The 455689-nt window shown below is 73.4% G+C and carries 417 protein-coding genes, 6 tRNA genes, 5 pseudogenes and 2 riboswitches (2 of these 430 only partly in view); of the genes and pseudogenes, 196 read left to right on the forward strand and 232 right to left on the reverse strand.

All coding sequences use genetic code 11. The features are described from left to right. Together Q6349_RS01645 and Q6349_RS01650 are read left to right on the forward strand one after the other, a co-directional pair. A protein-coding gene (locus Q6349_RS01645; RefSeq protein WP_304602570.1) for an ABC transporter ATP-binding protein crosses the window boundary here: on the forward strand, positions 1 to 322 show its 3' portion. 494 nt of this gene lie to the left of the window's left edge; 322 of the gene's 816 nt are visible here — the last part of the coding sequence; its start codon lies off the left edge, out of view; the stop codon is at positions 320 to 322. Next, positions 319 to 1197: an ABC transporter ATP-binding protein gene (locus Q6349_RS01650; RefSeq protein ID WP_304602571.1), complete on the forward strand. Its 879-nt coding sequence runs from the start codon at positions 319 to 321 to the stop codon at positions 1195 to 1197. The genes Q6349_RS01645 and Q6349_RS01650 overlap by 4 nt, the downstream gene beginning before the upstream one ends. Here the strand turns inward: Q6349_RS01650 and Q6349_RS01655 are convergent. The 3 genes from Q6349_RS01655 to Q6349_RS01665 are packed head-to-tail and all read right to left on the reverse strand — an operon-like array spanning position 1160 to position 3282. Next, positions 1160 to 1774 (reverse strand): TetR family transcriptional regulator, encoded by a 615-nt coding sequence (locus tag Q6349_RS01655; protein WP_304602572.1) that lies wholly within the window; start codon positions 1772 to 1774, stop codon positions 1160 to 1162. The two genes, Q6349_RS01650 and Q6349_RS01655, sit on opposite strands and share 38 nt — an antisense overlap. 6 nt (positions 1775 to 1780) lie before the next feature. After that, positions 1781 to 2608 (reverse strand): pyrroline-5-carboxylate reductase, encoded by an 828-nt coding sequence (gene proC, locus Q6349_RS01660; protein WP_304602573.1) that lies wholly within the window; start codon positions 2606 to 2608, stop codon positions 1781 to 1783. Between the two features lie 11 nt (positions 2609 to 2619). Then, complete coding sequence (locus tag Q6349_RS01665; protein ID WP_171246025.1) at positions 2620 to 3282, reverse strand: hypothetical protein; 663 nt, start codon at positions 3280 to 3282, stop codon at positions 2620 to 2622. Positions 3283 to 3386: 104 nt separating this feature from the next. Between Q6349_RS01665 and radA the strand changes: the two genes are divergently transcribed. After that, positions 3387 to 4814 carry a DNA repair protein RadA gene (radA, locus tag Q6349_RS01670; protein WP_304602574.1) on the forward strand — a complete coding sequence of 476 codons (1428 nt, stop codon included), beginning with the start codon at positions 3387 to 3389 and terminating at the stop codon, positions 4812 to 4814. Positions 4815 to 4845: 31 nt separating this feature from the next. After that, positions 4846 to 5931 carry a DNA integrity scanning diadenylate cyclase DisA gene (gene disA / locus Q6349_RS01675; RefSeq protein ID WP_171246027.1) on the forward strand — a complete coding sequence of 362 codons (1086 nt, stop codon included), beginning with the start codon at positions 4846 to 4848 and terminating at the stop codon, positions 5929 to 5931. Between the two features lie 5 nt (positions 5932 to 5936). On the opposite strand, the gene Q6349_RS01680 is transcribed toward disA, so the two are convergent. Next, on the reverse strand, positions 5937 to 6785 hold the full coding sequence (locus Q6349_RS01680) for a hypothetical protein (RefSeq protein ID WP_304602576.1): 849 nt from the start codon (positions 6783 to 6785) through the stop codon (positions 5937 to 5939). Between the two features lie 582 nt (positions 6786 to 7367). On the opposite strand from Q6349_RS01680, the gene Q6349_RS01685 reads away from it, so the two are divergent. Further along, the gene (locus Q6349_RS01685) at positions 7368 to 8237 is read left to right on the forward strand and encodes an A/G-specific adenine glycosylase (protein ID WP_304602577.1); all 870 of its coding nucleotides are present in this window, start codon (positions 7368 to 7370) and stop codon (positions 8235 to 8237) included. A gap of 21 nt (positions 8238 to 8258) precedes the next feature. Here Q6349_RS01685 and Q6349_RS01690 read toward each other — a convergent pair whose 3' ends face one another. Then, positions 8259 to 8771, reverse strand: a complete 513-nt coding sequence (locus Q6349_RS01690; RefSeq protein ID WP_171246076.1) for an amino-acid N-acetyltransferase — start codon at positions 8769 to 8771, stop codon at positions 8259 to 8261. 64 nt (positions 8772 to 8835) lie between these two features. Beyond that, a complete protein-coding gene (locus Q6349_RS01695) occupies positions 8836 to 9789 on the reverse strand; it encodes a sugar-binding transcriptional regulator (RefSeq protein ID WP_171246029.1) in 954 nt (317 codons plus the stop codon). Positions 9790 to 9900: 111 nt separating this feature from the next. Between Q6349_RS01695 and Q6349_RS01700 the strand changes: the two genes are divergently transcribed. The 5 genes from Q6349_RS01700 to Q6349_RS01720 all read left to right on the forward strand — a co-directional run bounded on the left by Q6349_RS01700 (position 9901) and on the right by Q6349_RS01720 (position 16951). Then, entirely contained in the window at positions 9901 to 11643 is a 1743-nt protein-coding gene (locus Q6349_RS01700; RefSeq protein WP_304602578.1) for a glycerol-3-phosphate dehydrogenase/oxidase, read from the forward strand. A gap of 118 nt (positions 11644 to 11761) precedes the next feature. Further along, positions 11762 to 12496 (forward strand): MIP/aquaporin family protein, encoded by a 735-nt coding sequence (locus tag Q6349_RS01705; protein WP_304602579.1) that lies wholly within the window; start codon positions 11762 to 11764, stop codon positions 12494 to 12496. 60 nt (positions 12497 to 12556) lie between these two features. After that, the gene (gene glpK, locus Q6349_RS01710) at positions 12557 to 14071 is read left to right on the forward strand and encodes a glycerol kinase GlpK (RefSeq protein ID WP_304602580.1); all 1515 of its coding nucleotides are present in this window, start codon (positions 12557 to 12559) and stop codon (positions 14069 to 14071) included. Positions 14072 to 14225: 154 nt separating this feature from the next. Next, positions 14226 to 15542, forward strand: coding sequence for an alpha/beta fold hydrolase (locus tag Q6349_RS01715; RefSeq protein ID WP_304602581.1), 1317 nt, complete (start codon positions 14226 to 14228; stop codon positions 15540 to 15542). 104 nt (positions 15543 to 15646) lie between these two features. Beyond that, positions 15647 to 16951, forward strand: coding sequence for a hemolysin family protein (locus Q6349_RS01720; RefSeq protein ID WP_171246033.1), 1305 nt, complete (start codon positions 15647 to 15649; stop codon positions 16949 to 16951). 25 nt (positions 16952 to 16976) lie between these two features. On the opposite strand, the gene Q6349_RS01725 is transcribed toward Q6349_RS01720, so the two are convergent. After that, entirely contained in the window at positions 16977 to 18461 is a 1485-nt protein-coding gene (locus Q6349_RS01725) for an XRE family transcriptional regulator (protein ID WP_304602582.1), read from the reverse strand. Between the two features lie 128 nt (positions 18462 to 18589). On the opposite strand from Q6349_RS01725, the gene Q6349_RS01730 reads away from it, so the two are divergent. Continuing rightward, complete coding sequence (locus Q6349_RS01730; protein WP_304602583.1) at positions 18590 to 20506, forward strand: phosphoenolpyruvate carboxykinase (GTP); 1917 nt, start codon at positions 18590 to 18592, stop codon at positions 20504 to 20506. An 84-nt stretch (positions 20507 to 20590) separates the two neighbouring features. On the opposite strand, the gene trpS is transcribed toward Q6349_RS01730, so the two are convergent. Further along, complete coding sequence (trpS, locus tag Q6349_RS01735; protein WP_304602584.1) at positions 20591 to 21682, reverse strand: tryptophan--tRNA ligase; 1092 nt, start codon at positions 21680 to 21682, stop codon at positions 20591 to 20593. Between the two features lie 217 nt (positions 21683 to 21899). Between trpS and Q6349_RS01740 the strand changes: the two genes are divergently transcribed. Further along, entirely contained in the window at positions 21900 to 23174 is a 1275-nt protein-coding gene (locus Q6349_RS01740) for a cation:proton antiporter (protein WP_304602585.1), read from the forward strand. A gap of 18 nt (positions 23175 to 23192) precedes the next feature. On the opposite strand, the gene Q6349_RS01745 is transcribed toward Q6349_RS01740, so the two are convergent. The 3 genes from Q6349_RS01745 to Q6349_RS01755 are packed head-to-tail and all read right to left on the reverse strand — an operon-like array spanning position 23193 to position 26378. Beyond that, the gene (locus Q6349_RS01745; protein WP_304602586.1) at positions 23193 to 24251 is read right to left on the reverse strand and encodes a proline racemase family protein; all 1059 of its coding nucleotides are present in this window, start codon (positions 24249 to 24251) and stop codon (positions 23193 to 23195) included. Next, a complete protein-coding gene (locus Q6349_RS01750) occupies positions 24241 to 25350 on the reverse strand; it encodes an alcohol dehydrogenase family protein (protein WP_304602587.1) in 1110 nt (369 codons plus the stop codon). The genes Q6349_RS01745 and Q6349_RS01750 overlap by 11 nt, the downstream gene beginning before the upstream one ends. A gap of 47 nt (positions 25351 to 25397) precedes the next feature. Then, the gene (locus Q6349_RS01755; RefSeq protein ID WP_304602588.1) at positions 25398 to 26378 is read right to left on the reverse strand and encodes an oxidoreductase; all 981 of its coding nucleotides are present in this window, start codon (positions 26376 to 26378) and stop codon (positions 25398 to 25400) included. Positions 26379 to 26431: 53 nt separating this feature from the next. On the opposite strand from Q6349_RS01755, the gene Q6349_RS01760 reads away from it, so the two are divergent. The 3 genes from Q6349_RS01760 to Q6349_RS01770 all read left to right on the forward strand — a co-directional run bounded on the left by Q6349_RS01760 (position 26432) and on the right by Q6349_RS01770 (position 28118). Next, positions 26432 to 26836, forward strand: coding sequence for a MerR family transcriptional regulator (locus Q6349_RS01760; RefSeq protein WP_304603083.1), 405 nt, complete (start codon positions 26432 to 26434; stop codon positions 26834 to 26836). A gap of 54 nt (positions 26837 to 26890) precedes the next feature. Further along, positions 26891 to 27376 (forward strand): tRNA (cytidine(34)-2'-O)-methyltransferase, encoded by a 486-nt coding sequence (locus Q6349_RS01765; RefSeq protein WP_304602589.1) that lies wholly within the window; start codon positions 26891 to 26893, stop codon positions 27374 to 27376. A 67-nt stretch (positions 27377 to 27443) separates the two neighbouring features. Continuing rightward, positions 27444 to 28118 carry an AIM24 family protein gene (locus Q6349_RS01770; protein WP_304602590.1) on the forward strand — a complete coding sequence of 225 codons (675 nt, stop codon included), beginning with the start codon at positions 27444 to 27446 and terminating at the stop codon, positions 28116 to 28118. A gap of 13 nt (positions 28119 to 28131) precedes the next feature. Here the strand turns inward: Q6349_RS01770 and Q6349_RS01775 are convergent, their stop codons facing one another. Genes Q6349_RS01775 through pdhA (Q6349_RS01820) form a run of 10 tightly spaced genes read right to left on the reverse strand, consistent with a single transcriptional unit; the run spans position 28132 to position 39396 of the window. Then, the gene (locus Q6349_RS01775; RefSeq protein ID WP_304602591.1) at positions 28132 to 28848 is read right to left on the reverse strand and encodes a ThuA domain-containing protein; all 717 of its coding nucleotides are present in this window, start codon (positions 28846 to 28848) and stop codon (positions 28132 to 28134) included. A gap of 13 nt (positions 28849 to 28861) precedes the next feature. Next, the gene (locus tag Q6349_RS01780) at positions 28862 to 29461 is read right to left on the reverse strand and encodes a thymidine kinase (protein WP_304602592.1); all 600 of its coding nucleotides are present in this window, start codon (positions 29459 to 29461) and stop codon (positions 28862 to 28864) included. Between the two features lie 51 nt (positions 29462 to 29512). Further along, entirely contained in the window at positions 29513 to 30370 is an 858-nt protein-coding gene (locus Q6349_RS01785) for a CoA ester lyase (RefSeq protein WP_304602593.1), read from the reverse strand. Then, positions 30367 to 30861: a MaoC family dehydratase gene (locus Q6349_RS01790; protein WP_304602594.1), complete on the reverse strand. Its 495-nt coding sequence runs from the start codon at positions 30859 to 30861 to the stop codon at positions 30367 to 30369. Before Q6349_RS01790 ends, Q6349_RS01785 begins: the two co-directional genes overlap by 4 nt. A gap of 26 nt (positions 30862 to 30887) precedes the next feature. Beyond that, positions 30888 to 32057: an acyl-CoA dehydrogenase family protein gene (locus Q6349_RS01795; RefSeq protein WP_304602595.1), complete on the reverse strand. Its 1170-nt coding sequence runs from the start codon at positions 32055 to 32057 to the stop codon at positions 30888 to 30890. Continuing rightward, positions 32054 to 34126 (reverse strand): biotin carboxylase N-terminal domain-containing protein, encoded by a 2073-nt coding sequence (locus tag Q6349_RS01800; protein ID WP_304602596.1) that lies wholly within the window; start codon positions 34124 to 34126, stop codon positions 32054 to 32056. The genes Q6349_RS01795 and Q6349_RS01800 overlap by 4 nt, the downstream gene beginning before the upstream one ends. 5 nt (positions 34127 to 34131) lie before the next feature. Next, positions 34132 to 35739, reverse strand: a complete 1608-nt coding sequence (locus tag Q6349_RS01805) for a carboxyl transferase domain-containing protein (protein WP_304602597.1) — start codon at positions 35737 to 35739, stop codon at positions 34132 to 34134. Continuing rightward, positions 35736 to 37130, reverse strand: coding sequence for a dihydrolipoamide acetyltransferase family protein (locus Q6349_RS01810; protein WP_304602598.1), 1395 nt, complete (start codon positions 37128 to 37130; stop codon positions 35736 to 35738). The genes Q6349_RS01805 and Q6349_RS01810 overlap by 4 nt, the downstream gene beginning before the upstream one ends. After that, complete coding sequence (locus Q6349_RS01815; RefSeq protein WP_304602599.1) at positions 37127 to 38155, reverse strand: alpha-ketoacid dehydrogenase subunit beta; 1029 nt, start codon at positions 38153 to 38155, stop codon at positions 37127 to 37129. The genes Q6349_RS01810 and Q6349_RS01815 overlap by 4 nt, the downstream gene beginning before the upstream one ends. Further along, a complete protein-coding gene (pdhA, locus tag Q6349_RS01820) occupies positions 38152 to 39396 on the reverse strand; it encodes a pyruvate dehydrogenase (acetyl-transferring) E1 component subunit alpha (protein ID WP_304602600.1) in 1245 nt (414 codons plus the stop codon). The genes Q6349_RS01815 and pdhA (Q6349_RS01820) overlap by 4 nt, the downstream gene beginning before the upstream one ends. A 361-nt stretch (positions 39397 to 39757) precedes the next feature. Here pdhA (Q6349_RS01820) and Q6349_RS01825 point away from each other — a divergent pair, with 361 nt between their 5' ends. Both Q6349_RS01825 and Q6349_RS01830 read left to right on the forward strand, forming a co-directional pair. After that, positions 39758 to 40231, forward strand: coding sequence for an Lrp/AsnC family transcriptional regulator (locus tag Q6349_RS01825; protein WP_171246050.1), 474 nt, complete (start codon positions 39758 to 39760; stop codon positions 40229 to 40231). Positions 40232 to 40275: 44 nt separating this feature from the next. Further along, positions 40276 to 41880 (forward strand): MFS transporter, encoded by a 1605-nt coding sequence (locus Q6349_RS01830; protein ID WP_370375591.1) that lies wholly within the window; start codon positions 40276 to 40278, stop codon positions 41878 to 41880. 7 nt (positions 41881 to 41887) lie between these two features. Here Q6349_RS01830 and Q6349_RS01835 read toward each other — a convergent pair whose 3' ends face one another. After that, the gene (locus tag Q6349_RS01835) at positions 41888 to 42517 is read right to left on the reverse strand and encodes a nucleoside/nucleotide kinase family protein (protein ID WP_304602602.1); all 630 of its coding nucleotides are present in this window, start codon (positions 42515 to 42517) and stop codon (positions 41888 to 41890) included. Beyond that, the gene (locus Q6349_RS01840; protein ID WP_304602603.1) at positions 42514 to 43395 is read right to left on the reverse strand and encodes a PfkB family carbohydrate kinase; all 882 of its coding nucleotides are present in this window, start codon (positions 43393 to 43395) and stop codon (positions 42514 to 42516) included. Before Q6349_RS01840 ends, Q6349_RS01835 begins: the two co-directional genes overlap by 4 nt. A gap of 132 nt (positions 43396 to 43527) precedes the next feature. Between Q6349_RS01840 and Q6349_RS01845 the strand changes: the two genes are divergently transcribed. Further along, positions 43528 to 43812, forward strand: a complete 285-nt coding sequence (locus Q6349_RS01845; protein WP_304602604.1) for a hypothetical protein — start codon at positions 43528 to 43530, stop codon at positions 43810 to 43812. Positions 43813 to 43848: 36 nt separating this feature from the next. On the opposite strand, the gene Q6349_RS01850 is transcribed toward Q6349_RS01845, so the two are convergent. The 3 genes from Q6349_RS01850 to Q6349_RS01860 form a co-directional block, all read right to left on the reverse strand. Further along, the gene (locus Q6349_RS01850) at positions 43849 to 44751 is read right to left on the reverse strand and encodes an LLM class flavin-dependent oxidoreductase (RefSeq protein ID WP_369810799.1); all 903 of its coding nucleotides are present in this window, start codon (positions 44749 to 44751) and stop codon (positions 43849 to 43851) included. Positions 44752 to 44788: 37 nt separating this feature from the next. Further along, a complete protein-coding gene (locus Q6349_RS01855) occupies positions 44789 to 45814 on the reverse strand; it encodes a beta-ketoacyl-ACP synthase III (protein ID WP_304602605.1) in 1026 nt (341 codons plus the stop codon). Between the two features lie 64 nt (positions 45815 to 45878). Beyond that, on the reverse strand, positions 45879 to 46535 hold the full coding sequence (locus Q6349_RS01860) for a GAP family protein (protein ID WP_304602606.1): 657 nt from the start codon (positions 46533 to 46535) through the stop codon (positions 45879 to 45881). Between the two features lie 172 nt (positions 46536 to 46707). Between Q6349_RS01860 and Q6349_RS01865 the strand changes: the two genes are divergently transcribed. Continuing rightward, on the forward strand, positions 46708 to 47928 hold the full coding sequence (locus Q6349_RS01865) for an AGE family epimerase/isomerase (protein ID WP_304602607.1): 1221 nt from the start codon (positions 46708 to 46710) through the stop codon (positions 47926 to 47928). On the opposite strand, the gene Q6349_RS01870 is transcribed toward Q6349_RS01865, so the two are convergent. Further along, positions 47925 to 48641 carry a FadR/GntR family transcriptional regulator gene (locus Q6349_RS01870; protein ID WP_304602608.1) on the reverse strand — a complete coding sequence of 239 codons (717 nt, stop codon included), beginning with the start codon at positions 48639 to 48641 and terminating at the stop codon, positions 47925 to 47927. The two genes, Q6349_RS01865 and Q6349_RS01870, sit on opposite strands and share 4 nt — an antisense overlap. Positions 48642 to 48718: 77 nt before the next feature. Here Q6349_RS01870 and Q6349_RS01875 point away from each other — a divergent pair, with 77 nt between their 5' ends. Genes Q6349_RS01875 through Q6349_RS01885 form a run of 3 tightly spaced genes read left to right on the forward strand, consistent with a single transcriptional unit; the run spans position 48719 to position 51761 of the window. Next, positions 48719 to 49522 carry a (Fe-S)-binding protein gene (locus Q6349_RS01875; protein ID WP_304602609.1) on the forward strand — a complete coding sequence of 268 codons (804 nt, stop codon included), beginning with the start codon at positions 48719 to 48721 and terminating at the stop codon, positions 49520 to 49522. Next, complete coding sequence (locus tag Q6349_RS01880) at positions 49519 to 51069, forward strand: LutB/LldF family L-lactate oxidation iron-sulfur protein (RefSeq protein ID WP_304602610.1); 1551 nt, start codon at positions 49519 to 49521, stop codon at positions 51067 to 51069. Before Q6349_RS01875 ends, Q6349_RS01880 begins: the two co-directional genes overlap by 4 nt. Continuing rightward, a complete protein-coding gene (locus Q6349_RS01885) occupies positions 51066 to 51761 on the forward strand; it encodes a lactate utilization protein C (protein WP_304602611.1) in 696 nt (231 codons plus the stop codon). Before Q6349_RS01880 ends, Q6349_RS01885 begins: the two co-directional genes overlap by 4 nt. Before the next feature lie 64 nt (positions 51762 to 51825). Here the strand turns inward: Q6349_RS01885 and Q6349_RS01890 are convergent, their stop codons facing one another. Continuing rightward, a complete protein-coding gene (locus tag Q6349_RS01890; protein ID WP_304602612.1) occupies positions 51826 to 52983 on the reverse strand; it encodes an endo-1,4-beta-xylanase in 1158 nt (385 codons plus the stop codon). Between the two features lie 144 nt (positions 52984 to 53127). Between Q6349_RS01890 and Q6349_RS01895 the strand changes: the two genes are divergently transcribed. From Q6349_RS01895 to Q6349_RS01915, 5 genes are all read left to right on the forward strand, one after another. Further along, a complete protein-coding gene (locus Q6349_RS01895; protein WP_304602613.1) occupies positions 53128 to 53781 on the forward strand; it encodes a uridine kinase in 654 nt (217 codons plus the stop codon). A gap of 176 nt (positions 53782 to 53957) precedes the next feature. Further along, the gene (locus tag Q6349_RS01900) at positions 53958 to 55193 is read left to right on the forward strand and encodes a glycosyltransferase (RefSeq protein WP_304602614.1); all 1236 of its coding nucleotides are present in this window, start codon (positions 53958 to 53960) and stop codon (positions 55191 to 55193) included. 111 nt (positions 55194 to 55304) lie between these two features. Then, complete coding sequence (locus tag Q6349_RS01905) at positions 55305 to 55916, forward strand: GNAT family N-acetyltransferase (RefSeq protein WP_304602615.1); 612 nt, start codon at positions 55305 to 55307, stop codon at positions 55914 to 55916. A 112-nt stretch (positions 55917 to 56028) separates the two neighbouring features. Beyond that, a complete protein-coding gene (locus tag Q6349_RS01910; protein WP_304602616.1) occupies positions 56029 to 56808 on the forward strand; it encodes an ABC transporter ATP-binding protein in 780 nt (259 codons plus the stop codon). Positions 56809 to 56934: 126 nt separating this feature from the next. Next, positions 56935 to 57432 carry an ATP-binding protein gene (locus tag Q6349_RS01915; RefSeq protein WP_304602617.1) on the forward strand — a complete coding sequence of 166 codons (498 nt, stop codon included), beginning with the start codon at positions 56935 to 56937 and terminating at the stop codon, positions 57430 to 57432. Between the two features lie 149 nt (positions 57433 to 57581). On the opposite strand, the gene Q6349_RS01920 is transcribed toward Q6349_RS01915, so the two are convergent. The 3 genes from Q6349_RS01920 to Q6349_RS01930 all read right to left on the reverse strand — a co-directional run bounded on the left by Q6349_RS01920 (position 57582) and on the right by Q6349_RS01930 (position 61122). Then, positions 57582 to 58322, reverse strand: a complete 741-nt coding sequence (locus Q6349_RS01920; protein ID WP_304602618.1) for an LPXTG cell wall anchor domain-containing protein — start codon at positions 58320 to 58322, stop codon at positions 57582 to 57584. 282 nt (positions 58323 to 58604) lie between these two features. Continuing rightward, positions 58605 to 60155 (reverse strand): LPXTG cell wall anchor domain-containing protein, encoded by a 1551-nt coding sequence (locus tag Q6349_RS01925; protein WP_304602619.1) that lies wholly within the window; start codon positions 60153 to 60155, stop codon positions 58605 to 58607. 292 nt (positions 60156 to 60447) lie between these two features. Beyond that, a complete protein-coding gene (locus Q6349_RS01930; protein ID WP_304602620.1) occupies positions 60448 to 61122 on the reverse strand; it encodes a glycosyltransferase in 675 nt (224 codons plus the stop codon). Between the two features lie 87 nt (positions 61123 to 61209). Between Q6349_RS01930 and Q6349_RS01935 the strand changes: the two genes are divergently transcribed. Beyond that, positions 61210 to 62211: an NAD-dependent epimerase/dehydratase family protein gene (locus Q6349_RS01935; protein ID WP_370375592.1), complete on the forward strand. Its 1002-nt coding sequence runs from the start codon at positions 61210 to 61212 to the stop codon at positions 62209 to 62211. Positions 62212 to 62227: 16 nt separating this feature from the next. After that, on the forward strand, positions 62228 to 62947 hold the full coding sequence (locus Q6349_RS01940) for an HAD hydrolase-like protein (RefSeq protein WP_304602622.1): 720 nt from the start codon (positions 62228 to 62230) through the stop codon (positions 62945 to 62947). Positions 62948 to 63039: 92 nt separating this feature from the next. Here the strand turns inward: Q6349_RS01940 and Q6349_RS01945 are convergent, their stop codons facing one another. Next, positions 63040 to 65607, reverse strand: coding sequence for an ATP-dependent Clp protease ATP-binding subunit (locus Q6349_RS01945; RefSeq protein WP_171246465.1), 2568 nt, complete (start codon positions 65605 to 65607; stop codon positions 63040 to 63042). Between the two features lie 204 nt (positions 65608 to 65811). Between Q6349_RS01945 and Q6349_RS01950 the strand changes: the two genes are divergently transcribed. The 4 genes from Q6349_RS01950 (at position 65812) to Q6349_RS01965 (ending at position 68882) form a co-directional block, all read left to right on the forward strand. Next, complete coding sequence (locus Q6349_RS01950) at positions 65812 to 66474, forward strand: hypothetical protein (RefSeq protein ID WP_304602623.1); 663 nt, start codon at positions 65812 to 65814, stop codon at positions 66472 to 66474. 56 nt (positions 66475 to 66530) lie between these two features. Then, positions 66531 to 67394 (forward strand): universal stress protein, encoded by an 864-nt coding sequence (locus tag Q6349_RS01955; protein ID WP_304602624.1) that lies wholly within the window; start codon positions 66531 to 66533, stop codon positions 67392 to 67394. A gap of 41 nt (positions 67395 to 67435) precedes the next feature. Continuing rightward, positions 67436 to 68014 carry an alpha/beta family hydrolase gene (locus Q6349_RS01960; RefSeq protein WP_304602625.1) on the forward strand — a complete coding sequence of 193 codons (579 nt, stop codon included), beginning with the start codon at positions 67436 to 67438 and terminating at the stop codon, positions 68012 to 68014. 106 nt (positions 68015 to 68120) lie between these two features. Next, positions 68121 to 68882: a hypothetical protein gene (locus Q6349_RS01965; RefSeq protein ID WP_304602626.1), complete on the forward strand. Its 762-nt coding sequence runs from the start codon at positions 68121 to 68123 to the stop codon at positions 68880 to 68882. Positions 68883 to 68888: 6 nt separating this feature from the next. Here Q6349_RS01965 and def read toward each other — a convergent pair whose 3' ends face one another. Next, complete coding sequence (def, locus tag Q6349_RS01970) at positions 68889 to 69575, reverse strand: peptide deformylase (protein WP_304602627.1); 687 nt, start codon at positions 69573 to 69575, stop codon at positions 68889 to 68891. 160 nt (positions 69576 to 69735) lie between these two features. Between def and Q6349_RS01975 the strand changes: the two genes are divergently transcribed. Both Q6349_RS01975 and Q6349_RS01980 read left to right on the forward strand, forming a co-directional pair. Beyond that, positions 69736 to 70194 (forward strand): DUF6325 family protein, encoded by a 459-nt coding sequence (locus Q6349_RS01975; protein ID WP_304602628.1) that lies wholly within the window; start codon positions 69736 to 69738, stop codon positions 70192 to 70194. A 30-nt stretch (positions 70195 to 70224) separates the two neighbouring features. Next, positions 70225 to 70530, forward strand: coding sequence for an SHOCT domain-containing protein (locus Q6349_RS01980; protein WP_304602629.1), 306 nt, complete (start codon positions 70225 to 70227; stop codon positions 70528 to 70530). Between the two features lie 12 nt (positions 70531 to 70542). Here the strand turns inward: Q6349_RS01980 and Q6349_RS01985 are convergent, their stop codons facing one another. Continuing rightward, a complete protein-coding gene (locus Q6349_RS01985; protein ID WP_304602630.1) occupies positions 70543 to 71946 on the reverse strand; it encodes a glutamate decarboxylase in 1404 nt (467 codons plus the stop codon). Between the two features lie 98 nt (positions 71947 to 72044). Here Q6349_RS01985 and Q6349_RS01990 point away from each other — a divergent pair, with 98 nt between their 5' ends. Next, a complete protein-coding gene (locus tag Q6349_RS01990; RefSeq protein WP_304602631.1) occupies positions 72045 to 72857 on the forward strand; it encodes a DUF4239 domain-containing protein in 813 nt (270 codons plus the stop codon). Between the two features lie 14 nt (positions 72858 to 72871). Here the strand turns inward: Q6349_RS01990 and Q6349_RS01995 are convergent, their stop codons facing one another. Both Q6349_RS01995 and Q6349_RS02000 read right to left on the reverse strand, forming a co-directional pair. Continuing rightward, positions 72872 to 73255, reverse strand: coding sequence for a DUF1622 domain-containing protein (locus tag Q6349_RS01995; RefSeq protein ID WP_304602632.1), 384 nt, complete (start codon positions 73253 to 73255; stop codon positions 72872 to 72874). Positions 73256 to 73287: 32 nt separating this feature from the next. Then, positions 73288 to 73956 carry a GAP family protein gene (locus Q6349_RS02000; protein WP_304602633.1) on the reverse strand — a complete coding sequence of 223 codons (669 nt, stop codon included), beginning with the start codon at positions 73954 to 73956 and terminating at the stop codon, positions 73288 to 73290. A 121-nt stretch (positions 73957 to 74077) separates the two neighbouring features. Here Q6349_RS02000 and Q6349_RS02005 point away from each other — a divergent pair, with 121 nt between their 5' ends. The 3 genes from Q6349_RS02005 (at position 74078) to Q6349_RS02015 (ending at position 75666) form a co-directional block, all read left to right on the forward strand. Beyond that, the gene (locus Q6349_RS02005; RefSeq protein WP_304602634.1) at positions 74078 to 74473 is read left to right on the forward strand and encodes an ester cyclase; all 396 of its coding nucleotides are present in this window, start codon (positions 74078 to 74080) and stop codon (positions 74471 to 74473) included. Positions 74474 to 74480: 7 nt separating this feature from the next. Then, positions 74481 to 74990 (forward strand): DUF2127 domain-containing protein, encoded by a 510-nt coding sequence (locus Q6349_RS02010; protein WP_304602635.1) that lies wholly within the window; start codon positions 74481 to 74483, stop codon positions 74988 to 74990. Between the two features lie 325 nt (positions 74991 to 75315). After that, on the forward strand, positions 75316 to 75666 hold the full coding sequence (locus Q6349_RS02015) for an STAS/SEC14 domain-containing protein (RefSeq protein ID WP_304602636.1): 351 nt from the start codon (positions 75316 to 75318) through the stop codon (positions 75664 to 75666). Between the two features lie 40 nt (positions 75667 to 75706). Here the strand turns inward: Q6349_RS02015 and Q6349_RS02020 are convergent, their stop codons facing one another. Continuing rightward, on the reverse strand, positions 75707 to 76414 hold the full coding sequence (locus Q6349_RS02020) for a VOC family protein (protein WP_304602637.1): 708 nt from the start codon (positions 76412 to 76414) through the stop codon (positions 75707 to 75709). Between the two features lie 283 nt (positions 76415 to 76697). Here Q6349_RS02020 and Q6349_RS02025 point away from each other — a divergent pair, with 283 nt between their 5' ends. Continuing rightward, a complete protein-coding gene (locus Q6349_RS02025) occupies positions 76698 to 77981 on the forward strand; it encodes an ankyrin repeat domain-containing protein (RefSeq protein WP_304602638.1) in 1284 nt (427 codons plus the stop codon). Between the two features lie 76 nt (positions 77982 to 78057). On the opposite strand, the gene Q6349_RS02030 is transcribed toward Q6349_RS02025, so the two are convergent. The 4 genes from Q6349_RS02030 to tmk form a co-directional block, all read right to left on the reverse strand. Continuing rightward, positions 78058 to 78130, reverse strand: a tRNA-Thr gene (locus Q6349_RS02030). A 277-nt stretch (positions 78131 to 78407) separates the two neighbouring features. Further along, positions 78408 to 79985, reverse strand: a complete 1578-nt coding sequence (locus Q6349_RS02035; RefSeq protein WP_304602639.1) for an alpha/beta hydrolase — start codon at positions 79983 to 79985, stop codon at positions 78408 to 78410. Between the two features lie 89 nt (positions 79986 to 80074). Continuing rightward, a complete protein-coding gene (locus Q6349_RS02040) occupies positions 80075 to 81211 on the reverse strand; it encodes a DNA polymerase III subunit delta' (protein ID WP_304602640.1) in 1137 nt (378 codons plus the stop codon). Then, positions 81208 to 81957, reverse strand: coding sequence for a dTMP kinase (tmk, locus tag Q6349_RS02045; protein WP_304602641.1), 750 nt, complete (start codon positions 81955 to 81957; stop codon positions 81208 to 81210). Before tmk ends, Q6349_RS02040 begins: the two co-directional genes overlap by 4 nt. Before the next feature lie 127 nt (positions 81958 to 82084). Between tmk and Q6349_RS02050 the strand changes: the two genes are divergently transcribed. Then, positions 82085 to 82483 carry a pyridoxamine 5'-phosphate oxidase family protein gene (locus tag Q6349_RS02050; RefSeq protein ID WP_171246481.1) on the forward strand — a complete coding sequence of 133 codons (399 nt, stop codon included), beginning with the start codon at positions 82085 to 82087 and terminating at the stop codon, positions 82481 to 82483. A gap of 64 nt (positions 82484 to 82547) precedes the next feature. Here Q6349_RS02050 and Q6349_RS02055 read toward each other — a convergent pair whose 3' ends face one another. Together Q6349_RS02055 and Q6349_RS02060 are read right to left on the reverse strand one after the other, a co-directional pair. Continuing rightward, on the reverse strand, positions 82548 to 83618 hold the full coding sequence (locus tag Q6349_RS02055) for a Gfo/Idh/MocA family protein (RefSeq protein ID WP_304602642.1): 1071 nt from the start codon (positions 83616 to 83618) through the stop codon (positions 82548 to 82550). Continuing rightward, positions 83615 to 84088 carry a MarR family winged helix-turn-helix transcriptional regulator gene (locus Q6349_RS02060; protein WP_304602643.1) on the reverse strand — a complete coding sequence of 158 codons (474 nt, stop codon included), beginning with the start codon at positions 84086 to 84088 and terminating at the stop codon, positions 83615 to 83617. Before Q6349_RS02060 ends, Q6349_RS02055 begins: the two co-directional genes overlap by 4 nt. Positions 84089 to 84169: 81 nt before the next feature. Between Q6349_RS02060 and Q6349_RS02065 the strand changes: the two genes are divergently transcribed. Together Q6349_RS02065 and Q6349_RS02070 are read left to right on the forward strand one after the other, a co-directional pair. Next, positions 84170 to 84388 (forward strand): hypothetical protein, encoded by a 219-nt coding sequence (locus tag Q6349_RS02065; RefSeq protein ID WP_304602644.1) that lies wholly within the window; start codon positions 84170 to 84172, stop codon positions 84386 to 84388. 16 nt (positions 84389 to 84404) lie between these two features. Then, positions 84405 to 85469, forward strand: a complete 1065-nt coding sequence (locus Q6349_RS02070) for a hypothetical protein (RefSeq protein ID WP_304602645.1) — start codon at positions 84405 to 84407, stop codon at positions 85467 to 85469. Between the two features lie 3 nt (positions 85470 to 85472). Here the strand turns inward: Q6349_RS02070 and topA are convergent, their stop codons facing one another. The 8 genes from topA to Q6349_RS02110 all read right to left on the reverse strand — a co-directional run bounded on the left by topA (position 85473) and on the right by Q6349_RS02110 (position 98037). Next, a complete protein-coding gene (gene topA / locus Q6349_RS02075; RefSeq protein WP_304602646.1) occupies positions 85473 to 88250 on the reverse strand; it encodes a type I DNA topoisomerase in 2778 nt (925 codons plus the stop codon). 152 nt (positions 88251 to 88402) lie between these two features. Continuing rightward, positions 88403 to 89398 (reverse strand): phosphatase PAP2 family protein, encoded by a 996-nt coding sequence (locus Q6349_RS02080; protein WP_304602647.1) that lies wholly within the window; start codon positions 89396 to 89398, stop codon positions 88403 to 88405. A gap of 75 nt (positions 89399 to 89473) precedes the next feature. Continuing rightward, positions 89474 to 90562 (reverse strand): ABC transporter ATP-binding protein, encoded by a 1089-nt coding sequence (locus Q6349_RS02085; RefSeq protein ID WP_304602648.1) that lies wholly within the window; start codon positions 90560 to 90562, stop codon positions 89474 to 89476. Further along, positions 90559 to 91605: an ABC transporter permease gene (locus Q6349_RS02090; protein ID WP_304602649.1), complete on the reverse strand. Its 1047-nt coding sequence runs from the start codon at positions 91603 to 91605 to the stop codon at positions 90559 to 90561. Before Q6349_RS02090 ends, Q6349_RS02085 begins: the two co-directional genes overlap by 4 nt. Positions 91606 to 91608: 3 nt before the next feature. Then, a complete protein-coding gene (locus tag Q6349_RS02095) occupies positions 91609 to 92589 on the reverse strand; it encodes an ABC transporter permease (protein ID WP_304602650.1) in 981 nt (326 codons plus the stop codon). After that, positions 92586 to 93665: an ABC transporter ATP-binding protein gene (locus Q6349_RS02100; RefSeq protein WP_304602651.1), complete on the reverse strand. Its 1080-nt coding sequence runs from the start codon at positions 93663 to 93665 to the stop codon at positions 92586 to 92588. The genes Q6349_RS02095 and Q6349_RS02100 overlap by 4 nt, the downstream gene beginning before the upstream one ends. A 50-nt stretch (positions 93666 to 93715) precedes the next feature. Next, positions 93716 to 95410, reverse strand: a complete 1695-nt coding sequence (locus Q6349_RS02105; RefSeq protein WP_304602652.1) for an ABC transporter substrate-binding protein — start codon at positions 95408 to 95410, stop codon at positions 93716 to 93718. Next, complete coding sequence (locus Q6349_RS02110) at positions 95407 to 98037, reverse strand: glycoside hydrolase family 3 protein (protein WP_304602653.1); 2631 nt, start codon at positions 98035 to 98037, stop codon at positions 95407 to 95409. The genes Q6349_RS02105 and Q6349_RS02110 overlap by 4 nt, the downstream gene beginning before the upstream one ends. Positions 98038 to 98135: 98 nt before the next feature. Between Q6349_RS02110 and Q6349_RS02115 the strand changes: the two genes are divergently transcribed. Next, entirely contained in the window at positions 98136 to 98795 is a 660-nt protein-coding gene (locus Q6349_RS02115) for a TetR/AcrR family transcriptional regulator (RefSeq protein WP_304602654.1), read from the forward strand. Positions 98796 to 98807: 12 nt separating this feature from the next. Here Q6349_RS02115 and Q6349_RS02120 read toward each other — a convergent pair whose 3' ends face one another. The 3 genes from Q6349_RS02120 to Q6349_RS02130 are packed head-to-tail and all read right to left on the reverse strand — an operon-like array spanning position 98808 to position 100971. After that, positions 98808 to 99143: a YnfA family protein gene (locus tag Q6349_RS02120; protein WP_171246494.1), complete on the reverse strand. Its 336-nt coding sequence runs from the start codon at positions 99141 to 99143 to the stop codon at positions 98808 to 98810. 40 nt (positions 99144 to 99183) lie between these two features. Continuing rightward, positions 99184 to 99978 carry a CAP domain-containing protein gene (locus tag Q6349_RS02125; RefSeq protein WP_304602655.1) on the reverse strand — a complete coding sequence of 265 codons (795 nt, stop codon included), beginning with the start codon at positions 99976 to 99978 and terminating at the stop codon, positions 99184 to 99186. A gap of 51 nt (positions 99979 to 100029) precedes the next feature. Then, positions 100030 to 100971, reverse strand: coding sequence for a LysR family transcriptional regulator (locus tag Q6349_RS02130; protein ID WP_304602656.1), 942 nt, complete (start codon positions 100969 to 100971; stop codon positions 100030 to 100032). 132 nt (positions 100972 to 101103) lie between these two features. On the opposite strand from Q6349_RS02130, the gene Q6349_RS02135 reads away from it, so the two are divergent. Both Q6349_RS02135 and Q6349_RS02140 read left to right on the forward strand, forming a co-directional pair. After that, complete coding sequence (locus Q6349_RS02135) at positions 101104 to 101865, forward strand: S9 family peptidase (RefSeq protein WP_304602657.1); 762 nt, start codon at positions 101104 to 101106, stop codon at positions 101863 to 101865. Between the two features lie 48 nt (positions 101866 to 101913). After that, positions 101914 to 103338, forward strand: coding sequence for a TrkH family potassium uptake protein (locus Q6349_RS02140; RefSeq protein ID WP_304602658.1), 1425 nt, complete (start codon positions 101914 to 101916; stop codon positions 103336 to 103338). A gap of 17 nt (positions 103339 to 103355) precedes the next feature. On the opposite strand, the gene Q6349_RS02145 is transcribed toward Q6349_RS02140, so the two are convergent. The 3 genes from Q6349_RS02145 to Q6349_RS02155 form a co-directional block, all read right to left on the reverse strand. After that, a complete protein-coding gene (locus tag Q6349_RS02145) occupies positions 103356 to 104927 on the reverse strand; it encodes a methyltransferase (RefSeq protein WP_304602659.1) in 1572 nt (523 codons plus the stop codon). Beyond that, positions 104924 to 105469 carry a hypothetical protein gene (locus tag Q6349_RS02150; protein ID WP_304602660.1) on the reverse strand — a complete coding sequence of 182 codons (546 nt, stop codon included), beginning with the start codon at positions 105467 to 105469 and terminating at the stop codon, positions 104924 to 104926. The genes Q6349_RS02145 and Q6349_RS02150 overlap by 4 nt, the downstream gene beginning before the upstream one ends. Before the next feature lie 146 nt (positions 105470 to 105615). Next, positions 105616 to 106473, reverse strand: coding sequence for a hypothetical protein (locus Q6349_RS02155; RefSeq protein ID WP_304602661.1), 858 nt, complete (start codon positions 106471 to 106473; stop codon positions 105616 to 105618). Between the two features lie 125 nt (positions 106474 to 106598). On the opposite strand from Q6349_RS02155, the gene Q6349_RS02160 reads away from it, so the two are divergent. Further along, positions 106599 to 107120 (forward strand): DinB family protein, encoded by a 522-nt coding sequence (locus Q6349_RS02160; RefSeq protein ID WP_171246501.1) that lies wholly within the window; start codon positions 106599 to 106601, stop codon positions 107118 to 107120. Positions 107121 to 107202: 82 nt separating this feature from the next. Here Q6349_RS02160 and Q6349_RS02165 read toward each other — a convergent pair whose 3' ends face one another. The 3 genes from Q6349_RS02165 to Q6349_RS02175 form a co-directional block, all read right to left on the reverse strand. Then, positions 107203 to 107991, reverse strand: coding sequence for a nucleotidyl transferase AbiEii/AbiGii toxin family protein (locus Q6349_RS02165; protein WP_304602662.1), 789 nt, complete (start codon positions 107989 to 107991; stop codon positions 107203 to 107205). Continuing rightward, complete coding sequence (locus tag Q6349_RS02170) at positions 107984 to 108649, reverse strand: hypothetical protein (protein ID WP_304602663.1); 666 nt, start codon at positions 108647 to 108649, stop codon at positions 107984 to 107986. Before Q6349_RS02170 ends, Q6349_RS02165 begins: the two co-directional genes overlap by 8 nt. A gap of 272 nt (positions 108650 to 108921) precedes the next feature. After that, the gene (locus Q6349_RS02175; protein WP_304602664.1) at positions 108922 to 111219 is read right to left on the reverse strand and encodes a sodium-translocating pyrophosphatase; all 2298 of its coding nucleotides are present in this window, start codon (positions 111217 to 111219) and stop codon (positions 108922 to 108924) included. A 204-nt stretch (positions 111220 to 111423) separates the two neighbouring features. Between Q6349_RS02175 and Q6349_RS02180 the strand changes: the two genes are divergently transcribed. The 4 genes from Q6349_RS02180 to Q6349_RS02195 are packed head-to-tail and all read left to right on the forward strand — an operon-like array spanning position 111424 to position 115699. Then, positions 111424 to 113148 carry a carbon starvation protein A gene (locus Q6349_RS02180; protein ID WP_304602665.1) on the forward strand — a complete coding sequence of 575 codons (1725 nt, stop codon included), beginning with the start codon at positions 111424 to 111426 and terminating at the stop codon, positions 113146 to 113148. Between the two features lies 1 nt (position 113149). Beyond that, on the forward strand, positions 113150 to 113407 hold the full coding sequence (locus Q6349_RS02185) for a cory-CC-star protein (RefSeq protein ID WP_171246506.1): 258 nt from the start codon (positions 113150 to 113152) through the stop codon (positions 113405 to 113407). Next, positions 113398 to 114357: an ArsA family ATPase gene (locus Q6349_RS02190; RefSeq protein ID WP_304602666.1), complete on the forward strand. Its 960-nt coding sequence runs from the start codon at positions 113398 to 113400 to the stop codon at positions 114355 to 114357. Before Q6349_RS02185 ends, Q6349_RS02190 begins: the two co-directional genes overlap by 10 nt. A 34-nt stretch (positions 114358 to 114391) precedes the next feature. Further along, positions 114392 to 115699: a M18 family aminopeptidase gene (locus Q6349_RS02195; protein WP_304602667.1), complete on the forward strand. Its 1308-nt coding sequence runs from the start codon at positions 114392 to 114394 to the stop codon at positions 115697 to 115699. 19 nt (positions 115700 to 115718) lie between these two features. On the opposite strand, the gene Q6349_RS02200 is transcribed toward Q6349_RS02195, so the two are convergent. Next, on the reverse strand, positions 115719 to 116519 hold the full coding sequence (locus tag Q6349_RS02200) for a transglycosylase family protein (protein ID WP_304602668.1): 801 nt from the start codon (positions 116517 to 116519) through the stop codon (positions 115719 to 115721). A 146-nt stretch (positions 116520 to 116665) separates the two neighbouring features. Between Q6349_RS02200 and Q6349_RS02205 the strand changes: the two genes are divergently transcribed. Together Q6349_RS02205 and Q6349_RS02210 are read left to right on the forward strand one after the other, a co-directional pair. After that, positions 116666 to 119224 (forward strand): DEAD/DEAH box helicase, encoded by a 2559-nt coding sequence (locus Q6349_RS02205; protein ID WP_304602669.1) that lies wholly within the window; start codon positions 116666 to 116668, stop codon positions 119222 to 119224. A 19-nt stretch (positions 119225 to 119243) separates the two neighbouring features. Further along, positions 119244 to 120113: a CoA ester lyase gene (locus Q6349_RS02210; RefSeq protein WP_369810797.1), complete on the forward strand. Its 870-nt coding sequence runs from the start codon at positions 119244 to 119246 to the stop codon at positions 120111 to 120113. A gap of 60 nt (positions 120114 to 120173) precedes the next feature. Here the strand turns inward: Q6349_RS02210 and Q6349_RS02215 are convergent. From Q6349_RS02215 to Q6349_RS02245, 7 genes and pseudogenes are all read right to left on the reverse strand, one after another. After that, positions 120174 to 120512 (reverse strand): annotated as a pseudogene (locus Q6349_RS02215) (Rv3654c family TadE-like protein); the annotation flags it as partial. Beyond that, on the reverse strand, positions 120509 to 120826 hold the full coding sequence (locus Q6349_RS02220) for a TadE family type IV pilus minor pilin (protein WP_304602670.1): 318 nt from the start codon (positions 120824 to 120826) through the stop codon (positions 120509 to 120511). The pseudogene Q6349_RS02215 and the gene Q6349_RS02220, both read right to left, overlap by 4 nt. A gap of 29 nt (positions 120827 to 120855) precedes the next feature. After that, a complete protein-coding gene (locus Q6349_RS02225; RefSeq protein WP_304602671.1) occupies positions 120856 to 121086 on the reverse strand; it encodes a DUF4244 domain-containing protein in 231 nt (76 codons plus the stop codon). A gap of 104 nt (positions 121087 to 121190) precedes the next feature. Next, a complete protein-coding gene (locus tag Q6349_RS02230) occupies positions 121191 to 121802 on the reverse strand; it encodes a type II secretion system F family protein (protein WP_304602672.1) in 612 nt (203 codons plus the stop codon). Next, complete coding sequence (locus tag Q6349_RS02235) at positions 121799 to 122446, reverse strand: hypothetical protein (RefSeq protein ID WP_304602673.1); 648 nt, start codon at positions 122444 to 122446, stop codon at positions 121799 to 121801. The genes Q6349_RS02230 and Q6349_RS02235 overlap by 4 nt, the downstream gene beginning before the upstream one ends. Next, positions 122443 to 123609 (reverse strand): TadA family conjugal transfer-associated ATPase, encoded by a 1167-nt coding sequence (locus Q6349_RS02240; RefSeq protein WP_304602674.1) that lies wholly within the window; start codon positions 123607 to 123609, stop codon positions 122443 to 122445. The genes Q6349_RS02235 and Q6349_RS02240 overlap by 4 nt, the downstream gene beginning before the upstream one ends. Continuing rightward, on the reverse strand, positions 123606 to 124388 hold the full coding sequence (locus tag Q6349_RS02245) for a pilus assembly protein FlpE (protein WP_304602675.1): 783 nt from the start codon (positions 124386 to 124388) through the stop codon (positions 123606 to 123608). Before Q6349_RS02245 ends, Q6349_RS02240 begins: the two co-directional genes overlap by 4 nt. Positions 124389 to 124527: 139 nt before the next feature. Between Q6349_RS02245 and Q6349_RS02250 the strand changes: the two genes are divergently transcribed. Then, positions 124528 to 125358, forward strand: a complete 831-nt coding sequence (locus Q6349_RS02250) for an HAD family phosphatase (protein WP_304602676.1) — start codon at positions 124528 to 124530, stop codon at positions 125356 to 125358. 444 nt (positions 125359 to 125802) lie between these two features. Beyond that, entirely contained in the window at positions 125803 to 127800 is a 1998-nt protein-coding gene (acs, locus tag Q6349_RS02255; RefSeq protein ID WP_304602677.1) for an acetate--CoA ligase, read from the forward strand. Between the two features lie 267 nt (positions 127801 to 128067). On the opposite strand, the gene Q6349_RS02260 is transcribed toward acs, so the two are convergent. After that, complete coding sequence (locus tag Q6349_RS02260; protein ID WP_171246517.1) at positions 128068 to 128832, reverse strand: AraC family transcriptional regulator; 765 nt, start codon at positions 128830 to 128832, stop codon at positions 128068 to 128070. A 75-nt stretch (positions 128833 to 128907) separates the two neighbouring features. Here Q6349_RS02260 and mshD point away from each other — a divergent pair, with 75 nt between their 5' ends. The 3 genes from mshD (at position 128908) to Q6349_RS02275 (ending at position 133317) form a co-directional block, all read left to right on the forward strand. Continuing rightward, entirely contained in the window at positions 128908 to 129855 is a 948-nt protein-coding gene (gene mshD / locus Q6349_RS02265) for a mycothiol synthase (protein WP_304602678.1), read from the forward strand. Positions 129856 to 130027: 172 nt separating this feature from the next. Next, a complete protein-coding gene (locus Q6349_RS02270; RefSeq protein ID WP_304603085.1) occupies positions 130028 to 132262 on the forward strand; it encodes an RNA degradosome polyphosphate kinase in 2235 nt (744 codons plus the stop codon). Between the two features lie 8 nt (positions 132263 to 132270). Then, a complete protein-coding gene (locus tag Q6349_RS02275) occupies positions 132271 to 133317 on the forward strand; it encodes an NUDIX hydrolase (protein ID WP_304602679.1) in 1047 nt (348 codons plus the stop codon). Positions 133318 to 133339: 22 nt separating this feature from the next. Here Q6349_RS02275 and hutI read toward each other — a convergent pair whose 3' ends face one another. The 5 genes from hutI to hutH are packed head-to-tail and all read right to left on the reverse strand — an operon-like array spanning position 133340 to position 140396. Then, positions 133340 to 134524, reverse strand: coding sequence for an imidazolonepropionase (gene hutI, locus Q6349_RS02280; RefSeq protein ID WP_304602680.1), 1185 nt, complete (start codon positions 134522 to 134524; stop codon positions 133340 to 133342). After that, positions 134521 to 135873: a formimidoylglutamate deiminase gene (locus Q6349_RS02285; protein ID WP_304602681.1), complete on the reverse strand. Its 1353-nt coding sequence runs from the start codon at positions 135871 to 135873 to the stop codon at positions 134521 to 134523. Before Q6349_RS02285 ends, hutI begins: the two co-directional genes overlap by 4 nt. Beyond that, positions 135870 to 137078, reverse strand: coding sequence for an allantoate amidohydrolase (locus Q6349_RS02290; protein ID WP_304602682.1), 1209 nt, complete (start codon positions 137076 to 137078; stop codon positions 135870 to 135872). Before Q6349_RS02290 ends, Q6349_RS02285 begins: the two co-directional genes overlap by 4 nt. Further along, positions 137075 to 138748: a urocanate hydratase gene (hutU, locus tag Q6349_RS02295; RefSeq protein WP_304602683.1), complete on the reverse strand. Its 1674-nt coding sequence runs from the start codon at positions 138746 to 138748 to the stop codon at positions 137075 to 137077. The genes Q6349_RS02290 and hutU overlap by 4 nt, the downstream gene beginning before the upstream one ends. A gap of 28 nt (positions 138749 to 138776) precedes the next feature. Next, the gene (gene hutH, locus Q6349_RS02300) at positions 138777 to 140396 is read right to left on the reverse strand and encodes a histidine ammonia-lyase (RefSeq protein ID WP_304602684.1); all 1620 of its coding nucleotides are present in this window, start codon (positions 140394 to 140396) and stop codon (positions 138777 to 138779) included. A gap of 105 nt (positions 140397 to 140501) precedes the next feature. Between hutH and Q6349_RS02305 the strand changes: the two genes are divergently transcribed. Further along, positions 140502 to 141275, forward strand: coding sequence for an IclR family transcriptional regulator (locus tag Q6349_RS02305; RefSeq protein ID WP_304602685.1), 774 nt, complete (start codon positions 140502 to 140504; stop codon positions 141273 to 141275). Positions 141276 to 141278: 3 nt separating this feature from the next. Here Q6349_RS02305 and Q6349_RS02310 read toward each other — a convergent pair whose 3' ends face one another. The 3 genes from Q6349_RS02310 to Q6349_RS02320 form a co-directional block, all read right to left on the reverse strand. Beyond that, the gene (locus tag Q6349_RS02310; protein ID WP_304603086.1) at positions 141279 to 142286 is read right to left on the reverse strand and encodes an inorganic phosphate transporter; all 1008 of its coding nucleotides are present in this window, start codon (positions 142284 to 142286) and stop codon (positions 141279 to 141281) included. Between the two features lie 2 nt (positions 142287 to 142288). Next, positions 142289 to 142909, reverse strand: coding sequence for a DUF47 domain-containing protein (locus Q6349_RS02315; RefSeq protein ID WP_171246526.1), 621 nt, complete (start codon positions 142907 to 142909; stop codon positions 142289 to 142291). A gap of 250 nt (positions 142910 to 143159) precedes the next feature. Beyond that, positions 143160 to 143759 carry a hypothetical protein gene (locus Q6349_RS02320; RefSeq protein WP_171246565.1) on the reverse strand — a complete coding sequence of 200 codons (600 nt, stop codon included), beginning with the start codon at positions 143757 to 143759 and terminating at the stop codon, positions 143160 to 143162. Between the two features lie 122 nt (positions 143760 to 143881). On the opposite strand from Q6349_RS02320, the gene Q6349_RS02325 reads away from it, so the two are divergent. From Q6349_RS02325 to Q6349_RS02335, 3 genes are all read left to right on the forward strand, one after another. Then, entirely contained in the window at positions 143882 to 144334 is a 453-nt protein-coding gene (locus Q6349_RS02325; protein WP_171246527.1) for a MarR family winged helix-turn-helix transcriptional regulator, read from the forward strand. Further along, positions 144331 to 145992 carry an MDR family MFS transporter gene (locus Q6349_RS02330; protein ID WP_304602686.1) on the forward strand — a complete coding sequence of 554 codons (1662 nt, stop codon included), beginning with the start codon at positions 144331 to 144333 and terminating at the stop codon, positions 145990 to 145992. Before Q6349_RS02325 ends, Q6349_RS02330 begins: the two co-directional genes overlap by 4 nt. Positions 145993 to 146101: 109 nt before the next feature. After that, positions 146102 to 146641, forward strand: coding sequence for a MarR family winged helix-turn-helix transcriptional regulator (locus Q6349_RS02335; RefSeq protein ID WP_171246529.1), 540 nt, complete (start codon positions 146102 to 146104; stop codon positions 146639 to 146641). A 39-nt stretch (positions 146642 to 146680) separates the two neighbouring features. Here the strand turns inward: Q6349_RS02335 and msrB are convergent, their stop codons facing one another. After that, positions 146681 to 147085, reverse strand: coding sequence for a peptide-methionine (R)-S-oxide reductase MsrB (gene msrB, locus Q6349_RS02340; RefSeq protein ID WP_304602687.1), 405 nt, complete (start codon positions 147083 to 147085; stop codon positions 146681 to 146683). A gap of 40 nt (positions 147086 to 147125) precedes the next feature. Next, positions 147126 to 148541, reverse strand: coding sequence for a DEAD/DEAH box helicase (locus Q6349_RS02345; protein WP_304602688.1), 1416 nt, complete (start codon positions 148539 to 148541; stop codon positions 147126 to 147128). Positions 148542 to 148709: 168 nt separating this feature from the next. Here Q6349_RS02345 and Q6349_RS02350 point away from each other — a divergent pair, with 168 nt between their 5' ends. Next, positions 148710 to 149462 carry a M50 family metallopeptidase gene (locus Q6349_RS02350; protein WP_171246532.1) on the forward strand — a complete coding sequence of 251 codons (753 nt, stop codon included), beginning with the start codon at positions 148710 to 148712 and terminating at the stop codon, positions 149460 to 149462. 9 nt (positions 149463 to 149471) lie between these two features. On the opposite strand, the gene Q6349_RS02355 is transcribed toward Q6349_RS02350, so the two are convergent. Further along, positions 149472 to 150296 carry a DUF1206 domain-containing protein gene (locus Q6349_RS02355; RefSeq protein ID WP_304602689.1) on the reverse strand — a complete coding sequence of 275 codons (825 nt, stop codon included), beginning with the start codon at positions 150294 to 150296 and terminating at the stop codon, positions 149472 to 149474. 139 nt (positions 150297 to 150435) lie between these two features. Next, entirely contained in the window at positions 150436 to 150720 is a 285-nt protein-coding gene (locus Q6349_RS02360) for a Fe-S cluster assembly protein HesB (RefSeq protein WP_304602690.1), read from the reverse strand. A gap of 246 nt (positions 150721 to 150966) precedes the next feature. On the opposite strand from Q6349_RS02360, the gene Q6349_RS02365 reads away from it, so the two are divergent. After that, positions 150967 to 151042: transfer RNA gene (locus Q6349_RS02365), tRNA-Lys, on the forward strand. A gap of 91 nt (positions 151043 to 151133) precedes the next feature. Next, positions 151134 to 151634 (forward strand): hypothetical protein, encoded by a 501-nt coding sequence (locus Q6349_RS02370; protein ID WP_304602691.1) that lies wholly within the window; start codon positions 151134 to 151136, stop codon positions 151632 to 151634. A gap of 36 nt (positions 151635 to 151670) precedes the next feature. Here Q6349_RS02370 and Q6349_RS02375 read toward each other — a convergent pair whose 3' ends face one another. Next, entirely contained in the window at positions 151671 to 152585 is a 915-nt protein-coding gene (locus Q6349_RS02375; RefSeq protein ID WP_304602692.1) for a F510_1955 family glycosylhydrolase, read from the reverse strand. 233 nt (positions 152586 to 152818) lie between these two features. On the opposite strand from Q6349_RS02375, the gene Q6349_RS02380 reads away from it, so the two are divergent. The 4 genes from Q6349_RS02380 (at position 152819) to Q6349_RS02395 (ending at position 157465) form a co-directional block, all read left to right on the forward strand. Then, complete coding sequence (locus Q6349_RS02380) at positions 152819 to 153520, forward strand: response regulator transcription factor (protein ID WP_304602693.1); 702 nt, start codon at positions 152819 to 152821, stop codon at positions 153518 to 153520. Then, a complete protein-coding gene (locus Q6349_RS02385) occupies positions 153517 to 154665 on the forward strand; it encodes a cell wall metabolism sensor histidine kinase WalK (RefSeq protein WP_304602694.1) in 1149 nt (382 codons plus the stop codon). The genes Q6349_RS02380 and Q6349_RS02385 overlap by 4 nt, the downstream gene beginning before the upstream one ends. Positions 154666 to 154765: 100 nt before the next feature. After that, positions 154766 to 155080 carry an SHOCT domain-containing protein gene (locus Q6349_RS02390; protein WP_304602695.1) on the forward strand — a complete coding sequence of 105 codons (315 nt, stop codon included), beginning with the start codon at positions 154766 to 154768 and terminating at the stop codon, positions 155078 to 155080. A 339-nt stretch (positions 155081 to 155419) separates the two neighbouring features. Beyond that, positions 155420 to 157465, forward strand: a complete 2046-nt coding sequence (locus Q6349_RS02395; RefSeq protein WP_304602696.1) for a multicopper oxidase family protein — start codon at positions 155420 to 155422, stop codon at positions 157463 to 157465. A 17-nt stretch (positions 157466 to 157482) separates the two neighbouring features. Here the strand turns inward: Q6349_RS02395 and Q6349_RS02400 are convergent, their stop codons facing one another. Then, the gene (locus tag Q6349_RS02400; RefSeq protein WP_304602697.1) at positions 157483 to 157896 is read right to left on the reverse strand and encodes a hypothetical protein; all 414 of its coding nucleotides are present in this window, start codon (positions 157894 to 157896) and stop codon (positions 157483 to 157485) included. A gap of 155 nt (positions 157897 to 158051) precedes the next feature. On the opposite strand from Q6349_RS02400, the gene Q6349_RS02405 reads away from it, so the two are divergent. Further along, positions 158052 to 158855 carry a glycerophosphodiester phosphodiesterase gene (locus tag Q6349_RS02405; protein ID WP_370375593.1) on the forward strand — a complete coding sequence of 268 codons (804 nt, stop codon included), beginning with the start codon at positions 158052 to 158054 and terminating at the stop codon, positions 158853 to 158855. Here Q6349_RS02405 and Q6349_RS02410 read toward each other — a convergent pair. Together Q6349_RS02410 and Q6349_RS02415 are read right to left on the reverse strand one after the other, a co-directional pair. Then, the gene (locus Q6349_RS02410) at positions 158852 to 160519 is read right to left on the reverse strand and encodes a mechanosensitive ion channel family protein (RefSeq protein WP_304602699.1); all 1668 of its coding nucleotides are present in this window, start codon (positions 160517 to 160519) and stop codon (positions 158852 to 158854) included. The genes Q6349_RS02405 and Q6349_RS02410 overlap by 4 nt on opposite strands. 49 nt (positions 160520 to 160568) lie before the next feature. Beyond that, positions 160569 to 161168, reverse strand: a complete 600-nt coding sequence (locus Q6349_RS02415) for an antibiotic biosynthesis monooxygenase (RefSeq protein WP_304602700.1) — start codon at positions 161166 to 161168, stop codon at positions 160569 to 160571. Positions 161169 to 161422: 254 nt separating this feature from the next. Between Q6349_RS02415 and Q6349_RS02420 the strand changes: the two genes are divergently transcribed. Beyond that, positions 161423 to 162472: a M15 family metallopeptidase gene (locus Q6349_RS02420; protein ID WP_304602701.1), complete on the forward strand. Its 1050-nt coding sequence runs from the start codon at positions 161423 to 161425 to the stop codon at positions 162470 to 162472. Between the two features lie 6 nt (positions 162473 to 162478). Here the strand turns inward: Q6349_RS02420 and Q6349_RS02425 are convergent, their stop codons facing one another. Beyond that, entirely contained in the window at positions 162479 to 162823 is a 345-nt protein-coding gene (locus tag Q6349_RS02425; RefSeq protein ID WP_304603087.1) for a metallopeptidase family protein, read from the reverse strand. 76 nt (positions 162824 to 162899) lie between these two features. Here Q6349_RS02425 and Q6349_RS02430 point away from each other — a divergent pair. The 6 genes from Q6349_RS02430 (at position 162900) to Q6349_RS02455 (ending at position 165093) form a co-directional block, all read left to right on the forward strand. Continuing rightward, positions 162900 to 162972, forward strand: a tRNA-Glu gene (locus Q6349_RS02430). Positions 162973 to 163151: 179 nt separating this feature from the next. After that, positions 163152 to 163225 (forward strand) — tRNA-Asp (locus Q6349_RS02435). Positions 163226 to 163274: 49 nt separating this feature from the next. Then, positions 163275 to 163347: transfer RNA gene (locus tag Q6349_RS02440), tRNA-Phe, on the forward strand. A gap of 196 nt (positions 163348 to 163543) precedes the next feature. Further along, positions 163544 to 164125 (forward strand): carbonic anhydrase, encoded by a 582-nt coding sequence (locus tag Q6349_RS02445; protein WP_304602702.1) that lies wholly within the window; start codon positions 163544 to 163546, stop codon positions 164123 to 164125. A gap of 225 nt (positions 164126 to 164350) precedes the next feature. After that, complete coding sequence (locus Q6349_RS02450) at positions 164351 to 164767, forward strand: phage holin family protein (RefSeq protein ID WP_171246541.1); 417 nt, start codon at positions 164351 to 164353, stop codon at positions 164765 to 164767. Continuing rightward, a complete protein-coding gene (locus tag Q6349_RS02455) occupies positions 164764 to 165093 on the forward strand; it encodes a DUF3618 domain-containing protein (RefSeq protein ID WP_304602703.1) in 330 nt (109 codons plus the stop codon). Before Q6349_RS02450 ends, Q6349_RS02455 begins: the two co-directional genes overlap by 4 nt. Positions 165094 to 165154: 61 nt before the next feature. Here Q6349_RS02455 and Q6349_RS02460 read toward each other — a convergent pair whose 3' ends face one another. Next, positions 165155 to 165409, reverse strand: coding sequence for a BldC family transcriptional regulator (locus Q6349_RS02460; protein ID WP_171246542.1), 255 nt, complete (start codon positions 165407 to 165409; stop codon positions 165155 to 165157). A gap of 373 nt (positions 165410 to 165782) precedes the next feature. Here Q6349_RS02460 and Q6349_RS02465 point away from each other — a divergent pair, with 373 nt between their 5' ends. After that, positions 165783 to 165983 carry a DUF3073 domain-containing protein gene (locus Q6349_RS02465; RefSeq protein WP_304602704.1) on the forward strand — a complete coding sequence of 67 codons (201 nt, stop codon included), beginning with the start codon at positions 165783 to 165785 and terminating at the stop codon, positions 165981 to 165983. A gap of 99 nt (positions 165984 to 166082) precedes the next feature. On the opposite strand, the gene purM is transcribed toward Q6349_RS02465, so the two are convergent. The 6 genes from purM to Q6349_RS02495 form a co-directional block, all read right to left on the reverse strand. After that, positions 166083 to 167186: a phosphoribosylformylglycinamidine cyclo-ligase gene (gene purM / locus Q6349_RS02470; protein WP_304602705.1), complete on the reverse strand. Its 1104-nt coding sequence runs from the start codon at positions 167184 to 167186 to the stop codon at positions 166083 to 166085. A 43-nt stretch (positions 167187 to 167229) separates the two neighbouring features. Continuing rightward, positions 167230 to 168777 carry an amidophosphoribosyltransferase gene (gene purF, locus Q6349_RS02475; RefSeq protein WP_171246545.1) on the reverse strand — a complete coding sequence of 516 codons (1548 nt, stop codon included), beginning with the start codon at positions 168775 to 168777 and terminating at the stop codon, positions 167230 to 167232. 73 nt (positions 168778 to 168850) lie between these two features. Further along, a complete protein-coding gene (locus tag Q6349_RS02480) occupies positions 168851 to 169222 on the reverse strand; it encodes a hypothetical protein (protein WP_171246546.1) in 372 nt (123 codons plus the stop codon). A 111-nt stretch (positions 169223 to 169333) separates the two neighbouring features. Continuing rightward, positions 169334 to 171898 (reverse strand): ExeM/NucH family extracellular endonuclease, encoded by a 2565-nt coding sequence (locus Q6349_RS02485; RefSeq protein WP_304602706.1) that lies wholly within the window; start codon positions 171896 to 171898, stop codon positions 169334 to 169336. Positions 171899 to 172055: 157 nt separating this feature from the next. Further along, entirely contained in the window at positions 172056 to 172427 is a 372-nt protein-coding gene (locus Q6349_RS02490) for a sterol carrier family protein (protein WP_171246548.1), read from the reverse strand. 22 nt (positions 172428 to 172449) lie between these two features. After that, entirely contained in the window at positions 172450 to 173925 is a 1476-nt protein-coding gene (locus Q6349_RS02495) for an RNB domain-containing ribonuclease (RefSeq protein WP_304602707.1), read from the reverse strand. 179 nt (positions 173926 to 174104) lie between these two features. On the opposite strand from Q6349_RS02495, the gene Q6349_RS02500 reads away from it, so the two are divergent. Beyond that, positions 174105 to 176336 (forward strand): NADP-dependent isocitrate dehydrogenase, encoded by a 2232-nt coding sequence (locus Q6349_RS02500; protein WP_304602708.1) that lies wholly within the window; start codon positions 174105 to 174107, stop codon positions 176334 to 176336. 97 nt (positions 176337 to 176433) lie between these two features. Here Q6349_RS02500 and Q6349_RS02505 read toward each other — a convergent pair whose 3' ends face one another. After that, positions 176434 to 176826: a hypothetical protein gene (locus tag Q6349_RS02505; protein ID WP_304602709.1), complete on the reverse strand. Its 393-nt coding sequence runs from the start codon at positions 176824 to 176826 to the stop codon at positions 176434 to 176436. A 295-nt stretch (positions 176827 to 177121) separates the two neighbouring features. Between Q6349_RS02505 and Q6349_RS02510 the strand changes: the two genes are divergently transcribed. After that, entirely contained in the window at positions 177122 to 177607 is a 486-nt protein-coding gene (locus Q6349_RS02510) for a Dps family protein (RefSeq protein WP_369810796.1), read from the forward strand. Positions 177608 to 177710: 103 nt separating this feature from the next. On the opposite strand, the gene purL is transcribed toward Q6349_RS02510, so the two are convergent. Further along, positions 177711 to 180044 (reverse strand): phosphoribosylformylglycinamidine synthase subunit PurL, encoded by a 2334-nt coding sequence (gene purL / locus Q6349_RS02515; RefSeq protein WP_304602710.1) that lies wholly within the window; start codon positions 180042 to 180044, stop codon positions 177711 to 177713. A 48-nt stretch (positions 180045 to 180092) separates the two neighbouring features. Beyond that, positions 180093 to 180653 carry a MarR family winged helix-turn-helix transcriptional regulator gene (locus Q6349_RS02520; protein WP_304602711.1) on the reverse strand — a complete coding sequence of 187 codons (561 nt, stop codon included), beginning with the start codon at positions 180651 to 180653 and terminating at the stop codon, positions 180093 to 180095. Positions 180654 to 180704: 51 nt separating this feature from the next. On the opposite strand from Q6349_RS02520, the gene Q6349_RS02525 reads away from it, so the two are divergent. The 4 genes from Q6349_RS02525 (at position 180705) to Q6349_RS02540 (ending at position 184290) form a co-directional block, all read left to right on the forward strand. After that, complete coding sequence (locus Q6349_RS02525; RefSeq protein WP_171246876.1) at positions 180705 to 181604, forward strand: squalene/phytoene synthase family protein; 900 nt, start codon at positions 180705 to 180707, stop codon at positions 181602 to 181604. After that, positions 181601 to 183214, forward strand: a complete 1614-nt coding sequence (gene crtI / locus Q6349_RS02530) for a phytoene desaturase family protein (protein WP_304602712.1) — start codon at positions 181601 to 181603, stop codon at positions 183212 to 183214. Before Q6349_RS02525 ends, crtI begins: the two co-directional genes overlap by 4 nt. Positions 183215 to 183334: 120 nt before the next feature. Beyond that, positions 183335 to 183844: a hypothetical protein gene (locus Q6349_RS02535; RefSeq protein WP_304602713.1), complete on the forward strand. Its 510-nt coding sequence runs from the start codon at positions 183335 to 183337 to the stop codon at positions 183842 to 183844. A gap of 140 nt (positions 183845 to 183984) precedes the next feature. Further along, positions 183985 to 184290, forward strand: coding sequence for a hypothetical protein (locus Q6349_RS02540; RefSeq protein ID WP_304602714.1), 306 nt, complete (start codon positions 183985 to 183987; stop codon positions 184288 to 184290). A 60-nt stretch (positions 184291 to 184350) separates the two neighbouring features. Here the strand turns inward: Q6349_RS02540 and Q6349_RS02545 are convergent, their stop codons facing one another. Continuing rightward, positions 184351 to 186447: an acyl-CoA dehydrogenase gene (locus Q6349_RS02545; RefSeq protein ID WP_171246880.1), complete on the reverse strand. Its 2097-nt coding sequence runs from the start codon at positions 186445 to 186447 to the stop codon at positions 184351 to 184353. Next, positions 186447 to 187154 carry a TetR/AcrR family transcriptional regulator gene (locus Q6349_RS02550; protein WP_304602715.1) on the reverse strand — a complete coding sequence of 236 codons (708 nt, stop codon included), beginning with the start codon at positions 187152 to 187154 and terminating at the stop codon, positions 186447 to 186449. The genes Q6349_RS02545 and Q6349_RS02550 overlap by 1 nt, the downstream gene beginning before the upstream one ends. A gap of 89 nt (positions 187155 to 187243) precedes the next feature. Here Q6349_RS02550 and Q6349_RS02555 point away from each other — a divergent pair, with 89 nt between their 5' ends. The 3 genes from Q6349_RS02555 to Q6349_RS02565 are packed head-to-tail and all read left to right on the forward strand — an operon-like array spanning position 187244 to position 190964. Next, on the forward strand, positions 187244 to 188587 hold the full coding sequence (locus Q6349_RS02555) for an acetyl-CoA C-acetyltransferase (protein ID WP_304602716.1): 1344 nt from the start codon (positions 187244 to 187246) through the stop codon (positions 188585 to 188587). 17 nt (positions 188588 to 188604) lie between these two features. After that, positions 188605 to 189957 carry a 3-oxoacyl-ACP reductase gene (locus Q6349_RS02560; RefSeq protein WP_304602717.1) on the forward strand — a complete coding sequence of 451 codons (1353 nt, stop codon included), beginning with the start codon at positions 188605 to 188607 and terminating at the stop codon, positions 189955 to 189957. Next, positions 189954 to 190964, forward strand: coding sequence for a MaoC/PaaZ C-terminal domain-containing protein (locus Q6349_RS02565; protein ID WP_304602718.1), 1011 nt, complete (start codon positions 189954 to 189956; stop codon positions 190962 to 190964). The genes Q6349_RS02560 and Q6349_RS02565 overlap by 4 nt, the downstream gene beginning before the upstream one ends. 103 nt (positions 190965 to 191067) lie before the next feature. Here the strand turns inward: Q6349_RS02565 and Q6349_RS02570 are convergent, their stop codons facing one another. The 3 genes from Q6349_RS02570 to Q6349_RS02580 all read right to left on the reverse strand — a co-directional run bounded on the left by Q6349_RS02570 (position 191068) and on the right by Q6349_RS02580 (position 192466). After that, complete coding sequence (locus Q6349_RS02570) at positions 191068 to 191445, reverse strand: type II toxin-antitoxin system death-on-curing family toxin (protein WP_304602719.1); 378 nt, start codon at positions 191443 to 191445, stop codon at positions 191068 to 191070. Positions 191446 to 191466: 21 nt separating this feature from the next. After that, positions 191467 to 191664 carry a hypothetical protein gene (locus tag Q6349_RS02575; RefSeq protein WP_304602720.1) on the reverse strand — a complete coding sequence of 66 codons (198 nt, stop codon included), beginning with the start codon at positions 191662 to 191664 and terminating at the stop codon, positions 191467 to 191469. Positions 191665 to 191890: 226 nt separating this feature from the next. Beyond that, the gene (locus Q6349_RS02580) at positions 191891 to 192466 is read right to left on the reverse strand and encodes a hypothetical protein (protein WP_304602721.1); all 576 of its coding nucleotides are present in this window, start codon (positions 192464 to 192466) and stop codon (positions 191891 to 191893) included. A 43-nt stretch (positions 192467 to 192509) separates the two neighbouring features. Between Q6349_RS02580 and Q6349_RS02585 the strand changes: the two genes are divergently transcribed. Then, positions 192510 to 193958, forward strand: coding sequence for an amidase (locus tag Q6349_RS02585; protein WP_304602722.1), 1449 nt, complete (start codon positions 192510 to 192512; stop codon positions 193956 to 193958). Positions 193959 to 193964: 6 nt separating this feature from the next. Here Q6349_RS02585 and Q6349_RS02590 read toward each other — a convergent pair whose 3' ends face one another. Beyond that, positions 193965 to 195389: an aminotransferase class V-fold PLP-dependent enzyme gene (locus Q6349_RS02590; protein ID WP_304602723.1), complete on the reverse strand. Its 1425-nt coding sequence runs from the start codon at positions 195387 to 195389 to the stop codon at positions 193965 to 193967. 31 nt (positions 195390 to 195420) lie between these two features. Beyond that, positions 195421 to 195536: riboswitch (SAM riboswitch) on the reverse strand. Between the two features lie 297 nt (positions 195537 to 195833). Here Q6349_RS02590 and Q6349_RS02595 point away from each other — a divergent pair. From Q6349_RS02595 to Q6349_RS02605, 3 genes are read left to right on the forward strand one after another with little or no spacing between them, the layout of a single operon-like run. Continuing rightward, entirely contained in the window at positions 195834 to 196289 is a 456-nt protein-coding gene (locus Q6349_RS02595) for a rhodanese-like domain-containing protein (protein WP_304602724.1), read from the forward strand. Further along, on the forward strand, positions 196286 to 197557 hold the full coding sequence (locus Q6349_RS02600; RefSeq protein ID WP_370375594.1) for an O-succinylhomoserine sulfhydrylase: 1272 nt from the start codon (positions 196286 to 196288) through the stop codon (positions 197555 to 197557). Before Q6349_RS02595 ends, Q6349_RS02600 begins: the two co-directional genes overlap by 4 nt. 18 nt (positions 197558 to 197575) lie before the next feature. Then, positions 197576 to 197815, forward strand: coding sequence for a DUF6226 family protein (locus tag Q6349_RS02605; protein ID WP_304602725.1), 240 nt, complete (start codon positions 197576 to 197578; stop codon positions 197813 to 197815). 121 nt (positions 197816 to 197936) lie between these two features. On the opposite strand, the gene Q6349_RS02610 is transcribed toward Q6349_RS02605, so the two are convergent. Continuing rightward, on the reverse strand, positions 197937 to 199043 hold the full coding sequence (locus Q6349_RS02610) for an aromatic acid exporter family protein (protein WP_304602726.1): 1107 nt from the start codon (positions 199041 to 199043) through the stop codon (positions 197937 to 197939). 97 nt (positions 199044 to 199140) lie between these two features. On the opposite strand from Q6349_RS02610, the gene Q6349_RS02615 reads away from it, so the two are divergent. Genes Q6349_RS02615 through Q6349_RS02625 form a run of 3 tightly spaced genes read left to right on the forward strand, consistent with a single transcriptional unit; the run spans position 199141 to position 201921 of the window. Then, on the forward strand, positions 199141 to 200184 hold the full coding sequence (locus Q6349_RS02615) for an LLM class flavin-dependent oxidoreductase (protein ID WP_304602727.1): 1044 nt from the start codon (positions 199141 to 199143) through the stop codon (positions 200182 to 200184). 39 nt (positions 200185 to 200223) lie between these two features. Further along, positions 200224 to 201000, forward strand: a complete 777-nt coding sequence (locus Q6349_RS02620) for an MBL fold metallo-hydrolase (protein ID WP_304602728.1) — start codon at positions 200224 to 200226, stop codon at positions 200998 to 201000. A gap of 45 nt (positions 201001 to 201045) precedes the next feature. Then, complete coding sequence (locus tag Q6349_RS02625) at positions 201046 to 201921, forward strand: LLM class flavin-dependent oxidoreductase (RefSeq protein WP_304602729.1); 876 nt, start codon at positions 201046 to 201048, stop codon at positions 201919 to 201921. A gap of 39 nt (positions 201922 to 201960) precedes the next feature. Here the strand turns inward: Q6349_RS02625 and Q6349_RS02630 are convergent, their stop codons facing one another. The 3 genes from Q6349_RS02630 to purS are packed head-to-tail and all read right to left on the reverse strand — an operon-like array spanning position 201961 to position 203541. After that, positions 201961 to 202494 carry a GNAT family N-acetyltransferase gene (locus Q6349_RS02630; RefSeq protein ID WP_304602730.1) on the reverse strand — a complete coding sequence of 178 codons (534 nt, stop codon included), beginning with the start codon at positions 202492 to 202494 and terminating at the stop codon, positions 201961 to 201963. Positions 202495 to 202537: 43 nt separating this feature from the next. Further along, complete coding sequence (purQ, locus tag Q6349_RS02635) at positions 202538 to 203269, reverse strand: phosphoribosylformylglycinamidine synthase subunit PurQ (RefSeq protein WP_304602731.1); 732 nt, start codon at positions 203267 to 203269, stop codon at positions 202538 to 202540. Further along, entirely contained in the window at positions 203269 to 203541 is a 273-nt protein-coding gene (gene purS / locus Q6349_RS02640) for a phosphoribosylformylglycinamidine synthase subunit PurS (protein WP_171246899.1), read from the reverse strand. Before purS ends, purQ begins: the two co-directional genes overlap by 1 nt. A 233-nt stretch (positions 203542 to 203774) precedes the next feature. Between purS and Q6349_RS02645 the strand changes: the two genes are divergently transcribed. The 3 genes from Q6349_RS02645 (at position 203775) to Q6349_RS02655 (ending at position 207324) form a co-directional block, all read left to right on the forward strand. Next, a complete protein-coding gene (locus Q6349_RS02645) occupies positions 203775 to 204602 on the forward strand; it encodes a DUF4190 domain-containing protein (protein WP_304602732.1) in 828 nt (275 codons plus the stop codon). A 175-nt stretch (positions 204603 to 204777) separates the two neighbouring features. Further along, positions 204778 to 206445 carry a collagen binding domain-containing protein gene (locus tag Q6349_RS02650; protein ID WP_304602733.1) on the forward strand — a complete coding sequence of 556 codons (1668 nt, stop codon included), beginning with the start codon at positions 204778 to 204780 and terminating at the stop codon, positions 206443 to 206445. A gap of 141 nt (positions 206446 to 206586) precedes the next feature. Continuing rightward, positions 206587 to 207324 (forward strand): Crp/Fnr family transcriptional regulator, encoded by a 738-nt coding sequence (locus Q6349_RS02655; protein WP_304602734.1) that lies wholly within the window; start codon positions 206587 to 206589, stop codon positions 207322 to 207324. On the opposite strand, the gene Q6349_RS02660 is transcribed toward Q6349_RS02655, so the two are convergent. Together Q6349_RS02660 and purD are read right to left on the reverse strand one after the other, a co-directional pair. Continuing rightward, the gene (locus Q6349_RS02660; RefSeq protein ID WP_304602735.1) at positions 207302 to 208276 is read right to left on the reverse strand and encodes a phosphoribosylaminoimidazolesuccinocarboxamide synthase; all 975 of its coding nucleotides are present in this window, start codon (positions 208274 to 208276) and stop codon (positions 207302 to 207304) included. The two genes, Q6349_RS02655 and Q6349_RS02660, sit on opposite strands and share 23 nt — an antisense overlap. Further along, positions 208273 to 209565 (reverse strand): phosphoribosylamine--glycine ligase, encoded by a 1293-nt coding sequence (gene purD / locus Q6349_RS02665; protein WP_304602736.1) that lies wholly within the window; start codon positions 209563 to 209565, stop codon positions 208273 to 208275. Before purD ends, Q6349_RS02660 begins: the two co-directional genes overlap by 4 nt. A gap of 229 nt (positions 209566 to 209794) precedes the next feature. Here purD and Q6349_RS02670 point away from each other — a divergent pair, with 229 nt between their 5' ends. Further along, positions 209795 to 211159 (forward strand): FAD-binding oxidoreductase, encoded by a 1365-nt coding sequence (locus Q6349_RS02670; RefSeq protein ID WP_304602737.1) that lies wholly within the window; start codon positions 209795 to 209797, stop codon positions 211157 to 211159. A 25-nt stretch (positions 211160 to 211184) separates the two neighbouring features. On the opposite strand, the gene Q6349_RS02675 is transcribed toward Q6349_RS02670, so the two are convergent. The 3 genes from Q6349_RS02675 to Q6349_RS02685 form a co-directional block, all read right to left on the reverse strand. Further along, the gene (locus tag Q6349_RS02675; RefSeq protein WP_304602738.1) at positions 211185 to 211892 is read right to left on the reverse strand and encodes a transporter substrate-binding domain-containing protein; all 708 of its coding nucleotides are present in this window, start codon (positions 211890 to 211892) and stop codon (positions 211185 to 211187) included. Then, the gene (locus Q6349_RS02680) at positions 211889 to 213184 is read right to left on the reverse strand and encodes an adenylosuccinate synthase (RefSeq protein ID WP_304602739.1); all 1296 of its coding nucleotides are present in this window, start codon (positions 213182 to 213184) and stop codon (positions 211889 to 211891) included. Before Q6349_RS02680 ends, Q6349_RS02675 begins: the two co-directional genes overlap by 4 nt. 97 nt (positions 213185 to 213281) lie before the next feature. After that, a complete protein-coding gene (locus tag Q6349_RS02685; protein WP_304602740.1) occupies positions 213282 to 213659 on the reverse strand; it encodes an STAS domain-containing protein in 378 nt (125 codons plus the stop codon). Between the two features lie 100 nt (positions 213660 to 213759). Here Q6349_RS02685 and Q6349_RS02690 point away from each other — a divergent pair, with 100 nt between their 5' ends. Further along, positions 213760 to 214197 (forward strand): DUF3151 domain-containing protein, encoded by a 438-nt coding sequence (locus Q6349_RS02690; RefSeq protein WP_304602741.1) that lies wholly within the window; start codon positions 213760 to 213762, stop codon positions 214195 to 214197. Between the two features lie 43 nt (positions 214198 to 214240). Here the strand turns inward: Q6349_RS02690 and Q6349_RS02695 are convergent, their stop codons facing one another. Continuing rightward, the gene (locus Q6349_RS02695; RefSeq protein ID WP_304602742.1) at positions 214241 to 216436 is read right to left on the reverse strand and encodes a SpoIIE family protein phosphatase; all 2196 of its coding nucleotides are present in this window, start codon (positions 216434 to 216436) and stop codon (positions 214241 to 214243) included. A 114-nt stretch (positions 216437 to 216550) separates the two neighbouring features. Here Q6349_RS02695 and Q6349_RS02700 point away from each other — a divergent pair, with 114 nt between their 5' ends. Beyond that, on the forward strand, positions 216551 to 216967 hold the full coding sequence (locus Q6349_RS02700) for an STAS domain-containing protein (protein WP_304602743.1): 417 nt from the start codon (positions 216551 to 216553) through the stop codon (positions 216965 to 216967). A 75-nt stretch (positions 216968 to 217042) separates the two neighbouring features. On the opposite strand, the gene fbaA is transcribed toward Q6349_RS02700, so the two are convergent. The 3 genes from fbaA to Q6349_RS02715 all read right to left on the reverse strand — a co-directional run bounded on the left by fbaA (position 217043) and on the right by Q6349_RS02715 (position 219833). After that, positions 217043 to 218062, reverse strand: a complete 1020-nt coding sequence (fbaA, locus tag Q6349_RS02705) for a class II fructose-bisphosphate aldolase (protein WP_171246908.1) — start codon at positions 218060 to 218062, stop codon at positions 217043 to 217045. 195 nt (positions 218063 to 218257) lie between these two features. Further along, positions 218258 to 218869: a TrmH family RNA methyltransferase gene (locus Q6349_RS02710; RefSeq protein WP_304602744.1), complete on the reverse strand. Its 612-nt coding sequence runs from the start codon at positions 218867 to 218869 to the stop codon at positions 218258 to 218260. Further along, complete coding sequence (locus Q6349_RS02715) at positions 218862 to 219833, reverse strand: DUF368 domain-containing protein (protein WP_304602745.1); 972 nt, start codon at positions 219831 to 219833, stop codon at positions 218862 to 218864. The genes Q6349_RS02710 and Q6349_RS02715 overlap by 8 nt, the downstream gene beginning before the upstream one ends. Positions 219834 to 219863: 30 nt before the next feature. Between Q6349_RS02715 and Q6349_RS02720 the strand changes: the two genes are divergently transcribed. Further along, the gene (locus Q6349_RS02720) at positions 219864 to 220640 is read left to right on the forward strand and encodes an HAD-IIA family hydrolase (protein WP_304602746.1); all 777 of its coding nucleotides are present in this window, start codon (positions 219864 to 219866) and stop codon (positions 220638 to 220640) included. 108 nt (positions 220641 to 220748) lie between these two features. Here Q6349_RS02720 and pyrE read toward each other — a convergent pair whose 3' ends face one another. Both pyrE and Q6349_RS02730 read right to left on the reverse strand, forming a co-directional pair. Then, positions 220749 to 221330 carry an orotate phosphoribosyltransferase gene (gene pyrE, locus Q6349_RS02725; protein WP_171246912.1) on the reverse strand — a complete coding sequence of 194 codons (582 nt, stop codon included), beginning with the start codon at positions 221328 to 221330 and terminating at the stop codon, positions 220749 to 220751. A gap of 23 nt (positions 221331 to 221353) precedes the next feature. Continuing rightward, positions 221354 to 222127, reverse strand: coding sequence for an SDR family oxidoreductase (locus Q6349_RS02730; RefSeq protein ID WP_171246913.1), 774 nt, complete (start codon positions 222125 to 222127; stop codon positions 221354 to 221356). A gap of 31 nt (positions 222128 to 222158) precedes the next feature. Here Q6349_RS02730 and Q6349_RS02735 point away from each other — a divergent pair, with 31 nt between their 5' ends. The 5 genes from Q6349_RS02735 to Q6349_RS02755 all read left to right on the forward strand — a co-directional run bounded on the left by Q6349_RS02735 (position 222159) and on the right by Q6349_RS02755 (position 228123). Next, positions 222159 to 222956 (forward strand): exodeoxyribonuclease III, encoded by a 798-nt coding sequence (locus Q6349_RS02735; protein WP_304602747.1) that lies wholly within the window; start codon positions 222159 to 222161, stop codon positions 222954 to 222956. A 109-nt stretch (positions 222957 to 223065) separates the two neighbouring features. Continuing rightward, positions 223066 to 224898: a ribonucleoside triphosphate reductase gene (locus tag Q6349_RS02740; RefSeq protein ID WP_369810794.1), complete on the forward strand. Its 1833-nt coding sequence runs from the start codon at positions 223066 to 223068 to the stop codon at positions 224896 to 224898. Then, positions 224888 to 225598: an anaerobic ribonucleoside-triphosphate reductase activating protein gene (locus Q6349_RS02745; RefSeq protein ID WP_171246916.1), complete on the forward strand. Its 711-nt coding sequence runs from the start codon at positions 224888 to 224890 to the stop codon at positions 225596 to 225598. Before Q6349_RS02740 ends, Q6349_RS02745 begins: the two co-directional genes overlap by 11 nt. Positions 225599 to 225644: 46 nt before the next feature. Then, positions 225645 to 226337 carry a septum formation family protein gene (locus Q6349_RS02750; protein ID WP_304602749.1) on the forward strand — a complete coding sequence of 231 codons (693 nt, stop codon included), beginning with the start codon at positions 225645 to 225647 and terminating at the stop codon, positions 226335 to 226337. Between the two features lie 294 nt (positions 226338 to 226631). Then, positions 226632 to 226775: riboswitch (cyclic di-AMP (ydaO/yuaA leader) on the forward strand. A gap of 4 nt (positions 226776 to 226779) precedes the next feature. Beyond that, entirely contained in the window at positions 226780 to 228123 is a 1344-nt protein-coding gene (locus tag Q6349_RS02755) for a C40 family peptidase (RefSeq protein WP_304602750.1), read from the forward strand. A gap of 82 nt (positions 228124 to 228205) precedes the next feature. Here Q6349_RS02755 and clpB read toward each other — a convergent pair whose 3' ends face one another. Continuing rightward, the gene (gene clpB, locus Q6349_RS02760; protein ID WP_304602751.1) at positions 228206 to 230806 is read right to left on the reverse strand and encodes an ATP-dependent chaperone ClpB; all 2601 of its coding nucleotides are present in this window, start codon (positions 230804 to 230806) and stop codon (positions 228206 to 228208) included. 190 nt (positions 230807 to 230996) lie between these two features. Here clpB and Q6349_RS02765 point away from each other — a divergent pair, with 190 nt between their 5' ends. The 4 genes from Q6349_RS02765 to Q6349_RS02780 all read left to right on the forward strand — a co-directional run bounded on the left by Q6349_RS02765 (position 230997) and on the right by Q6349_RS02780 (position 235178). Next, the gene (locus Q6349_RS02765) at positions 230997 to 232088 is read left to right on the forward strand and encodes a hypothetical protein (RefSeq protein WP_304602752.1); all 1092 of its coding nucleotides are present in this window, start codon (positions 230997 to 230999) and stop codon (positions 232086 to 232088) included. 26 nt (positions 232089 to 232114) lie between these two features. Continuing rightward, positions 232115 to 233089, forward strand: coding sequence for an alpha/beta hydrolase (locus Q6349_RS02770; RefSeq protein WP_304602753.1), 975 nt, complete (start codon positions 232115 to 232117; stop codon positions 233087 to 233089). Between the two features lie 80 nt (positions 233090 to 233169). Then, entirely contained in the window at positions 233170 to 234669 is a 1500-nt protein-coding gene (locus Q6349_RS02775) for an AlkA N-terminal domain-containing protein (protein WP_304602754.1), read from the forward strand. Continuing rightward, positions 234666 to 235178: a methylated-DNA--[protein]-cysteine S-methyltransferase gene (locus tag Q6349_RS02780; RefSeq protein ID WP_304602755.1), complete on the forward strand. Its 513-nt coding sequence runs from the start codon at positions 234666 to 234668 to the stop codon at positions 235176 to 235178. Before Q6349_RS02775 ends, Q6349_RS02780 begins: the two co-directional genes overlap by 4 nt. 9 nt (positions 235179 to 235187) lie before the next feature. Here Q6349_RS02780 and Q6349_RS02785 read toward each other — a convergent pair whose 3' ends face one another. After that, complete coding sequence (locus tag Q6349_RS02785; RefSeq protein ID WP_304602756.1) at positions 235188 to 236315, reverse strand: hypothetical protein; 1128 nt, start codon at positions 236313 to 236315, stop codon at positions 235188 to 235190. Between the two features lie 101 nt (positions 236316 to 236416). Then, positions 236417 to 236992: a dCTP deaminase gene (gene dcd / locus Q6349_RS02790; RefSeq protein WP_171246924.1), complete on the reverse strand. Its 576-nt coding sequence runs from the start codon at positions 236990 to 236992 to the stop codon at positions 236417 to 236419. Between the two features lie 137 nt (positions 236993 to 237129). On the opposite strand from dcd, the gene Q6349_RS02795 reads away from it, so the two are divergent. After that, positions 237130 to 237203: transfer RNA gene (locus tag Q6349_RS02795), tRNA-Gly, on the forward strand. 299 nt (positions 237204 to 237502) lie between these two features. Here the strand turns inward: Q6349_RS02795 and Q6349_RS02800 are convergent. The 4 genes from Q6349_RS02800 to Q6349_RS02815 all read right to left on the reverse strand — a co-directional run bounded on the left by Q6349_RS02800 (position 237503) and on the right by Q6349_RS02815 (position 241138). Continuing rightward, positions 237503 to 237841 (reverse strand): type II toxin-antitoxin system PemK/MazF family toxin, encoded by a 339-nt coding sequence (locus Q6349_RS02800; RefSeq protein WP_304602757.1) that lies wholly within the window; start codon positions 237839 to 237841, stop codon positions 237503 to 237505. Continuing rightward, positions 237838 to 238107, reverse strand: coding sequence for a hypothetical protein (locus Q6349_RS02805; protein ID WP_304602758.1), 270 nt, complete (start codon positions 238105 to 238107; stop codon positions 237838 to 237840). The genes Q6349_RS02800 and Q6349_RS02805 overlap by 4 nt, the downstream gene beginning before the upstream one ends. Positions 238108 to 238347: 240 nt before the next feature. Next, positions 238348 to 239394, reverse strand: coding sequence for a pirin family protein (locus Q6349_RS02810; protein ID WP_304602759.1), 1047 nt, complete (start codon positions 239392 to 239394; stop codon positions 238348 to 238350). Between the two features lie 733 nt (positions 239395 to 240127). Next, complete coding sequence (locus Q6349_RS02815; RefSeq protein WP_304602760.1) at positions 240128 to 241138, reverse strand: hypothetical protein; 1011 nt, start codon at positions 241136 to 241138, stop codon at positions 240128 to 240130. A gap of 192 nt (positions 241139 to 241330) precedes the next feature. Between Q6349_RS02815 and Q6349_RS02820 the strand changes: the two genes are divergently transcribed. Next, positions 241331 to 241936 carry a TetR/AcrR family transcriptional regulator gene (locus Q6349_RS02820; protein WP_171246927.1) on the forward strand — a complete coding sequence of 202 codons (606 nt, stop codon included), beginning with the start codon at positions 241331 to 241333 and terminating at the stop codon, positions 241934 to 241936. 7 nt (positions 241937 to 241943) lie between these two features. Here Q6349_RS02820 and Q6349_RS02825 read toward each other — a convergent pair whose 3' ends face one another. After that, positions 241944 to 242804 (reverse strand): sugar phosphate isomerase/epimerase, encoded by an 861-nt coding sequence (locus Q6349_RS02825; RefSeq protein ID WP_304602761.1) that lies wholly within the window; start codon positions 242802 to 242804, stop codon positions 241944 to 241946. A gap of 113 nt (positions 242805 to 242917) precedes the next feature. Here Q6349_RS02825 and Q6349_RS02830 point away from each other — a divergent pair, with 113 nt between their 5' ends. Further along, positions 242918 to 243562 (forward strand): HAD family hydrolase, encoded by a 645-nt coding sequence (locus Q6349_RS02830; RefSeq protein WP_304602762.1) that lies wholly within the window; start codon positions 242918 to 242920, stop codon positions 243560 to 243562. Between the two features lie 18 nt (positions 243563 to 243580). Here Q6349_RS02830 and mnhG read toward each other — a convergent pair whose 3' ends face one another. The 9 genes from mnhG to Q6349_RS02875 all read right to left on the reverse strand — a co-directional run bounded on the left by mnhG (position 243581) and on the right by Q6349_RS02875 (position 252536). Next, positions 243581 to 243961, reverse strand: a complete 381-nt coding sequence (gene mnhG / locus Q6349_RS02835) for a monovalent cation/H(+) antiporter subunit G (protein ID WP_171246930.1) — start codon at positions 243959 to 243961, stop codon at positions 243581 to 243583. Further along, positions 243958 to 244293: a monovalent cation/H+ antiporter complex subunit F gene (locus Q6349_RS02840; protein WP_304602763.1), complete on the reverse strand. Its 336-nt coding sequence runs from the start codon at positions 244291 to 244293 to the stop codon at positions 243958 to 243960. The genes mnhG and Q6349_RS02840 overlap by 4 nt, the downstream gene beginning before the upstream one ends. Further along, the gene (locus Q6349_RS02845; protein ID WP_304602764.1) at positions 244290 to 244871 is read right to left on the reverse strand and encodes a Na+/H+ antiporter subunit E; all 582 of its coding nucleotides are present in this window, start codon (positions 244869 to 244871) and stop codon (positions 244290 to 244292) included. Before Q6349_RS02845 ends, Q6349_RS02840 begins: the two co-directional genes overlap by 4 nt. Continuing rightward, the gene (locus Q6349_RS02850; RefSeq protein WP_304602765.1) at positions 244868 to 246487 is read right to left on the reverse strand and encodes a Na+/H+ antiporter subunit D; all 1620 of its coding nucleotides are present in this window, start codon (positions 246485 to 246487) and stop codon (positions 244868 to 244870) included. The genes Q6349_RS02845 and Q6349_RS02850 overlap by 4 nt, the downstream gene beginning before the upstream one ends. Continuing rightward, complete coding sequence (locus tag Q6349_RS02855; RefSeq protein ID WP_304602766.1) at positions 246484 to 247017, reverse strand: Na(+)/H(+) antiporter subunit C; 534 nt, start codon at positions 247015 to 247017, stop codon at positions 246484 to 246486. Before Q6349_RS02855 ends, Q6349_RS02850 begins: the two co-directional genes overlap by 4 nt. Continuing rightward, positions 247014 to 249890, reverse strand: coding sequence for a Na+/H+ antiporter subunit A (locus Q6349_RS02860; RefSeq protein WP_304602767.1), 2877 nt, complete (start codon positions 249888 to 249890; stop codon positions 247014 to 247016). Before Q6349_RS02860 ends, Q6349_RS02855 begins: the two co-directional genes overlap by 4 nt. A gap of 82 nt (positions 249891 to 249972) precedes the next feature. Then, positions 249973 to 251961, reverse strand: coding sequence for an NHL domain-containing thioredoxin family protein (locus Q6349_RS02865; protein WP_304602768.1), 1989 nt, complete (start codon positions 251959 to 251961; stop codon positions 249973 to 249975). 90 nt (positions 251962 to 252051) lie between these two features. Next, positions 252052 to 252276, reverse strand: a complete 225-nt coding sequence (locus Q6349_RS02870; RefSeq protein WP_304602769.1) for a hypothetical protein — start codon at positions 252274 to 252276, stop codon at positions 252052 to 252054. Between the two features lie 38 nt (positions 252277 to 252314). Then, positions 252315 to 252536 carry a hypothetical protein gene (locus Q6349_RS02875; protein ID WP_171246937.1) on the reverse strand — a complete coding sequence of 74 codons (222 nt, stop codon included), beginning with the start codon at positions 252534 to 252536 and terminating at the stop codon, positions 252315 to 252317. A gap of 59 nt (positions 252537 to 252595) precedes the next feature. Between Q6349_RS02875 and Q6349_RS02880 the strand changes: the two genes are divergently transcribed. Next, positions 252596 to 253432: an aldo/keto reductase gene (locus tag Q6349_RS02880; RefSeq protein WP_304602770.1), complete on the forward strand. Its 837-nt coding sequence runs from the start codon at positions 252596 to 252598 to the stop codon at positions 253430 to 253432. A 122-nt stretch (positions 253433 to 253554) separates the two neighbouring features. After that, positions 253555 to 253839, forward strand: a complete 285-nt coding sequence (locus Q6349_RS02885; RefSeq protein WP_304602771.1) for an HPr family phosphocarrier protein — start codon at positions 253555 to 253557, stop codon at positions 253837 to 253839. 12 nt (positions 253840 to 253851) lie between these two features. On the opposite strand, the gene ptsP is transcribed toward Q6349_RS02885, so the two are convergent. Beyond that, entirely contained in the window at positions 253852 to 255525 is a 1674-nt protein-coding gene (gene ptsP / locus Q6349_RS02890) for a phosphoenolpyruvate--protein phosphotransferase (RefSeq protein WP_304602772.1), read from the reverse strand. Between the two features lie 140 nt (positions 255526 to 255665). Between ptsP and Q6349_RS02895 the strand changes: the two genes are divergently transcribed. Together Q6349_RS02895 and Q6349_RS02900 are read left to right on the forward strand one after the other, a co-directional pair. Continuing rightward, entirely contained in the window at positions 255666 to 256115 is a 450-nt protein-coding gene (locus Q6349_RS02895) for a PTS glucose transporter subunit IIA (protein WP_304602773.1), read from the forward strand. 69 nt (positions 256116 to 256184) lie between these two features. Next, on the forward strand, positions 256185 to 256931 hold the full coding sequence (locus Q6349_RS02900; protein ID WP_171246942.1) for a GntR family transcriptional regulator: 747 nt from the start codon (positions 256185 to 256187) through the stop codon (positions 256929 to 256931). Between the two features lie 22 nt (positions 256932 to 256953). Here Q6349_RS02900 and Q6349_RS02905 read toward each other — a convergent pair whose 3' ends face one another. After that, the gene (locus Q6349_RS02905; protein WP_304602774.1) at positions 256954 to 258030 is read right to left on the reverse strand and encodes a hypothetical protein; all 1077 of its coding nucleotides are present in this window, start codon (positions 258028 to 258030) and stop codon (positions 256954 to 256956) included. 125 nt (positions 258031 to 258155) lie between these two features. Here Q6349_RS02905 and Q6349_RS02910 point away from each other — a divergent pair, with 125 nt between their 5' ends. Next, the gene (locus Q6349_RS02910; RefSeq protein WP_304602775.1) at positions 258156 to 258389 is read left to right on the forward strand and encodes a hypothetical protein; all 234 of its coding nucleotides are present in this window, start codon (positions 258156 to 258158) and stop codon (positions 258387 to 258389) included. Between the two features lie 4 nt (positions 258390 to 258393). Here the strand turns inward: Q6349_RS02910 and Q6349_RS02915 are convergent, their stop codons facing one another. Beyond that, a complete protein-coding gene (locus Q6349_RS02915) occupies positions 258394 to 261258 on the reverse strand; it encodes a YhgE/Pip family protein (RefSeq protein ID WP_304602776.1) in 2865 nt (954 codons plus the stop codon). Continuing rightward, entirely contained in the window at positions 261255 to 264092 is a 2838-nt protein-coding gene (locus Q6349_RS02920; RefSeq protein ID WP_304602777.1) for an efflux RND transporter permease subunit, read from the reverse strand. Before Q6349_RS02920 ends, Q6349_RS02915 begins: the two co-directional genes overlap by 4 nt. A gap of 125 nt (positions 264093 to 264217) precedes the next feature. On the opposite strand from Q6349_RS02920, the gene Q6349_RS02925 reads away from it, so the two are divergent. Further along, positions 264218 to 264856 carry a TetR/AcrR family transcriptional regulator gene (locus Q6349_RS02925; protein ID WP_304602778.1) on the forward strand — a complete coding sequence of 213 codons (639 nt, stop codon included), beginning with the start codon at positions 264218 to 264220 and terminating at the stop codon, positions 264854 to 264856. Between the two features lie 21 nt (positions 264857 to 264877). Here the strand turns inward: Q6349_RS02925 and Q6349_RS02930 are convergent, their stop codons facing one another. Further along, complete coding sequence (locus tag Q6349_RS02930) at positions 264878 to 267004, reverse strand: alpha/beta fold hydrolase (RefSeq protein WP_304602779.1); 2127 nt, start codon at positions 267002 to 267004, stop codon at positions 264878 to 264880. Between the two features lie 172 nt (positions 267005 to 267176). Here Q6349_RS02930 and Q6349_RS02935 point away from each other — a divergent pair, with 172 nt between their 5' ends. The 4 genes from Q6349_RS02935 (at position 267177) to Q6349_RS02950 (ending at position 271695) form a co-directional block, all read left to right on the forward strand. Continuing rightward, entirely contained in the window at positions 267177 to 268349 is a 1173-nt protein-coding gene (locus tag Q6349_RS02935; RefSeq protein ID WP_171246949.1) for an FAD-dependent oxidoreductase, read from the forward strand. Between the two features lie 205 nt (positions 268350 to 268554). After that, positions 268555 to 269829 (forward strand): ABC transporter substrate-binding protein, encoded by a 1275-nt coding sequence (locus tag Q6349_RS02940; protein ID WP_304602780.1) that lies wholly within the window; start codon positions 268555 to 268557, stop codon positions 269827 to 269829. 73 nt (positions 269830 to 269902) lie between these two features. Next, complete coding sequence (locus tag Q6349_RS02945) at positions 269903 to 270805, forward strand: carbohydrate ABC transporter permease (protein WP_304602781.1); 903 nt, start codon at positions 269903 to 269905, stop codon at positions 270803 to 270805. Next, positions 270802 to 271695, forward strand: coding sequence for a carbohydrate ABC transporter permease (locus tag Q6349_RS02950; protein ID WP_171246952.1), 894 nt, complete (start codon positions 270802 to 270804; stop codon positions 271693 to 271695). The genes Q6349_RS02945 and Q6349_RS02950 overlap by 4 nt, the downstream gene beginning before the upstream one ends. 25 nt (positions 271696 to 271720) lie before the next feature. On the opposite strand, the gene Q6349_RS02955 is transcribed toward Q6349_RS02950, so the two are convergent. The 4 genes from Q6349_RS02955 to pdhA (Q6349_RS02970) all read right to left on the reverse strand — a co-directional run bounded on the left by Q6349_RS02955 (position 271721) and on the right by pdhA (Q6349_RS02970) (position 277542). Beyond that, positions 271721 to 273760, reverse strand: coding sequence for a cytochrome c oxidase assembly protein (locus Q6349_RS02955; RefSeq protein ID WP_304602782.1), 2040 nt, complete (start codon positions 273758 to 273760; stop codon positions 271721 to 271723). A gap of 88 nt (positions 273761 to 273848) precedes the next feature. Further along, the gene (locus tag Q6349_RS02960) at positions 273849 to 275345 is read right to left on the reverse strand and encodes a dihydrolipoamide acetyltransferase family protein (protein WP_304602783.1); all 1497 of its coding nucleotides are present in this window, start codon (positions 275343 to 275345) and stop codon (positions 273849 to 273851) included. A 14-nt stretch (positions 275346 to 275359) separates the two neighbouring features. Next, positions 275360 to 276370, reverse strand: coding sequence for an alpha-ketoacid dehydrogenase subunit beta (locus Q6349_RS02965; protein ID WP_304602784.1), 1011 nt, complete (start codon positions 276368 to 276370; stop codon positions 275360 to 275362). Next, positions 276367 to 277542 (reverse strand): pyruvate dehydrogenase (acetyl-transferring) E1 component subunit alpha, encoded by a 1176-nt coding sequence (gene pdhA / locus Q6349_RS02970; RefSeq protein ID WP_304602785.1) that lies wholly within the window; start codon positions 277540 to 277542, stop codon positions 276367 to 276369. Before pdhA (Q6349_RS02970) ends, Q6349_RS02965 begins: the two co-directional genes overlap by 4 nt. A 416-nt stretch (positions 277543 to 277958) precedes the next feature. Between pdhA (Q6349_RS02970) and Q6349_RS02975 the strand changes: the two genes are divergently transcribed. Further along, entirely contained in the window at positions 277959 to 280007 is a 2049-nt protein-coding gene (locus tag Q6349_RS02975; RefSeq protein ID WP_304602786.1) for a BCCT family transporter, read from the forward strand. Between the two features lie 13 nt (positions 280008 to 280020). Here Q6349_RS02975 and Q6349_RS02980 read toward each other — a convergent pair whose 3' ends face one another. Beyond that, positions 280021 to 280725 (reverse strand): pyridoxamine 5'-phosphate oxidase family protein, encoded by a 705-nt coding sequence (locus tag Q6349_RS02980; protein WP_304602787.1) that lies wholly within the window; start codon positions 280723 to 280725, stop codon positions 280021 to 280023. Between the two features lie 83 nt (positions 280726 to 280808). Between Q6349_RS02980 and Q6349_RS02985 the strand changes: the two genes are divergently transcribed. Further along, complete coding sequence (locus Q6349_RS02985; RefSeq protein WP_304602788.1) at positions 280809 to 282215, forward strand: PLP-dependent aminotransferase family protein; 1407 nt, start codon at positions 280809 to 280811, stop codon at positions 282213 to 282215. Here the strand turns inward: Q6349_RS02985 and Q6349_RS02990 are convergent. Next, positions 282199 to 283182, reverse strand: a complete 984-nt coding sequence (locus Q6349_RS02990; RefSeq protein ID WP_304602789.1) for a transketolase family protein — start codon at positions 283180 to 283182, stop codon at positions 282199 to 282201. The genes Q6349_RS02985 and Q6349_RS02990 overlap by 17 nt on opposite strands. Continuing rightward, entirely contained in the window at positions 283179 to 283874 is a 696-nt protein-coding gene (locus tag Q6349_RS02995; protein ID WP_304602790.1) for a thiamine pyrophosphate-dependent enzyme, read from the reverse strand. Before Q6349_RS02995 ends, Q6349_RS02990 begins: the two co-directional genes overlap by 4 nt. A 47-nt stretch (positions 283875 to 283921) precedes the next feature. Here Q6349_RS02995 and soxR point away from each other — a divergent pair, with 47 nt between their 5' ends. Further along, positions 283922 to 284389 (forward strand): redox-sensitive transcriptional activator SoxR, encoded by a 468-nt coding sequence (gene soxR, locus Q6349_RS03000; RefSeq protein ID WP_171247157.1) that lies wholly within the window; start codon positions 283922 to 283924, stop codon positions 284387 to 284389. 1 nt (position 284390) lies between these two features. Here soxR and Q6349_RS03005 read toward each other — a convergent pair whose 3' ends face one another. Next, positions 284391 to 284726, reverse strand: a complete 336-nt coding sequence (locus Q6349_RS03005; protein ID WP_304602791.1) for a nuclear transport factor 2 family protein — start codon at positions 284724 to 284726, stop codon at positions 284391 to 284393. Between the two features lie 131 nt (positions 284727 to 284857). On the opposite strand from Q6349_RS03005, the gene Q6349_RS03010 reads away from it, so the two are divergent. Beyond that, complete coding sequence (locus tag Q6349_RS03010) at positions 284858 to 285538, forward strand: SDR family oxidoreductase (RefSeq protein ID WP_304602792.1); 681 nt, start codon at positions 284858 to 284860, stop codon at positions 285536 to 285538. A gap of 33 nt (positions 285539 to 285571) precedes the next feature. On the opposite strand, the gene Q6349_RS03015 is transcribed toward Q6349_RS03010, so the two are convergent. Beyond that, on the reverse strand, positions 285572 to 285970 hold the full coding sequence (locus tag Q6349_RS03015) for a VOC family protein (protein ID WP_304602793.1): 399 nt from the start codon (positions 285968 to 285970) through the stop codon (positions 285572 to 285574). 381 nt (positions 285971 to 286351) lie between these two features. On the opposite strand from Q6349_RS03015, the gene Q6349_RS03020 reads away from it, so the two are divergent. Beyond that, positions 286352 to 288091: a pyruvate dehydrogenase gene (locus Q6349_RS03020; RefSeq protein ID WP_304602794.1), complete on the forward strand. Its 1740-nt coding sequence runs from the start codon at positions 286352 to 286354 to the stop codon at positions 288089 to 288091. 45 nt (positions 288092 to 288136) lie between these two features. Here the strand turns inward: Q6349_RS03020 and hisC are convergent, their stop codons facing one another. Beyond that, positions 288137 to 289216, reverse strand: coding sequence for a histidinol-phosphate transaminase (gene hisC / locus Q6349_RS03025; RefSeq protein ID WP_304602795.1), 1080 nt, complete (start codon positions 289214 to 289216; stop codon positions 288137 to 288139). Positions 289217 to 289286: 70 nt separating this feature from the next. Here hisC and Q6349_RS03030 point away from each other — a divergent pair, with 70 nt between their 5' ends. Continuing rightward, positions 289287 to 289679: a phage holin family protein gene (locus tag Q6349_RS03030; RefSeq protein WP_171247165.1), complete on the forward strand. Its 393-nt coding sequence runs from the start codon at positions 289287 to 289289 to the stop codon at positions 289677 to 289679. Between the two features lie 16 nt (positions 289680 to 289695). Here Q6349_RS03030 and Q6349_RS03035 read toward each other — a convergent pair whose 3' ends face one another. Then, complete coding sequence (locus Q6349_RS03035; RefSeq protein ID WP_304602796.1) at positions 289696 to 291231, reverse strand: hypothetical protein; 1536 nt, start codon at positions 291229 to 291231, stop codon at positions 289696 to 289698. Then, the gene (locus tag Q6349_RS03040; protein ID WP_304602797.1) at positions 291228 to 291458 is read right to left on the reverse strand and encodes a hypothetical protein; all 231 of its coding nucleotides are present in this window, start codon (positions 291456 to 291458) and stop codon (positions 291228 to 291230) included. Before Q6349_RS03040 ends, Q6349_RS03035 begins: the two co-directional genes overlap by 4 nt. Positions 291459 to 291553: 95 nt before the next feature. Between Q6349_RS03040 and purB the strand changes: the two genes are divergently transcribed. The 3 genes from purB (at position 291554) to Q6349_RS03055 (ending at position 295151) form a co-directional block, all read left to right on the forward strand. Next, positions 291554 to 293026 carry an adenylosuccinate lyase gene (gene purB / locus Q6349_RS03045; RefSeq protein WP_304602798.1) on the forward strand — a complete coding sequence of 491 codons (1473 nt, stop codon included), beginning with the start codon at positions 291554 to 291556 and terminating at the stop codon, positions 293024 to 293026. Positions 293027 to 293091: 65 nt separating this feature from the next. Continuing rightward, positions 293092 to 293277 carry a hypothetical protein gene (locus Q6349_RS03050; protein WP_304602799.1) on the forward strand — a complete coding sequence of 62 codons (186 nt, stop codon included), beginning with the start codon at positions 293092 to 293094 and terminating at the stop codon, positions 293275 to 293277. A gap of 263 nt (positions 293278 to 293540) precedes the next feature. After that, the gene (locus Q6349_RS03055; protein WP_304602800.1) at positions 293541 to 295151 is read left to right on the forward strand and encodes a Na+/H+ antiporter NhaC family protein; all 1611 of its coding nucleotides are present in this window, start codon (positions 293541 to 293543) and stop codon (positions 295149 to 295151) included. 7 nt (positions 295152 to 295158) lie between these two features. Here Q6349_RS03055 and Q6349_RS03060 read toward each other — a convergent pair whose 3' ends face one another. Next, positions 295159 to 295992 (reverse strand): peptidoglycan-binding protein, encoded by an 834-nt coding sequence (locus Q6349_RS03060; RefSeq protein WP_304602801.1) that lies wholly within the window; start codon positions 295990 to 295992, stop codon positions 295159 to 295161. A 173-nt stretch (positions 295993 to 296165) separates the two neighbouring features. Here Q6349_RS03060 and pgm point away from each other — a divergent pair, with 173 nt between their 5' ends. Next, on the forward strand, positions 296166 to 297845 hold the full coding sequence (pgm, locus tag Q6349_RS03065) for a phosphoglucomutase (alpha-D-glucose-1,6-bisphosphate-dependent) (protein ID WP_304602802.1): 1680 nt from the start codon (positions 296166 to 296168) through the stop codon (positions 297843 to 297845). Positions 297846 to 297864: 19 nt separating this feature from the next. Here pgm and Q6349_RS03070 read toward each other — a convergent pair whose 3' ends face one another. From Q6349_RS03070 to Q6349_RS03080, 3 genes are all read right to left on the reverse strand, one after another. Beyond that, positions 297865 to 298167, reverse strand: a complete 303-nt coding sequence (locus Q6349_RS03070; protein ID WP_304602803.1) for a GNAT family N-acetyltransferase — start codon at positions 298165 to 298167, stop codon at positions 297865 to 297867. Positions 298168 to 298190: 23 nt separating this feature from the next. Further along, positions 298191 to 298514, reverse strand: coding sequence for a GNAT family N-acetyltransferase (locus tag Q6349_RS03075; protein ID WP_171247175.1), 324 nt, complete (start codon positions 298512 to 298514; stop codon positions 298191 to 298193). Positions 298515 to 298576: 62 nt separating this feature from the next. Further along, on the reverse strand, positions 298577 to 299671 hold the full coding sequence (locus Q6349_RS03080) for a VIT1/CCC1 family protein (protein WP_171247176.1): 1095 nt from the start codon (positions 299669 to 299671) through the stop codon (positions 298577 to 298579). 189 nt (positions 299672 to 299860) lie between these two features. Between Q6349_RS03080 and Q6349_RS03085 the strand changes: the two genes are divergently transcribed. After that, positions 299861 to 300451: an RNase H family protein gene (locus tag Q6349_RS03085; protein WP_304602804.1), complete on the forward strand. Its 591-nt coding sequence runs from the start codon at positions 299861 to 299863 to the stop codon at positions 300449 to 300451. A 28-nt stretch (positions 300452 to 300479) separates the two neighbouring features. Here the strand turns inward: Q6349_RS03085 and Q6349_RS03090 are convergent, their stop codons facing one another. Together Q6349_RS03090 and Q6349_RS03095 are read right to left on the reverse strand one after the other, a co-directional pair. Then, complete coding sequence (locus tag Q6349_RS03090) at positions 300480 to 301955, reverse strand: flotillin family protein (protein ID WP_171247178.1); 1476 nt, start codon at positions 301953 to 301955, stop codon at positions 300480 to 300482. An 81-nt stretch (positions 301956 to 302036) separates the two neighbouring features. Beyond that, the gene (locus tag Q6349_RS03095; protein WP_304602805.1) at positions 302037 to 302507 is read right to left on the reverse strand and encodes an NfeD family protein; all 471 of its coding nucleotides are present in this window, start codon (positions 302505 to 302507) and stop codon (positions 302037 to 302039) included. 96 nt (positions 302508 to 302603) lie between these two features. Between Q6349_RS03095 and Q6349_RS03100 the strand changes: the two genes are divergently transcribed. Further along, positions 302604 to 303236: a histidine phosphatase family protein gene (locus tag Q6349_RS03100; protein ID WP_304602806.1), complete on the forward strand. Its 633-nt coding sequence runs from the start codon at positions 302604 to 302606 to the stop codon at positions 303234 to 303236. Here the strand turns inward: Q6349_RS03100 and Q6349_RS03105 are convergent. The 3 genes and pseudogenes from Q6349_RS03105 to Q6349_RS03115 form a co-directional block, all read right to left on the reverse strand. Further along, a pseudogene (locus Q6349_RS03105) lies at positions 303233 to 304104 on the reverse strand (integrase core domain-containing protein); the annotation flags it as partial. The gene Q6349_RS03100 and the pseudogene Q6349_RS03105 sit on opposite strands and share 4 nt — an antisense overlap. Before the next feature lie 33 nt (positions 304105 to 304137). Beyond that, positions 304138 to 304494, reverse strand: a complete 357-nt coding sequence (locus Q6349_RS03110; RefSeq protein WP_304602807.1) for a hypothetical protein — start codon at positions 304492 to 304494, stop codon at positions 304138 to 304140. 146 nt (positions 304495 to 304640) lie between these two features. Next, entirely contained in the window at positions 304641 to 305189 is a 549-nt protein-coding gene (locus tag Q6349_RS03115; protein WP_304602808.1) for a hypothetical protein, read from the reverse strand. A gap of 514 nt (positions 305190 to 305703) precedes the next feature. Between Q6349_RS03115 and Q6349_RS03120 the strand changes: the two genes are divergently transcribed. Both Q6349_RS03120 and Q6349_RS03125 read left to right on the forward strand, forming a co-directional pair. After that, complete coding sequence (locus tag Q6349_RS03120) at positions 305704 to 306261, forward strand: recombinase family protein (RefSeq protein WP_304602809.1); 558 nt, start codon at positions 305704 to 305706, stop codon at positions 306259 to 306261. A gap of 42 nt (positions 306262 to 306303) precedes the next feature. Next, positions 306304 to 306417 (forward strand): annotated as a pseudogene (locus Q6349_RS03125) (IS481 family transposase); the annotation flags it as partial. Positions 306418 to 306461: 44 nt separating this feature from the next. Here Q6349_RS03125 and idi read toward each other — a convergent pair. The 3 genes from idi to Q6349_RS03140 are packed head-to-tail and all read right to left on the reverse strand — an operon-like array spanning position 306462 to position 309062. After that, a complete protein-coding gene (idi, locus tag Q6349_RS03130; RefSeq protein WP_304602810.1) occupies positions 306462 to 307058 on the reverse strand; it encodes an isopentenyl-diphosphate Delta-isomerase in 597 nt (198 codons plus the stop codon). Then, positions 307055 to 307720 (reverse strand): MOSC domain-containing protein, encoded by a 666-nt coding sequence (locus Q6349_RS03135; protein ID WP_304602811.1) that lies wholly within the window; start codon positions 307718 to 307720, stop codon positions 307055 to 307057. Before Q6349_RS03135 ends, idi begins: the two co-directional genes overlap by 4 nt. Continuing rightward, positions 307713 to 309062 carry an amino acid permease gene (locus Q6349_RS03140; protein WP_370375363.1) on the reverse strand — a complete coding sequence of 450 codons (1350 nt, stop codon included), beginning with the start codon at positions 309060 to 309062 and terminating at the stop codon, positions 307713 to 307715. Before Q6349_RS03140 ends, Q6349_RS03135 begins: the two co-directional genes overlap by 8 nt. A gap of 175 nt (positions 309063 to 309237) precedes the next feature. On the opposite strand from Q6349_RS03140, the gene Q6349_RS03145 reads away from it, so the two are divergent. Beyond that, a complete protein-coding gene (locus Q6349_RS03145) occupies positions 309238 to 310026 on the forward strand; it encodes an SDR family oxidoreductase (protein ID WP_304602813.1) in 789 nt (262 codons plus the stop codon). Positions 310027 to 310074: 48 nt separating this feature from the next. Here Q6349_RS03145 and Q6349_RS03150 read toward each other — a convergent pair whose 3' ends face one another. The 3 genes from Q6349_RS03150 to Q6349_RS03160 are packed head-to-tail and all read right to left on the reverse strand — an operon-like array spanning position 310075 to position 313468. Further along, positions 310075 to 311739, reverse strand: coding sequence for an ABC transporter permease (locus Q6349_RS03150; protein WP_304602814.1), 1665 nt, complete (start codon positions 311737 to 311739; stop codon positions 310075 to 310077). Further along, positions 311736 to 312743: an ABC transporter ATP-binding protein gene (locus Q6349_RS03155; RefSeq protein WP_304602815.1), complete on the reverse strand. Its 1008-nt coding sequence runs from the start codon at positions 312741 to 312743 to the stop codon at positions 311736 to 311738. Before Q6349_RS03155 ends, Q6349_RS03150 begins: the two co-directional genes overlap by 4 nt. Further along, positions 312740 to 313468 carry a TetR/AcrR family transcriptional regulator gene (locus Q6349_RS03160; RefSeq protein ID WP_304602816.1) on the reverse strand — a complete coding sequence of 243 codons (729 nt, stop codon included), beginning with the start codon at positions 313466 to 313468 and terminating at the stop codon, positions 312740 to 312742. Before Q6349_RS03160 ends, Q6349_RS03155 begins: the two co-directional genes overlap by 4 nt. Before the next feature lie 108 nt (positions 313469 to 313576). On the opposite strand from Q6349_RS03160, the gene arsB reads away from it, so the two are divergent. Genes arsB through Q6349_RS03190 form a run of 6 tightly spaced genes read left to right on the forward strand, consistent with a single transcriptional unit; the run spans position 313577 to position 319960 of the window. Next, entirely contained in the window at positions 313577 to 314707 is a 1131-nt protein-coding gene (arsB, locus tag Q6349_RS03165) for an ACR3 family arsenite efflux transporter (protein WP_304602817.1), read from the forward strand. Beyond that, positions 314704 to 315774, forward strand: a complete 1071-nt coding sequence (locus Q6349_RS03170; protein ID WP_304602818.1) for a metalloregulator ArsR/SmtB family transcription factor — start codon at positions 314704 to 314706, stop codon at positions 315772 to 315774. Before arsB ends, Q6349_RS03170 begins: the two co-directional genes overlap by 4 nt. A gap of 14 nt (positions 315775 to 315788) precedes the next feature. Further along, positions 315789 to 316202 carry an arsenate reductase ArsC gene (locus Q6349_RS03175; protein ID WP_304602819.1) on the forward strand — a complete coding sequence of 138 codons (414 nt, stop codon included), beginning with the start codon at positions 315789 to 315791 and terminating at the stop codon, positions 316200 to 316202. Then, positions 316199 to 317899 (forward strand): FAD-dependent oxidoreductase, encoded by a 1701-nt coding sequence (locus tag Q6349_RS03180; RefSeq protein WP_304602820.1) that lies wholly within the window; start codon positions 316199 to 316201, stop codon positions 317897 to 317899. Before Q6349_RS03175 ends, Q6349_RS03180 begins: the two co-directional genes overlap by 4 nt. Positions 317900 to 317936: 37 nt before the next feature. Further along, the gene (locus tag Q6349_RS03185; protein WP_304602821.1) at positions 317937 to 319214 is read left to right on the forward strand and encodes an APC family permease; all 1278 of its coding nucleotides are present in this window, start codon (positions 317937 to 317939) and stop codon (positions 319212 to 319214) included. Positions 319215 to 319243: 29 nt separating this feature from the next. After that, the gene (locus Q6349_RS03190) at positions 319244 to 319960 is read left to right on the forward strand and encodes a cation diffusion facilitator family transporter (protein ID WP_304602822.1); all 717 of its coding nucleotides are present in this window, start codon (positions 319244 to 319246) and stop codon (positions 319958 to 319960) included. A 122-nt stretch (positions 319961 to 320082) separates the two neighbouring features. Here Q6349_RS03190 and Q6349_RS03195 read toward each other — a convergent pair whose 3' ends face one another. Then, on the reverse strand, positions 320083 to 320394 hold the full coding sequence (locus Q6349_RS03195) for a hypothetical protein (protein WP_171246162.1): 312 nt from the start codon (positions 320392 to 320394) through the stop codon (positions 320083 to 320085). A gap of 68 nt (positions 320395 to 320462) precedes the next feature. Continuing rightward, entirely contained in the window at positions 320463 to 321821 is a 1359-nt protein-coding gene (locus Q6349_RS03200) for an FAD-dependent oxidoreductase (protein WP_304602823.1), read from the reverse strand. An 80-nt stretch (positions 321822 to 321901) separates the two neighbouring features. Here Q6349_RS03200 and Q6349_RS03205 point away from each other — a divergent pair, with 80 nt between their 5' ends. Next, positions 321902 to 322255 carry a helix-turn-helix transcriptional regulator gene (locus Q6349_RS03205; RefSeq protein ID WP_171246160.1) on the forward strand — a complete coding sequence of 118 codons (354 nt, stop codon included), beginning with the start codon at positions 321902 to 321904 and terminating at the stop codon, positions 322253 to 322255. Between the two features lie 46 nt (positions 322256 to 322301). Here the strand turns inward: Q6349_RS03205 and Q6349_RS03210 are convergent, their stop codons facing one another. The 5 genes from Q6349_RS03210 to Q6349_RS03230 all read right to left on the reverse strand — a co-directional run bounded on the left by Q6349_RS03210 (position 322302) and on the right by Q6349_RS03230 (position 326921). Next, on the reverse strand, positions 322302 to 323699 hold the full coding sequence (locus tag Q6349_RS03210; RefSeq protein WP_304602824.1) for an adenylosuccinate lyase family protein: 1398 nt from the start codon (positions 323697 to 323699) through the stop codon (positions 322302 to 322304). A gap of 88 nt (positions 323700 to 323787) precedes the next feature. Then, positions 323788 to 324408, reverse strand: coding sequence for a uridine kinase (locus tag Q6349_RS03215; RefSeq protein ID WP_304602825.1), 621 nt, complete (start codon positions 324406 to 324408; stop codon positions 323788 to 323790). Positions 324409 to 324467: 59 nt separating this feature from the next. Further along, positions 324468 to 324815, reverse strand: coding sequence for a TraR/DksA family transcriptional regulator (locus Q6349_RS03220; RefSeq protein WP_369810793.1), 348 nt, complete (start codon positions 324813 to 324815; stop codon positions 324468 to 324470). A gap of 1 nt (position 324816) precedes the next feature. Then, a complete protein-coding gene (locus tag Q6349_RS03225; protein ID WP_369810792.1) occupies positions 324817 to 326370 on the reverse strand; it encodes an amidohydrolase in 1554 nt (517 codons plus the stop codon). Positions 326371 to 326438: 68 nt separating this feature from the next. After that, positions 326439 to 326921, reverse strand: coding sequence for a heme-degrading domain-containing protein (locus Q6349_RS03230; protein ID WP_304602827.1), 483 nt, complete (start codon positions 326919 to 326921; stop codon positions 326439 to 326441). A gap of 221 nt (positions 326922 to 327142) precedes the next feature. On the opposite strand from Q6349_RS03230, the gene Q6349_RS03235 reads away from it, so the two are divergent. The 5 genes from Q6349_RS03235 (at position 327143) to Q6349_RS03255 (ending at position 331358) form a co-directional block, all read left to right on the forward strand. Beyond that, entirely contained in the window at positions 327143 to 327958 is an 816-nt protein-coding gene (locus Q6349_RS03235) for an amino acid ABC transporter substrate-binding protein (protein WP_304602828.1), read from the forward strand. Then, the gene (locus tag Q6349_RS03240; protein WP_304602829.1) at positions 327958 to 328611 is read left to right on the forward strand and encodes an amino acid ABC transporter permease; all 654 of its coding nucleotides are present in this window, start codon (positions 327958 to 327960) and stop codon (positions 328609 to 328611) included. Before Q6349_RS03235 ends, Q6349_RS03240 begins: the two co-directional genes overlap by 1 nt. After that, positions 328604 to 329398 (forward strand): amino acid ABC transporter ATP-binding protein, encoded by a 795-nt coding sequence (locus tag Q6349_RS03245; protein WP_304602830.1) that lies wholly within the window; start codon positions 328604 to 328606, stop codon positions 329396 to 329398. The genes Q6349_RS03240 and Q6349_RS03245 overlap by 8 nt, the downstream gene beginning before the upstream one ends. A 98-nt stretch (positions 329399 to 329496) precedes the next feature. Beyond that, positions 329497 to 330417, forward strand: coding sequence for an FAD-dependent oxidoreductase (locus tag Q6349_RS03250; RefSeq protein WP_304602831.1), 921 nt, complete (start codon positions 329497 to 329499; stop codon positions 330415 to 330417). Beyond that, positions 330414 to 331358, forward strand: coding sequence for a hypothetical protein (locus Q6349_RS03255; RefSeq protein ID WP_304602832.1), 945 nt, complete (start codon positions 330414 to 330416; stop codon positions 331356 to 331358). Before Q6349_RS03250 ends, Q6349_RS03255 begins: the two co-directional genes overlap by 4 nt. 20 nt (positions 331359 to 331378) lie before the next feature. On the opposite strand, the gene Q6349_RS03260 is transcribed toward Q6349_RS03255, so the two are convergent. From Q6349_RS03260 to Q6349_RS03270, 3 genes are read right to left on the reverse strand one after another with little or no spacing between them, the layout of a single operon-like run. Next, positions 331379 to 331804 carry a hypothetical protein gene (locus tag Q6349_RS03260; RefSeq protein WP_304602833.1) on the reverse strand — a complete coding sequence of 142 codons (426 nt, stop codon included), beginning with the start codon at positions 331802 to 331804 and terminating at the stop codon, positions 331379 to 331381. A 44-nt stretch (positions 331805 to 331848) separates the two neighbouring features. Then, on the reverse strand, positions 331849 to 332607 hold the full coding sequence (locus Q6349_RS03265) for a MerR family transcriptional regulator (RefSeq protein ID WP_304602834.1): 759 nt from the start codon (positions 332605 to 332607) through the stop codon (positions 331849 to 331851). A gap of 45 nt (positions 332608 to 332652) precedes the next feature. Then, a complete protein-coding gene (locus tag Q6349_RS03270; RefSeq protein WP_304602835.1) occupies positions 332653 to 333813 on the reverse strand; it encodes an AI-2E family transporter in 1161 nt (386 codons plus the stop codon). A gap of 119 nt (positions 333814 to 333932) precedes the next feature. On the opposite strand from Q6349_RS03270, the gene Q6349_RS03275 reads away from it, so the two are divergent. Continuing rightward, positions 333933 to 336047, forward strand: a complete 2115-nt coding sequence (locus Q6349_RS03275; protein WP_304602836.1) for a heavy metal translocating P-type ATPase — start codon at positions 333933 to 333935, stop codon at positions 336045 to 336047. 9 nt (positions 336048 to 336056) lie between these two features. On the opposite strand, the gene Q6349_RS03280 is transcribed toward Q6349_RS03275, so the two are convergent. The 3 genes from Q6349_RS03280 to Q6349_RS03290 all read right to left on the reverse strand — a co-directional run bounded on the left by Q6349_RS03280 (position 336057) and on the right by Q6349_RS03290 (position 338078). Next, positions 336057 to 336665: a hypothetical protein gene (locus Q6349_RS03280; RefSeq protein WP_304602837.1), complete on the reverse strand. Its 609-nt coding sequence runs from the start codon at positions 336663 to 336665 to the stop codon at positions 336057 to 336059. Between the two features lie 32 nt (positions 336666 to 336697). After that, complete coding sequence (locus Q6349_RS03285; protein ID WP_304602838.1) at positions 336698 to 337156, reverse strand: hypothetical protein; 459 nt, start codon at positions 337154 to 337156, stop codon at positions 336698 to 336700. Between the two features lie 166 nt (positions 337157 to 337322). Beyond that, entirely contained in the window at positions 337323 to 338078 is a 756-nt protein-coding gene (locus Q6349_RS03290; RefSeq protein ID WP_304602839.1) for an SDR family NAD(P)-dependent oxidoreductase, read from the reverse strand. A gap of 102 nt (positions 338079 to 338180) precedes the next feature. On the opposite strand from Q6349_RS03290, the gene Q6349_RS03295 reads away from it, so the two are divergent. After that, complete coding sequence (locus Q6349_RS03295) at positions 338181 to 339557, forward strand: NAD(P)-binding protein (protein ID WP_304602840.1); 1377 nt, start codon at positions 338181 to 338183, stop codon at positions 339555 to 339557. Positions 339558 to 339573: 16 nt separating this feature from the next. Here the strand turns inward: Q6349_RS03295 and Q6349_RS03300 are convergent, their stop codons facing one another. From Q6349_RS03300 to Q6349_RS03310, 3 genes are all read right to left on the reverse strand, one after another. After that, the gene (locus tag Q6349_RS03300; protein WP_304602841.1) at positions 339574 to 340491 is read right to left on the reverse strand and encodes a ribokinase; all 918 of its coding nucleotides are present in this window, start codon (positions 340489 to 340491) and stop codon (positions 339574 to 339576) included. A gap of 101 nt (positions 340492 to 340592) precedes the next feature. Next, complete coding sequence (locus Q6349_RS03305) at positions 340593 to 341450, reverse strand: alpha/beta fold hydrolase (protein WP_304602842.1); 858 nt, start codon at positions 341448 to 341450, stop codon at positions 340593 to 340595. A 50-nt stretch (positions 341451 to 341500) separates the two neighbouring features. Further along, on the reverse strand, positions 341501 to 341983 hold the full coding sequence (locus tag Q6349_RS03310) for a hypothetical protein (RefSeq protein WP_171246136.1): 483 nt from the start codon (positions 341981 to 341983) through the stop codon (positions 341501 to 341503). A gap of 184 nt (positions 341984 to 342167) precedes the next feature. Here Q6349_RS03310 and Q6349_RS03315 point away from each other — a divergent pair, with 184 nt between their 5' ends. The 3 genes from Q6349_RS03315 to Q6349_RS03325 all read left to right on the forward strand — a co-directional run bounded on the left by Q6349_RS03315 (position 342168) and on the right by Q6349_RS03325 (position 345346). Beyond that, positions 342168 to 342821 (forward strand): hypothetical protein, encoded by a 654-nt coding sequence (locus Q6349_RS03315; RefSeq protein WP_304602843.1) that lies wholly within the window; start codon positions 342168 to 342170, stop codon positions 342819 to 342821. Positions 342822 to 342884: 63 nt separating this feature from the next. Beyond that, entirely contained in the window at positions 342885 to 343220 is a 336-nt protein-coding gene (locus tag Q6349_RS03320) for a hypothetical protein (RefSeq protein WP_304602844.1), read from the forward strand. After that, positions 343217 to 345346, forward strand: coding sequence for a hypothetical protein (locus tag Q6349_RS03325; RefSeq protein WP_304602845.1), 2130 nt, complete (start codon positions 343217 to 343219; stop codon positions 345344 to 345346). The genes Q6349_RS03320 and Q6349_RS03325 overlap by 4 nt, the downstream gene beginning before the upstream one ends. Positions 345347 to 346144: 798 nt before the next feature. Here the strand turns inward: Q6349_RS03325 and Q6349_RS03330 are convergent. Continuing rightward, complete coding sequence (locus tag Q6349_RS03330; RefSeq protein ID WP_304602846.1) at positions 346145 to 346621, reverse strand: nitroreductase family deazaflavin-dependent oxidoreductase; 477 nt, start codon at positions 346619 to 346621, stop codon at positions 346145 to 346147. A gap of 22 nt (positions 346622 to 346643) precedes the next feature. Continuing rightward, complete coding sequence (locus Q6349_RS03335) at positions 346644 to 348578, reverse strand: heavy metal translocating P-type ATPase (RefSeq protein WP_304602847.1); 1935 nt, start codon at positions 348576 to 348578, stop codon at positions 346644 to 346646. 75 nt (positions 348579 to 348653) lie between these two features. Here Q6349_RS03335 and Q6349_RS03340 point away from each other — a divergent pair, with 75 nt between their 5' ends. From Q6349_RS03340 to Q6349_RS03350, 3 genes are all read left to right on the forward strand, one after another. After that, positions 348654 to 349991, forward strand: a complete 1338-nt coding sequence (locus Q6349_RS03340; RefSeq protein WP_304602848.1) for a sensor histidine kinase — start codon at positions 348654 to 348656, stop codon at positions 349989 to 349991. Positions 349992 to 350139: 148 nt separating this feature from the next. Beyond that, on the forward strand, positions 350140 to 351042 hold the full coding sequence (locus Q6349_RS03345) for a cation diffusion facilitator family transporter (RefSeq protein ID WP_304602849.1): 903 nt from the start codon (positions 350140 to 350142) through the stop codon (positions 351040 to 351042). A 119-nt stretch (positions 351043 to 351161) separates the two neighbouring features. After that, the gene (locus tag Q6349_RS03350; protein ID WP_304602850.1) at positions 351162 to 351890 is read left to right on the forward strand and encodes a VIT family protein; all 729 of its coding nucleotides are present in this window, start codon (positions 351162 to 351164) and stop codon (positions 351888 to 351890) included. A 42-nt stretch (positions 351891 to 351932) separates the two neighbouring features. Here Q6349_RS03350 and Q6349_RS03355 read toward each other — a convergent pair. Together Q6349_RS03355 and Q6349_RS03360 are read right to left on the reverse strand one after the other, a co-directional pair. Next, positions 351933 to 352724 (reverse strand): annotated as a pseudogene (locus Q6349_RS03355) (FUSC family protein); the annotation flags it as partial. Between the two features lie 151 nt (positions 352725 to 352875). Beyond that, positions 352876 to 353295 (reverse strand): phage holin family protein, encoded by a 420-nt coding sequence (locus Q6349_RS03360; protein ID WP_304602851.1) that lies wholly within the window; start codon positions 353293 to 353295, stop codon positions 352876 to 352878. Positions 353296 to 353423: 128 nt separating this feature from the next. On the opposite strand from Q6349_RS03360, the gene galE reads away from it, so the two are divergent. After that, positions 353424 to 354560 carry a UDP-glucose 4-epimerase GalE gene (galE, locus tag Q6349_RS03365; protein ID WP_304602852.1) on the forward strand — a complete coding sequence of 379 codons (1137 nt, stop codon included), beginning with the start codon at positions 353424 to 353426 and terminating at the stop codon, positions 354558 to 354560. Here galE and Q6349_RS03370 read toward each other — a convergent pair. The 6 genes from Q6349_RS03370 to Q6349_RS03395 form a co-directional block, all read right to left on the reverse strand. Then, a complete protein-coding gene (locus Q6349_RS03370) occupies positions 354550 to 355515 on the reverse strand; it encodes a TAXI family TRAP transporter solute-binding subunit (protein WP_304602853.1) in 966 nt (321 codons plus the stop codon). The genes galE and Q6349_RS03370 overlap by 11 nt on opposite strands. After that, on the reverse strand, positions 355512 to 356873 hold the full coding sequence (locus Q6349_RS03375) for a HAMP domain-containing sensor histidine kinase (RefSeq protein ID WP_304602854.1): 1362 nt from the start codon (positions 356871 to 356873) through the stop codon (positions 355512 to 355514). The genes Q6349_RS03370 and Q6349_RS03375 overlap by 4 nt, the downstream gene beginning before the upstream one ends. Further along, positions 356870 to 357550 carry a response regulator transcription factor gene (locus tag Q6349_RS03380; RefSeq protein ID WP_171246123.1) on the reverse strand — a complete coding sequence of 227 codons (681 nt, stop codon included), beginning with the start codon at positions 357548 to 357550 and terminating at the stop codon, positions 356870 to 356872. The genes Q6349_RS03375 and Q6349_RS03380 overlap by 4 nt, the downstream gene beginning before the upstream one ends. A gap of 62 nt (positions 357551 to 357612) precedes the next feature. Then, positions 357613 to 358602 carry an alpha/beta hydrolase gene (locus tag Q6349_RS03385; RefSeq protein ID WP_304602855.1) on the reverse strand — a complete coding sequence of 330 codons (990 nt, stop codon included), beginning with the start codon at positions 358600 to 358602 and terminating at the stop codon, positions 357613 to 357615. Next, positions 358599 to 359267 (reverse strand): pentapeptide repeat-containing protein, encoded by a 669-nt coding sequence (locus Q6349_RS03390; RefSeq protein WP_304602856.1) that lies wholly within the window; start codon positions 359265 to 359267, stop codon positions 358599 to 358601. The genes Q6349_RS03385 and Q6349_RS03390 overlap by 4 nt, the downstream gene beginning before the upstream one ends. 33 nt (positions 359268 to 359300) lie before the next feature. Continuing rightward, a complete protein-coding gene (locus tag Q6349_RS03395; RefSeq protein WP_304602857.1) occupies positions 359301 to 361622 on the reverse strand; it encodes a glycoside hydrolase family 3 N-terminal domain-containing protein in 2322 nt (773 codons plus the stop codon). Positions 361623 to 361742: 120 nt separating this feature from the next. Here Q6349_RS03395 and Q6349_RS03400 point away from each other — a divergent pair, with 120 nt between their 5' ends. Next, the gene (locus Q6349_RS03400) at positions 361743 to 362582 is read left to right on the forward strand and encodes an HAD family hydrolase (RefSeq protein ID WP_304602858.1); all 840 of its coding nucleotides are present in this window, start codon (positions 361743 to 361745) and stop codon (positions 362580 to 362582) included. Positions 362583 to 362599: 17 nt separating this feature from the next. Then, positions 362600 to 363265 carry an MBL fold metallo-hydrolase gene (locus tag Q6349_RS03405; protein WP_304602859.1) on the forward strand — a complete coding sequence of 222 codons (666 nt, stop codon included), beginning with the start codon at positions 362600 to 362602 and terminating at the stop codon, positions 363263 to 363265. A gap of 106 nt (positions 363266 to 363371) precedes the next feature. Here the strand turns inward: Q6349_RS03405 and Q6349_RS03410 are convergent, their stop codons facing one another. Then, complete coding sequence (locus tag Q6349_RS03410; protein WP_304602860.1) at positions 363372 to 365438, reverse strand: bifunctional UDP-sugar hydrolase/5'-nucleotidase; 2067 nt, start codon at positions 365436 to 365438, stop codon at positions 363372 to 363374. 105 nt (positions 365439 to 365543) lie between these two features. Further along, positions 365544 to 365936 carry a DUF3817 domain-containing protein gene (locus Q6349_RS03415; protein ID WP_304602861.1) on the reverse strand — a complete coding sequence of 131 codons (393 nt, stop codon included), beginning with the start codon at positions 365934 to 365936 and terminating at the stop codon, positions 365544 to 365546. 103 nt (positions 365937 to 366039) lie between these two features. Between Q6349_RS03415 and Q6349_RS03420 the strand changes: the two genes are divergently transcribed. After that, positions 366040 to 366798 carry a GH25 family lysozyme gene (locus tag Q6349_RS03420; RefSeq protein ID WP_304602862.1) on the forward strand — a complete coding sequence of 253 codons (759 nt, stop codon included), beginning with the start codon at positions 366040 to 366042 and terminating at the stop codon, positions 366796 to 366798. A 109-nt stretch (positions 366799 to 366907) separates the two neighbouring features. Here the strand turns inward: Q6349_RS03420 and Q6349_RS03425 are convergent, their stop codons facing one another. After that, positions 366908 to 368989, reverse strand: coding sequence for a thioredoxin domain-containing protein (locus Q6349_RS03425; RefSeq protein WP_304602863.1), 2082 nt, complete (start codon positions 368987 to 368989; stop codon positions 366908 to 366910). Positions 368990 to 369137: 148 nt separating this feature from the next. Here Q6349_RS03425 and Q6349_RS03430 point away from each other — a divergent pair, with 148 nt between their 5' ends. Together Q6349_RS03430 and Q6349_RS03435 are read left to right on the forward strand one after the other, a co-directional pair. Further along, positions 369138 to 370283: a YihY/virulence factor BrkB family protein gene (locus tag Q6349_RS03430; protein WP_304602864.1), complete on the forward strand. Its 1146-nt coding sequence runs from the start codon at positions 369138 to 369140 to the stop codon at positions 370281 to 370283. A gap of 165 nt (positions 370284 to 370448) precedes the next feature. Next, on the forward strand, positions 370449 to 371582 hold the full coding sequence (locus Q6349_RS03435) for an endonuclease/exonuclease/phosphatase family protein (protein ID WP_304602865.1): 1134 nt from the start codon (positions 370449 to 370451) through the stop codon (positions 371580 to 371582). Positions 371583 to 371717: 135 nt separating this feature from the next. Here the strand turns inward: Q6349_RS03435 and Q6349_RS03440 are convergent, their stop codons facing one another. After that, positions 371718 to 372890, reverse strand: coding sequence for a GNAT family N-acetyltransferase (locus Q6349_RS03440; RefSeq protein WP_304602866.1), 1173 nt, complete (start codon positions 372888 to 372890; stop codon positions 371718 to 371720). Positions 372891 to 373052: 162 nt separating this feature from the next. On the opposite strand from Q6349_RS03440, the gene Q6349_RS03445 reads away from it, so the two are divergent. The 3 genes from Q6349_RS03445 (at position 373053) to Q6349_RS03455 (ending at position 376490) form a co-directional block, all read left to right on the forward strand. Beyond that, positions 373053 to 373565, forward strand: a complete 513-nt coding sequence (locus Q6349_RS03445) for a GNAT family N-acetyltransferase (RefSeq protein ID WP_304602867.1) — start codon at positions 373053 to 373055, stop codon at positions 373563 to 373565. A 56-nt stretch (positions 373566 to 373621) separates the two neighbouring features. Beyond that, positions 373622 to 374962: an MFS transporter gene (locus Q6349_RS03450; RefSeq protein ID WP_304602868.1), complete on the forward strand. Its 1341-nt coding sequence runs from the start codon at positions 373622 to 373624 to the stop codon at positions 374960 to 374962. Positions 374963 to 375146: 184 nt separating this feature from the next. Beyond that, a complete protein-coding gene (locus Q6349_RS03455) occupies positions 375147 to 376490 on the forward strand; it encodes a restriction endonuclease (protein ID WP_304603090.1) in 1344 nt (447 codons plus the stop codon). Here the strand turns inward: Q6349_RS03455 and Q6349_RS03460 are convergent. Then, positions 376450 to 378000 (reverse strand): DNA cytosine methyltransferase, encoded by a 1551-nt coding sequence (locus Q6349_RS03460; protein ID WP_304602869.1) that lies wholly within the window; start codon positions 377998 to 378000, stop codon positions 376450 to 376452. The genes Q6349_RS03455 and Q6349_RS03460 overlap by 41 nt on opposite strands. A 106-nt stretch (positions 378001 to 378106) precedes the next feature. On the opposite strand from Q6349_RS03460, the gene Q6349_RS03465 reads away from it, so the two are divergent. After that, positions 378107 to 378547 carry a very short patch repair endonuclease gene (locus tag Q6349_RS03465; RefSeq protein WP_304602870.1) on the forward strand — a complete coding sequence of 147 codons (441 nt, stop codon included), beginning with the start codon at positions 378107 to 378109 and terminating at the stop codon, positions 378545 to 378547. Positions 378548 to 378555: 8 nt separating this feature from the next. Here Q6349_RS03465 and Q6349_RS03470 read toward each other — a convergent pair whose 3' ends face one another. The 6 genes from Q6349_RS03470 to Q6349_RS03495 form a co-directional block, all read right to left on the reverse strand. Beyond that, the gene (locus Q6349_RS03470; RefSeq protein WP_304602871.1) at positions 378556 to 378792 is read right to left on the reverse strand and encodes a hypothetical protein; all 237 of its coding nucleotides are present in this window, start codon (positions 378790 to 378792) and stop codon (positions 378556 to 378558) included. Between the two features lie 47 nt (positions 378793 to 378839). After that, entirely contained in the window at positions 378840 to 380654 is a 1815-nt protein-coding gene (gene drmB, locus Q6349_RS03475) for a DUF1998 domain-containing protein (protein WP_304602872.1), read from the reverse strand. Continuing rightward, a complete protein-coding gene (locus Q6349_RS03480) occupies positions 380635 to 383835 on the reverse strand; it encodes a helicase-related protein (protein WP_304602873.1) in 3201 nt (1066 codons plus the stop codon). Before Q6349_RS03480 ends, drmB begins: the two co-directional genes overlap by 20 nt. After that, positions 383832 to 385349, reverse strand: coding sequence for an NERD domain-containing protein (locus tag Q6349_RS03485; protein ID WP_304602874.1), 1518 nt, complete (start codon positions 385347 to 385349; stop codon positions 383832 to 383834). Before Q6349_RS03485 ends, Q6349_RS03480 begins: the two co-directional genes overlap by 4 nt. Continuing rightward, a complete protein-coding gene (locus tag Q6349_RS03490) occupies positions 385346 to 390124 on the reverse strand; it encodes a sacsin N-terminal ATP-binding-like domain-containing protein (protein ID WP_304602875.1) in 4779 nt (1592 codons plus the stop codon). The genes Q6349_RS03485 and Q6349_RS03490 overlap by 4 nt, the downstream gene beginning before the upstream one ends. A gap of 504 nt (positions 390125 to 390628) precedes the next feature. Continuing rightward, positions 390629 to 392374, reverse strand: coding sequence for a DUF2075 domain-containing protein (locus Q6349_RS03495; RefSeq protein WP_304602876.1), 1746 nt, complete (start codon positions 392372 to 392374; stop codon positions 390629 to 390631). A gap of 345 nt (positions 392375 to 392719) precedes the next feature. Between Q6349_RS03495 and Q6349_RS03500 the strand changes: the two genes are divergently transcribed. Further along, entirely contained in the window at positions 392720 to 393394 is a 675-nt protein-coding gene (locus tag Q6349_RS03500) for a PepSY domain-containing protein (protein ID WP_304602877.1), read from the forward strand. A 36-nt stretch (positions 393395 to 393430) separates the two neighbouring features. On the opposite strand, the gene Q6349_RS03505 is transcribed toward Q6349_RS03500, so the two are convergent. Further along, positions 393431 to 394180 carry a DUF4352 domain-containing protein gene (locus tag Q6349_RS03505; RefSeq protein ID WP_304602878.1) on the reverse strand — a complete coding sequence of 250 codons (750 nt, stop codon included), beginning with the start codon at positions 394178 to 394180 and terminating at the stop codon, positions 393431 to 393433. A gap of 296 nt (positions 394181 to 394476) precedes the next feature. Here Q6349_RS03505 and Q6349_RS03510 point away from each other — a divergent pair, with 296 nt between their 5' ends. The 8 genes from Q6349_RS03510 to Q6349_RS03545 all read left to right on the forward strand — a co-directional run bounded on the left by Q6349_RS03510 (position 394477) and on the right by Q6349_RS03545 (position 401023). Then, positions 394477 to 395823, forward strand: a complete 1347-nt coding sequence (locus tag Q6349_RS03510) for a sensor histidine kinase (RefSeq protein ID WP_304602879.1) — start codon at positions 394477 to 394479, stop codon at positions 395821 to 395823. 35 nt (positions 395824 to 395858) lie between these two features. Beyond that, a complete protein-coding gene (locus tag Q6349_RS03515) occupies positions 395859 to 396518 on the forward strand; it encodes a response regulator transcription factor (protein WP_304602880.1) in 660 nt (219 codons plus the stop codon). A gap of 20 nt (positions 396519 to 396538) precedes the next feature. Next, positions 396539 to 396931: a YchJ family protein gene (locus Q6349_RS03520; RefSeq protein WP_304602881.1), complete on the forward strand. Its 393-nt coding sequence runs from the start codon at positions 396539 to 396541 to the stop codon at positions 396929 to 396931. A gap of 97 nt (positions 396932 to 397028) precedes the next feature. Beyond that, positions 397029 to 397448, forward strand: coding sequence for an Hsp20/alpha crystallin family protein (locus Q6349_RS03525; protein WP_171246106.1), 420 nt, complete (start codon positions 397029 to 397031; stop codon positions 397446 to 397448). A gap of 177 nt (positions 397449 to 397625) precedes the next feature. Beyond that, positions 397626 to 398261: a maleylpyruvate isomerase family mycothiol-dependent enzyme gene (locus Q6349_RS03530; RefSeq protein WP_304602882.1), complete on the forward strand. Its 636-nt coding sequence runs from the start codon at positions 397626 to 397628 to the stop codon at positions 398259 to 398261. Positions 398262 to 398344: 83 nt separating this feature from the next. Further along, on the forward strand, positions 398345 to 399130 hold the full coding sequence (locus Q6349_RS03535) for a class I SAM-dependent methyltransferase (RefSeq protein ID WP_304602883.1): 786 nt from the start codon (positions 398345 to 398347) through the stop codon (positions 399128 to 399130). Between the two features lie 88 nt (positions 399131 to 399218). Beyond that, positions 399219 to 399710 (forward strand): hypothetical protein, encoded by a 492-nt coding sequence (locus Q6349_RS03540; RefSeq protein WP_304602884.1) that lies wholly within the window; start codon positions 399219 to 399221, stop codon positions 399708 to 399710. A 224-nt stretch (positions 399711 to 399934) separates the two neighbouring features. After that, a complete protein-coding gene (locus Q6349_RS03545; RefSeq protein WP_304602885.1) occupies positions 399935 to 401023 on the forward strand; it encodes a ScyD/ScyE family protein in 1089 nt (362 codons plus the stop codon). A 53-nt stretch (positions 401024 to 401076) separates the two neighbouring features. Here the strand turns inward: Q6349_RS03545 and Q6349_RS03550 are convergent, their stop codons facing one another. The 4 genes from Q6349_RS03550 to Q6349_RS03565 all read right to left on the reverse strand — a co-directional run bounded on the left by Q6349_RS03550 (position 401077) and on the right by Q6349_RS03565 (position 406686). Next, on the reverse strand, positions 401077 to 401574 hold the full coding sequence (locus tag Q6349_RS03550; protein ID WP_370375595.1) for a GNAT family N-acetyltransferase: 498 nt from the start codon (positions 401572 to 401574) through the stop codon (positions 401077 to 401079). 359 nt (positions 401575 to 401933) lie between these two features. Next, complete coding sequence (locus tag Q6349_RS03555) at positions 401934 to 402935, reverse strand: NAD(P)-dependent oxidoreductase (RefSeq protein ID WP_304602887.1); 1002 nt, start codon at positions 402933 to 402935, stop codon at positions 401934 to 401936. Next, positions 402932 to 405667: an alpha/beta fold hydrolase gene (locus Q6349_RS03560; protein ID WP_304602888.1), complete on the reverse strand. Its 2736-nt coding sequence runs from the start codon at positions 405665 to 405667 to the stop codon at positions 402932 to 402934. Before Q6349_RS03560 ends, Q6349_RS03555 begins: the two co-directional genes overlap by 4 nt. After that, entirely contained in the window at positions 405664 to 406686 is a 1023-nt protein-coding gene (locus Q6349_RS03565) for a 3-oxoacyl-ACP synthase III (protein WP_304602889.1), read from the reverse strand. The genes Q6349_RS03560 and Q6349_RS03565 overlap by 4 nt, the downstream gene beginning before the upstream one ends. A gap of 237 nt (positions 406687 to 406923) precedes the next feature. Here Q6349_RS03565 and Q6349_RS03570 point away from each other — a divergent pair, with 237 nt between their 5' ends. The 3 genes from Q6349_RS03570 (at position 406924) to Q6349_RS03580 (ending at position 409945) form a co-directional block, all read left to right on the forward strand. After that, positions 406924 to 408132 (forward strand): low specificity L-threonine aldolase, encoded by a 1209-nt coding sequence (locus Q6349_RS03570; RefSeq protein ID WP_304602890.1) that lies wholly within the window; start codon positions 406924 to 406926, stop codon positions 408130 to 408132. 113 nt (positions 408133 to 408245) lie between these two features. After that, positions 408246 to 408695 (forward strand): SRPBCC family protein, encoded by a 450-nt coding sequence (locus Q6349_RS03575; RefSeq protein ID WP_304602891.1) that lies wholly within the window; start codon positions 408246 to 408248, stop codon positions 408693 to 408695. Continuing rightward, complete coding sequence (locus Q6349_RS03580; protein ID WP_304602892.1) at positions 408692 to 409945, forward strand: glycoside hydrolase family 3 N-terminal domain-containing protein; 1254 nt, start codon at positions 408692 to 408694, stop codon at positions 409943 to 409945. The genes Q6349_RS03575 and Q6349_RS03580 overlap by 4 nt, the downstream gene beginning before the upstream one ends. Before the next feature lie 7 nt (positions 409946 to 409952). Here Q6349_RS03580 and Q6349_RS03585 read toward each other — a convergent pair whose 3' ends face one another. Further along, positions 409953 to 412169, reverse strand: a complete 2217-nt coding sequence (locus tag Q6349_RS03585; protein ID WP_304602893.1) for a S9 family peptidase — start codon at positions 412167 to 412169, stop codon at positions 409953 to 409955. Positions 412170 to 412566: 397 nt separating this feature from the next. On the opposite strand from Q6349_RS03585, the gene Q6349_RS03590 reads away from it, so the two are divergent. The 4 genes and pseudogenes from Q6349_RS03590 to Q6349_RS03605 form a co-directional block, all read left to right on the forward strand. Then, complete coding sequence (locus Q6349_RS03590; protein WP_304602894.1) at positions 412567 to 413988, forward strand: branched-chain amino acid ABC transporter permease; 1422 nt, start codon at positions 412567 to 412569, stop codon at positions 413986 to 413988. A gap of 13 nt (positions 413989 to 414001) precedes the next feature. Further along, the gene (locus Q6349_RS03595) at positions 414002 to 415006 is read left to right on the forward strand and encodes a branched-chain amino acid ABC transporter permease (protein ID WP_304602895.1); all 1005 of its coding nucleotides are present in this window, start codon (positions 414002 to 414004) and stop codon (positions 415004 to 415006) included. Beyond that, positions 414996 to 415907, forward strand: a complete 912-nt coding sequence (locus tag Q6349_RS03600) for an ABC transporter ATP-binding protein (RefSeq protein ID WP_171246090.1) — start codon at positions 414996 to 414998, stop codon at positions 415905 to 415907. The genes Q6349_RS03595 and Q6349_RS03600 overlap by 11 nt, the downstream gene beginning before the upstream one ends. Continuing rightward, positions 415904 to 416680 (forward strand): annotated as a pseudogene (locus tag Q6349_RS03605) (ABC transporter ATP-binding protein); the annotation flags it as partial. The gene Q6349_RS03600 and the pseudogene Q6349_RS03605, both read left to right, overlap by 4 nt. 472 nt (positions 416681 to 417152) lie before the next feature. On the opposite strand, the gene Q6349_RS03610 reads toward Q6349_RS03605, so the two are convergent. Together Q6349_RS03610 and Q6349_RS03615 are read right to left on the reverse strand one after the other, a co-directional pair. Continuing rightward, positions 417153 to 418187 (reverse strand): hypothetical protein, encoded by a 1035-nt coding sequence (locus Q6349_RS03610; RefSeq protein ID WP_304602896.1) that lies wholly within the window; start codon positions 418185 to 418187, stop codon positions 417153 to 417155. A 295-nt stretch (positions 418188 to 418482) separates the two neighbouring features. Then, entirely contained in the window at positions 418483 to 419784 is a 1302-nt protein-coding gene (locus Q6349_RS03615; RefSeq protein ID WP_304602897.1) for an ABC transporter substrate-binding protein, read from the reverse strand. 609 nt (positions 419785 to 420393) lie between these two features. Between Q6349_RS03615 and Q6349_RS03620 the strand changes: the two genes are divergently transcribed. Both Q6349_RS03620 and Q6349_RS03625 read left to right on the forward strand, forming a co-directional pair. Next, a complete protein-coding gene (locus tag Q6349_RS03620; protein WP_171246087.1) occupies positions 420394 to 420597 on the forward strand; it encodes a cold-shock protein in 204 nt (67 codons plus the stop codon). Positions 420598 to 420916: 319 nt separating this feature from the next. Continuing rightward, the gene (locus Q6349_RS03625; protein WP_304602898.1) at positions 420917 to 421519 is read left to right on the forward strand and encodes a hypothetical protein; all 603 of its coding nucleotides are present in this window, start codon (positions 420917 to 420919) and stop codon (positions 421517 to 421519) included. A 95-nt stretch (positions 421520 to 421614) separates the two neighbouring features. On the opposite strand, the gene Q6349_RS03630 is transcribed toward Q6349_RS03625, so the two are convergent. Beyond that, positions 421615 to 425286 (reverse strand): TM0106 family RecB-like putative nuclease, encoded by a 3672-nt coding sequence (locus Q6349_RS03630; protein WP_304602899.1) that lies wholly within the window; start codon positions 425284 to 425286, stop codon positions 421615 to 421617. 274 nt (positions 425287 to 425560) lie between these two features. Here Q6349_RS03630 and Q6349_RS03635 point away from each other — a divergent pair, with 274 nt between their 5' ends. Further along, positions 425561 to 426316, forward strand: a complete 756-nt coding sequence (locus Q6349_RS03635; protein WP_304602900.1) for an excalibur calcium-binding domain-containing protein — start codon at positions 425561 to 425563, stop codon at positions 426314 to 426316. 3 nt (positions 426317 to 426319) lie between these two features. Here Q6349_RS03635 and Q6349_RS03640 read toward each other — a convergent pair whose 3' ends face one another. The 5 genes from Q6349_RS03640 to Q6349_RS03660 all read right to left on the reverse strand — a co-directional run bounded on the left by Q6349_RS03640 (position 426320) and on the right by Q6349_RS03660 (position 430345). Further along, on the reverse strand, positions 426320 to 427225 hold the full coding sequence (locus tag Q6349_RS03640) for a hypothetical protein (RefSeq protein ID WP_304602901.1): 906 nt from the start codon (positions 427223 to 427225) through the stop codon (positions 426320 to 426322). After that, positions 427222 to 427839: a SigE family RNA polymerase sigma factor gene (locus Q6349_RS03645; RefSeq protein WP_304602902.1), complete on the reverse strand. Its 618-nt coding sequence runs from the start codon at positions 427837 to 427839 to the stop codon at positions 427222 to 427224. The genes Q6349_RS03640 and Q6349_RS03645 overlap by 4 nt, the downstream gene beginning before the upstream one ends. Positions 427840 to 427918: 79 nt before the next feature. Beyond that, positions 427919 to 429127: a hypothetical protein gene (locus tag Q6349_RS03650; RefSeq protein WP_304602903.1), complete on the reverse strand. Its 1209-nt coding sequence runs from the start codon at positions 429125 to 429127 to the stop codon at positions 427919 to 427921. Continuing rightward, positions 429124 to 429726, reverse strand: coding sequence for a SigE family RNA polymerase sigma factor (locus tag Q6349_RS03655; RefSeq protein WP_304602904.1), 603 nt, complete (start codon positions 429724 to 429726; stop codon positions 429124 to 429126). Before Q6349_RS03655 ends, Q6349_RS03650 begins: the two co-directional genes overlap by 4 nt. Before the next feature lie 163 nt (positions 429727 to 429889). Further along, positions 429890 to 430345, reverse strand: a complete 456-nt coding sequence (locus tag Q6349_RS03660; protein ID WP_304602905.1) for a hypothetical protein — start codon at positions 430343 to 430345, stop codon at positions 429890 to 429892. A 165-nt stretch (positions 430346 to 430510) separates the two neighbouring features. Between Q6349_RS03660 and Q6349_RS03665 the strand changes: the two genes are divergently transcribed. Beyond that, a complete protein-coding gene (locus Q6349_RS03665) occupies positions 430511 to 431281 on the forward strand; it encodes a response regulator transcription factor (RefSeq protein ID WP_304602906.1) in 771 nt (256 codons plus the stop codon). Beyond that, positions 431278 to 432282 carry a cell wall metabolism sensor histidine kinase WalK gene (locus Q6349_RS03670; protein WP_304602907.1) on the forward strand — a complete coding sequence of 335 codons (1005 nt, stop codon included), beginning with the start codon at positions 431278 to 431280 and terminating at the stop codon, positions 432280 to 432282. Before Q6349_RS03665 ends, Q6349_RS03670 begins: the two co-directional genes overlap by 4 nt. Here Q6349_RS03670 and Q6349_RS03675 read toward each other — a convergent pair. Beyond that, positions 432266 to 433072: a hypothetical protein gene (locus tag Q6349_RS03675; protein ID WP_304602908.1), complete on the reverse strand. Its 807-nt coding sequence runs from the start codon at positions 433070 to 433072 to the stop codon at positions 432266 to 432268. The genes Q6349_RS03670 and Q6349_RS03675 overlap by 17 nt on opposite strands. Next, positions 433069 to 433605 (reverse strand): RNA polymerase sigma factor, encoded by a 537-nt coding sequence (locus tag Q6349_RS03680; RefSeq protein WP_304602909.1) that lies wholly within the window; start codon positions 433603 to 433605, stop codon positions 433069 to 433071. The genes Q6349_RS03675 and Q6349_RS03680 overlap by 4 nt, the downstream gene beginning before the upstream one ends. A gap of 157 nt (positions 433606 to 433762) precedes the next feature. Here Q6349_RS03680 and Q6349_RS03685 point away from each other — a divergent pair, with 157 nt between their 5' ends. Beyond that, positions 433763 to 434539, forward strand: a complete 777-nt coding sequence (locus Q6349_RS03685) for a hypothetical protein (RefSeq protein WP_304602910.1) — start codon at positions 433763 to 433765, stop codon at positions 434537 to 434539. A gap of 8 nt (positions 434540 to 434547) precedes the next feature. Here Q6349_RS03685 and Q6349_RS03690 read toward each other — a convergent pair whose 3' ends face one another. The 11 genes from Q6349_RS03690 to Q6349_RS03740 all read right to left on the reverse strand — a co-directional run bounded on the left by Q6349_RS03690 (position 434548) and on the right by Q6349_RS03740 (position 445546). Then, positions 434548 to 435336 (reverse strand): amino acid ABC transporter ATP-binding protein, encoded by a 789-nt coding sequence (locus Q6349_RS03690; RefSeq protein WP_304602911.1) that lies wholly within the window; start codon positions 435334 to 435336, stop codon positions 434548 to 434550. After that, complete coding sequence (locus Q6349_RS03695) at positions 435333 to 436343, reverse strand: amino acid ABC transporter permease (protein ID WP_304602912.1); 1011 nt, start codon at positions 436341 to 436343, stop codon at positions 435333 to 435335. The genes Q6349_RS03690 and Q6349_RS03695 overlap by 4 nt, the downstream gene beginning before the upstream one ends. A 1-nt stretch (position 436344) precedes the next feature. Beyond that, positions 436345 to 437283: an ABC transporter substrate-binding protein gene (locus Q6349_RS03700; protein WP_304602913.1), complete on the reverse strand. Its 939-nt coding sequence runs from the start codon at positions 437281 to 437283 to the stop codon at positions 436345 to 436347. Positions 437284 to 437600: 317 nt separating this feature from the next. Next, positions 437601 to 437768, reverse strand: a complete 168-nt coding sequence (locus Q6349_RS03705; RefSeq protein ID WP_171246766.1) for a methionine/alanine import family NSS transporter small subunit — start codon at positions 437766 to 437768, stop codon at positions 437601 to 437603. Beyond that, a complete protein-coding gene (locus Q6349_RS03710) occupies positions 437765 to 439339 on the reverse strand; it encodes a sodium-dependent transporter (protein WP_304602914.1) in 1575 nt (524 codons plus the stop codon). The genes Q6349_RS03705 and Q6349_RS03710 overlap by 4 nt, the downstream gene beginning before the upstream one ends. A 110-nt stretch (positions 439340 to 439449) precedes the next feature. Continuing rightward, complete coding sequence (locus tag Q6349_RS03715; protein ID WP_304602915.1) at positions 439450 to 440703, reverse strand: D-arabinono-1,4-lactone oxidase; 1254 nt, start codon at positions 440701 to 440703, stop codon at positions 439450 to 439452. 23 nt (positions 440704 to 440726) lie between these two features. Continuing rightward, positions 440727 to 441860, reverse strand: coding sequence for a DNA glycosylase AlkZ-like family protein (locus Q6349_RS03720; protein WP_304602916.1), 1134 nt, complete (start codon positions 441858 to 441860; stop codon positions 440727 to 440729). Positions 441861 to 441914: 54 nt separating this feature from the next. Next, complete coding sequence (locus Q6349_RS03725) at positions 441915 to 442286, reverse strand: STAS domain-containing protein (protein ID WP_171246762.1); 372 nt, start codon at positions 442284 to 442286, stop codon at positions 441915 to 441917. Positions 442287 to 442419: 133 nt separating this feature from the next. Next, complete coding sequence (locus tag Q6349_RS03730) at positions 442420 to 442914, reverse strand: aminoacyl-tRNA deacylase (protein ID WP_304602917.1); 495 nt, start codon at positions 442912 to 442914, stop codon at positions 442420 to 442422. Beyond that, on the reverse strand, positions 442911 to 443249 hold the full coding sequence (locus Q6349_RS03735; RefSeq protein WP_304602918.1) for a DUF2087 domain-containing protein: 339 nt from the start codon (positions 443247 to 443249) through the stop codon (positions 442911 to 442913). The genes Q6349_RS03730 and Q6349_RS03735 overlap by 4 nt, the downstream gene beginning before the upstream one ends. Beyond that, a complete protein-coding gene (locus tag Q6349_RS03740; RefSeq protein ID WP_304602919.1) occupies positions 443246 to 445546 on the reverse strand; it encodes a M15 family metallopeptidase in 2301 nt (766 codons plus the stop codon). The genes Q6349_RS03735 and Q6349_RS03740 overlap by 4 nt, the downstream gene beginning before the upstream one ends. Positions 445547 to 445727: 181 nt before the next feature. Between Q6349_RS03740 and Q6349_RS03745 the strand changes: the two genes are divergently transcribed. The 3 genes from Q6349_RS03745 (at position 445728) to Q6349_RS03755 (ending at position 448689) form a co-directional block, all read left to right on the forward strand. After that, positions 445728 to 446516, forward strand: coding sequence for a LamB/YcsF family protein (locus tag Q6349_RS03745; RefSeq protein WP_171246758.1), 789 nt, complete (start codon positions 445728 to 445730; stop codon positions 446514 to 446516). Beyond that, the gene (locus tag Q6349_RS03750; RefSeq protein ID WP_304602920.1) at positions 446513 to 448087 is read left to right on the forward strand and encodes an urea amidolyase family protein; all 1575 of its coding nucleotides are present in this window, start codon (positions 446513 to 446515) and stop codon (positions 448085 to 448087) included. Before Q6349_RS03745 ends, Q6349_RS03750 begins: the two co-directional genes overlap by 4 nt. 116 nt (positions 448088 to 448203) lie before the next feature. Then, on the forward strand, positions 448204 to 448689 hold the full coding sequence (locus tag Q6349_RS03755) for a hypothetical protein (RefSeq protein WP_304602921.1): 486 nt from the start codon (positions 448204 to 448206) through the stop codon (positions 448687 to 448689). Positions 448690 to 448712: 23 nt separating this feature from the next. Here Q6349_RS03755 and Q6349_RS03760 read toward each other — a convergent pair whose 3' ends face one another. Continuing rightward, positions 448713 to 449960 (reverse strand): amidohydrolase, encoded by a 1248-nt coding sequence (locus tag Q6349_RS03760; RefSeq protein ID WP_304602922.1) that lies wholly within the window; start codon positions 449958 to 449960, stop codon positions 448713 to 448715. 58 nt (positions 449961 to 450018) lie between these two features. Between Q6349_RS03760 and Q6349_RS03765 the strand changes: the two genes are divergently transcribed. Then, positions 450019 to 450297: a YrhK family protein gene (locus Q6349_RS03765; RefSeq protein WP_171246754.1), complete on the forward strand. Its 279-nt coding sequence runs from the start codon at positions 450019 to 450021 to the stop codon at positions 450295 to 450297. Positions 450298 to 450316: 19 nt separating this feature from the next. Here Q6349_RS03765 and Q6349_RS03770 read toward each other — a convergent pair whose 3' ends face one another. Beyond that, positions 450317 to 451165 (reverse strand): siderophore-interacting protein, encoded by an 849-nt coding sequence (locus Q6349_RS03770; protein ID WP_304602923.1) that lies wholly within the window; start codon positions 451163 to 451165, stop codon positions 450317 to 450319. Positions 451166 to 451373: 208 nt separating this feature from the next. Between Q6349_RS03770 and Q6349_RS03775 the strand changes: the two genes are divergently transcribed. Together Q6349_RS03775 and hrpA are read left to right on the forward strand one after the other, a co-directional pair. Further along, positions 451374 to 451847 (forward strand): hypothetical protein, encoded by a 474-nt coding sequence (locus Q6349_RS03775; protein WP_304602924.1) that lies wholly within the window; start codon positions 451374 to 451376, stop codon positions 451845 to 451847. 36 nt (positions 451848 to 451883) lie between these two features. Continuing rightward, positions 451884 to 455689, forward strand: partial view of an ATP-dependent RNA helicase HrpA gene (hrpA, locus tag Q6349_RS03780; protein WP_370375596.1) — the 5' portion only. Its footprint extends 811 nt past the window's final position; the window shows 3806 of its 4617 coding nt (coding positions 1-3806); its start codon is at positions 451884 to 451886; its stop codon lies beyond the right edge, outside the window.

Raw genomic sequence — 455689 nt, forward strand, 5'->3', positions numbered from 1 at the left:
CACCCAGGCGGCCCGGAGCGGCGCCGCCGTGCTGATGACGACGACCTACCTCGACGAGGCCGAGCGGGCCGCGACGGTCGTCGCCCTGCAGGACGGGCAGGTGCTCGCCACCGGCAGCCCGGCGGACGTGGTCGGCACCGTGCCGGGGACGGTGTCCGTCGGCGACGACCCACCCGGCGGCCACGACCGGACGTGGCGCCGCGGTCGGTCGTTCCACACCTGGACGCCCGACGGCGCGACGGCCCCGGGCCGCCCGGTCCCGCCCGACCTCGAGGACACCCTGATCGCCCTCACGCTCGCCCGCCAGGAGGAGACCCGATGACCACCCTGGTCCACGCCGACGGCGTCACCAAGCGGTTCGGCGCGTTCGCCGCCGTCGAGGACATGTCCCTCGACGTGCACGCCGGGGAGATCGTGGGCCTGCTCGGCTCCAACGGGGCCGGCAAGACGACGCTGCTGCGCGTGCTGCTCGGGCTCGAGGCGGCGGACGCCGGCCACGTCGAGGTGTTCGGCGACCCGCCCGCCGACGCCGACCGCCAGGCGCTCGGGTACGTGCCCCAGGGGCTTGGCCTGTCCCAGGCGCTCAGCGTCCGGCAGAACGTCGACTTCGTCGCCGCGGCCTTCTCCGTGCGTCACGCCCCGGCGCTGCCGACCACGCTGGCCGCCGTCGCCGACCAGCCCGTGGGGCGCATCGGGCTGGGCCGCCAGCGCCAGCTCGCCTTCTACTGCGCCCTGCTGCACTCCCCCCGCCTGCTCGTCCTCGACGAACCGACGTCCGGCGTCGACCCTCTCGCCCGGGCACGGCTGTGGGACACGATCCACGCGCAGGCCGAGGCCGGTGCCGGTGTGCTCGTGACGACGCACTACATGCAGGAGGCCGAGCAGTGCGACCGCCTGGTGATCATGTCGCGGGGCCGCGGCGTGGCCCGTGGGGCGGTCGGGGACATCACCGCGACCTCGCGCACCGCCGTCGTGCGCACCGAGGAGTGGTCCGCGGCCTTCGCCGCCCTGGACGAGGCGGGTCTGCCGGTGACCCTCGCCGGCCGCACCAGCCGCGTCGCCGGGACGGCGCCCGAGCGCGTGCGCGCGGCCCTCGACGCCGCCGGCGTGCCGGCCGACGTCGCGGAAGAGGCCGCCACGCTGGAGGAGACGATGGTGCTCATCGAGCAGTCGTCACGTCACCCAGGTCCCCGGTGAGGTAGCGCTGCAGGGTCGGGCCCACCAGCGTGGCGAGATCGTCCGCCGAGGCCGAGGCCAGCGGTTCGACCCCGACCACGTAGCGGATCATCATCAGGCCGGCCACCTGGGAACCGGCCAGGGACGCGCGCAGCTCCGCGTCGGCGACACCCAGCCGCTGCACGAGGGGGCCGAGGACCTCCACCCCCAGGAAGCGCTGCAGGAGGTTCCGCAGACCCGGGTCGGCCATGATGGCCGGGACGACGACACGGACCGTCGCGCCGCCGTCCGCGTCCCACGTCCGCACGACCGCCCGCACGAGCCGCTCCCCCATGTCCTCGACGGGGCCGTCGGCGGCGGACCGGGTGACGGCCGACGGGTCGATGTCGGTCAGGCCCAGCGTGGCGGCGAGCAGCTCGGTCTTGCCGGCGAACCAGTGCCGCACGGTGCCCGGGTCGACACCGGCCCGTCGGGCCACGCCCCGCAGGGACACGGCCTCGTAGCCCCGCTCGTCGAACTCCGCCCGGGCGGCCTCCAGCACCGCCCCGCGCGTGCTCTGGCCCGCTGGGCGGCGTCCTCGACGCGACGGGTCGGACATCTGCGGTCAGCCGAGCTCGCGGCCGAGCTCCGCCGACCGGTCGCGCGCCGCCTCCATCGCGGCGACGAAGGACGCCCGCACACCGGCGTCGTCGAGCCGCCGCAGGGCCTGGATCGTGGTGCCACCGGGTGAGGAGACCTTCTCGCGCAGGACCACGGGGTGCTCCCCCGTCCGCGCGAGCAGCGTCCCCGCGCCGAGCACCGTCTGCACGGCCAGCCGGCGGGCGACGGCCCGCGTCAGGCCCATCAGCACCCCGGCCTCGGCCATCGCGTCGACGACGTAGAACACGTAGGCGGGGCCGGAGCCGGCGAGCGCCCCGAACGCGTCGATCTCCTTCTCGGTGATGCGCAGGGTCTCCCCGGTGCCGGCCAGCAGCGCCTCGACGAGGGCGACGTCGTCCTCGTCCGTCGTCGGTCCGGGGACGACGGCGGTCACCCCGGCGCCGACCTGGGCGGGGGTGTTCGGCATGGTCCGGACGACGGGCTGGTCCGCGGGCAGGTGGCGGGCGTAGAACGACAGCGGCAGGCCGACGGCGACGCTGACGACGACGGCGTCGGCGGGCAGCGCGGGACCGATCTCGTCGAGCACGGCGGCGACGTCCTTCGGCTTGACGCCGACGACGACGAGGCGGGCGTCGGACACAGCGGCGGCGTTGTCCGTCGTCGTGGCGACCCCGTAGGTCTCGGCCAGCTCGGCGCCCCGGTCCTCGCGACGCACGGTGGCGACGACGTCGGCCGGGTCGAGCCCGGACGACAGGGCACCGGCCAGGACGGCCTCGGCCATCGTGCCGGTCCCGACGAAGGCCACCCGGGTCCCGGCGATCTGCGTGCTCACGTGGTCTCTCCTCACATCGGGAACGTCTCGTAGAAGTCCTGGACGAGCTGCTCCGGCCCGGTGGCCTGGAAGACGGCCGTGTCGTTGCGCCAGGTGACCACCGACTCCCCGGCGGTCGCACCGGGGGTGACGGCGTAGTCGCCGACGGTCTCGCCGCCGACGGTGACGTCCCCCTCGGCCTCGGGGTCTCCGGCGGCCTGCAGCAGCGTCGCGTACACCTCGGCCGCGGCGTCACCGTCCGACCACTGACCGGCGACGAGGTCGACCCGCGCTCCGTCCGCCGACCCGTCGGCGTAGACGACGTCCCACGCCTCGACGGCGTCGGCCTCGTCGATCCACGCGCCCTCCGTGACGTCGAGGCGGACGAGCTGCAGGGCGGAGTCCGGCATCGCCGACTGGAAGTCGGTGGCGTCCTCGGGCAGCGGGCTCGGCTCGGCGGTCGGCGTCGGCGGCGCCGCGGTGACCGTGACCTCGGGCAGCGGCTCGGGCTCCTCCTGGGCGAACCCGGGCCAGAAGAACGCGGTGACGACCGCGATCCCCGCCACGACGACGAGCACCACCGCCAGGACGATGCGGCGGCGACGGACCTGTGCCGCCCGCGAGCTCTTCTGGTGCACCTTCTCCCCCGGGGTCCGGAATCCCGGGGTCAGGTACCCCGGCTTGCGGTCGGCCATCGACGTCCTCCTGGTCTGGTGCCGGTGCGCCGACGACGGCGTCGCCGTGCAGCCTACGACGTCCGGCGGCCCTGGTGTCGGTGCCGACGCCTACCGTGTCGAGCGTGAGCACCACGACCACCTCGCGCGCAGGCCGCGCCAAGAGCTCCCGCCCCGGTTTCCGCTGCACCGAGTGCGGCTGGACGACGGTGAAGTGGGTGGGCCGCTGCGGCGAGTGCCAGGCGTGGGGCACGGTCGCCGAGGACGGCCCGGCGGCGGGACCGCGCACCACGGCGGTGCAGCCGGTGCGCTCGGCCGCCCGTCCCATCGCCGAGATCGACGTCGACTCCGCGCGCGCCACCCCGACGGGCGTCGACGAGCTGGACCGCGTGCTGGGCGGCGGCCTCGTCCCCGGAGCCGTCGTGCTCCTGGCGGGCGAACCGGGGGTCGGCAAGTCGACGCTGCTGCTGTCCGTGGCCTCCAACGCGGCCCGCGGCACCGACGGCCAGGACGCGCGCACGGTGCTGTACGTGACCGGCGAGGAGTCCGCGGGACAGGTCCGGCTGCGGGCCGAGCGGATCGGCGCCCTCGCACCGACCCTGCTGCTCGCGGCGGAGACGGACCTGGCCACGGTGCTCGGCCATCTCGACGCGGCGGACCCGGCGCTGCTGGTGGTGGACTCGGTCCAGACGATCGCCTCCGCGGAGGTCGACGGCGTCCCCGGCGGGGTGAGCCAGGTCCGCGAGGTCGCGGGCGCCCTCATCGCCGCGGCGAAGGAGCGTCAGGTCCCGGTGCTGCTGGTCGGCCACGTGACCAAGGACGGCGCGGTCGCCGGACCACGGACCCTCGAGCACCTGGTGGACGTCGTCTGCCAGTTCGAGGGCGACCGGCACTCGAGGCTCCGCATGGTGCGCGCGGTGAAGAACCGGTTCGGCCCCACGGACGAGGTGGGGTGCTTCGACCTGTCCGAGTCCGGCATCGAGGGCCTGAGCGACCCCAGCGGGCTGTTCCTGTCCCACCTCGGAGCGGGGGTGCCGGGCACCTGCGTGACCGTCACGCTCGAGGGACGCCGGCCGCTCGCCCTGGAGATCCAGTCCCTCGTGGCCCCGTCACCCCTGGCCAACCCTCGCCGGGCCACCAGCGGGGTCGAGTCGCAACGGCTGGCGATGATCCTCGCGGTGCTGCACCGGCACGCCGGCCTGCGGCTCGCCGACGCGGACGTGTACGCCTCGACGATCGGTGGTGCGCGGGTCACCGAGCCGGCCGCGGACCTCGCCACCGCGCTGGCGATCGTCTCGGCCCGGAGCGGCGAGGCCCTGCCGTCGGGCACGATCGCCGTCGGGGAGGTCGGCCTCGCCGGGGACATCCGGCCCGTGACGGGTCTGGAGCGGCGTCTGAGCGAGGCCGCCCGTCTCGGGTTCACCCGCGCCGTCGTGCCGGCGGGGGCCGCGGTCCGGGCGCCGGCCGGGTTGCAGGTGGCCGAGGCGCACCATCTCGCGGAGGCCGTGGAGCTGGCCTCGGCCCCGACCGGCGACGCGTCCCGCAGCCGCTGAACGAAACGCCTCCAGGACGTAGAATGCCCAGGTGGCCCCCAACATCGCGCAACCCGACGCCCTGCTGCGGGACACCCTTGCCGCCGTCGCCCCCGGCACCGAGCTCCGCGACGGCCTGGAGCGCATCCTGCGAGGGCGGACCGGTGCCCTGATCGTCCTCGGTCTCGACAAGACGGTCGAGGAGATCTGCTCGGGCGGCTTCGAGCTCGACGTCGAGTTCTCGGCCACGCGGCTGCGCGAGCTGTCCAAGATGGACGGCGCCGTCGTCCTCGACCGGGACGCCACCCGGATCCGCCGCGCCGCCGTCCAGCTCCTGCCGGACCCCTCGATCGAGACGAGCGAGTCGGGCACCCGGCACCGGACGGCCGAGCGCGTCGCGAAGCAGACCGGCTTCCCGATCGTCTCCGTGAGCCAGTCGATGCGGATCGTCGCGATCTACACGGGCTCGGTGCGGCACGTGCTGGAGGACTCCGACACGATCCTGGGCCGCGCCAACCAGGCGCTGGCGACCCTGGAGCGCTACCGCTCGCGACTGGACGAGGTCTCCGGCACCCTGTCGGCCCTCGAGATCGAGGACCTGGTCACCGTGCGGGACGTCTGCGCGGTGGTCCAGCGCCTGGAGATGGTGCGGCGCATCTCCGACGAGATCGACGGGTACGTGGTCGAGCTCGGCACCGACGGCCGGCTGCTCGCCCTCCAGCTCGACGAGCTCCTCGGCGGGATCGGCTCGGACCGCGACCTCGTCGTGCGCGACTACGTCGACGTCGAGCGCTCGGGCCGCAGCCTCGCGGCCGTCCACGCCGACCTGGCCCGGCTCGACTCGTCCCAGCTGCTCGACCTGTCGGAGATCGGGCGCGTCCTGCGACTGCCGGGTGCCGGGGTGGCACTCGACGCGGCCGTGGCGCCGCACGGCTACCGGCTGCTGTCGAAGGTCCCCCGCCTGCCGAGCACGATCGTCGAGCGACTGGTCCAGCAGTTCGGGGGCCTGCAGAAGCTGCTCGCCGCGAGCGTCGACGACCTCATGAGCGTCGAGGGCGTGGGCGACCACCGGGCACGCGCCGTGCGCGAGGGGCTGTCCCGCCTGGCGGAGTCCAGCATCCTCGAGCGGTACGTGTAGGGGGTTCAGCCCTCGGTCCCGGCGTCACCGCCGGGCTTCTTGCCGTTCCCTGAGTCCGACCGGCCGCCCGACCTCTCGGAGGCCTTGTCGCCGGACCGGCCCTCCTCGGAGGGGTCGGCATCCTCCTCGGCGGTGGTGCCGTCGTCCGTGGACGCGTCCTGCGCGGAACCCTCGGCGTCCTCGGCGTCCGCCGAGGGTTCCGGCGCGGGCGCCGCCTCGACGGTGACGTCCCAGGGCTCACCCTCGGCACCGGGGACGTCGTCCAGCAGGACCGTCGCGGTGTACTCGCCGGGAGGCACGTCACCCTGGGCGTCGCAGCCGGGCGTCGACCCGCTCCCGGACCAGCGGGCGGTGAGCTCCCAGCGCTCGTCGGTCCCGAGCAGGACGAGCTCCTCGCCCGCGCCGATGCAGTCCGCGGACGACCAGACGCGTTCGCCGCCGTCGGCCCCGGAGACGACCACCTGCATGCTCGACCGGTGCGCGTCGAGCAGGCACGGCATCCGCCCCTCGTTGGTCACGCGCACCGTCATCGACACCGCCTCGCCGAGCACCAGGGTGTCGCGGTCGCCGGAGAGCTCGGCGCGGACCGCCGAGGGGGTGCACGTCTCCGCCACCCCGGCGGGGTCGATCGCCTCCGGCGGGGCCTGCTTCTCGGCGACGAGCTCGAGCCGCGGCTCGGGCCAGGCGTCCCGCGCCCAGTCGACGGCGCGACCGATCCCGTACCCGGTCGCCGTGCCGGCGCCGACGAGCAGGCCGAGCACCAGGAGCACGATCGCGGGACCGCGGTGGGCGGTGCGGCTCCTCGCCGGGGCCGGTCGGCGCGACCGGGGCCGCGGCGTGCTGCCAGGAGCCACCAGGCCGTTCGTCGCCACCGACCGGCGACCTCCGCGGGCGGACCCCCGACCCCCGGTGGACCGGGACGCGGAACCCGCCGACCGGCTCCTCGACGAGGTCGCCCGGCCGGCGGTGGCCCCCGTCCTGCGACGCGTCGACCCCGCGGCACCCGTGGCGGCGCCTCGAGAGGTCGTGCGTCGGGTGCTCTGGGCCCGAGAGCTCGTCGCGCTGGACTTCTTCGGGGCGGACGTCCTGGTGGTGGACTTCTGCGGGGCCGCCTTCTTCGGCGCGGCCTTCTGCGGGGCCGCCTTCTTCGCCGCACCGCCCGACGTGGTCGACCGGCCCCCCGACGATCCCCTCGCTGCGGAGCCGGAACGGGAGGAGCCCCGGGACGACGTGGCGCGCGAGGACGGCGTGCGTCCCCCGGACGCCTGGCGCCCCCGCGCGGCACCTCCTCGCCCACGGTCCTTCGCTGCCGCCACCGTTCCCCCGCATCTCGACGAACACCTCTGCGCAGACCACGCTACGTGGTGCGGACCGACCGACGGAGGCGCCGCGCCGCCGTCCCGGGAAGCCGCTCCGGCCAGGCACAATGGGCGACCGTGGATGCACTGGTCGAACGGGTCACGGCGTGGTTCGCCCACGCCGCACGCGATCTCCCCTGGCGCGCCGCGGACCGGACCCCGTGGGGCGTCCTGGTCAGCGAGGTCATGCTCCAGCAGACCCCGGTCGTCCGGGTCGAGCCCGTGTGGCGCGAGTGGATGGAGCGGTGGCCCACCCCGGCGGCGCTGGCCGACGCCCCGACGTCCGAGGTGCTCCGCGCCTGGGGCCGGCTCGGCTATCCGCGCCGGGCGCTGCGGCTCGCGGACTGCGCGCGGGCGATCGTGGCCCGGCACGACGGGGAGGTCCCGTCCGGGGAGGAGGCCCTGCGTGCGCTGCCCGGCATCGGGGAGTACACCGCGGGGGCCGTCCGCGCCTTCGCCTTCGGCCGCCGCGCCGTCGTCGTGGACACGAACGTGAGGCGGGTCCAGGCCCGCGCCGTCACCGGCGTCGCGCTGCCGGCGCCGTCGTACACGGCGGCGGAGCGGCGGCTGGCCGTCTCCCTGGTGCCCGACGGCGACGAGGACGCCGCGACGTGGGCGGCCGCGTCCATGGAGCTGGGGGCGCTGGTCTGCACCGCCCGGACCCCGCGGTGCGACCGGTGCCCGGTCCAGGACCTGTGCGCCTGGCGCCTGGCCGGGTTCCCGCCGGACGAGCACGCGCACCGGCGGCGGACCCAGTCCTGGGACGGCACCGACCGGCAGGTGCGGGGCCGGGTCATGGCCGCGCTGCGCACCGCCGAAGGCCCCGTGCACCGTGCTCTGCTGGCCGACGCCGGTCCGGAGTCCCAGCTCGACCGGTGCCTGGCCGGGCTGGTGGAGGACGGGCTGGCCGAGACCGACGAGGCCGGCCGGTTCATGCTCCCGGCGTGACTCTCCGGCCGCCGTCGCTGCTCAGAGGTCCAGCAGCATGCGCGAGTTGCCGAGGGTGTTCGGCTTGACCCGCGCGAGGTCGAGGAACTCGGCCACCCCGTCGTCGTGCGACCGCAGCAGCTCGGCGTAGACCTCGCCGGTCACCGGGGTCCCGTCGATCTCGCGGAAACCGTGGGCGGCGAAGAAGTCGACCTCGAACGTGAGGCAGAACAGGCGCTTGAGTCCCATCTCCCGCGCCCGCAGGATCAGCTCCTCGACGAGAGCGTGCCCCAGCCCGCGCCCCCTCCAGGCCGGGTCGACGGCGAGCGTGCGGATCTCGGCGAGGTCGGCCCACATCACGTGCAGCGCGCCGCACCCGACCAGGCCCGCCTCCGGCCCGGCGTCGGCCACGAGGAACTCCTGCACCGACTCGTAGTAGCCGACGAGCTCCTTGGCCAGCAGGATGCGGTCCGTCGCGTACGGGGCGACGAGGTCGCGCACGCCGCGGACGTCCGCGGGCAGGGCGGGCCGGATGCGGAACGGTGCGTTCGACAGGTCGGGCACGTCAGCACCCTACGCGCGACGCCGGCACGCGGCCCGCACAGCGGCCGCGGACGGATCAGTCGGCCTCGACGAGCCCCGCGGCCGTGATCTCGTCGACGACGAGGTCCGTGACCACCCCGGCGGCCAGCGCGGCGCGCAACGGGGCGATCTTGTTGTCGCCCGCGGCGGCGCACAGCCGTCGCGGGAACCGCCGGAGCTGGTCCGGGGTGGGCCCCGTGGCCCGAGCGTTGATGGCGATGTCGCGGAACGACCCGTCAGGACGCAGGAAGACCGTGCAGACGTCGCCGACCACACCCGCGCCCTCGAGCGCCGCCACGTCCTCGGGTTCCAGGTACCCGGCCGAGTAGACGTGCGACGGGACACCGCCGGTGAGCGCACCCACGGAGAACACCGCGAGATCCGTCCTGGCCTGCACGTCGAGGACGCGGCGCACCGACCGCTCCCGCCACATGGCGTCCCGGGTCTCGGCGAAGTCGAAGAAGGCCGGCACGGGAAACGGGTGGGCGTGGGCCTCGAAGGTGGCCGCGATACGGTCCAGGAGGTCCCCGGCGTAGGCGACGCCGGAGGTCCGGTTGTTCGCCGCGCCGTTGAGCTGCACGACGGCGGAGCCCCGGGTGGGCTTGTCCATGAGGTGGCCCGCCACGGCGGCCAGCGTGGTCCCCCAGGCGATGCCGAGCACCATGTCGGAGTCGAACCAGCGCGTCACCAGACGGGCGGTGGTGCGGGCCACCTGACCGAGCCGTTGCGCGTCGTCGGCGGCGTCCGGCACCGGCACGACGTAGGTGTCGATGTCGTACTGCGCCGCGAGCCGCTGGCCGAGACCGGGTGCACGAGTGTGCGTGGGCCGCAGCGTGATCTCCACGACACCGGTCTCCCGCGCCCTCTTGAGCAGGCGCGACACGGTCGACCGCGACGTGCGCAGGTGCCGCGCGATCGTCTCCATCTTCATGTCCTGCAGGTAGTACATGGTCGCGGCCATGACCACGTCGCGTTCCCGGGGAGTCGTCACGGAACCAGGGTGCCGCAGCATGCCGCCAGATGCACGTTCGTGCATCTGGCTTGCGAGAATGTTCGACCGATGGTGCTCTGAGTTCCAGTCCGACCGAGAGGAGCACCCCCGATGGCCTCCCGACTCACTGCCGAGTCACGAACCCGCGCCCTGGCTGCGCTCGAGAGCTCGCAGGACTCCGCCTCCGAGCTCGACGTCCTCGTCATCGGCGGCGGGGTCACCGGCGCCGGCATCGCTCTCGACTCCGTCACGCGCGGGCTGTCCACCGCGATCGTCGAGTCCCAGGACTGGTCCGCAGGCACCTCCAGCTGGTCCAGCAAGCTGGTCCACGGCGGCCTGCGCTACCTGCAGATGCTCGACTTCTCCCTCGTGCACGAGGCGCTCACCGAACGCGACCTGCTCCTCAAGGAGCTCGCCCCGCACCTCGTCAAGCCCGTCCCCTTCCTGTACCCCCTCGAGCACCGGGTGTGGGAACGGGCCTACGTCGGGGCCGGCATCGCGCTGTACGACACCCTGGCCTCGGTCGCCCCGGGGAAGCGCGCGATGCCGCTGCACCGGCACCTGACCCGTCGGCAGATCAGCCGGAAGTTCCCGGACCTCGCGCACGAGGCCGCGATCGGCGCCGTGCAGTACTGGGACGCCTCCGTCGACGACTCGCGCCTCGTCGCCACGCTGGTCCGCACCGCGGTCGACTACGGCGCGCACGCCGCCACCCGCACCCAGGTCGTCGAGCTCACCAAGAGCAGCACCGGCACGGTCAACGGGGCCGTCGTCGTCGACCTGGAGACCGGTCGCGAGATCACGGTCCGCGCCCGGCACGTCATCAACGCCACCGGCGTGTGGACCGAGGACACCGAGGCCCTGGCCGGGGACGAGGGCGGCCTGCACGTGCTGGCCTCCAAGGGCATCCACGTCGTCGTCCCCCGGGAGCGCATCAAGGGGCAGGTCGGCCTGATCCTGCAGACCGAGAAGTCGGTGCTGTTCATCATCCCCTGGTCCCGGTACTGGATCATCGGCACCACGGACACCCCGTGGGAGCTGGACCCGGTCCATCCGGTGGCCACCGCGGCCGACATCGACTACGTGCTCGACCACGCCAACGCGGTGCTGGCCCACCCGCTCACGCGCGAGGACGTCATCGGCACCTACGCCGGCCTGCGTCCGCTGCTGCAGCCGGGCACCAAGGAGGGCACGAGCTCGGCGAAGGTCTCGCGCGAGCACACCGTCGCCTCCCCCGCCCCGGGCCTGACCGTCATCGCCGGCGGGAAGCTGACCACCTATCGCGTGATGGCCAAGGACGCCGTCGACTTCGCGATCGGCCAGCGGGCGCACGCGCTGCCGTCGGTGACCCACCAGATCCCGCTCATCGGCGCGGTCGGCCTGTCCGCCGCCCGTCGCCAGGCCCGCACCTGGGCGCAGCGGTACGGCTGGAGCCCGGCGATGGTCGACCACCTCCTGCACCGCTACGGCTCGGCGCTGCGCGAGCTCGTGACCCTGTGCGAGGAGGACCCGGGGCTCGCCGAACCGCTGGAGCACGCCCCCGCCTACCTGCGGGCCGAGATCCACTACGCGGTCAGCCACGAGGGCGCGCTGCACCTGGAGGACCTGCTCGTGAGACGTACCCGGCTCGTCTACGAGGTGGCCGACAAGGGGCGTGCCGCCCTCGAGGAGATCGCCGGGATCGCCGCACCCCTGCTCGGCTGGGACGACGAGACCAGGAAGCGGGAGATCGAGAGCTACCGGGCCCGGGCGGACGCCGAGGACGCGGCGGCCCAGGCCCCCGACGACGAGGCGGCCGCCGAGGCCCGGGGCAACGCCGGCGACCTGACGACGCTGCGGCCTCTGCGCACCTGACAGGACCCCCGGTCGCGCCGTCGCAGCATCGGCGGCGCGGCCGGTTCGCCGCGGCGACGAGGTCGTGGCACGACGCTCCGGGCACGGGCCCGGACCGAGAAGAGAAAGCGAGACGACGATGTCAACAGGCGAACTCTTCGTCAGCGAGATGCTGGGAACCGGGATGCTGCTGCTCCTCGGTGCCGGTGTCGTGGCGAACGTCATCCTGCCGAAGAACAAGGGGTTCAACGGCGGATGGCTTCTCATCAACTTCGGATGGGGCCTGGGTGTGTTCTCCGGTGTGTACGTCGCGTTCGCCAGCGGCGCCCACATCAACCCGGCCGTGACGTTCGGCATCTGGGCCAGCGGCGCCGAGGAGTTCGGTCCGGGCATCCCCGTCACCCTGGCGAACGGTGCGATCTACATCTCCGCCCAGATCGTCGGTGCCGCGCTCGGTTCCGCGATCGCCTTCCTCGCCTACAAGAAGCACTTCGACGAGGAGGCGCCGGCGCCGATCAAGCTCGCGGTGTTCTCCACCGGACCCGAGATCCGCTCCTACGGGTGGAACTTCGTCACCGAGGTCATCGGCACCTTCGTGCTGGTGTTCGTGGTGCTGAACTTCGGCAACTGGCCGGGTGACATCGGCCCGCTCGCCGTCGCCCTCCTGGTGGTCGGGATCGGTGCGAGCCTCGGTGGCCCCACCGGCTACGCCATCAACCCGGCCCGTGACCTCGGCCCCCGCATCGCGCACGCGCTGCTGCCGATCAAGGGCAAGGGTTCCAGCGACTGGGGCTACTCCTGGGTGCCGGTCCTCGGCCCCATCGTCGGCGGCGTCCTCGCCGGCCTGTTCGCTCCTCTGGTCGCCTTCGGCTGAGCCCGGCCCGGCGACCACCCATCCGTACCGCAATGACGCAACGACACGAAGGACATACCCATGGCTGACTACGTCCTCGCCATCGACCAGGGCACCACGAGCTCGCGTGCCATCGTCTTCGACCACTCCGGCCGCATCGTCTCGACCGGCCAGCTCGAGCACGACCAGATCTTCCCGAAGGCGGGCTGGGTCGAGCACAACCCCGAGCAGATCTGGAACAACACCCGCGAGGTCGTCGGCCTCGCCCTCACCCGCGGCAACCTCTCGCACGAGGACGTCGCCGCCGTCGGCATCACGAACCAGCGTGAGACCACGGTCGTGTGGGACAAGAACACCGGCAAGCCCGTCTACAACGCCATCGTCTGGCAGGACACCCGCACCCAGGCGATCGTGGACGAGCTGGGCGGCTCCGAGGGCCCCGAGAAGTACAAGTCGATCGTCGGGCTGCCGCTCGCGACCTACTTCTCCGGCCCGAAGATCAAGTGGATCCTCGACAACGTCGAGGGCGCCCGGGAGGCCGCGGACCGCGGCGACCTGCTGTTCGGCAATACCGACAGCTGGGTCCTGTGGAACATGACCGGCGGGACGGACGGCGGCGTGCACGTCACCGACGTCACCAACGCCTCGCGCACCATGCTCATGGACCTCGACACCCTCTCCTGGCGGGAGGACATCGCCGCGGACATGGGCATCCCGCTGTCGATGCTCCCCGAGATCCGGTCCTCGTCCGAGATCTACGGTCACGGACGCCCCCGCGGCATGGTCCCCGGTGTCCCGATCGCGGGCATCCTCGGCGACCAGCAGGCCGCCACCTTCGGCCAGGCGTGCTTCGAGGTCGGGACCGCGAAGAACACCTACGGCACCGGTAACTTCATGCTGCTCAACACCGGTACCGAGAAGGTGGCCAGCGAGAACGGTCTGCTCACCACGGTCTGCTACAAGATCGGGGACGCCGACGCCGTCTACGCCCTCGAGGGTGCCATCGCCGTCACCGGCTCGCTGGTCCAGTGGCTGCGGGACAACCTGGGGCTGTTCGACGACGCCCCGGACATCGAGTACCTGGCCGGCAAGGTCGACGACAACGGCGGCGCCTACTTCGTGCCGGCGTTCTCCGGCCTGTTCGCCCCGTACTGGCGGTCGGACGCCCGCGGTGCGCTCGTGGGCCTGACGCGGTACGTCAACCGCAACCACATCGCCCGCGCGGCCCTGGAGGCGGTCGCCTTCCAGACGCGCGAGGTCATGGACGCCATGCGGGCCGACTCCGGTGTGGACCTGACCGAGCTGAAGGTCGACGGCGGCATGGTCGCCAACAACCTGCTCATGCAGTTCCAGGCGGACCAGCTCGGCGTCGACGTCGTGCGGCCCGAGGTCGCCGAGACCACGGCCCTCGGTGCGGCGTACGCCGCCGGCATCGCCGTCGGCTTCTGGTCGGGCGAGCAGGACGTCCGCGACAACTGGATCGAGGGCCAGCGGTGGACGCCGTCGCTGCCCGAGGACGAGCGCGAGCGGCTGTACCGCCAGTGGAAGAAGGCGGTGACCAAGACCTTCGACTGGGTCGACGAAGACACCAAGTAGTTGTGCCGCCGAGGGGACGGCACGACCCGCACGACCGTGTTCACGCGCCCTGGGGGGCGCTCCACTTCGGGAACATCGACGGTCGCACGGGTCGTGCCGTCCCCTCGGCTCGTCCGCGCCGTGCGGTGCGGGGCGAGGCTCGTAGGCTGGCGTCGTGAAGAGCACCGTCACGAGCGAGTCCGCGTACACGATCCCCGGCGTCCACGTCACCGACCGCACCCTGACGGTGCCGCTGGACTGGTCCGCCCCCGCCGACGACCGCACGCTCAGCGTGTTCGTGCGTGAGCTGGTGGATCCGACGAAACGGTCCGAGGACCTGCCGCTGCTGGTGTTCCTGCAGGGTGGCCCCGGCGGCAAGGGTCCCCGCCCCACGGGTCCCGACGGCTGGGTCGGCGAGGCGCTGAAGCGGTTCCGGGTCGTGCTGCTCGACCAGCGCGGCACCGGGCGTTCGACGGCGGTGCGGGCCCGTGCGCTCGCCGCCCTCGGCTCCCCCGAGGTCCAGGCCGAGTACCTGTCGCACCTGCGTGCCGACTCCATCGTCCGCGACGCCGAGCACGTGCGGAAGTCCATCTACGGCGGCCGTCGCTGGTCGACGCTCGGACAGTCCTACGGCGGGTTCGTCACCCTGACCTACCTGTCGCTCGCCCCCGAGGGCCTGGCGGCGTCCTACGTGACCGGGGGCCTGGCCGGCCTCGACGCCGGGCCCGAGGAGGTCTACCGGCGCACGCAGGCGCGGGTCGCGACGAAGAACGCGCAGTACCGCGGCCGGTACCCCGACGACGTGCCCCGGATCGCCCGGATCGCGGACCGGATCGCCGACGGCGACGTGCGGCTGCCCGGTGGAGACCTGCTGAGCATCGAGCGCTTCCAGTCGCTGGGGATGGCCTTCGGCATGGGCCCCGGGTTCGAGCGCGTGCACTGGATCGTCGACGAGGCCTTCGACGCCGGGGCACCGGACGAGCTCACCGACACCTTCCTCGCGGACGTCGAGGCCGCCACGGGGTTCGCCACCAACCCGATGTACGCCGTGCTGCACGAGTCGATCTACGCCCAGGCGGGCACCGGGCCGACGGCGTGGGCCGCGCAGCAGGTGCGCGAGAGCGACCCGAAGTTCGCCGCGGGCGCGCGCCCGCTGCTGTTCACCGGCGAGATGATCTACCCCTGGATGTTCGACCAGGTCGCCGCGCTGCGCCCGTTCCGCGACGCGGCGCAGGCCCTGGCCGCCCGCCGTGACTGGGGCGACCTGTACGACACCGCGGTGCTGGCCGCCAACGAGGTGCCGATGGAGGCGGCGGTCTACTTCGACGACATGTTCGTCGACGCCGCGCTCTCCCTGGACACCGCCTCCCGGGTCGGGAACGCCCGGGCATGGGTCACCAACCAGTTCGAGCACGACGGGCTGCGCGCCGGCGACGTGTTCACGACGCTGCTCGACCGCCTCGACGCCCGGGGCGGTCCGGTGCGCGACTGAACCGTCCGGTGCGCCGGGGGCGCTGACGCGCGAACAGCGCCGACCTGCGGAAGTCTCGTGACCAGCGGTAGCGCCGCCCCGGCGGCCCGAACCCGGAGGGAGCCGTGGACGCGGAGACCTGGCGGAACATCGCCCTGGTGCTGGGGTTCGTGCTGCTCGGCGGGGTGTTCGCCGGGACCGAGTTCGCCCTCGTCTCGCTGCGCGAGGGGCAGATCGCCGAGCTGGAGCGCCACGGGTCGCGCGGGCGCCGGGTCGCCGCCGTCGCCCGCGACCCCAACAGGTTCCTCGCCGCCGTGCAGATCGGCGTCACGGTGGCCGGGTTCTTCTCCGCCGCCTACGGCGCGTCGACGCTCGCCCCCGACCTCGCGCCGGTGCTGGAGTCGCTCGGCCTCTCGCCGGGTGCGGCGTCGACCGCCGCCCTGGTCACGCTGACGCTGCTCGTCGCCTACGCCTCCCTGGTGCTGGGCGAGCTCGTCCCGAAGCGGCTGGCCCTGCAACGCTCGGTCCAGGTGTCCCTCGTCGTCGGACCGCCCCTGGACCGGTTCTCGCGGATCATCCGACCCGTCATCTGGCTGCTGTCCCGCTCCACCGACGCGGTGGTCCGGCTGCTGGGCGGCAACCCGGACGTCCGGGCACCGCAGATGACCGGGGAGGAGCTGCGCCGGGCGGTCAGCGAGCACCCCGGTTTCTCCCCCGAGGAGCGCGAGATCGTGACCGACGTCTTCACGGCCTCCGAGCGGACGCTGGCCGAGGTCATGCGCCCGCGCCCCGACGTCACCTTCCTGCCGGCGGACCTCGCCGTCGACGAGGCGGTCGACGCCGTGGGGGACGAGCCCTCCACTCGGTTCCCCGTCGTGGACGACGGCGTGGACGACGTCGTCGGGTTCGTGCACCTGCGCGACCTGGTCCGCGAGCTGCGCACCCCGGCCCGACGACGGCGGACCCTGCGGGAGATCGTCCGCCCGGCCCTGGAGATGCCCGGCACCAACCGGCTGCTGCCCGCCCTGACCACGATGCGCCAGGAGGGCATCCACCTGGCCGTCGTGCGCGACGAGTACGGCGGCACCGACGGCATCGCCACCCTCGAGGACCTCGTCGAGGAGCTCGTGCGGGACATCCGCGCCGAACCGGACCCGCGCAGCCCGGAGCTCGGCACCGACGAGGTCGACGCCGGTCTCACGCTCGAGGACTTCGCCCGGGAGACCGGGATCGAGCTGCCCGAGGGGCCGTACGAGACCGCGGCGGGATTCGTGCTGGCCGCCCTGGGGCGGATCGCCGTCCCCGGCGACGTCGTCCGCGTCGCCGGGACGACGCTGACGGTGACCGCCGTGGACCGGCAGCGGATCCGGGCGCTGCACGTGGGTCCGGGACGCGGCCCGCACGACCCGGGAGGACCGGGTCCGCACTGAGGTGCGGGCCCGGTGCCGACCCGGCTCAGGGGGACGGGTCGTCGTCCTGGTCGGGGTCGGGGGCGTGCCGTTCGAGGAACCGGTACACGTCGGTGTCGTCCACGCCCGGGAACACCCCCCGGGGCAGTGCGGCGAGGACCTGCTGGTGCATGCGCGCGCTCGGCCACGACGCACGCTCCCACCGCTGCGCCAGGTCCTCGGGGGGCCGCCGGCAGCACGCCGGGTCCGGGCAGGTCGACGTGCGCCGCACCCGCGTGTCCCGGCCGCGGAACCACTTGGCGTGGGCGTACGGCACCCCGACCGTGATGGAGAACTGGCTTCCGTCGGCCGCCGTCCCGGTCTGCACCGAGTCCCAGAAGGTCCCCGCCGGGGTGTCCGTGTACTGGTAGGACTCGGTCGCCCGGTCGCGCCGCGTGAACGCCTCCCGCGCGGGCCATCGCCGGCAGACGAGCTGCCCCTCGATCGCGCCGGTCACGTCCTGCGGCAGCGGCAGCCCGTCGTTCGCGTAGCCGCGGAACAGGGCGCCGTCGTCCCCGACCCGCAGGAAGTGCAGCGGGATGCCGAGGTGGACGGTGGCGAGGTTGGTCAGCCGCATGGCGGCGGCCTCGTGGGTGACCCCGAACGAGTCGCGGAAGTCCTCCACCGCCAGGTCCTTGGCCCGCTTGTGCTGCTCGAGGAAGCTGACGGCCGTCGACTGCGGCATGAGGCAGGCCGCGGCGAAGTAGGTGATCTCGACGCGCTGGCGCAGGAAGTCGGCGTAGGACCGCGGACGCTCGTGGCCCAGGACCCGGTGGGCGATCGCCTGCAGGGCCAGCGAGCGCAGACCGTGCCCGCCCGGGATCGACGCCGGCGGCAGGTACACGCGCCCGTTCTTCCAGTCCGTCACCGACCGGGCCGAGCGCGGCAGGTCGTCCACGTGCAGGATCGTCAGGCCCAGCTCCCCGGCCATCTGCGCCACGGTGCGGTGCGTGAGCGCACCACCGGTGTAGCCGGCGCGCCGCGTCATGTCCTCGGCCAGCGCCTCGATCTCGGGCAGGTGGTTGTCGCGGTCCTGGCGCTCGCGGCGCAGCACGGTGTTGGCCCGCCGCGCCTCCTCCGGCGTCGCGATCGCTTCCTCCTCGCGGCGCGCCAGCTCGTCGTGCAGCCCCACGAGGTGCTCCAGCACCGGTACGGGCAACCGCTGGCTGGGCTTCACGACCGGCAGCCCGAGGGCTCCGAACAACGGTCCGCGCTGCGCACGCTCGAGCGCGATCTCCAGCGCGGCGCGACGCGACGGCGGCTCGTCGGCGAGCAGGTCCGTCAACGGCACCTCGAGGGTCTCGGCGATCGCCCGCAGCAGGGACAGCCGGGGTTCGCGTCGCCCGTTCTCGACGAGCGAGAGCAGGCTCGGGGCGGACTCCACCTGACGCCCCAGGGCCTCGAGCGTGAGCCCGCGGGACGTCCGGGCGTGGCGGATGCGGCGCCCCAGGGTGATCAGGTCCGGGGCCTCCGACGTCGGTTCGACGGTCATCTCTTCACGCTACGTGAAGATCAGCCGATCTTCATAGCGTCCACGGCACCAAAGACCGCCTGACCAGGAGGAGAATGTGAAGCAGGAGCTCGTCGTCCCGGCGGGCACACCCGACGGACGGAGCAGCCATGACCTTCACCGCGAACCCCCGCCGGACACGGCTGGCCCTCGCCGAGCTCACCCCGGACGTCCTCGACCGCACCGACGGCTTCGGCCTCACCGCGACCGACACGGGATCGGCAGGCCGGACGTCGCCGCGGGACGTGCGCGCGTGGGTCGACGAGATCGCCGCGCTCACGCAGCCCGACGAGATCGTGTGGTGCGACGGCTCCGCCGCGGAGAAGCAGCGTCTGATCGACGAGATGGTCGAGACGGGCACCCTCGTGAAGCTCGCCGAGGACAAGCGCCCGAACTCCTACCTCGCCCGGTCGAACCCGTCCGACGTGGCCCGGGTCGAGTCCCGGACCTTCATCTGCTCCGAGCGCGAGGAGGACGCCGGCCCCACCAACAACTGGTGCGACCCGGCCACGATGCGCGACGAGCTCGACGGGGTCTTCGAGGGCTCGATGCGGGGCCGCACGATGTACGTCGTGCCGTTCTCCATGGGGCCGGTGGGCGGCCCGATCTCCCAGGTCGGCGTGGAGGTCACCGACTCGCCCTACGTCGTGGTGTCCATGCACGTGATGACCCGGGTCTCGCCGCGCGTGGTCGACCTCATCGACGGCGGGCAGCAGTGGGTGCCGGCCGTGCACTCGGTGGGTGCGCCGCTGGCCGAGGGCGAGGAGGACGTCGCCTGGCCCTGCAACGACACCAAGTACATCGTGCACTACCCCGAGAGCCGCGAGATCTGGTCCTACGGCTCCGGCTACGGCGGCAACGCCCTGCTCGGCAAGAAGTGCTTCGCGCTGCGCATCGCCTCCGCGATGGCCCGCGACGAGGGCTGGCTGGCCGAGCACATGCTGCTCATCCGCGTCACCTCCCCCGAGCAGCGGCAGTACCACGTGGCCGCCGCCTTCCCCAGCGCCTGCGGCAAGACCAACCTCGCGATGCTGCAGCCGACGATCCCCGGCTGGACGGTCGAGACGATCGGCGACGACATCGTGTGGATGCGTCCCGGCCCGGACGGCACCCTGCGTGCGATCAACCCGGAGGCCGGGTTCTTCGGCGTCGCCCCCGGCACCGGCGTGGACACCAACCCGACGGCGATCGAGACGCTGACGCACGACGTCATCTTCACCAACGTGGCCCTGACCGACGACGGCGACGTCTGGTGGGAGGGACTGACCCCGGAGCCGCCGGCGCACCTGATCGACTGGCAGGGCGAGGACTGGACCCCGGACTCCGACCGCCCGGCGGCCCACCCGAACTCGCGCTTCACCGTCGCGGCCGCCCAGTGCCCGACCATCGCCGACGTCTGGGAGGACCCCGCCGGCGTCCCGGTCGACGCGATCGTCTTCGGCGGCCGCCGGGCGTCGAACGTCCCGCTGGTCACCCAGGCGACGAGCTGGGACCACGGCGTGTTCATGGGCGCCACCATCAGCTCGGAGCGCACCGCCGCGGCCGAGGGCGCCGTCGGCGAGCTGCGCCGCGACCCCTTCGCCATGCTGCCGTTCTGCGGCTACAACATGGCCGACCACTGGGGCCACTGGCTGGAGGTCGGCGCCGGCCTGCCCGCCGAGCACCGCCCGAAGATCTTCCAGGTCAACTGGTTCCGCAAGGACGCCGAGGGTCGGTTCATCTGGCCCGGGTTCGGGGAGAACTCCCGGGTCATCAAGTGGATCGCCGGGCAGATCGATCGCTCCCGCGGCGTGCGGACCGACAGCGGTGCGGTCGCGTCGCCCCTGGGCCTGCTCCCCGCCGCCGGGGCGCTCGACACCAGCGGCCTCGACCTGTCCGACGAGGAGATGGCGGCGCTGTTCGACGTCCCGGCCGAGGCCTGGCTCGCCGAGACGGACCTCACCGAGGAGTTCTTCGCCCGGTTCGGCGACCACCTGCCCCGCGAGATGACGACGCAGCTCGAGCGCCTGCGCGGCCGCCTGCGCTGACCCCGGGAGACCAACGAGCGTGCCCGGTGTGGACGTCATCCGTCACGATGGCGTCGACACCGGGCACGCTCGTTGCCGGAGGTCTCAGGTGTAGCGCATCCCCATCAGCTCGCGGACGTCGGTGAGCGTCCCTTCGGCCAGCACGTTCGCGCGGGCGTTGCCCCGGCGCAGCACGTCGCCGACGACGGCAGCACCGTCGGCCGCCAGGGCCCGCCGGCGGGCACGCACCGGGCGCAGCCCCTCGACGACCCCCTCGGTGACGACCTGCTTGAGCCGACCCGCACCTCCCGCACCGACGGAGGCCGCCAGCGACTCCGGTGTCGTCCCGGCGAAGTGGGCACCGATGCGCAGCAGGTTGGCGACCTCCGGGCGGGTCTCGGGGTCGAAGGTGATGTGGCGCTCGGAGTCGGTGCGCGCCCGCCGGAAGAACGCCGCCGTGTCGTCCTCCGACGCCCTCAGCTCCAGGGAGTTCCCCCGGGACTTCGCCATCTTCACGCCGTCGTGCCCGAGCACCGTCACCGCGTCCGTCAGCAGCGCGTCCGGCTCGGCGAAGTACGGCTGGGCGGCGGTGAAACGCTGGTTGAACCGCCGCGCCACCGCCCTGGAGACCTCCAGGTGCGGCAGCTGGTCGGCGCCGACGGGCACCAGGTTCCCGTGCACGGCCAGGATGTCGGCGGCCTGGTGCACCGGGTAGGTGAGCAGCAGGCCGGACATCCCTCGTCCCTGCCGGCCGGCGGCGTCCGAGGCCTCGGACTTCACCGTCGGGTTGCGTTCCAGCTCGGCGACGGTCACCAGCGACAGGAAGGGCAGCATGAGCTGGTGCAGGGCGGGGACCGCCGAGTGGGTGAAGATCGTGGTGCGGTCCGGGTCGATGCCGGCCGCGAGATAGTCGAGCACCACCTCGCGCACGACTCCGGGCAGGTCACCGGTCTCGTCACGGTCGGTGATCACCTGGTAGTCGGCGATCACGAGCACGACGTCGAGGCCCGCCTGCTGCAGCCTGACCCGGTTGGCGAGCGTGGCCAGGTAGTGGCCCAGGTGGAGGGCGCCGGTGGGTCGGTCCCCGGTCAGGACCCGGAACCGGGAGGGGTCGCGGGTGATCTGCGCCTCGATCTCGGCGCTGCGGGCACGGGCGGCCCGGACGGAGGCGGTTTCGGTGTCGGTCGCGGCGGTCATCGTGGGCTCCTTCGGTGGGGAGCGACCCACCGAAGGCCCGACGTCGGCCGATACGCGACGAGTCCCGGGCTGCGGCGGGCAGCTCGGGACTCGGGTGGCTCGGGGCGCGTCAGGTCACGGCTGCAGTCGCAGCCGCCACCAGTCGTTACGCCCCGTCATGAGGCCAACCTAGCGCACCGCGCGGCGGGCCCGCGGCGCTCCTGCCACGATCGATCCCATGGGAATCGCGGTGCTCGCCCCCTTCGCCGTCCTGGTGCTCGCCTGGGCGCTCGTCTCGGGCGCCCTGCAGCGCCGGGAGGTGACCGGGCCGCTCGTCTTCGTCGCCGCCGGGGCCCTGCTGGCCAACGACGCCTGGGGGCCGTTCCCGGTGAACATCGAGACGGCGTCGGTCCACACCCTCGCCGAGATCACGCTGGCCCTCGTGCTGTTCGCCGACGCCGCCCGCATCAACCTGCGCAACCTGCGGCGCAACGCGACGTTGCCGCTGCGGCTGCTCCTCGTCGGGTTCCCGCTCACGCTGCTGCTCGGGTTCGGGGCCGCGGTACTGATCCTGGCCGACCTGCCGTGGGAGCTGGCGCTGCTCGTCGCGGCGGCGCTGGCTCCGACCGACGCCGCGCTCAGCGCCCAGGTGATCGGCGACCGGCGGGTGCCCGGTCGCCTGCGCGTCGCCGTCAACGTCGAGTCCGGACTCAACGACGGCGTGGTCACCCCCGTGGTGACGCTCGCGATCGCCCTGGCAGGCATCACGCTGGGCGTGGGATCGCTGGAACGCACGGGAGTTGCCGGTGCACTGCTGGAGCTCGGCCTGGGAGTCTCCGTCGGCGGGGGCATCGGTCTGCTCGGCGCCTGGGGCGTGACCCTGTCCGCCCGGCGCGGGTGGGCCGAACCCGGTGCGCTGCCGATCGGGACCCTGGCCACCGGGGTCGGGGCCTTCGCCGTGTCGCTCTCCGTCTCCGGCAACGGGTTCGTGGCCGCCTTCGTCGGCGGACTGGTCTTCGGTCTGGTCGTCGACCGCGAGCAGGGCGACGAGCACGAGCTCACCGAGCTGACCGAGCTGGGCGGGGAGCTCATGACCTTCGTGGTGTGGTTCCTGTTCGGCGCAGCGCTGGTGCCGATCGCGATCGAGCAGCTGAGCGTCGCCACGGTCGGCTACGCGCTGCTGAGCCTCACCGTCGTGCGGATGCTCCCGGTGGTGCTGGCGATGACGGGCACCGGCCTGGCCTCCCGGGACGTGCTGTTCCTCGGCTGGTTCGGCCCACGGGGGCTCGCCTCGGTGGTGTTCGCCCTCCTGGCGGTCGAGAGTCTCGGCGAGTCCGAACCCGTGCTGTCGGCCGTCGCGACCATCACCACGACCGTGATGCTCTCCGTCCTGCTCCACGGCGCCTCGGCCGGCCCCGTCGCCGCCCGGTACGGGATGCTGGACGAGATGCACGTGCGCGGGCGGTCGAGCAAGCTCGGACCCCCGCGCGGTCGGGTCGGCCATGGACGCTGACGTTGCAGCGGCGTCCCGTCAGTAGGCCTCCGGCGGCACGGGTGCCTGGGCGACCAGCACGTGCTCCAGGTCGGACGCGTCCACCAGCGGGTCGTCGAGGTCGACGGTGATCTGCGAGTGCGCCAGCAGCTTGGCCCCGCCGGTGATCGTCGAATGCAGAGCCCCGAACTCACCGACCTGGGTGTCCTCCAGCACGGTACCGACGAACCGGTTCCCGCGCGGCGAGATCGTCTCGAGCGACTCGCCCTCCGCGATCTGCCCGCGACGGGCCATCAGTGCCAGGCGCGCCGAGGTGCCGGTCCCCGTCGGGCTGCGGCAGAGCACGCCGGGGTGCACGTAGGTGGCCGACGGCGACTCGTACCGCCCCTCGCCGATCTGCCGGACGGGCCCCATGAAGTGGGCGAACGGCAGCGGCCCGACGTGGCCCAGCTCCGGGTGCTCCTCACGCAGGCCCGGGCGTGCCGCGCGCACGAAGGCGTCCCCGAACGCCGTCAGCGCGATCTGGCTCTCGCGGTCGATCGTGAACCCGTACCGGGCGGCGTCGATGAGGGCGTAGTACGCCCCGGACCACACGAGGTCGAACTCGACGCGGCCGTAGCGCGGGACGTCGACCGACAGGCCCTCGTCGGCCACGTACGCCGGTTCGCCCTGCGTGGTGATGGACCGGACCCGGCCGCCCTCGTTGTGTGCCGTCACCCGGGCGAGCCCCGCCGGCGACTCCAGCACGACGCTCTGGGTGCCCTCGACCATCGGGATCATGCCGCTGCTGAGCAGCGCCGTCGCCGTGCAGATCGTGTTGGACCCCGAGTAGAGGGGGTACCCCATCGCCTCCATGATGATGTAGCCGGCCTGCGCCTCGGGGTGGCTCGGCTCGACGATGAGGTCCACCGACATCGCCGGGTCCCCGTACGGCTCGGACAGCAGCAGCCGCCGCAACCCGTCCCCCTCACGCTGCAGGTAGCGGGCCTTCTCCAGCACGGTCGTGCCCTGCAGGGGTTCGACGCCGGCGGTCACGATCCGGCTGACGTCGCCGCCGGACTGGGTGTCGATCAGGTGCAGCGTGCGTTCACGGTGCATGGGGAGCTCCCACGTCCTCCCAGTGCCGGTCCGGGACCACGACCAGCTTGCCGATGTAGGCCTTGTTCATGAAGGTGCGCTGCGCCTCGTGGAAGTCGGACAGCCGGAACGTCCGGTCCAGCAGCGGCCTGATGTCGCCGTCCTCGATGTAGCGCCGCAGGCGGCGGAAGGCCGTGCGCGTGCCCTGCGAGGAGCCGTGCAGCTCGAGCTGCTTGAGGTACATGGTGCGCAGGTCCAGGTTCACCACCGGCCCGCCGATCGCCCCGGCCGTCGTGTACCGGCCCTCCGGCCGCAGGATGCGCAGCAGGTCGTTGAACATCGCCCCGCCCACCAGGTCCGCGACGACGTCGACCGGCCCGTCCACGACGCGGGCGACCTCTCTGACCAGGTCGTCGCCGTCCCGCAGGACGACGTCCTCCGCACCGATCCCGCGCAGGGCCTCCTCCTTGCCGCTGCTCGTCACCGCGTAGGGGACGGCGCCGCGGACCCGGGCGAGCTGCACGATCGCGGACCCGACCCCGCCGGAGGCCCCGGTGACCAGGATGCGCTCGCCCTCGGCGAGCCGGGCCCGGTCCAGCATCTGCTCGGCGGTGAGGTAGGCGCAGCAGAAGGTGGCGAGCCCGGCGTCGCTGATGTCGCGGGTGATCTCGTACGCGTTCTCGGCCGGCACCGTCTGGTACTCGGCGTACCCGCCGTCGCGGCCGTGCCCGATGTAGTCGATGTCGGCCAGGGAGTCGTCGCCCTCGGGCCGGTTGTAGATCGAGAAGTCGACCATGACGCGTTCGCCGACACGGTCCGCGGGGACCCCGTCGCCGACCGCGACGATCCTGCCCACGGTGTCCGTGCCCTGGATGCGGGGGAACCGGAGCGTGGAGCGTCCTCGCCGCCAGGTGGAGACCTCGGCGGGGTCGGTCTCGCTGCCGTAGGCGCCCTCGCGCACCCACACGTCGGTGTTGTTCATCCCGCAGGCGTGGACGTCGAGGAGGACCTCCCCGGGCCCCGGGCTCGGCGTGGGCACGTCGTCCCGGTAGACGAGCTGGTCGAGCCCGCCGTGCCCCACGAGCTGAACGGCCTTCATCCGGTCCGGGATCGGCTCCATCCATCGACACTAGGTCATCCGGTCCCGACCGTCCTGGTGGGCCGGGGTCAGGCCGCGAACGGCTCCACGCCGGTCGCCTCGACCGACAACGCCCAGAGCCGGTCGGCGGCTGCGGGGTCGACCGCCCAGTGCTTGACGCCACCGGCCCGGACGTCCGTGGTGTCGTCGGCGACGAGGGCGGCCACGTCGCAGTCCTCGCAGTACACGCCGCCCCGTGACTCCAGCTCGGGGGCGGTCGCCGCCCACAACGCGGTCGCCGCGCCCTGCGCCGGTGTCTTGAACAGCGGGTTCGGGTTGCCGTCGGCGTCGATCCAGCCGCGTGCCGTCTTCTCCTCCGTGGACATGTGCCGCTGCAGCTCGGTCATGATGCCGCCCGGGTGGACCGAGTACGCGTGCACCCCCGCGTCGGCCCGCGCGTCGAGCCCGACGGCGAAGAGGGCGTTGGCCGACTTGGACTGCCCGTAGGCGACCCACGGGTCGTACTCCTCCTCGTCGAAACCGAGGTCGTCGAACCGCACGGGCGACCGGAAGTGACCGATCGAGGAGTACGACACGACGCGGGCGCCCGGCGTCAGCAGCGGGGCGACGCCCCCGACGAGGGCGAAGTGACCGAGGTGGTTCGTGCCGAACTGCGTCTCCCAGCCCTGGGCGGTGCGGCCCTCGGGCGTGGCCATGACGGCGGCCGCGTTGATCAGGAGGTCGACCGGTCTGCCGTCCCCGCGCAGGGTTCGGGCGAACGCCGCCACGGAGTCGAGGTCGGACAGGTCCAGGGGGTGCACCTCGACGCCGTCGACGTCCGCGAGCGCCTCGGCCGCGGCCGCGGGACGGCGGGCGGGGACGACGGCGGTGGCACCACGGGCGGTGAGCGCACGGACGGTCTCGATGCCGAGTCCGGAGTACCCACCGGTGACGACGGCTCGCCGCCCGGTGAGGTCGTGCTCCGCCAGCACGTCGTCGGCGGAGGATCGGTAGCCGAAGGGCGTGCCCAGCGGCTCCTGGCGTGCGGTGTGCGGGGTGGAGTCGGTCATACGACCGAACATAGACTTGAGAGTTCGCTCGAAGTCAAGGAGGTCTGGTGAAGATGTCGACGGCCCCGTCGCCCGAGGGCTACAGCATCGGCGAGCTCGCGCGCGCCGTGGGCATGTCCACGCACACGCTGCGCTGGTACGAGTCCCGCGGGCTGTTCCCCCGGGAGATCCCCCGGACCGAGTCGGGACGACGCCGCTACGAACCCGAGACGGTGGAGTGGCTGCGGCTGCTCGCCCGCCTGCGCGCGTCGGGGATGCCCGTGGCCCGCATGGCCGAGTACGCACGGCTGGTCCGGGGTGGGGAGGGCAACGAGGACGAGCGCATCGCGCTCATGGAGGCGCACTCCCGGGCCCTGACCGAGCAGATCGACACCCTCGTCGAGTGCCGCGAGGTGATCGACGGCAAGGTCGCCGCCTACCGCCGCCGTCTGGCCGAGCGTCCGCCCGGGGCGCCGTAGCGCTCCCCGCGGGGGGTGGGAGGACCGGCGGCGAGCGGTGGGAGAATCGTCGTCGTGCCCGCACCGGACCAGCCCCCGTTCGCCCACGTCGTCTACTTCGAGCCACGCATCCCCGGGAACACCGGGTCCGCGATCCGGCTCGCCGCGGTGACCGGCGCCCGTCTGCACCTCGTCGAGCCGCTCGGGTTCGACCTGTCCGAGGCGAAGCTCAAGCGCGCCGGCCTGGACTACCACGACCTGGCCGTGATGGACGTGCACCCGAGTCTGGACGCCGTCCTGGACGCGCTGCCGGACGCCCGCGTGTTCGCGTTCTCCACGCGCGGGACGACGTCGTACACGGACGTGGCGTACGAGACCGGCGACGTGCTGCTCTTCGGCCCCGAGCCGACGGGCCTGCCCGAGGAGGTGCTGGCGCACCCGCGGATCACCGACCAGCTCAAGATCCCGATGCTGCCGGGCCGACGCTCGCTCAACCTGACGAACTCGGCCTCGATCGCCGTCTACGAGGCGTGGCGCCAGCGGGGGTTCGACGGAGCCTGACCGGCACGTCGGGCGCGTACCGCGCGCCCACCCCGCGAACGGCGGCACGAGCCGCCACGATGGGGTCATGCGCTCCCACCTGTTCCAGCACACCGAACCCGAGGGCGAGCCCGGCTCGTTCCAGCTCGCCAACCCGCGGATGCTCAAGGTCGACCTCGCCGGCTCCGGCGGGTTCTTCTACGCCAAGCAGGGATCGATGGTCGCCTACCAGGGCGACGTCGACTTCGCCTACGAGGGCAGCGGATCCGTGAGCAAGCTCTTCAAGAAAGCCTTCACCGGTGAGGGCATGTCCCTCATGAAGGTCTCCGGCCGCGGCGACGTCTTCCTCGCCCAGGACGCGGACGAGGTCTTCGTCCTGTTCCTGGAGAACGAGTCCGTCACCGTCTCCGGGGACAACATCCTGGCGTTCGAGTCCTCGCTGACCTGGGACATCAACCGTGTCCAGGGGGCCTCGATGCTCACCGGCGGGCTGTTCAACACGACGTTCACGGGCTCCGGCGCGCTGGCCGTGACGGCGTACGGCACACCGATCGTGCTGAACGTGGACGAGCCGACCTTCGTGGACATGCAGTCCGCCGTGCTCTGGTCGACCTCCCTGACCAGCTCGGTGCGCAAGACCGCGAAGATGGGTGCCGTCATCGGCCGCGGCTCCGGGGAGGCCTACCAGCTCGGGCTGTCCGGGCAGGGGTTCGTCGTCGTGCAGGCGTCCGAGGGCCACCCGCTGCCGAACCAGAACGGCTGAGCGCCGGCGTCCGTCAGGACAGCAGCCAGGTGGCCGCGCGCTGCAGCAGGCGCAGGTACGACGGCGAGTCGTAGGCCCGCACGTCGTGCCCCAGCCCGCTGTACACCGTGCGTCCCCCGTGCTCCTCGGTCGCCCAGACCACCGGTTGCATCTCGCCGTCGTCGTCGGGGACCCAGCCCAGCACCTGCGTCGACGGGGCCACCCGCAGCCCGAAGTACCGCTCGTCCTGCAGCTCGACGGTCTCCGCGGCACCGGCCACGATCGGGTGCCCGCCGGTGGCCAGCCGGACCGCCGCCGGGCCGAACGGCGGGTGGTAGGACTCCCCCGGGATCCACCGGCCGCCCAGCAGGTCGCGCCAGTCCTCGGAGTCGGCGAAGGTGTTCGCCGCCTGGTGCACGGCCAGGATGCGCCCGCCGTCGCGCGCCCACTCCGCGAGCCGCCGGTGGAAGGGCCGCCACGCCTCGTCGTCGGGCCCGATGCCCGCCTCGAGGAACCCCGGCCAGGACGTTCCCGAGTTGACGACCAGCAGGTCGACCTCGTCCAGGTCGTCGAGCGCGTCCGGGAAGGTCGACCGCACGACCACGGAGGTCGAGCGGTCGTGCACGGTGAGGTCCTCCAGCACCTCGGCCAGGCGATGGCTCGTGGCGGCGTGGTCGTGCCACGGGTCCTCGTAGCGGCCGCGGCCGGCGAGGATCAGGACCTGGTGGGTGCTGGTGTCACGCGTGCTCACGGTCCCGATCGTGTCATGAACGCGTCGGGCGCGGCACGGTGGAACCGGTGATGATCGCCGTCTCGGGCAGCACGAAGCAGCGCCGGCACAGCGCCTCGTAGGTGAAGGTGCCGTCGTCCGGCAGGGGCTCGGAGGCCCCCAGCGGCTCGAGGAACGGCACGCCGTTGCGCAGCACCTGGGTGAACGCGGCGTGCAGGTCCTGGCAGCGGTCACATACCGCCCGCCGGTAGCGCACGTCGGTGGGCCCGAGCTCCAGCAGGGCCCGGATCGTCGCGAACAGCTCGCCCCGGTGGTCCAGGTCGATGCCGCACGCCAGCACGCGGGTGCCGCGCAGCACGAGCTCCTCGACGACGCGGACGTCCGCCGGGGTGAACATGTGGACCTCGTCGATCGCGACGACGTCCTCGGTGCTGTGCAGCAGCGGCTCGAGGGTGTCGAGCTTGATCGTCGGCACCGACGCCCCCGTGCGCGACACGATCTTGTCGTCGCGCACGTGCCGCGACGACTGCACCACCGCACAGCTGAGCCGCGAGTACGCCAGCGGTGCCATCTGCGCGATGAGGTCGAGCGACTTGCCGGACTTCATCGGCCCGAGCACCAGCGACAGCTCCACCGAGGCACCTCCCGTCCTGGACGGCGGGCCGGGTCCCCGCCGCACAGCACCCTAACGGTCGTCGAGGACGGGCTTGGCCGCACGGGCCAGCACCGCCTCGGCGTGCCGCAGCAGCGGGGCGTCGATCATCTGCCCGTCGAACCGCGCCGCGCCGCTGCCGGTCGACCCCGGTCCGGCGGCGGCCGCGAGGACGGCCCGTGCGTGCTCCACCTGCTCCGGGGTGGGCGCGTACGCCTTCCGGACCACGGCGGCGTGGGACGGGTGGATGCACAGCGTCGCGGAGAAGCCGACGGCGACGGCGTCGACGGCCTCGTCCCGCACGCCGTCCAGGTCCTCCAGGTCGAGGTGGACGGCGTCGATCGCGGCCTTGCCGGCGGCCCCGGCGGCCAGCAGCACCGCGGACCGGGCGTACCGGGCCACGTCCCGGTAGGTGCCGTCGTCGCGACGGCTGGCGGTGCCGCCGAGGGACGCGACGAGGTCCTCGGCACCCCACGCCAGCGCGACGACGTCGGGACGGGCGGCGAGGGCCGGTGCGGCGAGCACCCCGGCCGCCGTCTCGCACAGCGCCACGATGGCGTACGGAGACCCGTCGTGCCGCAGCAGCGGACCGACGTACCGGCCGTCGGCCTTGGGGAGCATCAGCACGGTGTAGTCGGTGTCGGCCAGCGCGTCGAGGTCACGCTGGTGGTCCTCCGTCCCGACCGGGTTGACCCGCACGATGGTGCGGGCCGGGTCGAGCGGCGTGCCGCGCACGGCCCGGCGCGCCTCGGCGCGGGCCGCCGGGTCGACGCCGTCCTCCAGGTCGAGGATGACGGCGTCGGCCCGGTCGGCGGCCTTGGCGAACCGGTCGGGGCGGTCGGCCGGGCAGAACAGCAGCGCCGGCCCGAGGGTGAACGGCCGGGGAGTCACGATCCCTCCCGGCCGAGGTCGGCGTGGCCGTCCTTGGTCCACATGAGCACCGACCGGGTGGCGACCGCGACGACGACGTCGTCCTGGTTCCGCCCGGTGTGCTCCAGCGTGACGATGCCCTGGCCCGGGCGCGACGACGAGAGGCGCCGTCCCGTCATCACGGTCTCGCCGTACAGCGTGTCCCCGTGGAACATCGGCGCCGGGAACCGGATGTCGCTGAACCCGAGGTTCGCGACGATCGTGCCCCGGGTCAGGTGCGCCACGGACAGCCCGACGAGCGTGGCCAGGGTCAGCATCGAGTTGACCAACGGCTTCCCGAACGGCTGCGTGGCGGCCCACGCGGCGTCGAGGTGGAGAGCCTGCGGATTCATCGTCGCCGAGGTGAACAGCACGTCGTCGGCCTCGGTCATGGTTCGTCCGGGCCGGTGGACGTAGCGGACGTCCTCCTCGAGCTCGTCGTAGTAGAACCCGCGCTGGGTCTCCTCACGCATCGTTCCTCCTCAGCGGCGTGCCGCGGTCAGGCCGTGAAGCCGAGGTCGCGGGCGATGATCATCAGCTGCACCTCGGTGGTGCCCTCGCCGACCTCCAGCACCTTGGCGTCGCGATAGTGCCGCGCGACCGGGTTCTCGTTGAGGAACCCGTAGCCGCCGAAGATCTGGGAGGCGTCGCGGGCGTTCGCCATCGCCGCCTCGCCGGAGGTCAGCTTGGCCACGGAGGCCTCGGCCTTGAACGGCTTGCCGTGGATCATCTTCTGCGCGGCGTCGAGCCAGCAGAGCCGGGCGGCCTGCACGCGGGCCTGCATCCGGGCGATGGTGAACGCGACGTGCTGGTGCCGGCCGATGGAGTGGCCGAACACCTCGCGCTCCTTCGCATAGCGGACGGCCTCCTCGAGGCAGCCCTGGGCGGCACCGGTGGCGAGCGCCGCGAACGCGATGCGGCCCTCGTCGAGAGCCCGCAGGAAGTTCGCGTACCCGCGCCCGCGCTCGCCGAGCAGGTTGGTCCTCGGCACCCGCACGCCCTCGAGCGTCAGGGGGTGGGTGTCGGAGGTGTGCCAGCCGACCTTGTCGTAGCTCTCCCCGACCGTCAGCCCGGGCGTGCCGGAGGGGACGAGGATCGTGGACAGCTCGGGGCTGCCGTCCTCGTACCGGTCGGTGACCGCCGTGATGGTGATCAGGCTCGTGATCGGCGTGCCGGAGTTCGTGATGAACTGCTTGGACCCGTCGATGACCCACTCGTCGCCGTCGAGCCGGGCCGTGGTGCGGGTCGCCCCCGCGTCGGACCCGGCGCCGGCCTCGGTCAGGCCGAAGGCGCCCAGGGTCCTGCCGGAGACGAGGTCGGGCAGCCACTCCTCGCGCTGGGCGTCGGTGCCGTGCCGGAAGATCGGCATGATGCCGAGCCCGACGCCGGCCTCGAGGGTCACCGCGATGGACTGGTCGACCCGGGCGAGCGCCTCGACGGCGAGGCACAGGGAGACGTAGTCCTCGCCCTGCCCGCCGACCTCGGTGGGGAACGGCAGCCCGAACAGACCCATCTCACCCATCTGGTGGATGATCTCGATCGGCAGACGGCGCTCGGTGTCGTACTGGTACGCCGCCGGAGCGACGACCTCGTCGGCGAACTCGCGGACGGTCTGGCTGAGCTTGCGCTGACGGTCGGTCAGTGCGGTGGACGAGGTCTCGTGGATCATGACGCTCCTTCGCGTTCGACGACGGCGACCACCTGGTCGAGGCGGACCTGGTCGCCCGTGTTCACCAGGACGCGCAGGGTCCCTGCGGCCGGTGCGGTGAGGGGGTGTTCCATCTTCATGGCCTCGACGACGACGACGGGTGCGCCGGCGTCGACGGGGCCTGCGGGGTGGGTGGCCGTGACGGTGCCGGGCATCTGCGCCCGGAGCTCGACCGGCCCCACCGCGGCGGGGGCGCCGGCCGCGGCTGCCGCCGCGGCCCGCTCCTGGCGGCGCGACGACGCCCGCGAGGAGCGGTCGACCACCGTGTAGAGCGCGGTGTCGCCGTCGACGGACACCCAGACGACGGTGTCGTCGCCGGCGGGGGTCACCACGGCCGACACCGGCCGGGTCCGTCCGTCCGTGGTCAGCAGCCAGCGGTGCGACGAGCCACCGGCGGGTCGCAGCGCGGCCGCGACGGGCTCGCCGCCGACGGGCACGACCGTCGCGGCGTGCCGGCCGCCGGTGACGTCGAGGTCCGCCTCCGTGCCGCCGGGTCCGCGCAGGCCGACCCGGCGGGGTGCCGGCGCGGCGTTGAGGCGCCAGCCGTCGGCCGCCCACGGGTCCGTGGGACTGCCGGCGGGCTGCGGCGACGTGCCGGTGAGCAGCGCCGTGACCACGGCCCCGGCGTCCGGCGGGCCGTCCGCCGCGGCGGCGGACCGCTCGGCGAGACCGGCGGTGAACCGGTCCACGAGCCCCGTGTCCATCCGACCGGCCCGGACGTCGGGGTCGGCCAGCAGGTCGCGCAGGAACCCGGTGTTGGTCTCGACGCCGAGAACGGTCAGCCGGGACAGCAGCCCGTCCAGGCGGGACAGCGCCTCGTCCCGGTCGGTCCCGTGGGCGACGGCCTTGGCGATCATCGGGTCGAAGTACCCGGTGACGGCGTCCCCGGTCTCGACGCCGGCGTCCAGGCGCAGCGGGAACGCGGTGGGCCCGGGTGCCGCCCCGGCGTCGTCGAGCAGGAGCACGTCCCCGACCGAGGGCAGGAAGTCGCGTGCCGGGGACTCGGCGTAGATCCGCGCCTCGATCGCGTGCCCGGTCAGGTGCACGTCGTCCTGGGCGAACCACAGCTTCTCCCCCGCGGCGACGCGGAGCTGGGCCTCGACGAGGTCGTGGCCGGTGACCATCTCCGTCACCGGGTGCTCCACCTGCAGACGCGTGTTCATCTCGATGAACGAGAAGTCGTCCGGCGCCTCGGCCGGCACCAGGAACTCCACGGTGCCGACGCCCACGTACCCGACCGAGCGGGCCACCTCGCAGGCGGCCTGCCCCATCCGGTCGCGGGCGGCGTCGTCCAGCGCCGGTGACGGCGCTTCCTCGACGATCTTCTGGTGGCGGCGCTGCAGGGTGCACTCGCGCTCGCCGAGGTGCACGACGGTGCCCGCGGTGTCCGCGAGCACCTGCACCTCGACGTGTCGCGGGGTGTCCACGAGCCGTTCGAGCAGCAGGCCGTCGTCGCCGAACGCGGACCTCGCCACGCGCCGGGCCGAGGCGAGCGCGTCGGGCAGCGCGGCGGCGTCGCGCACCACGACCATGCCCTTGCCCCCACCACCGGCGACGGGCTTCACGAGCAGCGGGAACCCGACGTCCTCGGCCGCGGCGACGAGGGCGTCGTCGGGCAGCGAGGAGTCGAGGGTGCCGGGGAGCACCGGTACCTCGTGCTGGGCGACGAGACGCTTGGCGGCGACCTTGTCCGCCATGGTCTCGATCGCGCGCACGGGCGGTCCGACGAAGACGATCCCGGCGGCGTCGCAGGCGCGCGCCAGCGCCGGGTTCTCCGACAGGAAGCCGTACCCGGGATGGATCGCCTCGGCACCGGCCGCGACGGCGGCCGCGACCACGGCGTCGGCGTCGAGGTAGCCGCCGGGCCCGTCCCCGGCCAGCAGCACCGCCTCGTCGGCCTCGCGCACGTGCCGTGCGTCGGCGTCGACGGGGGTGTGCACGGCCACGGAGCGGATGCCGAGGCGGCGCAGGGTGGCGATGACGCGGCAGGCGATCTCGCCGCGGTTGGCCACGAGCACTCTGGTGAACACGGGCCTCACATCCGGAAGAGCCCGAAGGAGGGCTCGGGCAGCGGGGTGCGCGCGCAGGTCGCGAGCGCCATGCCGAGCACCCGGCGGGTGTCGGTCGGGTCGATGATGCCGTCGTCCCACAGCCGGGACGTGGCGTGGTACGGGTCGCCGGCGGCCTCGTAGGTGTCGCGGATGCCGCGCCGGAACGCGGCCTCCTCCTCGGCGTCCCAGTCCTGGCCGCGGCCGGCGAGCTGGTCGCGCTTGACGGTGGCCAGCACCGCCGAGGCCTGCTCGCCGCCCATGACGGACACGCGGGCGTTGGGCCAGGTCCACAGGAACCGCGGGGAGTAGGCACGGCCGCACATCGCGTAGTTGCCGGCCCCGAAGGAGCCGCCGACGACGACGGTGAGCTTCGGCACGCGCGTGGTGGCCACGGCGGTGACCATCTTGGCGCCGTCCTTGGCGATGCCGCCGGCCTCGGCGTCGGGGCCGACCATGAACCCGGAGATGTTCTGCAGGAACACCAGGGGGATGCCGCGCTGGTCGCACAGCTCGACGAAGTGCGCGCCCTTGAGCGCGGACTCGCTGAGCAGCACGCCGTGGTTGGCGACGACGCCGACGGGGTGCCCGTGGATGCGGGCGAACCCGCACACCAGCGTCGTGCCGTACTCCGGCTTGAACTCGGTGAGCTCGCTGCCGTCCACGATCCGGGAGATCACCTCGCGCGGGTCGTACGGCTGCTGGACGTCCACCGGCACGGCGGCGTACAGGTCGGCCGGGTCCCCGACGGGTTCCACGGTCGGCACGACCTCCCAGACGGGCTCCGGGTCGGGCGGCAGCGTGGCCACGATGTCCCGCAGCATGTCCAGGGCGTGCTCGTCGTCGTCGGCCAGGTGGTCGACCACGCCGGAGCGGCGGGCGTGCAGCTCGCCGCCGCCGAGCTCCTCGGCGGTCACCTCGGCGCCGATGGCCGCCTTCACCAGCGGCGGGCCGCCGAGGAAGATCGTGCCCTGGTCGCGCACGATGACCGTCTCGTCGCTCATCGCCGGCACGTAGGCGCCACCGGCGGTGCAGGAGCCGAGCACGGCGGACAGCTGCGGGATCCCCGCGGCCGACAGCCGGGCCTGGTGGTAGAAGATCCGCCCGAAGTGGTCCCGGTCGGGGAACACCTCGTCCTGGCGGGGCAGGAACGCCCCGCCGGAGTCCACGAGGTAGACGCAGGGCAGGCGGTTCTCCAGCGCGATCTCCTGGGCGCGCAGGTGCTTCTTCACCGTCAGCGGGTGGTAGGTGCCGCCCTTGACGGTGGGGTCGTTGGCCACGACCATCACCTGCCGCCCGGCGACCCGGCCGATGCCGCCGATCACCCCGGCGCCCGGCCAGGCACCGTCGTCCTGGTCGTACGCCGCCAGCGGGGAGATCTCCAGGAACGCGCTGCCCGGGTCGAGCAGCCGCTCGACCCGTTCGCGCGGCAGCAGCTTGCCCCGCCCGACGTGCTTCTCCCGGGCGTGCTCGGGACCGCCGCGCGCGGCCGCGGCCGTGCGCTCCCGCAGGGTGTCGGCCAGGGCGCGCTGCGCGTCGGCGTTGGCCCGGGCGGCCTCGGCCGCCGGGTCCACGGCGGACGTCAGCACGGTCATACGGTCACCGCCTGGCGGGACGAGGCCGCGCCGTTGCGTCCCGCGGCGCCGTCGTCCTGCTCCGCCTCGTCCTGCTCCGGCTCGTCACGTCCGCCGAGCAGCACCGCCAGCGCCGGGTCGGTGAGCAGCCCGCCCAGGTCCGCGAGGAACCGGGCGCCCTGCTCGCCGTCGACGACGCGGTGGTCGAAGGTGAGGCTGAAGGTCACGACGTCGCGCAGCGCGACCTCGCCCTCGTGCTCCCACGGCCGGCGGGCGACCTGCCCGATGCCGAGGATCGCCGACTCGCCCGGGTTGAGCAGCGGGCTGCCCGCGTCGACGCCGAAGACCCCGACGTTGGTCAGCGTCATCGTGCCGCCGGTCAGTCGGTCCGGACGGGTGCGGCCCGAGCGGGCGGTGGTGGCGAGCTCGCGCAGGGCGCGGGCCATCCCCAGCATCGACAGCTCGTCGGCGTGCGGGATGTGCGGGACCACGAGTCCGCGGTCGGTCGCGACCGCGATGCCGAGGTTCACGTGCGGCGACCGCACGAGCTCGGCCTGGCCGCCGTCCTTCTCTTCCCAGCGGGTGACGATCGCCGGGTGCTGCGGGACGAGCCCGCAGACCGCACGGGCGATGACCGTGAGCAGCCCGACCTTGGTGTGCCGGGTGCGAGGGTGCTCGCGCAGCCGGGCGACCAGGGCGAGCGTCTCCGTCACGTCGCAGGTGAGGTGGACCGTCGCCTGCGGCACCCGGGCGCTGGCGACCATCGCGGCCGCGGTGTGCTTGCGCACGCTGCGCACCTTCACGCGGTGCTCGGCCGTCCGGGCGGCCACCGGGGCGGCCGCCGGCCCGGCGTTGCGCACCGGCGCGGGCGGGGCGTCGACGGGCTTGCGGGGCCGGCGCGTCGGCTTGCCCTTGCGGGCGGCACGGGTGCCGTAGCCGACGAGGTTCGCCCCGGAGGACTCCTCGACGGAGCCGTTCGTCGACGCCGACGACGCCGACCGCTCCGCCGCGGTGCTCGTGGTGGCGCTCGCCGCGGGAGCGGGCTCCACCGTCGTCGCGGGAACCGTGGGCTCGGGTGCCGTCGACTCGGGCGCCGGCTCCGGCGCGGACGCGACGCCCTCGGCCGACGCCTCGGCGGGAGCGTCGTCGCCCGCGCCGTCCCCGCCGGTGCCGTCGCCGAAGGTGACCAGCGGCTCGCCGACCTCGACGATGTCGCCCTCCTCGGCGTGCAGCGCGGCCACCGTCCCGGCGAACGGCGACGGGATCTCCACCATCGCCTTGGCCGTCTCGACCTCGGCGAGCGCCTGGTTGAGCGTCACCGTGTCGCCCACGGACACCTTCCACTCGACGATCTCGGACTCGGTGAGTCCCTCGCCGAGGTCCGGCAGTCGGAAGATCTCCTGGGTGCTCATGCGGCCACCTCCGTGGACGTCGCGGGGGTGAAGGTCTCGAACGGGACGCGTCCGAGTGCCTGGTCGATGCCGTAGCACACGCGGTCCATGTCGGGCACGTAGTGGCCCTCGACCTTCGCCGGCGGGTACGGCACGTCGTGGCCGGTCACGCGCACGGGCGGCATCGCCAGGTCGGCGAAGCACCGCTCGGTGACGACGGAGCAGATATCCGCCCCGACCCCGCCCTGGCGGGGGCCCTCGTGCACGACGACGACCCGCCCGGTGCGGCGCACCGACTCGACGACGGTCTCGGAGTCCCAGGGAGACAGGGAGCGCAGGTCGACGACCTCGACGGAGACGCCGTCGTCCTTCATCGCCTCGGCGGCGTCCAGCGCGCCCGCCACGTGCGAGCCCCAGGTCACGACGGTGACGTCGTTGCCGGGACGGACGACCCGGGCGCGGGACATGGGCAGAGCGCTCTCCAGCGGCTCCACCTCGACCGGGCCCTTGACGTGGTAGAGCCGCTTGGGCTCGAAGAAGATGACCGGGTCGTCGCTCGCGATCGACTGGCGCAGCACGGTGCAGGCGTCCTGCGGGTTCGACACCGACACGACGCGCAGCCCGGCGGTGTGCACGAAGTACGCCTCCGGCGACTCCGAGTGGTGCTCGGCGGCGCCGATGCCGCCCGCCACCGGGATGCGCACGGTGATCGGCATCGTGACGCGCCCGACCGTGCGGGCGTGCATCTTGGCGACCTGGTTGACGATCTGGTCCCAGGCCGGCTGGACGAAGCCGTCGAACTGGATCTCCACCACGGGTCGGAACCCGCGCCACGCCATCCCGATGGCCGTGCCGAGGATCCCGGACTCGGCCAGCGGGGTGTCGATCACGCGGTGGGGGCCGAACTCGCGCTGGAGCTTGTCGGTCACGCGGAACACGCCGCCGAGGGAGCCGATGTCCTCACCGAGGAGCACGACCTTGTCGTCGTCGGCCAGGGACTGCCGCAACCCGGTGTTGAGGCCCTGGCCCAGGGTCATGTCGCTCATCGGGCGGCCTCCTGGGTGTCGTTGTCGGCGAAGCCGGCGAGGTAGCGCCCGTAGGCGTCCCGCTCGGCGTCGAGCACGGCGTGCGGCTCGGCGTAGACGTGGTCGAACACGGTCGACCAGTCGGGGTCGGCGACCGCGTAGACGCCGGCGCGCATCGTGGCGGCGACCTCGTCGGCGGTCTGCTGGACGGCCGCCTCGGCGTCGTCGTCGAGGACGCCGCGGTCGCGCAGGTGCGCGGCCAGCCGGGCGATCGGGTCCCGGCCGGACCATTCCTCGAGGTCGCTCCGGTCGCGGTAGCGCGTCGGGTCGTCGGCCGTCGTGTGCGGGCCCATCCGGTAGGTGACCGCCTCGATGAAGGTCGGTCCGAGGCCGGCGCGGGCGCGGTGCAGCGCCTCGCGGGTCACGGCCAGGACGGCCAGGACGTCGTTGCCGTCGACCCGGACGCCGGGCATGCCGTAGCCGCGGGCCCGTTCGACCAGCGGCACCTTGGACTGCAGGTCCACGGGCTCGGAGATCGCCCACTGGTTGTTCTGGCAGAAGAAGACCGTCGGGGCGGACCACGTGGAGGCGAAGGTCATCGCCTCGTGCACGTCACCCTGGCTGGTCGCGCCGTCACCGAAGTACGAGATGGTGGCGGAGGTCCGTTCGGGGGCGTCCGGTCCGTCGTTCTCCGGGCGGGAGATGCCGATCCCGCCGTGGGCACCGGTGCCGGCCGTGGCGGTCTCGAGGAGCAGGCCGACGGCGTAGCCGACGGCGTGCAGCGTCTGGGCGCCGATGATGACCTGCATCGGGGCCATCCGGTACTCGTAGGGGTCCCAGCCGGACGGGGCCGCACCGCGCCACACGCGCAGCAGGTCGGTCGGGGCGATGCCGCGCACGTACGCCACACCCTGCTCGCGGTAGCTGGAGAACACGAAGTCGTCCTCGCGCAGCGCGCGGCTGGACCCGATCTGCGCAGCCTCCTGGCCGAGCATCGGGGGCCACAGGCCGAGCTGGCCCTGGCGCTGCAGGGCGGTGGCCTCGGTGTCGATCCGGCGGGCGGCGACCATGTCGGTGTACAGCCCCAGCATCGCGGCGTCGTCGACGTCGTCGAGCCAACGGTCCAGCTCGGGGACCTCGTGCCGGGTGCCGTCCGGGTCGATCAGACGCACGGGGGTGTGGTCGACGCCGCCGTCGTCCAGGGTTGCGTCCAGGTGCCGCGCGCCGTTCTCCGTGTCGCGCTGCACCCAACCGGCCGGCACGTGGTCACGTGCGCCGCCGTGGGCAGTGTCCGCCGAGGATGCCGACTCACCCGCTTGTGACAGGTCGTCCTTCGTCCTCGGATCCGTGGTGCTGGGCATGGGTGAGCCTCACCTCGCATCGGGTCGTCGCTCGTCGTCGAGCGCCGTTGTGGCGAAGGTAACGCTGCTCCGTCACACCGCACCACCAGCCCTCGGCCGACTGAGCAGAGTGCTTCATCCACCACCACGTCGCCGGACGTTCTGCGCAACAAGGAGATGACCGTGCGCCATCTCGCGTCGCGAGGGCCATTCCGGGCAGATCCGACGAGCACGACCTGCCGGGCCGTCACCTCCGGCCCCGAGCGACGTTAGGCTGGCGCGCGTGCACAGCATCGATGCCGTGGACCTGGATCTGCTGCGGGCGCTCGCCGACGACCCCCGCGCGACGACGGTCGCACTCGCCCAGCGCCTGAGGATCTCCCGCAACACCGTGGCCGCCCGGCTGGCGCGCCTGGAGGGTGCCGGCGCGTTCCTCCACTTCGACCGGCGCATCGACCCGGCCGTGCTGGGCCACCCGCTGCTGGCCTTCATCGAGATCACCGTGCACCAGCGCGACCTGGTGCGGATCGTCGAGCACCTGGCCCGCATCCCGGAGATCGTGCAGGCGTACGGTCACAGCGGCACCGCCGACCTGCGGGTGCACGTGGTCTGCCGGGACACCGACCACCTGTTCCGCATCGACGCCGCGATCCTGCAGATCGAGGGGGTCGAGCGCACCGAGACGTCCCTGGCCATGGGCGAGCTCATCCCCTACCGGGTGCAGCCGCTGGTGGAGAAGCTCCGCCGCGAGCTCTGAGTCCCGCTCGTCACGGCGGAGGAGTACAGTCGCCAATACTCAGCATGCTGTGTATTGGAGGACCCGTGGCAGACCGCCGCCGTTGGCTCGCGCTGGTGACCGTCTCGGTCGCCGTCTCGCTCATCATCGTCGACTCGACGATCGTCAACGTGGCGATCCCGTCGATCGTGGCCGACCTGGGGATCGACTCGACCCAGGTGCAGTGGGTCCAGGAGTCCTACACGCTCGTGTTCGCCTCCCTCCTGCTGGTGCTCGGCGTCCTCGCCGACCGGTGGGGCCGCCGCCGCATGATGATGGCGGGTGTCGCGGTCTTCGCCGCGTCGTCGTTGCTGGCGGCCACCGCACCCACCGGCGGCGTGCTCATCGGCGCCCGGCTGGTCCAGGGCCTCGGCGGCGCGATGATCCTGCCCACGACCCTGTCGATCATCAACGCGACCTTCCGCGGCCGCGAGCGCGGCATCGCCTTCGCCGTCTGGGGCTCGACCATCGGCGGCATGGCCGCCGTCGGGCCCCTGCTGGGTGGCTGGCTCACCACCGACTACTCGTGGCGCTGGGCGTTCGGCATCAACATCCCCCTGGGCGTCCTCATCCTGGTCGCCGCGGCCCTCGTGGTCACGGAGTCCCGGGCCGACGAGCAGCGCGGCACCGACCTCGTGGCTGCCCTGCTGTCCGTGCTGACCTTCGGCGGGATCGTCTTCGGGCTCATCGAGGGACGATCGCTGGGCTGGTGGACGACGCTCGACGCCGCCGCCCAGTGGTGGCCGCTCGGACTGTCCCCGGTGCCGGTCGCGCTCACCGTGGGCGTCGCCGCCGGCGTCCTGTTCGTCCGGCGCGGTCTGCGTCGGGCCCGCCACGGCCTGCCGACCCTGATCCCGCTGGACCTGTTCGGCATCGCCTCGTTCCGCAACGGCAACGTCGCCGCCCTCGTCGTCTCGCTCGGGGAGTTCGGGATCCTGCTGTCGCTGCCGATCTGGCTGCAGAACGTCCTCGGCTACGACGCCCTGGCGACCGGCTGGATCCTGGTGGGCCTCGCGGGCGGATCGTTCCTGGCCAGCGGGGCGGCGCAGGCCCTCACCGTCCGGTTCGGTGCCGTGCCGGTGGTGCGCCTCGGCATCGCCGCCGAGATCGTCGGCGTCGTGGGTCTGGGGGCCGTCGCCCGTCCCGACTCCACCTGGGTCACCGTCGTCCCGTTCCTCGTCGTCTACGGCTTCGGGGTCGGGCTGGCGACCGCGCAGCTCACGGGCGTCGTCCTCGCCGACGTTCCCGTGCGGGTCTCCGGTGCCGCCTCCGGGACCCAGAGCACCGCACGTCAGGTGGGGTCAGCGCTCGGCATCGCCATCCTCGGCACGATCCTGTTCACGACCACCGCGGCCGACCTGGACGCCCGGCTCGCGGACCGTGGCGTCCCGGACGCCGCCCGGGAAGCCACCGTGACGGCCGTGGTGGACAGCGCGGGTGGCGCCATCGCCGGCCTGGAGCAGGCCCCGGCCACGGCGTCCGCCGCCGACGACGCGCGGGCCGCCCTCACGCAGGGGACCCGCTGGTCCGCCTGGGTGGCGGGCGGCTTCCTCCTGCTGGGACTGGGCGCCACGCTGACGCTGGAGCGCCGGCCCCGCGAGACGGTCGTGGCCGCCGAGGACCGCACCTGACGGGGGATCACCCGAGCTCGACCACCAGGTCCGCCGCACCCCGTGTCCGGGCGATCAGCTCCGCGTTGACCTGGTCCGACCCGCGGGCCCAGACGGCGGCGTCGGCCGGGCTCTTGCCGAACACGCGGTGCCGCTCCTCGAGCCGGGCCAGCCGCAGGTCCTCGGCCACCTCGACGTACCAGACCTCGGTCATGCGGGCCCGGGCGGCCGGCCAGGCCCCGGTGCCGGCCAGCAGGTAGTTGCCCTCGGTGACCACGAGCGGGATCTCGGCGGGCACCTCGACGCCCGCGGCGACCGGCTCCTCGATCTCGCGCCGGAACACCGGCGCGTAGATCGGCCGGTCGCCGGGACGGGCGTCCGCGAGCCGCGCGACCAGGGCGGCGTACCCGGCGTCGTCGAAGGTGTCGATCGCACCCTTCCGCTCCCGGCTGCCGTGCGCGGCCAGGACCGCGTCCGACAGGTGGAACCCGTCCATCCCGACGCCCACGGCCGCGTGCGGACCGAGCGCCTCGACGAGCCGCTGAGCGAGGGTCGACTTGCCGGACCCGGGTGCCCCGACGATCCCCAGGATCGCCCGCTCCCCCGGCACGACGAGTGCCCGGGCCCGTTCCACGAGCTCCGCCGTCGTGCACCTCATCGCCGGACCTCGGCCAGCCAGGACCGCGGGCCGACGTGCCGCACCCGCGTCCCGGCGACCTCGACCGCCGTCACGCAGGCCTCGGGCAGCGCGGCACCGCCGGCGAGCGCCACGGCGAGGGCTCCGTGGAACGCGTCACCGGCCCCGAGGGTGTCCCGGGCCTCGACCGCCGGGACGGGGACGGTGCCGGTCTCGTCGCCCGAGGACCACTCGACCGGGCCGTCGCCGTGGGTGACCACCACCCCGCGCGCCCCGAGATCGTGCGCCCCGGCGGTCACGTCGTCGTGCCCGGGGACCGCGAACCGCGCGGACACCGCCGCCACGTCGGCCACGGGCAGCAGCTCGGCGAACAGGGGCCGCCAGCGCCCGGCGTCGAGGACGACGAGGGGCCGCGGGGCGCGGTTCTCCAGGTGCCCGACGGCGGCACCCGCGATCACGGGGTGGTGACCGTCGAACAGGACGACGTCCGGGTGCGGGAGGTCGCCGAGGAATCTCGGCGGCGGGGCCTCCGCGAGCGCCGCGTCCGCCGAGACGACCGACCGCTCCCCCGTGGCCTCGTCGACCAGCACCGCGGACACGGCGAGCGGGACGTCCTGGCCCGGCGCGACGACGTCGTGCACCTCGACCCCGTGGGTCTCCAGGTCGGCGCGGGCGGCACGGGCCACCGGGCTGTCGCCGAGCGCGGTGACCAGCACGGCGCGCGCCCCGAGCGCGGCCGCCGTCACGGCGGCGTTGGCGGCCGGACCGCCCGCCGCGACGTCCTGCCGCGAGGCTGTGACCTTCTCGTCCCGGTCCGGGCGGCCCGCGGCCCGGTGCACGACGTCGAGCGTCGTCAGCCCGACGAACCAGCAGGTGCCCGTGTGGTCGGCGAGAGGCATGGCCTCATCCTGGCACGCACCGGCCCGGTGGGCGGGAGCACCCGGCGCGTAGGATCGACGCACGAGCAGGATCGAGATCACCGCGCCGGACCGGCCGGGTTCCTGCGGGCAGCAGGCAGTCGGGGAGGCGCGATGCACGACGACGGACCCGCCCGCGCGCACGCACCCCGCGCCGTGGAGTGGTCGCTCGCGCTGGGGATCGCCGGCCTGCCCTGCGCCCTGGTCCCGGTCGTCGGGGACTGGCTGGCGGCACCCCTGGGACTGGCGGCCCTCACGCTCGGATCGATCGGCAGCCACGTCGCCGACCGCGACGGGCACCCGGGCGTGGGACGCGGGCTGGCGGGCGCGCTGCTCGGTCTCGGCGTCCTCGCAGCCGTGCTGTTCTCCGCCGTCGTGGGTGCCGTCGGCCCGGCCTGACCCGCCGTCGCGGACGGTCCCGCCGGTCCGGAGCCGTCAGGCGGTGCCGGTCGTCCGTTCCCGGGCCACCAGCTCGCGGAGCGCGGGCGCGATCTCCTCGCCGAGCACCTCGAGCATGCGCGGGTCGTCGGTCGCCACGACGAACGTGCCGACGCCGTGGGTCAGGGCCAGACCGGCCAGCTCCTCGACCCACTGGTCGACCGGACCCTTCAGGAACCCACGCCGGTCGGCGGTGACCTCGCCGCCGACGTTGAGGAGCCGCCGGATCTCGGCCGGGTGCCGACCGACCTCCTCGGCGGTCTCGTCGATGATCGTGTTGCCGCGAGCCAGGCCGTCGTCCTGCAGGTAGCCGTACGAGGGCAGCCAGCCGTCGGCCTGCCGGGCGACCAGACGCAGCATGCGCGGCTTGGTGGCACCGACCCAGATGGGCACGTCGTGCGCGGGCGTCGGGCCTCGCTTGGCCCCGGTGACCCGGTGGTGCTCCCCCTCGACGCGCAGGGGCGTCCGCTCACCGGCGTCCCAGATGCCCCGGACGATCTCGATCGCCTCGCTCAGCGCGGTCACGGACTCCCCGGGGGTGAGCCGCGCCCCGCCCATCGCCGCGATCGCGTCCCAGAACCCGCCGGCGCCGAGGGCCAGGTCGACGCGCCCGCCGCTGAGCAGGTCCAGGCTCGCCACGGACCGGGCGAGCACAGCGGGCTGGCGCAGCGGCAGGTTGAGGACGTTGCCGGCCAGGTGGATCCGTTCCGTGACGGCCGCGGCGTAGGAGATCAGCGTCCAGGTGTCGAGGAACCGCGGCTGGTAGGGGTGGTCCTGGAAGGTGACGAGGTCCAGCCCGGCGGACTCGGCGGTCCGGGCGAGGCGGACCGGGCCCTGCGGATCGGCGTTCGACGGCGTGATGAACGCCCCGACGACGATCTCGTGTCCGTAGTCCGTCATGCCGAGCCTCCGGGGTGCCGCGTCTCTCCTGGCGGGCTCACCGCTGCGGGGTGGTCACCACCTGGCCGGCCCAGGTGAACCCGCCACCGAACCCGAACAGCAGCGCGGGCACGCCCGCCGGGATCCGGCCGTCGTGCCACCACTTGGACAGCCCCAGCGGGATCGACGCCGCCGAGGTGTTGCCGGACTCGGTGATGTCGCTGACCACGACCCGGTCCTCGAGTCCGAGGGACTTGGCCAGCGGCTCGATGATGCGCAGGTTGGCCTGGTGGGCGACCAGGACCTCGACGTCGTCCAGCGTCAGCCCCGACGCCTCCACGACGCGGCGGGCCCGCTCGGCGGCCCGGGTGATGGCCCACTTGAACACCGCACGGCCGTCCTGGGCGAACCGCTCCGCCGGTGCCTCGATGCGCACCGCCGGCGTGATCTCCGGCTCGGACCCCCACACGACCTGCCCGACACCCGGGGAGTCCGCGGCCTGGAGCACGGCGGCCCCGGCCCCGTCGGCGGTGAGGATGCAGGTCGACCGGTCCGACCAGTCGGTGACCGCGGTCAGCTTCTCCGACCCGACCACGACGGCCGTCCGGGCGCTGCCCGTGCGGATGGCCTGGTCGGCCAGACCCACGGCGTAGGCGAACCCCGAGCAGGCGGTGTTGACGTCGATGACGCCCGGCCCGACGACGCCCCGCAGGTCCGGCTCCTCCTCGCCCTCGGGCGTGCTCGCCCCGGGCTGGACACCGGTGCGCAAGGCGTAGGCCACCCGGCCGGCCGTGTTCGGCGACCGGTCCATCGCGGTCGTCGTGGCCACGATCACCAGGTCGACGTCGTCGTTCGCGACCCCCGCGTCGGCGAGTGCGTGCTCCGCCGCGGCGGTGGCCATGTCCGCGACCGTGACGTCGTCGGCGGCGACGTGGCGGGTGATGATGCCGGTGCGCGAGCGGATCCACTCGTCGTTCGTCTCGACGAGCTCGGCGACGTCGTCGTTGGTCATCACCCGGGCGGGCTGGTGGTGACCGAGGCCGACGATCCGGGAGCCGGCTGCGCCGGCAGGCAGCGAGAGCATGACACCGATCATGGCATGCCGGACCCGGCCCTCCGCCCGGGGGCCGGAGTGCGAGACGTCGGGCTCAGCCGCCGAGAACGTGGACGAGGCCACGTCCGACAAGGAACAGCCCGAGCCCCGCCACCAGGACGACCGTCAGCTGTGCGCCCCGCTTCGCGACGAAGTCCGCCAAGGCCTTCAGCCCCCGGCCGGCGGGCCCGGGCGCCACCAGCGTCAGGACGAGGGGCAACCAGGCCGGCAGGGACGCCACCACGACCACGACGAGGATCGCCACGACACGACCGACGACCTCGAGACCACCGGCGGCGATCTCCTTGGCGGCCGGGACGAGGACAGCCATGGTCGTGAAGTTCGTCGCCATGGAGAACACGCCGAAACCGAAGGCGGCGCCGGGACCCAGTGCGCGGCTCCGGGGCTCCGTCGGTCGGTGCCGGCGACGGCGGACCTCGAGGGCGACGGCGAGGAGCACCAGCAGCGAGCCGAGGACGATGTCGAGCGAGGCGCTCAGGGTCGGCTCCTTCGGCAGTGCGAGCGAACGGCCGAAGAGCACCAGTGCGGACAGGATGACCAGCAGCGTCAGGACGACGCCCAGGGCGTAGCGCGCAGCGACCCGCCGTCCGTCCCGGCCGGAGAGGAGGAAGGTCTGCTCGCTCAGCATCATCGGGCTGACGGCGCCGACCAACGCGAGCGGGACGACCACCGCGAGCACCTTGAGCAGCACGGCCCCATCCTGCCAGCAGCCGGCCACCTGCCGCCCGGCGCCCGGCGGTTCGGTCCGGCCGGTCGGCAGGGCGCCGCACGCGCTGGGCGTGGGCGGCCCGGTGGCCGGTGTCCTAGGTTGGGGACAGCGAGCCGCCGCCGCGGCGGCACGGACCGACCGAGAGGACCGACCCGTGACCGACGACGCCGCACCCGCCGATCGCGTCGACGCCCCGGACGGACGCCCGTGGCGGGCCGCCGAGGTGCGGCGCCTGCTCGCCTTCGGCGCCGCCTCCCTCCCCGACGGTTCCGGTGCCCGCTGGCTCGACGCCCGCGGACGTCCCGACCCCTCACGACCGGCACAGACGTGGATCACCGCGCGGATGGCCCACACCTACGCGCTGGGCGAGCTGCTCGGCGCCCCCGGCTGCGGGACCCTCGCCGACCGCGCGCTCGGCGGGCTGTCCGGCCCGCTCCACGACGCCGAGCACGGGGGCTGGTTCGCCTCCGTCGGGCCCGGGGACGCCCTGGACGGCACCAAGGCCGCCTATGCCCACGCGTTCGTCGTCCTCGCCGCCTCCTCCGCGGTCCAGGCCGGCCGCCCGGGAGCCGGCGCGCTGCTCGACGACGCGCTCCACGTGCTGGACCGCCGCTTCTGGGACGACGGCGCCGGGCTGCTCGTGGACGAGTGGGACCGGAGCTGGACGGTGCTGTCGACCTACCGGGGCATCAACGCGAACATGCACGGCGTCGAGGCGATGCTCGCCGCCGCCGACGCGACCGAGGACCCCCGGTGGCTGGAGCGGGCGGTGCGTGTCACCGACCGGGTCGCCGCGTGGGCCGAGGCGACCCGGTGGCGCGTCCCGGAGCACTTCACCGCCGACTGGACCCCCGACCTCGAGCTCAACGCCGACCGCCCGCGCGACCCCTTCAAGCCCTACGGCTCCACCCCCGGCCACGGTTTCGAGTGGGCCCGCCTGATGCTGCAGCTGGACGTCGCCACGGGACACCCCGGACGACGCACGGAGGTCGCCCTCCAGCTCTTCGACCGGGCCCTGGCGGACGGCTTCGACGGACGCGGGTTCGTCTACACGGTCGACTGGTCCGGGACGCCCGTCGAGCGCCGGCGGTTCCACTGGGTGGCGGCGGAGGCCGTCGCCGCCGCGGAGGTGCTGGCCATGGTGACCGGTGAGTCCCGCTACGGCGAGCTCGCCGCGAGCTGGTGGGGCCTGCTGCGCCGGCGGTTCGTCGACACCGACCGCGGGTCGTGGCACCACGAGCTGGACGCCCACGACCAGCCGTCGGCGACGGTCTGGGACGGCAAGCCGGACATCTACCACGCCGTCCAGGCGCTGCTGGTGCCGGACCTCCCGCTGAGCGGGTCGTTCGCGGAGTCCGCCCGCCTCGAGTCCTAGGAGGCGGAGGCGTCGCCGGCGAGCCCCGTCTCCCGGTAGAAGCCCCAGATGTGCTCACGCGTCTCGCGCTCGGCACGGTCGACGTCCCCGGCGACCACGGCGTCGAGGATCTCCCGGTGCTCGCCGCAGAGGCGGTCGGCCGTGGCGGGCCAGGCCGGCAGCTGCTGCACGCCGCGGGCCACGTACGACGCGACGGCGCTGCGCAGCCCCGCCAGGATCGCCTCGACGAGCTGGTTGCCGGCGAGCCGCACGAGGACGAGGTGGAAGTCCTGGTCGAGCCGGACGAACTCGTCCACGCCCAGGCCCGGCACCTCCATGGCCTCGAGGAGCCGCGTCGCCTCCGCCGCCCAGCCGTCGTCGGTGTCACCGCTGCGGGCGGCCGCCTCGCGCACCGCCCAGGTCTCCAACGTCGCGCGGGTGGCGACGACGTCGTGCACCGGCAGGGTCCCGGAGGCCACGTGCAGGCGGACCGCCGCACCGAGCCCGGCGGCGGGCCGGTCGATGACGGTCGCCCCGGCGTCCGGCCCGGAGCCGACGGCGGTGCGGATCATGCCCATGGCCTCGAGGATCCGGATCGCCTCGCGCACCGAGGGGCGGGAGACCTGCAGCTCCTCGGCGAGCGCCCGCTCGGCCGGGAGCCGCTCGCCGAGCGCCCAGCGTCCGGCGGCCAGGTCGGACTCGATGCGGGCCAGGACCTTCTCGTGGGTGCGCACGTCCCGATCCTAGTCGCTGGTCTGACCACACCTGGCATCATGGTGTGCACCTGCCAGCCCGCCGAAGGAGCCGGACCGTGCGCATCGCCCTGGCCGCGACCTGCCTCGCGGACACCCTGTTCCCCGGCGCCCCTCGCGCCACCGTGCGCCTGCTCGAACGGCTCGGCCACGACGTCGTCTTCCCCCGCGGCCAGGCGTGCTGCGGCCAGATGCACATCAACACCGGCTACGTCGAGGAGGCCGTCCCCGTCGTGCGCAACCACGTCGAGACCTTCGCGCCGGTGGCCGACGGCGCGTGGGACGCCGTCGTCATCCCCTCCGGCTCCTGCACCGGGTCCGTGCGTCACCAGCAGGCGATGGTCTGCCGCCGGGCCGGGCTCGACGACCTCGCCGCCACCGCCGAGGCGGTGGCCGCGCGGACCTACGAGCTGTCCGAGCTGCTGGTCGACGTGCTCGGGGTCACCGACGTCGGCGCCTGGTTCCCGCACCGCGTCACCTACCACCCGACCTGCCACTCGCTGCGCATGCTCCGCGTCGGCGACCGGCCGCTGCGCCTGCTGCGCGCCGTCGGGGGCATCGACCTCGTCGAGCTGCCCGAGGCCGAGTCGTGCTGCGGGTTCGGCGGCACGTTCGCCCTGAAGAACGCCGACACCTCGGCCGCGATGCTGGCGGACAAGACGGCGAACGTCCGCGGCACGGGGGCCGCCGTCGTCACCGCCGGGGACACGTCCTGCCTGATGCACATCGGCGGCGGGCTCTCCCGGCAGCGTGCCGGCATCGGGACGCTGCACCTCGCGGAGATCCTCGCCTCCACCCGGGAGGAACCGACCCCGCTGCCCCGCGTCCGCACGGGCGCCGACACCGTGGAGGTGACCCGATGAGCACGTTCCTCGGCATCCCGGGCGTCCGGCGCCGGTCCGACGACGCGGCGCCCGAGGGCTCCGAGCCGTTCGGCCCGGTCCCCCACCCCGACGAGCCGCTGCGCTGGGGCGAGGCGTTCCCCGCGGCGGCGCGGCAGACGCTGCAGGACGACCAGCTCCGCCGCAACCTCGGCCACGCCACCCGGACCATCCGCGCCAAGCGGGCGGCCGTCGTCAGTGAGGTCCCGGACTGGGAGGCGCTGCGCGACACGGGCTCGGCGGTCAAGCAGCAGGTCCTGGCGAACCTGCCCGACCTGCTGGCCCGGCTCGAGAAGAACGTCACCGCGCGCGGCGGCGTCGTGCACTGGGCACGGGACGCCGCCGAGGCCAACCGCATCGTCACCGAGATCGCGCGGGCCCAGGAGGCCGACGAGGTCGTCAAGGTCAAGTCGATGGCCACCCAGGAGATCGGCCTCAACGAGCACCTGGCGGCCGAGGGCATCGCAGCGATCGAGACCGACCTGGCCGAGCTCATCGTGCAGCTCGCCGACGACATGCCCTCCCACATCCTCGTGCCGGCGATCCACCGCAACCGAGCCGAGATCCGCGACATCTTCCGCCGGCGCATGGGCGACGCCCCCGAGGACCTGTCCGACGTGCCGCGCGAGCTCGCGATGGCGGCCCGGGCGCACCTGCGGCGCAAGTTCCTCTCGGCCAAGGTCGCCGTGAGCGGCGCCAACTTCGGCGTCGCGGAGACCGGCACCCTCGCCGTCGTCGAGTCCGAGGGCAACGGGCGCATGTGCCTCACGCTGCCCGAGACCCTCGTGACGGTGATGGGCATCGAGAAGCTCATCCCCACGTACTCCGACCTCGAGGTGTTCCTGCAGCTCCTGCCGCGGTCCTCCACCGGCGAGCGCATGAACCCGTACACCTCCCTGTGGACGGGCGTCACCCCGGGCGACGGGCCGCAGGAGTTCCACCTGGTGCTCCTCGACAACGGCCGCACCGACGTGCTGGCCGACGAGGTGGGCCGCTCCGCCCTGCACTGCATCCGCTGCTCGGCGTGCCTCAACGTGTGCCCGGTGTACGAACGGGTCGGCGGGCACGCCTACGGCTCGGTCTACCCCGGCCCGATCGGCGCGATCCTCACCCCGCAGCTCACGGCGTCGTCCGGCGGCATGTCCGGCACCGACGACGTCAACGCCGCACTCCCCTACGCCTCGACCTTGTGCGGCGCCTGCTCCGACGTGTGCCCGGTGAAGATCGACATCCCCTCGATCCTCGTGGACCTACGGGCCCGCGAGGTCGATGCCGACCGCGGCCGCGCCGTCGACCCGTGGCGCGCCGCGATGAAGGCGGCCTCCTGGGTGATGTCCGACGGCGACCGGTTCGGCCTCGCGGGTCGCGCCGCCACGCTCGGGCACGTGGTGGGCGGACGGGACGGCGTCCTCTCGACGGCGCCGCCACCGGCGTCCGCGTGGACCCGGTCACGGGACCTGCCCGCGCCGCCGCGGCAGACGTTCCGGCAGTGGATGGCCGAGCACGAGAAGGACGGGGGCGAGCGATGAGCGCGCGCGAGGGCGTGCTGCGCCGGATCCGGGCCGCGCTCGGCGAGGCCGGAACAGGCACGACGCCGGCCGGGCGCGTCGGCACGGCGCCCGCCGCCGTGGACGCGCCGCGGGAGTACCGGACCGCCGGGGCCGACGCACCCGGGTCGCGGGCCGCCGTCGAGCAGCTCGTCGACCGGCTGGAGGACTACCGGGCCCACGTCCACCGCGTCACGGCGGACGAGCTGCCCGCGGAGGTGGCGCGCCTGGTCGGCGACCTCGGTGGCGCGCCGTCCGTCGTCGTGCCGCCCGGACTCGACGACCGGTGGCTCGAGGCCCTTCCGCGCGACATCAGCGTGCACCGGGACTCCCCCGACGCACCGACGACCGCGCTCGACCTGGACGAGGTCGCCGCTGTGCTCACCGCCGCCCGGGTCGCCTGCTCCGAGACCGGCACCGTCGTGCTCGACGCCGAGGCCGACCAGGGCCGTCGGGCGATCTCCCTGGTGCCCGACGTGCACCTGTGCGTCGTACGGACCGACCAGGTCGTCCAGACCGTGCCCGAGATGGTCCGCCGGCTCGCCAAGCATCCCGAACGGCCGCAGACCTGGATCTCGGGCCCCAGCGCCACCAGCGACATCGAGCTCGACCGCGTCGAAGGGGTGCACGGACCGCGCACGCTGCACGTGCTTCTCGTGTCGCCGTCCCCCTGAACGCACGGGCACCGGGGGGCGCAGCAACCGTGCTGCGCCCCCGGTGCCCCTCGGCGGTCCGTCCTTACTTGTTCAGACCCGGCGGGGTCCGCGGGGACTTCCCGGGGGTGGCCTCGGTGAGGCTGTCGAGCAGCACGTCGTACGCGGGCTTCTTCTCGTAGTCCTCGGTCATGATGGTCGCGTACCCCTCGGGGAAGACGCCCGGGACCCAGGACCGGCCGTCGTCGAAGCCCCAGACCGTGAAGCTGGTGCAGGAGGCGACGTTCAGGCAGGCCTGCAGCATCTTGTCGTAGCGCTCGGCCTGGAGGGCGATCTGCTCGGCGGTCGGTTCGCCGTCCTCGCCGAGCGGCATGCGGACGTCGGCCTCGGTGATCGCCACCTTGAGACCGAGGTCGGCGAACCGCTCGAAGTTCGCCTGGATGGACTCGTCGAAACCGTACTGCAGGCTCAGGTGGCCCTGGGCTCCGAAGCCCTGCAGCGGCACGCCGTCGGCGAGCAGCTCCTGGGCCAGCGCGTAGTAGGCGTCGGTCTTGGCGTTGATGCCTTCCGCGTTGTAGTCGTTGAGGAACAGCACGGACTCCGGGTCCTCCTCGTGCGTCCACCGGAAGACGTCACCGATGAGGCCGACCGGGTCCTCGGAGCAGGCCTTGAGGAACGGGTTGGCCTCGGTGCGCAGCTGCACACCGCCCGCGTCCCACTCGTCCTGGATGAGCTCGTTGGCCACGTCCCACTCGTAGATGTCACCGGCGTAGCGGCCCACCACGGTGCGGACGTGGTCCTCGAGGACGTCACGCGCCTCGTCGCAGGTCCAGGTCTCGCTCGCCTCGGTCACCCAGTCCGGGTTCTGGCTGTGCCACAGCAGGGTGTGCCCCCGGACCTCCTGGCCGTTGGCCCGCGCGAAGGCCATGAGGGCGTCCGCACCGGAGAAGTCGTAGACGTCCGGCTCGGGGTGGATCTCGGCCCACTTCATGTCGTTCTCGGCGGTGAGCGAGTCGAACTCCGAGGCGAGGATCTGCTGGAACTCGGTCGGGTTCTGGGGGTCGGCATCGAGGAGGTCGCGCTGGGCCCAGACGGCGCTGCCGATCTTGAGGTCCTGGGGCGCCTCGGCGCGCAGGGTCGCCTCCGGCGGGGAGGCCTGGACCGCGGTGCCGGTGAGGGCGAGAGCGGTGAGCGTCGAGGCCGCGACGGCGACCGCACGCTTCGTGCTCGAGGGATGGGACATCGTTGTTCCTTCCTTGGAGGGAGCCCGGCGGCTCACCTGTCCACCGGACAACGCGAAGATATCGTTATCGATAACGGTTTCGCAATGGTCCGCGCGACGGCGCGCCGATCAACCGTCCGGGCCCGACCGGCACAATGGGGTTCCGTGACCGACAGCGATCTGCCTGCTTCCGCACGCGCGTCCGACGCCCTCTTCGACGTCCCCGCCGAGGCCCGCCGCCCGATCACCCGGATCGTGCTGCTCACCGGGGCCTCGGGCAGCGGCAAGTCCGCCCTGACGCGCCGGCTCGGGCTGCCCGTCGTCATGCTGGACGACTTCTACCGCGACCACGACCACCCCGGGATGCCGCGGGCCTTCGGCATCGTCGACTGGGACGACCCGGCGAGCTGGGACCACGACGCCGCCCTGGAGGCGCTGCGCACGCTCGCCGCCACGGGCCGGACCGAGGTGCCGGTCTACGACATCCCGACGTCGCGACGCACCGGCGACGCGGTGGTCGACGCGCACGGCGAGAAGGTCGTGCTCGCCGAGGGCGTCTTCGCCGCCGAGCTCGTGGCCGACCTGCGCGCCGAGGGCATCCTCGCCGACGCGATCTGCCTGGCGCGGCCCCGCCTCGTGACGTTCTGGTTCCGGCTGCTGCGCGACCTGGCGGAGTCGCGCAAACCCCCGTTCACGCTGCTGCGACGCGGCTGGGGTCTGATGCGCGCCGAGCCCGAGCTCGTGCGCCGGTGGACGGAGCTCGGCTGCCGACCTCTCACCCCGAGCGTCGCCGAGCAGGAGATCCGTTCCGTGGCCTAACCTGTGCCTGATCGTCGTGCTCCCCGCGCCGAACCTCCTCCGTGCTGCCGCCCTCCTGACCTGTCGAAGCCAGACGCACCGCGCGCCGTCGCGCGACCCCGCACCGGGGTTGCCTCAGGCAGCGCCCTCTGAAGTGTCATGAAGACTTAACACGACGGTCATCCCTGCCACATCACGTGGCTTCACCGTGGTCCCAGGAGGTGGTCGAGGTGTTCGAACACAGTTCACTGCGTGTCCTGTCCCTCTACGAGGGTTTCTTCTCCGGTGGCGCCCGCGTGCTGCACTCGACAGTGGTGTCGGGTCTCCACGCGCACGGCCACCAGCAGCACTCGGCGCTCAGCCTGTACAGCGCCGTGCGCCGCGAGACCATGCTGCAACGGATGGAGGACGACCCCCGGTTCCTCGCGCTGCGCGCCGCGGGCGTCCGCATCTCGACGCTGGGCCGGTCGACGGACGACGACCACGACCCGCGCGTCTTCACCGACGCCGAGATGGAGATCGCCCGCCGCGAGGCGACGGGGGCCGACGTCGTCCTGTCGCTCAAGGAGCAGCCGCTGCGCCTGGCGAACGCGGCCGGGTTCCCGGACCGTCCGGTGGTGGCGTGCCTGCACCGCTCCGACCCGGAGAACTCCGGCGCGGCCCTGGACGACCTGCGTACCGCCGCCGACAGCGGGCTGCTCGCGGCAGCGGTGTGCTGCGCCGAGTCGACCCGTGACGCCTACGCCGCGGCCGGCGTCCCGGAGCACCTGCTCAAGGTGGTCCCCAACGGCATCGACCTCACGCGGTTCCACCCGCTGCGCCGCGTGCGCCGGCTGGCGCTGCGGGGATCGGCCGGTATCCCGGCCGACGCGACCCTCGTCGCCTACGCGGCCCGCTACGACGCGATGAAGAACCCGAGGCTCTTCGTCGCCGCCGCGCGGGAGTTCCTGGAGCGCGACGACTCCGGCCACGTCATGATGTGCGGCGCCGGCATGACGCGGGACAACACCGGACTGGCGGAGCTGCTCGACCGGTCGTTCGGGGACCGCCCCGACCTGCTCGCCCGGGTCCACACCCTCGGCGTGCGCCGCGACATGGAGAACGTCTACGCGATGGCCGACGTCGTCGCTCTCACCTCGGCCTACGGCGAGGCCGCGCCGCTGTGCCTCATCGAGGGCGCCATGAGCGGCGCGGTCCCCGTGACCACGCCCGTCGGCGACAGCGCGCGGCTGGTCGAGCGCATCGGGTTCGTGACGGGCTTCGACGCCGCCGAGATCGCCGAGACGTGGATCGAGGCCGCCGCCCGGCGCGGGGAGCTGCGCGGGGCGCTCACCGCGGCCCGGCAGCGGTTCAGCCACGTGCGGATGCTGTCCGGCTACGCCCAGGTGCTCGAGCAGGCCGTGCGGGGCACCGGTCTGCAGGTCGCCGCCTGACGACCGGGCGACGGGACGCCCGCTCCGGCGTCCCGTTGCCGGGCCCGGCGGGACCCGCTAGGACTGGAGGCGTCCGGAGCGCTCCGGGCGACACGTCCGGGAGGTGAGTGGATGCCGGTCCCCGACCCCGCCGCACCGACGCCGGCGGACGTCGACGTGCGCCCCGCGACCGTCTTCGAGGACGTCGCCGCGATCGTCGGACCGCGGCGTCCCGACGCGACCGTCTGCTTCTGCCTGAGCTACCGGATCGGCTCGACGGAGAGCCGGCGCCTGCGTGGGCCGGCCCGCGGCGAGCGCGTCCGCGAGCTCTGCGCGCAGGATCCCCCTCCCGGCGTCGTCGCCTACCTGGACGGCGAGCCCGTCGCCTGGGCCGCGATCCACCGCCGCGCCGACACGTCGTTCGCGACGAACCGCCGCATCCCGCACGTCGACGACGTCGACGCGTGGTCCCTGTGGTGCCTGCGCGTGCGGCCCGGGTACCGCCGGACCGGGCTGACCGCCCCGTTGATCGAAGGGGCGGTCCGGTTCGCCCGCGACCGCGGCGCACCGGCGGTCGAGGCCTACCCGCTGGACAACCAGGGCGAGCGCATCGACACCACCATGGCCTACGTCGGCACCCGGGAGATGTTCGAGCAGGCGGGTTTCACGGTCGTCGCCGCGACGTCGTCGACGCTCGACGGGTTCCCGCGCGTGCTGATGCGCCGGGCGCTCGACGGGTCCTGACGGCTGCTCCGTCGAGCGGGAACCGCCTGCGGCCTCCGTTCGTCGTACCGTGTGGCCCGCCGGAACCCTGTCCTCCGGCGGTCCACCACTCCCCTGCACCCCGAAGGTCCCGATGAGCTCGAACACCACCCCGATCCTGCGCGCCACCGGCCTCTCGGCCGGCTACGGCGGCCCCGACGTCGTGCGCGACATCGACCTCGAGCTCACGACCGGTTCCGCTCCCGTCGGTATCGTCGGGCCGTCCGGGGCCGGCAAGTCCACGATCGTGCGCGCGCTGGTCGGCCGTGTCCGGCCCACCAGCGGTCACGCCACCTGGCACGGCCGCACCGTGAGCCGCATCGGGCTGCGCGACAAGAAGGCCTTCCGCACCCAGGTCCGCCGCGTCACCCAGGAGGGCATCGCCGACGCCGACGCCCGCTGGACCGTCGACCGCGTGCTCGGCAAGGCCCTGACCGACGCCCGCAAGGCCGGCCGCCCCTCGGGCCGCACCGTCGAGGAGTTGCTGGCCGACGTCGCCCTCGAGCCGCGTTTCGCGCCCCGGCAGATCGGCACGCTCTCCGGGGGCGAGAAACAGCGCGTCGCGCTCGCCTCCGCGCTGGCGACCCGCCCGGACGCCCTCTTGCTGGACGAGCCCCTGACCGCCGTCGACCCGGCGATGCGCGGTGAGGTCGTGCGCCGGCTGGGCGAGGCAACCTCGGCCCAGGGCACCGCCGTGCTGCTGGTGACCCACGACCTGGAGCTGGTGGAGCGACTCTGCCCGACGGTGCACGTGCTCGCCGACGGCATTTTCGTGACCTCCGGGAGCCTCTCGCAGGTGCTGGCGACCGCGACGCACCCGGTGGTGCAGGAGCTTGCCGAGGCGGCACCGCAGGCGGTCCAGCGGTTCCGCTGAGTCCGCCGACTCGGCGAAAGGCCGTCAGGCGGTCCCGTCCGGCGCATTGTAGGCTCGACGGCGGGTCAGTCTCGAAGTCCGCCAATCGTGAGGGGTAGCAATGCTCGTCCGGGGCGGTGTCACGGGATGACGAGCGGATCCCCGAACACGGTCATGGCCCGATGGGCGATCGACTCCCCGGGAGACCTCGCGCGTATCCGCACGGACCTCGACCGCGCCCTGCAACGGATGGAAGCGGTGGACTGCGACTGCTTCGCCCCCTCGGGTGCGAGCCCGGACCACGTGGTCCTCATCGCCAACGAGCTGGCGTCCAACGCGCTGGAGCACGCGGACGGGCCGGCACGGGTCGAGCTGCGCTGCGACGGCGCGACCGTCGTCGTCTCCGTGACGGACCAGCGCCCCGACCTCCCGCCCGTGCTCAGCCCGCACCGCGATCTGGGTGAGGGCGGATTCGGCCTCCAGCTGGCGCTGCGTGTCGCCGACGAGGTCGGCTGGTACCGCGACTCCGCCTGGGAGAAGCGCGTGTGGGCGCGGTTCACGCTGGCCGCGCGAGACCGGTCGCGGGGCGGTTCCGGGTCCGCACGCCACGCCGCACCGGAGACGCGGACGCCCGTCGGCCGGTGACGAGCGACGGCTCGTCGCGGCGTTCTGCGTGCCGTCGGCCGTAGCACCCCCAGGTCACGTCTGGAACGCCGCGTCGCCCCGCTCCGAGGACAGACGGCGAGGGCCCGACCGGGAAGCTCCCGGTCGGGCCCTCGAAGAACGTCAGGCGATCAGGCCCGGCGGCGCATCCAGAGGAAGGTGCCACCGGCGGCGATCAGCGCGAGCGCCCCGATCGCGATGGCCGTGACCTCGGAACCGGTCTGCGGGAGCTCGTCCGTGGTGGGCTCCATGCTGTCGCCCGGGGACGGCTCGTCGGAGACGTCGGTCGAGGGCTCGGTGGACGGCTGCTCCGACGGCTCGGTCGAGGGCTCCTCCGACGGCTCCATCGAGGGCTCCTCCGACGGCTCCATCGAGGGCTCCTCCGACGGCTCCATCGAGGGCTCCTCCGACGGCTCCATCGACGGGGAGGGCGACATCGAGGGCGAGGGGGACACCGACGGCGACGTCGACGGGGCCGGCGAGTGCGACGGCGACGGCTCGATCTTGACCTCCAGGACGGAGACGTGGCTGATCTCCTGCACCTGGCCGTTGTTGTTGGTTGCCGGGGACTCGACCAGGTACTCGGCGACCGGCTCGTCCAGCGTGATGTACGTGACCCCGTCGTTCGCCGCCTTCACGCAGATCTTCGTGATCAGGTAGCCCTCGGACGCCGTCACCTCGAACGTGGTCTCGTCGATGTCCTCGGTCTTGATCCACCCGTCTTTCTCGTCCGGGCAAACCTGCTCGTCGCTGGTCGTGATGGTGGCGCCCGGCGTGGCCGTGGCCACGGGAAGCCCCACGAGGGCACCGAGGAGGAACAAAGCGGCGGCGGCGATCAACGCGATCGGCAAGCGGAATCGAGCAGCGGTCATCGCTGGTGTCTCACTCTCAGGCTGGTCGTGACGAGGCGGCGCTTGGCAGCCTAGGGGAGTCCGTGCCATGTCGGAAGGCCCGTCCGCGGACCGTTACCCCCTGGTGATATCGCGGACTCAGGACTTCTGTCCGTTCTGCCCGATCTTCCCGGCCCATCATGATCCGGGCCTCGGGGTCGCCGATCCGGGGGCCGCCGAGCGGATGCCGGACGAAGCCAGGTGCCGGACGGCAGAAGGCCCGCCCGGGGGGTCCCGGGCGGGCCTCCGTGCGAACCCCGCGGATCAGGCCCGGCGTCGCAGCCAGACGATGGCCCCGCCCGCGCCGATCAGCACGAGCGCGCCGATCGCGATCAGCGTGACCTGCGCGCCGGTCTGCGGGAGCTCGTCGGCGCCGGACTCGACCTCGTCGCCGGACACCGGCGTCGGGTCGACGGTCGGCTCCTCCTCGGGAGTCTCCGAGGCGTCCTCCGAGGGCTCGACGGACGGCTCCGGCGTCGGCTCGGTCTGCGGCGGCGCGGCGGCGCAGTTCGGCGTGGCCGGCGGGTAGACCAGGTCGACGGAGATCTCCGGGTTCACGACGAGCGTCGCCTCGATGTCCCCGCGCGTCCAGGCGTCGTTGCCGTTGGTCGGCACCCAGGTACCGTCCTCGAGCTGCGCCCAGCCCGGCCAGGCCGTCGGGGTCTCCCCGTCGTCCGCCACCGCGGCTCCGGGCCACAGCGTGCGACCGGACAGCGTGCCGTCCTCACCGAGGGTGCCGAGCTGAAGCGTCTCCGTGTGCGTCCCGTCGGTGAGCACGAGGGTCACGGCGCGCTCGGGAGACAGGCCGTCCGGGTCGGTCAGGACCACGTCGAAGGAGATCCACGGCGCGTTCGCGACGCACTCGCCGACGGCGACCGAGCCGGCCAGCGAGGGCTCGATCGGAGCGGACGTCGGCTCCTCCGACGGCTCCACGCTCGGCTCGACGGACGGCTCCTCGCTGGGCTCCTGGGAGGGCTCGACGGACGGCTCCTGCGAGGGCTCAGCGCTCGGCTCGACGGAGGGCTCCTCCGACGGCTCGACCGACGGCTCCTCCGACGGCTCCGTGCTCGGCTCGACGGACGGCTCCTCGCTGGGCTCGGCCGAGGGCTCGACCGAGGGCTCGACCGAGGGCTCGACGGAGGGCTCGTCCGACGGCTCCGTGCTCGGCTCGACGCTCGGCTCCGGCGTCGGCTCCTCGCACTCCACGAGGCCTTCCCAGTGGTAGTTCGTGCCGTCGACCTGCACCCACTCGTAGGCGTAGCGAGACCAGCCGGGCCACTGGTCGAGCGACGTCGGGTCGAAGCTCTCCACACCCGTCCACCGGCCGGTGTCGTGGTGGAAGTTGAACGTCTCCACCGCGTCGGTGTCGAGGTTGCGGACGCGGACGTTGACGTCGTTGCCGGACACGCCGTCCGGGTAGGTCACCGTCAGGCCAGCCTCGCAGGTCGGCGCGGGGTACGGCCAGCCGCCGTCGTCCGCGACCTCGCGGATCGAGACGTGGCTGATCTCCTGCACGCTGCCCTTGCCGTTGTCCGACGGCGAGACGATCAGGAAGGTCTTCGCCGGGGGGTCCACCAGGAGTCGCTCGACGGTGCGCGCGGACTTCACGCACACCTCGGCGATGAGGTGGCCCTCGCTCGCCTCGGCGAGGTACTCGGTCCCGGTGAGGTCGTCGATCTTGGACCACTCACCGTCGGCGGGGCAGGTCGCCTGGCCGTTGCCGTTCCCGGCAACAGCGGCACCTCCCGCGGGCAGGGCGGCGCCGGGCAGGGCCACGAGGGCGCCGAGCAACATCAGCACGGCGGTGGCGATCATGGCGATCGGTAGGCGTAGACGGGCAGCGGTCATCGCTGGGAGCTCACTCTCGGGGGATCGGCGTGGAGACGGCCTGGGAAGCCTAGAGCACCCGTGACCTGCGACGGGACACCGACCGCACCCGGGCCGGACCGTGCGGCCCCGTCCGACACGTCCCCTGTGCACCGCTGGCCCGCTTTTCCGCCTGTTCAGGGCTTCCGTGCCGGTTCCGCCTCCTGTTCACCGGCAGAACGAATTCACCCGGTGTGTCCTCGCCGGGGCGACCCGCGGTGCACGCCGGGACGCGAACGGTTCAGGAGTCGTCCGCGACGAACCGCTGCCGGGTCTCGGCGAGCAGGGGCCGGTCCGCGCGCAGCACGGCCGCGACCCACAGGATTCCGAGCAGGGCGAGCAGCGCCGGGGACATCAGCCACCCGACGGCACCGGCCAGCACGACGGCGACGAGCACCACGAGGGTCGACCGCGGCAGCCGTCCGAGGAAGTACAGGGCGAGCTTGGCGGTGTCCCGGGCACGGAAGGAGAAGAACGACGCGATCACGGTGGCCTGCACCAGCCAGAGCAGCAGGAGCACCGCGGCACCGATCCCGACACCGGTCGCCCAGGCGGGAGCCGTGCCGATCCCGGAGGCCACGGCGAGCGTCAGTCCCGCGAGCGCCAGCACGCTGGGCACCCACAGCACGAGGGCGTCCATCGCGTTGATCCGGTAGCCGCGCCCGAACGCCGCCACGGGTCCGAGACCCTCCTCGATCGCCCTGTCCCCCAGCGCGAACGCCGCCGCGGAGAACGCCGGACCCACGAACACCAGCGCGAGCGCCACGAGCGCCGTCCCGGCCGCTCCGGCGCCGCGCAGTCCGAACAGCAGCACGGCCGGCGACACGGCGAGCGCGAAGAGGACACCGACGACCAGGAGCCGCACCGCGGTCGGGGTGTCGTCCGGGGACGAGGCGGAGGGTTCGGTCGAGGCCACGGCCCCACCGTACCCAGCCCGGCCGTGACCGTCGGTCGCACCGTCGCCACCCGGCGCGGTGTGACGCCGTCGGGCAGCATGACCCCTATGACCCGCAACCCCCTCGACATCCTGTTCCTCGGCGGATCCGGCGTGATCAGCGCCGCGTCCGTCCACCGTGCCGTCGCCCAGGGGCACCGTGTCGCCGTGCTCAACCGGGGCCGGTCGACGCACCGCGAGCTGCCGGCCGAGGTCGAGCAGCTGACCGCCGACGTCTCGGACGACGCCGCCGTGGACGCGGTGCTGGAGGGCCGCGACTTCGACGTGGTCGCCCAGTTCCGCGCCTTCACCCCCGACCACGTCGCCCGGGACATCGCCCGCTTCACCGGCCGTACCGGCCAGTACGTGTTCGTCTCGAGCGCGTCCGCCTACCAGACGCCCCCCGCGCGGCTGCCGGTCACCGAGTCCACGCCGCTGCGCAACCCGTTCTGGCAGTACTCCCGCGACAAGATCGCCGGGGAGGACCTGCTCGTCCGCGCCCACCGCGAGAACGCCTTCCCCGCCACCGTGGTGCGCCCGAGCCACACCTACGACCGCACGCTGCTGCCCACGCTCGGCGGCTGGACCGACGTCGCCCGGATGCGCGCGGGACGGCCCGTCGTGGTGCCCGGGGACGGCACCAGCCTGTGGACCCTGACCCACACCGACGACTTCGCGGTCGGGTTCGTCGGTCTGCTCGGCCACCCGCTGGCGATCGGCGACACCTTGCAGATCATGGGCACCCACGCGCCCACCTGGAACCAGGTCTACACCTGGCTCGGGCAGGCGGCCGGGGTCCCCGACCCGGAGATCGTGCACGTCGCCTCCGAGACGATCGCCCATGTGCTGCCCGACGTCGGGCCAGGTCTGCTCGGCGACAAGGCGCACTCGATGCTGTTCGACTGCGCCAAGCTGCAGGCGCTGGTGCCCGACTTCGCGACGACGGTCACGTACGACCAGGCGGCGCACGAGCAGATCGCCTGGTTCGACGCCCACCGTGCCGCCCAGGAGGTCGACCCGGTGCTCGACGCCGGTTTCGACCGGCTCGTCGAGCATGCCGGGGCGATCTGACCGTAGGCTCACCGGCGTGACCCAGCCCCTCGTCCTCCTCGACCTCGACGGTACCCTGATGGACTCCGCTCCCGGGATCACCGCCTCGGTCGCCCACGCCTACCGCACGATCGGGCTGCCGGTGCCCGACGACGCCACGCTGCGCACGTTCGTCGGCCCGCCGGTCAGCGAGTCCTTCGCGGGCCACGGCGTCCCGGCGGACCGCGCCGACGCCGCGGTGGAGGCCTACACCGAGGCGTTCACCGCCGGCGGGATGTTCGACTGCTCCGTGTTCGACGGGGTGGCGGACGCGCTGGGCGAGCTGCGGGCCGCCGGGTACGAGCTCGTCGTGGCGACCAGCAAGCCCGAGATGTACGCCCGCCCGATCTGCGACCGCTTCGGGCTGAGCGACCTGGTCGACCGCGTGCACGGCTCCGCCGGCGACGGGAGCACCTCGACGAAGGCCGACGTCGTCGCCGCCGCCCTGGCCGGCTCCGGTCGCCTCTCCCCCGTCGACCCCGCCCACGGTCCGGTGCTCATGGTCGGCGACCGGGAGCACGACGTGCACGGGGCCGCCGCGCACGGCATCGACTGCCTCGGGGTCGCCTGGGGCTACGCACCGGACGGCGAGCTGCAGGAGGCCGGCGCCGTCGACATGGTCGAAGAGGTCACCGCGCTCGCGTTCGCCGTCACCGCTGCGATCACCGTGGACGCCGGCGCAGGTGTCGGCGTCGGCGTCCACGCGATCGGGGCCTGAGCCGGACGTCGGGCACGACGAAGGCCCCGGAACCCTCCACGGGTTCCGGGGCCTTCGCGGTGTCAGGCGGTGTCGCTCACGCGGTCACCGGGTCACTCGGCGCCGGCCTGCATCTGCCCGGTGGGCGGCAGGTCCTTGACCGAGACGCCGGACGGGGCGTCCAGCGCCGCCGACGCACCGACCGAGACGGGACCGCGGTCGTGCTCGGACTTGGGGACCCCGCGGAAAGTGAACTCCCCGAGGATGCCCTCGCCCTCGCCGTCGACGACGACCATCTCGCCCTGCTTGAGCTCGCCGAACAGGATCTTCTCGGACAGCGAGTCCTCGATCTCCCGCTGGATCGCCCGCTTGAGCGGCCGCGCACCGAGGACCGGGTCGTAGCCCTTCTCGGCGAGCAGCTTCTTGGCGGCCGTGGTCAGCTCGATCGCCATGTCCTTGTCGCGCAGACGGCGGTCCAGCTTGGCGATCTCGAGGTCGACGATCTCGATGATCTCCTGCTCGGAGAGCTGCGGGAACACGATCATGTCGTCGACACGGTTGAGGAACTCGGGCCGGAAGTGCTGCTTGAGCTCCTCGTTGACCTTGGCCTTCATCCGCTCGTACGAGGTGCCCAGGTCGCCGCCGGCGTTGAAGCCGGTCTGGACGCCCTTGGCGATGTCCCGCGTGCCGAGGTTGGTCGTCATGATGATGACGGTGTTCTTGAAGTCGACCACGCGACCCTGGGAGTCGGTGAGGCGACCGTCCTCGAGCACCTGCAGCAGCGAGTTGAAGATGTCGGCGTGCGCCTTCTCCACCTCGTCGAACAGCACGACGGAGAACGGACGGCGACGGACCTTCTCGGTGAGCTGGCCGCCCTCGTCGTAGCCGACGTAGCCGGGGGGCGAGCCGAACAGCCGCGAGACCGTGTGCTTCTCCGAGAACTCGGACATGTCGAGCTGGATGAGCGCGTCCTCGTCCCCGAAGAGGAACTCGGCGAGCGCCTTGGCCAGCTCGGTCTTCCCGACGCCGGTGGGGCCGGCGAAGATGAACGAGCCACCGGGACGCTTCGGGTCCTTCAGCCCGGCACGCGTGCGGCGGATGGCCTGCGAGAGCGCCTTGATCGCCGCGTCCTGACCGACGACGCGCTTGTGCAGCTCGTCCTCCATGTGCAGGAGCTTGGAGGACTCCTCCTCGGTCAGCTTGACCACCGGGATACCGGTGGACATCGCCAGCACCTCGGCGATCAGCTCGTCGTCGACCTCCGCGACCGTGTCGAGGTCGCCGGACTTCCAGGCCTTCTCCTTCTCGGCGCGCTTCTGCGTGAGCTGCTTCTCGGTGTCACGCAGACCCGCGGCCTTCTCGAAGTCCTGCTCGTCGATCGCCGACTCCTTCTCGCGACGCGCCTCGGAGATCTCCTCGTCGAGCTCCTTGAGCTCCGGCGGGGCGGTCATGCGGCGGATGCGCAGGCGCGCGCCCGCCTCGTCGATGAGGTCGATCGCCTTGTCCGGCAGGTACCGGTCGTTGACGTACCGGTCGGCGAGCTGGGCGGCCGAGACCAGCGCGGAGTCGGTGATGGACACCCGGTGGTGCGCCTCGTACCGGTCACGCAGGCCCTTGAGGATCTCGATGGTGTGCTCGAGGGAGGGCTCGTTGACCTGGATCGGCTGGAAGCGGCGCTCCAGGGCCGGGTCCTTCTCGACGTGCTTGCGGTACTCGTCGAGCGTCGTGGCACCGATGGTCTGCAGCTCGCCGCGGGCCAGCATCGGCTTGAGGATGCTGGCGGCGTCGATCGCGCCCTCGGCGGCGCCGGCCCCGACGAGGGTGTGGATCTCGTCGATGAACAGGATGATGTCGCCGCGGGTGCGGATCTCCTTGAGGACCTTCTTGAGGCGCTCCTCGAAGTCACCGCGGTAGCGCGACCCGGCCACCAGCGCACCGAGGTCGAGGGTGTAGAGCTGCTTGTCCTTCAGCGTCTCGGGGACGTCACCGCGCACGATGTCCGCGGCCAGCCCCTCGACGACGGCCGTCTTGCCGACGCCGGGCTCGCCGATGAGGACCGGGTTGTTCTTGGTGCGGCGGCTCAGCACCTGCATGACCCGCTCGATCTCCGTCGTCCGGCCGATCACCGGGTCGAGCTTGCCCTCGCGGGCCGCCTGGGTGAGGTTGCGGCCGAACTGGTCCAGCACGGCCGAGCCGGACGGCTGGCCCTCCTGGGGGCTCCCGGCGGCGACCGGCTCCTTGCCCTGGTAGCCGGACAGCAGCTGGATGACCTGCTGGCGCACCTTGTTCAGGTCGGCGCCCATCTTCGTCAGCACCTGGGCGGCCACGCCCTCGCCCTCGCGGATGAGGCCGAGGAGGATGTGCTCGGTGCCGATGTAGTTGTGGCCGAGCTGCAGCGCCTCGCGCAGCGACAGCTCCAGCACCTTCTTGGCGCGCGGCGTGAACGGGATGTGCCCGCTGGGGGCCTGCTGGCCCTCGCCGATGATCTCGGTGACCTGTGCGCGGACGCCGTCGAGCGAGATGCCCAGGGACTCGAGCGCCTTGGCCGCCACGCCCTCACCCTCGTGGATGAGGCCGAGGAGGATGTGCTCGGTCCCGATGTAGTTGTGGTTGAGCATCCGCGCCTCTTCCTGGGCGAGGACGACGACCCGACGGGCTCGGTCCGTGAATCTCTCGAACATGTGCTGCTCCTCATGCGGGCGGCATTCCTGCACCCCGTCGGTGTGACGGCGACAGCCTGACCGCTACGACTCTATTCGCTCCCAACTCACCGAACGGCCTCGGAATGCCCGTGTTCGCCAGGGGCGTGACGGCGTGGCCCGTTGCCGGTTCGCGCCGGGCGGGGAAAAGTGAGGGCAAGTGGCCACACGCACCGGGAGGTCCCCATGGACGACGGCGGGCACGACGCCGGGCACGAGAGCGCCGGCCAGGACACCACCCCGAACCCGCAGCACGCCGGTGACGTCGACCCGCGGATGGCGCGTTTCGCCGGGCAGGTCGGCGAGGTCGAGGACCCCCTGACCTGGGGTCTCGACCTGGAGGACGAGGCGCTGACGGGCTGCGAGGACGACACCGACCCGACGTCGGACCGGTTCGTGCGCTCCTACCGCACGTTCGCCGGCGAGTCCCTCGAGGTCGAGACCCTCCGGACGGCGGTGGCCGAGGACGCGGTCGAGGACGTGGTCCGCGCCGCCGCCAGCGGAGCCCTGGCGGCACCCCTGCACGCCGACATCGCGGCGCCCGTCGAGCCGGACGCCGAGCCGGCGCCGCGGCCCGGCCGGGACTTCGCCGACGACTTCGCGGACTACCGCAGCGCGATGCGGGCGATCGTGGCCGAGGTCGACGCGGTCGAGCTGGAGCACGACACGTTCGACGTCGACGGGCACCCTGTCGCCGCCACCGAGGTGCAGGTGCGCGACGTCGTCGCCGTGCACGTCGCGACCCCGGGACGCGGTCTGGTGATCACCGGTCCGGCCGACCTCGTGGACCGCGTGACCGTCGTGACGCGACCGATCCGGTCGCTGCTGCATCCGCCCGAGCGCCGCTGAGCCTCCCGGCCCGCCGTCGTCGTGCCTGGTCACGACCACCGTCCTACCGTGGGTCCATGGACGGCATCGTGGTCGGGGTCAACGGGTCGGTCGAGGCCGACGAGGCGCTGGACTGGGCGGCGGCGGAGGCGATGTCGGCACGCCTGCCGCTGGTCGTCGTGATGGTCGCCCGCGAGCGGGACGAGGAGTCGCTCGGCGCCGTGCTGGCCGAGCGCGAGGCGGAGGCCGCGGAGATCCTCGGACGCGCCCGCGAGCGCCACGGCGGTGAGCTCGAGGCGGAGGTCCGGGTGGTGCACGGCCCGGAGCCCGAGGCGCTGATGGCGGCGGCCGACGACGCGGAGATGCTGGTGCTCGGCCGACGACGGCGCAACCGCCTGGGTCGCCGGCTGCTGGGCTCGGTCTCGACCACGGTGGTGGAGCACAGCCGGATCCCGGTGACCGTCGTGCGCCGCCCCGAGGACGGCGACCAGAGCGGCCCGGACCAACCCTCGGACAAGCCGCGGGTCGTCGCGGGCGTGGACACTTCCGGCCACTCGGTGGCCGCGCTCGTGCACGCCGCACGGGTAGCCGCACGCCTGGGGGCGGTGCTGGAACCGGTGTTCGCCTGGCAGATCACGACGCTCGCGCCGCTGCCGGGCTCGTGGGGATGGGCACCCCCGATCGACGACTACGAGCGCTTCGCACGGGAACGCCTGGAGGACGTCATCCGTGCGGTCGAGCTGCCGCTGTCGCCCGACCGGGTCCGGCCACGGGTGGTGCACGGCCAGGCGGCGAAGGTCCTCATCGAGGCCTCGGCCGGTGCCGACCGGATCGTGGTCGGCACGCGCGGCCTCGGCGGGTTCGACCGCCTGGTGCTGGGCTCGACGGCGCGGCAGGTGCTCGACTACGCGAGCAGTCCCGTGACCGTGCTCCACGGCTGAGCCGGCACGCGCCGAGGACACGACGGGGTCACACTGGCCCCATGCCCACCGCGACCACCCCCGCAGGCCTGCTGCTCACCCCCGGTGCCGGTGCGGACCGCGAGCACCCGACCCTGCGCGCCGTCGAGGACCGCCTGGCCGCCCACGACCCACCGCTGCCCGTCGAGCGCGTCGACTTCCCCTACCGCACCGCCGGGAAGCGCGCCCCGGACCGACCTCCCGTCGCGATCGCCCACGTCCGGGCCGAGACCGAGGCACTGGCCGCACGGCTCGGCGTCCCGACGGACCGCCTCCTGCTCGGCGGACGCTCCTACGGCGGCCGGATGTGCTCGATGGCCGTCGCCGAGGGCCTGCCCGCCGCCGGGCTCGTGCTGCTCAGCTACCCGCTGCACCCGCCCGGGAAGCCCGACAAGCTGCGCACGGAGCACTTCGTTGAGCTCGACCTGCCCGTGCTCTTCGTCTCCGGCGACCGCGACCCCTTCGGCAGCCCCGAGGAGCTCGCCGAGCACACCGCGGCGATCCCCGGCCCCGTCACGCGGACGACGCTGCGCGGCGCCCACGACGTCAAGGCCGTCGACGACGTGGCGGACGCCGTGGCGGAGTGGGTCGACTCCCTCTGAGGTCGAGCCACGCCGATCGCCGGCACGAGTGCCGGGAACGACGATTGTTCCCCTAGCATGTGGGTCGCCGTCCGGCGCGAGCCGGTCCCAGCGTCGGAAGGTCCACGTGCGTAGCGCCCACCTCGTCTCCCGTGTCGTCGTGAGCATCGTGCTGGCCGGTGCCGCGGGCGGGATCGGCTCCTCCGCCGTCGCCGCCGACGACGACCTGGACGTCACCACCAACGGCGTCACCTACCGCGACCGCGACCAGCGCGCGCACGAGGACCAGGTCACCTACGCCATCCGCAGCCTGGACGAGTGGCGGTTCGAGTGGCTAACCGAACCGATGTCGATGGGCCGTGCCGGCGAGGTCCCGTTCACCAAGGCGCCCGGCGCCATGCCCGACGGCTACTGCGTCACGTACGTCCGGGTCCCCGGCGTCGGCGAGTTCCGCGAGAGCTCCGGAGGCCAGCGGTGCACCGGCACGTCCACCGCGCGGCCGCCGTCGAGCTCCGACCAGACCACGACGGCGCCCCAGGAGCCGAAGGACGAGCCGGCCCCCGAGCCCGAGCCGACCTCCGCCGAGCCCACGCCGGAGGAGGAGACCCCCTCCCCGACGCCGACCCCGTCGCCCAGCCGGAGCGCGTCGGCGTCGCCGTCGGCCACACCCTCGCCGACCTTCACCAAGACCGGCCCGACGCCGTCGCCGTCGGCCGTCCCGCTCGCCGACGGTCCGGCCGGCGGTGAACCCGGCGACAGCGACCTGTGGAGCGCCCAGGACCGCATCCTGGACGGTGAGACCTGGGCCGCCATCGGGTTGGGTCTGGCCGCGGTCGGCGTCGCGGTCGGTGGCGCCGTGGCCCTGCGGGCGCGGTTCCGCGCCGACTGAGGTCCCTCAGCGACCTCCGGCCGGCTGCTCGGGATAGTCCGCCGGGCGCTTGCCCAGCTCCAGGGCGATCTCGCGCCGGTCCGCCAGCACGCCCTCGCGCTCCTCGTCGCGCTGACGCAGCGCGTCCCGCTGCAGGTCCCGGGACAGGTGGTCCCAGTACAGGACGCCGTCGAGGTGCTGGCACTCGTGGATGAACGCCCGCGCCAGGTAGCCGGTGGCGTCGAGCTGCACGGGGCCTCCGTGCTGGTCGACGCCCCGGACGCTCGCCCCCGCGCGCCGCGCGAGCGGCTCGTAGGCACCAGGCACCGACAGGCAGCCCTCGTCCTCGGTGACCAGCTCCGCGGTGTCGTCGATCTCGAGCACCGGGTTGACCACGTGACCCACGTGGCGGTCACCCCGGTCGTCCGTGAGGTCGTAGACGAAGACGCGCAGGTCGACCCCCACCTGCGGCGCGGCCAGGCCCACACCCTGCGCCACCTCCATCGTCGCGAACAGGTCGTCGACCAGCCGCGCGAGCTCCGGCGTCGAGAACTGCTCGACGCGCCGCGCCGGGCCGTGCAGCACCGGCTCCCCGATCTCGGTGATGCGCAGCGCGCGACCGCGCCGCGCCTCCGGCACCTGGGCCGGGTACGGGTCGACGGGCTCACCGAGCAGGTAGGTGGTGGGGCGCCGACGCCCGAAGGTCCAAGGCATGCCCCCGAGGGTACCCGTGGCCCCCGTGGGCGTCCGGGTGTGCGACGTCGCCCGCGCGGCGTGATCATGGACGCAACGGACGCGGTCGGACGACGCTCGAGCGCGGCGACGGACGGGAGGTTGCGCAGATGGCCGACGACACGCACCAGAGGATCTCGACGTGAGCGACGCGGCGGCGGCACCCGGATCGGACGAGGTGCTGATGGGGCCCGTCGACTACCTCGTCATCGAGTTCCGTGGCGACCGCATGACCGGTGAGGGCTGGCCGATCCTCGTCGACCTCGTCGACCGCGGCGTGATCCGCATCCTGGACCTGGCCTTCCTGCGCAAGGCCGAGGACGGCTCGGTCAGCGGGCTCGCGCTGGAGGACCTCGGGGCGGACGGTGTCGAGCTCGAGGTCTTCGAGGGCGCCCGCTCCGGGCTGCTGGGGGACGACGACCTGGCGGAGGCTGCTGCCGCCCTCGAGCCCGGCAGCGCCGCCGGGGTGCTGCTGTACGAGAACACCTGGGCGGCGCCCTTCGCCGCGGCGATGCGACGCAGCGGCGGCGAGCTGGTCGCCTTCGGCCGCATCCCCCTGGACGTGCTGCTCGACGCCGTGGACGGCGAGGACGCATCGTGACGACCCGACCCCGATCCGAGGAGATCTGACATGCCCGGACTGCTCCGCGGCGTGGCGCGGACGGCGGCCATCGCCGGCACCGCCACCGCCGTCTCGAACCGCGTCTCCCGACGGCAGGCCAACCGGTGGGCGAACCAGGCGTACGCCCAGGAACCACCGCCGCAGTACAGCGCCCCACCGACGCCGCCCCCGGCACCCGCACCGGCTCCGGCCGCCGCCCCGGCGGGCGCGGACGACATGCTCGCCCAGCTCGAACGGCTCGGGAAGCTCCGCGACGCCGGGGTCCTCACCGACGCGGAGTTCGCCCAGCAGAAGGCGAAGATCCTCGCGGGCTGACGTGTCGCGCGGTCAGTGCCGGAACGACTCCGTGTGACTCGGGTCGTGCGGGAGCTTCGTCTCCAGGCTCTCGAGGAAGTCCGTGGACCGTGCGAGGTCGGCGAGGAACATCTCGGCCATGTCGCGTGACAGACCGTTGCGGACCACGACCCGCAGCCCCGCGACGTCGGTGAGGTCTGCCGGCAGGGTGTAGGCGGGGACCTGCCACCCACGCTCGCGCATCTTCGCCGAGACGTCGTACACCGTGTAGTTCGTGACCTCGGGCCTGAGCCGGAAGAAGAAGACCGGCAGCTCCGAGCCGTCGGACAGGAGCTCGTAGGGTCCCATCCCGGCGATCGCCCCCGACAGGAACATTGCGGTGTCCCGTGCTGCCTGCTGGATCTGCCGGTAGCCCTCCCGACCCAGGCGGATGAGGTTGTAGTACTGGGCCACGACCTGCGCACCGGGCCGCGAGAAGTTCAGGGCGAAGGTCGGCATGTCCCCGCCGAGATAGTTGACGTGGAACACGAGGTCCTCCGGGAGGTCCTCCGGCGTGCGCCAGACGATCCAGCCGACCCCGGGGAACACCAGCCCGTATTTGTGCCCCGAGGAGTTGATGGAGCGCACCCGCGGCACGCGGAAGTCCCAGCGCAGGTCCGGGTCGAGGAACGGCGCGACGAACCCGCCGGACGCCGCGTCCACGTGGACCGGGACGTCCGGCCCACCGGAGGCGGCGAGCTCGTCGAGCGCGTTCGCGATCTCCTCCACGGGCTCGTACGACCCGTCGAAGGTGGACCCGAGGATCGCGACGACACCGATGGTGTTCTCGTCGACGAGCTTGACGGCCTCCTCGGCGTTCAGCTGGAGCCGGCCCTCCTCGATCGGTGCGTAGCGCGGCTCGACGTCCCAGTAGCGGCAGAACTTCTCCCACACGACCTGCACGTTGATCCCCATGACGAGGTTGGGCCGGTCCGTCGGCAGCCCGGCGGCACGACGGCGCTCGCGCCACCGCCACTTCAGGGCCAACCCCCCGAGCATGACGGCCTCGCTCGATCCGGTCGTCGACGTGCCCGTCGCCTCCTCACCCTCGGGCGTGTTCCACAGGTTGGCGATCATCCGGACGCAACGGCCCTCGATCGCCGCGGTCTGCGGATACTCGTCCTTGTCGATCATGTTCTTGTCCGAGGTCTCCGCGAACAGCAGCCGGGCCTCGTCGTCCATGTACGTCGTGACGAACGTGGCCAGGTTCTGGCGCGAGTTGCCGTCGAGCATCAGCTCGTCGTGGATCATGCTGTACGCGATCGGCGGATCCATCCCGTCGTCCGGGATCACCTCCGCCGGCATGCCGTGCGTCGCCCGCGGGCGCGCGTAGAGCGGAGCGATCGCGAGCCGCTCGAACTCCTGCAACTCTGAGGACTCGGACGAGTGAAGGGCCATGGAAACCACCATGAACCTTCCCGACCGGGCTCGCACCGGTGCACGTGGTCGAGGGCACGGGTCGAGCACGCGTCGTCGAGCGGGGAGGACGTGAGGTCATGTCGTGGGGTCCGGGTGTCAGTGCCGTCATCATCATCCTCGTCGGGCTCGTCGCGGGCACGATCACGATCGTCGTGCGCCGTACGGCCCCCCGGCTCGGCTCCGTCGAGCCGGCCCCCTGGTCCGCGACCCTCTCCTACGTGGCGACCGCCTACGGCATCGTGATCGGCTTCTCCATCCTCTACCTGTTCGGGGCGTACGCCGGGGCCCGCAGCGCCGTCGGCGACGAGGCGACCTCGATCGGCACCGCCTTCGAGGAGGTGCAACTGTTCGACGAGGCCGCGCCGGACGTGCAGCACGCGCTGATCTGCTACGCCCGGGCGGCGTCGGCCTACGACTGGCCGGCGATGCAGGAGGGCACGTCCGCCCCGGAGGTCGACGACGCCTACGCCGACCTCGTCGCCTCGCTGGGGCAGGCGCAGGAACCTCCGCAGGGAACCTTCGGGCCCGCCACGGCCACCAACGTCCTCGTACAGATCGGGTCCATCTCGACCGCCCGCGAGACCCGCCTCGTCGCGGCCACCACCGTCCTGCCCGTGCTGCTGTGGGCACTGGTGCTGGGAGGTGGGCTGCTCGTCGTCGCGCTGATCTTCGCCGTGACGCTGCCCGCTGCACGACGCACGCAGTCCGTGCTCGTCGGGCTCGCCGCGTCGTTCACCACCGTGCTCGTGCTCCTGGTCGCAGCGTTGAACAGTCCCTTCTCCGCCGGCTCCGGACGGGTGTCCCCGGCGCTGATCGACCAGACGACGGTGTCGATGGAGCAGTCGGCCCCGGATCTCGCCGGACGTCCCTGCCCGGCCTCGGGCGGGTAGCCCTGGTCCCCGGCTCAGTCCTGCAGCGTCCCCCGGCCGCGCTGCCACGGCCACCGCCCGTGCAGCTCGACCATGAGGGACCAGGAAAGGAAGGTCCGCACCACTACCAGCAGCCCCAGCGCGGCGACGTTCTGCAAGGTCGGCTCGAGCGTGACCGTCCGGATCACGTCCGCGGCGATCAGCAGGTCCAGTCCGAGCAGCAGGCCCCGGCCCACCGACTGCTTGACGCGCTCGACGGCGTCGCGCACCCCGGCGGTCCGCCACGTCCTGGCCCCGGCGACGAACGCCGCCACGACGGCGACCGTGATGACCGCGATCGCGACGACCTCGATCCAGATGGAGATGTTCTCGGCGAGGCTCCAGTCGCCGATGGCCGGTACCGCCTCCACGTCGTCCATCCGGGCCTCCTCCCGTGGGGTCACCTCGCCGATCAGGTCAGGATCTGGAGCGCGTCCCCGAGCAGGCTGACGCCGAAGACGACCAGGAGCACCGCCATCACCGTGGCGTTGTTCGCGATCAACCACGTCTTGGTGCGGTCGAGCGCGGGGGCGAGCCGTCGTCCCGCGACCAGGTAGCCGAGCACGGGCAGCGTCACCGTCAGCGTGGCCAGGGCGGTGAACACCGCCACCGACGCCACCGTCCCGCCGGTCGACAGCGACAGCGCGCCCAACGAGGCGCCGGCGGCCGCTGCGAGCAGGAGGTTCTTGGGGTTCACCGCCGACAGCGCGACCCCCAGGCCCGCGGCGGCGACGGGGCGGAGCTCGTCGATGCGCGACATCCAGCCCGGGACGGGCGGTTCGTCGTCGGGGCCCGGCCGCCCGGCCCACTGACGGCCGGCCGTCAGCAGCAGGAGCGCACCCAGCACGAGCTTGACCCACCCCGCGGTGGTGCCCGGCTCACCGCTGTCGGTCCCGAGCCCCGGGATCAGCAGGACGAGCGTGACCACGCCCGCGACGCCGACGATCCAGGCGAGCATGAACACGAGGCTGTTCACGCGGGCACGCCTGCTGAAGAGCATGAGGATCACCGCCGCGACCGGCAGCGGGCTGATCGCGATACCGACCGCGTAGCCGATCGTGACGCCGACCGCCTCACCCATGCCGCCCACCTCCGCGTGTCACCGGCGGTCTCACGGTATCCGCACGCCCGGTCCCCCGCAGAGCAGCCCCGGCACCATCCTCTCGACGCCTGGCGACGAGGTCGTTGCTAGCGTGACGTGGATGGACCGGGCAGGGATCGTGCGGGCCGTCTTCGAACAGGGCTGGAACGAGAGACGGTTCGACGCGCTCGCCCCGGCGCTCGGGACGTTCGAGCTCCACGTGGGCGGTCAGCACCGGACGACGGACCTCGCCGAGCTCGAGGTGATCGTCGGCGCCTGGCACGAGGCGTTCGCCGACCTGCGGTTCGACGTGCACGCGGTGACGGCGTCGGACGACGTGGCGGCGGTCCATGCGACGCTCCACGGCACCCATCGGGGCCCCTGGCAGGGCCTCGCCCCGACCGGGCGCTCGATCGAGGTCGAGCACATGTTCTTCTTCCGGTTCGACGGTCCGCGCATCACCCACGTGTGGGAGCTGCTCGACCGCCCGGCGCTCGACGCGCAGCTCGGGCGCTGACCGAGCGATGCGCGACCGGGTGCTGGACCTCGTCTTCCTGGTCGGCGTGCTGCTCAAGGGGGTCGACGGCGTCGTCGAGCTGATCGTCGGCGTCGTGCTGCTGATCGTGACACCGGCCCAGCTCCGCGACGCCGCCGACGCCCTGACCGCGCCCGAGCTCGCCGAGGACCCGCACGACCTGCTCGCACACGTCCTGCTGCGGGGCGTCGAGAACCTCGACGCCGGGACCGCGTCGTTCCTGGCCGCGTACCTGCTGATCCACGGGGTCGTGAAGATCGGCATCGTCGGGGCGCTGGTGCTGGGGACGCGACGGGTCTACCCCTGGGCCATCGCGGTGCTGCTGGCATTCCTCGGCTACCAGGTCTACGAGTTCGTGGTGCACCCGACCGTCGTCGTCGCCCTGCTGACGGTCTTCGACGCGCTGATCGTCCTGCTGACGTGGCGGGAGTGGCGCGAGGGCCGCACGCTGCGCGAGACCCTGCGCAGCACCACGGACTGGCTCACCGCCCGCGGGTGACCGCGGGTGATGACGCCCCGGCGACGTCTACCGCGCCTCCAGGACGAAGAACAGGAACCCGAAGAACGGCGGTGTTGAACAGACCCGAGGTGTTCGTCTCCTGGTACTCCCGCGCGAACCCGTCGTCGTGGTCTGCCTGCATGGGTGCCTCCGTCGGCGACCCGACAACCAGGGAAGACGCCACCGTAGCGCGCGGACGACGAGGCTCACCCGCGCGTCCTCACCCCTCCACGACCTCTCCACCGGACACAGGTCGCGTGGCCCGAGAAGGTGCGGGCCGGGCGGATCGCGGTGACGCTGGCCGTGGCCGTCGGAGGAGGACGACATGATCGAGAGGATCGCCCGCAGCGACGACGCGGTGCTCGGCTACCGGGTCGTCGGGGACGTCACCCGCGAGGACTACGAGGAGCTCGTGCCGGCGGTGCAGGCCGTCGTCGACGAGCACGGCAGAGCGCGGCTGCTGCTGGACCTGACCGACTTCCGGTGGGAGAAGGCCGAGGCCTGGGGTGCCGACCTCCGGTTCGGTGAGCACTTCCGGCACGTCATCGAGCGGATGGCCGTCGTCGGGGATCACGGCTGGGAGAAGTGGCTCGCGCGTCTCGCCGAACCGTTCTACGCGCAGGACGCACAGTTCTTCACGGACCAGGACGCCGCCTGGGACTGGGTCGCCGAGTAGGACGCCGACGAGCGCTGCCTGGCCGGAGCGGGTCGCCGGCTCAGTCCGGCGGTGCGGCGGACACGTCGACGCACACGGTCGCGGTGTTGCCGTCCTGGTCGGCGACCACGGTGATCCCCGGGGCGTCGCTGTCGTCGACGACGGTCCCGCCCACGGCGACGGCGGCGGCGACCCGCTGCTCGGCCACCTCGGGTGCCACGTAGACCTCGACGTGCAACCGCTGCCCCGCGGTCTCCTGCTCGCCAGAGCTCCCGAACCACAGGTTCGGCACCCGTCCCGTGGCGTCCCGGACCTCGTCGCTGGGAGATCCGTGGCCCTGCGCCTCCGCGTCCCCGGTCAGCAGGGCGGCCCACACCGGGGCGATGGTCCCGGAACGGGCGGTGTCGAGGCCGAGCTCGATGACACCGACCGCGGTGGGGTGGGCATCGACCCCGTGCTCGGCGGCGATCTCGGAGATCCGTCGGGCGAGGTCGACGTCGCGCTGGGTCACCCACTGGACGACGTGCTCGGTGCCCTCGTCGTCGCGGAAAACGGCGTCGTCGCTCATCAACCGGAGGTCGACGTGCCCCGCGCCGATCGACACGCTCAGGTGGTCACCGATCGGGTCGCCCACCGCGCCCAGCGCGGCGACGAAGCGCACGCCGGTGTCGAAGTCGGCGGTCAGGTAGCGGGCGTGCAGCCCCTGAGCCAGCTTGCGCCAGTCGGTCAAACCGGCCCGGGCGATCTCGTCACCCGTGAGCATGTCCATGCCCAGCGACGATATCGACGGTGTCGCCCGGTCGCCCGCCGTCACCAGGAACCGGCAACCCCGGGACGGCACCACGACCGGGAGTCGCGGGGGGTCGAGGAGCTCCTACGCCGTCATCAGGTCGACGGTGAGATCGCCGACGGACGGACGACCATCGTCGTGCAGGTGGAGGGTCACGGCGGTATACAAGCCGAAGGACCGGCCCTGGCCGGCACGACGTCGACCGCCGCGCCCTCGCGTCCGGCCGTCACGCGACGGGAGCACCTCGAAGGAGAGGGTGGCCGTGAAGAAGCTCGCCAAGGCAGTCCGCGCCGACGACATCGAGCTGGTCCGGCGACTGCTCGACCAGGGTGAGGACGTCAACCAGCAGGACCGCATGACCCATGCGACGCCGCTGCACCTGGCCACGGTCACCCGCGACCCCGACATGGTCCGGCTGCTCCTCGACCGGGGCGCCGACGTCACGGCCGAGGCGAAGCTGATCGGCACCCCGCTCCACTGCGCCGAGGATGCCCGGACCGTCCGAGCCCTCGTTCGGGCCGGCGCGGATGTGGACGTCCGCACGAGCAAGGGCCGCACGCCGCTGCACGACGCCGCCGAGGGTGGCCGTGCGGAGGTGGTCTCCACACTCGTCGAGCTCGGAGCGGACGTCAACGCGTTGTCGGAGAAGCGCATGAGCCCCCACGACGTGGCGCGGCAGGCGGCGGAGATCAGGCCGGAGAGCGCGCGGGAACCGTTCCACGAGGTCGTCCGTCTCCTCGAAGCCGCCGGTGGCGAGCCTCGCCGGGACACCATCCGTGAGAGCGGCGCTCACACCAAGGAGGAGATCGAGCGGCGCAAGGCCCTCACGAGTCTGCGCGACGAGCTGGGGGTGGCCGTCCAGCAGGGCAGGGTCGACGAGGTGTCCCAGCTCGTCATGGACGACCGCTTCGCCGAGGTCGCCCGGGACGACGACCACGGCATCGACTGGCTCCTCGGCCTGGCGCTCGCGGGTGACACCGGACGGGCGCGTGCCACCGACGTCATCCCGTTCGTCTACGCCATGGCCGGACGCCGTATGACAGCCGACCAGGCGCGGATCGCCCTGCGCCTGGTCGAGCTGGGCGCCGACGTGAACCGCCGCTACGAACTGGCGCTGAACTCTCAGGGCAGCGCGGACATCTGGAGCCCCGTCCAGTACCCGCCGATCACCGTCGAGACCTGGGGCCACGGCACGTTGATCGGCCAAGCTCTTGCCGTGCACCCCTTCAGCAAGTCCCGCACCGGGCCGACGCCGCTGTTCCTGGCAGTGGTCAACGACTCGCCCGAGCTCGTCGACGCCATGATCGCGGCGGGGGCCGACCCGGACGTGCGCACGAGCTTCGACGAGACGCCGTTGCACTGGGCCGTGCTGTTCGTCGCCCCCCGGGCTGCCGAACGCCTGCTCGAAGCCGGCGCCGACGTCAATGCCCGCACGACGGGCAAGCAGACGCCGTGGACGTGGGCCCAGCGCCGGCGGCACAAGAAGGCCCGTGAGGGTACGGCCGAGATCACGAGGCTGCTCGAGGCCCACGGTGGTCATGCCTGAGCTGCGGGGCGATGCACGCACGGAGAACGACGAAGCCCCAGGCGGGGCGCTTGGCCTGACCTGGGGCTTCGGAGGGAGCCGCCTGTCGGAATCGAACCGACGACCTATTCATTACGAGTGAATCGCTCTACCGACTGAGCTAAGGCGGCGTGCCGTGCACGACCGGGACAGGTCCCGATCAGCGGGCGAGGCAACACTACCCGACGGTCAGGCCGGACTCCAAAGCGATCCGTGGAGCGACGTCGTCGGGTCGGTCACACTCTATGAACGGCCCGACGCACGCCGTCCTGACTCGCGGCAGACCGCCCTGACTCGCGGCAGGCCACGCTGACTCGGCGCGGAGTGTGCTGACTCGCGGGGAACGATCCTGACCCGCGGAAGATCGTCCTGACTCGCGAGGAACGGTCCTGACTCGCGGGGAGCCGGTCAGCAGGTGAGGCCGTCCTCGGGCACCGTGCCCTCGATGAGGTAGTTCTCCACGGCGTCGGCGATGCAGTCGTTCGACCGGCCGTAGGCGGTGTGCCCCTCGCCCTCGTAGGTGACCAGCACCCCCGAGTCGAGCGCGTCGGCCATCCCCTCGGACCACACGTACGGCGTCGCCGGGTCGTTGGTGGTGCCGATGACGACGATCGGGTCGGCCCCGGGCGCCGCGACGTCGTACTCCTGCTCGGCCGGCGGGTAGGGCCAGTCGGCGCAGGAGAGGCCTCCGTACCCGAAGAAGGAGCCCATCGTCGGGGCGGCCTCCTCGATCTCCTTCGCCTCGGCACGCATCGTCTCGACGTCCGTCGCACCCGCGCTGTCCAGGCAGTTGATCGCCGTGAACGCCTCGGTGGAGTTGGTCGCGAACGACCCGTCGGCGTTCCGGTCGTTGTAGAAGTCGGCCAGGTAGAGCAGCGTGTCCCCGGTACCGGCGTTGATCGCCTCGTCGAGGGCCTGGGTGAGCACCGGCCAGCTCTGCTCGGCGTACAGCGTGACCGCGACCCCGTAGAACGCGAGCGTCTGGGTGACGTCGCGGTCCCCGCTGGTCGGGTACGGGTTGTCGTAGGCGCGGTCGAGGACGTCGCGCACCTGCTGCATGCCCTCGTCGACCGACCCGGTCAGCGGGCAGTCCGCGCCCGCCTGGCAGTCGGTGACGTAGGCGCGCAGCGCGTTCTCGAAACCGACCGCCTGCCCGGCGGAGATCTCGTCGGCGTCGAGGGTCGGGTCGATCGCGCCGTCCAGGACCAGTCGGCCGACGCGGTCGGGGAACAGCCCCGCGTAGGTCGCACCCAGGCTCGTGCCGTAGGAGAACCCGAGGTAGTGCAGCTGGTCGTCACCGAGCACCGCGCGCAGCAGGTCCATGTCCTTCGCGGCGCTCTGGGTGTCGACCTCACCGAGCAGCTCGCCGGTGTTCTGCTCGCACGCCTCGGCCCAGGCGGCGGCCGACTCCCGCGCGTCCTCGAGACCGGCGTCGGTGGTCAGGTCGTAGTCCTCGCTGAGGTACTCGTCCTTCTTGGCGTCGTCGAAGCAGGTGACCGCCGTCGAGTCCTGGACCCCGCGCGGGTCGAAGCCGACGATGTCGAACGACTCGCGCAGCGGCTCCCCGAACGAGCCGTTCTCCACGAAGTCGGTCCCCGACCCGCCGGGTCCACCCGGGTTGACCAGCAGGGAGCCGACCTTCTCCCCCGTGGCCCGCGTGCGCACGAGCTCCAGCTCGATGCTCCCGGCCTCGGGGTCGTCCCAGGACAGCGGCGCCGTCGCCGTCGCGCACTCGAACCCGCCACGGCAGCCGGACCACTCCAGGTCCTGGGCGTAGAAGTCCTCGAAACCCTCCGGGCCGCCGGCCACGGGGTCGGAGCCCGCCTCGACGGTCGCCTCGCCCACCGGGGTCGCGGTCTTGGCCGGCGCGTCGGCCGTGCAGCCGGCGAGCGCCAGCGCGGCGGCGGTCACCCCTGCCAGCACGCCGGTCCGTCGGCCGGCGGGGACGTCGGGGTACGGGCGGGGGTGGCGGGCGGGGAACTTCACCCGGACAACCTACCGGCCGCGTCGAGCCCGGCCCGGCACCTTCACCGAACCTCCTCCGGCGCGTCGTCGCTGATGACAGGAAGGGGCCGTCAGCCCTGGGGACGCAGTGCGATCGCCATCGCCTCGACGGCGAGCAACGGCGCCACGTTGCCCTCCAGCCGCTCCCGCGCCTGACCGATCGCGTCCATGCGACGCACCGTCTGCTCGGGTGTCGAGTCGCGGGCCAGGCCGCGCACCGTGTCGGCCTGCTCGCCGTTGACCGGCTCGACGTCCGCGCCGAGCTGGACGACCAGCACGTCGCGGTAGAGCGAGAGCAGGTCGACCATCGCCCGGTCGAGGACGTCGCGCTGGCTACGGGTCGCCCGGCGCTTCTGGTCGTCCTCGAGCTGCTTGACCTGCGACCGGAGCTTGGGCGGGACGGTCTCTCCCTCGGCCACGCCCAGCGCACGCAGGAGCTCGGACTTCTCGGCGGCGTCGCGTTCGGTGGTCGCGGCGGCCGCCTCGGCCTTGGCGACCTCCACGAGGTCGGCGGCGGCCAGCACGGCGTCGGGCACCCCGCGGATGCGGCGCGCGATCCGGAGCACGTCCGCCCGGCGCTGCCGAGCCTCCGGGTCCCGCGCCAGCCGGCGTGCCATCCCGACGTGGGACTGCGCGGCCTGCGCCGCCTGCAGCGCCACCGCGGGGTCGACCCCGTCGCGGCGCACCAGCAGGTCGGCGACGTCCCGGGCCGGGGGCACGCGCAGCGCGACGCTGCGGCACCGCGAACGGATCGTCGGGAGGACGTCCTGGCTGCTGGGTGCGCACAGCACCCACACGGTGTGCGCCGGCGGTTCCTCGATCGACTTGAGCAGCACGTTGGTCGTGCGCTCGACCATCCGGTCGGCGTCCTCGACGACGATGACGCGGTAGCGGCCGGCCGACGGCGTGCGCGACGCCGTGGTGATGAGGTCGCGCACCTCGTCGATCGCGATGACGACCTTGTCCGTGGCCACGACCGTCAGGTCCGGGTGGGTCCCGGCCAGGGTGGTCGTGCACGCGCGGCAGCGCCCGCACCCGCCCTCGGGGCACTGCAGCGCGGCGGCGAAGGCGCGCGCCGCGACGGACCGGCCCGACCCGGGCGGTCCCGTCAGCAGCCATGCGTGGGTCATCGCGCTCGGGTCGGTCGCGGCGCGCCGCAGCACGCCCACCGCCTCGGGCTGGCCGACGACGTCGTCCCAGACGGTCACGACGTCCCCTCCTGGTCCGTGCGGGCGTGCTCGGGCCCGACGTCGGAGGGATCGGCCGACGCCCACCTGCGCACGGCGGCGACCTCGGGGTCGGCCAACCGCACGGCCTCGCCGACGACGGGGGTCAGGTCCAGGCGCGAGGCGACGTCCACGCGGATCTGCGCCTGGATGTCGTCGACCGTGCCGGTGGCGTCGATCACGAGCCACCGGCCCGGGTCCGCGCTCGCCCGACGCAGGAACGCGTCGCGGGTGCGGCGGTGGAAGTCGAGTCCGGCCCGCTCGAGCCGGTCGGGCTGTCCCTCGCGGCGCGCGGCGGCGGTGGCGGGATCGACGTCGAGCAGCACCGTGACGGCCGGCAGCAGTCCGTCGGTGGCCCACAGCGAGAGGTTCTCGACCTCGTCCTGGGACAGCTCGCGCCCTCCCGACTGGTAGGCGACCGAGGAGTCGAGGTACCGGTCGGTGACGACGACGGCGCCGCGTTCCAGCGCCGGCCGGATCACGGTGGCCACGTGGTGGGCCCGGTCGGTGGCGTACAGCAGGGCCTCGGTGCGGGGGTCCACGTCGCCGCCGTGCAGCACGGCCCGGCGCAGCTCCGCCCCCAGGGCCGTGCCCCCGGGCTCGCGGGTCAGCACGACCTCGCGCCCGGTGACCGTGCCGAGCCACTCCGCGAGCAGGCGGGCCTGCGTCGACTTGCCGGCGCCGTCACCGCCCTCGAAGGACACGAAGTACCCGGGTGCGCTGCTCACGCCCACACCCTAACCGGGCCGTCCCACACGGCTCGTGCTGTGGTATTGGTCGCATCAGGGGGTCCTCGGCACGCAGGACCCCCCCGGTAGCGGGACGATAGGGACACCACGACCGAAGGGGACGACGATGACCGACGACGGAACAACCACCACGCTCACCCCGGACGAGTGCTGGGCCGTGCTGGCCGCGCAGCCGATCGGCCGCCTCGCCACCGCCGTCGCCGGCGAACCGGAGATCTTCCCGGTCTCGCACGCCGTCGCCGACGGACACGTCTACTTCCTCACCCGTCCGGGCAGCAAGCTGGTCGAGGTGACGGTCAACAACCGTGTCGCCTTCGAGGCGGACGAGTGGCGCTTCGACACCGCCTCGAGCGTCGTGCTCAAGGGCACCGCCGAGGTCCTGGAGAAGGACGAGGACATCGCCGCCGCCGAGGCGACCGAGCTCGTGCCCTACCTCGACGACGGCAAGAACGTCTGGGTCCGGATCACGCCGACCGAGATGAGCGGCCGCCGGCTCACCCGGTGACCGGCGGGCGCCGCCAGGCCCGCCGCGGCGGCCCCGGCGGTCGCTGGCTCCCCGGCGGTCGCGCTCACTCGCCGGGGTAGACGACCCCGAGCTGGGCGCGCGCGTCGTCCAGGATGCTCATCACCTCGAGGGTGTGCTCCCACGGCATCCGCGGGCTCTCGGTCCGCCCGGCCGCGAGGCACCGGGCGACCTCGGCGGCCTCGTACGCCTTGCCCTCCCCCGCCGGGGAGGTGAACGACCAGGTGGTGCCGTCGTCCCGCACCACCCGGAAGCCGGTCGGGGTGAAGAACCACTCGGGGATCTCGATGTGGCCGCGCGTGCCGATGATGCGGGCGCCGGCCGCGCCCTTGGCGGTGGAGGACGTGTGCAGCACCGCCTGGGCGCCGGACTCGTACCGCAGGATCATGCTGACGTGGTCGTCGACGCCCGTCTCCGCCAGCGTCCCGCGGGCGACGGTCTCGGCCGGCACGCCCAGCAGGTCGTGCACGAGGGTGATCGGGTAGATGCCGAGGTCCAGCAGCGCACCCCCCGCCAACTCCGGGGCGAACAGCCGGTGCGTCGGGTCGTAGTCCCGGTAGATGTCGAAGTCGGCCAGCACCGTGCGCACCTCGCCGATCTCGCCGCGGGCGATCGCCGCGCGGATCGCCGCGACGTGCGGCAGGTAGCGGGTCCACACCGCCTCCAGCAGGAACACCCCGGCCTCGCGCGCGGCGTCGAGCAGCGCACGCGACTCGGCCACCGAGCGGGTGAGCGGCTTCTCCACGAGGACGTGCTTGCCGGCGGCGATCGCGAGGCGGGCGTGCTCGAGGTGGTGCGAGTGCGGGGTGGCGACGTAGACCACGTCGACGTCGTCGTCCGCCACCAGGTCCTCGTACGACCCGTGGGCCCGCGCACCCGGTGCATGGGCGTCGGCGAAGGCCTGGGCCTTGTCCACCGAGCGGGAGCCGACGGCGGTCACCCGCGACGCCGTGCGGTCCCGGACGCCGTCGGAGAAGGACCCGGCGATGTTCCCCGCACCGAGCACCCCCCACCGGATCGCCGGGGCGGCCATCAGGTCGGGCACGGTGCCGGCGAGGTCGTCGGCGGTGAGACGGGCGGCGTAGGTGGACGGCGTGGCGGCGGTGCGATCGGTCATGGGTCCACCGTAGGCGCGGCGTCGCGGTGGGCGGCGGCGATCACCGCCGCGGAGGCGGCGCGCACCCGATCGAGGTCGTCGAGGCCGAGCCCCGAGGCCGCCACGACACGACCCGGCACCTCGACCGCCTCGGACCGCAGGGCCCGGCCGGCCTCGGTGAGGTGCACCTCGACCACGCGCCCGTCCGCGGCGGACCGTCGCCGCTCGAGGAGTCCCTGCTGCTCCAGGCGCTTGAGCAGGGGCGAGAGCGTGCCCGGGTCGAGGTACAGCCGGCCGGCGAGCCCGGTCGCCGTCGTGGTGCGCCCTGCACCGGCGTCCTCCCACAGGCCCAGCAGGACGAGGTACTGCGGGTGGGTGAGACCGAGCGGCTCGAGCACCGGGCGGTACAGCGACACCATCGCCCGGGACGCCGCCGACAGCGCGAAGCAGACCTGCGTCTCGAGCGCGAGGGGATCCACCGGTCGGTCCATGCGCTCAGGGTAGGCCGAGCCCTCCGGTCCGACATATAGTTGGTGCACCAATCTTTGGTGGGCCACACATCAGGAGACGCCGTGGGACTGTTCCGCCGCCGCCCGGACGACGACCGCACCTGGGGCATGCGGTTCACCGAGTCGTTCCTGCCGGTCTTCGGGCCGGCGTCGATCCGCAGGACACCGCCCGTGCCCCCGAGCGCCGAGGACCTGGCTCGCGAGGCCCGCCTGCACAGCACCTACGAACAGGTCACCGGGGCCGACGGCCACCGTTACGTCGTCGAGCGCCACCCCGACTGACCGCGCGGGGGCCGCCATGACGACGCCGCACGCTGCCGTGCCGATCTCGTTGCGCCTGGGACAGGTCCCCGCCATGCTCAACGCCGAGCTCGCCGACGACCCCGTCTACGACGGCTTCGAGCTCCAGCGGTTCGACGACCCCGACCACGGCACCGGAATGCTCGCGTTCCTCACCCGCCGGGCGGACGGCACCGTCGACTACGCCGTCCAGCGTGGCCTGCGGCTGGACCGCGCCCGCTACGGCATCGGCGGCGGCATCCGGTCGTGGCGCGAGATCGACTTCGACCGGGACCGGCTCGAGGTGAGCGTCGCCGGCACGGTGGCGCAGGTGCGGTTCGCCGACGCCGACGGCCGCGTGGTCGAGATCGACGTCGACGACCGCGCTGCCGGCCCCCGGCGGCCGGCAGCGCTCCTCGCGCCCCTGGGTGCCGCGATCCGGCAGCCGGCCTCGCTGATGCTCGTGTGGATGCCGAGCTTCGACCTGCTGCGCGCGGTCCCGGGTCACGACCCCGTGGTCCGCATCGGGGGCCGGGACGTGGCGACCGGCCGGCTGCCCGCAGGCCGCCTCCACGGCAGGCTGCTGGTCAAGACCTCCGGCCGGCTGTGGGTGCTGGAGCTGAACCGCGACGGCGATCCCCCGGCCGTCGCGGGCGGGCCCGGGGAGGCCGCTCCCACCGACGGGGACGCGCTGCGGGGCGTCCGCGCCACCGCGGACGGACATGCCGCGCGGGTGCTCTTCCGCCCGCCCCTGCCGGACCCGGGCGAGCTCGCCGACGGCGACGCCCGTCATGGTGCGTGGCGCGTGCTGCTCGACGACGCGCTGCTCACGGGCGGCACCTGGAGCGTCGAGGTCGTCGACGGTCGCGCGGAGGTCGAGCTCGCGGTGACCCGGCGGTGGCGTCCGCGCCGACTGCCGTGGCTGATGCGCCTCGTCACCACGGTGCTGCCGGTCTTCCGCACCTGGCCCACGACGTACGCCTGGCACGCCTCGGTCCCCCTCGACGGCGGCCCCGCGGCGACCGCCTGGCGCCGGACGGGGACCGCGGGAGCGGCGGCCTACCGGCGGGCGACCGGCAGCTGACCGCTACTTCTTGGTCGTCGACGACTTCTTCGCGGTCGTCTTCTTCGCGGCCGGCTTCTTCGCGGTCGACTTCTTGGCCGACGTGCTGCGCTTCTTCGGCCCCTGGGCCCGCTTCTCGGCGAGCAGCTCGATGGCCCGCTCGGCCGTGATCGACTCCGGGGTGGCGTCCCGCGGGAGCGTCCGGTTGGTCTCGCCGTCGGTCACGTACGGACCGAACCGCCCGTCCTTGACCACGATCGGCTTGCCGCTGGTCGGGTCGTCACCGAGCTCGCGCAGCGGCGGGGTCGCCGTCCGGCCCCGGCCACGCTTCGGCTGGGCGAAGACCTTCAGCGCCTCGTCGAGGGTGATCGTGAAGAGCTGCTCCTCGGACTCGATGGACCGCGAGTCCGTGCCCCGCTTGAGGTACGGCCCGTACCGGCCGTTCTGCGCGGTGATCTCCTCCTCGGTCTCCGGGTCGGTGCCCACCACGCGCGGCAGCGACAGGATCCGCAGCGCGTCCTCCAGCGTCACCGTGTCCAACGACATGGTCTTCAGCAGCGACCCGGTGCGGGGCTTGGGCTGGGCGGCCTTCGCCTTCTTCTGGGCTGCCTGGGAGAGGTTCGGGTCGATCTCGGGCAGGTCGAGCTTCTCGGTGACGAACGGTCCGAAGCGGCCGTTCTTCGCCACGATCTCGTGGCCCGACTCCGGGTCGACACCGAGCACGCGCCCGTCGTCGGCACCGGCCTTGAGCAGCTCACGCGCCTTCTCGACCGTCAGCTCGTCCGGGGCCACGTCGTCGGGCACCGAGGCCCGCGGCGCCTTGCCGTCCTTGCCCGGCTCCGCCCGCAGGTCCTCCAGGTACGGCCCGTACCGACCGACCCGGACCCGGATGCCCTCGCCGATCTCGACCGAGTTGATGACCACGGGGTCGATCTCCCCGAGGTTCTCCACCAGGTCGCGCAGACCCCACTGCTCGTCGCCGCCGGAGCCGTCCCCGAAGTAGAACCGCGTCAGCCAGGCCAGGCGCTCCCGGTCACCGGACGCGATCTGGTCGAGGTCGGCCTCCATCTCGGCGGTGAAGTCGTAGTCGATGAGCCGGGCGAAGTGCTCCTCCAGCAGCCGCACGACGGCGAAGGCCAGCCACGTGGGCACCATGGCCTGGCCCTTGGTGCGCACGTAGCCGCGGTCCTGGATCGTCGAGATCGTCGCCGCGTAGGTGGACGGGCGCCCGATCCCGAGCTCCTCGAGCGCCTTGACCAGCGACGCCTCCGTGTAGCGCGCGGGCGGGCTCGTCGAGTGCCCCTCGGCCGCGATCTCCGTCCCCGCCAGGGCGTCGCCCTCGGCCATGCGCGGCAGCCGGCTCTCCTTGGGGCCGGCGGGCGCGGAGCCGCCGCCCTCAGGGGTCTCGACGTCCGTCGACTCCTCGTAGGCGGCGAGGAAACCGCGGAAGGTGATGACCGTGCCCGACGCCGAGAAGACGGCGTCGCGACCGGCCCGGTCACCGGCGCCGTCCCCGAGACGGGCGCCCAGCCTGACGGACGCCGTCGACCCCTTGGCGTCGGCCATCTGCGAGGCGACGGTCCGCTTCCAGATGAGCTCGTAGAGCTTGAACTGGTCCCCCGAGATCTCACCGGCCACCTGCGCCGGGGTGCGGAAGGAGTCGCCCGCGGGACGGATCGCCTCGTGCGCCTCCTGCGCGCCCTTGTTCTTCGAGGCGTACAGCCGCGGCGCACCGGGCACGTACTCGGAGCCGTACAGCTCGGCGGCCTGGCGCCGGGCGGCGTCGGTCGCCTCGGCGGACAGCGCCGGCGAGTCGGTCCGCATGTAGGTGATGTAGCCGTTCTCGTACAGCGCCTGCGCGGTGCGCATCGTCTGCCGCGAGGCCATGCGCAGCTTGCGCGACGCCTCCTGCTGCAGGGTCGAGGTGGTGAACGGCGCGGCGGGCTTGCGCGAGTACGGCTTGGTCTCCAGGGACCGGACCGTGAAGGCCGCCTCGTCGAGCCCGGCGACGACCGCCCCCGCGGCGGCCTCGTCGAGGTGTACGACGCCGGTGCGCACCTTGAGGCGGCCCAGGTCGTCGAAGTCGCGACCCGTCGCGACCCGGTCGCCGTCCAGACCGGTCAGGCGGGCGCGGAAGAGCTGGCCGGCGTCGTCCCCGGACTCGGGGGCGAAGGAGCCGGTGACGTCCCAGTAGTCGGCGGTGACGAACGCCATGCGGTCCCGCTCGCGCTCGACGACCAGCCGCGTGGCCACGGACTGCACCCGGCCCGCGGACAGGCCCTGGCGGACCTTGCGCCACAGGACGGGCGAGACCTCGTAGCCGTAGAGGCGGTCGAGGATCCGGCGGGTCTCCTGGGCGTCGACGAGGTCGTCGTCCAGGTCACGGGTGTTCTCGAGCGCCCGGGTGATGGCCTCGCGGGTGATCTCGTGGAACACCATCCGCTTGACGGGCACCTTGGGCTTGAGCTCCTCGATGAGGTGCCAGGCGATGGCCTCGCCCTCGCGGTCCTCGTCCGTGGCGAGGTACAGCTCGTCGGCGTCCTTCAGCGCGGCCTTCAGCTCCCGCACCTTGGACTTCTTGTCGGCGTGCACGACGTAGTAGGGCTCGAAGCCGTTGTCGACGTCGACGGCGAACTTCTTGTACGGCCCCTTCTTCATCTCCGCCGGCAGCTCGGACGGCTGCGGGAGGTCACGGATGTGGCCGACGCTGGCCTCCACGACGTAGTCGTCGCCGAGGTAGCCCTGGATCTTGCGAGCCTTCGTCGGGGACTCGACGATCACGAGCTTGCGGGCCTGAGGCATCCGTTCCTGCTTTCCGACGGTGATGGCGGGACGCGGCGCCGGGAGCGTCGCGTCCTGTCACGGTACGACACGCTCGACGACGGCGGAACTCTACCGAGGCACGCCCGGCCCGGCGCACGGCGGTCCACAGGGCCACCACCGGGCGGCGGCGCTCAGTCCCGCGGTCGTGCCGTCGCCTGACGCATCAGGAGGAGCAGCGCGAACGTCACCGCGGTGGCGGCGAGGACGCCGAGGACCCCGACCGCGTAGGCGGTGACGTCCTCGCCGATGGGCACGCTGGCGGCGTCGACGAGCCGCACGCCGCCCGCGAGGGCCACCGTGCCGGCGACCAGGGCGCTGAGGAGCAGGAGTCCCGCGACCACGGAGGAACCGGGCGACGACAAGGCGTTCGGCCGGGCCTCGCCCGTGGGCAGTCGGTGCCGGCGCGGGGCGACGTCGAGCGACGAGGACGGCGTCAGGGCGCACACGAGGGCGCCCCAGGCGAGCACGACGAACAGGGCCGCGACGACGTCGGACGGCCGGTGCCACTGCCCGACGAGCGTGGCCACACCCGTCGCGGCCGTGTACGAGGCACCCAGCAGCGCGACGACGGCCCGCCAGGCCCGCGGGGTGGCGAAGAGCAGCGCGACCGAGACGGAGGCCGCCACCGTGGTGTGCCCGCTGGGCAGCGTGTTGCCGCTGTACCAGCCCGGCAGCAGGTCGGGGCGCGTCAGCAGGTAGTGCTTCAGCACCTGGGTGGTGAGGTTGGCCCCGCCGACCAGGGCCGCGACCTGCAGCGCCACGACCCACCGTCGACGGACCACCGCGACCAGCATCGCGGCGCCGATCCCGGCCACCACGAACGCCACCGACACGACGTCGAGCACGGGCTCGGCCACCCGCCACAGGCTGTCCTGCCCGTAGAGCGCGCCGTCGCGGGCGAGGTCGTCGAGCTGCTGACCGGGCAGGGTCGTGACCAGCACCCGGTACGTGAGCCAGACCCCGAGCGCGGCCACGAGCGCGATCACCGCCGCCGCGGCCTGGGCCAGCGGACGGGTCTCGGGCTGCGGAGGTGCGGCGACCTGCGCCACCGGCCGCGATCCCTGTGCGGTCGTCGCGCCCGTCGGCCGGGGCGGCGCGACCGGGACCTCGTGGAAGTCGCCGTTCATGCAGGTCAGGATAACCAGTCCGTGTGATGTTCCGGTGGACGGCCGGTGCACTCTCCGGACGGCGACGCGTCCGGGTCAGCGGGACAGGTCCGGGGGCAGGCCGTGGGCCCCGGCCGACGCCGGGTCGTGCAGGTGGCAGGCCACGCGGCGCGCCGCTTCCTGCGCGCCCCGGTCCCCGAGCGCCGTGGCGGTCAGACCGGGCCGCACCTCCCGGCACACGTCCATCGCGTGCGCGCACCGGGGCGCGAACGGGCAGCCCGGCGGCAGCCGGTGCATGTCGGGCGGGGCCCCGGGGATCCCCGTCAGCTCACGGCGCTCGCCCCGCAGCGGCGGGAAGGAGTGCAGCAGGGCCGACGAGTAGGGGTGCCGGGGCCGACGGTAGATCTCCTCGGCACCGGCGTCCTCGACGATGTCGCCCGCGTACATGATCGCGATGCGGTCGGCGATCTCGATGAGGAGCGACACGTCGTGGGTGATGAAGACGACGGAGAAGCCGAGACGCTGCCGGAGGTCGGCGATCTCCTCGACGATCTGCCGCTGCATGACCACGTCCAGCGCCGTCGTGGGCTCGTCCATGACGAGGACCTGCGGGTCCAGCGCGAGCGCCATGGCGATCATGACCCGCTGACGCATCCCGCCGGAGAGCTGGTGCGGGAAGTCGCGCAGCCGGTCGGCGTTGATCCCGACCATCTCCAGCAGCGACGCGGCCTGGTCCCAGGCCTCCCGCCGGCGCATGCCCGGACGGTGCGCCAGGATGCCGTCGGCGATCTGTCGGCCGACGCGGTAGACGGGGTTCAGCGAGTTCATCGCCCCCTGGAACACGATCGCGGTGTCCCGCCAGCGCGAGGCGCGCAGCTCGGCGTCGCTCTGGCGCAGCACGTCGGTGCGTCGTCCGTCCCGGTCGGTGAAGTGCACGCTGCCGGAGGTGATGAGCCCGGGGGGCGGCAGCAACCGGGTCGCGGCGTAGGCGAGGGTCGACTTGCCGCAGCCGGACTCGCCGGCCAGGCCCAGGACCTCGCCGCGGTGCAGGGTGAGCGAGACGTCCCGCAGCACGTGGGTGGCGTCGTCGACGTAGCCGTAGTCGACCGAGAGGTTCTCGATCTCGAGCACCGGCTCGCCGACCGCCCCCGTCGGGGCGGGCACGTCGAGGGTCGAGGCGGTCATGAGCGCTCCTTGCGGGTCGGGCCGGCGGCGGCGCCGGCACGGGGTCCTGCCCCCGGTGGCGTGCGCAGGACCGGCGTGAAGCCGATCCGCGGACGGATGCGCCGGCGCCGCAGGACGCGGGCGTTCATCCCGGTGCTGCGCAGGCGCGGGTTGACGAACTCGTCGATGCCGAAGTTGACCAGCGTCAGCGCCATGCCGAGCAGGGCGATGCAGAGGCCCGCCGGGACGAACCACCACCAGGCGCCGCGCTGCAGCGCGAGGTTGTTCTGCGCCCAGAACAGGATGGTTCCCCAGTTCCAGTCGGAGACGGGCGTGATGCCGATGAACGCCAGCGTCACCTGGGACATGACGGCGAACGTCACGGTGCCCACGAACCCGGCGGCGATGATCGCGGTGAGGTTGGGCAGCACCTCGGCGAGCACGAGGCGCCAGGTGCGCTCGCCGTTGGCCCGCGCCGCCTCGACGAAGTCGCGCTTGCGCAGCGAGAGCGTCTGGGCGCGCATCACCCGCGCGCCCCACGCCCAGCCGGTCGCCCCGATGACGAGCGCGACGGTGACACCGCCGGCGGTGGGGAGCTGGCCGGCGATGATGATGATCAGCGGCAGCTGCGGGATGACGAGGAACACGTTCGACAGCGCCGAGAGCGTCTCGTCCCCGGCCCCGCCGACGAACCCTGCCGTCACGCCGACGACGACGCCGAGCACGGTGGCCGACACCCCGGCGATGAGCCCGACCACGAGGACCCCGCGGGTACCGACGACGATCTGGGACAGGATGTCCCGCCCCGTGTGGTCGGTGCCGAGCCAGTGCGTCCACGACGGCGGCTGCAGCAGGTCCACCGAGACCTGGTTGGGGTCGTAGGGGGCGATCCACGGCCCGACCACGGCCAGGACGCCGAAGAAGAGCAGGATGCCGATCCCGGTGAGGGCCTTGCCGTTGCGCAGGAACAGGAACCGTTTCGGTCGGCGCGGGTCGCGCGTCCGGTGTTCGACGGCGGGTTCGACGACGGTCTCGGACTCGACCAGCGACGTGTCCTGGGCCATGGGTCACCCCTCCTGACGGGCGCGCGGGTCGAGCGCGGCGTAGACGAAGTCGGCGATGATGTTCGCGCCGAGCACGGCGAGCGTGATGACGAGGAAGCAGCCCTGCATCAGCGGGTAGTCCTGGGTGTTGACCGCCTGGAACAGCGTGTAGCCGATGCCCTGGTAGGAGAAGACCATCTCCATGATCAGGGTGCCGCCGACGACGAACCCGAGGGACAGGGCGAAGTTGGAGACCTGCGGCAGGATCGCGTTGCGCGCGGCGTAGCCGACCATCACGGTGCGTTCCGGCAGGCCCTTGGCGTGCGCGACGGTGACGTAGTCCTCCGAGGAGACCGTGACGACCATGTTGCGCATCCCGAGGATCCAGCCGGCGATCGAGGACAGCACCACCGTCAGCGCGGGCAGGAAGCCGTAGTAGATCACCGAGCCCACGAACTCCCACGACCACGCGGGCACCATGCCGCGGTCGTAGCTGCCTGAGGAGGGGAACCAGCCGAGCGTCACCGAGAACACGGTGATCGCGATGAGGCCGAGCCAGAAGTACGGCACCGCGGAGAAGAAGGTCGTGATCGGCAGCAGGGCGTCCGCCCAGGTGCCCCGGCGCCACCCGATCGCGACGCCGATCGACGTCCCGAGGACGAAGGCGATGATCGTGGCGATCCCCACCAGCCCGATCGTCCACGGCAGCGCCTGCTGGACGATCTCGGCGACCGGCGTCGGGAAGAACGTGAACGACAGCCCGAGGTCGAGGCGCAGCAGCAGACCCCAGTAGTCGACGTACTGCTGCCAGATCGAGGAGCTGGTGTCGAGGCCGAACAGGACCCGGATGGACTCCTCCGCGTTGGAGTCGATCCGTCCCTGCATGCGCCCCATGAGGGCCGTCACCGGGTCCCCCGGCATCAGACGCGGGATGAGGAAGTTGATGGTCACCGCGGCCCACGCGGTGATCAGGTAGAAGATCGTGCGGCGGACGGCGAACCTCACGGGGTCCCTCCTTCGTCGGTGCGCCGCCCGTAGGCGTCGAGGACGTCGCCGAGGCGCGGGCGGTCGGCACGGTCCGCGTACCCCCAGCAGGCGACCGCGCGTCCCGCGGCGACCTCGATCAGCGCCGGCGTCTCGGTGCGGCACACGTCGGTGGCGAAGGGGCAGCGGGGGTGGAACCGGCACCCGGCGGGCGGGTCGACGAGGCTGGGGGCCTCGCCGCGAGCCCCGTGGGCCCGGGTCGCGAGGTCGTCCGGGTCCGGCGCCGAGCCGATGAGCAGCTGGGTGTACGGGTGCCGCGGGTCCTGGGTGACCGACTCGCTGTCACCGGTCTCCACGACCCGCCCGGCGTACATCACGGCCGTCCGGTCGGCGAAGTAGCGGGCCGAGGCGATGTCGTGCGTGATGTAGAGGATCGCGATGTCGAGACGGTCGCGCAGGTCCTGCAGGAGGTTGAGGATGCCGAGCCGGATCGAGACGTCGAGCATCGAGATCGGCTCGTCGGCCAGCAGCACCTCGGGGTCGGCGGCCAGGGCCCGGGCGATCGCGACGCGCTGCCGCTGACCCCCGGAGAGCTCGTGCGGGAACTTGTCGATGTACCGCTCGGTGGGGCTGAGCCGGACCCGCTCGAGCAACCGCTCGATCGCGGTCTCCAGCTCGGCGCCGCGCAGCCTGCCCTGGTGGATGCGCACGCTGCGCGAGAGCGTGTACCGCACCGTGTGGACCGGGTTCAGCGAGCCGAACGGGTCCTGGAAGATCATCTGGACGCGCCCGACGTAGGCCCGGAATCCTCGGCGACGACGCACGGTCGCGTCCCGGCCGTGCAGCTCGAGGCTCCCGGCGGTGCGCGGCATCAGCTGGGCGAGCAGGCGGGCGATGGTCGACTTGCCGGACCCGGACTCGCCGACCAGGGCGACGACCTCGCCGCGGTGCAGCGTGAGGTCGACGTCGTCCACGGCGTGGACGACGGCGCCGCGGCGGCCGCGGACCGGGAAGTGCTTGGTCAGGCCGACGGCGCGCAGGACCGGGACGTCGCGCTCCGTGGCGGCCGGGGACGGGTCGGTTGCTGAGGTACTCATGCGGTCACCTGGGTGGGAAGGGACGGCGGGACGGGACCGCGACGTCCTGGTCAGTCCGTCGCGGGCTCGAGCTCGAGCAGGATCTGCAGCGCCTGCGAACCGGTCGGCTGCGGCTGGTTGTACGGGTCCTCCTCCGAGGGCCAGCCGACGTAGTTGACGGTCGAGTACTGCGCCGTGGCCGGACGTGCCCACAGGGCGATGGCGGGGACGTCCTCGACGAAGTGCTGCTGGATCGTCGCCAGCGCCTCGGAGCGCTCGGCGTCGTCGGTCGTCGCGGCGTAGGTCGCGAGCGCCTCGGTGACGTCCTCGTTCCGGTAGCGGCCGAAGTTCCACGACGCCGGCTCACCGAGCGGCTCGTACTGCGCCCCGTCCATCATGTTGGAGTACAGGTCCCACGGGGTGGCGCCGCCGTCGGTCCAGTGCAGCGTGGCGTCGAAGTTGCCGGGCGGGACGATGTCGGCGAACCAGCCGTCCGCGTTCGCGGGCTGGACGGTGGCCTCGGCGCCGAGCTCGGCCGCGGCGTTCTTGATGAGGTCGAGCGCGGTGAGGTAGTCGTTCCAGCCGGCCGGGTTGGTCAGCTCGAAGGTGACGGGCTCGCCGTCGGGGTCCACGAGCTGCTCGCCCACCCCGGTGTACCCGGCGTCGGTGAGGACCTGCTTGGCGCCCTCGACGTCCGCGGACAGCTCCTCGCCGGCGAGCTCGTCGCTGATGAACTCCTCACCGGCGGGCAGCGGCAGCCCGGTGACGCTGGTGATGGGCGGGTTGACGCCGGAGGTGGCGACGTCGGTGATCGACTGCCGGTCCAGGGCCATGTTGAGCGCCCGGCGGAAGGCGACGTCGTCGAACGGCTTCTCCTCGTTGTTGACGAAGAGCGCGTCGATGCCCAGCCCGGCCGCCGCGTACTGGTGGTAGTGCTCCGGGTCGGCGGCGATGTAGACGTTCTCGTAGTCCGCGATGAACGTCCAGCCCCACTGCGCCTCACCGGTGGTGAGCGCCGTGGTCAGCGCGTTGTTGTCGTTGTACGAGGAGTAGCGGATCTCCGGCACGGACAGCTCGCCGCCCCAGTAGTCGTCGCGGGCCACGACGGTCGCCGCCTGCGGGGTCCAGGACTCCAGGGTGTACGGGCCGGTGCCCACCGGTTCGGTGTTGGTGTACGTCGTCGGGTCCTCGACGTCCGCCCACAGGTGCTCGGGCACGATGAGCATGTCGGCGAGCTTGGCCGTGTTGACGTACTGCGGGGACCCGAAGGTCACGGTGACGGTGGTCCCGTCGGACTCGACGGACTCGATCGGCAGGGCCGAGGTGTTCAGCCCCTCGTGGTCCTGGCGGAGCTGGATCGAGAAGGCCACGTCCTCGGCGTCGAACGCCTCGCCGTCGGACCAGGTGACGCCCTCGCGCGGCGTGACGACGGCCTGGGTGTAGTCGTCGTTCCACTCGATGGACTCCGCGAGCCAGGGCTGCGGCTCCTCGGCGGGCTTGGCGTCGTTGGCCATCATCAGCGGTTCGTAGATGACGAAGGCGTAGCCGAGGGACAGGGCGGCCGAGCCGGTCGCGAAGGGCGACTGGTTCTCGGTCTGGGTCCCGTTCGGCATGCCGACGGTCAGGACCTCGCCGGTGGCCGCGGCGGTCTGGTCGTCGGCCGTGTCGGCGCTGGTGTCGGTGTCGCCACCGCCGCCGCACGCCGTCGCCAGCAGAGCGACGGCGGCGACCCCGGCGAGCGACGCGGAGAGCTTGCGGATTCTCACGGTGTGCCTCCTTGCACGTGTTCTTCGGTGGAGCGTTCCTGGGGGGACGGTCGGTCGGTGGCCCCGTGGACGGGGACGTCCACGGGGCACCGCAGGTCACGGACGGAGCGGCCGGCCACGAGCCGGTAGGTGCCCGACGGCGTGGTCCAGCCCGCGTGGGCGTCCCACGTCTGCAGTGCGCGGCGCGGGACCGTGACGTCGACCTCGGCGGTCCCGCCCGGCGCGACGTCGACGACGGCGAACCCGCCGAGCCAGCGCACGGGCCGGGCCGGGTCACGGACGGCGGTCCCGGCGGGCGGCTCGACGTACACCTGGACGACCTCCCGGCCCGACCGCGGCCCGGTGTTGCGCACGCGGACCCGCACCACGGCACCGGCCGTGGGGTCCACGGGCGGGTCGAGGAGCTCGGCCGCCTCGTACGACCACGTGGTCCAGCCGAGGCCGTGCCCGAAGGGGGCGGCCGGCTCCGGGCGCGAGGCCGCGCCGTCGGCGTCGCGCCGGCGCTCCCAGGCCCGGTAGCCGACGTCGAGCCGCTCGGTGTAGTCGACGACGCCGTCGGCCGGCACGGCGTGCGGCACCGGGACGTCCTCGGCGCGCGCCGGCAGGGTCCAGGGCAGCCGGCCGGACGGCTCGGTGACCCCCGTGAGCACGTCGGCGAGCGCGGCCCCGGCCTCCTGCCCCGGCAGCCAGCCCCACAGCACCGTGGGCACCTCGGCGAGCCAGGGCAGGAGCACGGGGGCGCCCGCGTTGACGACGACGACGGTGCGCGGGTTCACGGCCGCCACGCGGCGGACGAGCTCGTCCTGGTTGCCGGGCAGCCCGAGGTCCGTGCGGTCGAACCCCTCGGACTCGACCTCGTGGGTCGTGCCCACCACGACCACGGCGACGTCGGCGGCGCGGGCGGCCTGCTCGGCGGCGTCGAGCTCCTGCTCGGCGGAGGGTCCGGGGCGCCGGTGCACGAGCTGGGCGCGGACGAACCGGTCGTAGCCGACGGGGTGGACGACCTGCAGCTCGGCGACGAGCTCGGCGGACGACCCCGTGACCCGCGCCGTGGCGGCGACCGGGTGGTTGTGGGCCGAGGCGAGGATGACGTCCTCGGTGGCGACGACGTCACCGGCGGCGATCTCGTGGCCGTCCAGCACGACGCGGTGCACGCCGACCGTGCCGACCCCGATCTCGTGGACGCCCTGCTCGGCCACGTCGACCCGTGCGCTCAGGCGCACGGTGACGTCCTCGGCGTGCAGGTCGGTCATCCAGCCGTCCCACCGCGTCCGCGTCTCGGCACGGCGCACCGCACCGGTCCGGTCGAGCACCTCGAGACGCATCCCCGGTGCTCCGGTGACGGGGTCCGTGCACCGGTCCAGGTCCAGGGGAGGCGGGTTGCGCAGCGCCCGGGACCCCGCCACGACGTCGAGGTGCGACCCCTCCGGCAGCGCCTCGGCGAGCGCGGGGGCCGGGTAGGACAGCCGGTCGGGGACGACGAACGAGGAGCCCCCGCCCTGGAAGAACGGTTCGACGGCGGCGGCCCCGAGCAGCGCCACGCGCAGCGGCGCGCGGTCCTCGACGCCCGGCAGCGGCAGGAGCCCGGCGCGGTCCTGCAGGACGACGGTGGAGCGCCCGGCGAGCTCGCGCAGGAACGTCTCGCGCGCCTCGGGCACGGCGAACGCCGGGGCCGGTCGCGAGGCTCGACCTTCCGGGACCGCGGCGTCGTCGCCGGGCGGCGTGAGGCGGCCGACCCGGTGCGCGAGCCGCAGCAGACGTCGCACCTTGTCGTCGAGGTCGGCCTCGGTGACCGCCCCGGTCTCGAGGGCCGCGCCCAGGCCGTCGCCCCAGGCGCCGTCGGGACCGGGCATCTGCAGGTCGAGCCCGCCGCGGACTGCCGGCGCGACGGAGCGGGTGGCGACCCAGTCGGAGACGACGAGCCCGTCGAACCCCCACTCGTCCTTGAGCACCCCGGTCAGCAGCGGCCGGTGCTCGAGCACCTGTGCGGCGGTGGTGCCGTCGTCGACGCCGCTGTAGGCGCCCATGACGCTCCACGCGCCCGCCACGACGAGCCGTTCGAACGGCGCCAGGTAGACCTCGCGCAGCGTGCGGGGGTCGACCCGGGCGAGGTAGCGGGTGCGGTCCGTCTCGGAGTCGTTCGCGACGTAGTGCTTGACGCACATGCCGACGCCGTCCTCCTGGGCGGCCGTGACGACCGCGACGGCGACCTCGGCCGTCAGGTGCGGGTCCTCGCTGTAGCACTCGAAGTGCCGGCCGGCGACGGGGGTGCGCTGGAGGTTCACCTGGGGTGCCAGGACCAGGTGCACCCCGTGGCGGCGGGCCTCGGCGGCGAACAGGCGGCCCACCCCGCGGGCCGCCGCGACGTCCCAGGTGGCGGCGAGCGCGGAGGGGGCCGGCAGCATCGCGGAGCTGGACGAGCCGTCGGGCCGGCGCACACCGACCGGGCCGTCCGACATGACGACGGGCGCGAGCCCGATGCGCTCGATCCCGCGGGTCGACCACATGCCCGCACCGACGACGAGGGAGACCTTCTCCTCGGCGGTCAGGCGGGTGAGGAGCCCGTCCAGGACGGTCTCCTCGGTGGGTGTCCCGACGGTCGTCGGGAGGGCGGTCGGCGATGACACGCGATGTCTCCTGTTCCGGCGCGGCTGTGCGTCGCGTCACAGTGAACCATACTTACTTACTTGTTAGTAAGTGGATTGGATCACAGTATGGTGACGTCATGAGCCAGGCCACACCTCCCCGGTCCCGCCGCGTCCCCCGTGCCGAGCGGCGCGAGGAGATCCTGGCGGCCGCCGCCCGCGTGTTCGGCTCCAAGGGGTACCGCGCCGGCTCGCTCGCCGAGGTCGCGGAGCAGGTCGGCATCACGCACGCCGGGGTGCTGCACCACTTCGGGAGCAAGGACCGGCTGCTGTGGGAGGTGCTCGAGTACCGCGACCGCGTCGACGTCGAGCACCTGGAGGGCCAGCACATCCCCGGCGGGCTCGAGCTGTTCCGGCACCTGGTCACCACGGCCCGCCGCAACGCCGACCGCCGCGGCATCGTGCAGGCCTACACGGTCCTGACCGGCGAGGCCGTCACCGACGGGCACCCGGCCGCGGACCGGGCACGGACCCGCTTCGGGGTGCTGCGCGAGGACATCGCGTCGGCGCTGCGCACCGTCGCGGACGAGCGCGGCATCGACCTCGCGGAGCAGGACGCCGTCCGGGCGGCCAGCGCCGTCATCGGGGTGATGGACGGACTGCAGACCCAGTGGCTGCTCGACCCGGAGGTCGTCGACCTGGCTGAGTCGACCGCGTTCGCGATCGAGGCGATCCTCCGGGCCGTGCTGCCCGGGGTCGAACCGCTGCCGGACTCCCCCAGGACGCCCGGGGCACCGTGACGGACGCGCGCGTCAGGCCGGGCGTGGCGCGTACATGATCACCGCGACGCCGACCAGGCAGACGAGGGCGCCGATCACGTCCCAGCGGTCCGGGCGGAACCCGTCGACCGCCATCCCCCAGACCAACGACCCGGCGACGAACACCCCGCCGTAGGCGGCCAGGATGCGGCCGAAGTGGGCGTCCGGCTGCAGCGTCGCGAAGAACCCGTACAGGCCGAGCGCGATCACCCCCGCACCGATCCAGAGCCAGCCCCGATGCTCGCGGACGCCCTGCCACACCAACCAGGCGCCGCCGATCTCGAACAGGGCGGCGGCCACGAACAGGACGACGGATCTCAGCACGGTCATGATCCAGTCTCCCGCCGTCGGCGGCCGAGGGCGCGAGCTCTCAGCGGCCGAAGACCTGGGTCCACCACGGGCCGCCCTGGCCGGGTTCCTTCCCGAGGCCGTGACGCGTGTGCGAGCACTCGAGGATGTTCGCCCGGTGGCCGGGGCTGTCCATCCAGGCCTGCACGACCGCCGCCGCGTCCGGCTGACCGACGGCGATGTTCTCGGCCGCCAGCCCGCTCACGCCCGCGGCGTCCGCCCGGTCCCAGGGGGTCAGACCGTCGGGGTCGGTGTGGTCGAAGTAGTCGCGCACGCGCATGTCCTGCGAGTGCGCCGTCGCGAGCGCGTCGAGCTCGGGGTCCTGCCGGAGCGGTCCGCACCCGGCGTCCGCCCGCTCCGCGTTGACGAGCTCGAGCACCGCGGCGGCCGCGGCGCCTGCCGGGCCCTCACCGTCCGCGTGACCGGAGCCCTCGCCCCCCGGCTTCTCCGAGGCCGCCCGGGGGTCGGGTGTCGGCGACGGGGCGGGCTGCACCCGCACCGCGGGGGCGACCTCTTCCGTCGAGCGTTCGCCGTCCACGACGATCGCCGGCCCGAGGTTCGCGGCGACGTCCGGGGACGGCCCCGGATCCCCCGGCCCTGCGGCGTCCGTCACGCCGGGGGGACCCACGGGGCGGACGAACGACGGCCCGGCCGGCGCCGCCGCGGTCGATCCCGCGGGATCCGCTCGTTCCGGACCCGACCGGAGCGCGTCAGGGGCGACCCCGGCCAGGACGGCCAGCAGGCCCAGGCCGATGACGAACGGGACACCGAGCCGAACGGGCGAACGCCACGAGGGCACGGCATGTCGAGGGCTCATCACCGCCGCACGCTACCGGTCGCCAGGGCCGATGCCCAGGGTCGATGCAGCTTAGCGCTGCGCGAGATGCCGCTCGTAGGCCGGGGTGCGCCGGACGGCCTGGCGGTGGGCCTCGTGCGCGGCCGCACGCACGGCCTCGACGTCGAACCGCTTCTCGGCGTCGCGACGCCAGCCGACGTACTGGGTCCAGGCGAGAGGCTCGCCCTCGAGGGCCACGGGCGTCACCCCCGGCTGGTCGAGCAGCAGCGGCTGCACCAGCGCGACGGCGTGGTTGTCCCGCACCTGCTCGATGGCCGAGGCGCGCTCGGTCTCGCTGACCTCACGCGGGGTGAAGCCGGACCGGACGCACGCCGCCACGAAGCACCGCTCGAAGCACCCCTCCCCCGGTGCCGAGAGCCAGTACTCCTCCGCCAGCTCGCCGAGCGGGACGACCTCGTCGTCGGCCAGCCGGTGCGCGTCGGAGAGCAGCACGAACACCGGGTCGGTGAACAGCCGGGTCCACACCACGTCGCCGTCGGTGGGCAGCACCTCGTTCTCGCAGGCGCCGACGAGCGCCAGGTCGAGGTCACCGGCCGCGAGCCGCCGGGTCGCCTCCTGCGCCGACCACGCCGTGAACGACGTCAGCGCGATGCCGGTCAGGTCGGCGCGCAACCGGTTGAGGAAGATCCCGCCCAGCACCGTGGCGACGGTCCCCACCCGGAGCGCGGTCACGACGTCGGTCCGGCCGCTGACGTGGCGGCGCACGTCCTCGCCGAACGCGTCCATGGCCGGCAGGAGCACGCGGGCGTGCCGGAGGACGAGATCGCCCAGCGGGGTGGGCCGGGTACCGCGGCGGTCCCGGACGAACACGGAGCCGCCGAGGGCGTCGTCGATCCGGTTGAGCTGCGCGGTCAGGGCAGGTTGCGCCATCCCCAGCGCGGCGGCCGCGCGGGTCACGCTGCCGTGCTCCGCGACGACGGTCACGAGCCGGAGGTGGCGGAGGTCGATCTCCATACCGGGATGGTATCCCGGGCATCCTGTCGGGGGGATGGATCTGCGGAGTGTGCCTGGTCACCAGGCGGACGCAGCCGCGGGCGACATAGGCTCCTGGGGCAATGGTGCCGCACGACGGCAGGAGGAGTCATCATGGCGGAGCGCGTGACGTTCGCGAGCAGCACCGGACCGATGCTGGCCGGCATCATCGACGAGCCGGAGGGGGAGGTGCGCGGCTGGGGCGTGTTCGTCCACGGCTTCACGCTCGGCAAGGACTCCCCGGCGGCAGCGCGCATCTCCAAGCAGCTCGCGGCCGAGGGCATCGGCATGCTGCGGTTCGACAACCTCGGTCTCGGCGACTCCGAGGGTGACTGGGGCGACGGCTCCTTCACGATCAAGGTCGCCGACGTCGTGCGCGCCGCCGAGTTCATGGCCGACCGGGGCACCCCGGTCGAGCTGCTCGTGGGCCACTCCTGGGGTGGCGCCGCCGCGATCGCCGCCGCGCCCGAGATCCCCGGCGTCCGGGCGGTGGCCTCCGTGTGCGCACCCTTCGACCCCAGCCACGCCGAGAACCACTACGACGACCTGGTCGACCAGGTGCTGGAGGAGGGCAACGCCGTCTGGCAGGTCGGCGGCAAGCGGCTCAACCTCAAGCGCGGCATGGTCGAGGACGTCCGGGACGCCGACCTGGAGCACCGCATCTCCGAGCTCGACACCCCGCTGATGATCATGCACTCGCCCACCGACCAGGTCGTGGGCATCGAGAACGCGAGCAAGATCTTCGCCGCGGCCCGCCACCCGCGCAGCTTCGTCTCCCTCGAGGGGTCCGACCACCTGCTCACGCGACCCGGTCAGGCGCAGCGCGCCGCCCGGATCATCAGCGCCTGGGCCAACCAGTACCTCCGCGAGGACTGACCACCGGACCGGTGCGGGGCGGGCCGGACGGTGCCACAGTTGTCCTTCGTGCAGTCACGCATCCTGCGGCTCCTGGCCGACCGCCGCCGTTCCCCCGAGGTCTCCCCGGCGAGCCTGCGCCGACGGCCCGCGCGAGTGGTCGCCGCCGGCTTCCTCGGCGCCATCGCCGCCGGCACCCTCCTGCTGAGCCTGCCCGTCGCCGCGACGGGGCGGACCGCCTCGGTCGTCGAGGCGTTCTTCACCGCGACCTCGGCCGCCTGCGTGACGGGGCTCGTCGTCGTCGACACCGAGACCTTCTGGTCGCCGTTCGGGCAGGCCGTCATCCTCGTCCTCATCCAGATCGGCGGCTTCGGCGTGATGACGGTGGCCAGCCTGCTCGGGCTGCTGCTGTCCCGGCGCATGGGGCTGCGCACCCGGCTCGTGGCCGCGGAGTCGACCCACACCATCGGGCTCGGCGAGGTCCGCCGTGTGATGATCGGCGCGCTGCAGTTCACCGTGATCGCCGAGGTGCTCGTGGCGACGGTCATCACGCTCCGGCTGCGCATCGGCTACGGCGAGTCCGTCGCCCACGCCACCTGGTCCGGCCTGTTCCACTCCGTGTCGGCCTTCAACAACGCCGGGTTCTCGCTGTACGGCGACTCGCTGATGCGGTTCGTCGCGGACCCCTGGGTCTGCCTGCCGATCAGCGCGGCGGTGATCATCGGCGGCATCGGGTTCCCGGTCCTCGTCGAGCTCACCCGGCGCACCACCTCCGGCGACCGCCCCGTGCTGCTGCTGCGCCGCCCCGGGCGCTGGAGCGTGCACACCCGCCTGACGCTCCTCATGACCGCCGTGCTGCTGGCCGTCGCCACCCTGTTCTTCCTGGCCGTCGAGTGGGCCAACCCGCGCACGTTCGGCCCGCTGGACGTCCCCGGCAAGATGCTGGCCGCCTTCACCCAGGCCGTCATGCCGCGCACGGCGGGGTTCAACAGCATCGACACCGAAGGCCTGAACCACGGGTCGTGGTTCTTCACCGACATCCTGATGTTCATCGGGGGCGGCAGCGGCGGCACCGCCGGCGGGGTGAAGGTCGGCACGCTGGCGGTGCTGGCCGTCGTCCTGTGGGCCGAGCTGCGCGGCGACCCCGACGTGACCGCCTTCGACCGGCGGCTCGCCCCCTTCACCCAGCGCCAGGCCGGGACCGTCGCGCTCGTCGCGATGGCCGCCGTCGTCGTCACGACCCTCGCCATCACCGTCACGGTGCCGCCGGAGGTGGTCCCGCTGGACCGCGTGCTGTTCGAGGTCGTCTCGGCGCTGAGCACCACCGGTCTGTCCACCGGCATCACCGGCGACCTGGAGCCGTGGCACCAGTGCCTGCTGGCCCTGCTGATGTTCCTGGGACGCCTCGGCCCCATCACGCTGGGCACCGGGCTCGCGCTGCGCGAGCGCCGACGGCTCTACCGGCGGCCCGAGTCCGCCGTCGTCATCGGCTGACCGGCCGTCGCGGCGGATCAGCCGGCGGGGGCCGGGGCCAGGAACCCGTCGCGCACGAGGTCGCGCACGACGGGCAGCAGCTCGGCGGCGAGGTCGTCCGCCGGCACCTCGAGCAGGGCGCCGAGCGCGCCCAGGATCTGGCCGACGGTCAGCTCGCCGTCGCAGACACCGACGAAGGCCGCCAGGCCGGTGGACGCCTGGACACCGCGGCCCAGCCCGTCGCCCTGGCGCACGATCACCACGTTCGGGTCGCTCGCGCCCGGGGTGAGGTACCGCTCCTCGGTGACGTCGCCGGCCACGACGAGCCGCTCGGTGGCCAGCTCGGCGTCCGAGCGCACCGCCAGCCAGTCGTGCGCGGCCAACGACGCCGCGACGTGCCCGCCCAGCGGCTGCCGCAGCGCACCGTGGTGCTCCTCCAGGCGCCGCAACGTCGGGCGGTCGTCGGCGGCGGGCCGCCGGAGCGTGACGAGGCCGAAGCCGACGCCCTCGACGTCCCGGGAGGCGAAGTCGTCCAGCCAGGCACCGTAGGCCGCGGCCCAGGCCTCGGGCTCCCGGTCCGGCGTCGTGCCGCCGTCGCGGATCCAGGTCTCGGCGTACTCGGCGGGGTCGAGCAGCTCCCGCTCGATCACCCAGCCGTCCAGACCGGACGCGTCGAGCCAGGCCCCGACCCGGTCGGTCCAGGGCTCGCCGAGACGGCGCTCCCAGTTGACGAGCATCTGGGCCACACCGCCCGGGGACAGCACCTCGCCGACGCCGGTGATCAGGTCGCGCACGAGGTCGTCGCCGGCCCGACCGCCGTCGCGGTACTCGAAGGCGCCCAACGTCTCGGAGACGACGGCACCCGCCGCGCCCGCGTGCGGGGTGATGACGAACGGCGGGTTGGACACCACCAGGTCGAAGCGGTCGTCCCGCACCGGGTCCAGCATCGAGCCGGCCCGCAGGTCGAGGTCGGCCCCGGGGGCGTTCAGCGCCGCGTTGAACCGCGTGAAACCCAGAGCGCGCTGCGAGACGTCGGTGGCCACCACCGCCTCGGCGTGCCGGGCCGCGTGCAGCGCCTGGATGCCGCACCCCGTCCCGAGGTCGAGCACGCGCGAGACCGGGGTACGGACCGTCACCTGGGCGAGCGTCGTCGACGCCCCGCCCGCACCGAGCACGTGGTCGGCGGCCAGCCGACGTCCGGTCGCGAGCTCGCCGAGGTCGCTGGCCAGCCACCACTGCACGGGACCGCCCGCGTCCGTGGCGGCATAGGGACGCAGATCGCAGAGGGCCCGGACCGCGTCCGCGGCACCCGACCCCGCGGCCTCGACCAGACCCAGGGCCTGGGCGCCGGAGGTGCCGACGCCGGGCAGGGCCGCGTCGATCGCACCCCGCGTGACCTCCCGGCCGAGCAGGAACAGCCGGGCCAGCGCCGCCCGCGGGTCTGCCGCGTGCCGGGCGAGGACACGGTCCGCGGGGACGGTCTGCTCGCGGTGCAGCGCCGCGGCGGCCAGCGGGCCGAGCAGGTCCTCGACCCCGTCGACGGTGTAGTCCACCCGCTCCAGCGCCGACCGCAGCGCGGCCGGGTCGCCGGACGCCGACGGAACCGTCACCCGCGGCACCCGCCGTCGAGGTACTGGGTCACCTGGTCGTGGGCGACGGCCGCTCGGGCGGTGTCGGCCTCCGAGAAGGTCAGCGTCATCACGGAGGCGACCTCGTCGGCGTCGTCGGTGTCGACGTCGGCGAGCGCGTCGACGGCGCTGTCCAGGTAGCTGGTCATCCCCGCCCAGCCCTCGACGTCGGGCGCCTCGACCGACGAGATCGCCCGGTAGGCCTCCCGGAAGCCGGACACCAGCGCCCGGGGGTGCTGCTCGTCGATGCCGGTGATGGCGCGGTTGGTCTCCGCCCAGACGAGCTGCAGCTCCAGGCACTCCTCGTCCACCGACGGGGAGGGCGCGGGGGACTCGTCGTCGCCGTCGTCGTCGCCGTTGCTCATCACGAGGTCGGAACCGATCGAGATGGCGGGCATGGGCTCGGCCGACGCCGACCCGTCCGACTCCTCGCCGCCGCTGCAGGCACCGGCGGCCAGCACGGTCGCGAGCGTCGCCGCGGCGGTGGCGGCGGCTCGGCGGGAACGTCGACGGGTGGTCAGCATCGACCCATGGTGACCCACGCCCGGGGCCGTGCGGAAATCGGGCGCGCCGCGCGTGGGCGCCGCGCCCGCGACCTTCCGGGCGTTCCCGGCAAGCCGGGCCGGACCCGGCGGACGACGATCAGACGGTGGCTTTGCCGTCCGGGACCTCACCCGTCCGTCGCCCCGCAGTCGGAGGCGAGATGCTTCGTGACCCGCTCCGACGCCGCCGCCATGGCGGCCGTGTCCAGCTCGGCCATCGCGCCCGCGACGGCCGCCTCGACGTCGGAGGCCTCCGCCTCCTCCGCCGCGTCCGCCACGACGGTCACGTAGGTCGCGACGGTGGACCAGTCGGCGGCCACCTCGGCGGGAGGCGTCAGGCCCGTGAGAGCGTTGCGTGCCGCGACGAAGCCGGTGCGCAGCGACTTCGGCGACTCGAGGTCCATCTGCACCTGGGCGGCGGCGGCACGCGACCACGCGACCTGGGCCGCCGCGCAGGTCTCGGGCGCGGTGGTCAGCAAGGTGGCGTTCGCCTCGGATCCTCCGCCCGGCCCGCTGACGGCGTCGAACCCGGCACCCGCGCCCACGCCGGCGATCAGCGCGGCGGCGGTGACGACGAGCAGGGAGCTGCGTCGGGCGAACCGGCCGCCGGGACGGCTCCTGGCCAGCACGACCCCGCGTCGGCTCATCCCGGCGGCACGATGGGCCACCTTGTCCGCGGCGTCCCGACCGGCGTCGGCGGCCCGCTGCCGGCGGCCCCCGGACCCCTGAGCGGCCGCGTCGTCGCGCTTGCCGCGACCCCCGGCCCCGCCACGCTTCCCGCGCCGCGTGCCCTTCTCCCCTCCCGGGGAGGACGACTGCGGCCCCGCTGCGGAGCGGCCACCCAGCACGTCGTCGAGGGCCGGCACGTCGGTGCCGACGGTCGCAGAGGCCCAGGGCGGGGCCACCGGGACCTCCGGGCCGCCGTGCTGCCCCGCGTCGTCCCCGTCCGGATCGGGGACGTCGTGGTGCACGTCGGTCGGCCTCATGTCGGCGAACAGTACCGGGTGACCCCCGGGCACCGAGATCGAGTTGCCCGATCCTTGCCTTGGTGACCTTGACCTGGGACCCGGTTGACCGCCAGATTGTGCGAGTGACATCGACGACGACGGGCATGTGGGTAGCACCCGAGAAGGATCCGCGCGCCACCGGTATCGATCCGGTCGGCGAGAAGGAGACGCTCTGGGAGTACCTCTGCCGCTACCGGATGACCCTCGTGATGAAGTGCGAGGGTCTCGACGCCGACCAGCTGGCGCGGCGCAGCGTCTACCCCTCGTCGCTCTCCCTGCTCGGGCTCGTACGCCACCTGGCCAACGGGGAGCACCACTGGTTCTCCCGCGTGCTCGGCGGCTCGACGGCGGACGCCCCGTTCGAGCGGCCCGGCGTCGAGGACGTCGAGTTCGACGAGGCGGTCGGCACGCCGGAAGCCGTGGCGGAGGCCTGGGAGGCGTGGCACGCCGCGGTCGACGCGGCCGACGAGCTGATGATCGAGGAGGACCTCGACCGGGAGGTGCCGTTCGACGACGGCACCGTGGAGGTGCGCGACGTCGTGATCCACATGGTCGAGGAGTACGCGCGGCACATGGGTCACGCCGACCTGCTGCGCGAGTGCATCGACGGGCGCGTCGGGCTCTGACCTGCGAACACCGTCGTCACAGGCATGCAGCGCATGCCTGTCGTCCTCCCTCCGGGGAGATGCGGCTGCTGCGAGCGTCGTGTCAGGTCGCCGGCGGGTCGGCGGCGAGGATGCGGAGCGCGGCCTGACCGTCGTTCCGGCGTGTCTCGGGAAGGAGACGCCACTCACGGGCGCCGTCGGGGAGGGCTCGTGCCAGTGTCCGGATCCTTGAGCGGTCGGACCCCGCGAACCGTTCGCGCTCGACGAAGGGGTCCTCGATGCAGGCGAGGAGGAGCGCCGCGTCCTGGAGATGTCGTCCCGTGTCCCGGGAGTCGGTGCGGTAGGCGGCGGCCTTGAGGATCGTGGCGCCGATCGCCGACGGGACGCTGATCGTCGTCGACCCCTCGGTGCCGATGGTGAGGCGGGCGTCGACCGTCCGCCTCAGTGCCTGCGTCCCGCCCTCGATCGCCACCATGTCTCGGCCCCGCAACGGCTCCACGACACGAGGTGGAGCATGGTCGGCGATCAGGACGTCGACGACGTCGTCGCCTGCCGTGACGACGTCGACCGTGTCCTCGCTCCGCCGGAATCGGTGAGCCGTCGTGTTGCGCTCGTCGATGGATGTCACCAACCCGTAGCCGATCGACTCGAGGGCACGCGCTGTCTCCGCGACGACGCCAGGGGTGGTCTCGACATGCACGATGATGTCGACGTCGTTCGTCGGGCGCACGATGCCGATCCCCTGATGCACACCGTGGAGCTGGGCCATCAGACCGCCGACGAGCGTCCACCGGTCACCCGGCAGGACCGCGGCGAGCTCGGCGACGTTGCACCACGGTGGACCCCACCCACCGGGCGGGCTGGGGATGTCGAGCAGCGGACGATCAGGCACGGTACTCCCCCAACGCTCGCTCCAACGCGTCGCGCCCGGCACTGCGCTCCCGCACGTCGAGGGACTCCGCCAGGTCGACGGCGGCCAGCAGAGGACCCCGGTCGGCGAGCCGGCGGACCACGTCGAGCCTCATGGCCGTGGCCCGCAGCGTGACAAGTCCGTCGTCGTCCCGGGCAAGTCCGTACCGACCGACGAGGCCACCGAGAGCCGACTCCGCGACATAGCCGTCGACGGCATCGGAGGACGCCAGCCCGAGGCGCGACTCGGCCTCTCGCTTGTGCACCACCTCGTGCCGGAGGTGACGCAGGGCGCTGGAGTGCGCGGCGTACCGGAAGACCTGAGCTCTCCCCCGCGATCTCTCGATCAGCTCGTCCACGGAGATCTCGCGAAGACGCTTCGCCAACCGTGACCGCTGGCTCACGCCCAGCCAGTCCGGCTGGTCGCCCTCCAGCAGCGAGATCGCCGCCCATGCCGTGGAGCTCGACCACGCGCGCGTGTGCGAGTCGATGCGCACGGCCAGGTGCCTCTCGACGGAGGTCGCATCGACGAGGCCGCGCGCGACCTTCCGCAGCTCGCCGCGGGTCGCCAGGTTCTGGACCTGCCGCACCGAGACGCCGAGCCTCTCAGCGGCCTCCGAGACCGCCATGAACCCGCCCATGACAGAAAGTTTCGCCTTCGCGAATATTTCTGTCAACGCTCGGGCGTCGGCGGCACCGGCGATTCCCGTCGGCCGGCCACGGGGTTCTGCTCGATGGTGGTCGCCGCCTTCGCGGGCGTCGACGCACCAAACGATGCGGTCGGGACGCCGGCACGTGTCACCGTCGGGCAGATGACCTCTGGGCTCCTCCGCCTCTGCGAGGTACCCGAGACGCCGACGCTGCCGGCCGCAGGACCGAAGCCTTGCGACCGGCAGCGTCGGCGCACGAATCGTCAGCGGGACGAGACCGGTGCCGGCTTCTCCTCGACGTCCGAGGTCTCCCCGTCGACGCGGGCTGCCCGCAGCCGCGACAGCACGACCGCACCCATGGCGATGGCGGCCGCCACGCAGGCGATGGCGATGCGCAGCGTGTGGTTCGCGTCCTCACCGGCCGACAGCATGACCACCGCCGGGGCGATGAGCAGCGACACGAGGTTCATCACCTTGATCAGCGGGTTGATCGCCGGTCCGGCGGTGTCCTTGAACGGGTCCCCGACGGTGTCACCGATGACGGTCGCGGCGTGCGCCTCGGACCCCTTGCCGCCGTAGGCACCGTCCTCGACGATCTTCTTCGCGTTGTCCCAGGCACCACCCGAGTTCGCCAGGAAGATCGCCATGAGCACGCCGGCGCCGATGGTGCCCGCCAGGAACCCGGCCAGCGGACCGACGCCGAGCCCGAACCCGACCGCGATCGGGGCGAACGCGGCCAGCAGGCCGGGGGTGGCCAGCTCACGCAGGGAGTCCTTCGTGCAGATGTCCACGACGCGGCCGTACTCGGGGCGCTCCTCGTAGGTCATGATGCCCGGGTGCTCGCGGAACTGGCGGCGCACCTCGTACACGATCGCACCGGCCGCCCGCGTCACCGCGTCGATGGCCAGCCCGGAGAACAGGAACACGGTGGCCGCGCCGAGGATGACGCCCACGAGGGTCACCGGGGAGATGATCTCGTAGCTGAGCATCGAGGCCACGAGTCCGTCGGTGGCCACGACCACGCCGCCGAGCGCCGTCTCCACCGCGTCGGCGTACGAGCCGAACAGGGCCGTCGCGGCGAGCACGGCGGTCGCGATGGCGATGCCCTTGGTGATGGCCTTGGTGGTGTTGCCGACGGCGTCCAGGTCGGTCAGCGTCTGCGCACCTTGCTCGTCGACGTCGCCGGACATCTCGGCGATGCCCTGGGCGTTGTCGCTAACGGGCCCGAACGTGTCCATCGCGACGATGACCCCGACCGTGGTGAGCAGACCGCAGCCCGCGAGCGCCACGAGGAACAGCGACAACCAGATCGACCCGCCGGCCAGCAGGAACACGCCGCAGATCGCGGCGGCGATGATGCCGGCGGTGTACACCGCGGACTCGAAGCCGACGCCGATGCCGGACAGGATCACCGTGGCCGCCCCGGTGCGGGAGGTCGCGGCCACGTGCTCGGTCGGCTTGGAGTCCGTGCCGGTGAAGTACCCGGTGATCCACAGGATGATGCCGGCCAGGACGATGCCCACGAGCACGGCCAGCGAGGCGACCACGCGCGGGTCGGAGGTGACGCCGGCGAGGTCGGCTGTGCCGCCCATGCCCTCGAAGCTGTCCGGCAGGTAGACGAAGGCTGCGACGGCGGCCAGCGCCGCCCCGACCACCGCGGAGATGTAAAAGCCCCGGTTGATGGCAGTAAGCCCGGACTCGTCACCGCGGACGCGGGTGATGAGGACGCCCAGCAGGGCGACGAAGGCACCGATCGCTGTGACCACCAGCGGGAAGACGAGCCCCTGCTCCCCCATCACGGCCTTGCCGAGGATGAGCGCGGCCACCAGGGTCACGGCGTAGGACTCGAAGAGGTCGGCGGCCATGCCGGCGCAGTCGCCGACGTTGTCCCCCACGTTGTCGGCGATCGTCGCGGCGTTGCGCGGGTCGTCCTCCGGGATCCCCTGCTCGACCTTGCCGACCAGGTCCGCGCCGACGTCGGCCGCCTTCGTGAAGATGCCGCCGCCGACACGCATGAACATCGCCAGCAGCGCGGCGCCGAAGCCGAAGCCCTCGAGCACCGCGGGCGCGTCGCCCCGGTAGACGAGGACCACCCCCGCCGCACCGAGCAGGCCGAGCCCGACGACGGACATCCCGACGACGCCACCGGTGCGGAACGCGATCCGGGCGCCGAGCGCACGGCCCCCGGGCAGGGCGGCGGCCGCGGCGACGCGCACGTTGGCGCGCACCGCCAGCCACATGCCCAGGTAGCCGATCGCGGCGGAGAAGCCCGCGCCGACGAGGAACGCGACCGAACGGCCGATGCGCACCCCACCGTCGCCGGGCAGCAGGAACAGCAGCGCGAACACGATGACGGCGAAGATGGCCAGCGTGCGGAACTGCCGGTTCAGGTAGGCCGAGGCACCCTCCTGGACACCACGCGCGATGTCCTGCATGGCGGCGGTCCCCTCGTCGGCCGCGAGGACCTGGCGGCGCAGCGTTCCTGCGCAGACCAGCGCTGCCAGGGCGATCACCGCGATGACTGCGACGATCGTCAGACTGTCGGACCCGAGTGTGAGCATCCGTCCTCCTCGACGTTCTGCCACGCCCCGCCCGGTCGCCGGTGACCGCACGGGAAGCCTGTGAGAGCCCGTCGTCGCCGTTGACGACGGGATGCGCGCGAGTCTACTCATCTGTGATGCCTGTCACGAAATGGTGGGTGACCGGGGCACCGTCCGGCCATAGGATCCGGCCACGACGTCAATGACGACTGATCGGAGCCACACGTGAACTCCCTTGTGCTGATGGTGGTGGGCCTCGCCATGGTCCTCGCCGGGTACTTCCTCTACTCGAAGTTCCTGGCCCGCCACATCTACCGCCTCGACGAGAACTTCCGGACGCCGTCCCACGAGATGCGGGACGGCGTCGACTACGTCCCGACGAACAAGTTCGTCCTGTGGGGCCACCACTTCACCTCCGTGGCCGGCGCGGCACCCATCGTCGGACCCGCGGTCGCGGTGATCTGGGGCTGGCTGCCCGCGTTCCTGTGGGTGACCCTCGGGACCGTGTTCTTCGCCGGGATGCACGACCTCGGCGCCCTGTGGGCCTCGGTCCGCAACAAGGGCCGCTCGATGGGGATGCTGTCCGGCCGCTACATCGGCTCGCGGGGGCGGGCGCTGTTCCTCGTGGTCATCTTCCTGCTGCTGCTCATGGTGATCGCCGCCTTCGCGACGGTCATCAAGAACCTGCTCATCTCCACGCCGACCTCGGTGATCCCGGTCTGGGGCGCCATCGCCGTGGCCGCGATCATCGGCCAGATGATCTACCGCTGGAAGATCAACCTGCCGGTCACCACCCTGATCGGCGTGACCGCCCTGTACGGGCTCATCCTGCTGGGCGACCGCTTCCCCGTCGTGCTGCCCGACTCCGTGCTGGGCATGTCCCCGGCGACGTTCTGGATCGTGGCGCTGTTCCTGTACGCCGGGATCGCCTCGCTGCTGCCCGTGTGGGTGCTGCTGCAGCCGCGCGACTACATCAACGGCGTCCAGCTGTTCATCGGCCTCGGCATCCTGTACCTGTCGGTGCTGCTCGCCAGCCCCGCCGTCGTCGCCCCCGCCGTCAACCAGAACGTGCCCGAGGGCACGCCGAGCATGGTGCCCCTGCTGTTCGTGACGATCGCCTGCGGCGCCATCTCCGGGTTCCACGGCATGGTCGCCTCCGGCACCTCCGCCAAGCAGCTGGACAAGGAGACCGACGCCCGGTTCGTCGGCTACTTCGGCGCCGTCGGCGAGGGCCTGCTGGCGCTCGGTGCGATCATCGCCGCCACCGCCGGGTTCCGGACGCTGGCCGACTGGGAGGCCGTCTACTCGGCGTTCAACGAGGGCGGCGTCTCCGCGTTCATCGACGGCGGCGCGTCGATCGTCAACACCGGCCTGGGCCTCCCCGTGTCGCTGTCGGCGACCATCCTGGCCACGATGGCGGTGCTGTTCGCCGCGACGACCATGGACACCGGCGTGCGGCTGCAGCGCTTCGTGGTCCAGGAGGCCGGCGAGGTCATGGGTGTGACGGTCCGCAAGGGCCTGGCCACGATCGTCGTGCTCGTCGTCGCGGTCGGTCTGACCTTCAGCGCGGGCGGCGACGGCGCGGGCGGCCTGCTCATCTGGCCGCTGTTCGGCACGACCAACCAGCTGCTGGCCTCCCTGACGCTGTCGATCGTGGCCGTGATGCTGCTGCGCCGGAAGCGCAACCCCGTGGTCGTGCTGGTCCCGCTCGTGTTCGTCCTGGCGATGAGCGTGTACGCGCTGATCGTGCAGCTCGGCACGTTCTACGCCGACCAGAACTGGTTCCTGCTCGGGCTCGACGTGGTGATCCTCGTGGCCTCGGCCTGGGTCGCCGTCGAGGCCACGGGTGCGATGATCGCCGCCCGCCGCGGCGAGTTCGACCCGGAGACCGACGAACCGGTGGCCGCCGGGCAGTCCGCCGGGACCACCGCCACCACGCGGGAGTCCTGACGTGGCCGGCACCCTGAGCGCCCTGTCCGCCGGGCTGCGGGAGTTCTACGAGGCGCCCTACCGGCGCACCCTCTCCCGTGCCCGGCGCGACGAGGACGACCTGTTCACGATCGTCGTCCTCGCCGAGGCGCTCGGGGTGCCGAACCCCGCCACGTACTACACCGTCGAGCTGCTGCCGCTGCTGGCCGACCGCGTGCACGAGTGGCACACGCGGCTCGGCATGGACCGTTCCCCGCTGGAGGGAGTCTCGTGCTGCTAGACCTCGCCGCCCGGCGGCAGGTGCTCTTCCTCGGCGGCAAGGGCGGCGTCGGCAAGACCTCCGTCGCCTCCGCCGTCGCCCTGCACCAGGCGCGCCAGGGCCGACGCGTCCTCGTCGTCTCCACCGACCCGGCGCACAACCTCGGCCACCTCTGGATCCGCGAGGTGGGCGACGAGGTCGTGCGGCTCGCCGAAGGGTCCGATGGGCACCTCGACGGCGTGGAGGTCGACCCCGAGCGGACGACGGCGGCGCACCTGTCGGCCGTGCGCACCACCCTCCGGCGGCTGGTGCCCGAGCACCTCGGAGGCGAGGTGGACCGCCACCTCGACCTCGCCCGCGACGCCCCCGGGATGCACGAGGCGGCGGTGCTCGAACGCGTCGCCGACCTCGTGGAACAGGGGACGCAGGAGTACGACCTCGTCGTCTTCGACACCGCGCCGTCGGGGCACACCACCCGGCTGCTGTCGCTGCCGGAGACGATGGGCGCGTGGACCGACGGGCTGCTGCGACGCCGCGAGCGCTCCGAGCGCTTCGGCGCAGCGGCCCAGATGCTGGGCGGGCGCGCCGAGCAGGCCGCCCGGCGGGACGCCGAGATCCGGGCGGTGCTCACCCGTCGCCAGGAACGGTTCGCGCTGCTCCGCGAGGTGCTCACCGACCCCGCCCGGTGCGCGTTCGTCGTCGTGCTCGCGGCCGAGCGGCTGCCCGTGCTGGAGTCGGTCGAGCTGGTCGGCACCCTGGAGGGCATCGGCGTGCCCGTCGGCGGACTGGTGGTGAACAAGCGCTCCCCGGCCGACGCCGGGGACCTGCTGGCCGCCCGCCGGGTCGGCGAGGAGGCGCACCTGGCCACGCTGGGTGAGCACCTGGGACACCTGCCGCGCGACGAGGTGCCGCTGCTGGGCGACGACCTGGTCGGCGCGAGCGCGCTGACCACCCTCGCCGGCCACCTCTGATCCGGCCATCCGCCACCGTGGCAGGATGCGGACCATGCAGGACACCACTCGCACCGTCCCCGACGCCGCCCGCGTACACGCCGAGGACCTCGGCCGGTTCGTCAGCGCGTCCCCGTCCTCGTACCACGCGGCCGCCGAGACGGCCCGCCGCGCGCAGGAGGCCGGGTTCACTCGCCTGACCGAGACCGACGTCTGGGAGGTCACGCCCGGCGGCCGCTACGTCGTCGTCCGGGACGGGTCCGCGATCGCGTTCGTCGTCCCGCCGACGGCGGGCCCAAGGACGCCGTTCAGCATCCTCGGCACGCACACCGACTCCCCCGGGTTCAAGCTCAAGCCGAAGCCGACCACGGGTCGCGGCGGCTGGGTGCAGGCCGGTGTCGAGGTGTACGGCGGCCCGCTGCTGAACTCGTGGCTGGACCGCGAGCTCGAGCTGGCAGGACGCGTCGTGACCCGCGACGGCGCCGAGCACCTGGTGCGCACCGGGCCGTTCGCGCGCATCCCGCAGCTCGCGATCCACCTGGACCGCAGCGTCAACGACGGCCTCACCCTGGACAAGCAGCGCCACACCCAGCCCGTGCTGGGGCTGGGCGAGGTCAGCGAGCACGACGTCCTCGGCGAGCTCGCCGCCCGCGTCGCGGGCGGCGCCGTGGACCCGGCCGACGTCCTCGGGTACGACGTGGTCGTCGCCGACACCCAGGAGCCGCGGGCGTTCGGGGCCCGCGGCGACCTGTGGGCTTCCGGTCGCCTGGACAACCTGCTCTCGACGCACTCCGCCCTGACCGCCCTGCTCGCGGCGGAGCCGGACGCCCTCACCGGGGTGGCCGTCGTCGCCGCCTTCGACCACGAGGAGATCGGCTCGGAGTCCCGCTCCGGCGCGGCCGGCCCCTTCCTCGCCGACGTGCTGGACCGCGTGTCCCGGTCGCTCGGTGCGAGCGGCGAGGACCGCCACCGTGCGCTCGCGGCGTCGCTGTGCATCTCCTCCGACGTCGGTCACGCCGTGCACCCCAACTACCCCGAGCGGCACGACCCGGCGAACCAGCCGGTCGCCGGCGGCGGCCCGATCCTGAAGATCAACGCCAACCAGCGCTACACGACCGACGCCCACGGGGCCGCGACCTGGCAGGCCGCGTGCGACGCGGCCGAGGTGCCGACCCAGGAGTTCGTGTCCAACAACACGATCCCGTGCGGCTCGACCATCGGCCCCATCACGGCGACGCGCCTCGGGATCCGGGTCGTCGACGTCGGCGTGCCGATCCTGTCGATGCACTCGGCCCGCGAGCTGACCGCCGTCGTCGACCCCTGGTACCTGATGCGGGCGATGGGCGCGGTGCTGGTGCGCTGACCCGGCCCGGGCGGGTGGCTCAGCGCAGCCCGAGCTTGCTCGTGCAGTGCGGCCACTGCCCCCAGCCGGCGCGCCGCTGGAGGATCTGCGCGCGCTTCGTCTGCTCCTGCGCGCCGTGGTAGTGCGGCAGTCCCGAGCCGCCGACGGCGCGCCAGGTGCTGGACGAGAACTGGTACATCCCGTAGTACCCGTTGCCGGTGTTCAGGCGCACCCGGCCCCCGGACTCGCACTGCGCGAGCTCGCCCCACACGTCGCGCTTCGTGAAGCGTCCCTCGCGCACCCAGCCGGTGCGCCCGCCGGGCAGCTTCACCTTGATCCGGTCCACGTCGCGCTGCGTCGTGCGGGCGCGCTTGACGACGCGCGTCCCGAGGTCGGCATAGGTGATCGTGCGCGACGTCGTGCGGATGTCCTTCGTGACGCGCAAGCGCTTGGTCGTGTAGGTCCGGCCGGTGATGTCGCGCAGCGGGACGGACGTGACCCGCTTCTTGCCGACCCAGCCGACCCGGCCGTCGGGGAGGCGGACCTTGAGCCGCTTCGGGTACCGGTCGAGCACGACGAGCCGGGTGCCGTCGTCGGGGCGCGCGATCGTCCGGCTGCTCGGGCTGCGCTTCACCGTCGTGCGGGCACGGTCGGCCTTGACCCAGCGGTACGTCGTCGTGGTGGCGGTCGGCACGGGGCCGACGGCGGCGGGCGCCGCGGTGGCGGTGGACGGCGCCGCGGCGGCCGAGGCGGCCGTCGCCGGGAGGCCGGCGACGGGGACGAGGGCGACTGCGGTCGCCGCGGCCACGGTCGCGCCGAGCCGCCGAAGGGGTGTGGTCATGGCGACCAGGAAACGATGATCACGATCTGATAACAGCCCCGCGCCGTGTTCCTTCACACAACCCTCGCCGCCACCACGCACCCGTGCTCGGGCGAACCGGACGCCTCCGCACAGACCGACCAGGCCGCGGGTGCCACACTGTCGGCGTGCCGTCCCGCGACCCTGCCGCCGTCCCCGGGGACAACCATCCCCTCGTGGACGTGCTGACCGCGCACGGCGCCCGGGCCGACCGCCTGACGCACCTGCGCACCCTCCCGGCGCGCACCGGGGAGCACGCCGACTGGCCCGCGTGGGCCGACCCCGACCTCGTCGCCGGGTGCCGCGCGCTCGGGGTCGAACGGCCCTGGACCCATCAGGTCACCGCGGCCGAGGCCACCTGGCGCGGCGAGCACGTGGCGCTGGCCACCTCGACCGGCTCGGGCAAGTCCCTGGCGTTCTGGCTGCCCGCCCTGACCGCCGTCCGCGACGCCCGGCGGGCCGCGACGCCCGACGCCGGACGGATCGAGGCACGGCACCGGGGCGCCACCGCGCTGTACCTGTCGCCCACCAAGGCCCTCGCCGCGGACCAGCTCTCCGGTCTGACGGGGCTGCTCGACGCCGCCGGCATCCGCGACGTGCGCACCGCCACCTGCGACGGCGACACCTCGACCGAGGAGCGGCGCTGGGTCGTCGACCACGCCGACGTCGTCCTGACCAATCCCGACTTCCTGCACTTCGCGCTGCTGCCCCAGCACCGCCGGTGGACGCGGCTGCTGCGGGGACTGCGGTACGTCGTCGTCGACGAGGGGCACACCTACCGCGGCGTCTTCGGCGCGCACGTCGCGCTCGTGCTGCGACGCCTGGCCCGGCTGGTCGAGCACCTCGGGGGCGCGGCCCCGACCGTCGTCGTCGCCAGCGCCACGACCGCGGACCCGGCGGTCAGCGCCGCCCGGTTGATCGGCGTCGACCCGGACCAGGTCACGGCCGTCACCCGCGACTCCTCGCCGTCGGGGCGGCGCACCGTGGCGCTGTGGCGCCCGCCCGAGATCACCGGACCCGCCGTGGAGCGGGTCGGCGCCGACGGCCTCGACCCGGCGGCGGACCCGTGGGCACTGCCCGACCCCCTGGACCGGGAGGCGCACGAGGCCGACGCCGTCCTGACCCCGTCCGGCGAGGCCGAGCACCCGCGCCGGTCCGCCACCGCCGAGGTGGCGGACCTCCTGGCCGACCTCGCCGCGCACGGGGCCCGGACGCTGGCGTTCACGCGGTCACGGCGCGGCGCCGAGTCCGTGGCGCAGCAGACCCGCGACCACCTGCGCCCGGTCTCCACCGAGCTGGCCGGCCGGATCGCCGCCTACCGTGGCGGCTACCTGCCCGAGGAGCGCCGCGAGCTGGAGCAGGCCCTGCGCTCGGGAGCGCTGCTCGGCCTGGCGACCACCAACGCCCTCGAGCTCGGGGTGGACATCTCGGGTCTCGACGCCGTGCTCGTCGCCGGCTGGCCCGGGACCCGGATGTCGCTGTGGCAGCAGGCCGGACGCGCCGGACGGGCCGGCGCCGACGGGCTGGTGGCCTTCGTCGCGCGCGAGGACCCGCTGGACACCTACCTCGTCACGCACCCCGAGGCCGTGTTCGACGCGCCCCTGGAAGCCTGCGTGTTCGACCCCGCCAACCCGTACGTGCTCGCTCCCCAGCTCTGCGCGGCGGCGCAGGAGCTGCCGCTGCGCAGCGAGGGCCTGGCCCGGTTCGGCGACCCGGCCCGGGTCCGCGAGATCCTCGACGTGCTCGTGGCCCGCGGGGCGCTGCGGCGCCGCCCCTCCGGCTGGTACTGGACGCACGCCCAGCCCGCCGCCGACCTGGCCGACCTGCGCGGCAGCGGCGGACGTCCGGTGCGGGTGGTCGAGGCCTCGACGGGTCGGCTCCTCGGGACGGTCGACGCCGCGTCCGCCGACGGTCAGGTGCACGACGGCGCCGTCTACGTGCACCAGGGCGTGACGTTCGTCGTCGACCACCTGGACCTCGCCGAGCACGTGGCGCTCGTCGCGCGCCGGGACGTCGACCACGCCACCTGGTCGCGCGAGCTGATGGAGATCAGCCTGGCCGAGCCCGGCGACGCCGAGCACCCCGCGCCCGAGGGCGCGCCACCCGCCCGCGGTCGCGCGTGGGGACCCGTGACCTGGGGTCTCGGCCCCGTGGAGGTCACCAGCCAGGTCGTCAGCTTCCAGCGCCGGCGCATCCCGGACATGCAGGTCCTGGACACCGAGGCCCTGGACCTGCCGGCCCGCACGCTGGGCACGACGGCCGTGTGGTGGTCGGTGCCGGACTTCGTGCTGCGTGCGGCGGGGGTGGACGAGGAGACGGCACCCGGCGCGCTGCACGCCGCCGAGCACGCCGCGATCGGCCTGCTGCCGCTGCTGGCGACGTGCGACCGCTGGGACCTGGGTGGCGTCTCCACCGCCCGGCACCCCGACACCGGCGAGGCGACCGTGTTCGTCTACGACGCCTACCCGGGCGGTGCGGGGTTCGCCGAACGCGGGTACGAGCTCGGGGCGCAGTGGCTGCGGGCCGTCCGGGAGGCCGTGGCCGCCTGCCCCTGCGCCGACGGCTGCCCGGCCTGCGTGCAGTCCCCGAAGTGCGGCAACGAGAACTCCCCGCTCGACAAGAGGGGGGCCGTGCGACTGCTCGACGCCGTGCTGTCCCACGCCCCGGCGGGCGCCCCGACGTCGTGAGACCCCCTACGATCGAGGCGTGACCCCCGAGGACGAACTCACCGCACGCCGTGACCGGCGCGAGAACACCCGTGTCGACCCGGCGAACGCCCGCTCGTGGCTGCTGCTGTCCGCGCTGCGCGCCGACGACTTCGACGCCGCGCAGCTGTCCCGGGCGGACCAGCTCGTGCTGGACTGCGAGGACGCCGTCGACGAGTCGCGCAAGGACGAGGCCCGCCGTCTGGTGCTGGACTGGTTCCGCACCGGCGGACGCGCCTGGGTGCGGGTCAACGAGCGCGGCGCGGCCGCCTGGGCCGACGACATGACCGCGTTCCGCGACGCCGAGGGGCTGTGCGGCGTGATCCTCGCCAAGTGCGAGAGCCCCGACCAGGTGGTCGACACCGTCCAGCGGCTGGGCGGCCACGTCCCGGTCGTCCCCCTGGTGGAGTCCGCCCTGGGGATCGAGGACGCCGTCCGCATCGCGCGCGCGCCGGGCGCGTTCCGGCTCGCCTTCGGCTCCGGGGACTACCGCCGCGACACCGGTGCCGCCAACGAGCCGCTGGCGATGGCCTACCCCCGGTCGCGTCTCGTCAACGCCTCCCGCATCGGCGAGCTGCCCGGACCGATCGACGGCCCGACCGTCGGGTCCAGCCACCCGCTCCTGCGCGAGCAGTCCGGCGACGCCGTGGCGATGGGGATGACCGGACGCATCTGCCTCGACCTGGAGCAGCCGGCGGTCATCAACGAGGTCCTGTCCCCGGCACCGGCGGACGTCGCCTGGGCCCAGGACTTCCTGGCGGAGTTCGAGGCCTCCGGTTCGGTGATCCGCGACGGGTCGGACAAGCCGCGCCTGGCCCGCGCCCGCCTGATCTCCGAGCGCGCGCGACTCTTCCGGGTCGAACCCTCCTGACCCTCGCCGGCCGGCACCCCGCCGGCGCGCTCGCCGCGGCGCCCCGGCGGGTCCGGCCCGGGCGCTCGCCGTGGCGGCGCCGAGACCGAACCGGGAGCCGGGACCGCTGACGGGCCGCCGGACGACCACTTCCACGACGCCGCCGTCGTGCTGCTCGCAGCGGGCGAGCCGGGCACCGTGGTGCACCACCGTCCGGCGGGCCACCGGGCAGGCGTCGTACCCCCACCGGCGCGCCTCGGCACCGGCGAGCGCGCCGAGGTCGGCGGCCGTCCGCGCTCCCGCCCGAGCCTGCTGCGTCTCCACCAGGGCCAGCAGCCCGGTCAGGCACAGCAGCACGACGGCGACCAGACCCAGGACCAGCACCGTGCCGGCGCCGCGCTCGCGGTCGACAGCCGTCACGGCTCGACCCAGGCGACGGCCCCGCCGGTCGCCTCCAGCGGGATCCCGGCCAGGACGCCCCCGGCCACCGGACGCGTGACCACGACCCGCACCCAGTCGCCCTCGGGAATCACCGTCACCTCGGCCCCGGCGCCGCCGACTCGCGCCACGGCAGCACGGACGGCGGCCTCGTCCTCCCCGACGGCGACCATCCGCGCGCCCGCCCGCGCCGCGTCCGCCGCACGCAGCTGTGCGGCGGACGCGGCCACGAGGGTGAGCACCGCGACCAGCAGCAGCGCCACGACGGGAAGACCGACGGCCAGCTCGGCCGTCACCGCGCCACGCTCGGACCGGTCGCGGGGGCTCATACCGTCAACGCCGAGCTGATGATCGACTCGAGCATCCCGCGCACCGTGTCGCTCTGCAGCACGAGGATGAGGAGCCCGGCGAACCCGGCCGCCGCGATGGTCGCGATGGCGTACTCGGCGGTGGCCAGCCCCGCCTCCGGGTCGAGGTCGGGCGTCACGGACGCAGCGGGCTCCGGCACCTCGGGCACCGCGGCCCCCGGGCTCTCGGGCGTCGTCTCGACGGTCATGTGTTCTCCTCTCGGTCGCGGGCGGCCGGCCGCGGAGGTCGGCCGCCCGTCGGGACCCGGGCCGGACGGCCGGGGTCGGACCCGCCGGTGGCGGGGGTCGGCGCTCAGCCGGACACGAGGTCCACACCGAGCGAGAGCAGGACGGGCACGAGCCCGAGCAGGACGAAGGCCGGCAGGAAGCACAGGCCCAGCGGGAGCACGAGCCGTACCGCCAGCCGACCCGCCGCCGAGCGGGCCGCGGCACGTCGGCGCTGGTTCAGCTCGGCCGCGGCGGCCCGCAACGACTCGCCCGGTGCGACGCCGTCGGTCCATGCGCTGCGCAGCGCGTCCCGCAGCGGGGCGAGCCGGGCCGTGCCGGTACCGGGCCGCACACCGCCGGAGGCCTCCCAGGCCACGCGCCAGTCGCCGCCGAGCCGCAGGGAGGCCGCCACGGCGCGCAGGGTCCGGCCGTCCCGACCACCGACCGCGGACCCCACGGCCTCCAGCGCCCGGGGGACGCCGACGCCGCTGCGCACGGCCGTGGCGACGAGCTCGAGCAGCACGGCCACGTCGACCGGACCGCCGGGGTCGTCCCCGACGGGGCGGCCCGCGCGGTCGGGGTCGTGACTCCCCAGGCGGTCGGCACCGCGCCGGCGTGCGGCCCGCGGACCGACAGGCGTCCACCACCAGGGGGCGAGGCCGACGAGCACGCACGCGCCCACGACGACGGCTGTCACGACGGACCTCCGGCCCGCCGGGCGGCACCGACGAGCCGGGTCGTCCACCACCGGCCGGCGGCCAGCGCGATCCCGCCCGCGACGACCGCTGCGGTGCCGAACCCGCCGTCCGTGGCCGACCCCACCGGGTCGGCACCGAGCACCCCGCCGAGCAGCACGCCCAGCGCGGGCAGCCAGACCAGCACGCGCGCGGTGGTCTGCGGGCCGGCCAGCGCCGCGTCCCGTTCCGCGGCGGCCTCGGCCTCGGCGACGAGCGCGTCCGCGACCGACTCCAGGACCTGTCCCAGCGGCGCGCCCACGTCCCTCGACAGGCGTGCCCCGGCGATCACCGCCGCCGCCTGCCGGGCGTCGGTCACGACCTCGGCCAGGCGCCCGGTGACGGGCAGGCCGTCGACATCGGTGGACACGTCCAGCCCGCGCGCCCAGGCGGTGGCCGGGGCGGCCCCGGACCGCAGCAGGGCGACCACCCGGGCCAGGGCGACCCGGACGTCGTCGGGAGCCCGGCCCCGCCCGCGGCGTCGAGGCGTTCGTCGGGGGGCGTCCGCCCCGCCCGCGCCCGGCAGGAGCCCGGCGGGCCGACGTCCGCCGGGAGCGGTCACGCACCAGACCGCACCGGCCACGCACAGGCCGGCCAGCACGCTCACGCCACCCACCTCCGCCGCAGCGCGTCCCACCCGTGGCCGGGGACCGGCTCGGCGACGTCGCCCGGACCCTGCCAGGTGGCGACCGGGACGACCTGCAGGTCGCCGTGGCCGTCGCGGTGCACGGTGGCGATCTGGGCCAGGTGGCGCACCCCGCGCCGGCGCTGCAGGTGCAGCACGACGTCGAGGGCGGCCGTGGCCTGCGCGGCGACGGCGGCGCGGGACATGCCGGCCAGCGCCGCGAGCGCCTCGAGGCGCGCCGGGACGTGCTCAGCGGCGTTGGCGTGCACGGTGGCCATCCCGCCGTCGTGCCCGGTGTTGAGGGCGAGCAGGAGCTCGCGCACCTCGGCCCCGCGGCACTCGCCCAGGACGATGCGGTCGGGACGCATGCGCAGCGCACCCCGCACGAGGTCGGCCAGCGTGATCTCGCCGACCCCCTCGACGTTGGGCCGCCGCGCGGCGAGCGCCACGACGTGGGGGTGGACCGGGGCCAGCTCACGGGCCTCCTCGACGGTGAGCAGGCGTTCGTCGTGGGGGACCAGGCCGAGCAGGGCGGCGAGCAGGGTCGTCTTCCCGGTGCCCGTGCCCCCGGTCACCAGCAGGTTCGCCCGTCCCCGCACGAGCCCGTGCAGCACCGGCACCCACGCGTCCGGCAGGGCGCCGCGCTCCGCGAGCGCCCGCAGGTCGTGGGTCGCCTGTCGCAGCACCCGCAGGGCGATCACCGCGCCCTCGGGGGCGACGGGCGCGACGGCGGCGTGCAGCCGGGTGCCGTCGGGCAGGCGGGCGTCGACGACAGGGCTGGCGTCGTCGAGACGCTGGCCGGCGACGGCGGCCATGCGGACCGCGAGCTCGCGCACGGCACCCGGGGACGCGAGCGCCAGGTCGGCACGCTCCAGGCCGTGGCCCCGGTCCAGCCAGACCTCCTCGGGCCCGTTGACCAGGACGTCCGTGACGCCGGGCGTCTCGAGGAGCGGTTGCAGCGGACCGGCGCCGACCAGCTCGGCCCGGGCCGCGCGGGTGAGGTCGGCGAGCGCGTCGGACCCGAGGACCCGGCCGGTGGACCGCAACGCCGCGGCGACCTCAGCGGCATCGGGCGGCGTGGTGCGGCCAGGACCGCCGAGCCGGGTCCGGACGTCGTGGAGAAGCCGGTCGTCGAGCGTCGTCACGCCGCCTCCCGTCGGGCCGCGGTGCCGGTCAGCGCGTCCACGAGCCGGGTCGCCGCACGTCCGAGCGGCGCCCGGCGTCCCGTGCTCGGGCCGTGGCCGCGTTCCAGGCGGCCTGCGAGCCGCGGGTCCCAGCCGACGGTGGCGACCACCGGGTGGCCGAGCACCTCGCCGAGCCCGCGCTCGTCGACCCGGCCGTGCGCGGGCCGGCAGGCGACCGGGAGGACGTGCGGGGCACCGACGTCGTCCAGCTGTCGCAGCGCGGCCAGCGCTCCGGCGACGCCGCCGGTGCGCAGCGGGGTGACCAGGACGACGGCGTCCGCCGCGCCGACCAGCGTGGCCGCGGCCGCGGTGCAGATCCAGGGGCGGGGCAGGTCGAGCACGACCCGGTGCCCGGTGCGCAGGACGGCCGTCGTCGTGTCCAGCACGACGGCCTCGTCGGGTGCGGTGGCGTCGCGGTGCCCTCCGGACAGGACGGGGACCGCACCCCACCGGGGCAGGGCGGCGACGAGGGCGTCACCGTCGACCGTGCCCCGGGCGCCGGCGAGGTCGCTCCAGCGGGCACCCGCGACGCCGTCGATCCCGAGGTGCACGTCCAGACCGGCGCCCGGGACGTCCAGGTCGACCAGCGCGGTCGCCCCCACCCGCCGCCTCAGGGCGCGGGCGAGCGCGGCGGCGAGCAGCGAGGTCCCGGCCCCGCCGCAGGCTCCGAGGACCCCGACGAGACGTGCGGCGGACGGCACGGGGGGCACGCCGTCCGCAGGGGTGGTGGTGAGGTCCATGGCGGCCACCGTGCCGGGCCGGACCACACCGTCGCGGGCCACGACGCGGCCGCCGGGGACGACGAGACCTGGGGGTGACGTCCCCGAACGCTCCCGCGGCCCTGCCGACCTCCTCCAGGACGGCGCTAGGCTCGCCCCCATGAGCACCTCGCCGCTGGAGCCGCAGCAGCAGGGGGGCGGCACGTCGACGGGCCGACGGGTCGCCGCGTTCTTCGACCTGGACAAGACGATCATCGCCACGAGCTCCACCGCGGTGTTCTCCCCCTCGTTCCTCGCCGGCGGGCTCATCACGCGCGGCGACGTGCTGCGCAGCGCCTACGCGCACTTCCTCTACATGGCCGGCAGCGCGGACGCGGACCAGACCGAGCGGATGCGCCAGCACCTGTCGGACCTGGCCACCGGGTGGGACGTGGCCCGGGTGAAGCAGATCGTCGCCGAGACCGTGCACGAGCACGTCGACCCGTACGTCTACGCCGAGGCGGTGGACCTCATCACCGAGCACCACGAGGCCGGGCACGACGTCGTCGTCGTCTCGGCGTCCGGCACCGAGCTGGTGGAGCCGATCGCCGCCATGCTCGGGGCGGACCACGTGGTCGCCACCCGGATGGCGGTCGCCGACGGCCGGTTCACCGGGGAGATCGACTTCTACGCCTACGGGGAGAACAAGGCGACGGCGATCCGGGACCTCGCGCGGAAGCGCGGCTACGACCTGGACCGCTGCTACGCCTACTCGGACTCGGTCACCGACGCGCCGATGCTGGCCGCGGTGGGGCACGGGCACGCGGTCAACCCCGACCGTGCGCTGCGCCGGATGGCCGCCGAGAACGGGTGGGAGATGCTGACCTTCACCCGCCCGGTGGCGCTGCGCCCGCGGGTGCGCCCGGTCCCGGTGCTGGCGGCGGTCGGGCTGCTCGGCGCGGTGGGCCTCACGTGGTGGTGGCGCCGTCGCCAGGGACGCGACCTCGCCTGACGCGGGCGCTTGCGGTGGACGTCCCCCGGGCGTTTGATGGACGGGTCAGGACGGCACGCGGGACCCACGCTCAGGAAGTCCACGTCGAGGACTCGTCGAACGGGCTGGACCCGGTACGGCGATCGAGGACAAGGCGCCTGCTACCCGTGTCCTGTCCGGCGTGAACGGCGTCCCGGCCACCGTGCCCGGGCGCCGTTCGCGTGGTGGGTCGGGACCGTCGCTCGAACGGCACCCCACCCGGTCACGCACCGTCCGGGCGCGACCACGACCGCTCGGCGGACCAGGGCGACCGCTCGCGGAACGGCGCCGCCGAGCGGATTGCGGAGCATTCCTTACTTTCGGCGTCCCGGGCGTGATCCCGGTCACGGTGCGGGTCTAGACTCGCCTGTGATGCGGCCCGGAGAGGCACGCGGACGGACGGAACGCGACGACGCGGAGGAACCAGTGACCGACACCCAGTCCAGCAGCCCGAGCCTGGAGAACCTGCTCCACGAGACCCGCACCTTCCCCCCCAGCGGGGAGTTCGCCGCCCAGGCGAACGCCCAGCCGTCGCTGTACGACGACGCGGCGGCCGACCGCCTCGAGTTCTGGGCGCGCCAGGCCCGCGACCTCGTCACCTGGCGGACGCCCTTCACCGAGACCCTCGACTGGTCCGGTGCGCCGGTGGCCCGCTGGTTCGCGGATGGCACCCTCAACGCCGCCTACAACGCGGTCGACCGGCACGTCGAGGCCGGCCTCGGCGACCGGGTCGCGATCCACTTCGAGGGCGAGCCCGGCGACACCCGCACCGTCACCTACGCCGACATGCAGCGCGAGGTGTCCCGTGCGGCCAACGCCCTGGCCGCGCTCGGGGTCGAGTCCGGCGACCGCGTCGTCATCTACATGCCCATGCTCGTCGAGTCGGCCGTGGCCATGCTCGCCTGCGCCCGGATCGGCGCCGCGCACTCGGTCGTGTTCGGCGGGTTCAGCGCCGACGCCCTGCGCAGCCGCATCGCCGACGCCGAGGCCAAGGTCGTCATCACCGCCGACGGCGGCTACCGCCGCGGTGCACCCAGCCCCCTCAAGCCCGCGGTCGACGAGGCCCTGCGCGGCGAGGGCGCCGAGAGCGTCGAGCACGTGCTGGTGGTCCGCCGCACCGAGCAGGACGTCGACTGGACCGAGGGCCGGGACGTGTGGTGGCACGACGTCGTGGACACCGCCGACGACGTCCACGAGCCCACCTGGGTGGAGGCCGAGCACCCGCTCTTCATCCTGTACACCTCCGGGACCACCGGGAAGCCGAAGGGCATCCTGCACACCACCGGCGGGTATCTCACCCAGGCCGCCTACACGCACAAGAACGTCTTCGACCTCAAGCCGGAGAGCGACGTCTACTGGTGCTCGGCGGACATCGGCTGGGTCACCGGGCACACCTACATCGTCTACGGACCGATGCTCAACGGCGCCACCCAGGTGATGTACGAGGGCACCCCGGACACCCCGCACAAGGGCCGCTGGTGGGAGCTCGTCGAGAAGTACAAGGTCTCGCTGTTCTACACCGCCCCGACCGCGATCCGGGCCTGCATGAAGTGGGGCGAGGAGATCCCCGCCGGCTTCGACCTGTCCTCGCTGCGGCTCCTCGGCTCGGTCGGCGAACCGATCAACCCCGAGGCGTGGATGTGGTACCGCCGCGTCATCGGTGGTGACACCACCCCGATCGTGGACACCTGGTGGCAGACGGAGACGGGCGCCATCATGATCAGCCCGCTGCCCGGCGTCACCGCGACCAAGCCGGGCTCGGCCCAGGTCCCGCTGCCGGGCATCAGCGCCGACGTCGTCGACGACGAGGCGAAGCCGGTGCCCGACGGCGGAGGCGGCTACCTCGTGCTGTCCGAGCCGTGGCCGTCGATGCTGCGCGGCATCTGGGGCGACCTGCAGCGGTTCAAGGACACCTACTGGTCCCGGTTCCCCGGCCTGTACTTCGCCGGGGACGGCGCCAAGAAGGACGAGGACGGCGACATCTGGCTGCTCGGTCGCGTGGACGACGTCATGAACGTCTCCGGGCACCGGCTGTCCACGACCGAGATCGAGTCGGCCCTGGTGTCCAACGACCTCGTCGCCGAGGCCGCCGTCGTCGGGGCGTCCGACGAGATGTCCGGCCAGGCGGTGGTGGCGTTCGTCATCCTGCGCGGCGAGCACGCTGACGAAGCCTCGACCGACGAGGGATCGGCGCGCATCGAGAAGACGCTGCGCGACCACGTGGCCAAGGAGATCGGCCCGATCGCCAAGCCCCGCAGGATCCTCGTCGTGCCCGAGCTGCCCAAGACCCGGTCCGGCAAGATCATGCGTCGCCTGCTGCGCGACGTCGCCGAGAACCGTGAGGTCGGCGACGCCACGACGCTGGCGGACTCGTCGGTGATGAACCTGATCCAGGCCGGCCTCGGCAAGCCTTCGGAGGACTGAGCCGGAGCGAGCTCGCGAGCGCAGGCTCCGTCCGAGCAACAGGCCCTGAGGACTGAGCCGGAGCGAGCTCGCGAGCGCAGGCTCCGTCCGAGCAACAGGCCCTGAGGACTGAGCCGGAGCGAGCCCACCACGACCGCGAGGTCGTACCGTCCGCGTCCCCGTCGTACCCCGCGGGTGCGACCGCGACGCGGACGGTACGACCTCGCCGTCGTCGGCGGGTGTGGGTCACGCGGCGGGGTCACGCGGCGGGGTCACGCGGCAGCCGGGTCACTCCGTGGCCAGCGCTCGGCTCTTGCGCCGGTAGACCGACGGCGTCTCCCCCGTCAGCCGCACGAAGGTCCGGGTGAACGACGGCTGGTCGTAGAACCCCGCCCGCACCGCCACCTCGGCGAGGGTCAGGTCGGTCTGCGTCAGCAGGGTGGTCGCGTGGTCGACCCGCGCCCGCAGCACGAACTGCTTGGGGGTCAGCCCGAAGATCCGTCGCATCCGACGGTCCAGGGCGCCGGTCGTGCAGCCGGCGACCTCGGCCAGCTCGGCCTGGGTCACGCCCACGCCCAGACGGTCCTCGACGACCTGCACCACGCGGGCCATGGACCCGATCACCTGGTCGTGCACGTCGCGGGTGTTCAGGTCCCGGGAGGTGGACACGAGCCCGAGGACGACGCCGTCCCGCTGCACGGGGAGCTTGGTCGTCAGGTACCACCCCGGCACACCCCCGGGGCGCCGGATGAGCTCGAGCTCGTTGCGCAGCGGCCAGGCCTCGCTGAGCACCCTGCCGTCCTGCTCCTCGTAGCGGGCGGCGAGCTCGGGCGCGAACAGCTCGGCCGAGGTGCGGCCGACGACGTCGCGGGGCGAGCGACGGTTGGCGCGGTCCACGAAGGTGCGGTTGACCAGCACGTACCGGCCGGTGACGTCCTTGGCGCAGAACATCGTGCCCGACATCTCGTCGAGCAGGTCGACGAGCTCGGGGGACAACGCGTCGATGAGCCGCTCGGCCTCGGGCCACAGCTCCACGGGTGCGCCGATCGCCATGGCGTCGGACGCTACCACCGGCGCGGACCCTCGCCGGAGCGCCGGCGGGCACGGGCCAGGGGCCACAATGGTCGGGTGCGACTTCCCGTCCCGATCGAGATCGGTCCCCTGTCCCCGTCCGCCCAGGACGCCGTGCGCACCCTGGCCTCGACGGCCGCGGCCCACGACGGCGTGGACTCGCTCTCGGAGCAGCCGCTGCTGCGCCTCGGCGACGACGGCGCGGACCTGACCCACGCTGTGGTCCGGTCCCGGGCGGGCGCGACGATCGGCTACCTGCAGGTGGACCGCGGGGGCGACGTGGCCGGTGCGGAGATGGTCGTCCACCCCGAGCACCGGCGCGCCGGCGTGGGCAGCCTGCTGCTGCGGACCGCGGAGCGCGACGCGCGGCTGCCGGAGCGGTCCGGGGCCCCCGACCAGCGGGGCAAGCCGTTGCGGGTGTGGGCCCACGGCGACCTGCCCGCCGCCCGGGCCTTCGCGGAGTCCCACGGCTACGCCGTCGTGCGCGAGCTGCTGTTCCTGGCCCGCCCGCTCGACGGGGCGGGCGACGCCGCCGACGCCCCCGCCGTGCCCGACGGCTACGTCCTGCGTCCGTTCCGGCCGGGCGAGGACGACGACGCCTGGCTGGCGCTCAACGCGCTGGCGTTCGCCGACCACCCCGAGCAGGGGCGCCTGGGCCCCGACGACCTGAGGGCCCGGCTGGCCGAGCCGTGGTTCGACGCGGCCGGGTTCCTCGTGCTGGACCGTCCGGACGGCCGGCCGGCCGGCTTCGTGTGGACGAAGGTGGAGACCGACCAGCCGGCAGGGCAGGCCGACGGCGAGATCTACGCCCTCGGCGTCGACCCGGGCACGCAGGGCGAGGGACTCGGGCGGCTGCTGACCCGGGCGGGGCTGCAGCACCTGGCGGCCGTGGGTTGCACGCGCGCCGTGCTGTACGTCGAGGGCGACAACGTCCCGGCGCTGCGCACCTACGAGCGGGCCGGGTTCACCCGGGCCGCGGTGGACGTGCAGTACGCCCGCCCCTGACCCGGTCGACGCCTGCGTCACCCACCGGTCGGCAATCAGTGCCACGATGGGGCGTATGACAGGCTCCTCCACCCCCGCGGCGCGTCGACGCGACGCCCGTGGCCGGTTCGTGGCTGCCGCCACCTCCACCTCGTCCGAGACCCGTACGACAGCGAAGGCAGGACCCCGCCGGATGGATCCCGAGCTCGCCGCCCACATCGCCGAGCACATCGCCGAGGAGCCGGACCAGGACCAGGTCGTCGAGGAGTCCCTGCACCAGCCGGAGCTCCCCGAGGACCGGTTCGCCGACCGCGAGCTGAGCTGGCTCGCCTTCAACGAACGGGTGCTCGAGCTCGCCGAGGACGAGTCCCTGCCCCTGCTGGAACGCGTGCGGTTCCTGGCGATCTTCGCCTCGAACCTGGACGAGTTCTTCATGGTCCGGGTCGCCGGCCTGAAGCGCCGCATCGCCACCGGGATCGCCGTCACCGCGGCCTCGGGCCTCAGCCCGCGCGAGGTGCTCGCCGGCATCGGCGCCAAGGCCCACGAGCTGATGGACCGGCACGCCCGGGTGTTCCGCGACGACGTCTCGCCGGCCCTGCACGACGAGGGCATCACGCTCGTGCACTGGGACGAGCTGCTCGAGAAGGAGCAGCAGCGCCTGCACAAGTTCTTCCGCAAGCACATCTTCCCGGTGCTCACGCCGCTGGCCGTGGACCCCGCGCACCCCTTCCCCTACATCTCCGGGCTGTCGCTCAACCTGGCCGTCGTGGTGGCCAACCCGCTGACCGACAAGGAGCACTTCGCCCGGGTCAAGGTGCCCCCGCTGCTGCCGCGGTTCATCGCCGTCGACGACCGGGGCCGCCCCAGCGCGCCGACACCGACCCAGAAGGGTGGGACGCAGAAGTCCTTCGTGCCGCTGGAGGAGGTCATCGCCCAGCACCTGGACTACCTCTTCCCCGGGATGGAGATCCGCGAGCACCACACCTTCCGCGTCACCCGCAACGAGGACGTGGAGGTCGAGGAGGACGACGCCGAGAACCTCCTGCAGGCGATGGAGAAGGAGCTGCTGCGGCGCCGCTTCGGCCCGCCGGTCCGCCTCGAGCTGCACGAGGAGATCTCGCCGCGCATCCGCGAGCTGCTGGTGCGCGAGCTCGGCGTGGTCGAGGAGGAGGTCTACCAGCTGCCCGGGCCGCTCGACCTGACGGGTCTCAACGTGCTGGCCGACATCGACCGCGCGGAGCTGCACTACCCGCCGTTCGTCCCGACGACGCACCGCCAGCTCGCCGAGGTGGAGTCGGCGATGCCCGGCAACGTGTTCGCCGCGATCCGCGAGCGGGACGTGCTCCTGCACCACCCCTACGACTCGTTCTCGACGTCGGTGCAGACGTTCCTCGAGCAGGCCGCGGCCGACCCGAAGGTGCTGGCGATCAAGCAGACGCTGTACCGCACGTCGGGCGACTCCCCGATCGTCGACGCGCTCATCGACGCCGCCGAGGCGGGCAAGCAGGTCCTGGCCCTGGTGGAGATCAAGGCCCGGTTCGACGAGCAGGCCAACATCTCCTGGGCCCGCAAGCTGGAGGAGGCCGGCGTCCACGTCGTGTACGGCATCGTGGGGCTGAAGACGCACTGCAAGCTCTCCCTGGTGGTGCGCCAGGAGTCGGACGGGCTGGCCCGCTACTGCCACGTGGGCACGGGCAACTACCACCCGAAGACGGCGCGGCTGTACACCGACCACGGCCTGCTGACCTGCGACCCGGACGTGGGCCAGGACCTGACCCGGCTGTTCAACCAGCTCTCCGGGTACGCGCCGCACTCGAAGTTCCACCGCCTGCTCGTGGCGCCGCGCACGGTGCGCAGCGGGCTGATCGAGCGGATCGACCGCGAGGCCGAGGCCGCGCGTGCCGGGCACGAGGCGTGGGTGCGGATCAAGGTCAACTCGGCGGTCGACGAGGCGACGATCGACGCCCTGTACCGCGCCTCCCAGGCCGGGGCGAAGGTCGACCTCGTGGTCCGCGGCATCTGCGCGCTGCGCCCCGGGGTGCCGGGGCTCAGCGAGAACATCCGGGTGCGGTCGATCCTCGGCCGGTTCCTGGAGCACTCGCGCATCTTCGCGTTCGCGAACTCGGTCGGCCCCGCCATCGGCGAGGGCGAGAGCAACGGGCCGGAGGTCTTCATCGGCTCGGCCGACCTGATGCACCGCAACCTGGACCGCCGGGTCGAGGCGCTCATCCGGGTCAAGGACACCGGCCAGATCCTCGAGCTGCTCGAGCTGATGAACGACTCGATGTCCGCCCGGACCGCCGCGTGGCACCTCCAGCCGGACGGCACCTGGCGGCGCCAGGTCGAGGACGACGAGGGCCGCCCGACGGTGGACCTGCAGTCCGTGCTGGTCGACCGTCACCGCCGGCGTCCGCCGAGCTCCCGCTGAGCCGCCCGATGAGCACCACGTCCCAGTCCGGACGCGTCCTGCGCACCGCGACCCCGTTCGTCGACCCGCTGGGGCCGACGTCCGTGCAGCACGCCCCGGTGATCCAGACCGCCGGTGCGGTCGTGTGGCGCATCCGCCACGACCGCCTCCAGGTCCAGCTCGTCCACCGCCCCCGCTACGACGACTGGTCGTGGCCCAAGGGCAAGCACGAGGAGGGCGAGTCGCTGGCGACCACCGCCGTGCGGGAGGTCACCGAGGAGACGGGCAAACCCGTGGTCCTCGGGCTCCCGCTGCCCGGTCTGCAGTACCTGACGCCGGAGGGCCGGGTGAAGCGGGTGCACTACTGGGCCGCGCGCCGCGCCTCGGCCAAGCACGACTCCCGGGCGCTGGCCGCACGGACGCCGGTCGCCCCCGCCTCGAAGCGGGAGATCGACAAGGCCGAGTGGCTCGACGCCGAGGACGCCGCCGAGCGGCTGACCCGGAGCACCGACCGCGGGCCGCTGGACGCGCTGGTCGAGGCGCACCGCGACGGCCAGCTGGCCACGCACGCCGTCGTCATCGTCCGGCACGGACGGGCCCTGCCGCGCGCCAACTGGTACGGCGTCGAGCAGGACCGTCCGCTCACACCCCTGGGGCACGGGCAGGCCGCCGCCCTCGTGCCGGTGCTGGCCTCCTACGGCGTGGACGCGGTGATCTCCAGCCGCTGGGAGCGCTGCGCGACGACGATCGACCCGTACGTGCGCGCCGCCAACCTGCGCCCGGAGTACAGCGACAACCTCGGCGAGGCCCAGCACGAACGCTCCCCGGCGCGCGTCGCGGCGGCGGTGCGCGACCTGCTGGAGGCCGACCGGGCCTCGGTGCTGTGCACGCACCGCCCCGTGCTGCCGACGGTGCTGGACGTGCTCGGCCAGCACTCGAGCCGGTCGGTGGCCTCCACGCTGCCGCGGCGCGACCCCTACCTGGAGCCGGGCGAGGCGCTCGTCGCGCACGTGGCGCGCACGCCGAAGGGCCCCAAGGTGGTCGCTGCCGAGCGGGTGGCTCCGCAGGTCTTCTGAGGCTCCGCCCGCACCGGACCGGTCAGCCGACGGGGCGCCCGCCCCGCAGGACCGTGCGGACGATCGGCACGCCCGGGCGGTAGGCCAGGTGCACGTGCGAGGGCGCGTCGAGCACGACGAGGTCGGCCCGCGCCCCGGGCCGGAGCGTCCCGACGTCGTCGCGCCGCAGGGCCGCGGCTCCCCCGGCGGTGGCGGCGTGCACGGCCTCCAGCGGTGTCAGACCCATCTCCCGCACGGCGAGCGCCACGACGAACGGCATCGACGAGGAGTAGCAGCTGCCGGGGTTGCAGTCGGTGGCCAGGGCGACGGCGACGCCCGCGTCGAGGAGCGCCCGCGCGTCCGGGTAGGGCGAGCGGGTGGAGAACTCCACGGCGGGCAGCAGCGTCGCCACCGTGCTCGACCCCGCCAGTGCCGCGACGTCGTCGCCGGTGAGGTAGGTGCAGTGGTCGACGCTGGCGGCACCGACCTCGACGGCGAGCCGGACGCCGGGACCGGGCCCGAGCTGGTTGCCGTGCACGCGGGGCAGCAGCCCGGCACGGATCCCGGCCTCCAGGACCTCCCGGGACTCGTCGGCGTCGAACGCCGTGGCTGCGGCGGGTTCGCAGAAGACGTCGACCCACCGCGCGTGGGGTGCGCAGGCGGCGAGCATCGGCCCGGTGACGAGGTCGAGGTAGGCACGACGGTCGAGCTCGGCCGGCACGGTGTGGGCGCCGAGGAACGTCGTCTCGTCGGTGAGCTCGCGCGCCAGGCGCAGCATGCGTTCCTCGGTGGCGACGTCCTGGCCGTACCCGCTCTTGATCTCGACGGTCGTGGTCCCCTGGGCGAGCATCTCCGCCACGAGGCGTCCCGCGCCGTGGCGCAGCACGTCGTCGGAGGCGGCCCGCGTGGCCGCCACGGTGGTGGCGATGCCCCCGCCGGTGTAGGGCTCGCCGGCCATCCGGGCGGCGAACTCCGCGGACCGGTCCCCGGCGAAGACGACGTGCGAGTGCGAGTCCACGAACCCGGGCACCACGCAGCGTCCCTCGACGTCGAGCCGGTCGTCCGCGGCCGGGGCCCGTGCGGCGGGGCCTGTCCAGACGACCCGACCGCTGGAGACCACCAGCGCGGCGTCGGTCAGGACCCCCGACGGGCCGTGCGCGGGGTCGTGGGCGACGAGCTCGCCGATGCCCGTGACGAGCAGCGTGCGGTCCTCGGCCGGTTCCGTCATCGTCCCTCCTCCACGAGGTCCCAGATCCTCGCGATCGACGTCCGCAGGGCGGAGGCCACGTCCAGGTCGACGTGCCGCCCGTCGCGGACCACGGTGCGTCCGTCGCGGACCACGGTCCGCACGTCGCGGGCCCCGGCGACCAGCGCGGCCTGGGCGGGGTCGGTACCCGCCGTGGCCGGCGTGTCGAGGGCCACGGCGACGAGGTCGGCCCGCGCCCCGACCTCGATCCGGCCGGCGTCGTCCCAGCCGAGCGCGCGGTGGCCCGCCGCGGTGGCCGCCTCGACCACGGCGGCGGGTGCGAGCACGCCCCGGCGGCCGGTGCGCAGCCGGGCGTGCTCCTCCAGCCCGCGTGCCTCGGCGAGCAGGTCGGCGGCCACGTGCTGGTCGGAGCCGACGCACAGCGGCACCCCGGTCGCGGCGAGTCGGTCGACGGGGGCGAGTCCGTCGGCCAGGTCGCGTTCGGTCGTCGGGCAGACGCACACGGCGGTGCCGGACGCGGCCAGCCGGGCGACGTCGTCGGCGTCCAGGTGGACGCCGTGCACCACGGTGGTGCGCGGGCCGAGCGCACCGGCGGCGTCGAGCACCCCCGTGGGGCTCGTCCCGTGGGCCGTCCGTGCCGCCCGGTTCTCGCCGGGCTGCTCGGACAGGTGCGCGTGCAGCGGGGCCCCGTGCTCCCGCGCCCAGGCCGCGACGACGGCGATCTCCTCCGGGGCGAGGGCCCGCACCGAGTGCACGGCCGCCCCGACGCGGACGTCGTCCGCTCCCGCCCAGGCCGACCGGAGCTCCTCCACGCGGGTCCGCCAGGCGTCGGCGTCCCCGTCGCCGAAGCGCCGCTGCGCGGGCGCGAGCGGCTGGTACGAACCGTCCTCGAGACCACCGTGGAGGTAGCAGGTGTCGAGCAGCGTCAGGCGCACACCGGCCCGGGAGGCGGCCCGCCGCAGCGCCCCGGCCATGGCGTGCGGGTCGTCGTACCGGCCGCCGTCCGGCGCGTGGTGCACGTAGTGGAACTCCCCGACCGCCGTCACACCCGCGAGCGCCAGCTCCGCGTAGGTCGCCGTGGCCAGCTCCTCGTACGCCGCGGGGGTCAGGACGTCGGCGACGGCGTACATGCGCTCGCGCCAGGTCCAGAAGGATCCGCCGTCGTCGTGCGTGCGTCCGCGCAGCGCCCGGTGGAAGGCGTGCGAGTGCGCGTCCGCCAGCCCGGGCAGGACGACGCCGGGCAGCACCGTGTCGGTCGGGTCCGGCGTGGTCCCGGGTTCGACGGCGGTCACCCGGCCGGCGTCGGTCTCGACGCGCACCCCGGCGGCGAGGCCGCCCGGCAGCCACGCGTGCTCGCACCAGAAGCTCACGCGGCCTCCCCCAGGAGGTCGGTCAGGACGTCCGCGAGCGCCGCGACACCGGCCTCGCAGTCGGCCGCCTCGGCGTACTCGGTGGGGGTGTGGGAGGCACCCGTGGGGTTGCGGACGAACAGCATCGCGGTCGCCACGCCGGTGGCGGCGAGGATGCCGGCGTCGTGCCCGGCGCCGGTCCCGATCACGGGCGCGGGTGCGCCCCCGGCGGGTCGTCCGACGACGTCGGCCAGGCGGGCGGCCAGGGCCGGGTCGAACACGGTGGCCGGGGACCAGGACTCCTCGACGGGGCCGTAGCCCGACAGGTCGGCGAGGACCCGGTGCACGGCGTCCTCGCGGGGTGCCCGGGAGTCGATCCAGGCCCGGACCCGCGAGGGGATCGCGTTGACGCCGTTCGGCTCCACGGAGACCTTCGCGACGGTGGCGAGCGCGTCGGCCGACCCGGCGGCGGCTCGGACCTCCTGGATCAGCCCGGCCAGGTCCAGCATCGGGTCGTGCCGGTGGGCCAGCGGCGTCGTGCCCGCGTGGTTCGCCTCGCCGTGCAGGTCGACCCGCCAGCGGCCGTGCGGCCAGATCGCCGACGCCACCGCGACGGGCGATTCGTCGTCGCCGTGCAGGTCCGCGAGGTACCGCCCCTGCTCCACGTGCAGCTCGACGAAGGTGCCCACCCGGGCCAGCGCCTCGGTGTCGCGCCCGTAGCCGACCGGGTCCAGGCCCGCCCCGGCCAGCACGTCGGCGAGGGTGTCCCCGGCGTCGTCACGCAGACCGAGCAGACGGTCGGCACCCGCGGTGCCCGTCACGGCCCGGGACCCGAGGCAGGCCAGCCCGAACCGGGCGCCCTCCTCGTCGGAGAAGTTCACGACGCCGAGGGGCCGGGCGGGGCGCACACCGCGGGCCCGCAGCAGGTCGACGGCCGCGAAGGCGCTCGCGACGCCCAGCGGGCCGTCGAACGCGCCGCCCCCGGGCACCGAGTCGAGATGGCTGCCGGTGACGACGCCGGGGCCGTCGGCGTCCGGGTCGCCCCACCACGCCCACTGGTTCCCGGCGCGGTCCACGGTGACGTCGAGCCCGCGGGCGGCGGCCTCGGCGACGAACCACTCGCGCAGGGTGAGGTCCGCCGTCGTCCAGGCGAAGCGGGCGTACCCGCCGCTCGGGGCCCGTCCGACGTCGGCGAGGTCCCGCAGGAGTCCCGCGACACCGCTCACGTGTCACCCCGCATCGGCAGCTCGAGGCCACCACGTTCGGCCGCGGCGAGGGCGTCGTCGTACCCGGCGTCGGCGTGCCGCAGCACGCCCGTGGCCGGGTCGTTGGACAGCACCCGCTCGAGCTTCTGCGCGGCCAGGTCGGTGCCGTCGGCGACGGTCACCTGGCCGGCGTGGATCGACCGCCCCATCCCGACGCCGCCGCCGTGGTGCAGCGACACCCAGGTGGCGCCGGAGGCGGTGTTGACCATCGCGTTGAGCAGCGGCCAGTCCGCGATCGCGTCGGAGCCGTCCGCCATCGCCTCGGTCTCGCGGTAGGGCGAGGCGACCGAGCCGGAGTCCAGGTGGTCGCGCCCGATGACGATCGGCGCGCTGATCTCGCCGGACTCGACCAGCTCGTTGAAGCGCAGCCCCGCCCGGTCGCGCTCGCCGTGCCCGAGCCAGCAGATGCGCGCGGGCAGCCCCTGGAAGGCGACCTTGTCCTGGGCGGCGCGGATCCACCGGTGCAGGTGGTCGTCGTCGGGGAAGAGGTCGAGCACGGCCCGGTCGGTGGCCGCGATGTCGCGCGGGTCCCCGGACAGCGCCGCCCACCGGAACGGCCCCTTGCCCTGGGCGAACAGCGGGCGGATGTAGGCGGGCACGAAGCCCGGGAACGCGAAGGCCCGCTCGTAACCGCCCTGGCGTGCCTCGTCGCGGATCGAGTTGCCGTAGTCGAACACCTCGGCACCGGCGTCCTGGAAGCCGACCATGGCCTCCACGTGCCGGGCCATCGACTCGCGGGCCCGGTCGGTGAACTCCTCGGGCTTCGCGGCGGCGTACTCGGCCCAGTCGGCGACGTCGACGCCCACCGGGAGGTAGGACAGCGGGTCGTGCGCGGAGGTCTGGTCGGTGACGACGTCCACGTCCGCGCCGCGGCGCAGCAGCTCGGGCAGCACCTCCGCGCTGTTCCCGGTCAGCCCGACCGACAGCGGCCGGGCGGCGGCCTTCGCCTCCTGCACCCGCTGCAGGGCATCGTCGAGGGAGTCGGCGACGACGTCCAGGTAGCGCTCGCGCACGCGCCGGTCGAGACGCGCCCGGTCGACGTCGACCACGAGGCAGACACCCCCGTTGAGGGTGACGGCGAGCGGCTGCGCGCCGCCCATGCCGCCGCAGCCGCCCGTGACCGTCAGCGTCCCGGCCAGTGTGCCGCCGAAACGCTGGGCGGCCACCGCGGCGAGCGTCTCGTAGGTGCCCTGCAGGATGCCCTGCGCGCCGATGTAGATCCACGACCCGGCCGTCATCTGCCCGTACATCGTCAGCCCGAGCTGCTCGAGACGGCGGAACTCCGGCCAGGTGGCCCAGTCCCCCACGAGGTGGGAGTTGGCGATGAGCACCCGCGGCGCCCACTCGTGGGTCCGCAGCACCCCCACCGGTTTGCCGGACTGCACGAGCATCGTCTCGTCCGCGCGCAGGTCCGTCAGCGTGCGGACCATCGCGTGGAAGCTCGGCCAGTCCCGGGCGGCACGGCCCGTGCCGCCGTAGACGACCAGGTCGTCGGGACGCTCGGCGACCTCCGGGTCGAGGTTGTTCTGCAGCATGCGCAGCGGCGCCTCGGTCTGCCAGCTCCGGGCGGTCAGGGTGGTGCCGCGCGGGGCACGGACCGGCACGGGGGTGCCGCGGTCGTAGGTCGTCATCGGTGACTCCTCGGGTGGGTCGGGTCGGTCAGGCGAGCTCGCCGACGGCGGCGGTCGCGGCGTCCAGCACGGCCCCGCCGACCACGAGGTCGACGACGGCGTCGATCTCCGGCGTCAGGTACCGGTCGGGCCCCGGGCCCGCGACCCGGGTGCGCAGCAGGTCGCGGACGGCGCCGGTGCCCGCGGCCGGCCCGTGGGCCGGGTCCGCGGCGGCGCGCAGGTCCAGGGCCCGGGCGGCGGTGAGCAGCTCGATCGCCAGGACCCGGCTCAGCCCGTCGACGGCGCGGCGCAGCTTGCGGGCACCGGCCCAGCCCATGGAGACGTGGTCCTCCTGCATGGCCGAGGACGGGATCGAGTCCACGCTCGCCGGCGCCGCGAGACGCTTGAGCTCGGAGACGATCCCCGCGGCCGTGTACTGGGCGATCATCAGCCCCGAGTCCACGCCGGGGTCGTCGGCCAGGAACGGCGGCAGGCCCTCGTTGCGCGCGACGTCGAGGAACCTGTCGGTGCGGCGCTCGCTGATGCCGGCGACGTCGGCCACCGCGATCGCCACGAAGTCCAGGACGTACGCCACGGGGGCGCCGTGGAAGTTGCCGTTGGACTCCACCCGGCCGTCCACCGTCACCACCGGGTTGTCGATCGCCGCGGCCAGCTCCCGGTCGGCGACGAGGCGCGCGTGGTCGAGGGTGTCGCGGGCGGCGCCGTGCACCTGGGGGGCGCAGCGCAGCGAGTAGGCGTCCTGGACGCGGGTGCAGGACGGCGTCCCGTCGGGCTCGAGCTCGCGGTGGCTGGCCATGAGCGGGGACCCGGCGAGCAACGCCCGCAGGTTCGCCGCCGACGCCGCCTGCCCCGGGTGGGGGCGCATCGCCACGAGGTCGGCCGCGTACGGGGCGTCGGAGCCCAGCAGCGCCTCGACGCTCTGCGCGGCCGCGACGTCGGCGGCGGCGAGCAGGCCCTGCAGGTCGTCCAGGGCCAGGCAGAGCTGGCCGAGCATCCCGTCGGTGCCGTTGATGAGGGCCAGCCCCTCCTTCTCCTGCAGGGCCAGCGGCTCGATCCCGGCCGCGGCCAGCGCCTCCCCGGCCGGGTGGCGGGTGCCCGCGGCGTCCCGGACCTCGCCCTCGCCGAGGGCGGCCAGGGCGACATGGGCGAGCGGTGCGAGATCGCCGGAGCAGCCCAGGGAGCCGTACTCGTGGACGACGGGGGTGAGCCCCGCGTTCAGCATCGCCGCGTAGGTCTCGGCGACCTCGGGACGGACACCCGTGCGGCCGGTGCACAGCGTGGCCAGGCGCAGCAGCTGCAGGGCGCGCACCACCTCGGTCTCCACCTCGGGCCCGGACCCCGCGGCGTGGGAGCGCACGAGGGAGAGCTGGAGCTGGGCCCGCGACCCGGCGGGGATGTGCCGGCGGGCGAGGGCGCCGAACCCGGTGGACACGCCGTAGTGGGGGACGACGTCGTCCGCCAGCGCGTCGATCACGGCCCGGGAGCGCGCCATCGCGTCCCGGGCCGCGGCACCCACGGAGACCGGGGCGCCGTGGCGTGCGACGGCGACGACCTGGTCGACCCGCAGGGGGGACCCGTCCAGCAGGACCGTGGTGGTCCCCCGGCCGTCGGTGACGGGGGACGGCGGCGAGGGGTGCGTCGTGCTCATGCCCTCATCGCACACCCGTCGACGGTCGGCGGGGAGCCGTCGGACGGCGATAGTGTCTGGGATACCAGACAGTACGTCCCGGTCAGCCGAGGGAGGTGGTGCGGCGTGGCAGGCAGCAGCGACGTCCCCGCGGCGCGCGCCACGGCGCGCCTGCTCGCCCACCTGGCCGCCCAGCCCGGCCCGGTCCCCGCGTCGTCCGTGGCCGCGAGCCTCGACCTGCCCCGGTCCTCCGTCTACCACCTGCTGTCCGTCCTGGCCGACGAGGGGTTCGTGACCCACTACCCGGAGGAGCGCCGCTACGGACTCGGGGTCGCCACGCTCGGCCTCGGCACCGCCTACACGCGTCAGGCACCCGTGACGCGGCTGGCCCGCCCCGTGGTCTCCCGGCTGGTGGAGGCGACCGGCGAGAACGGCCACCTCGCGCTCCTCAACGGACGTGAGGTGCTCTACCTGGTCGAGCAGCGGGCACCGGGCCGCCCGCCGCTCGTGTCCGACGTCGACGTCCGCCTGCCCGCCCACCTCACGGCGTCCGGGCGGGCGGTCCTCGCCCATCTGCCCGCCGCCCAGGTCCGGGCCGCCTACCCGACCACCGGGGCGTTCAGCGACCGCACGGGACGGGGGCCGCGCACGCTCAGCGAGCTGCGGACGGTGCTGCGCGAGGTCCGGCGGCGGGGGTACGCGGTCGAGGACGGCGAGGTGACCGACGGGTTCGCCTCGGTGGCGGACGTCGTCGTCGACCACCTCGACCGGCCGGTGGCCGGGCTCGCCCTGACCTTCCGGTCCGCCGACCGGGGCCCCGAGGACCGCGAGCGGCTGGCCGACCAGGTGTCCCGGGCGGCCGCCGCGATCAGCACCCGGCTGGGCGCCCGGCCCCGGTGAGGGTCAGCCGCCGACGAGCGGCAGCAGCGCCAGCGTCGCCGCCGCCGCGAGCAGCGCGGCCACCGGGGCGGTGAGCAACCAGTAGATCGCGATCGTGCGGACCACGCCCCAGCGCACGGCGGTCCAGCGCCGGGTGGCGCCGGCGCCCATGATGGCCGAGGTGATGGTGTGCGTGCTCGACACCGGGGCGTAGAGCACGATGGCGTTCGCGTACAGCACGACCGCCGAGACCGACTCGGCGACGAACCCGCGCGCCGGGTCGAGGTCGATGATCCGCTGACCGAGCGTGCGCATGATGCGCCAACCGCCGGCGTAGGTGCCGATCCCCATGGCGGTGGCCGCCGAGATCTTGACCCACAGCGGGACACCGCCGCTCGTCGTGGCCGCGCCGACGGTGATCAGCGCGAGCCAGATGACACCCATCGTCTTCTGCGCGGACTGCAGTCCGTGCCCGAGCGCCATGGCGGCGGCCGAGGCGGTCTGCGCGAGGCGGAACCGCCGGTTGACCCGTGCCGGGGCGACGTTCCGCAGCAGCCACATCAGCGCGAGCATGAGACCGAAGGCGCCGACGAACCCGACCGCCGGGGACAGCAGCATCGGCAGCACGACCTTGTCGACCACCTCGGCGCCGTACACCGCCATCCCGCCGGCCAGCCCGGCGCCCAGCAGCCCACCGATGAGCGAGTGGGTCGAGGAGGTGGGCATCCCGGACCACCAGGCGTACAGGTTCCACACGATCGCGCCGAGCAGCGCGCTGAGCACCACGACGAGGGACTGCAGGGCGGTCGCGCCGTCGAGGTCGACGATCGAGGTCGCGATGGTCTCGGCCACCTCCGTGCCGAGCAGGGCGCCGACGAAGTTCATGCCCGCGGCCATCGTCACCGCGATGCGCGGGGTCAGGGCCCGCGTCGAGACGGAGGTCGCGATCGAGTTCGCCGCGTCGAGGAAGCCGTTGGTGTAGGCGAACCCCAGCGCGACGACCACGATGACGACGACCAGCGCGACCTCCACCGTCACGACTCCTTGACGCTGATGGACTCGACGAGGTGGGCCACGCGCTCGAAGGCGTCGGTGGCCTCCTCGAGGGTGTCGACGATCTCCTTGAGCTTGATGAGCAGGATCGGGTCGGCGACCTTGTCGAACAGGTGACCGAGCAGGGAGCGGTGCAGGTTGTCGCCCTGGTTCTCGAGCCGGTTGATCTCCACGCAGTACTCGGGGAGCTGGTCGAGCTTGCGCAGCCGCGGCATCGCGTCCGCGGTGAGCTCGGCGCAGCGCTGCAGCACCTGTACCTGCTCGGAGACGGCCATCGGCAGCTCGGAGACCTTGTACAGCACGATGAGGTGCCCCGCCTCGTCCATGGCGTCCATGCAGTCGTCCAGGGCGGAGGCCAGGTGGTACAGGTCGTCCCGGTCGAAGGGCGTCACGAAGGTCTGGTTGAGCCGCCGCTTGATCGAGTGCGTGACGTCGTCGGCGAGGTGCTCCGCCTCGGCGAGGCGGGCGACGATCTGCTCGCGCTCCGGCCGGGAGGCGCCCAGCAGCTCGGCGAGCAGCGAGGCACCGGTGACGGTGTGCCGCGCGAGGGCGGCGAGCAGCTCGTAGTAGGTCGAGTCGCGCGGAGTGAGGCGCAGACGCACAGAGACCCCCGGTGGGAAAGAACGCTTTGGTCAGTCACAGGGTAGGACCCGCCCCGGGGCAGCGCGTACTCCGGTCACGGAGATTCACCGCTCCGTGACGGTGGGAGGAGAAGAAGTGCGACGCCGGACCGGGAGCGCCTCTCGGCGCGTGGCCGCTCGAAGCGGCTGAAGATGGAGCCCGGGGCTACCGCGGCCCGGCGCCGCCCCACCATCGTAAGGGCGCGACCCGCACACGTCGAAACCTCTCGCCTCAGTCGAGCGATCCCGCACGCCACAGCGCCGCGGCGTGCTCCAGCTCCTCCGCCGTGCGCGTCAGGTCGCTCGCCCCGCGGGTCATGCGGGCGGCGGCGTCCGGGTCGGCCGTCTCGCGGGCGTCCGCGTCGTAGGCCGCGCCGGTGGCCAGGATCCGGCAGAAGGCGGCGGCCCGCTCGAGCGCGACGGCGAGGTCGCCGCCGTAGACGCCCGAGAGGACGCGGTCGGCCAGCTCGCGCAGGTCGCTCGGGGTGGGCGGCCGCGGCACCCCCGCGACGACCTCGTGGACGGGCGCCACGTCGACCCCGAGGCGGTAGCGCAGGCCGATGGTCCGGGGGTCCCGGCGCACCCACTCGCGCAGCGCGTACAGCCGCCAGAGCGCCCCGGGAAGGGACGCGGGGGCGGCGTCGGACCACAGCTCGGCCACGACGTCCAGCCCCTCCTCCTCCACGAGCCGGACCAGGCGTGCGACCACCTCCGGGTCCTCGGCGGCGCGCGCGGTGTGGACCACGGCGCGGGCGGTCGTGTGGGCCACCTCGTCGCGGCGTGCGGGATCGAGCTCTCCCGGCAGGCTCTCGGCCTCGACCGGGTCGAGCATCGCGGGGCGGCGGAAGCGGGGGCGGTCGGTCACCCCACCAGTCTCGCAGTCGGCGACCGGAATATTTGCATGCTGCAAGCACTTGACTTATTGTTTCTCGAAGCAACGAAAGGGGGTGCGCGATGTCCGACGACGCCACCACCGCTCTCGTCACGGCCCTCGAGCGGCTCAGCCGGGCCCAGCGCGAGGCCGCGGCCCGCATCGCCGGCGACCTCGGGCGCCCCCGCGCCGCGCTCGGCGTCGTGCGACTGCTGCGCGTCCGCGGCCCCGTCCAGCTCTGCGAGGTCGCCGACACCCTGCGCGTGGACGCCTCGGTCGCCAGCCGGCAGGTCGGCGCGCTCGTCGAGGGCGGCTACGTGCGACGCACCGTCGACGAGACCGACCGGCGCGCCCGCACCCTCGAGCTCACGGACGCCGGCCACCGGCTCGCCGCCCAGAGCGACGACCGGTTCGACGCCTTCGTCGCCGAGGCCTTCGCCGACTGGTCGGCCGAGGACCTCGCCGACGCCATCGACCACATCCGCGACGTCGCGGACGCCATCAGCTCCGTCAGCCAGGAGGCCCCTCCCCGATGACCGACACGTCCACCCGATCCACCCCGACCGACACGCCCGCGACGAGCCGCGCCCCGGCGATGACCCGCCGCGAGACGCTGGAGGCCCTCTCGGGCATCCTGCTCGGCGTCTTCGTCTCCCTGCTCGCCACCACCATCGTCTCGACCGCGCTGCCGCGGATCGTCGCCGACCTCGAGGGCTCCCAGCACGCCTACACCTGGGTCGTCACGGCCATGCTGCTGACGATGACGATCTCCACCCCCCTGTGGGGCAAGCTCGCCGACCTGACGAACCGCAAGACGCTCATCCAGGTGGCGCTGGTCGTCACCGTGGTCTCCGCGGCGTCGGCCGGGTTCGCCCAGAACATGGAGATGCTCATCACGTCCCGCGCCCTGCAGGGCGTCGGCGCCGGCGGGCTGATGTCCCTGGCGACCGTGCTGATGTCCGACATCATCAGCCCCCGCGAACGCGGCAAGTACATGGGCCTCATGGGTGGTGTCATGGCCGTGGCGCAGATCGGCGGCCCGCTGCTCGGCGGCGTCATCACCGACTCGATCGGCTGGCGCTGGACGTTCTTCGTCGGGGTGCCGTTCGCCGTCGTGGCCCTGGTCGTGCTCCGCACGACCCTGCACCTGCCCGCCAGGCCGCTGCGCACCGTGCGCATCGACGCCGCCGGCGCCGCGCTCATCGCCCTCGGGGTCGCCCTCCTGCTGCTGTGGGTCACCTTCGCCGGCGACCAGTTCGACTGGGCGTCCTGGCAGACGGCCGCCATGGTGGGCGGCGCCGTCGTCGCCCTCCTCGCCGCGGCCCTCGTCGAGCGCCGCGCACCCGAGCCGATCATCCCCCTGCACCTGTTCCGCAACCGGACGTTCGTGCTGTCCGTCGTCGCCTCGGCGGCGGTGGGCGTGGCGATGTTCGGCACCGCGGTGTTCCTCGCCCAGTACCTGCAGCTGGCCCGGGGCATGACACCCACCCAGTCGGGTCTGCAGACGATCCCCATGGTGGTCGGCACCATGGTGGGCGGGATCGTGCTCGGCCGGATCATCTCCCGCACGGGCCGCTACAAGGCGATCATGATCGGCGGGGCCGTCGTGCTGACCGCCTCCCTGTTCGGGATGTCGACGATCGGGACCGGCACCAGCCTGGTCGTGGTCTCCGTGTTCCTGTTCGGGCTCGGGCTGTCCGTGGGCGCGCTCATGCAGAACCTCGTGCTCGCCACCCAGAACACGCTCGGCCTGCGCGACATGGGCGCGGGCACGGCCACCGTGGCGTTCTTCCGCTCGCTGGGCGGCGCGATCGGCGTCTCGGCCCTCGGCGCCGTCCTGGCGGCCGACGTCCGTGACGAGATCACGCGCGGCCTGGCCGGGCTCGGGGTCCCCGCCGGGACGCTCGGCGGGTCCAGCGGCTCCGTGCCCGACATGTCCACGCTGCCGGCACCGGTCGCCGACGTCGTGTCCTCCGCCTACACCGAGGGGATCACCGGGATCTTCCTCGTCGCCGTCCCGATGGCCGTCGTGGCGCTCGTGGCGATCTGCTTCATCGTCGAGATCCCCCTCGGCGAGCGGTCCGGCATCGAGCAGACCCGCGACCTCGTCGCGGAGCAGGAGGCGGCGACGGACCCCGCTCCCGTCCCCGCCGCGGAGGATCGGACCACGCCCGCCGTCGACCCCCGGGAGTGACCGGCACCCGGCCCGGCAGGGGGAAATTCACCCGCTCCAGGGGGCCGGAGTTCAAATCGTGACCTCCGGAACGTCCCGAGAGCGTCGAGGGACCGCCATGATGGGGCACATGCACGACAGCGCTGCGCCCACGACCCCGCCGGACCCGACGACGGACCCCCTGGGTGCCCTGGAACGCGAGGTCCGCGTGCTGATCCGGCGGGCCCAGTCGACGGCCGCCCAGATGGCCCGGCTCATCCACCCGGAGCTCGACGCGTCCGCCTACCCGCTGCTCGCCCACATCGCCCAGTACCCGAACAGCCGCGGGTCCGACCTGGCGGCACACTTCGGCGTCGGCCGCGCCACCGTCTCCCGGCAGCTCAGCCGGATGGCGGACCTCGGACTGGTGCACCGCGAGACCGACCCCGAGGACACGCGCGGGCAGTGCATCACGCTCACCGACGACGGCGTCGCCCGGTTCGAGCACGCCCGCGACGCCCGGATCGGCATGCTCGAGGGTGCCCTGGCGTCGTGGTCCGAGGAGGACATCGCCGAGCTCGCCACGCTGCTGCGCCGCTACTCGGCCGACGTGGTCCGCTGGCTGGGGACCCGTCAGGGTGAGGAGTCGCCCGCCACGTCGGGCACGCCGTCCGTCGCGACGGCGGGCTGACCGCGGGGCCGCCCCGGACGGGCGGTCCCCGACGGTCGCTCAGCCCTCGACGGGCTCGAACGTCATGCTGACCGAGTTCATGCAGTAGCGGTCACCGGTCGGCGTCTGGGGTGCGTCGTCGAACACGTGGCCCAGGTGGGACCCGCACCGCGCGCAGCGCACCTCGATGCGCACCATCCCCAGGGACCGGTCCTCGATCAGCTCGACGCGGTCCTCCGCCAACGGGGTGTAGAAGGACGGCCACCCGCAGTGGGACTCGAACTTGGTCTCGCTGCGGAACAGCTCGCCGCCGCAGCCGCGACAGCGGTACACGCCCTCGCGCTGCTCGTCGAGGAGCTCACCCGTCCACGGCCGCTCCGTCCCGGCCTGGCGCAGCACCGAGAACTCCTGCGGGGACAGCTCGATGCGCCACTGGTCGTCAGTCTTGGAAACGTCGTAGCTCATGTCGGCGCCAACACCGCACGTCCGAGCGGTGTTCCCCGGCTCAGCGCTGCCGCGAGCCGCCGGACCGCGACGGCCGCTGCCGACCCTGCTGACCCTGACGCGGCTGCGCGGTCGCGCCCTGACCACCCTGGCCACCACGACCCCGGCGACGACGGCGACGGCCGTCGCCCGTGCCACCGGCGCCGGCCGTCGCGGCCTGCCCCGACGGCTTCTTCCCGGACGCGCGGCCCGCCTGCTGCTGCGGCGGCGTCTCGGACGGGGCCACGTAGGGGGCGACCTCGCCGACCAGCGCGGTCAGCGTCGCGTCACCGGGCGCGGCGGGCTGCGGGCGGGCGGTGATCCGCGCCTTGCGGGTCAGGTCGCGCACGTCGCCGCGCTCCTCGGGGAGCATCACGGTGACGACGTCGCCGCCCGAGCCGGCGCGCGCCGTGCGCCCGGACCGGTGCAGGTACGCCTTGTGCTCGGCCGGCGGGTCGACGTGCACGACGAGCTCGATCTCGTCGACGTGGATGCCGCGCGCGGCGATGTCCGTCGCGACCATGACCTTGACGTCACCGGTCGAGAACGCGGCCAGGTTGCGTTCGCGCGCACCCTGCCCGAGGTTGCCGTGCAGGTCCACGGCCGGCACCCCGGCGGCGGTGAGCTGCCGGGCGAGCTTCTTCGCCTGGTGCTTCGTCCGCGTGAACAGCACCCGCCGGCCCGTCCCGCGGGCGAGCTCGTGGACGACCTGCTTCTTGGACTCCTTGTCCGCCACCGCGAGGATGTGGTGCGTCATCTTCGGCGGCGCGGCCGCGGCCTCGTCGACCGAGTGGGTCACCGGGTTCTTCAGGTAGCGCTTGACCAGGACGTCGACGCCGTTGTCCAGCGTGGCCGAGAAGAGCAGGCGCTGGCCGGTGCGCGGCGTGCGGTCCATGATCCGCTTCACGCCGGGCAGGAACCCGAGGTCGGCCATGTGGTCTGCCTCGTCCAGCACCGTGATCGCCACGTCCTCGAGCGTGAGCACCTTCTGGTTGAGCAGGTCCTCGAGACGCCCCGGGCACGCGATGACGACGTCGACGCCCTGACCGAGGGCCGTGACCTGGCGGGACTGCGCGACGCCGCCGAAGATCGTCGTCGTCCGCAGGCCGAGCGCCTCGGCGAGCGGCTTCATCGTCGCGTCGATCTGGTTCGCCAGCTCACGCGTCGGGCACAGCACCAGCGCGGTGGGCCTGTTCGGCACCCGGCGCGGGCGGCCTGCCGCACGCTCCCGCGCGGCACGCTGCGCCAGCCGGGTCACGACGGGCAACGAGAACGCGAGCGTCTTGCCGGACCCGGTCCGGCCGCGGCCGAGGACGTCGGATCCCGCGAGCGTGTCGGGCAACGAGGCCGACTGGATGGGGAAGGGGGTGGTGATGCCCGTCCGGGTCAGGTGCTCCACGACGGGGGCGGGCAGGCCGAATGCGGCGAAAGAAGTCAACAGAAAAGCCTCTCCGGACGTCGACGACGTCCACGGTCGGGGTCCGCCGCACGCAATCCGGGGGGATCTCCACGACGCCGGGCGCGCGGGTGTCGCAGCCGCCCTCGGGTCCCATTGTCACACGGCCCGTCGCTCGGACCCGCCGTGCCCCGGGCTCGACGTGGTGGAATGGCGGCCGTGGACGACTTCCTCACGACCGCCGGCGACGTGCTCGCGCAGATCTGGACCGCCGCGACCACCGCCGTGGACCCGCCCGACCGCACGGTGGTGATCGCCGCGGGCCTGGTGGCGCTGGCGGTCGTCGCCGTGTCCCCGGTGTGGCGTGTCGCACGGCACGTCATCACCATCGCGCACGAGGGGGCGCACGCGGTCGTGGCGATGCTCACGGGGCGGCGACTGGACGGCATCCGCCTGCACTCGGACACCTCGGGGCTCACGGTCACGGCGGGCCGCCCCCGGGGCCTGGGCATGATCCTCACCGCGTTCGCGGGATACGTCGGCCCCGGGCTCGTCGGCCTCGGCGCGGCCTGGCTGCTGCGCGCCGGGTACGCCGTCGGGCTGCTCTGGCTGCTCGTCGTGCTGCTGGCCCTGCTGCTGCTGAAGATCCGCAACTGGTTCGGCCTGTGGTCCGTGCTCGTCAGCGGCGCCCTGCTGGTCGGGGTGTCCTGGTGGCTCGACCCGACCGTGCAGTCCGCCGTCGCGTACGCCGTGACCTGGTTCCTGCTCCTCGGTGCGGTGCGGCCCGTGGCCGAGCTGCAGTCGCAGCGGGCCAGGGGCCGCGCCCGCACCTCGGACGCGGATCAGCTCGGACGGCTCACCGGCGTGCCGGGGATCGTCTGGGTCCTGATCTTCTTCCTGGTGACGGTCGGTGCACTGGTGCTCGGCGGGTCATGGATCGTCGGACCGGTCACGACCGCCTGAGCGGTCTCGTCAGAGCTTCGCGTAGCGGGCCCGGGCGAAGGAGTAGACGCCGTACGCGGCGATCCCGACACCCAGGACGACGAGCAGCGCGACACCGAACGGCTGCTCACGGACCGTGGTCAGCGCCTCCTCCATGCCACCGGCCTGGTCGGCGTCGTGCGTGACGGCCGCGGCGACGAACAGACCGCCCAGGACGCCGAGCGCGATGCCCTTGGCGATGTAGCCCACCTGGCCGAGGCGGACGACCGCGTTACCCACTGCGCCACCGCCGGTGCCCCGCAGGTCCTCGAGGAACTTCTTGGTCGCGCCCTTGTAGATGTGGTAGATCCCGACGCCGATGACGGTGAGACCGACGGCGCCCACCAGCAGCACGCCGCCGGGAGCCCCCATCACGGAGGCGGTGAGGCTCTCCTCCTTGTTGCCACCGCCGCCCGACCCGCTGCCGGTGGCGTACTGACCCGCCGTGAACGCGAGCACGGCGTAGAGGATGCCCTTGCCCGCCGCCTTCACGCGGGCGCCGGCCTCCTTCTTGTCCGACACGCCGGGGACACCGATGATCGCCTCGGTGAGCTCCCACAGCGCCAGCGCCGCGAAGCCGACGGTCGCCGCCCAGAGCAGGATCTCGCCGCCCGGCGCCTGGCTGACCTGCTGCATCGCACCCGACGAGTCGGCCTGCCCGGAGGAGGACCCGAAGGCGAGCTGCACCGCCAGCCAGCCGATGATCAGGTGCAGCAGACCCGAGGCCGCGTAGCCGGCCCGAGCGAGGGTGCGGACGGCCGGATGGTTGCGGGCTTGCCGGGCAGCGCCCTGGGCACTCTGGGACGTGGATGACACGTGGACACCTCCTGGTCGCCGCGACGGTCGCGGCGTGCCGTTCACCATGGCGCACATGTCCGCTCGGCGCCATGCGAGACGAAGGACGGCGGGCCGCCCTCCTTCGGGAGGACGACCCGCCGTCGCGGAGCTGGGGAGCTCAGGCCTGCGGCGTGAGCACGAATCCCGGTCCCTCGGGGGAGGGCTCGGCGTCGAGCTGCAGCGCGTCGAGAGCCGGCGCCGAGCTGGAGTCGACGAAGACGTTGGTCTCGCCGGACTCGTCGACCACCTGGTCCTCGGGCTGGGGCGCGGGGACGAGCGCGAGCTCGAAGTTGCCCGGCTGCTCGGCGGACTGCGCGATACGCAGACCGCCCTCGGCCGGGACGCCGGCCTGCTCGGCCAGCGAGTCGACGGCGGTGCGGGCGTTGTCCGTCACGGTGAGCATGGGAGCTCCTCTCGTCGGGTACGCGACTCGTCCACCGAATCAGGACCACGCGGCGAACGCAACGGTTCGCCGCGATCGCCGGAGAACGTCCCGGCCTGTGAGACTGCAGGTGACAGACCTGCCGGCGGGGCTTATGTTGCCCTCCCGACCGCAATGTGAGACTCCTCGCAGCACGCGGCGGCGCAGCGCCCGCCGGCGCGCGGCGCCAGTAGGCTGGCCACAGCCTCCGGCCGGACGGTCGGCGGCGGGCCTCTAGCTCAATCGGCAGAGCAACGGACTTTTAATCCGTGGGTTCAGGGTTCGATCCCCTGGGGGCCCACCAGGCGCCACGGCGGCCGCGCCGCCGAGGCCCGCGGGTCCGTCACTGGCATGATCACCCTCACGAGTCACCGGCAACGGCGGGAGGCCCTGCAGTGTCCGAGGCAGATCACGACGACGCGGAAGCACGTCTCGCTGCGCGGGAGTTCTTCGCCTCAGCGCTCTACATGGCCCTGGTCCTCCTGGCCGCGCTGGTGGCGGTGCCCACCGACCGGCTGCCCTCGGACGAGGCGGTGGCCGGGCTGCTGGTCGGCAGTGCGATCGGCCTGACCCTGGCGCACTGGCTCGCCTTCCGCCTGGCGTCACACCTCACCGTGGGAGGCGGTTTCGCGACGGAGTCCGCCGCCCGGGAGGCCGGCGCCCAGATCGCCGGTGGTGTCGCCGTCGCTGCTGTCGCTGCCCTTCCGTTCCTTCTCCTCGACGGCGCGGCCGCGCTGATCGGCTCGCTCGTGCTGCTGGCCACGCTCCCCGCGGTGACGGGCGTGGCGATCGCGCGGCTTCGAGGGAGGCCCTGGCTCACCAGTCTCGTCACGGGCGCGGTTGCGCTCACGCTCGCTGCCGTCGTCGTCCTGGTCAAGAGCGCCGTGGGGCACTGACCCCGGTCTCGAAAGAACGCACCGCCGTGCGGGCGGTCAGACCGACAGGAGGAAGAGAGTCGTCTCGTCGACGGCATAGGCGGTGGAGCGGTCGAGCGCGGCGATCGCCTGCGCCGACGCGATCTCCTCGTGCTCGGTCCACTGCCGGCCGTCGGCGCTGACCCAGGCCGTCCCGTCGACGTCCACACCCCACAGCGAGCCGTCGACCCCGGCGGACACCTGCCGCAGCAGCGGCGCCCCGTCCACCGGGGCGAAGGAGGCCGCTCGGTCCGTGCTGTGCATCAGGCCGTCCGGGGTGGCGGCCCACACCTCGTCACCGACCGCGGCGAGGGACGCGGCCGCCATCCGCGGCCCCTGGTCCCAGGTCGACCCGCCGTCGGTCGAGACGATCAGCCCGGTGACGCCGTCGAAACCGACGAGGTAGTCGTCGGTGACGGCCAGGGCGTGGAAGTCGATCTCGCCGGTCAGGGACACCGGGTCCCAGGTCTCGCCCCCGTCGTCGCTGCGCAGGAGCCCGAGCGGGTTGGGCAGCGGCCTGCCCGGACCGGGGTGGCCGGAGGACACCAGACGTCGGGTGCCGGGCAGCCCGGTCATGCCCATGAGGTCGTCCTGCGGGCCGACGGCGGTCACGCCCCCCTGGTCGTCGATGACGCGCACGCCCTCGTGGGTACCGGCGCGCACGACACCCTCCTCGTCCACGACCAGGCCGTGGACGTGGCTGATCGCCTCGTCGAGCTCCACGGTCCGCACGCGCGGACCGTTCTCCTCGGGTGCCGGGGAGGACGGTGACGGGGAGGACCCGGCCGTGGTGTCCGACGACGGGGAGGACGAGAGCGTCGGTGTCGGCGTCCCACCGGTGACGGCATCTCCCCCCTCCTGCTCGGCGGCGCCGCACGAGGACAGGACCAGGGAGAGCACGGCGGCGAGGGCGAGGACGGCGGGGCGGTTCATGGGGGGAGCTCCTCGGGTCGGTGGTGGGATGCGTGCGGGCGGTGACGCCGGGCGCGACACCCGGAGCCGAGGATCGCGGGGCTCGGCACATGACGATCGTGGCCCCGTCAGGAGGAGAGAACGCCGCGAGTTCGATGAAGGTTCCATCAAGGCGGCCTACCGAGGACCGTCCGGACCCCGCCCGGGGTGCCGCCGGGTCCTAGCATCGAGGGGGACGACGAAGGAGAGTGGCGATGGCGGACCGGGTCCGGGCACTGGTCGTCGAGGACGAACGCGCGCTGGCCGACGTGATCGCCGGCTATCTGCGCCGGGAGCAGTTCGACGTTCTCGTCACCCATGACGGCCCGGCCGCGGTCGAGGCGGCCCGCACCCACGCACCGGACCTGATCATGCTGGACATCATGCTGCCGGGATTCGACGGCATCGAGGTCTGCCGCCGGGTGCGCACCTTCAGCGACGCGTACGTCGTGATGCTCACGGCCCGCGACGAGGAGACGGACAAGGTCGTCGGTCTGTCGGTCGGCGCCGACGACTACGTGGTCAAGCCGTTCTCCCCGCGCGAGCTGGTCGCGCGGGTGCAGGCGATGCTGCGCCGACCACGCTCCGCGGCTCCCGACCGGGCGGCCGCGACCCGCGTGCTCGCCCTGGGGGACGTGACGGTCGACCCCGAGTCGAGGCAGGTCACCGTCGACGGCCGGGAGGTCGACCTGACCCGCACCGAGTTCGACCTGCTGGCCACCATGGCGGCACGACCGCGCACGGCGTTCAGCCGCGAGCAGCTGATGGAGGCGGTGTGGGGGCCGGGCTGGTTCGGCGACGAGCACGTCGTCGACGTCCACGTCGGGCATCTGCGCCGGAAGCTCGGTGACGATCCCGCCGTGCCCCGCTACATCCGTACCGTTCGCGGCGTCGGCTACGGGGCGGTCTCGCGGTGAGCACCGCCCGGGCGCGCGGGCCGCGACGCCGGATCCGGGACGGCCTGGCCGTGCGTCTGATGCTGGCGCAGCTCCTGGTGATCACCGCCGGGGCGGTCACGCTGCTGGGGACCGCCTTCCTCGTCGCCCCGGGGCTGTTCTCCGACCACCTCGCCCGCGCCGGAGCCCCGGACGAGGAGACGCTCGGCCATGTCCGGTCCGCGTTCACGGACGCCCTCGGCATCGCCCTGCCGGTCGGAGCCCTGATGGCGCTCGCGGCCGCCGGCCTGGTCTCGTGGGTGCTGGTGCGACGTCTGGTCCGCCCGATCGAGCAGCTCGCCGACTCGGCGGACGCCATCGCGACGGGACGCGGCGAAGTGCCGGTCCCCGTCGCGGCGTTCAGCTCCGAGATGCGGCAGCTGTCGGACTCCTTCGAGCAGATGGCGCGGCGGCTGGCCGACGTCGACAGCGGCCGCGCCCGCCTGCTCGCCGACCTCGCCCACGAGCTGCGGACGCCGTTGGCCACGCTCGAGGCCTATCTGCAGGGGATGCAGGACGGTGTCGTCCCGCTGACCGACGAGTCGTGGGACACCGCCCAGCAGCAGGTCGACCGGCTGCGTCGCCTCAGCAGCGACGTGCGCGAGGTCGCGGCCGCCCAGGAGCACGCGCTCGACCTGCGTCGCGAGCCGTTGGACATGGTCGAGTCCGCCGCCTCCGCCGTCGCACTCGTGGAGCCACGAGCAGCGGCCGCCGGCATCACCGTGGCGCTGGTGCCCCCGCAGGTACCGACGGCCGAGGTGCTCGCCGACCGTGACCGGATCGGGCAGGTGCTGGGGAACCTGCTGGACAACGCCGTGCGCCACACGCCGCCCGGCGGGAGGGTCGACGTGGGCGTGACCCGGGGCGACGACCAGGTCACGGTGACCGTGACGGACACCGGGCCGGGCGTCCCCGCCGAACAGCTCGAGGCGATCTTCGAGCGGTTCCACCGCGGTGACCCCTCGCGCACCGCCGACGGGTCGGGCAGCGGGCTCGGCCTCACCATCGCCCGGGCCGTCGTGGTCGAGCTCGGTGGCCGGCTCGAGGCGAGCGGCCCGCAGGGTCCTGCCGACGGAGCACGGTTCGTCGTCCGGCTGCCCGCGCACGACCCGCGGCCGGCGTCTTGATCGTTTCTTCACCGGCCGGAGATCGGTCCGCCGGTCTGCCGCGACATCCTCGAAGGAGTCGGTACCAGCGGGGGCCGGCCGGACAGCGGAGGGAGGCATCGTGATCGGCATCGCACCGGGCACCCTGGTCGCCGACGACGGCGGGACCGGCTGGGGCCACATGGGAGACGGCTGGGGCATGGGCGGGGCCGGCGGGTGGATGATGCTCGTCTGGGTCGTCGTCTGGGTCGTGGTCCTGGGACTGATCGTCTGGGGCGTGGTCGCCCTGACCCGCAGCGGCCGGCGCGACGACGGCGCGGCACCCCCCACGCCCACCGAGGTCCTGGAGATGCGCTTCGCCCGCGGGGAGATCACCGACGAGGAGTACCGCCGGGCACGGGAGACGCTCGAGGACCGCAGGAACGACGGTCGATAGCGCGGGCGGTCCCCCTGCTCCGGTGCGCCGCGGCCCGCAGGACGTCGGGGCCGCGACGCGTCGATCCGATCCTTCGGTCGCCTTGTCGGTCAGGTCCCCCGTTTCGCCCGAACCCTCCGGGGCGGGACCGGGTGATTTCCGGCCGACCACCGAGGTTCGGGACTTTTGGCACCTTGACGGTCCTCGGGGCCGGGCGAACGATTTCTCGTAGAGGCAGCGACCTTCGAGGGGGAGGGGGCGCATCGCGCGACACCGACGACGGTGTCGCCCAGGGTTCCGGTCACGTTCGCGACGCCACAGCTGCCCTGCGCCCCGAACCTTGATGACGAAGGCACGATCATGGAGCTGAGCAGGCGAGATTTCCTGAGAATTGCCGGTGCCGGCGCCGGCGCCGTGGCGCTGAGCAGCGTCCCGGTGCTCCCGACCGCCGCACCCTCGAGATACGCGGCGTTCGCGGCACCGCTCACCGCCGGGCTGAGCGACCCGGCGCTGCAACCGAAGTTCACCGAGCTGGTGCCGAACGCACTGGATCCGGGATTCCTCTTCAAGGACCTCAACGAGAGAGGCGGGCCGGCCTCGCGGCCGAACTTCAGACTCCGGGCCCGACAGACCGTCCAGCAGACCGGGCTCATCGAACCGAAGAACGGGCGCCGCCTCACGACCCCGGTCTGGGGCTACGGCGACAGCACCGTCTCGTGGCCGGGACAGACCTTCCAGGTCACCAGCGCGTCAGCCGGCGGAGCGGACGAGACGACCGTGCGTTGGGAGAACGAGCTCCCGAACCGGCACCTGCTGCCGGTCGACGAGAACCTGCACTGGGCCTACTCGCTGCACGATGCCGGCTCGGCGAACGGCGTGGACTACCGGCAGTACAGCATCAGGAAGAACGGCGTCCCGATGATCACCCACCTGCACGGGGGCAACACGGACTTCCAGTACGACGGCAACCCGGAGTTCTTCTACGGACGCCAGGGGCTCGTCACCGGGCCGCAGTGGGACTTCGTGGACGGCGGGTTCACCAACACGTTCCGCTACGACAACGCCGTCCCCGCCGGGAACCTCTGGTACCACGACCACACGCTGGGCATCACGCGGCTCAACGTGTACGCGGGTCTGGCCGGCTTCTACTTCGTCCGGGACGAGGTCGACACCGGGACGGCCGACAACCCGCTGGGCCTTCCGGCGTTCCCCTACGAGCTCGCCTACGCGATCCAGGACCGGATGTTCACCGACCGTGGAGCGCTGTTCTACCCGGCCTTCCCCGGCGACCCGTTCTACGCCGAGTTCATCACCGAACAGGGCATCGTCCTGGATCCCGCGCTGTTCCCCGGGGGCGGTCCCACCGCGCTCGCCGAGTTCTTCGGCGACCACATGGTCGTCAACGGCAAGATCTGGCCCAAGGCGGACGTCGAGCCGCGGAACTACCGGATGCACCTGCTCAACGGCTGCGACTCACGCTTCCTCGTCACACAGTTCGTCGCCGTGAACGCCGGGGCGACCGACCCGAGCTCGGGAACGCCCGTGCCGTTCTGGGTGATCGGCTCCGACCAGGGGCTCGGCACACCCGCGCAGACCGACACGCTCGTCATCGAGCCGGGCGGGCGCTACGACGTGGTCGTCGACTTCTCCCAGGTGCCGGCGGGCAGCCGGGTGATCCTGAAGAACCTCGGCGGCGACGCACCCTTCGGCGGAGCCTTCGGGGACGATCTCGATCCCGACGACACCTTCGTGGACCGGCAGACCGACCGGATCATGGCGTTCGACGTCGTCGTCCAGCTGTCGGACGTCCCGGACGACTTCGACCCGAACAACCTGTCCGGCTACGGGGGCGTCGGGCCCGAGGACAGGACACGACGTGTCGCCCTGTTCGAGGGGACCGACGAGTTCGGCCGGCTCCAGCCGCTGCTGGGGACCGTGGCGAACGACATCAGCGGGACCAACGTCGCGACGGCGTACACCTGGTTCCAGCCCCCGACGGAGACCCCGACGGCGGGCGACACGGAGATCTGGGAGGTCTACAACTTCACGGCCGACGCGCACCCGATCCACCTGCACCTCGTCAACTTCGAGATCCTCGACCGGCAGGACTTCGAGTACGACATCACCGGGACCCAGACGACGACCCAGCACAACGGCACCACCGGGGACGCACCGGAGATCTCGAACATCCGCAACCTCACGCCGGCGTCGGTGGGGAGCGAGTACTTCGAGAACGCCCCGAAGGACATGGTCACCGCGTTGCCCGGGGATCCCGACGGTGCTCCGCCGACCGGGCAGATGGTGAGGATCAAGGCCGACTTCACCAAGAGCGGCCGGTACGTCTGGCACTGCCACATCCTGTCGCACGAGGACCACGAGATGATGCGGGTCCTCCAGGTGGGCTGACGTGAGCTCTGGAACGCTCAGGTGGCGCGGAAGAACGCGTTCGCCCGGGCGTTCCAGAGCATCACGATGATCAGGAGGGCGAACAGCCCGGACAGGAGCGCGGACCAGAACCCTGCGTACTCCCCCCAGACGATGACGACCCAGAGGGAGAGCACCACGCGCAGCGCCATCAGCAGGGTGACCAGGAACCGCGAGAAGCGGTTCCCGTTGCCGAGGCCGACCGCGACCAGGGCGACGACGAGGCCCAGGGCGATCTCGACCCAGGCGTAGACGGGGGCCTCGCTCGCGCCGATGCCGGCATCGGCGAGCACCTCGTCGGTGGCGAGCAGCATGAGCACCCCGCCGACGACCGAGGCGATGGCGACCAGCCAGGTCAGCACCACGACGAACGTGACGCTGCCGGGACGGGTGACGGGACCTGGAGCGGACATGGGAACCCTCCCTGGGTCGTGCTGCAGCCGCGGCGCCGCCGGGTGCGCGGTACGGACGCTGACCACGCTAGACAGCGTCCCGTGCGCTCGCGCGGCGGAGCCCCTCGGCCCGGTGCGACGCACGCGGGGTGACGCCGGGGCCGGCACGGCGCAGGATGGTCGTCGTGACCACGCTGCTGCCCGACCGCCCGGACCCCGACCGTCCCGTCGTCGTCGCCCACCGCGGCTACTCGGCCGTGGCGCCGCAGAACACGTTCGCCGCCTTCGACGCGGCGTGGCGTGCCGGCGCCCCGGCCCTGGAGCTCGACGTGCGGCTCAGCGCCGACGGCGTCCCCGTCGTCATCCACGACCCGGTCGTCGACCGGGTGACCGACGGTTCCGGCGCCGTCGCCGACCTCGACGTCCACACCCTCCAGGGCCTCGACGCCGGGGGCCCGTTCTCGTCGGCGTTCGCCGGGCAGCGCATCCCGCTCCTGCAGGACGTCCTGGCGTTCCTGGCCGCCCGGCCCGGCATGGACCTCCTGTGCGAGTACAAGGGCCCCTGGACGACGGAGCAGGTCGCCCCGACGACGTCCGCGATCGATGCCGTCGGGCTGGCGGGGCGCTGCATCGTCCAGGGGTTCCACCGCGGGACGGTGGCGGCGCTGCGGGAGGCCGCACCGCACCTGCCCCGTGGGCTGCTCTGCGAGGAGGTGCCGGCCGACCTCCTGGACGCCGCCGCCGAGCTCGACGTCGTGACCGTCAACCCCGCCGTGGCGTCGGTGCTGACCGATCCGGCGCTCGTCCCACGGGCGCAGGCGGCGGGCCGCCGGGTCATGCCCTGGACCGCCAACTCGTCCCGGGAGTGGGAGCTCCTGCTCGACGCCGGCGTCGACGGCGTGGTGACCGACCGGCCCGGCGAGCTGCGCGGATGGCTCAGCGGGCGGGCGCGGCGCGGGGCGGGCTCGGTCGCCGGCTAGCCGCCGTCACCGCCCTCGACCGGGCCGCCCTCCCCGGAGTCCCGGGACAGCCCGGACCGACGCATCCGGCGGTGCGCCTCGTCGTCGGCGGGGTCGTCGGACTCCGCGGCGGCGCCGTCCTCGGAGGTGCCGTCCGCGGCGACCCGCGGGTCGTCGGGCGTGCCGCTGCTGTCGTCGTCGATCGCGATCTCCCCCGTCAGCCGGCGCTCGGCGTTCTCCTCGCGCTCCTCGATGACGTCCTGCCCCGGACCGTTGAAGGTCCGCGACCGCTCCTCGGCCGACTCGCTGCCGCTGTACAGCCCCGGACGGTCGACGCTGTCGAGCACCATCGTCGCGTCGGCCGCGGCACCTGGCGTCGGCGCCGGCTCCTCCCAGCGACGGTCGCGCAGCCGGCGGAGCAGACCCCGCTCGCGGACGGAGGTCCGGCGGGGCCCGGAGGTCGCCGTGCGACCCGGGACGACGATGAGGCCGTCGTCCTCGTCCTGCTCGGCCCCGGGCGAGAGGGCCGCGGTGTCATCGGGCTCCGGCTGCGTCGTGTCCTCGCTCGGGGCTGCGTTGTCCTCGACGGCCGGCAGCACGTGGTCGGCCTCCTCGAAGCGGGTCCGCGGGATGGCGTACGGAGCCTCGCGCTGCAGCCAGGACACCAAGCCCTCGCGCACGGTGCACCGCAGGTCCCACAGGGTCGGCGAGTCCTGGGCGCTGACCAGGGCACGGACGCGGACGTACCCCGACGTGGCGGAGGTCACCTCGAGGATGCCGAGCCGCTCGTCCCACAGGGACGAGGCGCGCAGGATCCGCTCCAGCTCGGCCCGCATCGCCGCCAGCGGGACGCGGAAGTCGACGTCGAACTCCACGGTGCCGAGCAGGTCGGCGGCCCGCCGCGTCCAGTTCTCGAAAGGCGTCGTCGTGAAGTAGGTGCTGGGCAGGATGATGCGCCGGTCGTCCCACACGTGGACGACGACGTAGGTCAGGGTGATCTCCTCGATCCGGCCGAACTCGCCCTCGAGCACCACGACGTCGTCCACGCGGATCGCGTCGGTGAACGCGATCTGCATACCGGCGAAGGTGTTCGCCAGGCTCGACTGCGCGGCGAGGCCGGCGACCAGCGAGAGCACACCGGCCGAGGCCAGGATCGAGGCACCCGCGGTGCGCATCTGCGGGAACGTGAGCAGTACGGCGGCGATCGCGAACACGACGACGACCGCGACGGTGAACCGCCGCACGATGGAGATCTGGGTCTCCACGCGGCGTTTGTGCCGGTCGTCGTGGCTGCCGGCGAGCCGGGCCAGGGTGCGGTCCTCCACGACGAACGCCATGGCGCCGACCAACCAGGCCCCGGCCAGGATCGCGGTGATGACCAGCGTGTGCTGGACCACGCCGTACCAGGCCTGGTCCCGGTCCGCCGACACGGTGACCGCGACCCACACGGCGACGGTCATGAGCAGCGCGCGCAAGGGCTTGCGGAGCCGGGTCGCCATGTCGCGCAGCAGCGGCCGACGCCGGGCCAGGCGCCGGATCAGCGCCGACACCACGGTCACCAGGAGGTACGCCACCACCAGCGCGGCCCCGGCCCAGGCCAGGGTCACGGTCAGGGAGACCGTCGCCTCGACCGTCTGGTCGACCGTCTCCTCGTCGATTCCTCCGCCATCACCGTCCAGGAACATGAGGATCAGCCTAAGGACGCCAGGCGGATCGTGCGCAGCCGTCGGCGGGTCAGGACGTGGTCGGGGCGAACCGTCGGCGTGGGGGCCGGTGCAGCCAGGTGCGGAGCCGGCCGGTCACCCAGGGCAGCACCCAGAACGACATGATCGGGGTGAGGATCAGCGTCGTGACGAGCACCTGGAGCACCAGCGGCAACCCGTCGAAGGCGGGGACCAGCCAAGCCACCAGAGCGGTGAACGTCAGGTTGACGGGGAAGAACCCGAGCCAGATCGCGATCGACTGCTTCCACCGGGGCGGAGCCGGCAGCAGCGGTGGGCCGGACGGCTCGTCCTGGCGCAGGGGCGGGTCGAACCATCCCTCGATGCCGGTCCGCTTCGTGACGGCGTGCTCGGTGACGAGCCCCTCACCCTCCGCGAGCCAGTTCCGGCGATCGGCGGAGGTCTCCCAGGCCTCGAGACGTTCGGCGTCGGCGAACCGGTAGAGCATGATCCAGTCCGTCGACCCCTCGGCGGCGCGGATCCACCCGGAGCCCAGGAACCCGGGCCACCGGTTGGCGAGCCGGACACCCGCCTGGACCCAGGCGGTCACCTCGGGCACTCGTTCGGGGCTGACGATACGGTGGATCGACACGGTCACGGGTGTGGGCGTCATGCCCGTAGTGTTCGTGGTGCGGTGCCCCGGGGCGAAACCGGGATGCCTGACCGGGACGCTTCCGTTCAGGATGCGGACCACCACCGCCATCGGGTGCGGGATGCGGCTTTCGCCCCCTCTTCACCGACGCGGCGCACTTCGCCCGCGAGACTCTCGACCGATCGTCCCCTCCTCGGCAGAGTGCTGTCACATCGAGGCACCACGATGGTCTGCGGCCCGAAACCCGGACCCCGAGTACTTCCAAGGACATCCCCGTGATCGCACCTCGCTTGACCCTGCCCTGGCGCCGGACCGGCAGCCACGTCGCGCCCCGGCACCGGATCGGCGCGACGCGCAGCCCCCGCACCGCCGTCGGCGGCGCCATGGCCGGCCTGGCCCTGACGGCCGCCGTCGCGACCGCCGTCACCCCCGGCATCGCCGGCGCCGAGACGGGCACCCCCGCGCAGACGCGCGAAGCCCCGAGCACCGCGCCGTCGGACGACCCGACCGCGTCCGTCGTCACCTCCGACGACAGCGCCACCCTCACCGCGACGGCCGCCCTGCACCGGGCCGAGACCGTCGTCCAGCAGACCGAGTCCCTGCCGCGCAAGCAGGAGCGCCGGATCGAGCGCCGCGCGGAGAAGCTGTCCGCGATGCTCGAGACGCGCTCGGAGGCCGGCGCCTCCCGTGCCGCCGAGCGCGCCCCGTTGTCGGCGGCCGACCAGGGCTCGGCGACGACGAAGGCCACCGAGAAGTCGCTGACGACGGCAGCCCAGGAGCTCACGAAGCTGCTGGACCGTGCGCAGACCTCGGCTGTCGACGTCGAGGCGGCCCCGCCGACGCCGCGCGAGGTCGCGAAGGAGCAGGCGACCAAGGCCGAGAAGGCCGCGAAGAAGATCTCCCGGCACGCGGACTCCCTCGACGGGTTCGCCAACGGCAAGATCCCCGGCGGCAAGCTGAAGAACCTCTCCTTCGCCAGGGGCGAGACCCTGCGCGCCGACGCCGCGGCGCAGCTCGAGCGGCTCAACGTCGCCTACCGCGCCAAGTTCGGCCGGAACCTGTCGGTCAACGACTCCTACCGGTCGTACTCCTCGCAGGTCGCCACCCGCGCGAGCAAGGGTTACATGGCGGCCGTGCCGGGCTACTCGAACCACGGCTGGGGCGTGGCCGTCGACCTCGGGGACGGCGTCGAGTCCTTCGGCACCGCCGAGTACACCTGGATGCGCAAGCACGCCCCGGAGTTCGGCTGGGACAACCCCGCGTGGGCCCGGGCCGACGGACGCAAGCCGGAGGCCTGGCACTGGGAGTACAAGCCGATCGGCTGACCGCGGTCAGCCCCAGCCGAGCTCGTGCAGGCGGTCGTCGTCGATCCCGAAGTGGTGGGCGATCTCGTGCACCACGGTGACGGCGACCTCCTCGGCGACCTCGTCCGGCGAGGAGCAGATCGCCAGGGTCGGGTGCCGGTAGATCGTGATGCGGTCCGGCAGCGAGCCGGCGGCCCAGCCCTGGTCCCGTTCGGTGAGCGGCACCCCTTCGTACAGCCCGAGGAGATCGGGGTCGTCCGCCGGGGCGTCGTCCTCGACCAGCACCACGACGTTGTCCATCAGACGGGTCAGCTGTTCCGGGACCTGGTCGAGGCCCTCGGAGACGGCGGCCTCGAACTCCTCGCGCGACATCTCCACCACCGGTCCATCCTCCCCCACGGGCGGAGGCGACCCGGTCGGCGGGTGACCGGTATGCTGTCCCCGGCCGGCCCCCATCGTCTAGCGGCCTAGGACCCCGCCCTTTCACGGCGGTAGCACGGGTTCGAATCCCGTTGGGGGTACTCAGCAGGCGCCCCGGCGTCCGCACGGGTCGGCTGTCGGCGTGGCCTGGGCCACGTCCGGCACCGGCATCAGGAGTGTTTCTCCTGGTCAGGATCCGATTTTCAGATCCGGGCCAGCATGGGGTACGCTTCTTCTCGGCTCGAAACGAGCACCTCGATCGGGAGATCATCCCGATCATGGCCCTGTAGCGCAGTTGGTTAGCGCGCCGCCCTGTCACGGCGGAGGTCGCGGGTTCAAGTCCCGTCAGGGTCGCGCATGAGCGCCCGGAACGTCGGCAACGGCGCCCGGGCTTTCGTGTCCTGGCTCTGTAGCTCAGTTGGTAGAGCGTTCGACTGAAAATCGAAAGGTCACCGGATCGACGCCGGTCGGAGCCACCCCCAACAAGACCCCCCGGACCTCAGGTCCGGGGGGTCTTGTGTTGCGGCCGTCGAGCACTCGTCCTGGACCGAACGCCCGGCCTGCTTCCGGCCTCGTCGTAGTCGCCCCTCGTGCGGCGATCGACCCCCGCCACGACATAGCCTGGTGGACGAGCGTCGCACCGATCCCGACCCCGCCGCACCGGAGGACACCATGTCTGTGCTCGACGAGATTCTCGACGCGAACCGGTCCTACGCCGCCGACTTCGGCGCGCGGTCCGAGCTGGCGCTGCCGCCCGCGCGCGGCTTCGCCATCCTCACCTGCATGGACGCCCGGCTCGATCCTGCGAAGTACGCGGGCCTCGCCGAGGGCGACGCCCACGTCATCCGCAACGCCGGCGGGCGGGCTTCCGACGACGCCATCCGCTCCTTGGTGATCTCGTACAAGCTGCTCGGCACGCGCGAGTTCTTCGTGATCCACCACACGGACTGCGGCATGGAGTTCTTCACCGACGAGGTGATGAGCGGGCTGCTGGCGCAAAGCCTCGAGACCGCCGAGCTCGGGCCCGACGGCTTCCGCGACGTCGGGGAGGGTCCCGGCACGAGCGCCGGCGCAGACGTCGACTGGCTCACGATCTCCGACCAGGCCCAGGCCGTCGTCGACGACGTCGTGCGCATCAGGAACAGCCCGCTCGTACCGGGCCGGATCCCCGTCCACGGGCTCGTGTACGACGTCCGCACCGGCCGACTGGTCGAGATCGAGGCCGCCACCGCAGCCGGTCGCGCCACCGACTGACGACGCGACCCTCAGTCCCGACCGCGCCGTCGGCCTCCGGCCGGCGCACCGGGTCGACGCCGGTCGGAGCCACCCCACCAAGACCCCTCGGACATCGCGTTCGGGGGGGTCCCGTCGTCGTCCCCGGAGGTGCGGCGCGACGACGCGCCGGGCCGTTGGAATTGCCTGGACCGGCCAGGACAGGTTGAGTGGTACCCACGAACGCGTCGAGGAGGGGAACTGTCGATGACGGACTGGGACGACGGGCGGACTCCGCCCGCCGAGCGGCCCCCGAGCGTGGGCCGGCTCGTGGAGAAGATCTCGGAGCAGGCCACCCGCCTGGTGCGGGCCGAGATCGCGCTCGCGAAGGCGGAGGCGGCGGAGAAGGCGAAGCGGTCCGGCATCGGTGCCGGTCTGATCGCCGTGGCGCTCGTCGTGGTGCTCTACGCGGTCGGCGTCCTGATCTGGTCCGCGATCCTCGGTCTCGCCGAGGCCTGGCCCCTGTGGCTGTCCGCCCTGGTGGTCGGTGTGGCGCTCGTGCTGTTCGCCGGACTGCTCGTGGGCATCGGTGCCGCTCAGCTCAAGCAGGCGAGCACCCGGCCCGAGACGATCGACCGGGTCAAGGAGGACGTCAGCACCGTCAAGGAGGGGATGAAGCGGTGAGTCAGCAGTCCACGACCGACCCGGCGATGCAGAACGGCGTGCCGGCACGGAGCCGTGAGGAGCTCCAGGCCGACGTCGTCGACGCCCGCCGCGAGCTGGGTGACGCCCTCGACGCGCTGACCACGCGCCTCTCCCCCGCCCACCAGGCGTCACGGCTGGCGCACGGCACGAGGCAGGCCGCGACGGACGCGCGGGGCCTGTTCGACGGGACCGGTCTGCCCGACGACGCACCCCGGTCGCGCAACGTCAAGATCCTCCTGGGTGCGGCGGCCCTGGGCGCGGCAGCCCTGACCGCACTCGTCGTCCGGGCGGTCGCTCGACGCTGAGCGACGCCGGCGCGCCGGCCGTCCGGGCTCCCTCGTCGGGCGCCCGCGCGGCTGGTGCGCCCTACTTGTTCTGGTCGCCCGCGCTGTCGGGCGTGCCGCCCGCGTTCGCCGCGGCCTCGGCCTCGGCGGCGTCCGACGCGGCACCGAGCAGCGCCCGGACCTCGGACTCCTTGTAGCGGCGATGGCCACCCAGCGTGCGGATCGACGAGAGCTTGCCGGCCTTGGCCCACCTCGTGACCGTCTTCGGGTCGACACGGAACAGGCTGGCCACCTCGGCGGGCGTCAACAGGACCTCGGAGTCACCGTGGAACGACATCCCCTGCACCTCCTGGCATGCGACCGGTCCGGACGGCGCCCGGACAGCTCGACGGCCGTGTCTTGCCATTGTGGGCAGAAAGTGGGATTGAGGCGACTTGAACCGTCGAGCCCGCCTCGCACCGCTGGTCCGGGCTGTCCGCGACGTCCCCCGTGCCGGACACCTGGCCACACCCCGATCGCCACGTGACATACGTCACGACGCGGCCCCGGCGTGACGTCCACCCAGGACACGACACCATCGGAATGGCGGATCGAGTGGAGGGAATGCCTGAGCACCATGTACCGTTGGAACCTGAACAGACGAAATCTTCTCTCGGGGCCGCGCGTCTGGGACGTCGCCGCCCCGCTCCTACGTTGAGGGGGTCGGAGCCATGGGCCGCGGCCGTCAGAAGGCTAAGCAGACCAAAGTTGCTCGCGCGCTGAAGTACTACAGCCCTGAGACGAATTACCACGCGCTGGAGCAGGAGCTGAAGGCCTCCCAGACCGACGTCGTCACCGACGACCGGTGGGGAAGCGCCGCGGACTCCGCCTACGACAACGACGCGGACTGGGACGACGACCGACGATACTGACGCTCGACGGCACTCGGAGCGTCTCGGACGATGACCGAAGGGCCGGACGGTGAGCACCGTCCGGCCTCTCGTGCACCTGGGGCCGGACGGCGCCGCCGCTCAGCGGTAGTCGCCGACGAGCCGCACCGCGCCCGCCCGGACTCCCTTCGTTCCCGCGACGAGGTCGTCGCCGGCGTCCGCGGGGTCGAGGTCGGCGACCGTGCCCAGGGTCCAGGCGTGCACCCCCCGCTCCTGCAGCAGCCTGAGGGCGGCGTCGGCGCCGTCCGCCGCGACGACCGCCACCATGCCGACACCGAGGTTGAGCGTGTTCTCCAGGTCGCCCCGCGGCACGTCGCCCAGGTCGCGCACCGTGCGGAAGACCGCGGGCACCTCCCAGCTGGACCGGTCGACCGTGGCGACCGTGCCCACCGGCAGCACCCGTGCCAGGTTCGCCGCCAGTCCGCCGCCGGTGACGTGCGTGAAAGCGTGCACCTGCGCGGCCTCGTCGCGGGCGAGCGCCAGGCAGTCGGCGGCGTAGACGCGCGTCGGCTCCAGCAGCTCCTCCCCCAGCGTCCGGCCGAACTCCTCGACGTGCCGGTCCAGCTCCCAGCCGGCGTGCCGGATCACGGCACGCACCAGCGAGTAGCCGTTGGAGTGGACACCGCTGGATGCCATGCCGATCAGCACGTCCCCGGCCCGCACCCGGTCCGGTCCGAGCACGTCGTCGGCCTCGACCACACCGGTGGCCGCGCCCGCCACGTCGTACTCGTCGGCGGCGAGCAGCCCGGGGTGCTCCGCGGTCTCCCCGCCGACCAGGGCGGTCCCGGCGACCTCGCAGGCGCGGGCGATCCCGCGGACGATGTCGGCCACCCGGTCGGGGACGACCTTGCCGGTCGCGATGTAGTCGGTCATGAACAGCGGCTCGGCACCCACCACGACGATGTCGTCGACGACCATGCCCACGAGGTCGAAGCCGATCGTGTCGTGGACGTCCAGGGCCTGGGCGATGGCGACCTTCGTGCCGACGCCGTCCGTCGAGGTCGCCAGCAACGGCTTGCGGTAGCGCGTCAGCGCCGATGCGTCGTACAGACCCGCGAACCCCCCGACACCACCGAGCACCTCGGGCCCCTGGGTGCGGCGGACGGCGTCCTTCATCAGCTCGACGGCCCGGTCACCGGCTTCGGTGTCGACGCCGGCGGCGGCATAGGTGAGGCGTTCGGTCACGTGTTCTTCAGACTCCTGGTCGGACGGTGGCGGGGTCGCCGGGTCACGGGTGCTCGAGCGCCGACTGGCCGCCCACACCGACGGAGAGCTGGGACAGCCCGTCCTCCGGGGCGCCGAGCGGCAGCTCGGACTGCTCGAGCAGGTGCTTGCCGAGCCGGTCCTCCTCGGGCAGCTCGATCGGGTACTCCCCGGTGAAGCACGCCGCGCACAGCCGCGAGGCGGGCTGCTCCGTCGCGGCGATCATGCCCTCGGTCGAGATGTAGCCCAGGGAGTCCGCCCCGAGCGACTGCCCGATCTCGCTCGGCGTCAGGCCGTTGGCGATGAGCTCGGCACGGGAGGCGAAGTCGATGCCGTAGAAGCACGGCCACTTCACCGGCGGGGACGAGATCCGCACGTGCACCTCGGCGGCACCGGCCTCACGGAGCATCCGGATCAGCGCGCGCTGGGTGTTCCCCCGCACGATCGAGTCGTCGACGACGACGAGGCGCTTGCCGCGGATGACCTCCCGCAGCGGGTTGAGCTTCAGGCGGATGCCGAGCTGGCGCAGGGTGTCCGACGGCTGGATGAAGGTCCGGCCGACGTAGGCGTTCTTCGTCAGCCCCTGACCGAACGGGATCCCGGACTCGGCCGCGTACCCCGTCGCGGCGGGCGTGCCCGACTCGGGCACGGGCATGACCAGGTCGGCGTCCACGGGGTGCTCGCGCGCGAGCACGCGTCCCATCTCGACCCGGGCGGCGTGCACCGGTCGGCCCTGGATGGTGTTGTCCGGGCGGGCCAGGTACACGTACTCGAACACGCAGCCGGCGCGCTCGACCGGGGCGAACCGGGTGGACCGCAGACCGTCGTCGTCGATGCAGATCAGCTCGCCGGGCTCGACCTCCCGCACGAAGGAGGCGCCCACGATGTCCAGGGCGGGGGTCTCGGAGGCGACCACCCAGCCCCGCTGCGTGCGGCCCAGCACGAGCGGCCGGACGCCCTGCGGGTCGCGGGCCGCGTAGAGGGCGTGCTCGTCCATGAACACCAGCGAGAAGGCGCCCCGCAGCCGCGGCAGCACCTCGAGCGCCGTCTGCTCCAGGGTGTGGTCCTCGTCGCCGGCCAGGAGCGCCGTGATGAGCGCGGTGTCGGTCGTGTTGCCGCGGGCCAGCTCGCCCCGGCGCTGGGCGCCGTACCGCTCGGCCACGAGGTCGACCAGCTCGGCGGTGTTGGTCAGGTTGCCGTTGTGCCCGAGGGCGACGGTCCCGGCCGCGGTCGCGCCGAGGGTCGGCTGCGCGTTCTCCCAGGTGACGCCGCCCGTGGTCGAGTACCGGCAGTGGCCGACGGCGATGTGCCCGGCCAGCGCGTTGAGCGCGGTCTCGTCGAAGACCTGGGAGACCAGGCCCATGTCCTTGTAGACCAGGATCTGCTCACCGTTGCTGGTGGCGATCCCGGCGGACTCCTGCCCCCGGTGCTGCAGGGCGTACAGGCCGAAGTAGGTGAGCTTCGCGACCTCTTCACCGGGGGCCCAGACACCGAAGACCCCGCAGGCGTCCTGCGGGCCCTTCTCGCCGGGCAAGAGGTCGTGGTTCAGGCGGCCGTCGGGGCGCAAGGGCATGTGTCGAGTATCCCACACACGTGTCCGGGGATCGCCGCCGCGGTCGTCCCCCGGGACGGCCGCGGCCCGACCGTCAGCGACGTCGCAGGCTGCGCCGGTCGGCGAGCACCGCGAGACCCCCCGCGAGGAGCACGAAGAGGGTCGTCGTGCCCAGCGTGAAGACGGAGACGAAGACGCCCGGCTTGAGCAGGAGGATCTCCTCGTCGACCGCGACGCTCGTGAGCCAGGTGCCGGCGACGACGCCGACCACGAGGCCCACGATCGCGCCGACGGTGAAGAACGCGCGGTAGCGCGGAGCCCGGCGGACCCGGGTGGGGTCGACGAGCAGGTGGTCCTCCGCGTCGTCGTCGGCGACGGCGCCGCCGGACGTCACGCCCTGGTCCGGCCGGGTCTCCTCGACGGCGTCGGGGGTGTCGGCGGGCTGCTCGGGAGAGGTGCTGCTCACCCGACGAGCCTATCGCCCCCGACGACAGCACCCGGTGGCGAACCCGGCGGCCCGGGCGGGCGCGTCGTGAGGGACGCGCCCGCCCGGGCCGCCGGTCGGCTCACCGGCAGGTCAGCCGCCGTGGGTGCCGCGCGCCTCGGCGACACGGTCCTCGGCCCAGGCCGGGGCACCCGGCACCAGGTCCAGCCCCACCAGCAGCGGGTCGTGGTCGGAGGACCGGAACGGCGACTCGTCGTACAGGATGGTCACGTTGTTGTTGTACCGGCTGTACTCGTTCGCGACCGGCTCGTACGCGTTGATGTTCCAGATGTCCGCACCGGCGAGGTCCTCGAGGGCCCCCTCCGAGGCGAGCACGTGGTCCAGCGACCCGACCTGACCGTCGTAGTTGTACGTGTACTTGCCGGTCGTCGGCCCGAGGTCCGTGTAGCCGGCATCGGCGAGGACCATGATCGGGTCCTCCTGCTCGTAGGCGTTGAAGTCACCCACGAGCAGCACGCGGTCGGTCCGGGCGTCGGACGCGACCTCGTCGGCGAAGTCCACCAACGCCGTCGCCTGCCGCACGCGGGACTCGTTGTTGCGTCCCTGCCCGTCGCCGGCGTCGACGTCACCCGGCCACGGACCGAGCGACCCCTTGGACTTGAAGTGGTTCGTGATGACCACGACGTCGTCCACCGGGGCCTTGTCCTTGCCGCCCGCGGGCTGGAAGACCTGCGCCAGCGGCTCGCGGGCGTTCTGGAACGCCTCGGGGGCGTCGGTGAGGATCCGCGACGCGCCCACCGGCTCGGCACCGGCCGTGCGGTAGATGAACGCGTTGCGGATGACGTCCTCGTCCGCGGGCAGCTCGGCCGGCGAGGGGGCGAACGCCCAGGTGCCGGCGCCGTCGGCCGCGTTGAGCGCGTCGACCAGGTCGGACAGGGCCTGGTCGCGGTCCTTGCCGAAGGCGGCCGAGTTCTCGACCTCCTCGAGCGCCACGACGTCGGCACCGAGGCCGCTGATCGCCGCGACGATCTTGGTCTCCTGGCGCTCGAGGTTCTCGGCGTCGGCGGCCCCGCGGGCCAGGCAGCCGGACCGCACGGTGATCGGGTTGCCCTCACGGTCCGTGTAGAAGGAGCAGCCGTCGAGCTGGTCGCCGGTGGTCGTGAAGTAGTTGAGCACGTTGAACGTCGCGACCTGCAGGTCACCGCCCACGTCCTGCGGCGAGGACTCGCGGGTGTTCTCGAACGTCGCCGGCTGGACGCCCGCGGCGTCGTCACCGTTGAGCTGCTGCTGCGGCTGGAAGGACCAGGTGCTGTAGCGGTAGTCGAGCACGACGGGCTCGGTGAACGTCACGGACGCTCCCACCCGCACCGGGTCGGTGCCGTTCAGCCACGGCAGCGGGACGTCGGTCCGCGAGTCGCGGCTGTAGTCCCACGAGGAACCGTCGTCGAGCTGGACGGCCCGGGCGGCGTTGTCGGCGGCCTGCTCGGCCGCCGCGTCCGACCCCGGTCGGCCGGCGGTGGTGGGCTGCACCAGCGGGCCGTCGCCCGCGGCCAGGCCGACCGTGCCGTAGCGGTTGGTCGGGTAGGTGTCGGTCACCGTGAAGTCGCCGGACGGCGCGAGGAGCATGTTCTCCAGCGCCTCACGCTCCTCCTCGGTGGCGGGCCACCCCGTGACCGTCGGCTCGACGGGCTCGGCCGGCTCGTCGAGGACGGTCCAGGACTCCGCGGAGACCTCGGTCAGGCCGTAGTACTCGGTGGCCTCACCGGTCACCTCGACGTGGTCGCCCACGGCGACCTCCTGGGCACCCGCCCAGGTGTAGACGAACACCGCGTCCGAGGCGCCCGGCGTCTCGTCGTCGGCGGGGTCGCCGCCCGTGCCGGCCGTCTGCAGCATGAACCCGTTGAAGCCGCCGGTCGGGTAGGCCGCCGTGACGACGCCGCGCGTGGTCACGTCCTGGCCGTCGAGCGGGGACGAGTCCCCCGTGCCCTGGATCTCGGCGATCGGCACGAGCTCGGGCTCCGGCTCGGGCTCCGGGTCGGTGCCCGGCGTCGTCCCGCTGTTCTGCGGGGTGGGCTCACCGGTCATGAAGTCCGCCGCGTTGTCCACGGTGTTCTTGTGCTCGACGCGGGCGACCGACACGGCGTTGGACGTCCCGGGCGCGGGGCCCGCACCGAGGAACGTGTTCGCCGAGCCCCAGCCGACCAGGTCGACGAGGTCGGTGACCTCGGCGCAGGCGCTGCCGGTGCAGTCGAGACGGTCGGTGGAGCGGACCAGGGCCACCTCGGCGCCGGAGCCGGACATGAAGATGCCGCCCTCGACGTCCGGCGTCGGCAGGTCCGGCTGCGAGTCGTCGTTGCCCGGCGCCTGGGCGACGAGGAAGGACCCTCCGGCCGGGATCTCACCGGTGAGGTCCGTCTGGGAGGACCAGGTGGTCCCGCCGGCGGAGCCGTACTGCACGGACCAGCCGTCCAGGGAGACGGGCTCGTCACCGGGGTTGTACAGCTCGACGAAGTCGCGGTCGTAGGCGCCGCCGTTGTTGCCGCCGCCGCCGTAGACCTCGTCGATGAGGACGGGCGCGTCCACGGACGGCACAGCGGCCGCGGGGAGCGCGGCGACGGACGGGACGGCGAGGGTGGCCGCCAGCACCGCGGCGTACCCGGTACGGCGCGAGGGTCTGGCTGTTGAGGTGCGGGTCACGCTGATCCTCCAGGGCAGGGATGACAGGACGCCCAGCGAAGCAGCATCCTGTGAACCCCAGTTGAACCGCAGGTCACGAGCGTGATGCCGACAGGGGGCGGGTGGCCGCGACAGTAGCGGTCGGCACCGACGAAAGCACGGCGACAGGCCGTGTCGGTCAGCGCTCGCGCGCCGCCTGCAACGGCAGCCACGCGCTGAGGTCGGCGCGTTCCCCCGAGGCGCGGACCCTGCCCGCGGCCGCCGCGTCAGCCCAGCGGCTCCGTCCCGTGGCGAGGCCGAGCCAGGTGTCGACGTCGGTCTCGACGACGTTGGGCGGCGTCCCGCGGGTGTGCCGGGGCCCCGGGACGGCCTGGACGGCACCGGCCGGGGGCACGCGGACCTCGACGGCGTTGCCGGGCGCGACGGCGGCCAGCTCCTCGAGGGTGAACCGCACCGCCGTCGTCGTGGTGCGCCGGTCGGCGTCCCCGGCGAGCCAGGACGCGACGGCGGCACGTCCGGTCGCCGGATCGGTCCGTCGTCGCGCAGGCATGGCGACACCCTAGGCCGAACGGTCAGGGCGCGGTGAACAGCACCCGGCGGTCGGCCACCGACGCCTCGGCGAGGGTGACCTTGATCCGCTCGCCCAGCGGGAGCTCGGTGCCCTGGACCCGGGCCCGCACCGCCGGGTCCCGCAGCATCACCTCGCCCCGCCGCAGGCCGTCCGGGCGGGGCTCCCCGCCGTCGTCGACCACCACGGCCTCGAAGCGGCGCCCCACCCGCGGGGCGAGCAGCGCCGCCTCGACGATGTCGATGCACGACCGCTCGAACGCGGCCTCGCGCGCCGTGGCCGCACCCATCGTGCCCGGCAGGTGCGGCAACGCCTCCAGCACCCACCCGGGGACGTCCCGGCCGGCCGACTGGGCGAGGCAGACCTCCGTCGCGTACCGGTCCGCGAGGCGGCGCAGCGGTGCCGTGACGTGGGCGTACTCGGCCCCGACGGCGGCGTGGCGGGCGTCGTCCGGCAGCCCGACCCGCGCCCCGCCGCCGGGCCCCGGGACCCCGAAGGCCAGGTAGCCGGCCCCCCGGAAGAGGGTGGTCGCCTCGGTGAGGAAGGCCGCGTGCGCGGCGCGGCGGGACTCGACCGTGGACAGCAGCTCGCCGTACGGGACGTCGTCGGGCCAGTCGATCCCGAGCGCGGCCGCCGTGCGACGCAGCCGCCGGACGTCCCGCTCCTGAGCGGGCGGCAGCGTGCGCAGCAGACCCACACCGGCCTCGCGCATCAGCCGGGCCGCCGCGATGCCCGTCAGCAGGGAGATCTGGGCGTTCCACGACTCGACCGGCAGCGTCCGGCGCAGCTCCAGGTCGAAGGACCCGTCCGCACGCTGCACGACCTCCTGCTCGGGCACGTCCAGCGAGACCCCGCCGCGGTCCCGCTCACGCTGCTGCCGCAGCCGCCCGACGTCGGCCAGGTGCACCAGTGACTCCGGCGCGGTGCCGGAGTCGAGCGCCGTCTGCGCCTCGCCGTAGGTCAGCCGGGCGCGGGAACGGACGACCGCGCGCGTCACCGCGACGCTGCCGATCTCCCCGGAGGAGTCGAGGGAGACGGTCCACAGCACCACCGGCCGGTCCTCCTCCGGCAGCAGGCTCGCGGCACCCTCGGACAGCACGGCGGGGTAGAGCAGGGAGCGGGTGTCGGGGCCGTAGTAGGTCACCCCGCGCCGGTGCACCTCGGTGTCGAGCGCCCCGCCGGGCGAGACGAAGGCCGCGGTGTCCGCGACGGCGTACCGCACGATGTAGCCGTGACCCGAGCTGGCCACGTGGACGGCCTGGTCCAGGTCCTTCGACCCGGCCGGGTCGATCGTCACGAAGCCGATGTCCCGGCGGTCCTGGCGGAAGTCCTTCAGGTCGCCCCGCGCGGCGGCCTCGGCCTCCGCCCGCGCCTCGGCCGGGTACATCGCCGGGAGCCCGATCTCGGCACGCAGCGTCGCCAGCGCACTCCCGACGTCCTCGGGGGTGGCGGACGCGATCCGGAGCTGGCGGATGGGCACGTCACGACGGTAGTGGGGCCCGCGCCTGATCGCGCGGGGAGACAGGAGCCGCGCCGTCGGACACGATGGGAACGCACGCGCACCGCCGCCCGGGCGCTCGCCGCGTGGTTTCGACACGGCCGCGGGCGGCAAAGTATCTTGATATCAAACCATCTCGTCGTCCCCAGGAGCACCTGCGCATGAACACCGAGTCCCGGCCTGCGGCCGGCAAGATCATCTACACGTACACCGACGAGGCGCCCCTGCTCGCCACCTACTCGTTCCTCCCGATCGTCCAGGCGTTCGCGGCGAAGGCCGGGATCGACGTCGAGACCCGCGACATCTCCCTGGCCGGGCGCATCCTCGCCCAGTTCCCCGAGACCCTCGGCGAGGACCAGCGGGTCGAGGACGCCCTGGCCGAGCTCGGCCAGATGGCCACCACGCCCGAGGCGAACATCATCAAGCTGCCGAACATCTCGGCCTCCGTGCCGCAGCTCAAGGCCGCCATCGCCGAGCTCCAGGAGGCCGGCTTCGCGATCCCCGACTACCCGGAGGAGCCGGCCACGGACGCCGAGCGCGAGGCCCGCGCCGCGTACGACAAGGTCAAGGGCTCCGCGGTGAACCCCGTGCTGCGCGAGGGCAACTCCGACCGGCGCGCCCCCTCGGCGGTCAAGAACTACGCCAAGGCGCACCCGCACCGCATGGGCGAGTGGACCGCGGACTCCAAGACCGAGGTCGCCACGATGGGCGCCCACGACTTCCGCTCCAACGAGCAGTCCGTCGTCATCCCGTCGGCGGACACGCTGACCATCCGCCTGCGCACCGCCGAGGGCACGCAGGTCCTCAAGGAGGGGCTGGCGGTCGAGGCCGGCGAGGTCGTCGACTCGACCTTCCTGTCGGTCAAGGCGCTGCACGCCTTCCTCGCCGAGCAGATCGAGCGGGCCAAGGCGGAGGACGTGCTGTTCTCCGCCCACCTCAAGGCCACCATGATGAAGGTCTCGGACCCGATCATCTTCGGCCACATCGTCGAGGCGTTCCTGCCGGAGGTCTTCGAGAAGTACGGCGCCGAGCTCAAGGCCGCGGGCCTGTCCTCGCGCGACGGCCTCGGCGGCATCCTCAAGGGCCTGGACTCGCTCGAGCACGGCACCGAGGTCAAGGCGTCCATCGAGAAGGGGCTGGCCGACGGCCCGGCCCTGGCGATGGTCGACTCCGACCGCGGCATCACCAACCTGCACGTGCCCTCCGACGTCATCATCGACGCGTCCATGCCCGCCATGATCCGCATCGGCGGCCACATGTGGGGGCCCGACGGCGCCGAGCACGACACGCTCGCCGTCATCCCCGACTCCTCGTACGCCGGCGTGTACCAGGCCGTCATCGACGACTGCAAGGCCAAGGGCGCCCTCGACCCGGCCACGATGGGCTCCGTCCCGAACGTCGGCCTCATGGCGAAGAAGGCCGAGGAGTACGGCTCGCACGACAAGACCTTCGAGATCCCCGCCGACGGCACCGTCGAGGTCGTGAACTCCGCCGGCGACGTGCTCACCTCCCACGACGTCGAGGCCGGCGACATCTGGCGCGCGTGCCAGACCAAGGACGCCCCGATCCGCGACTGGGTCGCGCTGGCCGTGCGTCGCGCCCGCGAGTCCGGCGCCCCGGCGGTGTTCTGGCTGGACGAGACGCGTGCCCACGACGCCAACCTCATCGCGAAGCTCGAGCAGTACCTGCCGGAGCACGACACGGACGGCCTGGAGATCCTGGTCATGAACCCGGCCGAGGCCACGCGGTACTCGCTGGACCGCATGCGCGAGGGCCTGGACACCATCTCGGTGACCGGCAACGTGCTGCGCGACTACAACACGGACCTGTTCCCGATCCTCGAGGTCGGCACGTCGGCCAAGATGCTCTCGATCGTGCCGCTGATGAACGGTGGCGGGCTGTTCGAGACGGGTGCCGGCGGCTCCGCCCCGAAGCACGTCCAGCAGCTGCTCGCCGAGAACTACCTGCGCTGGGACTCCCTCGGGGAGTTCTTCGCCCTGGCCGCCTCCTTCGAGCACCTGGCCAAGGCCGAGGACAACCCCCGCGCCCGGGTCCTGGCGGACACCCTGGACCGCGCGACCGAGACGTTCCTCCACGAGGACAAGGGCCCCTCGCGCCGCATCGGCGGGATCGACAACCGCGGCTCGCACTTCTACCTCGCCCTCTACTGGGCGCAGGAGCTGGCGAAGCAGACCGAGGACCCCGCGCTGGCGGAGGTCTTCGGCCCGCTCGCCGAGCAGCTCGCGGCCCAGGAGGCCACGATCGTCGACGAGATGGTCGCGGCGCAGGGCAACCCGGCCGACGTCGGCGGCTACTACCGGCCCGACGGTGACAAGGCCGCGGCCGTGATGCGCCCCTCCAAGACGCTCAACAGCGCGATCGACTCCTTCTGAGTCATCCCGGCTGGTCCCTCAGGGGCCGGCACCCGACGGGTCGGCGCCCCGGACCAGCTGGTCCCTCAGGCGCCGACCCGTCTGAGGAGGTGCGTCGCTACCAGGACCAGCCGCGGGCGCTGAGCTCCAGCTCCTCGCGCAGCCGCTCGTCCTCCGAGACGCGCTCGTCGGGACGCAGCGGTTCGTCCACCACGGCGAGACCGGCGACGCGGCAGGCGTCCCGCAGCATGGCGTCGTAGGCGTCCTGGACGGCCCGCCAGTGGTGGGCACGCGCGTACAGCCCGGGATCCTCGGTGACGGTGCGGAGCTCCTCCGCGAGCTGGCCGAGCCGGATCTGGATGGCGAGGGTGACCAGGGGGTCGGGACCCGCCCGGCGGCGACGACGGCGGGCCACCGCGTCGTGGTGGGCGTCCGAGCGCAGCCAGGATCGCACGGCCAGACCGATGACCACCGATCCGGTCGTCAGCAGGAACACTGCGAACCACGACATCGTGCGCCTCCGAGACACCCATTCTAGTGACCCGTCTCACCGTGCGGCGACCTCGCCGCGTCCCGACCTGCTCCCCCGGCCCCTGGCCCCGGGCTCCGGGCCCCCGGCCCCGGCACCCCGGCCCCCCGTCCGCGAGTCAGGACTGATTCGCGCGAGGGAGTCCTGACTCGCGGGCCCACGGCCTGACGCACGGCGAGGGTTCGGCTCGGCCCGCTGGCGCGATCCCACGACGCGCCCTATTCTGGAATCGTTCCAGAAAAGCGACCGGGTGACCCCCGAGAGAGCGAGGAGCACGATGACCACGCCCGCCATCCATCGCACGACGGACCGTGCCGAGGCCTCCGAGACCCTCACGCGGCACCTGCAGCGTGTCCTCGTGGCGCTCGTCGACCTGCACGTCCAGGGCAAGCAGGCGCACTGGAACGTCACCGGCCGCGGGTTCCGCGACCTGCACCTGCAGCTCGACGAGCTCGTCGACGTCGCCCGGCAGCACAGCGACACGGTCGCCGAGCGGCTCCGTGCCCTGCAGGCCGTGCCCGACGGACGCTCCGAGACGGTGGCCACGTCGACCGACCTCTCGCCCTATCCCGCCGGCCTCGTGTCCGTGACCGACACCGTGGACGCCGTCGTCGAGCGCGTCGCCCAGGTCGCGGAGGTCGTGCGCGAGGTGCACGACGACGTCGACGCGGCCGACCCGACGTCGGCCGACCTGCTGCACGAGATCATCCACGACCTGGAGAAGCAGGCCTGGATGATGTCCTCCGAGAACCACGAGGTCTGACTCCCCGCCCAGGTCGCGTCCCCGTTGTGGGGATGAAAAATGCAGGTCCCCGTCTCGGGGACCTGCATTTTTCATGCCCACAACCAAGGGGCGACGGGAGGGGTCAGCCGAAGAGCCGCGGCAGCGTGCCCTCGTGGGCCTCGCGGGCCTCGTCGAGCGCGATCTCGAAGGAGTCCTCGCCGAAGGTCACGGACACGGTGTCGCCACCGGTCCGGCCCAGACGCACGACCGGCACCCCGGCACCCTCGGCGAGCGCCACGACCTCGGCCTCGCGCTCCGGCGTCACGGCCACGAGCGCCCGGGCGGTCGACTCGCTGAACAGCGTCGCGAACGGCGTCACCGCGTCCCGCGCAGCGACCTCGTCGAGGGAGACCGCGACGCCCACGCCGTAACGCAGGGACGCCTCGAGCAGGGACTGCGCGAGACCGCCCTCGGACAGGTCGTGCGCCGCCGTCGCGGCACCGGCGCGGCGCGCGGCCACCAGGACCTCGGCGAGCGAACGCTCGGCCGCCAGGTCGACCCGCGGCGGCAGCCCGCCGAGGTGCTGGTGCTCGACGTCGGCCCAGGCGGAGCCGTCGAGCTCGTCGGCGGTCGTGCCGAGCAGCAGCACGGACTGGTCCGCGGCACGCCACCCGGACGGCAGCGCCGTGCGGACGTCCTCCAGCACGCCGAGCACGCCGACGACGGGCGTGGGGTGGATGGCCGAGTCGATCTGCCCGGCCTCCCCGGTGCCGTTGTACAGGGACACGTTGCCGCCGGTGACGGGCACGGCGAGCTCCTGGCAGGCGTCGGCCAGCCCCTCGATGGCCTCGACGAGCTGCCACATCGAGTCCGGGTGCTCGGGGGACCCGAAGTTGAGGCAGTCGGTCACCGCCAGCGGGGTCGCCCCGGTCGTGGCGACGTTGCGGTACGCCTCGGCCAGGGCGAGCTGCGCACCCGCCCGCGGGTCGAGCTTGCCGTACCGCCCGTTGGCGTCGGTGGCCAGGGCGACGCCCAGACCGGTGCTCTCGTCGACACGCACGACACCGCCGTCGTCGGGCTGGGCGAGCGCGGTGTTGCCCTGCACGAAACGGTCGTACTGGTCGGTGACCCAGGCCGGGGAGGCCAGGTTCGGGGAAGCCAGCAGCCGCAGCGCGGTCGCGCGCAGCTCGGCACCCGTGACCGGTCGCTCGAGGCCCAGCCCGACGACGGAGGCCGCCTGCAGCTCGTCCTGCCAGGCCGGCCGCGCGTAGGGACGCTCGTAGACCGGACCCTCGTGGGCCACGGTCTTCGGGTCGACGTCGACGATCCGCTGCCCGTGGTGGTCGATGGTCAGGCGGCCGGAGCCGTTGACCTCGCCGATGACGGAGGTCTCGACGTCCCAGCGGCCCGTGATCGCGAGGAACTCCTCGAGCTTGTCCGGCCGCACGACGGCCATCATCCGCTCCTGCGACTCCGACATGAGGATCTCGCCGGCGTTGAGAGTGGGGTCGCGCAGCAGGACGTCGTCGAGGTCGACGTGCATGCCGCCGTCACCGTTGGACGCGAGCTCGGAGGTCGCGCAGGAGATGCCGGCCGCGCCGAGGTCCTGGATGCCCTCGACGACGTGCGCGGCGTACAGGTCCAGGCAGCACTCGATGAGCACCTTCTCCATGAACGGGTCGCCGACCTGGACGCTGGGCCGCTTGGCCGGCACCCCGTCCTCGAAGGTCTCCGAGGCGAGGATGGACGCGCCGCCGATGCCGTCGCCGCCCGTGCGCGCGCCGAAGAGGATCACCTTGTTCCCGGCACCCGAGGCGTTGGCCAGGTGGATGTCCTCGTGGCGCAGCACGCCCAGGCACAGGGCGTTGACCAGCGGGTTGCCCTGGTAGGAGGGGTCGAAGACCAGCTCACCGCCGATGTTCGGCAGCCCGAGGGAGTTGCCGTACCCGCCGACGCCGGAGACCACGCCGTGCACGACGCGTGCGGTGTCGGGGTGGTCGACCGCGCCGAAGCGGAGCTGGTCCATCACGGCGACCGGGCGTGCGCCCATGGAGATGATGTCGCGCACGATGCCGCCGACACCCGTGGCCGCGCCCTGGTAGGGCTCGACGAAGGAGGGGTGGTTGTGCGACTCGACCTTGAAGGTCACGGCCCAGCCGTCGCCGATGTCGACGACGCCGGCGTTCTCCCCGATGCCGACGAGCAGATGGCGCTTCATCTCCTCGGTGACACGGTCGCCGAACTTGCGCAGGTGGACCTTGGAGGACTTGTACGAGCAGTGCTCGGACCACATCACCGAGTACATCGCCAGCTCCGCCGCCGTCGGGCGACGCCCGAGGATGTCGCGGATGCGTTGGTACTCGTCGGGCTTCAGGCCGAGCTCGCCGAACGGCAGGGCCTCGTCAGGGGTGGCGGCGGCGTTGTCGACGGTGTCGAGCGTCGGACGGGGGGTGGCAGCCTGGGCAGCGGCGGTCATCAACTTCCCTCGGGTCGCACGGGATGCTCGGGCCGAGCGTCCGCCAGTCTACCGGCGCGCCGCGAGGCCTCCCGGGGTCGCCCCCTCGTCGCCCCCGGCCGCTGCGGCGGCCGCCGCGTCCTCCGGCTCGTCCACCTGGGCGGCCAGCCCCAGCAGGAAGTCGCGCACGGCCCCGCGGCAGTGCTCCGGCACCTGCCGGGCGACCTCGAACATCTCGCGGTGCACCCGGGTCAGCCGCTCGCGGACCTCCTCCTGCGCACCCTCCGTGGCCAGGACGACGAACGAGCGGCGGTCGTGCGGGTGCGGCTGCCGCTGCAGGCGCCCCGTCCGGCTGAGCCGGTCGAGCAGCTTGGTGGTCGAGGCGGTGGAGATCTCGAGGTACTCGGCCAGGCCGCGCGGGGTCACGGGTTCGCCCCGCCGCTGGGCGGCGATGACGAACCGCAGCGCCCGCAGGTCGGTGACGTTCATGTCCATCTCGCGGCTCGCCCGCTGCCGCATCACCTCGTCGGAGCGGCGGAAGACCCGGACGGCCTCGAGCAGCTCGCGGGCCGCCGCGTCCTCGTCGCCGTACCAGTACGGCGACGAGGTGGAGAGGGAGGAGGTGCTCACGACACCCACTGTACCTAGTTCGGCTAGCAAGAATCTTGCTAGGCTAGCCACATGCCAGGCCACGGACTGACCGAACCCACGTCGGACGCCGCCGAGGATGCCGACTCCGCCTACGACGACGTCGCGTACCGCAGCGCCGCGGTGGTGATCGATCGGTACTCCACGTCCTTCGGGTGGGCGTGCCGGCTGCTGGGCCCCGAGGTGCGCGACCACGTGCGTGCCGTCTACGCCCTGGTCCGGGTCGCCGACGAGATCGTCGACGACATGGCAGCACCCCTGAGCCTGGACGAGCGCGCGGCGCTGCTCGACGAGCTCGAGCGCGAGGTCGACGCCGCCGTGCGCCGCGGCCGCAGCACCAACCTGGTGGTGCACGCCTTCGCCGTCACGGCACGGAGGTTCGGCATCGGCGCCGACCTCACGGCGCCGTTCTTCGCCTCGATGCGCACGGACCTGACGGTGAGGGAGCACGACGCCGACAGCTTCGCGCGCTACGTCTACGGGTCGGCCGAGGTGGTCGGGCTGATGTGCCTGCGCGTCTTCACCGGCGGCGACGAGGCCGCGTACGGCCGGCTCGCACCCGGTGCCGCCCGCCTCGGGGCGGCGTTCCAGAAGGTCAACTTCCTGCGCGACCTCGCCGACGACCTCGACGACCGGGGCCGCGCGTACTTCCCCGACTACGACGTCGACTTCGACGACTCGGTCCGCGACCGCCTCCTCGACGACATCGACGCCGACCTCGCCACGGCCTCGGCGACGATCGTCGAGCTGCCCCGGTCGAGCCGCGTCGCCGTGCGCGCCGCCCACGACCTGTTCGCCGAGCTCTCCCGCCGGCTGCGCGCCACGTCCGCGGACGAGCTGCGCACGCGCCGGGTCCGGGTGCCCGACGCCGTCAAGGGCCGGCTCGTGCTCTCCGCCATGGTCCGTGAACGCCGGAAGGTGGCTGTCGCGTGAGGGTCGTCGTCGTCGGGGGCGGCATCGCCGGGCTCGCCACCGCCGGGCTCCTCGCCCGGGACGGGCACGAGGTCGAGCTGCTCGAGCGGCACGAGACGCTCGGCGGCCGCGCCGGGTCGTGGGAGCGCGACGGCTTCCGGTTCGACACGGGTCCCTCGTGGTACCTCATGCCCGAGGTCTTCGACCACTGGTTCGACCTCATGGGCAGCTCGACGGAGGCCGAGCTGGACCTGCGCGCCCTGGACCCGGCGTACCGGGTCTTCCACGAGGGGCACCGGGACCCGCTCGACGTGCGGCGTGACCGCGCCGCCAACCTGGCTGCCTTCGAGACCGTCGAACCCGGCGCCGGGGCGCGCCTGGATCGGTACCTGGACGAGGCCCACGAGGCCTACGACATGGCGCTGGACCACTTCCTGTACACGACCTTCGCCTCCTGGCTGCCCCTGGCCGACCGTCGGGTCATCACCCGCGCCCACCGCCTCCTGCCCCTGCTGACCCGCTCGCTCGAGTCGCACGTGGGCCGGCGGTTCGAGGACGTCCGCCTGCAGCAGGTCCTCGGCTACCCGGCGGTGTTCCTCGGATCCTCCCCGGACCGCACCCCCGCGCTGTACCACCTGATGAGCGCCCTGGACCTGGACGGCGGCGTCCGCTACCCGGCCGGCGGGTTCGCCCGCCTGATCGACGCGGTCGCCGGGCTGTCCGAGCGCGCCGGCGCACGGATCCGGACCGGCGCGCACGTGACGGCGGTCACCACGGCCGCCGGCGAACGGCCCGGCGGGCGCGGCGGCGTCCCCGGTCCCCGCCGACCCCGCGCGCACACGACGGGCGTGCGCTGGCGCGACGCCTCCGGCCTGGAGCACCACTCCGCCGCGGACGTCGTGGTCACCGCCGCTGACCTGCACCACGTCGAGCAGGACCTGCTGCCCGCACGGCTGCGCAGCCAGCCCGAGCGCCGGTGGCGACGCGGTGACCCCGGGCCCGGCGGCGTGCTGGTCATGCTCGGTGTCCGTGGCCGGATCCCCGAGCTCGCGCACCACTCCCTGTTCTTCACCGCCGACTGGCACGAGAACTTCGGGGCCATCGCGGACGGCCGGGTCCCGGACCCGGCGTCGCTGTACGTGTGCGCCCCCTCGCGCACGGACGACACGGTCGCCCCCGCCGGCGACGAGAACCTGTTCCTCCTCGTCCCGGTGCCGGCCGACCCAGGGCTGGGGCGCGGCGGCGAGGACGGCACCGGGGACCCGCAGGTGGAGGCGATCGCCGACGACGCGATCGACCGCGTGGCCGCCTGGGCGGGCGTCCCGGACCTGCGGGACCGGATCGCCGTGCGCCGCACCGTCGGCCCCGGGGACTTCGCGGCGGACCTCGCCTCCTGGTCGGGCGGGATGCTCGGCCCGGCGCACACGCTGTCGCAGAGCGCGATGCTGCGGCCCGGGAACCAGTCGCGGCACGTGACCGGGCTGCTGCACGCCGGCGGCACGACGATCCCCGGCATCGGGCTGCCGATGTGCCTGATCAGCGCCGAGCTCGTGGTCAAGCGGCTCCGGGGGGACACGTCGGCGCGCCCGCTGGACCCCTCCCCGGGGGACGTCGCACGATCGCTTCCCTGACCCATCTGCCGGGCCATGAACAACTCATGGCACGAGTGACGCACCGGCGTGAACCGGGTCACATCTTGTTCACTCGTTGACACGCTTTCTCCGGAGTAGAGACCGTGTTTTGATGCGCGCGTGGAACACCTTCGACCCTTTGCCCCCGAAGCCTTCGAGTACGGGCTGGCGGCGTGGTCGTGGCTCGGCCTCCGGGGCAAGAACCCACGCTTCGCCACCGTCTTCGGCGACGTCCTGCTGGAGTCGTTGGAGGGGTGGTGGTTCCTCGACACCGTCGAAGGGACCCTCGAGCTGCGGTGGCACACGGCCGTCGAGCTCTCCGCCGAGCTGGACTCCCCCGAGGGACGTCAGGAGCTCCTGCTCGAGGACCTCGTGCTGGAGGCCGCCGAGCACGGTGTCGTGCCCGCTGCGGACGAGGTGCTGACCTTCATGCCGCACCCTGCGCTCGGCGGGCGGCTCCGCGGTGACTGTGCCGTGCCGGTCCGCCTCGAGCTGGCGCTGCGGATGTGCGGCGAGGTCCACCAGCAGGCACGGCGCGCCGCGGCGCCGGAACCCTCACCGCTGCTGCTCGGTCACAGCCTCTCGGTCTCCGCCCGGTCCGGCCTCGGGGACGCCCTGCCCCGGCTCTGACCCCTTGTCCCGGTCGGCGTCACGCAGTCGGTATCGACTTGTGACCCGATCGGCCCCTCCAGCGGATGCGTCCTCGCCGTGGATGACGTGTGCTGGTGGAGACGCGGTTGAGGCGGACCGCGGAGAAGGGTCGGAAACTGATGAAGAAGGTGCTCCTCGCGGGCGGAGCCGTCGCACTGGGCGACGGTGTCCTGCTCGGTACGACGATCGCGCTCGGCTGGACCGTGGTCGCGATCCTCCTGGTGGGGGCCGGCATCGCCGGTGCCACCCTGGTCGCGGCGGCGACACCGGCGCCACGGGCGCCGGTCCGTCCGTCGACCGTCACCCTGGGCCTCCCGTTGCGCGACCCGGTCGCCACGGAGAGCGCCGACGAAGCTGACGCCGTGGCGACGACGGGCATCGTGCCCGAGCCGCAGGTCGCGGAACCCGCAGCGGTCGCCGCCTGACCCCAGCGGACGACGCCCCCGGTCACCTGGTGACCGGGGGCGTCGCGTCGTCGGGTCGGCTCAGCGCGAGGACTTGCGCAGCGCCTTCTCGCTGACCGGGGCGGCACCGCTCGCCCGCTGCGCGGCGTAGTACGCGCGGGCCTCGGACTGCCGCTCGGCCTCGGCACCGGACGAGATCTTCGCCCGCAGGTGCTCCTGGCCGTAGCCGAAACCGTCCACCAGGTCGACCGCGTGCGGGCGCAGCCGACGCAGCAGCCGGTCGACGTAGGCGGTGACGGTGCGGGCGCGCTGGTCCGACAGACGTCCGTTGAGCAGGTACCACGCCATGTTCCGCTCGATGACCGTCAGGCCGAAGACGTCGCGCACCCAGGTCATGATCCGGCGGGTGCCCGGGTCCTTGATCTCCGTCAGGGCCGTGGTGAAGGCCTCCCAGCGCAGCAGGTCGGCGTGCGCCTTGGCCGCCTCGACCAGCGCCACCTGGTTCTCGTCGACGATGCGCGCCGCCTTGGCCGGCTCCGCCTTCTGGGCGGGCCGCAGCGCCATCGCGACGTCCTCGACCATGGTGGCCACGCGGTCGGCGAGCAGCTCGCGCTGGGTCTCCGGGTCCCGCAGGTGACCGGCGGCCCGGCGGGGGTCGCCCACGTCGGCGATCGCCTGGGAGACGCGGCGCAGCCCCGTCCGGTCCAGCGCCGCGCCGGTGGCCCGCTCCACCACGAACCGTGCCATGCCGGCCGGCGTCTTGGTGGCGCCCTTGACCTCGCGGCCGTAGTCGGCGACGAGTCGACGGGCCACGAGCTGCTGCAGGACGGTGTTGTCCCCCTCGAACGTCGCGTACACGTCGAGGTCGGCGTGCAGGGAGGTGATCCGGTTCTCCGTGAGGAACCCGGCGCCGCCGCAGGCCTCGCGGCACTCCTGCAGGGTGTCGAGCGCGAACCGGGTGGAGGTCGACTTCAGGGCGGCCGCCGTCGTCTCGAGGTCCTCGCGCCGCTCGGGGGTGTCGTGCTCGCCCGAGAAGACGTCGTCGAACAGGTCGAGCAGCCGCTCGTTGGCGAAGTGGCCCGCGTACGCCTCCGCGATGGCGGGGAACAGCCGGCGACGGTGCGTGGCGTAGTCGAGCAGCACGGTCTCCTCGGCGCCGGCACCCGCGAACTGACGCCGCTCGGCCGCGTACTTCACCGCGATGGCGAGACCGATCTTGGCCGCGTTGACCGCGGAGCCGTCCAGCGAGACACGGCCCTGGACGAGGGACCCGAGCATCGTGAAGAAGCGGCGGCCCGGGCTCTCGATCGGCGAGCTGTAGGTGCCGTCGGGCGCCACCGAGCCGTAGCGGGCGAGCAGGTCCTCGCGCGGCACGCGCACGCCCGAGAAGTGCAGCCGGCCGTTGTCGATACCGCGCAGACCGCCCTTGAGGCCGTCGTCCTCCCCGCCGACCCCGGGCAGGAACTCCTGGGTCTTCGGGTCACGGATCGGCACGTAGAAGCAGTGCACGCCGTGGTTCACACCGTTCGTGATCAGCTGGGCGAACACCGTCGCGGCCGTGGCGTGCAGGGCCGCGTTGCCGAGGTAGTCCTTCCACGCCCCGCGGAACGGGGTGTCGATGACGAACTCCTGGGTCTCCGGGTCGTAAGTGGCCGTCGTGCCGATGGCCGCCACGTCGGAGCCGTGACCGGTCTCGGTCATCGCGAAGGCCCCGGGCACCGTGAGGTCCATGGCGTCCGGCAGCAGCCGGTCCTGCTGCTCCGGGGTGCCCAGGTGCAGGATCGCCGCGGAGAACAGACCCCACTGGACACCGGACTTGATCTGCAGCGACGGGTCGGCCGCGACCAGCTCGGAGAAGCAGGCGAGGTTGGCGCCGGGCTGGTCCAGGCCGCCCATCCGCTCCGGGAAGGCGAGCCACGACAGCTTGTTGCCGCCCTCGACCATGACGCGCATCTGCGCGAGCACGCGCTCGCGGTGCTCGGCCGGGGTCAGGGACTCGTCCTTGTGGAACTGGGGGTCGCCGGCGCGCTCGCGCGCCTGCCGGCGCCACTCGGGCCACCGGCCCAGCAGCAGCTCGGAGACCGCCTCGACGTCGAGGCGCACGTCCTCGTCACGAGGCGCGGAGGTGCGGTCGCGGTCGGGGAGGGTGGCCGGGGACTGGTCGGACGTCGTCGTCATCAGGACTCCTGCTTCTCGAGGTGGCGGGACGGCTCGGCGCCGCCGGTGTCGTCGTGGTGAAGCACGCCGACGGGCCCGTTCCAGAGCCAGGTGGTGACCTGGTCGGTCAGGTCGTCGCGGGTCTGACCGTCGGCGCGGGTGTGTCCGAGCCACCACTCCCCCGCACCGCGGACGAAGCCGACGGCACCGGCGGCCCAGGCGGCCGCCGTGGTCGGGGGGACGTGGACGGCCCGGGCGAAGGGCTCGGCGACCAGGGTGATGACCGAGTCGAGGTAGGCACCCAGCGCCTCGGGGCGGGCGGTGCCGTCGTCGGGCTCGTTGCCCCCGAGCGCGGTCCGGGTGACGAACCAGTAGACCTGGGGCGAGCTCTCGATGGTCTGCAGGTAGGTGCGCACCATGGCACGCAGGGCGGCGTGCGGCGTCGGCGCCTCCGCGGCGGCCTCCGCGAGCAGGCGGTGCATCCCCTTGACCACGGACTCGGCCACGGCGAGGCGCAGGCCGGCCTTGTCGTCGAAGTAGCGGTAGTAGATCGACTTCGACGTGCCGGCCATCGCGGCGATCTCGTCCATCGACGCGCCGGGGCCGATCTCGTGGATCGCCCGGCGGGCCTCACGCACGAGCGAGGTCCGCCGCTGGGCACGATGATCGTCCCATCGGGTGGACCGTCCGTCCGGCCGGGTGGCACGTCCGTTCGTCGCGACCGTCATCGGTCACCCCCTGTGACTCGTCTCACGGGACTGAGAGTATCAGGTACTGTGAGTACTACTTGAAACCGTCGAGTGTAAGGAAGCACACAGTGGCCACTCGCCAGACCGCCCGAGCCCAGTCCGCCGGTTCGGCACAGGCCCCGCGCGACGCCGTCGTCGTCGGCGCCAACCGCATCCCCTTCGCCCGTGCCGGGAAGAAGTACGCCGACGCCTCCAACCAGGAGATGTTCACCGCCGCCCTCGAGGGCCTCGTCGCCCGCTACGGGCTGCAGGGCGAACGCCTCGGCGAGGTCGTCGGCGGAGCCGTGCTGAAGCACTCCCGCGACTTCAACCTCATCCGCGAGTCGGTGCTGGGCTCGTCGCTCTCGCCGAACACGCCCGCGTACGACCTGCAGCAGGCCTGCGCCACCGGGCTCGAGGCGACGATCACCATCGCCAACAAGATCCGCCTGGGTCAGGTCGACTCCGGGATCGCCGGCGGTGCCGACACGATCTCCGACGCACCGGTCGCCGTCAGCGAGGGGCTGCGCCGCGCCCTGCTGGAGGCCGGGCACGCCAAGACCTGGCAGGCGCGCGCCAAGGCGCTCGCCCGGATCCGCCCCGCCGACCTCAAGCCGCTCACCCCCGCCACCGACGAGCCGCGCACCGGCCTGTCCATGGGTGAGCACCAGGCGATCACGACCGCCCGCTGGGGCATCAGCCGCGAGGCCCAGGACGAGATCGCCCTGGCCAGCCACCACCACCTCGCCGAGGCCTGGGACTCCGGGTTCTTCGACGACCTGGTCACCCCGTTCCGAGGCCTGTCCCGGGACGACAACATGCGCCCCGACAGCTCGGCGGAGAAGCTCGCCGGTCTCAAGCCCGTCTTCGGCCGCTCGCTGGAGACCCCGGCCACGATGACCGCCGGCAACTCCACCCCGCTGACCGACGGCGCCTCGACCGTGCTGCTCGGCTCGCGGGAGTGGGCCGAGTCCCACGACCTGCCGGTGCTCGCGCGGTTCGTCGACGCCGAGACCGCGGCCGTCGACTTCGTGCACGGCCGCGAGGGTCTGCTGATGGCCCCGGTGCACGCGGTGCCGCGTCTGCTGGCCCGCAACGGCCTGACCCTCGAGGACTTCGACTTCTTCGAGATCCACGAGGCCTTCGCGTCCACGGTGCTCACCACCCTGGCCGCCTGGGAGGACGCCGACTACGGCAAGAACGAGCTCGGCCTGTCCGGCGCGCTCGGCACCGTGGACCGCAGCAAGCTCAACGTGCGCGGCTCCTCGCTCGCCGCCGGCCACCCCTTCGCCGCGACCGGCGGGCGGATCGTCGCCACCGCCGCCAAGCTCGTGGCCGAGAAGGCCGCCGAGACCGGCAAGCCAGCACGAGCCCTCGTGTCCGTGTGCGCCGCCGGCGGCCTCGGTGCCACCGCCGTCCTCGAGTCCGCCTGAACCCGGAAGGAGACCCCGTGACCGACCGCTACACCCAGGCCGTGAACTCCGGGTTCACGAAGACCCTCGCCACGAAGCTGGGGCTGCCGCGTCCCGCGCTCCTGCGCCGCTACCGTGCCGGTGAGCCGCTCACCGTGGGCCCCGTCCTCGTCGTGTCCGACGGCGCGTCGAAGGCCGACGCGGACGCCCTGGCCCAGACGCTGCTCGGCTGGGACCTCGACGTGCGGCGCGACCCCGGCGACGACGTCCGGTTCGGCGCCGTCGTCCTCGTCCTGACCGAGACGGCCCGCCCCGGCGACGCCTCCGAGGCCGTGCTGGCCACCGGGTCCGTGCTGCGACGGCTGGCCGGCAACGGCCGGGTCGTCACCGTCTCGCGGGCTGCCGCCGAGGGCGACGCCCCGGCGCTGTCGGCGGCCCGGAACGCCGTCGACGGGTTCCTGCGCTCGCTCGCCAAGGAGCTGCGCGGCGGCGCCACCGGCAACGGGATCGTGCTCACCGACGACGCCGCGGTCGACCAGACGTCCGTGCTGGCCACGCTGCGGTTCTTCCTCTCCGCGAAGAGCGCCTACGTCGACGGCCAGCTCCTGCGGGTCGGCCCGGCGAAGGCCGGAGCACCCGCCGCGGACCTGACCACGGACCGTCCGCTGGCCGGGAAGGTCGCCGTCGTCACCGGCGCCGCCCGTGGCATCGGCGCAGCGATCGCCCGCACGCTCGCCCGTGACGGCGCGACCGTCGTGTGCGTCGACGTCCCGGCCGCCGGCGAGGGGCTGGCCCGTACCGCGAACGCGGTCGGCGGCACCGCCCTGCAGCTCGACGTCACGGCGCCCGACGCCGGCCAGCGGATCCTGCTGCACGCCCGCGAGCGCCACGGCGGGCTCGACATCGTCGTCCACAACGCCGGCATCCTGCGCGACAAGCTGCTCGCCAACATGAAGCCGGCGCAGTGGGACGCGGTGATCGCGGTCAACCTCGAGGCCCAGCTGCAGATCAACGAGACGCTGGTCCAGGCCGGCCTGGAGAACCTGCACGTCGTGTCCCTGGCCTCCACCTCGGGCATCGCCGGGAACAAGGGCCAGACGAACTACGCCTTCTCCAAGGCCGGCGTCATCGGGCACACCCGGGCCACGGCACCGCTGCTCGCCGAGCACGGCGGCACCGCGAACGCGGTCGCCCCCGGGTTCATCGAGACCGACATGACGGCGTCGATCCCGATCGCCACGCGGTCCGTGGCACGGCTGCTGCCGACGCTCTCCCAGGGCGGCGAGCCGGTGGACGTCGCCGAGGCCGTCGCCTTCCTGGCCTGGCCCGCGACGGCCGGCGTCAACGGTCAGGTCCTGCGGGTGTGCGGACAGCACATGGTGGGCCAGTGACGGCGGCGCCCCCGCGCACGGCCGACGGCCGCGAGCTGCGCGTCGAGACCCAGCCGAGCCTCCCCGGGCTCGGCGGGCTCTACGCGCGGGGCGCGGCCGCCTCGGGCCTGATCGCGGCCGGCCGCGCGCTGCCGTCGATCCCGGGCATCGGGGAGGCCCGCGGATCGGAGACCCGGGCGGACGCCTCGGACGGGGACCTCACCCTGCCCGACGTGGCCTACCGCGTCGGTGGGGTGCGCACCGACGACCTCGAGCGCCACCTGCACGACTACCAGCGGCTGGTGCACGAGCCGGTGGGCAACACGATGCCGGCCGGCTACCTGCACGTGCTCACCTTCCCGCTGACGACCGGGATCATGGTGCGCAACGACTTCCCGCTGCCCCTGCTCGGCATGGTGCACCTGGCGAACCGGGTCGAGCTGCGCGGGCCGGTCACGGTCGGCGACGTCCTCGAGGTGCGGGCGTGGGCGGAGAACCTGCGTCCGCACCGGCGCGGGGTGCAGGTGGACCTCGTCGCCGAGGTCCGCCGCGACGCCGGCGACGAGACGGAGCCGCCCGTGTGGCGCGGTGTCTCGACGCACCTGGCCAAGGGGTACTTCCTCGAGGACGGCGACGGCGCGTCGGAGGCCGACCGGCCGCGCGGGGAGTGGACACCGCCCCTGCCCACCGGCCGGTGGGTGCTGGGGCCGGAGACCGGCCGTGCCTACGCGGCGGTGTCCGGGGACCGCAACCCCATCCACATGTCGGCGCTGTCGGCCAAGGCGTTCGGCTTCCCGCGGGCGATCGCGCACGGGATGTACTCCGCGGCGCGGGCGCTGGCCGACGTCGGCCCCGGGCGCGGGGACGCGTACCGGTGGACCGTGGAGTTCGCCAAGCCCGTGCTGCTGCCCGCCACCGTGGACGTGGCGATCACGCCCGAGGACGGCGACGGGGGCGGATTCGCCTACGTGGGCTGGAACGCCCGGAAGGGCCTGCGGCACTTCTCCGGCGAGATCGTCCCGCTCTGAACCCCCGGGGCGTCCGCCGCGTCGGTAGGGCTACGCCGGACGCTGGTGCCGGGGGCGTGGCGCTGCTCGGCGGGCGCCCGTTGGCGGGCGCCCGCCGGCCGGCCTAGTTCGTGTGGTCGGACAGGATGCGTGCGACCTTGGGCAGATCGGCCTGCGTGCCGTCCGCGATCGACATGACGAGGTCGTAGGCGTCGTCCTCGCGCATGCGGAGGTCGTGCCCGTTGTAGAGGTAGAACAGCCTCACGCCTACCCACCCGAGCCGCTTGTTGCCGTCGATGAGGCTGTGGTTCTTCACCAGGCTCATCAGGAGGGCAGCGGCCTTCTGGTGGATGCCGGGGTACGCCTCCGTGCCGTACATGCCCGCTCGAGGGCGGGCGCACGCCGAGGACAGTAGGCCCATGTCGCGGACCTCGGGCGGGTGCCCGAGGAACGCGGTGGCGGCGGCGAGCAGGTCTGTCTCGTCGACGTAGATCGCGTTCACGGTCTGTCCGTTCTCCTGGCGCTACTTCGCCAGGCGGTCGAGAAGCCCGCTGTCCTCCTTGACGATCTTCGCGATGAGCTGGTCGCGGAGGGTCGCGCGCTTCGTGTCGTACTCAATGAGTGCCCGGTCGATCGCGGCGTTCTCCGAGATTCCCTCGGAGGTCGCGATGCGCTTGACCGCCTGCTCCCCCTCGGGGCTGAGCCGGGTCGTGCGAGCCATGGGGTTCCTCCTTGCCAGGGTGCTCCGGGTGTTTGCGCCCCCGGTGGCGTCCGCGTTGGGTGATGCGGTACCACGACGGTACCACACGAGTGGTACCACAGTGATACCACCGCAGGGGATGGCTCGCCCCCCTACGTAGTGGGATGCTCATCGGCCAGCGCGTCGAAGGCGTCGAGCAGGCAGTCGCGGGTGACGGACAGGCCGGTCGGGTTCCACGACGTCGGGGTCACGCGAGGACCAGCTCCTGCTCCCGCAGCTCGAGACGGTCCCGGAGCCGCCACAGGAAGACCAGGAACCAGATCAGGACGGCGAACCCCAGCGCGGCGAGGAGCAGCACCACACCCGCGCCGACGGGCCCGACGGCGGCCCCCGGCACCGAGCCGGCCGAGAACAGCAGGGGGCTCGATCCGAGGCCCAGAGCGATCACCGTGAACGCCACGTCGAGCGCCCGCAGGATCCGGGCGTGCCGGACCACCCGCGGTTCAGCAGCCAGCACGTGGATGATCCCCGTGCAGGTGGCCACGACCACCACCGTGAGCGCGAGCGTCTCGACCGCCCCGAGCACGGAGAGGACGCCGTCCCCGACCGTCAGGCCGGGGACGAGCTGGACGATCGACCCGAGGCCGCCGAGCACCGCACCGACGGCGGCGACCGCAAAGGCCCGGTCGCGGACCGCGAGGAGCCGCAAGGCCTTCACCACCAGGATCCAGCCGATCAGGTCGACGACGACGTCGAACCCGTCGAACCGCAGGTCGAGAACGACGATGACCAGGCCCCCGACGACGATCTGCAGCGGTCTCATGCGGCGGAGAGTAGCGCAGGGCGTCCCGGCGTAGGGTCGGGCCATGGACGCCCTGCACGAGCAGACCGCCCTGGAGCTGCGCGACCGGCTGCGGGCCGGTGAGCTGACCCCGGGCGAGGTGACCGACCACTTCCTGGCCCGGATCGCGGCACGCAACGACGAGCTGGGCGCGTTCGCCCGCGTCACCCCCGAGAGGGCTCGGGAGCGCGCGACGCAGCTGGGTCCGCCGTCGGGGCCCCTGTGGGGGATGCCGACCGCCGACAAGGACCTGTGGAACCGCGCGGGAGTGCCGACCGGCTTCGGCACGCGCGCCATGGAGGGCTTCGTGCCCGAGGAGTCCGACGACGTGGTCCTGGACCTCGACGCCGCCGGGATCGTCAGCCTGGGCAAGACCGCGACGCCCGAGCTGGGGTTCCCCGCCTACACCGAGCCGCTGGCGGGGCCCGTGGCACGCAACCCGTGGGACCTCGCGCGCGGCGCCGGCGGCTCCAGCGGCGGGGCGGCGGTCGCGGTGGCCGCGGGCCTGCTGCCCTTCGCCCCTGGGTCCGACGGCGGGGGGTCCGTCCGGATCCCGGCCGCCGCCTGCGGCGTCGTCGGTCTCAAACCCTCGCGCGGCCTGCTGCCCGCGGGGTCCGGGATCGAGGCCCTCGGCGGCCTCGTGGTCAACGGACCGATCGCCCGGACGACGGCGGACACGGCGCTGCTGCTCGAGGGGATGCTGCGCCGCACCCCGGACGGCCACGTCGACCACCGGTTCACGCTGCGCACCCCCGCCGCGCACGCGGGGTCATACCTCGCGGCCGCGCTGCGCGGCGAGGTCCCCGGGCGGGACGACGACGGCGACCGGTTCCGGGTGGGGGTCACCACCTGGAACGCCTGGGACGACTACTACGACGTCACCGTGGCGCCGGAGGCACGGGCGGCCCTCGACGCGGGCGTCCGGGCGCTGGCGGGTCTCGGGCACGGCGTCGAGGAGCACACCTGGGACCCGGTCCCGGAGTACGGCGACGCCTTCCGCAGCCTGTGGATGGGCGGCGCGTCGGCGGTACCGATCGACGACGACGCGGTGCTGGACCAGCTCGAGCCGCTGACGGCATGGCTGATCCGCCGCGGCCGGCAGGTGCCGGCCCGCGAGCTCGCCGAGGCCCTGGCGACGCTGACCCGGTTCGAGCGGACCCTCATCGCCGGGATGGGCGACCTGGACGCCGTCGTCACTCCCGCACTGGCGATGACGCCGCGGCCGATCGGCTGGTTCGACGCCGCCGACCCGGACCACAACTTCGCCCAGCAGTGCCAGTACACGCCGTTCACGTCGTGGCTCAACGTGGCCGGGCTGCCCGCGATCACCGTGCCGACGCACTGGACGGCGGACGGGCTGCCCATGGGGGTGCAGATCATCGGCCGTCCCGGCGGCGAGGTCACGCTGCTGGCGCTCGCCGCCCAGCTCGAGGACGTGCTGCGCTGGCCGGAGAGGCATCCGCCCGTCTGGTGAGGCCGGTCAGTCGGGGACGCAGGCGAACGCCTCGTCACCGCCGGGGCCGGCCGTGGCCAGCAGGCCGTCCAGCCCGGACCCCTCGGGCACCGGACGCGGGTCGTCCACGACGACCCACAACCCGTCGACGACGGCGTAGTCGGCCCGCGGCCCGTCGGCGACGAGCGCGGCCACGGCGGCCACGAGCCGCTCGACCTCCTCGCCCGCCGTGCCGGCGCCGACGGACGCGCGGACGGCCCCGGCGCGGTACCCGAGCCGGGTGAGCAACGGGTGCGCGCAGAAGCGTCCGTCGCGCACGCCGATGCCGTGCTCCGCGGACAGGTAGGCGGCGACCTGGCCGGGCTCGTAGCCGGACACCGTGAACGTGACGACGCCGACCGCGTCGGGGGCGTCGGGCCACAGACGGACGACCTCGACGCCGTCGATCGCCTTCAGCCCGTCGACCAGCCGGGCCCGCAGCGCGTCCTCGTGCTCGCGCAGGGCCACGGTGTCGACGGCGGCGAGCGTCTCGCAGGCGGCGGCGAGCGCCACCGCGCCGAGCACGTTGGGCGAGCCGGCCTCGTGGCGGGCCGGGCCGTCGTGCCAGTCGGTCCCGTCCACGCGCACGCTGCGCACCGCGCCGCCGCCGGCGAGGTAGGGCGTGCCGGCGTCCAGCCAGTCGCGGCGGCCGACCAGGGCGCCGGCACCGAACGGCGCGTAGGCCTTGTGGCCGGAGAAGGCGAGGTAGTCGACGCCGGTCGCGGCCAGGGAGAACCGCCGGTGCGGCACGAGCTGGGCGCCGTCCAGCACCACCCGGGCGCCGGCGCCGTGCGCGGCGGCGACGACGTCGGCGACCGGCAGCGTCTCGCCGGTGACGTTGGAGGCCCCGGTGACGGCCAGCAGGGCGTAACCGCGCCCCGCGGCCGCCCCGGCGGCGAGCTCGGCACGGACCGCCTCGAGCGTGGCGGCGACCGTGCCGCGACCGGTGAGGACCGTGGCGTCGGTCGTGCGCTGCCACGGCAGGAGGTTCGCGTGGTGCTCGACGTCGAGGACGAGCACGCGGCCCGGCGTGCCGTCCGCGGCGGGGACGCATCCGGCGAGCAGGTTGAGCGCGTCGGTGGTGTTGCGCACCAGCAGGGTGAGGTCGTCCGGGCGGGCACCGACGAACTCGCCGATGGTGGCGCGGGCGGACTCGTACAGCGTGGTGGAGACCTGCGAGAGGTAGCCGGCGCCCCGGTGCACCGAGGCGTACAGCGGCAGGGCCGCTGTGACGCGGTCGCCGACGGCCTGCAGCGCGGGCGCCGAGGCGGCGACGTCGAGGTTGGCGTACGGCACGCGCCGTCCGTCGACCAGCGGGGCGGGGGTGTCGTGCCCGAGGACGGGCAGCACCGGCGTCAGCGCGTCGACCCGGTCGGCCTGCGGACAGGCGGGGCTCTCGGCGATCGTGGTCATGGCGTCCTCCTCGGTGTCCCGGGGAGCCGTCTCCCCGCGCTTGCCCGACGCCGGTCGGCGCCGTGCCTGGTCGTCACCCGGGGCACCCCGCCGCGAGGGGAGGGTTGCCGGCCAGCGAGCCGGGGCTTGGCGCTGGCGCTCTTGACCTGGTGCCAGGTTCACGGATCCGCGCCGGGGTGTCAACAGATGGTCAGATGGTCTCGCGATGTGGTCGTCTCGCGGTCGAGCAAGCCCGGGGCGCGGCACGGCGTCCACCAAGCGAGACCGACGTCCCGCTTCATGGACGCCGTCGCGTACGATCGTGGAGACCATCCCGAGCGGCCGAGTGACGTGGCACGTCGACGCCGCAGCAACCCCGCGGGACCGTGCCGTCGTCGTCGACCGCGACGAGCGAGCACGGGACCGGGCGCGGGTGCTACCGCCACGACCGATGGGAGGAGTGCCGTGACCGCACCGATCGAACCCCGACCCGCGCAGGGCTACGCCGGCGACCTGACCCCGCAGCAGGCATGGGACCTGCTCGCCGCCGAACCCGGTGCCGTCCTGGTCGACGTCCGCACCGAGGGCGAGTGGCGCACGGTCGGGGTGCCCGACGTCGCCTCGCTGGACAAGGCCACCGTCTTCACGCAGTGGGTCACCGGCGACGGCCGACCCAACCCGGGATTCCTCGCCGAGCTCGAGGCCGCCGGCGTGCCCACCGACCAGCCCGTGGTGTTCCTGTGCCGCTCCGGGCAGCGCTCCATCGGCGCCGCTCGCCTGGCGACGTCGGCGGGCTACGGCCCCGCCTACAACGTGCTCGAGGGTTTCGAGGGGCCGGTGGGCCCGTTCGGCGCCCGCGACCAGGCCGGGTGGAAGGTCCGCGAGCTGCCGCACACCGCCTACGCCGAGCCGACCCGGTGACCCGCACCGAGATCCCCACCGGTCCCGGCCCGAACCCCGAGCCGTACGGCGGCGCCGGCCACGCGCCCCTGCCCCCGACCGCACGTCCCGCCACCCTCGCGGTGCGCGGCGGCCACCGCCGCTCGGACTTCTCCGAGACGTCCGAGGCCCTGTTCCTCACCCAGGGCTACACCTACGACTCCGCCGCCGACGCCGAGGCAGCGTTCGCCGGCGACCACTCCCGGTTCGTGTACTCCCGGTACGGCAACCCGACGGTGCGCACCTTCGAGGAACGCCTGCGCCTCATCGAGGGGGCCGAGGCCTGCTACGCCACCGCCACCGGGATGTCCGCGGTGTTCACCACGCTGGCCGCGCTGGTGCGCAGCGGGTCGCGGATCGTCTCGGCCCGGGCCCTGTTCGGCTCCACGAACGTCATCTACGACGAGATCCTCGCCAAGTGGGACGTGCGGGTCGACCTCGTCGACGGGCACGTGACGTCTCAGTGGGAGGAGGCCCTGGCGACCCCCGCCGACGTCGTCTTCTTCGAGACACCGTCGAACCCCATGCAGGAGCTCGTCGACGTGCGGCGCGTGTGCGAGCTGGCCCACGCCGCGGGTGCCGTCGTCGTGGTCGACAACGTGTTCGCCACCCCGGTCCTGCAGCGGCCGCTCGAGCTGGGCGCCGACATCGTCGTGTACTCGGCGACCAAGCACGTCGACGGCCAGGGCCGGGTGCTCGGCGGGGCGATCCTCGGCCCCCGGGAGTTCCTGTCCGGACCGGTCGAGACGTTCCTGCGGCACACGGGGCCGTCGCTCAGCCCGTTCAACGCCTGGGTGCTGCTCAAGGGGCTGGAGACCCTCGACGTGCGGGTGCGCGCGCAGAACGCGAGCGCGCTGCAGCTCGCCGAGTACCTCGAGTCCGCCGACGGCGTCACCGGCGTGCGCTACCCGTTCCTGGCCTCCCACCCGCAGCACGAGCTGGCGAAGGCCCAGCAGACCGGGGGCGGCACCGTGGTCACGTTCGACCTCGCGGTGCCCGACGACGCCACCCCGGAGCAGGCGAAGCAGCGGACGTTCCGTTTCCTGGACGCGCTGCAGATCGTCGACATCTCGAACAACCTCGGGGACGCCAAGTCCTTGGTCACGCACCCCGCCACGACGACGCACCGGCGGCTCGGCGCCGAGGGACGCGCGGCCGTCGGCATCCACGAGAGCACGGTGCGGCTGTCCGTCGGGCTCGAGGACCCGCTGGACATCGTCGAGGACGTCGCCCAGGCGCTGCGGGCCTGACCCCCCGTTCCGCCGAGCATGCCGTCGCGGCCCGTCCCGGCACCGGGACGGGCCGCGAAGACCTGTTCGCCGTCGCGAGAGCATGGTCGCGGCGGAAGCAGGGCCGGATATGCCAGCTGCGACGCCTGCGACGAGGCCGTGGAGGCCAGCGCCGAGGACCTCGAACGGCTGGTGCTCGGCGTCGCCGCCGGGACTCTGCGCGAGTGGGTGCGCCGGAGCCGGCCGGGCGCCCGCACCGGCGGCCGCCGGCAGCCCTAGCCCCGTCGGGACGGCGACGGCGCGCCATAGGCACCGCGGGACGTCATCCCGGTCGCCCGGATCCTGACGTCTCCACCGGGTGGTCGAGGCGGTGGCCGCCGGACGCGGACGGCGGCCGACGTCACTCCGTCTCGCCCCGGACCATCTCCTCCTCGGCGTCCGGGCGGGTGCTCGCGAACGCGTCGGCCGCACGGCGCAGGGCGACCGCGACCGAGCCCACCACGAGCCCCTCGCCGGGGTCGCTGGAGCGCTCGACCACACCCCGGCGGAAGTCGCGGACCTGCTCGCGCAGCGCGTCGACGAGCTCGTCGCGGTCCTCTCCCCAGGCGTCGGCGCGGAGCACCCCGGCGAGTGAGCGCAGCACTCCGACGAGCGGTTCGCACAGGTCCTCGGGCAGGCGCACCGGTTCGGCGGTGTCCACCAGCAGCGTCACGACGACGTCGACGGACGCCGCGACCGTCTCCAGCTCCTGGGCCCGGGCGTCCTGCCCCTCGGTCCACCGCCGATACCGGCGGACCCGAGGGTGGCGCCCGGCCTTCGCGGCATCACGGCTCTCCCGCACCGACACCCGGGTCTCCTCGAGCACCGGCTGGATCGCGACGCGCCGGCGTTCCCAGTCCTCGGCGTCCACGTCGCTGGACTCCTCCAGCGACTCCGCCAGGTCCTCGACCTGCCCGGCGAGCAGCGCGCTCAACCCGTCCAGCGCGTTCTCCGTGGGGGTCAGCGGCAAGGGCGGCAGCAGCAGGTTCAGCCCGATCCCCACCAGGGCGCCGAGAGCCACCAGTCCCGCGAACGAGCCCACGAACGACAGCGCGTCGGCGTTGCCGAGGATGAGCACGAACAGGGCGGAGTTCGCCACCCAGCTCCCCTGGTCGCCGAAGAACTTCCACCCGGCGCACAGCAGCGCGACGCCGATGACCAGCGCGATCGAGAACGGGCCGACCGGGAGGAACTCTTGGGCCAAGCGGGCGATCCCGGCACCGAGCAGGACGGCGACGGTGACGCGATAGGAGTCCTTGACGGACCGCACCAGCGTGCTCGTCGTCGCGATGATGGCACCGAGCGGCGCGTAGTAGGGGAAGTCCCCCAGCGGGTGCGGCACGTAGATCCCCACGACCCACGCCACCCCGGCCGCGAGCGCGCCGCGCGCCGCGATGGACCAGCGTGGATGGCGCAGCCATGCCCAGTACATCGCCTGGGCGACCCCGGCGACCCGCTTCTCGACCATCGGACCCCTCTCGTCCCGAGCGATCCTCGCCACAGAACGTCAGGAGCGCATCCGCTCGCCGGAATACGCAGGTCGGGGCGGTGGGTTGTCCCGGGCGATGAACGACGTCCCCGCCCCCTCCCTCTCGGTCCTCGACCTCGTCCCCGTGCGCACCGGGCAGTCGAGCGCGCAGGCGCTCGAGTCCTCGATGACGCTGGTCCGCCGGGCCGACGCACTGGGCCTGACCCGCTACTGGTTCGCCGAGCACCACAACATGCCCGCCGTCGCGGCCTCCACACCGCCGGTGATGATCGCTGCCGCGGCCGCACGCACCGAACGCATCCGCGTCGGGTCCGGCGGTGTGATGCTGCCGAACCACGCCCCGCTCGTCGTCGCCGAGCAGTTCGCCGCGCTCGAGGCGCTCGCCCCCGGCCGCATCGACCTCGGGATCGGGCGTGCCCCGGGCAGCGACCCCGTCGTGACCGCCCTGCTGCGATCCTCCGGGCCGACGTCGGACGTCGACCGGTTCCCGGAGCACCTGCGCAACATCCTGGCCCTCATGGAGCCCGACGGCGCCCGGTTGCGGCTCACGGACGGCCAGACCTACGACGTCAACGCCACGCCCGCCGCGACGACGACGCCCACGCTGTGGCTGCTCGGCTCCTCGGACTACTCGGCGCGTCTGGCCGCGGAGCTCGGGCTGCCGTACGTGTTCGCGAACCACTTCTCCGGTGCCGGGATCGACCAGGTGCTCGCGCTCTACCGCGACGGGTACCGCCCCAGCGAGACCCAGCAGCGGCCGCGGACCTTCCTCACCCTGAACGCCGTCGTCGCCCCGACGGCCGAGGAGGCCCGCGAGCGCGCGCTGCCGCAGCTCCGGGCGATGGCCCGGCTGCGCACCGGTCGGCCGATGGGCACCGCCGAGACGGTCGAGGAGGCGCTGACCGCCCCGCTGGACGGCCTCGGCGAGCAGATGGTCGAGGACATGCGGTCGCGCTGGCTCGTCGGCACGCCGGACGAGGCCCGGGCCGAGGTCGCCCGCCTGGCGGCGCGGCACGGGGTCGACGAGGTGATGATCGTCCCGGTGGCCGGCAGCTACGCCTCCGAACCGCTGGACGCGACCCCCGGCCGGGTGCAGACGCTGGAGCTGCTCGCCGGCTGACGTGCGAGGATCACCGCGACGACCGAAGGAGCAAGGACCGTGCCCGACCTGCGCCCCCTCACCCCGTCGGTCGGCGTGCTCCGCGCCGACAACCCCGGCCCGATGACGCTCGACGGGACCCGGTCGGTCGTGCTGCGCGCCCCCGGTGCGTCCTCGTGCGTCGTGGTGGACCCGGGGCCGGACGACGCCGCGCACCTCGACGCCCTCGCGGCCGCCGGACCCGTGGACCTCGTGCTGATCACGCACCGCCACGCCGACCACACGGCCGGCTCGGCCGGGCTGCGGACGCGGACGGGAGCCCCGGTGCGGGCCGCCGACCGGCGGCACTGCCACGGCGGCGAGCCGCTCGCCGACGGCGAGGTCGTCGAGGCCGCCGGGCTGCGCATCGACGTGCTCGCCACCCCGGGGCACACGGCGGACTCGGTGTCCTTCACGGTCACGGCACCGGGCGAGGACCCGGTGGTGCTCACCGGCGACACCGTCCTGGGGCGCGGCACGACCGTCATCGCCGAGCCCGACGGCTCGTTGCAGGACTACCTCTCCTCCCTCGACCTGCTGGAGCGGGTCGGGGAGGGCCGGCTCGGGGTCCCCGCGCACGGGCCGGAGATCGCCGACCTCGGTGACGCCGTCCGCGCCTACCGGGCGCACCGCCTCGAGCGCCTCGACCAGGTGCGCGCGGCCCTGGCCGCCCTGGGCCCCGACGCCGGGGTGGACGACGTCGGGGCCCACGTCTACGCCGACGTCGACCCGTCGGTGCTGCGGGCCGCCCGGCAGTCGGTGGCGGCCCAGCTCGCCTACCTGCGGCACGGGAGCTGACGGCTCGTCGGGGCGCGCGGGCCCCGACGACGGCATGATGGCGGCATGACCGTCCGTCTCGGCATCGCCCACGTCCCCACGCACGCCCCGGAGACGCTGCGCACCGTGGCCACCGCGGCCGAGGACGCGGGGCTGGACGACCTGTGGGTGTGGGAGGACTGCTTCAAGCAGAGCGGCCTGGCCTCGGCGTCCGCGGCCCTGGCGTGGACCGACCGGATCCGGGTCGGGATCGGCCTCCTGCCGGTCCCGCTGCGCAGCACCGCGATCACCGCGATGGAGATCGCCACGCTGGCACGGACGTTCCCGGGCCGGTTCGTCCCCGCCGTCGGGCACGGGGTGCAGTCCTGGATGGCGCAGTCCGGGGTGCGCGTCGACTCACCCCTGACGCTGCTGCGCGAGCACGTCACGACCCTGCGCGCGCTGCTGGACGGCGAGGAGGTCACGACGTCGGGCCGCTACGTGCACCTGGACGCCGTCCGCCTGGAGTGGCCGCCGACGACGCCGGTGCCCCTGTGGACGGGCGGGGTCGGCCCGCGCACGCTGGCGCTGACCGGCGAGCTGGCCGACGGCCTGACCCTGGCCAACGCGTTGACCCCGGACGACGTGCGCGACGCCGTCGCCACGGCGCGGGAGGGCGCGTCCGCCGTCGGGCGTGAGCTCCCGGACGTGCACGCGACCCTCGTCGTCGCGACCGGGGCGCGGGCTCGGGAACGACTGGCGGCGGAGCTGCCGAGGTGGGGAGCCGACCCGCAGCGCGGGATCGGGGCGGCCGGGGGCGCCGACGAGATCGCCGCGGGCGTCCGGGCGCTGGCCGACGCCGGTGCGACGGCTGTCGCGATCCAGCCGACCGCGGACGAGCCCGACCTCGCCGAGCTGGCGGCGTTCCTCGGGCGGGAGGTCAGGCCGCGGCTCGCCGACTGAGCGGGCCGTTCGGTGGGCGCGTGGCGACGCCGACCCCGGTCAGAGGTGCTTGCCGAAGCTGCGCTGGTCGTCGTAGCCGGCGTACTTGCCGTACGACTCGATCGGCTCGTACCCGAGCGCGGTGTACAGGCCGATGGCCTCCGGCTGCGCGGTGCCGGTCTCGAGCACGAACCGCCGGAACCCGGCCTGCCGGGCGACGCGCTCCAGCTCGGCCATCAGCAGGCGGGCCAGCCCGCGCCCCCGGTGCTCGGGCAGGACGAACACGCGCTTCAGCTCACCGGTCGCCGCGGGGTGCACGGTGCCCCGGCCCCGGCCGTCGTCGGTGGCGGACACGTCGCGCACGCTCCCGCACGCGGCCGGGACCCCGTCGACGCGGACGAGGAAGGTGGCGACGACCGTCCCCGGGTCGATGACCTCGTGGGCGTCGTCGTCCCCTCCGTAGCGGCGGCCGAGCTCGGCCACGGCCTCGGCGCGCAGCGCCACGGCGTCGGCGTCCTCCCACGGGACCCGGACGACCTCGACGGCGCCGCCACCCGGTCCGGTGCCTGCGGGCCGCTGCAGGTCGACACTCATGGCGCCACCCTTTCTCGCCGTCGAGGCGGACGGGCCGTCGGGATCACGCGTGGACGAGCGAGGCCAGGACCGAGGTGAAGAAGCCCAGGCCGTCGGTGCCGGAGCGCGGCCCGTCCGGACCGTCGGGGCCGAACCCCGCCTCGACCGCGTGCTCCGGGTGCGGCATGAGCCCCACGACGTTCCCCGCGGCGTTGGTGATGCCCGCGATGTCACGGCGGGAGCCGTTCGGGTTCCAGCCGACGTAGCGGAAGGCGACGCGGCCCTCCCCCTCGAGCTCGTCGAGGGTGCGCTCGTCGGCGACGAACTGGCCGTCCTGGTTCTTCAGCGGGATCGTGATGTGCTGCCCCGCCTCGTACCGGTGGGTCCACGCGGTGTCCGCGTTCTCCACGGCGAGCACCTGCTCGCGGCAGACGAAGTGCAGGTGCTCGTTCTTGATCATCGAGCCGGGCAGCAGGTGGGCCTCGGTGAGGATCTGGAAGCCGTTGCAGATGCCCAGCACCGGCATGCCGCCCTTCGCGGCGTCCACGAGCGCGTCCATGGCCGGGGCGAAGCGGCTGATCGCGCCCGCCCGCAGGTAGTCCCCGTAGGAGAACCCCCCGGGCAGGACGACGGCGTCGACCCCCTGCAGGTCGCCGTCGGCGTGGAACAGCGAGACCGGCTCGCCGCCGGCGAGGCGCACGGCGCGGGCCGCGTCGCGGTCGTCCAGGGTGCCGGGGAACGTGATGACGCCGATGCGTGCCTCGTCAAGCGTCGTGTCGACGGTGCCCGCGCTCATCAGGCCGACACCTCGGCCGCCTCGGCGGAGGCGTCCGCGACCCGGACGACGTCCTCGATGACCGGGTTCGACAGCAGCGTCTCGGCTGCTTCGCGCGCGGCGGCGAGCACCTCAGGCGTGACGTCGCCCTCGACCTCGAGCTCGAACCGCTTGCCCTGTCGGGCACCGGTGAACTGGGTGAAGCCGAGGCGCGGCAGCGCCCCGACGACGGCCTTGCCCTGGGGGTCCAGGATCTCGGGCTTGGGCATGACCTCGACGACGACGCGTCCCACGGCGGGCTCCTCAGGCGCTCGGCTGGGCCGCCGCTCCGGGATCCCGGCACGCAGCACGGCGGCAGGTGACGGGCGGGAGCACGGCGGCAGGATTCCGGGCGTCAGTCTACCCGTCGAGCGGAGCCGCGGGCCCCGGCCGGCCACGGACCCCGGACCATCGTCCGGTCGGGTGCAGACAGGGGTGGTCGTCCCCCGCTACCGTCCAGGTCATCCACAGCCAAAAGGGAGAAACCGTGACCAACCCGCCGCAGGACCCGTACGCACCCCCGACCACCACCGCAGCGGACGCGTCCGCGCCGCCGACCGAGAGCGAGCCGTCCACGCCGGACGCACCGACGACCGTGCTGCCGGACACCGCCGACGTGCCCGCTCAGCCGTACGGGGTACCGCCGACCCGCCCCGGGACGGACGGGCTGGCGATCGCCGCGCTGGTGACCGGGATCCTGCAGATGACGATCATCCCGCTCGGCCTCGGCATCGCCGCGCTGGTCCGCATCAGGAAGTCCGGCAGGTCCGGCAAGGGGTTCGCGATCGCCGGCATCGTTCTCGGCGCGCTGTCCACCGTCGCGTGGGCCGCGATCATCCTGCTGTTCTCCGCCCTCTTCACGAACGACGACTTCCAGGAGGCCTTCGTGGAGGGCTTCGAGGAGGGCTACGAGGAGTCGACCGGCACGGACCTCGGGCTCGAGGACTCCGCCGGCACGGACCCGGGACTCGCCGAGGCGTCGAGCACGGAGATCACCGTCGGCGACTGCTTCGAGGACCCCCCGCTCGAGGCCGTCGACTGCACGTCCCCGCACCACTCCGAGGTGTTCGGCGTCCAGGAGCTGGCCGGCGAGGAGTTCCCCGGTGAGCAGCAGGTGATCAAGGAGACCGAGGAGTTCTGCCTGAGCGCCTTCACCGAGTACGTCGGCACCGACTACATCGACTCCAGCCTCGACTTCTTCTACTACTACCCGACCGAGGAGATGTGGACGTCCGGGGACCGCGAGGTCTTCTGCGAGGCCGTGACGATGGACGGCAGCCCGCTCGAGGGGACGGTCGCCGGCTCCGGGATCTGAGCTCCTGGCGCCTCCTCGTCGAACCGGCCGAATTCACCCGGCGCTGTGCGTCACCTGACGCAGAAGGCGTCGGCCCTCCGGGAGAACGGTGGATCCGGACGATCTCCGCCGACGGCGGACGCCCTCCGGCCCGTCTCCCGCGGGCCGGTCGGACTCGACGAGGAGGCACCGACCCATGTCAGACAACAGCACGACGCCGACCGCGACGCGTCGGAGGTCACGGCGGCGGCTAGCCCTGTTCAGCGCTCTCGGGCTCGCCGTCCCGCTCCTGCTCGCGCAGGCCGTCCCCGCCCTCGCCGCCCATGACCTCGCGTCCCTGCCCGGCAGCGACTTCGAGATCGACGTCGACGCCAACCTCACGGTCGACGACGGCGGGGACTGGATGGACTGGGAGAGCGTCGACGCCGCCGTCGGCACCGACGCGGAGACCGGCAAGAACGACGACTCGTTCGCCGGGGGGTCCAAGGAGGACGACGTCTGTCCGGGCACCACCACGGGCAGCATCCCGAACAACAAGAGCGACCTGCTGAACTTCGGGGTCTACGAGGAGGAGGGCGACCCCGGATTCCTGCACCTGTTCTGGACCCGCGTCCAGGAACCGAACGGCACCACCCTGATGGACTTCGAGCTCAACCAGTCCGGCACGGACTGTGGCAACGGGGTCAACAAGGAACGGACCGAGGGTGACCTGCTGCTCGAGTACGCCATCGACCAGGGCGGCGCGAGGGCCGAGATCACCGCCCGCCTCTGGGACGCAACCGCGAACGAGTGGGGCCCGGCCGACGTCCTCCCGGAGAACATCGCGACGGGAACCATCAACGACAGCGCGATCGCTGACGGGGACGCCATGGTCGGGGACGGCACCGATCTGGGTTCGCTGAGCCCGCGGACGTTCGGTGAGGCGAGCATCGACCTCGACTACCTGTTCGACTCCGGAGAGTGCCTGTCCTTCGGCAGCGCGTTCCTCAAGTCGCGGTCCTCGGACTCGTTCACGTCACAGCTCAAGGACTACATCGAGCCCGTCGACGTGAACATCTCCAACTGCGGGAAGCTCACCGTCGAGAAGGTCACCGACCCCAGCGGGGTGTCCGAGACCTTCGACTTCACCACCACGGGCGGTCTCACCCCGAGCACCTTCACACTGGGTGACGGGGAGTCCCAGGGCTACACCGACGTGTTCGCGGGCACCTACACGGTGACCGAGGCCGCGGACGCACCCGGACAGCTCGATCTCATCGAGTGCGACAGCGGCGACTGGAGCGTGGCCGACCGGACGGTGACCGTCAACCTGGCGGCGGACGACGACATCACCTGTACGTTCTACAACAGCCTGTTCGGTTCGATCCTCGTGGAGAAGGTCGACGACAACGGTGATCCGCTCGCCGGGGCGGAGTTCACCGCCACGCCGGGCGACATCGTGCTCACCGAGGAGAGCACCGGGGTGTTCTGCGCCGACGTGCCGTACGGCGACTACACGGTCACGGAGACCGTGGTGCCGGACGACTACGTGGGTCAGGACCCGCAGGACGTCACGGTCGACTCGTCCGAGACGTGCGCCGACCGCATCGCCGCCGGCGACGACCCGGACCTGACGTTCACCAACGAGCAGCTCCACCGCGTCGTGGTGCTGGTCTGCCACCAGGCGGACGACGAGCTCGTCGTCGGCACCGTGGCTCTCGGCGAGGGTGAGTCGCAGGACACGGTCGCACCGAGCGACATCACGCCGCTCACGGACGTCGACCCCGACGCGGAGGAGAAGCTGTGCAACCTGCCCGGGTTCTCCGACCTCGAACACGGGGAGGTGGGCCTGACCGTCAACATCCCTGGCCACACGGCCGAGTAGTCCCCTGAGCACGGCGGGCGCACGCACCAAGCGTGCGCCCGCCGTGCCGTGCCCCGGGTACGTCGTCGGCCCGGCAAGCACGCCGCACCGCCCGGGCCTACGCTGGCACGAGGGGGACCTTGCTGCGGCAGGGCCGACACGATGGCAACCGCGCGCACAGAGCCGGCGTTCGATCCGGCGTCGTTCATCGGGCTGATCGACGAGCCCGATCGCTCCCACCTGCTGGCGGCCGGGCACCGCACGAAGGTCCCCACCCGGACCACGCTCACCACCCAGGGCACCACGCCGTCGTCGCTCGGCGTGCTCCTCTCGGGCACCGCCGAGGCGGTGCGGGTCGACCCGGGCGGCCACGAGACCCGCGTGCTGTCCTACGGCCCCGGCGACGCGGTCTGCCTCCCCGAGGTCTGCGCGGCCGTCCCGGCGCTGTCGAGCGTACGCACGTCCGCGCCGGCCGAGGTGCTCGCCGTCCCCGCGCGGGCCTTCCGGCAGCTCGTCACGACACCCGCGGTCTCGGAGGCCGCGGTCTCGACCCTGGCCGCCCTCGCCTACACGCTGGAGGAGCACCGGCTGCACGGGTCCTACGGCAACGTCCGGTCCCTCGTGTGCCACTGGGTGCTCCAGCTGGCGGCACGGTCCGGCGTGCCGCAGCCCGACGGCTCGGTCGTCGTCCGGTGCACGCAGGCCGAGCTGGCGTCCTGGGCGGGGATCTCCCGCGAGGCGCTGGTCCGTCACCTGCGCGTGATGCGCCTGGACGGGCTGGTCGCCACGAGCCGCGGGTACCTGACGATCCACGACCCGGAGGGGTTGCGCGCGGCGGCCGACGACGGCGGACCGTCGACGGCGTCGCCGAACGGTGTCAGTCGAGGCGAGAACCCGTGAGCCGTTCGTACGCCTCGAGGTAGCGGTCGCGGGTCCGGCGCACGACGTCCGCCGGCAGCGCGGGCGGCGGGGCGTCCCCGGCACGGTCCCACCCGGAGGCCGGCGACGTGAGCCAGTCGCGGACGAACTGCTTGTCGAAGCTCGCCTGGGCCCGGCCCGGTGCCCAGTCGTCGGCCGGCCAGAACCGCGAGGAGTCCGGGGTCAGCACCTCGTCACCGAGCACGATCGGCCCGGTCGGGTGATCGGACCCGTCGGGCACCCGGCCGAACTCGAGCTTGGTGTCCGCGAGGACGACGCCCCGGTCCCGGGCGATCGCCTCGGCACGGGCGTAGACGGCGAGGGTCAGCTCGCGCAGCCGGGCGGCGTCGTCCGCCCCGATCCGCCGCGCCACCTCGGCGAAGCTGACGTTCTCGTCGTGCTCGCCCACCTCGGCCTTGGTCGCCGGGGTGAAGATCGGTTCCGGCAGGCGCGAGCCGTCGACGAGCCCGGCGGGCAGCGGGATACCGGTGACCTCGCCGGTGCTGCGGTACTCGGCGAGCCCGGAGCCGGTGAGGTAGCCGCGCGCCACGCACTCGACGGGGAACATGTCCAGGCGGCGACAGACCATCGCCCGGCCCGCGACGACGTCGGGGACGAGACCGTCACCCGGCTCGGCGCTGGCCTCGACCGAGACGACGTGGTTGTCGACGAGGTCGGCGAGCTGGTCGAACCACCACAGGCTGAGCTGGGTGAGGACCACACCCTTGTCGGGGATCCCCGGCGTGAGCACGTGGTCGTAGGCCGACACCCGGTCCGAGGCCACGACGAGCACGACGTCGCCCAGCGGGTGGACGCCGCCGAGCGCCGGCAGGTCCGGCAGGTACAGGTCGCGGACCTTGCCGGAGTAGGCGTGCCGCCACCCGGGCAGGTCGAGAGGGCCGCCGGCGAAGGCCTCGGGCGTCTCGGTCGTCACGGCACCTGCACCTCGCCCCGCTCGGCGGCCAGCGCGATGTCCGTGCGGTGGTGGGAGTCCGCGAGGTGGATCTCGGCGACGCTGGCGTAGGCCGCGGCCCGGGCCGCGGCGAGGTCGGCGCCCCGGCCGACCACGGACAGCACCCGGCCGCCGGCGGAGACGAGCGTGCCGTCCTCGGCCGTCGCGGTGCCGGCGTGCAGGACGTGCACACCCGGCAGGGCCTCGGCCGCCTCGATGCCGGTGATCGCATCGCCTCGTCGCGGGGACTCCGGGTAGCCGGTCGCCGCGACGACGACGTTGACCACGGCCTCGGGCGACCAGTGCAGCGGTGCGTGCTGCTCGAGCTCTCCGCGGGCCGCGGCCAGCAGCACGGACGACAACGGGGTCGTCAGGCGGGTCAGGACCGCCTGGATCTCCGGGTCACCGAACCGGGCGTTGAACTCCACCACCCGGGCGCCGCGGGAGGTCAGCGCGAGGCCGACGTAGAGCACGCCGACGAACGGGGTGCCGCGGTGCGCCATCTCGTCGATCGTCGGCTGCGCGATCCGGTCGACGACCTCGGCGACGAGGCCGGACGGCGCCCAGTCCAGCGGGGTGTAGGCACCCATGCCTCCCGTGTTCGGCCCCTCGCCGCCGTCGAACACCCGCTTGAAGTCCTGGGCGGGGACCATCGGGACGACCGAGGCGCCGTCGCACAGGCAGAAGAGCGAGACCTCGGGGCCGTCCAGGTACTCCTCGACGACGACCCGCCCCCCGGGTCGGGCACCGAGGGCCGCCTCCGCGTGCGCCAGCGCCTCCTCGCGGTCGGAGGTGACCACGACCCCCTTGCCGGCCGCCAGGCCGTCGTCCTTGACCACGTGCGGGGCGCCGAACGCGTCCAGGGCGGCGGCGACCTCGTCGCGGGTGGTGCACACGTGGGCCATCGCGGTGGGCACGTTCGCCGCCGCCATGACCTCCTTCGCGAACGACTTCGACCCCTCGAGCCGGGCCGCCTCGGCGGAGGGCCCGAAGACCGGGACACCCGCGTCCCGGACCGCGTCCGCCACCCCGGCGACCAGCGGCGCCTCGGGGCCCACGACGACGAGGTCGGCACCGAGGTCGGTGGCCAGCGCGGCGACCGCGCCGCCGTCGACGGCGTCGACGGGGTGCAGGGTGGCCTCGCGGGCCATCCCCGGGTTCCCGGGGGCCGCGTGCAGCTCGTGCGGCTCGCCCCCGAGGGCGTCTTCCGCGGCGAGGGCATGGAGGATGGCGTGCTCGCGAGCACCGTTCCCGACGACGAGGATCTTCACGGGATCTCAGTGTAGGTGGACGGGCCGGACCCCAGGGGGCCGTCCACGGGACGGCCGGTCCGCGCGCGAGCGACCGGAGAGGTGCCTAGCGTGGTCTGAGGTCGCCGACGCCCTCCACGCCGCCCCCAGGGCGCGCTGCCGACGATCGGACGGTCAGCCCGAGCTCTCCGCCACGCCACCCCTGGATTCCTCGCGTCGAGGGCACGACGGACCCGAGTCAGGAGCGGTCATGACCATCACGGATCTGCAGGGTGTCGCCGGCACGGTGGTGCTGCCGGACGACCCGGCGTACGAGGACGCACGCCACGTCTACAACTTCATGGTGGACAAGCACCCGGAGGCCGTCGTCCGGTGTGCGAACGCCGACGACGTCGCCGCCGTGGTGAACTACGCCCGCACGTCGGGCAAGCCCATCGCGGTGCGCGGCGGGGGGCACAGCGTCCCCGGGTTCGGGACGGCCGACGACGCCGTGGTCGCCGACCTGTCCGCGATCAACCACGTCGAGGTCGATCCCGAGCGTCGCATCGCCCGAGTGGGCGGCGGAGCCACCTGGGGCATGTTCAACGAGGCGGCCGGTGCGCACGGGCTCGCCACGACGGGCGGGATCATCTCCACCACCGGCGTGGGCGGACTGACCCTCGGCGGCGGCATCGGCTACCTGACCCGCGCCCACGCCCTGAGCTGCGACAACGTGAACAGCGTGCAGATCGTGCTGGCTGACGGACGCCAGGTCACGGCCAGCCCGACCCAGGAGCCGGACCTGTGCTGGGCGCTCCGCGGCGGCGGGGGCAACTTCGGCGTGGTGACCGAGTTCGAGTTCGAGCTGCACCCGGTCGGCGACATCTACGGCGGCCCCCTGTTCTTCGAGCTCTCGGACGCCGAGGCCGTCCTGCGGTGGTACCGCGAGTTCGAGGCGGACGCACCCCGCGCCTGGGGCGGGTTCCCGGCCTGGCAGATCGCTCCCCCGCTGCCCTTCGTTCCGGAGGACCGGGTGGGCGAGCCGTTCCTCGCGCTCGTCTCCTGCTTCAACGGCCCCGAGGCGGAGGGCGCGAGGCTGCTGGAGGGGGTGCGGGACGTGGCGACGCCGGTGGCCGAGCACGTGGGCGTCATGCCGTACCCGGCGCTCAACAGCGCCTTCGACGGCCTGGTCCCGCGGGGCCTGCAGCACTACTGGAAGGCGGCGTTCGTGACGGAGCTGACCGACGAGGCCATCGCCGCCCACCTCGAGCACGGCCCGAAGGTGCCCGTCGTGAACTCGACGATGCACCTCTACCCGATCGACGGCGCCGCTCACGACGTGCCCAAGAAGTCGACCGCGTGGGGTCACCGCGACGCCCGCTTCGCCTGCGTCATCGCGGGGATGTGGCCCGACCCGGCCGACAACGAGCGGTGCATCGCCTGGGTCAAGGACTACTACGCGGCGATCGCCCCGCACTCCCAGCAGGGCGGCTACACGAACTTCGCCTCCCCCGACGACGCCGACAAGGTGCGGGAGAACTTCGGCGGCAGCTTCGACAAGCTGCGCCGGGTGAAGCAGGAGTACGACCCGGAGAACCTGTTCCGGATCAACCAGAACATCCCCCCGGCGGGGTGAGCCTCGCCGGACCCGAGCGGCCCGGTCAGGACGGCACGGTCGCGTCCTGACCGGACGCCGCGAGGGAGTCGGCCACGAACCCGGTCCGCACCAGGTCGGCGACCGCGTCCCGCAGCCAGGACACGGCGTCCGGGGACCGGTCGCGCCCGGTGGCCACGGCCTGTCGGATCTCGGTGAACCGCGGCTCCAGCACCCGCACGTCGCCGCGATCCTCGGCCCAGCGGGTCACGGGCTGGCGGATCCCGGCGGCGACGTCGAGACCCTCCGCCTCGAACACGGCCGTCCCCTCCGCGCCCCGGACGAGCTGGGCGTGCCGCAGCGTCCGCGTCAGGGACAGGTCGTAGGCCGACCCCTCCTTGACCCCGATCCGCACCCCGGGGGCGTCGACGTCGGCGGCAGACCTGAGCGGCGAGGACGCGGGGACGGCGAAGACGCCCTCGATGAGGACGTACGGGTCGGTGAACGCCACGTGCTCGGCGCGCTGCGGCTCGGCCGCGAGGAACCCGACGTCGGCCTGGCCGTCCCGGACGGCGGCGAACGCGTCCCGGGCGGCGTCGACGCAGGACAGCTCGATGAACGTGCCGAGGTGGTCGGCCAGGGCACGGGCCAGGTCGACGGTGACGCCGGTGGGCGCCGACGCCGTGCCCTGGGCGAGCACCGGGTTGCCGAGGTTGATCACGGCGCGCAGCGCCCCCGTGGGGGCGAGCACGGCGGCCTCCGCGACGCGGCTCATGCCCGCGCGTGGATCAGGTCGTGGATGGGGATGATCTCGTCACGCCGCGGCCCGACCCCGACGGCGGAGATCCGGCAGCCCGACATCTTCTCGAGCGCCCGCACGTACGCCTGGGCGTTGGTCGGCAGCTCGTCGAAGGACCGGCACTGCGAGATGTCCTCCCACCAGCCGGGCAGTTCCTCGTAGATCGGCGTCGCGTGGTGGAACGCCGACTGGTCGTCCGGCATCTCGTCGTAGCGGGTGCCGTCGACGTCGTAGGCCACGCAGACCGGGATCTTCTCGATGCCGGTCAGCACGTCGAGCTTGGTCACGACGAGGTCGGTGAGTCCGTTGACGCGTGCCGCGTACCGGGCGATGACCGCGTCGTACCAGCCGCAGCGCCGGGCGCGTCCGGTGGTCACGCCGTACTCCCCGCCGGTCTTGAGCAGGTACTCGCCGTTCGCGTCGAACAGCTCGGTGGGGAACGGTCCCTCCCCCACGCGGGTGGTGTACGCCTTGATGACGCCGATGATCGAGTCGATCCGGGTCGGCCCGACGCCGGACCCCGTGACGGCGCCGCCGGCCGTCGCGTTCGACGACGTCACGAACGGGTAGGTGCCGTGGTCGACGTCGAGCATGGTCGCCTGGCCGCCCTCGAAGAGGACGTTGTGACCGGCGTCCAGGGCCTGGTTCAGCGCGAGCCCGGTGTCGGCGACCATCGGCCGCAGCCGTTCGGCGTGCCCGAGCAGCTCCTCGACGACCTCGTCGACGTCGACGGCGCGACGGTTGTAGACCTTCACCAGCAGGTGGTTCTTCTGGTCGAGCGCGCCCTCGACCTTCTCGCGCAGGATCTTCGGGTCGAACAGGTCGGCGACCCGGATGCCCACGCGGTTGATCTTGTCGGCGTAGGCCGGGCCGATGCCCCGCCCGGTGGTGCCGATGCGCCGCTTGCCGAGGAACCGCTCGGTGACCTTGTCCACCGTGCGGTGGTACGAGGCGATGACGTGCGCACCGGAGGACACCATCAGCTTGGAGGTGTCGACGCCGCGGGCCTCGAGCGCGTCCAGCTCCTCGAAGAGGACGTCGATGTCCACCACGACGCCGTTGGCGATGACCGGGGTGACACCGGGGGACAGGATGCCCGAGGGCAGGAGGTGCAGGGCGTACTTCTCGTCGCCGATCACCACCGTGTGCCCGGCGTTGTTGCCCCCGTTGAACTTGACCACGTAGTCGACGCGGTCACCGAGGAGGTCCGTCGCCTTCCCCTTGCCCTCATCGCCCCACTGGGCGCCGACGAGCACCACGGCTGGCATGGATCAACTCTCCTCGTTCGTCGATGAGACCCGGAGGATCCCGCCGGGCCTCGCCAGAGTTTACCCGGCCATGACCTGGTGTCCCAGACAGCGCGCCCTAGGCGGGTCGGGGACGCTGCGGCAGCTCGACCGACGCGCCACCCGTGGCCGTGTCGGACTGCTCGCAGTGGTGGTCGGTGTCGATCCGGAAGAGGTCGAGCGCGCCGCACACCTCGAGCACGAAGAGGTCGCGGTCGTCGGCGCCGCGCAGGACCGTGGCCCCGCCGCGCCTGCGGCCCGCGTCGGCGAGCGAGATGAGGAACGCCGCGCCGGTGGAGTCCATGAAGGTCACCCGGCACATGTCGATCACCAGCAGCTGGCGGCGGAGGCCGACGACGCGCGCCGCGATCTCGGGGAACTGGTCCCGTTCGGCGAGGTCGAGGTCGCCGGCGATCACGAGCGTCGTCGTCGTGGAGGACGTCGCGATCTCGATCATGTGCGCGAGCCTACCGTCGCACCCCGGAGTTCCGCGCCTCGGGACGGCGAGGGCCGCGTCCGCGTGGCAGGCCCGCGGGCCGCCCTGGGAGGATGACGCCATGAACCCTCTCACCGACAACCTGCTGTCCGGACCCGACCCGACGCTCCTGCCCGACGACCACGCGGCGGTGCGGGAGGCCCTGGAGACCGGTGAGGACCCGGCGGTCCTGGCGGCGGCGCACCCGGCGGCCAGCACGGCCTGGGCCGTCCTGGCCGAGCAGACCCTCGCGGGCGGCGACGACGTCACCCGCTCCGTGACGGCCTACGCCTACGCACGGACCGGCTACCACCGGGGCCTGGACGCCCTGCGCCGGGCGGGGTGGCGCGGCCAGGGACCGGTGCCGGTCGACCACACCCCGAACCAGGGGTTCCTGCGGGCCCTGCTGGCGCTGTCGGAGGCCGCCGCGCGGATCGGCGAGACGGACGAGGCGGAGCGCTGCGCGCAGCTCCTGACGGACTCCGGGGTCGCGGCCGCCGACGTCCGCGCGCTGCGCTGACCCCGTCCCGGCCCAGCCGCCCGGCGCGCCGGCGCCGGGCCGGCTACGCGGGTCCTGACCCGCTGGTCAGGTCGGGGCGCAGCTTGGCCCAGACCAGCTTGCCCGACGCGCTGGGCCGCCATCCCCAGTCCGCCAGGCGTTCGACGATCTGCATGCCGAACCCGCCGAGCCGGTTCGGGTGCCCGTCCGTGGCGACCGGTGGCGCCGGGTTGGAGTCCTCGACCTCGATGCGCAGGCCGTCCCCCGTGTCGAACAGCCGGAGCGCGATGTTGCCCCAGCCGTGCAGCACGCCGTTGGCGACCAGCTCGCTCACGACGAGCTCGGCCGCCGCGGACTCCGCCAGCCCCCACGCCTGCGAGGTGCGCAGCACCGCGTGGCGGGCACGGCCGATGGCACCCGGTTCGCTCGGCAGCAGCCAGCGGCGCGAGCGCGGGCTCAGCGCCGTGACCCGCTGGTCGGCCTCCGGGTCGGGGACCCGCACCACGACGATCGCGACGTCGTCCTCGGGCGAGTCGGCCAGTCGGGACAGCAGCTCCTCCCCGACCCCCGCGGCGTCGCGGGCCGTGATGCGCCCGGACATCTCCGTCAGCGTCTCCAGCCCGCGCTTGAGGGACCGGTCGCGGCGCTCGATGAGCCCGTCGGTGTAGAAGACCAGCACGTCCCCGCGCCGCAGGACCTCGTGGCCGGTCTCGCGAGGCTCGTCGCCGAAGCCGACGAGCCTGCCGCCCGCGCCGTTCAGCAGGCGTGTGGTGCCGTCCCGCAGCAGCAGCGGCGGGAGGTGCCCGGCGCGGGTGTACTCCAGGCCCCAGCTGTCGTCCTCGGTCCGGTGCTGCAGCGCGGCGTAGACCATCGACGCCGGCCGCGGCACCCGCATCCCGGCCACGAGCTGGTCGACGCGGTCCAGCACGGTCCCCGGGGTCGTCAGCTCGTACGCGTAGGCGCGCACCACGGACCGCAGCTGACCCATCGCCGCGGCCGCCTCGACGTCGTGCCCGACGACGTCGCCGATCACCAGCCCGACCGTCCCGTCGGTGATCTGGAGGACGTCGTACCAGTCCCCGCCCACCTGCGCGTGCTCGGCGTTCGGCGCGTAGTAGGTCCAGACGTCCAGCCCGGTCACGTCCGCCTGCTCGGGCAGCATGGCGCGCTGCAGGGCCTCGGCGAGCCGGTGCTCGCGCGCGTACAGCCGCGCGTTGTCGATCGCGGTGCCGGCGCGGCGGGCCACGACCTCGACCACGGTGGACACGTGGTCCAGCCCCGGCGCGGGGCCCGGCTCCGGCACGGGTTCGTCCCCGTCCCAGGTGACGAGGAGACCGAGCACACGACGTCGGCCGGCCACCGCGTGCACGACGGCCTCCCGGGGCACCGCGCCCGTCTCGGCGACGACCCGGTGCATCAGGTCCCGCCGCAACCACCCCGCGGCCGAGGACGGGTCGAACCGGCCCTCGAGGCTCAGCCGCACCGGCCCGTCGACGGCGCCGTCGAGCAGCTGCTGCACGTCGTCCACCACGGGCTCGGAAACCTCGGACACGCCCCCCGTGAGGGCGGGTTCGAGCCGGTCGTGGGTCCGGTCCTCGGGGACGTAGCGCGTGTGACGCCGGCCGCGACCCGACGGCGGGGACGCGACGTCGACGCCGTCGGCGAAGAGCAGCCCGTCGTCGTTGACGTAGAACCCCGCCCAGGGCACCAGGGAACGCAGCAGGTCGGCGATGTCCCGCAGTGCGAACGGGTACTCCAGGTCGCCGAGGAGATCGGTGGTCTGCGCGATGAGGTCCAGGTCGGCGCGCTGCCGGCGTTCGACCTCCAGCGACGCCAGCTGCGCCGCCTGCTGGTCGACGTACTCGGAGACGTCGGTCGTGACGCCGATCCAGTACTCGGGGAGCCCGTGGTCGGTCGGCAGCGGGGTGACGTCGACCTGCAGCCACGTGGTGCCGCCGTCGCTGCGACGGGTGCTGACGATCCTCCGCATCGCGCGGCCGGCCTTGAGGTCCTCCTGGGCGGCGGTGCGCTGGGGGTCGTCCTCAACGAGCGCGAGCAGGGAGTTCGGGCCGAGGAGCGCCAGCTCCTCGATGCCGACGCCACCCAGCTCCTCGAACGCCCGGTTGACCCAGAGCACGGGCATGCCGAGGCTCCAGGCACCCGTGACGAAGGCCGGGACGGTCGTGACGGACAGCGCGGCCGCGAGCCGGGAGGCGGGAACGGGGAGAACGTCGGCGGACGAACCGGGCATTTGGTCCATTGCCCCCTCCCTTCTCAAGGTCTCGCGGCCAGGTTGGTGCATCGGGGGGCCATTCAACCGTAGATTGGTGTCCGCCGAGACGTGAGGTGAGCGAAAGCTCGAGGAAGGAGCACCGTGCAGGACGCATCCAATGCGGCGCACCCCCCGGACGACGGGGACGGTGACAAGAACGCGGCGCCCCAGATCGGCGACCCCGCGAGCATCCATGTGATCGTGGGGAGCTCACGCGCTCGCGTGGTCCTCTCGGGCGAGATCGACGCCGACGTCAGCTCCGAGCTGGGCGAGGCCATCTCCGACGCGGAGGCCTCCGGGCTGCCGGTCGAGATCGACGCCCACCACGTGACCTTCATGGACTCCTCCGGCGTGGCCTTCCTGGCGCGCCTCGCCTCGCGCAGCCCGCACACGGTGCGCATCCTGCGCGCACCGCCGACGGTGCGCTTCCTGCTGGAGGTCACACGGATCGGCGAGCTGCTGGAGATCGTCGACGACGACCCCGGCGTCGACCTGGACATCACCTCGGCCCAGCACTGAGCCTGCACGCACCGACGCCCCGCCGCTCCGAGGAGCGGCGGGGCGTCGGTGCGTCGGTGCGTCAGCGGAGGCTGATCACATCTTGTGACCGGCCGAGCGCAGCCACTGGCAGGCCTCGACGATGCGGGCCGCCATGCCGGCCTCGGCCTTCTTGCCCCAGGCGCGCGGGTCGTAGGCCTTCTTGTTGCCGACCTCGCCGTCGATCTTCAGCACGCCGTCGTAGTTGGTGAACATGTGCTCGACGACGGGACGCGTGAACGCGTACTGGGTGTCGGTGTCGATGTTCATCTTGATGACGCCGTTGTCGACCGCCTCGGCGACCTCCTCGGCGGTGGAGCCCGACCCGCCGTGGAACACGAGGTCGAACGGGTTCTCCTTGCCGATCTCGTCACCGACGGCCTTCTGGATCTCGCCGAGGATCGCCGGGCGCAGCTTGACGGCGCCGGGCTTGTAGACGCCGTGCACGTTGCCGAAGGTGAGCGCCGTCAGGTAGCGGCCCTTCTCACCGGCACCGAGCGCCTTGACCGTGGCCAGGCCGTCCGCCGGCGTCGTGTAGAGCTTCTCGTTGATCTCCGCGACGTGGCCGTCCTCCTCGCCGCCGACGACGCCGATCTCGACCTCGAGGAGGGTGCGAGCCGCCTGCGAGAGCTCGAGCAGCTCCTCGGCGATGACGAGGTTCTCCTCCAGCGGGATGTCCGACCCGTCGAACATGTGGGACTGGAAGGTCGGGTTCTTGCCGGCCTTGACCTGCTCGGCCTCGAGCGCGAGGAGCGGGCGCACCCAGGAGTCCAGGTTCTTCTTGACGCAGTGGTCGGTGTGGATCGCGATGTTGACCGGGTAGTTCTTCGCGACCTCGTGCGCGTAGGCGGCCAGCGCCAGCGACCCGGCGACGCGGTCCTTCACCGTCGAGCCCGAGCCGTACTCCGAACCACCCACGGAGACCTGGATGATGCCGTCCGACTCCGCCTCGGCGAAGCCCTGCAGGGCTGCGGTGATGGTCTGGGACGACGTGATGTTGACGGCGGGGTAGGCGAACTTGCCGGCCTTCGCCCGGTCGATCATCTCGGCGTAGACCTCGGGGGTTGCGATAGGCATCTGCGGTACTCCAATGAGGGGACGTACGAGGGACGACGCAGGCGGGCGACGTCCCACCGTCGCTGGTGGCCGGCGAGCACGCAGCCCACATGCATCCGGATTTTCTCACGTCCGACGCATCACCGTCACATGGCGTCGCACAGGATGAGACGGTCGCCCGGGTCATCGGTGGCGCGACGGGACGTCACGGGCGGTTCACAGATGCTGCGACGCCCAGGCGTGCAGGGCGATCGCCGCCGCGGCGCCGGCGTTCAACGACCGTGTCGACCCGTGCTGGGTGATGTGGACGACGACGTCGCACACCGCCTGCGCCTGCGGGGTCAGCCCGTCGGACTCCTGGCCGAGGAGCAGCACGCACCGCGGCGGCAGCTCGCGGCGCTCGAGCGCCACCGAGCCCGGCACGTTGTCCACGCCGACCACGGGCAGGCGTTCGCCGGCCGCCCACGCGGCGAAGGACTCGGCGTCCGGGTGGTGCTGGACGTGCAGGTAGCGGTCGGTGACCATCGCACCGCGCCGGTTCCACCGCCGCCGGCCCACGATGTGCACGCCGGCGACGTTGAAGGCGTTGGAGGTGCGCACCACGGAGCCGATGTTCAGGTCGTGCGCCCAGTTCTCGATCGCGACGTGCAGCTGCCGGTCCGCCGGACGACGTCGGTCCATGTCCGCCACGATCGCCTCGACCGACCAGTAGCGGTACGCGTCGACGACGTTGCGCCGGTCGCCGTGCTCGAGCAGCTCGGGGTCGTAGCGCGGGTCGTCGGGCCAGGGCCCGGCCCACGGACCGACGCCGACGACCCGGTCACTCATCGCCGTCCCGCGTGGACTCCCACCAGAACAGCGCGCCGACCACCGCGGCCCCCGCGAGGGCGAGCAGCAGGGGGCCGACGACGGCGCTCGCGTCGTCCGGGGCCAGCAGCCCGCCGTCGGCGTCCTGCCACGGCCACAGGGCCCGCAGCGAGCCGATCATGAGCCCGGCGAGCACCGCCATCGTGCCCTGCCGCCGGTGCTCGAGCAGCCAGTGCAGCAGCTTCACGAACGAGGCCAGGCCGACGGCGGCACCGACGACGAACGCGCCCAGGAAGGCCAGGTCGCGGTTCTCGACGGCCTGCTGGACCGGGATGTACAGCCCGAGGATCACCAGCAGCGTCGACCCCGAGACGCCCGGCAGCACGAGCGCGTTGATCGCGACCGCCGCCGACCCGGCGACGTACCACAGCGAGGGGTCGACGACCTGCGACGGCGGCAGCCCGACGAAGAAGAACCCGACCACGGCGGCACCCAGCAGCAGCACGGCGTCCAGCGGCCGGAACCGGCGGGGCATCATGCTCAGCGGCACGAGCACCGACACCGCGATCATGCCGAAGAACACCGACCGCACCGGGACCGGGTTCTCCTCGAGCAGCGGGGCGATCGTGTTCAGCGAGGCGAGGAGCACCACCACCATGCCGCCCAGCACGGGGGCGAGGAAGCGCCAGTCCACCGCCCGCAGCGCCCGGCCGGCCGGGCGCAGCCCGTGCCCCTGCGCCACGCCCTGGACCAGCTCGCGGCCGGCGTGCACGACCTGGCTCGCCGCGGCCAGCAGCTGGTCGTACAGACCCGTGATGAGCGCGACGGTCCCGCCGGAGATGCCGGGGACGGACTCGGCCATGCCGACCAGCCCGCCGCGGGCCGCCAGGCCCGGGGCGGAGCGCCAGCTCGTGCCGGACGCGGGGGCCGCGTGGCGGCGGACGGCACCGGTGTGGGTGGGAGGATCTGCGTGCTCGTCGGTCACGCTCGAAGCCTACGGGCTACCGTGTCTGCCATGACCGAGCGGAAGATCGAGTGCTGGCTGACCGACATGGACGGCGTCCTCGTGCACGAGGGCGAGGCCATCGACGGCGCGGCGGAGTTCATCGACGCCCTCCGGGAGAAGAAGCGCCGCTTCCTGGTGCTCACGAACAACTCGATCTTCACCCCGCGCGACCTGGCCGCCCGGCTCGCCACGTCGGGGGTCGAGGTGCCGGAGGAGTCCATCTGGACCTCGGCTCTCGCCACCGCCACGTTCCTCGCCGAGCAGGTGCCCGGCGGGTCGGCGTACGTCATCGGCGAGGCGGGGCTGACCACCGCCCTGCACGAGGCGGGGTACACCCTCACCGACACCGAACCCGACTACGTCGTGCTCGGCGAGACCCGCACCTACTCGTTCGAGGCGATCACCAAGGCGGTCCGGCTCATCAAGGGGGGCGCGCGGTTCATCGCCACGAACCCGGACACCACCGGGCCGTCGCCCGAGGGGCCGCTGCCGGCCACCGGTTCCGTGGCGGCGATGATCACGGCCGCCACCGGCCGCTCGCCCTACTACGTGGGCAAGCCGAACCCGATGATGTTCCGCTCGGCCCTCAACCGCATCGAGGCCCACTCGGAGACGACGGCCATGATCGGCGACCGCATGGACACCGACATCGTGGCCGGGATCGAGGCCGGCCTGGAGACGTTCCTGGTGCTGACCGGGACGACCGTGGAGGACGAGGTCGACGAGCACCCGTTCCGCCCGTCCCACGTCGTGGAGTCCGTCGCGGACCTCGTCGACCGCGTCTGACCCGAGGGGCGCCCGCCCCGTCACTCCACCGCCGTCTCCGCTGTGGGCATGAAATCTACGGCCCATGACCGGTGCGGGGCGGCAGATTTCATACCCACAACGCGAGGGTCAGCCGTTCAGGCCGAGGTCCTCGAGGTCGAAGAGGTAGTGGTACGGCACCCCGAGCGCCTCGATCTTCTCCCCGGCCCCGGTGGCGCGGTCGACGATCGTGGCGCAGCCGAGCACCTCGGCACCGGCCCCGCGCAACGCCTCGATCGCGGTGATCGGCGATCCGCCGGTCGTGGTGGTGTCCTCCAGCACGACGACCTTGCGCCCCGTGACGTCCGGCCCCTCGATCTGCCGCTGCATGCCGTGGGCCTTGGCCTCCTTGCGCACGACGAAGGCGTCGAGGTCCTGCCCGCGGGAGGCCGCGGCGTGCAGCAGCGCGTCCGCGATGGGGTCCGCACCGAGGGTCAGTCCCCCGACGGCGTCGACCTCGGCGGTCCCGAGCCCGACCTCCTCGAGGTGGTCCAGCAGGACGTGCCCGACCAGCGGGGCCGCACGGTGGTGCAGGGTGATGCGACGCAGGTCGACGTAGTAGTCGGCCTCCTTGCCGGAGGAGAGCGTCACCTTCCCGTGCACGACGGCGAGGTCCTTGACGAGCTGCAGCAGCTGCTCGCGGGGGGTCGGGGAGAAGTCGGCGGAAGTCACGGGTACCAGGGTACGGGGGCGCGTCAGCGGTAGTGCCCGACGGCGCGCACCGCCCAGCGGGGCATCGCGCGCAGCAGCGCGGCGGCCGCCTTGTAGCGCACCGAGGGCGTGGAGATGACGACGCCGCGGCGCACGTCCGCGAGCGCCTCGGCCGCCACGTCGGCGGCGTGCAGCCAGGCGCCGTCCGGCAGGACCTCCGTGCTCAGGCCGGCACGGTCGTGGAACTCCGTGCGGGTGAAGCCGGGGCAGAGCACGGTCGCGGTGACACCGGTCCCCTTCAGCTCGACGGCCAGCCCCTCGGTGAAGGTCCGTACGTAGGCCTTGGCGGCGGCGTAGCTGCCGCCCGCCGTCAGGGCCGCCACCGAGGCGACGTTGAGCACGGCACCCCGGCCGCGCGGGACCATCTGACCGACGGCGGCGTGGGACAGCACCATGACCGCCCGGACCATGACGTCGACGGCGTCGAGCTCGATGTCCAGGTCCCCGGCGACGAACCGCTGCGCGGGGGCGAAACCGGCGTTGTTGACCAGCAGGCCGACCGGACGGCGGTCGTCCTCCGGGTCCGCGCCGGTCACGGTGAGCCGCTCGGCGACCCGGGTGACGTCGTCGTGGCGCGCCAGGTCCGCCTGGATCACCTCGACGTGGACACCGGCCGCGGCCCGGATCTGTCCGGCGACGCGGTCGAGCCGCTCGCCGTCACGGGCGACGAGGACGAGGTCGTGGCGAGCGGTGGCGAGCTGCCAGGCGATCTCGAGTCCGAGACCGGCGGTCGCACCGGTGACGAGCGCAGTACCCATGACGGCACTCTATGTGTCCTAGGGTGCTCGCGTGCGCATCGCCACGTGGAACGTGAACTCCGTCCGCACGCGGCTGGACCGCGTGCTGGCCTTCCTGGAACGGTCCGGGACGGACGTGCTGGCCGTCCAGGAGACCAAGTGCCGGGACGACCAGTTCCCCCACCGGGCCTTCGAGGAGGCGGGGTACGAGGTGGCGCACACCGGCTACCACCAGTGGAACGGCGTGGCCGTGGTCTCCCGGGTGGGTGTCGAGGACGTGGCGACGTCGTTCCCGCACCAGCCCACGTTCGCCAAGCCCGACGAGGAACCGCGTCTCGAGGCCCGCGCCCTCGGGGCCACCTGCGGCGGCGTGCGGGTCTGGTCGCTGTACGTGCCGCACGGCCGCGCGCTGGACGACCCGCACTACGCCTACAAGCTGGCCTGGCTGGAAGGCCTGCGCACCGACGCCGAGCAGTGGCTGGCGGCGGACCCCGGGGCGCAGCTCGCCCTGCTCGGCGACTGGAACGTCATCCCCCGCGACACCGACGTCTGGGACGTCACGGCGTTCGAGGGCAGGACCCACGTGTCGGCCGCCGAGCGGGCGGCGTTCGAGGCCTTCGGACCTGCGGGGTACACGGAGGTGACGCGCGAGCACCTGCCCGCGCCGCACACGTACACCTACTGGGACTACCAGCAGCTCGCGTTCCCGCGGGACAAGGGGCTGCGCATCGACTTCGCGTACGCCTCGCCGGCGCTGCGCGACCGGGTCACCGGTGCGACGGTCGACCGGGGCGAGCGACGCGGCAAGGGCGCCAGCGACCACGTGCCGGTGATGCTCGACCTGGTCTGAGGCGCCGAGGTGACGGCCGGTCCGGATCGATGTCACGCCGGCCGCCGCGGCGTGTCGGGAGGGCCCCCTCCCTCGCCTCGCTAGGCTCGTGAATGTCTTCACAAGCCTGATGCGAGGAGTCGCCGTGGGTACGCAGATCGATGCCTCCGCCGCCGTGGGCGAGTACGTCGCCCGGGCCGACTGGCGGGTGCACGCCAACGCCAACCAGGGCTACTCCCTCGGTGGCCTCGTCCTGAACGTCGCGGGCAAGACGATCGCGAACTACTGGCTCGACGAGGTGTTCTCCCCCGAGCTGGCCGCCGCGCACCGGCAGGGCGACCTGCACGTCCACGACCTCGACGTGCTCGGCGGCTACTGCGCCGGGTGGTCGCTGCGCCAGCTGCTGTCCGAGGGGTTCGGCGGGGTCGCGGGGGCGGTCGCCTCCTGGCCGCCCCGGCACCTGAGCTCGGCGCTCGGGCAGATCGTCAACTTCTTCGGCACGCTGCAGAACGAGTGGGCGGGGGCCCAGGCCTTCAGCTCCTTCGACACCCTGCTGGCCCCGTACGTCCACGTCGACCGCCTCAGCCAGGCCGAGGTCACCCAGGCCCTGCAGGAGTTCGTCCACAACCTCAACGTGCCGTCCCGCTGGGGCACCCAGACGCCGTTCACCAACCTGACCTTCGACCTCACCTGCCCGCCCGACCTCGCCGACGAGCACCCCGTCGTCGGCGACGACGTCCTCGACGTCACCTACGGCGACCTGCAGGCCGAGTCCGACATGATCAACCGGGCGTTCGTGGCCGTCATGTCCGCCGGGGACGCCGCCGGCCGGGTGTTCACCTTCCCGATCCCGACGTACAACATCACGCCGGACTTCGACTGGGACTCCGAGATCTCCGAGGAGATCTTCGAGATGACCGCGCGGTACGGCACGCCGTACTTCCAGAACTTCATCAGCTCCGACCTGAACCCCGGCGACGTGCGCTCGATGTGCTGCCGCCTCCAGCTCGACCTGCGCGAGCTGCTCGCGCGCGGCAACGGGCTGTTCGGGTCCGGCGAGCAGACCGGCTCGCTCGGCGTGGTCACGATCAACTGCGCCCGGCTCGGGCACGTCCACGGCCCGGACCGCGAGGCGCTGTACGCGGCGCTGGACCGCCTCGTCGACCTCGCCGCCGACGGTCTCGAGGCACGCCGCGAGACGGTCCAGCGGCTCATGGACGGCGGGCTGTACCCCTGGACGCGGCGCTACCTCGGGACGCTCGACGCCCACTTCTCCACCATCGGCGTCAACGGGGTCAACGAGATGATCCGCAACGCCACCGCCGACACCGAGGACATCACCACGCCGGCCGGGCACGCCACGGCCCTCGAGCTGCTCGACCACCTGCGCACGCGCCTCGTCGAGATCCAGGAGCGCACGGGCCACCTGTACAACCTGGAGGCGACCCCTGCCGAGGGCACGACCTACCGGTTCGCCCGCGAGGACCGCGCCCGCTACCCGGGGATCCTGCAGGCCGGGACCCCGGAGCAGCCGTACTACACGAACTCCACCCAGCTCCCGGTCGGCTTCACCGACGACCCGTTCGAGGCACTCGCCCGCCAGGACGAGCTGCAGCGGCGCTACACGGGCGGCACGGTGCTGCACCTCTACCTGGGCGAGCAGATGTCCGGCGCCGAGTCGTGCCGCCTGCTCGTGCGCCGTGCCCTGGAGAACCACCGGCTGCCCTACCTCACGGTGACGCCGACGTTCTCGATCTGCGCCACGCACGGCTACCTCGCGGGCGACGTGCGGTCCTGCCCGACCTGCGGCGCCGGGACCGAGGTGTGGACCCGGGTGATGGGGTACTTCCGCCCCGTGGCGTCCTTCAACACCGGCAAGCAGGGCGAGTACGCCGAGCGCGTGCCGTTCCGGGAGCCCGCGGCCTCCCGGGAGCCCGCGGCGGTGACCGTCGATGTCGCCTGACGCGCCGGCCCGGGCACCGCTGCGCATCGCCGGCTTCGTGCCGTTCTCGACGGTCGACCGGCCCGGTCGTCTGGTCGCCACCGCGTTCACCCAGGGATGCCCGTGGCGGTGCACCTACTGCCACAACCCCTCCCTGATCGACCCCCGGCGGCGGCCCGGTGCGACCTGGTCGGAGGTCCTCGAGCTGCTGCGCAAGCGCCGCAGCCTCCTGGACGGCCTGGTGATCTCCGGCGGTGAACCCACCCTCCAGCCCGGCCTGGCGGACGCCTGCCGCGACGTCCGCGACCTCGGGCTCGAGGTCGGCGTGCACTCCGGCGGCCCCTGGCCGACCCGGCTCGCCCGCGTGCTGCCCCTGGTGGACTGGGTCGGCCTGGACATCAAGGCGGTGCCGGACCGGTACGAGCTCGTCACCGGAGCGGCACCGTCCGGGCGGGCGGCGTGGGAGTCGGCCCGGCTCGTGGTCGAGTCCGGGGTCGACCACGAGATCCGCACCACCGTCGACCCCACCGTGCACACCCGCGAGGACGTCCTGGCGATCGGCGCGCGCCTCACCGCGCTCGGCGTCCGCCGGTGGGTGCTGCAGGAGGCGCGACCGGACGGCGCACGGGCCGGGTGGGTGCGCCGCCTGGACCGCCGACGGCTGTCCGACGTGCTGCGCGAGGACGACCTGCCGGGCGTCGAGCGCCGCGTGGGGGTCTGAACCGCCCGGACCCGGAAGGAGCGCCCGGCTCGGTAGGTTGGCTCCCATGACCGAGCGCCCCGAGGACGACCTCTCCTTCGCCTCGCCCGGCCCGGAGGCGTCCGGCCCCGCCCCGGACGGGACGCGGGGTCCGGCCCGTCCCTCCCCCGGCCCGGCACCGACGGGCGCGTCGGACCGCCGGCCGGTGGACCCCGGGGCCCGCTGGGGCGTCCCCGGACCCACGCCGGCCGAGCGCGCCGCGGCGCGGCGCCGGGCCCGGATCTGGGTGCTGTCGGTCCTCGCCCTGATCCTGCTCGTGGTCGGCGGCGCCGTGGGGGCCTCCTACCTGACGACGAGCACGCGCGAGGAGGCGTGGGAACCCGTCGCGGCCGACGTCACCGCGCCGGAGACCGTCAACGCCGTGCAGCTCGTCCTCGGCTCGTGCCTCGCCGAGGCCCCGACCGACGGCGCCGTGGGACGCGTCGAGGTGGTGCCGTGCGGCGAGCCGCACGCGGCCGAGGTGGTCGGGCGCACCGACGCGTCGGCGGACGCCGTCTGGCCCGGCGCGGACGAGGCGGCGGCCCGCACCGCGCGGGGCTGCACCCCGGACCTCCTGGGCCCGCAGGCGCGCGCGGACGACTCCACACGGGTCGAGCTGGTGGTCTGGGCGCCGAGCGAGGAGTCCTGGGCCGCCGGGGACCGCACGGGGCTGTGCGTGGCCGTCGTGGACGGCACGCGGACCGGCTCGCTCCTGGACTGAGCGGCCGGGAACGTCATCGGATCGGTGCCCGATCTTCACCTCCCCGGCACCCCGGATGGGTCGATCGCCCGATCCCGGCCCTCGGTCGACGGCCGTTTCCGACGGTTCCGGCGCGCCGTGTCCGTCATGTCGGACAGCGTCCCGCCGCCGGATCCCTTCACACCGCCTCCACCATCGGCGCAGGAGGTGACCGTTATCTGACCGTGACCTCCGACCGTTTCGGGGCTAGCGTCCTGTCGTCGCCCGGAGACCGGGCGGCGACCGGCCCGGTGCCCAGTGCTGCCGACGGGACGGCCCACCGGAGCACCGACGGCAGCAGCGGGAGACCCAGGTTCTTCGGGTGACGTCAGCGCCACCCTCGGGGTGAAGCCGTCCATCGGCGGCAGGCCACCACTTCTCGGCCTAACCCGACAGCTCATCTCGCCGGCTGGAGGAGTACCCCATGTCCACACCCTCGCTGGATGCTGCGCGCCCGCAGGGTGCCGTGCGCACCCCCAGGAAACGCCACGCCGCCGTCGCCATGACGCTCACGGCGGCCCTCGCCGGCGGCACGCTGGTCGCCGGCGCCGGATCGGCCGCCGCCGACGACGCGCTCACGACCACCACGGACGAGACCGTCGCCGACGAGACCACCTCGGCCGGCACGACCACCACGGACGCGACCGACACGTCGGTCTCCGACGGCACCGCGACCCCGACGCCGGAACCCGTCGTCGAGGACACCGCGTCGCCCGAGCCGACGACCACCACGGACGGGACGACCACGACGCCGACCGAGGAACCGGCCGCCGAGGACACCGGCACCGCCACCGAGGAGCCCGTCGTCGTGAGCACGACGCCCGACGTCTCGGTGTCGAAGTCCCGCAGCACCGGCCGCAAGGGACAGGGCCACACCCGCCCCCGCTACACGGTCCGCGCGACCGCGGACGGCGAGGCGTTCGCCGGCCGGGTCCGGCTCTACGTCCAGGGCACCAAGGTCGCGGTCAAGAGCCTCGACGGGGACGGCACGATCCACTTCCGCCCCGGGTTCTCCCACTACGACGTCGGCCGCAACGGCATCCGCGTCGTCGTCGCGCCGGCCGCCTCCACCGGGTTGGAGCAGGTGACGAAGCACCGCAGGGTGTGGATCAAGCCCAAGGCGACGACCAACATGTACGTCTCCAAGAGCCGTCACACGGCCACGAAGGGCAAGTGGCACACCCGCCCGAAGTACACGGTGAAGCTGCGCAAGTGGGGCGAGCCCGTCCAGGGCCGGGTGCGCCTGTTCATCTCCGGCGACAAGGTCGCCGTGAAGAAGACCAACAAGTACGGGGTCGTCCGGTTCCGGCCGGGGCTCGGCAAGTACGACCTGGGCAAGAACAGGATCCGCGTCGTCGGGGTGCCGGCCCGGGCCGAGGGACTCAAGAAGTCGACCAAGTACCGGAAGGTCCACGTCAAGCCGAAGATGACCCGCGGCCAGAAGGTCGTCCGGGTGGCCCACAACTACATCGGGCACCGGTACTCGTGGGGCGGCACGTCGCCCGCCACCGGGTTCGACTGCTCGGGGTTCACGTCCTACGTGTACAAGAAGGCGATCGGCAAGACCCTGCCGCGCTCGTCGTCGGCCCAGGCCTCCCTCGGCACGCGCGTCTCGCGCAGCAACGCCCGGCAGGGCGACCTGGTCTACTCGCCGGGGCACATCGGGATCTACGCCGGCAACGGCCGGATCATCGAGTCGGCCCGTCCGGGCGTCGGCGTGGTGAAGCGCCAGATCTGGCAGAGCAGCCCGCGGTTCATCCGCATCTGACCGGCACCGGTCCGGGCGCCGCGAGCGCCCGACGGCCCCGCCTTCCGCACGGAGGGCGGGGCCGTCGTCGTCCCGGCGACGATCAGGCCAGCGAGAGCCCCTCGGCACCCTCGACGCGGTCGACGACGACGGTGTCCCCGTCGGCCGTCTCGCCGGACAGCAGCCGGCGGGCCAGCCGGTCGCCGATCTCGCGCTGGACGAGCCGCCGCAGCGGGCGGGCGCCGTAGGCGGGGTCGTACCCCTCGACCGCCAGCCACCGGCGGGCGGACGGCGTCACGTCGAGCGTGATGCGCCGGTCGGCCAGCCGCTGGGCGAGCGCCGCGACCTGCAGCTCGACGATCCGTCCCAGCTCGTCGAGGGACAGCGCGTCGAAGAGGACCACGTCGTCCAGCCGGTTGAGGAACTCGGGCTTGAAGGCCGTGCGCACCGCCGTCATGACGCTCTCGCGCTTGGCCTCCTGGTCCATCACCGGGTCGACGAGGAACTGCGAGCCGAGGTTCGAGGTCAGCACCAGGATGGTGTTGCGGAAGTCGACGGTGCGGCCCTGGCCGTCGGTGAGGCGACCGTCGTCGAGCACCTGCAGCAGGATGTCGAAGACCTCGGGGTGGGCCTTCTCCACCTCGTCGAGCAGCACCACGGAGTAGGGCCGGCGGCGCACGGCCTCGGTGAGCTGCCCGCCCTCCTCGTAGCCGACGTACCCGGGGGGTGCGCCGACCAGCCGCGCCACCGAGTGCTTCTCGGAGTACTCGGACATGTCGATGCGCACCATGGCGCGCTCGTCGTCGAAGAGGAACTCGGCCAGGGACTTGGCGAGCTCGGTCTTGCCGACACCGGTCGGCCCGAGGAACAGGAAGGACCCGGTGGGCCGGTCGGGGTCCGCCACCCCGGCCCGCGAGCGCCGCACGGCGTCGGACACGGAGCGCACCGCCGCCTGCTGCCCGATGAGCCGCTCGCCGAGCACGTCCTCCATGTGCAGGAGCTTCTCGGTCTCCCCCTGGAGCATGCGGCCGGCGGGGATGCCGGTCCAGGCCGAGACGACCTCGGCGACCTCGTCCGCCCCGACCTTGTCGGCGATCATCGGCGTCTCGTGCGCCGCCTCCTCGGCCGCCTCCTCGGAGGCCTCGGCCTGCTCGGCCTCGACGAGCTCGCGCTCGACCTGCGGGATCTCCCCGTAGAGCAGGCGCGCGGCGGACTCGAGGTCGCCCTGGCGCTGCAGGCGGTCGGCCTCGGTGCGCAGCTCGTCGATGCGGGCGCGCAGGTCGCCCACCCGGTTGTGGCCGGCCTTCTCGGCCTCCCAGCGCGCGGTGAGGGCGGCGAGCTCCTCGCGGCGATCGGCCAGGTCGGCGCGCAGCTTCTCCAGCCGGTCCCGGGAGGCCGTGTCGTCGGAGTCCTTGAGGACGACCTCCTCCATCTCCAGCCGGGTGACGGCGCGCTGCAGCTCGTCGATCTCCACCGGGGAGGAGTCCATCTCCATGCGCAGCCGGGAGGCGGCCTCGTCGACCAGGTCGATCGCCTTGTCCGGGAGCTGGCGCCCGGAGATGTACCGGTCGGACAGCGCCGCGGCGGCGACCAGCGCGGAGTCGGCGATGGTGACCTTGTGGTGGGCCTCGTAGCGCTCCTTGAGGCCGCGCAGGATCGCCACCGTGTCCTCCACGGAGGGCTCGCCGACGAACACCTGCTGGAACCGCCGCTCCAGGGCGGGGTCCTTCTCGATGTTCTCGCGGTACTCGTCGAGCGTGGTGGCGCCGACCATGCGCAGCTCGCCGCGGGCGAGCATCGGCTTGAGCATGTTGCCGGCGTCCATGGCGCCCTCGCCGCCGGCGCCCGCGCCGACCACGGTGTGCAGCTCGTCGATGAAGGTGATGACCTCGCCGTCGGAGGCGGTGATCTCCTCCAGGACGGCCTTGAGCCGCTCCTCGAACTCGCCGCGGTACTTGGCCCCGGCGACCATGCCGGCCAGGTCGAGGGCGACGAGCCGCTTGCCCTGCAGGGAGGTGGGCACGTCCCCGGCGACCACGCGCTGGGCCAGCCCCTCGACGACGGCCGTCTTGCCGACACCGGGCTCGCCGATGAGCACGGGGTTGTTCTTGGTGCGGCGGGACAGCACCTGCACGACCCGGCGGATCTCGGCGTCCCGGCCGATGACCGGGTCGAGCCGGCCGTCCCGGGCCTGCTGGGTCAGGTCGGTGCCGTACTGCTCCAGGGCCTTGTAGGTGCCCTCGGGGTTGGGGCTGGTGACCTTCCCGGAGCCGCGGACGGCGGGCAGGGCAGCTCGCAGCGCGTCCGCGGTGGCGCCGGCGTCGGTGAGGGCCTGGGCGGCGGCCGAGCGGCCGGCGGCGACCGCGATGAGCAGGTGCTCGGTGGAGACGTACTCGTCGCCGAGCGCCTCGGCCTCCTGGGCCGCGGTGCTCAGCACGGTCTGCATGGCGCGGGACGGCGAGGGCTGGGCCACGCCCTCACCGCTGGCGGTGGGCAGCGCGACGAGGGCCGCGCGGGTCTTCTGCCCGATCTGCTGGGGGTTGGCACCGACCGCCTCGAGCAGACCGACCGCCACCCCGCCGGTCTGCTGGAGCAGCGCCGACAGGAGGTGGGCCGGCTCGAGCTGCGGGTTGCCGGCCGCCGATGCCGACTGCACGGCGTCGCCGATCGCCTGCTGCGACATCGTCGTGAACTTGGTGTCCATGGATCCTCCGGGTCCGGGGTCGTGATGACTGCTGAGGTCAACCTCCGCAGAGTTGAGTCTATTCCGCTCAACTTTGCGTCGCCACGCGAGGGTCGGCGCTGATGGGACGTCGCCCGGCACCGCGGGTGAATCCTGCCGGGCGACCCGGGGCCGGGGTGCCGGTCCCCGCCCGGTCGGCGATGCTGGAACGGTGAGGACCACCACGCCCGTCCACGCGCCCGCCACGAACCGCCCCCGTCGCCGGCACCCGCTGCGGCGCGCCTCCGTCGCGGCGCTCGCGACCGTCGGCCTGCTCGCCCTGGGCGGCTGCATGAAGGTCGACTGGGACATGACCCTGCACGAGGACGACACCGCGTCCGGCACCGTGATCATGGGTTTCTCCGACGAGCTCGCCGAGTCGATGGGCATGGACCCCCAGGAGCTGTGGGACATGTCCAACGAGGGGGGCGACTCGTTCACCGAGGGCATGCCCGAGGGGTCCACCGAGCAGCCGTACTCGGACGGCGAGTACACCGGCGTGGAGGTCACGTTCACCGACCAGCCGATCTCCGAGATGGCCGGCGGCGCGGAGGACGAGCTCTCCGTCACCCGCGAGGGCGACGAGTTCGTCGTGGACGGCGTCTTCGACCTCAGCGAGGACGCCGCGGACATGGGGGACACCGGCGACCTGCCCGAGGGCCTCCTCGACAGCTTCGACATGCGCATCGCCGTGACCTTCCCCGGCGAGGTCACCGAGACCACGGGCGAGGTCGAGGGGACCACCGTCGTGTGGACCCCCACGTTCGGCCAGGTCACCGAGGTCTACGCCCGCGGCTCCGCGGTGGGCGACGGCGCGGCAGCCCCGGAGGAGGGTGCCACCGACGAGCCCACCGAGGACGCCGACGAGGGCACCACCGGCACCGGTGACGACGTCGCCGACGCGGCCCAGCAGGACGACGCGGGCTTCCCCTGGTGGATCGTCGGCCTGGTGCTCGGCCTGGCGGTCCTGGGTGTGGTGGTCGCGCTCGTCGTGCGCAACAACCGGCGGCCGGGTCCACCCGCCGCGGGGGCACCCGGGAGCGGCCCGGCGCCCTACGCCGCCGGCGGCGTCCCGCCCGGGTACGGTCAGCCGCAGCAGCAGGCACCGCCCGTCGTGCCACCGCAGCAGACCGCACCGCAGCCCTACCCCCCGCCGTACCAGGGACCCGCGCAGCAGCCGCCGGCAGGTCCGCAGCAACCCCCGGCCGGCCCCCAGCAGCCTCCGCAGGACCCGGACGGCACCCCGCCCGCCGCTCCGCGCTGACCCTCCGTGGCCGCTAGCCTCGGGCCATGACGCAGCTCGAGGACGGCACGGCCCCCACGCCCGGCACCGACTGGCACCCGGACCTGCTGGGCGACGGGTTCGAGGCCCGGACACTGCACCTGCCCGACGACGCGACGGCCACCCTGGTCCGCCACACGCCGTCCGTGGCCCCGCAGGGCGCCCCGGCACGGGTCGCCGTGCTGGTCGTGCACGGCCTGGCGGACTACTTCTTCCACCCCCACGTGGCCAGGGCCCTGGCGGCGGCCGGGTTCGCGGCCTACGCCGTCGACCTGCGCGGCCACGGACGATCCTGGGACGCCCACGCCGCCGCCGGCCGGGACCCGAACCAGGAACCGGACCTCGCGGTCCACGCCGTGGATCTCGACGCGGCCGCCGACGCCGTCCGCGCGGCCGGGCACGAACACCTCGTGGTCATGGCCCACTCCACCGGCGGCCTCGTCGTGCCGCTGTGGGCGTCGGCCCGCCCGGGACGCGCCGACGCGCTGGTGCTCAACAGTCCGTGGTTCGAGCACCACGCCCCTGCTCCCGTGCGGTGGGTCTCCGCCGCCGTCGCCGAGGCGGTCGCCCCGCTGGCGCCCCGGGCCGTGCTCGGCCATCTCGACGATGCCTACCCCCGCGCCCTGCACCGCGCGCACGAGGGGGAGTGGGACTTCGACCCCGCGTGGAAGCCGCTCGAGCCGTTCCCGGTGCGGGCCGCCTGGTTCCGCTCCGTCCGTCGGTCGCAGCGACGTCTGGCGCGCGGGCTGGACCTGGAGATCCCGGTGCTCGTGGTGACCTCGGACCGCACGACCCGCACCGAGCACCTGAGCAGCGACACGGTGCTCGACGTCGACCAGATGCGCGCGATCGCCCCCCGGCTGGGGGACGACGTCAGCCTCGTCACGATCCGCGGCGGGATGCACGACCTCGCGCTCTCGCCCTCCCCCGCGCGCGAGGAGTACCTGCAGGTCGTCGTCGACTGGATCCGCGCCGCCGTCTGAGGCCCGCCCGCACGCGGGGTCCCATCGTCGTGTCCGATTCCCGCTAGCCATCGTGCCGCCCGCCGGGTGACGATGACGCCATGACCGACGAACGGGCCGAGCGCTACCGCGCCATCGCCGCGCGCGACGCACGGTTCGACGGCCAGTTCGTCACCGCCGTGCGCACCACCGGCATCTACTGCCGGCCGTCCTGTCCCGCCCGCACGCCCAAGCCGGAGAACGTCACGTTCTACCTGACCAGCGCGGCCGCGCACGACGCCGGCTTCCGCGCCTGCAAGCGGTGCCTGCCCGAGGCCACCCCCGGCACCCCCGCCTGGGACGTGCGCCGGGACGCCGCGGGCCGCGCGATGCGGCTCGTGGCCGACGGCGTCGTGGACCGCGAGGGCGTGGCCGGGCTCGCCGCACGCCTGGGCTACAGCCCCCGCCACCTGCACCGGGTGCTGCGCACCGAGCTCGGCGCGGGCCCCCTCACCCTGGCTCGCGCCCAGCGCGCCCAGACGGCGCGCACCCTGCTGACGGGCACGGACCTGCCCGTGGCGGACGTCGCCTTCGCCGCCGGGTTCGGCAGCATCCGCCAGCTCAACGACACCGTGCGCGCCGTGTTCGCCACCACGCCCACGGAGCTGCGGCGACGGCGTCCGGCACCCGTCGGCACCGCGACGGCCGGGGACCGGGTCCACCTGGACCTCACCCTGCCGGTGCGCGAGCCGTTCGACGCCGCGGGCACGGTCGCCTACCTGGCGGCCCGCGCCGTCGCGGGCGTCGAGACCGCCTCGCTCGACGGCCCCACCGCCCGCTACGCCCGCACCCTGCACCTGCCGCACGGCCCGGGTGCCGTCGCGGTCACCGCCGGGCCCCCCGTCGGACCCGGCCGGCTCGCGGCCCACCTGGAGCTGTCCTCGTGGCAGGACGTCGCCACCGCGGTCGCCCGGCTGCGCCGGCTGCTGGACCTGGACGCCGACCCCGTGGCCGTCGACACCGCGCTGGCCGACGACCCCGTCCTCGCCCCGTCGGTCGCCGCCCGCCCCGGGGCCCGGGTGCCGGGGGCCGTGGACGCCCACGAGATCGTCGTCCGCGCCTGCGTGGGACAGCAGATCTCCGTGGCCGCCGCCCGCACGCACCTGGACCGGCTCACGTCGGCCGCCGGCACGCCGTACCCGTCGACGATCGACGGCCTGGACCGTCTCTTCCCCACCGCCGCGCAGGTGGCCGCCGACGACGGGACGCACCTCGCGCTGCCCGCCCGGCAGCGCCGCACCGTCGTCGACACGGCCCGCGCCCTGGCCGACGGCACCCTCACCGTCGACGTGGGCGCCGACACCGCCGACCTGCGCGCCGCCCTCGAGGCCCGGCACGGGATCGGCACGTGGACGTCGGGCTACGTGGCCCTGCGGGTCCTGGGCGACCCCGACGTCTGGCTGGACGGGGATGCCGCCCTGCGGGCCGGGGCCCGCGCCCTGGGGCTCCCCGACGACGCCTCCCTCGCCGCCCGGGCCGACCGCTGGGCCCCGTGGCGCTCGTACGCCGCCCGGCACGTGTGGCAGGCCGCCGCACCCCGCTCTGGAAGGAACACCCCATGATCGCCGCCACCACGCTCGACACCCCCGACGGAGCGTTCACGCTCGTCGCCGATGACGGCACCGTCCTGGCCTCGGGCTGGACCGACGACGTCGACGCGCTGGTCGGACTCGTCCACCCGGACCTGCGCCCCACCGCCGTGACCGAGGTCGACCCGGGGCACGCGGCGGTCTCCGGACCGGCCGCGGCCGTCGCCGCGTACTACGCGGGCGACCTCGACGCCGTCGGCCGCGTCGCCGTCGTCCAGCGGTCCGGCCCGTTCCGCGAGCACGCCTGGCAGGTGCTGCGCCAGGTGTCGCCCGGCGCCCCGGTCACCTACGCCGAGTACGCGGACCGGGCCGGGCGCCCGGCCGCCGTCCGGGCGGCGGCCGGGGCGTGCGCGCACAACGCGGCGGCCCTGTTCGTCCCGTGCCACCGGGTGCTGCGCAGCGACGGCACGACGGGCGGCTTCCGGTACGGACCGGCGGTCAAGGAGTCGCTGCTGGCCCGCGAGCGCTCCGCCGCCGGCTGACCGGGGCCGTCAGCCCAGGTCCTCCGGGGCGAGGAGGAACTCCGACTCGTCGGCGATCTCGCCGCCGACGGCCGCGTGGATCGCGGCGGCGACCTTGGCCACCAGGTCGGCGGCCCGCTTGCGGGCGACCACCAGACCGGCCTGCGGGAACTCCATCTGGGCCTCGAACTGGTCCGGCGGGTCCCACACGACGCGGTAGCAGATCGCCCCGGCGGCAGCCCACGGCAGCTCCTTGACCAGCAGCGGCAGCACCTCGTCGCCGCTGACCTCCACCGTGACCCAGCCGTCGTGGCCGAGGTCGATCGTCAGCCCGTAGCCGTCCAGGACGACGGGCGCCTGCAGCGCGGCGATGTCGAAGTCGTCCGCCCGCGCGTGCACCTCACGGCGCAGGTCCGGGTCCATCTTCTCGCCCGGGTACAGCGGCTTGTCGGCGATACCCTGCGGCGGCCCCTGGTAGTCGGCGCCCTGGGTGGCCAGGACGACGCGGGGATGGACCTCCTGCAGCACCCGGTGGGCGGCCTGGGGGTCGAGCCACACGTCGGACCACACCGTGAGGTCGACCGCCGCACCCGGGTCCGGGGTCAGCACGACGCCGGACCCGGCGCCGCGGCGCTGGGCCTCGGCCGGGTCCCAGAGACCGGCCACGTCCAGACGGACCGCACCGCCGAGGCGGCGGGCCGCCGCGATGAGCCACTGCACGACCCGGTCCTCCTCGCGGGTGGGCAGACCCGCCGGGAACGCCCGGGCGAGGCCGTCGCGGTCGCCGCCACCGGGGTAGGGCGCGTCGTCCCAGCGCTCGCGCGGGCAGACGACGTCGAAGACGAGGGCGGAGCGGGCGGGCAGCCCCGGCTCGAACCCGTCGCCGGACGGCGCGTAGGGGCCGTGGACGTGGCTGTGCCGCGTCAGACGGAGCACACCGGGCTCGCCGGGGCCGGCGATCCGGCCGGCGGGCAGGTCGGCGCCGGGCAGGTCCGCCGGGACGACGTCCCAGCGGGTGCCGCTGAACCGGGACAGGGCGAGCACCTCGACCTCGTCGACGGCCACGTCGTCGGGCACGGCGAGCAGGTGCCGGGCCTGGTGCCCCTGCGTGGAGGCACGCGGGAGCGGTGGCAGGGGCGGGGACGAGGTCTGGGCCATCGGGTGACGTTCCTTCCGGGTCCGGGAGTCCGGCCGACGGAGGTCGCCGGCGCGGCGGGTCCGAGCGTACCGACGACGGTCGCCGCCGTTGAAGGGCCCGTTCATACGTCGGTGCGGTGGAAGGACTGCCAGGACCGGCTCGCCGTCGGGCCGCGCTGGCCCTGGTAGCGCGAGCCGTACCGGGCCGAGCCGTACGGGTGCTCGGCCGCGGAGGAGAGCCGGAAGAAGCAAAGCTGTCCGATCTTCATCCCGGGCCAGAGCGTGATCGGCAGGGTGGCCACGTTGCTGAGCTCGAGCGTGACGTGCCCGGAGAACCCCGGGTCGATGAACCCGGCGGTGGAGTGCGTCAGCAGCCCGAGACGACCGAGCGAGGACTTGCCCTCCAGCCGGGCGGCGACGTCGTCCGGCAGCGTCACCGTCTCGTAGGTGGACCCGAGGACGAACTCCCCCGGGTGCAGCACCAGCGGCTCGCCGGACTCCACCTCGACGAGACGGGTCAGCTCCGGCTGCTCCTGCGAGGGGTCGATGAACGGGTAGCGGTGGTTGTCGAACAGCCGGAAGAACCGGTCCAGGCGCACGTCGATGCTCGACGGCTGGACCATCGCCGGGTCGTACGGGTCCAGAGCGACGCGTCCGCCGTCCAGCTCGGCCCGGATGTCGCGGTCGGAGAGCAGCACGAGGCCCACGGTAGTCCGCCACGCGGCCCTGCGTCAGGAGGTCCGCGGCGTGGTCCGGCACGCGCTCAGGGGCCGATTCGGGTCACCAGCGGTTGTTGGGTATGATCGCCGTGCGCGCATCGACGTCGGTGCGCCGCGCGGGTGTAGTTCAATGGTAGAACTTCAGCTTCCCAAGCTGACAGCGCGGGTTCGATTCCCGTCACCCGCTCCACCGCGAAGGCACTCCCTCAGGGTGCCCACCTCATCTGCAGGCCTCTCCCAGCCGTCCGTACCACGAGGACTTCGGGAGAGTAGTGGCAGCACGAACACAGCGCCGACGCACCAATGGAACGGTCCGCAAGGTTCCGTCCGGCTGGGCGAAGCGCCCTTCGGGGCTTGCTCACGTACTGGCTCCAGACCCGATCCGACTCCGCGGACTCGACGAAGGCCCTCAACCAGCGGCTGTCCGGAACCCCACAGGCGTCCCGAGTTCTTGGCGGGATCGATCGTCGCCAGGATCGCCGAGAAGCTTCAGGCGCCCTCCCAGGGGGCGGGTACGAGCCCGAGGTAGCGGGCGAGCGCTTCCTCCACCAGCACCATGTCATCGTGGGCCAGGTAGTCGACCGGGTCGTCGCCGAGGTAGACGACGTCGACGGTGCGCACCTGGTCCACGAGGACCCGCGTCAACTTGCCGGCCACCTCGAGCTCAGGACGGAACGACAGCGCCCGCGCGCTGGTCGAGGTCGGCACGACGGTCGCGACCGTCCATGGGGCGCTGCTGGGGGACACCACGATCCCGTACCGCTTCCCGCCCTGCTCGTGGCCGCGGGCCTCGCCGAGGTCGACGGGGTAGACGGCGCCGCGGATCACCAGGCGTCCGGCTCGTCGTTCAGGTTCTCGTCCTGGTTGGCGGCCATGTCGGCGCGAGCCTGGTCGAGCCACCGTTCCTGCTCGACGAGCTGCAGACCGCGGCGGACGGCGTCGGACTTGGTGACACCCTCGGACGCGAGGCGGGACAGGATGCGGCGAGTCTCCGGGGAGGTGCGCACCGTGACGGAGGAGGACTGCCGTCCGGAGGAGCTGACGCGGCCCTGTCCGGTCTCGGCGCTCCGCCGGGAGGTCTTCGTGTCGCTCATGAAGTCATGCTACGCCCGCCGTCTCACAATTGTAAGACGGGGAGTCGGTACCCATGCCAGAACCGCGCGGGGGATGCGACATCGACGAGGCGCTGGTCCCTTGAGCCGAGGACCTGGGCGGTGACTATTCCACGTCATCTTCCCCAGCTGACAGCGCGGGTTCGATTCCCGTCACCCGCTCGCTGATCGTCGAGGCCCCGTACCGGTTCCGGTGCGGGGCCTCGACGCGTTCGCGGGCTGTCAGCGACCCGGCTGCGTGCGCGGCTTCAGCCGCACGTCGGGCAGCGCGGGGGCGCGCAGGGGGCCGCCCTCGTAGCCGTCCACCCGACCAAAGCGGCGTCCTTCCGCCCCCTCGACGTACCCGGTGGAGCCGTCGGCGAGGTCCGTGAGCTGCGCCGACCAGTCGGCCCGTGCCGCGACGACGTCCTCGTGGCTGCGGCCCACGAAGTTCCACCACATGACGACGTCCTCGGTGAAGGGCGCACCCCCGAGAAGGATCGCCCGCACGGGCTCCGCACCGGCGGTGACGACGAGCCGGTCGCGGCCGGGTGCGGCGTAGGCGAGCTCGGACGGCGGCACCACGGTCCCCTCGAGCGTCGCCTCCCCGGCGTCGACCAGCAGCCCGTGCTCGAAGCCGGGGTCGACGTCCAGCTCGAGCCGGCTCCCGGCCGGGAGGTCGAGCTGGGCCCCCACGAGCGGGGAGTAGGTCCGGGCCGGCGAGGCCAGCAGGTCGCCCGCGACACGGAGCGAGCCGAGGAAGACCTGGACGCGCACCCCGTCGACGTCCGCCACCGGCAGGTCGGCGTGGTGGTCGAACCGCGGGGCCGTGCCGGCGTCGGACGAGGGCAGCACCGTCCACAGCTGGACGCCGTGCAGCGTCGGCGGGCGGGGACGGTCCGGCGTGGACGGCGTCGACTCCTCCGAGTGGGAGATCCCGTGCCCTGCGGTCATGAGGTTCAGCTCGCCCGGACGGACGAGCTGCTCGGAGCCCACCGAGTCGCGGTGCAGGATCTCCCCGGCGAAGAGCCACGACACCGTCTGCAGGCCGATGTGCGGGTGCGGCGGCACCTGCATCCCGGCGGAGGACGAGACGTCGTCGGGCCCGTAGTGGTCGCAGAAGCACCACGCCCCGATGAGGGACCGTCGGCGCTGCGGGATCGTGCGCCGGACGGTCATCGCCCGGGGTCCGCCGAGTGGCACCTCACGGGAGGTGAGGAGCTCGATGTCGTCGGGGGCGTCACCGACGGCGCACACCCGCTCGGCCGGTCGCAGCTCGAGGTTGCTCATGGATCGGAGCCTACGCGCGCCAGCAGTCCGTGACATGGCCGAGGCCCCCGGGGCGGCCGGGGGCCTCGGCAGGAACCACGTTCCCCGCGCGATCGCTGGCGGGGCGCCGTGTCGACGTCACGGCCCCGGGCCACTGTCGGCGCGGCGGGGCCTGGTGCGTCGTCGCCCCGTCCACCCCGTTTCTCCACAGCGAGACCCGGACGTGGGTGGTCTTCCGGCCACGCCCGGACACCCGCGTCGTCACCCGCGGCCCGCACTCGGTGCGGATCGGCCCGTCGTTCTCCGGTCGACCGTCGTCCCGTCGACGAGCCGGCCCGCAACCGTGCGGTCCGGAGGTGCTCCCCGGCGGAACTGCTACCGCCGTTTCTAGACCCGCCTCGGGCCCCCTGCAAGGGTCCCGGCGGACGAAATTCTCAGCCACAGGTTCGTCCACAGTCGGAGGCGCGGAATCCCCACACCGTCCACAGCGCTGTGGACAAAATCTGTGGACACGCGTTCACGGGACGGCCCTGCCCGGCTGCGGCACCCTGCCGCAGGGCGCCCGACGACACGCGGCGGACACCCGCGACCGGTACGAGGAACCGCAGGATCCCGGGGATGAACAGCACGGAGACACGCCGTTCCCGCTCGTCGCGGCTGTCCGAGCACCTCCCGGCCCCCGGCGTTCACCGGAAGCGGCCGGGGAAGATAGCACGGCCGGCGGGCGTCCACACTCCTGTGGACAACGTGCTGGTCAGACCCAGGCGCGTGTCGGCGACCGCTCCTCGTCGACCCGTCGGTCGACCTCCGCCGTCGTCGCGACGAAGGCGCCGTCGTCGACCAGCACTCCGCCGGACCGGGCGTGCATGAGCAGGGCCAGCCGCGCCACCGTCGCACGCATCCGGTTCCGGGCGATGACGTGCACCCCCGACGGCTGCTCCAGCCGCAGCTCGTACGGGTCCTGCGGGACCCACCGGACCTCGACCGCGAAGGGTCCGTAGTCGTTCACGTCGACGTCGACCAGCGCCCTCGGCACGCGGTCGACCTGCCGCGCGTCGAGCACGATGCTCCCGTCGTACGGCGTGCGCGCGACCAGCCGGTGGCTCGTGGACCCGTCGGGCTCCGGGGTCTCCGCCTCGTGCTCGGCCGTGGCCACGACCGACCGGAGCAGGGCCAGGAGGTCGGCCGCGCCGATCGGGTTCGCCGAGAAGAGACGCAGGTCGACCGAGCCGGCCGGGTCGGGGCGCAGGAGCTCACGCCCGTCGGCCAGGAGGAGCCCGCCGAGCTTCCGGGCCGCGGCGACCCCCCACTGGACCAGACGCAGCTCGTCATCCTCCGGCAGCCCGGCCGCGAAGGCCCGGGCCACACCGTCGCGGTCGTCCGGCGAGGCGGGTCGCGGACCACGCCGGTCGAACGTCCCGTCGACACGGCCGAGGGCGAACACCCGCACCGGCCCCGTCATCCCGAGCTGCGCGGCGACCTCGGCCGGCCCGGTGAAGGGACCGGCGACACCGTGCTCGGCGCCGATCCCGAGCACACCCGGGCCGACGTCCCGCGGGTCCGGCGCCGCCGCGGCCATCCCGCGGAAGCGCGCGCCCCGCATCGGCTGCGGCCCCGAACGCGCCTCGGGTTCCTTCAGCCACCGGGCGTCGGAGAACCAGGACTCCGCCAGCCGTCGCACCGTCGCGACCTCGGTCGCGTCAGGCAGGACGAGCAGGTGGTTCGACACGTGCTCCGGGGGGACGAGCGCCTGGACGTACGACATGTCGCGGACGCTACTCCCCTCGGGGGCGCGGCGGGAGCCCCGAAGGTGACGTCCGTGTTACGTCTGCTCGGGAACGAGCAGACCGTCCGGATGCCGGGATGCCGCGCGGGACACGCCGGCCCCGGAGTGGTGTCGCTCACAGGGACGCGTGTGCCGGGCACTGACCTGACGACCGGGCCCTATGCTGTCAGCATGCCCAAGATCATCGGCAAGAGTCTTCACGAGCACCGCCAGATGACCCGGCACAAGCTGTTCGCGGCGTTGTCCACGCTCATGGCAGAGCGGGGGTTCGACACGATCACGCTGGCCGACATCGCCCAGGCCGCCGGCGTGGGCCGGACCGCCGTGTACAACCACTTCGCGGACAAGGAAGCCCTGCTCCTGGGCTTCATCACCCACGAGACCGAGCAGTACGCCCACACCCTGGAACGCGCCCTCGCGGAGGTCGACGACCCCGTCACCCAGCTGCGCACCTACATCCGCCAGCAGGCGCAGCTGACCACCGTCTTCCACCTCGCGCCGGGTCCGGACCTGCGCACGGTGCTGTCCCGCAGCACCCAGTCCCGGCTGCGCGAGCACGCCGAGATCGTCGAGTCGATCCTCAAGCGCATCCTGCGTGACGGCGTCGAGACGGGCGCCTTCCCGCCCCAGGACATCGAGCCCACGGTGCAGCTCGTCAACGCCTGCCTGTCGGGACGGCTCATCCCGACCGACCAGGAAGCCCGCGAGCGCACGATCCGCGCCACCGAGACCTTCGTGCTGCGCGCCGTCGGCGCCCGGCCTCAGATGGCGGCCTGACCGCCCGTCACCACCAGGCGTCGGCAGGACGGTGGCGGTGCTCCGGCGGCGGCGTCACGTACGGCACGGGCACCGGCGCGAGATAGGCGCGGGCGAACTCCAGGGCCGCCGCCAGGTCGGAGTGCCGCTCGTGGGCGTCGTTCGCCTTCCGCGTCCCGATCTCCAGGCAGACGTCACCGCGGTAGCCGTTGTGGGCCAGCTCGGTGAGCACCTTGTCGCAGTGCATGTCGCCCCGGCCCGGCACCAGGTGCTCGTCACGGATGTTCGACGTGCCGTCCGCCAGGTGCACGTGCCGCAGCCGGTCGCCGAACTCCCGGACGAGGTCCAGGCCGTCCTGCTGGGCGACCGCGGCGTGCGACAGGTCCAGCGTGACGGCGTCGTAGTCGTGCTCGGAGGGGTCCCAGCCGGGCAGGTACGCCTTGAGCTCACGGTCGAGACGGGAGTGCGGCCGCCACGGGTACATGTTCTCCACGGCGACCGTCACCGGGCCCTTGGCGTTGAGCTCGCGGACCTGGTCCTCGAAGCCGCGCGCGTACTTGTACTGCCACCGGAACGGCGGGTGCACCACCACGGTGTCGGCGCCGAGCTCGCCGGCCATGTCGACCGCGCGGTCGAGCTTGGCCGCCGGGTCACGCCCCCAGACGCGCTGGCTGATCAGCAGGGTCGGGGCGTGGATGGACCGGATCGGCATCCCGGTGCGCTCGGACAGGCGCGCGAGCGTGCGCGGGTCCTGCGTGGCCGGGTCGGACCAGACCATCACCTCGACGCCGTCGTACCCGATCTCGGCCGCCACCTCGAAGGCGAACGCCGCGCGCCGAGGGTACACCGACGCGGTGGAGAGAGTTACGGAGATCGGCGTCTCGGCCATGTCGCCACCCTAGCTCGGGCACCTGCAAGAACGCTGGACACGTTACCCCCGAAAGACGTGGGGCGCTGCGGTCGGTCCCGACGCACCGATCGGGGGCGGCTACCCTCGGTGCCATGGTGCGCGCGGTGGTGTTCGACGTCGGGGAGACCCTGATCGACGAGACCAGGATCTTCTCCCGGTGGGCCGACCGGCTCGAGGTGCCGCGGGGCACGTTCCTGGGCCTCGTGGGCGCCTGCGCCGCGGCGGACCGGCCGCTCGTCGAGGCCTTCGAGCTCGTCCGGCCGGGCCTCGACCTCCCCTCCGAGATGGCCCGCTGGGCCGCCGAGGACCCCACGGGACTCCGCGAGAACTTCGACGCCGACGACCTGTACGACGACGTCCGTCCCGCGCTGTCCGCGCTGCGCGACGCCGGGCTCGCCGTCGTCGTCGCCGGGAACCAGCCTCCGCAGGCCCGGGCCGCGCTCGAGGCCATGGACCTGCCCGTCGACGCCATCCGCACCTCCGACGAGTGGGGGGTGGAGAAACCCGCGCCGGCCTTCTTCGACCGCGTCGCCGAGCTGGCCGGGCACGCGGCCTCGGACATCGCCTACGTGGGCGACCGCCTCGACAACGACGTGCTCCCCGCCGCCGACGCCGGGATGCGGCCCGTGCTGGTCCGTCGCGGACCGTGGGGCTACTGGCACGCGACCCGACCGGAGGCCGCACGGGTCGACGTCGTCGACTCGCTCGCGGAGCTGGTCGGGCTGCTGACCCGCTGACGCCGTCGCCGGCTCCGGTCAGTCCCGGTCCGGAGGCGCTGCGGCCGCGTCGTGCTCCATCTCGTTCGGCACCAGCGCGTCCTCGTCGATCTTCCCGGTCCGGAAACCCGCCCGGCTGACCAGGTGGGCGGCCACCGGCGCGGTCGCGAGCTGGAAGACGACGACGAGCGCGAGCATCGTCACCGCCGACCAGCTGCGCACCCGCAGCGCGAGCCCGAGGAGCAGCAGGATCAGTCCCAGCACCTGCGGCTTGGTCACCGCGTGCATCCGGCCGAGCAGCGAGTCGAAGCGCACGGCGCCGACCGCCGCGGCAAGCGTGAGGAACGCCCCGGCGAGCAGGCTCACGCCCGCGACGACGTCGGCGAGCGTCGTCCAGAACCCCGGGTCGACCTCGGTCATCGGTCCCCCTCCTCGGCCTCGGGGGCCTCGCCCGGCACGGAGTCGGGGTCGTCGGCGGCTCGGCGCCGGACGGCCGACGGCTCCCGTGCGGCGAACCGGGCGATGGCGACCGACCCGACGAAACCGACCAGGGACATCGCCACGAGGATCGGGATGGTCTCGGTCCGCCGGGTCCAGGCGGCCTCGATGGCGACCACCCCGACCAGGGCCGCCGCGAGCAGCTCGAGCCCCAGCGCGCGGTCCAGCATCGACGGTCCCCGTTCGAGACGCACGAGCGCCAGCAGCGCGGCGACGGCCACCATCACCGCGGCCAGCACGACGACGACGATCATGGGTGCGCCTCCGTCCCGTCCTGCGCCCGGCACCGGTCGAGCACGTCGCGCGGCGCGAAGCTGCGCAGCACGCGGTCCTCCAGGTCGAGCAGGTAGTCGCGGACCCCGTCGGGCCCGCCGGAGCTGCCGATGTCCAGCACGTGCACGGACAGCAGGCCGGTGTCCCGCTCGGTCTCGACCACCAGCGTCCCCGGCACCAGCGTGGAGAGCACGGCGGTGGTGGTCAGGAAGACGTCCTCCGGGTTGCGCAGCCGCACCTGCACGACCGCGGCCTGCGGGGCCGGCCCCGGGCGGATCGCGATCCACGCGACGTTGAACGACGCCACCACGAGGTCGACGACGAAACGTCCGAGGAGCCCCAGGAAGGGGCCCGGACGGACGGTCCAGCGCGACGGGATCGGCGGCAGGGGCAGCGCGACGACGACGAGCACGCCCAGCGCCAGCCCGCCGAGCACGTTGGCCCAGGACAGGTCGCCCCACAGCAGCACCCAGACCACGGTGAGGCCGGCCAGGGCGGGCCACTGCGCGGCCACGCGGCCGGCCCGGGCGCGCAGGGTCTTCTCCGCCGCGTCGTTCACGGCCCGTCACCCCCCTCGGTCTGCGCGTCCGTGACGTCGGCGGACTGTCCCGTGCCGCGGTCGGACCCGCCCGGGTACACCGCCTCGATGTAGGTGAACCCGTCCATGGTCGTCGCCGCGGAGCGGTCCGCGTACCCGTACAGCGGACCGGCGACCACCGTCAGCGACAGCCCGAAGGTCACCAGGGCGGCGGCCGGCCACACCATCGTGCGCGGCATCGGCGCGTGCTCGGGGATCTCGGCGGGCGCGGTCTGCCAGAACGCCTTGTTCCACGCCTTGACCACGGCGTAGAGCGTCAGCAGCGAGGTGGCGACCGAACCCACCACGAGCGCCCAGGCCAGCGGCGTGCCGATCCGGACGCCCTCGGTGAGCAGCCCGACCTTGCCGAGGAACCCGGACAGCGGCGGGATGCCCGCGAGGTTGAGGGCCGGGACGAAGAACAGCACCGCCAGCAGCGGGGCGAGCTTCGCCAGGCCGCCGAGCCGGTCCAGGGACGTCGACCCGCCCCGCCACTCGACCAGCCCCACCACGAGGAACAGGGCCGTCTGGACGGAGATGTGGTGCACGACGTAGAAGATCGCCGCGGCGGTCCCTGCCTCGGACGCCAGCGCGACGCCGAAGATCATGAACCCGATGTGGCTGACCAGCGTGAACGACAGCAGACGTTTGACGTCGTTCTGGGCCACCGCACCCAGGATGCCGATGACCATGGTGGCCAGGGCGACGACGAGGAGGATCTGGTCGACCACGGGGCTGTCCGGGAAGATCAGCGTCTGGGTGCGCAGGATCGAGTACACGCCCACCTTGGTGAGCAGCCCCGCGAACACGGCCGTGACCGGGGCGGGGGCCGTCGGGTAGGAGTCCGGCAACCAGAACGACAGCGGGAACACCGCCGCCTTGATCCCGAACGCCAGCAGGAGCAGGAGCTGCAGCGCGACCCGGACCGTGTCGTCGATCTCGGGCAGGCGCACGGCGAGCTGGGCCATGTTGACCGTGCCCGTGGCGGCGTAGATCAGCGCGATCGCCGAGAGGAAAAGCACCGAGGAGGCCAGCGCCACGATGAGGTACACGGACCCGGCCCGCACCCGTTCCGCCGTGCCACCGAGCGTGAGCAGCACCGCCGACGCGGCGAGCAGGATCTCGAACCCGACGTAGAGGTTGAACAGGTCACCGGTGAGGAACGCGTTGGAGACGCCGGCAGCCAGCACCAGGTAGGTGGGGTGGAAGATGGCCACCGGGATCGCCCCGCCGACGCGTGCCTCGTCGACCGTCTCCGCCTCGTTCTCGGGCACGCCCTGACCGAGCGAGTACAGCAGGACGCAGAGCAGCATCACGCCGCTGACCGTGAGCATCAGGGCGGCGAGCCGGTCCGCGACCAGGGCGATGCCGACCGGTGCGGCCCAGCCGCCCACGTCCACGACGACGGGACCGGCATCGGCCGCGAGGACCAGACCCACGGAGGCCAGGGTCGAGGCGACCAGCGCCGCGACCGAGATCGTGCGCTGGACGTTGGCGTAGCGGTGCAGCGCCAGGGTGAGACCGGCCGCGAACAGCGGCACCAGCACCGGCAGCGGGACGAGGGTCTCCGGCCCCCAGGCCGCGGGGATCCAGCTCATCGCGCCTCCCCCGGTGTCGTCACACCGGAGGTGTCGTCGCCGGGGGCCTCGTCACCGGGGGCCTCGTCACCGGCGACGTCGTCGTGCACGGCGGCGGCCTCCTCGTCGAGCGTCTGGCCGGTCTCGTCCGCGTCCGCGTCCTCGTAGGCCGGGGCGTTCAGCGCGGCGTGCCGCGCGACCCGGCGGTCCTCGACGTCGTCGGCGACCTCGTCGTGGCCGTGCAGCTGCCACGACCGGTAGGCGAGCGCCAGGATGAACGCGGTCAGGCCCAGGGTGATGACGATCGCGGTGAGCGTCATCGCCTGCGCCAGCGGGTCGCTCATCGGCTCGTCGGAGCTGCCCACGATCGGCGACGCGCCCGCCCGGCCGCCCGCGACCAGCAGCATGAGGTTGACGCCGTTGCTGATCAGGATGAACCCGAGCAGGATCCGCGTCAGCGGCCGCTCGAGCAGCAGGTAGACGCCCGTGCCGCACAGCACGCCGACGGCGAGGACCAGCACGGCCGAGGGGGTGTTCTCCAGGACGATCACCGCGACTCCTCCCCCGCGACGGCGACGACGTTCTCGGGCAGCTCGCCCTGCCGGTCGATCTCGGCGCCGAGCGTGCGCAGGACGTCCAGGACCAGCCCGACGACGAGGAGCATCACGCCGACGTCGAAGAACAGGGAGGTCACCAGGTGCACCTTGCCCAGCAGCGGGACGTGGAAGTCGAAGGTGAAGCTCTCCAGCACCTCCTGCCCGATCAGAAGAGCCCCGAGGCCGACGCCGGCCGACAGGAACAGCCCGGTCCCCAGCAGCAGGCCCGGTGGGACGGGCATCGCCTCACCGAGCTCGTACCGGCCGCCGGCGAGGTAGCGCACCGCCAGCGCGATGCCCACGACCAGCCCCGCCGCGAACCCCCCGCCCGGCGCGTTGTGCCCGCTGAACAGCAGGAACAGCGCGAAGACGATCATGGCGTGGAAGACCAGCCGGGTCACGACCTCGAACATGACCGACCGACGCTCGGGGGCGAGCGTGCGGCCGGCGGCCAGCCACTCCTTGCGCTCCCCGGAGTCCGCCCCCGGGGCGCGCGACAGCCGCAGCACCGCACCGCTGCGCTGCCGCAGGAACACCAGCGACGCCACGCCGGTGGCCGCCACGAGCAGCACGGACAGCTCCCCGACGGTGTCCCAGGCCCGGATGTCGACCAGCGTGACGTTGACGATGTTGTCCCCGCTGCCGTACTCCACCGCCTCGGCGGGGAAGTCCACGCTGATGGGCGGCTGCACCCGGGCCAGCGGGGCCGCGAGGGTGAGTCCCATCATCACGACGCCCGTCGTGACGCCGAGGACGACCCGCACCCACCGGCTGGCGGTGAGCGGCCGGTCGGTGAAGTACGGCGGCATCCGGCGCAGCACGAGGACCAGCACCACCAGGGTGACCGTCTCCACCAGGACCTGGGTCAGCGCCAGGTCGGGAGCCCCGTGCAGCAGGAACAGCGCGGCGTTGGCGTACCCCGCGACACCGACCAGGACGACCGCCTTGAGCCGACGCCGGGCCCGCGCCGCGAGCACGGACGCCACGGCCACGATCGCCACGACGGCCGCCTGCGCGGGCCGGTCCCACGGCACCACGTCGACGGCGACCGTGGTGCCGGTGAGCAGGCCCGACAGGATCACGGCCCCCGGGGCGACCGCCAGCACGACCAGCACGATGCCGAGGTAGAACGGCAACGAGCCGCGCTGCGTGGCTCCGGTGACGTCCGCCGCCAGGTCGTCCAGCCGGCGCATCGACCGGCGGTAGACGAGGTCGGCGCCGCGCGGTGACGGCAGGGACGCCTGCCAGCGCTCCACACGGACCCGTTGCCCGAAGAGCACGGCGCCGACGGCGAGCACCAGCACGGAGGTCGCCAGTGCCGGCGTGAACCCGCCCCACAGCACGAGCTTCCCGGGGTCACCGCTCGGGTAGGTGTCGGCGAAGGGCGCCAGCACCCGCTCGCCGACGGACGGCACGAGCGCGACGAGCAGCCCGCCGAGCGCGAGCACGGCCGGCGGCGCGACCAGCAGCGCCGGCTGGCGACGGTGCGGCACCGCCGGGGCACCGCCGTCGGGCAGGGAGCCCTTGGTGCCGAACGCCCCCCACCAGAACCGCAGCCCGTACGCCACGGTCAGGATCGACCCGACGACGACCGCGACGAGCGCGGCGACCTCGAGGCCGCCCGCCCCGTGGGTCACGTCGTGCCAGAGCCCCTCCAGGGCCGCCTCCTTGGCCACGTACCCGGCGAACGGCGGCAGCCCGATCATCGACGCCGTGGCGAGCAGTCCCGCCGCCGCCGTGACGGGCATGGCTCTCCACAGGCCGGACAGACGGCGCAGGTCACGGGTGCCGGTGGCGACGTCGACGACCCCGACGACCAGGAACAGCGCCGCCTTGAACAGGGCGTGGGCGCCGAGCAGGGCGAGCCCGGCGAGCGCCGCGGCGCGGGTGCCGAGCCCGAGCAGCAGCACGAGCAGCCCGAGCTGGGAGACCGTGCCGAAGGCGAGCACGAGCTTGAGGTCGTGCTGGCGCAGGGCCCGGTAGCCGCCGAGGAGCAGCGTCGCCGCGCCCAACGAGACGACCGACCAGCGCCAGACCGGCTCCCCGGACAGGCCCGGGGCGAACCGCGCCACGAGGTAGACGCCGGCCTTCACCATCGCGGCGGCGTGCAGGTAGGCCGAGACCGGGGTGGGGGCCGCCATCGCGGCCGGGAGCCAGAAGTGGAAGGGCACGAGGGCCGACTTCGTGGCGGTGCCGGCGACGAGGCAGAGCGACGCCACGACGGCCGCGGTGCCCGTGGGCGGGTCCGCGACGACCTCGGAGACGCGCCAGGTGCCGGTCGACACCCCGAGCACGATGAGGCCGACGAGCATGGCCAGCCCACCGGCGGTCGTGACGACGATGGCCTGCATCGCGGCCCGCCGGGACGCCTTGCGGTCGGCGTAGTGGCCGATCAGCAGGTAGGAGAAGACCGTGGTCAGCTCCCAGAAGACGAACAGCAGCAGGAGGTCGTCGGCGGTGACCAGGCCCATCATCGCGCCCGCGAACGCGGTCAGCGTGCCGGCGAAGCGTCCCGTACCGAAGGCATCGCGGGAGAAGTACGCCGAGCAGTACAGCAGCACCAGGGCACCGACGCCGCCGACGACGAGCAGCAGGAGCCAGGAGAGGGCGTCGAGCCGCAGGTCGATGGTCAGGTGCAGACCGGGCACCCAGGGGATGCTCGTGACCGGTGGGTCGCCGTCGAGCACCGCCCGGGTGCTCACCAGGGCGTAGCCCGCCGCGGCCGCGGGCCCGACCGCGAGCACCCAGAACGCCCGCCGACCCAGCAGCGCCACCAGAGCGGGCGCCGCCACGGCCAGCGCGAAGGTCAGGAGCAGGACTGCCAGCACGGCGCTCCGTCCGGTCGTGGGGCGGGGACATGACTCTAACCGGGGACGGCGCCGCCGTCCCGGCAGACGCGACGGGCCCGGGTCAGCCGCGCAGCGGCAGCGTCAACGTCGCGGCGCCGTCGGCCGTGACCGTCACGGGGACGCCCCAGTCCTGCTGGGCGAGGTGGCAGGCGGGGAAGAAGTCCTCCGGCTCACCGTCGGGGCCGAGGGCGACGTCCTGCGGCGGCAGGTCGCAGGAGGCCGCCTTCGCCGTCACGTGCAGCACGCCCTCGGCGACCGCGGGGTCGATGCGCAGGTCACGCACCAGGTCGGTGCCGTCGCCGGCCCCGTCGAGCAGCAGCTCCGGCGGCGTGGCGCTGATCCGCAGCTCGGTGGACGGCCCGAACCGGTCGTCGAGCTTCTGCCCGGGCGCCGGGGTGAACGGCACCTCGAGACGGACCGTGCCCCCGGCGATCTCCGTGGCCTCGCGGGCGACGCGGTGCGCGCCGCCGTCGAGGACCCGGCCGACGAGGTCGGCGGGCAGCGCGACCCGGGTCAGCCGGTGCGCCGCGGACTCCACGACGAGCAGGTGCACCCGGCCCTCGCCCTCCTGGACGAGGACGTCGCTGGGTTCGGCGAGCCCGGTGGCGAGCGTGGTGACCTCCCCCGAGCGCGGGTCGTACCGACGCAGCGCGCCGTTATAGGTGTCGGCCACGACGGCCGACCCGTCCGGCAGCGTGGCGACACCCAGCGGGTGCTGGAGCAGCGCCTCGGCGGCCGTACCGTCCCGGTGCCCGAAGTCGTACAGACCCTGCCCGACGGCGGTGCTGACGTCGACGTCCGCGGCTCCCGCGGGCGTGACACGGCGCAGCGCGGACGTCTCGGCGTCGGCGAGCCAGAACCCCCCGTCCGGTCGGCGGTCCTCGTCGAGCGTGGGGGCGAGCCGGGAGGGCTGGGCGAACCACGCCGCCGCACCCGGGCCGTCCTCGAGGCCCTCGTTCATCGTGCCCGCCAGCAGGCGCAGGCTGCCGTCCTCGTCGGACGCCACCGGGTCGAACGCCCACAACGTGTGGTTGCCGGCCATGGCCACCACGAAGGCGGACAGCGGCTCCGACCACGCCACGTCCCACGGGGAGGACAGCCGGACCGTCGACGCCGAGAGCTCCTCCTCGGACGGGTGGGCCCGCGGCTGCTCACCCGGGACCTCCACGTTCTCGTGACCGCCGACCATGTACTGACGGCCGGTCCCGGCCACGGTGTACACCTCACCCGACTCCAGGTGGACGCCGCGCAGCGTGTGGTTGACCGTGTCCGCCACCAGGACGTCGTAGCCCAGGCGCTCCCGCAGCGCGTCCGGCACGAGGCACAGCCCGTTCGGCTCGCTGAACCGCGCGGCGTGCGTGCCGTCGGGAGCGGGACCGCCGTCGACCAGCCCCCGCTCGCCGGAGCCGATGCGCCGCACCAGCGTCTCGCCGTCCGGCGCGAGCTCGGCCAGGCCGTGGTGCCCGGCGTCGGCCACCAGCAGGTTCCCGCCCGGCAGCTCCACCGCCGCCGCGGGGAACCGCACCGTCGTGGGCTCCGGCGTCGGCGCCACGTACGGGCCGTCCCCGCGGTGCAGGGTGCCCTTCGCCTCGTGCTCGGCGACCAGCTCGCGCACGAGCGCCGCGACCGCGGACGCGTGCCCCTCGCCGGCCATCTGCGCGACGACGTACCCCTGCGGGTCCACGACGACGAGCGTGGGCCACGCCCGGGCCGTGTAGGCATCCCAGGTCACGAGCTCCGGGTCGTCCAGGACCGGGTGGCGCACGTCGTACCGCTCGACGGCCGCCGCGAGGGCCTCCGGGTCGGCCTCGTGGGCGAACTTCGGCGAGTGCACGCCGACGATCACCAGCACGTCGCGATGAGCCTCCTCCAGCTCGCGCAGCTCGTCGAGGACGTGCAGGCAGTTCAGGCAGCAGAACGTCCAGAAGTCCAGCACGACGATCTTGCCGCGCAGGTCGGCGAGCTGCAGCTCACGGCCGCCGGTGTTCAGCCAGCCGCGGCCGACGAGCTCGGACGCGCGGACCTTCGGGAGGGTGGGAATGGTGCTCACCGCCCCATTGTCCCCGCGCGGGCGCGATCGCGGCGAGGTGACCGCACACCGGGACGCCGGGCTCCGGGGAGTGGCCGGGGCTCGGCACGACTACGCGTCGACGTCTCCGGCCCGCTGGTCGAGGAAGGCATCGATCTCGCTCCAGGCGCGCGCGTACGACGCCAGGATCGCGGCCTTCATCTCCTCGCTCGCGCCCGCGGCCTGGGCCTCGTGCACCGCCAGGAAGGAACCCTGGGCGACGGCCGCCTGGACACGTGGCTTGACGTTGCGCATCGCCTGCTCCGTCGTGAACAGCGCCGGCTCGGAATCGTGCATGACCAGCACCGTAGGCACCGCCACCGACACGATGCGTCTCAGAGCGCCTGGACGGCCCCCACGACGTGCACCCGGACCGGGACGCCCTCGACGTCGGGCGGCACGTCCTTGCGCGCCCGCACGGTGGTGACGTTCACCTGCAGGACCCAGTCGTGGGAGTCGCCCCGCTGGGCCAGACCCACCCCGCACACGCCGTCGACCTGGGCGACCTTCTCCCGCAGCGCGCCCTTGGCGGCTCGGGCCTGCTCGATCGTGGCCATGGCCACCACCTCCTGGTCCCATTCTCCCCCGCGGCGCGCTGCAGTGCCACGATGGGCGGGTGACGACGATTCCCACCGTGACCCTGAACAACGGCGTCCCCATCCCGCAGGTCGGTTTCGGGACGTACAAGATCGGCGACGACGAGACGCGAGAGGCGGTGCTGCAGGCCTTCGAGGCCGGGTACCGGCACATCGACACCGCGCAGATGTACCGGAACGAACGCGGCGTGGGCGAGGCGATCACCGCCTCGGGGCTCCAGCGCGGCGAGGTCTTCGTGACCAGCAAGCTCAACAACGCCAACCACGCCTACGACGACGCCCTCGCGTCGTTCGACCGCACGCTGTCCGAGCTGCAGCTCGAGTTCGTGGACCTGTTCCTCATCCACTGGCCGCTGCCCGCCGTCGGCCGCTACCTGGAGGCCTGGCGCGCCCTCGAGGAGATCCTGCACAGCGGGCGGGCGCGGGCGATCGGCGTGTCGAACTTCCAGCCGACGCACCTGCGCACCCTGCTCGACGAGGCGACGATCGTGCCGGCCGTGAACCAGATCGAGATGCATCCCTGGTTCACGAACTCCGACGTGCGGTACTTCGACGAGAGCCACGGCATCACCACCGAGGCGTGGTCGCCGCTGGGGCGCGGCAAGGCGCTGGAGGACCCGACGATCACGCGGATCGCGCAGGAGCACGACGCGACCCCGGCCCAGGTCGTCCTCGCCTGGCACCTGGCCCGCGACGTCGTCGTCATCCCCAAGTCGGTGACGCCGTCGCGCATCGCCTCGAACCTGCGGGCCGTCGACCTGACGCTCAGCGACGACGAGGTCGCGGCGATCACCGCCCTCGACCGCGGCGAGCGCATCGGGTCCCACCCCGACACGGAGAACCGCACCGACCGCTGACCCCCGCCCCCGGTCCGCTGTGGGTATGGAATCTGCGGGTCCGGAGCGGTCCGGACCCGCAGATTCCATACCCACAGCGGGGTCGGGCGGCCCGGCGGGGCGACGGCGGGCAGAATGACCTCATGGAACGCCACACCGTGGTCGCGATCCGCGAGGGGCTGCACGCCCGCCCCGCTGCGCTGTTCACCCAGCTCGCGGCCTCCCAGCCGCTGCCCGTCCGGATCGCCCGGGACGGCGGGGAGCCCGTCGACGCCGCCAGCATCCTCGCCGTGATGACGCTCGGGGCCGACGCCGGCACCTCCGTCACGCTGTCGGTCGACGCCGACGGCCACGACGAGGACGAGGAGACCGCCACGGCGGTCCTGGACACCCTCGAGGAGTTCCTGTCCGACCCGGAACCGGGCTGACCTGCCCGAGGGTCACAGACCCAGGTCGACCAGCACCGGGCGGATGGCGTCCCGCACCGCGTTGCGCGCCTCCATCGGGTCGTCCTCGGCCAGCGCCAGCCGCGCCAGCTCGACGCACTCCTCGTCGGTGACCCGCTGCAGGACCGCCGCGACGTCCGCGAGCGCCCGGGGCGTCATCGACAGCGACCGCACGCCCAGCCCGACGAGCACGGGGGCCAGGGTGGCGTCCGCGGCGGCCTCCCCGCAGACCCCGACGGGTCGGTCGTGCCGGGCCGCCCCCTCGCAGGTCGCGCGGATCAGCTCCAGCACCGCGGGCTGCCACGGGGTGGACAGCGCGGCGAGCTCGCCGAGCATGCGGTCGGCGGCCATCGTGTACTGGATGAGGTCGTTGGTGCCCACCGACCCGAAGGCGGCGTGGGCGAAGACGTCGGCGGCCCGCAGCGCCGCGGCCGGCACCTCGACCATGACCCCGGCGTGGCGCAGCCCGTGCTGCTCGCAGAGCGCGACGAAGTCGGCGGCCTCGCCCGCGGTGGCGACCATCGGCGCCATCACCCACACCTCGGCGTTCTCGGCCTCGGCGGCGGCCGCGATCGCCTGCAGCTGCCGCTCCAGCACGCCGGGCCGTGACGAGGCCGTGCGCAGCCCGCGCACGCCCAGGGCCGGGTTGGGCTCGCCGTCGGCGGTGACGAACGGCAGCGGCTTGTCGGCGCCGGCGTCGAGGGTGCGGACCACGACCTTGCGCCGCGGGAACGCGGACAGCACCTGGCGGTAGGCGGCGACCTGCTCGGACACCCCGGGCTCGGTGCTGCGGCCCAGGAAGCAGAACTCGGTGCGGAACAGCCCGACCCCCTCGGCGGAGGCCTCCAGCGCGGCCTGGGCCCCGGCGGGGTCGGCGACGTTGGCGAGCAGCTCGACGCGGGTGCCGTCGGCGGTGCGTCCGGTCCCGTCGAACGCGCGACGTTCCGCCTCGTGCTGCTGCGCGGCCGCCACGGTGTCGGGGTCGGGGTCGAGGACGACGACGCCGGCCGCCCCGTCCAGGAGCACCGTGTCGCCGTCGGAGATCGCCTCGGCGCCGCGGACCGCGACGACGGCGGGGATCCCGAGTGCCCGGGCGAGGATCGCGGTGTGCGAGGTGGGCCCGCCGCCGCTGGTCACGACGCCGAGCACCACCTCGGGGTCGAGCGTGGCGGTGTCCGCCGGGGCGAGGTCGTCACCCACCAGGACGAACGGGTGGTCGAGCTGCGGCACCCCGGGCGGGCGGACGCCGATGAGCTCGGCGACGATGCGGTCCCGCACGTCGCGCACGTCCCGGGCGCGCTCCGCCAGGGGCGGCCCGAGCTTCTCGAACTGCTTGATCAGCCCGCGCGCGGCGTCCCAGATCGCACGCTCCGGGGTGAGGTGGTCGGTGCGGATGCGCCGTTCGCCGTCGGCGACCAGGGCGGGGTCCGCCGCCATCGCCGCGGTGACGGCGAGGAGGTCGGCCGCGGTGCCGGTGGCGCGGCCGGCCCGGTCGGTCAGCTCGTCGCGGACCGCCCGGGCGGCGGCCGTGAGCTGGGTGACGGCCGCCTCGACGCCCTCGCCCTCCAGACGGGTCGTGCGGGGTTCGGGCACGGGCGGAGGCATGGTGGCCGCGGGGCCCGCCGCCCTGCCCGGACTGACGGGCGCACCCGTGAGAGTCGTGCTCATCGCTGCCGTGACCTCCGTCCGCCCCACCGGTGCCGCGCGGTCGCGTCTCCGATCCTGCTGTGCCTGGCACGCTGTCGGATGAGGCACTCTGTGTCAAGGATCACGTCCGTCACGGCCCACGACTCCTCGGAGGACCCCCGATGCCCCTGATCGTCAGCTCTCCCGTCGCCGGCACCGTGGTCGACGTCCGCGAGGTCCCGGACCCGGTGTTCTCCGCCGGGCTCGTCGGTCCCGGCACGGCCGTCGAGCCCGAGGGGACCGAGGTGGTCTCCCCGGTGGACGGGCGGATCGTCAAGCTGCACCCGCACGCCTTCGTCGTGCAGCCCGCGGACGGACCGGCGGTGCTGGTGCATCTGGGGATCGACACCGTCCAGCTCGGCGGCGCGGGGTTCACCCTGCACGTGGCCGAGGGGGACGAGGTGGTGACCGGGCAGCTCCTGGTGGAGTGGGACCCGACGGCGGTGCGTGACGGTGGCCGGGCCGCCGTCTGCCCCGTGGTGCTCCTGGAGGCGGACCCGGAGCAGGTGGAACCACGGGTCGCCCCCGGCACCGCCGTCGTGCCCGGGGACCCGCTCCTGGCGGCCCGCTGACCGGTGGCAGACTGGGCCGGGAACGAGCCGGTCCCCGTCCGGCGTGGTCAGGGAGGACTCGACTCGACGATGGCGACGCGCCCCGCCGGCCGGACCGGCACCGGTCAGAAGTACCGCGTGGTCCGCGCCTACCTGGCCGAGCTGGTGGACCACCTCGCCGTGGGTGACGCGATCCCGTCCGAGCGGGCGCTCGGGGACCGCTTCGGCGTCTCGCGCATGACGGTCCGCCAGGCGATCGACGCCCTGGTCGCCGACGGGCTGCTGGAGCGGGCGCAGGGCCGCGGGACGTTCGTCGCCCCGCCGCCCGCCGACCTCGAGATGCGGCTGACGACGTTCGGCGAGGAGGTGCGCCGCCGCGGCATGACACCGGGGTCGCAGGTGCTGGAGGCCTCGACCACGCCGTGCCCGGCCCCCGTGGCGGACCTCCTGGCGATCCGCCCCGGCGACGACGCCCACCGCGTGCTGCGGGTGCGCAGCGCCGACGACGAGCCCTGGGCCGTGGAGGACGCCTGGATCCCGGCGCACCTCGCCCCCGACCTGCTCGCCCACGGCGTGCCGGAGAGCCTGGACGCCGAGCTGCGTCGGCGCGGCCACGCACCGACCGGTGGGGACGAGACCATCACGGCCGCGGACGCCACCCCCACCGAGCGCCGGCTGCTCGCCATGACCGGCACGCACGCCGTCATGCGCATCGAGCGCCGCACCTACGTCGACCAGACGCCGCTGATCCACTCGCGGTTCTCCTACCGTGGCGACCGGTACAGCGTGTTCGTGCCGCTGGGCGAGGCCCGCTCCCCCGTCCCGGTGTGGGCCTGACCCGCACCGGCCCGGCGCCGGATCACACCAGGCGCACGCCCAGCGCGTCGAGGACGGCCGAGATGGGGTTGACGTAGGTCAGGCCCGTCCCGTCCGGCCCTCCGGTCTCCGAACCGGCGAACAGCAGGCCCAGGGCGGTGGCGTCGGTGCGGTAGACCAGGGACCCGGAGTCGCCTCCCCGGGAGAACGGCCCGGTGCCGGTCGACTCGACCTCGATCTGGCCGTCGAACGCGAGCAGTCCGAGCTCGGGGCCGTACCCCACCAGGACGTCGTCCATCTCGACGGCGCTGACGCGCCCGTGGGTGTGGCCGGTGGTCCGCCCGATCTTCTCGACGAGGTCGCCCGGCAGCGCCTCCGCCGTCGTCGACACCGCCCCCACGGGGTAGGTCGGGTCGATCTCGGGCCGGTCGAGCAGCGCGACGGCGGCGTCCACCGTGGCGCGCTCCCCCTCGGTCAGGGGAACCACCGCCGCCACGGACCCGACGAGGTCGTGAGGGGCGCGGCCGCCGTCCGCCGGGCCGGGCTGCAGCACGCCGTCCCCGGGGACGCCGTCGAGCACGTGCCGGTTCGACAGCGCGTACACCGACTCCGCGTCCCCGGGCAGGTCGACCGCGGCACCGGCGCACGAGGCGTCCGGGACGACGAACGCGCCGAGCGTGCCGGCGGTGACGTCGACGTGCGCGATCGACACCCCGGGACGCAAGGGGCGCACCCGGCCCGTCTCGCCGACCGCGAGGGCGGTCGCGACCGGGGGCTGCGGACCGAGACCGGTCTCCCGCGGAGTGCCGCGCAGCCCGGGCGCGAGCCGTCGGATGCGGCCGGTGCGGCGGACGTCGGGCGCCTGCCCGGCCTCGGCGGCGATCTTGCGGACCACCGCGCGCGCGGCGGGCAGCCCCAGCCGGTAGCGCACGGCGATCTCGTACTCGCCCTCGTGCTCCGCGGGCGCCAGCCCGATCGCGAGGGTGGGGGCCCGCACCAGGTCCGGTGCCGAAACCGTCCCGGCAGCGCGTGGTCCGACGGCCACCCCGTACCGTCCCGCCAGGTCACGGGCGTAGTCGGTGAGCTGGGCCTTGATCGCACGCGCCTGGGTCAGATCCATGCGGCGAGTCTGGCCCACCCCGCGGCGCGCGGCTCGCCGGGCACGCCGCGCAGCCCCGGAGGGGCCGATCCGAAAAAGATGGCCCGATCACGTCATGAACCGCGGTCGGGTCCCTCTCCCCTGGTGTGAGGAACCCCACGGTCACCGACGTCCGCGCCGCGGTGCGCTGGGCGCTGAGCCACGACCTGGTGGCGCTGCGCGACTACCGCCAGGTGACGCTGCTCGACCGCAGCGCCCGCTGGCAGGCCGACGCGGCACTGGTCGCGCGGTGGCGCGAGGCCACCGGCAACCTGTTCGCCGCCTCCTGGACGCGGGACCCCGCGTCCGAGGAGACGTCGCGGCACCACGTCTCGCACTGACCCGTCAGGCGCGCAGCAGCGCCGAGACCCGCGTCCGCCGCGCACGTGCCGCCGCGGCGACCCCCAGCCCGAGACCGACGAGGGTCCACAGCACCAGCCCGGTCAGCGCGATGCCCAGGCCGTCGACCGCGGGCAGCAGCACGGCGGCGAAGGCGTCCCGGCCGGCACCGGTCGGCAGGAACTCCACCAGCGAGACGAGCACGTCGGGCACGGTGGCCACGACCCCTGTGCCGATGAGCAGCACCGCCATCAGCAGGCTGATGCCGCGGCCGACGTGGCCGAGCCAGCCGAGGAAGCCCAGGTGGGCGGCGACGAAGCACACCGACACCAGCACCCCGACGAGGACCGCCCCGACCCAGCCGAGCAGGGACGCGCCCTCGACCGCGGCGAGGATGCCGCCGACCAGCGCTCCGGTCCCGGCACCGATCGCCGCCGGGAGCGCCAGGGCCTCCAGGGCGAGCCGCGCCGACGACCGCGTGGACCCGAGGGCGTGTGCCGCGACGGGCGGGTACACGGTCATCAGGCCGAGCGCCCCCAGCCACAGGGCGACGACGGCGAACAGCGGTCCCGTCGCACCGGTCGACAGGTCGTCGACCCCCGGCGCGGAGACCGGGTCGGCGACGACACCCGCGAGGTTCTCCCGTTCGTCGTCCGAGTAGGTCGGGATGCCCTCGGCGGCCTCGTCGAGGCCCACGGCGAGGTCGTCGGCGCCCGAGGCGAGCTGGTCGACGCCGTCGGCGAGCTGGCCGGAACCGTCAGCCACGCCGTCCGCACCGGCGGCGAGCTGCTGGGCACCCGAGTCGAGCTGCCCGACGCCGGAGGCGAACCCGTTCACCCCGGACGCCAGCTCCTGCGCACCCGAGTCGAGCCGCCCCACCCCCGAGGCGAACCCGTTCACGCCCGACGCCAGCTCCTGCGCACCCGAGTCGAGCCGCCCCACCCCCGAGGCGAACCCGTTCACGCCCGAGGCCAGCTCCTGCGCACCCGAGTCCAGCTGCCCCACCCCCGAGGCGAACCCGTTCACCCCGGACGCCAGCTCCTGCGCACCCGAGTCCAGCTGCCCCACCCCCGAGGCGAACCCGTTCACCCCCGAGGCCAGCTCCTGCGCACCGGCGTCGAGTCGGTTCACGCCGGTCGCCAGCTCGTTCACCCCGGTCGCCAGCTCTTGCGCTCCTGTGTCGAGCTGCCCGACGCCGGACGCCAGCTCGGCGGCACCGGTCGCCACGCCGTCGGTCCCCACGACGAGCTCGTCCGCACCGGCGGAGAGCTGGTCGAGACCGTCGGCGAGCGCCGTCGCCCCGTCGGCCGCCTCGCCCGCGCCGGCCGCGAGCTCGTCCGCGCCCGACGCGAGCTGGTCCGCGCCGTCGCTCGACGCGGCGATGCCCGCGGTGAGGGCGAAGAGGCCGGTCGGAGCACTGGTCTCGGTGCCCGGCTGTCCGGCCTGCGCGACCAGACCGTCACCCAGAGCCGCCATCCCCGCCTGGATCTCGGGGAGGGTGGGGACCTCCTGGCATGCCGCGCTCGTCGGGTCGGCGCCGCAGTCGAACGCGATGTAGGCGCCGAGCGCGTCGGCCAGGTCCTGCGCGGAGGTCCCTGCCGTCACGATCCCGTCCGGCAGCGGGGCAGCCTCGGCCGCGAGCGTCTCGAGGCCGCTCGCCAGGTCACCCGCACCGGAGGCGAGCTCCTCGGCGCCCGTCGCCAGCTCGGTGGTCCCGGCGGCCAGCGCGTCCGCGCCGGCGGCGCTCTCCTGCAGACCGGCAGCGAGCTCGTCCGTGCCCCCGGCGACCTGCCGGGCACCGGTGGCCAGCTCCTCGGCGCCCGTGGCCGCCGCGGCCACGCCCGCGGCGTACTGGTCGGCCCCCGCCGCGAGCTCGTCCGCTCCCGTGGCGGCCTGCCCGGCACCGGCCGCGTACTGGTCGGCGCCGTCGGCCAGCGCGAAGCCGCCGTCCGCTGCCTGCCCGACACCCGAGGCGAACTGGTCCGCCCCCGCCGCCAACGAGAACCCACCGTCCGCCGCCTGCCCGACACCCGAGGCGAACTGGTCCGCCCCCGCCGCCAACGAGAACCCACCGTCCGCCGCCTCGCCCACACCCGAGGCGAACTGGTCCGCCCCCACCGCCAACGAGAACCCACCGTCCGCCGCCTGCCCGACACCCGAGGCGAACTGGTTCGCCCCCGCAGCCAGCGAGAACCCACCGTCCGCGGCCTCGCCCACGCCGGCGGCGTACTGGTCGACGCCGTCGGCGTACTGCTCCGCCCCGTCGGCCAGGTCATCGGCACCGGACGCGGTCTCGTCGACCCCGTCGGCGAGCTGGTTCGCGCCGTCGGCGGCCTCCCCGATCCCGTCCGAGAGGTCGTTGAACCCGACGAGCACGTTGTCCACGTACGTCTCGGTGAGCGAGGACCCCATGATGGTGGTGGCCGTCGTCGCCACGATGCGGGCGAGGGCGTCGTCCACGACACGGCCGCCGGGCGGTGTGGAGATGTCGATCGTCGCCTGCCGCGCCTCGGCGGGGTCGTCGGACCCGAACGACGTCGCGGCGGCCGAGAAGTCCTCCGGGATGGTCACCACGGCGGCGTACGTGCCGTCGTCCAGCCCCTCGGCGGCGTGCTCGGTGTCGGTGAGGGTCCAGTCGTAGTTGACGTCGGAGTCCTCGGCCCCGCCGACCAGACCGGCCGCGAGCTGGCGGCCGAGCGGGACGGTCTGCCCGTCGACCTCGACGGGCTCGTCGTCGTTCACGATCGCCGCGGGCACCGTGTCGAGCCGGTCGACCGGGTTCCACAGGGACGCGAGCAGGATGCCCAGCACGAGCACGGGGAGCAGGACGACCGCTGCGACCGCCCACGGGTTCTGCCTGACGCGGTTCATGCCCGGACCTCCTCGGGGTCGTCGGTGTGCTCGGCCTGCTGGTCGGAGGGTGGTGGCGGCGGGGCCTCCCCACCGCGCAGGGTGCTCGGGGCGCCCCAGCCGGCGCCGACGTCGAGCACGGGGGTGCCGTCGGGGAGCAGGTCGGTGGCCGCGACGCCGGTCGAGCCGACCAGCAGGGTGGTGCCCGCGGCCGCGGCGGCGGACAGCGCGTGCGCGAGCGATTCGCGGGCGGCGCGGTCGGCGACGACGTCGGTGCGGTCGACGACGAGGAGACGCGTGCCCTGGCGCACGGCCTCGGTCACGGCCCCGGCGGCGCCGCCGTCCGAGGCGTCGACCACGGCCACGCGCGACCGGACCGCCGGTGCCCGTTCCGGCAGCACGTACCCGGCGGTCTTCACCGCGCCCTGGTCCGGGTGGATGCGGCCGGCGAAGGCCAGGAGCAGGGCGTTGACCGCGGCCGTGGCGTCCCCGTGCACGGCGAGGGCTCCGCCCTCGGGGACCCGGACGCTGACGGGGCCCACCAGCGGCGCCCCGCCGGGGCGGTCGTGCGGGCCGGCGACGGTGACCTCGTGCGCGACGACGGCGTCCTGCCGGCCGTCGTCCCGCGGCCCGGGCCACGGGGCGAGCCGCAGCTCGCGGGCGATGCCCTCGCCCTCGACGTCGAAGGTCGGCAGGGTCCGGTCGAGCCAGCGCGGGATCCACCAGGCGCGGTCGCCGAGCAGGGCGAGGACGGCGGGCACGAGGACCATCCGCACCACGAAGGCGTCGACGGCCACACCGACCGCCAGTCCGAGCGCGATCGGCTTGAGGGACATGTCGCCCTCGGGGACGAACGCCACGAAGACGCTGAACATGATGATCGCGGCCGCGGTGACGACCTTCGCGGCGCCCTGGAAACCGGTGTGCACCGCTCGCCGGGCCCGCCGGCCGTTGTGGACGAAGTCCTCCCGGATGCGGGACACGAGGAAGACCTCGTAGTCCATGGCCAGCCCGAACAGCACACCCATGAGGATGATCGGCATGAAGCTGATGACGGGACCCTGCTTGGTCACGTGCAGCGCGTCGGCGAACAGGCCGTTCTCGAAGACGAGGGCGACGGCGCCGAACGCCGCACCCACGCTGAGCAGGTAGCCGACGGTCGCCTTGACGGGTACCCAGATCGAGCGGAACACCATCATGAGCAGCAGCAGCGACAGGCCGACGACCACGACGGCGAACGGCAGCAGCGCCTGCCCGAGCTTGTCCGAGACGTCGATCCCGACGGCGGTGAACCCGGTGACCGACAGGTCGACGCCGTACTCGTCGATCCAGTAGTCGTGCATCGAGCGGATCTCGTCGACCAGCGCCTTGGTCTCCTCGGAGTCCGGCGCACCGGTCGGCACGACCTGGATGATGCCGGTGTCGGCGCTCTGGTTGGGGGTGGCCAGGGGGACGTCGGCGACGCCCGGGAGGTCCTCGATCTCGGCCGCGAGGTCGTCCATGAGCCCCAGCGGGTCCGTGGACTCGATGATCGACCCGGTGACGATGAGCGGTCCGTTGAACCCGTCGCCGAAGTGCTCCCCGACCAGGTCGTACGTCTGCCGGGCCTCGTTGTCCTCGGGCAGGTAGCCGGCGTCGGGCAGCGCGAGGCGCAGGTTCGTGGCGGGGAACGCGAGGGCCCCGAGCGCGACGACGACGAGCACGATCGTCACCACCGGCCTCTTCGTCACGCCCGCCACCCAGCCGGCGAAGAACCGGTTCTCGTGACCGGTCGCACCGCCCTCGACGGGTGCCGGCGCGGCCTTGCTGCGGCGACCGCGGGACTTCTTCGGCCGGGGGCGCAGACGGTCCCCGGCGAGGGCGAGCACGGCCGGCAGGAGCGTCAGCGACACGATGACGGCGAACCCGACGGCGACCGCCGCCGCGATACCCATGACCGACAGGAACGGGATCCCGGCGACGCTCAGACCGACGAGCGCGATCATGACGGTCAGCCCGGCGAACACGACGGCGGAGCCGGCGGTGGCGGTGGACCGGGCGACGGACTCGTGGACGTCGACGCCGTCGCGCAGCAGCTCCTGGTGGCGCGAGACGATGAACAGCGCGTAGTCGATGCCGACGGCGAGGCCGAGCATCAGCCCGAGCATCGGGGTGGTGGAGTTGATCGGCCCGAAGACGGTGGCGGCGAGCAGCAGCAGCATCGACACCCCGACGCCGACGAGCGCGTTGACCAGCGGCAGCCCGGCGGCGACGAAGGAGCCGAGGGTGAGGACGAGGACGACCAGCGCGACGACGAGGCCGATCGCCTCGACGATGCTCAGCGCGGGCAGCTCCTGGGAGAACAGCTCACCGCCGAGGGACGCCTGCGACCCGGCGGGCAGGGACGCGCCCAGCTCGTCGGTGGTGTCGTGCATCGCCTCCTTGGTGGCGTCGCTGATGGAGAAGACGTCGCCGTCGAGCTGGACCTGCAGGATGGTCGCCCGCTCGTCGTCGCTGACGGAGGCGGACAGCTGCTCGTCGTACGGCGTGCTGACGACCCGGACCTCGTCGAGCTCGCCGATCTCCTCGGCGGCGTCCTCCACCGGTTCCCGCACGGCGTCGTCCTGGATCGTGGTGCCCTCCGGGGCGACGACGACGAGCTGCGCGGACGCTCCGCTGACCTCGGGGAACGTCGCGGAGAGCTGGTCGAGCGCCTGCTGCGCCTCGGTGCCGGGGATCGTGATCGAGTTGTCGAACCCCTGGTAGAGCAGGCCGCCGGCCGCCCCGGTGACCACGAGGATCCCGAGCCACGCGACGACGACGAGCCGACGGGCCCCGGCGGCCCAGCGGCCGAGCGAGTACAGGACGGATGACACGCGGGACTCCCCGGAACATGGACGACGGGCTGTCGATACGTCACTGTATCCGATACGGGTTTGTATCGGATACACCGGTGTACTGACTACGATGGACCCTGCACCGGACCCAGGAGGCCACCACCGTGACGACCGAGCCCGCCACCAGCGTGCGCTCCGCGCGCCGCGAGCGCACGCGTGAGCGCCTGCTCGACGCCGCCTTCGCGCTGTTCTCGGAGCACGGGGTAGCGGCCACCCCGATCGAGGCGATCTGCGAGGCCGCCGGGTTCACGCGCGGGGCGTTCTACTCGAACTTCGCCTCCCGCGAGGAGCTGTTCCGCGCCCTGGTGGAACGCAAGGAGCGCGACCACCTCGAGGCGCTGGAACGGCTCGGCCCGCAGATCGCCGCCGCCCAGGTCGCCACTCCCGAGGGGTTCCGCGACGCCGTGCGGCAGGTGCTGCTCGCCTTCGAGCTCGACGAGGAGAACCACCGCCTCTGGCGTCTGATGAACGCCGAGTTCGAGCTGATGGCCATGCGCGACCCGGAGGTCGCCCGGCAGTACGTCGCCGACCAGAACCGCCTCCGCGGGGAGGTCGCCACGGTCATCGACCGCCTGCTGGAGCAGTGCGGTCTCCGCTTCACCGTCGACACGCCGACCGCCGTCGACCTGCTCATGTGCGTCGAGGACGCCGGGTCCCGGGCGGCGGTCCTCGGCGCGCCCCCCGAGCAGCAGGCGACGGCGCGCCTGGAACAGCTGGTCGACCTCCTCGTGACGCCCCGGTAGGCGCCACGAGGAGGTCGTTCCTCAGCCGAGGGTGGTCGGCAGGACGGTGTCGCCCTCCCCGACCGGCACCTCGAGCACGTGCTCGGCCAGGAACGCCAGCACGCCCTGGTACCAGACCTTCGCGTGCTGCGGGGTCAGGATCCAGTGGTTCTCGTCCGGGAAGTACAGGAACCGGTGCACGGTGGAGCCGTCGTCCGCGGCGGGCAGCCCCGAGTCGGCCAGCAGCTCGCGCCACAGGCGCAGGCCCTCGCCGATCGGCACCCGGTAGTCCTTGTCGCCGTGGATCACCAGCACCGGGGTGGTGATGCCCTTGACGAACCGGTGCGGGCTGTGGGCGTCGCGCATCTCGGGAGTCATCTCCCGGGCCCAGTAGTAGGCGTGGTCCGTCGTCGGGCCGAAACCGTCCAGGGCCCACAGGGAGGCGTGCGTGACGATCGCCCGGAAGCGGTCGGTGTGCCCGGCCACCCAGTTCGCCATGTAGCCGCCGAACGAGCCGCCCATGGCCGCGGTCCGGGTGGCGTCGACGTCCTCCCGCGCCTCCGTGGCGTCCGTGATCGCCATGAGGTCGGTGTACGGCGCGTCCCCCCAGGCACCCCAGCCCCGGGCGACGAACTCCTGGCCGTAGCCGGTGGACAGCGCCGGGTCCGGCAGCAGCACCGCGTAGCCGCGGGCCACCATCAGCCACGGGTTCCAGCGCCACGACCAGGCGTTCCACGAACCGAGGGGACCGCCGTGGATCCACAGCAGCAGCGGTGCCGGGTCCGCCGACGACGCCCCCTCCGGCAGGGCCAGCCAGGCGCGGACCCGGCTGCCGTCCGCCGCCGTCGTCTCCACCTCGGTCAGGTGACCCGGCAGGGCCGGGGCCGGCACCGGCGACGGCAGCACGACGGCGGCGACGGGCTCGCGGTCGCCCGGAGCGCCCGAGGCGACGAACGCCGCCAGGTCGACCCGCACCGGCTCCGCGGGCGCCGCGTAGGACGTCCGCAGCGCGTACAGCGCCGAGCCGTCCGGGGCGACGCGGACGTCGGTCAGCACGGCGTCGTCCGCCGTCACCCGCTCCACGGTCACGGGGCCCTGGCCGGGGACGCCGTCGAAGGTCAGCAGGAAGACCGGGCCGCGGCCGTCCTCGTCGGCGGTGAGGACCAGGCCGCTCGTGTCGGGGAGCCAGGCGGCCGACGTCGGCCAGCGGTCCCAGTCGTCGGCGAGCACCTCGGGCTCGCCGGTACCGTCCAGCGCCACGAGGCCGAGGCGGACCACCGGGGGGTCGGTGGGCGAGGTGATCGTCGAGGTGACGTAGGCGACCCAGCGGCCGTCGGGGGACACCGTCGGACCGCCGACCTCGGCGTCCGGGTCGTCGACCAGCGTGCGGCGTTCGCCCGAGACGGTGTCGACCGCGACCAGCGTGGTGCGTCGCGCCGCGCCGGGGTCGGCCACGGCCCAGGTCGTCACGAGCGTGCGCCCGTCCGGGGACAGCGCGGCGTCGTGCTCCTCGAGCTGCCGGCCGGGGCCGGTGAGCTGGCTCAGCTCGGCCCGCTCGCCCTCGGCCACGTCGCCGAGCGTGAACGCGTAGCGCCGCGGGGCGTCCGGTCCGAGATCGTGGTCCCAGTGCCGCACCGGGTAGCCGGTGTGCCAGATGGCGTTCACCTTCGCGTCACGACGTGCCTCGCGCAGCTCGCCGTCGGCCTCGAGACCCTCCGCGGAGGGCAGCACGGCCGCCGAGACCGAGACGACGTCGGCGTCACGGGCGGCGAGCACACCACCGACCCCGCCCGGCGCCGTCGCCACGACGCGGGCCTCGCCACCCGCCGCGGGCAGCGACCAGAGCGCGGCCTTCTTCTCGTCGCCGTCCTTGGTCTCGGGGTCCGGGCGCGCCGAGGTGAAGAGCAGGTCACCGCCGGCGGTGAACACGGCGGCCGCCTCGCCCTGGGTGCTGCGGGTCAGCCGGCGGGCAGGGCGCTCCCCCGCCGGGTCGACCTCCCACAGCGCCGACACGTAGCCGGTGCCGTCCGGGTCGAGGGTCTGCACGGTCGTCACCAGCCGGCGTCCGTCGGCGCTGAGGGCCAGGCCGCCGAGCCGCCCGAGCGCGATGTAGTCGTCGAGGTCGTCGAAGGGGGTCTGCGGGGTGTCCGCGGTGGTGTCCTGAGTCACCTACCCGGGTCTACCACACGCCGGGCCCGCCCGGCCCGCACGAGCGCGCTCACGACGCTGCACGACGCCGCGGGAACGTCCGCCCCAACAGCCGGTGAACAGTGGTCGAACTCCTGCTCAGGGTGTCACGCACGCCTTGAACGGCACCCGCGGGCTCGGGCAGATTCTGGACGTGAACCACCACAGCGCCCTGCCCCCGTTGCCCGCCAAGGCCGACCTCGTCGTCGTCGGTGCGGGCGTCGTGGGTCTGGCGCACGCCGTCGAGGCCCAGGCCCGCGGCTGCTCGGTGGTGGTGGTCGACGCCGCCGACCGTCCCGACGGCTCCACCGCACGACGCAGCGGGCACGTGGCCGTCACCACCCAGGACTCGACGGCGCTGGCCTGCGCGCTCGCCTCGCGCGAACGCTGGCTCAAGCTCGGCCGGGACGCCGGGTTCGGGGTCCGCGAGAGCGGCGCCGTCGTCGTCGCGCAGCACGAGGACGAGCTCGCCGTCCTCGACGACCTGGTCGCCGCGCGCGCCGGGGACGCCACGCTGCTGGACCACCGCAGCGTCGCCGACCGCACCCCCGTGACGCGGGCCGTCGGCGGTGCCTGGCTGCCGCTGGACCTGCGCCTGGACCCGCCCGCCGCGCTGGCGGCCGTCAGCGACTGGCTGGGGACCCGGCCCCAGGTCCACGTCGCCTGGCGTACCGCCGCCCAGACCCTCGACGCCGGCAGCGGCCGCACCCTGGTGCGCACCTCCCGCGGCGAGGTGGTGGCCAAGCGCGTCGTGGTCGCCGTCGGGCAGGACGTCGGCTCGCTGTGCTGGGAGGTCGGCGCCGAGCTGACGCCGGTGCGCCGCCAGCTCCTGCGGGTCGCACCCCCGATGCCGGACGACGCCGCCGCCCGGGGACGCCTCACGACCGGGCCGGTCGTCCTGGGCGGGACGACCCTGCTGCGCGACACCGCCTACCGGCACTCCCGCGCCCTCGGTGAGGTGCGTGACCGGTGGCGCCGGCACCGCCCGGACGTGCTGGCCGCCGAGATCCACCTGTCGCTGCAGGCCCGGGCGGACGGCTCCGTGGTGGTCGGGGACGGTCGGGCCCCCGCCGACGTGCCCGGACGGTCCGAGGCGGTGGACGGGCTGCTGCTGACCGCGGCCGCCGAGCTGCTCGGCACCGGGCCCCTGACGGTGCTGGGCCGCTGGACGGCGACGGAGCCCGTCCGCGCCCGGACCTCGCCCGCCGCGGACCCGTTCGTCCTCGGCGAGCCGCTGCCCGGGGTGCGCACGGTCAACGTCACCGACGGTCTGGCCACGACGACCGCGCTCGGCCTGGCCCCCCGGGTGCTGGACGAGCTGTTCTGAGCACCGCCCGGCAGGGCGTCACGCCAGGTCACGAGCCGATCACGGTTCGGGGGTGAAGTTCGGGTCCTGTGTTGACAACGGGGAAGGCCGAGCGTTCTCTGAAATCGGGGATGACGGGTGCACCGACGCACCTGGTCGTGGCCCCGGGCCTCGATCCCCTCGCACCGCACCGAAGGCGATGAGGAGAATGCGTAGCGCACGACTCATGACAGCGACGGCGGGCGCCGCCGTCCTCGCCCTGGGCCTGGCGGCCTGCGGCGGCTCCGACGACAGCTCGGACGGGAGCACCTCCGGCGAGGAGATGTCCGGCGGCGGGGAGGTCGAGGTCTTCACCTGGTGGGCCGCAGGCTCGGAGAAGGCCGGGCTCGACGCCCTCGTGGGCGTGTTCGAGGAGCAGCACCCGGACTACACGTTCGTCAACGGCGCCGTGGCAGGTGGCGCGGGCTCCGCGGCGAAGGACCTCCTGCAGTCCCGGCTGCAGGCCAGCGACCCGCCGGACACCTTCCAGGCGCATGCCGGTGCGGAGCTGCAGGACTACATCGACGCCGCGCAGATCGAGGACGTCTCGGCCCTGTACGACGAGTTCGGCCTGACCGACGCGTTCCCGGCCGACCTGGTCGACCGCCTGAGCACCGAGGACGGCGCGATCTACTCCATCCCCTCGAACATCCACCGGGCGAACGTGGTGTGGGCCAACCCGACGGTGCTCGAGGACGCCGGGCTCGACCCCGCCGCCGAGTACGCCGACCTCGACGCCTGGTACGAGGCGCTCGACGCCGTCGAGGAGAGCGGCCAGACGGCCCTGTCCATCGCGACGACGTGGACGCAGGTCCACCTGCTGGAGACCGTGCTGCTCTCCGAGCTCGGCCCCGAGGCCTACACGGGCCTGTGGGACGGGTCGACCGACTGGGAGGGCCCCGAGGTGACGGCCGCCCTGGAGGACTTCGAGAAGCTCATGGGGTACACGAACGACGACCGTGACGGTCTGGACTGGCCCGACGCGACCCAGCAGGTCATCGACGGCCAGGCCGGGTTCAACGTCATGGGCGACTGGGCCGAGGCCGCGTTCCAGGAGGCCGGCGCGATGTCGCCTGACGACTACGTCTACTTCCCGGTCCCGGGCACCGACGGGGAGTTCGACTTCCTCGCGGACTCGTTCACCATGCCGGTGGGCGCGCCCAACCCCGACGGCACGAAGGCGTGGCTGGAGACGGTCGGCTCGGTCGAGGGCCAGGAGGCGTTCAACAAGGCCAAGGGATCCATCCCGGCCCGCACGGACGCCGACACCTCGGACTTCTCCGAGTACCAGCAGAGCGCCGTCGAGGCGTTCGCGAACGACACCATCGTGTCCTCGCTCGCGCACGGCGCCGCGACACCGATCGCGACGCTGAACGCGATCTCCGACGCGACGAGCAAGTTCACGACCGGGGCCTCCGACCTGGCCACCTTCCAGTCGGAGCTCGCCGCGGCGAACATGTGACACCGTCGGGGCGGGGGTCGCGGCCGCACCGGCCCGGCCCCCGCCCTCCCGGCCCGGAGGACGCGGAGGACGCATGAGACACCGCCTGCGACGGCTCGGAGCCCCGCTCCTGCTGCTCGCCCCGTCACTGATCCTGCTGGGCGTGTTCGTCTACGGCCTCATCGCGGCGAACTTCAACACCTCGATCACGGACAACCACACGGCGGCGCAGGCCACGGGCCAGGAGCCCGTGACGACGGTCTGGTTCCAGAACTACGTCGACCTGCTGGGCAGCGACGACTTCCAGCACTCGTTGACCAACCTCGTGCTGTTCACGGTCGTGTTCCTCGTCGGCACCATGGTCATGGGCTTCGGCTGGGCCTGGATGCTGGACCGGCCGGACCGCGGGGAGGGGTTCTTCCGCTCGATCTACCTGTTCCCGATGGCGGTGTCCTTCGTGGCCTCCGGCGTCGTGTGGCGGTGGCTGCTCAACTCGAACCAGGGGGAGAGCGCGAGCGGCCTCAACCGGCTGTTCCAGATGGTCGGGCTCGACTTCCTGCAGAACAACTGGTGGAACAACATCACCTTCGGGATCACGGCGATCGCGCTGCCGGCGATCTGGCAGCTGTCCGGCTACGTGATGGCGCTGTTCCTCGCCGGCTTCCGGGGCATCCCCGAGGAGCTGCGCGAGGCGGCCCGCGTGGACGGCGCCAGCGAGTGGAAGGTCTACCGGCTGGTGCTGTTCCCGCAGCTCTCGCCGATCGCGCTGTCCGCGCTGATCATCATCGGCCACATGTCGTTGAAGTCGTTCGACCTCATCATGTCGATCTCGAAACCGGCGAACTACCAGACCAAGGTGCCGGCCGTGGACATGTACGTGTTCAAGTCGAGCTTCAACTACGCCGACGCGGCCGCCGTGGGGACGATCCTGCTCGTCATCGTGGCGCTGGTCGTCGTGCCCTACCTGGTCCGGACCCATCAGGCGGAGAAGCGATGAGCACCCACGTCTCCACGCCGCCGGGCGTCACGGGCGAACCCGTCGAGCTCCGGGACGACACCGCGCGCAACAGGTTCACCGTGGGCCGCACCGCCAAGTACGCGGCGATGATCCTGTTCGTCCTCATCGTGCTGATCCCCGTCTACGTGCTGTTCGTGACGAGCTTCAAGGGTGCCGGTGACGCCTCGCCCAGCCGCGCCTGGAACCTGCCCACCGACTGGACCCTCGACAACTGGCGCGGCGCCTGGAACGCCCTCTCACCGGCGATCTGGCGCACGTTCCAGATGGTGATCCCGGCGGCGATCATCTCGGCGATGCTGGGGTCGATGAACGGCTTCGTGCTGTCGCGCTGGTCGTTCCGCGGCGCCGACGTCGTGTTCACGCTGATCCTGTTCGGCATGTTCATCCCGTACCAGGCGGTGATGATCCCGCTGCTGGAGCTGATGCTCGGGGCGGGCATCCCCAGCGGCGTCCCGTCGCTGATCATCCTGCACGTCATCTACGGCATACCGATCACGACGCTCATCTTCCGGAACTACTACCAGACCGTCCCGCACGAGCTGGTCGAGGCCGGACGCGTCGACGGCGCGGGGATGCTGCGCACCTACTGGTCGATCATCCTGCCGATCTCGGTGCCGAGCTTCGTCGTGGTGCTCATCTGGCAGTTCACCAACGCCTGGAACGACTTCCTGTTCGCCGTGTTCTTCTCCTCGAGCCAGAACGGCCCGGTCACCCTGGCCCTGAACAACCTGGCCAACGGTGCGCTGCTGCAGGACTACGGCGTCTCCATGGCAGGCGCGCTCCTCGCCTCGCTGCCGCCCCTGCTGGTGTACATCCTGCTCGGCAAGTACTTCGTCGGCGGGCTCATGTCCGGGTCCGTCAAGGGCTGACCGACCGGGTCGGGGGGCGGCGCGGTCAGTCCCGCCCGTCGCGCTCGGCCATGTCGGCCAGCATGCGGTTGTAGGCCCGCAGCTCGGCGTCGTCGTCCCGCTCGGCCCGGCGGTCGTTGCGGCGCGCCTCGCGCTCGTCGGACCGGGCCCACTGCACGCCCACGACGACGGCGAGCACCAGCGTCGGCAGCTCGCCGATCCCCCAGGCGATGGCCCCGCCGAGCTGCTGGTCGTCGATCGCGGACAGCCCCCACGGCCGCCCCATGTTCCCGAACCAGTCCGCCACGAGCAGCGACGTGCCGGTGGTGAGCACGACCCCGAAGAAGGCGTGGAACACCATGGTGGCGAACAGCAGCAGCAAGCGCTGCGGGTACGGCGGGCGCTGCGGACCGGGGTCGATGCCGATGAGCGCGTTGGCGAACAGGTACCCGGCCAGGGTGAAGTGGATGATCATCCACACGTGCCCCGCGTGGTTGGACAGCGCCCAGCCGAACACCGGCGTGAAGTAGAAGGCGATCATGCCGCCGGCGAAGATGACCGCGGCCACGACCGGCTTCGCGACGAAGCTGCCGAACCGGGAGTGCACGATCGCCAGCACCCACTCGCGCGGACCGCGGGAGCCGTCCTTGCGGGGCGGGACGGCCCGCAGCAGCAGGGTCACCGGCGCGGCCAGCACGAGCAGCAGCGGGATGACCATCGCCAGGACCATGTGCTGGGTCATGTGGCCGGAGAAGATCACGTGCCCGTACACCGACGGGCCGCCGTTGGTGACCCAGACCATGACGACCATGCCGGCGCACCAGGAGATGGTCCGACCCACGGGCCAGCGGTCGCCGCGACGGCGCAGGCGCAGCGCCCAGGTGACGTAGACCAGCGCGCCGGCGGCGCAGGCGACGGCGAAGAGCGGGTCGAAGCTCCACTGCGTGAAGTAGTTGCCCACGGTGTTCTCGGGCGGGAGCGCGTCACCCGTGAGCTGGAAGGCCGGTGAGGCGTCGACGATCTCCTCGTCCGGCACGGGCGGTGCCGTCGACCCGAGCGCGACGGCGACGCCGGAGACCGCCCCGATCGTGGCGAGCTCGACCGCGAGCAGCTGCCAGAACAGCCGGCGCACCCGGCCGGGGTCGGCGGCGAGACGCCCGACGACCCAGCGCCGGTGCGCCCACCCGAACGCGCCGAGCGCCAGCAGCAGCAGCACCTTGGCCTGCAGCAGGAGGCCCCACCGGGTGACGAGGTCGTCCAGGTGCTCCATGCGGATCAGTGCGCTCATCACGCCGGACGCGGCCACGAGGACGAAGGACCAGGCGGCCACGGGCGAGAACCGGGCGACCGCTGAGGCGGCGACGCGGTCGTCGTCCCGCCGACGGCCGGTGCGGGTCAGCACGACGACGAGCAGCGCCGCCAGGCCGCCGACCCACAGTGCCGCCCCGACGAGGTGGAGCAGCATCGCCCCGACGGCCAGGTCGTGGTTCACCGCCCCGGCGGCGTGCCCGGTGGTGGACTGCAGGGCGAGCGCCGCGGCGGGCAGCACGGCCGTCCACAGGGCTCCGACCGGTCCCCGCACCCCGAGGGCGAGGGCGGAGGTGACGGCCGCCAGCAGGATCGTCCACAGCCCGATCCGGCCGAGCTCGACGTCCCGCGCGAACTGCCACAGCCCCTGCCCGAAGGTGTCGGCGGTCACGGAGATCGTCGAGACGTAGGAGTAGTTGAGGACGAGCTGGGCGACGGCGGCGACGGCCCACAGGCTCGACGCCCAGCCGGCCACGAGCAGGACGCGGTCCGCGTGCCGGCCCCGGGGCAGCAGGAACGCCGCCGCGAACAGCCCGCCGACGGTCACCGACAGCGCGAGCTCGGCGACCACGGTCGCGGCGGGCAGGCCCCACCGCACCACCGGCCCGGGGTCGCTGAACGTCCCCAGCGGGTCGAAGGCGCCCGAGTACGCGCCGGCGGCCAGCAGGGCGAGCAGGGCGACGACGACGGCGCCCGGCCCGGCGGCGACCAGCCACCACGGGCGCGCGGACGTCGACGCCGGGGCGGGGCGACTCGTCGGGCGGGCGGGCGCTGTCACGCCGTCCAGCCTAGGCCTCTCCCGCGGGGCTCCGGCCGCGTCGACGGTGTGACGCTCGCCCCGGGACACCCTGGGGAACGGCCCGCGCTCAGCCCCAGACGAGACCCTGCGCGGGATCCTCGAGCACCCGGGCGACGTCCGACAGGAACCTCGCCCCGAGCTCGCCGTCGACGAGCCGGTGGTCGAAGCTCAGCGCGAGCTGGGTGACCCAGCGCGGCTTGACCTTGCCCTTGTGCACCCACGGCTGCTGCCGGATCGCCCCGACGGCGAGGATCCCGGACTCGCCCGGGTTGAGGATCGGCGTCCCGGTGTCGATGCCGAACACCCCCACGTTCGTGATCGTGAACGTGCCGTCGGCCATGTCCGCCGGGGACGTGCGCCCGGCCCGGGCGGTCGCGGTGAGCTCGCCGAGCGCCTGCGCGAGCCCGAGCAGCTCGAGCCGGTGGGCGTCCTTGACGTTGGGCACGACGAGCCCGCGCGGGGTCGCGGCGGCGATCCCCAGGTTCACGTAGTGCTGGTAGACGATCTCCTGGGCGGCCTCGTCCCAGCTCGCGTTGACCTCCGGGTGCCGCTGGAGGGCGAGCAGCGCCGCCTTGGCGGCGATCAGCAGCGGGGTGACCCGCACGTCGGCGAAGTCGCGGTCGCGCTTGAGCCGCTCGACGAGCTTCATCGTCCGCGTGACGTCCACCGTGCGGAAGACCGTCACGTGCGGGGCGGTGAACGCGCTGGCCACCATGGCCTCGGCGGTGCGCTTGCGCACGGACCTCACCGGCACGCGGGTGGTGCGCCCGTCGGCGGAGAGGCCGTCCGAGGCCGTCCAGGGCCGGTCCTCGCCGTGGGACGTGGCCAGGGGTCGCGGTGCGGCGGCCGCCGCGTGCGCCGTCACGTCCTCACGGGTGACGATCCCTCCGGGACCCGTGGGGCGGACCGAGGCCAGGTCGACCCCGAGGTCGCGGGCGAGCTTGCGCACCGGAGGCTTGGCGAGCACCCGCGCCCGGGTCGAGGTCGGCGCGTCGGCCGGGGACGAGGCCGCGGGCACGCTGACCATCGCGCGGTCGATGGACGGCCCGGACCGCGCCGCGGGGGTCTCGGACGCCGGCGGGGTCGCCGCGGGCTGCCGGACCTCCGGGGGCCCCGCCGGGGCCTGCGGGGTCGCCGCGGCGGTGCTCGCACCCCCGCGACGGCGGCGACGCCGTCCGCCCGCGCCGGCATCGGCGGTGCCGTACCCGACGAGTACCGAGCCCGAGGACTCCCCGGCCGGCTCGGCGGCCGCCGCGGCGGCCGGCTCGGCGGGAGCGGCCTGCGCCGGCGCCTCCGGCGCCGTGGACCCGGGGGACGCCGCCGACCCGTCGCCGATCTCCAGGATCGGCGTGCCGACGTCGACGGTGGTGCCCTCCTCGGCGAGCAGCCCGGTCACGGTGCCGGCCCAGGGGCTGGGCAGCTCCACGAGGGACTTGGCGGTCTCGATCTCCACGACGACCTGGTTGACGGCGACGGTGTCGCCGACCGCGACCTTCCACTCGACGATCTCGGCCTCGGTCAGTCCCTCGCCGACGTCCGGCAGGGGGAAACGCTGGGTGCTCATCTCGCTCCTGGGCATCAGTGGGACATCGCGCGGTCGACGGCGTCCAGGACACGGTCGACGCTCGGCAGGTACTCGTGCTCGAGCTTCGCCACCGGGTACGGGGCGTGGAACCCGCCGACGCGCAGCACGGGCGCCTCCAGGTGGTAGAAGCACTCCTCGGCGAGACGGGCGGCCAGCTCGGCCCCGGCCCCGAGGAACGACGGCGCCTCGTGCACGACGACGCAGCGTCCGGTGCGGCGCACGGAGTCGGCGACGGTCGGCACGTCCAGCGGGGACACGGACCGCAGGTCCACGACCTCGGCACTGGTGCCCTCCGTGGCGAGCGCCTCGGCGGCGGACAGCGCGGTGGCGACCGTCGGGCCGTAGGCGACCAGCGTGACGTCCGTGCCCGCGCGCGCGACCCGGGCCGTCCCCAGCGGGTCCGGGGTGCCGGCGTCGGCCGCGATCGTGGGGACCGGGGCCTCCAGGTCGACCTCGCCCTTGGACCAGTAGCGCCCCTTGGGCTCGAGGAAGATGACCGGGTCCGGGGAGGCGATGGCCGCCCGCATCATGTCGTAGGCGTCCTGCGGGGTGGCCGGCGAGACGACGCGCAGCCCCGCGGTGTGCGCGAACAGCGCCTCCGGCGACTCCGAGTGGTGCTCGACGGCGCCGATCCCGCCGCCGTACGGGATACGGATGACCACGGGCACCTGGATGCGGCCGCCGGAGCGGTTGTGCAGCTTGGCGAGCTGGGTGGTGATCTGGTCGTAGGCGGGGAAGACGAAGCCGTCGAACTGGATCTCGCAGACGGGCCGGTAGCCGCGCATCGCCAGCCCGATGGCGGTGCCGACGATCCCGGACTCCGCCAGGGGGGTGTCGACGACCCGGTGCTCGCCGAAGTCCTTCTGCAGCCCGTCGGTGACGCGGAAGACGCCGCCGAGCCGGCCGATGTCCTCGCCCATGAGCAGCACGGTGTCGTCGGCGTCGAGGGCGGCGCGCAGGCCGGCGGTGATGGCCTTGGCCAGGGGCATGGTCTCGGTGCTCATCGGGCCACCTCCGCCGCGTCGCCGGTCTCGGACTCGTACGTCTCGAACCACTCGCGCTCGGCCGTGACCTGCGCGTGCGGCGTGGCGTAGACGTGGTCGAACATCGACGTGGTCTCCGGCGCCCCGAGCGCCCGCACCCCGGCCCGCAGGCTCTCGCCGAGCGCGTCGGCCTCGGCGGCGAGGTCGGCCGCCCACTGCTCGTCCCAGTGCCCCTCGGCCCGCAGCAGGGCGGCGAGGCGCTCGATCGGGTCGCGCCGGCGCCAGTACTCCTCCTCGGCCCGCTCGCGGTACCGGGTCGGGTCGTCGGAGGTGGTGTGGGCACCCATCCGGTAGGTGTACGCCTCGACGAACGTGGGCCCGTGGCCGGCGTGCGCGCGTTCCAGCGCCTCGGCCATCACCGCGTAGCAGGCGAGCACGTCGTTGCCGTCGACGCGCACGCCGGGGACGCCGAAGCCCTCGCCGCGACGGTAGAGCGGGGCGCTGGACTGGCGGGTGGTGGGCTCGGAGATCGCCCACTGGTTGTTCTGGCACCAGAACACCACCGGGGCGTCGTTGACGGCGGCGAACACGAGCGCCTCGCTGACGTCGCCCTGGCTGGTGGCGCCGTCGCCGAAGCAGGCGACGACGGCGGTGTCGCGTGCGGGGTCGCCGGTCCCGACGGCGCCGTCGCGCTGGACACCCATCGCGTACCCGGTGGCGTGCAGCACGTGGGAGCCGATGACGAGCGTGTACAACGAGACGTTGTGCTCGGCCGGGTCCCACCCGCCGTGGTCCTGGCCGCGGTACAGCCGCAGCCGGTCGACGGGGTCGACGCCGCGCACGTGCAGGATCCCGTGCTCGCGGTAGGACGGGAAGACCATGTCCTGGGGCGCCAGGGCGTGCGCCGGACCGACCTGGGCGGCCTCCTGCCCGGTCGACTGGGCGTACAGGGCGAGCTCGCCGTGACGCTGCAGGGCCGTGGCCTCGTCGTCGAAACGGCGGGTCAGGACCATGTCGCGGTACATCGCGCGCAGGTCGTCCGCACCGAGGTGCGCGACACGCGCCGCGTAGCCGGGACGGTCGCCCGCGTTGTCGGGTTCGTGGACGCGCTCCCCGGTGGGAGTGACGAGCTGGACGAGCGGGGTGACGTCGGCGGACTCGCCGACGGACCCTGCGTTGGCCTGGTGCGGCACGCGGTCTCCTTCGCTGGCGGCCCCGGGGCGGGGCTGGGCTGCTCCGGCTGTGCGCAGGCCCGGGAGGCGATCCGCACGCGCGTCGACCCGGAACCTACGCCTTCGTAGCCTACGACAGCGTAGGTTGACGACCCCGTCGGCCACCCCCCAGCATGCCGTCCAAGGTCTTCCGCACGGCCTTGGAGGTTTCCTCCAAACCCTCGCCGTCGCGGTCCCACCGGCGACGCCGCCGGCACCCGCTGGTCCCCCGCCGGTGCCCCGCCCGCGGATCCTCTACGGTGGAGGACAGGTGAACGAGGGCCGGTCCGGCCTCGGACGCGCGGACCGGTCGACGACCGCAGGGGGTGTCGACAGTCGCCGGGCCGCACGCGCCCGAGGAACATCCGTCCACCGCACGACCGATCCAGGGACGCATCGTGACCTCCACCCCCTCGACCTCCGACCGCACCCCCGACACGCCGGACCGGAGCGCCGGGAAGCTGCGCTCCGCCGTCCTCAAACCGGTCTTCATCCCCGCGTCGATCGTCATCCTCGGTCTGATCATCGCGACGATCGTGTTCGCGCGCGTCGCCGGCGACACCCTCGACGACGCGACCTCCCAGCTCAACACGTGGATCACGGACGGTGTCGGCTGGTGGTACGTCATCGCCGTCAACATCTTCCTGGTCTTCGCGCTGTACTGCGCCTTCACCCGCATCGGCCACATCCGGCTCGGACGCGACGGCGAGGGGCCGGAGTTCGGGACCGTCTCGTGGTTCCTCATGCTCTTCAGCGCCGGCATGGGCATCGGGCTGGTGTTCTTCGGCGTCGCCGAGCCGCTGAGCCACTACGTCACCCCGCCGGAGGCCTTCGGCAACGCCCCGCAGTCGGACGACGCCGCCCGGGAGTCGGTCGGCCTGATGATGCTGCAGTGGGGCTTCCACCCGTGGGCGATCTACGCCGTCGTCGGGCTGGGGCTGGCCTACATGTCGTTCCGTCGCGGTCGCCCGCTCGCGGTGCGCTGGCTGCTCGAACCCCTGCTCGGCCGTCGGCGGGTCGAGGGTTGGATGGGCCACACCGTCGACACCGTGGCCATCGTGGGCACGCTGTTCGGCGTCGCGACCTCCTTCGGCTTCGGCATCAGCCAGATCCTCGGCGGCCTGGAGTTCCTCGGCTGGGCGCAGACGACCGACCCGCTGATCATCGGCCTCATCACCGGCATCACCGCCGTGGCGGTCTGGTCCGTGGTGACCGGCGTCCACAAGGGCCTGAAGTGGCTGTCGAACTTCAACATGTCGACCGCCGCCGTGCTGGCGCTGGTCGTCTTCCTGCTCGGCCCGACGATCTTCCTGCTCAAGGCGATCCCCGAGAACGCCGGGGCGTACCTGTCGCTGCTGCCGGAGACGATGTTCCACGCCGGACCCTTCGCCAGCGACGGCTGGGAGGCCGCCTGGACCATCGCCTACTGGGGCTGGTGGACGAGCTGGGCGCCCTTCGTGGGCATGTTCATCGCCCGCATCTCCCGGGGGCGCACGATCCGCGAGTTCGTCGTCGGCGTCCTGCTGGCCCCCACGGCCGCCAGCCTGCTGTGGTTCACGATCTTCGGGGACTCCGGCATCCTGCAGCAGCGCGAGCAGGGAAACATGCTGGTCGAGGACCCGGAGACGGGCGAGATGGTGGTCGACAGCACCACCGCGCTGTTCCAGTTCTTCGAGACGTTCCCCGGCGTCCTGCCGGTGCTGCTCAGCGTGGTCGCGATGGTCGTCGTCGTGCTGTTCTTCGTGACCTCCTCGGACTCCGGGTCGCTGGTGATCGACATGCTCGCCAGCGGCGGCAGCACCCACACGTCCACCACCACCCGTGTGTACTGGGCGGTCCTCGAGGGGCTGGCGGCCGCGGTCCTGCTCGTGGTCGGCGGCAACGTCGCGCTCACGGCGCTGCAGACGTTGTCGATCTCGACCGCCGCACCGTTCTCGATCATCCTCGTGCTGGCGTGCGTCTCGCTGGTCAAGGCGTTCCGGCACGAGGTGGCCACCATGCCCCGCTACATCCAGGTCCTGCCCCAGACCGACGAGGCCGAACCCGACCTGGCGCCGGCGGAGCACCGGCACCGACGGGGACCGGCCCTGTCGACGACGTTGTACGGGTTCGCCCCGACGGCGTCGGACGGGCACCGTCCGGGGGCCGACGGCGACGGCGCGAGGGGCGACGGCGAGCCGGAGTCGCCGATCATCTCCTACCGGGCGCTGCACCCGAGCGACGTCGTCATCGACCCGGAGACGGGCGATCCCGTGGAGGTCGAGCCGGTCGAGGACCCGTTGGCCGGCGAGGTCTTCGACACCCCGGAGTTCGAGCACTCCCAGGAGTTCCTCGACCAGGGCGGTCAGCTCGACGACGACGGCAACCCCCGTCCGGAGACCCTCGACGGGCTGGAACCCGACGGCCGGCCGCAGGACGCGCAGGAGGAACCGCGGCCGGCCGGCTAGACGGACCCGGCCGCTAGACCGGCGCTCCGCCGCCGGTCCGGGCGACCAGCGCCCGGACCGACGGCGGCACCGCCGTGCCGGCGGAGAGCGGGCTCGCTTCCGGCACGCCCGCCGTGGTCGCCATCGGCACCACGCCGGCCCACACGCCGTGGTCCTCCCCGTCGTCCACCGCCTCGCCGACGCCACCGGCGCGCACCTTCACGCTCACGCTGTCCAGCGGCACCTGCAGCACCTGGGTGGCGGCGACCTCCTTGGCGGTCATCTCCCGCACCTCCGCCCGGCGGCCGGGCATCAGGTGGTCACCGACGCACCACAGGGCCGCCGCCCGCCGGTCGTCCGGCACGACGGTCGCGCGCCCCACGATCATCGCCGAGCGGTAGTTCGCCGAGCTGTCGTGCAGGGACCGGGCGTAGACGAGGCCGTCGAGGTGCGTGACCGCCACGGAGACGGGCACCCCCTCGGGCCCCGCGTCGAGGAAGAGCCCGCCGCCGGTGGACCCGTGCAGCAGCAGCCGGCGCCCGAGCCCGTCCTCGAGGTCCCCGACGCCGTACAGGTACGGCAGCACCACGGGGTACCCGTCCCGGACCATCGCCACGTGGGCGAGGCTGCCCTCGGCGAGGAGGCGGTCGAGCACCTCCGGGTCGGCGCTCTGGCGCGCCGGCTTGCGGCGGACCCGCAGGGACGGGAGGGGGACGGCAGGAGAGGTCTCGGTGCTCACGGTCCCGACCGTAGGCAGCACGCTGGACCAGGGCGTGGTCCAGATCCGTCCGTTCTCATCGGTCCAGTGCGAGACTGACGGGCGTGACCACCAAGACCGCCCGTGTCGCCGACCTCGTGCGCAACATGGTCCACGACGGCCGGCTCGGTGCGGGCGACCCCCTGCCCTCCACGCGCACGCTGGCCGGCGAGCTCGGCGTGGCCCGCGGCACCGTGACGGCCGCGTACGAGCAGCTCGACGGCGAGGGGTACCTCGTGCTGCGGCACGGTGCGGTGCCGCGCGTCGCCGCCACCCTCGCCGGGGCGCCCCGGGCCACGGACCGGCCCGTCCGGGCGGAGCGGCCGCCCCCCGCCCGCGCGGCCCACGTCGTCGACCTGCAGCCCGGCGTCCCGAACGTGGCCACGATCTCGGACCGGGACCGCCGGGCCGCCTGGCGGCACGCCCTGGCCGTCCCGGTCGCACCGCGCTACCCCGACCCGACGGGCGAACCCGCGCTGCGCGGCCAGGTCGCGACCCAGCTCGCCCTGAGCCGCGGATTCGCGCCCGACCCGCGGCGCGTGGTGGTCACCGCGGGCACGGCCGAGGCGATCTCGCTGGTCGTCGAGGCGCTGGCACGCCACGGCCGCCCACCCCGGGTCGCCGTCGAGAACCCCGGCTACCGGGCCGGCCGACGCGCCGTCGTCTCGGCGGGTGGGGTCCTCGCCCCGGTGCCGGTCACCGACCACGGCCTGGACCTGGACGCGCTGCGCACCGCACAGGCGCACGCCCCGCTCGACGCCGTCATGGTCACGCCGAGCCACCAGTACCCCCTCGGCGGCGCCCTGCCCGTCGCCCGGCGGCTGGAGCTGCTGCGCTGGGCCGCCGCCGAGAGGGTGCTGGTGATCGAGGACGACTACGACTCCGAGTTCCGGCACCGTGGCTCGCCGCTGCCGGCTCTGGCCACCCTGGACGAGCACGGGGTGGTGGTGCACGTGGGGTCGTTCTCCAAGGTCCTCGACCCGTCGCTGCGGTGCGGGTACCTCGTGCTGCCGTCCGGCACCGGCGGGGCGCCCGACGGCGGCACCGCGGCGGCCGAGGCGATCCTCGCGGCCCGCACGGGTCGCGGTGCGACGGTGGCCTCCGTGGTCCAGCACGCGCTGGCGCACCTGATGTCGACCGGTGCGCTGCGCCGGCACGTGGCACGGTGCCGCCGCGACTACCGGGACCGGCGACGCCTCGTGGCCGAGGCGTTCGCCGGCCTGCCCGGCGTCCGGGTCCGCGCCCTGGACGGCGGCCTGCACGCCGTGCTCGAGCTCTCCACGACACCGGCGCGCGCCGTCGTGGAGCGCCTGGGCGGGCGCGGCGTGCAGGTCGCCGACCTGCAGGACTACGTCGTCGAGGGGTCCGGGCTACGGCTGGACGGGCTCGTGCTCGGCTACGCCCCGCCACCGGTGGCCGCGCTGCGGGACGCGTTGCGCACGATCCGCGCCGAGATCACCGCGACGGGCTGACCGCCCGTGGGTCCGGACCACCGGGCACCGCGAGCAGGCCCGGGCGCGCACCGAGCAGCTCCTCGACGCGCCGCCGGACGCCGGCCGCATCCAGACCGTGCGCGGCGGCGTGGTCGGAGGCCGACCCGTAGCGGCGCAGCTCGGCGTCCCGCGGGACCCCGACGTGCGCCACGCGGCTGGGGCGGTCCACGAGCGCCGCGGCCACGGCGGCGGCGCTCGTGCCCTCCAGGGACGGCTCGACGACGGCGAGCACCGGCGTCGGCCCGGCCAGGGAGCGCAGCCCGTCGGTGTCCAGCGGGTGCGGGGTGGCGGTGTACGCCACCCGGACCGGCAGGTCGGCGGTGGCCTCGAGCACCGTGTCGAGCATCGGTCCGACGGCGAGCACGAGCGGGTCCTCCGGCGGGCCGGGACGGATCGTGACGAGACGACCGTCGGGAGCGGCCCACGGCCGGCGGTTCTGACCGGTGGACAGCCGCAGGTACACGCGGCGCTCGGTGGCGGCCTCGGCGTGAAGCATCGCCGCGACCTCGTCGGGGTGACCGGGGACGTGCACCGTCCACCCGGGCAGCGCGGAGACGAGCGCGACGTCGGCCGGCGCCTGGTGGGTGCGGCCCTCGCTGCTGGCGTCGAAGGACGCCCCGATGCTGACCAGGATCGCCCCGACGTCCTGGTGACCGAGGTCGAGCTTGAGCTGCTCGTACGCCCGCTCGACGAGGAACGGCGCGTAGGTGTGGACGATCGGCCGGCGACCGGTCAGTGCCAGCCCACCGGCGACCCCGATCATGGCCTGCTCGCGGATGCCGACGTCGATCACCCGACCGGGGTGCCGGGCCGCGACCGGCGCGAGGTTCCCGGCACCGATCACGGCGAGCACCACGTCGACGTCCGGGTGGGCCGCCAGGACGGGGTCCAGCTCGGCGTAGAAGCGGGCGCGCATGCCGGGCCCGCGCGGGGCGCCGGCGCTCATGCCGCCGCCTCCGGTGCGCGGGTCGTGTCGACGACGACGGCGGTGGGCCGGTCGGCGTCCCGCCGGTTCAGCGCGGCCGCGAGCCGGTCGTCCGAGCGGTTGTCCACGTCCGTCGTCGTCCACCCCTCCAGGGCGAAGCGGGCCGCGATCCCGCCCGGCCAGCCGAGGTCGTCGCTGCGGTTGTCCACGACGACGCAGGTGAGGTTCGCCAGCCCGAACCGGCCGGCGACCTGGATGGCCTCGGCGTTGCTGCCCTCGTCGAGCTCGGCGTCCCCGACGAGGACGACGACCCGGGCGGGTGAGCGGCCCCGCAGCCCGATGGCCATACCCACGGCGAGGGGCAGGCCGTGCCCGAGCGAGCCGCTGCCGATCTCGATGCCGGGCACGAGGGTCCGGTCCGGGTGGTGGCCGAGCCGTGAGCTCCACGAGGCGACGTCGTCGAGCCATGCCGCGGGGAAGAACCCCTGCGCGGCGAGCACGGCGTAGGTGGAGGCCGGACCGTGTCCCTTGGACAGCACGAACCGGTCCCGGTCGGGGTCGTCGGGGCGGTCCGGGTCCACGTGCAGCACGCGGTCGTACAGGACCCGCACGACGTCGAGGGTGGAGTGGGCGCTGGGGTCGTGCTTCTCGTCGCCGGTCACGCGGGCCACGAGGTCACGGACCCGGTCCGGGGCGAGGGCTGGTGTCGTCATGGCACGATGGTGAAAGATGAAGTTCACTTGAGGTCAAGGGAGTCGGCGTGGTCGAGCGGTACCTGACGATCGGTGACGTCGCGCGACGCAGCGGGGTCGCGCCGTCGGCACTGCGGTTCTACGAGCAGCGCGGACTCATCGCCGCGGAGCGCAGCGGCGGCAACCAGCGGCGCTACGAGCGCACGGTCCTGCGTCGCGTGGCGTTCGTCCGCACCGCGTCCCGCCTGGGCCTGACCCTCGAGCAGATCGGCGACGCCCTGGCGACGCTGCCGGACGGCCGCACGCCCACGGCCGCGGACTGGCGCCGGCTGTCCCGGTCCTGGCGGGGCCTGCTCGACGAGCGCATCGCCACGCTGGAGCGGCTGCGCGACGACCTCGACTCGTGCATCGGCTGCGGCTGCCTGTCGCTGGACCGGTGCGCGCTGCAGAACCCCGACGACCGCGCCGCGGCGCTCGGCCCCGGGCCGCGCTACCTGGAGGGCGACGACCCGTCGGACGTGGGCGCGGGGCGGTGACTCAGTCGGGCGTCTGCTGGTGGAGCAGCATCCGCCATCCGGCGTCCGCGGCCACGTAGGTGCTGACCAGCGTCGCCGCGTAGCTGTCCCCACCCCGGCGTCCGGTGAACCGGTAGACCACCGTCGCCGTGTCGTCGCTGCGCACGAGCCGCGCCTCGCCGAGGTCCACGTCGTCCCAGCCCGGCGAGTGGTCCATCGCCGCGACGCAGGCCGCCTTGTCGAGCACGGCGCCCGGGACGACGACGACCGCGTCCGGGTGCAGCACCTCGGCGTAGTCGGCACCGGTCCCCCGCGCGAGTCGTCGCTCGATCGCCATCAGCTCCGTGGTCACGTCCATCCCTCGACCGTAGGCGGGACGGGACGATGTCACAGCCCGGGCGACCCGCGTCGACCGGACGGTATCGGTGGCGCTCCGCCGCAGCGTGCGCGACGGTAGGGGGACCTTCCCCGACATCACGGAGGTCCGTCATGAAGGTCGTCGTCATCGGAGCGCTCGGCAAGGTCGCGCAGCTGCTGGTCCCGCTGCTGGCCGACGGCGGGAGCGGGCCGGCCACCGACGTCGTGGGCGTGGTCCGCAAGGAGGAGCAGATCGACCGCGTGGCCGACCTCGGCGGTGACCCGGTGCTGCTCGACGTGGAGAACGCGAGCACCGAGGAGATGGCACGGGCCTTCGCCGGCGCCGACGCCGTGGTGTGGGCCGCGGGTGCCGGCGGCGGCAACCCCGACCGCACCTACGCCGTCGACCGGGACGCCGCCATCCGCTCGATGGACGCCGCCGCACAGGCCGGGGTGCGCCGCTACCTCATCGTGTCCTGGATCGGATCGGTCCCCGACCACGGCGTGCCGGAGGACAACAGCTTCTTCCCCTACGCCGACGCCAAGCTGGCCGCCGACGACCACCTGCGCTCGACGGACCTGGACTGGACCATCCTCGGGCCGGGGTCGCTGACCGACGGTCCCCCGACGGGGAAGATCCGGGTGCTCGCCGACGGCGAGACGGTCGAGCGCGGGGCACCGTCCGAGGTGCCGCGCGCCGACGTCGCCCAGGTGGCGGCCGCTGCGCTGCGCATCGACGAGACGATCGGGAAGTTCGTGCGGTTCACGACCGGTGACGAGACGATCCCGGCCGCGCTGCGTCACCTGCGGTAGGCATCGGCGCGCCGCCGGTCTGCCCGCGGTCGGCTACCCGGAGGTGCGATCCGCGACGACCTCGACCTTGAACCCGGCGGCGTTCTCCAACCAGCCGGCGTAGTGGTCCGGCCCGCCGGCATGCGGGTAGCGCTCGCCGTAGAGCGGCGTCCACCCGTGAGCCGGGCCGGCGGCCATGATGGCGTCGACCTGGTCCGACGTGCCGCCGTCGAACGCGAGGTGGTTCATCCCGGCACGACGACGGTCGTGGTCCGCGGCGGAGAGGTTCGGCGAGGTCGTCAGCGTCAGGTATACCCCGGCGGACGACCAGGTGCGCCCCTGCGGCCACTGCTGGGTCGGCTCGAAACCGAGCCGTTCCAGCAGCCAGCCCCACGGGGCCGCGGCGGCCTCGATATCCGGCACCCAGAGCTCGACGTGATGAAGTCCTGGCACCCGCCCATCCCACCACGCGGCACCGCCCGGGCGAGGCGCCACGTCGGCGAGAGCCACAGCGCTCGGACGGCAGGCGGCGGGCGACGGGCGACGGGCCGCGACATCAGACGTGTGCTCGCAACAGCAACCCCGGGGGGCCGGCGAAAGCCGCTCACGGACGGCGTGAGATTCACGCCGTCCGGGACTCGCGAACGCCAGGGTGTCGCGGATCCTGCAGGACGGACACCCCCGCGATCCTTCTCCGGGCGGACGCCGCGATCGACGCCCCGACGGTGCCCCGCGAGCAACGCCGTGAGCGGCGACGTCGTCCTTCACCGCGCGCTCGGGGACCTGCTGGGGCAGCATCGCAGGAGCCCGCACGTCTCTCGCTGGAGGTCCCGCATGGCCCGCACCGTCGCCGAACACCTCGTCGACCAGCTCGTCGCCGCCGGCGTCGAACGCGTCTACGGCATCGTGGGGGACTCCCTGAACCCCGTCGTGGACGCCGTCCGCCGCACCGACGGCATCGACTGGGTGCACGTGCGCCACGAGGAGGCGGCCGCCTTCGCGGCGGCGGCCGAGGCCGAGGTCACCGGCAAGCTCACGGCCTGCGCGGGCTCCTGCGGGCCGGGCAACCTGCACCTCATCAACGGGCTCTACGACGCCAACCGCTCCGGGGTGCCGGTGCTGGCCATCGCCTCGCACATCCCCAGCGCGCAGATCGGCACGAAGTTCTTCCAGGAGACCCACCCGGACCGCCTCTTCAACGAGTCGTCCGTGTTCTCCGAGATGATCTCCACCGCGGCCCAGCTCCCGCGCGTCACCCGCTCGGCGATCCAGCACGCGCTGGCCGCGCCGGGCGTCGCGGTGCTGACGCTGCCCGGTGACGTCGCCGACGAAGAGGTGCCCGACGACGACGCCCCGATCCTCATCCCGGGCGCCTGCCCCGCGCGCGTCGTCCCGCACGACGACGACGTCGCCGCCCTGGCCGACGCGATCGACGCCGCCCGCAAGGTCACCCTGTTCGTCGGGGCGGGCGCCCGCGACGCCCGTGACGAGGTCCTCGAGCTGGCCGATCTCGCGGCCGCCCCGGTCGGGCACTCGCTGCGCGGCAAGGAGATCATCCAGTACGACAACCCCCACGACGTCGGGATGTCGGGGCTGCTCGGGTACGGCTCCTGCCACGAGGCGGTGCACGAGGCCGACCTGCTGATCCTCGTCGGCACCGACTTCCCGTACGACTCGTTCCTGCCCGCCGACGTCCCCACGGCCCAGATCGACATCGACGCCTCCCACCTCGGCCGGCGCACCCGCCTGGACCTGCCCGTGCACGGAGACGTCGGCGAGACGCTGCGGCTGCTGAACCCCCGCATCCAGCGCAAGTCGGACCGCAAGTTCCTGGAGTCGATGGTCGACCGGCACGCCAAGGTGATGACCAAGGTGGTCGGCGCGTACACGCGCAACGTGGAGAAGCACACCCCGATCCACCCCGAGTACGCCGCCGTCCAGCTCGACGAGGCCGCCGCCGACGACGCCGTCTTCACCGTGGACACCGGCATGAACAACGTCTGGGCCGCCCGGTACATCACGCCGAACGGCCGGCGCCGCGTCATCGGCTCGTTCATCCACGGCTCGATGGCGAACGCCCTGCCGCACGCCATCGGCGTCTCGATGGCCCAGCCCGACCGGCAGGTCGTGGCGCTGGCCGGTGACGGCGGCCTGTCGATGCTGCTCGGCGAGCTGATCACCGTGCGGGCGTACGACCTGCCGGTGACGATCGTGGTCTTCAACAACTCCACCCTCGGCATGGTGAAGCTGGAGATGCTCGTCGAGGGGCTGCCCTCGCACGGCACGGACTCGCCGGAGGTCGACTACAGCGCCATCGGCACCGCCGTCGGCATCCCCTCCCAGCGGGTGACCAAGCCGAAGGACCTGGCCAAGGCGTTCTCGACGGCGCTGGCCACGGACGGCCCCGCCCTCGTGGAGGTCATGACGGACCCGCGGGCGCTGTCCATCCCGCCGTCGATCACCTCCGGTCAGATCCGCGGGTTCACCACGGCCATGACGAAGGAGATCTTCGGCGGCGGCATGGGCGAGGTCATGTCGATGGCGCGCTCGAACCTGCGCAACCTGCCGCGGTGAGGCGGGTGCCGGCCGGCGACGAGCGCCGGCCGGCACCTCGGGCGGTCAGCGCCAGCCGGCGGCCAGCGCGAGGAACGCGTCGTTCGCTTCGACCTCGCCGATGCTGACGCGCATGCCCTCGCCGGCGAACGGACGCACGAGCACACCGGAGGCCGACGCCTCGGCCGCGAGCTCGACCGTCCGCTCCCCCGTGGAGAGCCACACGAAGTTCGCGTGGGTGTCCGGGACGTCCCAGCCCTGCTGGAGAAGCGCGTCCCGGACCCGGGTGCGCTCGGCCACGAGGTGCTCGACCCGCTCGGCGAGCTCGGCCTGCACGGCGGGCTGCAGGGTGGCCAGGGCGGCCCGCTGCGCCAGGTGGTTCACGCCGAACGGGGTCGACGTCGACCGCACCGCCGCGGCCAGCCGCGGCTCGGCGACGGCGTACCCGACGCGGAGCCCCGCCAGGCCCGACGCCTTGGACATCGTGCGCACGAGCACGACGTTGGGGTGCCGGCGCAGCAGGTCGATGCCCACGGGCGCCTCGGCGTCACGGATGAACTCCAGGTAGGCCTCGTCGACGACGACGAGCACGTCGCGGGGCACCTCGGCCAGGAACGTCTCCAGCTCGTCGGCCTGCACGACGGGGCCGGTCGGGTTGTTGGGGGTGCACACGAGGGCCACGCGGGTCCGCGGGCCGACGGCTGCGGCCATCGCCGGCAGGTCGAGCCGGCCCGCGGCCGTCAGCGGCACGGTGACCGCTTCTCCGCCCGCGACGGCGGTGAGGATCGGGTACGCCTCGAAGGACCGCCACGGGTAGACGACCTCGTCGCCTGGCTCGAGGACCGCCTCGAGCACGTGCTGCAGCACGGCCACCGACCCGTTGCCGACCACGACCTGCGCCGGGTCGACGCCGACGTGCGCGGCGAGCGCCTCGACGAGCTCGGTGGCGAACATGTCGGGGTACCGGTTGACCTCGACGGCGGCCTCGGTGATCGCCGCGACCACAGCCGCGGGCGGCGGGTACGGGTTCTCGTTGGAGGACAGCTTCCACGCCTGGCCCGAGGGGCGCGCCCCCGGGACGTAGGCGGGCAGCGCCGCGACGGCGGGGCGCAGGGGGACGGTCTTCTCTGATGCCGGTGAGCTCACAACGGTCCAGGATGCCACCTCATGCCGGCAAGGGGTGCCGGACGCCGCCAGACCTGCCACGATGTCGGCCATGAACTTCCTCGCGCGACTCGTGGTGACCTCGCTCGCCCTGTGGATCTGCGACCTCATCTTCGACAGCTTCGAGATCTTCGGCGGTGACGACGTCCTCGGACGCATCCTCGCCATCCTCGGCGTCGGGCTGATCTTCACGCTGGTCAGCTCGATCGTGAAGCCGATCGTCAGCATCCTGTCGATCCCGCTGCTGATCCTCACGCTCGGCCTCTTCTACCTGATCATCAACGCCGGCATGCTGTGGCTGACGGAGTGGGTGACCAGCCAGGGGTGGCTCGGCGACTGGGGGCTCGCGATCGAGGGCGGCTTCTGGTGGTACCTGTGGATCGCCCTGATCCTGGCGATCCTGCAGGCCGTCATCGGCTGGGTCGTCCCCGGCGACAAGGACTGACCCGCACGCCGGCGGCTCATCCGCGCCGGACCCGGTAGTACCGGGTCTCGGCGCGGTCGCCGTCCAGCAACCGGTCGATCCGCCCGACGACCCCGGCGACCTGCACGCTGTCCAGCGCGCGGGCGTGCTCCAGGGTGCGTAGGTGCGTGGCCAGCGAGTGCGCCGTGGCCACGCCACCGGACGCCGACCGGTCCGCCGGGTCGCGGGAGTCCGCGAGGTCACGGCCCACGGTCACCCGGTCCGCCGTCGCCGGGTTCTCGGTGCTGGAGCGCCCGTCCAGCGGCGAGACGAGCTCCTCGGTGGTCTCCAGGTGCAGCACGGGGACGCCCGGCGGCGTCCGGAAGGTCGCGGTCGGGGCACCCGCCGTGACCACGCCGCCCACCCGGTGCCGACGCCGGAACGCCGGTGAGGACGCCAGGGCGACGGCCGCGATCCCTCCCAGGGAGTGCCCCACCAGCACGACGGGTTCGTCGGGGCGGGCCCCGGCGTCGGCCAGGGCCTGGACCACCCCGTCGGCGACGTCGGCCGACCGGTGGGCCATCAGGTCGAGGTCGGTGTCGACGTCGAAGGGGTTCGCCGGGGAGAGCAGGGCCTGGGTCCCCGGGATGAGCACGGTCCACGACGAGCTGCCGTCGGCGCTGACGACCTCCTGCACCGCGACGGTGCCGGGCGGCGCTCCCGGGGTCGGGCGTCCGGGGAGACCGCTGCCGTGGGGGTAGAGGTCCGCGGTGCGGGCCAGCGCCTCCTCGACGCCCGCGAGGGGCCGGTCGTCCCCGGCGGGCGGCCCGGCGTCGAACTCTCCCGGTGCGACGAGGTCGACGTGCACCGGCCGGGACCCGAGCACCGCGGAGACCGCCGCCGACAGCACCCGCGCTCCCCCGGTCACCGAGAGGTCCCCGGCGGCCAGGTCCGGGGCCGCGAGCGCCACCCCGACCCCGGCACCGGCCAACGCCTCGTCGACGAACGGGGCGGCGGTGCGGAGCAACCAGCCGCCCCTGTCCCCGTCCTCGTCCGGCGACGGCGACGGCGGCGGCGGCGGAGCAGGCGGCGGCATGTCCGGGTCGGGCGCCGCGGCGGAGAGCCCGACGAGGCCGGCGGCACCGGTGAGCAGGGCCGGCAGGCCGGCGGGACTTCGCAGGAACCCGGTCACCCCGAGCCCGACGGCCCCGGCGACGACGGTCACGCCCGCCCCGACGGCCTGCTCGGCGAGGGACTCGGCGTGCGTGTAGAGCCCGGCGGCGCGGCGCAGCCGGTCGGCCAGCGTCGTGCACACCGCGGCGCGCGCCCCCAGGGCCCCGGCGGTGTCGCCGGCGAGCGTCCCGGCACGCCGGAGCCGGGTGGGCCGGGCGGGGTCGGCCTCGCCCCACGGAGCCGGGGTCCACACCGCGCGCTCCAGCGCACGGCCCGCCTCCGAGCAGTCCCAGGCGGCGGACCGCAGGGACGCCGCGGCGGCGTCCAGGTGCCCGGCGGCGTCGCGGACGGCATCGGCGTCCACCCGGTCGAGGGTCGCGCCGCCGACGATGCGCAGGGTGTCCCGCGGGTCCCGGCTCACCCGTCGAGACACCCGGCGGTGGCCCCGTCCGCCTGCTGCAGCGTGGCGCCGTCAGCGTCCAGCAGGGTGAGCACCTCGGCGACGGCGTCCCGGCAGGAGTCACCGGCCGCGGACTCCCAGCCCGGTCCGCGCGCCCGGTGCAGGGCGGCGGTGGCGTCCTCGAGCCGGTGGCGTGCGCGCCGGAGCAGGGCCGCGGCGGTGGCGACGTCGGAGGTGGTCACGAACATGTCGGGGACGCTAGGAGCGCTGGCGCCGCGCGGTCGGGCTCCCCTGCCCGCACTGTGGACACCCGCCCCTGGGGGTGGAGGGCGCCCGTGGGACAATGCCGGTCGTGACCTCCACTGTGCAGCCCACCCGTGTGTCCCTGGCCGACGTCACCCCGCCGATCGCCCTCGGTCCGCTCGACGGCCGCTACCGCTCCGCGGTCGCCCCGCTGGTGGACCACCTCAGCGAGGCGGCCCTCAACCGCGAGCGTCTCCACGTCGAGGTCGAGTGGCTGATCGTGCTCTGCAACGGCACGGACACGGTCCCCGGCCCGGTGGTGCCCGGCGCGCCGAGCCTGACCGACACCGAGATCACGTACCTGCGCGCGATCCCGGCGACGTTCGGCGCGACCGAGATCGCCGAGCTCGGCGCCATCGAGCGCGAGACGGTGCACGACGTCAAGGCGGTGGAGTACTTCATCAAGCGCCGCATCGCCGACGCCCCCGAGATCCTCGGCGAGACGAACCTGCCCGCCGTGAGCGAGCTGGTGCACTTCGCCTGCACGTCCGAGGACGTCAACAACCTGTCCTACGCCCTCATGGTGCGCGGGGCCGTCACCGACGTGTGGCTGCCCGCCGCCACGGCGCTGGCCGACCAGCTCGCCGACATGGCCCGCGAGCACGCCGAGGTGCCGATGCTGAGCCGCACGCACGGCCAGCCCGCCACCCCGACGACGATGGGCAAGGAGCTCGCGGTGCTGACGCACCGGCTGCGGCGCCAGCTCCGCCGCGTCGAGGGCGCCGAGTTCCTCGGCAAGCTCAACGGCGCCACCGGCACCTTCGGCGCGCACACCGTCGCCGTCCCGGGTGCCGACTGGCCGGCCGTCTCGCGCGGGTTCGTCGAGCACCTGGGCCTGACGTGGAACCCGCTGACCACGCAGATCGAGTCGCACGACTGGCAGGCCGAGGTCTACGCCGACGTGGCCCGGTTCAACCGGATCCTGCACAACCTCGCCACCGACGTGTGGACCTACATCTCGATGGGGTTCTTCACCCAGATCCCCGTCGCGGGTGCCACCGGCTCCTCGACGATGCCGCACAAGGTCAACCCGATCCGGTTCGAGAACGCCGAGGCGAACCTCGAGATCTCCTGCTCGCTGCTCGACACGCTCGGCGCGACGCTGGTGACGAGCCGTCTGCAGCGCGACCTCACCGACTCCACGACGCAGCGCAACATCGGCCCGGCCTTCGGGCACTCGCTGCTCGCGATCGACAACGTGCGCCGCGGACTGCAGGCCCTGGCCGTCAACGCCGACCTCATGGCCGAGGACCTCGACGAGAACTGGGAGGTCCTCGGCGAGCCCGTGCAGTCGGCGATGCGTGCGGCCTCCGTCGCCGGGGTCGAGGGCATGGAGAACCCGTACGAGCGCCTCAAGGAGCTCACCCGCGGGAACCGGGTCGACCAGGCCCGGATGCGCGAGTTCGTCGGCGGCCTCGGGCTGCCCGACGACGTCGCGGCCCGGTTGGCCGAGCTCACCCCGGCGTCCTACACCGGGATCGCCGCCCGGCTCGTGGACGAGTACCTGGACTGAACGCCGGGCCCCGTGCGGTCCGCGGGTCGCGCCTATGCTGGAGTGAACCGGCCGAGGAGGCGATCATGACGACGCAGGCGCCGGAGCAGGAGCCCGGCCACGACGGGGCGCGCGTCCGGCACAGCGAGTTCGCGCGGCTGTTGCTCTCCCACGACCCGGCCGTCACGGACCCGCGCTTCAAGGGAGCCGCGGTCGAGGTCGACACGGGGTACGAGGAGACCGACGACCACGAGCGGTTCGACGCCGGCTGATCCCGGCCCGGTGACGCCGGCTGGTCCCGGCCCTGGACGGGCCGGGACCTGCCGACGCCCTCACGCCACCGCTGCGCTCGCCGGGACGAGCCACGACCACCGGGGTCCATGGCTCAGGCACGGAAGGATCTTCTCGCACGACTGTCACACGGGGAACACGCGGTGGATCGGGAAGAGGTTGCTCCGCCGTCGTTCCTGGTGTCGGGATGCCGGACGGGCCGCGCGGACCTACCGTCGGGGGATCCGGCCGCGAGGGAGACGTCGTGCTCGAGAGCTACCCGATCCTGACGATCGTGCCCCCGGTGCTGGCGATCGTGCTGGTGGTCCTCACCAAACGCGTGCTCCTCAGCCTCGGGGCCGGGGTGCTGGCCGCTGCCCTGCTCGTGGCCGACCTGGACCCCCTGGAGGCGCTACGCCTCGTGTGGGAGTCCTTCGTGGCGATCTTCTGGGTCGACGGCGCGGTGAACACCTGGTACGTCTACATCCTCGTGTTCACGCTGATCCTCGGCGTGATCGCGGCGCTCATCATGATGTCCGGCGGCACCAAGGCCTTCGCCGACTGGGCGGTGGAGCGTATCCGGACGCGCCGAGGCGCCCAGGTCCTCCCGGCGATCATGGGCATCGTCATCTTCATCGACGACTACTTCAACGCCCTCGCCGTGGGCCAGGCCTCCCGCCCGGTGACCGACCGGCACCGGGTCTCGCGGGCCAAGCTCGCCTACATCATCGACTCGACGTCCGCGCCGGTCGCCGTGCTCGCCCCGTTCTCGAGCTGGGGCGCCTACATCATGGGGATCCTCGCCCCGATCGTCGCGGCGTCCGCGATCACGGCCTCCAGCGTGCAGGCGTTCCTCGGGGCGGCCGCCGCCAACTACTACGCGATCGCCGCCGCGGTGACGGTCTGGCTCGTCATCCTGCTGCGCCTGGACGTCGGGCCCATGCGGCGCGAGGAGGCCCGCGCCGTCCACGAGGACGAGCCGTTCGACCCCGACGACGACATCCCCGGACGCCTCGCGGAGGACCTGCCGGTCCACCACCCCGGCGAGAAGCGGGCGCTGGTCGTCCCGTTCGTGCTGCTGGTGGTCGGCGTCTTCGCGGGGATCGTGTGGACCGGGTACTCGGCGGCCGGCACGTGGGACGCCGTCGAGATCCTCGCCGAGACGGACACCAGCACCGCGCTCGTCGTGGGCGGCGTGCTCGGGCTGGCCGCGGCCGTCTTCTACTACCTGCGCTACACAGGCCCGAACCCCGCCTTCGCGGCCCGGCACTTCGGCCGCGGCTGGATCGAGGGGCTGCGGTCCATGTGGCCGGCGGTCAGCATCCTCGTCCTCGCCTGGATGCTCACCGGGCTCATCGACCAGCTCGGCACGGGTGCCTACCTGGGCGGGCTCGTCGAGGACACCAACCTGTCGGCCTCGTGGCTGGTCCCGGTCGTCTTCGTCCTCGCGGCCGCCATGGCGTTCGCCACCGGGACGTCCTGGGGGTCCTTCGCCCTGCTGCTGCCCCTGGTGGGCGGCATCATGAACAGCCTCGGCGAACCCGACCTGCTGCTGCCGGCCCTCGGGGCCGTGCTCGCCGGAGCCGTGCTCGGCGACCACAGCTCCCCCATCTCGGACACCACGATCCTGTCCTCCACCGGTGCCGGGGCGAACGTCATCACGCACGTGCTCACCCAGCTCCCGTACGCGGGCGGGGCCGCGGTCGCGGCCCTGGCCGGGTACGTCGCGATCGCCCTCGGGGCGGGGACGGCTCTGGGGCTGCTGGTGACGCTGGTGGTGCTGGTCGCCCTCGTGCTGGCCGTGCGGGCCGTGCGCCGGCCCGTCGAGGCGGACCGGCCGGTCCGGCAGGACCAGGGCCCCGCGTCCACCGCCTGAGCCGTCCTCAGTCGAAGAGCCGCAGCAACAGCGTGTGCCAGGTGATCGGCCCCACGACCCCGTCCTTCGGCGGCGCGAACATCCCCTGGAAGTCGCGGACCGCGGCATCGGTGAGCGGGCCGAACACCCCGTCGACCGCGAGGCCACCCGGGAGCAGGGTCTGCACCGCACGCACCGCCTCGCCCGCGTCACCCTGCTGCAGGGTCACGATCAGCTCCGGCCAGTCGAGCTGACCCACCGTCGTCGAGACGAACCGGCTCCGCCGCGCCTGCTGGAACCTCCGGATCGCCTCCCCGCTCAGGGGGCCGAACAAGCCGTCCGCGACGATCGGCGCACCGTGCTGGCGCAACAGGTGCTGGGAGCCGAGCACCCGCCAGTTCGTCTCCTGGCACGTACCCACCTTCACCAGCGGCCACGGGAGCCGGGCCACACCGAGGAACGACCAGGTCTCCGGTCCGACCGTGCCGTCGATCGTCAGGCCCCACGACTCCTGGAAGAACCGGACCCGTTCGGCCGTGAGCGGCCCGAACACGCCGTCGATCACGAGCTCCGGGTCTCCCGGGAACCGCACCAGTCCGAACTGCTGCACCGCCCGGACGGCCTCCCCGGTGTCACCCACCCGCGTCGGGACCACCAGGACCGGCCAGGTGTGCATGCCCACGACGCCGTCGACCGCCAGGCCGCGGTCCGCCTGGAACGACGCGACCTCGGCCGCGGTCACCGGTCCGTAGGTCCCGTCGACGGTCAGCGAGTGCCCGTGCTCGCGCAGGAGACGCTGGATCCCCACGACGGCGCGGCCGCTCTCCCCCGCCCCGAAACTTCCCCACGGCTGGACGTTCATCGTGCACTCCTCGATGTCGACTCGTCGGTCCTACCCGGAGGGAGCGACCGGCCCGGGGCGGTGATACGCGGGGCCCGAGCAGCACCGGTCCGACCACGAGGGCGCGGACCGGAGCGACAGATCTCGCCCGCCCCAGGGGAGACACACCGCGCGGCTGCTGGCAGGATCGGACCATGCACCCTCGCGCCGGCCAGGTGGCCCAGCCCGACGACCTCATCGACGTCGACCACGTGGTCGGCGCGTACTACGACATCCGGCCCGACGTGGAGGACCCGGCCCAGCAGGTCGCGTTCGGCACGTCCGGCCACCGCGGCTCCTCGCTCGACGGCGCGTTCAACGAGGCGCACATCGCCACGATCACGCAGGCGATCGTGGAGTACCGGGCGCTGGAGGGCATCGACGGCCCGCTGTTCCTCGGCCGGGACACGCACGCGCTCTCGCTGCCGGCGTGGCAGACCGCGATGGAGGTGCTCGCCGGCGCGGGCGTCACCGTGATGATCGACGCGCGCGACTCGTACACCCCCACGCCGGCGGTGTCCCAGTCGATCCTCATCCACAACGGCGCGGCGGCCGAGGGCGGGGTGCGCACCGGCGGTCCCGGCGCCGCGGACGGCATCGTCGTGACGCCGTCGCACAACCCGCCGCGCGACGGCGGCTTCAAGTACAACCCGCCGCACGGCGGACCGGCGGGTTCCGAGGCCACCCGCTGGATCGCCGACCGGGCCAACGACCTGCTGCGCGCCGGGGGCCTGGCCCGCGTGCACCGCGTCTCGCTCGACGTCGCCGTGGCCGCCCCGACGACGCACCGGCACGACTACCTGTCCACGTACGTCGACGACCTGGCGAACGTGCTGGACCTGGACGCGATCCGCGAGGCGGGCGTCCGCATCGGCGCCGACCCCCTGGGCGGGGCGTCGGTGGAGTACTGGGGTGCGATCGGCGAGCGCTACGGCCTGGACCTGACCGTCGTCAACCCGCAGGTGGACCCGCGCTGGGCCTTCATGACGCTGGACTGGGACGGCAAGATCCGCATGGACTGCTCCTCCCCGCACGCGATGGCCTCGCTCGTGGAGCAGATGGCCGGCGACGCCCCGTACGACGTCGCGACCGGCAACGACGCCGACGCCGACCGGCACGGCATCGTCACCCCCGACGCCGGGCTCATGAACCCGAACCACTACCTGGCCGTGGCGATCCAGTACCTCTACGGGGGTGCGCGCCCGGACTGGCCGACGTCCGCGGCGATCGGCAAGACGCTGGTGTCCAGCGCGCTGATCGACCGCGTGGCCGCCGGGCTGGACCGCCGGCTGATCGAGGTGCCGGTCGGGTTCAAGTGGTTCGTGCCCGGCCTGCTGAGCGGCGAGATCGGGTTCGGCGGCGAGGAGTCGGCGGGGGCCTCGTTCCTGCGCCGTGACGGCCGGGTCTGGTCCACGGACAAGGACGGCATCCTGCTGGCGCTGCTCGCCTCGGAGATCCTCGCCACCACGGGGCGGTCCCCGTCGCAGCACCACGCCGACCTCGTCGAGCGGTACGGCGAGTCCTGGTACGCCCGCGTGGACGCGGCGGCCTCCCGGGAGGAGAAGTCGCGCCTCGCCGCACTCTCCCCGGAGCAGGTCACCTCCACGACGCTGGCCGGTCAGGACATCACCGCCAAGCTCACCGAGGCTCCCGGCAACGGGGAGAAGATCGGCGGGCTCAAGGTCACGACGCAGGACGCCTGGTTCGCGGCGCGTCCCTCGGGGACCGAGGACGTCTACAAGATCTACGCCGAGTCGTTCGTGTCCGCCGACCACCTCGGCGAGGTGCAGGCCGAGGCCAAGCAGGTCGTCGGGGACGCGCTGGGCGGCGAGTAGCGGGCCGCGCGCCGACCGGTCAGCCCCGGTCGGCGCGCAGGTCCTCGTACTCGGGATGCCGTTCGAGGTAGGCCCGGATGAAGGGGCACTTCACGACGATGCGCTCGCCGCGGGCCCGCACCGTGTCGAGCGCCCCGCGGGCCAGGGCCGACCCGACGCCCTGCCCCTCGAGCTCCGACGGCACCTCGGTGTGGTCGAAGGTCACCACGTCCCCGGAGCGCTCGTAGTACGCCCCGCCGGCTTCGGTGCCGTCGTCGAGCAGGGCGAGGAAGACGCCCCGCTCGGGGTCGTCACGGACAGTCACAGCAGGCTTGTCGTTCATGCCCCCATGCTGCCGTCGGGACGCTACTCCGACCACCGCAGGTACTGGTAGTCGGGGTGGCGGCGGAGCCACGTCTCGACGAACCAGCAGTCCGGCCGCACGGTCGCGCCGGCCGCGGCGATGTCGTCCAGGGCCCGGTGGACGAGCGCGTCCGCCACCCCGTGACCCCGGTGCTCCGGGATGACGACGGTGCTGGGGATGACCACGACGTCGCCCTCGCGGTGGTAGCGCAGGACGCCGATCGCGTGGGCACCGCCGTCGGGCGAGCCGGCCGGGGCGGGGAGCCGGGCCTCGTACCGACCGTGCTCGGGGTCGTGGTGGATGTCGACGTCGGCAGGGGAAGACACCCGAGGAAATCTACTCCTCCACACACCACGTGCACGTGCGGCCGCCGGGGGTCGCGCCTCGGTCATGCCACGGTCGTGCCGAAGGCCAGCCCGAGCAGGTACGTCGCACCGGCCGCCCCGAACCCGATGAGGAGCTGGCGCCCGGCCCGGGTGAACGGCGAGGTGCCCGACAGCAGCCCGGTCACGGCGCCGGTGACCAGGAGGCACAGCCCGACGAGCGCACTGGCCACCACGACCGCGGTCGTCCCCTCCAGGCCGAACAGGTAGGGCAGCACCGGCACGATCGCCCCCGAGGAGAAGAGGAAGAAGCTGGCCACCGCCGCCCCCCAGGCGGTGCCGTGCGTCTCGTGGTTCGTCTGCTCCTCGTCCTCGGCGATGCCCTCCGGCACCCCGGTGGCCTGCAGCCGGTGCAGCACCCCGTCTGCCTTCGCCTCGGCCTCGTCGGCGTCCATGCCCCGCGCCCGGTAGACCAGGGCGAGCTCGTTGGCGTCGACGTCGAGGTCCGGCAGCGCGTCCGTGGCGGAGGGCGCCGGGGTGGACGCCTCGAGGAGCTCGCGCTGGGACCGCACGGACACGTACTCGCCCGCGCCCATGGACAGCGCACCCGCCAGCAGCCCGGCGAGACCTGTCAGCAGCACGGTGCCGGTCGTCACCCCGGAGGCGCCGATGCCGAGCACGAGCGCGAGGTTGGACACCAGACCGTCGTTCGCCCCGAACACGGCGGCCCGGAACGACCCGGACAGCCGGTTGCGGCCCCGGGTGGCCAGGCTGCGCACGACCTCCTCGTGGATCTGCTCGTCGGCGGCCATCTGCGCGGTGGCGTGGCCGTCGTCGGCGTAGCTGGACCGGGACTCGGCCCGCTGCACCAGCGCCAGCACGAACACCCCGCCGAGCCGCCGGGCCAGGAAGGCCAGCATCCGGGTGCGCGGGTCACCGCGGCGCGGCATGCCGACGTCGTCGCCGAGCAGGTCGAGCCAGTGCTGCTCGTGCCTCTTCTCGGCGGCGGCCAGGGCGAGCAGGATCTCCCGCTCCTCCCCGGTGCGGGTCGCGGCGAGGTCCCGGTACACGGCGGCCTCGCAGCGTTCGGCGGCGAGGTAGCGGCGCCACCGGCGGATCTCGGCCGGTGTCCGGGTCGGCGTGGGCGTGGGCGCGTCCATGGGACACCATGATCGCGCCCGACGGCGCTCCGTGTGTTCCGGAGGGCGCCGGGAGCGGTTTCGGTGGTCCGCGAGGACGTGCTCCGACGATCCGCACCCGGCGGGGGACCCGGATGTCACCGGGAGAAGGCACAATGGTGGCCGTCGCACCGCACGCGACAGCATCCGCGGACTCCGAGGGACACCGGCGTGATCATTGTCAGCACCGACGGCTCCTGCCCGACCGACGGCGACGCGATCGGCTGGGCATGGGTCGCCCATGGCTCCGGCCGGTTCGACTCCGGCGGGGACGCGCACGGCACGACGCGGGTCGCCGAGCTGACCGCGCTGCGCCGGGCCGTCGAGGCCCACCCCGGCGACGAACCCCTGTTCGTCGAGTCGGGCTCCCAGTGGGCGTTCCGGTGCGCCTCCGAGTGGCTGGAGACGTGGAAGGCGCACGACTGGCGCACCGCCGCCGGCGAGGAGGTGCCGCACCGCGAGTCCGTGCAGGCCCTCGACGAGGCGATCTCGCAGCGGACCGGTCCGGTCCGGTTCCGGTGGGCCCGCGGCCACGTCGAGAGCCCGTTCACGGCACGCGCCCGCGAGCTGGCCGAGCTGGCCGCGAACGACTGGGCCGCCGGACGCGGCGACCTCGACGGGCTCCTGCTCGACGACGCCGCGGGGCGCGAGACCCCGGAGGCGCCGGCGGGCGGCCCCGAGCCCGAGCCGGTCGGCGCCCGCCGTTCCCCGACGACGCCGACGAGCGGCCCGGGCTGGGAGCTCGACACCCTCTTCGACTGAGGGCGCCGAGCTCTTCGGCAACGGCCGGTCAGTGGCCGTTGGCCACCGACCGGTCGTCGGCGACCGACCGGTCCGAGCCGGCTCCCTGCTTCTGCGCCAACCCGGTCAGCAGCTGGTTGATGTCGATCCCGGTCAGCTCCTTGACGACGGCCTGACCCTCGCCGAGCACGCTGCTCACGTTCTTGGTCACGGCGGACGCCCCGTCCGTGGAGATCACGGTCATGCCCTGGATCGAGGCCATCGGCTCCGCCGCGGCCCGCACGATCTCGGGCAGCCGCTCGATGAGCTCCTGCACCAGCGCCGCCTCGCCGTACTTCTTCAGCGCCTCGGCCTTGGCGTCGGTCGCGGCGGCCTCGGCACGGCCCTCCGCCTCCGTGGCGGCGGCACGGGCCTCACCCTCGGCCCGGATACCGGCCGCGTGCGCGACCTGCCGGTCGCGGTCGGCCTCACCGGCACGGCGCACGGCCTCGGCGGCCGCCTCGGCGTCCTGGATGGCGGCCTTCTTGTTCGCCTCGGCGACGGTGGTGCGCCGGAACGCCTCGGCCTCGGTGGCCGCGTTGTGCGAGTCACGGCGCGCGTTGGCCTCCTGCACCTCGGCGTACGCCTTCGCCTCGGCCGGCTTGCGCACCTCGATGTCGAGACGCTCCTGCTCGACGCGGGCCTTCTCCGAGAGCGCCTCGCGCTCCTGGAGCGCGACGAGCCGGTCCTGCTCGGCCCGGGCGAGCTGCCCGGCCGCCTCGGCCTCGGCCTGGGCCTTGTCCGTGTCGGCCTTGATGGCGGCCTTCTTCAGGTCGAGCGCCTTCTGCCGCTCGGCGATCTGCTCGGCCGCCTCGATGACGGCGAACTCGGAGGCGCGGCGCGCCTCGGCCTCGGACACCTCGGCCACCTGCAGGGCGCGGGCGGACTCGGCACGTCCGAGGTTCGACAGGTAGTCGGACCCGGGCGTCGAGATGTCGGAGATGTTGAGGATGTCGACCTGCAGACCCTGCTCGGCCAGATCCCGCTTGGTCGACTCCACGACCCGGTCCGACAGCCCCTTGCGGTCGGAGATGATCTCCTCGATCGACATGTCGCCGACGATGGAGCGCAGCGACCCCTCGAGGGACTCGGCGATGATCTCGGTGAGCAGCCCCTGCTGGGACAGGAACCGCTGCGCCGCACGGCGCACGCCCTCCTCGTCACCGCGCACCTTGAAGTTGATGGACGCCTTGATGGCGATCTTGATGCGGTTCGAGTCGACGCCCTCGACGGTGATCCCGATCTGACGCTGCTCGAGGGAGATCGGGAAGCCCTGCTGCAGGACGGGCCAGACGAAGGTCCGGCCGCCGATGACGACCTTCTGCCCGGCCATGTCCTTGCGGCCGGCTCCGCGGCCGACGATGACGAGCGCCTGGTTCGGGGGGACGCGGCGGATCCGTTGGGCGACGAAGACGCCGATGGCGAGGAACGCGAGGACGACGGCCGCGACGGCGATCGTGGTCACGAGGTTGGCAGAGCTGTCCATGGTTGCGCGCCGGAGCGCGACTCCTCTCGGGGGATGACGGTCGGCGTGCCGGTCGACACGGCCGGGGCATGGGCCCCGGCGTCAGTCCTCGGGCCGGTAGGGGCCGACGCGCACGCTGTGGGGCTGGTGCTCGAGGACGACCACGCGGGTCCCGGAGGCGATGGGCTCCGTCGACCACGCCAGACGTCGTTCGAGCTCGCTCACCGCATCGAGGGCGACCTCGCCGGAGGACTGGGTGATGTCCGTCGTCGCGGTGCCCTGCACGCCCACGAGGTCGACGTGCGCGTTGTCCTCGGTGGCGCTGAGCCGCCGGATCAGGAGCTGGGCGACGAGCACCGCCAGCAGGCCCACGGCCAGCGAGGCGACGTACGCGATCCACGGGGCCCAGCCGTTCACGGTCACGACGGCGCCGACGGCACCGAAGACGACGGCACCCACCCCCAGGGAGGTTCCGGAGACGGCGCCGTCACCGAGGTCCACGACCTCCCCGACGACGAGCGAGACGAGGAGCAGGACGAGACCGGCGACACCGATCAGCGCGAAGACGAGCACGGACGCCCTCCAGGACGCAGATGTGGCAAACGTGTGAAGAATGCCACAAATCACCCTCCGGGCGCGACCCCCGGCCCGATCCGGGACGATCGAGGCATGAACGCTCCTGCGGCGAGCCCGTCCCGCCTCGTGCTCCTGCGCCACGGCGACACCGAGTGGGCGCTGGCCGGGCGGCACACCGGGCGCACCGACGTCCCGCTGACCCGCGACGGCGAACGGCAGGCACGGGCGGCCGGGCAACGGCTCGCCGGCCTCGAGCCGGTCGCCGTGCACTGCTCGCCGCTCCAGCGGGCCCACCGCACGGCCGAGCTGGCGGGGTTCGGCGACGCCGTCACGGACCCCGACCTCGCCGAGTGGGACTACGGCCCCGTGGAGGGGCTCACCTCGGCCGAGGTCGGCGGGGCACTGGGCCGCCCGTACGAGATCTTCCGCGACGGCGTCGACCTCCCGGCGCTCCGGGAGCCCGGTGGCGGCGGCCCGAGCGGGGAGTCCCTGGCCGACGTCCGGGTGCGCACCGACCGGTTCCTGCGTCGCGTCCGCCCGGCGCTCGCGAACGGCGGGACCGTGCTGGTCGTGGCGCACGGCCATCTGCTGCGCGTGCTGGCCACCTCGTGGCTGGGGGTGGAGGCGGGGTTCGGCGTCCACCTGGAGCTCGGCTGCGCCGCGGTCAGCGAGCTCGGGAGCTCGCACGGGCGGCCCACCATCGCGTCGTGGAACCTCGTGGGCTAGCTGTACTGACCTGACAGGTTGGTCAATCGGGTGCTGCGTGGCCGGTTCCCGCAGGCGGTGTGGGGTCGGTGGTTGTACTGGGTGGATCCATGCTGCCAGGGCGTCTAGTCGTTCGGTCTCTGAGGTGTTGCAGCGGGCGTAGCCCAACCCGTCGGCCAGGTGCGATGGAAGGTTTCGATCTTGCGGTTGATCTGGGGGCGGCGGGGCCCGGTCCGGGAGTGCTTGATCTTGAGGTCGGCGCGGGTGTCGCGCCACAGGTGGGAGACGTAGGCCGAGTCGTTGTCCGACAGGATGCCGTGGCCCGGCGCGGCACCCCGGTCGCGGTCACGGCGGTCTCGTCGTCGTGCACCTCGGCGTAGGCGACCCAGGAGTGGTCGCCAATGACGGTGTCCACGAACGCGTAGCCCATCTTGGGGTAGTGGTGCTTGTTCCTGGGCTTGCCCGCGGTGGCGGCCCGGTTCCGGTCGCCCCGCGGGCGGCCCAAGAATCGCCACCCGCCGCCGTCGGGGATGTTGCCGGGCTTCTTGACGTCCACGTACAGCATCGCGCCGGGATGGTCGTGCTCGCAGCGACGCACCGGCTCACCGGTCGTGCGGTCAACGTGCTAGAGCCGGTTGAGGCGGCACCGAGTCAGGACCCGATGCGCGTTCGAGGGTGCCACGCCCGTCAACGCCGCATGCTGGACCGGTCCCAGGCGCTTGCGAAGCCGCAGCGACACGATTCGCCGTGTGGTGGCCGGGTCGGTCCTGGCCGGCATCCGGCGCTGGCGCGAGGACCGGTCGCTCATGGGCCCGTCCGCCGCATACTGGTTGGCCCACCGCTTGACGGTGGGCCACGAGCACTGGAACCGGGCCGCGACCTCGGCGAGTAGAGGTGTTCTACCGAGAGGGTAAGTCTGCTGTCAATTCGCTGGCGAGTCGTCGTGGTGGCCTGGATCGTCAAGGAAGTCAACGATCCGGGGATCGTACTCTGTCGCCACCGTTCCTTCCGGCGATCCGTAGGTCACCGAAACTCCTGGCCGGTTGAGCACCACGTCTTGGACTTCATTCATTCCCTGTGCTGCTGGACGGACAGAAGCGGACGTGCTCTTTCCAGAGACCCTGCGCCGGACAAGGCCATAGACGACGATGCCTGGAAGAGTCAAGGAAACGATCCAGCCGCCGAGGGGGTTCTTGGTCGATATCAAGTAGAGCAAGAGTGCCATCAACGCTGTGAGCGATCCGACGACTGCAAGTCGTTTGAGTGTCATGATTATCACCGCCGTTACCTACCTGCTCAGGCTAGCGGAAATTTAGAATGCGCGCAATGCGGCAGCTCGAAAGTGCCTTACACGGCCCCTGGGGCACCCAAACCGTGCCAGGCGCCCCAGGAGCCGTGGTCGAACCACTAGAATTCTGCCCGGCCTCAGACCCACCACCCAACTTGCTGCGTGAGACCCAGTGAGGCTGCGCGCACCGATGGGTTCCCGATAACATTGCCCCACGGCACGGAAACCCCAGTGTAATGGAACTTGCGGCAACCCAGGTCCCACATTTTCTTAACTGGGTAGCCGCTGCGATCGAAGTAGTAGCCCCTTCCCTTCATGCAAGTAGTTTCATACTTGCTCCCGGTGCCCCAGTAGTACCTTTGCTCGTAGCCTCGGTGCCCCCAGATCACTACACTGCAGATATCTTCGACGCCGAAGTAACCATAGCTACCGGCGTACACCGTTCCTGAGCAGCCAGCCGCAACCGCCGCCGCCTCCATGGTCTCGGCCGCCGTAAGGTTCTGGCCCTCCACCGGCCTGCCATCGGGATAGTAGATAATGTCACCCGGGGAGTACGAGGGGTCAATGTAGGAGTCGGCTCGCTGCATCTTTCCAGGCAGAGAAAGGATGACCTCCTTGGAGGCGTTGGGGTTGGCTTTGGCGATAGGCAGGTTCATCCAGTCGTCGTTACCGCGGTCGGTCGACATATCCCTATCCGCGGATGCTGGGGCGGAGATCGTGAGTGCCAACAATCCGGCCAGCACGGCGGTCAGAAGTGGACGCAGGGAGCGCATTGCTTGGTATCCAATCAGATTGGGGTTTGATGCGCTCGAGAGACTCCTTGACATGCCTCTCTGTGCCGTCATGCCTCGGATGGCGCGTTGCAGGCAGAATAGTTTGACCCTTCGCTTCGCGCGAGGGCCGCCCTCTTTCTAGCACTCCTTTCTGCTGGCGTTCTGGCTGGTCACAGGCGTACGCGCCATATTGTCCGTCTACGCAGCCTTTCGCTCGCAGCATTGCCCTCCAGGGTGCACCAGGCCACCCCCTGAAAGAGATCGTTGTCATTCCGTTATGTGTTGCGCCAATAACGACCGTTTGTGACGAACCATCATTGCCGTCACCTGATCGGCCTGGTTGCAGGGGAGCGCCTCGGTCAAAGACCCATGTCAGCAAGTGCGGCGATCGGAACCCCTCAGACGGGTTTTCGATAGCGTTCTCGGTATGGCGATGACGTTCGGCTACGCGCGGGTCTCCACCGCGGGACAGACACTCGACTCCCAGCTCGACCAACTCGTGGCTGCCAACGTCGACCGTCAGAAGATCAAGGTAGAGGCCGCCTCCGGCGCCCGCGACGACCGCCCTGTCCTTACCGAGCTCATCGAGCATCTCCAAGAGGGCGACACGATCGTGGTGACGAAGTTGGACCGTCTGGGTCGTTCGGTGGGCCATCTGATTGACCTCACGACCCGACTCGATGCAAGAGGTGTCGCTCTTCGGTCGCTGTCTGAACAGATCAATACCTCAACTGTTGCAGGTCGGGTCATGGTGCACATGCTGGCTGTGCTGGCGCAGATGGGGCGCAATCTGATCCGCGAAAGCACCGTCGCGGGCCTCGCGGCCGCCCGTGCTCGCGGGCGCACGGGGGGGCGTCCCACAGTCATGACGCCTGACCGCTGCGAGGCGGCTGCCTCGCTTCTCGCTGACGGACATTCAGCGGCTGCCGTAGCCAGGGCGCTGGGAGTCTCCGAGTCCACTATCCGCCGCTACGTCAAACGATGAAGCCCGGGCCCCAGGCTGTCACCTAGCCGTGCAGCAGTCCCACGAGCCTCGCTGGCAGCATGGATCCACCAGTACAAGAACCACCGACCCCACACCGCTCGCGGGAACCGGCCACCCATCACCCGATTGACCAACCTGTCAGGTCAGTACAGCTAGGTGGACACCGAGCGACCCGCAACAGGTGGGTCCGGCGTCAGGCGTCAGGCGAGACCGAGCGCCCCGGCCAGCACGCGCGCACCCGGGGTCCGCTCGTCCGCCCGCACCGCCGCGATCGCCTCGAGCTGCCACCCCATCCACGGGCTGAAAGCCCACGGCGTCGCCTGGACCGCCGCACGGACCTCGTGCGCCGGCGCCCACACGTGCTCGGAGACCTCGTCCGGGTTCGGCGTCAGGTCCCCGTCGACGCGGGCGACGTACACCGGGCAGATCTCGTGCTCGACCACGCCCGAGGCGTCCACGGCGCGGTAGCGGAACTCGGGCAGCACCACGTCGACGCCGGTGACGGTGGCACCCAGCTCGTGCTCGGCGTGCCGGGCGATCGAGTCCTCCACCGCCTCCGTCCAGCGCAGGTGGCCGCAGAACGAGTTCGTCCACACGCCCGGCCAGGTGCGCTTGACCAGCGCGCGCCGCGTGATCAGCAGGTTGTCCGCGTCGTCGAGCAGGTAGCAGGAGAACGCCAGGTGCAGGGGCGTGTCGGTGGTGTGCACCTCGGCCCGCGGGAACGTGCCGGTCCGCTCGCCGGCGTCGTCGCACAGGACGACGTGGTCGGCGGTGGTGGGGACGTGCGTGGTGCTCATCGGTTCATCGCCTTCGTCATCCGGGTGTCCATGTCCTCGCTCGGTCGGAGCTCGCCGTCGTCGGCCGCCCGGCGCAGGGCCCTGGCCAGCCGGGCCGCCGCCGCGAGACCCTCAGGGCCAGCGTTCCAGGCGCCGAACCAGTCGGCGACCGACACACCGTGCGTCGGCCGTGACACGACCTCCACGGCGTCGCCGGCGCCGAGCTCGCCGCCCTCGACGACCCGCAGGTACGTGCCCGTGCGGTTCGCCTCGGTGAACCGCCGTACCCAGCGCTCCGGCGACCCGAGCCGCCGGGCGAAGGTGGCGCACGGGGTGCGGGGCTGGGTCACCTCGAGCACGGCCGACCCGACCCGCCACCGCTCGCCGATCAGCGCACCGCCCACGTCCAGGCCGCGGGTGCGCAGGTTCTCGCCGAACAGTCCCGGGGTGACCTCCCGGCCCAGCTCGGCGGCCCAGAAGCGGGCGTCCTCCTCGGCGTAGGCGTAGACCGCCTGCTCCGGTCCGCCGTGGTGCACCCGGTCCGCCTGGACGTCGGCGTACAGGCCGTGGGTGCCGGCCTTCACCCGCCCGGCGACCGCGCGCTTGTCGATCGCCGTGACGCCCACGGTCCCCGCGTCCGGCAGGAGCTGGTGCACGCGGCACACGGCGAGGAGTTCAGCCATGGGCCTCATGCTGCCACTGTTCGGCGCCGCCGCGGCGACGACGCCGCCACACGAGCAGCCCGTACGCCGCGAGGATGACGGCGACGAGCCCCGCGGTGGCGACGAGCTGGGCGCGCGCCGCGTCGTCGGACAGCATGAGGACGGCCAGGGCGACGAGTGCGGCCAGGGTGAGCCAGGTCAGCCACGGGAAGGCCCACATCCGCAGGCGCATCGGCACCCCCGTGCGCCGCGCCTCGGCCTCCAGGCGCGGCCGCAGCCGCAGCTGGGAGACGGCGATGAGCAGCCAGACCACGAACAGGGCCGAGCCGACCGCGTTGAGCAGGACGGAGAGCAGCACCTCCGGGAGCAGCCGGTTGAGCACGACCGCGACGACCCCGAAGAACACCGACACCGCCACCGCCACCCACGGCACGTCGCGCCGAGAGATGCGGGTCGCCACCGCCGGCGCGTCACGTCGCTCCCCGAGGGAGAACAGCATGCGCGAGGTGCCGTACACCTGGGCGTTGAACGCGCTCAGCAGCGCCAGGACGACCACGACCTCCATGAGCCGCGCGGCTCCGTCGAACCCGGCGAGCTGCAGGACCGCCACGAACGGCGAGGTGAGGGCGTCGGCGTCGTCCCACGGCACCAGCGCGACGATGATCGCCACGGACCCGAGGTAGAAGACCAGGATGCGCCACAGGATCGTGCGGGTGGCGCGGGCGACGGCGTCGCGCGGGTCGCGGGCCTCGGCCGCGGCGATCGCCACGATCTCGATCCCGCCGAACGCGAAGGCGACGGCGAGCAGACCGGCGGCGATCCCCGGCACCCCGGCCGGCGCGAAGCCGCCGTGCGCCGCCCAGTCGCCCAGCACGCCGCCCGCCACGGGGATCACGCCGACGACGACGAGCAGGCCGACGGCGAGGAAGGCCACGATGGCGGCGACCTTGACCAGGGCGAACCAGAACTCGGCCTCGCCGAACTGCCGCACCCCGATCAGGTTGATCCCGCCGAAGACGGCGACCACGACGCCGGCGACCACCCACTGCGGGACGGCCGGCCACCAGGCGGTGGCGATCTCGGCGACGCCGGTGACCTCCACGCCGAGGACCATGATGAGCATGAACCAGTAGAGCCACCCGAGCAGGAAGCCGGCCCACCGTCCGAGCGCCACCTCGGCGTACACGGAGAACGACCCGGAGGCCGGCAGGGCGGACGCCATCTCGGCGAGCATCCGCATGACGGCCACGACGATCGCCCCGGCGATGGCGTAGCTGATCAGCACCGCCGGGCCCGCCGTCGCGATCGCCTCGCCGGACCCCAGGAACAGCCCGGCCCCGATCGCGGAGCCGAGCCCCATCATCGTCAGGTGCCGGGGCCGCAGGCCGTGGGCGAGGGGTTCCGCGGGGGCCGTGACGGCCTCGTCGGGGCCGTCGCCGGATGTCGTCGTCACCGGGTCACGCTAGCCCGCCCTCCGGGCCGGCGCCGACACCCGGCCTACAGTGGCGACGTCCGTCCCTCGACCCCTGGAGCGCTCCATGACCCTCGACCTGCACGGATCGTCCGCCGTCGTGACCGGCGCGAGCTCCGGCATCGGCGCCGTCGTCGCGGCGCGGCTCGCGGCCCGAGGAGCCGACCTCGTGCTGGTCGCCCGCCGCACGGACCGCCTCGAGGAGCTCGCGGCCCGGCTGCGCGCGGAGCACGGCGTCGCGGTCGACGTCGTGCCCGCCGACCTCACCACCCCGGACGGTGTCACCGAGGTCGTCAAGGCCGCCCGCGCCGCCGACCGTCCCGTCGGCACCCTGGTCAACAACGCCGGGTTCGGCACGCACGGCCCCTTCGTCGAGGAGGACCCGCAGCGCGTCGACGACGAGGTCGCCCTCAACGTGACGGCGCTGACGAACCTCACCCGCGCGCTGCTGCCCGACCTGCTCGCCCACGGCTCCGGCGCGGTCGTCAACGTGGCCAGCACCGCGGCGTTCCAGCCGCTGCCGCGGATGGCCGTCTACGGCGCGACCAAGGCCTACGTCCTCAGCTTCACCGAGGCGCTGTCGGTCGAGCTGCGGGGGACGGGCGTCCACGCGATCGCGCTCTGCCCGGGTGCGACGCGCACGGAGTTCTTCGACGTCGTCGGGTCCGAGGAGCCGGCGGTGGGCCGCTTCCAGACGGCCGACCAGGTCGCCGACACGCTGTTCCGGGCGCTGGACCGCCGTCGGCCTCCCGCGACCGTGGTGTCCGGCCGGGCGAACGCCCTGGCGGGCGCCCTCGTCGGCGTGCTGCCCCGCCGGCTGGCGCTCGCGGCGGTCTCCCGCGTGACGGGCGGCTGACGGCCGACCGCCGGAGCCCGCACGGTCCGTACCGCGCGGGCCCGGCGGTCAGCCCGTGGCGAGGTCGCGGCGCCGGAAGCCCACGAACCCGAGCACCGTGAGCACCACGGCGACACCCCACAGCAGCGCGAGGTCGCCGGCGTACGACTCCTCGGAGAACACCTCCGGCACCCCGTCGAACGGCGAGACCCGGTAGACCCAGTCCGGCAGGTCGAGGACCTGGCCGAACATCCCGACGACGAACGTGTAGGCCACCAGCGCCCAGCCGAGCCCCGTCAGCCGCGGCACCCAGCCGTACAGCGCGACGACGAGCCCGAGGAACACCGCGAGCGCCGGCAGGTGGGTCCACACGACCACGCTGTAGTCGCCGAACCCCTGGTCTTCCCACCCGGCGATCGCGGCACCGGCCCACAGCCCGTAGACGCTGACGGCCAGCAGCACCGCCGTGCCGAACCCGGCGACGGCGAGCTGCGCCCCGAGCCAGCGGTGCCGGGACACGGGGTGGGAGAAGACGACCTCGGCACGGCCCGAGGACTCCTCGACCTTGGGACGCTGGGCCATGACGACGGCGTAGGCGGCGCAGCAGACGGCGGCGTACAGCACGAGCACGCTGATGAACCCGACGGCGAGCTGGGACGGGTCGTCGCCGAACAGCTGGGCCAGCACCGGGTTGTCCACGACCATGTCGCCGATCATGTCGCCGATGCCCGGCAGCATGGTGCCGGAGGCGAACCACATCAGCCCGAGCCCGAGGCAGCTCCACAGCAGGGCCCAGCGCTGCTGCAGCCAGGCCATCGCCAGGGGTCCGCGCAGCGTGACGGCGGCGTCGGGCCGGCCGGCACGGGTCTCGACGAGGCTCCCGCCGAAGTCCCGGCGGGAGGCGAGCACCGCCGCCAGCACGAGGAGGGCGACGATCGCGACGACGCTCAGCGCGACGGGCCACCAGCGCAGGTCGACGAAGGCACGCATCTGCTGGGCCCAGGCGATCGGCGAGAACCAGGACAGGGTGGACCCGCCGAGCTCGCGGATGTCCCCGACGGCCCGGACGACGAACGCGACGGCGAAGACGGCCAGGCTCACCCCGGTCGCGGTGCGGGCGTGACCGACCACCTGGCACACGACGAGTGCGACGGCCCCGAACACGAGCGCGCTGAGCCCGGAACCGATCGTCATGGCGAACGAGTCCGCCACGGCGAGGTCGCCCACGGCCACCATGGCCAGTGCCGACAGCACGGCGATGACCGCCTGCACGAGCACGAGCGTGATCATCGCGGCCACGGCCGGGGCGTGCCGGCCGACGACGGCGGCCCGCACCAGTTCCGAGCGGTTCGACTCCTCCTCGGCGCGGGTGTGGCGCACCACGTGCAGGATCGACAGGATCGCGAGCGCGAGCACCATCCACGTGATGCCCTCGTTCGACATGGCGACCCCGGTCGAGTAGTCGTCCAGGCCGTACCCGGGGCCGCCCATGACGATGCCGGCGGGCGTCTCCATCAGGGCGGCCCGCCCCTGCATCGCGGCGGGGTCGTCGAAGAACAGGTTCAGGGCGAACGTGAAGTACGTGTAGAAGAACACGACCGAGGCCGTCCACACGGTCAGGCGCACCCGGTCCTGGCGCAGCATGAAGCGCACGAGCGCGCCGGTGCCGGTCAGGGTGGCCCCGCGGGCGGGCTCGGCGGTCCGGACGGCGGGCGGGGCGACGGCGGTGCTCATCGTGCTCCCGCCTCGCTCGTCGTCGGGGCGGCCGCGTGCCGCCCCGGGGCGTTCCCGGTCCCGTCGGTCGACTCGCCGTCGGCGGACACGTCGTCGCCGTAGTGCCGCAGGAACAGCTCCTCCAGCGACGGCGGCGCGGCGGTGAAGGAGCGCACGTCGAGGCCGGAGAGCGCGGTGAGCACGCTGCCCATGGCCGTGTTGTCGACGTCGAAGGAGATCCGCGTCCCCTCGAGGTCGTCGTGGGTCTGCAGGTCGTGCACCCCGTCCAGGGCGGTCACCCGCGCCGGGTCGCCCGCCACCACGGCCGTCACGCTGGACCGGGTCAGGTGGCGCAGCTCGTCGAGGGTGCCGGACTCGACCGCGCGTCCGGCGCGGATGATCGTCACGGTGTCGCAGACCTTCTCGACCTCGGACAGGATGTGGCTGCTCAGCAGCACCGAGGTGCCCTGCGCCGCGGCCTCGCGCACGCGCTCGGTGAACACCGCCTCCATGAGCGGGTCGAGGCCGGCGGTGGGCTCGTCGAGGATGAGCAGCGGCACCTCGGTCGCGAAGGCGGCCACGAGGGCGACCTTCTGCCGGTTGCCCTTGGAGTACGTGCGGGCCTTCTTGGAGGGGTCGAGCTCGAAGGCCTCCAGCAGCTCGGCCTTGCGCCGCGGGTCGGGGCGTCCGCGCAGCCGGGAGAGGAAGTCGATGGCTTCCCCGCCGGTCAGGTGGGGCCACAGCGTCACGTCGCCGGGGACGTAGGCGAGGCGGCGGTGCAGCTCCACGGCGTCGCGCCAGGGGTCGGCACCGAACAGCCGCGCGGAGCCGGCCGTCGCGCGCAGGAGCCCGAGCAGCACGCGGATGGTGGTGGACTTCCCGGAGCCGTTGGGCCCGAGGAACCCGGCCACCTCCCCCTCGGCGACGGACAGGTCGAGACCGTCCAGGGCGCGGGTGGGGCCGAAGTGCTTGTGCAGGTCGTGGATCTCGATGGGGAGCGCGCCGGCGCTCGGGGTGCTGGTCATGGTTCCTCGTTCGTGGTCTCGGGGGCGGGTGCGTCGTCGGACTCGCCGCCCGTCGGAGGGTCGGAGACGTAGAGCAGGTAGTCGTCGAGCATGCGACGGCTGGTGAGGAAGCCCTGGGCGTAGAGCTCGATCATCGGCAGGTAGTGCTCGGCCAGGAAGGTGCGCACGGTGGCCCCGACGTCCTCCGGGTCCTCCGGCGGGTTCAGGGTGAGGGCGAGCGAGAGGGTGCCCAGCGAGGACAGCGTGAGGTACCGGACCCGGGCGTCCTCGTCGACGCTGGGCTTGGCGATCCCGGCGGCCACGGCCTCGCGGGTGTAGACGCGGGCGTCCTCGATCATGTGCTCCACGAACGCCCGGGCGACGTCGCCGCCCGCCTGCAGGGAGCGCACCACGTAGCCGAGCAGGGGCGCGTACTCGTCGACCTCGGCGAGCACCTGCAGGAGCTGTCCGCCGGTGGCCCGGCCCATGTTCTGCCGCTTGGACTCGACGATCCCGGCCAGCACGTGCTCGTCGCAGGCGGCGTGCAGCGCGTCCTTGGAGCCGAAGTGGTGGATCACCAGCGCCGGGCTCACCCCCGCGTCCGCGGCGATGGTGCGCACCGACGTGCCGAACCCGGACCGCGCGAACCGCAGCACGGCCGCGTCCCGGATGCGGTCCCGGGTCGACCCGGGCGCACCGGCCGAGGACGGGCCCGGATCGGCGTCGGCGGCGAGGGCTGAACTCATGTTCACCAGATTAAACACGTGTTCAGCCTGCCCACAAGGGGTGACGGCGGATGCGCTTGATTCGAAGTTCGTCTATATTGACAGGAGTCGAATCAGCTAGGAGACGTCGTGCCCCTCACCTCGGCGGACACCCCGGTCCGCGCCCGCCTGTCCACCCTCGACCGCTGGCTGCCGCTGTGGATCGGCCTGGCGATGGTGGTCGGCCTGGCGCTGGGACGGTTCGTCCCCGTGCTCGGCGACGCCCTCGAGGCGATGGAGGTCGGCGGTATCTCCCTGCCCATCGCGCTCGGGCTGCTGGTGACGATGTATCCGGTGCTCGCCAAGGTCCGGTACGACCGGGTCGCCGCCGTCACCGGGGACAAGGCCCTGCTCGTCAGCTCGCTGGTGCTCAACTGGCTCGTCGGGCCGGCGCTGATGTTCGCCCTCGCGTGGATCTTCCTGCCCGACCTGCCCGCGTACCGCACCGGGCTGATCATCGTGGGGCTCGCCCGCTGCATCGCCATGGTCGTCATCTGGAACGACCTGGCCTGCGGCGACCGCGAGGCCGCGGCCGTGCTCGTCGCGGTCAACTCGGTCTTCCAGGTCGTGATGTTCTCGGTGCTCGGGTACTTCTACCTCACGGTGCTGCCCGGGTGGTTGGGCCTGGACACCGCGGGCCTGGACGTCTCGATCGGGCAGATCGCCCTGAACGTGCTGGTCTTCCTCGGCATCCCGCTCGCGGCCGGCTTCGCCTCCCGGGCGATCGGCGAGCGCACCCGGGGGCTCGACTGGTACGAGGAGCGGTTCGTCCCGCGCGTCGGCCCGTGGGCCCTGTACGGCCTGCTGTTCACGATCGTGCTGCTGTTCGCCCTGCAGGGTGAGCAGATCAGCAACCACCCCGGCGACGTCGCCCGGATCGCGCTGCCGCTGCTGGCGTACTTCGCGATCATGTGGGGCCTCGGCATGATCGCCGGCAGGGCCCTCGACCTGGGCTACGCCCGCACCACGACGCTCGCGTTCACCGCGGCCGGCAACAACTTCGAGCTCGCCATCGCCGTCGCCGTCGCGACCTTCGGCGCCACGTCCGGCGAGGCGCTCGCCGGCGTCGTCGGGCCGCTCATCGAGGTCCCCGTCCTCGTGGGCCTCGTCTACGTCACCCTGTGGGCCGGACGCCGCTGGTTCGGCGTCGACCCGCTCGCGGCTCCCGGCGGCACCGAGGCCGCCATGACCGCGCCCCCGGACACGGAGGTCCGCGCATGACCGTCGCACCGTCACCCGACCAGTCCCCCGGCGGATCCGCCGACCAGACCGCCGGACCGGCACCCGTGCCCGCCGACGGCCGCGCCCTCGGCCCCGACGTGGCCGTCTCGGTCGCGGGGGTGCTCAAGGCGCTCGCCGACCCGCTGCGCCTACGCATGCTGTCCGCCATCGCCACCGCCCCGGGCGGCGAGGCCCACGTGGGCGACCTCGCCGCGCTGGCCGAGGTCTCCCAGCCCACCGTCTCCCACCACCTCAAGGTGCTGCGCGACGTCGGCGTGCTGAGCGCCGACCGGCGCGGCACCTCGGTGTTCTACCGGGTGGCCCCGGTGTACCGCACCGCCGTGACCACGCTGCTGGACCGGTTCGCCCCCGCCGTCGCGGACTCCGGACGGGTCGCCACACCGGAGGACCCCGGCGCCGGGCGGTGGACCGAGCTCCACGGCCTGGCCGACGTCGACCGCGAGCTCGGCCGGCTCGCCGAGTCGTTGGCGGCCCGTATCCCGGGCACCAGCGAGGACGAGGCGCTGCGGGTCGTGCGCGAGTCGTACACCGCCCTGGCCCGCCGCGGGGGCATCCCCGTCCACCTCGTCGCGCTCACCGAGCACTTCGCCCGCCAGCGCCTCGCGGACGCCGCCAAGAACCGCACGGTCGAGGCCCCCGGGACCGACCCCGACCACCCGCCGCAGGTGCTGTTCGTCTGCGTCGGCAACGCCGGCCGCTCCCAGCTGGCCGCGGCGCTGCTGGCCCGCAGCGCCGGGGACCGGGTGGTGGTCCGTTCGGCCGGGTCGGTGCCTGCCGGCGACGTGCACGACGTCGTCCGCCCGGTGCTGGAGGACCTCGGCGCGCCCGACGACGTCTTCTTCCCCAAGCCGCTGACCGACGACGCCGTGCGCGCCGCCGACGTGGTCGTCACCATGGGCTGCGGGGACTCCGTCCCCGTGCTGCCCGGCAAGCGGTACGAGGACTGGGTCGTCGGGGATCCCGCGCTCGCCTCGCCGGCGGGCGTCCGGGCCATCCGCGACGAGCTCGACGCCCGCGTCCACCGCCTCATCGACACCCTTCTCTGAGAGGAACGTCCGACATGCCCACCCCCTCCGTGCTGTTCGTCTGCGTCCACAACGCCGGCCGCTCCCAGATGGCCGCCGGGTTCCTGCGCGCGCTCGGCGGCGACGCCGTCGAGGTCCGCTCCGCCGGGTCCGCCCCGAAGGACTCGATCAACCCCGTCGCCGTCGAGGCGATGCTGGAGCAGGGCGTCGACCTCCGCGCCGAGCAGCCCAAGGTGCTCACCGACGACGCGGTGCAGGCCTCCGACGTCGTCATCACCATGGGCTGCGGCGACGCCTGCCCCATCTACCCCGGCAAGCGCTACGAGGACTGGCAGCTCGACGACCCGGCCGGCCAGGGCATCGACGCCGTGCGCCCGATCCGCGACGAGATCGAGCGCCGGGTGCGGGAGCTGCTCGCCTCGCTCGACGTCGAGGTGGTCGCCCGATGAGCGACGGGCCGAAGATCGTCGTCGTCGGGTCCGTCGCCGCCGGCACCACGGCCGCCGCCAAGGCCCGGCGCGGGTCGGAGGACGCCGAGATCGTCGTCTACGAGCGCGACCGGGACATCTCCTACTCGGGCTGCGGGCTGCCGTTCTACCTCGGCGGCGTCGTGGAGAGCATGGACGATCTCACCCCGCGCGACCCCTCGTGGTTCGCGCAGCGCTACGCGATCGACGTGCGCACCGGCCACGAGGTCACCGACGTCGACGCCAGGTCCCGCACGATCACCGTCCAGGACCTGGCCACCGGCGAGACGTTCACCGACGGCTACGACGAGCTCGTCCTCGCCACCGGTGTCTCCCCCGTCGTGCCGCCGCTGCCCGGCGTGGACGCCGACGGCGTGTTCACGCTGCGCAACCCGTCCGACGCCCGGGCGATCCGGCAGTGGATCGAGTCCCGCGGCGTCGAGCGGGCGGTGGTCGTCGGCGCCGGGTACATCGGGCTGGAGGCCGCCGAGCAGCTCACCGAGCGCGGTCTCGAGGTCACCGTGGTCGAGCAGGAGCCGCACGCGATGCCCTCCCTGGACGCCGACGTCGCCGACCGCGTCGACGACGAGCTGCGCGACCACGGCGTCGAGCTGCTCACCAGGGCGCGGGTGACCTCGATCGAGACGGCCGACGACGGCGCGGCCCGGGCCGTCGTCGTCGCGGCGGACGAGGACGGGAAGGACCGGACCGTGCCGGCCGGGCTGGTGATCGTCGCGGTCGGGGTCCGGCCGAACCTCGAGCTGGCGGAGGCCGCCGGGGTGCGCGTCGGGGAGACCGGCGCGATCGCCGTCGACCGCCGCGGCCGGACCTCGGTGGAGCACGTGTGGGCCGTCGGGGACGTCGCCGAGAGCTTCGACCTCATCACCGGCGAGCCGGTCTGGGTGCCGCTCGGGTCGACGGCCAACAAGATGGGCCGCATCACCGGTGACGTGCTCACCGGCGGGGACCTGGAGCACCGCGGGATCCTCGGGACGTCGATCGTGCGCGTCTTCGACCTCGCCGTGGCGCAGACCGGGCTCTCGGAGGACCGCGCCCGCGCCGCCGGGTTCGACCCGGTCATCGTGCACAACATCAAACCCGACCGGCCCGAGTACCTCGGCGGCCAGGAGATGCTGATCAAGGCCGTCGCGGACCGCGTCACCGGGCGGCTGCTCGGTGCCCAGCTCGTCGGACCGTCGGGTGTGGACAAGCGCGTCGACGTGCTCGCCACCGCCATCAGCTTCGGGGCGCGGGCCGAGGACCTGTTCCACCTCGACCTCGCCTACGCCCCGCCGTTCTCCACCACCAAGGACCCGGTGCACTACACGGGCATGGCGCTGGACGGCGCCGTCAGCGGGCGGGCCGGGCTCGTCTCGTCCGCCGAGCTGGACCGCCGGCGTGACGCGGGCGGCAGCCTCCAGGTGGTCGACCTGCGCTCCGCGAAGGATCGCGAGCGCTCGTCCGTCGACGGCTCCGTGCACATCCCGTTGGCCGAGCTGCGGGCCCGGGCCGCCGAGCTCGACGCGGCAGTGCCCACGATCGTCTACTGCAACAAGGGCGTCACCGCCAACGCCGGGCAGAACGTGCTCCGCAACCGCGGGTTCGCCGACGTCGCGAACCTGTCGGGCGGCAACACGACCTACCAGCGCCACCTGCGCGGCCGCGGCCTGTCAGGATGAGCGCGCACCACAGGAACCCACCCGAAGGAACCGCTCCGTGACCCGGCTCGCCCGCCGCCTCGGCACGAAGGACGCCGTCGCGATCGGACTCGGATCCATGATCGGCGCCGGCGTCTTCGCCGCGTTCGCCCCGGCTGCCCGCGCCGTGCTGCCCGCCGGCACCGGCTGGGCGCTGCTCGGGGCCCTGACGCTGGCCGCCCTCGTGGCGTACGCCAACGCGACCAGCTCGGCCCAGCTCGCCGCCCAGTACCCGGTGGCCGGCGGTACGTACGTCTACGGCCGCGAACGCCTCGGCGAGTGGTGGGGCTACCTGGCCGGGTGGGGGTTCGTCGTCGGCAAGACGGCGAGCTGTGCCGCCATGGCCCTGACCTTCGCCGCCTATGCCGCCCCGCCCGGCTGGGAGCGTCCGGTCGCGGCGGTGGCGGTGGTCGCGCTGGCCGCGGTGAACTACCGGGGCGTGACCCGCACGGCCCGGCTGACGCGCTGGATCGTCGCCCTCGTGCTGCTCGTGCTGGCGACCTGGACCGCCGTGGTGTGGTCGGGCGCGGCCGCCCCGTCGCTCGGGATCGGCGCCGTCACCCCGACGGACGGCGGCTGGGCGGTGGCCTACGGGGTGCTGCAGGCCGCGGGTCTGCTGTTCTTCGCGTTCGCCGGGTACGCGCGCATCGCCACGATGGGCGAGGAGGTGCGCGACCCGCGCCGCACGATCCCGCGGGCGGTGCTGCTGGCGCTCGGTGGTGCCGTCGTGGTGTACACGGTGGTGGCCCTCACGCTGCTCGGGTCCCTGGGCCTGGACGGCATCGCCGGCACGACGGCGCCGCTGGCCGCCGCGGTCGACGGCTCACCGTGGGCCGGGGTGGTCGTGCGGGTCGGGGCGGCGGCCGCCTCGCTGGGCGCGCTGCTGGCGCTCGTGGCCGGCATCGGGCGGACGTCGTTGGCGATGGCGCGCGAGGGCGACCTGCCTCGCTGGCTGTCGGCGGTGCACCCCCGCTTCGGGGTGCCGCACCGGGCCGAGGTGGCGCTGGCCGTGGTCGTCGTGGCGCTCGTGCTGGCCGTCGACCTGCGCGGCGCGATCGGGTTCTCCAGCGTGGGTGTGCTGCTGTACTACGCGGTCGCCAACGCCAGCGCCTGGACGCAGACCCCCGAGCACCGGCTGTACCCGCGCGTGCTGCAGGGGTTCGGCCTGGTCGCGTGCCTCGTGCTCGTGGTGACGCTGCCCGTCGGCGCGGTGCTGACCGGGGTCGGCGTGTTCGCCGTGGGGGTGCTCGTCCGGTGGGTCCGGCAGCGGCGGTCCCGCACGGGCTCGACGTCCTAGGACCGGCAGGGGTCGATACCGTGGGAGGGATGACGTCCCTCGGCACCCACCCCCGCCCGCTCGCTGCCGCCCGTCGCGCCGTGCTCGAACGCCGGGTGCGCTGGATCGTCACCGCGACGATCGCCTACAACGTCGTCGAAGCCGTGGTGGCCCTCACCGCCGGCCACCTGGCCTCCTCGGCGGCCCTGGTCGGGTTCGGGCTCGACTCGGTCGTCGAGGTGCTCTCCGCCGCCGCGGTGGCCTGGCAGTTCGCCGCCCCCGACCCGCACCGGCGTGAACGGGTGGCGCTGCGCCTGATCGCGTTCTCGTTCTTCGGGCTGGCCGCGTTCGTCACCGTCGAGGCCGTGCGCACCCTGCTCGGGGCGGTCGAACCCGACCACTCGACCGTCGGTATCGCGCTCGCCGCCGTCAGCCTCGCCGTCATGCCGCTGCTGTCCTGGTTCGAACGCCGCACGGGCCGGGAGCTCGGATCGGCCTCCGCCGTCTCCGACTCGAAGCAGACCCTGATCTGCAGCTACCTCTCGGCCGTGCTGCTCGTCGGCCTGGTGCTCAACGCGACCCTCGGCTGGACGTGGGCCGACCCGGTGGCGGCGCTCGTCATCGCCGGGTTCGCCGTCCGGGAGGGCCTCGAGGCGTGGCGTGGGGACGCCTGCTGCACCCCGGTCGCGGCGATGGTCGGCCACGAGGACGGGGACCACGCCGGCGACTGCTGCGGCGGCGACGACTGCTGCGACGCCAGCTCCTGACCCGACCGCCCACCGCGCGAGTCAGCACGACACCGCGCGAGTCAGGACAGTTCTTCGCGAGTCAGGACAGTTCTTCGCGAGTCAGGACAGTTCTTCGCGAGTCAGGACCGGTCGGCGACGAGTCAGCGCCGGGCCCGGCTGGCGCCGAACGGCCCGCCGAACACGAACGAGATCCCCAGCACGTAGCCGAAGTCGTACCAGTTGCCGCTGTTGTGGACCTCGTAGATCGAGACGGTGTCGGTGAACAGCGACACCACGAAGGTGACCGGCAGGATCATGCCCTGCCAGAGCCCGTACCAGAACCCGGCCGGGTCCTCGGCGCCGGCGGGGGCGGTGTCGAGCGCGGGGTTCGCGCCGGCCGCGCAGGCCGAGAGCAGGGTGAGCACGAGGACGACGGCGGCGGCCGTCACCAGACGGCGGGAGCGGCTGGTCATGCGTCCAGCGTGGCACCGGGTGCGGGCCGTCGCGCGACGGCGGCGGCGCGCACCCGGTGCCGACGAACCTACCGCGGCGCCGACGACAGCGCGACCGGCCGGGGTCCCGGCTCCGCCGTCGTCCCGCAGCAGCCGTCGCCGCCGTCCGGCTCCGCCAGGTCCGTCGAGCAGACCCCCGTGGTCGGCAGCTCCAGGTGGACGGCGTCGGCGGCCGCCCGGTCCCCCGCCAGTGCCGCGGCGATGGACCGGACCTGCTCGTACCCGGTGGCGAGCAGGAACGTCGGCGCCCGGCCGTACGACTTCATCCCGGCCAGGTAGAAGCCGGCGTCGGGGTGGCTGAGCACGGACTCGCCGTGCGGTTCGACGGACCCGCACGAGTGCAGGTTCGGGTCGATGAGCGGGGCGAGCCGGGACGGCGCCTCGACGACGGGGTCGAGGTCGAGGCGGATCTCGCGCAGGAGGTCGAGGTCGGGCCGGAACCCGGTGGCCCCGACGACCTGGTGGACGGCGAGGTCGAGCGAACCGTCGACCCCGGCACGGCGTCCGGTCCCGCGCACGCGGACGACGTCACCGTCGGGCACGAGCTCGTCGACCGCGGCGCGGGTGATCAGCTCGAGGCGGCCGGCCTCGACGGCGTCGCGCAGCCGGCTGCCGAGCAACCCGCGGGCCGGGAGCTGGTCGTCGGCACCACCGCCGAACAGCCGGCGCGCCGAGCCCCCGCGGATGGCCCAGGTGACGCGGGTGCCGGCCACCTCGTCCGCCAGCGTCGTCAGGGCGAGCAAGGTGTTGGCGGCCGAGTGCCCCGTCCCCACGACCAGGGTGTGGCGGCCGGCGAACCGGTCCCGGTCGGCGCCGAGGACGTCCGGCAGGGGCCCCGTGACGAAGGTCCGCGCCGCCTCCTCGCCCACCGCGGGGATGCCGTGCGCACCGACGGGGTTGGGGCGGGTCCAGGTGCCGGAGGCGTCGACGACGGCCCGGGCGAGCACGTCCCGGGTGCTGCCGTCGGCCCCGACGGTCCGCACGCGGTAGGCACGGCGCTCACGTCCCAGGGAACGGGTGCGGTCGGCCCCGTCGCGGACGACGGCGGTGACCCGGGTGCCGTACGCGATGCGGTCGCGCAGGGCGTCGGTGGTGGCCAGCGGCTCGAGGTAGTCGTGGACGAGGTCCGCGCCCGTGGGGAGCGCCTCGAGGTCCGGCTCCTGCCACGTGCCGGTGGCCTCGAGCAGACGGCGGGAGGCCGGGTCGACGCAGTACCGCCAGGGCGAGAACAGCCGCACGTGCCCCCACTGGGCCACCGCCGCGCCGGGGCCTTCACCGGCCTCCAGCACGAGCGGGTCGAGCCCGCGTTCGAGCAGGTGCGCCGCGGCCGCGAGCCCGGTCGGGCCTGCGCCGATCACCACGACCGGGTACTCCGTCGTCGTCCCCATGACTGCCTCCATATCGATACTTGTCGATGTGTCCGCGGACAACATATCCACACTTGTCGATACGTGGCAAGATGGAGGCCATGACGACGACCGAGACGCCCGCCACCGACGCACCGGCGGGCTCCTGCTGCGTCGAACCGGCCGCTGCGGGCGTCGACGCCGCGCGTGCCCAGGAGCTGGCCCGCGTGTTCAAGGCCCTCGGCGAGCCCGCCCGGGTGCGCCTGCTCTCGATCGTCGCGGCCCAGCAGGGCCACGAGGCGTGCGTCTGCGACCTCACCGAACCCGTCGGCCTGAGCCAGCCGACCGTCAGCCACCACCTCAAGGTGCTCGTCGACGCCGGGCTGCTGACCCGCAGCCAGCGGGGGCGGTGGGCCTACTACGCGGTGGCTCCCGGCGCGCTCGACCGGACGGCCGCGGCGCTGGGCAGCCTCTGACAGGCTGCCGGCCGCGCGGCCCACGGGCCGTGCGCCGCGCGGCCGCTCACCGCGTGATGACGGGCGCCCGCTCCGGGAGGCGGTCGAGGCGGTCGGCCGTGGAGATCGCGCACTCGGCGAGCTCCGTGGCGATCTGGGCCGACAACCCGAGGTAGCCGGCCGGGTCGACGAGCTCGTGCAGCTCGTCCGGCGCGAACGACCCGCCCACCAGCGGGTCCGCCTGCAGCAGCTCCAGGAACGGTGTGTCCTGCGTGGCGGCCGCCTGCGCCACCTCGAAGACGACGTCGTGCGCCTTCTGCCGACCGATCTTCTCCCCCAGGGCGAGCATCAGCGCCTCGGAGCCGATCATGCCCTCGGACAGCTTGATGTTCTCGCGCATCCGGGCCGGGTCGAGCTCGAGGCCGGCCAGGATGACCTGCAGCCGGGCCAGCATGTCGCCGGCCAGCACCGCCGCCGACGCCGAGACGTCCTCGAGCAGCGCGGTCATCGCCCCGTTGGCCTCCTGGTCGTGCAGCATCGACTCCAGCGCCGGGGTCGCCAGGGCCCGCAGCTCGGACGACATCGTCAACAGGTCCAGGGCGAGCTGGGGGTTGCGCTTGTGCGGCATCGTCGACGACCCGACCGTCCCCTCGGGGACCGGCTCGAAGGCCTCGGCGAACTCCGGCTGCATGAGCGCGTAGACGTCGCGACCGATCTTGCCGATCGTCCCCGCGAGCTGGGCGAGGACCAGCACGAGCTCGACGATGCCGTCGTTGACCGAGCGGGACGGCACCCGCATCGGGTGCAGCGAGAGCCGCTGGGCGACGCCCGCCTCGATGACGCGCCCGGCGTCCCCGAAGGACGCGAACGTGCCGGCAGCGCCGCCCATGAGGACGCAGAACAGGCGGTCGTCGAGCCGTTCGAGGCGTTCGGTGTGCGCGACGAGCTGGTCGATCCACACCGCGACCTTGAACCCGAAGGTGACCGGCACGGCGTGCTGGGAGTGGGTGCGGCCCGCCATCGGCAGGTCGGCCGCCCCCTCGGCCAGGGCCGCGGCGGCCCGGAGCGTGCCGCCGAGCTGGCGCAGCAGCACGCGGTGGGCGTCGCGCAGCACCAGCACGTCGGCGGTCTGGGTGATGTTCTGCGTCGTCGCACCCCAGTGCACCCAGCCGCCGTGCTTGGACCCGACGACGCGGGCGAACTCCTCGATGAGCGGCACCAGCGGGTGGCTGGCCTCCGCCGTGCCCGCCAGCACACGCTTGATGTCGAGCTTCTCGATGCGGGCGGTCAGCGCGATCGCCCGGGCGGACTCCTTCGGGATGACGCCGGCGTCGGCCTCCGCCAGGGCCAGCGCGGCCTCGACGTCGAGCCGGGCCTGCCAGCGGTTCTCGCGCGTGAACAGCGCGGCGATGCCCGGGTCGGGGACCCGGCCCTCGGTGAAGCGTCCGAACGGTGCGACGATCATGTCCAGCTCCTGTCGACGTGGGAGTCGATGCTGTGCATTCTGCCCCGCCCATGTTTCAGCGGTGACAACTGGGCACCCCGCGGAAGGCTCAGCGCACCAGCAGCGCCGGCCGGTCGGGATGGTCGACCCGCACCACGACGTCGGCCCGCCGCTCGGGCGCGACCTCGCGTCGGTACCGCGTGTACGCGGCGAGCCGCCACGCCTCGTCGAGCGGGGTGTTCCGGGTCTCGGTGGCCGGCCGCAGCGCGAGGTGCACCGACAGGTCGACGTCGAGACCGCGGCCGAGGGTGAGCGATCCGTCCAGCACGACGACGGTCCCCGGTGCCGCGTCGACCCGGTCCGCCCGGGTCGGGCGGTCCGTCACGGGGTCCCGGAGCGAAGGCAGCCAGCGGCCTCGGTGCACCACCGCGGTCAGGACCTCGCGGTTGAGACCGCCGACGTCGATCCAGTCGTCCAGCAGGGCGTCCGGGTCCCGGCGCCCCTGCTCCAGCCGCAGCGAGGCGGGACGCCAGAAGTCCCGGACCCGCACCCGGGCCACCGGGCGCCCGGCGACCTCCAGCGGGCCGACCAGGGCGTCGGCGAGCACCTCGGGGCGGGTGGACGGGTGCCCGTCGACGACGAGCCGCACCGGGCGGTCGGCCGGCCGGGACAGGACGAGGTCGACGACGTGGGTCACCACGGCGTCGGGGGTCGTGGGCTCGGCGTGCACGCGGTCCAGTCTCGCAGCGGCGCCCGGCGGCGGGCGGCGGGCGGCGCTACCGGGCCGCGCTACCGAGTGCCGGCGTGCTCGACGCAGCGGGTGGTCGCCGGGCGGGCCTCGAGCCGGCCGGCGGGGATCGCCCGCCCGCACACCTCGCACACGCCGTAGGTCCCGGCTTCCACCCGGTCGAGGGCCGCGTGCAGGGCGTCGCGCTCCTGCTCGGCCTCGGCGAGCAGCGCCGCCGCCTGCTGACGCTCCCAGGCGAGCGTCGCACCCTCCGGGTCGTGCTCGTCGTCGACGTTCTCGCCCCGCACCGAGGCGACGATCCCGTCGACGACGGCGCGCTGCCGGGCGATGCGGTCCTCGGTCAGCGCCAGCCGCTCGCGCAGCCGGGCCACCGGATCCGGCGTGACCACCTCAGAACCCCCGGTAGGTCCACCGGCCGGCCACGAGGGTGCCCGCCACGGGCAGCTCGCGCAGCACCTCGGCGAGGACGGCCGCTCCCGTCGGGGTGCCGTCGTCGGACAGCGTGAGGGGGTCGAGCTCCAGCACCGCCAGGTCGGCCGGGTCGCCGGGCCGCACCCGCACCCCGCGACCGTCGGTCGAGGCCGCGAGCGCCGTCGCGACGTCGATGCGCTGCTCGGGGTGCCACGGGTCGCGGCCGTCGCGGGACCGGGTGACGGCCGAGGCGATCGCGAACCACGGGTCGAGGGGTGCCACCGGCGCGTCGGAACCGAGGGCCAGCGGCACCCCGGCGGCGTGCAGGTCGGCGAGGCGGAACGCCCGCTCGGTGCGGCCGACCCACAGCTCGTCGGAGGCGTCCCGGTCGTCCATGGCGTGCTCGGGCTGCACGCTGGCGGTGATGCCGAGCGCCGCGAACCGCGCGACGTCCTCCGCCTGCAGCATCTGCGCGTGCTCCACGGACCCTCGCGCCCGGGAGGCCTCGAAGGCGTCCAGCGCGAGGGCGTTGGCGTGGTCGCCGATCGCGTGGATGGCGCAGCGCAGCCCCGAGGCGTGGGCGTGCGTCATGAGCGGCACGAGCTGGTCGGTGGCGACGTTGAGGATGCCGTGCGCGTCCGGTCCGGCGAACCCGGCGTAGTCGTCGAAGCAGAACGCCGTGAGGGTGTTGAGCGAGCCGTCCGAGATGACCTTCAGGGGGCCCTGGGTGATGAGGTCGGCGGCCGGCCCGGACCCGGGGGCGAGCACGTCGCCGGTGTGCAGGCCCGCGTCGACGACGGCGTCCAGGTGCTGCTCCCACACGGCGGCCCGGACGCGCAGCAGGTCCCAGCCGGCCATGGCCCGGCGACGCCACGCGGTGAGGTTGTCGTCCACCTCGAAGTCGACGACGCCCACGACGCCGCGTTCGGCGGCGGCCCGGGCGGCGTCGGCGAGGAGCTCGTCGGCGTCGGCCGCCGAGACCGTGACGATCTCGGGGGAGGCCGGCATCCACTCCTCCTCGCGCAGCAGACCCGTGGGGTGGTGCTCGATGCCCAGGTACCGCAGCCCGGCGGTCGACGCCCAGGCCGAGTGCAGGTCCCCGGAGATCAGGATGACCGGGACCTCGCCGGCGACGTAGTCCAGCACCTCCGAGGTCGGCTCGTCGTCCCACGTGGCCCAACGGAAACCGAACCCGACGAACGGCCGGCCCGGGGCCGGGTGGCGCCGTTCGTCGGTGAGCGCGGCACCGACCAGGGCGGCGGCGTGCGCGGGCCCGGTCGCCGTCGAGACGTCCAGGCGGCGGCGCACCATGGCCCACTGGGTCAGGTGCGTGTGCGCGTCCCACAGCCCGGGGATCACGGTGCGACCGTCCAGGTCGACGCGTTCGGGCCCGGTGTACCCGACGTCGAGGTCACCGGGCAGGGGTGCGCCCGTGGGGACGACGGCGGCGACGTGGCCGTCGGCGAGCAGCACGTCCACCGGCCGGTCGGGGCGCCCGGCGAGGCGGGCGTTCACGAGGTGCAGGACGGTCACGCGCACACCGTATGACGTCCACCCCGCGCCGGGCAGGCCGGGAGGCGGATCGGCCGCGAAGAGGCTGGTCAGGCGCTCGCGGCGACGACCGTGCGCAGGGCCTCCACCACGAGCGCGTGGTCGTCCGCCTGGGCGAGCCCCGAGACGGTCACGACCCCCACGATCCCGACACCCTCGACACGGACCGGGAACGCACCCCCGTGGGCCGCGTACTCCTGCAGGGGCAGCTGGTGCGTCTCGTTGAAGTCCCGTCCGCGCGCGCGGGCGCGCAGCCCGACGAGGTACGACGACGCGCCGAACCGGTGCACGACCCGCACCTTGCGCTCCACCCACGAGTCGTTGTCCGGCGTCGTCCCCTCGCGCGCCGCGTGGAAGACCTGCTGGTCCCCCTTGCGCACGTCGATCGTCACGGCCAGGTCCCGTTCGGCCGCGAGCTCGACGAGCAGGCAGCCGAGCCGCCACGCGTCGTCATGGGTGAACCGGGCCAGCACGAGCTCGTGCTCGGCCGCCTCGGCCTCGGCGACCAGGGCGGCGACGTCGTCGGTGCTCATGCGCCCCAGCGTGGCACGTCCGCCCCGACCTGTCCGACCGGACCGCGCCGCGCACCGCGCCCGGGTGGCGTCGCTCACAGCGGGAATACGGCCGGAGCGCCGCCCTGTTGGCGCTCGTGGCATCACGCCGGTCGATGCGACCCATCGACACCATTGATCGATCGTCACGTCCGCCCGGGGCACCCCGCCGCCGGGCCCACGCACCACCCAGGAGAACCCTCATGCGACGCACGCCCGCCCTCCTCGCCACCGCCACGGCCGCCCTGACCGCGCTGGCGCTGACGGCCTGCGGCACCGACGGCGGGACCTCCGGGGGCGCGGACGCCGCCGAGGGCACAGGCGAGCTGAACCTGGTCTCGGACGGCACCCTGACCGTGGCCACCGAGGGCACCTACCGGCCGTTCACCTACCACGACGCCTCCGGCGAGCTCGTCGGGTACGACGTCGAGGTGGCCGAGGCGGTCGCCGACGAGCTCGGCCTGGAGATCGAGTTCGCCGAGACCCAGTGGGACGCGATCTTCGCGGGGCTGGACGCCGGCCGGTTCGACACCATCGCCAACCAGGTGTCGATGACCCCGGAGCGGCTCGAGTCCTACGAGTTCTCCCAGCCGTACACCGTCTCGCGCGGCGCCGTCGTCGTGGCCGAGGGCGACACCTCGATCACGAGCTTCGAGGACCTGGACGGCAAGGTCGCCGCGCAGTCGCTGACCAGCAACTGGCGGGCGCTGGCCGAGGAGTCGGGTGCCGAGATCGAGGCCGTCGAGGGCTGGGCCCAGTCCGTCGAGCTGCTCGGCACCGGCCGGGTCGACGCCACGATCAACGACTCGCTGACCGTGCTCGACCACCAGGCCGAGCACCCCGACGCGCCGATCGAGATCGCCGCCGAGACCGAGGAGACCTCCGAGATGGGGTTCGTCGTCACCCCCGAGAGGGCCGCCCTGGTCGCGGAGATCGACACCGCGCTGGACACCCTGCGTGAGGACGGGACGCTCACGGCACTCTCGGAGAAGTACTTCGGGGCCGACGTCACGAGCTGATGGACGTCCAGCTCTTCACCGACTCCTGGTGGCCCCTCGTCCTCGGGGGGCTGACGGGGACGATCCCGCTCGCGCTCGTCTCGTTCGCGATCGGGCTGGTCCTCGCCCTCGGCGTCGCGATGCTGCGCCTGGCGGCCCACCCCGTGCTCTCCGGGGTGGGCCGGGCGTACGTCTCGGCGATCCGCGGCACGCCGCTGCTGGTCCAGCTCTTCGTCATCTTCTACGGGCTGCCGTCCCTGGGGCTGACGATCGACCCGTGGCCGAGCGCCGTCATCGCGTTCTCCCTCAACGTCGGCGGGTACGCCGCCGAGGTGATCCGCGCCGCCACCCTGTCCGTGCCGACCGGCCAGTGGGAGGCCGGCTACGTCGTGGGCATGTCCCGCACCCGCACCCTGCGGCGGATCGTCCTGCCGCAGGCCGCCCGTGTGTCCGTGCCGCCGCTCTCGAACACGTTCATCTCCCTGGTCAAGGACACCTCGCTGGCCTCGCTGATCCTGGTGACCGAGCTGTTCCGCGAGGCGCAGGAGATCGCCGCGTTCACCAGCGAGTTCATGCTGCTGTACGTCGAGGCCGGGATCATCTACTGGATCTTCTGCACCGTGCTGTCCTTCGGGCAGACGCGGCTCGAGAGGAAGCTGGAGCAGTATGTCTGAGGCACCCCTGCTCACCGCCACCGGACTGCACCTGTCCTTCGGCGACAACCACGTGCTGCGCGGCATCGACCTGGAGGTGCGACGGGGCGAGGTCGTGGCCCTCATCGGCCCGTCCGGGTCCGGCAAGACCACGCTGCTGCGCTCGCTCAACGGCCTGGCCGCACCCGATGCCGGCACCGTCGCCTTCGACGGCGGCCCGTCCGTCACGTTCGACGGCGGTCCCCGCCGCGCGTGGGGCCGGGCCGGGCGCCGGGCACAGGCCGCCCGGGACGCGCTGCGCGACCGGTCGGCGATGGTGTTCCAGCACCACCACCTGTTCCCGCACCTGACGGTGCTGCAGAACGTCACCGAGGGGCCCGTCCAGACCCGCGGCGTGCCGCGGGCCGAGGCCGAGTCACGGGCACTAGGTCTGCTGGAGCGGGTGGGGCTCGCCGCCAAGCGCGACGCCTACCCCCGCGAGCTGTCCGGCGGGCAGCAGCAGCGCGTCGGGATCGTGCGGGCCCTGGCCCTGCAGCCGGACCTGCTGCTGTTCGACGAGCCGACCTCCGCCCTCGACCCCGAGCTCGTCGGCGAGGTGCTGACGGTGATGAAGGAGCTCGCCGAGGAGGGCTGGACGATGGTGGTGGTCACCCATGAGCTGCAGTTCGCCCGCGCGGTGGCCGACGAGGTGCTGTTCCTCGACGACGGCGCGGTGGTCGAGCGGGGGGCGCCGTCGACGATGTTCTCGGCCCCCCGCGAGGAGCGGACCCGTCGGTTCCTGCACCAGGTCCTGCACCCGCTCGACTGAACGGCCGGCTCGCTCGACGAAGGAACGGCCGCACCGCGGGCCCGGGGCAGCGCGACCGGGCGTGGTCGGTTGCCCCGGGCTCTGGCAGACTCCGCGCCATGGCAGACGTCACGGTGGTCGGAGCTGGGGTGATGGGGCTGACCTGCGCCGTCCGCCTCCTGGAAGTGGGGCACCGGGTCACGGTCGTCGCCCGGGACCTGCCCCGGGACACCACCTCGGCCGTCGCTGCGGCGCTCTGGTACCCGTACCTCGCCTCCCCGCAGGACCGCGTCACCCGGTGGTCGGCCCGGTCCTTCGAGGTCCTCGCCGACCTGGCCGCGACGGACCCGGGGGCCGGCGTCACGATGCGCTCCGGGACGGAGGTCTTCGGCGAGCAGCCGGCCGAGCCGTGGTGGCGCGACGCCGTCCCCGCGCTCACCCGGACGACGGAGGTGCCGTCGTCGTACGCGGCGGGCTGGACCTTCGCGTCGCCGGTGGCGGACATGCCGCGGTACCTCGGCTGGCTGGCCGGCCGGGTCACCGCCCTCGGCGGCGCGATCACCCGTCGGACGGTGGCCTCGTGGCCCGGCGACGCCGACGTCGTCGTCAACACCACCGGGCTGGGAGCCCGCGAGCTCGCCGACGACCCGTCGGTGCACCCGGTGCGCGGCCAGGTCGTCGTCCTGGCGCAGTGGGGCCTGGACCGGTGGTGGCTGGACGCGCGCGGACCGACGTACGTCGTGCCCCGGACCGACGAGGTGGTGGTCGGCGGCACGCACGAGGCCGACGACGACACCCTCGACCCCTCGCCGCGGACGGGGCTGGACATCCTCGAGCGGGCCGCCCGCCTCGTGCCCGCGGTCGCGGAGGCGCGCGTGCTGCGGCACGCCGTCGGGCTGCGGCCGGCGCGCCCGGAGGTCCGCGTCGAGCGGGCGGGCCGCGTGGTGCACTGCTACGGCCACGGCGGGGCGGGCGTCACGGCGAGCTGGGGCTGCGCCGACGACGTGCGCTCCCTCGTCCAGGACGCGGTGGCCGCATGACCCGGCTGATCCTGCTGCACGGCCGCGACACCGGAGGGCTCGACCCCGAGCGCATCGAGGCCGGCTGGCTGGCCGCGCTGAACGCGGGGCTCGCCGACGCCGGTGCGGAGCTGCGGCTGCGCGACGACGACGCCACGTTCGTCTTCTACGGTGACGCCCTGGCGGCCGTCACCGGCGGGGACGAGCCCCCGCCGATCACCACGCACGGCCTGCCCGGGCTGTCCGAGGACGCCGCCCGGTTCGCGTTGTCGGTGGCGCGGGAGGTGCTCAGCGGCTCCGGGGTGCTGACGGCGGCGCCGTCCGTCGCACCCGCGTCGTTGACCGGCGGGTCGTTGTGGGCCGCGCTGTCGGCGGCGCTGGCCGCGGTCGACCGGTGGGTGCCGGGGCTGAGCAGCGCGATCCTGCTGCTCTTCGTCCGCGACGTCTACGTCTACCTCACCGACGACGAGGCGCGGTCGACGATCGACACCGGCGTGGCCGCGGCGTTCGCCGGGGACGAGCCGGCCGTCGTCGTCGCCCACTCGCTGGGATCGGTGATCGCCTACCAGGTGCTGCGCTCGGCGGTTCCCGGGGCCGACGACGTCCCGCTGCTGGTCACGCTCGGCTCCCCCCTGGCCATCACCGCGGTGCTCGACGCCGTGCGTGCGCTCGCGCCGCTCACCTGGCCGGAGCCGGTGCAACGGTGGGTCGCGCTGCGCGACCCGCGCGACCTGCTGACGCTGAACGACCTGGACCCGGCGGCGTTCCCGGTCCCGGGGCCCCGGTCGATCGAGAACGCGCACGTCGAGAACCCGGTCCCGGGGCACCACGCGGCCGCGAGCACGCTGGACGGCCGCCCGGCGGGCTACCTGGCGGCTCCCGAGGTCGGGGCGCTGGTCGCCGAGGCGCTGACCGCCGTGCGGCCCGCGCGTCCCGGGGCCGAGGGCGCCTGCCCTCCCTGAGACGTTCGGCGCACCGGCTGCTACGCCGTGCGGTCCCGCCAGCCGGGCACCAGCCGCTCGAGCGCGTCGACGAGGTCGATGGAGTCCCCGTCCTTGCCGCCGGCACCGAGCACGAGCGGCGGACGGGTCGCGGCCGGGCGCACCCCCCGCACCCGGTCGAGCAGGGTCAGCGGCGCGGTGAGCACGTAGAACTCAGCGTCCGTGGAGACGGCGGCGGTGCGGTCGGCGCGCAGGTACCAGCCCTGCAGCGGTGTCCGGGCGGTGCCGCGACCGCCGTACCCCTTGACCTGCAGCGGCTCGGGGTCCGGCCCGACCTCGCGGGCCGCCGCGACGAACCGGGCGAGGAACTCCTCGGCGCGGCGGTGCTCGGCGTCCTGCCGGGCGGCCAACCGGGCGGCGTGCTCGTGGGCGGCCTCGGTGCGCTGCCGGGCCCAGTCGTCACTCACCCGGCCAGTCTCCCACCCCCGCCCGGTCGTAGCCCTGCGGGTCGTCAGAGCTCCCGCTCGGCGTGGGCCCGCAGGGCGTCGCGCACGAAGGTCGCCCCCTCGACGCCGCCGTAGTGCGCGGCGAACCGCTCGTCGGCGACGTACATCTCGGCGAGCCCCAGGACGTACTCCTTCGGCGGGCGCCCGACGTCGGCCCCGGGCGTCCCGGGGATCGAGCCGAGCCACTCGACGTGGCGAGCAGCGAGGGTCTGCGCCTCGGGCGACTCCGGGTCGACGCCCCGCTGCGCGGCGTCGACCCACGCGCGGCCCAGCGCCTCGGCCTTCTCACGGAAGTCGGCCTGCCCGTCGACGCCGAGACCGCGCCACCAGGCGTCGGACTCGCGGTAGGCGTCGGCGCCCCAGCGCTCGGTCACCTCGTCGGCGTACTGCGTGTGGTCGAACCCGTCCAGCATCTCCTCGGCCATGATCGGCCTCCTCTCGGTCAGTGCGGCGAGCGTGCGTTCCACCGAGGCGATCTGCCGGTCGATCCGGCCGCGCTCGTCGTGCAGCACCGCGAGATGGCCGCGCAGGGCGGTGGCCTCGTCGGTGCCGGCGTCCAGGACCTCGGCGATCCGGGCGAGCGGCAGCCCGAGGTCGCGCAGCATCAGGATGCGCTGCAGGCGCCGGATCGCGGCGTCGTCGTAGCGGCGCAGCCCACCGTGCCCGGTGCCCGACGGCGGCAGCAGGCCGATGCGGTCGTAGTGCCGCAGGGTGCGGCTCGAGACCCCCGCGAGGCGGGCGACGTCCTGGATGGAACGGCTCATGGCACCGACGCTAGAGGTTGACGCCGCGTCAACAGCAAGGGGTCGTCAGCCGTCCGTGGTCGGGGACTCGGCGCCGGCCGGCTCCGGCTCCGAGGAGGGACTGTCCGTCTCCGACGCGTGGTCCGGCACCAGCTGCTTCCCCGGCGGCGCCGTGGCGTTCCACTCCTTGACCGCCGCCCAGGCGACGGCCGTGATCGGCACCGCCAGCAGCGCACCGACGATGCCGGCGAGGATCGTGCCGGCCGTCAGGGCCGAGAGCACGACGAGCGGGTGCAGCGACAGGACCTTGCCCATGACGACCGGTGCCAGCAGGTCGCCCTCGAGCTGGTTCACGGCGACCACGAGCGCGACCACGACGAGGGCCGCCACCAGACCGTTCGTCACCAGCGCCACGAGGGCGGCCAGGGCACCCGCGAGGACCGCGCCGATGAGCGGGATGAACGCCCCGAGGAAGACGACCGCCGCCAGCGGCAGCGCCAGCGGGACACCGATGATCAGCAGGCCGACACCGATGAAGACGGCGTCGACCGTCGCGACGATCGCCGTGCCGCGCAGGTACCCGCCGAGCACCTCGACCGAACGCTCCCCGACCCGCTGGGCCCGCTGCCGCGTGGCCTCGCGCAGCGGGGTGATGAGGAACGCGAACATGCTGCGGCCGTCCTTGAGGAGGAAGAACAGCACGACGACGCCGAGCAGCAGGCTCGCGACGGCCTCCGCCGCCGCGGTCGCCCCGCGGATGGCCCCGGACTGCACCTGCTCGCTCGACAGCGCGTCCACCGCCGACTGCCGGACGGACTCGATCTGATCCGGGCTGATCCCCAGCGGCCCGTCGGTGAGGAAGGCCTCGAGCTCGTCGATCCCGCGGCCGGCCTCCTCGACGAGGTTCGGCCACTCGTCCTGGAACGCCAGGGTCACGAGCCACACCACCAGCCCGAGCAGGACGAGGCCCGCCAGGAGCGTGGTCCACGTCGCCAGCAGCGCCGGCCACCCCCGGCGACGCAGGAAACCGACCAGCGGGGCCAGGGCCGCGGCGACGACCATGGCGATGAGCACCGGGATCACCAGCAGCGACAGCCGGGTCAGGGCGAAGACCACGCAGGCGGCCAGCGCGAGCAGCAGGAGCACCTGGGCCGCGCGGATCGCGGGCCGCCCGAGCCGGTCGTTCCACAGGCGGGCGACCTGCCCGGAGGGTGACGAGTTGTCCATCGGTTCAGCGTGGCACCGCGCCGACGATCTTTCTCGTCCTGCCCCACGTCACGCGCCCGAACCGCCGATGGATGGATACCCCTGGTGGGTATACCGTGGACGGAGACGGAAGGAGTTCCATGGCCACGTCGCACACGGACCACACCGGGCACGCCGAGCGCACTGAGCACGCCGAGCGCACGGACCAGACCGAGCACACCGGGAGCCACGAGGACCACGCGGGCCACGGCGGCCACGCGGGCCACGGCGGCCACGCGGGCCATGGGGACCACGTCGCCCAGTTCCGGCAGCTGTTCTGGATCATGCTGGTACTGGCCGTCCCGACGGTCGCGATGTCGAGCACCTTCGCGATGCTGCTCGGCTACGACCTGCCCGACGCCAGCTGGGTCCCGTGGGTCTCCCCCGTCCTGGGCACCGTGATCTACCTCTGGGGCGGCCGCCCGTTCCTCACCGGGGCCTGGAGCGAGCTGCGCTCGCGGACCCCCGGGATGATGCTGCTCATCGGCCTGGCGATCACCGTCGCCTTCCTCGCGTCGCTCGGGGCGAGCCTCGGCGTGCTGGACGGCGGTCTCGACTTCTGGTGGGAGCTCGCCCTGCTGGTGGTGATCATGCTGCTGGGCCACTGGGTGGAGATGCGGTCCCTGGCCCGGACCACCTCCGCGCTCGACTCGTTGGCCGCCCTGCTGCCCGACGAGGCCGAGCGCGTCACCGACACCGGGACCGAGACCGTCTCCCCGACGGACCTGCACACCGGCGACGTCGTCCTGGTCCGCCCCGGGGGCAGCGTCCCGGCCGACGGCCGCGTCGTGGACGGCCGTGCCGAGATGGACGAGTCCATGGTCACCGGCGAGTCCCGCACCGTGACGCGCACCGACGGGGACCAGGTCACCGCCGGCACCGTGGCCACCGACTCGGCGCTGCGCGTCGAGGTCACCGCGACCGGCGACGACACGACCCTCGCCGGCATCCAGCGCCTGGTGAGCGAGGCGCAGTCGTCGTCCTCCCGGGCGCAGCGGCTGGCCGACCGCGCCGCGGCCTGGCTGTTCTGGTACGCACTCGGTGCGGCCGTGGTCACCGCGGCCGTCTGGACCGCGACCGGCAGCCCCGACGAGGCCGTCGTGCGCACGATCACCGTGCTCGTCATCGCCTGCCCGCACGCCCTCGGCCTGGCGATCCCGCTCGTCGTCTCCATCGCCACCGAGCGGGCGGCCCGCGGCGGCGTGCTGGTCAAGGACCGCCTCGCTCTGGAGAGCATGCGGACGGTCGACACGGTCCTGTTCGACAAGACCGGCACCCTGACGCGCGGCGAGCCCGCGCTGGGCGACGTCGCCGCGACCGCTGACCTCGACGAGGACGCCGTGCTGGCGCTGGCCGCCGCGGCCGAGGCCGACAGCGAGCACCCGCTGGCCCGCGCGATCGTGGCCGCGGCGAGCGACCGCGGCCTCGACGTCCCCCGGGCGGGCGACTTCTCCTCCGAGCCCGGGCTCGGCGTCACGGCGACCGTGGACGGCAGCGAGGTCCGGGTCGGCGGACCGCGGCTCCTGGAGGAGACCGGCGCCGACGAGGCCCCGGAGGCCGCGGGGTGGCGCGACCACGGGGCCACCGTCCTGCACGTGCTGCGCGACCGCCGCGTCGTCGGTGCGCTCGAGCTCGCCGACGAGGTGCGCCCGGAGTCCGCGCAGGCGGTCCGTGCCCTGCACGCGCAGGGTCTCCAGGTCGTCATGATCACCGGCGACGCCGAGGCCGTGGCGCGGTCGGTGGCCGAGGAGCTCGGCATCGACCGCTGGTTCGCCGGGGTGCGGCCCGAGGACAAGTCCGACCGCGTGGCCGAGCTGCAGCGCGAAGGACGCAAGGTCGCGATGGTCGGCGACGGCGTCAACGACGCACCCGCCCTCGCCCAGGCCGACGTCGGGATCGCGATCGGCGCCGGCACCGACGTCGCGATCGCCTCCGCCGGGGTCGTCCTGGCCAGCGACGACCCGCGGTCGGTGCTCTCCGTCATCGAGCTGTCCCGAGCGACCTACCGGAAGATGAAGCAGAACCTGTGGTGGGCGGCCGGCTACAACCTGCTGGCCGTGCCGCTCGCCGCCGGCGTGCTCGCCCCGGTCGGGTTCGTCCTGCCGATGTCGGTGGGCGCCCTGCTGATGTCCGCCTCGACCGTGGTCGTGGCTCTCAACGCCCAGCTCCTGCGGCGCCTCGACCTGCGGCCGGGCGGCCCGGCCGCGAGGGACTGAGCCGGTCGCTCAGCGGGCGCGGGGACCGGCGCCCGCACCGGCGACGGCCGGTGCGTGCAGCGGAACCAGGGAGTGGGTGTCGCTGCCGCGCAGCCCGGACGTCGCGACCCGCACCTGGTCCCCGCGCGCGACCTGCCGGTACGCCTCCCGCCGGAGCCGGTACTCCCGGATCGCCCCGGCGTCGTCGACCACCGTGACGTAGAAGGCCGCCTGCCCCAGCGGCCCGTCCTGGCCCACGGCCCGCTCCACACGACGGCGGCGGTCGGTGACCGTGCCGACCACGACGCGCGGGTGGACGGCGTCGGCGACGTCGCGCAGCAGCGGCACGACGGTGACCCGCAGCAGCCCGACCGCGGGCACCCCGACCAGCAGCGGGATCCACAGACCCGGACCGCTGCCGGTGAATCTCTCCAGCGCGAACCCGAACAGTCCCAGCGCCACGAAGGCCCCGAGGGCGCGCGCGAGCGCCACGACCGGCACGGTCCGCGCCGTCGCCGCGACCTCGCGCTCGGAAGGGCGGTCGCCCCGGGTCCGGTAGGCGTGCACGACCATCGCACCGAGCACCAGGCCCAGGACCGCGAGCCGCAGCCCGAGGTCGAGGACGGCCGGCAGGTCCACGGCGGTCTCCTCTCGTCGACGTACTGGTCAGGTCAGGCGGACAGGCCGCGGGTCGTCGGGCGCGGCGCCCGGTCGAGCCAGGCGTCCGGTGCCCTCCCGAACGGCTCGGTCGCGCGGGCGACGTCCCGCCGCACGTCCTCGCGGGCCTCCCACGCCAGGTCGACCCAGGCCCGGGGGTACGACGGTGAACGGCGGACGAACCCCGCACGCTCCGGTGCCCGCACCGTGCCGTCGGCGTCCCGCACGACGTCGAGACCCAGCCCGACGAACGAGCTCAGCGTCGACGCGACGGACACCTCGGTGGCGACGTCCACACGCACCGAGCCGTCGTGCCGGAACCACGCGACCCAGGGGTCCGCCACCGGCAGCAGCAGCAGTCCGTGGTCCGGCACCGCGAACCAGTCCCCCCACTCGTCCGTGCCGAGAGCCTCGGCCTGCCAGGCACGGTCGACCGTGCCGAACGGCGTGCGCTGCTCGATGCGGACCGGCATGTGGCCTCCCCCAAGGCTGATGTCCGTCGCCCGGGGGGTCGGTGACGACGACCCGACGACCCCGCGGCACGCCTCATCGTGCTGCCTCGCCGTGGCGGCGGCACGGCAGCGAGATGACCATCACTCGTCGATCAGGTGAACTCCAGGTGCACTCGGGACCGGGACGTCAGACCGCCGTGTACCCGCCGTCGATGAGCCAGTAGGCGCCGGTGACGAAGGACGCCTCCTCGGACAGGAGGAACCGCACGACGCTCGCGACCTCGTCCGCCTCGCCGAGCCGACCGAGCATGTGCTTGGAGACCAGCACCTCCTCCAGCTCGGGGGTCAGGACCCCCTCGAGCAGCGGCGTGCGGATGTATCCGGGCCCGACGCAGTTGATCCGCAGGCCGGCCGGGCCGTACTCGGCCGCCGCGTTCTTCGTGATCCCCACGACGCCGTGCTTGGAGGCCGTGTACGCCCCGTTGCCGATCGCGGCCACGGTGCCGTGGATGGACGCCATGTTCACGATGGCGCACCCGGACGGGTCCTTCTCGAGCATCGCCGGGATCTGAGCGCGCATGCCGAACAGGACACCGTGGAGGTTGATGTCGATGACACGCTTCCAGTCCTCCACGTCGAGCTCGCCCGCCGGCGCCGCGTTGCCTCCGATCCCCGCGTTGTTGACCGCGTAGTGGAGCGCGCCGTAGGCCTGCTTCGCGGTGTCGACCACCCGCACCGCGTCGTCGAAGCTCGCCGTGTCCTGCTGCACGGCCGTCGCCTCACCACCTGCGGCCTTGATCTCGTCGGCGACACGCTGCGCCGCGTCGAGCCGGATGTCCGTCCCGACGACCTTGGCTCCCCGTGCAGCCAGCTGCTTGCTGATCGCCTCGCCGAGCCCTGACCCGGCGCCGGTCACCAGCGCCACCTTGCCCTCGAACGTCATCGCGGACCACTCCCTCGTCGGCGCCTGTCCCTTCACGCTAAGTCCGTGACCGGGCCCACGCCCGCCACATGACGGACGTGACGACCGTGCCATGATGAACAGATGGGCCAGGTCCTGGAGACGGACTACCTCGTCGTCGGCGCGGGTGCGACCGGGATGGCGTTCGCGGACACGCTGCTGGACCATTCCGACGCCCACGTGACGATCGTCGACCGCCGCGACGCCGCCGGCGGGCACTGGCGCGACGCCTACCCGTTCGTGCGGCTGCACCAGGCCTCCTCCTTCTACGGCGTGGCGTCCACCTCCCTCGACGGCGGCATCCAGACCTCCGGCCCCGAGGCCGGTCTGCACGTGCGCGCCACGGGCGCCGAGGTCTGCGGCTACTACGACCGGGTGCTGGCCGACCGGTTCCTGGCGTCCGGACGGGCGATGTTCCTCGGCGGGCACGAGATGGCCGACGACGGCTCGGTCGTCGCGCTCGACACCGGCGAGACGCGGGAGATCCGCGTGCGCCGTCGGGTCGTGGACGCGCACTACCTCGCCCCCTCGATCCCGGCGCTGACCCCGCCGCCGTTCGCCGTGGACGAGGGTGCACGGTGGGTTCCAGTGGGGGAGCTCCCCACCGTCGCGGACGAGGCCGGGTCGTTCGTCGTCGTCGGGTCCGGCAAGACCGCCACCGACGCCGTCGTGTGGCTGCTCGGTCGTGGCACCTCCCCGGACGCGATCACCTGGGTCCGCCCGCGGGACCCGTGGATGCTGGACCGCGCCGCCGTCCAGCCCGACGCCGCGGTGATCCGGACCATGGTGGCCGAGCTCATGGAGGCCGCGGCAGCGGCCCCGACCGTGGACGACTTCTTCCTGCGCCTCGAGGACGCCGGGGTGATGCTCCGACTGGACCCCGACGTCGTGCCCACGATGGCCCGCGTGCCCACGCTCGCCCGCTGGGAGCTGGAGCTGCTGCGCTCGGTCGAGCGCGTCGTGCGCCGCGGGCACCTGCGCCGGGTGTCCCCGGGGACGCTCCGGCTGGACGAGGGGGACGTGCCGGTGCCCCGGGACGCCGTCGTCGTGCACTGCGCCGCCGAGGGGCTCCGGCTGCGGCCCGCCGTGCCGATCTGGTCGCACGGACGGATCGTCGTCCAGCCGGTGCGGGCCGGGTTCCCCTGCTTCGGGGCCGCGCTCATCGGCTACGTGGAGGCCACCCAGGGCGAGCGCCCGGACGACGAGCTCAACGCGCTGTGCCCGTCCACCCCCTACTTCTCCACCCCGCGGGAGTGGGTCGCCGGGCAGGCCGCCGGGGCGCTGGCGACCGCGGCCTTCATGGCCGACCCGGACCTCGCCCGCTGGTCGCACGGGACGACCCTCAACCCGAGCCGCGTGGCACCGCAGGACCGCGACCGCCCCGAGGTGCAGACCGCCCAGGCCCGTCTGCGCGCGGCGACCGAGTCGGGGATGCGGGGCCTGCTGCGGCTGGCCGGATGACGTCCCGGGAGACCCGTCAGGTCCGCACGGACGGCAGCACGTCGTCGGCCGTCGGGAAGGACGGCTGGGCACCGTGGGTCGCGACGGAGAACGCGCCGACCCGCACGGCCGTCCGGGCCGCGTCAACGAGCGTGTCGCCCTGGCTGACGCGGTAGGCCAGGGCCCCGACGAACGCGTCACCGGCGCCCGTGGTGTCCACCGCCTCGACGTGCGGCGTCGGCACGACGACCGGTTCGCCCACCCCGGCGGCGGGCTCGAGCACCACGGCACCGGCGGGGCCGAGGGTGAGCACCACCGACCGCGGACCGAGAGCGTGCAGCTCGGCGATGATCGCGAACGGCGACTCGGGCACCGGCCGCTCGGACTCCTCCAGCAACCGTTCGGCCTCCGCGTGGTTCACCACCAGCGGGTCGGCCAGCGCCAGCACGTCGGTGGCGACCGGCACGACGGGCGCGAGGTTGAGCAGCACCCGGCCCCGGCCGGCGCGGGCCGCGGCCTCGGACCCCCGCAGCGGGATCTCCCCCTGCAGCACGACGACGTCGGCACCGGCCACGAGGTCGTGGTGGCGGGCGACGACGTCCGCGTCGACGGCACGGTTGGCGCCCGGGACGACGACGATCGAGTTCTCGCCGTCGTCGTCCACCCAGATCTGCGCCACACCGGTGGGTCCTTCGACCGTCTCGACCCCGTCCAGGTCCACGCCGGCGTCGCGCAGCCCGACGAGCGCGATGTCGGCGAAGGCGTCGGAGCCGATGGCCCCGAGCAGCGCGACGTCGCCGCCGAGCCGGGCGGCCACGACCGCCTGGTTGGCCCCCTTGCCCCCGGGGATCACCGTCATGGAGTCGGCGAGCACCGTCTCCCCCGTGACGGGCAGCGCGGGGACGCGCGCGACGAGGTCGGCGTTGACGGAGCCGACGACCACGATCGAGGTCATGCCTCGGGCCTCCAGGATGCGTGAGCAGGACGGACGGGCCGACGGACCGTCCGTCCCCATGATCGCGCACGATTGTGACGGCGGCGTTGCCTCGCCGCTCGTCAGCAGGCCAGGACCTCGCGCAGCCGGGTCGCGAACGCGGCCGGGTCGTTGTCCGGGGCCCACTCGTGCCGGGCGAAACCGCCGTGGTCCCCGGGGAAGACGACGACCGGGACGTCGAGGGCCTCGGCCAGCGCGACCGCACCCCGGTACGCCATCTCGCCGGGCAGGGACCCGGCGCCGACGGCGGGCAGGACCTGCGGGCCGCCGGCGCGGGTGGCCGCCCGGAGGGACTCCAGGGGCGGCTCCCACACGGGCATGACGGCCAGCGACGTCCCCAGGAGCAGGTCGTCGCGCCGGCCGTCGTCCTCCGTGGGCAGGCCGAACTCCGCCGGGTCCGGGTCGGGCTGGTCGAGGAAGTCCTCGGTGAGCGGTTCCGTCGCGAACACCAGCCGCAGGAACTTGGCCATCGCGGGGCCGAACCCGGCGCGACGGTAGGTGTCCACGATGTCGGCCTGGGCCCGGACCGCGACGTCGCGGTCGGCGAGCAGCGCGGTCAGCGGGGGCTCGTGGGCGACCAGCCGCCGCACCTCGCCCGGGTGCGCGGCGCCGCCCGAGCTCCCGAAGACGTCGAACGGCCCGGGCCCGACGGCCCGGGCGACGGCGTGCAGGTCCTCACCGTGCCGGTCGACGGTGAGGAGGGCGTCGGCGGCGACGGGGCGCGACCGTCCGGTGCCACGGGGGTCGTAGGTGACCACGAGTCGGTCGTCCAGCGCGGGGACGAGCTGGTCGAAGCCGTCGGCCGCCATCGGGTTGCCGACCACGAGCAGCGGGGCGTGCCCGCCGTCGTGCGCCGGTTCCCGGACGTCGTAGGTCACCGTGGCGCCGGGCAGGTCGAGCGTGCGGGTCGTCGTGGCCATGCCGGTAGCGACGTGACGGGGGGCCGGAACTCATCGGCCGGCCCGCGCGGCTACTGGTCGTCGTCGGGCGAGGAGTCCCAGTCGTCGTCCTCGTCGATCGTGAAGGAGCCGCCGAAGTGCACCTGGTCCGGGTCGACGCCGAGGCCCTCGGCGATCTGCCGTCGCATCTTCTCGGCCATCGCCACGCCCTCGGAGGTGTCCCGCATCGACCGGTAGGTCTCGGCGTCGACACCGAACTCGGCGCGCGTCCAGGCGTCGAACGCCGTCTCGTAGGCGGCGCTGGGAGCCTCGACGACGTACTCGAGGACCTCCCCGAGCGGGAAGTGGCGGGTGCGGCGCGGGGTGTCGCCGGTGCCGGCCAGCGTGACCGTGAGCACGCCGTCGCCGACCTCGTGGCTGATCAGCTCGGGACGCCGGAAGTACTCCGTGTCTCGACCCTTGAGGTGGACCACGAGAAGCTCGTCGCTGACCGGTTCGCTCGTCGGAGTCGGCGGGTAGGTGCGCGGCACGGGTCGCGTGGTGGAGTCAGACATCAGTTCCGAGCATGCGCCGTCGGCGGCGACTTGTCACGCCGGTTCTCCCCTGGCGCAACGCGTGACGCCCACCCACCGACCCCGGCCTCCACAGCGGGGCACCGACCCGCCGCGACGACCCGACGACGACTCCGACGGCACGGCACCGTGGCCTGCACACCGTCCCCGGACCCGAGGAGCCCCGTTGCCGACCCCGACCCTGCCGCCCGCCGGACCGACCGGACGTCCCACCCGGCCCGGCCGCCGCTTCGTCCACCCCGAGCCGGTCGACCTGGCGACCGCCTGGCGGGCCGAGGAACGGCTCGCGGGCGACCCCGACCGACCGCACCACTGGTGCCCCGACCGGCACGGCTGGGTGCTGCGCGCGGGTCTGCACGAGGTGCTCGAACCCGTCCTGGTGCCGGATGCCGCGGGTGCGTCGTCCTTCTACCGGTTCGCCGAACTGGACGAGCCGGTGGCGGCCGCCCTGCTCGACCGGCTCGACGCCGACTACCTCGCCGTCGAACGGCAGAACGACGGCCCGACCATCGGCACCGTGCTGCGTGCCGTCGTCCGCCATCCCGACCGGTTGCGCGCGCACGGCTACGTGGTGGGCCCGGGCCGCTGCGACGAACGCGTGACGGTCGAGGGGGTGCTGGTGCGCACCGACCACGCCTTCGTGCTCGGTGACCACCACGGCCCCGGGTGCCAGTGCGACGAGCTGGAACGGTTCGTCGCCTCCCTCGGGGTGGACGACGCCCGCGTCCCGCCGCACGAGGTCACCCGCTGGTGGGGCCGGCCCGGTGACCTGTCGCCGGACGGGCCGGCCGAGCACTGGTACCGGCTCTGGTGGGACTGAGCCGTCCACAGCCTGTGGACGGCGCCGGCGTGCCGGCACCTCGGCGCACTAGCGTCCGGCCGCATGGCGCACCTCGATCTGGACACCGACGACCTCGCCGCGGCCGGACGGCGGGCGCACGCTGCCGCGGGCCGGCTGGACCCGGCCGCGATGGCCGACGATCTCACCGGGACCGGTGCCGGTGCGGCGGCCGGCGACCCCGCGCTCGGCGCCGCGATCGACGACCTGACGGCGGCATGGGGACCGCTCCGGGCCACGCTCGCCGCGACCCTGGAGGGTCTCGGGGACCGGCTCGCGCGGACCGCCGCCACCTTCGACACCGCCGAGGGCACGACGGCGCAACGCGTCGCCGCCGCCGTGACGCCCGCCCCGGTGGTTCGCACGGACGGTGCCGGATGACGGCGGACCGGCCGTTCGAGCCCCTGAGCGGGTCGCCCGACGTCCTCGACTCCCTGGCGAGCGGCGCCTCGCGCGCGGCCGCCGCCCTGTCCACGGTGCACTCCGACCTGGTCGGCCTGGACACGACCATGACGCGCCACCGGTCGGCCGCCGTCGACACGGCCCGGGCGGTGCTGGACGACCTGATGGCTCGGGTCCGGCTGAGCGACCGGGTGCTGCGCGAGACGGCGCACGTGCTGGCCGACCGCGCGGCGGGGCTGGCCCGCGAGCAGCACGAGGCTCTCCAGGCGATCGCGCAGCGCCAGGAGGCGTGGACGCGGGTGCGCCGGGCCGAGGCCGACGAGGCCGCGGCCTGGCGGCTGGGTCTCGACATGGCGGACCTGCGCCACCTGGACGCGGCACGGCTCGCCGCGGAGGCACGGGCACGCCGGGACGCCGCCCACGACGACGTCCTCGACGCCGAGCGCCGGTGGTACCGCGTGCGGGAGACCAAGGAGACCAGCTCCCGGGTCGCCGCCCGCCGGCTCGGCGGGCTCGGGCACCCCGACCTCGTGCGGTGGGCGGTCGCCGACGGCACGACCCTGGCGGACCTCGGCAGCCGCTGGGCCGACGGCGTGCGGCTCGCGGAGCGGCTGTCGGCGGGGGCCGCCACCGGCGCCGACCCCGCGGAGCGCCAGGAGCTCCGCGAGGGGGCGGTCGCCGCCCTGGCCGCGGCCGGCGACGACCCGGTGCTGTGGACGGCCCTGTGGGAACGGGTCGGGCCCGCCGAGCTGTACGCCGCGCTGGGCGTCCGGGCCGTCGCCGGGCCGACCCGGGAGGCGCTGGCCACCGGCCTGGCCGCCTGGGCGCAGCACGCCACGCCGACCGAGCGGTACGCGCTGGGGAACGCCCTGGTCTCCGCGCTGCCTCCTGGCTTCCACGAGCTCGGCGACCGGGCCGACCTCGCCGCCGCGCTGCTGCGCCCCGCCCTGCCGGCCGACGTCCACCGCGGTGCGGCGGACGCCCTCGTCGAGCGCCACGGTGCGACCGGCAGCACCGAGGCCGACACCGCCGCGACCGGCACCCTCACCGTGGCGGTCGCCACCGGGCTGGCCGCCGACCCGGACGCCGCCCTGCGTCACCTGGCACCGCCCGGCACCACCGCCGCCGACGTGACCGACCGCGCGCACGCCTGGTTCGGCGTGGCACCGCCGGACGGCTGGCCCGACGGCGGCACCGCCGTCACCGCCCTGCTCGCCGCCGCCGTCGGCGCCGGGACGCACCCCGGTGCCGACGCCCCGCAGCAGGTCCGGGCGGCCCTGGCGACGTCCGCGGCCACGACGGCGCTCGTCGCGCCCGGGGGCCTGCTCGCGGGGGCGTACCCGGTGTCCGACGCCGCGAGCCGGCACGTCGCGGCGGCGTACGCGCCGTACCTCGTCTCGGCCGACGACGCCGCGTGGCACCCGTCGGCCGACGGCTCGCCGCCCGCGCCGGGCGTCCGGGGGCTGCCCCCGCTGGCGGAGGGCGCCGAACCGGTGCCGGACGTCGTGCAGCCCCGGCTGGACGCGTTCGCGCTCCGGGACGTCGTCGCCGCGACCTCGACCACGGAGACCGCCTCCGGTCACTGGCTGCGGCAGGTCGACGTCGCGGTGGCCGCGGCCGCCGCCACGGCGACGGCGGAGGGTGTCGGGGCCGCCGACGCGGAAGCGCTCGCGCAGGCCGGCGTCGCGGACGGGGCCGCCGTCGTCGGCTCCATCGCCTCAGGCACGATCTCCGTCGCCCAGGACGCCGCCGCCGAGGACGCGCTGCTGTACTCGACCGGGCTGAACCTGGCCACGACGCCGGTCGGGGCGAGGACATCGCTCGGCCTGCTCGGGCTCGGCACGCTCCTGCCGCCGCTGGGGCCCGACCACGTCGGTGCCGCCCGTGAGGAGGTGCTCGCGACCGAGGACGCGCTGCGGGAACGGGTCGTGACGCCCTTCGAGACCGCGTGGCGCCGGGAGCTGGCCGACCGGGGTCTGCCGCCCGACGCGATCGACGACGCCGCACGACGCTGGGCGGCGGACTCGCAGACCATGACCATCACGTTCCGCGAGTCCTTCGACGTGCACTCGGGCCTGGGGCGGCGGCTGGGAGAGCGGTCGTGACGGCCGGCCACGAGGCGCCGACCCGCGGCTGGCGGGGAGAGGTCGTCGTGCCCGTCGCGACGGCGGTGCTCTTCGCGCTGCTCGTCGCGGTGCTGGTCGGCGGCCCGCCGCTGCGCGCCGCCCTGCAGCAGCGGTGGCACCCGGGTACCTGGGCACTGACGCCGGACGACTTCCCCGCCGGGAGCACGGAGCCGGTCCCGGTCGAGGCGCGATGGGTGTCCACGGTCCCGCCGCACGACCCGGCGCCGTACCTGCTGCCGGGCCAGCGCTACCTCGCCGACGGCAGGCCGCTGCGGCTCGCGGTCGAGGAGGACACGGTGACCGCGACGGCCGGGGTCCGCCAGGGGGACGTGGAGGTCTACACGAGCGTGGTGGCCTCGGTGGAGGCCGGCCCCGGGGCAGCGGCGTTCCGCCGCGACGAGATGCACGACCGGGTCCACCGGCCCGGCCGGCGCGAACGCCTGCAGGAGACGGCCCGGCGCGGCGGTGCGTCGCTGACGGCGGTGCGCCCGCTGACGGGGCCCGGCCCGGCGGACGGACCGGCGCCGGTCCTGACCGGTCTCACCGCGGTCGAGACCGACCGCACGGGGGCACGGTGGCGTGTGACCGCCGTCGCGACCGTGGCGTGCGAGGCGCTCGTCCTCGTGGCGACGCGGGCACCGGTCGGTGCCGACGTGCCGCCGGACCTCACGGTCGACGCCCTGGTCGACCGGGTCGCGACGGCGGTGTGCGCCGACCCGCCGGCGACCGGGCCCGGGCCGGACGCGCCCGTGAGCGCCGACGCGGCGACCGCGCCGGTCAGCCGTCCAGGAGCCGCAGCTCGACCACCGGGACGACGCGCCGCCAGTCGGGTTCGCCCCGGGCGGCGCCCAGGGGTTCGGCCCACTCGGACACGACCGGCCGCAGCGCCGCCCAGGCGGCGGGATGCTGTGCGGCGTACTCCTCGAGCCGCGCCACACCGGCCTCGGGGTCGAGCGGTTCGGCGACGGCACGCACGTCACGCCGCCGGCCCACGGAGACCAGCACCCGGGGCTCGACCACGACGTTGCGGTACCACTGGGGACGGGGTCCGAGCCCAGAGGCCACCACCAGCCGGTCCGCGGAGGGCCGCCCGACGACCTCGAGCACCACGAAGCGCGTCTCGCCCGTCGTGCGCCCCCGGTGCTGCAGCATCAGCAGCCGGTCGCCGAGCAGCGCTCCGAGGCCGGCGCGGTACAGCCAGATCGGTGCGCGGACCAGCCAGCGGGTGCGCAGCATGCGGGTGACCAGACCCATGCCGCCACGGTAGCGCCGCCCCTCAGCGGGCGCCCGCCCCCTCGGCCGGGACGGTCGGCGCCGGACGGCGCACCCGGTCGTGACGGTCGTCCTGCAGGGCGCGCAACGCGTTGAGGATCGCGAGCAGGTCGACGACCTCCTGGCTCAGGGCCCCGAGGACGGCCGGGATCACGCCGGTGGCGGCGATCCCCATGAGGACCACGGACAGCGCGATCCCCAGCCAGATGCTCTGCAGGGCGACGGTCATGGTCCGTCGTCCGACCCGCACGGCGGTGGCCGTCCGGACGAGGTCCTCGGTGAGGATGACCACGTCGGCGGACTCGCTGGCCGCCGTCGAACCGCGCGCCCCCATCGCCACGCCGACTTCGGCGGCGGCCAGGACCGGGGCGTCGTTGACCCCGTCCCCGACCATCATCACGGGCCGGTCCGGCAGGTCACGGACGATGCGCACCTTGTCCTGGGGCAGGCACTCGGCGTCCACGCGGGCGATGCCCACCGCCGCGGCGATGTGCTCGGCGGTGGAGCGGGAGTCGCCGCTGAGCATCATCGTGCGCGTGATCCCGAGACCGGCGAGCTCGTCCATCGTGCGCCGGGCGTCGGAGCGGGCGGGGTCGCTCATCACCAGCGTGCCGGCGAAGCGGTCGTCGACGGCCACGTAGACGGCGAGCTCGCCCGGCCCCAGGGTCTGCTCCTCGACGTCGGGCGCGGCGGCGGCGACCCGCTGCCGCTTGCCGACGACCACGTCGTGGCCGCCGACGTCGGCCGCGACGCCGTGCGTCGCCTCCTCCCGGGCGCTCCGGGCGCCGAGCAGGTCCAGCCCGCGCCGCGTGGCGGCGTCCTGGATGGTGGTGGCCAGCACGTGCGAGGAGTACTGCTCGGCCGACGCCGCGAGCCGCAGCAGCTCGTCCGCGCTCCACGGCGGGCGGGGGTGGACGGCCAGCAGCGTGGGACGGCCGAGGGTGATGGTGCCGGTCTTGTCGAAGGCGACGGACCGCACCGCGGACAGCTGCTCCAGGGTGCCGGCGTCCTTGACGATGAGGCCGTGCCGGGCCGCCCGGCTCATGCCGCCGAGGAACGCCACCGGGGCGGCGATGAGCAGCGGGCACGGGGTGGCGACCACGAGCACCTCGGCCACCACGGTGGGGTCGCGGTGGTAGACCCACGCGGCCCCCGCGACGAGGAAGGCGAAGAGGGTGAAGGGCACGGCGTACCGGTCCGCGAGGCGTACCACCGGCGCCCGGGACTCGGCGGCCTCACGGACCATGGCCACGATGCGGGCGTACTGGCTGTCCGCCGCGGCCGCCGTGGCCCGCAGGGTGACGGCCTGCTCGGTGTTCAGCGCGCCGGAGAGCACCGGGTCCCCGACGTGCCGGGTGACCGGCAGGCTCTCGCCGGTGAGCGAGGACTCGTCGAAGTCGGTCTCCGGCCCCACCAGCTCGGCGTCCACCGGCACCACCTCGGCGGGGCGGACGAGGACGAGGTCGCCGGGACCGAGGTCGGCGACGTCGACGTCGGTGATCGTGCCGTCGGGTCCCAGCCGGTGGGCACGGGTGGGTGCGCGTTCCAGCAGCGCGCGCAGCTCCTGGCGCGCCCGGTGCGCGGCGAAGTCCTCCAGCGCCTGCCCACCGGTCAGCATGAGCACGACGACCAGCGACGCCACGTACTCGCCGACGACGACCGTCGCGACGATCGCGGTCAGCGCGAGCAGGTCGACGCCCCAGTGCCCGGCGAGGACGTCACGGACCATGTGCCCGGCGACGCGCAGGCCCACGACCAGCGCCCAGGCGGACCCGGCCCAGCGCGCCGTCGTCTCCTGGCCGCCGGCCAGCAGCCCGAGCACGACGACCAGCACCAGCAGGGATGCCGCCACCCAGGGGTAGCGCTGCACGAACCACCGCAGCCGTGTGCGCCGCACCCCGTCTGATCCGGCACCGGTCGGTGCCGACGGTCCGCTCATGGGTCCATCGTCCCGCCGGACCGGACCTCCGGCCTCCCGACTGCACGGGCGGGGAGTCGGCCCTACGCTGTCGACGTGCCCGCCCTGCCGGTCCCCGGAGGTGTCGTCGACGTCGACGACGCCACCGTCGCGCCTGCCCCGCGCCCGGCGCCCTGGCTGGTCGACGTCGCGGCGGCGCTGGGGACGATGCTGGTGCTCACCGGCGCCGTCCTGGTCGGTCAGCACGCGGGGCTCCTCGGTGTCCTCGCGGCGGTCGGCTTCGGCCTCCTGGTGCTGCTGCGGCGGCCCGCCCCGGTCCTGATGGTGGTGCTGACCTCCGTCGGCGTCCTCGTGTGCGCCGCGGAGGGGCTCGGGGCGCTGGGGACGCCGCTGGCCGCGGTGACGGCGCTCTGCGCGGCCACCGCGCAGGGGCACGAGCGCTGGGCGGCCGGGGCCGGCGCGGCGCTGGTCGTCACGGCACCGGCCCTCGGACCGCCCGGGACGGGTCTCGCCTCCGACTCGCTCGTGGAGCTGGTCCTCGGCGCGGCGCTGGTGACGGCGGCCGTGTGCCTCGGCCTGCTGCTCCGGTGGCGACGTACCGCGCAGTCGGCTGCGCCGCCGGCCGTGGCGGGGGCCGGAACGCTCGGACCGGACGAACCCCCCACGCCGCCGGCACCCTCCACGGCGACCGCACCGAGCGCCCCGCACACACCGGACGCACCGGACGCACCGGACGCACCGGACGCGCCGGACGTGCCGGTCGACGACGCCCGGCACCGCCGCCAGCAGGAGCTGCTGCGGATCGCGCTGGACCTGCAGGAGGTCGTCGGCCACAACCTGTCGCTCGTGGCCCTGCACACCGACGTGGCGGCCGGCGCGATGGGCCGGGACGACGACGCGGCCGGCACGGCGCTGCGCCACGTGCGCGAGGCGACGTCGGCCACCGTGCACGAGCTGCGGGCGACGACCCTGCTGCTGCGGGGCGCGCTCGCCCCGGCGCGGGCAGGTCACGACGCGGACACCGCGGCGCGGGAGCACCTGCCCGCGGCCACCGGTCCGGCCGGCCTGGCCGCACTCGTGCAGCCGGTCCTCGCCGCCGGCGTCGACGTGTCCACGCGGGTCGACGTGCCCCGCGGCTCGATCGACGCGATGGTCGACGCCGCGGCCTTCCGGATCGTGCAGGAGGTGCTGCGGGACGTGCGGGACGCCACCGGGGGACGTCGTGTGCAGGTCCGCCTGGTGGTCGCCGCGGGCCGGCTGCGGATCGTCGTCGCCGACGACGGCCGGAGCCTCGCCTCCGGCTTCGGCGAGGACCCCGGACTCGCCGCCGTGCGCCACCGGGCGGCGCTGCTCGGGGGCACGCTCGACGTCGGGTCCGGGACCGACGGCGGCCTGGTCGTCACCGCGGAGCTGCCGGCACGCCTGGGCGAGTGACGGCACGGCCCGGAGCGGCACGGCCGTGCCTGTATCGTCGCCCCCATGGCCACCACCGCGTCGCACACCGAGGCGTCCGCCCGGGTGGCCCCCGCCCCGGGCGCCCCGCCCCTGACCCACCCGCCGCGCGTGCGCTGAGGTCCCGACCATGGCGCACGACCACTCCGGGCCCGGCACCCACCGCGGCCGTCTCGGCCTGGCCTTCGGCATCACGGCGGGCATCGTCGTGGCCCAGGTCGTCGGCGCGGTGGTCACGGGCAGCCTCGCCCTGCTGGTGGACACAGCCCACCTGCTCACCGACGCCGCGGGGCTGGGGATGGCGCTCCTGGCCGCCCACGCCGCGACGCGCCCGGCCACCCCGCGGCGTACCTGGGGACTGCGGCGGGCCGAGGTGCTCGCCGCCCTCGCCCAGGCCACGTTGCTGCTCGGCGTCGGCGTGTTCGTGGTCGTCGAGGCGGTGCAGCGGCTGCAGGACCCGCCCGCGATCCCGGGGACGGAGCTCGTCGTCTTCGGCGTGATCGGCCTGGTCGGCAACCTCGCGGCCCTGGCCGTCCTCGTCGGCCGCCGCAGCGCGAACCTCAACCTGCGGGCCGCGTTCCTCGAGGTGCTCAACGACGCGCTGGGATCGCTGGCCGTCGTCGTGGCGGCGGTCGTCATCGCCACGACCGGCTGGCAGCAGGCCGACTCGGTCGCGGCGCTGCTCATCGGCGCCCTGATCCTGCCGCGCGCCGTGCTGCTGCTGCGCGACACCACCGCCGTGCTGCTCGAGTCGACGCCGCCGGGTGTCGACCTGGACGAGGTCCGCAGCCACCTGCTCGGGGTCGAGCACGTGCACGAGATCCACGACGTGCACGCCTCGCTCATCGCCACCGGGCTGCCGCAGCTCTCGGCGCACGTCGTCGTCGAGGCGGAGTGCTTCCGGGACGGCCACGCCGGGGCGATCCTCGACGAGCTGCAGGACTGCGTCCGCGACCACTTCGGCATCGAGCACACGACGTTCCAGGTCGAACCCGAGACCCACCCCGAGCACGAGCACCCGACGCACGACTGAACGCGACAGCGCCCCGCGCCACCGAGGGCGGGCGGCGGGGGCCGAGCGGCCGGGACCCCCGGGATACGGCCAGCCTTGCCTTGCTGGCGGGGCCCGGTCGGGAGTGCTTACCTGGTGGCATGAGCAGCGGACCCGAGGTGCGCACCCACGCCGACGAACCCCACCGGACGGGGCTCGCGCAGCGGCTCAACTGGCTGCGCGCGGGCGTCCTGGGGGCGAACGACGGCATCGTCTCGGTCGCGGCCGTCGTCGTCGGCGTCGCCGCGGCGACCAGCGAGCAGGCGGCGCTGCTGACCGCCGGCCTCGCCGCCCTCGTCGGCGGGGCCATCTCGATGGCGCTGGGCGAGTACGTCTCCGTGTCCTCCCAGTCGGACACCGAGAAGGCGCTCATCGCCAAGGAGAAGCACGAGCTCGCCACGATGCCCGAGGCGGAGCTGGAGGAGCTCGCCGGGATCTACCGTGACCGCGGCCTGTCCGAGGAGACCGCTCGGCAGGTCGCCGTCGAGCTCACCGAGCACGACGCCCTGCGCGCCCACCTGACCGTGGAGCTGCACATCGACGCCGACGACGTCGTCTCACCGTGGCACGCCGCCTTCGCCTCGTTCGTCGCGTTCGCCCTCGGCGGCCTGCTGCCCTTCGCGACGGTGCTCCTGGTGCCCGAACCCGCCAAGGTCGCCGCGACCTTCGTCGCCGTCCTCGTCGCGCTGGCCCTGACCGGTGGGGTCGCCGCCTGGATCGGCGGCGCCCGGATCGGGCGGGCCGTCCTGCGGGTGGTCGTCGGGGGCGCGCTCGCGCTCGGCGCCACGTTCGCCGTCGGGTCGCTGCTGGGCAGCGCCGGCGTGGTCTGACCGCAGCCACCGCGCGAGCAGCAGCACCCCGAGCGCCGAGCCGGCCCCGACCAGCGTCAGCGCGACACGCACCCAGGCGGCCGTCTCCGGCCCCTCCGGGCTGGTGAGCACGACGCTGACGGTCAGCAGCGCGGCGAGCACCCACAGCGGGGCCGCGGCCGTCGCGACGACCGTCGCCACGAGGGCGAGCACGGTGACGACGGTCAGCACGGGCCCGGGCAGGTCGAGCGCCACCAGGCCGGCGGCGAGGACACCGCCGAGGACGGTCCCGCCGGCCCGGGCGACCGCGCGGGCCGCGATCTCGCCGGCGCGCGGCACGAGCACCACGTAGAAGGTGAGCAGCAGCCACCAGGAGTGGGTGTCCGGGTAGTAGGTGACGGCCCACCACGTGCCGGCCGCGGTCAGGACCACGAGCGCGCCCGCGTAGAACACGCTCTCGGCCCGGGTCACGCGCGGGCTCTCGCGTCGGGGCAGCCCGCCGGTCAGCACCGCGACCAGCAGTGCCGTCCACAGGCCGGCCAGGAGCACGGTCAGCGCCGCGGGCCAGGCACCCGCCAGCGTGCGGGGGTCGACGTCGGTCAGGGCCGGCGGCGCGATCGTGAAGACCGCGACCGTCGTCGCCAGCACGGTGCCCCCCGCGGTCCGGCCGTACGCCGCGGCGAGCCCCACCGTCGCCGCGACGGCCGTCATGAACACCGTGGCGGTCCCCGCGTCCGCGCCCGCGAGGGGGGCGAGGAGGACGAGCGCACCGGTGGCCACCGCGACCAGGACGGGACGACGCGGGGAGGCGGCCGCCGCGGTCAGCGGGGGCAGCAGCCCGAGCAGCCAGGGCATCACCAGCACCGGGTCGACGAGCCCGAGGACGACGCCGGGGGCCAGGGTCAGCAGGGCCGCGGCCACCAGGCGACGGCGCGCACCGCCCGGGGGCAGGGGCTCGGTGCCGTCGTCGACGCCGGCCGACCCGTCGGGCCGGTCGGGACGGGCGTCAGGCGCGGTCGTCGCGGCGCTCCTCGACGGCCTGCTTGAGGATGAAGGCCGGCAGCAGGAACGTGGCGAGCATCGTCACGAGCCAGACGATCACCGGGCCGATCACCCACCCCTGCCAGCCGGAGATCTCCAGCCCGTCGGAGACGAGCGAGGCCACCAGCAGCGCCGCGTAGGTGCTGATCAGCCCCACGGCGCCGACCAGCGTCGGGGCGTTGCGCCGCGCGAGCTGGGCGAAGAAGGGGGACATCACCGCCTGCACCACCGCGAAGATCACGACGGCGAGCACGAAGCCCAGCGGGTCGTCCCACACGACGTCGAACGTCTGCCAGTCGAAGGCCGCGAAGAGGACGTCCGTCAGGACCACACCGATCGCCGCCGCGAGGAGAAAGACGGCGGTGCGCGCGAGAAGTCGGACCATGACGGCAGAGTGGCACGGATCACCACAGGTCGCGCGAGATGCTCAGGATTCCCTCAACCCCCCTGGGCCGGGGCGGTGGCCGACCGCCAGCATGTGCACCACGTCGAGAGGTTCGGGGGTCACGTCAGATGCGGGTCCTGGTCACCGGTGGGGCCGGCTACCTGGGGTCCCACGTCGTGCTGTCGCTGCTCGAGGCGGGCCACGACGTGGACGTCGTGGAGAGCTTCGTCGGCGGCAGCCCGGCCGCGCTGGCCCGCGCCGAGGGCGTCGCCGGCCGGCAGGTCACGACGCACGCCGCCGACGTGGCCGACATCGACGCGATGGAGCGGATCTTCGCGACGGCGCGCTTCGACGCCGTCGTGCACCTCGCCGGGCAGCGGTCCGGCCGGCTCGGCGACCGCCGCGTGCTGGACACCTACGAGACCAACCTGTCGAGCCTGTTCACCCTGCTGCGCTGCATGACCTGGTACGAGGTGCACCGCCTCGTGCTGTCGTCCTCGGCCGCCGTCTACGGCCCGTCCGACGACGGCGGCGCGCTGGACGAGGAGTCGCCGCTCGCGCCGGTCTCCCCCCTGGGCCGCAGCCTCGCCACGAACGAGCACCTGCTGCGGGACCTCGTCGGCCAGGACCCCACCCTGCGGGTCGCCGTGGTGCGCTGCTTCACCACCGCCGGAGCCCACCCCTCGGGCCGTCTCGGGGAGCACACCGCGCACGCGGCGCCCGGCCTGCTGACCCGCATCGGTCAGGTCGCGGCCGGGCGGCGGCCCGTCGTCGAGGTGCTCGGCGGCGACCACGCCACCGCGGACGGCACGCCCGTGCGCGACGTCGTGCACGTGGTCGACGCCGCGGCGGGCCACGTCGCCGCGCTGGAGGCGCTGGAAGCCGCGCCCGGAGGGTTCACGACCTGGAACCTCGGTTCCGGCCGCGCCACCAGCGTGCTGGAGGTGATCCGGACGTTCGAGCGGGTCACCGGGCGCGCGGTGCCGCACCGGGTCGTCCGGGCGGCCCCCTCGACGGCGGCCCGCCTCGTGGCCGACGCCCGGCGCGCCGCGCACGCCCTGGGCTGGCACGCCCGGCGCGGTCTGGAGGAGATCTGCGGCGACCACTGGCGCTGGCAGCTCGCGAACCCGGACGGCTACCCGCCCACCGTGACGCCGGAGACCCCCTGGCGGGGCGGGGTGGGGCACCGGCTGCGGACCGTCCCCCCGCTGCCGGACGCCGGGGCCCCGGCGGTGGGGCGGCCGTCGGGGTCGGTCAGTCCTTGACGTCGCGGTAGTACCGCAACGCCCCGGCGTGCAGGGCGGCCGGCTCGGTGTAGATGACCCGGGTCCGGTCCAGCATCGCCGCGGAGGCGACCTGCTCGGCCAGCTCCGAGCGGGCCGCGAACAGCGTCGCGACCAGCGCGTAGGCGGCCTCCTCGGGCAGCGACGCCGGGACCACCAGGACGTTGGGCACCGCCAGCGTCTCGACGTCGGCATCCAGGCCGTAGATGCCCTCCGGCACCGTGCCGTGGCGGTAGCCCTGACCGAACTGCTCGCGCAGCTCGTCCACGACGCCGTCCAGGGGGACCAGACGGACGGGCGTCTCCTCGGCGAGCTCGATTAGACCGGGCGTGCGCAACCCGCCGGACCAGAAGAAGGCGTCGATCCGCCCGGTGCCCAGCGCGTCCAACGACTCGGTGATCCCCAGCTCGAGGACGCGCAGGGCGGACTCCGGGAGCTCCCCGGCGGCCAGCACCCGCCGGGCGATGAGCGACGTCCCCGACCGGGGAGCCCCGACGGAGACCCGCAGGCCGCGCAGGTCGGACAGCTCGCGCACCGGCGAGTCCGCCGGGACCACGAGGTGCGCGAAGTCGTCGTAGACCCGGCCCAGGGCCCGCAGGTCGACGGGTTCGTCGAACGCCCCCGTCCCGTGCACGGCGTCGGCGACGGCGTCGGCCGCGCTGAACGCCACCTGCGCCTCGCCGGCGGCGAGCAGCTCCAGGTTCTCCACCGAGCCGCCGGTGGTCAGCACCTCGGTCTCGACGCCGTGCCGGTCCTCCAGCACCTCGGCCAGCGCGCGGCCGTACCCGTGGTAGATGCCCGTCGTGCCGCCCGTGGCGATGATGATGCGGTCCGGCAGGCGGCCCTGCCCGGGGGTGTCCTCCGTGGCGAAGCACCCGGCCAGGACCACGAGGACCAGCACCGCGGCCGTCAGCGACCTCCCCACCCGTCGGGTCACGGCTGCTCCTCGTCCCAGGGGCGGACCTGCAGGTGGGCCCGCAGCCCGCCGTCGTCCGGGAGCTCGAGACGGAGCCCCCCGCCGGCCGAGGCCAGCAGCTCGGAGGCGATCGCCAGCCCGAGCCCGGAGCCCCGGACGTTGCTGTGGCCGGGGCTGCGCCAGAACCGCTCGGTCAGCCGTTCGAGCTGGTCGGGGGCGACGCCGGGACCGTGGTCGCGGACGACGATCTCGCACCGGCCCTCGACGTCCGCGACCGTGATCTCGAGCGGTTCGGAGGCCGGGGAGAACTTCAGCGCGTTGTCCACGATGGTGTCGAGCGCGGTGCCCAGGGCCGTCGGGTCGATGGCGGCCCACACCGGACGGTCCGGCGTGGCCAGCCGGACCTCCCGGCCGTCCTCGAGCAGCCGCCACCCCTCGATCCGTCGGGTCGCGAGCTCGACCAGGTCCACGGGCTGGGCCGTCCCGCTGCTCCCGTCCTCGGCGAGCAGCAGCAGGGCGTCGAGGATCCGGGCCATCCGCACCGCCTCGGCACGCACGTGCTCGACGTCCTCGACCTGCTCGGACGGCACGGTCAGCGCGAGCCCCTCGATGCGCAGCATCAGCGCGTTGAGCGGGTTGCGCAGCTCGTGGGACGCGTTGGCCACGAACTCCTGCTGACGCCGCATGAGGTGCTCGACCCGTTCGGCCATCTCGTTGAACCGCGTGACGACCTCACGCAGCTCGGGCGGACCCGTCGACGGCGGGATGCGTTCGTCGAGCCGCCCCGACCCCATGCGTTCCATGGCGGCGTCCACGACCCGCACGGGCCGCAGCACCCAGCCGGCGGTGCGGTCGGCGACGAGCACGGCCAGCAGCGCCACGGCGACGCCGCCCGCGGTGAGCAGGCCCCAGCTCAGCCAGATGCTGCGTTCCAGCGCGCGCGTGTCCGACACCGACACCAGCGCCCCGACGACGTCCTCGCCGTCGAAGACGGGTTCGGCGACGACGATCTCGTCCACGTCCCACGGCCAGAAGCTCGCCGCCATCTCCGACCGCCGCCCGGCCACGGCCGTGTGCCGCTCCGGGTAGTCCGCGACGTCGAGCCCGGCGGAGGCGAGCGTCACCCCGGCCTGGTCGACGACGGCGGACCGCACGCCGTACACCTCGCGGTACCGCTCCAGGTCGACGGCGACGATGGCCGGGTCGTCGGCCAGGATCGCCTGCCGGGCGGTGAGGGAGAGGTAGGAGGCGTCCCGCAGCCGGTCGAGGAAGATGTCCTGCTGCTGCGCGCGGGTGACGCTCGCGGCGTACAGCAGGCCGACCAGGAGCAGCACCAGGGCGATCGGCACGTAGACCAGCGCCGTCAGCCGCGCCCTCACGCCGGTCCGGCGACGCGGTAGCCGACCCCGCGCACCGTCTCCACGACGGCGGGGGCCCCGAGCTTGCGGCGCAGCGAGGCGACGTGCACCTCCAGGGTGCGACCCAGCCCCTTCCAGCTCGACCCCCAGACCTCGCGCAGGATGCGCTCGCGGGCCAGGGCCGTGCCCCGGTGCCGGACGAGCAGGGCCAGCAGGTCGTACTCCTTGCGGGTCAGCGAGACCAGGGAGTCGTCGGTGCGGCGCACCTCCCGGGCGGCGAGGTCGATCTGCATCCCGGCGACGGCGACCCGGGCGGCCTCCTGCCGGCCGTCCCACTCGCGGGCGCGGCCCCGGCGGAGCACCGCGTCGATGCGCGCCAGCACCTCGCGGACGTCGTACGGCTTGGTGACGTAGTCGTCGGCGCCCAGCTCGAGACCGCGGACCCGGGCGTCGAGCTGCGTCCGGGCGGTGACCATGATGATCGGCGTGTCCGCCACCTTGCGGATGCGACGGCAGACCTCGAAGCCGTCCATGTCCGGCAGGGCGAGGTCGAGGAGCACGAGGTCGGTGCGCGGGTTCAGCTCGGCGAGCGCCGTCGCGCCGTCGGCGGCGCGGATCACCTCGTACCCGTGCTTGCCGAGGACGGAGACCAGCGCTCCGGCGACGTGCTCGTTGTCCTCCACCACCAGCAGCTGCACGGACCTGACCGTAGCCGAGCGTGGGCCGACGCCGCCAGCGCGTCAGCGGGTGACGTCGCTGGTCAGCCCACGCGGTCGACGAACGCCACGGAGGCCGCGGCGATCTGCTCCCGGGCGTCGTCGTGGCTGATCGTCGGCGTCCCGTCGCCGGGCTGGACACCGTAGTCGCCGAAGAACGCGTGCACGGCGCCGTCGACGACGGTGAACCCGGCGCCGGGCGGGAGGTCCGCGCGCGATGCCTCGATCGCCTCCGGGGTGGACAGCCCGTCCTGCGAGCCGGAGACGGACTCGACCGCCGCGGTCAGCGACGTGCTCACGTCGCCGGCCGGGTAGGAGGCGTACAGCAGCAGCCCCGCGGCGGGCGCGACCTCGTCCTCGTCGGCGGCGTCGGCCTGCGTGGAGGCGACGACACCGCCCAGGGAGTGCCCGCCGAGCACCCACCGCTCGGCCTCGGGGTGCGCGTCCCGGGCGCCGTCGAAGGCCCCGGTGGCGAGGAACCCGATCCCCAGCGGCTGCTGGGCGATCACGACGGTGTGCCCGGCCTCGGCCAGGGGGCGCAGCACGGCGGCGTAGGCACGGGCCTCGACCTTGGCGCCCGGCTGGAAGAACACGGCGGTGCCGCTGGGCTCGCCGGTCGGCGCGAGCTCGATCCGGGTCGGGGTCTGCGTCGCCGTGACGACGTCGTCGGACTCCGTCGCGTCCAGGGCCGGCTCGACGGCGACGAACGGGCGCAGCCAGGCGACGGCCGCGAGCCAGGCGACCGCGGCGACTGCGGCCAGGACGCGCAGCACGCCCTGTGCGCGGGAGCGCGGGCGCGTCGGACGGCGGGAACGCCACAGCACGACGGCGCTGCCCACCGCCGTCACGCCGAGCAGGACGGCGTACGCGGGGTGCCCGTGCACGACGGCGCCCCACGCGGTGGCGCACGCCCAGGCCACGACGCCGAGGCCCGCGACGGCGAGGACGCGGACGAGCCAGACCTGCCAGGGCGTCGCCCCTCGACCGGGGGCGGCGTCGGCGGAGCGACCGGTCGCCGCGGGCTCCTCGCTCACTCGACGACCGTGATGCCGAGGTTGGCCGCGAGCAGCGGCGCGAGGTGGGCGAGCTGCACGCTCGTGATCGTGGTGCCGCGCAGCGCGTCGGTGCCGACCAGCTCGCTCAGGTCCGCCCCCCGCAGGTCGACGTGCTGCAGCGTCGAGGCCTGCACGTCGAGCCGGCGGACGGCGGTGCCGTCGAACGCGACCCGGGTGGCGCGGACCTGGACGAGGTCCAGCTCGTCGATCTGGCAGTCGGTGAACACGACGTCCTGCAGGGTGGCGCCGCGCAGGTTCACGTACCCGAGCTTGCAGCCGACGAACCGCACGGACTGCCACGTCGACTCGTACAGCTCGGCCGACCCGATCCGGGCGTCACGCAGCTCCACGTCGCGCCACCGGCCCCGGATGCCCTGCACGACGGGGACGGCCACCTGCTCCATGACGACCTCGGTGAGCGTGAGGTTGCGCAGGTCGGCCTCGCGGGCCTGCAGCCCGCGCAGCCGCGAGGAGTGCACCTGCGCCCCGCGGAGCTCGAGACGGTCGGCCTCGACGGCCGTGTGCTCACGCCCCTCGAGATCGGCGCCGGCGACGAGCTCGCCCGCCTCGCCGGGGTCGAGGTCGGTCAGCGCGACCGGGTCGACGACGGGCGGGGCGGGCGGCGTCTGCTGCGGGGAGGGCACGGGCTCAGTGTAGGGAAGGCCCTGCCCCGGCGGTCAGGCCTGTCCGTACCGGGTGAGCAGCTCCTCGAACCGCTCGGGGGTGAGCCCGTCGGAGAAGCCCATCGTGGTGACCTTGATGCCCGGGATCGCGGACAGCATGGCCGCCATGGCGGGGTCGGCCTCGGTGTCGAACATCTGCGCGGCGTCCCCCATGGCGTCGACCAGGGCGGCCCACGCCTCGGGGTGGCGGCGCCACTCGTCGATGGTGGAGTACCGGTGCAGCGGGGCCACCGGCTCCGGGGCGACGACGTCGACCGTGGCGGTCAGCGGCAGGTCCCGGGAGGAGGCGCCGACGGCGACCTCGAGGGCACCCGGCTCGACGACCCAGGCGTGCGTGGCCGTGTCCCAGTGGGACAGGTCCCGCCGGGTCAGGGTCAGCTCGACGCGGCGGGAGTCGCCGGGCTGCAGCGTCACCGCCTCGAAACCGCGCAGCTCGCGCGGGGCGCGGGTCACGGCGGAGCCGGGCCGGCCCACGTAGAGCTGCGGCACCGCGACCCCCTCGCGGGACCCCGTGTTGGTCACGGTGAACCCCACGCGTACGACGACGTCGCCCGGCGCCGTGTCCGCCGTGACGTCGTCGGACTCGACCGTCAGGTCGGTGTGCTCGAACGTGGTGTAGGTCAGGCCGTGCCCGAAGGGGTAGGAGACGTCGGCCCCGGTGGCGTCCAGGCCGCGGTAGCCGATGAACAGACCCTCGCCGTACCGGACGCTGCCGTTCTCGCCGGGGAAGTTGAGCTGGGCGGGCACGTCGGCGAGCGCCACCGGGATCGACTCGGCGAGACGGCCGGAGGGCGCGGCCTCGCCGAGCAGCAGCGCGACGGCGGCGGAGCCGGCGGCCTGGCCGCCGAGCCACGTCTCCAGGATCGCGTCGACGGAGTCCTGCCAGCCGGAGACGGTCACGGCCGACCCGTTGGAGAGCACGACGACGGTGCGCCGGGCGACGGCGGACACCTCGCGGAGGAGGGCGAGGTGGCTCGCGGGGAGCTCCATGTGCTCGCGGTCGTACCCCTCGGACTCGTCGACCGCGGGCAGGCCGGCGAACACGACCGCGGTGCTTCCGGCGGCGGCGGTGACGGCCTCGGCGCGCAGCTCGGCGTCGCCGCGGTCCTGGCCCGGCCGCCCGGTGGCCTCGGCCAGGACGTAGCCGGGGTGGAACGGCACGTCGAGACCCCGCTCGGCGAACGCGTCGAGCGCGCTGACCAGGCGGGTGGGGTTCACCTGCGACGAGCCGGCGCCCTGGTAGCGGGGGGTGCGGGCCATCTCGCCGACGACGACGAGGTCGTCGGCGGCCGCCGGGTCGAGGGGCAGGACGTCGCCGTCGTTCTTCAGCAGCACGGCGGTGCGGGTGGCGACCTCGTGGGCCAGGGCGTGGTGGGTGGCGGCGTCGAACGTGCCCGGGTCGGCCGCGGCCTCCAGGGCGCGGGCGACCACCGTCAGGACGCGGGTGGCGGCCTGGTCCACGAGCGCCTCGTCGAGCTCGCCGGCGCGGACGGCGGCGACGATGCGGGCGTCGTTGATCCCGGCGGAGGACGGCATCTCGAGGTCGAGGCCGGCGGCGACGGCCTCGACGCGGTCGTCCACGGCGCCCCAGTCGGAGACGACGAGACCCTCGAACCCCCACTCGTCCCGCAGCACCTCGGTGAGCAGCCAGGGGTCCTGGGAGGCGTACACGCCGTTGACCTTGTTGTAGGCGCACATCACCGTCCACGGCTGGGCGCGGGTGACGACCGTCTCGAACGCCGGCAGGTAGATCTCGCGCAGGGTGCGCTCGTCGACCTCGGCGCTGACGCGCATGCGGTCGGTCTCCTGGTTGTTGGCGGCGAAGTGCTTGAGGGAGGTGCCCACGCCCTGGGACTGGATGCCGTCCACGAGGTCGGCGGCGAGCTCGCCGGCGAGGTGCGGGTCCTCGCTGAAGTACTCGAAGTTGCGGCCGCACAGGGGGCTGCGCTTCATGTTGACGCCCGGGCCGAGCAGCACGCCGACGTCGTGCGCGCGGGTCTCGACACCGAGCGCCTCGCCCACCCGGCGGACCACGTCGCGGTCCCAGGTGGAGGCGAGCCCGGCGGCGGTGGGGAAGCACGTCGCCGGGACGGAGTCGTGCAGCCCGACGTGGTCGGCGGCGCCGGCCTGCTTGCGCAGCCCGTGCGGCCCGTCGGTGACCATGACGGCCGGGATCCCGAGCCGGTCGACGGCCTGGGTGTTCCAGAAGTCCTGCCCGGAGCACAGGGAGGCCTTCTCCTCGAGCGTCAGCTCGGCCACGAGCCGGGGGACGTCGGCGACGGCGAGCGGTGTCGTCGCGATGGTGTCGACAGCCATGGTGATCCCTTCGATCTGGTCCTGCCGGGACCGTAGCACGAATTGCTACCATGCGGTCGGTAACGTCTCGCAGGGCGACCTGCCGCCGCCCCCGTCCCGCCGATCGGAGATCCTGGAGCCATGACCCTCCCCCCGGTTCCGCACCTGGACGACGTGCGCCTGGTCGTCACGGACATGGACGGCACCCTGCTCGACGCCGACGGTCACGTGCCCGACGGCCTGTGGCCGCTGCTCGCCCGGCTGCACGAGGCCGGCGTCCTCCTCGTCCCGGCGTCCGGGCGGCAGCACGCGACCATCACCGCCGCCTTCCCGGCCGACCGCACCCCCGGGCACGAGGACCTCGTGGTCATCGCCGAGAACGGCACCTACGTGACCCGGGGCGGGACCACGGTCGCCACCGACGCCGTCGAACCGGCGTCGGTGGCCGCGATCGTGCACGCCGTCCGCGGCCTGCGCGCCACGCGCGACGGCGGTGCCGTCGTCGCCGGCCTCCGGTCCGCCTACGTCGAGCGCTCCGACGCGGAGTTCCTCGACCGGGTCGGGCCCTACTACACCGACCTCACTGTCGTGGACGACCTGCTGGCCGTCGACGACCAGGTGCTCAAGGTGGCGGTGTACGACCACCTCGACTCCGCCACGGGGCCCTACCCCGCGCTCGAGCACCTGCGCGACGACCTGCAGGTCGTGGTGTCCAGCCCGCACTGGGTCGACGTCATGAACCACGGGGTGAACAAGGGCGTCGCGCTGCGCCGCCTGCAGTCCGCCCTCGGGATCGGCGCGGCGCAGACGATGGTGTTCGGGGACTACCTCAACGACCTCGAAATGATGAGTGCCGCCACCTGGTCCTACGCCATGGCCGGCGCTCATCCCGAGGTGCTCGCGCACGCCGCGCACACCGCCCCGAGCAACGCCGACCACGGGGTGGTCCAGGTGCTCCGGGCGATGCTCGACGCCGCCTGAGCGCCTAGGGTCGGGGAATGACCGACCGAGCGCTGCGGATCGTCAAGCACCACCACGCCTGCGTCGAGCTCGTCGCCGACGGAAGCCGGATCCTCGTCGACCCGGGCAGCCTCGGCCCGGCGCCGGGCCTCGACGGTGTCGACGCGGTGCTCGTCACCCACGAGCACCCCGACCACGCCGACACCGGGGTGCTGTCCGCCGCCCTGGACCGGGGCATCCCCGTGCACGGCCCCGCCTCCGTCCGTGACACGCTCGGCGACGCGCTCGACGACCCGGGCGCGCCGGGATGGCGCACCCTCTCCCCCGGTGACCGGCTCGACGTGGCCGGGCTCGACGTCGTCGTCGGCGGGGGCCCGCACGCGGAGATGCACCCCGACGTGCCCGGCCCCGAGAACCTCAGCTACCTGGTGGCCGGGACGGTGCTGGTCAGCGGTGACCGGCACACGCCGTGGGACGGACAGGTGCCGGTGCTGGTCACCCCCGTCGACGCCCCCTGGCTGCGCGCCGTCGACCTGGTCCGGTACGTCCGCCAGGTCGCGCCGCGCACCGTGGTCGGCGTGCACGACGGGCTGCTCAACGACACCGGCCTGTCGATCGCCGACCGGGTGCTGGCCTCGCTCGAGCGCGAGGGGGTCACCCGCGCCGTGCGCCCCGCCGTCGGCGAGGAGCTCACCGTCCCCTGACCGCAGCACGACGGGCGCGGCCCCCGGTCCGTCCCGCCCGCTCGGGGAGGGACGGACCGGGGGCCGCGCCCGCCAGGTGTGCGTCGGACGGTCAGGCCGTCCGGACTCAGCCGTTGAACGGGGCCGGGACCCACGACGGCGGGCCCGGGAGACCCGCCGGCTTGCCCGGCGCGGTGACCTCGCCGACGACGACCTCCGTGCCGGTCGACATGCCGACCAGCGTGAGGGTGCCCTCGGTCTTCTTCGGCAGCTTCAGGCTGACCGACGCGGTGCCGGTGACGTCGTAGACGCTGTCGGTGACGGTGTTGTCGACCGGGAACGACCCGACCTTCTCGCCGTCCACCATGACGACCAGCTCGTCGTCCTTGGTGTCCGCCGCGGTGGACATCGACCACGAGGAGACGTCGAACGCGGTCTGCTTGCCGGCCTTGAGGTCGGCGTTCTCGGTGAACGACACGCCCACGGCCCGCTGGCTCGGGTCGGCCTCGAGCGGGGTCTCCCCGGCGAACTCGGCCATGTAGTCGACGAACGCCGACAGGTCGATCTTGCCGGTGTCGCTGGCGTCGGCGCCCTCGGCGAAGACGCGGAAGTTGTCACCGCCGGCGGCGAGGAAGGAGTTCACCGTCACCGAGTAGGCGGCGGCCGGGTCGATCGCCTCGCCGTGCAGCCACATGCCGGTGATCCGGTCACCCTCGGGACGCGAGTCGTCGTAGGTGTACTCGAAACCGTCGGAGGCGCCGAGACGCAGGAACGGGCGCGAGGGCACGTCGCCCTCGTCGTCGCGCTGCCACTGCTGCTCCAGGGCGGTCTTGATCTGCTCGCCCGTGAGGTCCATGTTCACCAGGGTGTTGGCGAACGGCTGGACGACGGCGGCCTCCTTGTAGGTGATCGTCCGCGGGAAGTCCGCGGCCGGGTCACCGGTGAGGTCGGCCCGCAGGCCGCCCGGGTTCATGAAGGCGATCTCGGCGCTGCCGGACTCCTCCGAGGAGGTGGCCCAGCGCTGCACCTCGGCCACGAGGTTGCCGAGGGTGGACTCGCCACCACGGTTCTCGACGAGGACGTCCTCACCGGTGTCGGCGTCGACCGTCCAGCGCTTGGCGCGGTTGAGCACGTCGGCGACCTCGCCCAGCGGCTCGGCACCCAGCTCGTCGGCGACCTCGACGGCCTCGTCGACGATCGCCTGGACCTCGGGGTCGGCCGGGTAGTTGCCGAACAGGGGCAGCACGTCGGTCTGCAGCCCGGTGACGTCGCCGGAGTCCGGGTCGACGGAGAACTCGAGCTGGTTGAGGTTCACGCCGTACTGACCGGCGGAGACCACGGGACGCTCGGTGACGGCACGGCCGGACCACTCGGCGACCGGGACGCGGCAGTCGTAGGCCAGGTGGGTGTGCCCGGAGACGATCGCGTCGGTGTCGCCGTCGAGACCGGTGACGATCTCGCCGAAGGCACCGTCGGTGATGTCCGCGCAGTCGGTGGAGGTCGCCCCCTCGTGCACGAGCAGGACCACCAGGTCGGCACCCTCGGCCCGCAGCGCGTCCGCCTCGGCGTTCGCGGCGTCGACGATGTCGGTGACCTCGATCTCCTCGATCCCCGCGGGGCTCACGAGGAACGGCAGGTCCTCGGTGACGGCGCCGACGAAGCCGATCTCGACCCCGCCGCGCTCGGTCAGCCAGGAGGCCGGGACCGCGTCGTCACCCGTGGCGCGCATCTTGAGGTTCGCGGCGACGTACTCCCACTCGGCCCCGCCGAACGGGTTCGTCACCGGGTCGTGGTCCGCCATCACGCGGTCGACCAGGTCGGAGTACCCGCCGTCCAGCTCGTGGTTACCCACGGCGGAGACGTCGAGGCCGGCCTCGTTCATGGCCTGGATGGTCGGCCGGTCGTGCTGGATGAACGACTCGAAGGTCGACGCCCCGATGAGGTCACCCGCGGCCGCGAAGACCGTGTTCGGGTTCTCCGTGCGCAGCTGGTCGACCGCGCCGGCCAGCACGGCCGCCCCGGCGTCACCGCTGTAGGAGTTCGGAAGGATGCGACCGTGGAAGTCGTTGGTGGCGAGGATCTGGACGTCGACCGGGTCGGCGGCCTGCGCGGGCAGTGCGCCGACGGTGGCGACACCCGTGGCTGCCAACCCGAAGGCGGCGAACCCGGCCACTCGCTTGCGAGCAGTGAGCATGGGTGTGATCTCCCTGGAAGGTGTGGGTGACGTCACCCTAGCCACGGAGTCCGACATGTGAACACCCGGGGAGTAACGATCAGGCAAACACCTGATCGACGGGCGTCAGCCGCGCGACGCGTCCCCGGCCACCGGTTCGGGCTCGGGCTCGGAGCTGGTGGTCGCCGCCGGCGCGTGCAGGTGCCCGGTGCGGCGCAGCCACCGCTCGGCGAGCACCGTCGTCAGCGGCGGCACGGCGGCCGCGAGCGCCACGAGGGTGCGCCGGACGCCCCACCGGTACCGCACGGCGACGACCAGGGCGACGAGGCCGTACGCGACGAACGCCCCGCCGTGCAGGCGGCCGAACAGCCAGACGCCGAGGTCCGTGACACCCGCGACGTGCTCGAGGTACATGCCCACGAGCAGCCCGGCCCAGGTGAACGCCTCGACCCAGGCGACGACGGCGAAGAGGCGGCCGAGGCCGGTCAGCGGCTGCGCGGTGGTGCGGTCGGCGGGCATGCGGGGTCCTTCCGGGAAGCGGTGGGGTCGCCGGGAGAACGCCCCGCCCGCAGGCCTGGTTCCGTGGCGTCGGGCACACCGGAGGACCTGCAAGGATCAGCACATGGGTGCGCGTGCGGGGCGACGCAGGCGATGGCTGCGGTGGACGACCGGGGTCCTCGCCGGCCTGGTGCTGGCCGCCGGCGTGCTGGCCGTGCTGGTCTGGAACGGGATCGTCTGGCCGAACCGGTTCCTCGTCGGCGACTACGAGGTCCGCGGGGTGGACGTCTCCGCCTACCAGGGGGAGATCGACTGGCCGGTCCTCGCCGCCCAGGACCTCGACTTCGCGTTCATGAAGGCGACGGAGGGCTCCCGCCACGTCGACGAACGGTTCGCCGCCAACTGGGCCGGGGCCCGCGGCACGGACCTGGTGGTCGGCGCCTACCACTTCATGAGCTTCGAGAGCGCGGGCGAGAGCCAGGCGGCGCACGTCGTCGCCCAGGTGCCGGCCGAACCGGGCACCCTGCCGCCCGTCGTGGACGTCGAGTACTACGGCGCCTTCGCCGCCGACCCGCCGAGCGGGGACGAGCTGCGCGGGATCCTCGACCCGCTGCTGGCCGACCTGGAGGCCCACTACGGCGCCCCGCCGATCATCTACACCACCCAGGAGATCCGCAGCTCCTACCTGGGCGAGGACTACGACCGCTACCCGTTGTGGATCCGGTCGGTCGCGCTCACCCCGGACCTGCCGCGCCACGACTGGGAGTTCTGGCAGTACTCCGACCGGGACCACCTGGACGGGTACGACGGCGAGGAGGAGCACATCGACATGAACGTGTTCGACGGCTCGCTCGCCGAGCTGCGGGCGCTCACCCTCGACTGACGCCGTGACCCGCGAGGTCGTACCTCCCGTCTCCCGGTCGTACCCGCCGGGTACGACGACGTGACGGGAGGTACGACCTCGCGACCTGGGGGCGGTGGGGCCGTCCGGGTCAGGCCGGGCGGTCGGGCTGCAGCAGCGCGGTGACCTCCTCCGGGGTCGTCACCGGCCGGTCGCAGACGAACCCGCGGCACACGTAGGCCGCCGGCCCACCGTCCACGAGCGGGCGGTCCGCCAGCAGCGGCACCCCGGACATGTCCGGCATCCCGGGGACGACGACGGCACCCGCGGTGTGCGCACGCCGTGCTGCGTGCAGCAGCCCGGCCGCCCGGCCCGAGTCTCCGTCGTCGTCCACGTGACGTGCGCCGACACCGACGCGCGAGGCGTCGAGCAGCACCCCGCCGTCCCCGCCGGCCCGCGCCCCGACGACGGCGACCTGCCGCGGCCCGTCCGCGAGCGCCTCGGCGGCGGCGAGCACCCCGCCGGCGAACCGCGGCGCCCGCCGGGCGAGGGTGCCGGAGGCCCGCACGGTGGACTCGGCGAGCTCGCGGTAGCGGGTCGACCCGGTCAGCGCGGCAGCGGTGCACAGCGCCTCGGCCATGGCCGACTGCCCGGACGGCTCGGCACCGTCGCTGGGGTCGCGGGGCCGCACGACCAGGCGCTCGGCGTCCGAGCCGACGTCGTAGAACCCGCCGTCCTCGCCCGCGCCGAACAGCTCGATCGCGCTGTCCAGCAGGTGGACCGCCGACTCCAGCCACTGCGCCTCGCCGGTGGCCTGGTGCAGGCACAGCAGCCCGCGCACCAGGTCGCCGTGGTCGGCGGCCACGGCGAGCGCGTCCCCGACGACCCCGCCGCGGGAGGCCCGGTAGAGCCGTCCCTCGACGACGTGCTCGCTGAGCAGGTACGTCGCGCACTTGCGGGCGGCGGCGACCCAGAGCGGCTGGTCCATCATGGCGCCGGCGTCGGCGAGGGTGGCGATCGCGATGCCGTTCCAGGCGGTGACGACCTTGTCGTCCCGGTGCGGCTGCGGGCGCTCCAGGCGGGCGACGCGCAGCCGGGCCCGGACGTCGGCCCACCAGTCGGGGTCGGGGTCGCCCGGCATCTGCAGCGTGGAGGCACCGTGCTCGAAGGTTCCCTGCTCGGTGACGCCGAGGACCTGCGCGGCGCGGGCGCCGTCGTCGTCCCCGAGCACCTCGCGCAGCTGGGCGGGGGTCCAGACGTAGGTGAGCCCCTCGACGCCGTGCCCGTCGACGACGGTGTCGGCGTCCAGGGAGGAGGCGAAGCCCCGGGACGCCGTGGACAGGTCCCGCAGGATGAACGAGGCGGTCTCGTGGGCGACCCGTTCGGCGAGCTCGGAGCCGGTGGCGCGCCACCACCGGGCGTACACGCCGAGGAGCTGGGCGTTGTCGGCCAGCATCTTCTCGAAGTGCGGCACGACCCAGGCCGCGTCGACGGCGTAGCGGGCGAACCCGCCGCCGAGCTGGTCGTAGATGCCGCCGCGGGCCATCGCCTCGGCCGTGCGCTCGACCATGGCCAGCGCCGCGGGGTTCCCGGTGCGGGCGTGGTGGCGCAGCAGGTGGTCGAGCGTCATCGACGGCGGGAACTTCGGGGCGCCGCCGAACCCGCCGTGCGCGGTGTCCGCCTCGGCGCTCAAGGTCTCGACGGCGGCGGCGAGCTCGGCGTCGTCCAGCGGTGCGGCGGGCATCCCCGACGTGGTCCGCGCGATGGCCTCGGTGACGGCGCCGGCACGTTCGGCGACGGCGTCGCGGGCGTCGGCCCAGGCGTCCCGCACGGCACCGAGCACCTCGAGGAACGGGTCGCGCGGGAAGTAGGTGCCGCAGTGGAACGCCTCGCCGTCGGGGGTGAGGAACGCCGTCATCGGCCAGCCGCCCTGGCCGGTCATGGCGGTGGTGGCCGCCATGTAGACGGCGTCGACGTCGGGGCGCTCCTCGCGGTCGACCTTGATCGGCACGAAGCCCGCGTTGATCACCGCGGCGACCTCGTCGTCCTCGAACGACTCGTGCGCCATGACGTGGCACCAGTGGCAGGCGGCGTAGCCGACGGAGAGCAGGACGGGCACGTCACGACGGCGGGCCTCGGCGAAGGCGGCCTCGCCCCACGGCCACCAGTCGACCGGGTTGTCGGCGTGCTGCCTCAGGTAGGGGGACGTGGCGGAGCGGAGACGTTCGGCCATGCCCCCACGCTACGCGTCGCGCTGCCCGGCGCGTCGAGATCCAGGGGTCCACTGCGACCTCTCCGATTGCCGGAACCCCGCGCCGGGCACACGCTTGCCTGGCGATACAGATCATCGACCCGCCCGGCCCGGCACCGAGGAGAGACCCATGGCGAGCGACCAGACGAGCCGACCGCACGAGGACCATCCCGCCAAGCCGGACTCCCCCACCGACCTCACGAAGCCGTCGTGGACGTACGTCGCCACGAAGAGCGGCCGGGAGTTCGTCCAGGACCAGTCCCCTGACCTCGCCGCCGCGCTGACGTACTACGCCGTGCTCTCGATCTTCCCCGCGCTCATCGCGCTCGTGTCGATCCTGGGCCTCGTCGGTCAGGCGGAGTCCACCACGGACCGGCTCCTCGGCATCATGGAGTCCTTCGTCCCGGCGGACGCCATCGAGCAGCTCCGGCCGTTCGTGGAGAGCCTCACCTCGAACCAGGGCGCCGGTCTCGGACTCGTCCTCGGTCTCGCCGTCGCGCTGTGGACGGCGTCGAACTACGTGAACGCCTTCTCCCGGGCGACCAACCGGATCTACGGGGTGGAGGAGGGCCGGCCGTTCTGGAAGCTGCGCCCGCTGATGTACCTGCTGACCCTGGTCCTTCTCGTGCTCGTCGCCGTCGTCGCTCTCCTCCTGGTCGTCAGCGGCCCGGTCGCCGAGGGCATCGGCGAGGTCGTCGGCCTCGGCTCGACCGCCCTGACGGTGTGGAGCATCGCGAAGTGGCCCGTGCTGCTCCTCGCGTTCGTCGTCATCGTCGCGCTGCTGTACCACTTCACGCCCAACGTCCGGCAGCCGAAGTTCCGCTGGATCAGCGTGGGTGCCTTCATCGCGATCGTCATCGCGATCCTCGCGTCGGTCGGCTTCGGGCTCTACCTGTCCTGGGCAGGGGGTGGCGAGAGCTACCAGGCCACGTACGGCGCGCTGGCCGGCGTCATCATCTTCCTGCTGCTGCTGTGGATCATGAACCTGGCGCTGCTCTTCGGCGCCGAGGTCGACGCCGAGCTCGAGCGGAGCCGTCAGCTCCAGGCGGGCATCCCGGCCGAGAAGGAGATCCGGCTGCCGCTGCGCGACGACGCCGCCATCACGAAGAAGGCGGCGAAGGAGGAGAAGAGCATCGCCCGGGCCCGAGCCATCCGCGAGTCGTCGGGTCGGACGTCCGACCCGGACGACGCGCCCGGCCCGGACCCCGCGTCCGGCCACGGGCACGACGACCACCACGACGACGACCGCACCGCGTCACGCAGCGACCGCCGCTGACGGCGTCGCCGCGCCTGCCGTGCCCCGCGCCACGCGTCGCGCCACCCGGTGCATCGAACGAGATCGGCGGAGCGGCTGCGACCGCGGCGGGGGCGGCGCAGAATGGATCGCGCCGAGCCTCTGCCACGCCAGGCAGCGAGCCGGTCTCCCCGAAAGGCGGACGTGATGCGACGGAGCATCCCGACTCATCGGCACCCCTGGGTTCGTGCGCTGCTGGCCGCCGTGGGCGTGGCCCTGCTCGCGGCCGTCCCCCTGGCACCCGCGCAGGCCGCACCAGGCGGGCAGGGCGGCGGGGACGACCTGGTGGTCATGACCCAGAACCTCTACGTGGGGACCAGCCTGGACCCCGCCCTCGACGCGACGACGCCTGAGCAGCTCCTCCAGGCCGTGGCACAGATGTACGCCACGGTGGAGTACACGAACTTCCCGGCGCGCGCCCAGGCCATCGCCGACGAGATCGCGGCGAAGGACCCGGACCTGATCGGCCTCCAGGAGGTCGCCCGCTGGACCACCACCGGGGTCGGTGCAGGGCCTGGGTACGACTTCCTGGCGATCCTCCAGACGGCGCTCGAGGAGCGCGGTCTGGACTACTCCGTCGCCGCGGTGTCGGACAACGCCTCGATCGGGCCGGTCCCCCTCGCACTCCCCGGCTGCCTGTCGCCCGCGCCCCCGTTCATCACCTGCACGGTGCAGCTGGACGACCGTGACGTGATCCTCGTCAACGACGAGACGCCCGGTCTGCGCTGGGACAACCCCCGCAGCGGCCAGTACGTCGCGCAGGCCGAGCTCGAGTCCCAGGCCGGTCCGCTCACCTTCGACCGGGGCTGGGCCAGCATCGACGGGACCCTGCACAAGAAGCCGTTCCGGTTCGTCACGACCCACCTCGAGATCGCGGCCTTCCCCGACGTCCAGGAGGCGCAGGCGGCCGAGCTCCTGGCCGGCCCGGCGCGCGGGGGGACGGTCATCGCGGCGGGTGACTTCAACTCCGCCGCGGACGGGTCGACCACGACGACCTACGCGCAGCTCACGGCACCGGGACAGCTCCGCGACGCCTGGGACGAGGACGTGCTGGGCGCGGGCTTCACCTGCTGCCAGCGCTCGAACACGCCGCCACTGGCCCCCGGAGCGCTCAACAACCCGGTCTCGACGCTCGACCAGCGGATCGACCTCGTCCTGGGGCGCGGGGCCGCGCGGTCGGACGGGAGCCAGGCCGAGCTCGTCGGGGACTTCCCGTTCCAGGGGGCGCCGCCCTTCTGGCCCTCGGACCACGCAGGAGTCGTGGCGGAGTTCCGGCTCTAGCGACGGGGCTGCGTGGCCGCGGACGCCCGGCCACGTGAGCCCTGCCCGGTCGGCAGTTCGTGCCTGGATCGGCAGCTCAGACTGCCGATCCAGGCACGAACTGCCGAATGACGCGGGTGGCCGCCGCCCGGGTCGTCAGCCGGAGACCGACCGGACGTCGGCGAGGTCGGCCTCGAGGAGCGCCGACCCGCCGGCCGGGCGGAAGCCCATCGCGATGTTGATCGCCAGCATGTACGGGTTGTCCTCGTTGTTCCAGGTCCAGATCCGCTCGACGGCGGGCCAGCGGCGGACGTGCTCGCGCAGGTTGACGCACTTGACCAGCAGGCCGAGCCGGTGCCCGCGGTGCTCCGGCATGACGACGGTCGTCTCCTGCTCGGAGTACGCCGGGTGCTGCGGGTCGTGGTCCAGCAGGGTGGCCGCGACGAGCTCGCCGGAGGGCTCGTGCTCGACGCAGGTGGTGACGAACTGGTGGCCCACCGACCGCCCCTGCTCGATCTCGAACCGTAGCCGCTCGGCGTCCCAGTGCTCGGGTTCGAGGTCGAGGCCCGGGTTCGGCTCGTCGATGGTGAGGCGTTCGATGAGGGCGGCGTAGCCGGCGAGCCACTCGTCGGGGATGTCGTCGTGCCAGACGTGCAGCCGGTACTCCGGCCCCGCGGCCGCGCGGGCCTCCTGCTCGAGGCGGGTGACGACGTCGTCGGGTGCGGGCAGGTCGAGCACGGAGCGCCGGGCGATCATCTTCAGCTCCAGGCCGGCGGTGCGGGCGAGGTGCAGGCCGGGCAGGTCGCCCGCGATGCGGCCGTTGCCGGTGGGGGCGACGACGGCGTCCGGGTCGTCGGCGGGCGGCTCGGCGCCGAACTCGACCTCGGCCATGAGGCGGGTGCGACCCTCGGTGCGGGCCCGGTCGACGACGACGTCCGCCAGCGCGGGGCCGATCCCCCGGCTGCGGTGGTCCGGGTGCACCGCGACGTGCACGAACGCGAGGTCGAGGTTGTCGTGGGTGTCGCAGATGACCAGCCCGTGGCCGAGGACCTGCAGCGCCTCCGGGGTGCCGCCGTCGGACGAGGCGCTGCCGGCGGTGGAGACGTCGTCGGCGGCGCGACCGTCGTCGACCGCGACGACGCGGTGCCGGCGCTGGTACCTCTGGTCGGCCATGGCGGCCCGCAGCGCGTCCGGGGTGGGTGCGCCGTCGGGGAGGCCGCGGTCGGCGAGCGCGACCCGGCGCTCGACCTCCGCGATCCCGCGGTAGGCCCAGGAGTCCGGATGGTCGAGGGAGTCCACGTACGGGGCCTCGACGATGCGCCAGTGCATGACTCCACCATGACCGGACGGTGGCGATCACGCCAAGGAATTTCGCGCTCCACCAGTCACGACACATCGGGTGAGTGCCGCCCGCGCGGGTTAGGGTTCCTCACCGTGACCGAGCCGACCTCTCCCCCGCGAGCCGTCCTGCCTGTGCGGACGAGCCGCCTCGTGCTGCGCACGTACCGGGAGGACGACGTCGAGCCGATGCTCGCGTACTACAGCGACCCGGAGGTCGCGCGGTTCCTGCTCGAGGAGCCGTGGACGCGCGAGGAGGCCGAGGTCAACGTGGCGCGGCGGATGCTGCGCACCGGCGTCGACGGGCCGGGGTCGGCGCTGGCGCTCGTGGTCGAGCACGAGGGCACCGTCGTCGGCGACATCGCCCTGTGGACGACGGGGGACACGGCCTCGCGCGGCGAGGTCGGGTGGGCGTTCAACCCCCGCTACACCGGCAAGGGGTACGCCACCGAGGCGCTGCGGTCCCTGCTGGGGATCGCGTTCGACCGGTACCGGATGCACCGGGTGGTGGCGCAGCTCGACGCCCGCAACACCGCCTCGGCGAAGCTCTGCGAGCGGGTCGGGATGCAGCGCGAGGGGTTCCTGCGCGCGGACTGGTGGTCCAAGGGCGAGTGGACCGACACCCTGGTGTACGGGATGCTCGACACGGACTGGCAGCGTCCCTGATCTCTCCCTCCTGAGGCGGGCGGCGGTGCGCGCCGCCCGACCGTAGAATCGATTCGATGACTACTGCCGGGCCCGCCGTCGACCCCCGCCGCGCCACGATCATCCTGCTGGCGATGGCGTCCTCGACGTTCCTGTTCGTCACCGTCGAACAGCTCCCGGCGGGCCTGCTCACCCTCATGGCGCCGGACCTGGACCGCACGACGTCCGCGATCGGTCTGCTCGTGACGGTCTACGCGCTGGTCGTGCTCGTCTCCTCGGTGCCGCTGGCGCACGTGACCCGGCACCTGCAGCGCCGCTGGGTGCTGGCCGCCTGCGCCGGCGTCGCGGCGCTCGCGACCCTGTGGGCCGCGCTGACGCCGTCGTACGAGCAGCTCCTGGCGGCGCGCGTCGTCACCGCGCTCGCCCAGGCCCTGTTCTGGGTCGCCGTCGTGCCCGCCACGGCCGGGCTGTTCCCGCCCGGGGTGCGCGGCAAGGCGATGGCTCGGCTGGCGGTCGGCAACTCGCTGGGCCCGGTGCTCGGGGTGCCGGCCGGGACGTGGCTCGGCGAGGCGACGTCGTGGCGGTGGTCGTTCGCGGCCGTCGCGCTGTTCTCCGCGCTCATCATGGTCGTGGTCATCGTGCTGTTCCCGTCGGTGTCGCCGCGGGCCGGCGGGGCGAGCGAGGCACCGTTCCCCTCGATGCGCCGGTACGTGTCCGTCATGGTCGTCACCGTGCTCGCCGTGACCGGGTCGTTCGGCGTCATCACGTTCGTGACCCAGTTCCTCATCGACGTCGCCGGGTTCACGCAGTCCGACCTGCCGGGACTGCTCCTGCTGCAGGGCGGCGCCGGGGTGGTGGGCGCGCTGATCATCGGACGAGTCCTCGACCGGTGGCCCGTCGGGGCGCTCCTCGTCGGCCTGGGCGTGCTCGTCGTGGCGCTGCTCGGGCTCTGGGCGTTCGGGACCACGCCCGCGGCGGCGGTGGCGTTCCTGGCGCTGTTCGGCTGCTCGTTCTCCACCGTGCCGCCCGTGCTCGCCCACCGCGTGCTGCTCGTGTCACCGCGCGGGACGAACATGGGCCAGGCGATCTCCTCGTCCCTGTTCAACCTCGGGATCGCCGGCGGGTCCGGGCTTGGGGCGCTGCTCGTGGCGCTCGTCGACGTGCGGTCCGTGCCCCTCGTCGGGGCCGGGATCGTGGTGCTGGCGCTCGCCGTGGCGCTGGTCGAGGAGCGGACCAACCCGCCGCTCGGGTCGCTCGTGGAGCACGGGGTCGACGAGGCGTTGGCCGACGACGGGCGGGACATAACCCTTGAGCTACCTGCGTCAGGCACACGAGACGCCGGTCAATCGCTGAGCCCTCGGGAACATGATCCGAATGCCTCCACTCCGTCCGACACCCAAGCCCGACCGATGGAGTGAGACACATCGCGATCCCACCGCCAACGAGCCGCACCCCGCAACGAGCCCCAGAAGCAACGCTCTGCCAAAAAACGCATGACCAATGCCTTCTCTGGCACTCTTGCGGAGCCCGGTCGTAAGCTACAGGATCGGACATCTGTCAAGCGAGTCCTTGGAGGCACGGTTGGAGCCGCCAGTGATCGACATGGCCTGGGACAGGTTCGTCCCCGACGAACCGCGCCATCTTCGGGTTCACGACCGACTTAGATATGCGCGCGGGGCAGGTCAGAATGAAAGAGAATTTGAAAACCATGTCAACTACCACTGGCTCCTGAGCCCGGCCGCCCTGAAGCTCCCACGAGTCATGCTTGAGGCTGGTATCAACACGCCGGCCGAGACCGAGGCTGTCGACGGGACCCGACGTGGACTCCTCGCGATCCGTTCGAGTCCGTGGAAGGCTGGGCACGAGTCGAATCCGTGGCATGACGAGTTCGATCTCGACCATGGTCATGTCCGGTATTTCGGTGACCACAAACCCTCCACCGAGGGAATGCTGGGATCAACCAAGGGAAACAAAGCTCTTCTGGAGGCGGCCCGTCTACATTCCGGAACCACCAAGGACGAGCGGCTCCTGGCACCACCACTACTACTATTCCGCTCGATCACGGTACACCGCGACGGACGCGCGCTCGTCAAAGGGCATGTGGAATTCTGCGGCGCAGCGATCATCGAACGAGTTGAACACGTAGTACAACGAGATCCCGAGAGCGGGCTGAGCTTCCCGAATATTGCGATCGATCTCGCCGTCGTCGATGGAGGCGAGGTCGACGGCATTGACATGAGATGGATTGACGACCGAAGAAACCCAGATCTCACCGGAGCAGAAACTCTCCGACATGCACCAAAGTCATGGCGCAGTTGGGTAAGTCAGGGAAAAGGGGCGATCCCGGGGATTCGCCGTCGCGTTCTCGCCAGCCCTGTACGCAGCCCCGCGGAACAGCAACCGATGCCGGAAACTGCGGAGGCGATTGTACTGGAGAAAGTCTACGAATTCTACGACGGGCGCAAGCACGCATTCGAACTCTTGGCCTCCCAAGCCGCAGCGGAAGTCCTTCAAGAGTCCGGCGCCCGTTATAAGGCCGGATGGCTTTCACGATCCTCCGGCGACGGCGGTGTAGACTTTATCGGCAGACTCGACATGGGTTCTCTGAACGCGAGCACACCCATCGTTGTCCTTGGCCAGGCAAAGTGCATCAAGCCATCGTCGTCAATATCTCCGGAGCAGGTCGCGCGCGTCGTGGCACGCCTGCGGCGTGGCTGGATCGGAGTCTACGTGACGACCGGATTCTTCTCCAAGCAGGCACAGGTCGAGATCATCGACGATCAGTATCCTGTCGTTCTCATCGCGGGCGGAGTACTTGCTGATACCGTTCGCCGAATGGCGCAGGCCAACTACGGAGGAAACCTCGACGAACTCCTCGCGTCCACTATTCTTCAATACGCCGAAGCTATTGCGCATCGCCGACCCGAAGAGGTTCTTTCACTCTAGTCACGCTTCGCGATACGGTCGCTCGAACCGGTCGCAGATACTCATAAATCGCACTAGCGATTCTCTCCCCGAGCGGTATCGGCACGGCGTTGCCGATCTGTCGCGCGATTTCCGTCTTGGAACCGCACCACTTGAAGCTCTCAGGAAACCCCTGCAACACAGCAGCCTCATAATGCGTAATGGGGCGGTCCTGGGTCGGGTGAAGATACCGCCCCTTCTCAGGCTTGAAGAACTCTGTGCGAATTGTCACTGAGGGCCCGCCCGCGCGTAGCCTACCCATGACGTCGCCCGACCCCGCGTCGTGCCGGTCCCAAGCCGGGGTCGACAAGTACTCGATGACCGCGCTCCGCTCACGTCCGCCGCTCTGGACGGCGACATCAAATTCTTCGGACCGGCCCTTTCCGCCTGACATTCGCGACGCCCCCGTCGATAGGTCTAGGTGAATCCGGAGATGGTCCCCAGTAGCGTGTCCATCATGAACTATCGAATACTTTCCTGGCACCGCCAGCTCACCTTCGCAACTGCGATACTGTCCACACTTCTCGATGATCAGATCGCCTCCGTCATCGTCTTTGAATCGGCAGAGGTACCGGCCCCTGAGGTTCTTTCGATTCCCGCCTCGAGGAATTGCCTTGTACCGAGCAATTGAGAGTCGCTCTGGACTGCGCGTGATGTGGAGTTCACCTGTCGTGTATGGGCCTTGTCCCTCGTAGACCTTGTCGAACAGCTCGACACGGCACGGCCGCTCGGGGAGATCAGTTCCCGCGGTCTCCGTCCTCGCCGTACGCCTGAAGAGGTCGTCGACCGTCCGCCAGGCTTCTTGACCTGCGTCCTTGGCGTGTGTGCGCTCGGGGTACTGCATCAACTCGGGAGAGCTGCTCCCATCGTTGCGAACGCCGATCACGATCGCACGCCGGCGCGCCTGCGGTGCCCCGTAGTCTGCGGCATTGAGGAGATAGCGTCTTGCACGCTGGGCCTCGGAGTCGCCGTCCTTGGCTCCCGGAGGTGCCACGAGCTCGTAGTCCTGAAGGTCGCCGCTCCCCATGCGCCGCTTGAGGTCCGCGAACTCAGGGGAGCGGACGAATCTGTCGACGTTCTCGATGACGAAGACCTTCGGCCGCACAGCGACGACGACACGGATGAAGTGCTCCCAGAGCTGGTTTCGCTCCGCTCCGACCTTCTTCCTGTTCAGACCCGAGAAGCCCTGGCAGGGCGGCCCTCCGACCACGACGTCGATCTCGCCTGGGCTCCACCGCGGGACCCAGGTCGTGATGTCGTCGCGGTAGATCTCGGGTGGTGCGAACGCGTTGGTCCGGTGCGATTGCGCGCCAAAATTCATGGCGTAGGTGGCCGCGGCAGCAGCGTCCCACTCGACCGCGCCGACGCTCTGGAACTGAGGGCCGTCCATATCTGTCCGTCGGAACTGATGGAAGCCCTCGGTCAGCCCTCCGCATCCCGCAAAGAGGTCCAGTACCTTGATCGGCTCGTTCTCGATGCCCTGGCGCGTCACGCGGTAATCGTAGACCAGGCAGCAGCCGGCTTGGCTTGACCTGCACAGACATCGGTTGCGACGGTGTGATGCGGACAGTCGGCAAGGGGTCCGATACCGTGGAGCCATGCCTCGCGTCGCGCCTCACCCTGAGGCCTCGACCGCAGCAGTGAGCCGGCGAATGAGTCAGGCACGCCGCCAGGACACCAAGCCTGAGCTGGACGTTCGCCGCCTTCTGCACTCGCGAGGCATGCGGTACCGCGTCGGGTACCCCGTCCCTGGCCTAGCACGACGCAGCATCGACATCGCCTTTACCCGCGTCAAGGTCGCTGTCTTCCTTGACGGCTGCTTCTGGCATGGCTGCCCGGACCACGGAACGTCTCCGCGGGCGAACGCGGACTGGTGGACCACGAAGCTCGCCCGCAACGCGGAGCGGGACTCCGAGACGACAGACGTCCTCACGGAAAGCGGCTGGACGGTCCTGCGGTTCTGGGAACATGAGGACCCCTCGGACGTCGCAGACCGGATCGAGACCTCGGTGCGAGGCATCCCCGCCCGCAATCGCTGAGGACAAGCTCAGCGCTGGAAGGGCCCGACCGCCTCCCCCTCGACGAACTCGGTGCGCTCGTAGCGACTTGGCCCGACGTGGTGATCGACGAACCTGCGGTTCACGAAGTATCTGATCGTCCTTTCACCTGTCGGGCGTACAGCGATGTACGCGGACTTCAGAGGGATCCAGAACTCGGCGTCGCCGTCCGGCACAACGGCGTGGACGAGCCTTCGGTTCTCGGACGGCACCTGCAGCACGTCCATGGCGTCGTCGAGGGTCTCGAAGTACGCGCGACCGGTCGCCCCACCCATCAGACGACAGCCCGTCCGGTGCGGACCTGGTCCAGGAGACCTTCGAGGAGCCCGGGCACTTTGCTTCCACCGAGGACGAGCTGTCGGTCAAGCATGCGGTTCGCGGTCTCGCACGACGTCTCGCTGACGAGAGAGCATCCGTGACACGCGGACAAGTTGAGGCTCGAAGCCCCTTGCCGATCGCTCTCGATGCAGACGGGGTCGTTCGAGCACACGTCGGCGTCGTCCAACGCGCCGACAAGGAGCGGGACGAGCTGCTCCGGTCGACCGAGTCGTACCAGACCACCGAGCGTCCCTTGTGCGTCACCAGCAGCGGTGTAGATCAGGATCCCGGCCGTGCGGTCCGGTCGGTCGGAGTGCGCGTAGATGCGTTCCCGCAGCGAGGCGGAGGAGTAACCGCTGGCGAATGCCAGTCGGCGAACGAGCAGGTGCGCGATCGTGTGCAGTGCGATGAACCTCGGCTCGGGGACGTCAAGCCGCTGCGCCCAAGGGGTCCTGGTACGACGCTCGACAAGAATCTCGGCGCGGGCCCTCACCTCGGGCCTGGACTCCCACTCGGCGAGATACCCCTCGTGGAATTGGATGAAGATCCCCTCGCCGTACATCTCTGTCGCGGGGTATGTCGGCCGGCGTCTCCTGTCGCTCGAGAGGTCGGCGTCGATCAACGCAGCATCTGCGGAGTAGCGGCGGAATCCCTTGAGAGCCCGAACCTCGCGCACACGGCGAACCTGCCCCACGGAGCCCAGCCTGCTGGCCAAGGCCTCAGGCACCCGGGGACGTTCCGCGACGTTCCACGCGTCCACGACGAAGTCTCCCTCGCTGTGGTCCCGCCCAGACCTGGACAACTTCTTCAGAAAGGCGGCCCACTCGCCGTCCTTGAGATCCAGCATCACCTGGCTGTTGCTGCTCTCCTCCCCGGACGCGACCCTGAGGACGTCCCCGACCGGGACACCGATTTCATCGGCGATCCAGCCGGCGACCATCTCTGCCTGCGGTCCTCCGTTGTCGGAGACCACCTTCTCGAAGTAGACGTGCGCCCGGATCGCGTCAGCCGTCTCCAAGGAGTGAGGGCGTTCCTCCGGGATGTCGAGTGCGGAGATCTGCTCGGCGATGTAGTTGCCGGTGGCGCCACGCTGGACCGCGACCAACGTGTACTCGCACGCGTTGGGTGGCGGAGAGTCCTGCCATGGTTGCCTGCCGTCACAACGAATCCCGTCGTGCGCCAGCGACTCCTTGCTGACCAGGTCCGACAACGGACGTTCCCGCCCGCACGCCCCGCACTCCACACGAAGCGACTTCAGGCCTTCGCCGAACTTGCCCGCCCGGATGAACCTGAGCTCCTTGTAGGCCCGGCAGAAGCGCACGGCCTCAGTGACCTCGCCGTCCCGGCCCCGATGCGCCCACTTGAACCATGGGATGTCCTGCAGGTGGCTTCCCTTCTCGCAGACGGCCACGTAGCGCATAGGGACCAGCGCACCGCCGCACGCGCATCGGTTCGTCCACTTGCCCTTGTCACGTCGTGTGGAGCGTGAGAGCTTCTGACAACGCTCGCAGAATCGCCACTCGGGAAAGCGCCAGTAGAGAAGCCCGGCCGTGTCCTTCGCCGCCCGCCCCGAATGGGTTGGCGCCTCCCGAAGAACGCTGGAACCGAGCCGCTGGACCAACCGTTGACAGTGGATCTCCGGAGCAAACCGCTTGTCCCACCACGACGTGTCGGGAGCGATCAGCGACTCTCCGCGAATGTCGACGACCGACCCGACCCCGAACGGTGAGACCGTCTCGGAGAGTCTCAGGTCATGCGTGATCCGGTCCACCGGACACCTCCTCGAACGGCTCTCGTACCTGAACGGCGACGTTGGGTTCAACCGAGCGCATCGAGTCACCGACGAGCCACCCCATACCCGGCTGTCCGAAGCGTTTCAGCAGTGCGGCGTCCTCCGAGGTCGAGCGGTCGTAGCGCAGCGTCTCTCCGGCCTCCCTCGCCAGGCGTGCCCGATGGTCCCACTCCCTCAGGAGCTCCCAGACACGGTCGCGAGTGTCAGGCGCCTCGATCTTGTCTGAGCGTTTCACGAGCTCGACGAACCGGTCGACGATCTTGCCGACGGCATCGTGTTGGGCGGAGCTGTCAAGATCGAGGCCAACGGCGGCCTCGTTTTCCGCGAGGGTCGGCATCAGATGACGTACGACCGCGACGAGCGCACCCGCCAGTGACCGCTCTCGGGACGCGAGCGACCACGGGGTCACGCTAGTCGGTTCGACGCTGCGGTACAGGGCCTCGTGATAACCCCGGAACGTCTCGAAGTGGGACCTGTCCCGTGCCCGGTTGGAGCGGAACAGAGTGACGACGATCCCCCGCACACGTCCGCGGCCTACCCGCGAGGTGGCCTGGATGTACTCCGCCGTCGTCTTGGGCTGGCCGACCATCAGCATCAGTGCCAAGCGGGGGATGTCGATGCCGACGGAGAGCATGTTGGACGAGAGCACGACGTCGACCGCCTGATCGGAGTCATCGGCGCTTCGGCGAAGCTCACGCAAGTCGTTCGGGAGCTCTTCGGGACCGCGGCGGCTCGTCAGCTCGAGAACTCTGCCTGCTCGAACAGGGCGGAGGTCATGGCCTAGCCGCTCCGCGCGTGGGTCCAAGCGGGCGTTGACGTCGTCCACGACGAGCGTCCCGGTACGGCCGAGCTCCCGGAGGCTGTTGTGGTACATCACGGCGGTCCAGTAGGCGTCTCGACGTGTGCCCGCCTCCGGGTCCGAACCCAGCACCGCTGGTATCTCAATCAGCGGTGACGCTGCCGAGACCGTCGCCGACATCTGCGAGAGCGCCTGCGGCATCAGCCCCAGATACAGCCGACCTTCACCTGTCGTGACGGGCCGCGAGAAGAAAGTTCGGTCGTCGTCGAGGCCGGAGGGCGGATACAGAGCGACTACGCGGCCGTATAGTCCCTGCACCTGCTCGTTCGACGCCCGAATCGTCGCGGTCGACGCGACGATCTTGGGAGTCGACCCATCGGCCTCCAACAGCATCTGCAGGACGGCGTCGAAGACCGCAACAGTCGTCCCCAGCGGCCCGGACAACAGGTGAAGCTCGTCCTGTATGACCAGCGAGGGCTGCCTGAACGGTGTGTCGAGGCCCAGCAGACGACCGGCCTCGGGGCGGAACTGAAGACGGGCGAACTTGTCAACGGTCGCAAGCAGAATAGTCGGTGGGTTCTCGTACAGAACCTCGTCCACGACCTCCACGGGAAGCGCCTCGCTGAAATAGCACGAAGCGCTCGTGCAGTGGATGACCACGTCACGCCCGACGAGTCGGGCACCGTAGTCCGCGTGCTTGGTCGAGCGGGCCTCGGGCAGGAGCGGGGTTCCGCACCACGGGCAGCTCTCGACCTGGAACTGGTTCGCCTCCTCAGGTCGTGCGGCCTTGTGAAGGCGGTCGAGTGCAGCCTTCGCGTCACGCCGGTTCCCGGGCGTCACTTCGTTGCCGACCCAGAGACCGATGGAGAAGGGAGGCATTCCCTTGGTCCGCACGTCCCCAAGAGGACCGGAGCGCCGAAGCAGCTCCATCGCGCATACGAGCGACGCTGCGCGCTGGAACTGCTGTGCAGTGAGCAGCCGCAGCGTGTATCGGGTCAGGACAGCAGTGCCTGCGCCAGCAGGACCGTGGACCAGGCGCCGCCGGAAGATCTCGACAGCCGCAAGCCCGAGATATGCCTCGGTCTTGCCGCCGCCGGTCGGAAACCAGATCAGGTCGACGAGCTCGCGGTCGTCGTGCCCCGGCTCGACGGTCGATACGAGCGAGACGAGCAGGAAGCCGAGCTGGAACGGTCTCCATGAAGGCTCCGAGGGTCCGTCGCCCCGGTTGACCGACGCCTGCGATATCTGCAGACGCATCGCGGTCATCCCCAGCGAGAAGGCGGTGCGCAGGGTTCCCGAGCCGTCGGCGCGCAACAGGTCGACGCCTTGCCGCATTCGGGTGAGCGCAGTTTCCGACCGCCCGACGATCCGGGACGCTACCTCCGCGTCGGTGTCGAAAGAGTCGACCCTTGACCGTTCACCGGCGACCCAGGCGGCAAACGCATCGACGAATGCGTCCAGGGAACGCAGAACTATTTCAGGGTCGGCGTCGACCCGGGCGAGGTGCTCCAGTCGGAGTGCCTCCCCCTCTGGTGTACCGGGACCGAACGCCGTCGTCTCGACATCCGGCACGACGAAGGACGGGACCGGCTCCAACCACACAGCGATGCAGGTGCCCGCATCGAGGGCCCAGTTGGCCGCCATCCCGTGACCGACGGCGTAGACACGGCGATTCCGGTAGCGCAGTCGCAGTTCTGCCGACTCGTCGTCCAGGTCAAGACCCCGAGTCGTGTCGTACTCATGGATCGCGCCGCCCTCGGCGGGCACGACGCTCAACGCGACCTGGTAGAGCATGCTCGCCGCGTCCAGGCGGGCGTCACCCGTCGCGTCCGTCAGGAGCCGGACATGGACAGTGACCAGCCATCGTTCGCCGAGGGGGCGCCAGCGCGAGCCGATCTCGACCGGGAGCTCGCCGGCGCTGAGCTGCCGGAACCTCTCGTTCTCGGACAGGACGACGTCGTCGAGCCTGAACGCCTGCCGTTGCCAGGACGGGGGTCCGTCGTCGTCCACGGGAGCGTAGGTCGCTCCCCGCAGCGTAGCGACGACGGACGGCAGGTCCGTGACGAAGGAGACAGCGACCGACGAGGGCCTCCAGTCCTCCGCGATCGGCGGACCGGCACCGTCCTCCTCGACGTCACCGGTCGAGGCGATGTCTGCCTCGACGTCGACGTCCTCAGGTACGGCCGCCGCACCACCCTCGTCGCCGGCAACCGGTGCGACGTCCCGAGGGAACAGCATGCCCACGGCGTACTGCCTGCTGGGCAGGTTGTTGGAGACCACCTCGTCGTCGCCGGAGTCCGGCCCCACATAGGCGGACCGAAAGTGTCCGAGTGCGAGCTCCTGTGCGCGTGTCAGTGTCATCGGCTCTCCACCCCGTGTCGGACGAGCTGCTGAAGAGCGCGTCGCTCGGTCTGGGACGCCACCACGTGCAGCGAGACTCGAGCACGCGTGACGGCGACGTAGAACGCCGAGACGGTGGCTTCGTCGAATACCTCGGGGAGTGCACAGACGATTACGTGCTCGGCCTCGAGTCCCTTCGCCCACCGTGGGCTCGTCACGGTGAACCCGGCTTCGGTCGTGCAGGGTTCACCTGTCTCGCCGACCGCGATGATCCAGATGTCCTGCCTGCGCGTCCCGAGGTCGACGAGCTCCTGGGCGACAGCTTCCGCCTGAGGCACTCCGGCGGCCCCTTCAGGAGTGTGCCAGGAGACCTTCTCGCCGTGAACGATCCCTGGGTCCCCCACGTCTGCGCCCAGGTACTCCTGGACCACGTGCACAATGGCGCGGGTGTTGCGGACGTTGAGGCCGAGGTCCACCGAGATCGCCTCGTCAGCGATCAGTTCGGCGACGTCCGTGTCATAGGCGCCGTCGACATGCGCCTGGTTGTTGGGGTCGAGGAACATCCGCCACCGGCCGGCGCCACGACCACCGACGATCATGGAGTCGATCGTGTCCATTGCGCCGGCGGTCATCATGTCCTGGGCTTCGTCGACGAGGACGACGTCGTACTTCGTGCCGTCAAGCGCGTCGAACGGTACGACGTCGATCCCCTGACCTTCGAGATGCGGGGCAAAGAACGTCGCCAGTGCCGGCGAACGGAACGTGACGAGCACCGACCGCCCCTGGTCGGCCTCCTGCTTTGCCGCCTCGACGAGGACCAAGGACTTCCCGGTGCCGGCGCCACCGAAGACCAAGACGCGCGGGTTCCGTGCGAGCGCCGCCAGGACCCGAGCCTGACCGGCGGTCGCGCGGTTCTGCTCCTCGATCACCGCGCCGCGTTGGGCGTCGAGGACCGGCATTCGTGTGAACTCCCCGAACAGCCTGGCGCGGAGCTCGTCGGTGCGAGCGATCTTCCGACCGTGCGGAGGCGTACGCCTGCCGCTCGCGACGGCATCAAGTGCTGCCGTCGTCCCCACGACGGTCATGTCGTCGCGTGCGAGCCAATGGTCGGGCAACCATCCGACAGCGTGGGGCGGTGCGTCGATGTCCGGGGTCACGACCACGGACTCGTGCGCGAACCACCCGGCACCCTCCTCGGTCAGGATCTCCCGCAGGGCATACATGGCCGAGCGTGCCTGCTCCATCGGTGACGAGGCCAGCCGATGCCAGTCACCCTTGCGGTCGACGCTGTACCAGGTGCCGTCGTGCTTGCGCACTCCGCCGCCCTTGACCTCGACGACGACCACGACCCCACGCCAGAGAATCACGAAGTCGGCCTCAGCCTGCTGCTTGTACGCGTGTGACCGCAGGTTGACCGAGTGGAACGCGACCGCGTTCGGGTCGTCGTCGACATCATGAAGCAGCCGCGCGAACATGCGCTCTGCAGGACTCGCGGAGTGCTTCTCGATATCCGCGAGAGCAGGCACGAGGATCATCCTTGGTGCTCCTCCCAGAGCTCTTCGTAGTCCCGGTAGCCCAGGAAGTCGTTCATCGCTCCCCAGTTGTCCGCGACGTCGACGATGAGACACTCCTCCTTGCCGCCGTTCTCCTTGCCACGGAGCCCGCGGCCTGCCATCTGGATGTATGCACTGGGGCTGAACGTCGGTCGGGCGATGTACAGAGCACGCACACCCGGGGCGTCAAATCCCTGGACGAGCAGATCACAGTTCGCCAGGACCTGGATCTCACCGTCCTGGAACCGCTTGAGGATGTCGCGGCGCTCCTGACGCCCCGTCTGTCCAGAGACAGATGCGGCCCTCACCTTCCGGTATCGGAGGGATGCCGCAAGCACCTGGGCCGAAAGCACGCTCGGGGTAAAGACGAGAATCGGCCAGTCGGGGTCCTGCTCGAGGATGTGCTCCACGAGGACCTTCATGCGCTGCTCGTTTCGACCGATCCGTTCGTAGAGGTTCCGGTCGATCAGGCGCTTCTCCTCCAAGGCGCTCCGCTCGGCACCGCTCAGCTGGATGTCGACGCCCGACGGCAGGACTTCATGCCTCACGTTCGCCAACACGCCGAGCTTGACGAGCTGTCGGTAGGCGTCTGTCTCGAAGGCGGTCAGCCTGTTGCCACCAAAGCGGGCTGCCAGGGCCTTGGTGCCGGCTGTGTCGCCTGCGCTGCCCTTGAACGGAGTCGCCGACAGACCGACCAGCGGACGCTCCCAGCGACGGCCGTCGACGCCGAGCCACTGAAGGAGTGTGGTGTAGCGCGTGGACCCGCCCGCACGGTGCGCCTCGTCGATGAAGACCGCTGCCGGCCTGCTGAGCCACTCATACTCCGGCCGGCCCATGACGGCTTCGACCTTGGCGTCCGTCGCGACGACGACGGAGAACTCGGTGTCGGGCTCGTGGACGGTATTTCGGTCCCAGAGACGGCCGATCGTCAGCGGGCGGTCGTCCCCGAGATACCTCCAGACGGACTGGAAGGTCTGGACTGCCTGCTCGCACAGTTCGGCCGACTGCGCGACCCACAAGATCGTCCCGCTCAGCACCTCGTCGACGAAGAGCTTCAGCACCGTCTCGGTGGCGACGCGCGTCTTGCCTGAGCCAGTCGGCAGCTCGACCATCCCCTTCTGGGCCGGTCCGCCCTCCGAGGGCTGCGTCAGAACAGTTCGAAGGTCCTCACTGATCTTCTTCTGAAAGGGGTGCAGCCGCTTCAGTCGTTCGGCGCCGGGAACAACGAACTCCTCGGGCTGTGGCTGGTTCCGCTGACCCGCGAACTCCGGTCCGAAGCCCATCTTTCGTACCCAGGAAATCGCCGCAGGAGCTCCTGCCCAGGTAGAAGGGACGTCCGTGAATCCCATGTCTCGGAAGTTGTCGGCAAGCATCCTCACGGAGTCCGATCCGTACACGGTGAGAAAGAGCTCGGCGACCGACGTCGCGCCGTCGACCAGGCCCTGAGCTGCAAGGGCAGTCCACAGGCCCGTCGGCAACGCATCGCGAAGGTCGTCCTCCCCGATGTACAGCTCGAGCCGCTCGGCCTCGTCGTCGATGGACTGGGCCTGCTGGCGCGTCAGCTCGAGCTGATGGTTGAGCCCCACCTGAAGGACCCCGCTCATCTGAGCGTTGTCGAGTCCCAGGTCGAAGGCATCGCTGATGTAGGCGAGCATCTGACGTTCGTCGGCGTCGCTCCGGACAAGGAGTTCCGCCCCGTCCAGGTGCCAGTCAAGCGGCTGGTCCTCGACACCGTCCTTCGTCGTGACGCGCTTTGCGATCAGCAGCGTTCTGGCAAGTCGCACTCCTCGGAGACGTGACCCGAACGCTTGGCGCAGTCCCGTGTAGACGTCCAGGACACGTTGACTCTCCTGCTGGCCCTCGATGATCATCGAGAACGAGAAGGCATCCTCGAAGCGCTGGCAGCCGACCACCTCGACCATGTCTTTCACCTGTTCGGCACTCACGCGCAGGTAGGGCCGCTCACGGCCACGAAGGAACTGCTCCTGGTCGTCGCTTGTCGCAAGGAAGACCGTGCCCGGGGCGTGCGGTTCGATCGCCCGCTTGACGCGTGCCGGAATGGTGGATGGCTTCGCACCACCGAGACCGAGACGGCTTGCGGTGAGGACGAACTCGACGAGCACTTCATCTGCTACCCGCGGTGGGAACAGGTCGCTCTCGAGCACCTCCTTCAGCACGGGCGGCGCAACCTCTTCCAGCTCATCCGGCAGCGACAGCACGTCGAGCGCCTGCCGGGGTCCCCGGTAGAGAGGAACCAGCCCGTCGAAACGCAGTAGGGACGGTGCGGCGACGTCGGCCAGCGGTCGGTATCCGCGCGTCGTCCTGAACACACCGGCACGTTCGATCGCCCACCGCGCCGGAGGCGTCACGTCATAGGTCCGGCCGGTGTCGAGATCCTCGCAGATCCAAGGGATCTCTCCCAGGGACAGCAGCGCCGCTGTCCATTCGGCACGAACAGGGTCAGGAGCCCCGGCATCTCGTAGCAGAAAGAGCATCGAGAAAGGACCTGGGCCATCCCCGGGCGTGAACTCGACGTTCTCGACCGCACGCTCGCCGGGACCGCGTCGACCGTTGAGGTCGGCGATCATGGCCTCGCGATACAGGTGCTGGTGGGGCTCGTCCTCGAGCGGGAAGTCCTTGACCGCGTGCTGGACGACACCGAGGCGGTGGGCGACCTCGGGGACGCAGCGGTCACGAGCCAACAGACGCGGCGCAACCACGTCGTCGAGGGACAAGTCGATGTCGAGCACCTGTCGCGGCCAGGCCCACCCACCGTCACGCGTCGGCACCTTCACAGGGGATGTTGATGCGTTGACAGCCTTCGTCGCGACAACCGGGTGGACGTCGAGGACTGCTTCCCAGAGCCTCGTCAGGTCCGCGTGATCGGCGTCGACCGGCAGCTGCGCGAGACGCGCGTTGAGGATCGCCTCCGGATCGAGGTCTCGAAAGCCACGCTCGCGAAGGAGATCCTCGATCGTCTTGGCACCGAGACGCTCCTGCAGGAAGTCGCTCTCGACGAAGACCGCGTTCTCGATCTCGATATCGTCGACCCTGTGGAGGAACACAAGATTGCGGTCCTCGAGGGCTCGCATCCCGTCCGAGGTCGGAATGACCTTTGCCTTGGCGATGTCGTCGACCTTGGGGTTGTTGAGGACGGTCCTCAACGCGTTCGCCGCGGACTGTGGATCGCTCCCGTCAGCCCACTCACGGAGCCACGAGAGGTGCCCGCGCTTGGCCAGCCCGGCCAACGCGGCCTGTCGGTCCCTCCTCCTGGGGTCGACGAGCGACATGCTGTCGGCGATGAAGAGGTCCTGGAGTCGAGCAGGTCGGGTGCGGTTGGAGTAGCAGCGCCAGTGAGGCACGTCGTCGCCAGTGTTCGGCGAGAGTGCCCAGGCGCGGTGCACCTCGGACTCGAACTGGACCGCGAAGTCGAGGGGGCGCAGGGACGAGCCGTTGCGAAGGATGCCGTTGGCGTCCGGGATGAGCTCACCCGCCGACGCGATCTGCGGAACGTGCGTCGTCAGCAGGTCGTCGCCGAAACCATGGCTCTCGCGGCCACGCGCTGGCAGATAGTCAAGGTGCGCCGCGGGATCCTCGACGCTCGTCACCAGCGGCATCAAGTCGACGAACATCGACGCCACCGTCTGCAGGATCTCCCTGTTGTAGTCGTTCCGAAGCAGCGTGGTCCGATCGTCGTTCACGCTCCAGGGCGCGTTGAAGAGAGCAGAGGCCGACGTCGTGTCCTGCAACGGGAAGTAGGACCAGAACTGACCGATCTTGAGCCGATTCTGGTCCACGGGGACGGCCACAGTGACCTTGACCTCGGACCGGGACACAGCTTCGCCGACCTGCCTCCGCGCCTCGTTCGACGGCGCATGCATACGGCTCGAGACGATCCACTCATCACCTTCGATGTCGTTCTCCGGCCGCTCGATCCGGAACAGCCCGCTCCCCAGATCCCGTGAGACGTGACTCGTCTCATACGGCTCCGAGCCAAGCACTCGGAGACGCACCTCCCGGACGGCACCGACGAAGAGCAGGAACTCCGACCGAAAGTTCTCGATCTCGGCGCGGAGACGATCAAGGTTGGTCGCATCCGGGAGCTTGACGATCGTCGATGCCCAGACACCAAGCTCCGCGAGGATGGGGTCGTCGTCGAATGCAGCCCCCGCATCGACGCCTGTCGCAGTGCGGAGCACGGGGTACCGCTTGGAGGCCGCGACATCCGCCAGTTCCCGCGTCGCATGCTCCGAACCGAACTCGAAGGAGATCGTCCGGCTGAAGACCTGGGGCGTCCGGCTCACCGCAAGAACCGACTTGAACCCGAGTCCGAATCGCCCGATCTCGTCGCCGCGCTTGCCGCTCAGATGTGCCATCGTGACGGCGGTCAGACCCGAGGCAGAGAACGGACGACCGGCATTCGCACAGTAGAGCGCACGCCTCACCGGATCCAGGATGATCTCTACCCGGCCCGCGTTCGGGTCCTCGGCGCCAGCTGTCCCGGCGAGAGCGTCGGCCGCGTTCTGTACCAGTTCCAGGAGCGTCCGGTTGGCATACCCACCGGTGCGGATCGACTCCTCGTGATTGGCATGCTCGGAGATCAGGTCCGGATGGGCTCTGTAGGACTGGATCGTCCGGTCGAACTGATTGTCGACCTCGCGAACAAGAGCCGCATCGGGCTGCCATGCCTGTCGATCAAACGCCACCGCTGTGTGCTCCTCAATTCTTCGGGCGACGGGCAGGAGCACAGACGGCACCACGGCGAACGTCCCGCACCGCGGACTACCTGGCGACGTCAGCCAACCCGTGCTGACTACATCAGGAACGTTAACAGGGGAAACCGTGACAAAACGTCGGTTGCGCGGGTGAATTCCCTGACCACGCGCTGGTTCTGCAGTTCAGTCTGATGGCCGTGGCCGTGGCCGTGGCCGTGTGCGGGTATAGCGGAGGAGCTCGCCGGTCGCACAACCGAGGTCGTGGCCTCGACAGTCGGCTTTCGGGTGGCACGCCCTTTATTGACGCTTCATCCCGCTCCTACTGCCCGAAGCAGGGCTTCCGCAGTAGCACTACCCCGACCCACTAGCAGATCTCACTAGCCTGCGAGACCCCGACCTCGTACACCAAACGCACGGCAGGCTTCCTCTCTCCCAGACAGACGCACCCGAGCCACGTGCAGAGGAAATCGCCTTCCCAAGCCAGCTGACCTCGCCCCGCATCGCACTGGCGCTGACGGCGACCGATCCACTGATCCCATGCCGGCACTAGACCCCGCCATGAATTCCGCCAGGCTGAACGAGCCGCTCGAGAAGCCGCTGGGTCTCCGGATCGACCGAGTGCACGATGGTTCCGGCCATGCCTCGCGTCAGGAGCACCTTGTAGACATTGCGCACAAGCGCGTCGAAGTCCTCGTCACTCACCTGCTTGCGGGACCGGAAGGCCGGGTCCTTGTTCTCGTCTCGGAGTGCCACCCAGCGGTCGGTCCGCCATACCAGGTCCGGGCCGAGGATCACCCCGTTCCAGTCGTACTCGAACCCCTGGGCTGTGTAGATGCAGCCCACCTGGCCAAAGCCGCCCTCTTCCGTGGCCCAGAGGAATGACGGTGGCGCGTCGCCGACACGCCGTTCGTCCTTGACGTTCCACGGGCGAGCCCAGTCGCCGACCACCACGTCGGGCACGAGGGTGCTGTCGGGCAAAGGGTCGCTCCAGCGCCACGCGTATCCGGCTGTCATGCGGGCACCGAGCCCGCGCTCGAGGTGTCGCTCGAGGCCCACCTCGAGCTCTCGCGGCGAGGCAGCTGTCCGCAACTCGAACCGGTCGTCCCCTTGCCAAGCAACGGGTCCTCCGTCCACCAGGCCGAGGAGCCGGAGGACCCAGTCGATGTAGAGCTCGCTGCCGCCCGCACGGAACTGGTCCTCGAGGGTCACGTGCTCCACGCGAATGCCCTGCTTCTCGGCAGCAGTAGTGATCGACTCCACGGTGCCGCTCTCGCCGGGCCGGACCACCTGATGCTCGTCGAGCAAGAAGACCGGCACCCTCGCGGCATCCAGCAGTTCTTCGATCTGCGGGCGCGCACGGTCACGCATCGCCTTGGGGGTGAAGCGGTTCACCGACTTGTCCCGGATCCGGTGCGCCTCATCCAGGACGAGGACATCCAGTTCGTTCTGCTCGGCCGCCATGAAGCTGTTGAAGTACATGAACAGGCGCTGGGTCGCGGTCGACCCCTTGCCGGCGACCCGCCGCAGGGTCTTCGTGAAGCTCTGGGATCCCGTGGCGTGCAGGACGGACCGCCCCTCCCTCGCGAGCTCCCCGAGCAGCGACAGCGCAACGACGCTCTTGCCGGTGCCGGGGCCTCCGGACACGACGACGGCCGTCTTCGTGTTCTGTCGGGCCGCGCGGGCAACCGCACTACGCACGAGCTCGAAAGCGACCTTCTGGTCGTCGAGCAGCGTGAACTGCTCGCGCCGCCTCACCTCGTCCGCTGCCACGGCGAGGAGCTGCTTCGAGGGGCGGACGGCCGACTTCAGGAGCCGGTCCGCGGCAACAGCACCACTGCTGGGAGCAAGTCGGGACTGGAGGAACTCGATCCACTGTCCACGAGAGCTGGATGTGAAGACCGGCGACGCGGCCGCCACCGGCGCGTCGACGAGGTCCGCGACCTCGGTCCGATGCGCGTTGTGCAGGTAGGCCACGCCCGTGATGCGGTTCGGCTCGTCGTGGAGCGCTGCGGTGAAGTCACGGATGAAGTCCACATATCCCGCGACCTGCACACTCGGGTGCAGGTGCTCGCGCCGAGGTGAGCCCTCGACGTGGACGAGACCCTCGGCCTCGTCGTGAATCCGGGCTCGCGACCACTGTTTGAGCTCCACGACGACATAGGACTCGGTCCGCAGCGTGGGGTGCCAGCCCGCGAGGACCACGTCTGCGCGCCGCGAGGTGTAGGGCAATCGGTACTCGAGGAGGACTTCGACCTCCTCCAGGCCCGCGTCGACCAGGTCCCGTGCGATCACCGGCAACGATCGCGTCCAGGATCGCCGTTCACTCACCCCGGGAAGCCCCAGGCCTTGGGAGACAAGCCATTCCTCGAGATGCTTCTCCACCAACGAGACATCGGACCTCGCCATATCAGCGAGGGCACGAGCGGAGTAACGGACGGGTCCGGACACGAAGGCTCCTGGGCAGCACGAGGTTTCGTGCGGCGGGGAGCATGTCCGTGTCGGAAGCTCGTCGGTACCGCTTAACGTCCGAGATGCTACGGCCTACCTGGGACAACGTGCTGCAGGCGCGGAGGCGCTGCGCGACTTCCGCCGTCCGAGCGTGTTCCGTTCCGGCGAGTCTTCGCCACAATGGCCCGCATGCCGCCCAGCCCTGCGCCACGCACCCCGGCAGCCCGACGGCCGGTACCCGCCGCCGCGGTCGCCGTCATGGCCGCTCTCGCCCTCGCGGCCTGCTCCTCCGGCACGACACCCGCACCGGACGACGCCGCACCCGCGGCATCCCCACCGACCACGTCGGCGGCCTCCCCCACACCGAGCACCCCGTCGCCCGAGCCGTCAGCGGAACCGTCCTCGACGCCGTCGGGCACCCCCACGCCCACCGAACCCGAGCGCCCGACGTTCGACCCCCGTACCGAGCGCGCTCTGCAGACGATCGCCGCGATGGAGACGACCTTCGGCGCGGGCGCCTTCAAGGTCGAGGGCAACGGGGACGGCGCGGAGTGGAAGCTGGAGCTCGCCCAGGGCGACGATCGGCTGAAGGTGAAGGCGGAGGCGGACACCACCGGCGTCGCTCCGACGGACACGAAGCGCGACGATCTCGACGACGACGACCGCGCGGCCCTCGGCAGCGCACGGGTCAGCCTCAGCCAGGCGATCGTGCGCGTCGTCGAGTCGTCCGGCGGCGTGCTGGACGAGGCCGAGCTCGAGGAGGACGACGGCACCGCTCTGTGGAAGGTGTCCGTGCGCCTCGGCGACGACGACGTGGACTACCGCGTCGACGTCACCACCGGCGCCGTCTGGCGTGACGACTGACGGCCGTCATTGCCAGGGGCCACCACCGCCCCGGCGTCACTTCACCGAGACCTCGACACCGCCGGAGAAGGCCGAGTCGTGGAGCTCCAACGTCGCGGGCTTGGCGTCCTTCGGCATGTCGAAGACGACGATGCCGTCCACGGTGTTGCCGGGGTTGATCTCGTTGAGGAAGCTGTTCGAGTCGTCGAGGTAGATCGCCGCCTCGGAGTCCGCCGAGTGGGTGCGGCCCTCGGTGTCGACGAGCTTCTGCGAGCTGCCGTCGAAGTACTGCGCCTCGTCGCCGATGTTCTCCACCGACATGTGGACGAGCACGAACTTCCCCTGCGCCTCGGTGTTCAGGTACTCGTTGCCGATCTTCTCGACGCCGCGCTCGAGCTCGGTCACCGTGAACTCGAACTTGCCGTCCCGGACCGGGTCCCCGACCCCCGCCGGCTTCACGTCCGCGTCGGCCTGCTCCTCGGCACCCGCCTCGTCGCCCGCGGCGTCGTCGACACCGTCCGTCGTCTCCTGGTCCTCCGCGGGAGCGTCCTCCTGGGTGCCGCTGTCCTCGGAGGAAACCTCGGCCGTCGTGCCGGCAACCGCCGGATCCTCCTCGCCACCGCCGCTGACGGCACTGCCGACGATCGCGAGGCCGACCAGCACGCCGAGGCCCGTCAGGACCTTGTGACGGGCGAACCAGCTCTTCCGGGGCGCCTCCGCCCCGGGCTGCGCGGGGGACTGCTGCGGAGGGACAGGCTGCTGCGCGGGCTGCGGGGACCACTCGGGGTGCTGCTGCTGGTCGGACATGATCGCTCCTTGGTCGGGCGGTGATCGAACGAGATCGATCCTCGGTCCGGACGGTCCCCGCACGGATCCCCCGGGCGGTCGGACCCGGCGACCCGATCGGGGGACCCTCGGGCCTCCCGGCCGACCCGATCGGGTGACGCCCGGCGTCGGTGGCGGGCCGTACGCTGCCGGGCATGTACCCGCCGTCGTCGAGTCCCGCCGAACCACCCCACGGGCCGGCCTCCGGGTCCTTCGGCGAACACGGCTCCAGGGACCCCGGCACCGCGTACGCCGCCGCGCCTCCCGGCCCGTACCCCGTGCCGCCCTCCCCGACCTCGTACCCCGGCGTGGCGCCGCACCCGTACCAGCAGCACGGTCCGTACGCCGTCGCCCCGTACCCGACGACGGTCGCCGCCCCCTGGCAGCCCGGACGCCGTCGTCGGCCCTGGAGCACCTGGGGTTCGATCGGCGCCGTCACCGTCACCTGGTTCTGCGCCGTGACCGGTGCGGCCATGGACTCACCCGCCGTGGCCACGACCACGCAGAGCGCCCTGTTCCTCCTGTGGATCGTCGTCGCGTCCGGCGTGGCGGCGGCCGTGTGGTGGAGAGCCACGTATCCGGTCGCGGTCTGCCTCGCCACCGCCGCGGTCGGGATCGTGAGCCCGCTCGGCGCGGTGGCCCCGCTGCTCGCGCTGCCGTGGGTGGTGGCACGCACCGACCTGCGGCGCAGCCTGATCTGCACCGGGGCGACGGCGCTCGCGCTGGTCTCGGCGTTCTGGCGTGACGGCTCGCGCGAGGGCGAGAACGTCATCTTCTCCACGGCCCCGGACCCCGGCGGCGCCGTCGCGTACATGACCCCGCTCGGCTACGTGATCCTGGGAGTGCTCGCCCTCGGGCTCGCCGTCGGCGTCGGGATGCTGCGCCGCGTCGCCACCCGGGCCGACGCCGACGCGGACGCCGCCCGTTCGGCGGCGACCGCCGAGTCCCGGCGCGCCGACACCCTGGAGCAGCAGTCGGAGTCGTTGCGCACCGAGCTCTCCCGCCAGGAGGAGCGCGACCTCATCGCCCGCGAGATGCACGACACGGTCGCCCACCAGCTCTCGCTCATGTCGCTGCAGGCCTCCGCCCTCGAGGTGTCCTCGGGCGACGCCCAGACAGGGGACGCCGCCCGGTCGATGCGGAGCTCGGCCCACCGGGCGCTGGAGGAGATGCGCACGCTCATCACCTCGCTGCGCGAGGGCGCCGAGGACTACGCCGGACGCGACTGGACGCTGAACGACCTGGCGGACCTGCTCGACGGGGCGGGCTCGCGCGGGGTGGACCTGGTCGCCACGGTGTTCGTGAGCGACGGCGACGCCGCACCGCCGACCCTGACCCGCAGCGTCTACCGCGTGGTGCAGGAGTCGCTGACCAACGCGGCGAAGCACGCGCCCGGCACACGGGTCGCGGTCAACGTCCGGGCCCGGCCGGGCGACGGCGTCGACGTCACCGTGCGCAACCCGGCGACGGCCGGGGACACCCAGGTGCCGGGCGGCGGATCCGGGCTGCGCGGGATGCGCGAGCGGTGCGAGGCGCTCGGGGGCACCTTCGACGCCGGCCGCCAGGACGACGGGTCGTTCCTCGTACGGGCGCACCTGCCCTGGTCGCCCGCCACTGCCCACTGACCGCGAGCGCTGCCGACCCACGACCGCTGTCGCAGGTGAGCAGTAACGTCGCCCTCGTGACACGGGTGATGGTCGTCGACGACGACACGATGGTGCGGCAGTTCCTCCGGCAGATCCTGACCGCGCGGGGACTGGACGTCGTCGCCGAGGCCGCGGACGGTGACGAGGTCGTCACCGGCGTCCAGGCCCACCACCCCGACGTGGTGCTGATGGACCTGCGCATGGCCCGGACGGACGGCGTCCGCGCCACCGCCGCCGTCGCGGCCCTGCCCGATCCGCCCGGCGTCGTCGCGATGACGTCGTTCGACACCGAGTCGGCCATCCTGGACGCCGTGCACGCCGGTGCCGCGGGGTTCCTCGCCAAGGACTCCGGCCCCGACGAGCTGGTCGCTGCCGTCGAGGCCGTCGCCGCCGGGGAGGGTGCCCTCTCCCCGCGCGCGGCACGGGTCGTGATGGACCAGGTGGCGGCGACCCCGACGGCGCGCGGCCGGGAGGAGGCCCGCGCGGCCCTCGCCCGGCTCACCGACCGCGAGCGGGAGATCGCCCACGGCGTCGCGGAGGGACTGACCAACGCCGAGATCGCCGGCCGCCTCTATCTCGGCGCCGCGACGGTCAAGACCCACCTCGGCAACGCGTGCCAGAAGCTGGGGGTCAACCGCGTGCGGCTGGCGCTGCTCGTGGACCGCGCTGCCTGACCGTGCGCCACCATGGACCCGTGGACGACGCGACCCGCTGCCCCTGCCTGTCCGGCCTGCCCTACGGCGAGTGCTGCGGCCCGCTGCACCGCGGCGAACGCCCCGCACCGACCGCCGAGGCCCTGATGCGCTCGCGCTACAGCGCGTTCGCCGTCGAGGACACCGCCTACCTGGGCGCGACCTGGCACCCGAGCACCCGCCCGGCAGAGCTCGACCTCGTCCCGGGGCGCCGCTGGCGCCGCCTCGACATCCTCGCCACCGACGCGGGCGGGCCGTTCGACGACGCCGGCACGGTCGAGTTCGTCGCCATGTTCCGGGACGACGACGGCACCCGCGGCCGGCTGCACGAGCTCAGCCGGTTCGTGCGCGAGGACGGGGCGTGGCGGTACGTGGACGGCGACGTCCGGCCCTGACGCGTCCCGTCCGTCGTCCGCCCACGGCGAACCCGGAAATTGAGTCGGGGTGACTCAAGTTGTACCTCTCGGAACCACCCACGAGAGGAGCCCCCTGATGACTGTCACCCTGACCCGCACCCCGCTGACCGACGCCCTGTTCGGCGACCTGCGGACCACCCGCCCGGCCACCACGCCGGACGCCAAGCCTGCCGCGGACGTCTACCGCGACGGCGAGGACCTCGTCGCCCGCCTCGACCTGCCCGGGATCGACCCGGCCGAGGACGTCACCGTCGAGATCGAGGGCCGCAAGCTCGTCGTCCACGGCGAGCGCAAGGACCAGCGCGGCGAGGAGTCCGAGGGCCGTCGCGTCTCGGAGGTGCGCTTCGGCGCCTTCCGCCGCGTCGTCACGCTGCCGAAGGCCGTCGAGGCCGACGCTGTCACCGCGTCCTACGACGCCGGTGTGCTGACGGTGACCGTCGCCGGCGTCTTCGCCGGCACGACGCCGCGACGCATCGAGGTCACCACCGCGGCCTGACCGCCCGCCCCGCACCGGGGCGACGCAACCTGACGGCGCCCGACCACCCGGTCGGGCGCCGTCGTCATGTCCGCGGCGAGCGCGCCGCGGCCTGCACCGATGAGTTCGTGGCCACCCCGAGGTCGGACCGCACAGGCATCCCCACGCCTGTGGCCGACCCGACCGAAGGAGCAGGGCATGAGCGACCGCAACACCCTCTGGACGGCCGTGCACGAGGAACGGCGCCGGCTCGCCGACGACCTCGCGCAGATCTCCGCGGACCAGTGGGACGTGCCGTCGCTGTGCCCCGGCTGGACGGTGCACGACGTGCTGGCGCACCTCGTCGACTCGGCGTCGACGACCCGCTGGGGGTTCGTGCGTCAGATGTTCGCCGCCCGCGGCGACTTCGACCGCGCCAACGAGGCCGGGATCGAGCGGCACCGGGCTGCCGACCCGCGGCAGACCCTGGAGGCCTTCCGCGCCGTCACCGACCTGACCAGCACGCCGCCCGGCCCCCTGGCCACCCGACTGGTCGAGGCGTACGTGCACGGCGAGGACGTCCGACGCCCCCTGGGGATCGAGGCCGCCTATCCCCCGGAGCACGTGGCGACGGCTCTGGAGTACATGACCCGCACCGGCGCGACGTTCGGCGGCGGCCGGGAACGCGTCGCCGGGCTGTGCCTGCGCCCTGTGGATACCGACCACCACCTCGGCGAGGGCGCCGCCGTCCGCGGCAGCGCCATCTCGCTGCTCCTGGCGGCTTCGGGACGGCCTGTGGACGCCGCCGAGCTGTCCGGAGCGGGCGCCCCCACGTTGACCGCACGGCTCGGGTAGGCGACGCCGCCCCTCGTCGAGCCTCCGGATGTCCCCGGGCGCCGGAGCGGGCACCATGGACCCGCCCACCGACTGGAGGTCCGATGCCCCGCCCCGTCCACCGACGCGACGACGTCCGCCCGGAGGAGGCCGACCACGACTACCTGCCCGGCCTGCCCCAGCGCTGGCTCCTGCCCTGGTACGACCTCGTCGCCCGGGTCCGGGGCGTGCACCGGATGTACCGGCGCACCGTCGAGATCGCCGGCGTGGTCGACGACGCCCACGTGCTCGACGTCGGCTGCGGCACCGGCAACCTCAGCCGTGAGGTGCTGCGCGCCGCCCCTGAGGCGACCGTGACCGGCCTGGACCCCGACGGCGACGCCCTGCGCCGCGCGGCCCGCAAGCTGCGCCGCGGCGACTCCGGCGAGGTCACCCTGATCCGCGGGTTCGCGCACCGCCTGCCGGTGCCGGACGCCAGCCAGGACCACGTCGTCTCCTCGCTCGCGCTGCACCACGTGCCCCTCGAGGAGAAGCAGCAGCTCGCCGCCGAGATCCTGCGCGTCCTGCGGCGCGGCGGGCGGGTGACGATCGCGGACTTCGCCGGCGACCACGCCGCCGGTCACGGGGACGACGGCGGCACCCCGGAGGGGCAGCACGGCCACGCCCACCGCACCGGACGCGGCCACCGCCACGGCCGCGGTCACCAGGGTCACGGCGGTGCCGAGCACCAGCCCGGCCACGGCCCCGGCAGCACCGCCTACGACGCGGACAACGCCGACGGTGGCATCGAGAAGCTCCTCACCGAGGCAGGTCTCCGGGACGCCTGCGCCGTGGAGCGCATGCCCCTGCTCGGCGACTCCGTGGTGTTCGTGCAGGCCCAGCGAGCCTGAGTCGACTTCACCCCGCTCCCCGTCGGCGAGTGCTCGGGACCCGGCAAAGAGTGGGTTCCGTCGCGTCCCGCCCCGGAGAGGAACCCTCATGTCGATCCACCGACGCCTCGTCGCCGTCACCGCCACCTGCCTCGTCGCCCTCGGGCTGACGGCCCTCCCGGCGCACGCCGACGGCGTCGTCGTCACCGAGTCCGACGGCGTCTTCCAGGCCGACGGCACCTACCAGGCCTCCTCCACGTGGGCACCGGGGAACACGGCGACGCTGTCGGCGTCCTGCTCGCCCGACGGCGACGCCACCGTGGCGGTGCGGTTCGACGCCACCGACGAGGGCGTCAACATGTTCGACTTCTTCCCGACCCTGGAGGTCTGGGGCCTGAGCGACTCCGGGTTCATCCCCGCCGGCACGCTCGGAGGGTCCGCCGCGATGCGCGTCGTCTCCGGCGAGAAGAACACCAAGGCCACCACGGCCTCGTTCTTCGTCGCCACGAGCGGAGACCTCGTCATCTATCCCGTCACCTTCGAGGTCCCGCACCTGAACTGCCCCAGCGGCAAGGCCGCGATCCCGGCCGACGGCGAGTAGTCCCGACCCGGGAGCCGAGCGGCAACTTCACCCGGGGGAGCCGTGGCGAGCGTCCGGAGGCGGGCGCACAGTGGGCCGGAGAAGCCCGCGTCACCGGCGACGCGGCGACGCCCTTGTCCCCGGCCCCCGGGCCGCACCGACGCACCCGCGGTGGGCACCGCGGCGAGCGCCCCCGTCGCGCCACCCGGCCGCGACCTCGTCGTCCTGCCTCCCAGGAGCCCACCATGAAGCGCGTTCTCTCCGTGAGCGCGGCCGCCGTGGCCGCGCTCGTCCTCACCGCGAGCCCGGCGCTCGCGGACAGCCACGTGCCGTCGGACACGATCGCCGACGGTCTGATCACCCCGCTCAGCCTCGCCGCCGGCCCGCACGGCACCACGTTCGTCAGCCAGAACTTCGTCGGCCTGCTCACCGCCGTCGACGAGGACGGCAGCACGATGGACCTCTACAGCTCCGGCGGCGCGGAGGTCGGTGGTGTCAGCTACCGCAACCGCACGGTCACGTTCACCCAGACCGGTGAGACACAGACGGTCATGACGCAGCGGCTGAACAGCAAGGGCGGTCCGGCCGGAGACCCGAAGGTGCTCGCCGACGTCGGCGCCTACGAGGAGTCCGAGAACCCCGACGGCGGGGTGGTCTACGGTTTCCGCGACACGCCGGAAGACTGCGTCGCGCTGCTGCCGCCCGACTTCCCGGGCCGGTACACGGGGATCGTGGACTCGCACCCGTACTCGACGACGACCCGGGGAGCCACGACCTACCTGGCCGACGCCGGGGCGAACGCGATCCTGGGGATCAGCCGCCAGGGGGACATCCGCACGGTGGCGGTGCTCCCGCCGATGCCGACGACCCTGACCGAGGAGATCGTCGAGGCGCAGGGCCTGCCGGACTGCTTCGTCGGCGAGACCTACTGGTTCGAGCCGGTCCCGACGGACGTCGAGTTCGGCCCGCGAGGGGTGCTGTACGTGTCCCTGCTGCCGGGCGGCCCGGAGGACGACTCGCTGGGCGCTCGCGGCGCCGTCGTCACGGTCAACCCGCGCACCGGCGCCGTCGCGCTGGTCGCCTCCGGCTTCTTCGGGGCGACCGGTGTCTCGGTGGACGGCCAGGGCACGGTGTACGTCGCCGAGATGTTCGGCGGGCAGATCACCATGGTCGAGCGGGACGGCACGAGGTCGGCCCTGGACACGGTCCCGCTGCCGGGCGACGTGGACGTCACCCAGCACGGCCTGCTCGCGACGGTCAACGTGCTGCCGGGCGACGGGGTCCCGCCCGACGGGCAGCTCGTGAAGTACACCTTCACGCCCGGCCTGCAGTGAACGTCGTCCCGGGTGCCCGGCCCGTCACCGGCCGGGCACCCGGGACAGGCGCGTCAGCGGGCGGTGATCCAGTAGCGACGCTTCGGCACGCCGTACGGGACGGGGCGGACGTCCTCGAGGACGCCGCCGCACGCCTCGATGACCTTCGCCGACCCGCGGTTGTCGTCGTCGCAGGTCACCAGCACCTCCTCGACGCCGAGGCCGGCCAGCCGCTCCACGGAGAGCCGCAGCATCTCGGTGGCGTACCCGCGACGACGGTGCTCCGGGGCCACGCCGTAGCCGACGTGCCCACCGATGTCGTGCAGGAACGGGGTCAGGGAGTGCCGGATCGAGACGCGACCGACCACTTCCCCGTCGACCTCGGCGACGAGGAAGTCCGCGCGCACGCGGCCCCGGGGCAGGTCCGTCCCGGCCGCCTCGCGCGCGATCTCGGCGAGGATCTCGTCCCACGTGCCCTCGGCCAGCAGCACGTCGAAGTGCTCGGCGGCCATCTCCGCGTGCATCCGGCGCAGGGCGGCTTCGTCGTCGGGGCGGGGCGGGCGCAGGATCATCGGCACAGGGTCAGTCTGACGGGCGTCGGCCACGGGGTGCACGGCGTTTTTCCGCAGGTGCTCAGGGCACGGACCGCGAAGTGTGAGCGCCCCGGGCACGATGCGTGAGTGCCGGGACAGCGACGTGTGCGGGCCGAGGGCGGTTGCGAATCGCGGGGTGTCGGCGAAGCCGGATTCGCGCCCGCTGAACGTGATGCGATCACGGATGGCGTGAGATTCACGCCATCCGTGACCGCCTCACGCCGTGGTGACGCCGTTCTGTGCGTGCTGACACCCCGTGGCAAGACATCGTCGACCCGACGGCGAGGGCTCGGCGACAGCTCGGCGACGGCCCGCCCTGTGGACAGCAGCGGTAGCTTTCAGCGCGCCGTGCCGCCGTAGTGGGCGGCCAGCCGGCGCATCCCCTCGTCGAGGCTGACGGCGGGACGCCATCGCAGGTCGGCCCAGGTCTCACGCTGGTCGAACCAGTGCGCGGTGGACAGCTGCTCGGCGAGGAACCGTGTCATCGGCGGCTCGTCGTCCCCCGGACGCACCCGCCACACGGCCTCGACCGCGCCGCCCGCGACCCGGGCCAGCCCGGCCGAGACCCGCCACCGTGGCGGCTCCACCCCGGCGGCGCGGCAGATGCCGGTGAGCAGGTCCGCCACGGGACGCGGCTCGCCGTTGGTGATCACGTAGGCGCGGCCGTGCACCGCGGACGGCTGGTCCGCCAGCCGGTCCAGGGCCGCGACGATCCCGTCGGCGGCGTTGTCCAGGTAGGTGGTGTCGATGAGCGCCGCCCCGTGCCCGAGCAGCGGGAGGCGCCCCGACGACGCCCGGTCGATGACCCGCTCCACGAGCTGGGTGTCGCCCGGGCCCCACACGATGTGCGGCCGGACCGCCACGACACGCAGCCCGCGGCCGGCACCCGCCCGGTCCCGTCCCAGGGCCAGCAGCTCGGAGGCGGCCTTGGTCCGCGCGTACTCCCCGCGAGCCCGGTCCGGGTCGGCCGGCCCGGCACCCACGCCGACCAGCGACGTCCCGGTGTGCGCCACCGACGGCGAGGACACCTGCACGAACCGCTGCACACCCGCCCGCTCGGCGGCGTCCAGCAGCGTGCGCGTGCCCTCGACGTTCACCGCGGTGAACTCGGCGGGGTCCCCGGCCAGCGAGACCTTCGCGGCCAGGTGCACGACGGCGTCGACCCCGTCCACGGCGGCGGCCACGGCCGCCCGGTCGGTCACGGACCCGGCCACGTCCTCGGCGCCCGGCACGCCGGACGGGCGACGCTGCAGGGTGCGCACCGTCACGCCCCGGGCGACCAGGGCGCGCGCCACCGCCGACCCCAGCAGCCCGGACGCGCCGGTGACCAGCACCGTCACGGCAGGGTCACCCGGCCGCCCGCCAGGATCCCGGCCGCCCAGTCCGCGAGCCGGGCGCGGTCGATCTTGGAGTTGTGCCGCACGTCCGTGGGCATCTCCGGCGCCAGCAGCACCGCCGCCAGGGGGACCGACGACACCGCGCGCACCGCGGCGTCCAGCCGTTCCGGGGCCCGCCCGGGTCGGGCCGACCCTGCTCCGGGGACCGGTTCGACGACGGCCACGGCCTGCTGCACCCCGGTCGGCCCGACGCCGACGACCGCCGCCCGCCGGACGCCGTCGGCCCGCTCGACCGCCTGCTCCGGGCCGACCGGCGCCAACGGTCCGGCCGGCGTCGTCAGCACGTGCACGAGCCGCCCCTCGATCCACAGCCGCCCGGTAGCGTCCAGGTGGCCGACGTCGCCGGTGCGGTGCCAGTGCCCCGCGGGGGTGTCCCGCTCGGCGGCGACGTCGGTGAGCCAGCGCCGGTCGTAGCGCTCCTTGAGGTGCGGGGCGCTGACCAGCACCTCGCCCAGCACGCCCGGCGCGTCCGACGGCGTGCCGGTGGCCGCGCCGTCGTCGTCCAGGGCGCTGACCAGCACCCGGCCGGCCCCGACGGGCCGCCCCACGCACACGCCCGCGTCCGGGGCGCCGGAGACCTCGCGGATGCCGTCGAGGGTGATGTCGGTGACCAGCAGGCACTCGGTCATCCCGTAGGGGGTGTGCGCCTCGGCGGCCGGCATGAGCGACCGGGCGGCCTCCAGCAGCTCGGCGCTGATCGGCGCGCCGGTGGACAGGAACGTCTGCACGCGGCCGAGCGCCTCCCGGTCCACGGCGGTGAGCCGGTCCGCGGTGTCGACGACGTGCAGGATCGCCGCCGGGGACAGGAACACCATCCGGGCGTCGGCGGCCTTCACGGCGTCGGCGACCGCGCGGGCGGTGAGCGTGCGCGGGGCGGAGACGTCCATGTCCGGTGTCACCGACCGCGTCCCGAGCGCCGGGCCGAGCAGCGCGAAGGGCGCGAACCCCGTGACCAGCCCCGTCTCGGGGCCGACGGCGAAGTGCGTGGCCAGCGCGTCGCGCAGCGCGGACAGCCGACGGTGCGTGTACAGCACACCCTTGGCCGGCCCCGTGGAGCCGGAGGTGAACAGCACCGCCGCGTCGTCGTCCGGCCCGGGCTCGGGCGGCAGATCCGCGCCCTCGCCGGTGCGCGCGACGTCGATCAGCTCGTGCTCCACCCCGAGCACGCGGCGCCGCACCGGGTCCAGGGGGTCGACGGCGATCCGTACCCCCGGCCAGCCCATCGTGCGAGCGGCCGCGAGCGCCGTCGTCTCACCGACGAGGTACTGCGGCCAGGCGCCGCGCTGGGCCCGGGTCAGCCCGCGCACACCCAGCCCGGCGTCGGCCACGACGACCACGGCGCCGATGCGCAGGCACGCGTACACCAGGGCCGTGAGGGTGGGCCCGGGCCGGACCAGCAGGGAGACGCGGTCGCCGCGGCGCACCCCGATCTCGTGCAGCCCGGCGGCGATGCGCCGCACCTGCCGGTCGAGCGCCTGCCAGCTCACGCGGCGACCCGCACCGGTGGTCGTCAGGTCGAGGACGGCCGGCTCGGTGCGCGACGCCGGGTCCGCGGCGCGCTCGTCCAGCCCGGCCCACATCGGCCGAAAGGAGGCGTCAGGCGCCGTTCGGTCGGACGACCCGCGCGCAGATGCGTTCACGGGCCCCAGGGGGCCCTCCACTTCGGGACGGACATCCGCGCGCGGGTCGTCCGACCGAACCGCTCCGGTGCCGGGCGCTTCCGTCCCGAGCTCCGATCCCAACCAACGCAGGACGACCGGCGCGTAGTCGACGTCCTCGGCGATCAGGTGCCCGGCGTCCTCGAACCGGTGCACGCTCGCCTGCGGCAGCCGGTGGACGAGGTCGTCGAGGTAGCGGTCGGAGAACACCGGGTCCCGCGCCCCCCACAGCAGCAGGGCCGGGACGTCGAGCCGGCGCACGCCGTCGGCGATGCGGTCCAGCTCGGGGCGGCTGACGTGCTCCGGCGAGGCGGGGATGTCGGCGACGAACTGCTCGATGCCGGCCCGGTCGTCGGCAGCGCGGTAGGGCAGCCGGTAGGCGTCCGCGACGTCGTGGGCCAGCCGGGGGCGGGCCAGGCCGAGCGTGGTCTCCAGGAACGCCCGGGTGGTCCGGGTGCCCCACCGGTGGACGCCCCGGGCCAGGGCGAGCCGCAGCGGAGCGGGGACCGCGGCCTCGTCGGGCTGGTGCACGGCGGTGTTGAGCAGCACGACGCCGGCGAGCCGGTCGGGGTGGTCGACCGCCCAGCCGAGGGAGACGACACCGCCCCAGTCGTGCCCGAGGGTGACGACCGGACCCGCCAGGTCCAGCTCGGCGGTGAGGGCCGACAGGTCGGCGACACGGTCGGCCAGGGTGCGGCGTCGGCCGGTGCGGGCGGACAGCCCCATCTCGAGCTGGTCGACGGCCACGACGCGCCAGGCGCCCTGCACGCCGTCCGGGTACTCCCCGACCGCCGCGGCCGCCTCGATCGCCCGGTCGGTGGCCGCCTCCAGGAGGTCGCGCCACAGGTAGGACCAGGTGGGGTTGCCGTGCACGGCCAGCACGGTGCCGACCGGCCGGATGCCGTGCGCGGACAGCTCGGCGCCGTTGTCCAGGTAGTGCCAGTCGCCGCGGACGTGGCTGAACCGAGCGAGGCCGGGCAGCCCCGGCGGGACGGTGCTCGCGGGCCGGGGCGTCACCAGGCCAGCTCCAGCATCGCGGTGTTGATGCCGGAGCCGACCCCCATGAGCAGCACCCGGTCGCCGGCGCCGAGGGTCTCCGCCTCCTGGGCGAGCGTGATCGGCACCGAGGCGGGTCCCACGTTGCCGAGGGTGGGATAGGTGGTGGGGACCCGCGCGCGGTCCAGGCCGACGGCCTCGACGATGGCGCGGGTGTGCACCCGGGAGACCTGGTGGGTGACGTAGCGGTCCATGGCCTCCCAGTCCCACTCGGGGATGGCGTCCTTCCAGGCGTCGACGACGAGCTCCAGACCGCCCTCGAGCAGCCCCTCGGCGTCGGTGAACATGCCCTCCGGGCTGCCGATGCACAGGCGGTGGTGCTGGGTGGCGGCACGGGTCACCCCGCCGAGGACCCGGTGCCCCTCGGGGTGGGCGTCGGCCGGGCCGAGCACCGCGGCGGCCGCCCCGGACCCCAGCGTCAGGGAGGCGAACTCCTCCATGAAGCCCTCCCGGCCGCGGTCCTGGGTGAGCAGCCGGTCGACGGTCGTGCGCTGGATGTCGTCGGCGTCCTCGCCGTTGACGATCACGGCGTACCGGATCTGACCCGACTCGATCATGCCCGCGGCGAGCGACATGCCGTTGATGAACCCGAGGCAGGCGTTGGCGACGTCGAAGTTCACCGCCGAGCTCGGCAGCCCGAGACCGTGGTGCAGCCCCACGGCGACCGACGGCTCCAGGTGCTTGCGGGTCACCGAGGTGTTGATGAGCAGGCCGACCTCGTCGGGTTCGACCCCGGCCAGCTCGAGGGCCTCCCGCCCCGCCGCGACGGTGGCGGAGTCCGCGTCCTCCCCGGGAGCCCAGTTGCGCCGCTCCTCGACCCCGGCGACCCGCTCGAGCAGGTTGCTCGGCAGCCGCAGACGCTTCAGGGCGGGCGCCAGGCGTTCCTGGATCGCGGACGACGTCGTGACGAGGGACGGCAGCCGCCGCGTCACGGACAGCAGCGCGACGTCGGCGAACCGGGTGGTGGCGTTTCCAGTCACACGAGCTCCAAGCATCCGGACGCCCGCGCGACGCCGGAACGACGACAAGTCACCGGACCGGCGCGTGACGGTCGGCCGGGGCGTCCCGCAGGACACCCGTTGTTGAGAGTAGGACGGTCGGGCGGCGCCCGCCGTTCCGCCCGGCCGCTGTGTCGCACACCACCGCCGGACGAAACGCCCCAGACCGGGGCGAGTCGGTACGGCGGCGGCCTCCCCGGCCACCCGTAGTCTGGTCGGGTGCCCGAGACACCCGCCGCCCTCCCGCCGTTCGCCTCCGACAACTACGCCGGCACCCACCCGGACGTGCTGGCCGCCGTCGCCGCGGCCAACGACGGGTTCAGCGTCGCGTACGGCGACGACCCGTGGACCGCGCGACTCGACGAGCGCACCGCCGAGGTGTTCGGCCCCGGGGCGCTCGCGTTCCCGCTGACCAACGGGACCGGCGCGAACGTCGTCTCCCTCATGGCGCTGTCCGAGCGGTGGGGCGGCGTCGTCGCCTCCGACCTCGCGCACGCCAACACCGACGAGAACGGCGCCCCCGAACGCGTGGGCGGGCTGAAGATCCTCCCGTGCCCGTCCACGGACGGACGGATCACGCCCGACGACGTCGCCCGCTGGGCCGGGCAGCGCCACGACGTGCACCGCGCCCACCCCGGCGTGCTGACGCTGACGCAGTCGACCGAGCTCGGCACCGTCTACTCCGTCGACGCGACGCGCGCCCTCGTCGAGGCGGCCCACGGGCTCGGCATGGCCGTGCACGTGGACGGCTCCCGGCTCGCCAACGCCGCCGCTTCCCTCGGCTGCTCGTTGGGCGCCCTGACCCGTGACCTCGGGGTGGACGTCCTCTCGTTCGGCGCCGCCAAGAACGGCGGCATGATCGGGGAGGCCGTCGTCGTCCTCGCCCCCGAGGACGCCCCGCAGGTGCCCGGGTCCGGGTACGACGGCGCGGCCCGGCGTCGCGCCGCGGTCGACGCGGTGCCCTACCTGCGCAAGGCCACGATGCAGCTCGTCTCCAAGACCCGCTACGTCTCCGCCCAGCTCCTGGCCCTGCTCGGCGAACCCGGCGAGCCGGTCGACGCCGCGGACGGGTCGGCCGCACCGCTGTGGCACCGCAACGCGGCGCACGCCAACGCGATGGCCCGGCGCCTGCGGGACGGGCTCGGGGCCGCCGACGTGCTCGACGTGACGCCGGGACCGGCCGGGACCGAACCGGACGAGCTCGTGGTGCCCCAGGGGATCCGGGTGACCCGGCCGGTCGAGGCGAACGCCGTCTTCGCCACGCTGCCGCGCGAGGCGGCCGACCGGCTGCGCGAGCGGAGCCGGTTCTACGACTGGGCGGCCGGCGAGACCCCGGACCGCGTCGAGGTGCGGTGGATGTGCTCGTGGGACACCCCGGCCGACGCGGTCGACACCTTCGTCGCGGCCGTCGCCGCCGAGCTGTCCTGACCCGGGACGACGCGCCTCGGGTCGATTCGGCCTCCGGCACCGACCGGGGTTAACGTCGTGCCGACGGGTCGCGACGGTGCGGTCCGGACCGCACACCAGGCCGAGGAGGCGTCATGACCGACGGGGGCACCACCGGACACACCGCCACCGCGTCCACGCACATCGCCGAACCCCCCGAGCGGGTCTGGGCCGAGCTGATGCACCCCGGCGCGCGCTGGATGCTGGGCGCCAACATCGAGACCGACTTCCGCCCGGGCAGCCCCGTCACCTTCGAGGGGCACTTCTTCGGCCGCCAGTTCACCGACAAGGGCCGGATCATCGCCGTCGAGCGCCCCCGGCTGCTGCACTTCACCCACTTCTCCCCGCTCGGCGAGCGGCCGGACGTGCCCGAGAGCTACCACGAGATCCGCATCACGCTGGAGCCCGACGACGGCGGCACCCGCGTCGAGGTGGTCCAGGCGAACATCGACACGGCGGAGCACGCCGCCCGGTCCGAGCAGCACTGGTGCCAGGCGCTGGCGACCCTCGCCCACCGCGACACCGCCCCGACAGCGGGGTCATGACCCCCACCTCCCGGTGGACGACGGCCGTCCTGACGACGGCCGTGCTCGCCCTGGCCGCCTGCACCACGCCCGACACGACCCCCACCCCCAGCGCGGGCCCCTGGGAGTCGAGCGCGGGGCCGACGCCGTCCGGCACGCCGTCCGCGAGCCCCCGACCGAGCCCGTCGCCCACGCCGTCGGCGTCGAGCACGCCCGGTGCCGCGGCGGAGCGCAGGACCGACGCCGACGACCCCCTGGCCGGGATGCCGCTGGAGGAGAAGGTCGGTCAGCTGCTCGTGGTCGGCGCGCCCGTCGCCGAGGGGGGCGTGCACGCCCCCACGCGGACCGCCGTCGTCGACCACCACGTCGGCAACGTGTTCCTGCACGGCCGCAGCGAGGCGGGGCTCGCCGCGACCCGCGAGCTGGTCGACGCCTACCGGGCGCTCGCGCCGTCGTCGGCCCCGCCGATGCTGATGGCGACCGACCAGGAGGGCGGCGCGGTCCAGGTGCTCCGCGGGGCCGGGTTCTCCGAGATCCCGGCGGCCACCCGACAGGCGACCTGGCCGCGCGCACGGCTGGAACGCCTCGCGACCCGCTGGGGCACCGAGCTCGCCGACGCGGGGGTCGACCTCAACCTGGCGCCGGTGATGGACCTCGTCCCGGCCGGCAACCAGCAGGCGAACGCCCCCATCGGCTACTTCTCGCGCAACTACGGCAACACGGCCCGGTCCGTGGTCGACGGGGCCACGGCCTTCTCGGCCGGCATGCAGACGGCCGGGGTCGAGCCGGTGATCAAGCACTTCCCGGGGCTGGGCCGGGTCACCGAGAACACCGACACCACCGCGTCCGTCGTGGACGACACCATCACCGCCGGGTCGAAGGACGTCGAGGTGTTCGCCGCCGGGATCGACGCGGGGGCACGGTTCGTCATGCTGTCCAACGCGGTCTACACACGGATCGACCCGGACCAGCAGGCCACGTTCTCCCCCGCCGTCGTGGCGATCCTGCGCGACGACCTCGCGTTCGACGGCGTCATCATCACCGACGACGTGTCCGCGGCGGCCGCCGTGGACGACGTGGCCCCGGCCGATCGGGCCGTCGCCGCCGTCGAGGCCGGCGTCGACCTCGTGCTGGCCTCCGCCGACCCCTCCGTCGTGCCCGCGATGGCCGACGCCCTGGTGGAGCGGGCCCGCGCGGACGAGGAGTTCGCGACGCGGGTGGACACCGCCGTCGAGCGGGTGCTCGCCGCCAAGGCCGACCTGCCGGACTGACGCGCGCTCAGTCCTCGTCGGCCAGACCCAGGACGTCCAGCGTCCAGGCGTGCTCGAAGGCGATCTCCTCCCAGCGCGCGTAGCGGCCCGAGACGCCGCCGTGGCCGGCGGACATCTCGATCTTCAGCAGCGCCGGGGCGCCGGCGGCCCGCAGCCGGGCCACCCACTTCGCGGGCTCGACGTACAGCACGCGGGTGTCGTGCAACGACGTCACCGCCAGGATGCGCGGGTAGTGGGAGGCGTCGTCGGGCACGTTCTCGTACGGGCTGTACGAGCGCATGTAGGCGTAGACCTCGGGGTCGGCCAGCGGGTTGCCCCACTCCTCCCACTCGACCACCGTCAGCGGCAGCGACGGGTCCAGGATCGAGGTCAGCGCGTCGACGAACGGCACGCCCGCCAGCACGCCGGCGAACAGCTCCGGCGCCAGGTTCGTCACCGCGCCCATGAGCAGCCCGCCGGCGCTGCCGCCGTCGGCCACCATGCGCTCCGGGCTCGTCCACCCGGCGTCGACCAGGTGGCGCGCGCAGGCGACGAAGTCCGTGAACGTGTTGCGCTTGTGCTCCAGCCGCCCGCCCTCGTACCAGGCACGTCCCAGCTCGCCGCCGCCGCGGACGTGGGCCACGGCGAAGACGACGCCCCGGTCCAGCAGCGACAGCCGCGGCACCGAGAAGAACGGGTCGACGCTGATCTCGTAGGCGCCGTAGCCGTACAGCAGCAGCGGCGCCGGGTCCGCACCGGTCCCGGCGGAGTCCAGCGTCACGGCGTCCCGCTTCCACACCAGCGAGATCGGGACACGGGTGCCGTCCTCGGCGGTCGCCCACGCGCGCTGCTGCGCGTAGTCGGTGGGCTCGTAGCCGCCCAGCACCGGCTGCTGGCGGCGCACGAGGCGCTCCCCGGTGGCCAGGTCGACGTCGAGGACCGTGGCCGGCGTGACGAACGACGTGTACTCCACCCGGACCAGCGGCGCCGCGAACTCGGGCGTCTCGCCCGGCGCGGCGGAGAAGAGGGCCTCGGGGAAGTCCAGCTCGCGGGGCGTCCACGGGGCGTCCGGCGCGAGGGTCGCCAGCGTGACGACGGCGACCCGCGGGGTCGCGTCCCGGCGCACGCCCAGCACGACGTGGTCGGCGAACGCGTCCACCGACTCCAGACGGACCCCGGGGTCGTGGGCCACGACGACGGTCGCGTCCGCCGGGTCCAGGCCATCGGCCCCGCCGTCGTCGTGCCCGTCGTGGCGCGGCGGCACGCCCGTGACGACCAGCTCGAAGTTCTGCGCCCCGTCGTTGTGCAGCACCAGCAGGGCGTCGCCCCGGCCGGGCAGGACGGCGTGCTCGACCGTGTACTCGACGCCCTCGCGCCGCCGCCAGACGGGCCGGAACGCGCCGGTCGGGTCGTCGGTCTCGAGCAGCCAGCACTCGCCGGTCATCTTCGAGCCGAGCTCGATCTGCAGGTACTGCTGGGAGCGGGACAGCCCGACCCCCACCCAGAACCGCTCGTCCGGCTCGTGGAAGACCTGGACGTCGTCGGCCACCGGGGTGCCGACCTCGTGCCGCCAGATCGTGCACGGCCGCCACGCGTCGTCGACGGTCGGGTAGAACACGTACCGCCCGTCGGGGGTGATGACGGCTCCCGGGAACGTCCCGTCGATCTCGTCCGGCAGGTCGGTCCCGGTGCTCAGGTCTCGCACCCGCAGCGTGTAGCGCTCGTCGCCGGTGGTGTCGACCGCGTGGACGAGCCGGTCGCCCCGCGGGGCCACCGCGAACGACCCGAGCGAGAAGAAGTCGTGCCCGGCCGCCGCCTCGTTCTGGTCGAGCAGCACCTGCTCGCCGGCGGGCACCTGCCCGGGCTCGAGGACCGGCGGCGTCCAGTCCTCGGGGTCGGTCACCGGCACGCGTGCGTGCACCGGGTACTGCTCGCCCTCGGTGAAGCGCACGTAGTACCAGTGCCCGCCCAGGCGGGTCGGGACCGACAGGTCGGTCTCGAGCGTGCGGTCCTTGATCTCGCCGACGATGCGCTCGCGCAACGGCCGCAGCCCGGCGAGCTGGTCCTGGGTCCAGGAGTTCTCGGCCTCCAGGTGCGCGAGCACCTCGGGGTCCTCCTTGGCGCGCAACCACTCGTAGTCGTCGACGAAGGAGTGGCCGTGGTGGCTCCGGGTGGTGGGTCGGCGGTCGGCGGCCGGCGGGGTGCCGGGCTCGGGCAGGCCTGCGGTGGCGGCGTCGTCGTGCACCCGGCCAGCGTACGGGTCCGGCCGCCGTGTCCCCCGTGCGGACTCTCGCCGGTACGCGCCGCGGACGCCGTGACGGGCGCAGGGCCCGTCAGCATCGCTTGGCCACGGTGGTCGGCACGCCGCACACGGTTGATCACGTCTCGGCAACAGTTTTTCTGCTCCCCGAGGCCGAATCGGCCCGTCGTGGCGGTTCTGCCCGCCTCCACGGGCGTCTCGGACCCCCCGGTGTGACCTACAAGTGTCATCCAGGTCACACCACGCGGCTACACTGCCCGGCACGCTCGCACCACGAGATCGTCAACAGGGCCTTCAGCGTCACTGCATGGCTGTCGAGGGGTGCAGCGCAGTCCCGGGTGGACCCGGGCGCACGACCCTGACCCACCGGAGGACTCGTCCGATGACAGCGGACCGACTCGACCTCGCGAGGAGGACCCGGCGCGCGATCGCCGCCGTCGCTCTCGCGTTGCTACCGGCGATGCTCGTCGCGCACCCCGCGACCGCAAGCACCGACGACGCCACCTGCCAGCCCGACAACGAGACGGCCTGTGTGGCCGGCATGGTCCTGACCGCCGACAACGACCACGTCGCGGGTGTGGAGCTGCTCGTGACCGGCGAAGGGTTCACGGCAGACCTGATCACGACGGACGAGCGGCCCGTGGCGGTCGCCGTGCCGGAGGTCGGGCGCTACGTCGTCGCCATCGACCCCTCGACGCTCCCCGACGACCAGCAGCTGCCCGAAGGCACCGAGCTCGAGAGAGAGGTTGTCGCCCAGACCGGGGCCACGGCCCGCGCCGCCTTCCGGGTCGGCAGCGGTGCCGAGGCACCTGCGGCGCCGTCGGAGACCGCCGAGGACACCGAGGGCGCCACGACGGCGCCGGAGGGCGGCGACGAAGGCGTGGGCGCCGCCCCGGAGGGCGACGCCTCCCAGCGCGACTTCAACTGGGGTCAGCTGTGGCAGCAGATCGGCTCCGGGCTGCGGTTCGGGCTCCTGCTGGCCCTGGCCTCCATCGGCCTCAACCTCGTGTTCGGCACGACCGGGTTGTCGAACTTCGCCCACGGCGAGCAGTTCGCCCTCGGCGCCGCGCTCGGCTTCCTCACCATCAACGTGATGGGCATGCCGATCTGGCTGGGCGGCATCCTCACGATCGCGGTGTGCGGCATGACGGGCTGGGCCCAGGACGCCGGGATCTGGCGGCCGCTGCGCAAGCGCAACGTGCCGGTCATGCAGCTCATGATCGTCTCGATCGGCCTCTCGATCACGCTGCAGTACGTCATCCAGCTGCTGATCGGCGGTGGCTCCGAGCGGATCCTGTCGTCCAACCCGCGACCGATCACGATCGTCGGCATCACCCTCAGCGCCGCCTCGTGGATCTCCATGCTGGTCGCCCTGGTGTGCGTGCTCGGCATCGCCTGGTTCCTCACCCGGACCCGGATCGGCCGCGCCACCCGTGCCGTGTCGGACAACCCGGCGCTGGCCTCGGCGACCGGCATCGACCCCGACAAGATCATCCGCCTCGTGTGGGTCATGGCCACCGGGTTCGCCGCGCTGGCCGGCCTGATGTGGGGCACCTCGTTCGGCTCCTTCAACTGGCAGCTCGGCATCCAGCTCCTGCTGCTCATGTTCGCGGCCGTCACCCTCGGAGGCCTGGGCACCGCGCTCGGGGCGTTCGTCGGATCGCTGCTCATCGGCCAGGTCGTCGAGCTGTCGAACCTCGTCATCCCCAGCGACCTGCGCTACGCGTCGGCCCTGGTGATCCTCATCCTCGTGCTCCTGTTCCGGCCGCAGGGCATCCTCGGCCGCCGCGAGCGGGTCGGCTGAAAGGAGTCACACCATGGAAGAGTTCCTGCGCATCCTCACGCAGTCGGCGGGCGAGATCCTCGCCCCGACCACGGCGGCCTTCGCGATCGCCGCGATCGGCCTCAACCTGCACTTCGGGTACACCGGACTGCTCAACATGGGCCAGGCCGGCTTCATGCTCCTGGGCGCCTACGGGTTCGGCATCACGCTGACCCTCGGCGGCCCGATCTGGCTCGCCTTCCTCATCGCGATCGCCGCCGGCGTCGTGTTCGCCCTGCTGCTGGGCATGCCCACGCTGCAGCTCCGCGGCGACTACCTGGCGATCGTGACCATCTCCGCCGCGGAGATCGTCCGATGGTTCGGCCGGTCCACCCTCTGGCAGGAGTGGACCGGCGGCGCCTCCGGTCTGCAGGGCCGCTACTACAAGGACCCGTTCCACGCGCTGTCGTTCCTGCCGGAGGGCCGCTTCGCCCTCGGCCCGTTCGAGTACATCAACACCGGGTCGGACTCCTGGTTCACCCGCATCTTCGCCTGGGGCCTCGTCGCGCTGGTGCTGATCTTCGTCTGGCTCATCACGCGCAGCCCCTGGGGCCGCGTGCTCAAGGGCATCCGTGAGGACGAGGACGCCGTGCGGGCGCTCGGCAAGAGCGTCTACTCGTACAAGCTGCAGGCCCTCGTGCTCGGCGGGGCGATCGGTGCGCTGGCCGGAGTGGTCTACGCGATACCCCTGGCGATCTCCCCCGACTCGATGGGCGGGCGCACCATGACGTTCTTCGTCTGGACCGTCCTGCTGCTCGGTGGTGCCGCGACCGTCTTCGGTCCGGTGCTCGGATCGATGATCTTCTTCACCGCCTACATGTTCATGCGCACCGGGATGCGCGCCCTGTCCGAGGACACCGCCGTCGGCACCGTCATCTCCACCACCCAGGTGGAGTACATCGGCGGCATGCTCGTGGGCATCACCCTGATGTGCCTGGTGATCTTCCGGCCACAGGGCATCCTCGGGAACAAGAAGGAGCTGGCGTTCAATGTCCGTTGACGAGACGACGACGGCCCGCAGCACGTCGCTGGCGGACGTCGCCCACGAGCCCGGGGCGGCCAAGCCCGACCCGATCCTCGTCGCCGACCACGTCGTGCGGCGGTTCGGCGGCATGACGGCGGTCGACGTCGACCACCTGGAGGTCCAGGAGGGCGTCATCACCGCCCTCATCGGGCCGAACGGTGCCGGCAAGACCACGTTCTTCAACCTGCTCACCGGGTTCGACACCCCGAACACCGGCGAATGGACCTTCCAGGGACGGTCGCTGTCCGGCAAGAGCGGTGCCGCGGTCGCCAAGGCGGGTGTGGTCCGCACCTTCCAGCTGACCAAGGCGCTGGGACGCCTCACCGTGCTGCAGAACATGCTGCTGGCCTCCCGGGACAACCCCGGGGAGAACCTGTGGCTGTCCTGGCTGCCGTTCCTGTGGAAGAAGCACGAGGCCGACTCCACCGAGAAGGCCATGGAGATCCTTGCCCGGTTCAAGCTGGACACGAAGGCGAACGACTACGCCGGCTCGCTGTCCGGCGGTCAGCGCAAGCTGCTCGAGATGGCCCGCGCGCTGATGACCGACCCGACGATGATCATGCTCGACGAGCCCATGGCGGGCGTGAACCCGGCGCTCGTCCAGTCCCTGCTCGGGCACGTCCAGGCGCTGCGCGACGAGGGCATGACCGTGCTGTTCGTCGAGCACGACATGCACGCCGTCCGGCACATCAGCGACTGGGTCGTGGTCATGGCCGAGGGCCGGATCGTGGCCGAGGGGCCGCCCAGCAGCGTGATGAAGGACGAGGCCGTGGTGGACGCCTACCTCGGCGCCCACCACGACACCGACCTCGGTGACGACTCGCTGCTCGACCCGGCGGTCCTCGCCCGGTACGAGGCCGAGGAGGAGGAACGATGAGCCAGACCACCACCGCTCCGCGGGAGACGCCGATCGACGACGTCCCCACGGAGGATCTCCTGCTCCACGCCGACAACCTCGTGGCCGGCTACCTGCCCGGGGTGAACATCCTCAACGAATGCTCGCTCAAGGTCCGTCAGGGTGAACTCGTCGGGATCATCGGCCCCAACGGCGCCGGGAAGTCGACGCTGCTCAAGGCCCTGTTCGGCCTGGTGAAGATCCACTCGGGCACCGTCACGCTGCAGGGCAAGGACATCACCGGGATGAAGGCCAACAAGCTGGTCGCCCAGGGTGTCGGGTACGTGCCGCAGAACAACAACGTGTTCCCCTCGCTGACGGTCGAGGAGAACATGCGGATGGGCACGTTCCTCAAGCCGAAGATCTTCAGCGAGCGCTGGCAGTTCATCGGCGACCTGTTCCCCGTGCTGCACGACCGCCGCGCCCAGCGGGCCGGCGCCATGTCGGGTGGTGAGCGTCAGATGGTCGCGATGGCCCGGGCGCTCATGATGAACCCGTCGGTGCTGCTGCTCGACGAGCCGTCCGCCGGCCTGTCGCCGGTGCGCCAGGACGAGACGTTCCTCCGCACCCGCATGATCAACAAGGCCGGCGTCTCGGTGATCATGGTCGAGCAGAACGCCCGTCGCTGCCTGCAGATCTGCGACCGCGGCTACGTGCTCGACCAGGGCACCGACGCCTACTCCGGCCCCGGGCGCGAGCTGCTCAACGACCCGAAGGTCATCTCGCTCTACCTGGGCACGCTGGCCGAGGACGTCGAGGAGGCCGACCAGGCCCGGGAGGCAGATCAGGCCCGGGAGGCCGACCAGCTGCCGGAGAGCGACGCGACGGACCAGGCCGAGCGCACGGACGTCGCCGAGCCGGCGTCGGAGACCGAGCGGACGAAGGACGCCGAGCCGGCCACGGAGACCCCGCGGGCCTCCCGGGACGGGGAGGCCTGAGGGGGACCACTCCCCGGCGACTCAGGGCGGCCCTGCGCGAGTCAGGACGGCCCTGCGCGAGTCAGGGCGGCCCTGCGCGAGTCAGGGCGGCCCTGCGCGAGTCAGGGCGGCCCTGCGCGAGTCAGGAGTCCTGACGGATGAGTGAGGACGGCGGGCGTCCGGGTTTACCCGGGCGCCCGCCGTCGCCGTCCTCCGTCGAGAACCCGTGTTCGGGGCGCATGGTCGCCCGTCGGTCGACCGCGGGTCAGGACGCATGACGGCCCGGGACCGCCTCCGCCCGGATCCGCCGTCAGGAAGCGCGGCCGACGGCGGCGCTCCGGCGACGTCCCAGCCGTCGGTAGTACGCCTCGCGCATGGACGCTCCCGGGTCGTACCGATCGGCCAGGTCGTCCCAGCCCAGCCGCACCAGTTCGACACCGGCCTCGGCGATCTCGGCGTGGCGTCGCTCCTGACGCCGCAGCACCTCGATCGGCACACCGAAGGACCCTCCCGAGTACTTCACGGCACCGTCGAACTCGACACCCACGCCGATCTCCGGCCACCCGAAGTCGACGAACCGCGTGCCCGACGTCGTCGCCACCTCCATCTGGCACTCGGGCCGGGGCAGGCCGTCGTCGATGGCGATCAACCGCGCGACCGTCTCGCCGGGGGATCCCGATCGTGGGTCGCAGACGTCGAGGAGCCGGCGTGCCTGGATCATTCCGCGCTTGCCCGCCGAGGCCGTCATGATCCGCGAGACCTCCATCGGGTCGGCGCCGCGGCGAAACAGGGAATCGGCCACCACGAGCGCTCCCTCCGGCGACAACGTCCGCAGACAGTCCACGAGCGTCCGCTCGGGCGAAGTCACCGGAACGCCCTCGATCAGGCCCTGTTCCCGGGTCGGCAGGCACGTGAAGTGCCGCCGCACCGTCGGCTCCGCCGTCAGGGAGACCCGCGGCTTCACGACGTGCGTGACATGGACGAGCGCAGGGGTCGCATAGGTCCACGCACCGTGCAGGATCGCGGCGGTCGCATGACTGAACCAGATGCGGCTGCGCGACGAGCTCACCAGCGCCCGGACACCCGCCAGGACGGCCTCGGCGTGCTCGGTGTCGCCGTGGCCGGTCGGCGTCATGACGCCGCGGTCCGACCTCAAGGCTCCTTGCGCCACCTGGGACGCGATGCGGTCGCGGTCCGCACGGGAGAGGTCCGCCGCTCGAGGGACCGTCGGTGGGCACGCCCGGTCGGCAGACAGCATGGTGCGCAGCGGTGAGCCGGGCACCGCCATCGTCGACAGGATCTGCTCGAGGCGGTGGATGGCGGGGAGGTGCGGTGGATCGCTCATGCGACGAGGCTCGCGCGACAAGGCCCGCGGAGGGCGGGTCGTGCGGGCCTTCGGTGGACGAACGGCGCTGTGGACGACCGACAGCCCGCACGGCTGCTCAGGGGCGACGTGCGCTCCCGGGGGCTCCTGACCGGCCGGAACTCGTCCTGACTCGCGGCACAGCACCCTGACCCGCGGCGGAGCGCGAACGCCGAGGGGCAGCTTGTGGACGACGACGGCCCGGTCCCCTCCGCAGAGGAGACCGGGCCGTCGTCAGCAGACCGGGATGAACATCCCGGCAGGCTCGACCGGGGCGTCAGCCGCCGATCTGGCCCTCGATCTGCCGCACGTAGGTGTACGTGTTGTCGTCGCCGTACTCGTAGATGCCGATGAACGCGGACGACGGGTCGTTGTCCTCGTTCAGCGGGCCGGTGCCCGACGGACCGGTGTAGTCGATCTCCTCACCGGCCTCGAGCGCCTCGACGCCCTCGGCGAAGGTGGTGACCTCGGTGCCGCCCTCGGCGCCGGAGACGGCCGCGATGTTCTCGGAGATCGTCACGCCGTCGGTACCCTCGCCCCGCACGGCGGCCAGGGCCGCCAGGATGGTGGCGTCGTACGACTCGGCCGCGTAGGAGTACCCGTCGAGGGACGAACCCTCGTTCTCCTCGTGCCAGGTGTTCAGGCGCTCCTTGAAGTCGTCCTCGGCCTGCGCACCGGGCAGCGTGCCCTGGACGCCGGCGAGGGTGCCCTCGTCGAAGTCACCGCTCCAGTCGGACAGGTTGCCGTCCGTGAAGTAGGTGGTGCCGTCGAAGTCCCAGCCCTGGGCGACGAGCTCGTTCACCGCGGCCACGGTCTCCTCGAAGGCGATGACCACGAGGGCGTCCGGGTCGGTGCCCAGCGCCGCGGAGACCTGCGAACCGAAGTTCGTCTCACCGGGCGGGAACTCCTCGCCGGCGCCGTTGGCGCCGTAGACGACCGTGCCACCGCCGGCCTCGATCGCGCTCTGGGTGTGGTCGCGCAGACCGGTGCCGTAGGCGTCGTTGAGGACGATCATGGCGACGTCCTGGTGGCCGCCGTCGAGGATCAGCGAGCCCAGCGCGGCGCCCTGGACGGTGTCCGGCGGGGCGGTGCGCGTGTAGAAGTCTCCGTAGCCCGACAGGTCGGCGGCGGTGTTCGCCGGCGAGATCTGCATCACCTGGGCCTCGGCGAAGACGTCGACCACACCGAGGGAGACCGACGACGACGCAGCGCCGATGACGGCGTCCGCACCCTTGGAGATGAGGTCCGTGGCGGTCGAGTTCGCGACCGTCAGGTCGGTGTTGTCACCGGAGTCGCCCCACTCGACCTCGACGTCGCTGCCGAGCACGCCGCCGGCCTCGTTGATGTCCTGGATGGCCAGACCGACGCCGGCGATCTCGGGCGGGCCGAGGAAGGACAGCGTGCCGGTCACCGGGAGGATGGTGCCGATGGTCAGGGGGTCGGCCGACCCTTCGTCCATCGACTCCTCGGAGGTGTCCGCGGCCTCGTCGGCCGAGTCGTCGGAGCCGCAGGCCGTCAGGCCCAGGCTGAGCGCCGCGGCGAGGGCGAGGCCCTTCGCGGCCGTCATGCGTCGAGTCATGAGTTTCCCTTTCGGGGTCGGGCGTGCCACGGCACTCAATGCCGCATGTAGTGGCGCTGAAACTAGTCCTCATGTGTGACATACATGTGTCAGATCCGTCACTCTCGACAGATCGTGACGAACCTGTGATCTGGCTCACCCCGGCGACATCGGCCTGCCGGCCTGCCGGATTCCGCAGGATTCCGGGCGAACAGCGTGGTCACGGTGCTGCCGACCTCCCCACCACCACCGTCACGGCACCGCCCGCGTCGAGGCGGCCGCCCCGTCCGGGACCGGACCACGGGAGCTCACACCGGGTACAGATCGACTCACGGGGCACCCGAGCCGGGGTCAGGACCGGCCTTCGGACGCCGTCGCGGGTGATGTTCGGGACAATCGGACCGAGAATCTCGCCGATGTGCTGGTGCGAGGACTTCCGCTCGCGTACCGTTAGGGCCGTTGCAGTGTCTTGCTCGTACCGGACGGACCCCCGTCCTGCGTCGGGAGGCGGGGTCGTTCAGGATTGACCCCGGCGCACCGGCGGACCTTGGTTCCACAAGAGTTTGACGACGAACACCGTGATGCGCGGTCCCCGACAGGCGGGGGCTGCGAGCTCTTGAAGGAGTACCCATGGCCACCGGAACCGTGAAGTGGTTCAACAGCGAGAAGGGCTACGGCTTCATCGCTCCCGAGGACGGCACCGCTGACGTGTTCGTCCACTTCTCCGCGATCCAGACGCAGGGCTACCGCAGCCTGGACGAGGAGCAGAAGGTCGAGTTCGACGTCACGCAGGGCCCGAAGGGTCCGCAGGCGGAGAACGTTCGCCCGCTCTGATCTCTCGTCCGCGTGCTTCCTGACGGCGGCACGCACCAGAGACTCGCACGGCCCGCACTCGCTGCCTCACGGCGGCGGGTGCGGGCCGTTGTCGTCTCCAGGGACCGCCCGCCCCACCCGGTTCCCCCGGGAACCCCGGGGGACCACGAACCGTTCCACCACCATGGGATTCCTCGACCGACTCCTCGGCAGGTCACGTGACGAGCGCTCCATCCCCGGGATGACGGGCGGAGGCACCCCGCGCGGGTACGCCACGCCCGCACCGTCGTCCGCGGACCCGCGAAGCGGGGGTCCCACCTCGCACCGTTCACCCGACGACGTGGCGATCGACCGCTACCGCTACCTGCTGCGCACCGCCCCGCCGGACGCCGTCGAGCAGGCCCATGCCGAGGCGTTCGCCCAGCTCACTCCGGAGCAGCGCCGCCAGGTCCTCACCGAGGTCGGCGCCACGGTGCCTGCCTCCGAGCGCGCCACCACCGACGACCCGCAGTCGCTGGCCCGGATGGCGACCCGCGCCGAGATGCGCAACCCGGGCACCCTGGAGAACACGTTCCGCTCCGGCGGGCCGGGGGCCGCGGCCGGTGCCAGGGGCCCGAGCTTCGGCTCGATGATGGGATCCAGCCTCCTCGGCACGGTCGCCGGTGTCGTCATCGGTTCGGCCGTGGCCAACGCGATGTTCGGTCCGGCGTTCGGCGACCCGACGACGCCGGTCGCCGAGGACGCGGCCGCTGCGGGCGAGGGGGAGGCCGGCGAGGCCGGGGCGGACGCCGGTGCCGACACCGAGGCCGCGGGCATGGATGCCGGCGGCGCGGAGGCCGCCGGGGACGACGGCATGTTCGGTGGGTTCTTCGGCGGCGGCGACGAGAGCGGCGGCGGCCTCGGCGACTTCTTCGGTGGCGACGGCGGCGGTTTCGACTTCTGACTCGCGCAGTCCCGTCCTGACTCGCCGCAGATCGCCCTGACTCGCGGGTCGGTGGTCGGGGGTCGGTGGTCGCGGGTCGGTGGTCGGGGGAAGCCTCAGCGAGCGGTGAGGCGCAGGAACGCCCCGAGCTGCTGCAGGTCCGTCACCGACGTCGGCAGGTAGTCGGTCAGCCGCGGCGAGCGGATCACGACCGCCCGCCACTGCCCCCGGGAGACCGCGACGTTGATCCGGTTCCGGCTGAGCAGGAACCCCATGCCCCGGGGCACGTCCTCCGGCGAGGAGGCGGCCATGGACAGCACCGCCACGGGCGCCTCCTGCCCCTGGAACTTGTCCACCGTGCCGACGCGCACGTCGTCCAGGCCGGCCCGGGCCAGCGCGCGGCGGATCGTGTGCACCTGCGCGTTGTACGCGGCCACGACGATGACGTCCGCAGGCCCGAGGTCCCGCGGCTCCGCGCCGACGGTCCGGACCCAGGGCCGGCCCAGCACCGCCCGGACCTGCCGGACCACCTCCTCGGCCTCCTCGGCCGAGGACACCGCCCGGCCGGCGTGGTCGACGAGCACCTCGTGCACACCGGGCTCCACCGGGTCCAGCGACCGCCCGTGGACCGAGGCGTGGGCGTGCAGCCGACCGGAGTACGCCAGCTCGGACACCGCCGTACACAGCGCCGGGTGCATCCGCCGGGACGCGGGCAGGAAGTAGCCGAACTCCTCGGGCAGCGTCTCGTGGCCGTCGGCGAGCCAGCCGAGCGCCGAGCCGGCGACCCCCGGGTCGGGGTGCGCCCCCTGGGACACCTGCGGCAGCTGCTGCGGGTCGCCGAGCAGCAGCAGCCGTGCAGCCGCCCGCGCGACCGCGACCGTGTTGGCGATCGCGAACTGACCGGCCTCGTCGATGACGAGCAGGTCCAGTCCCTCCGGCGCCCATCGGTCGTGCGCGAAGTCCCAGGCCGTCCCTCCGACGACGCAGCCACGTCCCGCGTCGTCGGCCTCGGCGGCGAAGACCTGCAGCCCGTCGGCGTTGACGTCCTGCCACGGGGTCCTCGACTGCGCCGGCGAGACGCCGGAGGGCAGCTTCTTGGCGACCTGCTCGGCCGGGACGCCGGCGGCCAGCACCCCGTGCAGCAGGTTCTCCACGACGGCGTGCGACTGCGCCACGACGCCGACCCGCCAGCCGTCGGCGACCAGCGCCGCGATGACGTGGGAGGCGAGGTAGGTCTTGCCGGTGCCGGGCGGACCCTGCACCGCGAGGTAGGACCGGTCGAGCGCCCGCACCGCCCGCTCCACGGCCGCGACCACGTCGGGCTCGCCGTCCGGCCCCACCGCCGGTGTTGGCAGTCCCCGGGCGACCCGGGCGGGGCGTCGCTGGAGCAGGTCCGTCATCGGCCCGGCGGGCAGCCGCTCCGCCATCGGCACGCCTGCCGCGGCACCGGAGCGCCAGGCCTCCAGCGCCGCCCGCCCGGCCTCCTCGGTGGCCGTCTCCAACGGGCCGGCGGGGACGTGGCTGTTGACGCTCAGGGCGCACGGCAGGTCGTCGTGCGTCTCCTGGCCGGCCCCCACGTGCTCCCGCACGGTGAAGACGTCCAGCTCACGGTCGCCGTCGACGACCCGCTCGACCTCGGCGATCGCCATCTTGTTGTGGAACCAGCGCTCCGCCAGCGGTCCCACGTTCGTGACCACCGGTGGGCACGGCACGTCGTACAGCAGGAACGCGCTCGCTCCCGCGCGCAGCTCGCTCCCCTCCACGGCGGGACACGTCAGGGCCAGGAGCCGCGACGGTGCGCGCTTGCCCGGCTCGACCTCCCAGTCCCGCAGCACCCGCCCGCTCTCGACGACCGCGGCCGCCCGGCGGCCCGGCCACTCCGCGGGCGGGAGCTGCATGCGGGAGAAGTGCGCCTGCCAGAACTGCTTGCCCTCGCGCCGGTGGTAGCCGACCGCGGCGCCCAGCAGGCTCAGTGCGCGGGCAGCCGCCCGTTCGGCGGGCTCGTGGGGGTGCGCGTGCGCGACGGCGTCCCGGATCTCGGCCTCGAGCGCCTCCCGGGCAGCCCTCTCCGGGTTCTCGGGGGTGGGCTCCTCCAGGGGCAGCGGCTCGGCGACCGGCCGCTCGATCGGGCCGACCACCTCGTCGTGCGCCCAGCGCAGCCAGTCCAGCAGCCGCAGCGTGGACAGGCAGTCGTACCGGTTGTAGTCGAGGATCTCCTCGCGGCGCTGCGCGGCCTCGTCGTGCTCCCCCGCAGCCAGCAGCTCGCAGTACTCGGCGTACTCGACCACCGACGTCGCGGCGTCGGTCACGCCGGACCGCGCCGCCTCGTCGCCCATGTACAGCGGTTCGAGCTTCTTGATCGACCGGGACCGGTCGGAGATCCGGATCGCCGACCGCACCGTGGCGTACAGGTCGACGAGCACTCCGGAACGCAGCAGCTCGTCGACCTCGTCCTCGTACACCCCGTGCCGGGCCGCGATGGACAGCAGGTGCGTCCGTTCGTAGGCGGCGTAGTGGTAGACGTGCATGTCGGGCCACCGACGACGGCGTTCGGCCATGGCGTCGACGAACCGCACCAGGGCGTCGGCCTCGTCGGCCCAGGTGTCCGCCCACAGGGCGTGGAACGACGGCCGCCCCTCGGCGTCGAGGTCACGGGTGACCCAGCCGAAGAGGTAGTCGATCCCCGACTCGGCCGGGGTGAGCGCGTCCGCGGGGGCCCACAGCGGGTCGCCCTCGAAGTCGAAGAAGACGTCGCCGTCGCTCGGCGGCGGCAGTCGTTCCACGGGCGCCGGGTCGGTGAGCGCCCAGCGCAGCTCGCGTGACCCCTCGGGCGTCTCCAGCAGCACCGAGCCGTCGCCCGGGTCGGTGCCGAGCTGCAGCGCGGCCTGCCGTTGCAGGCCGGCGAACCGGTCGGCCGCCATCCCCGCCGGGGGCTGCTCGGCACCGGCCAGGTCCTTCATCGTGGTGAGGCCGGCGGCGGCGAGCCGAGCGCGCTGCGGGGCGTAGACGCCGGCCACGAGCAGCACGTCCGAGTGCGTGGCCGCGGACTCGGCGCAGTCCGGGCAGACGCCGAGCCGCTGGCAGGCGACGTGCCCCGGGGCGTCCCACTCGACCGGCGCTCCCTCCTCGACGTGCCGGGCGACGACGTCCAGCAGCCGGTCACGCCGCGCCCGGAACACCGGCAGCACCTCGGCGAGCGCGTGCTCGGTGATCTCGCCGGTGCCGAGCACCAGGTGGGCGTGCTCGGTGGGGTCGATCCCGGCGGCGAGGAGCTGGTCGGCGTACGCGGCGAGCTGCAGCACGGCCCGGACCTTCTCCCGCCGGGCGAGCTTGGTGTCCCAGACGGCGTACCGCGGCCGGCCGTCGCTCGGGCCGGCGTCGCGCACCAGGAAGTCCGCCCGCCCGTGGAAGCTCCCGTCGAAGAACGCCGCCTGGTAGACGACGTCGGCCCCGCGTTCGAGCCCGGCGAGCGTCGCGGAGTGCGCGGCGACGAGGTCGTCGTACGCCATGCGCCGCGGCGCCGGGAGCTCGAGCACCCCGCCGGGGCCGCCGTCGTCGGGCGAGGTGCCGAACCGGGCCCGGAAGTCCTCCAGCACGGACGCCTCGTGCGCCTCGCCGAGCGCGACGGTGCGCGCCAGCATCTCGTCGGCGTCCCGGGGCCGCTGCGGCACCCGGCCCAGGACCTCGTCGAGGCGGCGCAGGAGCGCGTGCTCGCACTCGGCGGCCACCACCAGGTCGCTGGCCGAGTGCACGAGCCGCGGCTCACCGGCGCCGTCCAGGAGGAACATGTCCCAGGTCTACCAGCGACCGCCGACATGGACCTGAAGGGGATGTTTCCGCCATAGTGGGGCCGCACGACGCCGAAGGAGACCCATGACCGTGCGATTCAACCCCCCGCCCGGCTGGCAGGTCCCCCCAGGGTTCCGGCCAGACGCGCACTGGGCACCCGACCCCTCGTGGCCCCCGGCGCCTCCGGGATGGCAGTACTGGGTGGAGGACTCCCCGCCCCCGCCCCAGCCTGCGCCTGCGCCTGCGCCTGCTGCGACGACGCGCGCCGCAGCCGTGCCTTCCGCCCCGCCCCAGGGTGCGGGCGACCCGGGGGCGACCACGGTCATGGCACCCGTGCGGCCCGACGCCGGTCCGCCGCCCGCACCGTCGGCCACCCGGGCCTCGGCGCACGGGTCCGCGCGGCCGGTGCACGACCCGCACCCCACCGCTCGCGCCACGACGCCGGTCCCGCCGCAACAGCCCGCCGCCGCGCCGCCGAACGCACCGGGCCACGACACCAACCGGGGCGAGGCACGCGCCGGTCGGCGGCAGCGTCCGGCGACCGTGCTCGTCGCGGGGGTCGCCGTCGCCTGCCTGGCCCTCGGGGTCATCGTCGGCGTGATGTTCTCGATGGTGCAGACCGGTGACGCCCGCCAGGCCATCGCCGACGCCGAACGGCAGGTCGAGCAGGCCGCCGCGCTGGAGGCCGAGGTCACCGAGGACAAGGCGGCGCTCTCCGAGCGTGCCGCCGAGCTCGAGGCACGGGAGAGATCCCTCAAGGAGCGCGAGTCCGAGATCGCGGAGAAGGAGTCGCAGCTGGTCAGCCGACAGGCCGAGCTCGACGACCAGGCCGCCCAGCAGCAGCAGCTGCAGCAGCAACAGCAGCAGGGGAACGACAAGAGGGACGACGACGGCGGCGGCCAGTGGTGGTACTGGAACTGCGACGCCGCCCGTCAGGACGGCGCCGCGCCGATCTACCAGGGCTCGCCCGGCTACCGCAGCGGTCTCGACCCCAACGGCAACGGCATCGCCTGCGAGGAGGGGGAGTAGCCGTCAGCCGGCCGGCCGGCCCACGGCGTCCCACCAGGCGTCGAGGCTGCCGGCCGGCGCCAGGGTGCGCAGTCCGAGCTCATCCTCGAACGACGGCTCGCCGTGCTCGTCGGGGTCGGGCAGCATCCGCTGCTCGTCGTCCGTCAGGTCCTCGACGCAGAAGGTCACCTTGAGCTGAGCCTCCACGGGGTCCTCGGCCGGCTCGGCGCAGGAGACGACGCCGGACCCCTCCGGTTCGGAGACCGCCATGTAGAAGGCACGCTCGGCTCGGACGTCCGTCCCGCAACCGACGCGTCCGGAGGCCTGGCGGGTGGTTGCCGTGGTGTAGACGAGGTGGCGTCCCGGCTGCTCGGGGACCTCCGCCTCGCCCGGCGGAGCCGTCGGTTCCGTCGACGGCAGACCCTCCGTCGCGCGTCGCTCGGCCACGCGACGGTCCATGTCCGCGTGGTGCGCGGCCACCGCCTCGACGATCGCCGTCGTCGGTGCGTCGGCGGCGCCGTCGACCGTCACCCGCGGCACCCCCGGAGCGGGTCGGCCGGCCAGCGCCTCCCCCGTCCGTCTCCCCTGTTCATCACCGCCGGGGACGACGACGGGCTGCACCGACGTGATGAACATGGCCTCGGCGGTGGCCGTCACCCGGACGCGGAGATCATCCTCAGCGCACCCGGCGAGGCCCGCGGCCACCGCGGTGCCGTCGTCGCCGTCCCACACGCCGCTCAGCGCGCCGGACGCCGCCGGGACGACCGCCCCGACCGCGGCCACCGCCGCGACGCACCCGGCCGCGAGCGTGGCCCGGTACCGCAGGCGCTTGCGCCGGCTCGACCGCAGCACCTCCTCGAGGTCCAGCTGCGACGGCGGGACCTGGGCGGTCGTGCGGCGCAGTCGGTCGATCAGTTCGTCGTCGTTCATCGGTCGCTCCTCAGTCCGTCGAGGTCGAGCAGTGTGCGCAGGCGGTGCAGCCCTCGGGATGCGGTGGACTTCACGGTGCCGGTCGGGAGGCCGAGCTCGCCGGCGACCTCGGCCTCGGACAGTTCGAGCAGGTGGCGCATCACCACGACACGGCGTTGCTTGACGGGCAGGAGCAGCAACGCCCGCACGACGGCGTCCCGGTCGTCGACCGTGCCTGTCTCGGCCCGGCCCGGCGGCGGCCGCCCCGTCCACGACGGCGCGCCCGACAGGTCATCGTGGCTGGTGGACACCTCGCGGCGGGTGCGCCGCCAGGTGTCGATCCGCACGTTGGCCAGGATCCGGCGGGCGTAGGCCAACGGGTCACCGTCGCGTGCACGGCCCCAGTGCCGGTAGGTGCGCTCGAAGGTCTGCTGCACGAGCTCCTCGGCGCGGTGCCGGTCTCCGCACAGCAGGTACGCCATCCGGTGCAGCACGTCGGTGTGCGCCCGCATGAAGGCGGTGAACTCGGCGTTGCGGTCCGCGTGGGTCAATCGCACCTCGACGTCGGTGTCGCGACCTGCCCGCGCGGAGTCCCGCACCGGTGGCGCCGTCCCCTCCGCTCTCCTGGCTGTCATGATCGGTACACGCAGCAGCCGGCCCCAAGGTTCCACCGGATCGCGACCGCTTCCGCGGATCGCGACCGCTTCCGACCGGTCAGTCGGCCACGCGCAGCGATCCCAGGATGCCGTTCAGCAGCTCCTGACCGTCCTCTCCCGTGGGCAGCTCCAGGTGCACCGTGTACTGCTCGCCGTCGTCGAGCTCGACGTCGATCCGGACGTCCTGAGCCTCGACCTCGACCTGGCGGCCATAGGCCTCCGCCGAGGCCCCGTCGCCCGTGTCCCAGATCCACCAGGATCCTGACGTCGGCGTGACCACGACCCGCCGGGCACCGTCGACCTCGAGGAGGTACATCGTCTGCTTCGGCGGCGCGGAGACCATCCAGGCCGCGGACGGCGGTGTCGGACGGACGGCGACGACGGCCGGGGCGACCCCGAACCCGTCGTCGTCCGGGCTGACGGCCATCACCGACCCGGGGTCGTCCGTCCACGGACCGACGTCCTGCCAGTCGTCCGGGACGCCGAGCCGCAGGCGGCCCGCCTCGATCTCGCGCCATCCGGCAGGGAGTCCCGCCCCGGCGTCGAGGGTGTGCACGCTCTGCGACGACCGGATCTCCCGTTCGACCGAGAGGTTGTCCACCACACCCTGCAGGACGTCGCGGCCGGCGGCCGTGTCCGGCACGTCGCCGATGATCACCTCGTACTTCGCGCCGACGTCCGTGCTCACCGAGAGCACGGCGCGGAGCGTGTCCCCGGACCCGGCGACCACACGCATGACGGTCAGTCCCGCGCCGGGGACGTCGGGGAACGTGGCACCCGGGTCGTCGACCGTCCAACCGAGGTTCTGGGAGTAGAAGATGTACCCGGATCGCTCTGTTGCCCCGACGCTGACCGTCAGGTCCGCGATCCCCCCGGTCCGGCCGGTGACCTCGAAGAACCTGTCCCGACGGACGACCGGGCCGTCCGCCTCCCAGTCCGCGGGCAGGCTCACGACCACCGGCCCGAGCCACACCCGCACCCGGTCCGCCGCGCCGTCGGCCGCCCGGGGGACCGTCTCGCTCGGCCCGGGACCGCCGGGCAGCACCGCACCGGTGAGGGGCCGGTCGACCAGCTCGGGCAACGCCTGGACCCCGCCGACGGCGAGCACGAGCGCCAGGGCGCCAGTTCCTCCGGCGAGCACGACGCGGCGGGCGCGGACACGGCGCACCGCGCGCCGTGCCATCCGGTCGGGGTCGAGACCGGGTGGCACCTCGAGGTGGTCGACGGCCTCGCGCAGCTCCGCGAGCAGCGGGTCCTGGGCGTTCACGCGTCCTCCTCGGTGGTCGTGGTGAGCACGGCCCGCAGGGCGGCCAGCCCGCGCGACCCGGCGGACTTCACGGTGCCGCGGGCCAGGTTGAGCTCGTCGGCGGTCTGCTGCTCGCTCCGGTCCAGCAGATGGCGCAGCACGACGACGCGGCGCTGCGTCTCGGGCAGCATCTGCAGGGCACGCACGAGCCGGTCCCGCTCGGCGACGTGCCGGGCGTGGTCCGGGGCGTGCTCGGAGGCGCCGAGGTCCGACGTCCCGGGGGCCGGGTCGCGCAGCACCTCACGGCGCGTGCGGCGCCACGTGTCGATCCGGGAGGTCGCCACGACCCGCCGCGCGTAGGCGAACGGGTCGCTGCTGATCCGCGGCCAGGCACGATAGGTGCGCTCCAGCGCCGTCTGGACGAGGTCGTGGGCCCGGTGCTCGTCCCCGCAGAGCAGGAAGGCGATGCGGTACAGCCCCGCGGTCCGGGCACGGGCGAAGGCGGTGAACTCGGCGACCGCGGTGGTCGGCGTGGCCTCCTCGTGGACCGCGGTCGACGGTGCCCGGACGGTGTCCGTCGTCCCCGGCGAGGCGATCGGGACCTGGATCATCTCGCCCATCAACGCTCCTGCTCCCGAGGCTCCATGCACCGTAGACGCAGCAGCGATGGCGAAAGGTTCCGCCCTTCACAGATCTGGTCGGCAGCTCGTGCCGTGATCGGCAGCCTGAGCTGCCGAGCCGAGCACGAGCTGCCGACCAGACGCGCCGGCGAGCAGCCCCGGGTCAGCGCCCGCCGGGGAACGGGATCACCGGGCAGGTGAACGAGGCGACGACCCCGCCGTCCATGGCCGCTCCGGCGTCGATGGCCGCCTCGACCTCCTCCGCCGACCCGAGCATGCCGTCGTCGTTCAGGTCGCCGGCCTCCAGGACGTCGTCGAAGTCCTCGTAGAGCACGGCGGTGACCTGCCAGCGGCCGCCGTTGTAGTCGGTGTCGCCCGGGGCCGCCTCGGCGACGTTGGCCTGGGCGCCGCCCAGGTCGTAGATGGTGTCGAACGAGTGGTCCGGCGCCCCCGTGCCGGACAGGTCGTTCGGCGTCCCGACGGTGCGGTAGGCGACGCCGTCGACGTAGAACGCGGTGCCCTGGGTGACCCCGGCCTGCGCGGCCACGGCCGGGACCAGGACGGCGCCGGCGGCGAGCGCCAGCGACCCGGCGACGGCAAGAGTGCGGTTGCGGTGCATGATCGTCCTCCTCACGGGACCGAACCCCGGTGGCCGGCCCTCTGCGTCCAGCCCACCGCGCGGCGCCGCGCAGGTCCATGACGAGGGCCTTACGGGGTGCTCACAGGCCGCTGACGTGCCCGCTCGACGCCGTCCGCGAAGCTCTCCACGGCCTAGGCTGACTGCATGGTCCGGGTCCTCGTGGTCGACGACGACACCACCGTCGCCGACGTGGTGGTCGCCTACCTCGAGCGCGCCGGCATGGCGGCCGAGCACGTGACCGACGGCGTCGACGCCCTCGTCGCCGCCCACGAGCGGCCGCCGGACGCCGTCGTCCTCGACCTCATGCTGCCCGGGCTGGACGGGATCGAGGTGTGCCGGCGGCTACGCGCGGACCGGCCCCGCCTGCCGGTGCTCATGCTGACCGCCCGCGGCGAGGAGGACGATCGCATCACCGGCCTCGAGGTCGGGGCGGACGACTACGTGACCAAACCGTTCAGCCCGCGCGAGCTCACCCTGCGCGTGCAGTCCGTGCTGCGGCGGGCGGGCACCCCGGCCGACGGCACCGCCCCGGCAGGCGAGAGCCCAGCCGCGCAGGACGGACCGTCGCCCGCGTCCGCACCGCCGTCGGGCACCCTGCGCGACGGCGACCTGACCGTCGACGTCGCCGCCCACCGGGTGCTGCGCGGCGGCTCGGAGCTGGCGCTGACCGCGCGCGAGTTCGACCTGCTGGTCTGGTTCCTCGCCCACCCCGGCCAGGTGCACGACCGCGAGACGCTGCTGCGCGAGGTGTGGGGCTGGGAGTACGGCGACCGGTCCACCGTGACGGTGCACGTGCGGCGGCTGCGGGAGAAGGTCGAGGCCGACCCGTCCGCCCCGACGCGCCTGGTGACGGTGTTCGGCGTCGGCTACCGCTGGGACGCCCGTCCCCCGGACGCGGAGGAGGGCGCGACGTGACCCCGCTGGAGGGGGTCGGCCTCTCGGCCGGGGTGGCTGCCGTCGTCGGGCTCGCGGGGGCGGCCGGCGTGCTGGCGCTCGGACGACGCCGCCCGTCCGTCGCCGCGACGCTCGCCCCGCTGGTCGTCGTGGCGTCGGTCGCGGCCGGCGTCTACGCCAGTGCCCGCGCGATGTTCCTGTCGGAGAAGGACTCCACGACGGTGCTGTGGCTGCTGCTCGCCACCGTCCCCGTGGCGCTCGTCGTCGGGTTGGTGCTCGCCCGGCGCACCCACCACCTCGCCACGGAGCGTGCCGAGGCCGTGGCGGCCCGGGACCGGGACCGGGAGGTCGAGGCCCGACGCCGCGAGCTCGTCGCGTGGGTGTCCCACGACCTGCGCACGCCGCTGGCCGCCGTCCGCGTGCTGACGGAGGCGATGGAGGACGCGGTGACGACCCCCGCGGACGCGGCGGCCGGCATCCTCGCGGAGAACCGTCGCATGAGCGACATGGTCGACGACCTGCTGGCGCTGTCCCGGCTGCAGTCACCGGGTTTCGAGCTGAACCGCGAGCCCACGGACGTCGGGGACCTCGCCTCGGACGCGCTGGCCGCCGCCGGCCCGGCCGCCGCGGCCGCCGGCGTGCGGCTCACGGGTGAGGTGACCGTGCCCGTCGTCGTCCCCGTGGACGCCCGGGAGGTCGCCCGGGCGGTGGGCAACCTGGTGTCCAACGCGGTGCGGCACACCCCGGCCGGGGGCACCGTGTGCGTCCAGGTCGAGGACGACCACGGGTCGGCCGCCGTCGTGCACGTCACCGACGGCTGCGGGGGCATCCCCGCGGCGGACCTGCCCCGCGTGTTCGAGGCCGGCTGGCGCGGTACCGCGGCCCGCACCCCGGGGTCCGGCGGCGCCGGCATCGGCCTGTCGATCGTGCGCTCGGTCGCCGAGGCGCACGGCGGCGCCGTCACGGTCGAGAACGTCGACGACGGCCGCGGCTGCCGCTTCACGCTCACCCTGCCGGGGTGACCTCCAGGGGGACCTCCTCCGTCGACCCGTCGACGTAGGTGACCTGCGCGAGGGCCGAGAACGACTCCTCTCCCGGCGCCCACAGCGCGAACCAGCCGTCGTCCATCGACGCCGCGACCTGCTCGCCGTCGGCCGTGGCCACCGTGACGGCCTCGACCTCTTCCCCGACCCGGCCGAACGCGGCGGTCACCGCGCCCTCACCGCTCGGGCCGTCCGACCAGGACGCCGTACCGGTCTCCGCCACGACGAGCTCGCGGGGCCCCGGCCGGGGCACGGGCGTGCCGCCGACGGACTCCGAGGAGTACACCTGCGTGCCGCCGTCCTTCGTCACGAAGCACTCCGCGAGCGCCCCGTCCCCGGACAGCAGCACGTACGTGTAGTCGCCACGCACCTCGGCGAGCACCGGGTCCACCGGGATCTCGGTGATCGGCGCCCCCGCGCCGGCCGCGTCCTCGTCGATGGCGTGGGCCGCCGTCGGGCAGGAGGCGGCGTCCTGCGCCGCGGCGGCGGGGTCGACGACCTGGGGCGTCGGCGTCCACGAGGCGTACGCCTCCGGGCCGCCGAGCGTCGTCGACACCACGACCCCGGCCGCCACGGCAGCCACGGCCCCCGCGAACACACCGGTCGCCACCCCGGCCCGCGAGCGCCGCGCCGGGGCGAGGTAGCGGTCCGGCACGGTCCGGTCCATGGCCAGCACCCGCGCCAGGGCAGGGTCGTCCGGGTGTCCCGGGGCACGCAGGTGCCGTGCCGGGTCCAGACCGCCCAGGTCGTCCAGCAGCGGTGACCTCATGGCCTCTCCTCCTGCAGCCTGCGCAGCACGGTCGCGGTGTCGCGGGGCACCTCGGAGTACGCCAGCAGCCGCTTGCGGGCCCGGGTGAGCCGCACCGAGAAGGTGGACGGACGGCACTCCAGCACCTGGGCGGCCTCGCGGGCGGACAGCCCGTCCCACGCCACGAGCGCCAGGACCTCCCGGTCGGCGTCGCCGAGCAGGTCCCAGGCGCGGCGCAGGTCGGCGCGCTCGGCCGCGGCGTCGTCCGCACCTCGGGCCTGCGCCGTCGGCTCCCGCTCCAGCCGCACCCCGAGGGCCTGCCAGCGGCCCTGCGTGCGCACCTGGGTGGACAGGACCGTGCGCGCGACGCCGAAGAGCCACGCGCGCGCCGCGGTCGGCACGTCCTCCACCCTCCGCCAGGCGACCAGGTAGGTCTCCGAGACGACGTCGTCGACGATCGCCGGCGCGGCACGACGCGCGACGAACCGCACCACCTGCTCGCGATGGTCCACCCACAGGCGCGTCAGGCGCTCGCGGGCCGCGGCGTCGTCCACGCTCGTCCTCCCGATCCCTCGTCCCCTTCATGGCCGGCAGGGCCGGTGCTGCTCCACCGTACTGGGAGACGGTTGCCCTGATCGATGGGCTCGCTACCCTCGTGCAGGACCGCGGACGCCGACGCGCGTCCTCGACGACGACGTGAGGAGCGTCAGGATGCGCACGAGACTTTCCCGGACCGTGGCCACCGGCGTCGGCGTGACGGTGCTGGCCCTGGGGACGGGCGTGGTCGGCACGGCTCCGGCGACGGCCGACATCGGCGAGCCGGTCGGCACGATCGGCGAGGGTTCGTCCGACGGCGGGAACCTGCCCGCGGGGAACCTCCCCGGCGTGCCCGAGCCCGGCAGCCCGGAGGCCGAGTGGGTCGCCTGGGCCGCCGCGGAGCGGGCCGAGGCCGAGGCCACGGACTGGAAGGCCGACTCGGCCGCCCGCGGGTGCGAACTGGTGGAGGTCTCGATCGCCGACGAGGTCGATCCCGCCTACAACGAGGCGATGGGCGCCCCCGCCGACCTGGTCACGCACCGGGTCGAGATGGTGGAGACCTGCGAGGGCCCGACCGCGTCGGGCGGGATGACGCTCGAGACCGACGGCACGGCGAGCACGACCGCGATCGGGTCCGGCAGCGACTGCGACAGCACGAAGGGTCCCGGCACGATCTGCATCTACAAGTCCAGCGGGCGGATCTACTCCTCGTGGAAGTACCGCGGATCGGGCAGCGTCTCGGGGTTCCTGCGGATCGACCAGATCTCGACGTCGGCCTCGAGCTGCTACCGCGGCAGCACCTGGCTCACAGGCCCGTCGCGCACGTGGAGCAGCGGGATGACGCGCAGCATCTCCAAGACGCGCACGACGTACTCGGGCTACTCGGCGCACATCTGGAAGAAGGTGTGGCACGGGCACACCGACTGGGGCAGCACCTGCTCGAGGCTCTGAGCCGCGGCTCACAGGACGTGCGCGAGGAACTCCTGCAGCCGCGGCTCGGTCGGTGCGTCGAGCACCTGGGCGGGCGGACCCTGCTCCACCACCACGCCGTCGTCCATGAACACGACGTGGTCGGCGACCTCGCGGGCGAACCCGATCTCGTGGGTGACCACGACCATCGTCATGCCGGACCGGGCGAGGTCCTGCATGACGGCCAGCACCTCGCCGACCAGCTCCGGGTCGAGCGCGGAGGTCGGCTCGTCGAAGAGCATGAGCTCGGGGTCCATCGCCAGTGCGCGGGCGATGGCGACGCGCTGCTGCTGGCCACCGGAGAGCTGGGCCGGGTAGTGGTCGACCCGGTCGGCGAGCCCGACCCGGTCCAGCAGCTCGACGGCACGCTCCCGAGCCGCGGCCTTCGACAGCCCGCGGACCTGCACGGGTGCCTCGGCGACGTTCTCCAGCGCCGTCAGGTGGCCGAACAGGTGGAACCGCTGAAACACCATCCCGATCCGCGAGCGCTGGGCGGCGATCCGGCGCGGGTGCAGCCGGTGCAGGACGCCCCGGGCGTCGTGCCGGTAACCGAGCAGCTCACCGTCGACGTGCACCGACCCGGCGGTGATCTGCTCGAGCTCGTTGAGGCAGCGCAGCAGGGTGGACTTGCCGGAACCGGACGGTCCGAGGACGACGGTCACCGAGCCCGGCGGCACCACCAGGTCGACGCCGCGCAGCACGTGCAGCGCCTGGTCGCCGTGGCCGAAGACCTTGTGCACGTCCCGGGCCTCGACCATGGGGGTCGTCGTGGCGGTCATGGGGTCACCTCCGCGAAGGGGTCGTCGGTGGTCGTGCCGGCACCGCGGATCGCCGCCTGCCGGCTCAGGCGTCGCGGGCCGCGTCCGGAGCCGGGTCCGGACCGGCGACCGCGCCGGCCGCCGGTGGCGCCGCCGTCGAACCCCCGCCCGTAGTACCGCTCGACGGCGGACTGGCCGACCATGAGCACCGAGGTGATGAGCAGGTACCACAGCGCCGCCACGATGAGCAGCGGGATGGGCTGGAACGTGCGGGTCCCGATCGCGGAGGTGGCGTAGGTGATCTCCAGGGTGAACGGCACGGCGACGACCAGCGAGGTCGTCTTGAGCATGGAGATGGTCTCGTTCCCCGTGGGCGGCACGATGACGCGCATGGCCTGCGGCAGCACGATGCGGCGCAGGATGCGCGGCTCGGTCATCCCCAGGGCGCGGGCGGCCTGCGCCTGGCCGGGGTCGACGGAGCCGAGCCCGGCGCGGACGATCTCGGCGAGGTAGGCGGCCTCGTTGAGGGCGAGCCCGACGAGCGCCGCCCAGAACGCCGTGATGACGTCGCGGGTGTCGAACACGAAGAACTCCGGCCCGAACGGGATGCCGAGGCTGAGCCGTGGGTACAGCACCGAGATCAGTCCCCAGAACACGAGCTGGGTGTAGATCGGGGTGCCGCGGAAGAACCAGATGTAGGCCCAGGAGACCGACCGCATCACCGGGTTGTCGCTGCGCCGCATGATCGCCAGGAGCACGGCGAGCACGACGGCGATGGCCATGGACCCGAAGGTGAGCACGAGCGTCCAGCCGACGCCGCGCACCACGTTGACGTCGCGCAGGTACAGCCAGACCGTGTCCCAGCGGAAGTTCGGGTTGGTGACCAGCGCGTGCACCACCATCGCGGCGAGCACGAGCATCACGGCGGCGGACAGCCAGCGCCCCGGGCGCGGGACCGGGCGGGCGTTCAGGGGCTCGGGCAGGGCCGTCGACGTGGCAGCGCGGGTGGGGGTATCGGCGGCGGTCATGTCAGACGGAGGGGTCGAGCTCGGCGGTGGAGAGCGCGCCCTCGGCGTTGCCCCAGCCGTCGAGGATCTCGGTCAGGGTGCCGTCGTCCATGAGCTGCTGCAGGGCGCCCTGGACGGCCTCGGCGAGCGCGTCGTCGTCCTGGGCGACGACGACGCCGTACGGCGCGGCGTCCGTGATGTCGCCGAGGGTCTCGACCGCGCCCCCGGTCTGCTCGACCGCGTACGCCGTCACCGGGGAGTCGGCGTACATGGCCTGCACCTTGCCGCCGACGAGGTTGGTGGTGACGTCGGCCTGGGAGTCGTAGGGCAGCACCTCGACGGGGTCGGCGCCGTCGGCCTCGCAGTCCGCGGACGCCTCGTCGAGAGCACCCTGCTGGACGGTGCCGGTCTGCACGCCCACGGTGGTGCCGCACAGGTCGCCGGGGTCGACGCCGTCCGGGTTGCCGGCGGCGACCGCGAGCTGAGAGCCGGCGTCGAAGTAGCTGACCATGTGGGCGACCTGCAGCCGCTCGGCGTCGATGGTGAACCCGGAGATGCCGACGTCGTACTTGGTGCCGACGGCCGGGATGATCGCGTCGAAGGTGGACGGCTCGACCTCGGCCTCGAGTCCCAGGGTGGCGGCGACCGCGTGGGCGATGTCGACGTCGAACCCGACCGGGGTGACGCCGTCGGGGGCGAGGAACTCGGCCGGGGCGTAGGACAGCTCGGCGCCCACGGTGAGCACGCCGTCCTCGGCGACGTCCTCGGGGACGAGCGCGACGAGCTCCGGGTCGGCCTCGAGCGTCGAGGCGTCGAACGCCGGGGCCGTCGGTGCGTCCGAGGTGTCCGCGGAGGCGCCGCCACCGGCGGGGGCGGCGAGGTCCTCGGACGCGGTGGTGCAGCCGGCGAGCAGCGCGACGGCGGCGACGGCGGACAGGGGCAGGGCGGTGCGGGCGCGCATGACGGCTCCAGGGATCGCGTGGAGGAGGACGACGCTCCCGCCCGGTCCGAGCCGCGGAGCGCTTATGCAGCAGTATGCATACCTATTCCATAGATCCTCAAACCACGGCACCATGACGTCCGTCACGCCACCGCTCCCCCACCCCCCCCCCCGGGCGCCGGGCCGGGTCGCGCCCGAGGAGCGAGCCGGCACGGGGCACGACAAAGGTCCGGGTCCTTCCGTGGCGCCGTCGTCAGACGGGAAGCGCAGGGCGCGCAGCGCCCGTGAGCGCGACGGCGCCACGGAAGGACCCGGACCTCGTCAGGAGCGAGAGAGACCTACGTGTCGTGCTCGATGATCCCCATGTCCTCGCGGTGGTCGTCGACACCACCGGGCGGGAAGTCGGTCCGCTCCGGCTTGGAGCGCAGCGCCATGATGGCGAGGGTCAGTCCGCCCCAGACCACCAGCAGGGCGACGACCATCATGATGATCGCGGTGGTGCTCATCGCGAGGCCTCCTTCCGCACGGCGGGGTCCTCGACCGGCGGGTACGGCGGCCAGGCCCGGGGCAGGTCCGGCCCGCGCCAGCGGAACGCCCAGAAGACGATCGCACCGACGACCAGCAACGCCACGGTGCCCCACCCTGCATAGAGCAGATACGTCTCATCGTAGTCCCCGTAGGGCTCGTCGATCCGGATCAGGATCGTCTGCACGAGCATGATCGCGAGCATCACCGGGATGATGGCGCCGACGCAGGCGTACCACCACGCGCCGAGCTGCGTCGTCGAGACGGCGTTGAGGTGGTAGCGCAGCTCGGGGGCCCGGCGGTAGACCCACACCACGAAGACGCACATGAGGATCGCCGAGGCGACGATGCCCATGTTGTTGACCCAGTAGTCGACGGTGTCGAGCAGGATCAGGCCCGTCGTGGTGCTGAAGCCGACCACCGAGACCGTACCCAGCACGCCACCGAGCCACAGCACCGCCGCCGTGCGCGACAGGGCGAACTTCTCCTGCAGCGCCGCGGAGACGACCTGCAGGATCGAGACCAGCGACGTGAACCCGGCCATCACCAGCGAGCCGAAGAAGAGCGCGCCGAACAGGGCACCGGCCGGCATCTCGGAGACGATCGCCGGGAACGTGACGAACGCGAGCCCGACGCCCGCGATGCCGAGCTCACCGACGCCGACGCCCTGCTCCAGGGCCAGGAACCCGAGGGCGGAGAAGACGCCGAGCCCGGCCAGCATCTCGAAGCCGGAGTTGGAGAACGCGACCACCAGGCCGGGGCCGGTCATGTTGGACCGACGACGCCGGTACGAGGCGTAGGTGATCATGATGCCGAACGCCACGGACAGCGAGAAGAAGATCTGACCGTAGGCGGCGATCCACACGTCCGGGTCGCCCAGCGCGTCCCACTGCGGGGTGAAGAGCGCGTTCAGCCCTTCCGCGGCCCCGTCGAGGGTCAGCGCGCGGACCACCAGGGCGCCGAAGGCCACCAGCAGCAGCGGGATGAAGACGATGTTCGCCCGCTGGACACCCTTGACGACACCGGCGGCCAGCACCGCGATGACCACGACCCACACCAGCACGAGCGGGATCAGGACGGCGGCCACGAAGTCGAAGGTGAGCCACGGGTCGGCACCGCCGACGTCGGCGAGCTGGAGGTGCTCCCCGAAGAAGAAGGCCTGCGGGTCGTCACCCCAGTCGAGACCGAAGGAGTAGACGAAGAAGCTGGCCGCCCAGGCGACCACCGCCGCGTAGTAGACCGCGATGACGATGCAGATCATCACCTGGAACCAGCCGAGCGACTCGAGCCAGCCCTTGATCCGCCGGAACGCCTGCGGGGCGCCGCCGCGGAACCGGTGACCGATCGCGTAGTCGAGGAACAGGATCGGGATGCCCGCCGTCAGCAGCGCGATGAGGTAGGGCACGAGGAACGCGCCACCACCGTTCTCGTACGCCACGCCGGGGAACCGCCAGATGTTGCCGAGCCCCACGGCGGAGCCGATCGCCGACAGGATGAAACCTACCTGTCCGGTGAACTGCTCCCGCGGGGCGGTCTGGTTGTCAGCACTCACGGGTCACACACCTTCCGCGCTGGTCGCCGCGTCGTCAAACCGGTCTCTCCTGGTGATCATCGGGCACATTCCCTCGACCGGCATGTCGAGCACCGGGACGAAGCCGCCGGTCAGCCGAGCAGTCGGGCGACGTACCCGCCCCGCAGGCGGCCCTCCGGGTCCAGCCGGTCGGCCAGCACCCGGAACTCGTCGAACCGGGGGTAGGCGGCGCGCACCGCCACGGGGTCGGCGGTGAACACCTTGCCCCAGTGCGGCCGCGCACCGAACGGGGCGAGGGTCTCCTCGATCAGGGGCAGCACCCTGGCGACCTCGGGCGCCCGGGGGAGCCAGGTGAAGTGCAGCCCGATCGAGTCCTCGGCGAAGGGGCTCAGCCACAGGTCGTCGGCGGCCACGGTGCGGACCTCACCGGTCATGAGCAGGGGCGCCACCACGCTGCCCAGGCCCCGCATCGCCTCCACGGCCTTCACCGCGTGCTTCCGGGGCAGCAGGTACTCGCTCTGCAGCTCCTCCCCCACGGACGGGGTGTGGTCGAGCCGGAAGTGGCTCAGGCGCTCGTGGGAGGGGCCGGGGACACCGTGCTGCGCGGTGCAGGCACCCGGGTCCACCCCGGGCACCGGGTGCACGTCGTGCTCGGCCCAGTGCAGGTCGGGCAGGGCGTCGGGACGGTGACCCCGCCCCTCGGACACCACCGACTTGAACCAGGCCGTGCGGATCGTCGGCTCGTCCCACCGCGTGAAGAGGCTGACGGAGTACGCCGAACCCGTGACGTCGTCGAACCGGTCGAGCACGGCGTCCCACGGGAGGTCCAGCGCGACGTCCTGCCGCACCTGGAACGCGGGCACGGTGGTTAGCTCGATCCGGGTGACGATGCCGAGCACCCCCAACGACACCACGGTCCCGGCGAACACCTCCGGGTCGGTCTCCCGCGTGATCCGGCGCAGCTCGCCGGCCGTGGTCATGAGCTCGAGCGCGACGACGGCGCCCGCGAGGGACCGGTTGGTGTCGCCCGAGCCGTGGGTGGCGGTCGCGACCGCCCCGGCGACGGAGAGGTGCGGCAGCGACGCGAGCTGGGTCAGCGCCCGTCCGTGGGCGTAGAGCACCTGCGACACCTCCCCGTACCGCATCCCCGCGTTGACCGACACGACACCGGTCCCCGGGTCCAGGTCGACGGCCGGGCGGCCGTCGTCGAGGCGGTCGACCTGGACGTGGGTGCCCGTGGTGTCCGCGAGGTCGTTGAAGGAGTGGCGTGATCCCAGCGCGCGGACCGGGCCGCCGACGACAAGCCGGTCGGCGAGCTCCTCCAGGGAGGTCGGGCGCACGAGATCCCGTGCGGCGTAGTCGATGTTCCCGGCCCAGTTCCGCATGCGGCCCAGCGTGCCACGGCTGGTCAGACCGCGCGCAGGAAGGCCTCGAGGTCGACGGTGACACGCGCCACGGCGGCTCGGTCGGGCGCCTCGGGAGCCCGCTGCCACTGCAGCTCCGGCCCGCCCGGTCGGGGCGGTCCGCCCGGCCAGCGCCACCGCGCCGAGCGCCGCCCGTCGATCAGCACGGTGTGGACGAAGGCGTTCCGTCGCCCCGGCTCGGGCGCGCGGGGGTCCGCGAGGACGCGGCGGGTCTCGCCGTAGGAGCTCAGCAGCTCGTCGTAGGCGCACAGCAGGTCGGCGACACGCCCGCCGGACGGCGCCGCGGGAGCGCCGGACACGACGGACTCGTGCACGGCCGGGGTCGTGACCAGGGTCAGCCCGTCGAGATCCTCCTCGCCCGGGACCTCCACGACCTCGCCCAGGTCCCGCAGCACGGCCAGCCCGGCACGTAGCACCGTGCGGGTCAGCCCGGACCACTGCGACAGGTCCTGGACCGTGGCGTAGGCGCGGGCAGGCAGCCAGCGACGCCACAGCTCCAGGACGGCGGACTCGCGGTCGAAACGGTGTCCCAGAGACCCGTAGCCGGCCGGGACACGGTCGTCGAAGGCCACGTAGGTCGACCGGCCGTGCTCCGCCGGACCGCTGATCAGCACCTTCCGCAGCTCGGCGTGCATGAGGATGTGGGACACGGCGACGCCCGGCGCGTCGGCACCGAGGACGCCCCGCTCGACGAGGGCCGTCGCGAGCTCGTCGCGGGTGCGCGGCCCGGTGGCGACCTCGGCCGCGACGGCGGCGACACCGGGACCGGGGTCGTCGAGCCCCCAGGACCTCTCGGTGGACGCCATCGTCCGGGCGACGCGGGGGGCGGTGAGCTCGAGCAGCCAGCGGACGTCGACGGGCAGCACGAGGTGCCACGTGGGTCGCAGGACGTGGGTGCGCAGGATCTGCCCGTCGTCGAGCGCGGCGAGCGCGGTGGCCTCGTTCCCGCGGGCGGACGTGGCGAGGCGGCGCGTGAGCCCCCAGAGCGTGGGCCGCACCTCCTGCCCCTGCACGGCCAGCAGGTGTCCGACGGCGGCCGGCAGGTCGGGCAGGTCGGGTCCGCGCAGCCGCTGGGACCGCAGCCGGGCCGCCCGGACGGTGGCGGCGTCGACGCTCATGGGAACACCCTGCCCCTCCCCACGGCCGGACACGCCCGCCGGGGTCGTGTCCGGTCAGGCGCTCGTGGCCCGCTCCTCGGCGATCACCGGGATCCGCCCGTCCATGCCGACCATCTCCAGCACCTCGGTGACGGCCTCGGACGGCGACCGCAGCTGGACCGGGGCGCCGACCTCCTCGCCGAACATGTAGACCTGCAGGATGAAGGCGACTCCCGAGGAGTCGATGAACGTCACGTCACGGGTGTCGAGGACGATCGGCTCCGCTCCCGGCCGGGCGGCGACCGACGCCATCGCATCGCTCGCCGACTCGCGCAGGGCCGCGTCCACCTCGCCCCACAACATCAGCAGCGTGCCGCCCTCGTCGTGCTGGCAGGAGATGCCGGACCCTGCGTCCGGGTCCATGTCCGTCGCGCTGTCGTAGTCCATCGGGCTCGTGCTCCTGTCATGCCAACGGCGGGCTTCGCGGTCGGATGCCCCCTTCGGTCCTGACCACGATCGAGTGTTCACCCCTCCGACCGGTTCGTCCAGCGGGACACGGCACGAAGGAGCCGGGGATTGCTCAGGGAGACGCCTCGGGGTCGGTGACGTCCGCCACCTGGGCGTTCAGCGCTCTGAGCAAGGCGTCGGCGTCGAGCGTCACCCCGACACCGTGGCCACCGGCCCCGACGGATACGGTACCCGCTGCAGGGATCCTCGCATCGGCAACCACGGGCCACGCGTGCCGCGCACCGAACGGCGTGATGGTGCCGCGCTCGAACCCCGTGACCTCCCGCGCGACCTCGGCGTCCGGCATGGAGAGACGGTTGACGCCGAGCAGCGCCCGCAGCCGGGGCCAGGCGATCGTCCGGGTCCCCGGGACCAGCACGAAGAGGTAGTCGTCGACCCCGCGGCGCACCACCATCGTCTTGAGCAGATGGTCCGGCGACACGCCCCGGGCGGCCGCCGCCTCGGCGAGGGAGCCCACGCGCCCGTGCCGCCGGACGACGTACTCGAGGCCGGACGCCTCCAGCGCCGCACGGACCCGGCGCTCCGGTTCGGGCTCGACGTCGTTCACGGGGACTCGCCCAGTGCGCGGTCGGCGATCTCGACGGCGTCGGGCTCGGGATCGTGCTCGGTCCGCACCGTGCGCCAGTACTCCGCTCCGTCCCGGGTGCGGCTCACCAATCCCTGGTCGACCATCGCCCGGCGCAGGGCGACCGGGTCGCGGGCCAGCTCACCGAGCCGGTCGGTCAGCTCGCGCTCGGAGACCGGCTCGAGCAGGCGTGGCATCGCGACGGTCGCGAGGTAGCCCGTCACGGCGACCTTGTCGCGCCACCGGCGGGGATTGCGCTCCAGGCGACCGTTCACGAGGAACCGCCGCGGGTCGTCGCTCGAGGACGTCCGGTTCACGGGGTCGTGTCGGACCCGTCCGCCGAGGTCCCGTCGTCCGTGCCGTCGTCCGCCGAGGTGGCGTCGAGCTCGTCACCGGTCCCGTCGGTGCGGGAACCCGCGACCTCCTCCTCGCGCTGGGCGTACTCGCTGTCGTCGCCGGTCGGCTCGGGGGCGCTCTGCTCCGACGTCGAGGAGTTGGTGGTCGAGGACGTCGATCCGCTGCTCGAGTCGGTGCCCGAGCTGTCCGTCCCGGAGGTCGGCGTCGGGCTCGAGGACGGGGTCGGGCTGGTCGACGGCGACGGGCTCGTGGTCGGCGTCGGGCTCGACGACGGGCTCGGGCTGGTCGACGGCTTGGGGCTCGAGGACGGCTTCGGGCTCGGGCTGGCCGACGGCTTGGGGCTCGAGGACGGCTTCGGGCTCGGGCTGGCCGACGGCTTCGGGCTGCTCGACGGCTTCGGGCTCGACGACGGCTCGGACGTCGAGCCGCTCTTCGCGTCGGACTTCTTCGTGGTGCTCTTGGAACCGCCGCCCGAGGTGTCCTTGGTGCTCGATCCCGAGCCCTTCGTCCCGGTGCTGTGGGTACCGGACCCCGAGGCCGTGGACCCTGAGCCCTTCGACGACCAGCCGGCACCCCCGGCGGTGGCCACGTCGTGGCTCGACGCCGCGCGGTCGGGAACCGGACCGGCAGCGAAGAACTCGAAGTGCCAGGGCTCGGGCTTGCTGCCGTTCGGGCGCGCCCAGGTCGGGTTGTCCCAGCCGTAGTCGGGGGCGTGCACGCGCATCCAGACGTACTCCGCGGAGTAGCCGGTCGAGATCGGCGAGCTGAGGTCGAGCGCGAGGCCCCACCCGTGGTTCGACGTACCCGGCACCGCGGCCAGGTGCGGCTTGGCGGCCCGGACCGCGACCTGCGACTCGTACGACCGGTAGGAGTCGGTGATCGGGATGTCGACGCCGAACCGGGCCCGGTACTCCGCGTTGAGGGCGGCGAACTGGGCGGCGGCGTCGCACCGCAGGAGGTGACCGGGAGCGGAGGCGATCCCGCAGAGCACGGAGGCCGGGATGCGTCCGTTGCTGAAGCCCGCGGTCGACCCGGCGTGCTGGTCGACGACCGCCTGGAGCGTCGCGGACAGCGACCCGGCACCGGTGAGCGGCATACCGTTCGCCGTCACCGCCACCCCGTCGTCGGAGACGAAGGTGCCGTCGGGCAGCTCGGTCACCGCGGGACGGATGTCGACGACGAAGGACGCGGAGGCCGGGTCCAGCAGCGCGGCCAGGTGCGTCGCCGCCACGACGATGTCGTCGAAGGTCACCGCGCCGTGGTCGTGCGCGTCCTCGTCGTGCGTCTCGATCTGGCCGGCGGCCCCGAGCGCGAGGCCCTGGGCAGCCGCGCCGACCGAGCCCTGCACGCCGGCCGTGAGAGCGTCGCCCTGCCACACGTGGCGGACCTGGAACGTGGACTCACCCTCCACGAGGCTCTCCCAGGTGGGCAGCTGCAGACCGAGTCCCGGGAAGGCGCCGACGTCCTGGGGCAGCGGTTCGACGTCGTCCACCTCGGCGGTCGGGGCCGCGCCGGGGGCGGGAGCCGCGTCCTGCGGGGCGGCGGCCTCCTCGACCACGCCGTCCTGCTCCGGCGCGCTCTTCTGCTGCTGCTGCTCCGGAGCGTCCTTCTCGTCCTGCGGGGCCTCCGACGGGGCCGGGGAGAAGGACGGCGACGGGGCCGGCTCCGGGGACGCCTCGGCAGGCGGACGGAGGGACCCCCCGGTCAGCTCCTCGGGGGCGACGAGGTCGTCGGGCGAGGACACGGGCGGACCGGCCGGCGGGATGTCCGCGGGCGCCGGCTCGACGACCTCCGGCAGCTCCGCGTCGTCCAGACCCGGGACGGCCTCCGCCTGCTGCTGCGCGACATAGGTCGTCAGGAGCGCGCCCAGCTCGGCGGCAGCCTGCTGGACCTCCGGTCCGAGCTCGCGTCCGTCCTCCAGCGCGGTCAGCTCGGCCTGCTCGATGACACCCAGGACCTCGTCGATCGACGCCGGGCCCGACCGCGAGGCGGCGCCCACCACGCCGAGCTCGAGCGGCTCGCTCTGGACGGGTGCGGAGAACGTCGGGTGCTGGCGGAACTCGTTCCAGGGCGTGCTCGCGACCGACCCGGCCATGAAGCCCGCGGCCAGCACGACCGCCCCGGCCCCTGCCCCGACGACCCGCCCGAGGCGACGTCCGCGACGGCGACCGCCCGCGGCGAGATGAGCATCGTCGGACGTCAGAGGGCGCGCCACGTCCTCGCTGTCGATCTCCGTCGAATCGAGCTCGTCCGCCACGTCGTACCCTTCTCGACCCCGTTTGTCCTGGCTGGACGCATCTTCGCACAACACCTCGAGGATACGTGGCCCCTGTCACATTCCACCACCTACTGTGTGCCACGCATTCGCTGCCCGCCACCCCTCCGGCACCGACGAGCGGGCGAAGTTTTCCCGGCCCGGGACGGGGCACACTGGCGTCATGAGGACGTCGGACGCGGACACCCCGCGACGCATCGACCTGAACAGCGACCTGGGCGAGGGCGTGAGCACCTCGGAGCACGCCGGGGACGCCCGCATGCTCGAGATCGTCTCGAGCGCCAACATCGCCTGCGCGTTCCACGCGGGCGACCCGGCGACCATCCACCGCACGGTCCACGCGGCGGTCCGTCGGGGCGTGACCGTCGGGGCGCACGTCGCCTACAACGACCGCGAGGGGTTCGGGCGCCGGGACCTGGAGGTGCCCAGCGACGAGCTCCGGGCCGACCTCGTCTACCAGCTGGGGGCGATCCGCGAGATCGCCCGCAGCGCGGGCACCACGGTCCGCTACGTCAAGCCGCACGGGGCCCTCTACAACACGGCGGCCGTCGACGCGCGGGTCGCCGAGGACGTCGCCGCCGCGGTCGTCACCGTCGACCCCGAGCTCGTCCTGCTGGGCCTGCCCGGCAGCGTCGCCCTCGACGCGGCCCGTGCGGCGGGTCTCGTGACGGCCGCCGAGGCGTTCGCCGACCGCGCCTACACCGCCACCGGCCGGCTCGTGCCGCGCAGCGTGGAGGGAGCCGTCCTGCACGACCCGGAGGAGGTCGCCGCCCGGATGCTGCGCCTGGTCCACGAAGGTGTCGTCCGGTCGATCGAGGGCACGGACGTGACGATCGTCGCCGACTCCATCTGCGTGCACGGCGACACCCCGGGCGCCGCGAGGATGGCGGCCCGGCTGCGGGAGGTGCTCACCGGGGCCGGGGTGAGCCTGCGTCCGTTCGTGACGTCATGACGCCGCAGATCCGGCCGGTGGGCGACGACGCCGTCCTGATCACGTTCGACGCCCCGGGATCGGCCGTCGCCCTGCACCGGTCGCTGCGACGCCGGCCGCTGCCCGGCGTCGGGCACACCGTGCCGGGCGCGCGGACGCTGCTGATCCCCTTCGCGCCGGGCCGCACCGACGCCGCGACGCTCGCCCGGGCGCTGCGGACGCTCACCGCGGACCCGCCGCCCGACCCGGAGGAGGCGCACCGGCACGAGCTCGCCGTGGTGTACGACGGCGAGGACCTGGCGACCGCGGCGGAGCTGCTCGGATGGTCCGTCGAGCAGCTCGTCCGCCGGCACACGACCGCCACGTGGCGGGTCGCGTTCATGGGGTTCGCCCCCGGCTTCGGCTACCTGGCGGGCGACGACCCCGCCCTGTCCCTGCCGCGCCGGGACACGCCCCGCACGCGGGTCCCGCCCGGTGCGGTGGCCATGGCCGGCGACTACAGCGGGGTCTACCCGCGCGAGAGCCCCGGAGGATGGCAGCTGCTCGGGCGGACCGACGCCGTCGTCTGGGACACCGCACGCCGGGCACCCGCCCTGTGGCGGCCCGGGGACACCGTGCGCTTCGCCCCGGCACGGGAGGTGGCCACCGTCCGCGTCCCGCGGCCGTCGACCCCGCCGGGCGCTCCCGCCGACCCGGTGCTGGAGGTGCTGGCTCCCGGGCTGCAGACGCTCGTGCAGGACCTCGGCCGCCCGGGGAGCGTGGACCTCGGGGTCTCCGGCTCCGGTGCGGCCGACCCCCGCAGCTTCCGGGCGGCGCAGCGGGCCGTCGGCAACCGGACGGACGCCGCCGCGCTGGAGACGCTCGGCGGCCTGAGGCTGCGCGCCCTGCGCCCCGCCGTCGTCGCCACGGCGGGCGCGGCCGCCGACCTCGAGGTGACCGGCGGGACCGGGCTCTCCCGGGCTCCGCTCCCCGGCCGGCCGTTCGTCCTGGCCCCCGGCGAGGAGCTCTCCGTCGGCGCGCCGCGCCGGGGGCTGCGCACCTACGTGGCCGTCCGCGGCGGCCTCGACGTCGCCCCGGTCCTGGGGTCGCGTGCCACCGACCTGCTCGCCGGCCTGGGACCGGACCCGCTCGCCGCCGGGGACGTCCTCGGTACCGCCGGGGACGCCGTCGAGGCCGTGGCGACCGCGGACACCGGCGCCCCGGACCCCGAGAGGCTGCCCGCCCCCGGCGACGTCGTGACGCTGCCCGTGGTCCTCGGCCCCCGGGACGACTGGTTCACCCCCGACGCGCTCGATCTGCTCGCCTCCCAGGAGTGGGAGGTGACGGCCCGGTCGGACCGCGTCGGCCTGCGTCTGACCGCGGAGCAGCCGCTCACCCGGACCGCGACGGCACAGGGTGCCGAGCTGCCCAGCGAGGGTGCGGTGACCGGTGCGCTGCAGGTACCGCCCGACGGCCTGCCCGTGCTGCTCGGACCCGACCACCCGTTGACCGGCGGATACCCGGTCGTGGCCACCGTCGCGGCCTCGCACCGGTGGCTGCTCGGCCAGATCCCGCCCGGTGCGCGGATCCGGTGCCGGCCGGTCCGGACCTGACCGCCGACCGGGCATCCGTCGACGACGCCGCGTCACCGCCCACTGTGCGCAACATCTCCACGAGTCGCCCCGACGTCCCCCCGGCACCCAGGGCGCTGACCAGGCAGAATCGGGCCATGACGTCAACGCTGACCATGCCGCCGGCCCGCGCGAAGCAGCGCGGGGCCACCCGGATCGCCGCCGCCAGCCTGCTCGCCCTGGCGATGATGCTCGGCGCGTGTTCCGCCCCGGCGGACGTCCAGCAGTTCATCGACGACGCGCAGAGCCAGGCCGAGGCCATCGAGGGCGACCTGCGCGAGCTCGAGGAGCAGGTTCCCGACGTCCCCGACGAGGTGCAGACGTCCATCACCGACGCCGTGGCGTCGGCTCAGGCCGCCACGGACGAGGCCCGCACCGCCCTCGACCAGGCCGCGGAGTCCGAGGACGGGGCGGTCGTGGCGCTGCAGGACGCGCAGGTCGCGCTCGAGGCGGCCTCGGCGGAGGTCGCGAACGCGACGGAGGAGGCCCGCTCCGCCGGGTCCGAGCAGGTCGCCGACCTGCTCGCCCAGCTCCAGACCCAGCTCGACGAGCTGCGCGGCGAGACCGAGGACGCCGCCGGCTGACCCGACCCGGTCCGGCAGGGCCCTCAGTCGAGCCAGGCGGTCGCGGCACCGACCAGCAGGGCGACCCCGAGGTCGAGCGTCGGGTCGAGGACCGGCGCGAACTCCGGCGAGTGGTTCGGTGCGACGCCCGCGGGCAGGCTGCCCATCCCGGCGAGCGACGCCGGGTCGACACCGGCGAAGAGCGCCGGATCCGCCCCGCCCACGTGCCAGTAGACGAGCGGGGCCCCGGCGGCCGCCGCCAGCTCCCCGACGTCCTCCGAGCCCGCGATGGGCGGCATGGCGACCACGGCGGGAGCCCCGCCGGCCCGGCGGATCGCGTCGCCGTGCGCCGTCAGGACGTCCCCCAGCGCCGCGCCGGTGCGGTGCGAGGCCTCGGGTTCGTTGACCAGCACCCCGAACCCGGCGATCTGCTCGTACTCGGGCGGTCGCGGCGCCCCCGAGGCGACGGCCTCGGCGTCGACGATCCGGTGCACGGCCGCGAGCACCCGCTCGCGCACGCCCTCGTCGAAGGTGCGGACGTTGACCAGCAGCTCGGCCCGGTCGGGGATGATGTTGGCCTGCGTCCCGGCCCGGATCGACCCCACGGTCACGACGGCCTTCTCCGCGATGCCGACCTCGCGGGACACGACGCCCTGCAGCCGCTGGACGACCGCGGCCGCCAGGAGCACGGGGTCGACCGTCGACTCGGGGCTGGAGCCGTGACCGCCGCGTCCGTGCAGGGTCACGCGCAGGGAGTCGGCCGCGGCCATCGCGGGTCCCGGCGTGAGGTTGACCGTCCCGACCGGGAACGGCATCACGTGCTGCCCGAGCACCACGTCGGGGGTCCCCACCCGCTCGTACAGCCCGTCCTCGACCATGGCCCGCGCCCCGGCGCCGACCTCCTCGGCGGGCTGGAACAGCACCTGCAGCGTCCCCGACCACTCCCCGCGACGTGCGGCCAGGGCGGCGGCGGCACCCAGCAGACAGGTGACGTGCACGTCATGACCGCAGGCGTGCATGGTGCCGGTCTCCTGCGAGGCGTACGGCAGGCCGGTGCGCTCCGTCACCGGCAGCCCGTCCATGTCGGCGCGCAGCAGCACCGTCGGCCCGTCGCCGTTGGCCAGCACGCCCACCACGCCGGTGCCGCCGATCCCCCGGTGCACGGCGTACCCCCGGTCGCCCAGGCGGTCGGCCACGATCCCGGCGGTGCGGTGCTCGGCGAACGCCAGCTCGGGATGGGCGTGCAGGTCGGTGCAGATCGCCGTCAGGTCGGCGCCGGTGAGGGTGCTCATGGCGGCATGATGCCGCGCCACGGGTGCCGCCGCCGCTCCCGGGTGCCACCATGGCGAGATGCCCGAGGATCGCGACATCACCCTGCGCATCGGTCACGAGGAGCTCGTCGTCCGGCAGCGCTACGAGACCGCCAGCATCGCCAACGACGTCCTGATCGGCCTGTGGTTCGTCGTCGGCTCGGCCCTGTTCTTCTCCGAGTCCACGGCCACCGCCGGCACCTGGCTGTTCCTGCTGGGCAGCATCCAGATGCTCCTGCGCCCGGGGATCCGCCTCCGGCGACGCCTGCACCTGCAGCGACTGGGCTCCCCGCACGCGGAGACCGCGCGCGACTTCTGAGCGTGTCGCCGCCCGCTGCTCAGTCGGGGTCGACGGGATCCAGCGGCTGCTCGTGGTCGTGGTTGACCGTGCCGCGACGCCAGTAGCCGGCGATCGACATGCGATCCGCGCCCAGGCCGAGCTCCCGGCGCAGGTGACGGCGCACGGGCACCAGGTCCCCGGCCTCACCCAGCCCGACGACGTACTCCCCGTCGTCCAGGGGACCCAGGGCACGGACCGCCTCGGCGAGCTGGCCCGGGCCGTCGGTGCGGTAGAGGATCTCGACGTCGGCACCGCCGAGCTCCGACTCCACGAACTCCTCGTCGACGTCGTCGCCGATCTCGACGATCGCGGTCACCCGCACGTCCGGTCCGACGGCCGCGACCCAGCGGGCGGCGGCGGGCAGGCCGGTCTCGTCGACGGCCAGCGTGAGTCGGTCGACGCCGTCCGGCACCCCGTGGCTGACGTGCGGTCCGGCGAGCACCAGCTCGTCGCCGGCCTCGGCCCGGGCGGCCCAGGCCGACGCCTGACCCGCGTTGCCGTGCAGCACCCAGTCCAGGTCGACCTCGGCCGCGCCGTCCCGCGTCCGCGCGTCGCGGACGGTGAGGTCGCGGGACACCGAGACGCCCGCGGTGGGCCGCTGCAGGCCGCCGTCGGGGGCGAGCGTGGGGGCGTGCAGCTCGCCGGTGGCCGGGTCCGGCAGGAAGACCTTGACGTGGTCGTCCGGGCCGGGGGCGCGCAGAGCGGCGAGGGACGACGGCGCGGCCGGGTCGGCGCCGTCCACGTCGCGCAGGGTCGTGCGCACCATGGACCCGGTCAGCTCGTGCACGGCGTGCACGCGGACCCGTCGCGGGACGAGGTCGAACGAGGAGCGGGGTCGGGACGACATCTTCCGATTCCATCACGCCCGACGCCCAGCCCGACCCGTACGGCGCACCGCCGCCCGCTCTTTCGCAGCAGCCCTTCCACCCGCCCACGGGCCCCGGATGACCTCGTCGTCCGACGTGCTGACCGGTGTCTGCGGGATCAGCCGGCGCCCGGTCCGCCGGGGCGGCGGACGTCGAGCGACGAACCGCGAGGTCGGTGACACTGGAGGGGTGAGCGATCCGTACCAGCCGCCTCAGCCGGACGAGCCGACCCCGCCGTCCGGCGCGAACCCGCCGCCCGGGTACGGGCAGCAGCCGCCCGGCTACGGGCAGCAGCCGCCCGGCCCCTACGGCACGCCCCCGCCGGAGAACCCGCAGCCCGGGCAGCCGCAGCCCGGCTATCCCCCGGCGGGCTACCCGCCGCCGTACGCACCGGACCCCCCGGGCAAGGTCATGGGGATCGTCGGCTTCGTGCTCGCGTTCGTGTTCGCCCCGGCGGGCATCGTCGTGTCCGCGCTGGCGCTGTCGGACTCGAAGAAGGTCGGCTACGACAACGTCCTGGGCAAGTGGGGGCTGTGGTTGTCGATCATCTTCACGTCGATCGGCGTGCTCCTGGTGATCGGGTACCTCGTGTTCTTCATCGCCGTGTTCGGGACGATGGGCACCGAGATGACCGTGTCGTCGGGCGTCCTGTCCGGCGTCTGATCAATCAGCTTGCGTCTCTTGCGACAATGAGAGGTCGTGAGCACCGAGCCCTCCCCCGCCCCGCAGCCCGTCGGCGACCCTGGCCGCCCGACGGGCGGTAGCCGACGGCGGCGCCGCGGCCGCGGGAAGGGGCGCGGTCCCGGCGCCGGGACCGCGGGACCGACCCGTGTGAGCCGTGCCGAGCTCGACCGTGCCGCGGAGATCCGGGACGCCGTCGTCGTCCCGGAAATCACCTACCCGGAGCAGCTCCCCGTCTCGGCCCGACGCGAGGACATCGCCGCGGCGATCCGCGACCACCAGGTGGTGGTCGTCGCCGGCGAGACCGGGTCCGGCAAGACGACCCAGCTGCCCAAGATCCTGCTCGAGCTGGGCCGCGGGCGGGCCGGGCAGATCGGGCACACGCAGCCCCGACGCATCGCCGCGCGGTCCGTCGCCGAGCGGGTGGCCGAGGAGCTCGACGTCGAGCTCGGCGGTGTCGTCGGCTACCAGGTGCGGTTCACGGACACCTCGTCCGACGAGACGCTGGTCAAGGTGATGACGGACGGCATCCTGCTGGCGCAGATCCAGCGGGACCCGGAGCTGCTCGCCTACGACACGATCGTCATCGACGAGGCGCACGAGCGGTCGCTCAACATCGACTTCCTGCTCGGCTACCTGTCCCGGCTGCTGCCCCGGCGCCCGGACCTGAAGCTCGTCATCACCTCCGCGACCATCGACTCCGAGCGGTTCGCCGCGCACTTCTCCCCGGCCCACCTGGCCGAGGTCGGTGGCGCACCGCCCGCCGTCGTCGAGGCGCTGCCCGACGCCGCCCCCGTCGTCGAGGTCTCCGGCCGCACCTACCCGGTCGAGATCCGCTACCGCCCGCTGGTGCCCGACGCCGAGCAGGGCACCGGGAAGAAGAAGGCGGCCGGCGGTGACGAGAAGGACCTCGTCACCGGCATCGTCGAGGCCTGCGACGAGCTGATGCGCGAGGGGTCCGGCGACATCCTCGTGTTCCTCTCCGGCGAGCGCGAGATCCACGACGCCGCCGACGCCCTCGAGGGGCACCTGAAGGAACGCGTCCGCGACCCGAAGCGCCCCGACCACGTCGAGATCCTGCCGCTGTACTCGCGCCTGTCGTCCGCCGAGCAGCACCGTGTGTTCCAGTCCCACCCGGGCCGGCGCATCGTGCTGTCCACGAACGTCGCCGAGACGTCGCTGACGGTGCCGGGCATCCACTACGTCGTCGACCCGGGCACCGCCCGCATCTCGCGGTACTCCAAGGCCACCAAGGTCCAGCGCCTCCCGATCGAGCCGATCAGCCAGGCCTCCGCGAACCAGCGCTCCGGGCGGTCCGGGCGCGTGGCCGACGGCATCGCGATCCGCCTGTACTCGCCGGAGGACTTCGAGAACCGCCCGGAGTTCACCGAGCCTGAGATCCTGCGCACCTCGCTCGCCTCGGTCCTGCTGCAGATGATCTCGGTGGGCGTGGTCGGCTCCCCCGACGACGTCGCACGGTTCCCGTTCGTCGAGCCCCCGGACACGCGCGCCGTCCGCGACGGCGTGAACCTGCTGGCCGAGCTCGGCGCCCTCACCCTGCGCGACGGGGAGACCCGGCTCACCGACGTCGGACGCCGGCTGGCCCGGCTGCCCATGGACCCGCGGCTCGCCCGGATGGTCCTCGAGGGGTCACGGCTCGGCGTCGCCCGCGAGGTCGCCATCATCGCCGCGGCGCTGTCGATCCAGGACCCGCGGGAGCGTCCCGCCGACTCCCGCGAGCAGGCCGACCAGTCGCACGCCCGGTTCACCGACCCGACGTCGGACTTCCTCACCTATCTGAACCTGTGGGAGTACCTGCGCGAGCAGCAGCACCAGATGGGCTCCTCGGCCTTCCGCCGGCTGTGCAAGAGCGAGTACGTCAACTTCCTGCGGGTGCGCGAGTGGCAGGACGTCGTCGCCCAGCTGCGGCAGATGGCGAAACAGCTCGACGTCGACATGCGCTACCGCCCGGCCACCACCGGCCCCTCCGAGACCGACGGCGCGGCGCCGGACGCGGAGAGCTGGAAGCGGCCCTGGGACGGCGACACCATCCACCGGGCGCTGCTGTCCGGGCTGCTGTCCCAGATCGGCATGCAGGACACCGGCGAGATCAAGGCGTCCTCCGTGGCGCACCTGCGCGGGGAGGCCCGGGCGCGGGCGTTGCGCCAGGCCGCCAAGCGGGCCCGGAACGAGTACCTCGGCGGACGTGGCGCCCGGTTCGCGATCTTCCCCGGTTCCCCCCTGAGCAAGAAGCCGCCGGCGTGGATCATGGCCGGCGAGCTCGTCGAGACGTCCCGGCTGTGGGCCCGCGACGTCGCGCGCATCCAGCCCGAGTGGGCCGAGGAGCTCGCCGGCGACCTGGCCAGACGCACCTACTCCGACCCGCACTGGTCGACCAAGCAGGGTGCCGCCATGGCCGTGGAGAAGGTGCTGCTCTACGGCGTCCCGATCGTCGCGGACCGCAAGATCCTGTACGGCAAGGTCGATCCCGAGGCGGCACGGGAGATGTTCATCCGGCACGCTCTGGTCGAGGGGCAGTGGACCACGCACCACGCCTTCTTCGCCGAGAACCGTCGGCTGCTCGCCGAGGCCGAGGAGCTCGAGGCGCGGTCGCGTCGGCGCGGGCTGGTCGCCTCCGAGGACGACCTGTACGCGTTCTACGACGAACGGGTCCCCGAGTCCGTGGTCAGCGCCCGGCACTTCGACTCCTGGTGGAAGAAGGCCCGCCGCGACGACCCGGACCTGCTGACCTTCACGCTCGACCAGCTCGTCGACGCCGAGGCGGTGGACACCTCCGAGTTCCCGGAGACGTGGACCCAGGGCGAGGTCACCCTGCCGCTGACCTACCAGTTCCAGCCCGGGACCGACGCCGACGGCGTCACGGTCCACATCCCGCTGTCGATCCTCAACCGGGTCTCCCCCGACGGGTTCGACTGGATGGTGCCCGGGCTGCTCGACGAGTTGTGCACGGCCACCATCCGGTCGCTGCCCAAGGCCGTGCGCCGCGAGCTCGTGCCGGCACCCGACGTCGGCGCCGCCGTCGCCGGCTGGCTGCGGGAGAACACCCCCACCTGGGAGGACATGACCCGAGCGGGCGACATGGCCTCGCCGTTCCACGTCGAGTTCTCCCGGGCCGTGCGGGCGCTGCGCGACGTGGTGATCCCGGACGACGTCTGGGACGCCGAGCGGGTCGAGCGGCTGCCCGCGCACCTGCGGATGACCTTCCGCGTCGAGGGCCCGGCGGACACCACCGGTCCGGACGGCGACGGCCGCGCACGCGACGGCGGGCCGGCCGGGGGCGGACGACGGCGGAGGTCCGGCGGGAAGAAGCAGCGCGGACGGGGCGCCGCGCGGTCGAGCGGTCCCGTCGTGCTCGACGAGTCCAAGGACCTGCTCTCGCTGCAGAAGAAGCTCGCGCCGCAGGCGGAGGCCGCGGTGCGGTCGGCCGTGAAGGGCGCGGTCGGCGTGGCGCTCGAGGAGGCGGCGCGGGCCACCTCAGGTCGCTCAGGAGCGCCCGGGGTCGAGGCGTCGGACGCGCCGCCTCGCTCACGGGCCCCGGGGAGCCCTCCGCTACGGCTGGACGGCGGCGCATCCGACACCCCGACCCCCGGCTCCGCAGGTTCGTCCGGGTCCGGGCGGTCCGACGGCGGTACCAGCGCCGGGGCTTCCGGTGCTGGGTCCGTCGTGGCGGAGCAGGCGGGGCTGACCACGTGGCCGGAGCTGCCGGGTGGTGAGCTGCCCCGGACGGTGTCCACGGATCTCGGCGGGGGCGTCGTCGTGCAGGGGTACCCCGCGCTGGTCGAGGAGCCGGGGGCGAAGGGCTC

This window comes from Isoptericola sp. 178, from assembly GCF_030586525.1.
GTDB classification, from domain to species: Bacteria; Actinomycetota; Actinomycetes; order Actinomycetales; family Cellulomonadaceae; genus Isoptericola; species Isoptericola sediminis.

Coding starts and splice junctions, on each gene's coding strand:
- Q6349_RS01650 (WP_304602571.1), top strand. CDS start 319: ATGACCACCCTGGTCCACGCCGACGGCGTCACCAAGCGGTTCGGCGCG.
- Q6349_RS01655 (WP_304602572.1), bottom strand. CDS start 1,774: ATGTCCGACCCGTCGCGTCGAGGACGCCGCCCAGCGGGCCAGAGCACG.
- Q6349_RS01665 (WP_171246025.1), bottom strand. CDS start 3,282: ATGGCCGACCGCAAGCCGGGGTACCTGACCCCGGGATTCCGGACCCCG.
- Q6349_RS01700 (WP_304602578.1), top strand. CDS start 9,901: ATGGCCTCCCGACTCACTGCCGAGTCACGAACCCGCGCCCTGGCTGCG.
- Q6349_RS01705 (WP_304602579.1), top strand. CDS start 11,762: ATGTCAACAGGCGAACTCTTCGTCAGCGAGATGCTGGGAACCGGGATG.
- glpK (WP_304602580.1), top strand. CDS start 12,557: ATGGCTGACTACGTCCTCGCCATCGACCAGGGCACCACGAGCTCGCGT.
- Q6349_RS01725 (WP_304602582.1), bottom strand. CDS start 18,461: ATGACCGTCGAACCGACGTCGGAGGCCCCGGACCTGATCACCCTGGGG.
- Q6349_RS01730 (WP_304602583.1), top strand. CDS start 18,590: ATGACCTTCACCGCGAACCCCCGCCGGACACGGCTGGCCCTCGCCGAG.
- trpS (WP_304602584.1), bottom strand. CDS start 21,682: ATGACCGCCGCGACCGACACCGAAACCGCCTCCGTCCGGGCCGCCCGT.
- Q6349_RS01740 (WP_304602585.1), top strand. CDS start 21,900: ATGGGAATCGCGGTGCTCGCCCCCTTCGCCGTCCTGGTGCTCGCCTGG.
- Q6349_RS01745 (WP_304602586.1), bottom strand. CDS start 24,251: ATGCACCGTGAACGCACGCTGCACCTGATCGACACCCAGTCCGGCGGC.
- Q6349_RS01750 (WP_304602587.1), bottom strand. CDS start 25,350: ATGGAGCCGATCCCGGACCGGATGAAGGCCGTTCAGCTCGTGGGGCAC.
- Q6349_RS01755 (WP_304602588.1), bottom strand. CDS start 26,378: ATGACCGACTCCACCCCGCACACCGCACGCCAGGAGCCGCTGGGCACG.
- Q6349_RS01760 (WP_304603083.1), top strand. CDS start 26,432: ATGTCGACGGCCCCGTCGCCCGAGGGCTACAGCATCGGCGAGCTCGCG.
- Q6349_RS01770 (WP_304602590.1), top strand. CDS start 27,444: ATGCGCTCCCACCTGTTCCAGCACACCGAACCCGAGGGCGAGCCCGGC.
- Q6349_RS01790 (WP_304602594.1), bottom strand. CDS start 30,861: ATGCGTGAGGAGACCCAGCGCGGGTTCTACTACGACGAGCTCGAGGAG.
- Q6349_RS01795 (WP_304602595.1), bottom strand. CDS start 32,057: ATGATCCACGAGACCTCGTCCACCGCACTGACCGACCGTCAGCGCAAG.
- Q6349_RS01805 (WP_304602597.1), bottom strand. CDS start 35,739: ATGACCGTGCTGACGTCCGCCGTGGACCCGGCGGCCGAGGCCGCCCGG.
- Q6349_RS01810 (WP_304602598.1), bottom strand. CDS start 37,130: ATGAGCACCCAGGAGATCTTCCGACTGCCGGACCTCGGCGAGGGACTC.
- Q6349_RS01815 (WP_304602599.1), bottom strand. CDS start 38,155: ATGAGCGACATGACCCTGGGCCAGGGCCTCAACACCGGGTTGCGGCAG.
- Q6349_RS01830 (WP_370375591.1), top strand. CDS start 40,276: ATGCTGTGTATTGGAGGACCCGTGGCAGACCGCCGCCGTTGGCTCGCG.
- Q6349_RS01835 (WP_304602602.1), bottom strand. CDS start 42,517: ATGAGGTGCACGACGGCGGAGCTCGTGGAACGGGCCCGGGCACTCGTC.
- Q6349_RS01840 (WP_304602603.1), bottom strand. CDS start 43,395: ATGCCTCTCGCCGACCACACGGGCACCTGCTGGTTCGTCGGGCTGACG.
- Q6349_RS01845 (WP_304602604.1), top strand. CDS start 43,528: ATGCACGACGACGGACCCGCCCGCGCGCACGCACCCCGCGCCGTGGAG.
- Q6349_RS01850 (WP_369810799.1), bottom strand. CDS start 44,751: ATGACGGACTACGGACACGAGATCGTCGTCGGGGCGTTCATCACGCCG.
- Q6349_RS01855 (WP_304602605.1), bottom strand. CDS start 45,814: ATGCTCTCGCTGCCTGCCGGCGCAGCCGGCTCCCGGATCGTCGGCCTC.
- Q6349_RS01880 (WP_304602610.1), top strand. CDS start 49,519: ATGAGCACGTTCCTCGGCATCCCGGGCGTCCGGCGCCGGTCCGACGAC.
- Q6349_RS01885 (WP_304602611.1), top strand. CDS start 51,066: ATGAGCGCGCGCGAGGGCGTGCTGCGCCGGATCCGGGCCGCGCTCGGC.
- Q6349_RS01890 (WP_304602612.1), bottom strand. CDS start 52,983: ATGTCCCATCCCTCGAGCACGAAGCGTGCGGTCGCCGTCGCGGCCTCG.
- Q6349_RS01905 (WP_304602615.1), top strand. CDS start 55,305: ATGCCGGTCCCCGACCCCGCCGCACCGACGCCGGCGGACGTCGACGTG.
- Q6349_RS01910 (WP_304602616.1), top strand. CDS start 56,029: ATGAGCTCGAACACCACCCCGATCCTGCGCGCCACCGGCCTCTCGGCC.
- Q6349_RS01915 (WP_304602617.1), top strand. CDS start 56,935: ATGACGAGCGGATCCCCGAACACGGTCATGGCCCGATGGGCGATCGAC.
- Q6349_RS01920 (WP_304602618.1), bottom strand. CDS start 58,322: ATGACCGCTGCTCGATTCCGCTTGCCGATCGCGTTGATCGCCGCCGCC.
- Q6349_RS01925 (WP_304602619.1), bottom strand. CDS start 60,155: ATGATCGCCACCGCCGTGCTGATGTTGCTCGGCGCCCTCGTGGCCCTG.
- Q6349_RS01935 (WP_370375592.1), top strand. CDS start 61,210: ATGACCCGCAACCCCCTCGACATCCTGTTCCTCGGCGGATCCGGCGTG.
- Q6349_RS01945 (WP_171246465.1), bottom strand. CDS start 65,607: ATGTTCGAGAGATTCACGGACCGAGCCCGTCGGGTCGTCGTCCTCGCC.
- Q6349_RS01950 (WP_304602623.1), top strand. CDS start 65,812: ATGGACGACGGCGGGCACGACGCCGGGCACGAGAGCGCCGGCCAGGAC.
- Q6349_RS01955 (WP_304602624.1), top strand. CDS start 66,531: ATGGACGGCATCGTGGTCGGGGTCAACGGGTCGGTCGAGGCCGACGAG.
- Q6349_RS01960 (WP_304602625.1), top strand. CDS start 67,436: ATGCCCACCGCGACCACCCCCGCAGGCCTGCTGCTCACCCCCGGTGCC.
- def (WP_304602627.1), bottom strand. CDS start 69,575: ATGCCTTGGACCTTCGGGCGTCGGCGCCCCACCACCTACCTGCTCGGT.
- Q6349_RS01980 (WP_304602629.1), top strand. CDS start 70,225: ATGCCCGGACTGCTCCGCGGCGTGGCGCGGACGGCGGCCATCGCCGGC.
- Q6349_RS01985 (WP_304602630.1), bottom strand. CDS start 71,946: ATGGCCCTTCACTCGTCCGAGTCCTCAGAGTTGCAGGAGTTCGAGCGG.
- Q6349_RS01990 (WP_304602631.1), top strand. CDS start 72,045: ATGTCGTGGGGTCCGGGTGTCAGTGCCGTCATCATCATCCTCGTCGGG.
- Q6349_RS01995 (WP_304602632.1), bottom strand. CDS start 73,255: ATGGACGACGTGGAGGCGGTACCGGCCATCGGCGACTGGAGCCTCGCC.
- Q6349_RS02000 (WP_304602633.1), bottom strand. CDS start 73,956: ATGGGTGAGGCGGTCGGCGTCACGATCGGCTACGCGGTCGGTATCGCG.
- Q6349_RS02005 (WP_304602634.1), top strand. CDS start 74,078: ATGGACCGGGCAGGGATCGTGCGGGCCGTCTTCGAACAGGGCTGGAAC.
- Q6349_RS02010 (WP_304602635.1), top strand. CDS start 74,481: ATGCGCGACCGGGTGCTGGACCTCGTCTTCCTGGTCGGCGTGCTGCTC.
- Q6349_RS02015 (WP_304602636.1), top strand. CDS start 75,316: ATGATCGAGAGGATCGCCCGCAGCGACGACGCGGTGCTCGGCTACCGG.
- Q6349_RS02020 (WP_304602637.1), bottom strand. CDS start 76,414: ATGGACATGCTCACGGGTGACGAGATCGCCCGGGCCGGTTTGACCGAC.
- Q6349_RS02050 (WP_171246481.1), top strand. CDS start 82,085: ATGACCGACGACGGAACAACCACCACGCTCACCCCGGACGAGTGCTGG.
- Q6349_RS02055 (WP_304602642.1), bottom strand. CDS start 83,618: ATGACCGATCGCACCGCCGCCACGCCGTCCACCTACGCCGCCCGTCTC.
- Q6349_RS02060 (WP_304602643.1), bottom strand. CDS start 84,088: ATGGACCGACCGGTGGATCCCCTCGCGCTCGAGACGCAGGTCTGCTTC.
- Q6349_RS02070 (WP_304602645.1), top strand. CDS start 84,405: ATGACGACGCCGCACGCTGCCGTGCCGATCTCGTTGCGCCTGGGACAG.
- topA (WP_304602646.1), bottom strand. CDS start 88,250: ATGCCTCAGGCCCGCAAGCTCGTGATCGTCGAGTCCCCGACGAAGGCT.
- Q6349_RS02080 (WP_304602647.1), bottom strand. CDS start 89,398: ATGAACGGCGACTTCCACGAGGTCCCGGTCGCGCCGCCCCGGCCGACG.
- Q6349_RS02085 (WP_304602648.1), bottom strand. CDS start 90,562: ATGACCGCCTCGACCCTCGACGTGCCCGCCCCGACGGGGGCGGTCGGC.
- Q6349_RS02090 (WP_304602649.1), bottom strand. CDS start 91,605: ATGGCCCAGGACACGTCGCTGGTCGAGTCCGAGACCGTCGTCGAACCC.
- Q6349_RS02100 (WP_304602651.1), bottom strand. CDS start 93,665: ATGAGTACCTCAGCAACCGACCCGTCCCCGGCCGCCACGGAGCGCGAC.
- Q6349_RS02115 (WP_304602654.1), top strand. CDS start 98,136: ATGAGCCAGGCCACACCTCCCCGGTCCCGCCGCGTCCCCCGTGCCGAG.
- Q6349_RS02120 (WP_171246494.1), bottom strand. CDS start 99,143: ATGACCGTGCTGAGATCCGTCGTCCTGTTCGTGGCCGCCGCCCTGTTC.
- Q6349_RS02125 (WP_304602655.1), bottom strand. CDS start 99,978: ATGAGCCCTCGACATGCCGTGCCCTCGTGGCGTTCGCCCGTTCGGCTC.
- Q6349_RS02130 (WP_304602656.1), bottom strand. CDS start 100,971: ATGGAGATCGACCTCCGCCACCTCCGGCTCGTGACCGTCGTCGCGGAG.
- Q6349_RS02135 (WP_304602657.1), top strand. CDS start 101,104: ATGGCGGAGCGCGTGACGTTCGCGAGCAGCACCGGACCGATGCTGGCC.
- Q6349_RS02150 (WP_304602660.1), bottom strand. CDS start 105,469: ATGCTGACCACCCGTCGACGTTCCCGCCGAGCCGCCGCCACCGCCGCG.
- Q6349_RS02155 (WP_304602661.1), bottom strand. CDS start 106,473: ATGAGGCCGACCGACGTGCACCACGACGTCCCCGATCCGGACGGGGAC.
- Q6349_RS02160 (WP_171246501.1), top strand. CDS start 106,599: ATGTGGGTAGCACCCGAGAAGGATCCGCGCGCCACCGGTATCGATCCG.
- Q6349_RS02170 (WP_304602663.1), bottom strand. CDS start 108,649: ATGGGCGGGTTCATGGCGGTCTCGGAGGCCGCTGAGAGGCTCGGCGTC.
- Q6349_RS02175 (WP_304602664.1), bottom strand. CDS start 111,219: ATGCTCACACTCGGGTCCGACAGTCTGACGATCGTCGCAGTCATCGCG.
- Q6349_RS02195 (WP_304602667.1), top strand. CDS start 114,392: ATGCAGGACACCACTCGCACCGTCCCCGACGCCGCCCGCGTACACGCC.
- Q6349_RS02200 (WP_304602668.1), bottom strand. CDS start 116,519: ATGACCACACCCCTTCGGCGGCTCGGCGCGACCGTGGCCGCGGCGACC.
- Q6349_RS02225 (WP_304602671.1), bottom strand. CDS start 121,086: ATGACCGTCGAGACGACGCCCGAGAGCCCGGGGGCCGCGGTGCCCGAG.
- Q6349_RS02245 (WP_304602675.1), bottom strand. CDS start 124,388: ATGGACCTCACCACCACCCCTGCGGACGGCGTGCCCCCCGTGCCGTCC.
- Q6349_RS02250 (WP_304602676.1), top strand. CDS start 124,528: ATGAGCACCTCGCCGCTGGAGCCGCAGCAGCAGGGGGGCGGCACGTCG.
- Q6349_RS02260 (WP_171246517.1), bottom strand. CDS start 128,832: ATGGCGATCGGCGCACCCGTGGAGCTGTGGCCCGAGGCCGAGCGGCTC.
- Q6349_RS02270 (WP_304603085.1), top strand. CDS start 130,028: ATGGATCCCGAGCTCGCCGCCCACATCGCCGAGCACATCGCCGAGGAG.
- Q6349_RS02275 (WP_304602679.1), top strand. CDS start 132,271: ATGAGCACCACGTCCCAGTCCGGACGCGTCCTGCGCACCGCGACCCCG.
- hutI (WP_304602680.1), bottom strand. CDS start 134,524: ATGACGGAACCGGCCGAGGACCGCACGCTGCTCGTCACGGGCATCGGC.
- hutU (WP_304602683.1), bottom strand. CDS start 138,748: ATGACGACCTACGACCGCGGCACCCCCGTGCCGGTCCGTGCCCCGCGC.
- hutH (WP_304602684.1), bottom strand. CDS start 140,396: ATGAGCACGACGCACCCCTCGCCGCCGTCCCCCGTCACCGACGGCCGG.
- Q6349_RS02320 (WP_171246565.1), bottom strand. CDS start 143,759: ATGCTCGACCCGGTCGAGGCCGAGAGCCTGCCGGGAGAGCTCGATCCC.
- Q6349_RS02325 (WP_171246527.1), top strand. CDS start 143,882: ATGTCCGACGACGCCACCACCGCTCTCGTCACGGCCCTCGAGCGGCTC.
- Q6349_RS02330 (WP_304602686.1), top strand. CDS start 144,331: ATGACCGACACGTCCACCCGATCCACCCCGACCGACACGCCCGCGACG.
- Q6349_RS02335 (WP_171246529.1), top strand. CDS start 146,102: ATGCACGACAGCGCTGCGCCCACGACCCCGCCGGACCCGACGACGGAC.
- msrB (WP_304602687.1), bottom strand. CDS start 147,085: ATGAGCTACGACGTTTCCAAGACTGACGACCAGTGGCGCATCGAGCTG.
- Q6349_RS02350 (WP_171246532.1), top strand. CDS start 148,710: ATGGCGGCCGTGGACGACTTCCTCACGACCGCCGGCGACGTGCTCGCG.
- Q6349_RS02360 (WP_304602690.1), bottom strand. CDS start 150,720: ATGCTCACCGTGACGGACAACGCCCGCACCGCCGTCGACTCGCTGGCC.
- Q6349_RS02375 (WP_304602692.1), bottom strand. CDS start 152,585: ATGAACCGCCCCGCCGTCCTCGCCCTCGCCGCCGTGCTCTCCCTGGTC.
- Q6349_RS02380 (WP_304602693.1), top strand. CDS start 152,819: ATGGCGGACCGGGTCCGGGCACTGGTCGTCGAGGACGAACGCGCGCTG.
- Q6349_RS02395 (WP_304602696.1), top strand. CDS start 155,420: ATGGAGCTGAGCAGGCGAGATTTCCTGAGAATTGCCGGTGCCGGCGCC.
- Q6349_RS02400 (WP_304602697.1), bottom strand. CDS start 157,896: ATGTCCGCTCCAGGTCCCGTCACCCGTCCCGGCAGCGTCACGTTCGTC.
- Q6349_RS02405 (WP_370375593.1), top strand. CDS start 158,052: ATGGTCGTCGTGACCACGCTGCTGCCCGACCGCCCGGACCCCGACCGT.
- Q6349_RS02410 (WP_304602699.1), bottom strand. CDS start 160,519: ATGTTCCTGGACGGTGATGGCGGAGGAATCGACGAGGAGACGGTCGAC.
- Q6349_RS02415 (WP_304602700.1), bottom strand. CDS start 161,168: ATGACGCCCACACCCGTGACCGTGTCGATCCACCGTATCGTCAGCCCC.
- Q6349_RS02425 (WP_304603087.1), bottom strand. CDS start 162,823: ATGTCGCGCGAGGAGTTCGAGGCCGCCGTCTCCGAGGGCCTCGACCAG.
- Q6349_RS02445 (WP_304602702.1), top strand. CDS start 163,544: ATGTCTGTGCTCGACGAGATTCTCGACGCGAACCGGTCCTACGCCGCC.
- Q6349_RS02450 (WP_171246541.1), top strand. CDS start 164,351: ATGACGGACTGGGACGACGGGCGGACTCCGCCCGCCGAGCGGCCCCCG.
- Q6349_RS02460 (WP_171246542.1), bottom strand. CDS start 165,409: ATGTCGTTCCACGGTGACTCCGAGGTCCTGTTGACGCCCGCCGAGGTG.
- Q6349_RS02465 (WP_304602704.1), top strand. CDS start 165,783: ATGGGCCGCGGCCGTCAGAAGGCTAAGCAGACCAAAGTTGCTCGCGCG.
- purF (WP_171246545.1), bottom strand. CDS start 168,777: ATGCCCTTGCGCCCCGACGGCCGCCTGAACCACGACCTCTTGCCCGGC.
- Q6349_RS02490 (WP_171246548.1), bottom strand. CDS start 172,427: ATGCCTGCGCGACGACGGACCGATCCGGCGACCGGACGTGCCGCCGTC.
- Q6349_RS02500 (WP_304602708.1), top strand. CDS start 174,105: ATGAACACCGAGTCCCGGCCTGCGGCCGGCAAGATCATCTACACGTAC.
- Q6349_RS02505 (WP_304602709.1), bottom strand. CDS start 176,826: ATGTCGTGGTTCGCAGTGTTCCTGCTGACGACCGGATCGGTGGTCATC.
- Q6349_RS02510 (WP_369810796.1), top strand. CDS start 177,122: ATGACCACGCCCGCCATCCATCGCACGACGGACCGTGCCGAGGCCTCC.
- purL (WP_304602710.1), bottom strand. CDS start 180,044: ATGACCGCCGCTGCCCAGGCTGCCACCCCCCGTCCGACGCTCGACACC.
- Q6349_RS02525 (WP_171246876.1), top strand. CDS start 180,705: ATGCCAGGCCACGGACTGACCGAACCCACGTCGGACGCCGCCGAGGAT.
- Q6349_RS02540 (WP_304602714.1), top strand. CDS start 183,985: ATGAAGAAGGTGCTCCTCGCGGGCGGAGCCGTCGCACTGGGCGACGGT.
- Q6349_RS02545 (WP_171246880.1), bottom strand. CDS start 186,447: ATGACGACGACGTCCGACCAGTCCCCGGCCACCCTCCCCGACCGCGAC.
- Q6349_RS02550 (WP_304602715.1), bottom strand. CDS start 187,154: ATGACGGTCGCGACGAACGGACGTGCCACCCGGCCGGACGGACGGTCC.
- Q6349_RS02575 (WP_304602720.1), bottom strand. CDS start 191,664: ATGGCTCGCACGACCCGGCTCAGCCCCGAGGGGGAGCAGGCGGTCAAG.
- Q6349_RS02580 (WP_304602721.1), bottom strand. CDS start 192,466: ATGAGACCGCTGCAGATCGTCGTCGGGGGCCTGGTCATCGTCGTTCTC.
- Q6349_RS02585 (WP_304602722.1), top strand. CDS start 192,510: ATGGACGCCCTGCACGAGCAGACCGCCCTGGAGCTGCGCGACCGGCTG.
- Q6349_RS02590 (WP_304602723.1), bottom strand. CDS start 195,389: ATGACCACGATCGCCGAGAGCCCCGCCTGTCCGCAGGCCGACCGGGTC.
- Q6349_RS02605 (WP_304602725.1), top strand. CDS start 197,576: ATGCCGTCGCGGCCCGTCCCGGCACCGGGACGGGCCGCGAAGACCTGT.
- Q6349_RS02610 (WP_304602726.1), bottom strand. CDS start 199,043: ATGGTCGAGAAGCGGGTCGCCGGGGTCGCCCAGGCGATGTACTGGGCA.
- Q6349_RS02615 (WP_304602727.1), top strand. CDS start 199,141: ATGAACGACGTCCCCGCCCCCTCCCTCTCGGTCCTCGACCTCGTCCCC.
- Q6349_RS02625 (WP_304602729.1), top strand. CDS start 201,046: ATGACCGTCCGTCTCGGCATCGCCCACGTCCCCACGCACGCCCCGGAG.
- Q6349_RS02630 (WP_304602730.1), bottom strand. CDS start 202,494: ATGAGTGTCGACCTGCAGCGGCCCGCAGGCACCGGACCGGGTGGCGGC.
- purQ (WP_304602731.1), bottom strand. CDS start 203,269: ATGAGCGCGGGCACCGTCGACACGACGCTTGACGAGGCACGCATCGGC.
- Q6349_RS02650 (WP_304602733.1), top strand. CDS start 204,778: ATGTCAGACAACAGCACGACGCCGACCGCGACGCGTCGGAGGTCACGG.
- Q6349_RS02655 (WP_304602734.1), top strand. CDS start 206,587: ATGGCAACCGCGCGCACAGAGCCGGCGTTCGATCCGGCGTCGTTCATC.
- Q6349_RS02670 (WP_304602737.1), top strand. CDS start 209,795: ATGACCATCACGGATCTGCAGGGTGTCGCCGGCACGGTGGTGCTGCCG.
- Q6349_RS02675 (WP_304602738.1), bottom strand. CDS start 211,892: ATGAGCCGCGTCGCGGAGGCCGCCGTGCTCGCCCCCACGGGGGCGCTG.
- Q6349_RS02680 (WP_304602739.1), bottom strand. CDS start 213,184: ATGCCAGCCGTGGTGCTCGTCGGCGCCCAGTGGGGCGATGAGGGCAAG.
- Q6349_RS02685 (WP_304602740.1), bottom strand. CDS start 213,659: ATGATCGAGATCGCGACGTCCTCCACGACGACGACGCTCGTGATCGCC.
- Q6349_RS02690 (WP_304602741.1), top strand. CDS start 213,760: ATGAACCCTCTCACCGACAACCTGCTGTCCGGACCCGACCCGACGCTC.
- Q6349_RS02695 (WP_304602742.1), bottom strand. CDS start 216,436: ATGGACCAAATGCCCGGTTCGTCCGCCGACGTTCTCCCCGTTCCCGCC.
- fbaA (WP_171246908.1), bottom strand. CDS start 218,062: ATGCCTATCGCAACCCCCGAGGTCTACGCCGAGATGATCGACCGGGCG.
- Q6349_RS02710 (WP_304602744.1), bottom strand. CDS start 218,869: ATGAGTGACCGGGTCGTCGGCGTCGGTCCGTGGGCCGGGCCCTGGCCC.
- Q6349_RS02720 (WP_304602746.1), top strand. CDS start 219,864: ATGACCGAGCGGAAGATCGAGTGCTGGCTGACCGACATGGACGGCGTC.
- Q6349_RS02730 (WP_171246913.1), bottom strand. CDS start 222,127: ATGGGTACTGCGCTCGTCACCGGTGCGACCGCCGGTCTCGGACTCGAG.
- Q6349_RS02740 (WP_369810794.1), top strand. CDS start 223,066: ATGCGAGGAGTCGCCGTGGGTACGCAGATCGATGCCTCCGCCGCCGTG.
- Q6349_RS02745 (WP_171246916.1), top strand. CDS start 224,888: ATGTCGCCTGACGCGCCGGCCCGGGCACCGCTGCGCATCGCCGGCTTC.
- Q6349_RS02750 (WP_304602749.1), top strand. CDS start 225,645: ATGACCGAGCGCCCCGAGGACGACCTCTCCTTCGCCTCGCCCGGCCCG.
- Q6349_RS02755 (WP_304602750.1), top strand. CDS start 226,780: ATGTCCACACCCTCGCTGGATGCTGCGCGCCCGCAGGGTGCCGTGCGC.
- clpB (WP_304602751.1), bottom strand. CDS start 230,806: ATGGACACCAAGTTCACGACGATGTCGCAGCAGGCGATCGGCGACGCC.
- Q6349_RS02770 (WP_304602753.1), top strand. CDS start 232,115: ATGACGCAGCTCGAGGACGGCACGGCCCCCACGCCCGGCACCGACTGG.
- Q6349_RS02775 (WP_304602754.1), top strand. CDS start 233,170: ATGACCGACGAACGGGCCGAGCGCTACCGCGCCATCGCCGCGCGCGAC.
- Q6349_RS02780 (WP_304602755.1), top strand. CDS start 234,666: ATGATCGCCGCCACCACGCTCGACACCCCCGACGGAGCGTTCACGCTC.
- Q6349_RS02785 (WP_304602756.1), bottom strand. CDS start 236,315: ATGGCCCAGACCTCGTCCCCGCCCCTGCCACCGCTCCCGCGTGCCTCC.
- Q6349_RS02805 (WP_304602758.1), bottom strand. CDS start 238,107: ATGAGCGACACGAAGACCTCCCGGCGGAGCGCCGAGACCGGACAGGGC.
- Q6349_RS02810 (WP_304602759.1), bottom strand. CDS start 239,394: ATGAGCAACCTCGAGCTGCGACCGGCCGAGCGGGTGTGCGCCGTCGGT.
- Q6349_RS02815 (WP_304602760.1), bottom strand. CDS start 241,138: ATGTCGTACGTCCAGGCGCTCGTCCCCCCGGAGCACGTGTCGAACCAC.
- Q6349_RS02820 (WP_171246927.1), top strand. CDS start 241,331: ATGCCCAAGATCATCGGCAAGAGTCTTCACGAGCACCGCCAGATGACC.
- Q6349_RS02825 (WP_304602761.1), bottom strand. CDS start 242,804: ATGGCCGAGACGCCGATCTCCGTAACTCTCTCCACCGCGTCGGTGTAC.
- Q6349_RS02830 (WP_304602762.1), top strand. CDS start 242,918: ATGGTGCGCGCGGTGGTGTTCGACGTCGGGGAGACCCTGATCGACGAG.
- mnhG (WP_171246930.1), bottom strand. CDS start 243,961: ATGACCGAGGTCGACCCGGGGTTCTGGACGACGCTCGCCGACGTCGTC.
- Q6349_RS02840 (WP_304602763.1), bottom strand. CDS start 244,293: ATGATCGTCGTCGTCGTGCTGGCCGCGGTGATGGTGGCCGTCGCCGCG.
- Q6349_RS02850 (WP_304602765.1), bottom strand. CDS start 246,487: ATGAGCTGGATCCCCGCGGCCTGGGGGCCGGAGACCCTCGTCCCGCTG.
- Q6349_RS02870 (WP_304602769.1), bottom strand. CDS start 252,276: ATGCACGATTCCGAGCCGGCGCTGTTCACGACGGAGCAGGCGATGCGC.
- Q6349_RS02875 (WP_171246937.1), bottom strand. CDS start 252,536: ATGGCCACGATCGAGCAGGCCCGAGCCGCCAAGGGCGCGCTGCGGGAG.
- Q6349_RS02885 (WP_304602771.1), top strand. CDS start 253,555: ATGGAACGCCACACCGTGGTCGCGATCCGCGAGGGGCTGCACGCCCGC.
- ptsP (WP_304602772.1), bottom strand. CDS start 255,525: ATGAGCACGACTCTCACGGGTGCGCCCGTCAGTCCGGGCAGGGCGGCG.
- Q6349_RS02895 (WP_304602773.1), top strand. CDS start 255,666: ATGCCCCTGATCGTCAGCTCTCCCGTCGCCGGCACCGTGGTCGACGTC.
- Q6349_RS02900 (WP_171246942.1), top strand. CDS start 256,185: ATGGCGACGCGCCCCGCCGGCCGGACCGGCACCGGTCAGAAGTACCGC.
- Q6349_RS02905 (WP_304602774.1), bottom strand. CDS start 258,030: ATGGATCTGACCCAGGCGCGTGCGATCAAGGCCCAGCTCACCGACTAC.
- Q6349_RS02915 (WP_304602776.1), bottom strand. CDS start 261,258: ATGAACCGCGTCAGGCAGAACCCGTGGGCGGTCGCAGCGGTCGTCCTG.
- Q6349_RS02940 (WP_304602780.1), top strand. CDS start 268,555: ATGACAGCGACGGCGGGCGCCGCCGTCCTCGCCCTGGGCCTGGCGGCC.
- Q6349_RS02945 (WP_304602781.1), top strand. CDS start 269,903: ATGAGACACCGCCTGCGACGGCTCGGAGCCCCGCTCCTGCTGCTCGCC.
- Q6349_RS02950 (WP_171246952.1), top strand. CDS start 270,802: ATGAGCACCCACGTCTCCACGCCGCCGGGCGTCACGGGCGAACCCGTC.
- Q6349_RS02960 (WP_304602783.1), bottom strand. CDS start 275,345: ATGAGCACCCAGCGTTTCCCCCTGCCGGACGTCGGCGAGGGACTGACC.
- Q6349_RS02965 (WP_304602784.1), bottom strand. CDS start 276,370: ATGAGCACCGAGACCATGCCCCTGGCCAAGGCCATCACCGCCGGCCTG.
- Q6349_RS02990 (WP_304602789.1), bottom strand. CDS start 283,182: ATGAGCGCCGGCGCCCCGCGCGGGCCCGGCATGCGCGCCCGCTTCTAC.
- Q6349_RS02995 (WP_304602790.1), bottom strand. CDS start 283,874: ATGACGACACCAGCCCTCGCCCCGGACCGGGTCCGTGACCTCGTGGCC.
- Q6349_RS03005 (WP_304602791.1), bottom strand. CDS start 284,726: ATGGACGTGACCACGGAGCTGATGGCGATCGAGCGACGACTCGCGCGG.
- Q6349_RS03010 (WP_304602792.1), top strand. CDS start 284,858: ATGAAGGTCGTCGTCATCGGAGCGCTCGGCAAGGTCGCGCAGCTGCTG.
- Q6349_RS03020 (WP_304602794.1), top strand. CDS start 286,352: ATGGCCCGCACCGTCGCCGAACACCTCGTCGACCAGCTCGTCGCCGCC.
- Q6349_RS03030 (WP_171247165.1), top strand. CDS start 289,287: ATGAACTTCCTCGCGCGACTCGTGGTGACCTCGCTCGCCCTGTGGATC.
- Q6349_RS03040 (WP_304602797.1), bottom strand. CDS start 291,458: ATGTTCGTGACCACCTCCGACGTCGCCACCGCCGCGGCCCTGCTCCGG.
- purB (WP_304602798.1), top strand. CDS start 291,554: ATGCCGGTCGTGACCTCCACTGTGCAGCCCACCCGTGTGTCCCTGGCC.
- Q6349_RS03050 (WP_304602799.1), top strand. CDS start 293,092: ATGACGACGCAGGCGCCGGAGCAGGAGCCCGGCCACGACGGGGCGCGC.
- Q6349_RS03060 (WP_304602801.1), bottom strand. CDS start 295,992: ATGAACGTCCAGCCGTGGGGAAGTTTCGGGGCGGGGGAGAGCGGCCGC.
- pgm (WP_304602802.1), top strand. CDS start 296,166: ATGCACCCTCGCGCCGGCCAGGTGGCCCAGCCCGACGACCTCATCGAC.
- Q6349_RS03070 (WP_304602803.1), bottom strand. CDS start 298,167: ATGAACGACAAGCCTGCTGTGACTGTCCGTGACGACCCCGAGCGGGGC.
- Q6349_RS03080 (WP_171247176.1), bottom strand. CDS start 299,671: ATGGACGCGCCCACGCCCACGCCGACCCGGACACCGGCCGAGATCCGC.
- Q6349_RS03090 (WP_171247178.1), bottom strand. CDS start 301,955: ATGGACAGCTCTGCCAACCTCGTGACCACGATCGCCGTCGCGGCCGTC.
- Q6349_RS03100 (WP_304602806.1), top strand. CDS start 302,604: ATGAACGCTCCTGCGGCGAGCCCGTCCCGCCTCGTGCTCCTGCGCCAC.
- Q6349_RS03115 (WP_304602808.1), bottom strand. CDS start 305,189: ATGTCGACCGACCGCGGTAACGACGACTGGATGAACCTGCCTATCGCC.
- Q6349_RS03120 (WP_304602809.1), top strand. CDS start 305,704: ATGGCGATGACGTTCGGCTACGCGCGGGTCTCCACCGCGGGACAGACA.
- idi (WP_304602810.1), bottom strand. CDS start 307,058: ATGAGCACCACGCACGTCCCCACCACCGCCGACCACGTCGTCCTGTGC.
- Q6349_RS03135 (WP_304602811.1), bottom strand. CDS start 307,720: ATGGCTGAACTCCTCGCCGTGTGCCGCGTGCACCAGCTCCTGCCGGAC.
- Q6349_RS03140 (WP_370375363.1), bottom strand. CDS start 309,062: ATGATGGGGCTCGGCTCCGCGATCGGGGCCGGGCTGTTCCTGGGGTCC.
- Q6349_RS03145 (WP_304602813.1), top strand. CDS start 309,238: ATGACCCTCGACCTGCACGGATCGTCCGCCGTCGTGACCGGCGCGAGC.
- Q6349_RS03150 (WP_304602814.1), bottom strand. CDS start 311,739: ATGAGCACCGCCGTCGCCCCGCCCGCCGTCCGGACCGCCGAGCCCGCC.
- Q6349_RS03155 (WP_304602815.1), bottom strand. CDS start 312,743: ATGACCAGCACCCCGAGCGCCGGCGCGCTCCCCATCGAGATCCACGAC.
- Q6349_RS03160 (WP_304602816.1), bottom strand. CDS start 313,468: ATGAGTTCAGCCCTCGCCGCCGACGCCGATCCGGGCCCGTCCTCGGCC.
- Q6349_RS03170 (WP_304602818.1), top strand. CDS start 314,704: ATGACCGTCGCACCGTCACCCGACCAGTCCCCCGGCGGATCCGCCGAC.
- Q6349_RS03175 (WP_304602819.1), top strand. CDS start 315,789: ATGCCCACCCCCTCCGTGCTGTTCGTCTGCGTCCACAACGCCGGCCGC.
- Q6349_RS03180 (WP_304602820.1), top strand. CDS start 316,199: ATGAGCGACGGGCCGAAGATCGTCGTCGTCGGGTCCGTCGCCGCCGGC.
- Q6349_RS03190 (WP_304602822.1), top strand. CDS start 319,244: ATGACGTCCCTCGGCACCCACCCCCGCCCGCTCGCTGCCGCCCGTCGC.
- Q6349_RS03195 (WP_171246162.1), bottom strand. CDS start 320,394: ATGACCAGCCGCTCCCGCCGTCTGGTGACGGCCGCCGCCGTCGTCCTC.
- Q6349_RS03200 (WP_304602823.1), bottom strand. CDS start 321,821: ATGGGGACGACGACGGAGTACCCGGTCGTGGTGATCGGCGCAGGCCCG.
- Q6349_RS03205 (WP_171246160.1), top strand. CDS start 321,902: ATGACGACGACCGAGACGCCCGCCACCGACGCACCGGCGGGCTCCTGC.
- Q6349_RS03210 (WP_304602824.1), bottom strand. CDS start 323,699: ATGATCGTCGCACCGTTCGGACGCTTCACCGAGGGCCGGGTCCCCGAC.
- Q6349_RS03230 (WP_304602827.1), bottom strand. CDS start 326,921: ATGAGCACCGACGACGTCGCCGCCCTGGTCGCCGAGGCCGAGGCGGCC.
- Q6349_RS03235 (WP_304602828.1), top strand. CDS start 327,143: ATGCGACGCACGCCCGCCCTCCTCGCCACCGCCACGGCCGCCCTGACC.
- Q6349_RS03240 (WP_304602829.1), top strand. CDS start 327,958: ATGGACGTCCAGCTCTTCACCGACTCCTGGTGGCCCCTCGTCCTCGGG.
- Q6349_RS03245 (WP_304602830.1), top strand. CDS start 328,604: ATGTCTGAGGCACCCCTGCTCACCGCCACCGGACTGCACCTGTCCTTC.
- Q6349_RS03250 (WP_304602831.1), top strand. CDS start 329,497: ATGGCAGACGTCACGGTGGTCGGAGCTGGGGTGATGGGGCTGACCTGC.
- Q6349_RS03255 (WP_304602832.1), top strand. CDS start 330,414: ATGACCCGGCTGATCCTGCTGCACGGCCGCGACACCGGAGGGCTCGAC.
- Q6349_RS03265 (WP_304602834.1), bottom strand. CDS start 332,607: ATGAGCCGTTCCATCCAGGACGTCGCCCGCCTCGCGGGGGTCTCGAGC.
- Q6349_RS03270 (WP_304602835.1), bottom strand. CDS start 333,813: ATGGACAACTCGTCACCCTCCGGGCAGGTCGCCCGCCTGTGGAACGAC.
- Q6349_RS03275 (WP_304602836.1), top strand. CDS start 333,933: ATGGCCACGTCGCACACGGACCACACCGGGCACGCCGAGCGCACTGAG.
- Q6349_RS03285 (WP_304602838.1), bottom strand. CDS start 337,156: ATGCCGGTCCGCATCGAGCAGCGCACGCCGTTCGGCACGGTCGACCGT.
- Q6349_RS03290 (WP_304602839.1), bottom strand. CDS start 338,078: ATGACGTTCGAGGGCAAGGTGGCGCTGGTGACCGGCGCCGGGTCAGGG.
- Q6349_RS03295 (WP_304602840.1), top strand. CDS start 338,181: ATGGGCCAGGTCCTGGAGACGGACTACCTCGTCGTCGGCGCGGGTGCG.
- Q6349_RS03300 (WP_304602841.1), bottom strand. CDS start 340,491: ATGACCTCGATCGTGGTCGTCGGCTCCGTCAACGCCGACCTCGTCGCG.
- Q6349_RS03305 (WP_304602842.1), bottom strand. CDS start 341,450: ATGGCCACGACGACCCGCACGCTCGACCTGCCCGGCGCCACGGTGACC.
- Q6349_RS03310 (WP_171246136.1), bottom strand. CDS start 341,983: ATGTCTGACTCCACCACGCGACCCGTGCCGCGCACCTACCCGCCGACT.
- Q6349_RS03320 (WP_304602844.1), top strand. CDS start 342,885: ATGGCGCACCTCGATCTGGACACCGACGACCTCGCCGCGGCCGGACGG.
- Q6349_RS03325 (WP_304602845.1), top strand. CDS start 343,217: ATGACGGCGGACCGGCCGTTCGAGCCCCTGAGCGGGTCGCCCGACGTC.
- Q6349_RS03330 (WP_304602846.1), bottom strand. CDS start 346,621: ATGGGTCTGGTCACCCGCATGCTGCGCACCCGCTGGCTGGTCCGCGCA.
- Q6349_RS03335 (WP_304602847.1), bottom strand. CDS start 348,578: ATGAGCGGACCGTCGGCACCGACCGGTGCCGGATCAGACGGGGTGCGG.
- Q6349_RS03345 (WP_304602849.1), top strand. CDS start 350,140: ATGGCGCACGACCACTCCGGGCCCGGCACCCACCGCGGCCGTCTCGGC.
- Q6349_RS03350 (WP_304602850.1), top strand. CDS start 351,162: ATGAGCAGCGGACCCGAGGTGCGCACCCACGCCGACGAACCCCACCGG.
- Q6349_RS03360 (WP_304602851.1), bottom strand. CDS start 353,295: ATGGTCCGACTTCTCGCGCGCACCGCCGTCTTTCTCCTCGCGGCGGCG.
- galE (WP_304602852.1), top strand. CDS start 353,424: ATGCGGGTCCTGGTCACCGGTGGGGCCGGCTACCTGGGGTCCCACGTC.
- Q6349_RS03395 (WP_304602857.1), bottom strand. CDS start 361,622: ATGGCTGTCGACACCATCGCGACGACACCGCTCGCCGTCGCCGACGTC.
- Q6349_RS03400 (WP_304602858.1), top strand. CDS start 361,743: ATGACCCTCCCCCCGGTTCCGCACCTGGACGACGTGCGCCTGGTCGTC.
- Q6349_RS03405 (WP_304602859.1), top strand. CDS start 362,600: ATGACCGACCGAGCGCTGCGGATCGTCAAGCACCACCACGCCTGCGTC.
- Q6349_RS03410 (WP_304602860.1), bottom strand. CDS start 365,438: ATGCTCACTGCTCGCAAGCGAGTGGCCGGGTTCGCCGCCTTCGGGTTG.
- Q6349_RS03415 (WP_304602861.1), bottom strand. CDS start 365,936: ATGCCCGCCGACCGCACCACCGCGCAGCCGCTGACCGGCCTCGGCCGC.
- Q6349_RS03420 (WP_304602862.1), top strand. CDS start 366,040: ATGGGTGCGCGTGCGGGGCGACGCAGGCGATGGCTGCGGTGGACGACC.
- Q6349_RS03425 (WP_304602863.1), bottom strand. CDS start 368,989: ATGGCCGAACGTCTCCGCTCCGCCACGTCCCCCTACCTGAGGCAGCAC.
- Q6349_RS03430 (WP_304602864.1), top strand. CDS start 369,138: ATGGCGAGCGACCAGACGAGCCGACCGCACGAGGACCATCCCGCCAAG.
- Q6349_RS03435 (WP_304602865.1), top strand. CDS start 370,449: ATGCGACGGAGCATCCCGACTCATCGGCACCCCTGGGTTCGTGCGCTG.
- Q6349_RS03440 (WP_304602866.1), bottom strand. CDS start 372,890: ATGCACTGGCGCATCGTCGAGGCCCCGTACGTGGACTCCCTCGACCAT.
- Q6349_RS03450 (WP_304602868.1), top strand. CDS start 373,622: ATGACTACTGCCGGGCCCGCCGTCGACCCCCGCCGCGCCACGATCATC.
- Q6349_RS03455 (WP_304603090.1), top strand. CDS start 375,147: ATGGCCTGGGACAGGTTCGTCCCCGACGAACCGCGCCATCTTCGGGTT.
- Q6349_RS03465 (WP_304602870.1), top strand. CDS start 378,107: ATGCCTCGCGTCGCGCCTCACCCTGAGGCCTCGACCGCAGCAGTGAGC.
- Q6349_RS03470 (WP_304602871.1), bottom strand. CDS start 378,792: ATGGACGTGCTGCAGGTGCCGTCCGAGAACCGAAGGCTCGTCCACGCC.
- Q6349_RS03480 (WP_304602873.1), bottom strand. CDS start 383,835: ATGACACTGACACGCGCACAGGAGCTCGCACTCGGACACTTTCGGTCC.
- Q6349_RS03485 (WP_304602874.1), bottom strand. CDS start 385,349: ATGATCCTCGTGCCTGCTCTCGCGGATATCGAGAAGCACTCCGCGAGT.
- Q6349_RS03500 (WP_304602877.1), top strand. CDS start 392,720: ATGCCGCCCAGCCCTGCGCCACGCACCCCGGCAGCCCGACGGCCGGTA.
- Q6349_RS03505 (WP_304602878.1), bottom strand. CDS start 394,180: ATGTCCGACCAGCAGCAGCACCCCGAGTGGTCCCCGCAGCCCGCGCAG.
- Q6349_RS03525 (WP_171246106.1), top strand. CDS start 397,029: ATGACTGTCACCCTGACCCGCACCCCGCTGACCGACGCCCTGTTCGGC.
- Q6349_RS03530 (WP_304602882.1), top strand. CDS start 397,626: ATGAGCGACCGCAACACCCTCTGGACGGCCGTGCACGAGGAACGGCGC.
- Q6349_RS03535 (WP_304602883.1), top strand. CDS start 398,345: ATGCCCCGCCCCGTCCACCGACGCGACGACGTCCGCCCGGAGGAGGCC.
- Q6349_RS03540 (WP_304602884.1), top strand. CDS start 399,219: ATGTCGATCCACCGACGCCTCGTCGCCGTCACCGCCACCTGCCTCGTC.
- Q6349_RS03545 (WP_304602885.1), top strand. CDS start 399,935: ATGAAGCGCGTTCTCTCCGTGAGCGCGGCCGCCGTGGCCGCGCTCGTC.
- Q6349_RS03550 (WP_370375595.1), bottom strand. CDS start 401,574: ATGATCCTGCGCCCGCCCCGCCCCGACGACGAAGCCGCCCTGCGCCGG.
- Q6349_RS03575 (WP_304602891.1), top strand. CDS start 408,246: ATGACCGACGGGGGCACCACCGGACACACCGCCACCGCGTCCACGCAC.
- Q6349_RS03580 (WP_304602892.1), top strand. CDS start 408,692: ATGACCCCCACCTCCCGGTGGACGACGGCCGTCCTGACGACGGCCGTG.
- Q6349_RS03590 (WP_304602894.1), top strand. CDS start 412,567: ATGACAGCGGACCGACTCGACCTCGCGAGGAGGACCCGGCGCGCGATC.
- Q6349_RS03595 (WP_304602895.1), top strand. CDS start 414,002: ATGGAAGAGTTCCTGCGCATCCTCACGCAGTCGGCGGGCGAGATCCTC.
- Q6349_RS03600 (WP_171246090.1), top strand. CDS start 414,996: ATGTCCGTTGACGAGACGACGACGGCCCGCAGCACGTCGCTGGCGGAC.
- Q6349_RS03610 (WP_304602896.1), bottom strand. CDS start 418,187: ATGAGCGATCCACCGCACCTCCCCGCCATCCACCGCCTCGAGCAGATC.
- Q6349_RS03615 (WP_304602897.1), bottom strand. CDS start 419,784: ATGACTCGACGCATGACGGCCGCGAAGGGCCTCGCCCTCGCCGCGGCG.
- Q6349_RS03620 (WP_171246087.1), top strand. CDS start 420,394: ATGGCCACCGGAACCGTGAAGTGGTTCAACAGCGAGAAGGGCTACGGC.
- Q6349_RS03630 (WP_304602899.1), bottom strand. CDS start 425,286: ATGTTCCTCCTGGACGGCGCCGGTGAGCCGCGGCTCGTGCACTCGGCC.
- Q6349_RS03640 (WP_304602901.1), bottom strand. CDS start 427,225: ATGAACGACGACGAACTGATCGACCGACTGCGCCGCACGACCGCCCAG.
- Q6349_RS03645 (WP_304602902.1), bottom strand. CDS start 427,839: ATGACAGCCAGGAGAGCGGAGGGGACGGCGCCACCGGTGCGGGACTCC.
- Q6349_RS03655 (WP_304602904.1), bottom strand. CDS start 429,726: ATGGGCGAGATGATCCAGGTCCCGATCGCCTCGCCGGGGACGACGGAC.
- Q6349_RS03660 (WP_304602905.1), bottom strand. CDS start 430,345: ATGCACCGCAACCGCACTCTTGCCGTCGCCGGGTCGCTGGCGCTCGCC.
- Q6349_RS03665 (WP_304602906.1), top strand. CDS start 430,511: ATGGTCCGGGTCCTCGTGGTCGACGACGACACCACCGTCGCCGACGTG.
- Q6349_RS03675 (WP_304602908.1), bottom strand. CDS start 433,072: ATGAGGTCACCGCTGCTGGACGACCTGGGCGGTCTGGACCCGGCACGG.
- Q6349_RS03685 (WP_304602910.1), top strand. CDS start 433,763: ATGCGCACGAGACTTTCCCGGACCGTGGCCACCGGCGTCGGCGTGACG.
- Q6349_RS03690 (WP_304602911.1), bottom strand. CDS start 435,336: ATGACCGCCACGACGACCCCCATGGTCGAGGCCCGGGACGTGCACAAG.
- Q6349_RS03695 (WP_304602912.1), bottom strand. CDS start 436,343: ATGACCGCCGCCGATACCCCCACCCGCGCTGCCACGTCGACGGCCCTG.
- Q6349_RS03700 (WP_304602913.1), bottom strand. CDS start 437,283: ATGCGCGCCCGCACCGCCCTGCCCCTGTCCGCCGTCGCCGCCGTCGCG.
- Q6349_RS03705 (WP_171246766.1), bottom strand. CDS start 437,768: ATGAGCACCACCGCGATCATCATGATGGTCGTCGCCCTGCTGGTGGTC.
- Q6349_RS03715 (WP_304602915.1), bottom strand. CDS start 440,703: ATGCGGAACTGGGCCGGGAACATCGACTACGCCGCACGGGATCTCGTG.
- Q6349_RS03720 (WP_304602916.1), bottom strand. CDS start 441,860: ATGAGCGTCGACGCCGCCACCGTCCGGGCGGCCCGGCTGCGGTCCCAG.
- Q6349_RS03725 (WP_171246762.1), bottom strand. CDS start 442,286: ATGGACTACGACAGCGCGACGGACATGGACCCGGACGCAGGGTCCGGC.
- Q6349_RS03745 (WP_171246758.1), top strand. CDS start 445,728: ATGAGGACGTCGGACGCGGACACCCCGCGACGCATCGACCTGAACAGC.
- Q6349_RS03750 (WP_304602920.1), top strand. CDS start 446,513: ATGACGCCGCAGATCCGGCCGGTGGGCGACGACGCCGTCCTGATCACG.
- Q6349_RS03755 (WP_304602921.1), top strand. CDS start 448,204: ATGACGTCAACGCTGACCATGCCGCCGGCCCGCGCGAAGCAGCGCGGG.
- Q6349_RS03760 (WP_304602922.1), bottom strand. CDS start 449,960: ATGAGCACCCTCACCGGCGCCGACCTGACGGCGATCTGCACCGACCTG.
- Q6349_RS03765 (WP_171246754.1), top strand. CDS start 450,019: ATGCCCGAGGATCGCGACATCACCCTGCGCATCGGTCACGAGGAGCTC.
- Q6349_RS03770 (WP_304602923.1), bottom strand. CDS start 451,165: ATGTCGTCCCGACCCCGCTCCTCGTTCGACCTCGTCCCGCGACGGGTC.